General features: G+C 71.4%; 345 protein-coding genes, 1 tRNA gene, 1 other RNA gene and 6 pseudogenes (1 of these 353 only partly in view). 193 read left to right on the forward strand and 160 right to left on the reverse strand.

The window, feature by feature from the left end; genetic code table 11:
* From WME97_RS33250 to WME97_RS33260, 3 genes are all read left to right on the forward strand, one after another.
* A protein-coding gene (locus WME97_RS33250; RefSeq protein WP_437543474.1) for a 2-hydroxyglutaryl-CoA dehydratase crosses the window boundary here: on the forward strand, positions 1 to 345 show its end. The gene continues 1,602 nt to the left of window position 1, outside the view; the window shows 345 of its 1,947 coding nt (coding positions 1,603–1,947); its start codon lies off the left edge, out of view; its stop codon occupies positions 343 to 345.
* A 156-nt stretch (positions 346 to 501) separates the two neighbouring features.
* Positions 502 to 1,779, forward strand: coding sequence for an aminotransferase class I/II-fold pyridoxal phosphate-dependent enzyme (locus tag WME97_RS33255; protein ID WP_437543476.1), 1,278 nt, complete (start codon positions 502 to 504; stop codon positions 1,777 to 1,779).
* Between the two features lie 81 nt (positions 1,780 to 1,860).
* Positions 1,861 to 2,706, forward strand: coding sequence for an SHOCT domain-containing protein (locus tag WME97_RS33260; protein WP_437543478.1), 846 nt, complete (start codon positions 1,861 to 1,863; stop codon positions 2,704 to 2,706).
* 84 nt (positions 2,707 to 2,790) lie between these two features.
* Here WME97_RS33260 and WME97_RS33265 read toward each other — a convergent pair whose 3' ends face one another.
* The 4 genes from WME97_RS33265 to WME97_RS33280 form a co-directional block, all read right to left on the reverse strand.
* Positions 2,791 to 3,177 (reverse strand): VOC family protein, encoded by a 387-nt coding sequence (locus WME97_RS33265; protein ID WP_437301647.1) that lies wholly within the window; start codon positions 3,175 to 3,177, stop codon positions 2,791 to 2,793.
* A 243-nt stretch (positions 3,178 to 3,420) separates the two neighbouring features.
* Positions 3,421 to 3,984, reverse strand: coding sequence for a TlpA family protein disulfide reductase (locus tag WME97_RS33270; RefSeq protein WP_437543480.1), 564 nt, complete (start codon positions 3,982 to 3,984; stop codon positions 3,421 to 3,423).
* Complete coding sequence (locus WME97_RS33275; protein ID WP_437543483.1) at positions 3,981 to 4,703, reverse strand: hypothetical protein; 723 nt, start codon at positions 4,701 to 4,703, stop codon at positions 3,981 to 3,983. The genes WME97_RS33270 and WME97_RS33275 overlap by 4 nt, the downstream gene beginning before the upstream one ends.
* Before the next feature lie 7 nt (positions 4,704 to 4,710).
* Positions 4,711 to 4,920 (reverse strand): DUF4911 domain-containing protein, encoded by a 210-nt coding sequence (locus WME97_RS33280; protein WP_044969590.1) that lies wholly within the window; start codon positions 4,918 to 4,920, stop codon positions 4,711 to 4,713.
* Positions 4,921 to 5,428: 508 nt separating this feature from the next.
* On the opposite strand from WME97_RS33280, the gene WME97_RS33285 reads away from it, so the two are divergent.
* A complete protein-coding gene (locus WME97_RS33285; RefSeq protein WP_437543484.1) occupies positions 5,429 to 7,129 on the forward strand; it encodes a hypothetical protein in 1,701 nt (566 codons plus the stop codon).
* Positions 7,130 to 7,210: 81 nt separating this feature from the next.
* Here the strand turns inward: WME97_RS33285 and WME97_RS33290 are convergent, their stop codons facing one another.
* The 8 genes from WME97_RS33290 to WME97_RS33325 form a co-directional block, all read right to left on the reverse strand.
* A complete protein-coding gene (locus tag WME97_RS33290) occupies positions 7,211 to 8,491 on the reverse strand; it encodes an aspartate kinase (protein ID WP_437543486.1) in 1,281 nt (426 codons plus the stop codon).
* Between the two features lie 110 nt (positions 8,492 to 8,601).
* Complete coding sequence (locus tag WME97_RS33295; protein WP_437543487.1) at positions 8,602 to 11,145, reverse strand: tetratricopeptide repeat protein; 2,544 nt, start codon at positions 11,143 to 11,145, stop codon at positions 8,602 to 8,604.
* Positions 11,146 to 11,221: 76 nt separating this feature from the next.
* The gene (locus WME97_RS33300; RefSeq protein WP_437543489.1) at positions 11,222 to 11,815 is read right to left on the reverse strand and encodes an MlaC/ttg2D family ABC transporter substrate-binding protein; all 594 of its coding nucleotides are present in this window, start codon (positions 11,813 to 11,815) and stop codon (positions 11,222 to 11,224) included.
* Between the two features lie 365 nt (positions 11,816 to 12,180).
* Complete coding sequence (locus WME97_RS33305) at positions 12,181 to 13,656, reverse strand: sensor histidine kinase (protein WP_437543491.1); 1,476 nt, start codon at positions 13,654 to 13,656, stop codon at positions 12,181 to 12,183.
* Positions 13,656 to 14,873: a type II secretion system F family protein gene (locus tag WME97_RS33310; RefSeq protein ID WP_437543493.1), complete on the reverse strand. Its 1,218-nt coding sequence runs from the start codon at positions 14,871 to 14,873 to the stop codon at positions 13,656 to 13,658. The genes WME97_RS33305 and WME97_RS33310 overlap by 1 nt, the downstream gene beginning before the upstream one ends.
* Positions 14,874 to 15,614: 741 nt before the next feature.
* Entirely contained in the window at positions 15,615 to 16,400 is a 786-nt protein-coding gene (locus WME97_RS33315) for a hypothetical protein (protein ID WP_437543496.1), read from the reverse strand.
* Entirely contained in the window at positions 16,397 to 17,545 is a 1,149-nt protein-coding gene (locus tag WME97_RS33320; protein WP_437543499.1) for an AAA family ATPase, read from the reverse strand. Before WME97_RS33320 ends, WME97_RS33315 begins: the two co-directional genes overlap by 4 nt.
* A gap of 202 nt (positions 17,546 to 17,747) precedes the next feature.
* Complete coding sequence (locus WME97_RS33325) at positions 17,748 to 18,620, reverse strand: protein-L-isoaspartate O-methyltransferase family protein (protein ID WP_437543501.1); 873 nt, start codon at positions 18,618 to 18,620, stop codon at positions 17,748 to 17,750.
* Positions 18,621 to 18,760: 140 nt separating this feature from the next.
* Here WME97_RS33325 and WME97_RS33330 point away from each other — a divergent pair, with 140 nt between their 5' ends.
* The 3 genes from WME97_RS33330 to WME97_RS33340 all read left to right on the forward strand — a co-directional run bounded on the left by WME97_RS33330 (position 18,761) and on the right by WME97_RS33340 (position 22,344).
* Positions 18,761 to 19,903 carry a serine hydrolase domain-containing protein gene (locus WME97_RS33330; RefSeq protein WP_437543503.1) on the forward strand — a complete coding sequence of 381 codons (1,143 nt, stop codon included), beginning with the start codon at positions 18,761 to 18,763 and terminating at the stop codon, positions 19,901 to 19,903.
* Positions 19,904 to 19,977: 74 nt separating this feature from the next.
* Positions 19,978 to 21,813 (forward strand): AarF/UbiB family protein, encoded by a 1,836-nt coding sequence (locus WME97_RS33335; protein WP_437543505.1) that lies wholly within the window; start codon positions 19,978 to 19,980, stop codon positions 21,811 to 21,813.
* 9 nt (positions 21,814 to 21,822) lie between these two features.
* The gene (locus WME97_RS33340) at positions 21,823 to 22,344 is read left to right on the forward strand and encodes a hypothetical protein (RefSeq protein WP_437543507.1); all 522 of its coding nucleotides are present in this window, start codon (positions 21,823 to 21,825) and stop codon (positions 22,342 to 22,344) included.
* Between the two features lie 2 nt (positions 22,345 to 22,346).
* On the opposite strand, the gene WME97_RS33345 is transcribed toward WME97_RS33340, so the two are convergent.
* Positions 22,347 to 24,935 carry a protein kinase domain-containing protein gene (locus tag WME97_RS33345; RefSeq protein ID WP_437543509.1) on the reverse strand — a complete coding sequence of 863 codons (2,589 nt, stop codon included), beginning with the start codon at positions 24,933 to 24,935 and terminating at the stop codon, positions 22,347 to 22,349.
* A 159-nt stretch (positions 24,936 to 25,094) separates the two neighbouring features.
* On the opposite strand from WME97_RS33345, the gene WME97_RS33350 reads away from it, so the two are divergent.
* From WME97_RS33350 to WME97_RS33370, 5 genes are all read left to right on the forward strand, one after another.
* Positions 25,095 to 25,790 (forward strand): TIGR00266 family protein, encoded by a 696-nt coding sequence (locus WME97_RS33350; RefSeq protein ID WP_437543511.1) that lies wholly within the window; start codon positions 25,095 to 25,097, stop codon positions 25,788 to 25,790.
* 20 nt (positions 25,791 to 25,810) lie between these two features.
* Complete coding sequence (locus tag WME97_RS33355; protein ID WP_437543513.1) at positions 25,811 to 26,479, forward strand: TIGR00266 family protein; 669 nt, start codon at positions 25,811 to 25,813, stop codon at positions 26,477 to 26,479.
* A 15-nt stretch (positions 26,480 to 26,494) separates the two neighbouring features.
* On the forward strand, positions 26,495 to 27,181 hold the full coding sequence (locus WME97_RS33360; RefSeq protein ID WP_437543515.1) for a TIGR00266 family protein: 687 nt from the start codon (positions 26,495 to 26,497) through the stop codon (positions 27,179 to 27,181).
* 306 nt (positions 27,182 to 27,487) lie between these two features.
* Positions 27,488 to 28,993, forward strand: coding sequence for an FHA domain-containing protein (locus tag WME97_RS33365; protein ID WP_437543517.1), 1,506 nt, complete (start codon positions 27,488 to 27,490; stop codon positions 28,991 to 28,993).
* A 34-nt stretch (positions 28,994 to 29,027) separates the two neighbouring features.
* Complete coding sequence (locus WME97_RS33370) at positions 29,028 to 30,614, forward strand: GDSL-type esterase/lipase family protein (RefSeq protein ID WP_437543519.1); 1,587 nt, start codon at positions 29,028 to 29,030, stop codon at positions 30,612 to 30,614.
* Positions 30,615 to 30,616: 2 nt separating this feature from the next.
* Here WME97_RS33370 and WME97_RS33375 read toward each other — a convergent pair whose 3' ends face one another.
* Positions 30,617 to 32,233: an NTP/NDP exchange transporter gene (locus WME97_RS33375; protein ID WP_437543522.1), complete on the reverse strand. Its 1,617-nt coding sequence runs from the start codon at positions 32,231 to 32,233 to the stop codon at positions 30,617 to 30,619.
* A gap of 244 nt (positions 32,234 to 32,477) precedes the next feature.
* On the opposite strand from WME97_RS33375, the gene WME97_RS33380 reads away from it, so the two are divergent.
* Positions 32,478 to 34,004, forward strand: coding sequence for a BamA/TamA family outer membrane protein (locus WME97_RS33380; protein WP_437543523.1), 1,527 nt, complete (start codon positions 32,478 to 32,480; stop codon positions 34,002 to 34,004).
* Between the two features lie 169 nt (positions 34,005 to 34,173).
* Here the strand turns inward: WME97_RS33380 and WME97_RS33385 are convergent, their stop codons facing one another.
* Entirely contained in the window at positions 34,174 to 35,949 is a 1,776-nt protein-coding gene (locus WME97_RS33385) for a hypothetical protein (RefSeq protein ID WP_437543525.1), read from the reverse strand.
* A 127-nt stretch (positions 35,950 to 36,076) separates the two neighbouring features.
* Positions 36,077 to 37,168 carry an esterase/lipase family protein gene (locus tag WME97_RS33390; protein ID WP_437543528.1) on the reverse strand — a complete coding sequence of 364 codons (1,092 nt, stop codon included), beginning with the start codon at positions 37,166 to 37,168 and terminating at the stop codon, positions 36,077 to 36,079.
* 334 nt (positions 37,169 to 37,502) lie between these two features.
* On the opposite strand from WME97_RS33390, the gene WME97_RS33395 reads away from it, so the two are divergent.
* Entirely contained in the window at positions 37,503 to 38,285 is a 783-nt protein-coding gene (locus tag WME97_RS33395; protein WP_437543530.1) for a hypothetical protein, read from the forward strand.
* 91 nt (positions 38,286 to 38,376) lie between these two features.
* Here WME97_RS33395 and WME97_RS33400 read toward each other — a convergent pair whose 3' ends face one another.
* Positions 38,377 to 38,667: an oxidative damage protection protein gene (locus tag WME97_RS33400; RefSeq protein WP_272095228.1), complete on the reverse strand. Its 291-nt coding sequence runs from the start codon at positions 38,665 to 38,667 to the stop codon at positions 38,377 to 38,379.
* A 346-nt stretch (positions 38,668 to 39,013) separates the two neighbouring features.
* On the opposite strand from WME97_RS33400, the gene ssrA reads away from it, so the two are divergent.
* Positions 39,014 to 39,358: a transfer-messenger RNA gene (gene ssrA, locus WME97_RS33405) on the forward strand.
* 1,093 nt (positions 39,359 to 40,451) lie between these two features.
* Positions 40,452 to 41,087: a hypothetical protein gene (locus WME97_RS33410; RefSeq protein WP_437543533.1), complete on the forward strand. Its 636-nt coding sequence runs from the start codon at positions 40,452 to 40,454 to the stop codon at positions 41,085 to 41,087.
* A gap of 258 nt (positions 41,088 to 41,345) precedes the next feature.
* Here WME97_RS33410 and WME97_RS33415 read toward each other — a convergent pair whose 3' ends face one another.
* Positions 41,346 to 41,513 (reverse strand): hypothetical protein, encoded by a 168-nt coding sequence (locus tag WME97_RS33415; protein WP_437543535.1) that lies wholly within the window; start codon positions 41,511 to 41,513, stop codon positions 41,346 to 41,348.
* A gap of 1,253 nt (positions 41,514 to 42,766) precedes the next feature.
* Between WME97_RS33415 and WME97_RS33420 the strand changes: the two genes are divergently transcribed.
* Positions 42,767 to 43,561 carry a hypothetical protein gene (locus WME97_RS33420; RefSeq protein WP_437543537.1) on the forward strand — a complete coding sequence of 265 codons (795 nt, stop codon included), beginning with the start codon at positions 42,767 to 42,769 and terminating at the stop codon, positions 43,559 to 43,561.
* A gap of 61 nt (positions 43,562 to 43,622) precedes the next feature.
* Here WME97_RS33420 and WME97_RS33425 read toward each other — a convergent pair whose 3' ends face one another.
* The gene (locus WME97_RS33425) at positions 43,623 to 43,889 is read right to left on the reverse strand and encodes a hypothetical protein (RefSeq protein WP_437543540.1); all 267 of its coding nucleotides are present in this window, start codon (positions 43,887 to 43,889) and stop codon (positions 43,623 to 43,625) included.
* Between the two features lie 82 nt (positions 43,890 to 43,971).
* Here WME97_RS33425 and WME97_RS33430 point away from each other — a divergent pair, with 82 nt between their 5' ends.
* Positions 43,972 to 44,496 carry a hypothetical protein gene (locus WME97_RS33430; protein WP_437543542.1) on the forward strand — a complete coding sequence of 175 codons (525 nt, stop codon included), beginning with the start codon at positions 43,972 to 43,974 and terminating at the stop codon, positions 44,494 to 44,496.
* 1,654 nt (positions 44,497 to 46,150) lie between these two features.
* A complete protein-coding gene (locus WME97_RS33435; RefSeq protein WP_437543543.1) occupies positions 46,151 to 46,618 on the forward strand; it encodes a hypothetical protein in 468 nt (155 codons plus the stop codon).
* A 207-nt stretch (positions 46,619 to 46,825) separates the two neighbouring features.
* Here WME97_RS33435 and WME97_RS33440 read toward each other — a convergent pair whose 3' ends face one another.
* Positions 46,826 to 47,548 carry a hypothetical protein gene (locus tag WME97_RS33440; RefSeq protein WP_437543545.1) on the reverse strand — a complete coding sequence of 241 codons (723 nt, stop codon included), beginning with the start codon at positions 47,546 to 47,548 and terminating at the stop codon, positions 46,826 to 46,828.
* Between the two features lie 778 nt (positions 47,549 to 48,326).
* On the opposite strand from WME97_RS33440, the gene WME97_RS33445 reads away from it, so the two are divergent.
* Both WME97_RS33445 and WME97_RS33450 read left to right on the forward strand, forming a co-directional pair.
* Positions 48,327 to 48,479 carry a hypothetical protein gene (locus WME97_RS33445; protein WP_437543547.1) on the forward strand — a complete coding sequence of 51 codons (153 nt, stop codon included), beginning with the start codon at positions 48,327 to 48,329 and terminating at the stop codon, positions 48,477 to 48,479.
* A 352-nt stretch (positions 48,480 to 48,831) separates the two neighbouring features.
* Entirely contained in the window at positions 48,832 to 49,989 is a 1,158-nt protein-coding gene (locus WME97_RS33450; RefSeq protein WP_437543548.1) for a hypothetical protein, read from the forward strand.
* On the opposite strand, the gene WME97_RS33455 is transcribed toward WME97_RS33450, so the two are convergent.
* A complete protein-coding gene (locus WME97_RS33455) occupies positions 49,923 to 50,957 on the reverse strand; it encodes a GlxA family transcriptional regulator (RefSeq protein ID WP_437543551.1) in 1,035 nt (344 codons plus the stop codon). The two genes, WME97_RS33450 and WME97_RS33455, sit on opposite strands and share 67 nt — an antisense overlap.
* A gap of 302 nt (positions 50,958 to 51,259) precedes the next feature.
* Between WME97_RS33455 and WME97_RS33460 the strand changes: the two genes are divergently transcribed.
* The 3 genes from WME97_RS33460 to WME97_RS33470 all read left to right on the forward strand — a co-directional run bounded on the left by WME97_RS33460 (position 51,260) and on the right by WME97_RS33470 (position 53,115).
* Positions 51,260 to 51,628 (forward strand): hypothetical protein, encoded by a 369-nt coding sequence (locus WME97_RS33460; RefSeq protein ID WP_437543553.1) that lies wholly within the window; start codon positions 51,260 to 51,262, stop codon positions 51,626 to 51,628.
* Positions 51,625 to 51,939, forward strand: coding sequence for a DUF3817 domain-containing protein (locus WME97_RS33465; protein WP_437543555.1), 315 nt, complete (start codon positions 51,625 to 51,627; stop codon positions 51,937 to 51,939). Before WME97_RS33460 ends, WME97_RS33465 begins: the two co-directional genes overlap by 4 nt.
* 297 nt (positions 51,940 to 52,236) lie before the next feature.
* Positions 52,237 to 53,115, forward strand: a complete 879-nt coding sequence (locus tag WME97_RS33470) for a hypothetical protein (protein WP_437543557.1) — start codon at positions 52,237 to 52,239, stop codon at positions 53,113 to 53,115.
* 96 nt (positions 53,116 to 53,211) lie between these two features.
* On the opposite strand, the gene WME97_RS33475 is transcribed toward WME97_RS33470, so the two are convergent.
* The 3 genes from WME97_RS33475 to WME97_RS33485 form a co-directional block, all read right to left on the reverse strand.
* Complete coding sequence (locus WME97_RS33475) at positions 53,212 to 53,616, reverse strand: RidA family protein (RefSeq protein WP_437543559.1); 405 nt, start codon at positions 53,614 to 53,616, stop codon at positions 53,212 to 53,214.
* A 35-nt stretch (positions 53,617 to 53,651) separates the two neighbouring features.
* Positions 53,652 to 54,485 (reverse strand): SDR family oxidoreductase, encoded by an 834-nt coding sequence (locus WME97_RS33480; protein WP_437543561.1) that lies wholly within the window; start codon positions 54,483 to 54,485, stop codon positions 53,652 to 53,654.
* A gap of 300 nt (positions 54,486 to 54,785) precedes the next feature.
* Complete coding sequence (locus tag WME97_RS33485) at positions 54,786 to 55,412, reverse strand: acyl-CoA-like ligand-binding transcription factor (protein WP_437543563.1); 627 nt, start codon at positions 55,410 to 55,412, stop codon at positions 54,786 to 54,788.
* 183 nt (positions 55,413 to 55,595) lie between these two features.
* Between WME97_RS33485 and WME97_RS33490 the strand changes: the two genes are divergently transcribed.
* The 6 genes from WME97_RS33490 (at position 55,596) to WME97_RS33515 (ending at position 61,251) form a co-directional block, all read left to right on the forward strand.
* On the forward strand, positions 55,596 to 56,822 hold the full coding sequence (locus WME97_RS33490) for a serine hydrolase domain-containing protein (protein ID WP_437543564.1): 1,227 nt from the start codon (positions 55,596 to 55,598) through the stop codon (positions 56,820 to 56,822).
* Between the two features lie 252 nt (positions 56,823 to 57,074).
* A complete protein-coding gene (locus WME97_RS33495; protein ID WP_437543566.1) occupies positions 57,075 to 57,476 on the forward strand; it encodes a VOC family protein in 402 nt (133 codons plus the stop codon).
* A 166-nt stretch (positions 57,477 to 57,642) separates the two neighbouring features.
* A complete protein-coding gene (locus tag WME97_RS33500; protein WP_437543568.1) occupies positions 57,643 to 57,972 on the forward strand; it encodes an ArsR/SmtB family transcription factor in 330 nt (109 codons plus the stop codon).
* A complete protein-coding gene (locus tag WME97_RS33505) occupies positions 57,969 to 58,409 on the forward strand; it encodes an SRPBCC family protein (protein WP_437543570.1) in 441 nt (146 codons plus the stop codon). The genes WME97_RS33500 and WME97_RS33505 overlap by 4 nt, the downstream gene beginning before the upstream one ends.
* Positions 58,406 to 58,825, forward strand: a complete 420-nt coding sequence (locus tag WME97_RS33510) for a DoxX family protein (RefSeq protein WP_437543572.1) — start codon at positions 58,406 to 58,408, stop codon at positions 58,823 to 58,825. The genes WME97_RS33505 and WME97_RS33510 overlap by 4 nt, the downstream gene beginning before the upstream one ends.
* Before the next feature lie 8 nt (positions 58,826 to 58,833).
* A complete protein-coding gene (locus WME97_RS33515; protein ID WP_437543575.1) occupies positions 58,834 to 61,251 on the forward strand; it encodes an ATP-binding cassette domain-containing protein in 2,418 nt (805 codons plus the stop codon).
* Between the two features lie 57 nt (positions 61,252 to 61,308).
* Here WME97_RS33515 and WME97_RS33520 read toward each other — a convergent pair whose 3' ends face one another.
* On the reverse strand, positions 61,309 to 63,618 hold the full coding sequence (locus WME97_RS33520) for an SMI1/KNR4 family protein (protein WP_437543577.1): 2,310 nt from the start codon (positions 63,616 to 63,618) through the stop codon (positions 61,309 to 61,311).
* A 587-nt stretch (positions 63,619 to 64,205) separates the two neighbouring features.
* Between WME97_RS33520 and WME97_RS33525 the strand changes: the two genes are divergently transcribed.
* The gene (locus WME97_RS33525) at positions 64,206 to 65,117 is read left to right on the forward strand and encodes a M20/M25/M40 family metallo-hydrolase (RefSeq protein ID WP_437543578.1); all 912 of its coding nucleotides are present in this window, start codon (positions 64,206 to 64,208) and stop codon (positions 65,115 to 65,117) included.
* A 74-nt stretch (positions 65,118 to 65,191) separates the two neighbouring features.
* Here the strand turns inward: WME97_RS33525 and WME97_RS33530 are convergent, their stop codons facing one another.
* The 4 genes from WME97_RS33530 to WME97_RS33545 all read right to left on the reverse strand — a co-directional run bounded on the left by WME97_RS33530 (position 65,192) and on the right by WME97_RS33545 (position 69,619).
* Positions 65,192 to 65,611 (reverse strand): hypothetical protein, encoded by a 420-nt coding sequence (locus WME97_RS33530; RefSeq protein ID WP_437543580.1) that lies wholly within the window; start codon positions 65,609 to 65,611, stop codon positions 65,192 to 65,194.
* Positions 65,612 to 65,686: 75 nt separating this feature from the next.
* Positions 65,687 to 66,706 (reverse strand): STAS domain-containing protein, encoded by a 1,020-nt coding sequence (locus WME97_RS33535; RefSeq protein WP_437543583.1) that lies wholly within the window; start codon positions 66,704 to 66,706, stop codon positions 65,687 to 65,689.
* A gap of 432 nt (positions 66,707 to 67,138) precedes the next feature.
* Complete coding sequence (locus tag WME97_RS33540) at positions 67,139 to 68,392, reverse strand: hypothetical protein (RefSeq protein WP_437543586.1); 1,254 nt, start codon at positions 68,390 to 68,392, stop codon at positions 67,139 to 67,141.
* A 54-nt stretch (positions 68,393 to 68,446) separates the two neighbouring features.
* The gene (locus tag WME97_RS33545; protein WP_437543588.1) at positions 68,447 to 69,619 is read right to left on the reverse strand and encodes a cytochrome P450; all 1,173 of its coding nucleotides are present in this window, start codon (positions 69,617 to 69,619) and stop codon (positions 68,447 to 68,449) included.
* A gap of 151 nt (positions 69,620 to 69,770) precedes the next feature.
* On the opposite strand from WME97_RS33545, the gene WME97_RS33550 reads away from it, so the two are divergent.
* The gene (locus WME97_RS33550) at positions 69,771 to 71,396 is read left to right on the forward strand and encodes a sigma 54-interacting transcriptional regulator (protein WP_437543591.1); all 1,626 of its coding nucleotides are present in this window, start codon (positions 69,771 to 69,773) and stop codon (positions 71,394 to 71,396) included.
* A 245-nt stretch (positions 71,397 to 71,641) separates the two neighbouring features.
* Positions 71,642 to 71,716: transfer RNA gene (locus tag WME97_RS33555), tRNA-Gly, on the forward strand.
* A gap of 60 nt (positions 71,717 to 71,776) precedes the next feature.
* On the opposite strand, the gene WME97_RS33560 is transcribed toward WME97_RS33555, so the two are convergent.
* The 3 genes from WME97_RS33560 to WME97_RS33570 are packed head-to-tail and all read right to left on the reverse strand — an operon-like array spanning position 71,777 to position 74,454.
* A complete protein-coding gene (locus WME97_RS33560) occupies positions 71,777 to 72,796 on the reverse strand; it encodes a DUF2891 domain-containing protein (RefSeq protein WP_437543593.1) in 1,020 nt (339 codons plus the stop codon).
* Between the two features lie 12 nt (positions 72,797 to 72,808).
* Positions 72,809 to 73,765 carry a DUF979 domain-containing protein gene (locus WME97_RS33565; RefSeq protein ID WP_437543596.1) on the reverse strand — a complete coding sequence of 319 codons (957 nt, stop codon included), beginning with the start codon at positions 73,763 to 73,765 and terminating at the stop codon, positions 72,809 to 72,811.
* A complete protein-coding gene (locus WME97_RS33570) occupies positions 73,762 to 74,454 on the reverse strand; it encodes a DUF969 domain-containing protein (RefSeq protein WP_437543597.1) in 693 nt (230 codons plus the stop codon). Before WME97_RS33570 ends, WME97_RS33565 begins: the two co-directional genes overlap by 4 nt.
* Before the next feature lie 198 nt (positions 74,455 to 74,652).
* Here WME97_RS33570 and WME97_RS33575 point away from each other — a divergent pair, with 198 nt between their 5' ends.
* Positions 74,653 to 74,940, forward strand: a complete 288-nt coding sequence (locus tag WME97_RS33575; protein WP_437543599.1) for a LytR/AlgR family response regulator transcription factor — start codon at positions 74,653 to 74,655, stop codon at positions 74,938 to 74,940.
* A gap of 155 nt (positions 74,941 to 75,095) precedes the next feature.
* Here the strand turns inward: WME97_RS33575 and WME97_RS33580 are convergent, their stop codons facing one another.
* Positions 75,096 to 77,717, reverse strand: coding sequence for a transglutaminase-like domain-containing protein (locus WME97_RS33580; protein WP_437543601.1), 2,622 nt, complete (start codon positions 77,715 to 77,717; stop codon positions 75,096 to 75,098).
* A 383-nt stretch (positions 77,718 to 78,100) separates the two neighbouring features.
* On the opposite strand from WME97_RS33580, the gene WME97_RS33585 reads away from it, so the two are divergent.
* Both WME97_RS33585 and WME97_RS33590 read left to right on the forward strand, forming a co-directional pair.
* Complete coding sequence (locus WME97_RS33585; RefSeq protein ID WP_437543603.1) at positions 78,101 to 78,331, forward strand: hypothetical protein; 231 nt, start codon at positions 78,101 to 78,103, stop codon at positions 78,329 to 78,331.
* Positions 78,322 to 78,674, forward strand: a pseudogene (locus WME97_RS33590) (dihydrofolate reductase family protein); the annotation flags it as partial. The gene WME97_RS33585 and the pseudogene WME97_RS33590, both read left to right, overlap by 10 nt.
* A gap of 1,453 nt (positions 78,675 to 80,127) precedes the next feature.
* On the opposite strand, the pseudogene WME97_RS33595 reads toward WME97_RS33590, so the two are convergent.
* Positions 80,128 to 80,364 (reverse strand): annotated as a pseudogene (locus tag WME97_RS33595) (hypothetical protein); the annotation flags it as partial.
* Positions 80,365 to 80,471: 107 nt separating this feature from the next.
* Positions 80,472 to 80,615, reverse strand: a pseudogene (locus WME97_RS33600) (DUF6444 domain-containing protein); the annotation flags it as partial.
* Here WME97_RS33600 and WME97_RS33605 point away from each other — a divergent pair.
* Both WME97_RS33605 and WME97_RS33610 read left to right on the forward strand, forming a co-directional pair.
* Complete coding sequence (locus tag WME97_RS33605) at positions 80,550 to 80,885, forward strand: hypothetical protein (protein ID WP_437555692.1); 336 nt, start codon at positions 80,550 to 80,552, stop codon at positions 80,883 to 80,885. The pseudogene WME97_RS33600 and the gene WME97_RS33605 sit on opposite strands and share 66 nt — an antisense overlap.
* A 295-nt stretch (positions 80,886 to 81,180) precedes the next feature.
* The gene (locus WME97_RS33610; protein WP_437543605.1) at positions 81,181 to 82,452 is read left to right on the forward strand and encodes a styrene monooxygenase/indole monooxygenase family protein; all 1,272 of its coding nucleotides are present in this window, start codon (positions 81,181 to 81,183) and stop codon (positions 82,450 to 82,452) included.
* A 219-nt stretch (positions 82,453 to 82,671) separates the two neighbouring features.
* Here the strand turns inward: WME97_RS33610 and WME97_RS33615 are convergent, their stop codons facing one another.
* The 4 genes from WME97_RS33615 to WME97_RS33630 form a co-directional block, all read right to left on the reverse strand.
* The gene (locus tag WME97_RS33615; protein ID WP_437543607.1) at positions 82,672 to 82,863 is read right to left on the reverse strand and encodes a hypothetical protein; all 192 of its coding nucleotides are present in this window, start codon (positions 82,861 to 82,863) and stop codon (positions 82,672 to 82,674) included.
* Between the two features lie 540 nt (positions 82,864 to 83,403).
* Positions 83,404 to 85,665, reverse strand: coding sequence for a molybdopterin cofactor-binding domain-containing protein (locus tag WME97_RS33620; protein WP_437543610.1), 2,262 nt, complete (start codon positions 85,663 to 85,665; stop codon positions 83,404 to 83,406).
* Between the two features lie 2 nt (positions 85,666 to 85,667).
* Positions 85,668 to 86,126, reverse strand: a complete 459-nt coding sequence (locus tag WME97_RS33625; protein WP_437294175.1) for a (2Fe-2S)-binding protein — start codon at positions 86,124 to 86,126, stop codon at positions 85,668 to 85,670.
* Positions 86,123 to 86,773, reverse strand: a complete 651-nt coding sequence (locus WME97_RS33630; RefSeq protein ID WP_437543611.1) for an Isoquinoline 1-oxidoreductase subunit — start codon at positions 86,771 to 86,773, stop codon at positions 86,123 to 86,125. The genes WME97_RS33625 and WME97_RS33630 overlap by 4 nt, the downstream gene beginning before the upstream one ends.
* Positions 86,774 to 87,221: 448 nt before the next feature.
* Here WME97_RS33630 and WME97_RS33635 point away from each other — a divergent pair, with 448 nt between their 5' ends.
* The 3 genes from WME97_RS33635 to WME97_RS33645 are packed head-to-tail and all read left to right on the forward strand — an operon-like array spanning position 87,222 to position 90,298.
* The gene (locus tag WME97_RS33635) at positions 87,222 to 88,673 is read left to right on the forward strand and encodes a serine/threonine-protein kinase (RefSeq protein WP_437543613.1); all 1,452 of its coding nucleotides are present in this window, start codon (positions 87,222 to 87,224) and stop codon (positions 88,671 to 88,673) included.
* 15 nt (positions 88,674 to 88,688) lie between these two features.
* On the forward strand, positions 88,689 to 89,624 hold the full coding sequence (locus WME97_RS33640; protein ID WP_437543615.1) for a PEGA domain-containing protein: 936 nt from the start codon (positions 88,689 to 88,691) through the stop codon (positions 89,622 to 89,624).
* Positions 89,621 to 90,298, forward strand: coding sequence for a hypothetical protein (locus WME97_RS33645; RefSeq protein WP_437543618.1), 678 nt, complete (start codon positions 89,621 to 89,623; stop codon positions 90,296 to 90,298). Before WME97_RS33640 ends, WME97_RS33645 begins: the two co-directional genes overlap by 4 nt.
* A gap of 122 nt (positions 90,299 to 90,420) precedes the next feature.
* Here the strand turns inward: WME97_RS33645 and WME97_RS33650 are convergent, their stop codons facing one another.
* Entirely contained in the window at positions 90,421 to 90,636 is a 216-nt protein-coding gene (locus tag WME97_RS33650; RefSeq protein ID WP_437543620.1) for a hypothetical protein, read from the reverse strand.
* A gap of 260 nt (positions 90,637 to 90,896) precedes the next feature.
* Between WME97_RS33650 and WME97_RS33655 the strand changes: the two genes are divergently transcribed.
* Positions 90,897 to 91,577 (forward strand): hypothetical protein, encoded by a 681-nt coding sequence (locus tag WME97_RS33655; RefSeq protein ID WP_437543622.1) that lies wholly within the window; start codon positions 90,897 to 90,899, stop codon positions 91,575 to 91,577.
* Positions 91,578 to 91,900: 323 nt separating this feature from the next.
* A complete protein-coding gene (locus WME97_RS33660) occupies positions 91,901 to 92,416 on the forward strand; it encodes a hypothetical protein (protein ID WP_437543624.1) in 516 nt (171 codons plus the stop codon).
* A 353-nt stretch (positions 92,417 to 92,769) separates the two neighbouring features.
* On the opposite strand, the gene WME97_RS33665 is transcribed toward WME97_RS33660, so the two are convergent.
* A complete protein-coding gene (locus WME97_RS33665) occupies positions 92,770 to 94,827 on the reverse strand; it encodes a Kelch repeat-containing protein (RefSeq protein WP_437543626.1) in 2,058 nt (685 codons plus the stop codon).
* A 2,101-nt stretch (positions 94,828 to 96,928) separates the two neighbouring features.
* Here WME97_RS33665 and WME97_RS33670 point away from each other — a divergent pair.
* Entirely contained in the window at positions 96,929 to 99,664 is a 2,736-nt protein-coding gene (locus tag WME97_RS33670) for a kelch repeat-containing protein (protein ID WP_437543628.1), read from the forward strand.
* Positions 99,665 to 100,732: 1,068 nt separating this feature from the next.
* Here WME97_RS33670 and WME97_RS33675 read toward each other — a convergent pair.
* The gene (locus tag WME97_RS33675; RefSeq protein WP_437543630.1) at positions 100,733 to 101,845 is read right to left on the reverse strand and encodes an RNA polymerase sigma factor; all 1,113 of its coding nucleotides are present in this window, start codon (positions 101,843 to 101,845) and stop codon (positions 100,733 to 100,735) included.
* On the opposite strand from WME97_RS33675, the gene WME97_RS33680 reads away from it, so the two are divergent.
* From WME97_RS33680 to WME97_RS33705, 6 genes are all read left to right on the forward strand, one after another.
* Positions 101,844 to 103,157 (forward strand): PEGA domain-containing protein, encoded by a 1,314-nt coding sequence (locus WME97_RS33680; RefSeq protein WP_437543632.1) that lies wholly within the window; start codon positions 101,844 to 101,846, stop codon positions 103,155 to 103,157. The two genes, WME97_RS33675 and WME97_RS33680, sit on opposite strands and share 2 nt — an antisense overlap.
* 17 nt (positions 103,158 to 103,174) lie before the next feature.
* Entirely contained in the window at positions 103,175 to 104,770 is a 1,596-nt protein-coding gene (locus WME97_RS33685; RefSeq protein WP_437543634.1) for a hypothetical protein, read from the forward strand.
* A gap of 38 nt (positions 104,771 to 104,808) precedes the next feature.
* Entirely contained in the window at positions 104,809 to 106,347 is a 1,539-nt protein-coding gene (locus tag WME97_RS33690; protein ID WP_437543636.1) for a hypothetical protein, read from the forward strand.
* 681 nt (positions 106,348 to 107,028) lie between these two features.
* Positions 107,029 to 108,093, forward strand: coding sequence for a DUF1835 domain-containing protein (locus WME97_RS33695; RefSeq protein WP_437543638.1), 1,065 nt, complete (start codon positions 107,029 to 107,031; stop codon positions 108,091 to 108,093).
* 83 nt (positions 108,094 to 108,176) lie between these two features.
* Positions 108,177 to 108,623 (forward strand): hypothetical protein, encoded by a 447-nt coding sequence (locus WME97_RS33700; protein WP_437543640.1) that lies wholly within the window; start codon positions 108,177 to 108,179, stop codon positions 108,621 to 108,623.
* Between the two features lie 445 nt (positions 108,624 to 109,068).
* Positions 109,069 to 109,218 (forward strand): hypothetical protein, encoded by a 150-nt coding sequence (locus WME97_RS33705; RefSeq protein ID WP_437543641.1) that lies wholly within the window; start codon positions 109,069 to 109,071, stop codon positions 109,216 to 109,218.
* Positions 109,219 to 109,232: 14 nt separating this feature from the next.
* On the opposite strand, the gene WME97_RS33710 is transcribed toward WME97_RS33705, so the two are convergent.
* The gene (locus WME97_RS33710; protein WP_437543643.1) at positions 109,233 to 109,469 is read right to left on the reverse strand and encodes a hypothetical protein; all 237 of its coding nucleotides are present in this window, start codon (positions 109,467 to 109,469) and stop codon (positions 109,233 to 109,235) included.
* A 1,150-nt stretch (positions 109,470 to 110,619) separates the two neighbouring features.
* Between WME97_RS33710 and WME97_RS33715 the strand changes: the two genes are divergently transcribed.
* Positions 110,620 to 110,850 (forward strand): helix-turn-helix domain-containing protein, encoded by a 231-nt coding sequence (locus WME97_RS33715; protein WP_437543646.1) that lies wholly within the window; start codon positions 110,620 to 110,622, stop codon positions 110,848 to 110,850.
* 32 nt (positions 110,851 to 110,882) lie between these two features.
* On the opposite strand, the gene WME97_RS33720 is transcribed toward WME97_RS33715, so the two are convergent.
* The 6 genes from WME97_RS33720 to WME97_RS33745 all read right to left on the reverse strand — a co-directional run bounded on the left by WME97_RS33720 (position 110,883) and on the right by WME97_RS33745 (position 118,931).
* On the reverse strand, positions 110,883 to 113,366 hold the full coding sequence (locus tag WME97_RS33720) for a hypothetical protein (RefSeq protein WP_437543648.1): 2,484 nt from the start codon (positions 113,364 to 113,366) through the stop codon (positions 110,883 to 110,885).
* A 2,591-nt stretch (positions 113,367 to 115,957) separates the two neighbouring features.
* Complete coding sequence (locus tag WME97_RS33725; protein ID WP_437543650.1) at positions 115,958 to 116,215, reverse strand: hypothetical protein; 258 nt, start codon at positions 116,213 to 116,215, stop codon at positions 115,958 to 115,960.
* Positions 116,212 to 117,021, reverse strand: coding sequence for an ExeA family protein (locus tag WME97_RS33730; protein ID WP_437543652.1), 810 nt, complete (start codon positions 117,019 to 117,021; stop codon positions 116,212 to 116,214). The genes WME97_RS33725 and WME97_RS33730 overlap by 4 nt, the downstream gene beginning before the upstream one ends.
* Before the next feature lie 2 nt (positions 117,022 to 117,023).
* A complete protein-coding gene (locus WME97_RS33735; protein WP_437543653.1) occupies positions 117,024 to 118,373 on the reverse strand; it encodes a helix-turn-helix domain-containing protein in 1,350 nt (449 codons plus the stop codon).
* A gap of 126 nt (positions 118,374 to 118,499) precedes the next feature.
* Positions 118,500 to 118,682: a hypothetical protein gene (locus WME97_RS33740; RefSeq protein ID WP_437543655.1), complete on the reverse strand. Its 183-nt coding sequence runs from the start codon at positions 118,680 to 118,682 to the stop codon at positions 118,500 to 118,502.
* Between the two features lie 6 nt (positions 118,683 to 118,688).
* Positions 118,689 to 118,931: a hypothetical protein gene (locus WME97_RS33745; RefSeq protein ID WP_437543657.1), complete on the reverse strand. Its 243-nt coding sequence runs from the start codon at positions 118,929 to 118,931 to the stop codon at positions 118,689 to 118,691.
* Between the two features lie 943 nt (positions 118,932 to 119,874).
* On the opposite strand from WME97_RS33745, the gene WME97_RS33750 reads away from it, so the two are divergent.
* Positions 119,875 to 120,327, forward strand: a complete 453-nt coding sequence (locus WME97_RS33750; protein WP_437543659.1) for a hypothetical protein — start codon at positions 119,875 to 119,877, stop codon at positions 120,325 to 120,327.
* A gap of 197 nt (positions 120,328 to 120,524) precedes the next feature.
* Here the strand turns inward: WME97_RS33750 and tnpC are convergent.
* From tnpC to tnpA, 3 genes and pseudogenes are all read right to left on the reverse strand, one after another.
* A pseudogene (gene tnpC, locus WME97_RS33755) lies at positions 120,525 to 122,156 on the reverse strand (IS66 family transposase).
* Positions 122,153 to 122,575: an IS66 family insertion sequence element accessory protein TnpB gene (tnpB, locus tag WME97_RS33760; RefSeq protein WP_437543661.1), complete on the reverse strand. Its 423-nt coding sequence runs from the start codon at positions 122,573 to 122,575 to the stop codon at positions 122,153 to 122,155. Before tnpB ends, tnpC begins: the two are co-directional and overlap by 4 nt.
* Positions 122,569 to 122,907 (reverse strand): IS66 family insertion sequence element accessory protein TnpA, encoded by a 339-nt coding sequence (gene tnpA / locus WME97_RS33765; protein WP_437543663.1) that lies wholly within the window; start codon positions 122,905 to 122,907, stop codon positions 122,569 to 122,571. Before tnpA ends, tnpB begins: the two co-directional genes overlap by 7 nt.
* A gap of 515 nt (positions 122,908 to 123,422) precedes the next feature.
* On the opposite strand from tnpA, the gene WME97_RS33770 reads away from it, so the two are divergent.
* Entirely contained in the window at positions 123,423 to 123,956 is a 534-nt protein-coding gene (locus tag WME97_RS33770) for a hypothetical protein (protein WP_437543665.1), read from the forward strand.
* A gap of 334 nt (positions 123,957 to 124,290) precedes the next feature.
* Here WME97_RS33770 and WME97_RS33775 read toward each other — a convergent pair whose 3' ends face one another.
* Positions 124,291 to 124,863 carry a CAP domain-containing protein gene (locus WME97_RS33775; protein ID WP_437543667.1) on the reverse strand — a complete coding sequence of 191 codons (573 nt, stop codon included), beginning with the start codon at positions 124,861 to 124,863 and terminating at the stop codon, positions 124,291 to 124,293.
* 374 nt (positions 124,864 to 125,237) lie between these two features.
* Between WME97_RS33775 and WME97_RS33780 the strand changes: the two genes are divergently transcribed.
* The 6 genes from WME97_RS33780 to WME97_RS33805 all read left to right on the forward strand — a co-directional run bounded on the left by WME97_RS33780 (position 125,238) and on the right by WME97_RS33805 (position 129,706).
* Positions 125,238 to 125,654 carry a hypothetical protein gene (locus tag WME97_RS33780; protein ID WP_437543669.1) on the forward strand — a complete coding sequence of 139 codons (417 nt, stop codon included), beginning with the start codon at positions 125,238 to 125,240 and terminating at the stop codon, positions 125,652 to 125,654.
* Between the two features lie 313 nt (positions 125,655 to 125,967).
* On the forward strand, positions 125,968 to 126,150 hold the full coding sequence (locus WME97_RS33785) for a hypothetical protein (RefSeq protein WP_437543671.1): 183 nt from the start codon (positions 125,968 to 125,970) through the stop codon (positions 126,148 to 126,150).
* A gap of 181 nt (positions 126,151 to 126,331) precedes the next feature.
* Positions 126,332 to 126,484, forward strand: a complete 153-nt coding sequence (locus WME97_RS33790; protein WP_437543672.1) for a hypothetical protein — start codon at positions 126,332 to 126,334, stop codon at positions 126,482 to 126,484.
* A gap of 97 nt (positions 126,485 to 126,581) precedes the next feature.
* On the forward strand, positions 126,582 to 127,421 hold the full coding sequence (locus WME97_RS33795) for a HEAT repeat domain-containing protein (RefSeq protein ID WP_437543674.1): 840 nt from the start codon (positions 126,582 to 126,584) through the stop codon (positions 127,419 to 127,421).
* A 5-nt stretch (positions 127,422 to 127,426) separates the two neighbouring features.
* Positions 127,427 to 128,317, forward strand: a complete 891-nt coding sequence (locus WME97_RS33800; protein WP_437543676.1) for a transposase — start codon at positions 127,427 to 127,429, stop codon at positions 128,315 to 128,317.
* Positions 128,318 to 128,827: 510 nt separating this feature from the next.
* On the forward strand, positions 128,828 to 129,706 hold the full coding sequence (locus tag WME97_RS33805; RefSeq protein WP_437543678.1) for a ferritin-like domain-containing protein: 879 nt from the start codon (positions 128,828 to 128,830) through the stop codon (positions 129,704 to 129,706).
* Between the two features lie 249 nt (positions 129,707 to 129,955).
* Here WME97_RS33805 and WME97_RS33810 read toward each other — a convergent pair whose 3' ends face one another.
* Together WME97_RS33810 and WME97_RS33815 are read right to left on the reverse strand one after the other, a co-directional pair.
* Entirely contained in the window at positions 129,956 to 130,561 is a 606-nt protein-coding gene (locus tag WME97_RS33810) for a hypothetical protein (protein ID WP_437543680.1), read from the reverse strand.
* A gap of 253 nt (positions 130,562 to 130,814) precedes the next feature.
* Positions 130,815 to 131,015 (reverse strand): helix-turn-helix domain-containing protein, encoded by a 201-nt coding sequence (locus WME97_RS33815; protein WP_437543682.1) that lies wholly within the window; start codon positions 131,013 to 131,015, stop codon positions 130,815 to 130,817.
* Here WME97_RS33815 and WME97_RS33820 point away from each other — a divergent pair.
* Positions 130,923 to 131,270, forward strand: coding sequence for an SDR family oxidoreductase (locus tag WME97_RS33820; RefSeq protein WP_437543685.1), 348 nt, complete (start codon positions 130,923 to 130,925; stop codon positions 131,268 to 131,270). The two genes, WME97_RS33815 and WME97_RS33820, sit on opposite strands and share 93 nt — an antisense overlap.
* An 11-nt stretch (positions 131,271 to 131,281) precedes the next feature.
* Here WME97_RS33820 and WME97_RS33825 read toward each other — a convergent pair whose 3' ends face one another.
* Positions 131,282 to 131,416: a hypothetical protein gene (locus tag WME97_RS33825; protein WP_437543687.1), complete on the reverse strand. Its 135-nt coding sequence runs from the start codon at positions 131,414 to 131,416 to the stop codon at positions 131,282 to 131,284.
* Between the two features lie 408 nt (positions 131,417 to 131,824).
* Between WME97_RS33825 and WME97_RS33830 the strand changes: the two genes are divergently transcribed.
* Positions 131,825 to 133,030: a hypothetical protein gene (locus WME97_RS33830; RefSeq protein WP_437543688.1), complete on the forward strand. Its 1,206-nt coding sequence runs from the start codon at positions 131,825 to 131,827 to the stop codon at positions 133,028 to 133,030.
* A 202-nt stretch (positions 133,031 to 133,232) separates the two neighbouring features.
* Here WME97_RS33830 and WME97_RS33835 read toward each other — a convergent pair whose 3' ends face one another.
* Positions 133,233 to 133,946, reverse strand: a complete 714-nt coding sequence (locus WME97_RS33835) for a hypothetical protein (protein WP_437543690.1) — start codon at positions 133,944 to 133,946, stop codon at positions 133,233 to 133,235.
* Positions 133,947 to 134,672: 726 nt separating this feature from the next.
* Between WME97_RS33835 and WME97_RS33840 the strand changes: the two genes are divergently transcribed.
* Positions 134,673 to 135,695: an alpha/beta hydrolase family protein gene (locus tag WME97_RS33840; protein ID WP_437543692.1), complete on the forward strand. Its 1,023-nt coding sequence runs from the start codon at positions 134,673 to 134,675 to the stop codon at positions 135,693 to 135,695.
* A 342-nt stretch (positions 135,696 to 136,037) separates the two neighbouring features.
* Entirely contained in the window at positions 136,038 to 138,239 is a 2,202-nt protein-coding gene (locus WME97_RS33845; protein ID WP_437543694.1) for a hypothetical protein, read from the forward strand.
* A gap of 115 nt (positions 138,240 to 138,354) precedes the next feature.
* Here the strand turns inward: WME97_RS33845 and WME97_RS33850 are convergent, their stop codons facing one another.
* Complete coding sequence (locus WME97_RS33850; RefSeq protein ID WP_437543696.1) at positions 138,355 to 141,393, reverse strand: CARDB domain-containing protein; 3,039 nt, start codon at positions 141,391 to 141,393, stop codon at positions 138,355 to 138,357.
* 443 nt (positions 141,394 to 141,836) lie between these two features.
* Between WME97_RS33850 and WME97_RS33855 the strand changes: the two genes are divergently transcribed.
* Positions 141,837 to 142,757 (forward strand): alpha/beta hydrolase, encoded by a 921-nt coding sequence (locus tag WME97_RS33855; RefSeq protein ID WP_437543698.1) that lies wholly within the window; start codon positions 141,837 to 141,839, stop codon positions 142,755 to 142,757.
* Here the strand turns inward: WME97_RS33855 and WME97_RS33860 are convergent.
* Positions 142,727 to 143,545: a hypothetical protein gene (locus tag WME97_RS33860; RefSeq protein ID WP_437543700.1), complete on the reverse strand. Its 819-nt coding sequence runs from the start codon at positions 143,543 to 143,545 to the stop codon at positions 142,727 to 142,729. The two genes, WME97_RS33855 and WME97_RS33860, sit on opposite strands and share 31 nt — an antisense overlap.
* An 898-nt stretch (positions 143,546 to 144,443) precedes the next feature.
* On the opposite strand from WME97_RS33860, the gene WME97_RS33865 reads away from it, so the two are divergent.
* From WME97_RS33865 to WME97_RS33880, 4 genes are all read left to right on the forward strand, one after another.
* Positions 144,444 to 145,715 (forward strand): hypothetical protein, encoded by a 1,272-nt coding sequence (locus WME97_RS33865; protein ID WP_437543702.1) that lies wholly within the window; start codon positions 144,444 to 144,446, stop codon positions 145,713 to 145,715.
* 85 nt (positions 145,716 to 145,800) lie between these two features.
* Positions 145,801 to 146,670 (forward strand): hypothetical protein, encoded by an 870-nt coding sequence (locus tag WME97_RS33870; RefSeq protein WP_437543704.1) that lies wholly within the window; start codon positions 145,801 to 145,803, stop codon positions 146,668 to 146,670.
* A 46-nt stretch (positions 146,671 to 146,716) separates the two neighbouring features.
* A complete protein-coding gene (locus tag WME97_RS33875; RefSeq protein WP_437543706.1) occupies positions 146,717 to 147,529 on the forward strand; it encodes a hypothetical protein in 813 nt (270 codons plus the stop codon).
* A 362-nt stretch (positions 147,530 to 147,891) separates the two neighbouring features.
* The gene (locus WME97_RS33880) at positions 147,892 to 149,727 is read left to right on the forward strand and encodes a glycoside hydrolase family 28 protein (RefSeq protein WP_437543708.1); all 1,836 of its coding nucleotides are present in this window, start codon (positions 147,892 to 147,894) and stop codon (positions 149,725 to 149,727) included.
* Positions 149,728 to 149,906: 179 nt separating this feature from the next.
* Here WME97_RS33880 and argS read toward each other — a convergent pair whose 3' ends face one another.
* Together argS and WME97_RS33890 are read right to left on the reverse strand one after the other, a co-directional pair.
* On the reverse strand, positions 149,907 to 151,811 hold the full coding sequence (argS, locus tag WME97_RS33885; RefSeq protein ID WP_437543710.1) for an arginine--tRNA ligase domain-containing protein: 1,905 nt from the start codon (positions 151,809 to 151,811) through the stop codon (positions 149,907 to 149,909).
* 271 nt (positions 151,812 to 152,082) lie between these two features.
* Positions 152,083 to 154,224 carry a choice-of-anchor Q domain-containing protein gene (locus tag WME97_RS33890; protein ID WP_437543712.1) on the reverse strand — a complete coding sequence of 714 codons (2,142 nt, stop codon included), beginning with the start codon at positions 154,222 to 154,224 and terminating at the stop codon, positions 152,083 to 152,085.
* Between the two features lie 544 nt (positions 154,225 to 154,768).
* On the opposite strand from WME97_RS33890, the gene WME97_RS33895 reads away from it, so the two are divergent.
* Complete coding sequence (locus WME97_RS33895) at positions 154,769 to 156,163, forward strand: LLM class flavin-dependent oxidoreductase (RefSeq protein ID WP_437555541.1); 1,395 nt, start codon at positions 154,769 to 154,771, stop codon at positions 156,161 to 156,163.
* Between the two features lie 225 nt (positions 156,164 to 156,388).
* Here the strand turns inward: WME97_RS33895 and WME97_RS33900 are convergent, their stop codons facing one another.
* Entirely contained in the window at positions 156,389 to 156,868 is a 480-nt protein-coding gene (locus WME97_RS33900; protein WP_437543714.1) for a hypothetical protein, read from the reverse strand.
* Positions 156,869 to 158,754: 1,886 nt separating this feature from the next.
* On the opposite strand from WME97_RS33900, the gene WME97_RS33905 reads away from it, so the two are divergent.
* Together WME97_RS33905 and WME97_RS33910 are read left to right on the forward strand one after the other, a co-directional pair.
* Positions 158,755 to 159,363, forward strand: coding sequence for a helix-turn-helix domain-containing protein (locus WME97_RS33905; RefSeq protein ID WP_437543716.1), 609 nt, complete (start codon positions 158,755 to 158,757; stop codon positions 159,361 to 159,363).
* 64 nt (positions 159,364 to 159,427) lie between these two features.
* Positions 159,428 to 159,610: pseudogene (locus WME97_RS33910) on the forward strand (Mu transposase domain-containing protein); the annotation flags it as partial.
* 231 nt (positions 159,611 to 159,841) lie between these two features.
* Here WME97_RS33910 and WME97_RS33915 read toward each other — a convergent pair.
* Together WME97_RS33915 and WME97_RS33920 are read right to left on the reverse strand one after the other, a co-directional pair.
* Positions 159,842 to 160,945, reverse strand: a complete 1,104-nt coding sequence (locus WME97_RS33915) for a DUF1566 domain-containing protein (RefSeq protein WP_437555542.1) — start codon at positions 160,943 to 160,945, stop codon at positions 159,842 to 159,844.
* Between the two features lie 303 nt (positions 160,946 to 161,248).
* Positions 161,249 to 162,211, reverse strand: a complete 963-nt coding sequence (locus tag WME97_RS33920; RefSeq protein WP_437543719.1) for an NAD(P)H-binding protein — start codon at positions 162,209 to 162,211, stop codon at positions 161,249 to 161,251.
* A gap of 85 nt (positions 162,212 to 162,296) precedes the next feature.
* On the opposite strand from WME97_RS33920, the gene WME97_RS33925 reads away from it, so the two are divergent.
* From WME97_RS33925 to WME97_RS33940, 4 genes are all read left to right on the forward strand, one after another.
* Positions 162,297 to 163,214: a LysR family transcriptional regulator gene (locus WME97_RS33925; RefSeq protein ID WP_437543721.1), complete on the forward strand. Its 918-nt coding sequence runs from the start codon at positions 162,297 to 162,299 to the stop codon at positions 163,212 to 163,214.
* Positions 163,215 to 163,271: 57 nt separating this feature from the next.
* Positions 163,272 to 167,054, forward strand: a complete 3,783-nt coding sequence (gene hrpA, locus WME97_RS33930; RefSeq protein ID WP_437543723.1) for an ATP-dependent RNA helicase HrpA — start codon at positions 163,272 to 163,274, stop codon at positions 167,052 to 167,054.
* 114 nt (positions 167,055 to 167,168) lie between these two features.
* Positions 167,169 to 171,092: a serine/threonine-protein kinase gene (locus tag WME97_RS33935; protein ID WP_437543725.1), complete on the forward strand. Its 3,924-nt coding sequence runs from the start codon at positions 167,169 to 167,171 to the stop codon at positions 171,090 to 171,092.
* Between the two features lie 177 nt (positions 171,093 to 171,269).
* Complete coding sequence (locus WME97_RS33940; RefSeq protein WP_437543726.1) at positions 171,270 to 172,859, forward strand: formylglycine-generating enzyme family protein; 1,590 nt, start codon at positions 171,270 to 171,272, stop codon at positions 172,857 to 172,859.
* 221 nt (positions 172,860 to 173,080) lie between these two features.
* Here the strand turns inward: WME97_RS33940 and WME97_RS33945 are convergent, their stop codons facing one another.
* Positions 173,081 to 174,379, reverse strand: a complete 1,299-nt coding sequence (locus WME97_RS33945) for a hypothetical protein (RefSeq protein WP_437543728.1) — start codon at positions 174,377 to 174,379, stop codon at positions 173,081 to 173,083.
* Positions 174,380 to 174,769: 390 nt separating this feature from the next.
* Here WME97_RS33945 and WME97_RS33950 point away from each other — a divergent pair, with 390 nt between their 5' ends.
* Positions 174,770 to 175,993, forward strand: coding sequence for a hydroxymethylglutaryl-CoA synthase family protein (locus tag WME97_RS33950; protein ID WP_437543730.1), 1,224 nt, complete (start codon positions 174,770 to 174,772; stop codon positions 175,991 to 175,993).
* A gap of 21 nt (positions 175,994 to 176,014) precedes the next feature.
* Here WME97_RS33950 and WME97_RS33955 read toward each other — a convergent pair whose 3' ends face one another.
* A complete protein-coding gene (locus tag WME97_RS33955; RefSeq protein ID WP_437543732.1) occupies positions 176,015 to 176,449 on the reverse strand; it encodes a hypothetical protein in 435 nt (144 codons plus the stop codon).
* A 575-nt stretch (positions 176,450 to 177,024) separates the two neighbouring features.
* Between WME97_RS33955 and WME97_RS33960 the strand changes: the two genes are divergently transcribed.
* A complete protein-coding gene (locus tag WME97_RS33960; protein WP_437555544.1) occupies positions 177,025 to 180,645 on the forward strand; it encodes a DNRLRE domain-containing protein in 3,621 nt (1,206 codons plus the stop codon).
* A 39-nt stretch (positions 180,646 to 180,684) separates the two neighbouring features.
* Here the strand turns inward: WME97_RS33960 and WME97_RS33965 are convergent, their stop codons facing one another.
* The 6 genes from WME97_RS33965 to WME97_RS33990 all read right to left on the reverse strand — a co-directional run bounded on the left by WME97_RS33965 (position 180,685) and on the right by WME97_RS33990 (position 189,171).
* On the reverse strand, positions 180,685 to 182,265 hold the full coding sequence (locus WME97_RS33965) for an amidohydrolase family protein (protein WP_437543734.1): 1,581 nt from the start codon (positions 182,263 to 182,265) through the stop codon (positions 180,685 to 180,687).
* Positions 182,266 to 182,528: 263 nt separating this feature from the next.
* On the reverse strand, positions 182,529 to 183,917 hold the full coding sequence (gene preA, locus WME97_RS33970; RefSeq protein ID WP_437543736.1) for an NAD-dependent dihydropyrimidine dehydrogenase subunit PreA: 1,389 nt from the start codon (positions 183,915 to 183,917) through the stop codon (positions 182,529 to 182,531).
* A gap of 3 nt (positions 183,918 to 183,920) precedes the next feature.
* Complete coding sequence (locus tag WME97_RS33975; protein ID WP_437543738.1) at positions 183,921 to 185,330, reverse strand: FAD-dependent oxidoreductase; 1,410 nt, start codon at positions 185,328 to 185,330, stop codon at positions 183,921 to 183,923.
* A gap of 40 nt (positions 185,331 to 185,370) precedes the next feature.
* Positions 185,371 to 186,774: a dihydropyrimidinase gene (gene hydA / locus WME97_RS33980; protein ID WP_437543740.1), complete on the reverse strand. Its 1,404-nt coding sequence runs from the start codon at positions 186,772 to 186,774 to the stop codon at positions 185,371 to 185,373.
* A gap of 76 nt (positions 186,775 to 186,850) precedes the next feature.
* Positions 186,851 to 187,723 carry a nitrilase-related carbon-nitrogen hydrolase gene (locus tag WME97_RS33985; protein ID WP_012239016.1) on the reverse strand — a complete coding sequence of 291 codons (873 nt, stop codon included), beginning with the start codon at positions 187,721 to 187,723 and terminating at the stop codon, positions 186,851 to 186,853.
* The gene (locus WME97_RS33990) at positions 187,723 to 189,171 is read right to left on the reverse strand and encodes a CoA-acylating methylmalonate-semialdehyde dehydrogenase (protein WP_437543743.1); all 1,449 of its coding nucleotides are present in this window, start codon (positions 189,169 to 189,171) and stop codon (positions 187,723 to 187,725) included. The genes WME97_RS33985 and WME97_RS33990 overlap by 1 nt, the downstream gene beginning before the upstream one ends.
* Positions 189,172 to 189,826: 655 nt before the next feature.
* Between WME97_RS33990 and WME97_RS33995 the strand changes: the two genes are divergently transcribed.
* Together WME97_RS33995 and WME97_RS34000 are read left to right on the forward strand one after the other, a co-directional pair.
* Entirely contained in the window at positions 189,827 to 190,255 is a 429-nt protein-coding gene (locus WME97_RS33995) for a hypothetical protein (RefSeq protein WP_437543745.1), read from the forward strand.
* 84 nt (positions 190,256 to 190,339) lie between these two features.
* A complete protein-coding gene (locus WME97_RS34000) occupies positions 190,340 to 192,643 on the forward strand; it encodes an Rv1355c family protein (protein ID WP_437543747.1) in 2,304 nt (767 codons plus the stop codon).
* Between the two features lie 55 nt (positions 192,644 to 192,698).
* Here WME97_RS34000 and WME97_RS34005 read toward each other — a convergent pair whose 3' ends face one another.
* Together WME97_RS34005 and WME97_RS34010 are read right to left on the reverse strand one after the other, a co-directional pair.
* Positions 192,699 to 193,079 carry an STAS/SEC14 domain-containing protein gene (locus WME97_RS34005; RefSeq protein ID WP_437543750.1) on the reverse strand — a complete coding sequence of 127 codons (381 nt, stop codon included), beginning with the start codon at positions 193,077 to 193,079 and terminating at the stop codon, positions 192,699 to 192,701.
* Positions 193,080 to 193,155: 76 nt separating this feature from the next.
* A complete protein-coding gene (locus tag WME97_RS34010; RefSeq protein WP_437543752.1) occupies positions 193,156 to 195,297 on the reverse strand; it encodes a hypothetical protein in 2,142 nt (713 codons plus the stop codon).
* A gap of 425 nt (positions 195,298 to 195,722) precedes the next feature.
* On the opposite strand from WME97_RS34010, the gene WME97_RS34015 reads away from it, so the two are divergent.
* Together WME97_RS34015 and WME97_RS34020 are read left to right on the forward strand one after the other, a co-directional pair.
* Complete coding sequence (locus WME97_RS34015) at positions 195,723 to 196,517, forward strand: TerC family protein (RefSeq protein WP_437543754.1); 795 nt, start codon at positions 195,723 to 195,725, stop codon at positions 196,515 to 196,517.
* Positions 196,518 to 196,687: 170 nt separating this feature from the next.
* Positions 196,688 to 197,155, forward strand: a complete 468-nt coding sequence (locus WME97_RS34020) for a response regulator (protein WP_231864366.1) — start codon at positions 196,688 to 196,690, stop codon at positions 197,153 to 197,155.
* Positions 197,156 to 197,284: 129 nt separating this feature from the next.
* On the opposite strand, the gene WME97_RS34025 is transcribed toward WME97_RS34020, so the two are convergent.
* From WME97_RS34025 to WME97_RS34035, 3 genes are all read right to left on the reverse strand, one after another.
* Entirely contained in the window at positions 197,285 to 199,423 is a 2,139-nt protein-coding gene (locus WME97_RS34025) for a S9 family peptidase (RefSeq protein WP_437543756.1), read from the reverse strand.
* Positions 199,424 to 199,589: 166 nt separating this feature from the next.
* The gene (locus WME97_RS34030; RefSeq protein ID WP_437543757.1) at positions 199,590 to 200,348 is read right to left on the reverse strand and encodes a ferritin-like domain-containing protein; all 759 of its coding nucleotides are present in this window, start codon (positions 200,346 to 200,348) and stop codon (positions 199,590 to 199,592) included.
* Positions 200,345 to 201,544: a hypothetical protein gene (locus WME97_RS34035; protein WP_437543759.1), complete on the reverse strand. Its 1,200-nt coding sequence runs from the start codon at positions 201,542 to 201,544 to the stop codon at positions 200,345 to 200,347. The genes WME97_RS34030 and WME97_RS34035 overlap by 4 nt, the downstream gene beginning before the upstream one ends.
* A 270-nt stretch (positions 201,545 to 201,814) precedes the next feature.
* Between WME97_RS34035 and WME97_RS34040 the strand changes: the two genes are divergently transcribed.
* The 6 genes from WME97_RS34040 to WME97_RS34065 all read left to right on the forward strand — a co-directional run bounded on the left by WME97_RS34040 (position 201,815) and on the right by WME97_RS34065 (position 208,968).
* Positions 201,815 to 203,341: a deoxyribodipyrimidine photolyase gene (locus tag WME97_RS34040; protein ID WP_437543761.1), complete on the forward strand. Its 1,527-nt coding sequence runs from the start codon at positions 201,815 to 201,817 to the stop codon at positions 203,339 to 203,341.
* 219 nt (positions 203,342 to 203,560) lie between these two features.
* Positions 203,561 to 204,253 carry a VTT domain-containing protein gene (locus WME97_RS34045; protein WP_012239029.1) on the forward strand — a complete coding sequence of 231 codons (693 nt, stop codon included), beginning with the start codon at positions 203,561 to 203,563 and terminating at the stop codon, positions 204,251 to 204,253.
* 142 nt (positions 204,254 to 204,395) lie between these two features.
* The gene (locus tag WME97_RS34050; protein WP_437543762.1) at positions 204,396 to 205,982 is read left to right on the forward strand and encodes a serine/threonine-protein kinase; all 1,587 of its coding nucleotides are present in this window, start codon (positions 204,396 to 204,398) and stop codon (positions 205,980 to 205,982) included.
* Positions 205,983 to 206,005: 23 nt separating this feature from the next.
* Complete coding sequence (locus tag WME97_RS34055; RefSeq protein WP_437543764.1) at positions 206,006 to 206,980, forward strand: tetratricopeptide repeat protein; 975 nt, start codon at positions 206,006 to 206,008, stop codon at positions 206,978 to 206,980.
* Positions 206,981 to 207,177: 197 nt separating this feature from the next.
* Positions 207,178 to 207,603, forward strand: a complete 426-nt coding sequence (locus WME97_RS34060) for a YciI family protein (protein ID WP_437543766.1) — start codon at positions 207,178 to 207,180, stop codon at positions 207,601 to 207,603.
* A 78-nt stretch (positions 207,604 to 207,681) separates the two neighbouring features.
* On the forward strand, positions 207,682 to 208,968 hold the full coding sequence (locus tag WME97_RS34065; protein WP_437543768.1) for an RNA polymerase sigma factor: 1,287 nt from the start codon (positions 207,682 to 207,684) through the stop codon (positions 208,966 to 208,968).
* A gap of 117 nt (positions 208,969 to 209,085) precedes the next feature.
* Here WME97_RS34065 and WME97_RS34070 read toward each other — a convergent pair whose 3' ends face one another.
* Both WME97_RS34070 and WME97_RS34075 read right to left on the reverse strand, forming a co-directional pair.
* The gene (locus WME97_RS34070; protein WP_437543770.1) at positions 209,086 to 209,901 is read right to left on the reverse strand and encodes a Uma2 family endonuclease; all 816 of its coding nucleotides are present in this window, start codon (positions 209,899 to 209,901) and stop codon (positions 209,086 to 209,088) included.
* A 107-nt stretch (positions 209,902 to 210,008) separates the two neighbouring features.
* Positions 210,009 to 211,340: an aminotransferase family protein gene (locus WME97_RS34075; protein ID WP_437543772.1), complete on the reverse strand. Its 1,332-nt coding sequence runs from the start codon at positions 211,338 to 211,340 to the stop codon at positions 210,009 to 210,011.
* A gap of 320 nt (positions 211,341 to 211,660) precedes the next feature.
* Here WME97_RS34075 and WME97_RS34080 point away from each other — a divergent pair, with 320 nt between their 5' ends.
* From WME97_RS34080 to WME97_RS34090, 3 genes and pseudogenes are all read left to right on the forward strand, one after another.
* Positions 211,661 to 212,140: a VOC family protein gene (locus WME97_RS34080; RefSeq protein ID WP_437543774.1), complete on the forward strand. Its 480-nt coding sequence runs from the start codon at positions 211,661 to 211,663 to the stop codon at positions 212,138 to 212,140.
* A gap of 41 nt (positions 212,141 to 212,181) precedes the next feature.
* Positions 212,182 to 212,532, forward strand: coding sequence for an ArsR/SmtB family transcription factor (locus WME97_RS34085; RefSeq protein WP_437543776.1), 351 nt, complete (start codon positions 212,182 to 212,184; stop codon positions 212,530 to 212,532).
* A pseudogene (locus WME97_RS34090) lies at positions 212,529 to 212,678 on the forward strand (SRPBCC family protein); the annotation flags it as partial. The gene WME97_RS34085 and the pseudogene WME97_RS34090, both read left to right, overlap by 4 nt.
* An 86-nt stretch (positions 212,679 to 212,764) precedes the next feature.
* Here the strand turns inward: WME97_RS34090 and WME97_RS34095 are convergent.
* Together WME97_RS34095 and WME97_RS34100 are read right to left on the reverse strand one after the other, a co-directional pair.
* Positions 212,765 to 213,418 (reverse strand): hypothetical protein, encoded by a 654-nt coding sequence (locus WME97_RS34095; RefSeq protein WP_437543778.1) that lies wholly within the window; start codon positions 213,416 to 213,418, stop codon positions 212,765 to 212,767.
* The gene (locus WME97_RS34100) at positions 213,415 to 213,924 is read right to left on the reverse strand and encodes a MarR family winged helix-turn-helix transcriptional regulator (RefSeq protein ID WP_437543779.1); all 510 of its coding nucleotides are present in this window, start codon (positions 213,922 to 213,924) and stop codon (positions 213,415 to 213,417) included. Before WME97_RS34100 ends, WME97_RS34095 begins: the two co-directional genes overlap by 4 nt.
* Positions 213,925 to 214,299: 375 nt before the next feature.
* On the opposite strand from WME97_RS34100, the gene WME97_RS34105 reads away from it, so the two are divergent.
* Both WME97_RS34105 and WME97_RS34110 read left to right on the forward strand, forming a co-directional pair.
* Complete coding sequence (locus WME97_RS34105; RefSeq protein ID WP_437543781.1) at positions 214,300 to 214,677, forward strand: Nif11-like leader peptide family RiPP precursor; 378 nt, start codon at positions 214,300 to 214,302, stop codon at positions 214,675 to 214,677.
* Between the two features lie 205 nt (positions 214,678 to 214,882).
* A complete protein-coding gene (locus WME97_RS34110; RefSeq protein ID WP_437543783.1) occupies positions 214,883 to 216,214 on the forward strand; it encodes a cytochrome P450 in 1,332 nt (443 codons plus the stop codon).
* Positions 216,215 to 216,268: 54 nt separating this feature from the next.
* On the opposite strand, the gene WME97_RS34115 is transcribed toward WME97_RS34110, so the two are convergent.
* Both WME97_RS34115 and WME97_RS34120 read right to left on the reverse strand, forming a co-directional pair.
* Positions 216,269 to 217,705 carry a cytochrome P450 gene (locus tag WME97_RS34115; protein ID WP_437543785.1) on the reverse strand — a complete coding sequence of 479 codons (1,437 nt, stop codon included), beginning with the start codon at positions 217,703 to 217,705 and terminating at the stop codon, positions 216,269 to 216,271.
* Between the two features lie 214 nt (positions 217,706 to 217,919).
* Positions 217,920 to 218,531: a hypothetical protein gene (locus WME97_RS34120; RefSeq protein WP_437543787.1), complete on the reverse strand. Its 612-nt coding sequence runs from the start codon at positions 218,529 to 218,531 to the stop codon at positions 217,920 to 217,922.
* A 334-nt stretch (positions 218,532 to 218,865) separates the two neighbouring features.
* Here WME97_RS34120 and WME97_RS34125 point away from each other — a divergent pair, with 334 nt between their 5' ends.
* Complete coding sequence (locus WME97_RS34125; protein ID WP_437543789.1) at positions 218,866 to 219,864, forward strand: hypothetical protein; 999 nt, start codon at positions 218,866 to 218,868, stop codon at positions 219,862 to 219,864.
* A gap of 25 nt (positions 219,865 to 219,889) precedes the next feature.
* On the opposite strand, the gene WME97_RS34130 is transcribed toward WME97_RS34125, so the two are convergent.
* Positions 219,890 to 220,222 (reverse strand): transcriptional regulator, encoded by a 333-nt coding sequence (locus WME97_RS34130; protein WP_437324296.1) that lies wholly within the window; start codon positions 220,220 to 220,222, stop codon positions 219,890 to 219,892.
* A gap of 233 nt (positions 220,223 to 220,455) precedes the next feature.
* Here WME97_RS34130 and WME97_RS34135 point away from each other — a divergent pair, with 233 nt between their 5' ends.
* On the forward strand, positions 220,456 to 222,999 hold the full coding sequence (locus tag WME97_RS34135; RefSeq protein ID WP_437543791.1) for an alpha/beta fold hydrolase: 2,544 nt from the start codon (positions 220,456 to 220,458) through the stop codon (positions 222,997 to 222,999).
* Positions 223,000 to 223,376: 377 nt separating this feature from the next.
* Positions 223,377 to 225,107, forward strand: coding sequence for a hypothetical protein (locus WME97_RS34140; RefSeq protein WP_437543793.1), 1,731 nt, complete (start codon positions 223,377 to 223,379; stop codon positions 225,105 to 225,107).
* 50 nt (positions 225,108 to 225,157) lie between these two features.
* Here the strand turns inward: WME97_RS34140 and WME97_RS34145 are convergent, their stop codons facing one another.
* Positions 225,158 to 225,940 (reverse strand): class I SAM-dependent methyltransferase, encoded by a 783-nt coding sequence (locus tag WME97_RS34145; RefSeq protein WP_437543795.1) that lies wholly within the window; start codon positions 225,938 to 225,940, stop codon positions 225,158 to 225,160.
* Positions 225,941 to 226,016: 76 nt separating this feature from the next.
* On the opposite strand from WME97_RS34145, the gene WME97_RS34150 reads away from it, so the two are divergent.
* Positions 226,017 to 226,853, forward strand: a complete 837-nt coding sequence (locus WME97_RS34150) for an AraC family transcriptional regulator (RefSeq protein ID WP_437543797.1) — start codon at positions 226,017 to 226,019, stop codon at positions 226,851 to 226,853.
* A 78-nt stretch (positions 226,854 to 226,931) separates the two neighbouring features.
* Here the strand turns inward: WME97_RS34150 and WME97_RS34155 are convergent, their stop codons facing one another.
* Complete coding sequence (locus WME97_RS34155) at positions 226,932 to 227,813, reverse strand: OmpA family protein (RefSeq protein WP_437543799.1); 882 nt, start codon at positions 227,811 to 227,813, stop codon at positions 226,932 to 226,934.
* Between the two features lie 302 nt (positions 227,814 to 228,115).
* On the opposite strand from WME97_RS34155, the gene WME97_RS34160 reads away from it, so the two are divergent.
* Both WME97_RS34160 and WME97_RS34165 read left to right on the forward strand, forming a co-directional pair.
* Positions 228,116 to 229,132: an isocitrate/isopropylmalate dehydrogenase family protein gene (locus WME97_RS34160; protein ID WP_437543801.1), complete on the forward strand. Its 1,017-nt coding sequence runs from the start codon at positions 228,116 to 228,118 to the stop codon at positions 229,130 to 229,132.
* Between the two features lie 25 nt (positions 229,133 to 229,157).
* Positions 229,158 to 229,985: a hypothetical protein gene (locus WME97_RS34165; protein WP_437543803.1), complete on the forward strand. Its 828-nt coding sequence runs from the start codon at positions 229,158 to 229,160 to the stop codon at positions 229,983 to 229,985.
* 31 nt (positions 229,986 to 230,016) lie between these two features.
* Here the strand turns inward: WME97_RS34165 and WME97_RS34170 are convergent, their stop codons facing one another.
* From WME97_RS34170 to WME97_RS34200, 7 genes are all read right to left on the reverse strand, one after another.
* Entirely contained in the window at positions 230,017 to 230,727 is a 711-nt protein-coding gene (locus WME97_RS34170; RefSeq protein ID WP_437543805.1) for a hypothetical protein, read from the reverse strand.
* The gene (locus WME97_RS34175) at positions 230,724 to 231,503 is read right to left on the reverse strand and encodes a Smr/MutS family protein (RefSeq protein ID WP_437543807.1); all 780 of its coding nucleotides are present in this window, start codon (positions 231,501 to 231,503) and stop codon (positions 230,724 to 230,726) included. Before WME97_RS34175 ends, WME97_RS34170 begins: the two co-directional genes overlap by 4 nt.
* Complete coding sequence (locus tag WME97_RS34180) at positions 231,496 to 231,873, reverse strand: hypothetical protein (protein ID WP_437543808.1); 378 nt, start codon at positions 231,871 to 231,873, stop codon at positions 231,496 to 231,498. Before WME97_RS34180 ends, WME97_RS34175 begins: the two co-directional genes overlap by 8 nt.
* A 261-nt stretch (positions 231,874 to 232,134) precedes the next feature.
* Positions 232,135 to 232,530, reverse strand: a complete 396-nt coding sequence (locus WME97_RS34185; RefSeq protein WP_437543810.1) for a hypothetical protein — start codon at positions 232,528 to 232,530, stop codon at positions 232,135 to 232,137.
* A 257-nt stretch (positions 232,531 to 232,787) separates the two neighbouring features.
* Positions 232,788 to 233,996 (reverse strand): serine hydrolase domain-containing protein, encoded by a 1,209-nt coding sequence (locus tag WME97_RS34190; protein ID WP_437543811.1) that lies wholly within the window; start codon positions 233,994 to 233,996, stop codon positions 232,788 to 232,790.
* Between the two features lie 212 nt (positions 233,997 to 234,208).
* A complete protein-coding gene (locus tag WME97_RS34195; RefSeq protein WP_437543812.1) occupies positions 234,209 to 234,742 on the reverse strand; it encodes an NUDIX hydrolase in 534 nt (177 codons plus the stop codon).
* Between the two features lie 12 nt (positions 234,743 to 234,754).
* Positions 234,755 to 236,311, reverse strand: coding sequence for a YcbK family protein (locus WME97_RS34200; protein ID WP_437543814.1), 1,557 nt, complete (start codon positions 236,309 to 236,311; stop codon positions 234,755 to 234,757).
* 658 nt (positions 236,312 to 236,969) lie between these two features.
* Between WME97_RS34200 and WME97_RS34205 the strand changes: the two genes are divergently transcribed.
* From WME97_RS34205 to WME97_RS34220, 4 genes are all read left to right on the forward strand, one after another.
* Positions 236,970 to 237,653, forward strand: coding sequence for a hypothetical protein (locus WME97_RS34205; protein WP_437543816.1), 684 nt, complete (start codon positions 236,970 to 236,972; stop codon positions 237,651 to 237,653).
* Positions 237,650 to 238,123, forward strand: coding sequence for a hypothetical protein (locus WME97_RS34210; protein WP_437543818.1), 474 nt, complete (start codon positions 237,650 to 237,652; stop codon positions 238,121 to 238,123). The genes WME97_RS34205 and WME97_RS34210 overlap by 4 nt, the downstream gene beginning before the upstream one ends.
* A gap of 2 nt (positions 238,124 to 238,125) precedes the next feature.
* Positions 238,126 to 238,578: a D-aminoacyl-tRNA deacylase gene (gene dtd / locus WME97_RS34215; protein ID WP_012239060.1), complete on the forward strand. Its 453-nt coding sequence runs from the start codon at positions 238,126 to 238,128 to the stop codon at positions 238,576 to 238,578.
* A 70-nt stretch (positions 238,579 to 238,648) separates the two neighbouring features.
* Positions 238,649 to 239,641, forward strand: coding sequence for a ketopantoate reductase family protein (locus WME97_RS34220; RefSeq protein WP_437543820.1), 993 nt, complete (start codon positions 238,649 to 238,651; stop codon positions 239,639 to 239,641).
* Between the two features lie 53 nt (positions 239,642 to 239,694).
* Here WME97_RS34220 and pdxA read toward each other — a convergent pair whose 3' ends face one another.
* The 3 genes from pdxA to WME97_RS34235 all read right to left on the reverse strand — a co-directional run bounded on the left by pdxA (position 239,695) and on the right by WME97_RS34235 (position 243,274).
* Complete coding sequence (gene pdxA, locus WME97_RS34225) at positions 239,695 to 240,798, reverse strand: 4-hydroxythreonine-4-phosphate dehydrogenase PdxA (protein WP_437543822.1); 1,104 nt, start codon at positions 240,796 to 240,798, stop codon at positions 239,695 to 239,697.
* Positions 240,795 to 241,625, reverse strand: a complete 831-nt coding sequence (locus WME97_RS34230) for a winged helix-turn-helix domain-containing protein (RefSeq protein WP_437543824.1) — start codon at positions 241,623 to 241,625, stop codon at positions 240,795 to 240,797. Before WME97_RS34230 ends, pdxA begins: the two co-directional genes overlap by 4 nt.
* 203 nt (positions 241,626 to 241,828) lie before the next feature.
* Entirely contained in the window at positions 241,829 to 243,274 is a 1,446-nt protein-coding gene (locus WME97_RS34235) for a TldD/PmbA family protein (RefSeq protein ID WP_437294273.1), read from the reverse strand.
* A gap of 593 nt (positions 243,275 to 243,867) precedes the next feature.
* Here WME97_RS34235 and WME97_RS34240 point away from each other — a divergent pair.
* Positions 243,868 to 246,639: a tetratricopeptide repeat protein gene (locus tag WME97_RS34240; protein ID WP_437543826.1), complete on the forward strand. Its 2,772-nt coding sequence runs from the start codon at positions 243,868 to 243,870 to the stop codon at positions 246,637 to 246,639.
* An 85-nt stretch (positions 246,640 to 246,724) separates the two neighbouring features.
* Complete coding sequence (locus WME97_RS34245; protein ID WP_437543828.1) at positions 246,725 to 247,537, forward strand: hypothetical protein; 813 nt, start codon at positions 246,725 to 246,727, stop codon at positions 247,535 to 247,537.
* Here the strand turns inward: WME97_RS34245 and WME97_RS34250 are convergent.
* Positions 247,525 to 248,496 carry a uroporphyrinogen-III synthase gene (locus tag WME97_RS34250; RefSeq protein ID WP_437543830.1) on the reverse strand — a complete coding sequence of 324 codons (972 nt, stop codon included), beginning with the start codon at positions 248,494 to 248,496 and terminating at the stop codon, positions 247,525 to 247,527. The two genes, WME97_RS34245 and WME97_RS34250, sit on opposite strands and share 13 nt — an antisense overlap.
* A gap of 70 nt (positions 248,497 to 248,566) precedes the next feature.
* Between WME97_RS34250 and WME97_RS34255 the strand changes: the two genes are divergently transcribed.
* A complete protein-coding gene (locus tag WME97_RS34255; RefSeq protein ID WP_437543832.1) occupies positions 248,567 to 248,884 on the forward strand; it encodes a hypothetical protein in 318 nt (105 codons plus the stop codon).
* Between the two features lie 75 nt (positions 248,885 to 248,959).
* On the opposite strand, the gene WME97_RS34260 is transcribed toward WME97_RS34255, so the two are convergent.
* The 3 genes from WME97_RS34260 to WME97_RS34270 form a co-directional block, all read right to left on the reverse strand.
* A complete protein-coding gene (locus WME97_RS34260) occupies positions 248,960 to 249,514 on the reverse strand; it encodes a TerB family tellurite resistance protein (protein ID WP_437543834.1) in 555 nt (184 codons plus the stop codon).
* A gap of 122 nt (positions 249,515 to 249,636) precedes the next feature.
* On the reverse strand, positions 249,637 to 252,783 hold the full coding sequence (locus tag WME97_RS34265) for an MXAN_5808 family serine peptidase (RefSeq protein ID WP_437543836.1): 3,147 nt from the start codon (positions 252,781 to 252,783) through the stop codon (positions 249,637 to 249,639).
* Positions 252,784 to 252,879: 96 nt separating this feature from the next.
* On the reverse strand, positions 252,880 to 253,092 hold the full coding sequence (locus WME97_RS34270) for a twin-arginine translocase TatA/TatE family subunit (protein WP_437543838.1): 213 nt from the start codon (positions 253,090 to 253,092) through the stop codon (positions 252,880 to 252,882).
* A 342-nt stretch (positions 253,093 to 253,434) separates the two neighbouring features.
* Here WME97_RS34270 and WME97_RS34275 point away from each other — a divergent pair, with 342 nt between their 5' ends.
* From WME97_RS34275 to WME97_RS34290, 4 genes are all read left to right on the forward strand, one after another.
* Positions 253,435 to 254,094 carry a hypothetical protein gene (locus WME97_RS34275; RefSeq protein WP_437543840.1) on the forward strand — a complete coding sequence of 220 codons (660 nt, stop codon included), beginning with the start codon at positions 253,435 to 253,437 and terminating at the stop codon, positions 254,092 to 254,094.
* A 100-nt stretch (positions 254,095 to 254,194) separates the two neighbouring features.
* Positions 254,195 to 254,848, forward strand: coding sequence for a DUF2760 domain-containing protein (locus WME97_RS34280; RefSeq protein WP_437543842.1), 654 nt, complete (start codon positions 254,195 to 254,197; stop codon positions 254,846 to 254,848).
* Positions 254,845 to 256,722, forward strand: coding sequence for an Hsp70 family protein (locus WME97_RS34285; RefSeq protein ID WP_437543844.1), 1,878 nt, complete (start codon positions 254,845 to 254,847; stop codon positions 256,720 to 256,722). The genes WME97_RS34280 and WME97_RS34285 overlap by 4 nt, the downstream gene beginning before the upstream one ends.
* A 17-nt stretch (positions 256,723 to 256,739) precedes the next feature.
* Complete coding sequence (locus WME97_RS34290; protein WP_437543845.1) at positions 256,740 to 257,618, forward strand: transglutaminase family protein; 879 nt, start codon at positions 256,740 to 256,742, stop codon at positions 257,616 to 257,618.
* A 178-nt stretch (positions 257,619 to 257,796) separates the two neighbouring features.
* Here the strand turns inward: WME97_RS34290 and WME97_RS34295 are convergent, their stop codons facing one another.
* Positions 257,797 to 258,252 (reverse strand): hypothetical protein, encoded by a 456-nt coding sequence (locus WME97_RS34295; RefSeq protein ID WP_437543847.1) that lies wholly within the window; start codon positions 258,250 to 258,252, stop codon positions 257,797 to 257,799.
* 771 nt (positions 258,253 to 259,023) lie between these two features.
* On the opposite strand from WME97_RS34295, the gene WME97_RS34300 reads away from it, so the two are divergent.
* Positions 259,024 to 260,373 (forward strand): amidohydrolase family protein, encoded by a 1,350-nt coding sequence (locus WME97_RS34300; protein WP_437543849.1) that lies wholly within the window; start codon positions 259,024 to 259,026, stop codon positions 260,371 to 260,373.
* Between the two features lie 127 nt (positions 260,374 to 260,500).
* Here WME97_RS34300 and WME97_RS34305 read toward each other — a convergent pair whose 3' ends face one another.
* The 4 genes from WME97_RS34305 to WME97_RS34320 all read right to left on the reverse strand — a co-directional run bounded on the left by WME97_RS34305 (position 260,501) and on the right by WME97_RS34320 (position 266,002).
* Positions 260,501 to 262,942 (reverse strand): GH36-type glycosyl hydrolase domain-containing protein, encoded by a 2,442-nt coding sequence (locus tag WME97_RS34305; RefSeq protein WP_437543851.1) that lies wholly within the window; start codon positions 262,940 to 262,942, stop codon positions 260,501 to 260,503.
* Positions 262,943 to 263,135: 193 nt separating this feature from the next.
* The gene (locus WME97_RS34310) at positions 263,136 to 264,107 is read right to left on the reverse strand and encodes an aldo/keto reductase (RefSeq protein ID WP_437543853.1); all 972 of its coding nucleotides are present in this window, start codon (positions 264,105 to 264,107) and stop codon (positions 263,136 to 263,138) included.
* Positions 264,108 to 264,358: 251 nt separating this feature from the next.
* Entirely contained in the window at positions 264,359 to 265,135 is a 777-nt protein-coding gene (locus tag WME97_RS34315; protein WP_437543855.1) for a hypothetical protein, read from the reverse strand.
* 357 nt (positions 265,136 to 265,492) lie between these two features.
* The gene (locus WME97_RS34320; RefSeq protein ID WP_437543856.1) at positions 265,493 to 266,002 is read right to left on the reverse strand and encodes an OmpA family protein; all 510 of its coding nucleotides are present in this window, start codon (positions 266,000 to 266,002) and stop codon (positions 265,493 to 265,495) included.
* A gap of 206 nt (positions 266,003 to 266,208) precedes the next feature.
* On the opposite strand from WME97_RS34320, the gene WME97_RS34325 reads away from it, so the two are divergent.
* The gene (locus WME97_RS34325; protein WP_437543858.1) at positions 266,209 to 269,070 is read left to right on the forward strand and encodes an Hsp70 family protein; all 2,862 of its coding nucleotides are present in this window, start codon (positions 266,209 to 266,211) and stop codon (positions 269,068 to 269,070) included.
* A gap of 41 nt (positions 269,071 to 269,111) precedes the next feature.
* On the opposite strand, the gene WME97_RS34330 is transcribed toward WME97_RS34325, so the two are convergent.
* Positions 269,112 to 270,020, reverse strand: a complete 909-nt coding sequence (locus WME97_RS34330; RefSeq protein WP_437543860.1) for a hypothetical protein — start codon at positions 270,018 to 270,020, stop codon at positions 269,112 to 269,114.
* 429 nt (positions 270,021 to 270,449) lie between these two features.
* Between WME97_RS34330 and WME97_RS34335 the strand changes: the two genes are divergently transcribed.
* Positions 270,450 to 273,473, forward strand: coding sequence for a beta-propeller domain-containing protein (locus tag WME97_RS34335; RefSeq protein WP_437543862.1), 3,024 nt, complete (start codon positions 270,450 to 270,452; stop codon positions 273,471 to 273,473).
* A 67-nt stretch (positions 273,474 to 273,540) separates the two neighbouring features.
* Here WME97_RS34335 and WME97_RS34340 read toward each other — a convergent pair whose 3' ends face one another.
* Complete coding sequence (locus WME97_RS34340; protein WP_437543864.1) at positions 273,541 to 273,801, reverse strand: hypothetical protein; 261 nt, start codon at positions 273,799 to 273,801, stop codon at positions 273,541 to 273,543.
* The gene (locus WME97_RS34345) at positions 273,798 to 274,448 is read right to left on the reverse strand and encodes an RNA polymerase sigma factor (RefSeq protein ID WP_437543866.1); all 651 of its coding nucleotides are present in this window, start codon (positions 274,446 to 274,448) and stop codon (positions 273,798 to 273,800) included. Before WME97_RS34345 ends, WME97_RS34340 begins: the two co-directional genes overlap by 4 nt.
* A 152-nt stretch (positions 274,449 to 274,600) precedes the next feature.
* Here WME97_RS34345 and WME97_RS34350 point away from each other — a divergent pair, with 152 nt between their 5' ends.
* The 6 genes from WME97_RS34350 (at position 274,601) to WME97_RS34375 (ending at position 279,099) form a co-directional block, all read left to right on the forward strand.
* On the forward strand, positions 274,601 to 274,957 hold the full coding sequence (locus WME97_RS34350; protein ID WP_437543868.1) for a hypothetical protein: 357 nt from the start codon (positions 274,601 to 274,603) through the stop codon (positions 274,955 to 274,957).
* A 53-nt stretch (positions 274,958 to 275,010) separates the two neighbouring features.
* On the forward strand, positions 275,011 to 275,529 hold the full coding sequence (locus WME97_RS34355) for a hypothetical protein (protein WP_437543870.1): 519 nt from the start codon (positions 275,011 to 275,013) through the stop codon (positions 275,527 to 275,529).
* Positions 275,530 to 275,682: 153 nt separating this feature from the next.
* A complete protein-coding gene (gene grxD / locus WME97_RS34360; protein WP_437543872.1) occupies positions 275,683 to 276,609 on the forward strand; it encodes a Grx4 family monothiol glutaredoxin in 927 nt (308 codons plus the stop codon).
* Positions 276,610 to 276,682: 73 nt separating this feature from the next.
* Positions 276,683 to 278,074 (forward strand): sigma 54-interacting transcriptional regulator, encoded by a 1,392-nt coding sequence (locus tag WME97_RS34365; protein ID WP_437543874.1) that lies wholly within the window; start codon positions 276,683 to 276,685, stop codon positions 278,072 to 278,074.
* Positions 278,075 to 278,138: 64 nt separating this feature from the next.
* A complete protein-coding gene (gene rraA / locus WME97_RS34370) occupies positions 278,139 to 278,621 on the forward strand; it encodes a ribonuclease E activity regulator RraA (RefSeq protein ID WP_437543876.1) in 483 nt (160 codons plus the stop codon).
* A gap of 229 nt (positions 278,622 to 278,850) precedes the next feature.
* Positions 278,851 to 279,099, forward strand: a complete 249-nt coding sequence (locus WME97_RS34375) for a hypothetical protein (RefSeq protein ID WP_437543878.1) — start codon at positions 278,851 to 278,853, stop codon at positions 279,097 to 279,099.
* A 67-nt stretch (positions 279,100 to 279,166) separates the two neighbouring features.
* Here the strand turns inward: WME97_RS34375 and WME97_RS34380 are convergent, their stop codons facing one another.
* Positions 279,167 to 281,020 (reverse strand): hypothetical protein, encoded by a 1,854-nt coding sequence (locus WME97_RS34380; RefSeq protein ID WP_437543880.1) that lies wholly within the window; start codon positions 281,018 to 281,020, stop codon positions 279,167 to 279,169.
* Positions 281,021 to 281,031: 11 nt separating this feature from the next.
* Complete coding sequence (locus tag WME97_RS34385; RefSeq protein ID WP_437543882.1) at positions 281,032 to 281,589, reverse strand: hypothetical protein; 558 nt, start codon at positions 281,587 to 281,589, stop codon at positions 281,032 to 281,034.
* Between the two features lie 57 nt (positions 281,590 to 281,646).
* Between WME97_RS34385 and WME97_RS34390 the strand changes: the two genes are divergently transcribed.
* The 4 genes from WME97_RS34390 to WME97_RS34405 all read left to right on the forward strand — a co-directional run bounded on the left by WME97_RS34390 (position 281,647) and on the right by WME97_RS34405 (position 288,146).
* Entirely contained in the window at positions 281,647 to 282,189 is a 543-nt protein-coding gene (locus WME97_RS34390) for a hypothetical protein (protein ID WP_437543883.1), read from the forward strand.
* A gap of 76 nt (positions 282,190 to 282,265) precedes the next feature.
* Entirely contained in the window at positions 282,266 to 284,191 is a 1,926-nt protein-coding gene (locus WME97_RS34395) for a hypothetical protein (protein WP_437543885.1), read from the forward strand.
* 107 nt (positions 284,192 to 284,298) lie between these two features.
* A complete protein-coding gene (locus WME97_RS34400) occupies positions 284,299 to 285,408 on the forward strand; it encodes an HPP family protein (protein ID WP_437543887.1) in 1,110 nt (369 codons plus the stop codon).
* A 437-nt stretch (positions 285,409 to 285,845) separates the two neighbouring features.
* On the forward strand, positions 285,846 to 288,146 hold the full coding sequence (locus tag WME97_RS34405) for a CapA family protein (protein ID WP_437543889.1): 2,301 nt from the start codon (positions 285,846 to 285,848) through the stop codon (positions 288,144 to 288,146).
* Here the strand turns inward: WME97_RS34405 and WME97_RS34410 are convergent.
* The gene (locus WME97_RS34410) at positions 288,085 to 289,407 is read right to left on the reverse strand and encodes an LA_2272 family surface repeat-containing protein (RefSeq protein WP_437543891.1); all 1,323 of its coding nucleotides are present in this window, start codon (positions 289,405 to 289,407) and stop codon (positions 288,085 to 288,087) included. The two genes, WME97_RS34405 and WME97_RS34410, sit on opposite strands and share 62 nt — an antisense overlap.
* Positions 289,408 to 289,683: 276 nt before the next feature.
* Between WME97_RS34410 and WME97_RS34415 the strand changes: the two genes are divergently transcribed.
* On the forward strand, positions 289,684 to 290,592 hold the full coding sequence (locus tag WME97_RS34415; RefSeq protein WP_437543892.1) for a M23 family metallopeptidase: 909 nt from the start codon (positions 289,684 to 289,686) through the stop codon (positions 290,590 to 290,592).
* 23 nt (positions 290,593 to 290,615) lie between these two features.
* Here WME97_RS34415 and WME97_RS34420 read toward each other — a convergent pair whose 3' ends face one another.
* The 4 genes from WME97_RS34420 to WME97_RS34435 form a co-directional block, all read right to left on the reverse strand.
* On the reverse strand, positions 290,616 to 291,560 hold the full coding sequence (locus WME97_RS34420; protein ID WP_044966392.1) for an RluA family pseudouridine synthase: 945 nt from the start codon (positions 291,558 to 291,560) through the stop codon (positions 290,616 to 290,618).
* A gap of 5 nt (positions 291,561 to 291,565) precedes the next feature.
* Entirely contained in the window at positions 291,566 to 293,065 is a 1,500-nt protein-coding gene (locus WME97_RS34425) for a hypothetical protein (protein WP_437543894.1), read from the reverse strand.
* A gap of 61 nt (positions 293,066 to 293,126) precedes the next feature.
* Positions 293,127 to 294,707 carry a hypothetical protein gene (locus WME97_RS34430; protein ID WP_437543896.1) on the reverse strand — a complete coding sequence of 527 codons (1,581 nt, stop codon included), beginning with the start codon at positions 294,705 to 294,707 and terminating at the stop codon, positions 293,127 to 293,129.
* A gap of 184 nt (positions 294,708 to 294,891) precedes the next feature.
* Complete coding sequence (locus tag WME97_RS34435; RefSeq protein ID WP_437543898.1) at positions 294,892 to 296,229, reverse strand: Stp1/IreP family PP2C-type Ser/Thr phosphatase; 1,338 nt, start codon at positions 296,227 to 296,229, stop codon at positions 294,892 to 294,894.
* A gap of 274 nt (positions 296,230 to 296,503) precedes the next feature.
* Between WME97_RS34435 and WME97_RS34440 the strand changes: the two genes are divergently transcribed.
* Both WME97_RS34440 and WME97_RS34445 read left to right on the forward strand, forming a co-directional pair.
* Positions 296,504 to 297,241 (forward strand): hypothetical protein, encoded by a 738-nt coding sequence (locus tag WME97_RS34440; protein ID WP_437543899.1) that lies wholly within the window; start codon positions 296,504 to 296,506, stop codon positions 297,239 to 297,241.
* A gap of 108 nt (positions 297,242 to 297,349) precedes the next feature.
* A complete protein-coding gene (locus tag WME97_RS34445; RefSeq protein WP_437543901.1) occupies positions 297,350 to 298,561 on the forward strand; it encodes a tetratricopeptide repeat protein in 1,212 nt (403 codons plus the stop codon).
* Here WME97_RS34445 and radC read toward each other — a convergent pair.
* From radC to WME97_RS34465, 4 genes are all read right to left on the reverse strand, one after another.
* On the reverse strand, positions 298,558 to 299,337 hold the full coding sequence (radC, locus tag WME97_RS34450) for a RadC family protein (RefSeq protein WP_437543903.1): 780 nt from the start codon (positions 299,335 to 299,337) through the stop codon (positions 298,558 to 298,560). The genes WME97_RS34445 and radC overlap by 4 nt on opposite strands.
* Positions 299,338 to 299,494: 157 nt before the next feature.
* Complete coding sequence (locus WME97_RS34455; protein ID WP_437543905.1) at positions 299,495 to 300,223, reverse strand: competence/damage-inducible protein A; 729 nt, start codon at positions 300,221 to 300,223, stop codon at positions 299,495 to 299,497.
* A gap of 16 nt (positions 300,224 to 300,239) precedes the next feature.
* Positions 300,240 to 300,614: an exodeoxyribonuclease VII small subunit gene (gene xseB, locus WME97_RS34460; protein WP_437543907.1), complete on the reverse strand. Its 375-nt coding sequence runs from the start codon at positions 300,612 to 300,614 to the stop codon at positions 300,240 to 300,242.
* Positions 300,611 to 302,836: a HEAT repeat domain-containing protein gene (locus WME97_RS34465; RefSeq protein ID WP_437543909.1), complete on the reverse strand. Its 2,226-nt coding sequence runs from the start codon at positions 302,834 to 302,836 to the stop codon at positions 300,611 to 300,613. Before WME97_RS34465 ends, xseB begins: the two co-directional genes overlap by 4 nt.
* Before the next feature lie 153 nt (positions 302,837 to 302,989).
* On the opposite strand from WME97_RS34465, the gene WME97_RS34470 reads away from it, so the two are divergent.
* From WME97_RS34470 to WME97_RS34480, 3 genes are all read left to right on the forward strand, one after another.
* Positions 302,990 to 304,882, forward strand: a complete 1,893-nt coding sequence (locus WME97_RS34470; protein ID WP_437543911.1) for a radical SAM protein — start codon at positions 302,990 to 302,992, stop codon at positions 304,880 to 304,882.
* 229 nt (positions 304,883 to 305,111) lie between these two features.
* Positions 305,112 to 306,824, forward strand: a complete 1,713-nt coding sequence (locus WME97_RS34475) for a protein kinase domain-containing protein (protein WP_437543913.1) — start codon at positions 305,112 to 305,114, stop codon at positions 306,822 to 306,824.
* A 380-nt stretch (positions 306,825 to 307,204) separates the two neighbouring features.
* Complete coding sequence (locus tag WME97_RS34480) at positions 307,205 to 307,525, forward strand: hypothetical protein (protein ID WP_437543914.1); 321 nt, start codon at positions 307,205 to 307,207, stop codon at positions 307,523 to 307,525.
* On the opposite strand, the gene WME97_RS34485 is transcribed toward WME97_RS34480, so the two are convergent.
* Complete coding sequence (locus tag WME97_RS34485; protein WP_437555546.1) at positions 307,492 to 307,962, reverse strand: GNAT family N-acetyltransferase; 471 nt, start codon at positions 307,960 to 307,962, stop codon at positions 307,492 to 307,494. The two genes, WME97_RS34480 and WME97_RS34485, sit on opposite strands and share 34 nt — an antisense overlap.
* Before the next feature lie 407 nt (positions 307,963 to 308,369).
* Between WME97_RS34485 and WME97_RS34490 the strand changes: the two genes are divergently transcribed.
* The 3 genes from WME97_RS34490 to WME97_RS34500 are packed head-to-tail and all read left to right on the forward strand — an operon-like array spanning position 308,370 to position 311,767.
* Positions 308,370 to 309,233, forward strand: a complete 864-nt coding sequence (locus WME97_RS34490; RefSeq protein ID WP_437543916.1) for a lysophospholipid acyltransferase family protein — start codon at positions 308,370 to 308,372, stop codon at positions 309,231 to 309,233.
* Positions 309,230 to 310,165 carry an SDR family oxidoreductase gene (locus tag WME97_RS34495; RefSeq protein ID WP_437543918.1) on the forward strand — a complete coding sequence of 312 codons (936 nt, stop codon included), beginning with the start codon at positions 309,230 to 309,232 and terminating at the stop codon, positions 310,163 to 310,165. The genes WME97_RS34490 and WME97_RS34495 overlap by 4 nt, the downstream gene beginning before the upstream one ends.
* Before the next feature lie 36 nt (positions 310,166 to 310,201).
* Complete coding sequence (locus WME97_RS34500) at positions 310,202 to 311,767, forward strand: dipeptidyl-peptidase 3 family protein (RefSeq protein ID WP_437543920.1); 1,566 nt, start codon at positions 310,202 to 310,204, stop codon at positions 311,765 to 311,767.
* Between the two features lie 18 nt (positions 311,768 to 311,785).
* On the opposite strand, the gene WME97_RS34505 is transcribed toward WME97_RS34500, so the two are convergent.
* Positions 311,786 to 313,471 carry a hypothetical protein gene (locus WME97_RS34505; protein ID WP_437543922.1) on the reverse strand — a complete coding sequence of 562 codons (1,686 nt, stop codon included), beginning with the start codon at positions 313,469 to 313,471 and terminating at the stop codon, positions 311,786 to 311,788.
* Positions 313,468 to 314,580, reverse strand: a complete 1,113-nt coding sequence (locus WME97_RS34510) for a hypothetical protein (RefSeq protein WP_437543924.1) — start codon at positions 314,578 to 314,580, stop codon at positions 313,468 to 313,470. The genes WME97_RS34505 and WME97_RS34510 overlap by 4 nt, the downstream gene beginning before the upstream one ends.
* Positions 314,581 to 314,803: 223 nt before the next feature.
* On the opposite strand from WME97_RS34510, the gene WME97_RS34515 reads away from it, so the two are divergent.
* The 10 genes from WME97_RS34515 to WME97_RS34560 all read left to right on the forward strand — a co-directional run bounded on the left by WME97_RS34515 (position 314,804) and on the right by WME97_RS34560 (position 326,159).
* Positions 314,804 to 316,150, forward strand: coding sequence for a serine/threonine-protein kinase (locus WME97_RS34515; protein ID WP_437543926.1), 1,347 nt, complete (start codon positions 314,804 to 314,806; stop codon positions 316,148 to 316,150).
* Between the two features lie 91 nt (positions 316,151 to 316,241).
* Positions 316,242 to 317,228 (forward strand): AAA family ATPase, encoded by a 987-nt coding sequence (locus WME97_RS34520; RefSeq protein WP_437543928.1) that lies wholly within the window; start codon positions 316,242 to 316,244, stop codon positions 317,226 to 317,228.
* On the forward strand, positions 317,225 to 318,133 hold the full coding sequence (locus WME97_RS34525; RefSeq protein WP_437543930.1) for a DUF58 domain-containing protein: 909 nt from the start codon (positions 317,225 to 317,227) through the stop codon (positions 318,131 to 318,133). Before WME97_RS34520 ends, WME97_RS34525 begins: the two co-directional genes overlap by 4 nt.
* Positions 318,130 to 319,383, forward strand: a complete 1,254-nt coding sequence (locus WME97_RS34530) for a hypothetical protein (RefSeq protein ID WP_437543932.1) — start codon at positions 318,130 to 318,132, stop codon at positions 319,381 to 319,383. Before WME97_RS34525 ends, WME97_RS34530 begins: the two co-directional genes overlap by 4 nt.
* A complete protein-coding gene (locus WME97_RS34535; protein WP_437543934.1) occupies positions 319,380 to 320,525 on the forward strand; it encodes a VWA domain-containing protein in 1,146 nt (381 codons plus the stop codon). Before WME97_RS34530 ends, WME97_RS34535 begins: the two co-directional genes overlap by 4 nt.
* Positions 320,522 to 321,676 (forward strand): vWA domain-containing protein, encoded by a 1,155-nt coding sequence (locus WME97_RS34540; RefSeq protein ID WP_437543936.1) that lies wholly within the window; start codon positions 320,522 to 320,524, stop codon positions 321,674 to 321,676. Before WME97_RS34535 ends, WME97_RS34540 begins: the two co-directional genes overlap by 4 nt.
* Positions 321,663 to 322,745 (forward strand): tetratricopeptide repeat protein, encoded by a 1,083-nt coding sequence (locus WME97_RS34545; protein ID WP_437543937.1) that lies wholly within the window; start codon positions 321,663 to 321,665, stop codon positions 322,743 to 322,745. Before WME97_RS34540 ends, WME97_RS34545 begins: the two co-directional genes overlap by 14 nt.
* Positions 322,742 to 324,715 (forward strand): BatD family protein, encoded by a 1,974-nt coding sequence (locus tag WME97_RS34550; RefSeq protein WP_437543938.1) that lies wholly within the window; start codon positions 322,742 to 322,744, stop codon positions 324,713 to 324,715. Before WME97_RS34545 ends, WME97_RS34550 begins: the two co-directional genes overlap by 4 nt.
* Positions 324,700 to 325,548 carry a hypothetical protein gene (locus tag WME97_RS34555; protein ID WP_437543940.1) on the forward strand — a complete coding sequence of 283 codons (849 nt, stop codon included), beginning with the start codon at positions 324,700 to 324,702 and terminating at the stop codon, positions 325,546 to 325,548. The genes WME97_RS34550 and WME97_RS34555 overlap by 16 nt, the downstream gene beginning before the upstream one ends.
* 29 nt (positions 325,549 to 325,577) lie before the next feature.
* On the forward strand, positions 325,578 to 326,159 hold the full coding sequence (locus WME97_RS34560; RefSeq protein WP_012239127.1) for a hypothetical protein: 582 nt from the start codon (positions 325,578 to 325,580) through the stop codon (positions 326,157 to 326,159).
* A 30-nt stretch (positions 326,160 to 326,189) separates the two neighbouring features.
* Here WME97_RS34560 and WME97_RS34565 read toward each other — a convergent pair whose 3' ends face one another.
* Positions 326,190 to 326,753: an ExbD/TolR family protein gene (locus WME97_RS34565; protein WP_437543942.1), complete on the reverse strand. Its 564-nt coding sequence runs from the start codon at positions 326,751 to 326,753 to the stop codon at positions 326,190 to 326,192.
* A 171-nt stretch (positions 326,754 to 326,924) separates the two neighbouring features.
* Here WME97_RS34565 and WME97_RS34570 point away from each other — a divergent pair, with 171 nt between their 5' ends.
* From WME97_RS34570 to WME97_RS34590, 5 genes are all read left to right on the forward strand, one after another.
* Complete coding sequence (locus WME97_RS34570) at positions 326,925 to 327,212, forward strand: hypothetical protein (protein ID WP_437543944.1); 288 nt, start codon at positions 326,925 to 326,927, stop codon at positions 327,210 to 327,212.
* A 230-nt stretch (positions 327,213 to 327,442) separates the two neighbouring features.
* The gene (locus WME97_RS34575) at positions 327,443 to 328,306 is read left to right on the forward strand and encodes a helix-turn-helix domain-containing protein (RefSeq protein WP_437543946.1); all 864 of its coding nucleotides are present in this window, start codon (positions 327,443 to 327,445) and stop codon (positions 328,304 to 328,306) included.
* Positions 328,307 to 328,431: 125 nt separating this feature from the next.
* Positions 328,432 to 329,571, forward strand: a complete 1,140-nt coding sequence (locus WME97_RS34580) for a phospholipase D-like domain-containing protein (protein ID WP_437543948.1) — start codon at positions 328,432 to 328,434, stop codon at positions 329,569 to 329,571.
* A gap of 47 nt (positions 329,572 to 329,618) precedes the next feature.
* Positions 329,619 to 330,458: an AAA family ATPase gene (locus WME97_RS34585; RefSeq protein ID WP_437543950.1), complete on the forward strand. Its 840-nt coding sequence runs from the start codon at positions 329,619 to 329,621 to the stop codon at positions 330,456 to 330,458.
* 2 nt (positions 330,459 to 330,460) lie between these two features.
* Positions 330,461 to 331,663 carry a vWA domain-containing protein gene (locus WME97_RS34590; RefSeq protein ID WP_437543952.1) on the forward strand — a complete coding sequence of 401 codons (1,203 nt, stop codon included), beginning with the start codon at positions 330,461 to 330,463 and terminating at the stop codon, positions 331,661 to 331,663.
* A gap of 23 nt (positions 331,664 to 331,686) precedes the next feature.
* Here the strand turns inward: WME97_RS34590 and WME97_RS34595 are convergent, their stop codons facing one another.
* The 3 genes from WME97_RS34595 to WME97_RS34605 all read right to left on the reverse strand — a co-directional run bounded on the left by WME97_RS34595 (position 331,687) and on the right by WME97_RS34605 (position 336,489).
* Positions 331,687 to 332,586, reverse strand: a complete 900-nt coding sequence (locus WME97_RS34595; protein ID WP_437543954.1) for a Uma2 family endonuclease — start codon at positions 332,584 to 332,586, stop codon at positions 331,687 to 331,689.
* A 58-nt stretch (positions 332,587 to 332,644) separates the two neighbouring features.
* Positions 332,645 to 333,331: a sensor histidine kinase gene (locus WME97_RS34600; protein ID WP_437543956.1), complete on the reverse strand. Its 687-nt coding sequence runs from the start codon at positions 333,329 to 333,331 to the stop codon at positions 332,645 to 332,647.
* Positions 333,332 to 333,462: 131 nt separating this feature from the next.
* Complete coding sequence (locus WME97_RS34605; protein WP_437543958.1) at positions 333,463 to 336,489, reverse strand: TIGR03960 family B12-binding radical SAM protein; 3,027 nt, start codon at positions 336,487 to 336,489, stop codon at positions 333,463 to 333,465.
* Between the two features lie 125 nt (positions 336,490 to 336,614).
* Here WME97_RS34605 and WME97_RS34610 point away from each other — a divergent pair, with 125 nt between their 5' ends.
* From WME97_RS34610 to WME97_RS34625, 4 genes are all read left to right on the forward strand, one after another.
* Complete coding sequence (locus WME97_RS34610; protein ID WP_437543960.1) at positions 336,615 to 336,956, forward strand: hypothetical protein; 342 nt, start codon at positions 336,615 to 336,617, stop codon at positions 336,954 to 336,956.
* Between the two features lie 121 nt (positions 336,957 to 337,077).
* Complete coding sequence (locus WME97_RS34615; protein ID WP_437543962.1) at positions 337,078 to 338,163, forward strand: YihY/virulence factor BrkB family protein; 1,086 nt, start codon at positions 337,078 to 337,080, stop codon at positions 338,161 to 338,163.
* A gap of 205 nt (positions 338,164 to 338,368) precedes the next feature.
* Positions 338,369 to 340,255, forward strand: coding sequence for an ATP-binding protein (locus WME97_RS34620; protein ID WP_437543964.1), 1,887 nt, complete (start codon positions 338,369 to 338,371; stop codon positions 340,253 to 340,255).
* Complete coding sequence (locus WME97_RS34625; protein ID WP_437543966.1) at positions 340,252 to 342,507, forward strand: ATP-binding protein; 2,256 nt, start codon at positions 340,252 to 340,254, stop codon at positions 342,505 to 342,507. Before WME97_RS34620 ends, WME97_RS34625 begins: the two co-directional genes overlap by 4 nt.
* A gap of 77 nt (positions 342,508 to 342,584) precedes the next feature.
* On the opposite strand, the gene WME97_RS34630 is transcribed toward WME97_RS34625, so the two are convergent.
* Together WME97_RS34630 and WME97_RS34635 are read right to left on the reverse strand one after the other, a co-directional pair.
* Positions 342,585 to 347,615, reverse strand: a complete 5,031-nt coding sequence (locus tag WME97_RS34630; RefSeq protein WP_437543968.1) for an AAA family ATPase — start codon at positions 347,613 to 347,615, stop codon at positions 342,585 to 342,587.
* A 244-nt stretch (positions 347,616 to 347,859) separates the two neighbouring features.
* Positions 347,860 to 350,145: a DUF3160 domain-containing protein gene (locus WME97_RS34635; RefSeq protein WP_437543970.1), complete on the reverse strand. Its 2,286-nt coding sequence runs from the start codon at positions 350,143 to 350,145 to the stop codon at positions 347,860 to 347,862.
* Positions 350,146 to 350,672: 527 nt separating this feature from the next.
* On the opposite strand from WME97_RS34635, the gene WME97_RS34640 reads away from it, so the two are divergent.
* The 5 genes from WME97_RS34640 to WME97_RS34660 all read left to right on the forward strand — a co-directional run bounded on the left by WME97_RS34640 (position 350,673) and on the right by WME97_RS34660 (position 357,245).
* Positions 350,673 to 351,299, forward strand: coding sequence for a glutathione S-transferase family protein (locus WME97_RS34640; protein ID WP_437543972.1), 627 nt, complete (start codon positions 350,673 to 350,675; stop codon positions 351,297 to 351,299).
* A gap of 156 nt (positions 351,300 to 351,455) precedes the next feature.
* Positions 351,456 to 353,555, forward strand: a complete 2,100-nt coding sequence (locus WME97_RS34645) for an ABC-F family ATP-binding cassette domain-containing protein (protein ID WP_437543974.1) — start codon at positions 351,456 to 351,458, stop codon at positions 353,553 to 353,555.
* The gene (locus tag WME97_RS34650) at positions 353,552 to 354,319 is read left to right on the forward strand and encodes a glutaredoxin domain-containing protein (protein ID WP_437543976.1); all 768 of its coding nucleotides are present in this window, start codon (positions 353,552 to 353,554) and stop codon (positions 354,317 to 354,319) included. The genes WME97_RS34645 and WME97_RS34650 overlap by 4 nt, the downstream gene beginning before the upstream one ends.
* A gap of 608 nt (positions 354,320 to 354,927) precedes the next feature.
* A complete protein-coding gene (locus WME97_RS34655; RefSeq protein WP_437543978.1) occupies positions 354,928 to 355,536 on the forward strand; it encodes a hypothetical protein in 609 nt (202 codons plus the stop codon).
* Complete coding sequence (locus WME97_RS34660; protein ID WP_437543980.1) at positions 355,533 to 357,245, forward strand: M23 family metallopeptidase; 1,713 nt, start codon at positions 355,533 to 355,535, stop codon at positions 357,243 to 357,245. Before WME97_RS34655 ends, WME97_RS34660 begins: the two co-directional genes overlap by 4 nt.
* Here the strand turns inward: WME97_RS34660 and WME97_RS34665 are convergent.
* From WME97_RS34665 to WME97_RS34675, 3 genes are all read right to left on the reverse strand, one after another.
* Positions 357,226 to 357,996: a leucine-rich repeat domain-containing protein gene (locus WME97_RS34665; protein ID WP_437543982.1), complete on the reverse strand. Its 771-nt coding sequence runs from the start codon at positions 357,994 to 357,996 to the stop codon at positions 357,226 to 357,228. The genes WME97_RS34660 and WME97_RS34665 overlap by 20 nt on opposite strands.
* 75 nt (positions 357,997 to 358,071) lie before the next feature.
* Positions 358,072 to 358,542, reverse strand: coding sequence for a ferritin-like domain-containing protein (locus WME97_RS34670; protein ID WP_437324392.1), 471 nt, complete (start codon positions 358,540 to 358,542; stop codon positions 358,072 to 358,074).
* Positions 358,543 to 359,032: 490 nt separating this feature from the next.
* On the reverse strand, positions 359,033 to 359,251 hold the full coding sequence (locus tag WME97_RS34675; protein WP_437543984.1) for a hypothetical protein: 219 nt from the start codon (positions 359,249 to 359,251) through the stop codon (positions 359,033 to 359,035).
* Between the two features lie 402 nt (positions 359,252 to 359,653).
* Between WME97_RS34675 and WME97_RS34680 the strand changes: the two genes are divergently transcribed.
* On the forward strand, positions 359,654 to 360,997 hold the full coding sequence (locus WME97_RS34680; protein ID WP_437555548.1) for a DUF1552 domain-containing protein: 1,344 nt from the start codon (positions 359,654 to 359,656) through the stop codon (positions 360,995 to 360,997).
* 66 nt (positions 360,998 to 361,063) lie between these two features.
* On the opposite strand, the gene prs is transcribed toward WME97_RS34680, so the two are convergent.
* Genes prs through WME97_RS34695 form a run of 3 tightly spaced genes read right to left on the reverse strand, consistent with a single transcriptional unit; the run spans position 361,064 to position 364,991 of the window.
* Positions 361,064 to 361,987, reverse strand: coding sequence for a ribose-phosphate diphosphokinase (prs, locus tag WME97_RS34685; protein WP_437543986.1), 924 nt, complete (start codon positions 361,985 to 361,987; stop codon positions 361,064 to 361,066).
* The gene (locus tag WME97_RS34690; RefSeq protein ID WP_437543987.1) at positions 361,984 to 363,966 is read right to left on the reverse strand and encodes a class I SAM-dependent methyltransferase; all 1,983 of its coding nucleotides are present in this window, start codon (positions 363,964 to 363,966) and stop codon (positions 361,984 to 361,986) included. The genes prs and WME97_RS34690 overlap by 4 nt, the downstream gene beginning before the upstream one ends.
* Positions 363,966 to 364,991 (reverse strand): LolA family protein, encoded by a 1,026-nt coding sequence (locus WME97_RS34695; protein ID WP_437543989.1) that lies wholly within the window; start codon positions 364,989 to 364,991, stop codon positions 363,966 to 363,968. The genes WME97_RS34690 and WME97_RS34695 overlap by 1 nt, the downstream gene beginning before the upstream one ends.
* Positions 364,992 to 365,386: 395 nt before the next feature.
* Here WME97_RS34695 and WME97_RS34700 point away from each other — a divergent pair, with 395 nt between their 5' ends.
* Together WME97_RS34700 and WME97_RS34705 are read left to right on the forward strand one after the other, a co-directional pair.
* Complete coding sequence (locus tag WME97_RS34700) at positions 365,387 to 366,661, forward strand: SpoIIE family protein phosphatase (RefSeq protein ID WP_437543991.1); 1,275 nt, start codon at positions 365,387 to 365,389, stop codon at positions 366,659 to 366,661.
* Positions 366,662 to 366,884: 223 nt separating this feature from the next.
* Positions 366,885 to 367,403: a nuclear transport factor 2 family protein gene (locus WME97_RS34705; protein WP_437543993.1), complete on the forward strand. Its 519-nt coding sequence runs from the start codon at positions 366,885 to 366,887 to the stop codon at positions 367,401 to 367,403.
* Positions 367,404 to 368,657: 1,254 nt separating this feature from the next.
* Here WME97_RS34705 and WME97_RS34710 read toward each other — a convergent pair.
* Together WME97_RS34710 and WME97_RS34715 are read right to left on the reverse strand one after the other, a co-directional pair.
* On the reverse strand, positions 368,658 to 369,773 hold the full coding sequence (locus tag WME97_RS34710) for an aminopeptidase (protein WP_437543995.1): 1,116 nt from the start codon (positions 369,771 to 369,773) through the stop codon (positions 368,658 to 368,660).
* A 107-nt stretch (positions 369,774 to 369,880) separates the two neighbouring features.
* Positions 369,881 to 371,227 carry a class I SAM-dependent methyltransferase gene (locus WME97_RS34715; RefSeq protein WP_437543997.1) on the reverse strand — a complete coding sequence of 449 codons (1,347 nt, stop codon included), beginning with the start codon at positions 371,225 to 371,227 and terminating at the stop codon, positions 369,881 to 369,883.
* A 447-nt stretch (positions 371,228 to 371,674) separates the two neighbouring features.
* On the opposite strand from WME97_RS34715, the gene WME97_RS34720 reads away from it, so the two are divergent.
* From WME97_RS34720 to WME97_RS34780, 13 genes are all read left to right on the forward strand, one after another.
* Complete coding sequence (locus WME97_RS34720) at positions 371,675 to 372,538, forward strand: urease accessory protein UreD (RefSeq protein ID WP_437543999.1); 864 nt, start codon at positions 371,675 to 371,677, stop codon at positions 372,536 to 372,538.
* 54 nt (positions 372,539 to 372,592) lie between these two features.
* Entirely contained in the window at positions 372,593 to 373,294 is a 702-nt protein-coding gene (gene ureA, locus WME97_RS34725; protein ID WP_437544001.1) for an urease subunit gamma, read from the forward strand.
* On the forward strand, positions 373,291 to 375,006 hold the full coding sequence (ureC, locus tag WME97_RS34730) for an urease subunit alpha (RefSeq protein WP_437544003.1): 1,716 nt from the start codon (positions 373,291 to 373,293) through the stop codon (positions 375,004 to 375,006). The genes ureA and ureC overlap by 4 nt, the downstream gene beginning before the upstream one ends.
* A 131-nt stretch (positions 375,007 to 375,137) precedes the next feature.
* On the forward strand, positions 375,138 to 375,800 hold the full coding sequence (locus WME97_RS34735) for an urease accessory protein UreF (protein WP_437544004.1): 663 nt from the start codon (positions 375,138 to 375,140) through the stop codon (positions 375,798 to 375,800).
* A gap of 9 nt (positions 375,801 to 375,809) precedes the next feature.
* The gene (ureG, locus tag WME97_RS34740; RefSeq protein WP_437544006.1) at positions 375,810 to 376,664 is read left to right on the forward strand and encodes an urease accessory protein UreG; all 855 of its coding nucleotides are present in this window, start codon (positions 375,810 to 375,812) and stop codon (positions 376,662 to 376,664) included.
* Positions 376,665 to 376,982: 318 nt separating this feature from the next.
* The gene (locus tag WME97_RS34745) at positions 376,983 to 377,843 is read left to right on the forward strand and encodes a response regulator (protein ID WP_437544008.1); all 861 of its coding nucleotides are present in this window, start codon (positions 376,983 to 376,985) and stop codon (positions 377,841 to 377,843) included.
* A 159-nt stretch (positions 377,844 to 378,002) separates the two neighbouring features.
* Positions 378,003 to 378,698 (forward strand): succinate dehydrogenase cytochrome b subunit, encoded by a 696-nt coding sequence (locus tag WME97_RS34750; RefSeq protein ID WP_437544010.1) that lies wholly within the window; start codon positions 378,003 to 378,005, stop codon positions 378,696 to 378,698.
* Positions 378,699 to 378,717: 19 nt separating this feature from the next.
* Positions 378,718 to 380,631, forward strand: a complete 1,914-nt coding sequence (locus tag WME97_RS34755; RefSeq protein WP_437544012.1) for a fumarate reductase/succinate dehydrogenase flavoprotein subunit — start codon at positions 378,718 to 378,720, stop codon at positions 380,629 to 380,631.
* Positions 380,631 to 381,404: a succinate dehydrogenase/fumarate reductase iron-sulfur subunit gene (locus WME97_RS34760; RefSeq protein ID WP_437294365.1), complete on the forward strand. Its 774-nt coding sequence runs from the start codon at positions 380,631 to 380,633 to the stop codon at positions 381,402 to 381,404. The genes WME97_RS34755 and WME97_RS34760 overlap by 1 nt, the downstream gene beginning before the upstream one ends.
* A 1,167-nt stretch (positions 381,405 to 382,571) precedes the next feature.
* Positions 382,572 to 383,354 (forward strand): DUF5995 family protein, encoded by a 783-nt coding sequence (locus WME97_RS34765; RefSeq protein WP_437544014.1) that lies wholly within the window; start codon positions 382,572 to 382,574, stop codon positions 383,352 to 383,354.
* A 47-nt stretch (positions 383,355 to 383,401) separates the two neighbouring features.
* Positions 383,402 to 384,457 (forward strand): protein-methionine-sulfoxide reductase catalytic subunit MsrP, encoded by a 1,056-nt coding sequence (gene msrP / locus WME97_RS34770; RefSeq protein WP_437544016.1) that lies wholly within the window; start codon positions 383,402 to 383,404, stop codon positions 384,455 to 384,457.
* A gap of 2 nt (positions 384,458 to 384,459) precedes the next feature.
* Positions 384,460 to 385,119: a sulfite oxidase heme-binding subunit YedZ gene (locus WME97_RS34775; protein ID WP_437544018.1), complete on the forward strand. Its 660-nt coding sequence runs from the start codon at positions 384,460 to 384,462 to the stop codon at positions 385,117 to 385,119.
* A 99-nt stretch (positions 385,120 to 385,218) separates the two neighbouring features.
* The gene (locus WME97_RS34780) at positions 385,219 to 386,724 is read left to right on the forward strand and encodes a hypothetical protein (RefSeq protein WP_437544020.1); all 1,506 of its coding nucleotides are present in this window, start codon (positions 385,219 to 385,221) and stop codon (positions 386,722 to 386,724) included.
* 148 nt (positions 386,725 to 386,872) lie between these two features.
* On the opposite strand, the gene WME97_RS34785 is transcribed toward WME97_RS34780, so the two are convergent.
* The gene (locus tag WME97_RS34785; protein WP_437544022.1) at positions 386,873 to 387,463 is read right to left on the reverse strand and encodes a DUF420 domain-containing protein; all 591 of its coding nucleotides are present in this window, start codon (positions 387,461 to 387,463) and stop codon (positions 386,873 to 386,875) included.
* 169 nt (positions 387,464 to 387,632) lie between these two features.
* Complete coding sequence (gor, locus tag WME97_RS34790) at positions 387,633 to 389,060, reverse strand: glutathione-disulfide reductase (protein WP_437544023.1); 1,428 nt, start codon at positions 389,058 to 389,060, stop codon at positions 387,633 to 387,635.
* A 123-nt stretch (positions 389,061 to 389,183) separates the two neighbouring features.
* Between gor and WME97_RS34795 the strand changes: the two genes are divergently transcribed.
* From WME97_RS34795 to WME97_RS34835, 9 genes are all read left to right on the forward strand, one after another.
* Positions 389,184 to 390,212 carry a lysylphosphatidylglycerol synthase domain-containing protein gene (locus tag WME97_RS34795; protein WP_437544025.1) on the forward strand — a complete coding sequence of 343 codons (1,029 nt, stop codon included), beginning with the start codon at positions 389,184 to 389,186 and terminating at the stop codon, positions 390,210 to 390,212.
* Between the two features lie 302 nt (positions 390,213 to 390,514).
* Positions 390,515 to 391,324 carry an acyltransferase gene (locus WME97_RS34800; protein ID WP_437544027.1) on the forward strand — a complete coding sequence of 270 codons (810 nt, stop codon included), beginning with the start codon at positions 390,515 to 390,517 and terminating at the stop codon, positions 391,322 to 391,324.
* A 15-nt stretch (positions 391,325 to 391,339) separates the two neighbouring features.
* The gene (locus WME97_RS34805) at positions 391,340 to 391,570 is read left to right on the forward strand and encodes an acyl carrier protein (protein WP_012239182.1); all 231 of its coding nucleotides are present in this window, start codon (positions 391,340 to 391,342) and stop codon (positions 391,568 to 391,570) included.
* Positions 391,567 to 392,742 carry a hypothetical protein gene (locus WME97_RS34810; protein WP_437544029.1) on the forward strand — a complete coding sequence of 392 codons (1,176 nt, stop codon included), beginning with the start codon at positions 391,567 to 391,569 and terminating at the stop codon, positions 392,740 to 392,742. Before WME97_RS34805 ends, WME97_RS34810 begins: the two co-directional genes overlap by 4 nt.
* A gap of 70 nt (positions 392,743 to 392,812) precedes the next feature.
* Positions 392,813 to 393,772: a GNAT family N-acetyltransferase gene (locus tag WME97_RS34815; RefSeq protein WP_437544030.1), complete on the forward strand. Its 960-nt coding sequence runs from the start codon at positions 392,813 to 392,815 to the stop codon at positions 393,770 to 393,772.
* Between the two features lie 118 nt (positions 393,773 to 393,890).
* Positions 393,891 to 394,604, forward strand: a complete 714-nt coding sequence (locus WME97_RS34820) for a pirin family protein (protein WP_437555550.1) — start codon at positions 393,891 to 393,893, stop codon at positions 394,602 to 394,604.
* A 323-nt stretch (positions 394,605 to 394,927) separates the two neighbouring features.
* Positions 394,928 to 395,407, forward strand: a complete 480-nt coding sequence (locus WME97_RS34825) for a hemerythrin domain-containing protein (protein ID WP_437524352.1) — start codon at positions 394,928 to 394,930, stop codon at positions 395,405 to 395,407.
* A gap of 445 nt (positions 395,408 to 395,852) precedes the next feature.
* Positions 395,853 to 396,500: a hypothetical protein gene (locus tag WME97_RS34830; RefSeq protein ID WP_437544032.1), complete on the forward strand. Its 648-nt coding sequence runs from the start codon at positions 395,853 to 395,855 to the stop codon at positions 396,498 to 396,500.
* Positions 396,501 to 396,563: 63 nt separating this feature from the next.
* Complete coding sequence (locus WME97_RS34835; protein WP_437544034.1) at positions 396,564 to 398,177, forward strand: S8 family peptidase; 1,614 nt, start codon at positions 396,564 to 396,566, stop codon at positions 398,175 to 398,177.
* Between the two features lie 8 nt (positions 398,178 to 398,185).
* Here WME97_RS34835 and WME97_RS34840 read toward each other — a convergent pair whose 3' ends face one another.
* The 7 genes from WME97_RS34840 to WME97_RS34870 all read right to left on the reverse strand — a co-directional run bounded on the left by WME97_RS34840 (position 398,186) and on the right by WME97_RS34870 (position 404,491).
* A complete protein-coding gene (locus WME97_RS34840; RefSeq protein WP_437544036.1) occupies positions 398,186 to 398,611 on the reverse strand; it encodes an STAS/SEC14 domain-containing protein in 426 nt (141 codons plus the stop codon).
* Entirely contained in the window at positions 398,608 to 399,033 is a 426-nt protein-coding gene (locus tag WME97_RS34845; protein WP_437544038.1) for an STAS/SEC14 domain-containing protein, read from the reverse strand. The genes WME97_RS34840 and WME97_RS34845 overlap by 4 nt, the downstream gene beginning before the upstream one ends.
* 161 nt (positions 399,034 to 399,194) lie before the next feature.
* Positions 399,195 to 399,614, reverse strand: a complete 420-nt coding sequence (locus tag WME97_RS34850; RefSeq protein WP_437544040.1) for an STAS/SEC14 domain-containing protein — start codon at positions 399,612 to 399,614, stop codon at positions 399,195 to 399,197.
* Positions 399,615 to 399,699: 85 nt separating this feature from the next.
* On the reverse strand, positions 399,700 to 400,125 hold the full coding sequence (locus WME97_RS34855; protein ID WP_437544042.1) for an STAS/SEC14 domain-containing protein: 426 nt from the start codon (positions 400,123 to 400,125) through the stop codon (positions 399,700 to 399,702).
* Between the two features lie 143 nt (positions 400,126 to 400,268).
* Positions 400,269 to 401,945 (reverse strand): MXAN_6640 family putative metalloprotease, encoded by a 1,677-nt coding sequence (locus WME97_RS34860; protein ID WP_437544044.1) that lies wholly within the window; start codon positions 401,943 to 401,945, stop codon positions 400,269 to 400,271.
* Positions 401,927 to 402,712, reverse strand: coding sequence for an HmuY family protein (locus WME97_RS34865; RefSeq protein WP_437544046.1), 786 nt, complete (start codon positions 402,710 to 402,712; stop codon positions 401,927 to 401,929). The genes WME97_RS34860 and WME97_RS34865 overlap by 19 nt, the downstream gene beginning before the upstream one ends.
* A gap of 39 nt (positions 402,713 to 402,751) precedes the next feature.
* Positions 402,752 to 404,491: a hypothetical protein gene (locus tag WME97_RS34870; RefSeq protein WP_437544048.1), complete on the reverse strand. Its 1,740-nt coding sequence runs from the start codon at positions 404,489 to 404,491 to the stop codon at positions 402,752 to 402,754.
* Positions 404,492 to 404,743: 252 nt separating this feature from the next.
* On the opposite strand from WME97_RS34870, the gene WME97_RS34875 reads away from it, so the two are divergent.
* A complete protein-coding gene (locus WME97_RS34875; RefSeq protein ID WP_437544049.1) occupies positions 404,744 to 406,324 on the forward strand; it encodes an ATP-binding protein in 1,581 nt (526 codons plus the stop codon).
* A 22-nt stretch (positions 406,325 to 406,346) separates the two neighbouring features.
* Here the strand turns inward: WME97_RS34875 and WME97_RS34880 are convergent, their stop codons facing one another.
* Positions 406,347 to 407,108 (reverse strand): Uma2 family endonuclease, encoded by a 762-nt coding sequence (locus WME97_RS34880; RefSeq protein WP_437544051.1) that lies wholly within the window; start codon positions 407,106 to 407,108, stop codon positions 406,347 to 406,349.
* Positions 407,109 to 407,225: 117 nt separating this feature from the next.
* Here WME97_RS34880 and WME97_RS34885 point away from each other — a divergent pair, with 117 nt between their 5' ends.
* The 3 genes from WME97_RS34885 to WME97_RS34895 all read left to right on the forward strand — a co-directional run bounded on the left by WME97_RS34885 (position 407,226) and on the right by WME97_RS34895 (position 411,447).
* Complete coding sequence (locus WME97_RS34885; RefSeq protein WP_437544053.1) at positions 407,226 to 409,538, forward strand: ArnT family glycosyltransferase; 2,313 nt, start codon at positions 407,226 to 407,228, stop codon at positions 409,536 to 409,538.
* Positions 409,539 to 409,593: 55 nt separating this feature from the next.
* The gene (locus WME97_RS34890; protein WP_437544055.1) at positions 409,594 to 410,193 is read left to right on the forward strand and encodes a TonB family protein; all 600 of its coding nucleotides are present in this window, start codon (positions 409,594 to 409,596) and stop codon (positions 410,191 to 410,193) included.
* 216 nt (positions 410,194 to 410,409) lie between these two features.
* The gene (locus tag WME97_RS34895; RefSeq protein ID WP_437544057.1) at positions 410,410 to 411,447 is read left to right on the forward strand and encodes a hypothetical protein; all 1,038 of its coding nucleotides are present in this window, start codon (positions 410,410 to 410,412) and stop codon (positions 411,445 to 411,447) included.
* A 31-nt stretch (positions 411,448 to 411,478) separates the two neighbouring features.
* Here WME97_RS34895 and WME97_RS34900 read toward each other — a convergent pair whose 3' ends face one another.
* Entirely contained in the window at positions 411,479 to 412,525 is a 1,047-nt protein-coding gene (locus WME97_RS34900) for a glycosyltransferase family 4 protein (RefSeq protein WP_437544059.1), read from the reverse strand.
* Positions 412,526 to 412,902: 377 nt separating this feature from the next.
* Between WME97_RS34900 and WME97_RS34905 the strand changes: the two genes are divergently transcribed.
* Positions 412,903 to 414,510, forward strand: coding sequence for a hypothetical protein (locus tag WME97_RS34905; RefSeq protein ID WP_437544061.1), 1,608 nt, complete (start codon positions 412,903 to 412,905; stop codon positions 414,508 to 414,510).
* 88 nt (positions 414,511 to 414,598) lie between these two features.
* Here WME97_RS34905 and WME97_RS34910 read toward each other — a convergent pair whose 3' ends face one another.
* Positions 414,599 to 416,407, reverse strand: coding sequence for an ArnT family glycosyltransferase (locus WME97_RS34910; protein ID WP_437544063.1), 1,809 nt, complete (start codon positions 416,405 to 416,407; stop codon positions 414,599 to 414,601).
* 156 nt (positions 416,408 to 416,563) lie between these two features.
* Between WME97_RS34910 and WME97_RS34915 the strand changes: the two genes are divergently transcribed.
* The gene (locus WME97_RS34915) at positions 416,564 to 417,895 is read left to right on the forward strand and encodes a dihydrolipoamide acetyltransferase family protein (protein ID WP_437544065.1); all 1,332 of its coding nucleotides are present in this window, start codon (positions 416,564 to 416,566) and stop codon (positions 417,893 to 417,895) included.
* The gene (glyA, locus tag WME97_RS34920) at positions 417,892 to 419,163 is read left to right on the forward strand and encodes a serine hydroxymethyltransferase (RefSeq protein ID WP_437544067.1); all 1,272 of its coding nucleotides are present in this window, start codon (positions 417,892 to 417,894) and stop codon (positions 419,161 to 419,163) included. Before WME97_RS34915 ends, glyA begins: the two co-directional genes overlap by 4 nt.
* A gap of 139 nt (positions 419,164 to 419,302) precedes the next feature.
* On the opposite strand, the gene WME97_RS34925 is transcribed toward glyA, so the two are convergent.
* Positions 419,303 to 420,121, reverse strand: a complete 819-nt coding sequence (locus WME97_RS34925; RefSeq protein ID WP_437544069.1) for a hypothetical protein — start codon at positions 420,119 to 420,121, stop codon at positions 419,303 to 419,305.
* A 271-nt stretch (positions 420,122 to 420,392) separates the two neighbouring features.
* Here WME97_RS34925 and WME97_RS34930 point away from each other — a divergent pair, with 271 nt between their 5' ends.
* Together WME97_RS34930 and WME97_RS34935 are read left to right on the forward strand one after the other, a co-directional pair.
* Entirely contained in the window at positions 420,393 to 420,674 is a 282-nt protein-coding gene (locus tag WME97_RS34930; RefSeq protein ID WP_012239207.1) for a hypothetical protein, read from the forward strand.
* A gap of 208 nt (positions 420,675 to 420,882) precedes the next feature.
* The gene (locus WME97_RS34935) at positions 420,883 to 421,497 is read left to right on the forward strand and encodes a hypothetical protein (RefSeq protein WP_437544071.1); all 615 of its coding nucleotides are present in this window, start codon (positions 420,883 to 420,885) and stop codon (positions 421,495 to 421,497) included.
* 198 nt (positions 421,498 to 421,695) lie between these two features.
* Here the strand turns inward: WME97_RS34935 and WME97_RS34940 are convergent, their stop codons facing one another.
* Together WME97_RS34940 and WME97_RS34945 are read right to left on the reverse strand one after the other, a co-directional pair.
* Positions 421,696 to 422,034, reverse strand: a complete 339-nt coding sequence (locus tag WME97_RS34940) for an HU family DNA-binding protein (RefSeq protein ID WP_012239209.1) — start codon at positions 422,032 to 422,034, stop codon at positions 421,696 to 421,698.
* 351 nt (positions 422,035 to 422,385) lie between these two features.
* The gene (locus WME97_RS34945) at positions 422,386 to 434,580 is read right to left on the reverse strand and encodes a tetratricopeptide repeat protein (protein WP_437544073.1); all 12,195 of its coding nucleotides are present in this window, start codon (positions 434,578 to 434,580) and stop codon (positions 422,386 to 422,388) included.
* A 493-nt stretch (positions 434,581 to 435,073) separates the two neighbouring features.
* On the opposite strand from WME97_RS34945, the gene WME97_RS34950 reads away from it, so the two are divergent.
* On the forward strand, positions 435,074 to 437,770 hold the full coding sequence (locus WME97_RS34950) for a hypothetical protein (RefSeq protein ID WP_437544075.1): 2,697 nt from the start codon (positions 435,074 to 435,076) through the stop codon (positions 437,768 to 437,770).
* Positions 437,771 to 437,871: 101 nt separating this feature from the next.
* Here the strand turns inward: WME97_RS34950 and WME97_RS34955 are convergent, their stop codons facing one another.
* Positions 437,872 to 443,904 (reverse strand): AAA family ATPase, encoded by a 6,033-nt coding sequence (locus tag WME97_RS34955; protein ID WP_437544077.1) that lies wholly within the window; start codon positions 443,902 to 443,904, stop codon positions 437,872 to 437,874.
* A gap of 249 nt (positions 443,905 to 444,153) precedes the next feature.
* Here WME97_RS34955 and WME97_RS34960 point away from each other — a divergent pair, with 249 nt between their 5' ends.
* Positions 444,154 to 449,019: an AAA family ATPase gene (locus tag WME97_RS34960; RefSeq protein ID WP_437544079.1), complete on the forward strand. Its 4,866-nt coding sequence runs from the start codon at positions 444,154 to 444,156 to the stop codon at positions 449,017 to 449,019.
* A gap of 99 nt (positions 449,020 to 449,118) precedes the next feature.
* Here the strand turns inward: WME97_RS34960 and WME97_RS34965 are convergent, their stop codons facing one another.
* Complete coding sequence (locus WME97_RS34965; protein WP_437544081.1) at positions 449,119 to 451,149, reverse strand: leucine-rich repeat domain-containing protein; 2,031 nt, start codon at positions 451,147 to 451,149, stop codon at positions 449,119 to 449,121.
* Between the two features lie 322 nt (positions 451,150 to 451,471).
* On the opposite strand from WME97_RS34965, the gene WME97_RS34970 reads away from it, so the two are divergent.
* Positions 451,472 to 452,200: an enoyl-CoA hydratase/isomerase family protein gene (locus tag WME97_RS34970; protein WP_437544082.1), complete on the forward strand. Its 729-nt coding sequence runs from the start codon at positions 451,472 to 451,474 to the stop codon at positions 452,198 to 452,200.
* 366 nt (positions 452,201 to 452,566) lie between these two features.
* Here WME97_RS34970 and WME97_RS34975 read toward each other — a convergent pair whose 3' ends face one another.
* The 4 genes from WME97_RS34975 to WME97_RS34990 all read right to left on the reverse strand — a co-directional run bounded on the left by WME97_RS34975 (position 452,567) and on the right by WME97_RS34990 (position 456,157).
* A complete protein-coding gene (locus WME97_RS34975; RefSeq protein WP_437544084.1) occupies positions 452,567 to 453,553 on the reverse strand; it encodes an NAD(P)-dependent alcohol dehydrogenase in 987 nt (328 codons plus the stop codon).
* 204 nt (positions 453,554 to 453,757) lie between these two features.
* Positions 453,758 to 454,741: a helix-turn-helix transcriptional regulator gene (locus WME97_RS34980; protein ID WP_437544086.1), complete on the reverse strand. Its 984-nt coding sequence runs from the start codon at positions 454,739 to 454,741 to the stop codon at positions 453,758 to 453,760.
* Between the two features lie 201 nt (positions 454,742 to 454,942).
* Positions 454,943 to 455,932, reverse strand: a complete 990-nt coding sequence (locus WME97_RS34985; protein WP_437544088.1) for a VOC family protein — start codon at positions 455,930 to 455,932, stop codon at positions 454,943 to 454,945.
* A gap of 6 nt (positions 455,933 to 455,938) precedes the next feature.
* Positions 455,939 to 456,157 carry a hypothetical protein gene (locus WME97_RS34990; protein WP_437544090.1) on the reverse strand — a complete coding sequence of 73 codons (219 nt, stop codon included), beginning with the start codon at positions 456,155 to 456,157 and terminating at the stop codon, positions 455,939 to 455,941.
* Positions 456,158 to 456,684: 527 nt separating this feature from the next.
* Between WME97_RS34990 and WME97_RS34995 the strand changes: the two genes are divergently transcribed.
* Positions 456,685 to 456,993 (forward strand): hypothetical protein, encoded by a 309-nt coding sequence (locus WME97_RS34995; protein ID WP_437544091.1) that lies wholly within the window; start codon positions 456,685 to 456,687, stop codon positions 456,991 to 456,993.
* Positions 456,994 to 457,035: 42 nt separating this feature from the next.
* On the opposite strand, the gene WME97_RS35000 is transcribed toward WME97_RS34995, so the two are convergent.
* From WME97_RS35000 to WME97_RS35010, 3 genes are all read right to left on the reverse strand, one after another.
* Complete coding sequence (locus WME97_RS35000) at positions 457,036 to 457,614, reverse strand: hypothetical protein (protein WP_437544093.1); 579 nt, start codon at positions 457,612 to 457,614, stop codon at positions 457,036 to 457,038.
* Between the two features lie 682 nt (positions 457,615 to 458,296).
* Positions 458,297 to 458,974: a DNA alkylation repair protein gene (locus WME97_RS35005; RefSeq protein ID WP_437544095.1), complete on the reverse strand. Its 678-nt coding sequence runs from the start codon at positions 458,972 to 458,974 to the stop codon at positions 458,297 to 458,299.
* A 200-nt stretch (positions 458,975 to 459,174) separates the two neighbouring features.
* The gene (locus WME97_RS35010; RefSeq protein WP_437544097.1) at positions 459,175 to 461,337 is read right to left on the reverse strand and encodes a toll/interleukin-1 receptor domain-containing protein; all 2,163 of its coding nucleotides are present in this window, start codon (positions 461,335 to 461,337) and stop codon (positions 459,175 to 459,177) included.
* Positions 461,338 to 461,373 lie beyond the last annotated feature (36 nt).

A 461,373-nucleotide genomic window follows, 5' to 3' on the forward strand; every position in this document is an offset into this window, starting at 1 on the left:
GGCTCGGCCGCCAACCTGGTCTACGAGGTGGCGCCGCTCATCAAGCAGACGGCCGCCGAGCGCGCCGTGGGCAAGGCCAAGGCGGCGGCGGGCGCGCTCCGCGACGCCGTGATGGCCGCCCCGGCCAAGGCGAAGGCGGCCAAGGATTTCCTCACGGATCCGGAGACGCTCGCCCGGGCCCGCGAGGACGTCGCGCTGATCCGCGACATCGTCGGCGGCAAGGCCGCGGAGCGGTTCAGCCCGCTGGTCAAGCGCCTCGCCGGCAAGGCGTACTTCGAGAACAACCCCGAGGTGAGCCACGTGAGCCACGGGGCGAACAGCGTGGAGCCCATCGCCGCCGAGTAACGCGGAGAGGCGGACGCCGCCGGGCGAGCTGCGCCCGGCGGCCACCTCGGCCTCGCCGCGCCTCTCCGCGCTCGGCGCGCTGCGCCGCGCCGCCCCGCCCGCCGCGCGCCGTCCGGCCGCGACGCACGCGCGAAATTCTGCTAGATATCGCGCGCCATGACCGAACTGCGCTCGTTGTCTCCCGATGCTCTTGCCTCGCTCACCCGTGAGCTAGAGGCGCGTTTTGCTGCCTTTGAAGCCCGCGGCCTCAAGCTCGACATGACGCGCGGCAAGCCGTCGTCCGAGCAGCTCGATCTCGCGAACGGCATGCTCGCGCTGCCCGGCGCGGGCGACCTCGTCGCCTCGGACGGCTCGGATACCCGCAACTACGGCGGCCTCGACGGCCTGCCCGAGATGAAGGCCATCTTCGCCGAGATGCTCGAGGTCCCCTCGGAGCAGGTCATCGTCGGCGGGAACAGCAGCCTGACGATGATGCACGACGCGGTGGTCCGCGCGCTCGTCCACGGCGTGCCCGACGGCAGCGGCCCCTGGCTGAAGCAGCCCAAGGTGAAGTTCCTGTGCCCGAGCCCCGGCTACGATCGTCACTTCGCGATCTGCGAGCACCACGGCATCGAGATGATCACGGTCGACCTGCGCGACGACGGGCCGGACATGGATCAGGTCGAGAAGCTCGTCGCCGAGGACGCGGCCATCAAGGGCATGTGGAGCGTGCCGAAGTACTCCAACCCCACGGGCACCACGTACAGCCCCGAGGTCGTGCGCCGGCTCGCGGCCATGAAGACGGCGGCCCCGGACTTCCGCCTCTTCTGGGACAACGCCTACGCGGTCCACGACCTCTACGCCGAGGGCGACCCGCTCGCGAACATCGTGCCGGCGTGCCAGTCCGCGGGCCACCCGAACCGGCCGATCGTCTTCGCCTCCACGTCGAAGATCTCGTTCGCCGGCAGCGGCGTCGCCGCCATGGCGTCGAGCCCCGCGAACGTGGCGGACGCGAAGAAGCACCTCGGCATCCAGACCATCGGTCCGGACAAGGTGAACCAGCTGCGGCACGTGCGGTTCTACAAGGATTACAAGGGCTTGCTGAGCCACATGCAGCGGCACGCCGAGCTCATGCGGCCCAAGTTCGAGGCGGTGACGACCACGTTCGAGCGCGAGCTCGGCGGCAAGGGCATCGCCACCTGGACCTCGCCGCGCGGCGGCTACTTCGTCAGCCTCGACACCCTCGACGGCTGTGCGAAGGAGGTGGTGCGCCTGGCCAACAAGGCGGGCGTGAAGCTGACCGGCGCCGGCGCGACGTACCCGTACGGCCGCGATCCTCGCGACCGCAACATCCGGGTCGCGCCCTCGATGCCGCCGCTGGATCAGATCCGCGTCGCGATGGACGTCGTCGCGGTCTGTGTCCAGCTCGCGAGCGTCCGCAAGCTCGCTGGCTGATCGCCGTCATCGTCGCTCGCCCGCATTGCGATCGACGCACCGCAGTGCAACGGTGGGCGCTTCCTCCCGGAGCGCCTCACCATGCAGCAACTCACCCTCGAAGGTCAGCAGAGAGTTTCCGACCTGTCACAGCGCTATTTCGTCAGCACCGACGCGGTGATGACGCTGTTGCAGGCGCTCGTGAACGGCCATGGAACGATGGCGCAGTTCTACCACCCCGAGCTGGGCGGCGGCGGGCAGTGGATGCAGGGCGGCATGACCATGGTCGGGGACATGTTCAACAACGGTCTCAAGGCCAAGGTGGACGGCCTGTGCTCCGAGCTGTCCAGCCTGCTGGCCAGCCAGCCGTTCGTTCCCGCGCCCCCGAGCTATCCATCGCAGGGCGGTCAGCAGCAGCAGCAGCAAGGTGGCAGTGGAGGTTTTGGGGGATCGCCGGTCAGCCTGTTCGTCCCGGGGTCGGGAGGGGGCTCGGGCAGCTGGTGGCCCGGGGAGCTCGGCGTGCCGAGCTCCAGCGGATCGCAGAACAACGTCCGATATGCCTATTTCCCCGGCGCGCGGCGCCTGGCCGTCGAGGTCAACGGGCGCGTCAGCGTCTATGACACGCTCGATCACCAGATCGGCGGTGTGTCGCAGCAGCAGGGGTCGGGGTCCTCGGTGACGTTCACCAGCCAGTACGGCGTGGTGAGCGTGCTGAGCTTGCCAATCATCTCCGGCGACCTCGCCGTGAAGCAGGCGCCGATCGCCCCGCCCGCTCCGGCGCAAGCGGCCGCTCCGGCGCAGGCGGACGCCGCCCTCCCCCGCCCTGCTCCGGCGCAGGAAGGCGATATCTTCGCCGCCATCGAGCGGCTCGCCGATCTCCGGCAAAAGGGGTTCATCACCGAGCAGGAGTTCGCTGCGAAGAAGACAGAGCTCCTCGGCAGGCTCTGAGCACGAGGCAAGGACGGTCGCCGAGGGCGAGGAGGAGCGGGCGGCGAGCGCCGTAGAGGAGCGCTCGCCATGCTCCGTCAGCCGTCACCCGCCGTGACAGACCGCTTCGATGTTGTGCCCATCAGGATCACGCACGAACGCGCCGTAGTAGCCCGGGTGGTACTGCGGCCGTAGCCCCGGCGGACCGTTGTCGACGCCTCCAGCAGCGAGCGCGGCCCGGTAAAACGCATCGACGTCGGCCCGCGTCTTCGCGACGAAGGCGACGTGCAAGCCGCCCTGAAGCGGTGTTCCCGTGCCGATCCAGAAGTCCGGCTTCCCCTCAGGCCCCAGGCCGGCGTGGGTGCCCGCCTCCCCGGTCATCTCGGGCGTGATCTCCATCACGAGCCCGTAGCCAAGGGGGGCCAGGGCCGCCAGATAGAAGGCCTTGCTCCGCTCATAATCCGAGACTGGAAAACCGATGTGGTCGATCATCATGCGCGCCATCATCGCCCAGACAGACGCGCGCCAGCTGAAGAAAAGGACTGCGCCTCTCCTCGCAGCGAGGCGCACCAGGCGCGGCTGTGCACGGCATTCCTATGGGCGACACGGAATTGCCATCTTCAGCAGGAACTCGGCACTGCGCACCACGGCCGCTCGCGCGCCAAACGCACCATCCGTCCACACGCAGGCTTCTGGCCGGCGCCGCGGTGTTCGGCGGTCGGCGCGCTGCCTTGCCTACCGCGCGGGGCGCGCGCTCGCGCGCTCGAGGCCGCGGAGGACCTCCTCGAGCGCTTCCTGGGTGATGAGACCCACGTGCCGGAAGACCTCCCGGCCCCCTGCGTCGAGGACGACGACGCTCGGCACGTGGTGCAGCCCGGCGAAGGGCCCCTCTCCGGCGATCGTCGGGGCGTCCGCGAGCGCCACCGGGTACGGGAGCTTGAGCGTCGCGACGAAGGCCTCGACGAGCGGCCGGTTCTCGCTCGCCTCGAGGACCAGGAGCGCCGCGTTGACGCGCGGCGTGTGATCGCGGAACAGCCCCGCGAGGAACCGCGCCTCCGCCTGAGACGCCACATCGTAGGTCGCGACGAAGCCGATCACGCTGAACCTGCCCGAGAGCGACCCGGTCGAGAGCTCGCGGCCGTCGAGGGTCTCGTACGAGAAGCTCCGCACCGGGCCGGGCGCCGGCGCCGCCGCGGCGACCGGCGGCCCCGCCGCCGGCTCCCGGACGGCGTCGCCGCCCCCACCGCAGCCGATCGCGAGCAGCAAGAGCGGCGTACAGACCGGCGCGAGCGGCTTCATGGCAGCGGATCACCCTCCAGGTGGGCGTCGAAGAGATCGGCGCAGAGCTGCAGCGAGGGTGGGAGCTCGGCGCCCTTGCGCCGCTGCGCCAGGACGGCATGGCACAGCTCCTCGATGACCAGCTTGATCGGCGTGGCCTCGAGCTGCGCGCCGTCGAGCAGGATCCCAGGACCCGGGGCGTCCTCCGCGCGGACGATGGGATCGTGCCGCGCCCAGGCGATGCCATCCTCGGGGAGATAGCGACACCAGAGCACCCGCACGAAGCGCAGGTAGAGCGGCGTCACCAGCGCCACCACGCGATCGCCCCCCGCGGCGACGCCGCGCAGCGCGAAGCCGCCCGCCGGGCGCGGTGCGTGCTCCCCCCCCTCGATCGCGACCTCGATCCGCTCGCGGCGCCCGGCGTCGCTCTCGACCGACAGGAGCGGCGCATAGATCGCCACCGCGGGCACCTGCAGCTTGGGCGCGTCTTCCGCGAGGACGTCGAGCCACGCCTCGCGCGCCTCGGGGCCGAGCTCCCCGTACACGTGGGCCGCGGCGATGGCCGCCTCGGCGTCGGTCGCGAGCGCGGCGAGCCACTCCCGCCAGGCGGCGAGGATGCGCGGGTCGAGCAGCGCGCCCGACGACGCGGGCAGGCCCTGCGCCGCGCCGTCGGGCGCGGCGGCGTCCAGCGAGGGCTCCTGGGTGAGATCGACCGAGCTCGGGTCGCGGCGCTCCGTCATGCCACCCTCAGCGCAGCGCGTCGCGGCGACGCGCCCCGACGTCGCGCTCCAGATCGCGCACGAGCTCGGCGAACTCGTCGCCCCGTCCGAGCGGCGCCGCGAGCGTGATCTCTCCGCCGCGATCCGCGAACAGCAGCGCGACGCCGTCGCTCGCCTCGACGATGCTCTTCACGAACACGACGTCCGCTGGATGGACCAGGACGTGTTGCACCAGCATCCCGGCGCTCGCATCCGCGATCGAGAGGGGGCCGCGCGCAGGCCCGAGCTGCCCCGCGGCCCCCGAGGGCTGTCCGCCGGCCGGAGACGCGGACGCGACTCGCCTGGAATTGCTGTCGTTCCGGCCCATGGACGGCGGAGCTAAGCACCGCTCGCCGGAGGGATCCAGCGGGCACACCCGGCGGGGATGGCCAGCCCCCTCGCCGCGTCAAGAGGCCGCGTCCCTCCCTCGATCCGCGGGCCCCGCGGCGTTCTCGCGCCCGCCAAAGCGGCGCGAGATCGTCGGGCCGCTCACCTTCACCCCTCTTGATTCGCACGGGCGGCTCGCCGGCGGCGTCGTCGGGAGGCGACAGGCCGCGGGCCCGAGCCAGACGAGAGCCGACGAGAGCCGACGGGAGCCGACGAGAGCCACCGCCGCGAGCCGGGGCAGGCGGGCTCTGGGGCCCACGGAGCGCTCGGGGATCGCCGCGCGGGGCGAAAGCGCCGCGAGGGGCGCTACACTCCCGCCGATGTCAGCCTCACGAGCCTGCAGCGAGCGAATGGAGGAGCGCCGCGAGACGTGCCCGGCGCCGCAGCCGAAGACCGCCGTCGACGACGACGAGCGCGAGCACGACGAGCACGACGAGAACGACGGCAAGCTGATCGACCTGCCGCCGCTCGGGCACGACGAGGAAGAAGGGGGCGACGAGGGCTTCGACGATCTCCTGCAGACGCTCGACGACGCGGAGCAGGGGCTCGACGACGCGAACGCGAGCGACCTCGAGATCGGCGTCGAGCTCGCCGTGGACGACGGCGGGACCGGGGAGGACGAGCCCGCGGAAGAAGGCGTCGACGTCGGGGCGCTCCACGAGGGGATCGCGGAGGCCGACGCGAGCACGTGGCTGTCCGATGAGGCCGTCGAGCAGAGCGACGCCGAGCAGGACGATCTCGACGATCACGGCGGGGCGCACGGCGACGACGGCGGCGCGGAAGGGACGGGAGAGGACCCGGCGGACGACGTGGACGAGGGGGAGCTGCCGGCGCTCGACGCGGATCAGGACGGCGCGTACGAGGGCGAAGATCTGCTCGCAGAGCTGCCCGATCTCCCCGACGACCAGGCCCCCGTCTGGGACGCGCTGCCCTGGGTCGTCGTCGAGGACGCGGGCGCCGCCGTCCCGTGCGGCACGCTCGCGGTGGCCGGCGGCTACGTCGTCGCGGGCAGCGCCGGCGCAGAGCCCGGGCTGACGAGCGAGCCCGCCGCGCGATCGGGAGGTCGCCCGCGCCGCGCGGAGCGTGCTGGCGGCGAGCGCGGGGCCGTGCTCGTCGTCGACGCGGGGGCGCTCTCCGCGCGCCGCGCAGGCATCGACACGTCGGCGTCCTCGATCGCGCTGTCGGACAGCGCGATCCTCATCGCCACGCGCCGCGGCAACCTGCTGCTGAGCGACGACCGGGGGAAGAGCGCGAGCACGCTCGGCGCGTGGGGCTCGGGCGGCGCGCCGGTGACGCTCGCGACGACGCCGGGGCGCCTGTGGGTGCTGGCCGGCAAGACGCTGTGGTCGCCCGCGGCCGGCGCGGTCGTCTCGCCGCCGGAGACCGCCTCCGCCGTGGCCGCGGGCTCGCCGCGCCGCGACGGCGCGCCGACGCCGTCGAAGGGCGCGCTCTCCCTGTCGCCCGGGCCCGCGCTGCGGGACGGCGTGCTCCGGATGAGCGCGAGCGAGGGGGTGATCGTCGCGCTCACGAGCGCGGCCGAAGGACCGCAGCTCGAGCGGCTCCGCGGCGACGATGAAGGCTCGCCGGTCGTGCCGCTGTCAGGTGCGGCGCGGCGCGCGGCCGAGGCCGACGACTGCAGGCTCGCAGCGGCGGCCGGCGGGCGCTCGATCGCGATCTCCGGCGCCGGGCTCCTCTGCGTGTCGCGCAACGGCGGCGAGACCTTCCGCGTGCTGGAGGGGCTCGCGGTGGTCGTCGCCCTCGCCTTCGCGGGCGACCACAAGGCGTCGCCGCTGCTCGCGCTCGTCGCGCGCGAGGGCGAGCGCCGGGCGCAGCTGGTCCACGTGCCGTCGAACGCCGCCCCGACGCTCGTCGCCGAGCTCGGTGCGACGCCCCCCGGCGCCCCGGAGGAGGAGGCCGCGTCGATCGGACCGGCGGCGATCGCCTGGGACGCGTCGCGCGAGGTCGTGTGGGTGGCGTGCTGGGCGGGGCTCGTCGCGCTCACGCGACAGAGAAAGCACTGACCGGTCGTCCTCCGCCTCGCGGGCGGCGCGCGAGCGCCGGCTCGCCGCGCTCGCACATCGCTCGCCTCGCGAGCGGTGCGCTCAGCCGCCGACGAACGCCGCGTGCAGCAGGCGCTGCGCGGCCGCGACGTCCGCGGCGTCGACGAGGGCGCCGAGGCGCAGGGGGCCCGCGATCGTGAACCGAGGCGCGATGCCGGCGCGCGCGAGGACCTCCACGAAGCGCGCGAGCGGCTCCGCCGTCGCGGAGAGCCCGTCGCCGACGACGCTGACCGCCGCGAGCCCCTCGACGAGCTCGAGCGACGGCAGCAGCGCGGCGAGCTTTCGCCTGGCCCCCTGCCACTCGGGCACGTTGAGGAGGGGGATCACGAACGCGCCGCCGCCGTGACCGAAGGAGAGATCCCGGAAGCCCAGCCCGAGCTCGCCCGCCGCGCGGAGGACCTCGTCGAGCCGGAGCCCGCCGTCAGCCCGCGCGAGGACGACGTTGCCCTCGGCGACGATCGCGCGCGCCGCGAGCGCCGGAGGCGCCGAGCCCGGCGCGAACCGGCGCACCACCGTCTCCCGCGCGCCGGGGCCGGCGTCGAACGTCGACCGCGCGTACAGGGCCACGCCGGAGCGCCGCGCCCACTCGACCGCCTGGGCGCAGACGACCTTCGCGCCGCACTCGGCCATCTCCTGGAGGACTGCGCAGTCGAGCTCGGGCAGATGACGGGCGTCCGGGACGACCCGCGGGTCGGCCGAGTACACGCCGTCGACGTCGCTGTAGATCTCGCAGCGCTCGGCGCCCAGCGCCGCCGCGAGCGCCACGGCCGTGGTGTCGGAGCCCCCGCGGCCGAGCGTCGTGATCTCGCGGCGGTAGCTCATCCCCTGGTAGCCGGCGACGATCACGATGCGGCCGCGCGCGAGCTCGTCCTCGATGCGGAACGGGCGGACCTCGATGATGCGCGCGTCGAAATGGCGATCGTTCGTGAGGATGCCGGACTGGGAGCCCGTGAACGAGATCGCCTCGAAGCCCCGGGCCTGGATGGCGATCGAGAGGAGCGCCATCGACACGCGCTCGCCGGTCGAGAGCAGCATGTCGAGCTCGCGCCGGGGGGGATCCGCGGCCGCGCTCGCCGCCTGCCGGGCGAGCGCGAGCAGGCCGTCGGTGGTCTTGCCCATCGCGCTGACCACGACGACGACGTCGTTGCCGGCGCGCCTCGCGGCGACGACGCGCTCGGCGACCTTGCCGATCCTGTCGACGTCGGCGACCGATGAGCCGCCATACTTCTGCACGATGATCGGACGGCCCGCCTTCGCGGGCGAGGCGCCCGGCTCGCACGGCGAGCCCTCCTGCTGGGCGCGGTTCGACGGCTGCTCGGCCATGCTGCACCTCCAAGCGCTGCGCGCGCTGCGCAAGAGCTCGGGCTATCACGGGCGCGGCGCGTGGGCCAAGCGCGCGCCTCCGCCGCGAGGGCGCGGCCGCGAGGAAGCGCTCAGGCGAGCTCGCTCTGGAGCAGCATCTCGTAGAGCTCCGCCTCGGAGTCGCGCCCCTCGGCCCGCGCCCGAGCAGCGAGCCGCGCGAGCACGTCGCGCCGCCGCGGCGCGACCTCCAGGCGGACGGCGTCGTCCCCCTCCTCCATCCGCGCCGAGAGCAGGGCGAGGAGATCGAGATCGCGACCGAGCCGCTCGAGCACATCGGCGAGCGCCATCGCCACCCCCTGGTCGGCGGGATCGGCGCGGAGCCGATCGGCCAGCCGCTCGGCCAAGAGCTCGTCGTCGACGCCGAACACGCGGGCCAGCGGCACCTGCCCCTCCGCCAGCGTGACGCTGCTGGGGATGGGCGCCGTGAGGTCGGTCGACGTGTCGGTACCATCGAGCGTGGGCATCTCGTCGATGGTCCCGGGGTCGATCGGCGCGGCCTTGGGCGGGGAGGCCGGCGCGCGGGGGACAGGGGGAGGCTTGTTCGGCGCCGGAGCGATCACCACCGGCTCGGGCGGGAGCGTGCGCCGGCGCGGGGCGGCGACGTGGACCTCGATCCGCTGCTCGGCCGCGCGGGGCCGCTGGACCGGGTCAGGCGGCGCCGCCGGGGCAGGCGCGATCGGCGGCGCGATCTCGCCCGAGACGCGGCGGAACGCGGCGGTGATGCCCGGATCGCGCGGCCTGAGGCGCAGCGCGAGGCCTAGCTGTCGCTGCGCCGCGAGGAGATCCCCCCGGGTTCGCTCCTCGATCTCGGCGGCCTCGGCGAGCAGGGCCGCGACGGCGGCGGCGCCGTCGCCGAACGGCGCTCCCCTCGCGCGAGCGGTGCCCGCGTCGTCCGCGCGGCCCTGGAGGGCGAGCTCCACCGCGTCGCGCAGCCGCCCGAGCGCGACCGACGCTCCCCCGAGATCGCCGAGCCCGGCGCACCAGCGGCCCTCAAGGAGCCGCGCCTCCAGCGCCTCCGGCACGCCGGGCGGGACGCTCCGCACGCGCGCGATCGCCGCCGGGAGATCCCCCGCGATCTCCGCGAGGCCGCGGCCGAGCTCGAGATCGAGCGCGCACGCGGGCGCGCCGCTGCGCGCGGCGAGGGCGCGCGCCCGGGCGAGGAGGTCGAGCGCGCGCCTCCCCTCCCCCGCCGCCCGCAGCGAGCGCGCCAGGCCCGCGACCACGTCGGGGCTCTCCGGCGCGTAGCGGAGCGCCCGCTCGAAGAGCACCCGCGCGTCGGCGACGTCGCCCCGCGCGAGGAACGCCTCCGCGGCCCGGCGAGACACGGCGTGGCGCGCCGCGGCGCCGCGCGCGGAGGCCTCGAGGTGCTCGGCGTCCGCGAGCGCGCCGCGCACGTCGGCGACGTCGAGCCGCGCGTGGAATCGCGCCCACCGCAGCGCCTCGATCCCGGGCGCGCGCGCCACGCCGAGGTTCAGCGCGTCGAGGCGCACGTCGACGGCGTCCGCGAGCGCCGCCGCGCGCAGCCACGCGAGCGCGGCGAGCGGGCCGTAAGGCTCCGCGTGCGCGGCGCGCGCGAGCGCGGAGAAAGCGCCGTCATGATCGCCGACCGCCTCGAGGAGCGCGCCGCCGAGGAGGCCGGCGTCCACGGCGGGCATGGCGTCGACGACGGTCGAGAGCGCCCCCTCGGCGCGCTCGCCGATCACGAGGTCGAGCCAGGCGAGGCGCGAGGAGATCTCGGGGTGCCGCGGGGCGCGCTCCAGCGCGGCGAGGTAGGCGCGCCGCGCCTCGTCGAGCCCGCCCGCGAACGCGAGCTCGTCGGCGGCGCCCGCGAGCTCGGCCGCCTCGAGCGCCCTGAGCGCGCGGTCGCCCAGCGCGGGCGGCGCCGCGCCGAGCGCGCCCTCGGCGCGGAAGCGGCCCGCCTCCGCGGTGACCACGGCCCACTGCACCCCGTCCACGGCGGGCGCCCTCGCGCCCGCCGCGGGCAGGAGCAGGCGGACGATCCGCTCGACCGCGGCGTCCAGAACGATCGCGCCCTCGACGAGGCGCCCGTGCGTACCCGCCATCATCGAGAGCGCCTGCAGCGCGAGCGCGTGCGGCGGGGCGGCGAGGCCGATGCCGCGGGCGCGCTCCGGCAGGAGCCTGAGCGCGCGCTCCCCCGGGGCCACGGCGACGTCGAACGCGAGCGCCGTCTCGCCGGATCGCAGCGCGACCAGCGCGCCGTCCTCGATGGGCGCGATGATGAGCTGCGGCGCGCCGTCGCCGAGGAGGCCGCGGAGCCGCGGCGCGGCCCAGCCGGCGAGCTCGGTCCCCTGCGCCTCGACGGAGAGCCGGACGAGCTGGCCACGCCGGTGCCGGAAGCGCGCCACGCCGCCGGAGAGGTCGACGGGGAACCGGATCCCGGCGAGCCGCACAACGAGCTCGGTGACGCGGAGCGGACCGAGCGCGAACGGCTCCCCGAGCTCGATGGCGAGCGCGCCCTTGCTGACGGCAAGCCGGAGGACAGGACGGTCGTCGGGCGGGCGCGGGGCCGCGCCGCCGCCGGGCGCGAGCGCGCGGATCGACGGCGCAAGGCCCAGCGCGCGCGCCGGCCGGCCGCGCCTCTGTCCAGCAGCCATACCCGCCAAGGGTATCAACCCGGCGGCATTTCAGGCGAGTTCACGGCGATCGCGCCGGACGCGGCGCGGGGGGGGGTCAGACGTCGCCCTTGGCGAGCTTGTCCTTCATTTTCTGGATGAGCGCCGGGAACCCGTCCTTCTTGATGATCTTCGTGAACTGGGCGCGGTAGCTCCCCACCAGGCTGACGCCCTCGGTGACGATGTCCTGCACGCGCCAGACGCCGCCCTTCTCGGAGAGCTTGAAGGCGATCTCGACCGGCTCCTCGCGCGCGTCCTTCCTGGAGACGGCCTTGGTCTTGACGATGATGGCGCCACCGCTCGGAGTCTCGCTGAGGTACTCGACGTTGAAGTCGAGCGTCTTCTTCAGGTTGCGCTCGTAGGCCTTGCGCACGAGCTGCTTGAGGAGCTCGCTGAACTGCTGCTTCTCGGCGTCCGTCCGCGCGGCCCACTCGCTGCCCAGCGAGGCCTCCGCCAGCGCCGAGTAATCGAGCATCTCGTCGAAGACCGCGCCCACCTTCTTCTGGTTCTCGCCTCCCCCCTTCTTCAGGAGGTCGAACAGGGCCGTCTGCCTGGCCTTGACGACGTCCGTCGCCGGCCCGGCGCTGGCGAGGCCCACCGGCCCGAGCGTGAGCGCGAGCAGCGAGAACGTCGCCGCGAAGAGATGGTTCATCCTGCGTGTCACGTATGGTTCTCCTTCTGTGGCTGCGGGCAGCGAGCGCGCCTCGGGAGGCTTCTACTGCTCACCTTGGTCCTACGCAAACGGCCTGCCAGGTCGGACGCAGGGCCCGGTGGCCTGGCGACGTCCCGCCCCTGCTCTCCATGAACACCGCGAAAAGAGACAGCAATCCGGCTGCACTGGCCCGCTCCCCAGGGGCAGACGACCGCCTCGGCGGCCTATTCACGCGCGGCGGCGGGCTCGGCCGCAATCTCCCGGCTGGGCGCCCGGAGAAGCTCGTGCGCGGCGCAGCGGGGCGTGAACGGAGCGCCACGCGTCCGATGTGACGATGCATCGACCGCGGCCGCGCGGGCTCCGCGTCAGCCCGCCGGGCGCGATCGTGGGGAGAGCTCCGCGGCGACGGCGAGGCGCTCCGCGCCGCCGGACTCCGGCGGCCGGTCCGGGACCCTCACCCGGAACGCGGTCCCCTCGCCCTCGCGGCTGTCCACCTCGATCGCGAAGCCGTGATCGTCGAGGATCCGCTTCACCACGGCCAGGCCGATGCCCATGCCGTGCGTGCGGGTCGTGAAGAACGCGTCGAAGAGGCGATCGCGGGCGCCCGCGGGGATGCCTCGCCCCTGGTCGCGGATCTCCAGGAGCCAGGCGCTCGGGTCGCGCCAGAGGCGCACGGTCACGACGGCGCCCGCGGAGCTCGCCTGGATCGCGTTCCGCACGAGGTTCCAGACGACCTGGCGCATCTGGGCCGCGTCGGCGGTCACCGGCGCGGACGGCGGCCCATCGAAGCGCACCTCGACGTCGCTGCCGCGGCCCGAGCGCCCCGCGAGCACGACGACGTCGCGGGCCGTCGCCGAGAGGTCCACGCCCTCGAGCGTGGGCACCCGCGGGCGGGACAGATCGAGCATGTCGCCCACGAGGTCGTTCAGGCGCGCGGTCTCGCGCTCGATGATCTCGCAGAGCTTGCGGTCCTCGTCGGAGAGCGTCCCGCCCGTGCGGAGGAGCTCGATGGACCCCGCGATCGAGCCGAGCGGGTTCCTGATCTCGTGGGCCAGCCCCGCGGCGAGGCGGCCCAGCGCCGCGAGCCGCTCGGCCTGCTCCGCCCGCGCGGTGGCCTGCTCCGCCCGCGCGGTGGCCTGCACGAGCCGGCCGCCCGTCGCGCGCAGCCGCTCCGCCAGGTAGCTCGCGAGCAGCGTGACCACCAGGATCGCGAGCAGGTTGACGAACATGGGGTACCGCAGCTCGCCCCACTGCGTCGCGTACGCCCCGGCGGGCTGATCCGGCGGCACCCCGAGGAGGTGCAGCCCGAGCGCCGCGCACAGGACGAGGTACGCCGCCGCCCCCGACGCCGCGGCGACGATGGCGCCGGGGAGCCCGAGGAGGATCGCCCCCGTGAGGCAGGTGAGGCCGTAGAGCGACGTCGCGCCGCTCGAGGCCCCGCCGGTGATGTACACGAGCGCGGTCCAGGTGATCTGATCAGTCACGAGCTGCGCCCGCGCGATCGCCCGGAGGGCGCGGTTCATGCGCAGGAACACGGCGTAGATGCCGGAGACGCCGTACGCGGCGGCGACCGTGACCAGCGCGACGTTGCTGGAGAAGCTCCCGGGGGTGAAGCCGCCGAGGTACACCGCCGCGGTCACGACGAGGAAGACGGTGAGCACCGCGAGGCGCAGCGCGATGAGCCAGGTGAGCCGGCTCGCGAGCGGCGCCTCGGCGCCGCCGGGAGCGCCGGACGGGAGCAGCATCGCCGGCGCCGAGGCGCGCGACGGCGCGGCCTCGGCGTGATCTCGCGGCGCCCCGGCCTCGCCGCCCGGGCTCGCCGGGGAGGCCGCGGGCGACATCACTCCGCCTTGATCTTGCCGGCGAGATCGAAGATCGGCAGGTACATCGAGATGAGCACGACGCCCACCATGCCGCCGACGATGACCATGAGGAGCGGCTCGAGCAGCGACGTCAGCGCGGCGACGGCGACGTCGACCTCCTCTTCATAGAAGTCGGCGATCTTGTTGAGCATCGTGTCGAGGGCGCCGGTCTGCTCGCCGACCGCGACCATCTGCACGACCATGCCAGGGAAGACCTGCATCTCGCCGAGCGGCTCGGCCATGTTCTTCCCTTCGGAGATCTTCTGGCGGGAGTACATGAGGCCCTCCTCCACGACGACGTTGCCGGCCGTCTTCGCGACGATGTCGAGCGCGTCGAGGATCGGCACGCCGGAGCCGAGCAGCGTGCCGAGCGTGCGCGAGAACCGCGCGACGGCGATCTTCTGCATGACCGGGCCGATGATGGGGAGCCTGAGGATGAGGCGGTGCACCATCCGCTTGCCGGACGGCGAGCGGTAGAAGTAGGTCGCGCCGAAGACCGCGGCCGCGGTCAGGACCACGATGAGCGGCAGGTAGGTGACGAACGTCTTCGAGACGGCGATGACGATCTTCGTGAGCTGCGGGAGCGCGTCCTTCGCGCCGAACTCCGCGAACATCGTCTCGAAGGACGGGATGACGAACGACATCAGCACGACCATGACGACGACCATGATCACGATGACGGCGATCGGGTACGCGAGCGCGCCCCGCACCTGGCGCGCGAGCTTCACGCGCTTCTCGATGTAGATCGCGAGCCGGTTCAGGATGCTGTCGAGGATGCCGCCCACCTCGCCGGCCTGGACGAGGTTGACGAACAGGTCGTCGAAGATCTTCGGGTGGCGCCGGAGCGCGTCGCTGAACGTGGCGCCCTGCTCGACCGTGTTCTTGATGTCCTTCAGCGCCGCCTGGAAGACCTTGTTCGGCTCCTGGTTCGCCAGGATCTCGAGGCACTGGACCAGCGGGAGGCCCGCGTCGATCATCGTCGCGAACTGGCGGATGAACTTGACGAGGTCCTTCGGCTCGACGCCCGAGCCGAAGCTCAGGCTGAGGCTGAGCTGCGCCCCCTTCTTCTTGACGCGGGTGGGGTTGAGCTGCTGAGCGCGGAGGCGGTTCTGCACCGCCGCCTCGTTCTCGGCCTCCATGGTGCCCTTCCGGATCTCTCCGGTGCGGCCGCGCGCCTCCCAAACGAACTCCGCCATAGTGCTCCCGGTCTTCTCCCTGATCCACGACGGGCCTAGCCGACGCGCAGGGGCGGCCCCGCCTTGGGGAGGCCAGGATAAAGTTCCAGGCGGTCCAGGGTCAAAGACGGTGGCGCGTTCTCTGATCCGGCAGGGGGGGCGGTGGGGGGCGGTGCGATGGGACGGGCAAGGAAGGAAGAGAGGGAGGGAGAGGGCGCCGCGCCGAGCAGCACGCGCCGGCGGGGGTCTCCGCGCGGCGGGGGCGGGCGGGCGCTCGGCCATCCGCCAAGACCGGAGCGGGAGAGCTTGCGCTGAGAACACCGCCCGGCATGTCTCCCTTCGGGCCATTCCACCTGGAACGTTTCGTCGCGCGCCACACAAGGCGCGCCTGAGACGCCGCGCCCCCCGACACCGGATGGTACCTCGGTCGGTGCTCGCCGCGCCCACCCGCCCCCGCCGCGCGGAGACCCCCGCCGGCGCTCACCTCGATCCAGCCCTGCCGCATCCAGCAGATCGCGATGGCCCTGAGCCATGAGCCCGGATTGCAACCGCTCGCACAGGGACACGATGGCGGGTCATCGGGACAGGAAGATGGGTCATCGGGACACGAGGGTGTGCCATCTGGACACGAGGGTGTGCCATCTAGACAGGCTGTGTGTCACACTGACGTGGGACACATCCACCCGGACGGCACAGACCGCCTGCGCGGGATCGTGAGATGGCTCCCGTTGTCCGGAGAACGGGGCGTCCGGTCCGGATGGGTCACCGCAGGCCGGATGCCGAGGCTCCGCCGCGCTCCACGACCGGAACGAGACGCTCGCTCACCTCGCGCACGAAGCGCGCGAGGCCACACCCTGCACCGCTCGCTTCGAGGCGCTCGATGAGCACGTCGGCCCAACGCGCGTCCGCATCTCGCCCCGTGGTCGTCGGCACCGCGAGGACCCGCTTGGCATCCTTGCGGTCCGCTTCGTTCTGCGAGGTGAGTCGCTCGGGCTGCACGCAGGGGTCGAAGTGGAGCTCACGGCGGAGCGCATCAAGCCGCTGGCCTTCCGCGTCGTCCTCGGGGACCCACGCCGCAACCAGCCAGGCTTCGATCTCGGGCTCCGGGAGGGCGCCGATGACGACATCGAACGGCCAGCTCCCAGCCGCTACCGCCTGGGCGAAGCCATCGGCGCACTCCTCCCTGCCGTCCAGGTCCCGCGCGATCACCACGGCTACGGGGGGCTCGGTCTCCTCCGCGAAGAGCAGGAGCGCGGCTCGGTGCATTTGCGCATCTTCCTCGCCCCGCTCTCCTTCGAAGGAACCATAGATGCGGAGGCCGCGCTCCCGAGCGCGTTTCCAGGCGCCATGAAGATCGAGCCAGCCGAAGCCCTCCACCCCCTGCCAGCTCCGGCACGGTGAAAGGGGATCCGTCATCGAGCCTTGACACGCCTCGACGGTCTCTTTCACCCACGCTATCCGGTCGATGAGCATGCGGTCGACGAGCTTCTGGATGATCCGCGTATCGCCAGCGCTCTCGGCGGCGATACCGATGCCGACAGCGCTCACTCTCGCCCCTCGCTCACCCATCCCTCGCCGACGAGGCTCCACAGCTCACCCGGGCGAAGATAGGCGCCCCGCTTCTGCGATGTCGGGTGCTCATCGAGCCGGCGCAGCGCCGAGCCCCCTTCACCGCCGCGGCTCATCACGAGGACCTCGTCCATGCGCAGCTCGTCGAGCAAGAACGGCGAGTGGCTCGTCGCCACGATCTGCAGGTGAGGCGTCGCGTCGAGGATGCCTCGGAGGTGCGCGACGAGCTTGCGCTGCGCGATCGGGTGAAGCGCCTTGTCCAGATCGTCGAGCAGGACGAGGCGCGGTGCGTCGAAACGCACAACCGTGATCAGGCCGAGCGCAAGCAGCGTCCCCTCGGAGAGCTGACCGGCGGGCACCCACCCCAGCCCTTCCCACTCGACCTCGAAGCGGGCGCCGGTGATCTCGCGCGACTGCTCGGCCCAGAAGTCCTGGCCACCGACGGATATCCGTTGCTTCTCCCGGCGCCGGACGCGGGCAGGGAGCGCGCGGATACGCCGCGCGCCGGGGACGATGGTCGCGAGATCCCGTTCGATCACTTCCAGGGTTCCGTCACGCAGCCCCTGCAGGTACTGCAACACGGAAGCCAGACCCTCACCGTCGTGTCCGACGCCTGGGATCTCCTCTTCAGAGTAGTGCTCCGCGGCGAGCGTCTCGGCGTGCAGCTTGAGCCGGGCGACCGATCCGAGCTTCGCCTCGCGGGGGCCTCGAAAGAAGAGCCGTTCTTCCTCCTGGTCGTCGCAAGGCACACCGAGCTCCGTTTCCTGCCCTTCCGCGCCGGACCGCAGGCGGAGCCACTCAGGTTCGGGCTCCTCGTTTTTCACGGTCCGTGCGAGAAGACGGAATCTCCTTCCGTCCTCCAGGACAGCTCCCAGCTCGAGCTCGGTGGCGTCCGGCTTAGCGACCAGGTCTTCCACCGCGCGCTTGCCCCCGAAGAGCGCCCCCGGACCGATGGTCGCGGACCACCCGGGCTTCGCGGCGGCGAGCTGGAGCAGGTAGTGCATCCCCTCCAGCACGGTGCTCTTACCCACTGCATTCGCGCCGACCAGCACGTTGAGCCGACCGAGAGGCAGCCTCACGTCTCGAAGCAGCTTGAAATTCTTGAAGTTTGCTTCCGTCAGCATCGCCGCTTTCTCGTTAACCCGAGATCGGGGGCGGGTACAGGAGCCTACCCGCGCCGCTCCGGCGCGTCGCCGTGAACCAGGAGGCCCTACGGCGCGCATGACCAGCCTCCGACAGCCATCGAACGCACACCTGCGCGCGATGCACCGGGCGGACGCGGGCCGACACATCGACAGCGGCCGCGCTCCCCGGCATCGCCGAAGCCTACCCGCGCCCGCGCTCCGCCACGTAGCGGACCGCGCCGTGCACCTCGCGGAGGAGCGCGCCCTGCCGGCGCTCGACACGCACGAGCTCCTGGTGGCCCTCCCACGCGCCGACCGGCGCGACAAGGACGCCACCGTCGCTCAGCTGCGCCTCGAGCGCCGCGGGAGGCTCGGTCAGCGCGTACGTCACCGCGACCTTCCAGGGCCGCTCCGACGACGACGCCCGCTCGCCCGCGAGCACGCGCTCGGCGAGCGAGCGCCCGTCGCCGCACAGCAGCGTGACGCCCGCGCCCTCGTCGAACGGCGCGGCGGCGCTGGCCAGCGCCTCGTCGCCCTCCTGGCGATCCGGTCGCGCGCCGAGCAACCGCGCCGCGCGCGCGTGCAGCACGGGGTCGATCTCGATCGAAGCGACGTGCCCGGTCGGGCCGACGATGCGCCGCGCGAGCGCCGCCCCGTAACCGGTGCCCGTACCGAGCTCGAGCAGGCGATCGCCCGGACCGAGATCGAGCAGGCTGTACGTGAGCAGGTACGCGTGCGGCGCGCTCACGGTCGCGTGACCCGCGCGGTCGAGCGGCAGCGGCGTGTCGTCCGCCGACGCGGCGAGATCCTCCGGCAGGACGAAGCGCTCGCGCGGCACGAGCAGGATCGCGTCCAGGTAGTGGGCGAGGAACTCGAAGCGGCGCGCGAGCTCCGCCACGAGCGGCGCCCGCGCGACGCGGCCGGCCTCGGCGAGCTCGACGTCGGACGCGATGGCCGCGTCGAGCCGCTCGGGGACCGGCTCCCAGCGATCGGGCCGGCGATCGTCGTACCTCGCCGCGAGCGCGGCGAGCGGCGCGACGGCGGCGCGTATTTCGGTGCCCACGGGAGAAGCCACGGGGAGATCCTGAAGCAGGACCGCCGGTGCGGCTCGATCTTTCAGGGAACGCGTCGCGATTGTCCACGCGTCGCCCGGCTCATCCGTCCGGCCGCCAGAGCTCGTTTGACACGGGCGCCCCGCCCTCCTCATCCTCGGCCATGACCCCCGTCGATCTCACGCCGATCGCAGCGCTCGCGATCGAAGCGCACCGCGCCGCGCCCTGCGCTTGCGTCGCCGCAGCCATGCGCACGCGAGACAACGTCCGGTACGGAGCGGGCGCCGCTGGACGGCTGTGGCAGGAAGACAGCCCGCCGGCCGGCGCCCGCAACGCGACGCCGGCCGCGGCGACGGGCGACGCGATCTTCGATCTGGCGTCGGTGACGAAGCCGTTCACCGCGCTCGCGTTCGCCCGGCTCGCCCGCGCCGGCAAGCTGAGGTTCGACGAGCCGCTCGGGCAGGTGCTGCCGGAGCTCGCCGGCACGCGATCGGCGCGCGTGCCGCTCGAGCTCCTCGCCGCCCACCGCGCCGGGCTCGAGGCGCACCGCCCGCTCCATCCGCCCGGCGACGACGCGCCGATCGATCCCCTCGGCGCGCTGCTCGAGTGCGCGAACGGGCGCCGCGCGGAGTGCGAGGGAGATCCGCCCGCCGGCGGGTTCCCGCCGGTATACAGCGACCTCGGGTACCTGCTGCTCGGCGCCGCGGTCGCGCGGCGCGGCGAGGCCGAGCTCGACGAGGTCGTCGCGCGCGAGGTGACGGGCCCGCTCGGGCTCGCGGTCGCGCCGGTCCGCGCGCTCCGGCGGCGCGATCCGCGCTTCGACGAGCGCGTCGTCCCCACCGAGGACGTCGCGTTCCGCGGGGGCGTGCTCCGCGGCGCGGTGCACGACGACAACGCCTGGACGATCGCGCGCGACGGGATGGCCGGGCACGCGGGCCTCTTCGGCGACGCCATGTCCGTGGCGCGGCTCGGGGTCGCGCTGCTCGAGGCGCTCGCGGGCGAGCGCCAGGAGTGGCTCTCGCGCGACGAGGTTGAGCGGCTGATCGCGCCGCGCCCGGGCGGGTCGCTGCGCGCCGGGTTCGACGGCAGGAGCGGCGAGAGGCCGAGCTCCGGCGCGCGCTTCGGCCCGCAGACCTTCGGCCACCTCGGCTTCACCGGGACGAGCCTCTGGATCGATCCGGAAGCGGAGCTCGTCGGCGTGCTGCTCACGAACCGCGTCCACCCGACGCGCGCCTCCGACGCGATCCGTCGCGCGCGGCCCGCCGTCTATGACGCGATCGTGGAGGCCATGGCGCGGGCGCGATGACGCGAAGGCGGATGGCGCGCCGCATCGCTCCCGCGTTTTCGCGGGCCGGCGCGGAGCGATGCTAGGCTGCCGCGGTGTCACACGGCGCCGTCCCCGAAGAGCTGGGCCCGTCCCCCGGGCTGGTTCGCCCGCCCGCAGAGCCGCCGCGCGCGGACGGCGCGCCGAGACCTCCCGACGCGGGCCACGCCCCGCCGCCCGGATCCGCCAGGGCGCCGCGGCGCGCGCAGACCCCCGCCGCGAGGCCCAGCTCGCTCCGCCAGAACGCCGCGCAGAGCGGCCGCTTCGTCCGCGCCTACCTGACGACGTTCACCGTCATCGCGAGCTACCTCTGGTTCTTCTTCCTCCGCCGCCTCTTCGGGGAGACGTGGGCGAACAACCGCGTGGACGAGGTCCACGCGAAGAACGCCCGCCGCATCGAGCGCACGATCGTCGAGCTCCAGGGCCTCTTCATCAAGGTCGGCCAGATGCTCAGCATCATGGCGAACTTCCTCCCCGCGACCCTGCGCGCGGGGCTCGAGGGGCTGCAGGACCAGGTGCCGCCCCGCCCCTACGAGGAGATCGAGGCGCGCATCGCCGAGGAGCTCGGGCGCCCCATCGGCGAGGTCTTCGCCCGCTTCCACAGGGAGCCGCTCGCGAGCGCGTCGCTCGGCCAGGTGCACGAGGCGTGGCTCATGGACGGCACGCGCGTGGCCGTGAAGGTGCAGCACCGCGACATCGACGAGATCGTCCGCCTCGACCTGCGCACCATCCGCCGCATCATGGCGATCGTCGCGCAGTTCGTCCCCGTGCAGGGGCTCGACGCCTACTACCACCAGATCCGCTCGATGATCCTGGAGGAGCTCGACTTCGTGCGCGAGGCCAGGAACATCGTGCGCATCGCCGACAACTTCGCGAAGCAGCCGCAGGTCCGGTTCCCCCGGCCCATCGAGGCCTACTGCACGCGCCGGGTGATGACGACGACGTTCGTCGAGGGCATCAAGGTGGGCGACGTCGCGGCGCTCGACGCGCACGGCGTCGATCGCAAGGCGCTCGCCCGGCAGATCGTGCAGGTCTTCTGCCAGCAGATCTTCATCGACGGCGTCTACCACGCGGATCCGCACCCGGGGAACATGCTGGTCGGGCCGGACGGGGAGCTCGTCCTGCTCGACTTCGGCGCGGTCGCCGAGCTGTCCCAGGAGATGCGCGAGGGCATCCCCGAGTTCCTCGAGGCCGTGATCCGCCGCGACACCGAGGGGATCATCAAGGCGCTGCGCAAGATGCGCTTCTTCTCGCGGCGGGACGCCGTCGACGTCAGCGAGAAGGTCGTCGAGTTCTTCCACCAGCGCTTCCAGGACGAGGTGAAGCTCGAGTCGTTCAACCTGAAGGACATCAAGCTCGACCCGCAGAAGGGCATCGAGAGCCTGATCGACCTCCGGCGCATGAACATCGGGCTGAAGGAGCTCTCCGGCGCGTTCCACGTGCCGCGCGACTTCGTGCTGCTCGAGCGCACCCTCCTCCTCTTGACCGGCGTCTGCACGCAGCTCGATCCGGACCTGAACCCGATGGACGTCGTGCGCCCCTACCTGCAGGACTTCGTCCTCGGCAGCCGCGACTGGGCCCAGATCGCCCTCGAGGCGGCGAAGGACATGGGGATCAAGGCGCTGACGATCCCGGACGACCTGCGCAAGTACCTCACGCGCGCCAACCGCGGCGAGGCCGAGGTGAAGATCCGCGGCCTCGCCCAGGCCGCGTCGCTCGTCTATACGGGGGTGCGCCAGCTCATCTACGCGGCGCTCGCGATCGCCGCCGGCTTCGCGGGGCTCCAGCTGCACCTGGCTGGCCAGGCGGCGCTCGCGCGCTATTGCCTCTACGGCGCCGCTGCGGCCGGCGCGCTGCTCGCAGGGAGCCTCCTGCTCACGAACCGAGGGTGACGACACGCCATGAGCTCGATCGATCTGTCCCAGTACGAGGCCGACGTCGCGGCCGCCGAGGCCGAGGTGACGCGGATCAGGGAGGCGAACGCGGAGCTCGCCGAAAAGTACCGCGGCGTTCCCGCGGAGGACGCGCGCGAGATCCTCCGCCGCGGCGCCGCGTCGCTCGCCGCCGCGCGCGACCGCTGCGAGGCGGCGCGCGTCGCGCTGAAGCTCGCGCAGACGACCGGCTCGCCGCACGGGCTGCTCGCGAAGGACGGGGTCGTCGCGGGCTCGGTGGCCGTCGTCATCCCCGCCGGCTCGTCGAGCGGCGAGCGGGCCCGCCTCGTCGAGGAGGCGCTCTCGGCCGAGCTCACCGGCGCCGCGCGCGACCTCGGCGTGGTGCTCGCCGCGCCCGCCGATCGCTACACGCGTGAGCGCCCCGGGCGCGACGCGGAGGGGCGCACCATCCTGGACGTCTCCGGCCACGTGGAGGGCGATCTGCTGATGCCCGCCGTCTCCAAGGCGGCCAAGAACGCGCGCAGGAGCTGAGCTCAGCCCCGGAACGCGGCGATGATCGCCGCCGCCCGCTCCTCGACGCGCGCGAGGAGCGGGGCGAAGCGCGCGTCCGCGCGCGCGCGGTCGAGCACCGTGCAGCGCTGCATCCAGAAGGCGTCGAAGAGCCCCGCGTCCACCGCGCCGGCGAGCACGCGGAAGAGCGCGTCGTCGTCGCCGAGGAAGGCGAGGATCTCGGCGTACATCTGGAAGAAGAGCGGGCGCAGCCGGCTGCCCGGCTCGGAGCTGTCCGCCTTCGCGCTCAGGAACGCCCGCTGCTCGTCCGAGAGCCGCGACGTCGCGAGCACGTCGCGGTAGATGCGCGCGTACTGGATCGGGATGGTCTCCATCGCGAGCGGCAGATCGTCGATGGGGAACGCGGCGCCGCGCCACAGCCCGAAGCGGGCGCGCATCACCGCCTTGTGAAAGCGGCTCGACGGGTCCTCCGCCGGCAGGTCGAGCAGCACGCCGGCCGCCGGCCAGTCGCCGAGCAGCGCGCGGCCGCGCGCCAGCTCCCAGCGCGGGAACGGCTCGCTCGGATCGAGCGCCAGCGCCGTGTCGAGCCGGAACATCGCCTCGTCGACGAGCCCCGCCTCGAGGAGGATGCGGCCGAGCAGCTCGTGCGCCTTGGCCAGGCTCGGCGCGCACTGGAGCGCCTTGCGCAGCGCCGGGACGGCGCCGACCGGATCGCCCGCGCTGAAGCGCACCGTGGCGAGGGCCACCCACGGCTCGCCGAGCGCGGGGGCCAGCGCGATCGCCCGCTCGGCGGCCTGCTGCGCCTTCGCGAACTGCGCCGCGCCTTCGCCCCGCGCGCCCATCAGCCGCGCGAAGGCGATCGCGTAGCCGGACAGGATGCTCGGATCGTTCGGGGAGAACGACAGCGCCTCCTCGAACAGCGCCACGGCCGGCGCGGCGTCCCCGTACCAGAGGCGCCGCATCTGGTGGCGCGCGCGCAGGTACAGGTCGATCGCGCGCGGGTCGCTCGGCGACTCGCGCTCGCGGCTGGCGGCGTCGACGGTGAGCGCCGCGGCGATCGCGCCCGCCGCGTCGTCGCTCACCGTGAGCAGCGCCTCGGGCGAGCTGTCGAACCGCTTCGCCCAGAGCTGGAACCCGTCCTCGACGCCGATGACGCGCACGGTGACGCGCACGCCGCCAGGCGGCATGCGCGACGCCGGCCGCGAGTACGGCGCGGAGGGCTGCGAGCGCGGCCCATCCGGCGCGTAGCCGCCGCCGCCGGTGCGGCGGATCGACCCCTCGACGACGACCTGCACGCCGAGCTCGCGGCCGACATCCCTGGGATCGCGGCCGTCGAGCCGCACCCGGGAGACCGCTGCGCGCGGCCGGACCTTGAGGCCGGCGGTCATCGACAGGGTGTCGGTGAGGTCCTCGGTGAAGCCGTCGGCGAGGTACTCGTCGTCCGGCGCGCCGACGTTGCGGAACGGGAGCACGGCGACCGTCTTCAGCGACGACGTCGGCGTCGGCGCGGGCGTGAGCACGGGCGCGGGCGCCGCCAGCGTGGGCGAGTTGAGCCGCCGCTGCGGCGCCGTCACCGCCTCGACCGGCGACGCGGCGACCCGGGTCGGGTTCTGCTCGATCGGCTGCGGCGCCGTCGGCGCGGCCGTGGCCGACGACGCGGCGATCGCGGACACGAGCGACTGGGCCGGCTGCGGGGCGATCGACAGGCGCGAGCGCGCGAGCAGGAGCGCGCGGTGGGCCTCGGCCGCGCTGGCGTAGCGGTCCTCACGGCGGATCGCCATGCACCTCAGGACGACGTCCGCGACGGCGAGGGGCACGTCCGGACGGACCGAGCGCGGGTCGGGCGGCGGGGACTTGAGCCTGGACATGGCGGCCGCGATCGCGCCGGCGCCCGGCCACGCGCGCCGGTGGGTGAGGCACTCGAAGAGGATCATGCCGAGCGCGTAGATGTCGGTGCGGGCGTCGAGGTCGGGCTCGCCGGTCAGCTGCTCCGGCGACATGTACGCGGGGGAGCCGAGCACGAAGCCCTGCGACTCGGCGGCGCTCGGCCCGGACGAGGTGCGCGCGATGCCGAAATCGGTGATGACGACGCGCCCGTTCCTGTCGACGAGGACGTTCTCGGGCTTGAGGTCGCGGTGCACGATGCCCGCCGCGTGCGCGGCGCCGAGCCCGTCGCAGAGCGAGCAGCCGATGCCGATGGCCTGCTGCGACGGCATCGGGCCCGTCCGCGCGAGGACGCTGTGCAGCGACTCGCCCTCGACGCACTCCATCGTGAGGAACTTCTCGCCGTCGTGGTCGCCGAAGTCGAACGTCCGCGCCACGTTCCTGTGCGTGACGCGGCGCGCGAGCTTCACCTCTTGCCGGAAGCGCTCGAGCATGCCGGCGGAGTCAGCGAGATCACGGCGGAGCATCTTGAGGGCGACCACCTCGTCGAGCTCCACGTCGCGGACGCGGTACACGCTGCCCATGCCGCCGGTGCCGAGCAGGCCGAGGATCTCGTAGCGCCCGGCGATGCGCTGAGGCGCCGCGACGAAGCCAGACCCATGGCTCGGCTCGCTGCGCGGCTCGGTGCGGGGCGTCGGCTCGGAGGCCGTCAGTCGCCTGTCGCTCACGCGTTCAGTCTACCCATGCTGAAGGGGAGAAGTCAGCGCGAGCGAACCACCGGACAGAAAACATGAAATTCGCCGCGTCCTGCTCACCTCGACATACCTTCTTCCCGCTTCCGCTCCTGGCGTCGCTCCGTTATATGTACGCGCTCCGCGGGTGGACGAATGCAGCATCGCACCAAGCATGAGCCGTCGTCCTCTCTGCTGGAGGTGAGCCTCGATCCGGGCGAGGCGCTGCTCGCGGAGGCGGGCGCGATGGTCGCGCGGTCGCCGAGCCTGCGGACGGAGGTCCGGCTCAACGCGGGCCGCGGGGCCGGGCTCCTCGGGCGGCTCAAGGCGTTCTTCGTCGCGCTGCTCCGGAAGTTCGCGGGGGGCGAGACGTTCTTCGTGAACCGGATCGAGGCGCCGGAGGGCGGGTGGGTGTGGCTCGCCCCGCCGCTCAGCGGCGGCATCAAGCACGTCCGCCTCGAGGGAGAGGCGGTGCTCTTCGGCGCGGGCTCGTACCTCGCGAGCGCGGGCGACGTCGACGTCAAGGTGCGCTGGGGTGGGCTGCGCGCCATCCTCGCGCGGGAGGGCGTCTTCTTCATCGAGGCCTCCGGCGTCGGGGATCTCTGGATCACGAGCTACGGGGCGATCGAGGAGCTCGCCTGCGACGGCTCGCTCGTCGTGGACAGCGGGCACCTCGTCGGGTTCGACGCGTCGCTCGCGCTCAAGATCAGGAGCCCTGGCGGCGGGCTCATGGGCTTCATGGTCTCTGGCGAAGGCGTGGTGTGCGAGCTCTCGGGCCGCGGCCGCGTGCTGATCCAGTCGCGCAGCGCCGGCGCGCTCGTGGGGTGGCTCGCGCCGCTGCTCCCGCCCTGAGGGAGCGGCGGAGACGTCCGATGCAGGTGAATCTTCTCTACCGTCCCTCCCAGGCCCTCGCGCAGTGCTGGCTCGACCCGGGCGAGCGCGTGTTCGCCGAGAGCGGCGCGCTCGTGGGCATGTCGACGAACGTGCGCGTGGAGACGCAGTCGGGCGGCATCATGTCGGGCTTGAAGCGGATGCTGGCCGGAGAGTCCTTCTACAGGAACGCGTTCGCCGCGGAGGGCGGGCGCGGAGAGGTGCTGTTCGCGACACCGCTGTCCGGGGACATGGCCGTGCTGGAGGTGGGTGACCGGCAATGGTGCGTCCAGAGCAGCGCCTATGTCGCGTCCAGCCCCGATGTCGAGGTGAGGACGCGCTCGTCCGGCCTGCGCGGCTTCTTCTCGGGGGCGGGGCTCTTCGCGCTGGAGACGGCGGGGCAGGGGCAGATGATCATCGGCGCGTTCGGCGCGCTCGAGGAGCTCGAGGTGAGAGGCCACGTCGTCGTCGACACGGGGCACATCGCAGCGTGGGAGTCGACGCTCGCCTGCCGGATCGGCAAGAGCACGTCGACGTGGCTCGGCACGTGGCTCTCGGGCGAGGGCCTCGTCTGCCACGTCGAGGGGAACGGCAGCCTGTGGGTCCAGTCGCGCAACGCCGGCAGGTACGGCGCGGCGATCGGCGCGCGGCTCGCCCCGCGGCAGCCCTAGAGATCGGGGGACGGCGTGCGCGACGAGATCCGAGGCAACCCCGAGTTCGGCGTGCTCCACGTGACCTTCGAGCACGCCGGCGAGCAGATCGTCGCGGAGAGCGGCGCGATGGTCGCGCGCGACGCGGCCATCGACATGAAGACCAGCCTGCAGGGCGGGCTCGCCAGCGCGCTCAAGCGCAGGATGACGGCCGGAGAGAGCCTCTTCCAGAGCACCTTCACGGCGACGGCGCCCATGCAGTCGATGCGGCTCGCGCCGGCCCCCGAGGGCTCGATCGAGCGCCTCGTGCTGCGCTCGGGCATGGAGGTGTTCCTCCAGTCGGGCGCCTATCTCGCCTCCACGCCCGGCATCACGCTCGACACGAAGTGGCAGGGGGCCAAGGGCTTCTTCGCCGGCGGCCTGTCGCTGCTCCGGGCGTATGGCGAGGGGCTGATCTGGTTCTCGAGCTACGGCGGTATCCACGCGATCGACGTCGGTCGCCAGCACGAGGGCTATCTCTGCGACAACACCCATCTGCTCGCGTTCACCGAGGGCCTGAGGTACCAGGTGCGCAAGCTGTCGGGCCTGAAGGGCCTGTTCCTGTCCGGCGAGGGGCTCGTCTGCGAGTTCCAGGGGCACGGGAGGCTCTGGCTGCAGACCCGGAACCCGGGAGCGCTCTCGGCGTTCCTCCACCCGTTCCGGCCCGTGGGCGGCGGCCACTAGCTCCGCCCGCCCGAGGTCCGGCCTGGCCTTCCGGGATCGCCGCGCCGGCGGGCGGCCTGCCCGGCCCGCCCGGTGCTTGCCCGGCGCGCGCGACGATCCGAGACGCGCTCGTGGATTTCGGCGCTGGCGACGGCGCGGTCCCGGCCGTCCGCCATGGGCCGGCGCGCCGTCATTGCCTTCCCGGAGGCGGACTCGCTAAAGTAGTCCCGCCTCGCTGAGGAGGCTCGTACGGCGACCGGTGGGTGCCACGGATCCACAGGGGCTCGCGGGGCGAGCCTGGCCCCGCCTGAGTACCCCGAACCCGCTATGTGGAAGCTGACGATCGAGGATGACGAGGGGAAACAGACGGGGCTCCCCCTCGCCCATGAGGAGTACGCGCTCGGACGCGGAGAGTCGAACTCGATCCGGCTGACCGATCGCAACGTCTCGCGCACCCACGCCACGCTGGCCAAGAACGGCCAGGGCTGGGTCATCCGGGATCTCGACAGCTACAACGGCACGTACGTCAACGGCGGGCGCGTCAACGGCGAGCAGCACCTGCGCCACGGCGACCTCGTGCAGCTCGGCGACTACCGCATCGAGATCGTCGATGAGGCGCTCTCGTCCGCCGTGACGAGCCCGACGCCGCCGCCGGGCAGCCGCAGCACGGCGCACCTTCCGCTCCACACCCGCCCGAACCGGCTCGTCATGGTCGTCGGCCCGACCCCCGGCGCGGAGTTCCCGCTCGACGGCGAGCGCTTCACGATCGGGCGCTCCGAGGACGCGACCATCTCGATCAACCACAGCTCCGTGAGCCGCCTGCACGCCGAGCTCATCAGCCTCGGCAGCGGCCGCTACGAGGTCGTCGACAAGCAGAGCGCGAACGGCGTGCGCATCAACGGCGTCGAGCTCAAGCGGGGCCTGCTCGAGGCGGGCGACGCGCTCGAGCTCGGCGACGTCCGCCTCCGCTTCGTCGCTGCTGGCAAGATCTTTCGCGCGGGGCCGGACGGCGGGCCTGGCGTGGCGCCGGGCGCCTACGGGAGCGTGGCCCCCTCCGCGCAGTCGTCCCGCTCGCTCGGCGGGGCGAGCAAGGCGATGGGGCTCCTGCTCGCGGTCGCCTTGCTCGTCGTCATCGCCGTGATCGTGGCCACGCGCGCCCGGTCGCACGGGTCCACGACGCCCGAGCCAGACGTGAGGCCCGTGGTGGCGGCGCAGGCGGGCGACGACGCGAAGATCCTCGACGCAGCGCAGGAGCACCTCCGCTCGGGGGACATCGACGCCGCGCACCGGAAGCTGCAGGAGATCGCCGAGACGTCGCCGGTCCGGGAGACGCCGCGCTTCAAGGAGATCGAGGAGCGCTGGGCGGAGGGGATGTTCCGGCAGGTCGAGCAGGCCGGAACCAAGGCGGACAAGCTCGCGCTGCTCAACGAGATCGCGAAGACGACGGGCGTCCCGACGGCGCTCCGCGCGCGGGTGGCCGAGATGCGGCGGCAGGTCGACCCCGAGGCGCCGCCCGAGCCGGAGCCGGTGCCGCAGCACGTCGGCTCGCCGGCGCCCTGGCTGCCGCAACCCGCGCCCCTGCCTGCGCCCACGCCCTCCGCTTCGGCCTCGGCGCCGGCGCCCTCGGCCTCGGGCGCCGCGCCGGCGAGCTCTGGCCTCGACTCGAGCTCGTACCCCGCGCAGCGGCGGGCGCTCGAGCCGAAGGTCTGGAACGGGAAGGCGTCGGCCAGCGAGATCAAGCTGCTGCGCGCGATCTGCATCCACCAGGGCGACGCGGTCTGCCGCGACAAGGCGACGGGGGCCCTGGACAAGCTGGAGAAGAAGGGCCCGTAGCCGCCGCTTCCATCCTTCTTTCCCACGTGCGTCGATGACCTCCAGGAGCAGCACCAGGGCTCACGAGCCGGCCGTCCACGCGCCGGATGCGCGCGAGGCCCGCGTCCACGAGGGGCCCCCGCCGGGCGGGCGTGATGAGCGTCCGGCCGGGCGCGATGGAGGCTCCGTGCCCGTGGGCTCGCCGGCGCGGAACGGGCTCGCCTCGCCGGCTGCCCGGGCGATGGCGACGCTCGCCCTGCTCGTGCTCGTCCCCTACGCGCACCCGAGCCTGTCGCGGCTGCGGGTGCTCACGCCGCTGCCCGAGGGGGAGGGGCTCGTCGTGGTCCCGGCGCCGGCGCCGGTGGCGTCGGTCGGCGAGACGACGCTCGTCACCGAGACCACCGAGCAGGCCGAGCTGCGCCAGCCCGAGGAGGTCGCGCTGCCGGCCGCGGCCGCCGAGCTCATGCCGGCGGCGGTCGCCTCCGAGGGCAAGCCGCCGCGGCCGATCGAGGACCCGAGCGGCAAGGCGATGACGCCGTTCTTCCGCGCGCTCGCGGCGGTGGAGCGCAAGGCGCCGCAGTCGATCGCGCGCATCACCTACTTCGGCGACTCCATCGTGGCGAGCGACTTCGTGACGGCGACGCTGCGGCGCAAGCTGCAGAAGCGGTTCGGGGACGCCGGCCACGGGTTCATGCTGATGGCGAACGCCTGGCCCGGATATTTCCACAATGACGTGGTGCGCTTCGCCGGCCCAGGCTGGCAGGTGAGCCGCGTGGTGGGCCCGTTCGCCAAGGACGGGCTCTACGGCATCGGCGGCGTGTCGTTCCGCTCGCAGGGCGCGGGGGTGTTCTCGCGCTTCGCCACCGCGGAGTCCGGGACCTACGGGCGCGCGGTCTCGCGGTTCGCCGTCGATTACCTGAAGCACCCCGAGGGCGGGCGGATGGAGATCAAGATCGACGGCGAGAGCCGCGAGATGATCGACACGCGGGCCGACGCGGCCAGCTCGGCGATCGCGACCTACGAGGTCCCGGACGGGCCGCACGCCATCGAGGTGCGGGCGCACGGCCCGGGGGTGCGGGCGTTCGGCGTCTGGATGGAGCGGGACACGCCCGGGGTGGTGCTCGACGCCATCGGCATCCAGGGCTGCCGCATCCGCTTCCTCGACAAGAGCGACGACGCCCATTTCGCCGAGCAGCTGCGCGCGCGGAGCCCGTCCTTGACGGTGTTCCACTACGGCATGAACGAGAGCGAGGACGGCGAGCTGTTCCCGCTCGATCAATACGAGTCGACGATGAAGGCGGTGCTCGAGCAGGTGACCGCGGCGCTGCCCGGGTCGTCGTGCCTGCTCGTGGGCCCGATGGACCGCGCCGACAAGAAGGGCGAGGTCTACCGGAGCCGCCCGGTGATCCCGAAGCTCGCGGCGATCCAGCGCAGGGTGGCCGGGCAGGTCGGCTGCGGCTACTTCGACACCTTCGGCGCGATGGGCGGCTCGGGCTCGATGGGGATCTGGGTCCAGCGCGGGCTCGGCGGCGCCGATCTCGCGCACCCGTCGGGCGCGGGGGCCGAGGTCATCGGCCGCTGGCTGTACCTGGCCTTGATGGACGCCTACGAGGGCTGGAAGGCGAACGCCGCGCGGCCTTGAGGCTACGCGGCCTCGAGGTCATCGGACTTCGGCGCCGCCGGCTCGTCCGCGGCGCGCCGCCTGTGCTCCCGGGCGATGCCGGCCACGACGCCGAGCCACACGAGCGCGAGGGCGATATTGACCATCGCGAAGTGGCGTGTGGAGAGCGCGAGCACCTGGCCGGCGATCACCCCCACGGCGGCGAGCACGTCGCCCGCGCGGACGACGAAGGTGTCGATGGCCGCCTTGGCGCTGTACTTGGCGTCGCGGCCGACCGGCAGGAAGAGCGCCTGCCGCGCTGTGTTCTGGATGGAGTAATCGGCGCTGTTCTCCGCGATCTTCGCGACGCGCACGACGGCGAGCACCGGCAGGACGGCGAGGGACGCGTAGCCGAGCAGCGCGATGGCCGGGAGGATGAACAGGGCGAATCGCACGCCGAGGTACTTGAAGATGCGGGAGACGAAGAAGAGCTGCAGGACGACGCCGAACGTGTTGACCCAGTAAAAGAAATCCCCCTTGAAGGTCCCGATGATCGCGCCGAGCGCCGCCTTTTTCCCCTTCTCGGTGTGCGGGTGGACGAGCCCTGCCTCGGCGCCCTCGACGATCTTGCCGCCTGCCTCGACGTCGAACGCGCCGCCCTTGACGGCGGCGATCTTCCCTTCGAGCAGGCGCGACGCCTGCGGATCGACGAGGTAGACAGGCGCGCCCGCCGCGAGCGGCGCGCCCGGGGCCGCGCCGGCGGGGGCCGCGTCCGGCGCGCCGCGCTGCTCGCTCCCCGTGTCGAGCGCGCTCGTGGCGGACTCGATCAGGGTGCGATCGAGGATGTACTCGCCTGTCGAGTTCACCCAGTTGAGGACGAGCGTCAGGCCGGCGATGAGGAGCAGATAGCGGTCGCCCGCGATGATCTTGAAGCCGCCCGCCGCGCCCCCGGGCGGCGCGTCGGCCTTGTCCGCGGCGCCCTTCGAGCCCGCGAGGTCGTCGCGGTGGACGAGGTAGGTGAGCCCCAGGCAGGCGAGCAGCACGCCCGCCGCGAGGAGCATCATGTTGTAGGGGCCGATCGGCACGTAGACGCGCTTCGCGATCTGCGCGCCGAACATGGCGCCGAGCGAGCTCCCGATGCCGACGATGGCGAAGAGCCGCTTGCCCTGCTCGGGCGTGTAAACATCGTTGGCGAAGGACCAGAACTGCGCGATCACGGTGAGGTTGAAGCAGCCCACCCACAGATAGAAGGGCACCCCGAGGGGGACGCCGAGGCGCGCGAGGAGGAAGAAGAGGACGAGGTTCGAGGCGAAGAAGAGCGTGAGCGCCGTGGTGAGCTGCATGCGCCCGAAGCGCCTGGCCAGGGCGCCATAGGCGCGGACCACGCCCACGAGGAGGAGCGCCTGGCCCGCCGCCGCGTAGGCCTTCACCTCGGCGCCGTCGAGGTCGAGCCGCCGCCCGCCGATCTCGAGCCCGCCGCCCGCGAGGATCAGCGGCTCGCGGACCACCTTGAGGAGGTAATAGCCCGTGAGCAGGAGGAACACGTTCAGCGTGAGGACGAGCACGCTGAAGACCTCGCGCGGCTTCACCTCGGCGAAGATCGCAAGGAGCCTGTGAAGCACGCCCCGGGCCCGTGTCTCGTTCTCGCCTGTGCTCGCCACCCGCCGCTCCATGCCCGGAAAACCGCCGTTCTGGCGGCACCGGCACAGGACCGATGCCGAGCGCGGGAGGCTATCGAGCCTGGTCCCGGCCGGCAACCTCCCTCTCGCATGTGAACCGCCGCACCCGCCGCGCCGTCGCGTGGACGTTCGACAGGCGCGCGCCGCGCAGACAGGCGTCTCTCGGGTCGGGAACTCCGCTATGCTCCCGCGCCGCGACGTGTTTCCGTGCGAGAGGCGAGGCGGATTGGGCACCAACGAGAAGGGACCGACGCGCGCGCTCGGCATGGCCTTTCGGCGGCGCGCCGCCGCGCTCGCGAGCTGCGCAGCGCTGTCGCTGTGCGCCGAGGCACAGGCCGCGCCTCCGGCGGAGGGCGCCGCGCCGCCGCCCGTGGTCCCGGGGGCGCCGCCGGCGGCGTCCCGCACATCGGCAGAGCCTGCTACGCCGGCGGCTCCTCGCGCGCCGGCAGAGCCTGCCAGGCCGCCACGACCTCCTGCCGCGGCGCCGCTGGCGCCCGGCGCGAAGCGCCCTGTTCCGGACTACGACGGTCGCCCGGACGAGGCGACGAGCGCCGGCGACGCGCTGCTCTGGGTGCCGCGCGTCGTGTTCTTCCCTGCTTACCTCGCCAGCGAGTACCTGGTCCGGCGGCCCCTCGGCGTTCTCACCGTCGCGGCGGAGCAGGGCGAGTGGATCAAGGAGCTCAAGGACATCTTCACCTTCGGGCCGAACAACAACATCGGCGTCGTCCCGACGGCGCTCCTCGACTTCGGCTTTCGCGCGAGCGTCGGCGTTTACTTCTTCTATGACGACCTGTTCGTCCCCGGCAACGAGCTCCGCGTCCACGCCGCGACCGGCGGGGTCGACTGGTGGAGGCTCACGGTCGCCGACCGGATCCCCCTCGGCGGGCGCGCTCACCTGAAGCTCCGTGGCGAGGCGGACATCCGGCCTGACTGGCTGTTTTCTGGGATCGGTCCCAGCTCGCTGGAGCGCGACCGGGCCCGCTACAGAGCCCGCAGCGTCGAGGGGACCGCGACGCTCCACGCCGATTTCGGCGCGTTCAGCTTCGTCGAGGCGATCACCGGCGCGAAGACCGTCGACTTCCACGACATCTGCTGCGAGCCGACGGTCGGCTTCCGGGTCGCGCGCGGCCGTTATCCGATGCCCGCGTCGTACGACACCGGATATACGGCCTACCGGATCGGGGGCCGCGCCGGCCTCGACTCGCGCCTGCCGCGCCCGGCGCGGGGCCACGGCGTCCGGCTGGAGCTGTCCGGAGAGCACGCCGTCGACCTGGAGCGGCCGCTGGAGAGCCGGTGGCTCCGCTACGGCGGCTCGCTGGGCGGATTCGTCGATCTCACCGGGCACGATCGCATCGTGAGCCTCGTCCTCTCGGCGGCCTTCGCCGACCCGCTCGGCGTCGCGGAGGTCCCCTTCACCGAGCTCGCCGAGCTCGGCGGCGACGCGCCGATGCGGGGCTTCCGCGAAGGGCGCCTCCGCGGGCGGAGCGCCGCCGCGGCGACGCTCGAGTACCGCTATCCGGTCTGGGCGTTCGTCGACGGCACGGCGCAGGTCGCCGCGGGCAACGTGTTCGGCGAGCACCTCCGCGATTTCGATCTCGACCTGCTCCGCATGTCGTTCGTGCTCGGCCTGCGCACGAGCGGCGAGCGAGACCACTCCATCGATGTCCTGATCGGCTCGGCGACAGAGACCTTCGAGCAAGGGGCCGGCCTCCAGGAGCTGCGGTTCATGGTCGGCGCGACCCACGGTTTCTGAGCGAGCGGCAGCGACTGTCCGGCGGGGATCTGAAGCATCCCCTCGAACTTTCGGGAAAATTCACAGGGAGGCGGGGAGACGGGGAGTAAAATCCCAAAAATCTCCCCGTCTCCTCGCCTCCCTGTTCAATTTCTCTCCAAAAATGAGGGCAATTGTCAGGGTGAGGACCTCAGTTGGGCGGCTCGGCGTCGTCGGGGCGCTCGATGCCGACGAGCTTGTAGCCGCGGCGCGGGCCGAGGTCGTAGAGGTGGGCGCGCAGCGGACCGGGCGCCTGCCCGTTCAGGACATCGATGATGGCGTAGCGCGAGGGCGCGTCGTCGGGCGCACCGCCGTCCGCGGCGATGTGGGGGAGCGAGAGGCACACGCGGCCATCCGGCGAGGGGCGCACGACCGGTCGCGCGCGCAGGGCGAGCGACTCGCCAGCGTACATCGCGGCCTCGTAGCGGAAGTTTTGCGGGCGCGCGACGCCGGTGCGCCGCGCGAGATCGACGCCGCACAGCGCCGCCGGCGAGGCCAGGGCGACGTCGGCGATGGGCGACAGGCGCGTCAGGTACCGCGCCATGATCGCGCGCTGTCGCGAGAGGAGCTTGCCGATCAGGAACGCGGTGTGTCGCGGCGCCGTGAAGTCGCCGGTCTTCACGGCGGCCTCGATGAGCTCCGGCGTGAAGCGCGCGAGCGTCCGGGCGGCCCAGGCGCCGTCGAGCTCGGTCATCCGCCCGAAGGCCGGGTTGGGGTAGCCGCCGCGCCAGGCCTCCGGCCGGAAATCGCGATCGCTGAAGAAGCCGAAGATGTCGCCCTGCGGATCGTGGCTCGCCCGGTCCCAGGGCCGCTCGGGGATGCCGAGCGTCACGAAGTCGAGGAGCGCGTACTCGGCGTCGAAGTAGAAGGCGTGGCCGAGGCGCTTCGAGATCTCCTCCCACTCCCACTCGCTGCCGAAGCAGTCGCCGAGATCGATGTAGTAGTGGCGCACGTGGCCCGGCGACGCGTCCTTGTCCTTCGGGTCCTCGGCGAGCCAGACATCCATCGAGTTCTGCTCGCGCGAGTCGAAGTGGTTGAGCCAGGCGGCGAGCAGGCGCCCCCCGCGCAGGTCGCGCCGGTCCTCGTGCGGGATGACGTCGTTCGGATCGTCCTCCCGGGTCCCCTCGTACCTGAACGGGCCGATGGCGCGGCCCGGGAGCCAGCGCGAGGCGACCATGCGAACCCGGTCGCCGCGCTTCGAGGCCTTGGCGAGCACGCCGTCGAGCGCCGCCTGATCGAAGGGCCTGGCGACACCGCTGTTGTCGGTCACGGTGAGCCCGGGCGACAGCTTCAGGATCGACGGCTTCAGGTAGACAACGCTGTCGCACGGCGCCCAGAAGCCGGCGGCGTGGTAGAGGCGCGCCGCGATGGCGGTCGCGCCGGTGGCCCGCTCGGGCTGGTCCGAGGGGTCGGCCTTGAGCATGAACTTGCCGACGCCCTCGACCTTGACCCGGAAGCCGGGGTTCGCGCCGTTCGGCTTGCCCATGTCGATGACCCAGGACCCGTCCGGCGCCTCGGGATCCAGCGTCTTGTCGCCGCACGGCCCGCGCACCAGCTCCTCGGCGGAGAGCGACCGCTTGCCGAGCCGGTTCGTGAACCAGCTGGAGTCCGGCACCTCGTCGACGCTGTTCACGTTGGCCGCCTCGCCCCCTGGATCCACGGCGAAGAACCGCGACACCGGGCGGAAGACGAGGTTGTCGGCGGCGTCCCACGCGAACGAGGACTCATAGGACGCGGGCGAGCAGAGGCGGTGCTGCGGATCGTCGCTGGGGGCCTCGGGATCGGGCCGGCAGGGCAGCGAGACGGGGCTCAGGTCGGCGTCGCGCCAGACCGGATCGCGCAGGGGGAACCGGCGCACGTCGCCGCTGCACGCCGCGCTGAGCAGGGCGAGCAGCGGGAGAGCGCGGGTGAGCGGCGCCTTGAGCATCGGCGGGGGATGGTAGTGGAGAGGGCGGCCGCTCGGGGCGGTTTTCGGCGAATCGAGCGCGGGTGAGCGCGGGCGAGCGCGGGTGCGCGCGGACGAGCGCGGGCGATGGCGGGCGATGGCGGGCTCGTCAGAAGCCTTCTTGCCGGAGCCGCGCGATCACGGAGCGGTAGAAGTCGATATAGAGCCAGGGGTTCCCGTCGCCCGGACTCTGTCCGAAGAGCTGGCCTATCTCGTCGAAATGGTCGGCCGGGATACAGCCCCAGAAGTCCCCCCACCGCGCGTCCCGCGCGCGCACCAGGCCGTCGTTCGGGAACGACTCGCCGATGCCCCCGTCGAGGAGGGTCTCGGTCAGCGACAGCAGCGGGTGGACCGGATCGAGCCCGTCGTCGAACTGCGCGACGAAGGGCGCGGGGGTGAGCGTCGTGCAGTCCCTGCCGCCGCGCGCGCGGTTCGTCCGCCCGCCGAAGGAGGCATAGAATACCCCGGGAGAATCGGTGAACCTCGCGTTGAACTCCGCGATGCCGGGCGTCGAGAACTGCTCGAGCGCCGCGAAGACGCTCGTCTCGTTGCCTATCTGATCGTAGAGCGGCGCGCCGATCGCGTTGATGAGATCGTCCAGGATGTCCTGCAGGCGCTCGTGGGCGACGAGCTCGAGCGCCACGTCGGCGACCTTCGAGCCCAGGTGGGGTGTGGCGACGGTGACGATGGAGGCGACGAGATCGGGCCTGTCGTGCGCGACAACGCGCGCGTCGAGCCCCCCCTGCGAGTGGGCGATGATGTTCACCTTCTCGTGGCCTGTCGCGTCCAGGATCTGCTCGATCCGCGCGAGCAGCTGCGCGCCGCGGACCTCGGAGCTGTTGAACGGGTCGACGGCGGGCGTGAAGATCGTCTCGCCGCTCTCGGCGAGGGTCTCTTTGAGGTTGTAGAAGTAGCTGACGTATCCCGCGCCCGCGAAGTCCTCGAATCCGAAGAAGCCGTGAGCGAGCACGATGGGATACGGCGGCCCGAGCTTCCCTGACGGCCAGCCGCCGCCGACTTCGCCCGGGTCGTCCGACAAGCCCGAAGAGCTCGCCCAGCCGCCCGAGGCGGAGCCGCCGCCCGCGCCCGTGAGCACTTCGCCGGTGCTCGCCGGCGGATCGAACTGCTCCCCGGCCGCGCTGCAGCCCGCGAGGAGAACACACGAGGCGACCATCACCCACCCTCCCAGAGCAGCGGACACTCGCCGTCGCCTTCGACGAGCCCCCGTGTGAGACTTGCACTTACGCGAACCGCCAACACACGATGATGAGAATGCCGACGAAGAAAGATCCAGCACGACCACCTCCTGCCGGAATCAGCTCAGACTCTGCTGATGGGATGCTGATGTCAAGCGCTGTCGGAAATTTGAACCATTCGTGATCTGCAGCGCATTGCGATGGGGGCGGCGTTGCGAGCAGCGGTCGGCTTCCTGCAATACGCCACGGGCTTTGACGCCGTGATGGCGCATTGCGTCGCGGATCGACGTTGTTTTTTCCATGCGGAGGGGCGTGCTGGCTCCGGTAGGTTCGTGGGCCATGCGATCTGTCCACAGCTCGTTTGCGCTTGTCCTGGTGGGTACCCTGGCCGCTTGCGGTGGCGCGGCGCCTCCTCCGTCGGAGCCGGATCGTGCGGAGGCCGAGGTGGCTGCTGCGGCGCCGGCCGCGAAGGAGGGTGAGGCGGCGGAGGGTGAAGGTGGGAAGAAGGAGGAGGACGCGGCGGGGGAAGCGTCACGGCAGATCCCGACGACGTGCGAGCAGCGGGGCAACGAGTGTTTGCCGCCGGTGGCGTTCGTGAAGCGGCTCTGCAGCGGGTTCCATCCGGACGTCGCGCTGACCCTGTTCGCGAAGGGGTCGCCGTTCACGCGCGGGTACCTGACGCGGGACACCGAGGCGGTGAACGCCTCTGGCGGGTCGTCCTCGAACGACAAGCTGGTCTTCGATGAGGAGGTGCTGATCCTCTATCACCGGGAGCCGGAGACCGGGGGCATGGTCGTGAGCGGCGCCGGGGGCGGCTACGAGGTCCTGCGATGGGACGGGACGTGCGCCACGCTGATGGCGGAGGAGGTCCGGCAGCACGTGCCGCCGAAGCCGAAGTTCGCGGCGATCCCGTGGAAGAGCCTCGATCAGAAGACGCGCGACGCGTTCCTGGCCGACGAGAAGACGGGCAAGCTCATCATCGAGCGGAAGAGAGAGTGCAAGGGCGCGACCATGGGGGCGGTCACCGCGAAGTGCGAGAAGGTCGACAAGCAGATGGCGGCGGCGCTGATCGAGTACGTGCGCAACGGCGGAGCGCTGCCGGCGCCGGGTCCGCTGCCCTGAGGGGCGGCGGGCGGTGGCGGGGCGCTTCCGGATGGGGTGGGTGGGAGCGCCGCCGGGCCGATGAGGGACGGGGGACCGCGGTCGCGGTCGGCTACTCCGGCTTGTCCTTGGGCGCCACGTAGTCGGGCGGGAGCTGCGCGGCCTCGTTCCCGCCGGTGAAGAAGTACTTGTCGAGCTCGGTCATCCAGATCCGCTGGCCGGCCTCGGAGATGAGGTCGAGGCGGTACTCGTTGATGAGCATCTTCGAGTGCTCGAGCCACATCCGCCACGCCTCCTTCGAGACGTTGTCGAAAATCCGCTTGCCCAGCTCGCCCTTCAGCGGCGGCTTCTCCAGCCCCTCCGCCTCACGGCCGAGCTTCACGCACTGGACCATCCTCGCCATAAGTTGCCCGACTCCTTTTCCTTTTCGCGGGCTTCTTAGCCGAGCCGCGAGGAGCCGTCGAGAGCGCGAGGCGTGCCGGCGAGGTCAGCGGGCGGCCGACCAGAGAGGGGCCCGACCGGAGCGGGCGGACGAGCGGCGGCAGCAGGTTGAGGCAGGGGGCGGAGGGCAAGGCCGATGGAGGCGCCTGGAGGCAGCAGCAGGCAGGAAAACCGGGAGGATCGGACCAACGGCCCCGACCGACGCACGGCGCCGTCCGCGACGGCGTCAGCGACGGAACGATCTGGCGCCGAGGGGTTGACGGCGGCACGGTTTCTAGCAATATTCGGTCCGTCTGAACGAACCACGAGGGGGCGATCGGCTTCGACGTGGGGACTGAAGGTCTGTCTGCGTGCTGGCGGCTCCTGCTCCGCCTATCAAGCGGGACGTTACAAGTGCGAACGACAACGCATACGCTGTCGCGGCCTAATAACCGCTAAGCCATCCGAGGAGAAGGTCGTCCTAGTACTCTAAGGGTGTCAACCACAGGGCTGGGTCGCGTGAGGACGCCCTCGATAACGCGGCCGAGATTCAGTGAGGGATAGGTCGTAGCCGAATCTACGAACGCCGTCGCCGGCGCATGGCGACTACGCACGTGAATGAAGGTAGACTGGATGCCTTGCGGACCCGGGTTCGATTCCCGGCGCCTCCACCAAGAAGACACGGCGAGAGCCGTGTCTTCTTGCTTTTGTGGGATCTGCGTGTGACCTGACAAAGTTTGGCGAGGTCTGGCGAGCCTGGACGGTGTGAGGCAGGGCACCGGCAGTGGGTGGCCACAGCCGAAGGGGCGGAACGGAACGGGGCGGGATGGCCGACTGGGGGCCCGCGACCGGATCCCGGATCCGCCCTGCTGGAAACCGGGACCAGTGAAGCGGGACCGGATCTAGTTGGACCGGCGGCGACCCCGATCTCCCTACCCACCTGAGACGAGTCTGCCGAGCGGGCTCTTCTTGACACGGGACGGTATCTCCGCTGACCTCGCAGAGGGAGGTGGCCATGAGGATGGCTCGAGCGGCCATGAGGGCCGGAGAGACGCGCTCTCGGCGCGGACCGCATCCGTCGGCGCGTAGGGTTGTGCCGTCGGATCTTCTGTCAACGCGACGGACGTCTCGTTGTCAATCTTCGCGAACGCTCTGGACTCCAAGCATGACGACGCCGCCCGTACCCTTCACAGAACGCTCCAACGGGAAACCATCGCGCTTGGCGACCCTGGAGTATCTCGACCGCGACGCCGCCCTCGCCCCACCAGGTAGCAGGATCCGCGGGGTTGCCGATGCCCCGCCCTCGCCGGGTCTCCGCAGCGGCGGCCTATCTTCGGAGATGCGCAGATAGGTCGCGGAAGTCGCTGCCTATTCACGGGAATACGCAGATATGCCGCGGAGCGTCGCGACCTATTCGCGGGAATACGCAGATATGCCGCGGCGCTTCGCCGCCTACATGCCATAACCCGCCGCTAGGCCCTGCGACGCAACTGATTGCGACGTTCGGCGGGCATAGAGGCAGGTGGAATGCAATGTGCCCTCGTGATCGGCGGAAGCCGCCTTGTATGAAAAACTCGTACTTCTCGCCGTACGACGAACAAAGGGGAGACCGAGGGCGCGTGGCTGCGCTTCCCGTGATGAGTGCGAAATCGCGACCGGAGATGAGAGTTACCCCCAATTGCCGTACCGAGAGGGATCGGTGGGCGGAGCATTATCATGACGACGACACTTCAATTCACGGACCGCGCACTGGTAATAGGACTTACGGTGGGAGCCAAGGCCAACACCCCGATGCACGAGAGCAACCGCCAGAGCGAAGCGAAATTCCGTGAGATGCTGGGTGCATCGGTCGAGCTGTTTGGCATCGACTTGCAGATGAACTTCGCCATGGGCAAGCCCGACCCGAACCTGTGCTCGCCCAACACGATCCTGGAGGACGCGACGGACCTCGCGACGCTGGAGGCCTTCCCGCTCATGCGCGAGGGCGGGTTCGCGCTGGTCACGTTCGACTCCCACACCGAGCAGTACTGCCGACACTTCGTGCGCGCCCCGCTCGTCACCCAATACTATCTCGACAAGCTCCGGGTGGGTGGTCGCTACATCATGAGCGCTAGTGTCGAGATGATGGACTTCGTCACGCCCACCGTCGACTTTCGCCACGAGCAGAACCAGGGCGTTCTGCGCAGCTACTGGGCGCGAGACGGCAGCCTCCATGACGCCGCGACCCGAGAGCAGGTGACCAGCGAGGCGGCTGCGTACGCATTCACTCTCGAGTACCTCGAGGAGCACTCGGGCGTGCACCCCACTATCTCCGCCCCGCTCATCGTGATCACCAAGAACGCCAACGTCAAGTTCGTGAAGCTAGAGCATGCGCTGCGAGAGATGCGGGGCAGCCCCAACTGACCTTGGGCATCACGGTGGAGCGATTCTTGGAAAGTGGATGATCGGTCATGGCACGAGGAGACCGCCGAACCAGCCAATGCAACCGACAACCACCCTCGCTTCGCTCGGGATGGTTGCGGCTGATTGGCACGTTAGGCCGCTTACGCGCCGGAGTGCTCGACCTGCTTGTCTCTGCTGCAGCGAGCAGCCGCCCGATGGTCTCGTGGGCGATGCGCGCCGCCTCGACGTCGCCCTCGGCGAGCGCCGCCCCGTCCGGCGCTACCCGCCGCGTCGGCTGCGCTCGGCCGCGAGGTCGACCACGACGCCCGCGCCGGCCCCTGGCGCGCCGAGCAGCCGCCCGATGGTCTCGTGGGCGATGCGCGCCGCCTCGACGTCGCCCTCGGCGAGCGCCGCCCTCATGCCTTCCGCGAGCTGGGCCAGGAGCACCGTCCGCGGGTCCGCCGGTTTCGTCTGTGATTCGTCTGCATGACGCGGTTTCGCGCACTTAGCTGCCGTCGATGGCACGGTTGCCGCTCCCGTTGCCTGCGGAAACCTACGCGATCCCTGCGGATCCCCACCCTCGGAAGGCGTTTCGATTCCCGGCGCCTCCACCAAGAAGACACGGCGAGAGCCGTGTCTTCTTGCTTTTGTGTGCCCTGCGTGTGACCTGACGAATTTCGGTAGAAGTCTGGGCGGGGCTGGACGGTGTGAGGCAGGGCACCGGTAGCGGGTGCCATAGCCGAACGGGCGGAACGGAACGGGGCGGGATGGCCGACTGGGGGCCCGCGACCCGGATCCCGGGTCCGCCCAGCTGGAAGCCGGGACCAGTGGAGCAGGACCGGATGTAGGTGGACCGGCGGCGACCCCGATCTCCCTACCCACCCGAGACGAGTCTGCCGAGCGGGCTCTTCTTGACACGAGACGGTATCTCCGCTGACCTCACAGAGGGAGTTGGCGATGGGGTGGATCGAGCGGCAAAGCGGACCGGAGAGATGCTCTCTGGGCGAGGACCGCACCCGTCGGCGCGTGGGGTTGCGCCACCTGGTCTTCTGTCAACGAGATGGTCGTCTCGTTGTCAATCTTCGCGAACGCTCTGGACTCCAAGCATGACGACGCCGCGCGTACCCTCCAACGGGAAACCATCGCGCTTGGCGACCCTGGAGTATCTCGACGCGACGCCGCCCTCGCCCCACCAGGTAGCAGGATCCGCGGGGTTGCCGATGCCCCGCCCTCGCCGGGTCTCCACAGCGGCTGCCTATCTTCGGAGATGCGCAGATAGGTCGCGGAAGTCGCTGCCTATTCACGGGAATACGCAGATATGCCGCGGAGCGTCGCTACCTATTCGCGGGAATACGCAGATATGCCGCGGCGCTTCGCCGCCTACATGCGATAACCCGCCGCTAGGCCCTGCGACGCAACTGATTGCGACGTTCGGCAGACGGCCGTTGGGCCAAGCGGGAGGCGATGCAACGGTACTCGGCGACGGGAGCTGGCAGGTGCCCCCGGGCCTCGGCGACGACCGGGGTACTGCGTGGGGGGCGGGCGTCGGCGTCCGAGCGGACGCTCGTGGCATTGCCGCTCGGCGAGCAGCGCGCCTCGCTGTTGCATGCTTCCCGCGGCTTCCCGCGCCCGTAGATTGACCGGGTGCGGGCCCCATGGCAGGCTCCGCCCGCGGCAGCGCTGCGAACCAGGAGACTACGATGGCCGAGTGGCTCTACAAAGCGCGGGATAGGGCGGCGAGTGGCAAGCCGAGACCGGACTACGAGGCGACCCGAGCGTTCGCGGTGAGCGATGGGATCCTCTGCCGGTCGGCGCGCACCGAAGAGGGCGCGTGGATCGCGAACGTTCGCGCGGTCGACGCGGGGGACGTGATCCACATCTACTACCGGCAGCATGCCCCCGAGCGTCGCGTTCGCGTGGTCGGCAGCTTCCGCGTGCGCGACCCCGGTGACGCACGCTTCCACTGGCAGTGCGACCTCGCCGAAGTGAAGGACGCTGAACTCGCATCCCGATTGCGGATCGCGTATGGCGCGGCGGATGATGCTCCCATCACCGGCTGGCTCCTCGAGCCCGCTCCCAACGTACACACACCGGCATCGACGGAGCCCGATATCAAAGAGTTTCTCGCCCAGACGCCGACCCTCCGCCGCTACCACGAGGACCGGATCATCTCGACGGTGACCGCGCAGCTCCCCGCGCTGCCGACCCCGCTCCGTCTGCTCCATGGCCCCCTCCTGGTGACTATCGAGACATGGTCGTACGGCGCACGAGTCGCCCGCTTCCCCGCGGCGCGCATCATCGGGGAAGGTCGGGACGACGCTTCGGCCGTGGAAGCGCTGGCCGAGAACATCGCCGAGTTCGTGGAGGTCAATCTATCCCAAGCACAAGCGGGGCGACTCGGTGGAACGCTCGCGAAGCAATGGGTGGCGCTCACTGCGATGGTGGACGTCTCCGCGGTCCGACCCGATGGGGAGAAGATCAGTGAGGTGGCCTGAGCTCCGACGAGCCCTCCGCACCAAGCTCAAGGCGGAACATCGAAGCGGCAAGAAGCACGACCTATGGTTCGTCGAGTGCGACGGCAAGCGTGTCGGAAATGTCCTGGATTCTCACGGCGATGGAGAGATGAGGGGTCACGAGATCGGGCACGTCGCGAGCAGCCTCAATTTGAGCGAGCGTCAGCTCAGGGAGTTGGTCCGTTGCCATATGACGCGCGATGAATTTTGCGCGAAGCAGGGCTGAAGGGCCGCCGAACAAGCCGCTGGTGCCGACGCCGCTTCGCGGCGCAGCACACCGGCGAGCCGTTAGGCAGACCAGTTCACCCACCGGACGTGACGCGCGCACGCGAACCAAGGTCGCCGGATTTCGCCTGCTTGACCGGGGTGCAGGGGACGAAATGGGGATTCAGATGACCTCGAACGTCGAACGACCGACCTCGCCAGTGCCAGCAACGTCGACCAGCTTAGCCGAGTTCCTCCCCGAGGACCTGCGCGAACCAACGCCGCGACGGTTTGCGACCTGTCGCCACGCACGGCCCGAGATCGAATCTTGGCTTGGAACGCTGCTCCTGCTGGTCATCATCGTGGTCGGTGGCTTTTGGGGCGACGCGCATGGCTACGAGCTAGCTCGCTATGGTCTGGCCGCAGCGGTGCCGTTGTTTTTCTTGCTCGTATACAAGACGTTCAACCTGGTTCACGCCTTGCGGCTCGCGATGAGCGGCGTGCCATTGCCCGCGACGATCAGAGACGCCACGGTCCGCATACGCCGCGGGACGTTCCAGGTCTGGCGCGTGTCAACGGAGGTCAACACGGTGAGCATTCAAGCGACGGGTCCCTCAGTGCCTGGCATGGTCGCGCTCGTCCTCGGAAAGCAGATTGGGGTGTATCACCCGGGCCCGCCAGGCCGCGGCATCCACACAAGCCGCATCTTGTGACGCAGTTCGCCTGGATCGTTGGAGTTGCCACTGCACACCCTGTGAACTGCCCCACAAATGTTGCTCTACTTTGGCGAACGACGGGTGTGCGAGGCTGCCTAACGAGCCGCTGAACCTGACAGCCGTGCTGCGCGTATAGGTCATCGCTGCCCAGGCCGTGGTGAATGCCACGGCCAACTGTCGTGCTTCGGTGCTGGCCTCGTCGTGTTACAGTTGGCGACCGGTTGCAGGTTAGCGCCGGGGTTAGGCCGCTCACGCGCCAGAATGCTCGACCTCCTTGTCTCTGCTGCAGCGAGCAGCCGCCCGATGGTCTCGTGGGCGATGCGAGCCGGCTCGACGTCGCCCGCGGCGAGCGCCGGCCGCATGCCTTCCGCGAGCTGGCCGAGCAGCACCGTCCGCGGATCGGCCGATTTCGTCCGCGATTCGTCTGCCTGACGCGGTTTCGCGCAGTTAGCCGGCGTCGACGGCACGGTTGCCGCTGCCGACTCATGCGGAAACCTATGCGATCCATGCGGATGCCTACCCTCGGCAGGCGTTTCGATTCCCGGCGCCTCCACCAAGAAGAGACGTGGCCATGGGGGTGGCCGTAGGCGTTCGGCAGAGCACATCCCAAGGGTGGATCGAGCGGGAATCAGGACCAGAGAGACGCTCTCTCGGCGCGGACCGCACCCGCCGGCGAGTGGGGTTGCGCCGCCCGGGCTTACGAGCGCGCAGAGCGCTGGCCGCTCAAGAGACCCATGAAGCTGCTGGCGGCCTCGGCTAGCCACCCCGCCGTGTGCGCTCCATCGCAAGATCGATCGTCCTGCCCGGCTCCGCGCCAGGCGCGCGCCGAGCAGCGGCCCGGTCCTCTCGTGGGTGAGGAGCGCTGCCTCGATATCGCTCGCCGCGAGCGCCACCCCGGCTGGCGCTACCCGCCAGGGCGGCTGCGCCGAGCCCCGAGGTCAACGACGCCGCTCATGTCGGCGCCGGGCGTGCCGAGCAGGCGCCGATGGTCTCGTGGGCGATGCGCGCCGCCTCAACGTCGCCGCGAACGCCGCCTCAGCCTGGGCTACCCGCCGCGCCGGGGTAACCGCCCATCGGTCGCCATGGGCGTGGCCCCTCGCGGCGCGCGCCGGGGTCGGCGATACTGGACGCGCAGCGGCTGCCAATCTTCGGAGATGCGCAGATAGGTCGCGGAAGTCGCTGCCTATTCACGGCAATACACCGATATACCGCGGAGCTTCGCGACCTATTCGCGGGAATACGGAGATTGGCCGCGGCGCCTCGCCGCCTACATGCTATGATCCGCCGCCAGGCCCTGCGACGCAACTGATTGCGACGTCGGACAGGCGACGGGACAGCTATCTACTTCGGAAGACGCATGACTCGCACCAAGGTTTTCCTCGGTTACATCGCAGCGGCTCTTGCATCGAGTCTTGTAGCGGCTTCCTGCGCGCGACGGGAACAGTCGGAGTCCGGAAGTGGCGAACCAGCTGCTCCGTCGCACACGCCTTCTGTAGCGAAATCCGTGAACAAGGATCCCGAGAGGTCCTCCAGCGAGGTGGAACCCAGCCCGGAGCCCACGCTTCAGCCACGAGTCGCGGACGACTTACCTCAACCTACGCCTCGCTCCCCTCCGATCCTCGAGGCGGACCCGAATTCGAAGGGAGTGAGAATGGGCAAGCCGCTTTTTTCCTGCTACTACGTGAGTTTTGCCTGGGGCAGTAAGGCTTACGGGCACGTCCTTGATGATCAGGGCCAAATTTGGTTCTACGACCTGGGAAGGCCCTGGTCTCCCCAACCGGCCGGGGACGGACTCTATCTGGAGACCGGGCTGAGAGAGCGATTCAGAAATCCCGTCCTCCAGTCGCGCCGCATTCCTCCTGCGCAGCTGGCCGACATGCGGAAGAAGGCGGACATCGCTCGAGGCGGTCGAATCGAGGAGAAGCACGTGTCGCGTGATGCGGCCAGCGGCGGCTGCGAGGCCTACCTGTGGGAGAGATCGGACGCGTACCGGGAAGTTAAGCTCGGCAGCCGTGGCGGCTATGAGATTCGCAACTCCAGCTTGGAGGCCGGCCATCTCCTAGAGTGGCTATGGGGAGAACTCGGCATGGGCACCCATCCGCAGTCCCGGGGGAAGTAATGGCTCCGAAAGCGTACACGAAGCTGCCCAACGCACGGCTGCACACCGACGAGCGATTCCGTGGCGCCTGCGGCGCCCCTCCGTCGCTCGCGGGTGAGCCGAGCGTTGGGCAGTTGCACGTGGAGGGACAACATGCCAACCATCAATGTGGAGAGTGACTCCACGTGAGATCCTGAGAGCGCCACGCCGACCGCTTCGACGGTGTTCCTACCAGCTGTCTGAGAACAGACAATCATAGAGCGTGGCCTCCCCCAAGAGGCGGCTGTCGGTTGCTACGTCCGGTATGATGAGCTTTCCGACGAGTGGCGGCATGCGCTCGTATCCCCAGGTGTGTTCAATTTCCTGCGCGATCCAAGTCGCGTACGGCTGCTCATCCGGCGACAGATCGAAACTGAGGTCCTGCCGTCTAGCTTCCAGCGGAAGTGGTGGCTCAACAAAGTTGGGCTTGACCAGCCTGACCAGCTTGCCCATCCAGGCAGGTAGGACGTAATGCGTGTCATAAGCGAAGACGCTTACGTGGCGAGACGGCGTCGCATTAATCACCCTGATCCTCTCGATTTCTTCGAGGTCGTCAACGGTCCGCATGCTGTAAACGACGTAACAGGAAACCAACAGACTCACCATGAACCCTATCACGTGACTATACTCCCCTGGAGCGCTTGCCCCGACAGAGAGGTGACCGGCGTAGCAGGCGTCGTAGTTTCCCGTGAGAAGATGAATAGAACGGTCAATCAAGGAACTCTCCGGAAACTTATCATGGATCCGATTTAGCACACCTTGCCAACGGCCACGTTCGGCTCCGGCTCGACGACGGGCGTCCACCAGCCGTCCGTATTCCTCTGTCCGTTTGTGGCGCGGGTCCTCGCGCGAGACCCCACGCGGGTAATAGCGATATACCACCTCGACCAACTCTTCATTCGAGCACTTCATGGCCTTGTAACCCTGGCACCTTTCACGGCCTCGGGCATTCTAACCTTCATCATGACCCTGAAACGTGGCATCGGTCGGCGACGCAGGCGGAGGCCTCCTCGCCAGGCCTCCTCGCAGGACCACCCGCGCCCGCGCCGAGTCGTGGGCCGACGCCGCCCCGCGCCCAGCATCGTCGACCCCTGCGAGAGCCGCAAGGGCCCATGCCCATGGCGATGGCCGGGCGGTTACGATTATTGGCCCTCCTTCATCCGCGGCTCGATAGGCGGATCGAGCGCATCACCATGGACCCCGCGCAACACGATCGCGGCGTGCTGGGCTCCGTTTTCAACCGCATCGAGAGGGTCTACCCCGTATGTAGTAGATGGGCGCCCATCGATGTCAACAGTGACAGCCCAAGGCCACTTTTTTCCCGGAGGGTTCCGCGTCGGCTCGTGGATGCGAACCACGATGTCGCGCGGCTCGCCCTCTTCTGGGGTCAGCTTAAAGGTCAGCTCGAGCATCACTTACATCTCCTGTCGCAGTCTTTGAGGCATCGACTATATTCATCAGTGCACTGTCTTAGGCAGGTCGTGTCGCCCCTTGGGCAGTTGTCACGGCAGAGTTCCCATATCTTGTCACACTTTTCCTTGCACGCCTCTAGACAGTCGGGGCTCGGCCGCTCCGGACGCGACCCGCCGCTGGATCAATCGGGGAGTGCGGCGGTCAGGTCCAGCTCGACCAGTTGACCGGGCGGGTTGATCTTGACCAGGCGCATTGAGCGGGGGCGAGCGAGCGCGAGATGGACCTGATCCTCCAGGCGCGCAAGGCCATCGAGGCCTACAACGCCAGGGCTGACGTCGAGGCGCGACGCCTGCTCGACATGCACGCCATTGAGTTCCCTCGGGGTCAGCTGGCCCGGGAGCGCGAGGCGCTGCTGCTGCAACTTCGCTGAATCGGCGGCGGCCCTGGCGACAGATAGCCGGCGGTGGAGACGGCGGCGTTCTTGAGCGACGCCAGGCCGAGATCCGCCGTGCGCCGGGCCAGGAGAACGAGCACGTTCATGACACGCAAGGAAGCCGTGGCGGAGCATTGGCACACGTCACGGGTATCGCCGGCGATCACCCCGCGGGGCGGCGTCGGGAGCGGCCTTCTCGGGTGCCTCGATCGCCCGGGAGCGAGCGCGACGCACGGCGTCGAATGGATCGCTCCCGCGACCGTCGAACGCCGCGACAGCGCGACCCCCGGCGACGAAAACGTGCGCCGGCGGACGCGTACAGGTCGGCAGATCGGAACAGGAGATTTGTATGCGGCTGAATTGGTTCGGGAGCACCGTCGTGGTGATGTCGATGATCGTTGGTTGTGGAGGCGACGACAAGGGCGCTGGGGGGCAAGCGCAAGGGGCTGGGGGGCAGATGCAAGGGGGCGAGGGCGGGGCCGGCGGGAGCGCGGGCAGCGGGGCCGGCGGGAGCACGGGCAGCGAGACCGGCGGGGGCGGACAGGGGCCCACCGACTGCCCAGAAGCGCAGGTGTCCTGCAATGGCGCGTGCCTCCCCGTGGGCGTGCCGGCCGGCGGCTGCACGGTGCTCGCGCACGCCGGGAAGCACGTGTCCATCGATCACGGCATCGCGGTCGACGCGTCGCACGTGTACTGGGTCGAGCAGCTCACACACACCGCCGTCGCGCGCGTGGCGAAGGCGGGGGGAGAGCGCGAGGAGATCTACGGTTCACGCAATGTCCCCCTGTCCGTCGCGGTGGACGAGAAGAACGTGTATTGGGCCGAAAACTCGGTCACGCACTGGCTCCGCGCGATGCCGAAATCGGGCGGTGCCGTGATCGATCTGGTGACGTTCGTCGACGACTTTGGCAGCATCGAGGATGTCGTGACCGATGGCGAGCGCGTGTTCTTCACCCAGCAAGTGCGCTCGGGGCCGCTCGAGGTCAGGAGCATCGGGCTCGACGCCGGGGACGAGGCCGTGCATGGTCCAGCCGGCGACATCTTCAGCACGACGCTGGCCCTGGATTCCGGGTTCGTCTACTGGAAGTCCGTCGAGTCCTTCGAGAAGGACGACATCCTGCGCTCCCCCCGGACCGGCGGCGAGCCGCAGGTGGTCGTGACCGTGGGCGGTGGCACCCTCCTGGGCTTCGCGATCAGCGGCGAGTTCATTTATTACATGAGCCCCGGCGCGATCTGGCGCATGCCCGTGTCCGGCGGCGATCCGACCGAGGTGCTCTCGTCCCCCGACGTGGAGGGCACCTTCTTCGTCGCCCACGCACAGGCGCTCTACTGGGCCTCGTCCGGAGCGCTGTGGCGCGTCGGCGTGGACGGGAAGAATCCCACCCGGCTCGTCAAGACCGACGATTCCATCTCCCACATCGCGGCCGACACGAGCGGCGTCTACCTGGCCATCAACAAACGACCGGGATCGTCTGGGGACGGGTTCATCGTCAGGGCCGAAGACTGAGGGCGGATCGCGCCGTTCGCCTTGATCGGCGCGGCGCGGAAGGCGCGGCGGTACGCCTGCGGGCTCGTGGTCACGAGCCGCTGGAAGTGCCCGCGAAAGGCGGTCGGCGAGCCGAACCCGACCCGCGCCGCGATCGACTCCACCGAGTGCCCCGTCGTTTCGAGCAGCTGCTGCGCGCGGCGCACGCGGGCCCGGAGCAGCCATTGCAGCGGCGTGGTGCCGGTCTGCTCGCGGAAGCGGCGGCTCAGCGTGCGCACGCTGAGGGCCGCGCGCCGCGCGATGTCCTCGAGCGTGAGCGGCTTGTCGAGGCTCTCCTCGATCCACCGCAGCAGCGGCTCGAGCGACGAGCCGTCCGGCGCGGGCGGCTCGTGGAGGATGAACTGCGACTGCCCCCCGTCGCGCTCGAGCGGCATCACCGAGAGCCGCGCCGTGTCCGCGGCCACGGCAGAGCCGTAGTCGAGCCGCACCATGTGGAGGCAGAGGTCGAGCGCCGCCGCGGCGCCCGCCGACGTCAGAAACTGCCCATCATCCACGTAGAGCACCTTCGGGTCGACGCGAATGGCCGGGTGGCGGCGCGCGAGCTCGTCCGTCGCGAGCCAGTGGGTCGTGGCGCGGCGCCCGTCGAGCAGCCCGGTCGCGGCGAGGAGGAACGCCCCGGTGCAGATGGAGGCGACGCGAGCGCCCGTGGCCGCCGCAGCGCGGACCGCGCGCAAGAGCGCCTCCGGGACCACGACGCTCGCCTCGGCGACGCCCGGAAGGATGATGGTGTCCGCTCGCGTCAGCTCGTCGAGGCCGAAGCGCACCCGGAGATCGAACGCTCCGGCGCTCACCTCGCGCGTCACCCCGCAAACACGGACTTGATACCCGGCCCGCCCCCCGGGCAGCCGGACACGCCCGAACACCTCGCAGGGCGTCGACAGGTCGAAGGGGACGACCCCCTCCATCGCGACCACAGCCACGACATGCATGGCTGAAAGATGCTTGATTATCCACTTCATGCCACCGATTTTATGATCCGGCGCGGGTCCGGGACGCCGGGCTGGCCAGAAGTCGTCGAAGATTGGCACGAACGCCCCTCGCGGGACCGTCCCGGCGGTGCCATATCCCGGCCATGCCAACTGCCGAGCGATAACGGCTCGATGCCGCTGGCATCCGGGGCATCCCCTCGTTTGCGAGCCCCTCCGACCGTCTCACGTCTCGGAGCCGTCGTGGCCATCCCGAGAAGGCGAATCGTGAAGAGCGCCTCGCGCCGCGCCATGGAGCCCCCCTCATGCCCGCCTACCAGATTCTACGGTTGATCAAGTTCTTGGGCGTCATCCTGTACGCGGGCGGCCTCATTGGCAGCTTCGTCGCCACGGTGCACGCCGATCGCAAGCGCGCCGTCCACGCCGTGGCCTCTCCAGGGCTGGTCGTCACGTGGATCGCGGGATACCTGATGACCACGCAGCTGCAGGTTCCTTTGATGGAGCTCTGGGTCATCGCAGGGCTCGTCCTGTCGCTGGTCTCGCAGCTCGCCCTCGTTCACAGCGTCGCGCGCGACCGGCGCACGCTCGGCGCGTTCGTCTCGACCGTTGCCCCTCTCTTCGTGGTGCTGCTGATGATGGTCTTTCGGCCCACCTGGGCTGACGTCCGATCATGAGCGCGCTTCGCACCCTGCGCGTCGTCGGCTTCCTGGAAGGGCTGTCGTTCCTGGTCCTCCTCACCGTCGCGATGCCGCTCAAATACATCTTCGGCCTGCCGATCGCGGTCCGGATCGCCGGCAGCGCCCACGGGCTCTTCTTTCTCCTCTTCGTCTCCGCGCTGTTTCGCGCGGCCACCGAGCGCGACTGGCCGCGTCGCCGTTCGCTCATGGCGCTCCTCGCGTCGCTCGTACCGGGCGGGACCTTCGCGCTGGATCGGACGTTGAAGCGCGAGATCGAGGGCGACGCGGGGACCGCGCCCCATGGCTGACGCCACAGCATCAGCCTTTTGACGATGCCTGCGCGCGGCGAGCGGCCGCCGCTGCCTGCGCGTCGGCGCCGAGTCGCCCGCCGCGAGTTCGGGCCCACCCGCGGCTACCCGCCGCGCCGGGTGCGCTCGGCAGCGAGGTTGATGCCGCCAGCCGCGTCGTGAGCGGCCGTGGTGTGGCGCCCCGTTCACGCGCCGCGCCTCGCGCTGCGATTTGGACGGAAAATCCGCATGGTTCGGAAAGGTACGAGCTTTGCTCTTACCGCCGTCATGAGGTACTGCTTTCGTTCGCTGGTTCTCGTGGGGGCTCCTTTCATCTTCGTCGCGGGTTGCGGCGGATCGGACGGCGACACGTTCGCCGAGCCCACCGAGGCGCCGGCAACCCCGTCGACTCCGGCGGAGGTAGACACCACCTATGAACAGATCGGGCGCGGCTGCGGCGACGACGGCTCCCTCGTTCGCTCGCTGGCGCACGTCCCCGCGCTCACCACCAACAACCTCTGGATCGCCCCAAACAACGACGCCGCCGGCCTGGCCGCGTCCAAGGACGACAATGGCTGGGGAGCGAGCGTGGGCGTCTACGAGCTCGGGTTCGAGTCGAGCGGGGACAACATGGAGAGCCACTCCGCCGAGCAGGCCGCACGATGCGACGCGGCCAGCGAGATCTTCAACCCCATCGGGGACGGCGCGCGGCACCGCTTCCTCAACGTCCTCGTCTACGCAGGCGATCACCCGCACGCCGAGGCGATGCCCGCCGAGGGTCTCCCCGCCGCGGTCGAGGCGCCAGTCCGCCTGAAGGGCTATCTGGACGTGGCCGCGGGCACGCGCGAGGAGATCGAAGGCGGCGTCGTGTACGAGGACACGCAGCACCAATACGTGCCCATCTACGTTTATTGCGAGAAGCCCATGAAGATCACCTACGAGGAGCGCCTGTTTTCGCGCGTGGAGGTCGAGGCGCTGAAGATCGACACCCGCATCTGTCGCCCCGTCGCCGAGGACGGCTACGGCTGCCTCTCCGAGCGCCCGCAGCCGCTCGAGGGTGCGTGCACGTTCGTGGCGGCCGACGCGAAGTACGTGGCGACGAGCGGCGAGGAGCACCACATATCGCTCGGTGGCCGCATCGAGCGCGGCGAACAGCTCAGCTACACGATCACGGTCGACCGCTTCGCCTTCCACTGAACGAGGGTCCTCGGTCAGGGAGCGTGACGTCGGAGCGCGTGCACGTGCACCGGGATGCGGTCGAGGGCGCACCGCGCGGCCTCGGCCGCCGCTGGATCAACCGGGGAGCGCGGCGGTCAGGTCCAGCTCGACCAGCTGACCGGGGAAGCCGAGCGAAGCGACCCCGAGCAGGGTGCTGGCCGTACCGAAGGCCGCGCCGAGCGCCGAGTCGTTCAGTCGCCGCCACACCGCGCCCAGCACCTGGTCGTCGTCGCTGACCACGTAAATCACCGAGCGCACCACGTCGGCGGGCTGCGCCCCGGCCGCCTTCAGGACGGTCAGCGCGTTCGCTGCCACCTGGTCGGCCTGCGCGAGGTAGTCGCCCGCGCCGACCACGTTGCCGTCGAGGTCGAGTGGGCACTGGCCGGCGAGGAAGGCCAGCCGGCCTGCCTCGACGATCGTGACGTGGTGATAACCGGGAGTTGGGTGGACGTCGGGCGGGTTGATCTTGACCAGGCGCATTGAGGGGGAAGGGAAAGCAACACAATCCGAGGATGTCAAGGGCCGTGCGCCCCGAGCCCGAGCGTCTGCTGGATCATCGCTTCGATGGCCTCGAACGGCTGCGCGCGGCGAGCGGCCGCCACGGCCTGCGCGTCGGCGCCAACAGGCTGCTGGAACGGCGTCTCCGGTTCGTGCACCGCGCGCCAGATGGCCTCGATCACGAGATTGGCGTCCTGCACCGGCGCGGCCTTCTGGAACGAGCTCATCGCCGACGCGAAGGCGTCCATGTGGGCCTGGTAAGGAGATCCGAAGTGACGCGCCGATCCCAGAGCCTTGCGCAAGATCTCCGTCGTTGGGAAGGCGCCGGGCTCCACGACCCGCACGCGGACGCCGAACGGCTTGGTTTCATGGTAGAGGGCTTCGGACATGCCCACGAGCGCGAATTTGGTCGCGGCGTAGATGCCGTCCCCCGGCAATGCGAGGAAACCGGCGACGGAAGACACATTGACGATCACCCCCTGTCTTCGGGCGCGCATCGAGGGCAGCACCGCCCTGCTCATCCGCAGCGGACCGAAGAAGTTCGTCTCGAACATGCGGTATGCCTGGGCGTCGGACGTCTCCTCGACCGTGGCGTGCAGGAAGATCGCGGCGTTGTTGACCAGCGCGTCGAGCGGGCCTGCCGCCAGCACCTGAGTGACACCGCGCTCGACAGCCACGTCGTCGGTGACATCGATCACGACCGGCGTCACGCCGAGCTCCCTCAATACGCCGACGGTTCTTCCGCTCAAGTCACGCACGCCGGCGAACACCTCGTCCCCACGAGCTCGGAACGCCTTGGCGGCCTCGAAGCCGAACCCGCTGCTGCACCCGGTAATCAATACCCTTGCCATGAGGATTCCTTTCTCATCGTGACCGGCATTGTCCGGCCAGCCGCCGACGGTCTGACGTGGCCGCCCTGGCCCAGCGGTTCGGCAAGGTCGATCCAAACGGAAGCTGTAGAGGCGCGCTGAGCACCTCTGGGATCGCAGGATCGTGGAGCGATCAAGCACCGGAACCCGGCGGGGAGCAGCTACCCAGGGACAATAGCCCCTCAGTGGCATTTGTCAAGAAGGCGCACTTTTTCTTGCCAGCGCTCCTCGCCGGCAGACGAACCGGGGGCACGCCTCAGGAGGAAACGACCGAGCCGGCGCTCACTGCGGCGAGGCGCCGCTCCCATCGCGGCCGAACTCGCGCGCGAGCGTCCGGAAGGCCTCGTCCACCAGCTCTGGCAGGTCCTCGGTGGCCCCACGCGCGATCCACGCGTCCATCGCGGATTGCACGACCGCCATCGCGCAGCTGGCCAGCACGCGCGGCGCGAGATCATGCCGCGCGTCCAGGCCCATGCGCTCGGCCAGCGGCTCGCAGATCTCCTCCCCGCAGTGTCCCAGCCGCTCGCGCTGCCTCGCGCGGATCGCCGGCGTCCGCGCGACGAACTGCTGGATCAGGGCGAAGCGGGGCAGATCCGCCTCGTGGAGCTTCACGATCGTCTTGACGGCGTTTCGCAGCGCCACGACGGGCGGCTCGCTCGGCGGGCGCGCCCGCACCGCCTCGCGCGCCGCCTCGATGAACTGGTCCATCCACGCGATCACGAGGTCTTCCTTCGACTCGAAGTAGCGGAAGAACGTCCTCCGCGAGACCTCGACCACCCCGAGCACGTCATCGAGGGTCGTCTGCTCGTAGCCGTTCTTCAGGAAGAGCTCGATCGCGGTCTCGATGATCTGCGCGCGCGTGCGCTCCTTCTTGCGTTCCCTGAGCCCCGAGGGGCCGGCCTCCTTCATGCGGGCCAAGGTACCACGCACACGCTTCGGGTGCTCCTCCCTGAAGACCGCGGAGCGTCGCGACCGTGGTCGCGTGAATACGAGGCTGGCCGCGTTGCCTCGCCGTCCACATGCTATACCGCTGACCCCTGCGACGCAGCTGATCGCGACGTTGACCGGACATGGGTTGAATCGAGGCGACGAATGAACGGAGGAGACCAGATCGCGCGGGCCGTCGGAGCGATCGTAGACGCTGGCGCGCTCGCCAACGCAGCAACGATGGTCTGGCGCGACGGCGAGGTGGTTCAGCGCGCGTCTGTCGGGTGGCGAGACCTGGAAGCCAAGCTGCCCCTCGAGCATGACAGTCTGTTCCGCATCGCGTCGATGACGAAGCCGATCACCTCGACGGCGGCGCTCATGCTGTTCGAGGAGGGGCGCTTCGCGCTGACCGATCCGATCGCCCGCTGGGCACCGGAGTTCAGCGACATGCGCGTCCTGCGCTCTCCCACGGGCCCGCTCGACGAGACCGACCCGGCAGAACGACCGATCACCTTCGAGGATCTGCTGACGCACCGCTCGGGACTGACCTACGGGGCTTTTCATCGTGGACCCATCGCGGAGGCCTATGGGGAGGCGCTGGGAGGCGACATCGACAGCCACGTGACGCCCGACGACTGGATCACGCGGCTGGCTGCCTTGCCGTTGCTCGACCAGCCGGGGGCCACCCTTCACTATGGCCACTCGACCGATCTCCTCGGGTTGCTCATCGCTCGCATCGAGGACGCGCCGCTCGGCGACGTGCTCAAGCGCCGGATCTTCGATCCGCTTGGCATGGTCGACACCAGCTTCATCGTGCCACGTGAGAAGCGGGACCGGCGAGTCAAGAACTGCGGGTTCGATGGTTCGGGCCGCCTCGCCGCGCGCCTCACCTGTCCGGGCGACTCGACGGTTCCTGAACGGCCTGATGACATGGACTATGTCTCCGGCGGCCAGGGGCTGTGGTCGACGCTGGACGACTATCTCGCGTTCGCGCGCATCTTCCTGGGAGCAGGCGCCGTGGATGGCGTGCGTATCTTGCGGCCCGAAACGCTCGCCTTGATGACCTCCAACCGCCTCACGGAGCAGCAGCGCGCCACGGCCGAAGTGGGAGGCATGCCGCTCTTCCGGGGCGGTCACGGTTTCGGGATGGGCGTCGCCGTGGTGCTCGATCCGAAGAAGGCCGAGCCCACGGTGTGTGGGGGCCGCAAGGGCGCAGTCGGCTGGCCAGGCGGCTTCGGAGGCTGGTGGCGCGCGGACGCCGACGACGACTCGGTGCTGATCTTTCTCGCACATAACATGGTCGAGCGGGACCAGCTCAGCAGAGGCATCGGCCTGGGAGTCTACGAGGCAATCAGCCACTTCCAGGCCCTGGCGTCGGCCGGCGACCGCTGACGACCTTGTCATTCAGGAGCCGGCCCGCGAGCCGTCGCGGCTGACCGGGACGCGCGGTGACGGAGGCGGCCGCGCTCTCCGAGCGGGAGCTCGGCGAGCTCCTCGGCCGCGAGGGGCTCGCACGAGGCGCAGCTCGGCGAGCGGCGCAAGGCCGCGCCCCTGGAGCTGCCGGAGCAGGGCGCGAAGATTTTTTCGAGCGACCGATGATTCCTCCGCGGGCGGGGGGTCCATGAGCAAAAGGAGGACAATTTCATGTCCCACAAGCTCTTCGTCAGCCTGCCCATCAAGAACCTCGATCGCACGGTGGCGTTCTTCAAGGCCCTCGGCTTGACGTTCAACCCGAAGGTCACGGGCGAGCAGGCCGCCTGCATGCTCATCGGCGAGCACGCCTACGCGATGCTGCTCGTCGAGCCGTTCTTCAAGACGTTGACCAAGAAGGAGATCTGCGACACCGCGACGCACGTGGAGGGGGCCTTCGGGCTCTCGTGCGAGAGCCGTGCCGAGGTGGACGCGATGGTGGCGAAGGCGCTCACCGGCGGCGGCAAGGAGGCGGGGCCGCCGGAGGATCACGGGTTCATGTACACCCGGAGCTTCGAGGACCTCGACGGGCACCACTGGGAGGTGGTGTGGATGGATCCGAAGGCCGGGGAGTAAGCCGCACGGATCTCGGCGGAGGAGAAGACACTCCCCGCGCTCGTGCGCCCAGTCACGTGCCAAGAGAGCTGGCTGCTTCGCAGAACCATGCCTCACCGCTCCGACGCGCCCAGGCAGCCCGATCCGCGCGCTTGACAATCAATAAGCCGCGGCTTATAAGTCGTGGATGCAGAGCGCGGCCGTGGTCGAAGACAAGATCTTCCAGGCGCTGGCAGACCCCAGCCGCCGGGCGATCTTCGAGTCGCTCACGCGCGGCGAAGCGGCCGTGAAGGACCTCACGTCGCGCTTCGACATCTCGCAGCCGGCGATCTCGCAGCACCTCGCCACGTTGAAGGACGCCGGCCTCGTGAGCGGCCGGCGCGAGGGGCGCTGTGTCTACTACCGGGTGGAGCCGCGCGGACTGAAGCCGCTCGTCGACTGGATCACGCACTACCGCGCCTTCTGGATGGAGCGCGTCGATCGCCTCGAACAACTGCTGGAGAAAATGGACAAATGAGCCTCACCGACACGACCGCACAATCGCAAACCGAATCCATTTCGTTCGAGTTCGATCTGAAGCATGCGCCGGAGAAGGTGTGGCGCGCGCTCACCGAACCGGCGCTGCTCGCGGAGTGGCTCCTGCCCACCATCGGCCTCCAGCTCGAGCCGGGGGCGGCGTTCACGCTCAAGACGCAGCCGTACCCCGGCTGGGACGGCACCGTGAATTGCCGGTTCGTCGAGATCGAAGCGCATCGGAAGCTCAGCTACACGTGGAGCGTCCCCTTCCTGGAGACCGTCGTGACCTTCACGCTCACGCCCACGGCGTCGGGTACGCGCCTGTCCCTCGTACAATCGGGCTTCAAGCCGGACCAGAAGCAGAACTTCGGCGGCGCGCGCTACGGCTGGAAGATGATGGGCGGGAAGCTCGTCGACCTGCTCGAGAGGGTCTCGTGAGCCGGGCGAGGCTCGTGGCCTACTGGGTGACCACAGGCCTGGTCGTGTCGTCCATGGTCTCGGGCGGCGTGGCCCACGTCCTCCACGCGCCAGCGAGCGTCGATGGCTTCGTGCGCCTCGGCTATCCGCTGCACTTCGTCACGCTCCTCGGCATCTGGAAGCTCCTCGGCGCGCTCGCGCTGCTGGCGCCGAAACTCCCGCGCTTGAAGGAGTGGGCGTATGCGGGCCTCGTGTTCGACCTCACCGGCGCCGCCTTCGCCTGGGCCGCCGTCGGCGCCAGCGACTCCATGAGCAACGCTGGCCACATCATCGCGCCGCTCGTGGTCCTCGCGCTCGCGGTGACGTCGTGGGCGCTGCGACCGGACTCGCGCAAGATGCCGGAACCCCTTCACAGACCGTCGGTGTTGATGACATGATCGCGAACATGGCCTCCTCCAAGCAGCACGCCGCAGACAGACAGCACGCCGCCGACAGCCACGATCTGATCCGCGTCCAGGGCGCCCGGGAGAACAACCTCAAGGACGTCAGCGTCGAGATCCCCAAGCGGCGACTCACGGTGTTCACCGGCGTCTCGGGTTCGGGCAAGTCGTCGCTGGTGTTCGGCACCATCGCGGCGGAGTCGCAGCGGCTGATCAACGAGACCTACAGCGCGTTCGTGCAGGGGTTCATGCCGACGCTGGCCCGGCCCGAGGTCGACGTGCTGGAAGGGCTGACGACCGCGATCATCGTCGACCAGGAGCGGATGGGCGCCAACTCCCGCTCGACGGTCGGCACGGCGACAGACGCCAACGCGATGCTGCGGGTGCTGTGGAGCCGCCTCGGCAAGCCGCACATCGGCTCGTCCAACGCCTTCTCCTTCAACGTCCCGTCGGTCCGCGGGGTCGGGGCGATCTCGATCGAGAAGGCCGGCGGGAAGAAGACCGAGAAGCGCGAGTTCGTGGTCAACGGAGGCATGTGCCCGAAATGCGAGGGCATGGGATCCGTCTCCGACTTCGACCTGTCCCAGCTCTACGATGACAGCAAGTCGCTCAACGAGGGCGCGCTCAACATCCCCGGTTACTCGATGGATGGATGGTACGGGCGCATCTTCAACGGGTGCGGCTTCTTCGACGCGAACAAGCCGATCCGCAAGTTCACGAAGAAGGAGCTCCACGACCTGCTCCACAAGGAGCCGACCAAGATCAAGGTCGAGGGCATCAACCTGACCTACGAAGGGCTGATCCCGAAGATCCAGAAGTCGATGCTGTCCAAGGACGTCGACGCGATGCAGCCCCACATCCGGGCGTTCGTGGAGCGCGCGATCAAGTTCTCCACCTGTCCCGAGTGCGGCGGCACGCGGCTCAGCGAGGCTGCCCGGTCCTCGAAGATCAAGGGGATCAACATCGCCGACGCCTGCGCGATGCAGATCAACGAGCTGGCCAGGTGGGTGCGCGATCTGAACGAGCCGTCCGTCAAGCCGCTGCTGGCGACGCTGCGGCACACGCTCGACTCGTTCGTCGAGATCGGGCTGGGCTACCTCAGCCTCGACCGGCCGTCGGGCACGCTGTCGGGCGGCGAGGCGCAGCGCACCAAGATGATTGGCCACCTCGGGTCGTCGCTCACCGACGTCACCTACGTCTTCGACGAGCCGACGGTCGGGCTGCACCCCCACGACATCCAGCGGATGAACGAGCTGCTGCTGCGGCTGCGCGACAAGGGGAATACCGTCCTCGTGGTCGAGCACAAGCCGGAGACGATCGCGATCGCCGACCACGTCGTCGACCTGGGCCCCGGGGCCGGCACCGCCGGCGGCGAGGTGGTCTTCACGGGCACCGTCGACGGGCTGCGGGCGAGCGGCACGCTCACCGGGCGTCACCTGAGCGACCGGGTCTCCCTGAAGCGGTCGGTGCGGAAACCGTCGGGGGTGATGAAGGTGCGCGGCGCCCGCGCGCACAACCTGAAGAACGTCGACGTCGACATCCCGCTCGGCGTGCTGGTTGTGGTGACCGGCGTGGCGGGGTCGGGCAAGAGCTCGCTGATCCACGGCTCGGTGTCCGGCCGTGAGGGGGTGGTGTCGGTCGACCAGACCCCGATCCGTGGCTCGCGGCGGAGCAACCCGGCGACGTACACCGATCTGCTGGAGCCGATCCGCAAGGCGTTCGCGAAGGCCAATGGCGTGAAGCCCGCGCTGTTCAGCGCCAACTCCGAGGGTGCCTGTCCGACCTGCAACGGCGCCGGGGTGATCTACACCGATCTCGCGATGATGGCCGGCGTCACCACGGTGTGCGAGGACTGCGAGGGCCGGCGGTTCCAGGCGTCTGTCCTGGAGTACCGCCTCGGCAAGCTCAACATCGCCGAGGTGCTCGATCTGTCGGTCGCAGAGGCGGTCGGCTTCTTCGGCGCTGGAAAGGCGCATACGCCGGCGGCGCACGCGATCCTGCAGCGCATGGCCGACGTGGGGCTCGGCTACCTGCGGCTCGGCCAGCCGCTCACCACGCTGTCGGGTGGCGAGCGGCAGCGGCTCAAGCTCGCGACGCACATGGGCGCCGACGGCGGCGTCTACGTGCTCGACGAGCCGACAACCGGGCTGCACCTGGCCGACCTCGAGCAGCTGCTCGGGCTACTGGACCGGCTCGTCGACTCCGGCAAGTCGGTCATCGTGATCGAGCACCACCAGGCGGTGATGGCGCACGCCGACTGGATCATCGACCTCGGGCCGGGCGCGGGCCACGACGGCGGGCGGATCGTGTTCGAAGGCACCCCGGCCGACCTGGTGGCCGCGAAGTCGACGCTGACCGGCGAGCACCTGGCGGCGTTCGTCGGAAACCAGCCGAAGGCTGCCGCGTCTCGCCAATCTCGCTGAGCGAGCCTGTGTTCCCGGCCGGCGCCCCGAGCACGCCGGCCGGGAACGCGATGGCTCTCATCCGGCGGACCGCGCCGAGAGGCGCATGCGCCACTCGGCCCAGGCGCGCACCTCCGGCAGCGGATCCGCCGCCAGTCGGGCAATGGCCTCCGCGGGCACCGCAGCGTTCAGCGGCGCGGCGCGGCGCACGTCGGGCTCGGGATCGCGCGCCAGCTCTTCGAGCAGCTCCGGCGGCGCCGCCGCGTTCCACAGCACCGCGCGGCGGACCCAGCGCTCGGGATCGCGCGCGAGCCGTCGCAGGCCCTCCGCGGGCGAGCGCGGGTTGGCCGCGGCGCCGGCGCGAACGTCGTCGTCCTCGTCGCAGGAGAGGCGCTCCCAGCTCTCGGCCGACAGCTCGGCGCGCTCGGCCGCCGCGGCGCGCACCATCCCCAGCACGTCGCGCGAGAGCCGCTCGATGATGTCGAGCGGCGTGGCGGCGAGGCCGGCGATCCGGCTCCGCGTGTAGCCGTAATCGTCGCGGCTGAGGACCTCGAGCAGATCGCCGGGGAGCCAGGGGTGGAGCGCCATCTCGTACCCTCCGAGCCGATACTGCTCCTCGATGTGCGGGGCGAGGAGCGGCGTCGGGAACGAAGGGTGGGAGTAGACTCCGTATCGTTGCGCCTCGTCGATGGAGGCGTCGAGCGGCAACGGAGGCCCGGAGACACGGCCCGTGTAGCGCCAGCGCCCGAACGCCTCGTGCTTGCCCTCCGGCGCCTGGTAGTGAGGGTGCAGCTCGAGAATGGCCCGATCCTCGGGGGGTAGCGCCGCCGCGTAGCACAGGGCGTAGATGACCGACGACGAGGGATCGGCGGTGAGCCGCGCGAGCAGGCCGGGCGGTGCGTTCGGGTGCTCCGCGACCATCACGCGCACGTCTTTCTTCGGATCGCCGGCGAGGTGCTCCAGCAGCGAGGCCTGGAGATCGGGCCGCGCCGCCACCGCCATCCGCACCGCCGCGTCGGCGTCGCGCGCGAGGGCAGCGACGTCCGCGGGATCGAGCGCGGGGGCGAGGGCCACCGCGTGACGCACCACCGGCGATCGGTGCGCGGCGAGAGAGCGGCGCAGATCGGGATCGAGCGCCGGGTGACGGGCCGCCGCGCGGACCAGCCAGAGGGCGAGCGGCGCGTCGATCTCGCGATCCAGGGCGGCGAGGGACGCGAGCGCCCCCGGAGCGGCGCGCGGATGAAGGGCGATGGCCTCCGCCTCGAGGAGAGCGCGCTCGAGCCCCTCCACGCTGTGCAGCGAGCGCGCGGCGCGGCCGAGCAGCCGGCTCAACGTCTCCGTGGACGACGACGGGTGTCGGGCCACGGCGCGGCGCACGGCATCGGCGGGATCGTCGGCGAGCGCGGCCAGCACCTCGCCTGCGGTCGCGGGGTTCTGCGCCACGTGCTCGCGGACCTCGGCGACCGGGGAGCGCGCCGCGCGCTCCAGGTCCTCGCGCCGGGCGCTCGCGGCGTCCGCGAAGGCCTGGCGATGCACGACACGCCGGAGCTCATCGACCAGGGGATGGTGGCGCTCCACGGCCTCGGCCTCGGCGAGCCGCCGCGCGGCCTCCTCGTCCCGCCCCAGGAACACATCGACCAGCCCGCGCGCCGCGAGCGTGTGCGCCTTCGCGCCCGGCGCGACGACCCGCTCGTGCGCGACGAGCGCCTGCCGCTCGGCGTCTGCGAGGGCCTGCCCCGCGAGCGCCCGGCGCGCGTGAGTGACAATCACGGACGCGAGCGACATGTCCAGCCAGCCCATGTACCAGCCGCGGAACGAGAGCCCGGTCGGCCCCACCTCTGCATCGCCCTCGGCCGCCGTGAAGTCGCTCCACACCTGGCCGGCCAGATCCCCGGTCACGACGAGGAAATCGAAGTAGCCACAGCCCTTGTCGGAGAGGTAGAGACAGCCGTCGTACGGGTTGTCGCCAGCGGGGATGGGCAGCGGGTTCGGGCGCCCCTCGGCGTCGAGCACCGCCCAGCGCTCGCGAAGCCGGAAGGGCTTGTCCATCTCCGCAGGTCGGCTGAGCGGCGGGCGCCCGCCCGTGCCGGCGGAGACGCGATGGCCGTCGACCGAGGTGATCACGACCTCCACCCGCGGCAGGGCGTCCGGCGTCCAGGCGTCGAGAGGGGCCAGGCCGTAGTCCGGGCCCGCGCCGCCGTCGGCGATGTGGAGGACGAAGTCGCGGTACTCTTCGGGCAAGCGGATCCGGTGCGCCGCCTCGAAGGCGCCGACCTCCTCGGGTGAGGCCGCTGGGCGGAGCTCGAGCGACTCGCGCTGTTCTTCGGGGGTGAGCGTGCGCAGCGCGACGAGCTTGGCGCGAGCGTCGGAGATCCAGGTCGACTCCATGGCGCCCACGGTGGCCCGGCGCGCGCGAGGGGTCAACGGATGTGCCGAGCGCTGTGAGACGTCACGCCGAGAGCCGTGGCATGTCACACAAGATCGGACCGCATTGCGCGCCAGGCGTCTCATGACTGGCGTGCGACGCGCTCCCGGCCGCGAGGCGAGCAAAGCATTCGCATCAAGGATATTTACCGATGCTTCGCAGGACGTCCCCCATCCACCCATCCACGCGCGGGCTCCGCACGATGGCATCGGGGTGCCTATGTGGGCGGCATGGCCATGGCGGAGCGGCGGAGCGGCGACGGCGTGGATTTGCTCGCTTGCGAAGCTCCACCGGATTAATGACCGTGCTGGGAGCGATACTCGCCTTCTGGCTGGTGTCCTGGTACCGAAAATTCCGGTACGACTGAGGGGGAGCCAGCGCGCATCGTTGGGTCTGATCGGAGGTCGACGTGGAACTACTCGAGAATTTGCTGTGGCTGTGCAGGATCCCCTCGCCTACCGGTGAGGAGCGCAACCTGGCCGACGAGCTCGCTCAACGTCTCGCGGCGCTCCCCTCGGCTTCACCGCCACGCCGCTACGGAGACTCTCTCGTGGCGCCGCTCACGCGCGGGTCGGGAGGCCCCAAGATTCTGCTCGTCGGGCAGCTCGACGTGGCCAACGCAGGGCAACGAGGCGAAGCGCGGACGGAGAACAACCGCGCGCTCGGCGCTGGAGCCGCCGAGAAGAGCGGCCTCTGCCTGATGCTCGATCTGGCCGAGCGCCGGCCGCAGGTACACGCCGATATCACCCTCGTGTTTCACGCGCGCGGAGCGTGCGGCTTCGACGCGAGCGAGCTCAGGGTGGTCATGAAGCAGGATACCGAGCTCCGGGGGGCCGACTTCGCCCTGGTGCTCAAGCCCACGGACAACAAGCTTCAGCTCGGCTCGGGAGGCTCCACGCACGCGACGCTGGCGTTTGCAGGCCGCACGGGGCACAGCGGGCTGCCCGGCGCCGGCGTGAACGCGATTCACAAGTTCGCGCGCGTGCTCTCTCAGCTGGCCGCGTTCGAGCCCGTACCCGACGTCGTCGACGGCCTGACCTGGTACGAGATGATGAACGCCACCTCGGCCCACGGGGGCCGCTCCGGCAGCGTCGTGCCAGACCACCTGGAAGTGAACGTGCACCACACGTACGGTCCGAGCACCAGCTCCCATACATCCCAAGAGCGGCTGATGGCGCTCGTGGACCGCGTGGGGGCAGTCCGGTTCGAGGAGCTCTCCCGTCCGGCGCCGCCGAACCGGAACCACGCGCTCATCGCGGCTCTCGAACAAAGCGGCGTTCAAGGCGTCGAGGCCCGGCAAACCTGGTCGGAAGTCGCAAGCTTCACGACGCTCGGGATCCCGGCGGCGAATTTCGGACCGGGCGCGGAGCGGACGATGCACGCGCTGAACGAGGTGACGGAGCTTTCGGAGCTCGCGCGGGCGCAAACCATCCTCGGCCGCTGGTTCGCCAAGATGACGTGACTTCTGTTGGCATCTTTAGAGAGAGAGAAAAGAATTGAACAGGGAGGCGGGGAGACGGGGAGATTCATGGGACTTCACTCCCCGTCTCCCCGCCTCCCTGTGAATTTCCCGGAAATTCGAGGGTCCGGATCCATCGCGGCGCCGTCCGCGTACACGCGCGCGGGGAACAGCTTCTCATCCGTTGGCTTGATGAACGCAGGCTCACGGAGCGCCAGCGCATCCTCGAGGGTCGTGAGGCGCACGCTGCGAAGGCGATGGCGCTGGGGCAGGCGGGGCAGCCAGTCGGCGGTCGGTTCGAGCAGCGCGACCTCGAGGTCGTCCATGATGGCGTCGGCGAGAATGGTCTCGCCGTAGAGCACGGGGTCGCGCGCCGCGAGGCCCTCGGGGCAGCGGAACGAGCGGAGACGCTCGATGTCCCAGCCGGCCGCGAGGGCAGCGGCGAACAGCGCGTTCGAGTCAGGGCTATAGCGCTGCGAGAGGACGAGCGTCGGCACGCGCTCGGATGTAGCACGATCCCCGGCAGCGCGAGGCTCGAACGCCCGCTGTCGCTCCTCCGGGCCGGCTGAGCTTCAGCGCTCTCGCGGCTCGTCGCGGCGCGCCGGATCCCGCCGCTGGGCGCCGGCGGCGACGGCGCCAGCGGCGCCTATCGTTCGATCGCCGTTGCGGCTGGACAACAAGCGCCGAAGCCCGTCCTGGAGACTCGCGACGATGGGGACGCCATCGAAGCCGAGGTCGCAGTCGATCAGCAATCTCGCCATGGCCGGTGAGATGCCCGCGATGGCGCACCGCGCCCCGAGCAACGAAGAAGCGCGCACCGTGTCGCGGAGGTGGCGTGCCCCTTCCGCGTCCATGAAAGGCACGCCGGTGACGTCGAGGATCACATGCTCCGCCTGCGTGTCCACGATCGCGTGCAGCAGCACGTCGAGGATACGGGCGGCGCGCCCGGCGTCGATGTGGCCGATGAGCGGCAGCGCGAGGATGCCGTCCCAGAGCCTGAGCACGGGCGTGGACAGCGCGGCAATGGCGCGCTGCTGGTCCTCGCTCACGCGGAGCTGCTCCTCGAGCCGCTGGGTCCGCTCGGCGATCGCGGCCTCGAGCTGTGCCGTCTGGATCCGCAGCTCGTCCTCGGATTGCTTGAGCTCGCCGACGTCCACGTGGATCTGCAGCACTTCGGCCACGTTGCCCTCAGCGTCGCTGACGGGATGGAGCGAGGAGGCGACCCAGCGGGCCACCCCCTTCTGGAGCGTGTCTGCCTGGACCGGATCGTAGCGAATGGTGGGCAACGCCGTGGCCTCGCCCCGCCAGAACGCTCGCTCGACGAGGGGCAGCGACCCATTGGCGGATACCTGCTCGTCCTTCAGCAACCGCCACCCGGCGACATCCCGGAGGCTCAAGCTCCAGAGCTGCTCCCACCGGCGATTCACCTCGAGCACGCGGCTCTCGCCATCGTAGATCATCATGCTCACGATGCCCCCGTCGAGCAGGGCCTCGTAGCGGCGCGCGGGGATCTCCAGCTCGGCAACGCGTCGGCGCAGCGCATCGATCTCACGCTCGAGCTCGGTGATCGTCGGAGTTGTCTTCTGTTCCATGTTCTCTCGGTCCGCGTGCTCCGTGACGAGCGTCCTCCCCAGGAAAGACGGCCTCGGCGTGGGCCGGGTCGCGTACAACGAGCGCGACCACGGGCGCGCGTTGATGACATGACGGCCCACGCCAACAGGAGGCCCGCAGCGTTGTATCTCCGGTCGCGGCGAGCTTCAACCCGGCGGACGTCTGCTGGATGAGGAGCTCACTGACGTCGCGGCTCACGACGGCGCGGCGGAGCCAACTGTCCAGCTCGGCGAGGTCCGGCCTGGTTCCCCGGCTCGTCACACCATGGGATTGCCGAGGATGCCTCGACCCGCGTCGGGTCGTCGGTTGTCGCCTCAACCCGGGTCGGGTTGTCGGCTTTTGCCTCAACCCGGGTCGGGTTGTCGGCTTTTGCCTCAACCCGGGTCGGGTTCACAGGCCCGATCGGGTCGGGCTCAGGGCGACCCCTGCTTGGCGCACGGGTCCGCCGCCGCGGCCGCGCTGCGGCCCTCCCAGAGGCGAGCGAGCGGGCTCCTCGGGCCGACCGCGCCCGCGGCGGCGAGCGCCGCCCACGTCAGGATGGGGCCATCGCCCTCGAGCACGCGCAGCGGCGGCGGATACCCGGTCGCGGCGAGCTTCAGCCCGCCGGGCGTCGGCAGGAGGAGCAGATCCGGGTTGTCGAGGCTCACGCGCTCCCGCAGCAGCTCGAGCACGGTCGCGTCGCCGTCGGCCAACGGCGCGAGGCAGCGCTCCAGCAAGGGCCGCAGCGCCTTCTTCGACGCGGCGGACCGGTCGAGCAGCTGGGTCACGGGCGCGCCCGTGCGCACGTCGAGCACCTGCCAGCGCTCGGGCCCTGGATCCCAGGGGTGCGTGCCGCCCTCGTACCGCATCGCATCGTGGGAGCGGACCGCGAGCAGCCCCTTCTCGTTGAGGGAGATCTCGAAGGTGCGCGATGCGGCCATTCGCTCGCCCGCCTTGCACGCGCGCAAACTCGCCTCGTCTCCCGGCCCGAACACCCACGTGCCGTTCTCGAGCGCGCGGTTGAGGGCCGCCTCGCTCGTCGCCGTCGCGGCGCCGAAGATCTCGGGCCAGGCGAGCTCCTCGCCGCACGCCTCGCCAGGCTCGAAAGGGATCCCGATCCCGTCGGAGGGGCCATCGGGGTTCGGCCGAGGCGGGAAGCGGCGCGCCCTCTTCTTCGTGGCCACGAGCAGCACATCGCGCGCGCCGACCGAGGCGAGGTCGAACGGCAGCGAGGCGCCCCGCGGGCTCGTCCACGTCCCGATGAGGTGGCCGTCGGCCCGGCAGGTGCCCGCGAACTGGCCCGTCGGGCGCGCCGGGTTGCCCTCGACAAGCGCGAGCTCGCCGGCGTCGGTGACAGACCCGGCCAGCGGGATGTCGACGCCGACATGGGCATAGAAGTAACGGCCCCGCACGGTCCCTCCGTCGCGCTCGAGCCGCGCAAAGACCTCGAGCTTCGGCCCGATCGTGCCGTGGAAGCCGCGCTCCAGCGCACAGGCGCTCTGCGGCGCCGGCGCGGCGCTCGCGGCAGGCGCGGGCGCGGCGCCCACGGCGCGCGCCGACGGAGACGGCGCCGCGGAGGCCGCCGCCTTGGCCACGGCGGGCGCAGCGCCCGCGACAGGCGAGGGCGCGGCCGCAGGGCCGCACGCCGGCAGAGCGGAGATCAGCGGCAGGAACGCTCGATATCGCATGGACAGCCATTGTGCAGAACAGGACCTGACAAATCCCCTCAATTTGTTCGTATCTCAGGCCGGCCTGAAGCGGAGCGGGAGCGACACGGGGCCACGCACGGTGAGCGTGCGGTTGTAGGGGATCTCGCCCGGCGCGCGGGTCACCTCGCCGATCCTCGGGAGCAGCACCTCGAGCGCGACCTTCGCCTCCATCCGGGCCAGCGCCGCGCCAAGGCAGAAGTGCGCGCCGTGCCCGAAGGTCAGGCTCGGCTGGCCGCGGTGCAGATCGAACCGATCGGGATCCGTGAAGCGCTGCTCGTCGCGGTTCGCCGAGCCGACAAGGGCCAGCACGAGCGAGCCCGCGGGGATCGTCACGCCGGCCAGCGCGACGTCCGACGTCGTGAGCCGGGGGACGGACTGGGTCGGGCCGTCATAACGCATCATCTCCTCGATGAACCTCGGGATCAGCTGCGGCGAGGCGCGCAGCCGCTCGAGCTCCGCGGGGCGCTCCGCGAGCAGGAGCATCGAGCTGCCGAGGAAGTGGGTCGTTGTCTCGAGGCCGCCGCCAAGGATGCTGACGAGCAGATCGATGATCTCGCGGTCGCCGAGGAGCTCGCCGGCGCGGGCGAGCTCGCTCACGAGGTCGTCGGACGGCGATCGCCTGCGGGCCGCGATGACGTCGGCCATGTACCGGTCGAGCTCCGCGATCGTGGCGCGGACGCGGGCGGCGTGCTCGGCGCTCGCCGGCTCGGGCGTCACGGACAGGAGATCGTCCATCCACCGCTTGAAGTGCGGCTCGAGCGCGTGATCCAGGCCGAGCAGCTCGCTGATCACGAAGGCCGGCAGCGGCGCCGCGGCCGCGGCGATGAAGTCGACCTCGCCGTCGAGGCGGCCCGCGAGCCGCTCGCACAGATCCCGGGCCCGCTGCTCGATGCGCGCGATCGCCGGCGCCCCGAACGCCTGGCTCACCAGGCCGCGGAGCCGCGCGTGATCCGGGCCATCCATGGCCAGGATCGAGCTCGCAAGCGGGTTGTGCCCCACCCACGCCGGCTGCCAGGCGGCCCGGAACCCCTGGGACGAGAACCGCTCCGGGCTCCGGAGGACCGTCGCGACATCGGCGTACCGGCTCACCGCCCACATGCCGCCAGGATCCACCTGGCAGACCGGCGCCTCACGGCGCATCGCCGCGTACGGCGTATAAGGATCCGCCCGGAAGGCGGGTGTCATGATGTCCACGCGCTCGCTCATGCGAAGAGACCTCCCGCGATGGCCCCGAGCACACGCCGGGCCCGCGCGGGAGAGGCCGTTTCCACGGGAGATCCGGGGCGCGTCCGTGGCGCCTCGCGAGCCCGCCGGTCAGGGTGACCGGTCACTCCTGTCACCTTGATAAGGTCGTCCCATGCGCGCCGCCGATCTCGACATCCGGAAGCTGCTCGACGTCGACGCGCGCGGCGGCGTCGTCCGCTTCGCCGGGGAGCGCGCGGTCATCCTCGACGCCGGGGCGCTCGGGACGCTGCGCGAGGAGCTCGTCCGGCTCGCGGGGTTCGCGGGGGCGCGCGCCGTGCTCACGCGCTTCGGCGTCGAGCACGGCACCCGGATGGCGGAGGCGATGGTGTCCCGGCTCCCCTGGGACAGCGAGGCCGAGCTGCACGGCGCGGGGGCCCTGCTCCACACGCTGCAGGGCTTCATCCGGCTCGCGCCCGGGGACACGACGCCCCTCGCCTCGCGCGGCGCCACGCTGCTCTCGTCGTACGAGGCCGAACAGCACCTCCTGCACCTCGGCCGCGCGGACGAGCCGGTCTGCTGGATGCTCGCCGGCATCGCGAGCGGCTACATGAGCCGGGCGACGGGCGAGGCGGTCTACGTCATCGAGGATCGGTGCATCGGCCGGGGCGACGACGTCTGCCACTTCCAGGGCCGGACGCGCGCCGCGTGGGGCGGCGCGCTCGAGGAGCACCTGCCGTTCTTCCGCGAGAGCGTGCTCGACCCGTCGGTCCGCGAGGCCGCGCCGCCCCGGAGGGCGATGGGGCGGGCGCTCGACGCGAAGGCGAGCGCCCTGCCCTTTGCGGCGCCATGGGGCGAGCCGGCGACCCCGCTCGTCGCGGAGAGCCCGGCGATGCAGCGGGCCCTCGACCGCGCGCGGCGGGTCGCGCCGGTGGACTCGACGATCCTGCTCACGGGCGAGAGCGGCGCCGGGAAAGAGCGGGTGGCGCGGCTCATCCACGGCGCGTCGGCGCGCGCCGCGGGCCCGTTCGTCGCGGTCAACTGCGCGGCGATCACCGAGACGCTGCTGGAGAGCGAGCTCTTCGGGCACGCGCGCGGCTCTTTCACCGGCGCGACCCACGACCGCGCCGGGCTGTTCGAGGCGGCGCGCGGGGGCACGCTGCTGCTCGACGAGGTCGGCGAGGCCCCGCCCGGGGTGCAGGCGAAGCTCCTCCGCGCGCTCCAGGAGCGGCAGGTGCGCCGCGTCGGCGAGAACACGAGCCGCCCCGTCGACGCCCGGATCCTCGCGGCGACGAACCGCGATCTCGCGGCCGACGCCGCGGCGGGCCGCTTCCGGCGGGATCTCTACTACCGGCTGCGGGTCATCGAGATCCACCTGCCGCCGCTCCGCGAGCGCCGGGAGGACGTCCTGCCGCTCGCGCGGGCGCTGCTCGCGGCGGCGTCACGACGGCTCGATCGGCCTGTCGCGGGCTTCACGCCGGAGGCCGAGGGCGCGCTGGAGCGCCACGGGTGGCCCGGCAACGTGCGCGAGCTGGAGAACGCCGTGGAGCACGCGGTCGCCCTGGCGCGGGGGGGCGTGGCCGCTCTGGACGACCTGCCGGACGACGTCCGCGGCGCAGCGCCAGCGGGCGGTGGGGGCGAGGAGCCGGCCGCGCGGACGCTGGCGGGCGTCGAGCGGAGAGCGATCCTCGCGGCGCTCGAGCGGCACGGCGGCAACCAGGCCCGCGCCGCCGCGGAGCTCGGGATCGGCGCGTCGACGCTCTACCGGAAGCTCAGGAGGTACGCCCGCGGCGCAGGGTAGAGAGGTGCCATGTGTCGGCGACGGCCGGGCCCCGCCGGTGCCGGAACCCGGAAAACCATGGGGCCCAGCTCTCCGTTCCTGAGAAGCTGCACGACCAGCACATCGGTGCTTGACTAGGGCGACGTCGGTTGGTACTCCTCCGCGCCCATCGACGGAAACGACCTCCTCGGAGGTCCCGGCGCGCTCAGCCTCATCGCTGTCCACGCCGCACGAGAGTGGTTTCCTGAGCGCTGGGACCGCCGTTTGCGGGAGTAACTCAGTGGTAGAGTGCAACCTTGCCAAGGTTGACGTCGCGGGTTCAAATCCCGTCTCCCGCTCCACGACATAGACGCTGCAACACCGGCCGCCGCTGAGCACCGCTCCGCGGCGCTCGTGGAGCGTCACTCAATGCCCTCGCCCAGCGCGAGGAGGGCGAAGCTCGCCAGCCAGTGCTCGCCCATGTAATCGCCGGCGACGTGCGGCAGGCTGGCGTCGAGGTGCCGCTCCGCCGCGTCGAGGGCGCGGGCGCGGACCGCGTCCCCTTCGGGCAGCGCCGCGGCGAGCGACCGCCAGCACCAGGCGCGGCTCAGGTTGAGCCCGTCGAGGTGGGCGATCTTGCCGTCGCTGCGATCGCTGACCGTCGCGGGCTCGAACAGGGTCGCTGGCTCGCCGCGCGCCGCCCGCGGCAGGAACCGCGCGAACCAGCCGCGGAACTCCGGTCCGGGCAGGGCCCGGCGCATGCACTCGGCCTCCATGAGGGCGGGCGAGAGGAAATCGTCCTGCGAGGGCTCCCACGCCTGGCAGTCCGCGTCGCGGCCGTACCAGACGCGCGCGGCCTCGGCACAGCGCAGCGACAGCCGCTCGTCGCGCTTCACGGCGGCGTACTCCTGCGCGAGCGCGAGCGCGAAGGCGCTGTTCGTGTGCGCGCCGGCACGGACCGGATACGTGGCCCTGGGCAGGTACTCGAGGAGCCGGCCGGCGAACGCGTCGCCGAGCGGGGCCAGCGCGGCCGACCAGCGCCGCCCCTCCTCGGTCTCGTACCGCGAGAGCTCGGCCGCCAGCATCAGCAGCCACGCCCACCCATAAGGCCTCTCGAAGCCGCGGCTCGACGGCCGCTGCAGATAGCCGAGCTCGCCGGCGACCTTCTCGCCCGTGAGCTGCGCGTCGAGCAGCCCGCGGATCGGCGCGGCGCCGGGCACACCGGGGAAGAGGCGGTGGATCCGCGCGAGGAGCCAGTGGCCGTGAACACACGAGTGCCAGTCGAAGCTGCCGTGAAAGATGGGGTGAAGGTCGCGCGGGCCCTTCACGTCCTCGGGGCCGACCATGACGTGATCGAGCTTGTTCGGATACTCCCGCGTCACGTGCCCGAGCGCGATGGCGGCGAGACGCGAGGCGATGTCCGGTGTCAGGGCGTGTGTCATGCGATGGCGACCTCAGCGCCGGAAGGCGAGCAGGTACATGAGGAGCGTGTTCCCTATCAGCAAGAGCAGCGCGGTGGGGAGCTGGACCTTGATCACGCCGTCGCGATCGGGCAAGCCGAGCAGGGCCGCTGGGACGATGTTGAAGTTCGCGGCCATGGGGGTCATCAGCGTCCCGCAGAAGCCGGACAGCATGCCGATGGCGCTCATGATCGCCGGGTCGCCGCCGAGCCGGCGCACGATCAGGGGGAGCCCCACGGCCGCCGTCATGACGGGAAACGCCGCGAAGGCGTTCCCCATGATCACCGTGAACATCGCCATGCCCACGGTATAGGCGGCCACCGCGGCGAGGCGGCCGCCGCTCGGGAGCGCGCTCCCGGCCAGCTCGCCGACCACGTCCCCCACGCCCGCGACCGCGAACACGACCCCGAGCGCGGCCAGCAGCTGGGGCAAGATCGCCGCCCATCCCACGATGTCGAGCAGGCGCCGGCCTTCCTGCAAAGGCGCGAGCGGCGGCGGGCGCAACCACGCCACGGAGACCCCGAGCGCCAGCACCACGCCGAGGGCGAGCGAGATCAGCGTCGCCTGCTTCGGGTCGAGCAAGTGCGCGCCGCGGATCTCGACCCGCTTGAGGACCAGCGCGCCCAGGAGGGCGGTCGCCGGGATGATCAGCGCCGGGACGAAGAGGAGGTCGCCGCGCCGCTCGGCGCTGGCGCGCCGCTCCTCGGGTGTCGTGGTGGCCGGGCGCCCCTGGCCCAGGCCCCTGACGCCCGCGAGGAGCACGAGCGAGATCACGAGCACCCCGTTGCCGAGATCCCCGAGGCGCGAGCCGAAGAGGAAGCTCATCGCCAGGAGACCCCAGAACAGGGTGTTCTTCCATCGCCTCGAGTTCTCGCGGTCGACCGCGCTCAGGACGGCCGACGCCGCGAAGAACAGCCCTCCCACGACGTAGACGACATCGAGCGTGATCATTCGGCCGCCTTCCCCGCGTCCGCGCGGGCGAGGTCGCGGTGGAGCCGCCGGTCGAGCAGGAGGAGCCGAGTCCCATGGATCAGGAGCGCCAGGACCGCCGTGGGGATGGCCCAGACCGACAGCTGGAGCGGCTCCACGAAGATGCCGTTCTGCTCGAGGAACGCCTTGATCAGCAGGATGGACGCGATGGCGAGGAAGATGTCCTCTCCGAAGAACAGCGCCACGTTGTCGGCCGCCGCCGCCGAGGCGCGGATCAGCCAGCGCGTCCTGTCCGGCAGCGGTCCATACCGGTTCTCCGCCACCGCCTCGGCCATGGGCGCGATCAGCGGGCGGACCATCTGCGCGTGGCCGCCGAGCGAGGTCAGGCCGAGCGCCGCGCTGAGCTGCCGCACAACGAAGTACACGAGCAGGATGCGCCCGGTCGTGGCCGTCTTCACCCGCGAGATCAGCGCGCGCGCCCGCTCCTGGAGGCCCGAGCGCTCGAGGAGGCCGATGACCGGCAGGACGAGCCAGACAAGGCTCACATAACGGTTGTCGTTGAACGCCTTGCCCAGGACGGAGATCCCGTCGACGAGGCCCATCCCCGCGGAGAGGCTGGTCACGATGGCGGCCGCCGCGACGACCAGGAGCGGATGGATCCGGGCCACGAAGCCGACGACCACGACCGCGACCCCGAGGAACGTGAGCATGCTCCTTACCCTCGTGTCCGCGGGCGACGCCGCAAGCCGGCGACGGCACAGTCCACGGCCGCTCGTGCGCGACCGAGGCCCCGGCGGCTGCCGTCGCCAATCTCAGCTTTTCAATCCATCCGGGCCGCTCCCCGCGGCCTCCTATCGCTCACCCCTCCGCGCGCCCTGCCCTCGTCATAGCCCCAGGCGCCGCAGCCGATGACCGTGCGCGTGCTCGTGGTCGACGACGAAGCGCTCGCGCGGGCGCGGCTCGTGCGCATGCTCGCCCGCGTCGAGGACATCGAGGTGATCGGAGAGGCGGCGACGGGCGCGCACGCGCTCGAGCGCACGCGCGAGCTCCAGCCCGATCTGCTTTTGCTCGACGTGGACATGCCGGGACTGGACGGGTTCGGCGTGGCGGAGGCGGTCGGCATGCCGCTCGTGGTCTTCACCACGGCGCACGCGCAGTACGCGGCGCTCGCCTTCGACGCCGATGCGGTGGACTAGGTCAGACCGTGACGGTGAGCCGTCGCTCCTTGCCAGCGCTGAAGCAGCTGCTCGGGCTGCGTTAGCGCCGCCGCTCATGTCGCACAGCGGCGGGCAGTCCGCGGCCCCTCTCCCGCCAGGGCTCTCTGCCGTGGCGGGAGGGGGTCTCGGCAGGTTCAGAACTGGAGGTCGAGGACGTACTGGACCGAGTCTCCCAGCTTGAGCCTGTCGTTCGGGTCGGGGTAGGCGTCATCTGGCTGGCCATGGTCGTGGAAGACGACGACGTACGACTCCCCCTCGGGCAGGGGATAGGTCGTCGCCCGATCCGCGCAGCGCGCCGGCACGGAGACGGTCCACCTGGGCGCCATGTCGGGCTCGTTCACGACGGGGGGGCCGTTGGGATCGACATAGGGCCCCACGCAGAGCACGGGCTGCAGGGTGCTCCCGCCAACCGTCCTGACGGAGACCGCCCTTGCCCCCGTGGTCGCCTTGCTGATGCGATAGACGTCCTTCTCGCCGCGCCCGAGGTAGCCCGTGACGCCGCTCTGCGTCAGCCAGAAGTCCGGTCCGGACTCGTACGCGGCCTGCAGGGACAGGACGTCGTCCGCGCCGACGTCGTCCGTGGGGCCCAGCGGATCCCAGGTGACGGTGTTCGTCGTCGTGCCGAGAGGCTTGTACCCCGAGAGCACGAACGCCGCCTTGCCGTACTGCGCCTGCGGCGCGATCCCCTCCGAGTAGCGCTCCCAGAGGAACTGATACGGGACGCTGCCGGAGGCATCGGGGTTGGTGGCGTCGAAGACGTACCAGGGACCGGTGTCGCTGTCCGGGGCCGAGCTGCTGTTCGACCGCTTGCCGCCGTGGTGGGGCACGGTGGGAATGTAGGCCTCCGTGAAGAAATGGTTCCCCCAGCCGCCAAGACTGCCGTCGCTGGACACGACCCGGGAGAGGACACCCGCGCTGCGGGCGATGGCCGCCAGGACCGGAGCGTAGTCGTAGCACTGGACGCCCCCAATGCCGTCCTCCCAGGTGAGCTGCGAGTTGGGCTTTCCGTACTGGAGCGACTCGGCGGGATCCAGTCCATCGCTCAGGAAGATGGATGACACATCGCCCTGGTTGGTCGCCTGGCTGTACCGGTAACGCTGCGTGACGAGGCGATACAGCCGGCGCATGGTCTCGAACTCGCTCGTGGTCCCCTGCGCTGCCGCCACGGCGTGATCCAGGAACGAGAACTTCGCCTCGTCCGTGGTCCGGCGGAACGCCGCGGTGAGCTTCGTGTGCACTTCGTACGGCGGCGACCACTCGTAGAGCACCGTGAAGTGGTCGCGGATGTTGTCCTGATCGCTGCCGTACGCGCCGTGCACGTTGACGCCGTCCTCGTCCTCGTCGTAGCCGTACGTCTCGAGCTCTGCCTTGGAGATGGCGCCGCTGTCGACGAGCGGATAGGGGTTGTGGATCGCGTAGAACACGACGTCCTGACCGATCCGGGCGCCCGAAGGGGCGAAGGCGCGCACGAAGTAGCGTCCGACGGGCGCGTTGCCCGGCACGGTGATCCGCCAGTGCTCGCGGTTCCGGCTGGAGAACGCGCCGCTCGTGAAGATCCCTCCCCTGTAGTCGCCCTCGGCGGGCAGCGACTTCGCCCAGGGGACCTCCGCGCCCGTGGCGTCCGAGATGATCCGCAGCGTCGCGTTCTGGATCCCGTTCAGGCTCGAGTCCTCGACGGCCACCGAGAACGTCGTGCCGCGGCGGACGGGCGGAGGACGGACCCCGTTCGTGACGGTGGAGCCCTGCGCGAAGGCCACGCCCTCGCTCCAGGCGTCGTAGTCGCCCGTGCGCATCGCGCCCTGGTAGAGGAACTGGACCCGGTCCCAGCTCGTCTTGGCGCCCGTCCGCGCGAAGCTCTTCTCGCTGACGCCGAACCAGAACTTGGCAGGATTGTAGCTGCTGGCGCCGAGCGAGAACTCGAGCGTGTGCTCCGCCGCGTTCAGCTGCCCCAGCGGGAAGTTGTAACGACCCTGATCGAACCCGCGGCGATAGAGCAGGTTGCCGTTCAGCTTCACGTTGTCGGCATGGGCGAACTGGCTGGGATCGGTGTTCCGGTAGGCGCCTCCCTTGAGGAACACCGGAGACGCCGAGCCATCCACGGCGACCTTGGCCTTGACCTGCACGGCGGCGCTCGGGGGGTCGACCCAGCCGATCTTCAGAGAGTTCCCGGAGACGTCGGTCGCCTTGAAGCTCAGGGTGCGGCCCGCGTTCGGGGCGACGTAGCTGAACTCGAAGCGGTACCAGCCCTGGCGTGAGCTGGAGAGCTCGTATACGCGCTGGCCGCTGCTGTTCGTCTGGTCGTGAACGCTCTGGTCCGGCTCTCCCGGGCGCGAGATGGCCTTGACGGCCTCGAACCTGTGGCTCGTGTCCACCTGCCCCGTCGACGTCTTCGCGGCGACCTCGAACCGGATCCTCTCCCCGTTCGTGTCGGGTTGATAGACGTGGACGATCTGCGTGAAGGTCCCCGAGCCGGAGAGCGTCTGCTCGACGGATTTCAGGTAGACCCTGCCAGGGGCCTCGAGGGCCCGGAGAGGCGCCAGGGTCTTCTGGAGCGCTTCGTCCGGGATGTTGGGGAAGCTCGCGAGCTCCTGAGCGGAGGTCTCGACCGGGGTCTCGAGCGCGAGCTCGTCGTCGGCGCATCCGACGACCGGGCCGAGGGCGCCGAGGAACAAAAGGGCCAGAGCGTCGCCGTGACGGGCGGCGCGCCGGGTGCGACGAGACGTGACTTGCGTCGACGAGATGCTGGTGTCGATCATGATGCCTTCCTCGGAGATGCTGGGCCCCGCGCGATCGGGCGGGCGTACGGCGTGAGATGCCCATCGCGGCAGGGCAGCTCGCCCGTGGGCGCGCGGTGCCCAGCATGGAGTAGATCCGACGGACATCTGGAGCATTGTAAATACATTTTCAAAATCGGAATCTGCATGTCCGCCATGCATCCTCTGCATGTCATCGCCGTCGCCTCGCGCGGGCGTGAGCGCCGCGGCGCTGGCGTGCGGTCCGCCGCGCTGGCGCGAGCTGCGGCGTGCGGGACCTCCTCGTCGATGCATCTGTCATGGCATCGGGGGCCCGTACGCTCCTGCCTCGGTCTCCTTGACGCGGCGGGGCGGGCGTCGGATACGCTGTCCAGGTCGTCGGATCCATGAGCACCTGGACTGTTTGGTCAAATTCGGATCGAAGTGAGGTGGCGCTCGTCCGTGGCGAACATCCACCACGCTTTGCGGATGGCACACCCCGCAAGTACCGCAACCTCCGCGCGGCCCCGCACATCGCGCTCGTGATCGGCTGGGACGATGAGATCACCGCGCAGATTGAGGGCATCGCCGACTTCCCAACCGGAACGGAGCTGGAGCGCGTGCGGGAGTGTTACTGACCTTCGGACTCAACGTGACGCTGGACGGGTGCTGCGACCATCGCGAGGGGATATCGCGGACGACGAGCTGCACGACTACTTCACGCAGCTGATGGACGCAGCCGGGGCGATGCTGTGGGGGCGCGTCACGTACGAGCTCATGGAGAGCGCCTGGCCGGCGGTGGCGCACGACGAGAACGCGCCACGCGCGATGCGGGAGTGGGCGCGCAAGCTGGAGGCCAAGCCGAAGTATGTGGTCTCGGCCTCGCGCGGCGACTTCCCGTGGAACAACACCTTCCGCGTCGAGGGGGATTTGCGTGAGGCCGTGACGCAGCTGAAGGAGAAGACCCCGCAAGGCGTGCTGCCGTACGTGGCGCCTTCCTCCACCGCGCGGCGGAGGACGTCGTAGGCGCGGACCTTCATCCCGCCGCACACGGATCGCTTCGTTCGCTTCATGCCTGACCTCCAGCGCCGTCCAAGGAGAGCTGGCCGTCAATGATTTCCGCTTGCCGACCGTGGGCTTCTTCCATGCATGTTCGCCGCTTCCCCCGAAGGGAGGATTCCATGGATGGTACGCTCGAGTCGATCTTCAACCTGCATGTCCTCACCACCGGCCGCCGGCTGTTCGCGCTCCGTCAGGTCCGCGCCATCGCCAAGGAGCAGCGCTTCACGGAGCTCGTGAAGCACTGCGACACTGCCGTCGAACACGACCTCGCCACGCGCGCGCTGGAGCGCCGCTGGGCCGGCGAGCCCGTGGCCACGGAGGCGAATCCCGCCGCCCAGCGCATCGACGTGCGCGGAAGGCCAGGGGCTCCTGCTCGAGGCGGTCGCCATCATCCTGGGCAAGCACCACGAGCGCACCCGCGAGGGGACCGCGGCCCGGCTCGCGCTGCTCGCGCCGATCCTCCAGCAGGACGAGGCCGTCGGGCACTACCTGCGCGCGCGGCGCGCGATCGCGGACGTGAACCCGGAGACCGGCGAGGACGAGCCCGCCGCGCCGACGCTGCCGCCGGCCGCGGCGCCGGGCGCGCCGGAGCAGCCGCCGAGCGCGTGACAGCCGGACCTCACCGGCGCGCCAGGTTGAAGCGGATCGAGGTGGAGGAGCCGGCGACGTGACCATCGGCGCAACGGGCCGCCGCAAGGAGCTCGCGGATCACGAAACGGGACAGCACACCCCTTCGAGGCGGCGCGGCGCGGGCGTCATATCGAGGTGTTGCCGTACATCCACGCCGCGTCGAACCAGATGTTCCGGTCGCACCCCCCCGCGGCATAGTCGTTCTCCAGCGCGACCGCGAAGGAGTGCCAGCCCGCCTCGAGCCACACCGCATCGGACGTCTGATGCGTCCAGCCGGTGCCGATCGGGCGCCGGCCGCGGGCCACGGCGTCGATGAGGAAGAGCGCGGCCGGATAGCCGCTGCAGATCGAGCCGGCCAGGCGCGCGTGGAGGACGTACGAGCCCGCGGTCCCGACGTAAAAGTACTTGTAAGGTCCGCCGTCCCAGTTGAGCTGCAGGAACGCGTCGGCATTGGCGCCCCAGCCGTACCCGACCGCGTACGGATACAAGTTAGACTGGATGGTCTCGGCCTCGATGTACCAATCCGCACGCGCGACGCTCGTGGCCGAGACGATCGCGAGCGCGCCCGCCGCCGCCGTAATCTTTGAAGTGTTCAATGCTGCTCCAGTGGTTAAGCTCGGCCCAGTGTGGAGAATGGATGATACGACGCGTCCTGCTTTGATGTCAAGCGCGCTCCGCGTCGCCTCGCTTCGTGAGGTCGCCAATGCCGCCGACGGCGGGGCGTGCCCAGAGAGGGCGGCTTCACAGGCGGTGGTCACGTAGTCGAGCACGTTGCGTCCTTGCATTCTCAGGGTGGTCACCACGGTCAGGATGCGCTCCACGAAGCGGCTGCCGTTTGGGCTGTCCGTGCCGAAGCTGGTTTTTCGCCACATCACGCCGTGACGCACGCGCTGCTCGGCGGCGTTGTTCGTCAGCTCGACCCCTTCGACGGACGCAAAAGTCCAAAGCGCAGCTCCAACAGCAGGATCTCGCTGGCTTGAGCACCACGGTCCGTGTCACACGCTCGGCCGGAGCCAGCGCGCGCGTGAACTTGGCGTGACCAGGCTGGCCACCACGCTTGCGCCCCCTCCGCTTCAGCGGAGCCGGGGGCGGCGCGCCCGGCGGATCGGACGACGGTGGGCGCGACGAGTTGCCCGAGTAACGGGCAAGCTGAGCTTCAAGTTCTTGAATCCTTCGCTCGAGGGCGGCGATCGTAGCCTGCTGGGCAGCGCCGGCCAGTTTGGGGTCGATTGTGCTACGGCTCCCGAGGCGCGCCGTCGGATCGCTGCATCGGCCGTCGGGGTCTACCCCAGCGCGCACGGCGGCGTTTCCGTGGATTTCGCGCGGCACCTGGCGGGAGCATTTCAGGGTGGTCGTCTGGCTATCGACTTGGCGAGTGGCTCGATGCCCACGGTGGTGGCCGGCGAGCAAGGCGACGCGCACTGGTACGCCGCTGTGGGTGTGTCGTTCATGCTGGGCTTTGGGGCGGGGGCGCGTGCCGCTGATCAGCCGGCAGACTAGGTGATAGGAGAAACGGACTCATGGTCACCAGCAACTCCGACCACGGCCTCAACGCTGACGCCGACCTTGTCACTTCGATCAGATCGGGCCCAGCAACCGCGTGCTACTCGGCCAAGATCCGTGAGGTGCGCGCGGTTCGACAGCTGCTCTGAGCTGCGCGGCGCTGGCATCCTGGCGTCCGAGTGATGTTTCCTAGCCCGTATCGCCGGAGGGGGATGCCCCGTCGTCGCGCGAGAGCGGCGAGCGGCTGTTGAACCGCCGCGACGTTCGCCCCGGGACCTGTTAGAGATCGCCCATGGCGAACGTCGCGATCGTGGGGCCTGGGCAATCAGGGCTGCTCCTCGGGTTCGGGCTGCTGCGAGACGGGCACCGCGTCACGCTGGTGTCCGACCGCACGAGCGAGCAGATCCTGAACGGGCGAATCCCGTCGGGCATGGGCATATTCGAGAACGCGATCGCGCGGGAGACCGAGCTCGGGCTGCGCTTCTGGGAAGACGTGATGACCCGCGGCGAAGGCGCCGAGATCGAGATCGCGGGCCCCGACGGCGCCCTCGCGCTGCGCATCGTGCATCCCGCGCCACGGCCGCACCGAGGCGTGGACCAGCGGCTCAAGAACTCGCGCTGGATGGACGAGTTCGAACGCCGCGGCGGCGAGGTGCGCGTCGCGCCGGTCGAGAGCGGCGAGGACCTCGATCGTGCTGTCGCGGGAGCGGACCTCGCGATCGTCGCCGCAGGCAAGGCGGGCATCTCGCGCCTCTTCGAGCGCGACGTGGAGAAGAGCCCGCTCGACAAGCCGCAGCGGCACATCATCGGGCTCCACCTCCGCAACTTCCGCAGCGACGTGCGCTGCGGGATCATCCACCTGGTGCCCGGCGTGGGCGAGTTCGTCGACACGCCGTTCTACAACCGTGACGGCACGCGCGGGCGCTTCCTGCTCGTCGAGGGCGTCCCGGGCGGCCCGCTCGACCGGTTTGCGCCGAACGCCACGGGGGTCGAGCTGCTTGACGCGTGCAAGCGGGTGATCCCGGCGTTGATGTGCGGGCGGATGGACGACCTCGCCGGCGCAGAGCTCATCAGCGAGCAATGCTGGCTGCGCGGCGCGCTCACGCCCGGGGTGCGCAGGCCGGTGGCGCGGCTGCCGTCGGGGCGCGCAGTGCTGGGCCTCGGCGACACGCTCATGCTCCACGACCCGCTCGCGGCGCAGGGCGGCAACAACGCGACGCTCATGGCGGACTTTTACCGGCAGCGCATCGCCGCGCGCGCGGGGGACGCGTTCGATGCAGCGTGGATGCAGCGCACGTTCGACGACTTCTGGCAGGCGTACGGCCGGTACGCGATGGGCGTGTCGAACGGGCTGTTGATGCCGCCCGCGCCGTTCCAGCAGGCGATCATGGTGGCCGCGAGCGCCGTGCCGAGCGTCGCCGCGGCGCTGATCGACGGGCTCTACGACCCCGTCACGATGTTCCCGTGGTTCGTCGACGCGGGCGCGGCGGCGGAGTTTCTGCGCGAGCGGGTGTCCGACGCGGCGCTCCTCGCGGAGATCGAGAAGATCGCCGCCGCAGGCTAGGTGCGCGACCGATCCTGGCGGCGTCACACGATCTCGCCGGCCGAACCGCTCAATAGTAGTGTCGCGCATAGCGCGTCGCTTCGCCGCGGCTGCTGCGCCGCGGCCCGCGGCTGAGCAGCCAGCTGCCCAGATGTGATGCAGCAGGATTCCGTCGAACAGCGCGCCCATGCCACAACCGAGCAGCACGGCCGAGCTCACCACGACGGCTCGTCACCGTCATCACTCCGACTCCTGATCCGGCGCGGAGCGGAAGCGCCGCCCCAACCACAGACTCACCAGCGCCACCAGCGTGAAGGGCAGCAGGAGCGGCGGCACGTAGTCGGGTGCTTCCGCCCAGAAATCCGCCCTGACCTCGCGTGGCCAGACGCAGTCCGGGCACGTGAGGCGGCCGTGCGCCGCTTCCAGGCTCAAGCGCCCGGCACCTGCTCGGCGATGTTGCTGCCCAGCTCGTCGCCCCGCGCCTTGGTGGTGGCGAAGAGCCGATCGCGATACTGCCCCACCAGCCGATTCTCACTCTCCGTGGCGGGCATGCTGAGCCCAGTACGCGCCGTCGCGCGCCGCGTGGGCGGATAGGACAAGCAAACGCGTTCCGCAAAGTCAAGATTCTCGGAGCCGTTCCTGACTCGTGCAGTCCGACGGTACGAGCTCATTGACAGAACGGGCCTTGCGATCAGGCAGGTCTTCCATGCCTGAGCTCCTCGCTCCGACACTGCCGACGGCGCCGCCTCGCCTCGCTCGTCTCCTCTGCGCGACGGCTTCTCCATGCCTCTCGCCGGCCCCTTCGGCGCCTGCCTCGTCGGCATGGGCGTGTTCGTCGTCTTCTTGTCATCGCTGCCCGCGCTATCAGCTCCGGCGCGCTGCTCGCCCTTACACGCCTTCCCCGTCGCCTTCGGCACCACGAGGTTGGCTCGCGGCCGCCTCACGAGAAGGGGCCCGCCGCGGCCGCTCCCGTCACAGCCCCAGGCGCCGCAGCGGGAGCTCCCGGGCGCGCGTCTTCGTCAAGGCGAAGACCGCGTTCGCGATCGCGGGCGCCACCGGCGGCACCCCGGGCTCCCCGACCCCCCCGGGCGGGGCGTCGCTCTTCACGATCTCCACGTGGATCCGCGCCGGCACCTCCGGGCTCCGCACCACCGGGTAGTCGCGGAAGTTCGTCTGCTCGACCGCGCCGCCCTTCATCGTGATGGCGCCGTGGAGCGCGATGCTCATCCCGAAGACCACCGCGCCTTCCATCTGCGCGCGCACGCGGTCCAGGTTGATGACCGTGCCGGGGTCCGCGACGAGCCACACCTCGTCGACCTTCACCTTGCCGAGCGCGTCCTTCGAGACCGCGGCGACGACCGCCACGTACGTGAGGAAGCTCCGGTGCGCGGCGAGGCCCAGCGCGCGGCCCGCCTTGCGCGCGGCGTCCCACCCCGAGATCTCCGTCACCCGCTCGATGACGTGCCGGAGGCGGCCCACGTCGACCGGGTGCTGCTCGATCGAGGCCCCGTAGTTCGGGACCTTGTCGACGCCCAGCTCGGCGGGCGTCGCCTTCCGGGCAGGGCCGAGCACCTCGAGCAGCACCTCGCGCGGATCCGCCTGCCGCGCGTGCGCGATCTCGTCGATGAAGCTCTGCACCGCGAAGGCGTGGAAGATGTTGCAGACCGACCGGAGCCACCCGATCCGGACGTGCGCCGGCGCGTCGCACGCCTCGGCGCGGACGTTCGGGGCCGCGAGCGCGAGATCGAGCACGCCGAGGCCGAGCTCGTTCTCGCTCGGGGTCTTCACCTTCGCGTCGAACGTCGACGGGATCGGCGGGAACGCCGTCCGGTGCAGCCACGCCGTCACCTTGCCGCCCGCGTCGAGCCCCGCCGTGAGGTGCTGCGCGCTGACGCTGTGGAAGTAGCCGCTCTGCACGTCGTCCTCGCGGGTCCACTGCACGCGCACCGGCGCGCCCAGCTCGCGCGCGAGCAGCGCCGCCTCGGCCACGTAGTCGGGCTTGGACTTCCGGCCGAAGCCGCCGCCGAGGAACGTCACGTGCACGGTGACCTTGCCCTCGTCGACGCCGAGCGCCCGCGCCACCTCGGTCCGCGCCGCCTGCGGGTTCTGCGTCGGCGCCCACACCTCGCAGCCGCCCGCGTCGACCTTCGCCACCGCCGAGGGCGGCTCCATGGCCACATGCGCGAGGTGAGGCACGTAGTACTCGGCCTCGACCGTGCGCGCCGCCGCCTTGAGCGCCCCGTCGACATCGCCGACCTTCCGCACGACCTTGCCCGGCGCGCGCACCGCGCGCGAGAGCGCCTCGCGGTAGCTCGCCGAGTCGTACGACGCGTTCTCGCCGTGATCCCATGTGATCTGCAGCGCCGCGCGGCCGCGCATCGCGGCCCACGTCGTGTCCGCCACGACCGCCACGCCCCCGAGCGGCTGGAACCCCACCCCGACGCCCTTCGGCGCCGGCAGCTCCACGAGCTTCTTCACGCCCGGGACCGCCAGCGCGCGCGTCCCGTCGTACCGCACGACCCTGCCCCCCACGACCGGCGGGTGCGCGATGACCGCGGTGAGCATGCCGGGCAGGCGCACGTCCGCGCCGAACTGGGCCGCGCCCGTGACGATGGCCGGGCCTTCGAGCAGCGGGAGCAGGCCGCCGACGCGCTTGAGCTCCGAGGCGGGGCGGAGCGCGACCGTCTCCGCGTCGGGCACCGGGAGCTTCGCCGCGTCGGCCACGAGCTCGCGGAAGTCCAGCGAGCGCTTCGACTTCACGTGGTGGACCGCGTGCTGCTGGGCGACGCACTCCGCGGCGGGGACGCGCCACTTCCTGGCCGCGGCCGCGACGAGCATCGCGCGCGCTGTCGCGCCCACGCGCCGCATCGGCTCGTAGCCGCCGCGCACGCTGCGCGAGCCGTCGGTGTTCTGATCGCCGTAGACCTTGTCGCCGTCGGCTTGCACGATCTTGACCCGCGCCATGTCCGCGCCGAGCTCGTCGGCGACGAGGACCGGCAGCGAGCTGCGGATCCCCTGCCCCATCTCGGACCGGTGGGAGACGATCGACACCGTCCCGTCGGGCGCGATGTGAAGGAACACCCCGGTCCGGAGCCCGGGCTCCGCCTTGGGGACGCTGGGCGTAGGCTGCGCGGGCGGCGCGGCCTCGGCGACCCCGAGCGCGAGCCCGCCCACCGCGAGCCCGAGCCCCGCGAGGAAGGAGCGGCGGAGGAGGACGACGCGTTGCTGTTCCATCTTCACTCCGTGGGAAGGCCGGCGGCCTTGCGGACCGCCGCGCGGATGCGCGTGTACGTGCCGCACCGGCAGATGTTGCCGGCGAGCGACCTGTCGATGTCGTCGTTCGAGGGCCGCGGGTTCTTCCGCAGGAGCGCGGCCGCGCTCATGATCTGCCCCGCCTGGCAGAAGCCGCACTGCGGGACGCCGAGCTCCACCCACGCGCGCTGCAGCGGGTGATCGCCGGTGGGGCTGAGCCCCTCGATCGTCGTCACCGAGCCGCCCGCGGCGCGCTTTACCGGCGTCACGCAGGCGCGCACCGTCTCGCCGTCGAGGTGCACGACGCACGCCCCGCAGAGCGCCTGGCCGCAGCCGTACTTCGTCCCCGTGAGGCCGAGCACGTCGCGCAGCACCCAGAGGAGCGGCATGTCCGGATCCACGTCGAGCTTCTGCTCCGCGCCGTTCACCTTCAGGATGATCATGGTCGGGACTCCTCGGGCGGGCACGCCGCGCCCGCCTTCACCCACGCGTCGACGAGCGCGCCGAAGGCGGCCTGCGAGCCGGGCGCCTTCGTTCGGCCGTGGCCGGGCGCCCACCCCCACGCCACGAGCTCGTCGCGGTTGGAGTGCTCGACGATCTGCGCGAGCGTCTTCTTGCCGTTGCGCGCCGGATCCTTGATCTGAGCGCAGATCGCCGCCGGCGACCGCCCGAGCCACGCCATCTCCGCCGGCGCGAGGTGCCAGCCCGGCGCCCCGGGGACGCGGGCGAGCTCGAGGTTCTGCGGCTGATGGCACGACGTGCACTCCATCGCCGCCACCCCGCGATCGTTCGGACCGCGCTCGGCCGGCGGGCTGTGGCGCTCCCCGGCGTCGCCCTGGCGCGGGACGCCATCGTGAGGGTGGCAGTTCACGCAGCGCGGGTGGAGCAGCACCTTGCTCGCCTCCAGGAAGAGCGAGGCCGCGCGCGCGTCGTCGTCCCGGATCGCCGCGAACGCCTCCGGACTGCGGAGCTCGCCCGGAGCGACGGGCGGAAGAACGACCGGCCTGGGCGCCTCCGCGGGACGCGAGTCGCACGCCGCGGCGAGGAGGCCGACGCCAGCCAGCAGGGACCAGAGGAGGAGAGGCTGCATCGCCCGGCCTACCCTGGTGACTCGGCGCACGGACGACAAGCCCCGATTCGACCTGCGCCCTCGGGGCGTCCCCCGTCGCGTCCCCCGACAGCGAAGCCCGCGTTACGTCACGGTTTCCGGCGACAGGGCGGCGCGTGGAGCGCGCGATGACGGCGGCCGTGAAACATCCGTGAGCCGGTGTCGACAGCGCGCGCAGCGCAGCCGCTGCCGCGCCTGTAGCGAACTGTCACGAGGGCGCCACGCAGCGCGGCTCCACGCCACGACGGCACACCCCGACGCCGGCGCATGTCCTCGCAACCCCTCCGCCGGAGCGATGGCTCGCGGCGTGCAAGCCAGCTCCGGCATGAGCAAGACGCTAGGAATAGGCGAGGCCACCCAGCCATCGCCCTGCCTGATCGCCCCAGCTGAGGCAGGCTGCCACACCGCGTCGAGCTCGGAGCGCGGGCCGATGCCCGGAATGCACGTGGGCTCCCAGCTCCGGCTCATCCGCGCGCTCGGCCAGGGGGGAATGGGGAGCGTCTGGCTCGCCGAGCACGTCGCGCTCAGGACCCATGTCGCGGTGAAGTTCCTTCGCGACATGTACATGGACCACCCGCTGGCCGTCGTGCGCCTCCACCGGGAAGCCGAGGCCGCGGCCCGCATCCAGAGCCCGCACGTGGTGCGCGTGTTCGATGTGAGCTTCACCGACCAGGGGGTCCCCTACATCGTGATGGAGCACCTGGAGGGGCAGACGCTGCAAGATCTGGTGGAGCGCCGCCGGCGGCTCTCGCTCGAGGAGACCGTCTCCATCCTCCGCCAGCTCTGCGCCGCGCTGGCCAGGGCGCACGAGGCGGGGATCGTTCACCGCGACATCAAGCCCGAGAACATCTTCCTCGTGGAGGGCGAGGGGGAGCCCTTCGTGAAGGTGCTCGACTTCGGCATCGCCAAGAACACCCTCGACGAGGCCGAGCGGCTCACCGTCACGGGCGCCATCCTGGGGACGCCGCACTTCATGTCGCCCGAGCAGATGGCGGGCGGCGCGCGGGTCGGATCGCACAGCGATCTCTGGGCCCTCGGCGTCGTGGCCTACTTCTGCTTGACCGGGCAGATCCCCTTCGGCGGCGCCACGGTCGCCGCGGTGGCCGTGGCGATCGACCGCGGGCCGCCCCCGCCGCCGTCCCGGCTCGCCCCGGATGTGCCGCCCGCGATCGACGCCTGGGTCCTCTCGCTGCTCGAGCCCGACCCGGCGCGCCGCGCCCGGAGCGCCCGCGCCGTCCTCGAGGCGCTGGACGCCGCCCTCGCCGCTCCGCGCGCCGCGCGGCCCGCTCAGACCGAGCTCATGCCCCCGCGCGAGGCCCTCGGCTCGGGCGAAGGCTTCTCGTCTCTCGTGACCACGCTCATGCCGTTCGGCACGCTGGGCGCGAGCTCGCCCCGGCAGCGGGCGCGGGCGCGCACCTGGGCCCTGGCGGCGGGCGCCGTGATGGGCCTCAGCACCCTGGCGTGGGCGGGGGCCTCCGGCGTCACCCGGACCGCGCCGGCAGCGCAGACCGCGTCGCTCGCGATGGTTGCCGGCGGCGCGCCCGGGCGCGCCGCCCCCGCCGCCGTCGAGCCCGCGGCCCAGTGCGAGACGAGGAGCCCGCTGCCCGAGGCGCGGGCCGCGGCCACGGCGCCGCAGGTCGAGGCGCGAGCGGCGGCCACGGCGCAGGACGACGCCAGGCCGCACCAGGCCGAGGCACGGGCTGCGGCCACGACGCAGCCTGCGGCCACGGCGCAGCCTGCGACCCGGGCGACCGCCGACGCCAGGGTGACGGCCGTGTCTGGCGCCCCGAGCGCCCTGCCGGCGGCGCTCGCCGCACCGTCCTCGACGCCGGTCAAGACGGTCGCGACGCGCACGCGCTGGCGCCGCGATCTCGGCTTCTGACAGGAGAGGAGACCCATGCGCCCCCGGCCCAGCACGCTGATGGTGATCACCAGCCTGATCCTCGCGGCGCCGCCGGCGCTCGCCGGCGACGCGGCGGACACCGCCGCCGGCGCCGCCGACGAGAAGGCGCGGCGTGACGCCCGGGAGCTCGTGTACCAGGGCGACGAGCTCTTCATCCTGAGGAGGTACGCGGAGGCGCTCCGCGCCTACCAGCGCGCCGAGCAGCTCGTCCGCGTGCCCTCGACGTCCATCGAGGTGGCGAAGGCGCTCGCCGCGATCGGCCGGCTCAGCGAGGCGCGCGAGCTCGCGTCCACGATCGCCTCGTCGCGCGCGCTCCCCGGGGAGCCCTGGCCGTTCATGCAGGCTCGGCGCCGCGCCGACGCCCTGCGCGACGAGCTCGACGACCGCATCCCTCGGCTCAAGGTGCGGCTCGTGCCGAGCCCCGCCGGGGCCAAGCTCCGGATCGATGGCCAGGAGGTGAAGGCCTCCTCGGAGGGGGCCCTGATCGATCCCGGCAACCACTGGGTCGAGGTCGAGGCCGACGGCTACGTCGGCGCCCGGCAGCGGGTCTACGTCCCGGAGCGGGAGATCACGGCGCTCGACGTCGCCCTCACCCCGGAGCCCCGCCCGGACGGCGTCTCGCCGTGGGCCATCGGCGGGTTCGTGGCCTCGGGCGCCGGGCTGGCGGTGGGGCTCGGCGTGGGCGCGGCCTACCTGAGCGCGAGGAGCGACCTCGCAGAGGCGTGCCGGCAGGGCGCCTCGGGCTGCTCCGAAGATGCGCGAGGCGACGCGAACGCCCTGGGTTGGGTCTCGAACGTGGGGTTCGGCCTTGCCATCGCCGGCGCGGCCGTCGGCGGCATCAGCCTCGGCCTGGAGCGCTCGAAGACCCCGGCCCCGAGCGTCACCTGGGCGGTCGGTCCGGGCTACATCAGCATGCGGGGGACGCTGTGAGGGCGCGTCGCGCTGCCGCCTGCGCGTTCGCCGCGTGGCTCGCCGGGTGTCAGGTCGTCGCCCCGCTGCCCGACGCCGAGGACGGCGACACCTCGGCTGAGGGCGACGGCATCGACAGCGGCGCCGCCGCGGGCGACGCCGGCGACGGGAGCCCGGAGAGCTGGGTTCCACCGACGCAGGAGGCTGGCCCGTGCGAGATCGCCGCGTGCTCGGCGCACTGCGCCCGGTCGATGGATCTCTGCGAGCTCACGCCGCAGTACCCGTCGGTCGAGGCGTGCTGCACCGTCTGCGAGGCGATGCCGTCGCCCGAGGGGTATGCCGGGTGCCGCGCGGCGGAGACCGGCGATCCCGCCGGCTGCACCGCGGCCGGGCCGCTCGGCCCGGAGGGCGACGCCGAGTGCGTCGGGCGGTGCGAGGCGATGTGCACGCTCTACGCGGCCATATGCCCGCTCGAGCTCGCGGACATCGCGGCCTGCGAGGCCCGCTGCGCGGCCTTGCCGGCGCCGGAGGTGTTCAACGCGTGCGGCCCGCTCACGGTCGAGGGCTCGCTCGGGTGCAGCACACAGCAGATCTACGCAGCGCTCGGCGCGGTCGACAAGAAGGCGCGCGACAAGGTGTGCCGCGACATCCTGGAAGGCCGCTGCCCTCCCCCGGCGTGCGCGGCCGGCGACTAGCTCGATCCCGCCTCGCGAACGGCACCGCAAGGGGGAGTCTGCCTGCTCTCCGCGGGTGCGTTCGCCTGAGCAGCCGATCCTTGGGAGCGGGAAGCGCTCGCCGCGGAGGTGGGCGGCGATGTCTAGCCGGTAGGCGCCGTGCCGTTCGGTGCGGCGCCGGGCACCGCGGGCGCCGCCGTGCCGTTCAGCGCAGCAGGCGCCGTGCCGTTCGGCGCTGCATCGCCTATCGACGAGAACCCGCTCACGCTGGAAGGCGTCACCTTCGAGTTGGGACCGCCGGGCAAGGGCGGCGTGAGCTGGGAGTGGAATAGCGACGAGATCCGAGGAGAGACGGCCAAGCCGTCCGGACGCTTCGGTTTCCTGAATAGCTGGACTGGGGCTCGCCCAGCGAACCGCGTCGTCCAGCTTCAGCCGTCGCGAACGTCCAGAGGCCGCCCCTACGGCCCGGATGCGGCATCCCCGAGAGTTGTCCACATTACATCTACATAGAAATACATTTCGCCTTCGCTTAGTATTCCGGGCTCGGAGGCAGCTCATATCGAAGCGCAGTCTTCTAGGCAGGCTTGGAGCTCTGCTTGTCATCGGGTCCGTCGGCGCGATGATAGTGCCGGCATGTACGATCCGGATCGGGAAAGGCGGAGAAACGGAGGATAGCGAGCCCACGTCTGACGAGACGCAGCCCACGCCCGATGGAACACGGCCCGCGCCCGACGAGACGCAGCCCACGCCGACAGACGACGGCACAGGGAATAGCACGACGTTTACCCCAGAAGAGGAAGCTGCGATCGATGCGGCGTACAACGCAGACCCGAGGGAACTCGCCTTGATGAACGCTAAGGCGACCTATGCGGCCTATGCGCTCTCCGGGCTCACCGAGGCCCAGGTCGCTGACGCGACCATCGTTGACGAGCAGGCACTTCGCCAAATTATCGATCAGAACACTGAGCTTGCCTGGCAGCTAGCCGAGGAGTGGATCGCAACGCTCGATCCGACAACGTTGTCCGTCGGGTATCCGATCAAGGTCGAGTGCATGGACCCGCCGCTTCGGTGCCAGTCGAGCGTGAGTTGCCCCTTCGCCAAGAGATGCGTACTCAACGATTGCGGCGACGGTCGTTGCAGGACGTGCCCTGACATCTGGAATCTTGGCAACTTGATCATTGGCGGGTGGTGCACCTACACCTGCTACAACGATGTCGATATCGTGGGCGCTGCCATCACGCTAAAGCCGGCGATCGGAAGCCAACTAGTCCCATGGATTCAGCTCTGTAGGCCGAAGTGATAGAGGAACCCGTCATGGACTCTGACGAAGCTTCGAAGCGCGCCGCCCAGGTGGCGCAATCTATCTCAGGAGCCCTGAACCTTGCGGGTTTGCTCGCGTCGCCGCGCGCAGCGCGCAAACGCGGGATGATGCCGTCACGCGAGCACGTCGTCGAGCACCTGAGCGACCTATTGACCGTGCTCGGCGAAGGTCCCGACGCAGGGCTCAGCGCGGGTGAGCGGCCGCTAGACGCAGCGCCGGATGTAGAGAGACTGCTCGGGCTATGCCGGGACTGGTCGCCATCCCCAGACATCCCGGCCGAGATCCAGCGTGCCGCACGTGACGTGCTCGTTGCGTTCGCCGTCCCGGAGCCGCCCGGAGGGTGGGACGGCTGGGAAGGCGCGCCACCTGAAGTGCCGCCCGAGCCGGACGACCTAGATCCACGCCCGCCGCCCACCGAGGCGGAGCTGGCAGCGATCCCGGATATGGCCACCTTCGCCGCAGCCCTCGTGTGGTGCGGCTATCTCGCGTCACCCAAGATGGTCGCGAAGATCCCCCCCGCGGATCTGCGCCGTCCAGCGCTCGGCCACATCGACAGCTTGCTCGCCACCTTCCGGCCAGTCCGCCGGAATCAGCCGGAGACGCGGGTATGGTGGCTAGCGCTGCTCGAGCGCCTCGAGAGCTTCCGGGCGCTCTGCGAAGCATGGGACGGCACCAGAGCGCCGCCCATGCCGTTGCAGGAGGCCGCGCGGGCGGTCCTCATGTACCTGAATCACAAGTCGAGTTCGGCGGAGTACGAGACGCTCGATGAGGAGGTAAGCCCGTTCTACCTCCAGCCTCCCAGCCCGCGGAGCGCGTAGGCTCGGCGGTCCGCCAAGTATCGGAACTTACAGACGGTCCCGCAGCGTCTGCGAGCGTGGGGAGTTCGTTCGCCGAGGCGGTTGCCCTCGGTGCGGGTGAGCGGCACGGCGCGGCGCCTCGGAGCGGGGCGCCGCGGCTAGACGAGAGCGAGGTGTTGCCCTGGCTCCCGTGATGGAGCCATCGTTGCTTCTCCTCGAGTGCCCGGCCTGCAAGGGCAGCATGAAGCTCGTCGCCCTGGTCACCGAGCCGAGCAACATCGCCCGCTTTCTCACCGCGCTCGCTCTTTCTACCGATGAACGAGGCGTCGCGACGCGCGCGGTCCCGGCACTTCGGTTCACCGCGCCACACTTCTTCACGCAGCGATCCGGCTTCTTTTACCTACGCGCCAGCGAGCATTACTCGGCGCTCTGCGCGACGTAGCCCCCCGTCGCCACCGCAGGCACATCAGGGCGAACGTCGAGAGCAGGCCCATGTGGGGTGTGGAGCTCGGCATCGTGCCGCTGAGGCTACAGCCACCCCCGCTCGGTGCGGATCCCCCGCTCGGTGCGGATGACGAGGAACTGCTGCCGGTCACGCCGGCGCCTGCCGAAGCAGCGTTGGAGCCCCCCGCTCCGGCACTGCCATCGCCTGCTCCGCCGCCGCCAGCCCCCGTATCGCCGCCGCCGGTGCCCGCTCCGCCGCCAGCGCCCGCTCCGCCGCCAGCCCCCGTATCGCTGCCAGTGCCCGCTCCGCCGCCGCCAGCCCCCGTATCTCCGCCGCCCGTAGCCGGGCCACTGCCGCCCTCACCGGTCCCGCACCCGTCTGCCTCGCCTTGAGTGCCCCTGCAGACACCGCCACTGCAGCTATCCCCCTGCGTGCACGCATCGCCGTCGTCGCACACAGGGCCCGTGAGCTGCGCACAGACTCCATCGAACGCCGCGCCCGCGGCGACCGAGCAGGCGTCGCATGGGCCTGCGTCACACGCCGATCCGCAACAGACACCGTCGACGCAGAAGCCGGTTGCGCACTCGGCGGCAGACGCGCAGGCAGCGCCTCCCACGATGAAGCGCTCGGCGCTCGTGGTGCGCCCTTCATCCGGGGAATACGTCGGCAAGACCTGACCGCCCGCGACGAGCACGCTGCCGTCGAGGAGCAGCGTCGCCGAATGATAGCTGCGCACGGTGGACATGGGCAGCCCGGCCGTCCAGCTGCCGCTCGACGGATCGTAGAGGTGAGTCACGTTCGTGTGCTCCTCGGTGTAGAAACACCCCTGGCTGACGCCGGGACGGCAGTCTTCCCAGAATGCCTCGAACCCTCCGGCGACGAGCACGCGTCCGTCCGGCAAGAGCGTGATCGTCCGCCCCTGGAGGGGCCTGTCCACGTAGCCCCCTTCGCCGAAAGGCTGCCGCAGGATGTGAGGCAGCCCCGGGGCGAGGGTCCACGTGTCCGCGGAGGGGTCGTAGACCTCCGCGTTGCGGTCGTTCCAGGAGATCGCCACCACGAGGACCTTTCCATCGTGGAGCAGCGTCGCCTCGTAACCCTCTCCGTGACGAGCGTTCATCGTCGCCGCGGGCGCCCACGTGTCGTCCGCCGGGTCATAGATCGCGGCCTGATTGGCGCCGTGCGCGCCTGGTGACCCCGTGACGAGGACCTTCCCGCTCGGGAGCGGCGTGCTTGTAACACAGCACCCCGCGATGCCCGGCGTGGACCTGACAGTCCACGTGTCGACGGCAGGCTCGTAGATCTCGGCGCCGGAGGGGCTGAAGGCCAGGACGCTCCCGTCTTGAAGCAAGAGCGGCGCGAGTCCCGATCTCACGCTGGGCATCGACGCCACGGCCGTCCAGGTGCCCGCCGCCGGATCGAAGACCTCCGCCGTGTCGACGAGGGTGGAAGTATTGGCCGAGATCCAGCTCCACCCGCCGGCGACGAGCACCCTGCCGTCCTGCAGCAGCGTGGTCGAATGGCCGCTCCGGTCGTCCGTCATCGTGCCCGCGGGGGTGAACGTGTCCGTCGCCGGATCGTAGAGCTCGGCGGAGTCGGCCCTCGGCTCTTCGCCGAAGGCCTTCGGGTCTCCGCCGATGAGGAGGACCCGGCCGTCCAGGAGGCGAATCGCGTGCTGCCCTGCGCGCGGGCGGTTCATCGATGCTGCCGCGACCCAGCTCGGATCCACGAGCAGCGCCGCCCCGGGCGCGGCGTCGACCCACAGGGCGATCGATCCGCCCTCGAGGGCCGCCGCCTGCTCGGGGAACGCCCCCCGCAGCGCGGCGTGCGCCTCCGAGCCCCCCTCGCCGGCGCCGGCGCAGCCGAGGCTCGCCCCGAGCGCGGCCAGCAGCAGGAACGCCGGGCCTGCCGCCGCGGCCCTCCGGGTACATGCCCGAGCCCGCGCCTCCCGAGCGCCGCTCGCCGGCTCGTCATGCTCCTGCCTGTCCACGGCTCTTCGCGCGCGCTCCGGCAGACCGGCTCGATCGTGACTCTGGCGGACTCGGCGATGACGCATCGGCATCTCCCGGAAAGTAAACGATGCTCGACTCGGAGGTTCGGGCCTCGCGAGCCAGGGGCGGGTTGCGCTCTGGTTGCGTCCTGGGATGCTCGGAGCAGACGTGGCATTCACGGCGCCGCGCCCCCCTCGGCGGTCGGGCGCCCCTCCGGGCGTCGAGTTCCTGCGGCGAAGCGGCGAGCACGGGAGTCGTGCAGGGCTCCGCTCGCGTTCGCGGAGAGAACGCGAGCGCCAGGACACAGGGCCATGAGTTCTCGCCCCTCCGCGCTCTCCAGAAAGCCAGCTCATGCGTCCATGCGCGCAGCGTGGCCATACGGTGGGATCGGTGATGCTGCGAGCCCCTCACCGCGGGCGACGCAGCGGCGGAGGGCGCCCTGTTGGGCCACACCTCGCTCTCGCTCCTGCGCCGGCTCGCGGCCAGCGTCCCGCCGCCGCGGTTTCATACGGTCAAGTACGCGGGGGTGCTCGCGTCTGCTAGCCGCCCACCTCGGCGCACAAGCAGATCGGACCGCGCCCTGCGAAGCCGCAACAGCCCGCGAAGGCGGACGACGAGCCCGCTCCCAGACGCAAGCGGGGCGGCTACCGGGCGGTCGACGACCGCGCCGAGCTTCTGCGCCGCACGTTGGCGCTCCATGTCCTCGAGTGCCCGGCCTGCAAGGGCAGGATGAAGCTCGTCGCCATGATCACCGAGCCGAGCAACATCGCCCGCTTCCTCACCGCGCTCGGTGAGCCGACCGACGTTGCAGGCCGCTCACCCAGCGTCGACGCGGCGGCCGCCGTACTGGGGGTTCGGGGCGCAGGGCGCCGCAGGCGACCCGGAGCCCCGAGCGTTGAAGAGCACCGTTCTGCGCCGCAAGACGCTCGGGGACGCCCCATAGCCGCCAGAACATCCGGGGCCCGACCAACGCCCGGAGGCGACGTGTGCCTGCGGCACTCCGATGCGCCCCTTGGCGCGCTCTGCGCCGCGCGGGGCCCGCTCTTTCGACCCATGAACCAGGCGTCGCGACGCGCGCGGTCCCGCCACTTCGGTTCGCCGCGCCACACTTCTTCATGCAGCGATCCAGCTTCTTTTACCTACGCGCATCGTGCTCGGGTCGCCGTCGTCGGTGGCAATCGGCGTGTGGAGGATCCCGAGCGTCGGATGGCACGTGTCGGTCGTGCACGCGTCACCGTCGTCGAGGGTGCCTGTGCAGGTCGACCTGGTCGTGTAGCAGACCTCGAGGCTCGGCCGCTCGGCGAGCTGGGGCTCTTCGCTGCTCCGGAAGCTCGTGGTGAGGACCCTAGCTCCGCCGGCCCAGGCATCGGCGCCCGGATAGGCTCAGAGATCGAATGAGTGGATGTTCATGCCTACGCATCAAGAGCTCCCTTGAACGAAGCTCTGCAGAAGCATGAGCAGCCCAGCACCGATCGCGATCGCCGCGCCTGCGCTCGGCGCCAGCGACATCGCGAGGCGCCGCGTGCGCAACGCGGTATCTGCGGCGCGCTGGCCGGGACGGCGGCAGGATGGTTTTTCTGTCCAGAGCTTCGTTCGGAGCCGGCCCTCAGAACCTCGCGTGCCAAGGGGCGTGCGGCTGCCCGCTCGCCGTTTCACCCACTCAGCGCGGAGTTGTGCGCCACAGCAGGGGGCAGACTCAGTCGGAGTGGGTTCAAGGTTTGCACTGCGGTCAGGGGTTCACCCTGACTTCCTAGGGGTGAACGAAAATCGTCACGCTGCGACCGTGACATGTCACGTGACATGTCACGTGACATGTCACGGTCGCAGCGTGACGCCGCCCTCCACGGGGCGGAGGAAGCGAGTGATGGTCTCGAGGTTCGTCGCTTCGGCGCCGGGCATGCTCGCCTCCGCAAAACCCAAACTGGATTGCGCAACTTCGGCGGCCATCGCGGAGCGGGGCGGGCGGGAGGTGACGGCGCTTCTCCGCGGACATCGGGCTGGTACGTCCCCTGCAAGCGGCACACGGATACACGCGTGCGCTTACGCGCACCCACGAGGCGTCCCGTCTCGCGGAGCCGCTGGCTCAAGAGGAGATCCGTGATGCGTTTTCAATCCCCATTCCAACGCTGGCTATTCATCTTATCGGCCTGGCTCTTCGGCGGAGCGCTCTCGGCCGGCGGCGCCGGCTGCGCGCTCGGCCCCGAGCCGCCTTCAAGCGACGACCTGCGGCTCCAGTTCCCCGAGCAAGCGTCCGAGGTGCTCCAGGCCAGCGAGGGCTTCGTCGCGGTCGAGGGCGGCTTCGCGCTCGCCTCGACCGGTGACCTGACGCGTGAGCCCGACCTGCAGGCAGCCTTCGCGCGCCGCGGCGGGCTGCACGCGGCGCTGCCGGCGCGCGGCGAGGGCGAGATCCGGTTTCACCTGCCCGGCGGGTTCGAGGCGCGCGTGCGCGAGCTCGACGCCGACGGCGAGGGCGAGATCGTCGAGCGGGCGGTGGCGTATCCGCGCAAGGGCGGCACGTCGTTCTGGTCGGCGATCGACGAGGGCTACGAGGAGTGGCTGCTGCTGGAGGCGGGGGCGGCGCGCGCGGACGCGCCCGCGGCGACGTGGGAGGTCGAGGGCGCGACGCTGCGGCAGCAGGGCGACGCGGTCGAGGTGGTCGACGAGGCGGGCGCGGCGCGGCTGCGCGTGACGGCACCGGCGGCGTACGCGCGCGGCGGTCGGCCGATCGCGGCGCGCCTGGAGGTGCGTGGGGCAACGATCGAGCTGTGGGCGGACGCGGGGGGCGAGCCGGCGCTGGTCGACCCGATCTGGGCGCCGGCGGCCACGATGAGCACGACGCGCAGCGCGCACACCGCGACGCTGCTCCAGAACGGCAAGGTGCTTGTCGTGGGCGGCTACAACGGCGCCGTGCTGGCGAGCGCGGAGCTGTACGACCCGATCGCCAACAGCTGGTCATCGGTCGGGTCGCTGGCCACGGCCCGCCGCTCTCACACGGCGACGCGGCTGAACAACGGCAAGGTGCTCATCGCGGGCGGCAGCAACGCCACCAACGTGCCCATCGCGAGCGCCCAGCTCTACGACCCGAACACGAACACCTGGTCGTCGGCCGGGTCGCTGGTCGCGGCCCGATTCGGGCACGCCGCGACGCCGCTCGACAACGGCAAGGTGCTCTTCACCGGCGGCATCGGCGCCAGCTCCACGCTGTCGAGCGCCGAACTCTACGATCCCGGGTCCAACAGCTGGTCGTCGGCCGCGCCCCTGGCCACGGCCCGCCACGGGCACACGGCGACGTCGCTCGCGGGCGGCAAGGTGCTCGTCGCGGGCGGACGCAACGGCAGTACCTACCTGACGAGCGCCGAGCTCTACGAACCGAACAGCAACACGTGGTCGTCGACGGGGTCGCTGGGCACGGCCCGCTACCGTCACACAGCGACGCGGCTCAGCAGCGGCAAGGTGCTCGTGGTGGGCGGCTACCACCCGACATCCCATGAGCTGTCGAGCGCCGAGCTCTACGACCCGGCGACGCTCGGCTGGACCGCGGCCGCGCCGATGGCCACCCCCCGCAGCTCCCACGCGGCGACGCTGCTCGACGACGGCAAGGTGCTCGTCACGGGCGGAGACACCGCGGCCACCACGGCGACGAGCAGCGCCCAGACCTACGACCCGGCGACCAACACCTGGATCGGGGTCAAGCAGATGGGGAGCGCGCGCACCCAGCACACCGCGACGCTGCTGGACAACAAGAAGGTGCTCGTCACGGGAGGTCTCAAGTATGGATCCATCTCCACCGAGTACCTGGCGGGCGTCGAGCTCTACGACCACAACGCCGAGAAATGGAAGTACGCGGCGCCGAACATCGGGCGCCACACGCAAGGCGCCGCGGTGCTGCTTCAGGACGGCAGGGTGCTCATGACGGGCGGATGGGAGAATACTACCGGCAACTTTGTGGCCACCGCCGAGCTGTACAATCCGACGAACGACACATGGACATCCGCCGCCAGCATGGCGTCGGTCCGAACGATTCACACGGCGACGCTGCTCGGGAACGGCAAGGTGCTCGTCGTGGGGCACTGGGACGCCAATGCTGGGCTGGCCGCCGCCGAGCTTTACAATCCCGCCACCAACACATGGTCGTCGGTGGGATCCACGAGCGTTTTTCTCGCCCGTGCCGGTCACACCGCGACGCTGCTCCAGAACGGCAAGGTGCTGGTCGCCGGGGGAGCGGATTTCCAATCCAACAACGGGCTGGCGAGCACCGCGCTCTTCGACCCGGCGACCAACACCTGGTCGCTAGCCGCGTCCATGTCCAGTATCCGTTCCGGTCACACCGCGACGCTGCTCCAGAACGGCAAGGTGCTGGTCACCGGAGGTCGCGGCAGCAGCACGCACCTCAAAACCGCCGAGATTTACGACCCGACAGCCGGTACATGGTCGTCCGCGGGCCAGATGAGCGAGGCACGCACGGCCCATTCCGCCACGCTGCTCAACAACGGCGACGTGCTGATCGTCGGAGGGTACGCGAGCGGCTATCCGTCGATCTCCGAGATCTATCGCACAGGGACGAATACCTGGTTAACCGGTCCCACGACCACTCCCCGCGCCGAGCTGGCCGCGACGCGGCTCAACGACGGCAGGGTGCTGGTCTCGGGGGGGTACAGCGGTAGCGGCGACCTCCCGAGCGCTGACATCTACAATCCGGTATCGAACACCTGGGCCGCGACGGGGCCGATGAACGAGATCCGTACCCACCACGACAACTCGATGCTCCTGCTCGCGGACGGCAGGGTGATCGTCATGGGCTACTTCCAACCGAGCGTCGAGATCTACACCCCCTGACCCCCGCGAAGCCGTCGCGCCCGCGCGCCGCCCGGACGCGCTGCTCCGCGGAGGAGCGCTTCGTCCCGGACTCCACCTCTGCCCATCATCGGCAGAGGTCCGGGGTCGCCCCCGGCGGGCGCGGCTCACCACGGCTCGAAGCAGCTGTACTCGCGCTGCGACGCGATGCGGCCGCCGCGCAGCTCGATGAAGAAGGCGACGTGCGCGCGCATGTCGTCGCCCGGGACGAGCGCGCCATAAGGCACCGCCAGGGTGCCGCGAGGGTGCTCGCGTCTGCTAGCCGCCCACCTCGGCGCACAAGCAGATCGGACCGCGCCCTGCGAAGCCGCAACAGCCCGCGAAGGCGGACGACGAGCCCGCTCCCAGACGCAAGCGGGGCGGCTACCGGGCGGTCGACGACCGCGCCGAGCTTCTGCGCCGCACGTTGGCGCTCCATGTCCTCGAGTGCCCGGCCTGCAAGGGCAGGATGAAGCTCGTCGCCATGATCACCGAGCCGAGCAACATCGCCCGCTTCCTCACCGCGCTCGGTGAGCCGACCGACGTTCCAGGCCGCTCACCCAGCGTCGACGCGGCGGCCGCCGTACTGGGGGTTCGGGGCGCAGGGCGCCGCAGGCGACCCGGAGCCCCGAGCGTTGAAGAGCACCGTTCTGCGCCGCAAGACGCTCGGGGACGCCCCATAGCCGCCAGAACATCCGGGGCCCGACCAACGCCCGGAGGCGACGTGTGCCTGCGGCACTCCGATGCGCCCCTTGGCGCGCTCTGCGCCGCGCGGGGCCCGCTCTTTCGACCCATGAACCAGGCGTCGCGACGCGCGCGGTCCCGCCACTTCGGTTCGCCGCGCCACACTTCTTCATGCAGCGATCCAGCTTCTTTTACCTACGCGCTTCCGGAAAGTGGATGATCCGCAGCGGGTCAAGGGTCTTGGCCGGCGTTCCCTCCAACGACTGAGACCGCTCGTGGTCGTCGCTCCACCGTGACGTCCGCGCGGCGCGGGCACGACCAGGGAGACGTGGCGCGCGAGAGTCGCCCTCTCTGGCACATCGTCCCGCCACCCCACGCGCGACGCGATCACCTCTGCGCCCCGATCGACCCGTGGCGCTCGCAGCGAACCCGCCGGAGGAGCGCGTCGCGCTCCGCGGCGTGATCTCCACGACCACGACGCTCGCGGTGCTCGTGCAGGAGACGGCACGCCGAGAGCTGTCCCTCGGTGGTCCCGAGCTCGAGCATCGCTCGCGCGCGCTCGACCATCGGATCGATCCGAGCATGCGCCGCGCCGGAGTGCGCGCGGGACGACACCTTGCCCGCGGCGGAGACCGCGCGAGCCGCCGTGGTGCTGCCCTGATGGGCGGACACGGCGGAGGCCGTGACGGCCTCTCGCCGGATCGCGCTCTCGGGTCGACCTGGCCCCACGCCGCGCTGGTCAGCAGGCGCCGCCGGCATCTCGAGCGCGGGTTGCGCGGGCCCCGAGGCCGCGAGCAGGGGCGCTTCGGCAAAGCCAGCCGCTGGGCCGGGCCAGGCAGCGCCCGCCCCGAACACGAGCCCTGCCGCCGCCGTCCCATGCAGCCTGAACCGGCGAAGCCCGCGCAAGGCGTCGTGAAGCCACGCACCGGAGAAGAAGGGCACGAAGCACGGCACCGCGGGCTGCCTGCGCCGGCGCTGCGCCGCCTGCCAGCGCCCTGCCTCCTGCTCGATCTTGTCCCAGGCGGCAGCGAGCCGTGACTTGACGGTGTTCTCGGGGAGCGCGTGCGCCTCGGCGATCTCGGCGAGCGTCCGGCCCAGGAGCTCGTGCTCGATGAAGACCATGCGACGTGCGTCGTCGAGCTTGTCGATGAAGCGCCAGAGGACGGAAGCCCGCTGCCGGGCTATCAAGGAGGCTTCCGGGCCCGGCCGCTCGTCCGCAGGATCCTCGTCCTGGAGGGGTGCGATCACCTCTTCCCGGCGGCGCGATCGCCGCCGGCTGTGGCGCACCACGTTTCTGACGAGCTGGTCCACATACGCCGCGGCGTCCCTCGCCAGGCCGATGCGCGCGCGGTTCTCCAGGATGCGAAGCCACGCGTCCTGGAGTACGTCGTCGACGTCCTGAGCCGGCACGCGCATGGCGCGCGCGAGCCGGCGGAAGCGATCGGAACCAAGTGTACCAGGGGTCACGACGGCCGGGCTCGCCGAGGTGCTCACATCCATGCACGTCCAGATGCTTCAGGCGCGAAAAGAGGTGACCCAATCGACCGGTGCGACGACGAACTCGAAGAACGGTGCGCGAAGGTGCGTCCGCAGGGGGATAACGAGAAGGCCACGGCTCCGTGGAATCATTGCGCAGGCGACGTCAGATTTATCATGCAAAAGCGCAGCGCTCGATATCCACACGCGCTTGCTGGCCGACAGCCTCGTTGATAAAGTGAGCCGCATGACGGTCTTGCGCTCGGCCCTGTCCGGGATTTGCCTTCTCGGCGTGCTGGGCAGCGGCATCGGGCTCGCGCGCGCAGCACCTGCGCTGCCGGGGCCTCGGGCGACCGAGAGCGCGGCAGCCATGAAGGCGCGCCAGAAGGCCCGGATAGCCTTCGGCGCACGGAAGTGGACCGAGGCGGAAGCGAGCTTCGAAGCCGTCTTGGCGGCGCCCGACGCCGCCGGAATGACCGCAGTGCAGCGGGCCGAGGTGCTCGGCTATCTCGGGCTTTGCGAGCTGGAGCAGGGCAAGCACCGGGAGGCCGCCGAGCACCTGGGGAAGAGCCTCGAGCAGGACGCCGCGCTGAGTCGCGCGCTCCTCGACAGGTTCACGCGTGCGTTCGACACGGCGATCGAGCACGTCGGCAGGATCTATGTGGCTGCCTCCCCGCCCGACGCCGAGATCCTCCTGGACGGGGAGCCCGTCGGCACGGGCGCCACGGTCCACGAGCTGTTCGTCGCGCCGGGGACGTACACGCTCCGGGCCCGGCTGTCGGGGCACGGGGAGGGCTCGCAGCGGGTCGAGGTCGATGCGGGGAAGACGGTCAGCGCGGCGCTACAGCTCGTGCGCGCGGCCGACGCGCCCGCGCGCGCGCCGGCTCCGGGCGCGAGGAAGAGCGAACCGGTCAAGCCGCAGGCCCCGGGGCCGGTGGCATCGTGGCTCGGGCCGGCGCGTATCGCCGGCATCGGTCTGACCACGGCGACGGCCTCCCTCGGCGCCCTGTTCATGGTCCGCGCGAGCGCATCCAACGGCGATCTCAAGGAGCGCAACAGCAAGCTGGACGCGCTCGGGTTCACGCCGTGGGCGTGCCGCGAACCGTCGCCGCCTTCAGCGTGCAACGAGCTGGCGGTCCTCCGGCGAGAGCGAGATCAGTTCGCCGCCCTCGGCACGGCGATGGTGGTGGCGAGCGGCGTGGTCGGCGCCATGACGGTCGCCTCGTTCTTCACGGATTTCTCCTTTCTGCAGTCCGAGCCCACGGGAGCCCGCGTCGCGTTCTCGCCAGCCGCAACGCCAGGGCAGATCGGCCTCGTGGCGCACGGGGTGTGGTGATCCGAGGAGCCAGGGACATGCACTTTCTCCAGGGACGACACGTGCGGCGGCTCTGCGCCGTCGCCGCCTTCTCGACGAGCGGCGCGGGAGGGCTCTCCGGCTGCACGTACACAGAGGACTGCGGTGAGGAGCGGATGTGCCTCGCCCCCCCGCCGTCGCCGTGCGAGGTGAACGAGCCGGGCATGGGGCCCGTGATGGACGAGTGCGGGGTGTTCGCCAGCGCCAGCGCTCCAGCGGAGGGCGCGCGCGCGGGCACGCGGCTCGATCCGCTCGGCTCGCTGCAAGCCGCGATCGTGGAGGCGCAAGCGCGGGGCTTGCGCCACGTCTATGCGTGCGGCGAGACGTTCGAGGAAGAGGTCACGCTGGTCTCGGGGATCCACCTCTGGGGCGGCCGTAGCTGCGATGACGGCGCGTGGTCGTTCGATGGCGCCAACCACCCGACGATCATCGCCCCGCCTTCGGGGATCCCGCTGCGGGTCGTGGGGGACGAGGGCGCGACGTCGGTCATCTACGGCGTGCGCGTCGTGGCGGCGGACGCCTCCGCGAGCGACGGCAGGTCGTCGATCGCCATGATCTTGAGCGCGGGGGCCGGGGCGATCGTGCGATCGAGCGCGATCGTCGCGGGCGACGCCAAGGACGGGGAGCCGGGGAAGGACGCGGACAGCGAGCGGGCGGCGGACGGGGTGCTGGGAATCGACGGCGCGGACGCCTGCACGGAGGACTCCCCGGCGGGCGCTCTTCCGGTCGTGACGGCGTGCGACGACGGCACCGAGTCCACCGGAGGCTACGGGGGCGACGGCGGGCTCGACGCGGGGGGCGATGGCGCGCCGGGGGAGCCGAGGCCGGCGGCGAACCAGGACCCGGAGAAGACGGGGCTCGGAGGCCGCGGCGCGGATGCCCTCACGAGATGTAAGGAAGGGGATCCTGGCCCCGACGGCGCCGCCGCCGGTCGCGCTGACGGCGCGGTGGGCATGGGATACCTCACCGAGGACGGCTGGGTCGGCACTCGCGCTAATGACGGGAAGCGGGGTGGCGTCGGCCATGGGGGGGGCGGCGGGGGTGGCAGCAAGGGGCGAGGCGAGCAGCTCGCGTGTCGGGCGGGCTTGCCTGAGGGCGGCGCGGCCGGTGGCTCGGGCGGGAGCGGCGGCTGCGGGGGCCGGGGAGGTCACGGCGGCGGCTCTGGCGGGGCGAGCATCGGCGTTGTCGCGCTGCAGGGGAGCTCGGTGACGCTCGAGGCGACCACCGTGACCGCGGGCAAGGGCGGCAACGGCGGCGTCGGCGGAACGGGCCAGCCGGGCGGCGTCGGGCGATGGGGCGGGCGCGGTGGCAGGACCTTCGTGATGGGGATGTGGGAGGCATGTGATGGCGGCCGTGGAGGCAACGGCGGTCGCGGCGGAGATGCCGGCGGCGGCCTCGGGGGGCCCTCCTACGGCGTCGCATCCTTCGGCGCCTTCGTGGGCATCGGCCCGGACGCCCAGCTCCAGCCTGGAAGCGCTGGCGATGGCGGTTCCGGAGGCAGTGCGGCGCCCGATGACCCTGTGGGCAAGGGAGAGCCGGGCCACTCGTTGCCCTACGTTCAGTTCGGTCCGCCGGACCCTGAGCCGCCCCGCTGAAGGGCAGGGAGCACGGCGCATCACACCGAGGGAGAACCATGCGAATCACAGGAGCGATCACCCTGTCCCCCGCGGTGCTGCTCGTCGCGGCCGGCTGCGGCACCACACCAGGCCCGAGCGACGCCGGCGGGGCGGCGTGCGACGGCGCGTCATGGTGTCCAGGCGACGCGCCGCCGGAGTCGGTCTGTCTCGAGCGCCTCGCCGCCAACGTGCTGGAGGATGGCTGCGGGGTGTTCGTCGCGGGGATGTTCGGGAGCGGGGACGACGCGAACCCCGGCACGAAGGACAAGCCGGTGCGCACGCTGCAGCGCGGCGTCGAGCTCGCGCGCACCGGACGAGGGCGCGTCTTCGCGTGCAACGATGGGTTCTTCGACGCCCTCGTGCTGCCGTCCGGCGTGGATCTCATCGGCGGATACCACTGCTTGAGCTTTGCGCATGAGCCCGGCGGGCGCCCGACGCTGCAGATGGATACCTTCGACATCACCCTGACCGTCGTGCCCGCGAGTCCCGGCGACACGGGAGCCGCGGACGGGGTATCGACGATCGTCGACATGCAGTTCGTTTCCCACGGCTCGCTCACGGTGCTCGTCCAGTCGGGCACGGCCGTGGAGCTCATCCGGAGCCGAGTTCATGCCTCTTCCGCGTGGGGGGGCCGCGATGCCGAGAAATGGCCCTATCCGAACGAGGCAGCGGAGGGGCCCGATGGGCAGTACGGGGGCGACGCGTGCTCGGCCGCCGTCGTCCCTGGTGGCGCTGCGGCGGTGAACCCGTGCGAAGGAGGGATTCCGAGCGTCGGCGGGAAGGGAGGGGACGGGCTTCCCGACGGCGCTGGCGACGGCGGGGACGGGCTGCCGTTGGTTGCGTACAGCCCGACGTCCGGGCGGGGGGGAGACGGGGAGGTGACAGGCGTCGATTGCGAAGAGGGATCTGTCGGGCGCAGCGGCGCGCAAGGTGTGACCGGTGCCGCCGGCAAGGGCATGGGGCGCATCACCGAGGCAGGGTGGGAATCCGACAAAGCCGGCGACGGCAGCAGGGGCATGCCAGGTCAGGGCGGCGGCGGGGGTGGCGGCCATCGGGGAGGGCTCTCCGTGTGCGGTGCGGGGTCGAAGGGAGGAGCCGGCGGCGGCTCCGGCGGCGCCGGCGGCTGCGGCGGTCGAGGCGGCCGAGGTGGCGAGAACGGCTATCCGTCGATCGGCATCATCGCGCTTCATGCCAAGCTGACCGTGCGCGATAGCGAGATCGAGACATCCGAGGCCGGGCAGGGCGGCGACGGCGGGCCCCCCGAGGAAGGCGGCCGAGGCGGTCGCGGCGCTCCGGGAGGCGCCTTGGGGGGCGGCCTGTGGTCCTGTCAGGGTGCCAACGGGGGCGACGGGGGTCCCGGCGGCTACGGCGGCCCCGGGCGTGGCGGCGACTCGATCGGCATCGCCTATCTCGACGAGGACCAGCTCACGCTGGAGGGCGTCTCCTATGAGCTCGGACTGCCCGGCAAGGGCGGCGTGAGCTGGGATATCTGGTCCAGCGACGAGGTCACGGGGGAGGAGGGCATCGCCGCCGAGACGTTCCGGTTTCCCGAGTAGTCAGTATCAGCTCGGGAGGGCGACGCGGGCCGCAGACGATTCGCGGAGGCAGACGAGCCCAGGGCGACGCCCGTAAGGTCCGCTTATTAGAGGCGTCATAAGATCCGCGCGGGACGTATTTGCCCAGTGGACGGATGGCGACGCTGCCGAGCTTGCCGACGCTCGACGCAACCCGCCGAGCCCATCCCCCGGGCGCATAACGGCAGGGCAGCATTGCAGATCACCGGTTGACGCCGACTTTCCGGTAGGGGATCGATGCGCCCATCCAAAACGGGGGAAATGTATGGAACATGGGTCGGTGATGAAGGCGAGCGCGCTCGTGTTGTGCGGCGGGCTCGCAGCGATCCTCGTGTCGGCATGCGACTTGTCCTACACTTGCGACACAGTGGAGCCGGGAAGCGCGGGTGCTGGATACCCGACAGAATCCGCAGGGGCAGGAGATTTTCCAAGCAACGGCGAGGAAGACGAAGGCGAAAGCGAAGACGTGGGCAGCGACTCGTCCGCTTTAATGGCAGGCTGCACGCCAGTTCACGCATGTACCGAGATGTACGAAAAGTGCAGGGACATGGGGCGGCCGTGCACGCGTCCGATCGGCCATCGGAGCCTTTGTGATTACTGTCGCGAGGATTGTCAGGATAAGCGTCCGTACAAGTACAGTGAATGCTACAGCTGTGGATTCGAATGAACACGACGGACTTGCCTGCCCTCCTCGACGCGACGCATGTTGCCTTTGACCCGCCAACAGCAGACCGCCTGGTGCAACTCGGCGCGGCCAACGTCGTGCGTTCGTCAGATTGCCTTGTTGTCGGGCCGAGCCGCCTCGATGCCCTGGAGCATGTCCGGACGCGTGAGGCCTGGTGCTCTTTGTCTGAGATGCGCTCGGTTGCAGACGAATCGGGCCAAAAGTGGGATCAGCTCTATTCGCAGGATGTTCGCTGGGAGCTGCCCGTCGTCTTGTGGGCATCAGTGAGCCTCCATGAACGAGTGAACCTATGGAGGGTCTGTAGCTGGCTGCGGCACATCGGGATCGCGTGCAGTGACGTCCTCATCGTCGAGCTCGAGCGTGTCTACGGCACAATGAATAGGTTCCGTGAGCCACCGAGCGTGCCGCGGTTCAACTGCTCCGCGTCGGTCGCCGACCATCTCGACAACGTTCTTCTGGATCGTCTCGCCAAGTCGCGCCCTTGGCCAGTGGAACGCTACGATCGTGCCGTTCGCCTCTGGGAAAGCTACACCGATGAGGATCCTTTGCCCTTCGTCGAAAGCTGCATCGCTGGTGTCGAAGGGTTTCCGGAACTTGCCTCCTTGTGGGGACTTCTGTCATCTTTCTTTCCTAGGAAGACTACGGAAGGTACCCTGCTCCTCAGCCAACTCGACAAACTCATCCTGACCATCCTCTCGGTAGGTGAGTACCAAACTGACGTGTCCGTGTTCTGCCACAAGTCGCAGTCTGGATTGGAACTGCGGGAGCTCCTCTCCTGTACAGGCGACCTCTTCCTGGAAGATCGTCTGGCCCAATGGGCGAGGCACGCTTCGAACGAGTTCGTGGAGCGCGCACCCGACGTGAGGCCTGACGTTGCGATGAAGTCGTGGGTGTACCGCCTCACCGAACGTGGTACGCGACTCCGAGACAAGGGGCTCGAGCAGCTCGCGGACGCGCCGCGCCTTCCCGTAGCGGGGACCGAGGCGTACTCACCTGTGGCCCCCTGGGTGCTGCTCGAAGATGGGCGGCTCGCTCGCCTCTGAGGGCTAGCCTAAAGTCCGCGATCGGAAGCCAGCTTGGCCCACTGGATTCAGTCCTGTAGACCGAATTGATTGAGGGACTCGCCATGCCCCCTGAGCCGGAAGACCAGGACCCGCGCCCGCCGCCCACCGAGGCGGAGCTGGCAGCGATCCCGGATACGGCCACCTTCGCCGCAGCCCTCGTGTGGTGCGGCTATCTCGCGTCGCCCAGGATGGTCGCGAAGATCCCCCCCGCGGATCTGCGCCGTCCAGCGCTCGGCCACATCGACAGCTTGCTCGCCACCTTCCGGCCAGTCCGCCGGAATCAGCCGGAGACGCGGGCATGGTGGCTAGCGCTGCTCGAGCGCCTCGAGAGCTTCCGGGCGCTCTGCGAAGCATGGGACGGCACCAGAGCGCCGCCCATGCCGTTGCAGGAGGCCGCGCGGGCGGTCCTCATGTACCTGAATCACAAGTCGAGTTCGGAGGAGTACGAGGCGCTCGATGAGGAGGTAAGCCCGTTCTACCTCCAGCCTCCCAGCCCGCGGGGCGCGTAGGCTCGGCGGTCCGCCACGTATCGGAACTTACAGACGGTCACGCAGCGTCTGCGAGCGTGGGGAGTTCGTTCGCCGAGGCGGTTGCCCTCGGTGCGGGTGAGCGGCACGGCGCGGCGCCTCGGAGCGGGGCGCCGCGGCTAGACGAGAGCGAAGTGTTGCCCTGGCTCCCGTGACGGAGCCATCGTTGCTTCTCCTCGAGTGCCCGCGCCGCACTTCTTCGCGCAGCGATCCGGCTTCTTTTACCTACGCGCTCACCTCACGCATCTCCCAGCTGCCTTGGCCCCCCGCCGGAAACACCCCGATCCGGGGCGCTTGTCCATGAGCAGCCAGCGCCGTCCGGGCCGCCCTAGCAGCGCAAGCGGGGCAACGGGCGCGGCGTACCCGAGCGCGACGTGACCCACGGGGCACCAGAGCTCGACCAGTAGCGCGGCCCACGCCGTTCGAGATGCCTCAGGGCAGACGCTACCGGATCGCGGGGGAGGTCGGGATCGAGGTGATGCTCGCCATCGAGGGCAGTGCCAGATGCACTACCGATGGCGTCCCCAGCGGGATCCAGCTCATGCTGACCCCGGAGGAGTTGCGGATCGCCGCGTAGGAACGGCTCAGGTTCTACTTCGACGGCGGGGCGTTCCCTCGACCGGGGCCGGACGGGTTGCCGGTCGTGCTCGGCCAGTTGCCGCCGCCCCCGCCTCCTCCCCCGCCCTTCCCGCCGCCACCACCGCCGCCGCCTCCACCACGACCACCACCTCCTCCTCCACGGCCGCCACTGCCGCCGCCACCCTTGCCAGCACCGCCGCCGCCGCCACCCTTGCCACCACCGCCGCCGCCACCCTTGCCTCCGGACATGGTTCCCTCCGTACCCTCAAGGCCGAGGAGCCACGTCCATGCGGCCGGATCGGCTGAGAGGGATCGGGGAAGGTAACGCCTCGGCAGGCTTCCGCCATCCCTTGCTCGACAAGCCCCGGCCAACGCCGTAGCCGCAGCCGAGCGGTAGGTTCCGGCGGAGACACGGCATCAGGCCCATGTACTTCCACGACGAAGAGAAGCGGATCGTGTAGCGCGTGAGCGTGCAGTCCCCTCCAAGCCCCCCGCCCAAGACGACCAAGCGGAGCCGGCGGCCGGAGCCGGTGGTGTTGACCTTCTGGGCCGACGTCTCTTCCATGAGCGAGTCGGCAGGAGGCGCAGCTTCACTGCTCCGCGCCAGAACTTCACCTCGCCGCCTGACACCGCCGACGACGCGACCAGGTACTACATCCAGCGGATCGCCTCCGGCTACGGCAAAAAGATCGACGACGGGGAGGGCGCGCGGCTCTGGAGGCTCTAAGAGGCCGCTTTAAGGCCAACCCCAACACGCAGGCGTAGATGGCCCTGCTGGTGGCCTGGGTGAGCCCGTGGCGAGGGAGGCGCTTTTGCGCTACGTCCTGAGACCCCCGATCAGGCCGCTCACCCAGCGTCGACGCGACGGCCGCCGTACTGGGGGTTCGGGGCGCAGGGCGCCGCAGGCGACCCGGAGCCCCGAGCGTTGAAGAGCACCGTCCTGCGCCGCAAGGCGCTCGGGGACGCCCCATCGCCGCCAGAACTCCCGGGCCAGACCAACTCCCGGAGGGCGATGTGTGCCCGCGGCACGCCGATGCGCCCCTTTGCACGCTCTGCGCCGCGCGGGGCCCACTCTTTCGACCCATGAACGACGCGTCGCGACGCTCGCGGTCCCGCCACTTCGGTTCGCCGCGCCACACTTCTTCACGCAGCGATCCGGCTTCTTTTACCTACGCGCCGCCGGCTGGCGGCGAGCCGCCCGACGAACCTGGCGTGCCAGGATCGGCTTCTTCGCTGCTGCAGGCCGCGGCGGCCGCGACGAGGAGCGCCGTCGATGCGACGAGTCGAAAGCAAGGGAAAGCCGTCTTCATGGTGGAGAAAGGGGATTTAAACGTCTCGGAGACGTCAAGCCCCAATTGGCGCGGGGGACCTGGTGGTGGCGATGCGGAGCAGCAGCAGGGTGCCCACCCTCACCTCATGGCGTGTTGGCCTGTTCAAGCACGCCTATCACCAGACCCCCTATCAATACGTGCTGTCACGCCGCATCGAGAAGGCGATGGCCATGCTCCGGGACGAGCGGCTGTCCATCGCGGAGATCGCGCTGGCGTGCGGGTTCTCCAATCAGGGGCACCTCACGACGGCGTTCAAGCGCCGCACGGGGACGACGCCCGGCGCGTACCGGAAGAAGTGATCCGTCGCCGGGCGTCGGGAGCAGGGAGGCTGTCAGTAAGGCGCGGCGCAGATCGCGTTGCCGCAGGGGTACACGACGGAGCTGCCGGCGATGACGCTGGCCTCGGGGAGGGTCGCCAGGGTCGCCCCGGTCTCGATATCGTAGATGGCGCGCTCGTACCGCGCGTGGATGGCCGTCGGCGAGACGGGGACCATGCCGTACGCCGGCTTGCCATAGTCGACCGTGTAGTCCTTGGGGGCCAGGGTGATGCGCGGCAGCGGCGGCGTGGCGATCACGTTGCCCAGCTCGTCGTAGAGGGTGGACGCCTGAAGCTCCCACCGGTTGGTCAAGGAATTGCGGGTATACGTCTGGACGAGCGCGCGGGTATCGTCGAGCCATCCGACCGCGCAGCCGGGCACCGCGTTGACGAGCACCCCGTCCTCGTAGAACTGGGTGAACCCGCAGCCGTCTCCCGTCGCCTCGTCCGTCACGAGGTAATGACGGCCGTCGGGGGAGATGACCGGAACCGGTTGAGATCCGGTGTCCTCGTAGATCACCGTCGCTCCGCTCACGTCGCTGACGATGCGGCGATCGCCATCGAGAACGTTGGAGCGGCGATACGTGCGGCCCAGCGTCGTCCCGCTCGCGGACAGCGAGAAATCGAGGAGGGCGACATCCGAGTCGAACGAGGCGACCTCGGCGCCGTCGGGCAGCGAGAAGATGCGGAGGTCTCTGCTCTCGATGTGCGAGTCGCGCTCGGTGGCGCGCGCGGCGAGCACGCGCCCGTCGGCCGAGAGCCGCACGCCAGCGCTGAGCAACGGAACGGACGCCGTGGGACCGGCGCCGAGGTCGGCGGTGTCGTAGAGGAAGATCGCCCCCGCGGGCGTGGCGATGGCGACCTGCCCGGAGGCCGCTCCGCCCAGCTTCGACGCTCCGCAGCCGAGCGTCCCCGTCGCGTCAGGGTCGGCCACCGTGCCCTTCTGCAAGATGACGCCTCCGGAGCTACCGATGGCCCAGCGAAGCCCTCCGTCGATGTGCGCCACGGTGGGCGGGTAGACCGTCACCTCGTGCTCCGCTCGCGTGATCTCGGAGCCGCCGAGATCGAAGACCTCGAGCTTCGTCGGAGCCGTACCGAAGACGCCGATCGCGCGCTCGGAGGGCACCACGGTCATGCCGCTGCGGTATTCGTACTGTGCCACGGGGACGTTCCCTCCGCCGATCCGGTAGATCGTGAGCGGGTTGCCCAAGATATGGGGATTGTAAGTCCAGAGATAGTCTCCCGTCGCCGCGAGGTTGTCGATGTGCGGCAGGTTGACGATGCTCTCCTGGACGCCGGTCCTCGAGTACACCCGCACCGTGTTGCCGGCCGTCGTGAGGAAGCGCGCGCCGTCCCTGGACCATGCGTGGAAGGTGCCCGCGAACGCGGGCGTGAGGTGCGGCGGCGAGCCGTCGATCGGCACGACCTGGACCGACGTATCCGGATGGTATTTCGACCCGACGCGCACCGCGTCCGGGGCCGCATGGAACTCGCCATAGACCTCCAGCGTGGCCGACAGCACCTCGTCCCCGGTGCGGCTCCAGACGGTGATGTTGCGGGAGCGGGCGGCCCAGACGTAGCTCCCGTCGGTCGCTAGCCCCACGTCGTCGTACTCGGCCGCGATGGCCGCCAGCAGCGAGCCGTCGGCGGCATTGCGCAGCTCGAACGCGTGCTGCGGGTCCGTCTGGATGACCAGGAGATCGGCTCGGAGCTCGACGCCTCCCGGAAGCTCTGGAAACGAGCCGTCCGGAAGGGGAAATGGAAGCTCCCGGAAGCCGCCGGGCGCATTACCGTCGGCGATCGCGGCGCGGGTCGCCGTATCCCACAGGATCCAGCGGTCGTGGTCCCAGCCGAGGACGCGATCCCCGGAGACGAAGAGCCGGCGGAGAATCTGGGTGTGTCCCAGATCGAGGAACGCCTCAGGCGAACTGCGCCAGGTCGTGGGCGTACCGCAGGGGGAAAGGGATGCGGTGCCGCCGCTGCCGCCGTTGCCGCCGGGGTCGCCGCCGCTGCCGCCGCCGCCGGGGTCGCCGCCGCTGCCGGAGCCGCCGTCGCCGCCACTGCCGCCGCCGCCGCTGCCGGAGCCGCCGCTACCGCCGCCGCCGCCGCTGCCGGAGCCGCCGCTACCGCCGCTGCCGCCCGTGCCGGAGCCGCCGCTACCGCCGCTGCCGCCCGTGCCGGAGCCGCCGGTCCCGCTGGGGTCGCCGCCGCTGCCGGAGCCGCCGGTGCCGCTGGGGTCGCCGCCGCTGCCGGAGCCGCCGGTCCCGCTGGGGTCGCCGCCGCTGCCGGAGCCGCCGGTCCCGCTGGGGTCGCCGCCGCTGCCGGAGCCGCCGGTCCCGCTGGGGTCGCCGCCGCTGCCGGAGCCGCCGGTCCCGCCGGCAGACGTCACGCCAGGGGCGCCGCCGCCTCCTGCCTCTCCCGAGGAGCTACCGCCCGGCCCGGGATCAGAGCAACCGACCATCAAGAGGACACACGAGACGATGAGTGAAGTCGTTCGCATGACCCGCTAAGGTGCCATACCCCCGGCGTTTGTTCATCGCCGTAAGAACAACCCGCTCTTTTCGTGCGGCGCACGGCTCTCCGTCATCGCGACCGCGGTCCTCGCGAGGCCGGGCTCGCCAGCCGGAGCCCGACGGAGCTCGCGCAGACTCTCCCTGGGCACGGGGCCGGTGCGCAACAGCGTATGATGATGATGCAAGTTGGTCGATGAGAGATGCATTGAACCCCATCGCCGCGCTCCTGCGGTATCGGCTGCCCCGTCGAGCTCGGAGGCCTCAATAGAATCAGAGCTCCGCCAGCCGCGCACGCTGATCGGCGTCGCCTGCGGAGCGCAACGCGAGGTGGAGCCCCGCGGCACGTCGATGCGCCCCTTTGCACGCTCTGCGCTGCGCGGGGCCCACTCTTTCGACCCATGAACGACGCGTCGCGACGCTCGCGGCCCCGCCACTTCGGTTCGCCGCGCCACACTTCTTCGCGCAGCGATCCGGCTTCTTTTACCTATGCCCCGGGAGGACGCCGGCGAGCTCGCCCGCGTCCGCTCCGCGGCGGCGTGGTCGCGGAGGTCGATGCGAGCGTCGGCGAGCTCGGCGCGGCCGCCGGCATCCCTACCCTACGATCCGAGGGTATCAATGAACCCACAAGGAACCCAAGGGTCGCATGGTACCCTTGGGTCCCGTGGTTACTCGTCGCCGGAGCGTCGACTGCGTCCGAAATCCATTGGTTGACGAACAGCCAGGGGGAGAAGTGTTCCAGCAGCAACGGACGTACTGGCGAAGGACTTCGCATCGTCGCAGGCGCTATCCGATACGCCCTATTCCAGCCTGTCGCCCGATGATGCGCTACCAATTCGGCTCAGGTAAGGTGTGCCTTGTGCATCAAATTGGCATACCCCTACGTGGTCAGGATCATACGCGGTAGCACCTCCAATAGACACAGGCGGGGCCGCTTGTACACTCGGCAGCGCATCGAGGATCTCCTCGCTCCCCGCACGCCATCGAAAGGACCATCTCGTCATCTCGGAAGGTCTCGGATGACGTGCGTTTCGACGTTCGACGATGCGGCCTCGCGTGTGGTGATACCAATCATTGAGCCGTTTGGCTACGTACAGATCCCCCGTGTGTGAAAACCACGCATCGAGCTCGGATTCGGCGTTGATCGCGTTGACAAAAACTTTAACCGGCGAGAGCCACTCTTGCGATAGCTGCCGCAGGAGGAGCTCGTCAAAGCGCGATAGTAAGAGCCCATGACCTGCCCGTCGGGGAAAGAGTCCGGCGTGGTAACGCCCAAGGTTGGCCAACTGCGGGTGGAACATGCTCCCAGATGCACAGAACCTAGAAAAGGCGACGGGTGAGCGGCGGCACCACAATTTCCAGAGCGTAGCCGCGAGAGCTGTCTCGAGCTTCGACCATTGGATCACGGGCGGCTTGCGTAGCAGAGCATCCGCGACATTGAGGGATATGGCCCTGCCTGGTCCGGGCCCTTGCGGGAATGCTCCGGCGGCGTCCGGGCTGAGATCAACGACGAACAGCGCGCGCCCTCGCTCGACCACGGAAGCGCAGATCCGACAGAGGCTGATCAGGCCGCCTGGTGTCGGTGGAAGCGCCACGCAGACCGGCGGCCCATCAGAACGCGCAAGCTCTTCATTGAGATCGGTAGACGGCTCTCCACCCAAGTATCCAACGCGCGCAGCACGATGACGTTTCGGGTCGATTCTTGACGGCCCCAGCAGGAGCTCGTCATCGTCGACCACGACGGGGGATGCCACCTTGGCTAGAGCCGCGCCGGCAACCCTGCCCATGGCAACGTAGACTGCGCCCTGTATCGGCTCATTCATCATCTGAATCCGCACGATCTGCATTTGCACGCTGGCGGGTATGGTGCGCCCGATTGGCAGGCCTCAAAGCAACTCCTGCACGATGTATGGCGCCATTTGTCGCAGCCTGGATATCCCGTGATGCACTTGCCGCCGATCTCTTGGCAATCCACGAACATGTCTGTGCATGTCTTGTCGGGCGTGCACCCCGCCATCTCCTCAGTGGCGCCGCTTCCCACGTCGTCGCCGTTTCCGAACCAGTCCCCCGTAGCTGCTGACCCCGGTGGGTATGGTTCCCCGGCCCCTGTGCCTTCCCCTAAGATAGCACTCGCCCAAGTCGTAGTTGCACGCCCATACCATGAGACCGAGAGGAACAAGAACAGGGATCGCCTTCAATTTCAGCCTGTGGCGCATGCTCATCCTCCAAGTTTTCCCAGATGCGTGTGCGGAGTGGCGTTGTCAACTGTGATTCAGGGCAAGGATTGCGTCCCTACTGCTACGGCTTGTCAACCTCGCCCCGATCCGAAGCCGAGCTCGAGCTGAGCGCAGCGGGTTGCAGATCGTCGCGGCCGAGCTGGGCGCGGACCATCGGAGGTCGAGGCGCACGTCGGCGCGTAAGCGCCCGACCATCGCCATGGGCATGGTGTTACCGAGCAGGCTGCTTGATGGCCGGAAGATCCGGCTCTGTGATGGCCATCATCGAGCTGGATTTGCGCTCACCGCGATCGCAGCGAGGCATGCGCCGGGGTGACTGCGGCGGTCGCAGAGCGCCGGCGCTCTCAGTCGATGCGGAGTGGGAGGCGGTCATCGCCGTCGAGGACGGCGTGGTAGCGAGCGAGAGCGTCGTCGAGCCGATCGAGGTAGTGGAGCACGACGTCAACGGCGTAGAGACGAGGGCACAGCGGATCCGGGTCGCTCGGGTAGCGCGCGGTGAGCGCGCCGCGGGCGAGCGCGAGGGCCGCGACGAGGGCGGCGGCTGCGCTGCCCGCGGCGTCGCCGCGCCGCGTGTCCCCCTCGGCCACGGGGACGGGGTTCACCCGGCCTCCTCTGCGTCCAGCTGCAGGATGCGGCTCAGGACGTCGCGCTCGACGAGCTTGCGCTTCTTGCGCGCAGCGGCGCGGAGCGCGGCAGTGGCGAGTCGATCGGTGTCGCGCAGGCTGCCAGCGGCCGCCTCGTGCAGCATCGCGATGGCGTCCGAGGTGAAGAGCTCTTTCGTGCAGCCGACTCGGCCGAGACGTACACGCAGATAGTCGGCCGTATCGTCCGGCGTGAGCGGGTCGATGGTCAATCGGTAATGGAGGCGCGAATACAGGGAGCGATTGCGGCGCACGCGGAGCCGCTCGCCGAGCTCGGGCAAGCCAAGCAACACGAGCGAAAGCAATGCGCGGCTATCCCATGCGTAATTAAGGAGTATGTGAAGATGATCGAGTGTGTCCTGATGAAGCAGATGGGCCTCATCGAGGACGAAGACCGGAAATACGCGCTCCTTCGCGAGTTCCTCGACGTGCGTGCTGACCGCGTAGAAGACGTCTCCAGCGGTGCTGCAGCGAGCGAGACCGAGCGCCAGACAGAGCTGCCGATAGAAGTCCCGGCGTCCAAGCGTCACGTTGGCGCAGTAGGTCAGGCGAAACGTCTGCGGCGAAAGGGCATGACGGAGCGCGCGGAGCAGACACGTCTTGCCGACGCCGGGGTCACCGGCGAGCAGCACGCTCTTTCTGGCGTGCACCGCCTCGATGAGCGTCTCGAGTACCATCTGCTTGGACGGGGGGAGCCAGAGCTCGCCGTCTTCGACCTCCTTGGAAAATGGCTCTGCGGTGAAGCTGAAGTAGCTGCAGAAGTCCATGGTCATCCCTCCTCGTCATCGCGGGGCGTTCGTCCGAGAGCCTTGTCCAGGAGGGTCTTCGGCGGGTCAAAGGGGACGCGCGCCTCGTGAGCGACATCGAGGTTGCAGGCCGGTCGCGGCCGATGGGCGTTCTTCACCGGATCGACCCGGTGCAGGGCGAAGCGTTTGCCCTCGTGTTCAATCCAGGGCGGCTCGGTCGGCGTGACGAGGCACCTCGACACCGTGACGAGGCGGCCGGCGAGGAAGCCGAGATCGGTCTCCCAGTCCTCCCCATCCATCGAGAGCGTGCTGTCACGCCGCACGCGCCGGCGGGCCTGGGCCGTGAGCGCGTCGCGCAGCTTCCGCTCGTCGAGGTCGTCGGTGACGTGGGGATACTCCTCGTAGACCTGCGCGGGGGACTTGCCGAAGAGCGCCGCGTGCGGTGTGCGGTGATAGTGCTCGTCGACCCATGCGTAGAGCCGGACGTTGAGGTCGTGGAGCGACCCGAGCGCGCCGGTAAAGTCCAGGCACCTCTCGCGCAACGTCCTCCAGAAGCGCTCCATCTTGCCGCGCGCGGGGGCGTCGTACGGGCGGGCGTGGATCAGGGTGGTGCCGAGTCGCTCGCACGCAAGGTGCAAGGTGTGCCCGCGGTAGGTCGAGCCGTTGTCCAGGTAGAGGGCGTCGGGAGCGCCGTGCTTGCGCAGCGCCCGGATGAAGAGCGCCAGCATGTCGACCTCCCGCTCGGCGCTCATCGCCTCGAGCGCGAGGATGTACCGCGAGGCGTCGTCGAGCAGCGCGTGAATGCGCACCGGCGCCGGGCTGCCGTTGACGAGGATCGGCGACGCGTGACACACATCGCCGTGCCACAGGGCGCCGGGATGCTCGGCCTGCCAGCGCAGCCGCACCTTGCCGCCCGGGCGATCGCGCAGCGCGACGCGATCGAGGTGGTGTTCGGCATACAGCCGTCGCACCGTGGTGGCGGATATGGCGCCCTTGTCGATGCGGCCCGCCGCGATCAGGGTGTCGAGGATGAGCGAGACCGAGGCGCTCGGGTGCTCCTCTCGGATCTCGAGCAGCATCTGCCGTTGCTCGGGGGTGAGCTCGCGCGCCCGCCCCTTGTCCTTGCGGGGCTTGGGGCGTAAGCCCTCGAGACCTTCGGTCTTGTACGCGTAATACCAGCGCTCGAGCGTGGGGACGGAGTAGGTGCGCGGAGAATGGGCGCGTGGTGGGCGAAACCGCTGCTTGCTCAGGTCGGCGAGCGCTTCGGCGAGCTCTCCGCGGTCGAGCTCGCGGTGCATGAGCGAGCCGATGATCTCGCTGCGATAGAGCGCCACCGCTTCGGCGTGGTCCTTCGGCTGGAGGGGGTCTTGCACGTCGTGTCCTTTCCGCGCCGGTGACACCGCACCGGCCGCACAGCCATCCAAGCGCAAGGCGCTCCGCCGACCGAGGATCCAACCGGGTGGGGTCCGGCATGAGCTCGGCGAGCGGGCCGCTTGCCATCACGCGGCCCGCACGGCGCCTGCCATGACGGCGGCCTCGGGGACCTCGGCCGCAAAAGGCGCCATCGCGACGAGCGTCATCGCCGCCCGCTCGGCCCGCTGCCGCAGCGATGCAGCGAGGGGACTGGGGCGGACCGCCGCAAAGAGGCGCCTCTGGTCGATGGCGCGTAGCCAGCGCCGCACGGTCACTCAGCTGTCAGCATCGAAGCTGGCGGACCAAGGGCTGACGCGCCGCCGCACCTCGATGAGCGCTGCACCGGCGACGCCGACGAGCAGCAGGGCCAGACCGATCGCCGTCGCGGCGAAGTGCCGTCGCGGTGCGACGCCCCGCGGCACGACCGTGATCGCGGCGCTGCAGCGGCGGCATCGATAGCGGCGCGCCTCGATCGTGACGAGCCCGCCGCGCTCACCGGCAGCCAGCGGCCCGCGCACCTGCCGCGACCGCGTTCCGTGACCCCACAGCCCCAACCCGCCCCCCAGCGGGCACCCCGCCGCGCCGCAACGGGGGCAGCGGGCTGGCCGCGCGCGGTCTACGGTGGGCGGGGAACCAAGCCAGCCTTTGACATCGAGGTCCAAATGGACGATCTGTTGAGGGCTCCGCTCTTTCAAGCGATTCGGAGCACGACGGGAGGGGGCACGCGGCCAAACGAGCTCCTCCCGTCGCCTATTTTGTGGCCGGCGCCGCGCCGATGCTCCACTCCTGCCGCTGACCTACTCCGTTCGTTACGCCGACGGGCGAGGAGTCGTGCTGGTAATTTTCGAGAGGAGAACGGAATGCGCGCTCCCTCTTTTCCTGTGCTCCTGGATTCGACCAGCGCGTTCGTGCTCGGGACGAGCTACAATGAGAATTTCATCGGACTCGGCGTAATGCATGGCCGGGGAGCGCTCCGGCAACTTGCTGCCCCCGGACACCTCTGTCATCGCGTCTGATCCGCCTCGACGATGGTGTTCTCCGGTGGGTCGAGCGCCCCGTCATCAAAGAGCTGGATCCACAGGCGCACCATGGGCATCAACGACGGTGCTCGGTAACAGCATGGCCCCTTGCGGCTCTCGCCGCGGTCGACGATGCTAGGCGGAGGCGGCGTCGACCCACGGTAGCCCACTGGTGGCGCGTCCTGCGAATCCCATCGGCATCCAGCCTGCCCCGTCCGGTCGTCGGGGATGCCCACGGGCCCAAATCCTGCTACAATCCCGACATGTCGCGCAGGAATGGCGTGCTTGCCGAGGCCCTGCAACTTTCGCCGGAGGAGCGAGCAGACGCAACCGACCAGGCCGCGCTCGTGGCGCGCTGCGCGCTGCAGATCCGCGCCTCGCTGGCCGGCGCGGCATCTTGCGTGGCGAGCAGTCGAAGCCTCGACGCAAGCGGGGGAGAAAGATGAGCGACTTTCTGGCGGAGCTCGGGGCCCACGCTGCGGCGCGAAGCTACCAGCGCAAGGACCGTGACCTTCCTTTCGACGTCTGGAAGCCGCGCTTCAAGCTGATCGGCAAGACCTTCGGTTGGTCGGAGTGGATCAAGGTCAGGGCCGGTTGGAAGGAAGCGCTGGGCGGAGCGCTGAAGGACCATCACGTGGCCTTCTTGGAGCTGTTTCTCACTCAGAAGGCTCCCGTGTCGTTCAAGGCCATGAAGGACGAAGCCAAGCGGCAGTTTCGGATCTTCTTCGAGGCCGAGCCGCGCCCGCGGCTGCTCGTCCGTTTTCATGCTCTCGACCTGCCGGCGCCGGACAGCGACGTTTGGAGCATCACGCTGAGCGACGGCACGCGCTTCGGCCCTGTCGTCGTCTTCGACATGTGCGGATGGACCATCGTGAACAGCACGCTGGTAGGTTAGACGGCGGCGAGGCTGCCCGACGCGCCGTCAGTAACCACCCGGCCGCCATGGGCACGGCCCCTTGCAGCTCCCGGCGGGGTCGACGAGGCTGGACGCGGGGCGGCGTCGGCCCACGACTCGGCGCGGGCACAGGCGGTCCTGAAAAAGGGACCGGCAAGGCGGCATCCGCCTAGGTCGCCGGCCGAGGCTCGCGTTATTCAGGTCGCGTCGGCGTCGGCGTCGCCGGTGCTCGGAGCAGCGTGCGACGACTTCGTCCAGGCGTCGGGCAGCAACTCGTCCAGCCGGTCGCGCGGCCAGCCCGCCTGCAACTTGCCGATGATGTCTGTCGCCCAGGCGAGCGGGTTGACTCCGTGCATTCGACACGAGCCGAAGATCGTGTAGCCGATGGCCAGGCGCTGAGCGCCCTTGTCGGAGCCCGCGAATAGGTAGTTCTTTCTTCCGAGCGCGACACGTCTTAGCTGCCGCTCAACCTCGCCGTTGTCTATCTCGAAGCGTCCATCCGTGAAGCAGCGCCGCCATGCCGCCTCCTGATGGATGGCGTACTGGGTGGCGATGCAGAGCGGCGTGCCTGGTACGAGCCGCAGGTGCAGCTCGTGAATCCACTGATACAGCTCATCCACAACGGGGAGCGACCGCTCCTGCCGGCGCGCCAGGCGCGTCTCCGTGGGCAGCGCCTCCTCCTTGCAGGCCGCCTCGATCCGGTAGATGGCCTTGAAGTACGAGAGCGCCACCGCGGCCCGCGTGTCGCCGCCCTTTGCCGCCTTCTCGAGCTTGGCGCGGATGTGCATCCCGCAGCCAAGCCGACGCTCCTCGGGCACGATCATCTCGCCGCCTTCACCTCCGCGGTGCATCGCGCCATAGCCCGCGTACCCATCGCCCTGCAAGTAGCCGGTGAAGCCCTGCAGCAATGCGGCTGGATGCTTCGCCTTCCAGTCCGGTGCGTACAGGAACGCCACGAGATCTGCCCCGACGAAGGCCCAGATGTGGCCACGCTTCACCCCCGTCGGATGATCTCGATCCAGGACCCGCATCCCCGTGTCGTCGGCGCGCAGGTAGAACGAGTCCAGTACCCGCTCCTCGATCCTCTCAGCCACCGGAGCGAGCACATCGAGTGCGAAGGCCGACCAATCGCCCAGGGTCGACGGGGACAGCGACACGCCGAAGCGCGCGTACTGCTGCGACTGCCGGTACAGCGGCATCGAATCCTCGAACTTCTCGACAAGGATGCTGGCGAGCAGCCCCGGTCCCGGACGCCCGCGGTCCATCACCTTCTCGCTGTCCGCCGTCGTTACGCCTTGCTCCGGGCAGCGCGGGCAGGCGAGCTTCTCCCGCCGCTCCTCGATGATCTTGAACTGCGCCGGAACGAACTCGAGCACTTCGCTCGTACGATGGCCAATGCACTTCTTGTCCGCGCCGCACTGGGGGCACGTCCGCTCCGCCTCGGGGACGGGCACCACGCGCGTCTCACGCGGCAGGTGCTCGGGAAGCGGCGCGCGCCCGCCCCGTCCTCGCGGCGGCTTCGGCGGCTCAGGAGGTTGCGGCACCAGCCCCTGCTCCGGTTGCGGCGGAGCTTCCGCCCCGAGCTCGGCGAACATCAGCATCAGCTGCTCGGTCGAGATCTGCTGGCTCTTGCGGCCGTACAGCTCCCGCAGCGCGCTCGCGAGCCTCGCCGAGAGCGCCGTATTCTTGTCGCGCAGCTGGACCAGCAGCCCGAGCACCAGCTCGATGAGCTATGAAAGCTGCCCGGCGGCCGCCAGCTGCTCGAGCTTGTGCCGCACATCCGCCAGATCGGCGGGCAATTGTGCCTGGGACTGAAGAGGACTGGTCACGTGGCGCGCGGGATAGCTATCCCGCGCGCATCCATCAAGCTTTGCTTCGACGGAGCAATTTTTCTCACGCCGGGCCTCCAGCGCTTGCGCCGCACGGCCTGGGCCAGGTCGAACCCTTCGAGCATCAGCGACAGCTCGGCCGCCTCGACCTCGACGTGCGTGGCCCCCTTGGGCAGGTCGCAGGCGAGATGGAATCGCCCGCGAGCCAATTTCTTCGCCACGATCATGTACCCGGTGCGGTCCCAGAACAAGACGCGCATCTGGTCACCTCGCCGATTCCTGAACACGAACAGATGCCCGCAGAGCGGGTCGGCACCGAAGCGCTGAGAGACCAAGGCCGACAGCCCATCGAAGCTCTTGCGCAGATCCGTGGGCTCGGCTGCGACGTACACGCGCACCGACGGCGGCAGCGTCAGCACGGCGTCTCCTCGGCCGCGAGCGCCAGTACCCGCTCGAGCGTGGCCGGGTCGAAGCCCGGCCGGACCCGCACCACCCGCCCGTTGGGCAGCGCGATCTCGATCGGCTCTGGCGCGACGGCCGATGCGTCCGTCACCACGTGGACCGGCAGAAAACGCGGTGCCTCGGTCAACGACGACGGCGAGGGTTGCGAGGGCCGGTCAGCGCGCAGCTTCCAGCGCCACCAGTACAGCTGCTTCGGCTTGTACCCTTCGCGCCGCGCGAACTTCTCGGCGCTTAGCCCGCTGCGCTCCCATCGCCCCACCCGCTCGGCCCACTCCGCCTTTGTCGCCATCGCTTCCTCCTTCGTCGCGATGGGGACTGGTAACCGGCCCCGACGGGGTGGTCACGATGGCGTTGGTCGGGCGCTTACGTCGGCGCGGCCTCTAGCCCTGAGCCTGCTCGGCGCGTTGTGACGCCCGGGCGGGAGGTCTCGAGCGTGAGCGCGGCGCAGCCCCCACGGCGGGGTGCGGAGGTCGCGGCGGACGGACATCGGCGAGCGCGGCGCGATCTCCGTGCACCTGATCGAGTTCGGGCACATCGCCAGCGACGAGCAGCTCGAGCGCGAGTTCGGTGCAGCCCCCGCGGGAGGGCGCGGTGGTCGAAGCGGACGCCGACGACGGCTGGCGACGAGGAGCGCCGGCGCGAGCGCTACATAGCCCTTCGCCGCGGCGGTGCGGCCGTCCGGGACGCGTCGACTTCAGAGCATCGGGATCTGCTCGCCGAATTTCTCTTTGACGCCCACGTCATGCCCAGAAAGATCGTGCGCGCTCTCATATCGCCTGTCGCGGCTCGGCCAGGGCGCCCACCATGTCCATACGCTTACTCAGCAAGACCGGCTTGCTCTACGTCGGTGCGCTCGTCGTGGTTCCGGCATCGGCCCAGGCACTCGAGTTCAACGGCGGCGTGAGCGTGGGCGGGATCCAGATCGGGACCGAGCCCAGGCTTGCCGTGAGCCCCTTCGCCGGATGGCTCTGGCGCAGCGAAGGGGACCTCCGGCTCGAAGTCCACAACATGCTCAGCATCGTTCCAGGGGCGGGTATCGGGGTCTACGATCGAACGGCGGTCACTCTTGGGTATGCCACGAAAACAACCACCGCCAGCCTCGGGCCGTCCCTGGCGTTCTACTCGATGCCGGTGTGTGGTGCCGTGATCTGTGACCGCGTGGTGGGGGTTGCTCCAGGCGGCCGCGCCCAGTCCGACTGGTACTTCGCCGGGCCCTTGGGCGTGTCCACCAGCTTCCATGTGGACTGGGCTGGCGGCAGCAGTCGCGTTCTCCCTGGAAGTCTGGTCGTGATGTTGACCACTGGACCAATTTGGAGATTCGAGGTGAAGTCGAAATGAACAGGCTGGCTATTGTTGATGGTACTTCACTCCGCTCCTCCTTGCGCCTTGACGTCTGAGCTCGCGCCAGAACATCCCGGGCCAGACCAACGCCCGGAGGGCGACGTGTGCCTGCGGCACCCCGATGCGCCCCTTGGCGCGCTCTGCGCCGCGCGGGGCCCGCTCGTTCGACCCATGAACGAGGCGTCGCGACGCGCGCGGTCCCGCCACTTCGGTTCGCCGCGCCACTCTTCTTCACGCAGCGATCCGGCTTCTTTTACCTACGCGCGGGCGCGACGCGGGCGGCTCAGGGCGGGCGCGACGCGGGCGGCTCACGGCGCGCGGCGCGCTCGGCTCAGTAGGGGCGCTGGCCGACGAAGTTGCCGGGAGGATCGTACGTGCACACCCAGAACTGCCAGGCGCTGACCCCTTCGAACGGTGAGCCGTCCGCACAGCTGGCGATCCCGCAGCCGAGCCGCAGGGAGTCGGCCCAGACCACCTGGGTGTAATGGCCGCACGTGGCGGCGCTGCAGGCGTTGCTCGCGAGGTCGTAGCTGACCGCCTCGTCGATCCACGAGCCGACGACATCCTCGGGGGTGGGTGAGGCGCCGCTCGACGTCGCGAAGAGGTTCTCTCCGTAGCCGTTCGCGCTGTGGCGGAACACACACTTGTCGGCATGGGCCTGAGCCACCGCGGCGAGCTCGGACGACCACGAGAGCGGGGGCAGCGGCTGCTCGGCGGGCGGGTCGACCGCGGCGCGCGCCGCGTTGTGGGCCGCCGTCATCCCGACCATCCGGGGCGGCTCGTCGTCGCCCTGGCCGCTCGCCGGGGCGTCGGCGTCGTCGGACGAGCTGCCGCACCCGGCAGCGAGGGCGAGCATCAGGGAGAACAGCGCGAACCCCTGGAGACGTGAGCCGAGCGTATTCACGGAACCATTGTCCTACAGCTCGGCCGCGCGCCGCAACCATTCATTCGATGATGGGCTACGCCAACTCACGAGAGACCTTGTACGGATAAGCCCTACAGCCGTGTGGACGGCGGCGTCCGGGCATGGCGCCGGACGTCGGGATAGCCATTATCCAGCCGGATGGAAATCCGGCCGTCATCCGGCTTCTTTTACCTGCGCGCATAGGTCCTTCAAGGCAACGAGGGAACATCCAATGACTCGATCGACGCGCATCACGCGAACGGCGCTCGTGTCGACTGCGACACTGGGCCTCCTCCACGCTCTGCCCGTCCATGCACAGGGCGCGGTGGATCCGTCGAGTGACGCCCGGGGCGCACCGTGATATGGAGCGATCCATGAAGTTCCCGCTCATGTTCGGCACCCGCGAGCGGGTGGAGCGATCGGGGGAGAAGTTCCGGGGCGGGTGTCCGCAGTGCGGGACCGCCGGGGTCTTCTACCGGGCGAAGAAGACGTTCAACGTGAGCCTGTTCGTCGCCGTCTCGCTATGGGACAGCGCCGAGGACGTCGTCCAGTGCGGCCAGTGCCTGACGGCGTTCGACCCGGCCGACGTCCCGCCGCTCCCGGAGGAGCCGAAGGCCTCGCTCACCGAGCGCGTCGCGCGAGCGATCGGTATCGACCATGAGAAGCCCGCACCGGCCGCCCCTCCGGAGAAGCCGTCCCCGAGCTCCGCCCGGAAGCTCCCGTCGAGGGACGTGGACGCCGAGATCGACGCGGAGCTCGCGGCGATGAAGAGGCGCGTGGGGAAGAAATAGGAAACAGGGGCTACGCGCGCGGCGTCGGTGAGGCGCGCACCCAGTTCTTCTGCTGATGGTGCCTCGTTCCCGAGCGGCGTGGCGTACGTCACGATGGCGTTGCGGAGCACCATCGCCTCTTCCCGGTTGCGCAACCCGAGGATGCCGAGCAGGTCGCGCCCGCTCACCTCGTCGAGCAGCGCGCTGCCTTCGCGCAGGGAGTCCTCGGTGAGGCCGACGAGCGAAAGACGGGCCTGGTGCTGCTGGGCGAGCCGGGCTTCTGCGCCGCACGTCTGCGCTCGATGTCCTCGAGTGCCCGGCTTGCAAGGGCAGGATGAAGCTCGTCGCCATGCTCACCGAGCCGAGCAACATCGCCCGCTTCCTCACCGCGTACCTCCGGGGGCCGCTCCGCGCCCACGGCGACAACCTCCCGGCGGCCGCGCGCGTGGTGCGAAGGGACCGGACCCACCTCCACGAGCTGCTCCGCCGGCACGGCCTGGCGGCGCGCGAGGCGTAGGCGCGCGCCTACACCTGTGGGCGCGCGCCTACAGGGGCAGGCGCGCGCCGCGCGGAAAGCGCCGCCGCGAGGAGGACGGCAGCGCCGGCGATCTGCGAGGTCCGCCGCCCGGCACCGGCGCTGCGCGCCTGGCACGGGCGCTGCAATACAGAACCGCGAGGATCACATGATGGAGGTGAACATGATCGACAACGACACGCCTGCTAGGGATGATATCGCGCTCCTCGTCGAGGACCTCGAGGAAGAGGTGGGGTTGCCCGTCCAGGGGACGCACGTGGGCGGTCCGCCCTGCGGGCTTATCTTTGCCCTCGCTTTTCTCTACGCGCATAGCTGAGAAATTCCCGCCACGGGCCGAGGCACGAACGCCAACCTAACCTTCGCTTCGCGCCTCGGCCGCGCGGCGAAGAGAAGCCGCGCACGTCCGGTGGGCCATGCACCTAGGCAAGCTGAAATCCATCCGCTCTCACAACATCGACGACTACCGGCATCCTTTCGAGCGCCTGCTCGCGTCGGATGAGCTCGAACAGCTCGTGGCGAGGTGGCTGACCCGCGCCCTGGCGGGTGAAGCGGAGAACTTCGACCCGGGTACCATCGCCAGCGGTTCGCAGATCATCCTGTACAAGGATGACTGGATCAACATGGGTCTCCGGTATCTACCCGCGCAAGCGGCGATCGAGAGCTCCGGACAGCCCGAGTTTCCCTATCTGATGTCGACTCCGACGCACCTCCTGGTCGGCGTGCTCGGGGGGGCAATGCTGATCGACCTCTACGAGGTCCGTCAACTGGAGCGAAAGGATGTCCTCGACCGGTCCGCGCGGCTCGAGCGGCGCGGCGCGCGCGTCTTTGCCTCGGGAAGCTACTTCGAGCAGCGACCGACGCAGGACGTACTCGACGTGCGCGAGGTAACGACCGGCGTCGTGCTCGTGGAGTTCGCGCTGCGCGCCCAGGACCCGTTGGTATGGCATTTCGACAGGACGACGATGCTCGCCTGCAACGTTTCGTCGTCCGATGTGCACGCGACGCGGCAGCAGTTCTGTGCGGCGATCCTGCGCCGGCTGTGCGGCGCCGGCGCGGCGCCCGATCTGCGATGGCTGGCTGTGCGCTCGCCGTCGCATTTCGTCCGCTGGACCGCGCTCAAGCACCTCATCGAGGTGGATCTGGTCGAAGCGCTCCCGGTGCTCCGAGCCACGACGGACGATCCGCATCCGCACGTGCGGAGCGCCGCGCTGCGTACTCTCGAAAACCTGACCCGCGCTGGGCGCATGGAGTAATCGCGATGGCGATCACGTGGAACATCGACACGAATGAGGCGATCGATCTCGCCGCGCTCATCGCGCACCTCGACGAAAAGGGACCCGGCGTGTTCGCCGTCGACCTGGACGCCACCGCGGCGATGCTCCGCCGCCTCAGCAACAACCGGTCGTTCCTCGCCGAGCACGTACGAGCGGTGATGCACGCGAACGAGTCGTTCGGGGGGTCGAACCAGTACAGCTCTCAAGCATTCATGCTGCATCGTTCTACGTACTACTCCTTGCGCGCGGTGGTCTGGGAGCCGGCGCGCGGCCGCGTCGGTGAGGAGCTCTTTGCCTACGAGTTCGCCCACGACCACGACTTCAGCTTCTTCACCGTGGGCTACTTGGGTCCGGGCTATCGGACACGCGTCTACGAGTACGACCATGATGCGATCATCGGTCTGCCCGAAGAGCCGGTCGAGCTCCGCTTCCTCGAGGATACGGTGCTGTCGCCGGGCAAGGTGATGATGTTCCGTCGCAGCGCTGACGTCCACATTCAGCTCCCTCCCGAGGCGTTCAGCATCTCCGTCAATATCCTACAGAACACGGCCGCTTGGGGCGCGAGGCCTCGTCAATATCAGTTCGACGCCGGCGCCGAACGCATCAAGGCGCGCCTCAACAGCGACGGATCGGAGTTGCTGTTGAAGCTCGGGGCGGTGCTCGGCGGCAGGTGCTTGCCGCTGGTCGCGGCCGCCGCGCGCTCCGGAACGGAGGTGTCGCGGGCGGTCGCCATCGAGTCGCTCGCCCGACACGAGAGCCGGGACTGGCTCGCCGTCGGTCAAGAGGACGCGAGCGCCTTCGTTCGTGAGACGACGCGCCGGATCGCGCGCGAGCTCTCGGGCAGCCCGACTCTCCCCCGCTCGCCTTCGGGCTGACGCCTCCGGGGGGGCTGATGCTGCAGCTCCGGGTCGCCTCCAGCGCGAGTATGCCGACCCGCCATTCCGACAGGCAGCCAGCTGCGCCGTCTGGCGCTCTGCGGGTGGCTCACCAGGCGCCGTACCCGCGGGGCTTGACACGGGCGAAGGTTCTGCGGTTTCCTCTCCGCACGACAAGATCGTCAGCTGCAACTACGGCTATCGCCACAGTGAGACGCAATGCGCCAAGGGCACTTGCCTCGATCATCCGGACGTCATGGCCGCGACCTGCGAGCTTCCTTGAGGTGAACCATGTCCAATCACGCCCGCTTTTCCCTCGTCGCCCTGATCGCAGCGCTCGTTCCCGGGTGCCTCGACACGGGCGACTGCGACAACCGGCCTGCGCGTGGTGAGAGCGAAACGGACGTCCCCCTGGGGGAGCTGCGCGCTTCCCTCGGCGAAGACGGCACGCTCGAGCCTTCCGAGTGCGAGCGGCTCTGCACCGAGGCCTTTCGTTCCGAGAATTTCATCGTGAAGGGCGTGCATGACTGCGCCGTCGTCGACCCGCTCCCGCAAGCGGGCGCGGGCGGCGCCGCGGGTTCCGCAGCCGAAGAGAGCGTGACCATCCGCTGCGACATGACCATCGTGTACCCGTGTGAAGGAAGGCGTCACGCGAATTGGACCCACGGTGCGCGCGGAGGCGGGCGAGACGCGCTCGGCGCGTGGCTCGCCCGTGCCGCTTCCGCGGAGCAGGGCAGCGTGCACAGCTTCCTCGCGCTCCGCGAGGAGCTCGAAGCCTTCGGGGCGCCGAGCCAGCTCTCCGAGCGGGCCCTCGACGCGGCTGCCGAGGAGGTGCGCCATGCCCGAATGATGCGGATCTTGGCGCACCGCCGCGGCGGCAGTCCGGTGGACATCCCCATCGAGGCTCGAGCACGAGGCCGCTCGCTCCTCGAATTCGCTATCGAGAATGCGACGGAGGGATGCGTATTCGAAGCGTTCGCGGCGCTCGTCGCCGCCCACCAAGCCGTGCACGCGAGCGACGAGGACGTGCGCCACGTCATGCACGAAATTGCGCGCGACGAGGCGCATCACGGGCAGTTGGCTTGGGACATCCACGCCTGGTGCGCGTCGCAGCTCACGAAGGACGAGCTCCGTCGGGTAAGGCGCGCCATGCGCCGGGCCTTCCGTGAGCTTTTGATACAGAGTGCGCAGGGACGCGGGGAGGCTCTCTTCGCCGATGTCCTCGGGCTTCCCTCACCAGCCGTCGCAGTGCAGCTCGCGCGCGCGCTCGCGCGCGCGCTCGCGCGCGCGCTCGCGCGCGAGGCGCTCTCAGCGCTTGGCCAAGGACGCGCAGACCAATCCGCCCATGGGGACGCGCTCCGCGGTCAACCTGGCCTTCTCCTCGAATGAGCGCCGCTCGCTCTCGGGAGACTCGCAAGGGTCCTCTTCGCCGTCTCGACGTCACGCAGGACGACCTCCTATTGCTCCTTGCGAGTCTCTTCGCGTTCACAGCCGACGCATCGCGGGCCGTGGCGTTCTCGGGCAGGGGCTTGCGCGCTCTGCCCCGCCGCACGACGGCGGAGCGCCATCAGGTGGCCCCATGAGGCTGCAAACTGGCAGGGATGAGCGGTTTGGTCGGCGTCGCCCCGCTCGCCGCGCTCAACCGAGCGACTGCAGGATCGAGCTGAATCCGTGCTGGCCGTGGCGGCTGCCCTGCGGGGACAGCCACGCTTCGTAGGTGTCGCCGCTCGGCGAACGGAGCTGGATGAACTCGAGGCTCACGAGAGGGTTGAAGGGGTTGCCGGGGCGGGGGCCGACGTCTTGGCCGGGATACGCCGCGTCTTGGTTGAATGCGCGGGTGCCCTGATCGAGGGCGGCCAGGTGCTTGTAGTTGCCGCGTTTGCCGAAGTCGCTGTACTCGCGAGAGACGAGGACGCGGCCGCGGTTGGTGAGGCCGACGTGAACGTTGGGAACGTAGGTGGAGACGCCGATCACGGCGGCAGATGCGGCGTTGAGGACTCCGCCGGCGATGCGGCGGGCCGTGCCGGCGGGCGCCTGGTACTCGACTCCGCTCCAGTTGCCGATGATGCGCTCGCCGGGCTGGAGCTCGTAATACTGGGCGTAGAAGTCGCTGAATTTTTGCTCGATCTCCTCCGGGCTCATGTTGGCGGCCTCGGCCATGGCCTTCTTGCGGACGTACATCGAGTACGCGAAAGCGGCCGCTATGAACACGAGCGGGATCAAGTAATACACTTGCATGACCATCTTCTCCTGAGAACCCACGCTCCACGCTGGAGCCACCGAAGGCGATGGTTACGCGGCGGCGCACGCCAGGTCAAGGGGGCGCGCTTCGAGCGTTCAACCAGCCGCGACTCTTCATTCGCAAGCCATGCTCACGCGCTGGCTGACATACAACACCTTACGCGCGCGCACCGCTCCGCCCAGCGACAGGGCTTCTTTCACTTGACCAGCAAGAGGGCCTCCTTCACTTACGCGCTCGAGCGCTGGTACTGCGCCTTCAAGCACGGAGGGCTCGACGCCCTCCGTCCGAAGCCGCGCTCGGATCGCTTGGCTCGAGGCGCCGCCGCCACGCGCCGGGGGCCATGCCGGCCCACTGCCGGAACGCGTGACTGAACGAGGCCTCGGACGAGTAGCCGGTGAGGCGCGAGACCTTCGCCAGCGGCGCGCCCTCGCGGAGGAGAACCGCAGCCTTCTGCATGCGGACGCGTCGAGCGGCGTCCGCGTGAACGTCGTGACGCCGGGGCCGGTGGCGACACCGAGCGCCGACGAGCTGCGGAAGACGTTCACCGACGGGATGGGCATTCCGGCCGACGTGTTTGTCCAGCAGGTGCCGCTCGGACGCCTCGGCACCACCGACGACGTCGTGGAGGTCGTCGCGCTCCTCGCGTCGGATCGCGGGAGGTGGCTGACCGGCGGGAACTACCGCGTCGACGGCGGAATGACGGCGCGCTGACGGTCTGACGGTCAGGCCTTCATCGGGCTGCCGGCCTCGTCGGCCACGCGGAAGCCATTCGGCGGCGTGACGAGCTTGCTCCTTGGATTTCGTAGCCCCTCCGGCCCCTCGGTCCCGCCGCGGGACGGCTCACGGTCACGCGCCATGCATTCAGCCGAGCCGCGATGGCCGGCGGATGGTCGCAAGCGCGTTGCGCTGTTGCTGCTCAATCCGCGCAGGTGTGGTTCGTTGCGCGCAGCCGAGGAGCGCTGGAGCTTGGCGGGGGCGAGCCGCCGGCTTGTTCGCCGGGGGTGATCGGGGCTCAACGCCTCCTGGAAATCGCTGGCAGACGCCGCGCGCTGCCACCCTGGCATGAGCGCTGCAGACACGGGACACGGCTGAGCGTCAACCGACGGGTCCTTCGCGGCGTTCACAGCGACGCGCAGCGACCTCTCAGCCGGCGATGCCGCCCATCTCGGCGGCGCTTTTACCTGTTCAACCCCTATTCAACAAGAAGAACGCGTGACCCGACCTTCTGCTTGCATGCCCAGCACACCCCTCTCTCCGAGGACGCCATGAAGAACAATGGATGCAATCTCCAATCCGGGATCTGGTCGCTCGCTCTGGCAGCGGTCGGCGCGCTGTCTCTCGTCGCTTGTGGTGAGACGGAGGAGAGCACAGCCGAGCCAGCGCTCGACGAAGTGGGCGTGGCTTACCAGGGGCTGAGCTCCCATTGGGGCTGGGCCCACGCGGACCACACGAACCCCTATACGAACCGCTGCGTGAACGATGCCGCCAGCAGCATCAACGCGCTCTACAACCCGAACTATGTCATGGCCTACCGCAGCGGCAGTGACGCCTGCAGCACGTATGCGCCCACGACGGGCACCGGGCTCATTCACCACCAGGGCATCCAACGGCTCGCGCGTGATTACAACTATCTCCTGGTGACGACCTCGGTTCAGGGGGACGCACGCCCGGGCTTCGAGGTCGTGCGCCTCGGATCGCTGAGCAACAACCCGTGGCTGCTGGGTCGGAATGCCTCTCCCTCCCGGCTCCCGTCCTGCAGCGACGCGATCGTGCACTACCAGTCCGACGACTCAGGGATGCCGTACGATCACTCGGGCGGCCTCCAGGTGAACGGCGAGTACGTCATCGTGCCTTTCGAAAAGAACGACGATCAGGCGACGGCGGGCTTTCGCATCGCCAGGCTGTCGAATCCCTTGAACCCCCAGTGGAGCCCGCTGGTCTTGCGAACGCGAGGTCAGACGGTCAATGCGGGAGCGGTGAGCCTCACGCTGCTCTCCTCTGGCCGCTACCTCGCGTTCGTCTTTGGCCACAACTCGGACGACGTCGAGGTGTTCGTGTCCTCGGAGGCGGCAATGCCCTATTTCGGCAGCTCGAGCTCCACCTGGATATCTCAGGCGAGCGTCTCAACGCCCTTTGGCGGCGCGGAATACCAGGGCTTGCAGCTCGTGACCCAGTGCGACGGGCAGCTCTTCGTCGCTGGCACGCACAGGAACAAATGGTTTGACGAGGACTGGGTCGACCTGTGGCGTGTGGACCTCAGCGCGGCCTTCGTGCCTGGCTTCACCGAGGTGGCCAGCCGACACATGTCCTGCAGCAGCGCGGCTACGGGCAACAAGCGCTACTGCGCCTTCGATGCAGGGGCCGGGATCTATGTGGACCCCGACGGCGAGATCCTGCTTTATGGGGTGGAGCACTACAACGACGCCTACCCGGGCACGACACGCGCGGTCAAGGTGCGCGAGTTTCCGTAGACCCTGCGCCAAGGCCTGCCCTTACAACGCCGATCAGCTACGATCGCTTCGTACCTTCACGCCACTCCGCACTGGCTTCCATGGAACGGAGTGCCGAGACGGAGCCCTCCCCATCGCCTGCCTCTTCAATGGAGGCGTCCGCTCGCAGTCGGCACGTGCGGCGTGAGGACCGCCGTCCCCGCAGGGGCGAGCTCAGGAGCGCTCAGGCGCCTGCGAGGAGCCCCGGGCATTTCAGTTGGACGGCCGCGCACGCCGCGGGTTGCGGCGAGAAGTCATCGATGGACGACGCACACGTGATCGCCTCGAAGGCGTCGCCCGTGGCGATCATGCAGGCCTTGAGCTCCGCGACAGTGGCGGTGCACCCCACGAAGCCGGCCGTCTCGCACGAGCCGGCCGGCTCGGGCGCCTCCGGAGCGCGGATGCAATCCGCCCTGGCGGTCTCGCAGTCCGTTCCATCCACGACGCTGGCGAGCACCCCGGTGAGGTCGCACAGGTCCTCCTTCGAGAGCTCGAGTGCCCCGGTGACGTCGTCGCACACCTGCTGGGCCTCTGCGGCCGTCAGCTCGCTGAGCTGCTCGCCGTCGAGAGCATCCCCGCCGCCGGTGTCGGTCCCGCCGCCTGTGTCGGTCCCGCCCCCAGTGTCGGTCCCGCCGCCGGTGCCGGTCCCGCCGCCTGTGTCGGTCCCGCCGCCGGTGTCGGTCCCGCCGCCGGTGCCGGTCCCGCCGCCGGTGCCGGTCCCGCCGCCGGTGCCGGTCCCGCCACCGGTGTCGCTTCCGCCGCCTGTGTCGCTTCCGCCGCCGGTGTCGGTCCCGCCGCCGGTGTCGTCGTCGGCTTTGCCCCCATGGCTCCCCTCGCCATCGCTGCATGCCACGAGCGAGAGCGAGAGGCCGGCCATCAACAATCCAAGAAGCTTCATCCGTATCATCGGGCCCCCATCAACGAGAATGTTCACCTGCGTGTCCACGCGACGATCGAGGACGGCTCCGCCGAAGGATGCGAGCGGAGCTGCATCGTCGATCGGGCAGGCGCGCAATGCATGAACCTACCACAAACAGGATTGAATTCTCCTTCCCTCCTCGGCAATTTGATCGCGCTGGCCGGCCAGGGCCGGCGGGGACGGGCGCATCGTCGATGCGTTCGGTCTGGGACGACGCAATGGCGTCTCCAGCGCTCCACGCCATTCGGCCGGTGCGGATGCAGCCCGTCCTCGTACAGGACGGATACCGGAGGGCAAGCCTTGCACCTCGGGGTCAGCCCTCTTCGATGTTCAGACTCGCCAGCATCTGGATGACAAGGAAAGGCTTTGACGAAAGCCCGCTCCGCTCGCCCGCCTGGCTCCTTCCCGTTACGCTATCCTCGTGGTTCCATGAACGAGGTGTCGCGACGCGCGCGGTCCCGCCACTTCGGTTCGCCGCGCCACACTTCTTCGCGCAGCGATCCGGCTCCTTTTACCTACGCGCTATCCTCGCTCAAACCGGGAAGGGACGACTTTCACCTTCCCTCTTTCGTCTTCCACTCGGCATCACGAGGCCTTCGAGCGCCCGGGACGGCGCCGCGCGTGTGGGCACAGGTGCGTCCACATCGCGCCTCATCCGAGGGGCTTTCACGAATTACCAGGGTTGATATAGATCATGGCTTGGACATGCCCCTCATCACGCGCCCTCGGCTTCGACCCATCATCGCGCTCGCGCCGCTCACGGCGCTCACGGCGCTCGCCTGCCAGGAGGTGCCGCGCGCTGCCCCAGGAGCTCGCGGGCCCACCGCGCCAGCTGGCATCGAGCCGGCGCCGGCCGCGTCGATCGCGGCGGAACCCGCCGAGCCGGCGCCGGAGCCCGCGCCGCTGCCCCCGGTCTCCCCAGGGCTCGAGCTGCAGGACGAGCCTTATGCAGAGGCGCGCGCGAAGTTCAAGACCAAGCTCATCTCCACGGATCCGGCACCTCAGAGCTACCAGAACGTCCCGCCGCCCCCGGGCGCGCGCGAGATATCGTATCTCTCCGGCGGCCTCAAGCTCAAGGCATGGGTCAGTGAGCCCCCGGCCGACGGACGCCGCCTGCCCGCGGTCCTGTTCCTGCATGGTGGGTTCGCCTTCGCCCTCGATGACTGGGAGATGGCAGAGCCCTATCGCGACGCGGGCTTCATCGTCCTCATGCCCATGCTCCGGGGAGAGAACGGCCTCCCCGGCGGGTTCTCGATGTTCTTACACGAGGTCGACGACGTGCTCGCCGCCGCCGACGCCCTGGCCAAGCTGCCCTATGTGCAACCCGATCGCCTCCATGTCGCAGGCCATAGCGTGGGAGGGACACTCACCCTCCTCGCAGCGATGGGATCCGACCGGTTTCGCGCCGCCGCGTCGTTCTCTGGGTCGCCCAACCAGATCGACTGGTCCTCGGGTCAAACCAGGCTCATCCCTTTCAGCCCGTACGACATACGGGAGTTCCAGATCCGCTCGCCGGTTGCCTATGCGACGAGCTTTCGGTGCCCGGTGCGGCTGTACCACGGGCTGTCCGGCGGGGAGCGCTTCTTCGGCCCCGCGAGCCAGCGGCTCGCCCTCCTGGCGCAGCGCAGCGGGCTCGACGTCAAGGTGGTGCCGGTCGCAGGGGATCATTTCACCTCCGTCTCGGAGGCGATGAAGCAAAGCATCGAGTTCTTTCGCGCGCAGCAGTGACCGCCGCCGTGATCGGTCCGCGCCCTGCGCGCCTCCGCGGGCCCGCGTCCGTCGCCCCCGGCGGGGCCGACGGCCCCGCGTCGACCGCCCGCCCCCCGTCGACCGCCCGCCCCGCCTCGGCCGTCGCGGCGGCCCGGCGCAGTACCCCGATCGAGCCTCCGTGGCGCGCCGCGGGGCTCGGAGAGCGCGGGCTCGGTCGATCCAGAAATCGACCGAGCCCGTGTCGGGTCTTCCTCTCCGTTCACGGAAAAGGGTTTGAGGCGCGTGGAGCGAGGGGCATCGGCGCCCCCACCGCCCGCGCGTCCGACCTCACCCTGCAACGAATGTTCTGGGAGGACCCCCATGCGACAATTCACCTTTCTGGCTCGCCTCTCTCCCCTGGCCCTCACCCTCCTGACCGCCGCGGGCTGCGGGGGCATTGCCCCGGAGACCCAGGCGGATCCTTTCATGGACCATGAGCCGGGCGCCGAGGAGCCCAGCGACCCGGCCGCGAAGCCCGCCGATGTCACGACGGGCCCTGTCGTCGCTCTGACGTCCATTCAACGCGAAAAGGCCCCTCTGCTCGCGGAGCTCATGGACGGCGCCCCTTCGAGGTTCCGGGCAGACCTCATCGCGGATCCGAGCCCCGCGAGCCGCCTGGCAGAGGCGTCCGCCGTGCTCATCGACGCCGAGGCCGCGAGCGCCGACGACATCCGCTCCTACGCGTCCGTGCTCCGGGCAGCGCGCCTCGCGGGGGTGCCTGTGATCCTCGAGAACGCGCGCGACGCCGAGAAGGTCGCGCTGGCGCTGGGCATCGGGATGTCCGCGCAAGTCGTCTACGCGGCGCCCAGCCCAGGCGGCCAGCACTTCGACGTGCGCGTCTTTGGCGACGTCACCGGCGAGGAGACCGAGGAGCACAGCTCGGTGCGCTTGCCGGCCTCCGCGAAGGCGAGGTACGCCCGGATGACCGCGGACGAGCGGGCCGAGCTCGGAATGAGGCTCGAAAGGAGCGAGGCCGAGCTCGACGCGCTGTTCGACGCGGCGCCCGAGGCCGAGCCCATCACCATCGACGCAAAGCCCCGGATCGCCTCGATGTCCGAGGTCGCGCAGGCGGCGCTGCCTGCCCGCGGCGAGCTCCTCGCCGAGATCAAGGGCCTGCTCGCGGACCACAAGGCCCACGCGCTCGCCCAGCTCGTGACCGAGCCTATGCCCGAGGGCACCTACCGCTCGTACAACGTGACGTCCCCCTCCATCCAGTGGGAGTGCGGCGGCGACGGCCAGCGCTCCGTCATCGACCGCAACTTCACGGTGACGCTCCTCGCCTCCAACGCGCCGGAGGGCAAATACGTCGTCTTCGCGGGCAATGGCACCCAGTACAACCCCGGCGGGCTCAAGTGGAACTCGGGGAACAACCGCGGCTACTTCCAGGAGGCCCTCCAGCACTCGATTCGCCCCCTGTCGGGGGGGCTCTCGCCCTACGCCCACAGGCCCCACTCGGCCAACGAGTCCTCGACGTTCACCACGTCGAACGGGTTCTCGGTCGGCGCGGGCGTGGGCGTCGATGGGCCGTCCACGAGCTTCAGCTTCGATGTGAGCGAGCACGCCTCTCAGTCCTTGAACGACTTCGACGTGATCGATTTCTCCTCGGGTTCGATCTTCGGCTGGCAATACAAGCTGGCCTCGGTGAGCGGGCATTCTTACAAGAAATGGGAGGACCTCCACAACGACACGTGGGGCGGCCTCTACGGCCTGCCCAACCTCGCCAAGAGCACGCTCACGGAGGAATACGAGGGTATCTACTCGGCGAGCCTCCAGGATCAGTCGCTTTACCCGGTGGAGAACGTCAACCTGCAGTCGGTGCGGCACACCTGGGTCTCCAACGATTACCTCCTCTGGGAGGAGATCAAGACCACCTCATGCGGGAAGGCGGCCGGCTCCGTCGTCACCGTGGACCTGAGCTCGGTCAACGTGGCCAAGCTGGGCACCATCCCCTTCAGAGAGACGTTCGATCAAGGCGTCGCGGCGGGCGTCTGGACCGCGATCAACGAGGGCATCACCGACAGCTCGTCGAGCTGGAAGGGGGCAGGCGGCGCGGCGACCGAGACGGGCAGCGCGTTCGATTACCCCCAGACCGCGGCCGACGGGGCTGTCGACATGCGCGGGACCTACCTCGTCGCGCCCCGCACGGCCTTCGGGCAGGGAGCGCTCTCGGCGAAGATCTACGCGGGCGACCCCGACGGCTTCGGCCTCATGTACGCCATCAACGACACCGGCTCGAGCTACTACCGGGTGATGTTCGACGCGAGCTTGAGCGTCGCGCGCCTGGTCCGGGTGGACAACGGCGTCTTCACCGAGCTCGCGGTCAACACGAGCTATGTGCCGCCGCAGAACGCATGGATGACGGTGCGGGTCGAGCGCGAGGGGACGACGCACCGGATCAAGGTCAATGATCAGGTGGTGCTGGCGGTGCCGAGCGAGGTGACGTACGCGTGGGGTTCGGTCGCCCTGTTCTCGTGGGCGATGAGCGACGTGCGCTTCGACGACGTGACGATCACGACCCTTTGACGCGATCCTGAGACACGGTCTCGTCCATGAGCACGGCGAGGCCCCGGTGCAGGAGCGTCGAGCTTCTTTTACCTACGCGCCGGCATCGCGAAGCTCCGCGCGCTGATCGAGCGCGTCACGGAGCGTGTTCGTCGACTGAGCGGACGGCGCTGCCCTGCTTCCGCAGCGCGACGCGGAGCTCGTGCCGGCCGAGCGCCGTGCGCCCGCGCCAGTACTCGAGGTTGAAGTCCGTCGCCTCGATGAACCCGTATCCCACCCGGTCGCCCGACTGCACGCGGACGATGGCGACCCCGTTCGAGTGGTTGTTCGTGTGGGTGATGCCCCCGGTCGCGGAGAACGGGCACCTGCCGAGCAGCACCTTGCCCGCCGCGTCGGCGGTCAAGCTCATGTCCGCCGTGTTGTCGTAGACCTTCGCGTACCACCCCTCCCCGGGCCCGGCGCGGTAGATCCTGACGCTCGCGCCCGGCAGCGCGGCGCCGCTCGCGTCCCTCACCGTGAGCTCGTTCTGCGCCGGCAGGTCGTTCAGGTAGGCGCCGAGGTTCCCCGGTGCATTGTAGTTGCCGAGCGTGGCGCGGTGACCGCGGATCAGGTTCAGCGCCACCGCGCTGTGGCGGTCGACCGTCGGCCCATTGCCGTTCATCAGCCCGGTGTACGGCGTGTATCGGACCGCATCGCGCCAGCTGTTCACGTACGGCATGTACGGTGTGCCCACGATGGGGGCGCCGTTCTCGAGGATGTCTATCCGGTTACCCGCCGAGACGTGGACGTTGAACCCGTAGACGTCGACGAGGTAACGCGCGTGGCCGAGCTCGTGGAGCAGCGACGCCTCGTAGTAGAACGGGTTGCTCGAGCTCCGCGTCGCGTGGTCCCCGTAGAACGTCCCGATCGATGCGTCGTTCTGGAACCCCCATTGCAGGTCGACCGTCCGGTCGTTCATGTTCGGGTGGTTGGTCGGGTACCCTCCCGCGAGCGGCAGGGCGTCGTCGGGGACGACGACGACCTTGTCGAGCCGGATCCGGTCCAGCACACCGCTCGGCGCCTCGGGGTAGATCGACGCGGCGAACATCTCGTTCCACATCCGCACCTGGCGCTGGGCCCAGTCCTCCCACGAGTTCGAGCCGGCCCCGAGCTCGCGCTGGTGGTCGTCGAAGTAGTCGTGGACGCTCTGCTCCACCCAGAGCCCGACGCTGATCGCGTCGGAGTCGACGGCGATCCGGTTGTTGAGCTCGTGCGTCTCGCTCACCGTGTCGTCGGGGTCGATCGAGAACGCGATCTCGCGCCGCGAGGACGTCCAGGTCCAGGGGAGATCCACGGTGGCCGCGCCGTTGGCCGGCACGTTCACCGTGCCTGTCGCGGCGACCGCGCCGTTGATCGACCAGCGGTACGGGACGGCGGTCGCCGCCGCGCTCGACCGGTTGCGGACGTGGGCCCTCCAGGTCACGGACGACCCCGCCGTGGGCCACCCCTCGACCGCGGGGTTCGCGCTGCCCCAGACGTAGTCGAGCGCCGGCGCGCGGCTGATCCAGCCGGCGATGAGGTCCTGCGTGGCGCGCGCCCCGGCGGCGAGCGGCGTCCCGTCGAGCAGCACCACCGGCGCGTCCGCCGTGGTGCCTTGCCGGAGGACGACGCGGTCCAGCCCGAGGACGGGCGCCGACGCGTTGATCTCGACCCACCCGATCGAGCGATGGTTCAGCGCGTCCGTCTCCGTCGCGCCGGTCCAGCCCGGGTCATTCCACGCGTTCCACCACCCCTTCGCGGGGATCGTCCTCGTGAACGACGCCAGGGAGCAGGACCCATCGACCCTCCGGATCCGGACCGTGATCGTCACCGGGTAGGCGCTCGGGTTGTTGACGACGGCCGAGCTCCACTGGGTCACGCCGGCGCTGGCGGGCCAGTTCTTGAGGTAGAGCGAGCTGAAGAGGCTGTTCTCCGTCGCCTGGACGAGCGGCTCCTCGTCGAGCAGCGCGACGGGCGCGCTCGGCGCGCTCCCGTCGCGGAGGATGACCCTGTTGGTCCCGAACACAGGGCTGCTCGCGTGGATCTCCACCCAGCCGATGGAGCGGCCCGGCGTGCTGTCCGGAACGCCGTTCCAGCCCGGATCGCCGTAGGCGTTCCACGCCCCCATCGCCGGGATCGTCCTCGTGAACGACGCGAGATCGGGCCCGCCGTCGGTCCGGTGCACGGTGACCACGACGTCCGTCGGCGTCGGGCTCGGGTTGTTGACGACGAGGCTCGACCACTGGGTCAGCGTCCCTGTCGCGGGGACGTTCCTCAGGAAGAAGCTCCCGGCAAGGTCGGTCGACGTCGAGGGCGTGAACGCCAGGTCGTCGAGGAGGAACAGGGGCGCGTCGTACGTGGTGCCCGTTCGCAGGGAGATCCGGTTGCTCGCGACGACGGGCTGGTCAGACGTCACCTCGACCCACCCGTACGCTCCGGTGTTCGCGGCGTCGGTGTTCGGGATCGCGAGCCAGCCGGCGTCGCCGTACGAGCCCCACGCCCCCGTGCCCGGCACGGTGCGCGAGAGCGTCGCGAGCACGCCGCTCCCGTCGTTCCTGTGGACCTTGACCGTGATGTGGGCGGCCACGGGTCCTGGGTTGACGACGTGGATGTTGGACCACTGGGTCTTGTTGCCCGACGCGGGCCAGTTCTTCAGGAAGTAGCTCGACAGCAGACGGGTCGACGGGCTCTTGATGAACGGCTCGTCCTCGAAGAGGCGCGCGGGCGCGTCGTACGTGCTCCCGTCGCGGATGGTGATCCGGTGCGAAGCGACGACGGGCGCGCTGGACTGTAGCTCGATCCACCCGAGCGAGCGGTGATTCGCCGGGTCGCTCTCGGCGATGCCGTTCCAGGCGGGGTCGCCGTACGCGTTGTACGTCGCGAAGCCGGCGATCGTCTTCGAGACGACGCCGAGGAGCGCGCCTCCGCCGGTCGGGTGGACCATGAGCGTCACCGAGACTGGCTGCGCGCTCGGGTTGACGATGACGACGTTCGACCACTGGGTACGTCCGTCGGTCGTGGGCCAGTTCTTGACGTACACCGGGGAATGCTGGCGCTCGCCCGCATCGACGGCCGGCTGCGCCACCGACGCGAGCGGCTCGTCGTCCTCCGGGGCGACGCAGCCAGACGCGGCCACGGCCGCCAAGGTGATGCTCACAAGGGCGAGAGGGGGAATGAGTCTCAAGGGATGCCTCCTGTCTCTGCGTTCGTCGCTGAGCGCAGCCACCGCGGGGGCGCCGCCGCCCTTGCCGGACGGCGGGGCCGCGGCGCTGCGGCAACGCTGGCCAGTGCGCCTGAGCAGACGCTGTGCCACCGGGCTGAACGCCCCGCTCGACAGCGCTCCTACGCCCTCGCCCTGCGCTCGCTCCGGTCGCAGGTCGACGGTGACACAGCAAGCCTTGCGCAAGGCGCTCCGGGGAGACAGCAAGTCTTGCCTCGTCAGCAAGTCTTGCTGACTTCATGGCCAGCCCGCTCCGACGGGCGCGGCGGTGACGACCCGGAGCCCGGGCGCGGTCTCGTCAGCCTGCGGCGAGATCGCGTCCGGAAGCCGCGGATCGTGATGGCCGTCGACACTCCCGCGATAGGAGTACTGTTGCACCGATGCGCCACCCGTCGGCCGATCCCCTTCGCTTGCGCCTGCTCCTCTCCATCGGCGTGGTCCTCCTGGCGGGGCCTGGGTGCAGCCGCGAGGCGGCGCCGGCGCCCCCAGCGGGGCCTTCGGCCGCGCGTCCGTCGTCGGAGACGCCGTCAGCGGGGCCGGTCGCGCCTCCGCCGCCGGCGGGAGCGCCGGGGAGCACCACACGGGGCGAGATCGCGGGCGTGCGCTACCTCGAGCACATGACGGGCGGGGCGCGACCCGACGAGCGGGTGCCCATGATCGTCGCGCTGCACCCCATGGGCGGGGACCCCGCGGACTTCCTGCAGCTGCTCCGGCGCTACCGCCGCCGCGCCCGGCTCATCCTCCCGTACGGCCACCCGAGCGGCGGGATGTACCTCTGGTACGACTCCGTCGGCGACGACGTCGCCGCCCCCCTGGTCACGCGGGAAGCCGATCGGATCGCCGCCGCGCTCGCCGCCCTGGTAGCCGCCCGCCCCACCGTCGGCAATCCCCTCGTCACCGGCTTCTCGCAGGGCGGCATCATGACCTTCGCCCTGGCGGTCACCCACCCCGAGGCGCTGGCGGCCGCCTTCCCCATCAGCGGTCTGCTCCCGCCGTCGCTCTACCCGTCGGCGGCGCTGAGCTCGGAGCCGCGCCCGGCGACGCTTCCGCCGGTCATGGCCTTCCACGGCGCCTCCGACCTGGCGGTGCCGACCCGAGGCGCGCGCGACTCGATCGCCGAGCTGCGGCGCGCCGGGTACACCGCGGAGCTGCGCGAGTACGTCGGGGTCGAGCACGACACCTCCGACGAGGAAGTGGGCGAGATCTTGGAGCGGATCGGGCGGGCCGCCGACGGCCTCGCGGACGCGGGCGCCTCGCGAGCGACGCCGGCTCACGGGGCCTCGGAGAACGCAAGCCAGTAGGCGAACTCGTGGCCCGGCTCCGCGTACTCGAACGAGCGGAGATTGCGGAACGTGTAATCCCCCGCGTGCGCGCCGGTGATGTGGATGGAGGCTTCCTCGCCGGCGTTCAATGTCACGGAGGACGGGCTCGCGTCCGCCATCGAGAACCGCAGGGCATAGACCGGGTTGCCGGCCTCGGTCGAGAAGCAGACGTCAAGGCGCTCCACGGTGAAGGGGTCGAACGCGGCGGTGAGCGCGTTGGGCCCGCCGGTGACGAAGCGCTCGTGCGCCGCCAGCCACACGCGGTCGTCCGTGGCCACCGGGTTCGAGAGGCCGCGCCATTCGGAGAGATTCTCGACGGTAAGGTGCATCGCGGTGTAGTCGTCGTAGTCGCCGTAGCCGCTCCGCTCGCGCTGGGCCTGGAAGTCGAACCGCACGAAGGCGCCCTCCGGGACGAGCACGTCGGGCAACCCACTTGCGGCGAGCGTCAGCGTGGTGTGCGCCGGGTCGCAATCCGCGTCGGGAGAGCATGAGTCGATGGCGATCTCGCCCGGTGCGGAGGAGACGATCCGCCCCTCGATCGAGCGCTGCGTCGGAGGGTCGCCCGCCTCGCCGGCCGGATCCTCGGAAGAGAAGGTGGTGCCATCCGCGGCGGTCAGCGACCACGTGATCCGGTCCATCGCGGGAATCGAGCACTCGGCGGTGCCGCCGCCACCGCCCGCGCCGCCGTCGATGACCTCGGAAGCGGTGCAGCCGGCGAGGAGAGAGAGCGAGAGCATGCCCAGAAGAAGGTCGTGTTGAATTGACATGACCTGCAACGTGGCAACCGTTGTGCCGCGCGAGAGCTCCCTCCCTCGCCGCGGATGGCGCCGTATTTCAGCCATGAGCAACAACTACCGCCGGCCTGTGCCATGGTGTGTCGTGGCACAACATGCCCCTCGGCCTGGCCCCTGTGGCCGCCGGGCCGCCGGGCGCAGCGGAGTAGCACCGGGGGCGGCCGGGTGTGGCGGCATGCGGGCCGGAGGAAACCCGCCTTGCGCCTCGGGCTCGTTTTCGGAACCACGCGGACCGTTGTCGCGTGCTGCGACCGCGGAAACTACCCCGTCATCAGCTTCCTGGACGCGCGGGGGACACCGTGGACTTCTACCCCTCCGTCCATCCCTGTTGACGCGGCATATCACCCCACCTCTGCACTGACCATCGCAGGAGCGCTCTCGAGCGCGGCTGCGGCTCGCCGGGCGCCGGTCTATCGAGGCGAGTCGTGCGGGCGACGCCATCATCATCCGAACGATCCGGCCATCGACCGGCCACCAGGTGCGTAATGGCCGAATAACGCCGTTAGGAGCGTATAACATGTACCATAGCAGCATTGCGTCGCCGTGCCGGCCCAAGTGCCATGCTAGCCATTACGTCCAGCAAGAACGTCGATTGCAACGCGACGCGACCTGTTGATGAATTCTTGTGCGGCGCGGATGAGCTCGGGCGCATCTGCGCCGCGCAAGCGGGCGAGAGGAGAGCGAGCATGGCGATCCCCCGCCGAAAGCGAAGGTCTCGATCTCCACCGACCCGGCGACGTCCTTCAACGGGATATTCGAGGTCACGAGCAACACCGGCTACACGATCACCTATGACCAGCCGGGCCTCGTCGACGCCGGCCCGATCTACTTCGCCGACGAGGCCAAGGCGTACCTGACCTCGCTCGAGAGCGTGGCGATCAGGCTCAACAACCCGATCGAGGGGTGGCACATCAGCGAGAACACCCTCTACGGCTTCAGCACGGTGATCGACGACAGCGGGCAGCCGCCATCGCCCGCGTATCCTCTCGGGCTGTCCACGTTCAAGGACAACACCATCGTCCCTCCGTGGACCATCAGCACCAGGGAGTTCTCCGGGGGAGGCAAGCAGTTCTCCTCCGTGCAGGTCCCCGTGGGCAGCGCCCTCGAGCCCTGGAGCGAGGTCCCGCGCGACGGCGAGACCTTGATGCTCCAGAACTACCTGAGGAGCAGCGAGGATCTCTCGGCGACCCCGTGGACCGCGGTCGGCGTCACGGCGACGGCGATCCAACCGGATCCGTACGGCACGAGCCGAGCATTTCGGCTCGTCCGGTCGGGCGCCGTGGGCTCCGAGCGCATCCAGCAGGAAATCGTCCTCCCGTCCGGATGGACGCTGGGATCGCAGATGTTGGTGAAATTCTGGGCCAAGGCCGGGACGATGGTCGGCGCGCCGGCCATCGTCGACGTGGGCATCCGGGACCTCAACGTGCCCGCGTTCGCCGGGGGGCTGCACACGTTCAGCCTCACCAGCACGTGGAAACAGTACAAGTTCGTCGTGAGGGGCATCGACAAGACCCACCTGTACAGGCTCGTCGTTTACCCGGCGGGGACCTGGGTTGTGCCAGGTGATGTGTACCTGTTCGCGCCGCAGGTAGCCGAGGTCGACTGCGACTATCTGCCGACGACGACCGTGAGCCCGGACCCGTCGAAGACGGTCCCGCACGCGCTGGAGGACGCCGACGCCGGCAACCGCTTCCACAAGGCCGTCATCCTGACGCGCATGAAGACCACGTCGAGCGCGCCCGGGACCGGGCCCTCGCTGAGCGGCGAGACCGGGCTCGGCTCGGACGAGGCGCGAGAGGCCACCCTGGAAGATGGCTCCACCGACATGGCGGGGGTGATCCAGCTCAAGGCGGGCGGGGCAGGAGGGGATCTCACGGCGCCTGGATCGAACGGACAGATCCACGTGGCGTTCTCGGCGCCCTACAGGACCTCCAGCAAGCCGCTCTACACGGGCCGCGCCCCGGTCGTGCTCGCGAGCCTCGTCGACAGCACGTCGGTGTGGTCGGCCGCGGCGCAGGTCAAGGTCCTGAGCGACGCCAGCGCGAACGGGTTCACGCTGAAGTGGGACAACGGAGCGGTCCTGACTCCCAGCGATACGACGGCCTCCACCTACAAGATCAGCTACGTGGTCATCGGGCGATAACGGGGAACGTGCGCTCCGGGCGCGCCCTCCGCGGGAGCTCGGAGCCGGCGCGCTCGTCTCGAGCGCACACGAAAGGAGGATACCTATGCAAGCAGTGATTGATGTCGCCGCGATGCCAGGCACCGACGCGGGGGAGAAGATCAAGAACGCCATCGATGAGCTCCCGAGCCCCGGAGGTGGCGTGCTCGACGCGACGGGGCTCACGGGGGATCAGTTCATCCATGAGACCCTCCTGATCAACAAGCCGGTCAAGCTGATCCTGGGCGCGGCGGCGTACAAGTACGATAGCGGCGTCGTGGGGCCGACCGCGGTCTTCAAGATCGGGCGCAACTTCGTCCTGGAGGGGGCCGGCCGCGACCTCACGCGCATGGAGATGCTCTCCAGCGGCGTGATCTTCAAGTTCCTCGATACGTGGCCGTACGATCGGGGCAAGCTCCAGTTCAGCGTCGAGTTCGTCGAGCTCCTGGGCAACGGCCTGAAAGCCTCAGTGCTCGACTCCCTGCTCCCCAAGGCCTCCCCGGGCGAGCACGTCGGGTTCAACGAGGGGCTCATCCGGATCGAGCACAACAGGATACGGGATTTCCTTGCCACCGCGATCATGATCGGGAGGTCCAAGCAGATCTTCAAGATCCGGCAGAATCACTTCTCGAACAACCGGGGCTCCGTCTTCACGGACGACAACGCAGACGGGCTCATCGAGGCGAACGAGTTCGTCTCGCGCGACGAGCAGGACGCCTCCGCGCCGGGCGCAGAGCACCAGCCCCAGGTCGAGGTCATGGGGCCCAACGTCCGTGTCGTCGGCAACAAGTTCACGAAGTCGCCGTCCACCGTGTCCACACGGCCGGATCTCGTGATCGCGCCGGCCAAGAGCAATTCGGTCGGCGGGTTCCTCTGGGTCGCGGAGAACAGGTTCTCGTCCACGCGAGTCGCGCCGGCTGCGGAACTACCTGCGTAACTCCGAGCGGCTGGATCTGTCGCCATGGCAGCGCCAGGGCGTCGTCGTGGAGCCCGGGCACCTCGACCCGTACGGGACCCAGCGCGCGTGGAAGATCTCGCGCGTCTGGATGTCGGCCGATGATCTCATGTGCCAGGGGTTCACGCCCAGCCAGGAGCGGCTCGTCATGACGTTCTGGGCCAAGGCGGGCTCCGGGGCCCGCCTCGCGGCCGGGATCGAGCGAGCCGACGGGCGCAGCTTCGAGGGCGGGTTCCACACGTTCCAGCTCGACGACGAATGGAAGCAATACAAGCTCGTCGTGAACGGCGTCCAGCCGCCGAACGTCTATATCATCCACTTGATTCCAGGCGGCATCCCCTGCGTGCAGGGCGACGTCCTGCTCTTCGCGCCGCAGCTCTCGGACGTCGACGCCGACTACCTCCCCACCGAGGACAGCGGGGGCCTGGACGACGGCGCAGGCAGCCTGTTCCATCGGGACGTGATCTTCACGAGGTTGAAGACGGCGCCTCCGGCGAGCTCGGCCGCGGTGCCGCTCGGCGGGAGCACCGGGCTCGGCGACCCGGGCGCGGCCGCGCAGCTCGAGGTGGGGTCGTCAGAGCTGGCCGGCACGATCCTGCTGACGGCCGGCTCCGCGGGCGCCGGCGCGTCGGGCACGGTCTCCGTGCCCTTCCCGGCGCCTCACGGCGTCGCGCCCATCGTCCTGGCGAGCCTCGCGGACGGCACGTCGCCGTGGCCGAGCGCCGCGCGGGTCAAGGTGAGCGAGGCGACGACCTCCGGGTTCACGCTGGCCTGGTCGTCCGACGCGCCGCTCGTTGCCACGAAGGCGTACAGGCTCAGTTACCTCGTCGTCGGGCGCTGACCCGCGGCCCCGCCGCCGCTCCTTGGGGATGTGTCGACTCCACGTGTCGACAAGCGAACCCGCTCGCGCCGCGAACCGCGACGGCGGCCGTTTGGACGAGCTCAGTAGGGTACAGCTATACGGTAGGATGCCTTCCGCCTGGTGCTACGTCGCGCTGATCCCAGGCGCTTCGTGCGTGGAAGACTTGCCTCATCGCATAAGGCCCGTCCTGCCAATGAATTCATACAGTCGGACTGCACGAGTCGGGAACGGCCATGTGAACGTTGACTTTGCGAAACGCGTTTGCTTGTCCTATCCGCTTGCGTCACTGCAACATTGACGCGCGAGCACCAGGGTGGCCGCTGCGGTTTGGAGGAGCAAAGATGAACCTTTCTAACATTCGGGTGATGGGCCTCGCAGTGGGTGTCTCGTTGGCTTTCGGAGCAGGCTGCGCCGGAACCGGCGATGACGGCGGAGGCGAAACGAGCAGCGGCGGCACGGTCATTCCTCCAGGTTCGGGCGGCGTCACATCCGGCGGCGTCACATCCGGCGGCGTCACATCCGGCGGCGTCACATCCGGCGGAGGAGCGGGCACCGGCGGCGGTGAGGTCGGCGGCAATGGCGCAGGCGGAAGCGGCAGTGCAAGCAACGCGGGCGGCAGTGCCGCGGAGGGTGGGGCTACCTCGGGTTCGGGCGGTGAGGCGGGTGAAGGCACCGGCGGGGCCGCGCCCATCGATTGCGATTCCGACGGGGCGGTGATGACCTACCCTACCCTTCCCGGCGCCCCCGAGAGCCCGCTCTATACGGTGACGGCCAACGGGGCGGCGCAATTCGTCGAAAAGATGACCAAGTTTGGCCAGGAGATGCAGGTGCACTACGCCCACTTCGGCGTGGCGAGCGGCTGCAAGGCGACCGTCGCCGTCACGGTGAACGGCGGCTTCAACTCCTACACCTTGAGCCCGAAGAGCCGAATGCTGTCGGCGACCAAGAACGGCGACACGCTCACCTTCGACAGCGGGCCCAACTACTTGATTCTGCAGATCGCCTCCAAGGAACTGCTGTTCGTCCTCATCGACGATCAGGAGGTCGATCCGCCGAAACTGGGCGATGCCGACGTGAAGAACCTCGCAGACTACAACGTCGACAACACGGGCGCTGCGCTCGTCACCTCCAAGGTGCAGGCCGCCATCGACGCCGCCTCCGGATCCGCGCAGAACATCCTGTACGTACCTCCCGGACGCTACAAGACCGGGGAAGTGTGGCTGAAGAGCAACATGACATTGTATCTGGCGGCCGGCGCCATCCTGGACGGGTCGACCAGCACGGGCGACTACAATGGCACGGGCGCGCCGGCCGTCGAGAACACTTCCCACGGCGTGGTTCACATGAACAAGGTGAGCAACACGAAGATCCTCGGCCGGGGAGTGATCGACGGCAATGGTTCGAGGATCCGTGGCACCAACAACGATACACCCTCTTTCAAGATCAACACCCTCCGGATCGACGACAGCACGGACGTGCTGGTCGACGGCATCGTCGTACGCGATCCAGTCTTCTGGAACACGCTGATCTTCGACAGCGACAAGGTGACCATCCAGAACTTCAAGGTGATCAATCGCCGTCCCACCACGACAGCCTACAACCAGACGGACGGAGTGGACTTCGACTGCTCCACGAACGGCAAGCTCTACAATGCCTTCATCTACAGCGGTGACGACAGCATGTCGCCGAAGCGCGAGCAAGAGGGCAAGCTGGACACCAAGGCCATCACCTATGAGAAGGTGGTCGCCTACAGCAACTCAGCGGCGACGAAGATCGGAACCAAGACCTACGGTCAGGTGATCGAGGATATCACCTTCAAAGACATCGATGTCGTCAAGGCCGGCCGGGCCCTCGGGATCAACGCGGACGACACCGCTGTCATCCAGAACATCACCTGGCAGGACGTCAGGGTTGAAACGGTCGACGGCAGGATCATCGACTTCGAGGAAGATGCAACGGCGACCTGGCGCAACGCTCCCAACCGGGCCACGGTCAAGGAAGTGTTCATCAACAATGTTGCCTCTGCCGTGAACAAGGAGATCTACATTCACGGCAAGTCGAGCACCGTGAACTTCAATGGGATTCACTTCGACAATTTCACCATCCAGGGCAACAAGGTCACGAGTCGAAACGGCTGGAACGTGAACCAGTACGTGTCCAACATCACGTTCAAGTGAAAGAACGCCGAAGGCCGACTTTTCCGGAGTTGGCTTTCCTGAAGCGCCGATCACGTTGAAACTCCGAAGGCAGAGCGCCGCGCCGAGGGCACAGAAGCCGGCCGCGCCGGTGACCGCGCCGTCGACCCCGCCCATGACTACGAAGCCGACCGCGCCGCCCGAGTAACGAAGCGAACCCGTCAGATCTTGTCGGGGCACTCGATATGGCAGATCCGCAGCGCGTTCGTCAGCGACTGCTCGACCGCCTTGGTGAAGAGCATGCGCAGCGGATCGGCCACGCCGTTCGAGATCACCGGCACGCGGGCATAATACGAGTTGTAAGCGTTGGCGAGGTCGAGCAGGTGCCGGACCAGCAGGGTCGGATCCTGCTTGTCGGCGGCCGCCTTCACGCGCTCGGGGATCTGCTGGATCTGTAGCAGCAGCGAGTATTCCTGGGGCTCGAGCTGCACGCTGGCGTCGCTGGGGATCGGTCGTAGCTCCACGGCCGCTTTGCGCAGGATGCTGCGCGCGCGACAGGCCGAGTACACGACGTAGGCGCCGCCCGAGCGCTCGAAGCCGGCGATGGTCGCCTCGATCTCTTGCGAGTCGATGTCGACGGAGCCGGTCACGTCTTGTTTCAGATCGTTGAAGACCAGCGAACCGACGGCGAGCTGCTGCGCCGTCAGCTCCAGCTCCTGCGCCGTCATACCGCGATCCTCGGACTTTGCCCGGAAGTGCGCGACCGCGGCGTCGAGCAACTGCATCACGTTTGCCACGGTGTCGCGGCTCGACAGCTTGCGGCCCGTGCGCGCATCGACGTAGAAGCCGAAGTGGATGTGACGGAAGCGCGGCCGCTCGGCGCTGGCGAGGCTGAGCACGCGCGCGGCCTCGAAGAGCCGAGAAAAGTGAACGCGCTGCTCCTGTCCGACGACGTAGCTCATGTCCGTCGGCTCGAACAACTCACAGCGCAGACGGATCGCGCCGAGATCGCGGGTCGCGTAAATGCTCTGGCCGTCAGCGCGACGAACGACGTAGCGCTGTCCTTGGGTGAGCGGGACCACGACAGCGCCCAGATCCTTTTGAATGGCTTGCTTTTGCGCCTCGCACTCGGCCTCGGCGATGTCACCGCGAGCCAGCGCGGCTTCGACCTCGGCCGTGTCGCGCGAGGCCTCGGCGGGCCCGTACACCAGCGCCGTGCCGCGCTGAATCGACTCATCCACGAGCTGATTGCCGGCCTGAACGTAGAAGCTCTCTCCGAGCAAGAGATCGAGGTGAATGCGCAGGGAGTCGTAGAAGCGATCGAAGTCGCGCAGGCTCCAGGCCACCATCTGGCTCCAGAGCTCGACTTCACCCGCGTCGCCCGCCTCGAGCGCACGGAAGCGCGTATCGGAAGCCGCGACGTACTCGGCGTAGGCCGCCCGCAGCGCGGCGACGTCGCGTGCGCCCGGGAAATACTGGCGCAAGACCTCCTGGCTCGACGCGTCGAGCCGACCGAGCTCTGCCTCGTCCGCGGTCACGCGCTCGAGCACGCGGCGGATCTTGTAGATCTCGAGCAGGATCGCATTTTCCCGCATCGCTTTCGGGAAGTGCTCGGCGAAGCGCCGATAGCCCTCGAGCATGAAGCCGAAGCCACCGAAGTCGTTGACGTGATTGAGGCGATAGACCTGCGCGCCGCAGGCCTCGTGCAGGTTGCTCAGCACGTGACCGATGATGGTCGAGCGGATGTGTCCAGCGTGCAGCTGCTTGGCGACGTTCGGCGACGAGTAGTCGATGACCAGCGTGCGATCGCGCTGCGCGTCGCTCGTGGCGAAGCGGTCGCCGAGCTCGGCGACGACCTGCGCCGAGTCCACGAACCAGCGATCCGCGAGGGTGACGTTGATGTACATCCCCTTCGTCTGCACGTTGCTGAACGTCGCAGCGAACGCGGGCCCCTGCAGCACCTCGACGATCCACGGCAGGTGCTTCTGGATGAAGACCTTGGGTCCGCCGTCACTCAGGAGCTCCGGAAACTTCAGCGCCAGGTCGCCGCCGAACTTGGCGCGATCGATGGTCTCGAACTGGGGCTGCAGCGACTTTCCCAGCCGCTCGCTCAACGCGGCCGCCACGGCGCGCTTCAGCTTCGGCAGCGGATACTCGTCGAACGCCGGGGGTGTCGCCGCCGCCCGAGCCGCTCGCCGCTCGGCAACGAACGCGCTTACTTCGCGGCGGCGAACCTCATTTTGTCTCGCGAGCTCGTTCATCGGGCCAACACTCGGGCTCGATCTACCACACGGCGCCGAAAGCGGCGATTCGTTTCCGCCGTAGCGGTTCCGGACCTCGCGTCCGCAAGCGAGAGTCGGCCTGCGTGACCCCGCGCCTCGCGGAGTCGGCGCGGCTTCAGCGCTCGTCGGCGCCGATGTCGATGCGCGCGCCGCTCGTGCGCGCGCCGCCGTCGATGTCGGTGGCGCCGCTCCGGCTGCCCAGATCGATGCCAGCGTCGACGGCGGGCGAGCCGCTCGCCAGGTGGAGGTCCGACGGGGGCCCGGCGAGGAGCGGGTCGACGAACCTCGCGTGCGGGTCGGAGAAGGCGCCCGCCGAGCTGCGGCTCGCGCCGAAGAAGATGTTGTTGTCGACGGTCACGTTCCTGTTGTTGCTGCCGCTGCTCACGTAGTCGTTCCCCGACGTGGCGCGGAGGATGTTGTTCTGGATGAGCACGCCGTTCGCGTTGTTCTGGAGGATGATCTCGCCGCCGGCGCCCTGGTAGAGCGTGTTGTTCAGCACCGCGATGTCCGCCGCGTTGCCCCTGCTCGTGTCGTAGCCGCCGATCATGATGTTGCCCTGGTAGCTCCGCGACACGAAGTTGTTCCGCACGGTGATGTTGCTGGTGGTCTTGCCCGCGTGCTCGCTGGCGATCTCGATGCCGATGTCGCTCGAGTCCACCTTGTTTCGCTCGATGACGATGTCCTTGCCGCCGTCGACGTAGATGCCGTCAGCCGACCGCTCGCCGTCGTACGCGGGGTTTCCGGCCGAGGAGATGTTGTAGACGATGTTGTCCACGCACACGCCGTCTCTCGCCTGGTCCGAGCCCGAGGGGCCGGTGCCCTCGAAGCCGATGAAGTCGATGCCGATGTTGTCGTTGTCGTGGACCGTGTTGCGCGAGACGACGAACTTGGTGACGTTGCCGTTGAGGACCATCGCCTCGCTCGATCCGAGCTTGCAGTCCCGGATCTCGTTTCCGTCGATGAGGAGATCGGTCATCGGCGTCGCGGACGTCCCGTAGAAGGCGATGCCGTGGGCGTCCTGGGAGCTCTCGATGTGGTGCACGAGGTTGTTGCGGATCTCGAGGAAGCTCGAGCTGCCGCTCACGCTGATGCCCATCGGCGTGTCGCCGCTGCCCTTGAAGTTCTGCACCGTCATGCCGGTGACCTTGATGTAGTTCTTGCTGGAGATGTCGATACCGACGCCGCTCTTGCCGGTCCCGTCGAGGATCGCGCCGGCCTCGCCCTTGAGGGTGATGCAGCCGGCTGCGGCGGTGCCGCTCCTCGTGAAGGAGACCTTCTCGTTGTAGGTGCCCGCCTTGACGACGACGGTGTCGCCCGCGGCCGCCGCGTTGAGGCCGGCCTGGATCGTCCTGTGGTCGCCGCCCGATGGCGCGACGGTGATGGTCCTGCCGCTCGAGCGATCGCCGCACGCCCCGGCCACCGGGCTGGGGGTGAGGTCGGGGTCGGAGGTGGAGCCGGCGTCGCCGCACACGGAAGGCGACCCGCCACCGCCGCACGTCTGGGCGCCAGAGCACGTTCCACAGCTCGCCACGGTGCGGGGGTCGCCGCAGCTGTCATTGGCGGAGAGCGGGCCGCAGCTCCTGGCGAGCCGCGAGCAGAGCTGCGCGTCGGTCTCGGGGACGCACTCGGGCGGCGGCCCGCTGGTGAGGGTGGCGTTGAGGACCAGCAGGTCGATGTCGGACGCGTCGGCGGTGCTCGTGGTTCCATAGCGGATCTTGAGCTTGCCGCCCGACACGAACCGAGCGTGCGGGGACGGGAGCGCGAGGGTGGCGGCGCTCCAGGCCCAGGACGAAGCGAACGCGTTGTCGCCGATCTTGACCCAGGTGCTGGTGCTGTAGTCCCAGGCGTCGAAGGTCCAGAGCATATCGGCCTTCGCGGGTCCTCGGTAGTTCACCGACAGGCTGAGCGCCGAGACGTCGGCGTCCGAGGCGCCGGCCGGCAATGCGTACTCGCACTGAGCCTGGCTGCCGGGGTTGAACTCGACATATTTGCTCCACGTATCGGCCGTGCCGCTCAGATCTTTCGTCGCCAGGGCCTGAGCGCCCTGGCCTCCGGTGGACCCCTTGAGGACGGTCAGCTTCGAGCAGGTCATCGTCGCGCTCGAGGCGAGCCCGGCGCCGAGCGTGTCGGGGTCGGACTCATCGGGTCCGCCTTGCGTCGCGCACGCGGGAAAGAGGCCGACGGCGAGCAGCAGGGCGCCGGGCGGAGCGTACCGATGCATCGTGGGAGTCATCCGGTTCTTGCGCGATCGGTTCATGGGTCGTGGTCCTCGTTGTTTGGCTCATGACGCTGGAGCCGCGTACACGACGCGTGCACCAGGTGCTTGGACGCGAGGACATTGCAAGCAGACGGCCATGACGCTCATCGTGGGGGAACGACGAGGCGATCACCTCGATGGCGCGATTCGATGGCTGGAGCGATCACGCGATCTTGCGCAGCGATCGTACGGTTGCGCACCGTTCGGACAGCCGTCGGTTCGCGAGGCGTCGGGGCGAGGGTAGTTTCACCACGAGCGAACAATGATGGCGACAGTGGATTTCCACCCTGTCAGATATTTCTGGCTGCGTGCAATCCAACCTGGGTCGGGTCGCCCGCCGGCAACCTGGGTCGGGTCGCCGACCGCAACCTGGGTCAGGGCGCCGGGTCGCCGCTCACCCAACCTGGGTCGGGTCCCCATCCGCTATAGCGACTGACAATCCGTTATAATAGACATGTTACATGACGGCGAAATGCTCGGAGTGGCCGCTCGCGCGGCTCGGGGTTCAACGGTGGTCGCACGCACCCTGAAGCTGGGCGCGTTCATGCGCCCGGTCAGCATTCACACCGGCGCCAGGCGCTACCCAGGGGCCTACCCGGACGCGAACTTCAACTTCGCGCACCTCAAGCGCTTCGCGCAACGCCTGGAGCAGGCTCGCTTCGACGCGTTCTTCATGGCCGATCACCTGGCCGTGTTGAACATGCCGCTCAACGCCCTCGTGCGCAGCCATACGGTCACGTCGTTCGAGCCGTTCACGCTGCTCTCCGCGCTCGCCGGCGCCACCGAGCACATCGGCCTGGTGGCAACCGCGTCGACAACGTTCGATCAGCCGTTCCACGTGGCCCGGCGCTTTGCGTCCCTCGATCACCTGAGCGGCGGGCGCGCCGGCTGGAACATCGTCACCACGGCGAACCCGGACGCAGCCCTGAACTTCGGGCTCACCGAGCACGTCGAGCACGACGAGCGCTACCGGCGCGCGCGCGAGTTCTTCGACGTGGTCACCGGGCTCTGGGACAGCTTCGCCGACGATGCGTTCGTGCGCGACGTCGAGGCCGGGATCTACTTCGACGCGGCGCGGCTGCATGTCCTGGATCACCGGGGCAAGCACTACTCCGTGCGCGGTCCCTTGAACATCGCGCGCCCGGTCCAGGGCTGGCCGGTGATCGTGCAGGCGGGCGCCTCGGAAGCAGGCCGGCAGCTCGCGGCCGAGACCGCAGAGGTCGTGTTCGCGGCCCAATCCACGCTGGAAGGCGCGCGCCGCTTCTACGCCGACGTCAAGGGCAGGCTGGAGCGCCTGGGCCGGCACCCCGACACACTCAAGATCTTGCCGGGCGCGCTGGTCGTCGTCGGGAATACCGTCCAGGAGGCGCAGGAGAAGCGCGCGCGGCTCGACAGCCTCGTGCACTTCGACAGCAGCGTCGCCTCGCTCTCGATCGCGCTCGGCTGCGACGCATCGCGGTTCGATCCGGACGCGCCGCTCCCCGAGATCCCGCCCACGAACGCCGGCCAGAGCGGGCGCGAACGCGCGATCGAGCTGGCGCGTCGAGAAGGGCTGACGGTGCGGCAGCTCGCGCAGCGCCTCGGCGGCTTCGGGGGGCTCGCGTTCGTCGGAACGCCCGGGACCATCGCGGACCAGATGGAAGAGTGGCTGGTCCAGAACGGCTGCGACGGCTTCAACATCATGTTCCCCTACTTGCCGGGCGGCCTCGACGACTTCGTCGATCGCGTCGTCCCCGAGCTCCAGCGCCGGGGCCTGTTCCGGCGTGAGTACGAAGGGCGAACGCTGCGCGAGAACCTGGGGCTCGCGCGGCCCCCCAACCGATTCTTCCCGACCCCCGCGCTGAGCGCTGAGCGCTGCCGGGGCGCCCGTTCGATAACCCGTCAGCTCCCCGACCGTCGCGCACGAGGAGAACGATGTCACGCGCTACAGTCACCTTGAAGACCCGAGACGGGCAAACCGAGGCCTCCGTAGCCGCAGATGCACAAACGAAGCCGATGGCTCCGTCCACCTTGCCCTCGAGTGCCCGGCCTGCAAGGGCAGGATGAAGCTCGTGCCCATGATCACCGAGCCGAGCAACATCGCCCGCTTCCGCACCGCGCTCGGTGAGCCGACCGACGTTCCAGGCCGCTCACCCAGCGCCGGGCCGACGTACGCCTCAGCGCATCACTCCACGCCTTGCGTAGCGCGCTCGTCCAGTAGCTGCACGCGCTGGTGATCTGTGTCGTCGTCCACCGCCACCCAAGGAGCCAGCGGATCGTACGCCGTGACACCCCAAACCGGCAGCGGTGCTCCTTGGCCAATTTCTGCAAGACCAGCTCGCTGGATTTCGTCGCCGGCGTCCGACAATCTGTAGCGGGCCTCTTTCATGAAGTTTTCAGGCTGATAGGGTTCGCTCTCCAGGGCGGCCTTGTCCCCATGGTGCCCGGCCCACTGGCGCAGCCGCATGGCAAGGAAGACGTCGCCGGTGTGGGTCAACCACTTACGCAACTCGTCTCCAGCCGATGAACGTCGAACAAACACGTTCACGGGCGTCGACCACTGTTTGTCGAGACACGAGAAGAGCAGCTCATCGAACCGAGATAGAGCCAGCGCGCGCCCGTCCATCCGAGGAAAGAATCCCGCCTGATAGGCGCTCAGCTCCACGAGGTCCTTACCCCATCGACCGGCGCGCCCCCCCTCGGCCGACAGAACAGGAGATCGACCGGACACCTTTCGCCAACAGCGCGCCATCTGCTGGACGCGCGTCAGAGAGAGAGCGCGCGCGTCGTCCTGACATCGGCGCGCGTCGGCCGGCGTCACGCGGATGCTTCCACACCCAAACCCAGCCTCCGTCGCGTCGCCCAGGATGACGATCTCTATATCCGGTTGCTCGGGCCGTTGGTGAAGTCTCCACGCGCAGAGACCCCACAGCGCCACCGCGTCGCTCCACAACCGCGACGTCCAAGCGACTACCCGCTTGCGCGACTGGACCGCCCCGAGCATCTCACGAAACGATGCACGAAATCGCGTTCCTTCCCGCCCACGAAATCCCCAGAAATCATAGCGCCGCTGACAGTGGACCTCGGGATCCGAGGCGCATGGCCCTACCAGCAAGTTATCGGGCACGAACGCCACAGGGACGCGAAGCCCGCGCCGGACCGCTTTCCCAATTTCCGCAGATGTAGCAATATGAATCATCTTCGGAACCTCAGAATTTGCAGCCGCGGCATACATCCGATGGAGAATCTCCGGCGTTACACCGTTCCCAGCAACGCTGACACACCGTCTTGCCGGCGCTCTTCCTTCGGCACGACGTCGGCCCATTATCGACACAATCCTGGTACTTATCGTCGCAATCCTTGTTCTCCGCACGCTGACAGCTTTCCCTACAGCTGCGATAATTCGCGTAAGCGCTATCACTGCATGCACTTCGCTGGGCTTCGCTCTCAGATTTGCCACACGCAACAGAAGCCGCATCGTAGTCCGCCTGGCACTTCTCGTTGCATGGGCTCTGGGTCGCGATGTTGCACTCTGGAGGAGGTGGTTCGATGCCCTGCGGCTCCAATACAGGCCCGAAGCCTCCCGACCCTGTCGGGCCGAACCCGTAACCGCCGACCCCTGTTGCGGTGATGATGATGCCGCCGGCGCCGCTTTCTCCCTCACTCCTGAGGTAGCAATCACCGACATCAAAGTTGCACCCAGCTAGACCGAAGCATAGAACAGCCAACAGCTTGTTCATTTAGAATCTCCCCCGAATCTCCAGATAGGCCCAGCAGCTACCATCACGACCACGCTGCCAGGAAGAACACGACTGCTCCCGCCAGCCCAGTCCACGTTGAGGCTCGTAGATGCCCCCAGACGCCCAGCGAAGTACCAGTCGGACTGTGCGCGCCCGCCTGGAGCAAGCCCCATCACGCGGTCACAGATCACGGCACCGCATACAGGCATCGAGTAGAGCGACAGGGATGGCCAAGGCTGACGTTGCCCGTTCTTGTGACGTACCCAACGGTAACCGCTGCTCGATCATAGACCCCTACGCGTGTCCCCGGAATGACGCTGAGCATGTTGTGAACTTCGACCCGGAAGTCCCTCTCTCTTCGCCAGAGCCAGCCGGCGAAGGGGCTCACGGCCAGCTTGGGTTCGGTCCCGACCTGGATCCGGCCCACGCTCACACCACCGCTGAATTCGAGTGCCTGCGCCGACGCCGGAACAAGGACGAGCGCACATACGCAGAGCAGGCAGACATTGCCGTGTGAGCGCACCGACATGGTGGATGTCCCCTGGCCGAGCCCCGACAGGCGCCGTGTGGGGGGCGCGAACATTTTTTCTGGGTGCGGTTCGGGCGTCAAAGAAAAGTTGAGAATCTCTGGCTAGTCGACGGAAGGCCGTTCGACCGTCCCGGGCGCACATGGGCATGCCCGCCGACGAGCTCGGGAGGGCCAGCTTCCGAGGTTTTTTGCAGCCTCATGGGGCCAGCTCGGGACGACGCGGTCGGGATCTGAGACGGGCTCCTTCCGAGGACGGCGCGGGTCGCCGTCGGAAGGAGACCGATGCCCTACCGAGAGCTGATCATGGTTGACATCAAGGAAATGCTCCGCCGTCGTGCGGCGGGGCAGAGCGCGCGTCACGTGGCGCGCGAGACGGGCGTCGATCGCAAGACGGTCGGCAGGTACTTCGAGGCCGCAGCGATGTTGCCACTGCCGCGCGATCGCGAGCCGACGGACGAGGAGATCCACACGATCGCCCAGCGCGTGCAGGCGCGCCCGGTGCTCGACGCGAGCGAGGAGTGGAAAGAGATCGGCGCGCATCGCGCACGCATCGAGGCCTGGCTCGCGCAGCCTCGACCGTTGAAGCTGGCGGTGTGGGCGGGCCTGGATGCCGCGTGGTGGTTCTTCGGCGCGATGGCGCGCGTGATCCTCCCGGACAACATGAAGGCCGTCGTGCTGCGCGCCGACGAGCTCGCCCCCCGTGCTCGTGCCGGCGTTCCTCGACTACACGCAGACACGCGGGCTGTTCGTGGATCCTGCGCGCGTCAGGTCGCCCAAGGACAAGGCGCGTGTCGAGAACCAGATCGCGTACGTGCGCGAGAGCTGGTTCGACGGCGAGTCGTTCTCGAGCCTCGACGAGGCGCGCGCGTCTGCTGTGCGGTGGTGCCGTGACGTCGCTGGAGCGCGAGTCCACGGCACGACACGCGAGGTGTTCGAGTCACGCGAGAAGGGCACCATGAAGCCGGCGCCGGCAGCGCCGTTCGACGTGCCGCACTGGACTGACGCGAAGGTGCACCCCGACCATCATGTGCAGGTCCTGCGGTCGCTCTACAGCGTGCCCACGCGCTACGTTGGCAGCACGGTGCGCGTCCGCGCCGACCGCGCGTCGGTCAGGATAGGTGCGTGTGCTCTCGTCCATCGGCACCTCCGGCGCCGGTTTCTAAGCGGCGCAGAGGCTCGAAGACAGGATGTGGTCCGCAGAACGCGTACGGGACTTCACGCAATGACTTTCCATGCAGCGTCACAGCTGCCTGTTGCCCTGAGACGGAGTTTTAGCTCACGCGCGAGCGGGTCCGTCGTTTCATCTACCTTCCACAGGCGAACCAGGGTCGGCTTGCCCCAACCACGGGGTCGCCGCCTGCGTTATGCGCTACGGCCGCGAGCGGACGCAGAGGACGTGCAGCGTGCTCTCCAGGGTAAAATTTGCCGTGACCGCGGTCGCCTCGGCGGTACCGGTGGCAAAGTCGAGCATCCAAGCCGAATTCGGGTCGGTGGCCTCGAGCGATGAGGTCCAGAAAATGATATGCCCGGACACCGCTGCTGGAAAGCTGGGAAAGGCGCTTTGGTCGATCCATGGACCATTTGGCTTTGAGTCGAAGATGAGAGCATGCAGCTCCTTCAAACTGGGAACTCGAAAACCACCCCCATCCAATTGCAACCCTGCACACATCGAAGCGGCATCCGCGTAAGTTTGCTTGCTCGTTGCTCGCGTCCAAGTGAGGCCGGTGCCCAAGTCCCTCGCCAAGTCAGGTGTGAGCTCGTAGCGACTGCCGTCGCTGTCGGGGACCCCTCCCCCGCGAACGCACCGCACCCTGTCCGGGCCCGCGCTGGTGGGCGATCGCACACGAAGGCCGCCATCACTGCCAAGGCGAAAGAGCCGCTCAGGGTTTCCCGACCAAAGTACAAATTCGCCGTCTATATCCGAAAAGGCCCCTGGGTCGAAGGAAGGAGGCTTTCTCTGTAGATCGAGCAAACTGACCCCTTCAATACGGGTGGGCAGTCGCCAATCACAGTGCCCGCCCAGGATGAGCTCAGCGCAGTATTCCGCAGCATGCTCATCTGTGAGTGAAACCGGCGCTGGTTGCCGCTGCCAGTCGAGTCCGGTGATCTCGTCGTGGGTGACCTCCTCGTCCACCCGATATTGAACGGAGTGGTCTTCCCCGGTCGAACCGGGCATCGGCCACCGCGCCATCTGGAAGAGAGCAGGATCGGAGGAGGAGCAGTTCTCGGTGCCGTCGCTCTCGGTGCCGTCGCTCTCGGTGCCGTCGCTCTCGGTGCTGTCGCTCTCGGTGCCGTCAGGGCTCTCGGGTGAGGTCGGATCCTGATCGGTACTGCAACTCTCCCTGCAGGTTTTCGGTGAACTCGCCTCCAACGAGTTGTCACAGCCCAGGATAGTGAACCCCAAGAAAAGGAAAGGGGCGGAAATTAACCGCCCCTGCCCTCGCCTTCTCTTCTTCTCATCAACGGATCGCATCAAGGTAGATTGAACCATTGGAAGGCGCATCCAAGTAGAAATCGACGCCGATTTCTCTGGCGGATAGCAAGAGCAAACGCGTTCCGCAAAGTCAAGACTCCCGGAGCCGTTCCTGACTCGTGCAGTCCGACTGTACGAGCTCATCGACAGGACGGGCCTTCTGCGATCAGGCAGGCCTTCCACTCGTGGCCAGACAACCATCCGCTGAAGCACAGAGAGCTGAAGATCACAGGGGGAGCGTGGGCTGACTTCGAGCTCTTCTCGGTTCGCTGAGTCCAGCCACCTCGGCTGGGATCGCGTGGGTCAGCTCAGGGCCGGGGTGAGCTTGGCCAGCTGTGCAACGCCCTCCTGGAGCGTGATCGCCCGCGTGCCGAAGCGTCCGGTGTAACTCGAGTCGTCCACGAGGTAAGGTTGTTCCCATTGTGGCAGCATCTCCACGATGCCACCCGCCGACCTGGAGAACAGGCCTGCCACGCGCAAGAGCCAGCGTCTGGCCACGATCGGGCGCACCGCCACGCGCATGGCATGGGCCACCGCTTGCACGAGCTCGCGCTGGCTCACGTGGATGACCGGCGCATGAAACACCCTGCCCTCCACGTCGTCGCCCGCGAACGCCAGCTTGATAAGGCCGTTCACCACGTCGTCGCGATGCGTGAAGGCGTGCGGCGCGTCGGGGTCGCCGATCAGCATCGGGCGCTTCCCGTTCTTGAGCCCGCGCAGGCCATCGCGCGTGAGCAGGGCGCTCGTGAGATCGGGCCCCCAGAAGTCGCTGGCGCGGAAGATCACCGCACGCAAGATGCCCGCGCGCTGCGCTGCGGTGTACATGTCGGCTATCTGCATGCGGATCTTACCTTTCTCGGTCTCGGCCGCATGGCGCGTGTCGGGCGAGAGCGGGCCCTCGCGCAAGGTGTACAGGTAGAGCGCGTCGAGCAGCACCAGGCGCACACCGGCACGGCTTGCACCCTCGATCAGGCCACGATGGAGCGGAGGCAAGGTCTCGGCCCAGACGTCGGCGTCGTAGGTGGCGGGATTGACCGCGGCGATCATGGCGCGCGCACCACGCGCGATCTCCGCGAGCGCCTCGCCATCGCGAGCGTCGACCGAACGGTGCTCCACGCCCATGGGCATGGAAGCGGGCTTCGTGCGGCTGCACCACGTGACCCGGTGGCCGTCTGCGGCCAGTTGCTCCACCAGGGGCGCGCCGATCTGGCCAGCGCCGACTACCACGATGTGCTTGGGGCTTTCCGTTTCGCTGCGCTTCGACATGGGAACCTCTCCTCGGTCCTCAACATGCCCTGCTCTCGACCATGCCGAAAATCGATTGTCGGCCTATCATGTATGCTTACAAAGCATGGATGCCCCCGTCGACCTCTTGCCCGCCCTGCTCGCCCTGCTCGAGACCGAGAGCGTCACGCTGGCCGCTCGCCGCATGCGCGTGGGCCAGCCCGCCATGAGTCGCACGCTCGAAAAGCTGCGCCAGGCCACGGGCGACGAGCTGCTCGTGCGCACGGGCAGAAAGCTCGTGCGCACCCAGCGGGCCAGCGAGATCTTGCCCGAGGTGCGTTCGCTCCTGGCGGGCGCCCAGCGCGTGCTCGGTCCACCCAGCGCGTTCGTTCCGCGCACGGCCCAGGGCGTGGTCACGTTCGCGTTCGGCGACGACATGCAGGCCGTCTTGGCGAGCCATTTGCTCGAACGCATGCGCGCGGCGGCGCCCGGGCTCGACATCCGCGTGCGTCCGCTGGTGCTCGAGAGCGCGCACGAGGCCGTGCGCGGCGTGGTCGATCTGGCGGTGCTGCCCGACCTGCGGGGGCAGGTTCGCATTCCCATGCTCGACGAGCTGGTGATGAGCGCGCAGTACACGCGCCGCTTCGTCACGGTCACACGCAAGCGTAAGAAGCTCACACTCGAAGCGTTCCTCGCGGCCGAGCACGCGCTGGTGTCGCCAGGCGGCGAAGAGGGCGGCTACGTGGACGACGCGCTGCGCGCCATGGGCAAGCGCCGGCGCGTGGCGGTGACGGTGCCGAGCTTTCAGGCAGCCATCACGCTCGTGCGTGAGTTGGATCTGGTCGCCACGCTGCCCGACGACATCGTGCGGGTGCTCGCTCCCAGTCTGCACCGCCAGGCCTGTCCCGTGAGCACGCCCGAGCTGCCCATGTGCGTGGTCTGGGCCCGGCGCTTCAACCAGGACGCGCGTCACCGCTGGCTGCGCGAGCTGGTGAGCGAGGTGGTGCGCGAGCTCGGCCGCGGCTTCCCCGGGAGCGCGGAGTGACGAGCGAGCGGCTTCGGACGGCGCCCCGCGGCGGGAGGTGCTACCCCCTCGCGCACCGTGAGCTCCCGCGTCCCGCAAGAGCAGCCCCCCGCACCGCCCGCCCCCGGCGGCCGGACCTCGTCCCCGCCCCCGTCCGGGAGGAGCCCGGTCCGCTTTCCCGAGGAGCTGCCCATCTCGGCGCGGGTGCGCGACATCGCCCGGGCCATCGAGGCGCACCAGGTCGTGATCGTCGCGGGCGAGACCGGCTCGGGCAAGACCACGCAGCTCCCCAAGATCTGCCTGGCCATGGGCCGCGGCCTCTCCGCCCGGATCGGCGTCACGCAGCCGCGCCGCATCGCCGCCACCAGCGTCGCCGCCCGCGTCGCCAAGGAGCTCGGCGTCGAGCTCGGCAAGGAGGTCGGCTACAAGATCCGCTTCTCGGACAGGACGAGCCCGGCCACCTACGTCAAGTACATGACCGACGGCATCGTCCTCGCCGAGATCCAGGGCGATCCGCGGCTCTCGGGCTACGACACGCTCATCATCGACGAGGCCCACGAGCGCAGCCTCAACATCGACTTCCTGCTCGGCTACCTCAAGCGCCTGCTGCCGAGGCGCCCGGATCTCCGCGTCATCGTCAGCTCCGCGACGCTCGAGACCGACCGGTTCGCGGCCTACTTCGACGGCGCTCCGGTCATCGAGGTCTCCGGCCGCACGTACCCGGTGGAGGTCATCCACCGCCGCCCGGAGAGCGGAGAGGCCGAGGTCGCCGACGCCGTCGCCGCCACGGTCGAGGAGATCACCTCGATCGATCCGCGCGGGGACATCCTCGTCTTCCTCCCCGGAGAGCGGGAGATCCACGACACCATGGCCGAGCTCACGCGCCACGGCCTGCCGCACACAACGCTGCTGCCGCTCTACGGGCGGCTCCCTCAGGGCGACCAGCAGCGCGTGTTCCAGTCCATGCCGGGGCGGCGGATCGTGCTCGCGACCAACGTCGCGGAGACGTCGCTCACCATCCCGGGCATCGTGTACGTCATCGACTCCGGGCTCGCCCGCGTCAACCGCTACAGCCCGCGCACGGGCGTCACCCAGCTCCAGATCGAGGCCATATCCCGCGCGAGCGCCGATCAGCGCAAGGGGCGCGCGGGCCGCGTGCAGAGCGGCGTGTGCTTCCGGCTCTACGACGAGCAGGACGACAGGGGGCGGCCCGCGTACACCGATCCGGAGATCCTGCGCGTCGGCCTCTCGGGCGTCATCCTCCAGATGAAGGCGCTCGGGCTCGGCGCCATCGAGGATTTCCCCTTCCTCGACGCGCCATCGAAGCGCGCCGTGGACGAGGGCTACCGGGTCCTCGAGGAGCTCGGCGCGCTCGACGACGCGAGCGAGCTCACGGACACCGGCAGGAAGCTCGCGCGGCTGCCGCTCGACCCGCGGCTCGGCCGGATGGTCCTGGGCGGCGAGAGCGAGGGGGCGCTCGCCGAGGTGCTGATCATCGCCGCGGCGCTCGGCGTGCAGGATCCGCGGGAGCGGCCGCTCGCCGCCCAGAAGCAGGCCGACGACGCGCACCGGAAGTTCAAGGACGAGGCCTCCGATTTCGTGGGGCTCCTGAAGCTGTGGAGCTTCTACCAGGACGCGCAGGGCCGGCTGACCCAGAACCAGCTCAGGAAGGCCTGCCGCGACCATTTCGTCTCGTACCTCCGCATGCGCGAGTGGGCCGACGTGCACCGGCAGATCAGCCGGATCACGAAGGAGATGGGGTTCTCGCCGAACGACGCGCCCGCGAAGGGCGACGCCATCCACCGCGCGCTCCTGCCCGGCCTGCTCAGCCGCATCGGCATGTGGAACCAGGAGAACAAGGTGTACCTGGGCGCCCGGCAGACGCGCTTCCAGCTGCACCCGTCGTCGGGCCTCGCGAAGAAGCCGCCCGCGTGGATCATGGCCGCCGAGCTGGTCGAGACGTCGCAGCTCTTCGCCCGGATGGCGGCGGCCCTCGATCCCGCGTGGATCGAGGCCGCGGCCGGGCCGCTCTGCAAGCGCAGCCACAGCGACCCGCACTGGGCCGCGAAGCCGGCGGCCGTGATGGCCCGGGAGCAGGTGACGCTGTACGGGCTGCCGATCGCGCGGGATCGACGGGTCGACTTCGGGGCGATCGACCCGAAGTCCGCGCGCCAGATCTTCCTCGTCCACGCGCTGGTCCGGCAGGAGTACGCGACGCGCGCGCCGTTCATGGAGGCGAACCGGCGGCTCTTCGAGGAGGTCAGCCGGCTGCGCGACAAGGCGAGGAGGAGCGAGATGCTGGCCGACGAGCACGCGCTCGAGCTCTTCTTCGACCGGCGCGTCCCCGAGGGCGTCTACAACGGCAAGACGTTCGAGGCGTGGCGGAAGGAGGCCGAGGCGGAGGACCCGCGGGCGCTCCACCTGTCGCTCGCCGACGTCCTGCTCGACGAGGCCGCGGAGCTCACGCCCGAGCGCTTCCCCGATTCGCTCGACCTCTACGGCGCCGCCGTGCCGCTCTCCTACCGCTTCGATCCGGGCGAGGACGACGACGGCATCTCCCTCTCGCTGCCGCTCGTGCTCCTGCCGCAGGCCGATCCCGACGAGCTCGAGTGGATGATCCCCGGGTGGCACGCCGAGAAGATCGCGCAGCTGCTCGAGTCGCTGCCGAAGTCGCTCCGCAAGGCGCTCGTCCCGCTCGCCCCCCTCCGCGAGGTCGCCCGGGAGATCGCGGCAGAGCTACGGCCGTTCCAGGGCCCGCTTCGGGCCGTCCTCGCACGCGCGGTCGAGGACCGCACCGCCGAGCGCGTGCCCGCCGACGCGTTCCGGCCCCAGGATCTGCCGCCGTACCTGCGCTTCTATTTCCGCGTGCTCGACGAGGACGGCCGGGTGATCGGCGAGGGGCGCGAGCTCCGGGAGCTCAAGGAGCGGCTGTCGGGCCGGGCGCGCGAGGCCTGGGCGAGGGTCGGCAAGGCGGGCCTGGAGCGGGACGGGCTCACGTCGTTCAGCATCGACGCGCTGCCCGAGCGCGTCCAGGTCGACGCCGGGCGCCACAAGGTGTTCGGCTACCCGGCGCTTGTCGACGGCGAGACGTCCGTGTCGGTGCGCGTGCTCGCCTCGAGGGCCGCGGCGGCCGAGGCGACGCGCGCCGGGCTGCGGCGGCTCCTCTTGCTGCAGCTCGGGGGCAAGATGAGCCAGCTCGAGCAGCCGCTGCGGAGCGCCGTGGCCGTGAGCGGCCTCGGCGCCAAGGTGGCCCCGGGCGAGCCAGGCCTCGCCCGGCAGATCGCGCTGCGCGCGCTCGACGAGGCGTTCCAGCTCGGCGATCCCGGCGCCTTTCCGAGGACGAAGGCCGCGTTCCAGGCGCGCCTGGACAAGGGCCGGGGGTCGCTGCAGGGCGTGCTCGGGAAGCTCGCGGGGCTGGCGCGGGAGATCGGCGTCGAGCTCGACCGCGTGCAGGCGATGCTCCGGTCGATGACGGGCAAGCCGGGCGCGTCGAGGCCGGCGCTCGACGACGTGCGCACGCAGGTCGACTTCCTGCTGCCGGTCGGGCTCTTCTCGCGCGCCCCGGTCGACCGGCTCGCGCACCTGCCCCGGTACCTGCGCGCCGCGCAGATCCGGCTCGAGCGGCTGCCCAACGGGCCGCAGAAGGACCAGAGCAAGGCCGCGCAGGTGCTGCCGTTCTGGCAGGACTACCTCAAGCACCAGCAGGGGCTGCGCGACAAGGGGGTGCCCGCGGAAGAGCTGGAGTCGTTCCGCTGGCTGATCGAGGAGCTCAGGGTGTCGCTCTTCGCGCCCGAGCTGAAGGCGGCGGTCCCGGTCTCGCCGCAGCGGCTCACGGAGCAGTGGAAGCGGCTGCTGGGATAGCGGCGTACGCCCGCTTGCCGTGACGCGCCCGCTCCAATGAGCGCTGGACGCAGCGCTCACCCCGCTGGCAGGCTGCCCGCCGGCGAGGCGCCTCGTCCGGGTCCTCGGTGAGCGATGCAGGCAGGTGACATCATCGACGGCCGGTTCTGCATCGAGCACCTCGCGGCCTCGGGCGGGATGGGGGCCGTCTACCGGGCCCGCGATCAGGAGACCGGCGAGGCGGTCGCGATCAAGCTCCTGACCACCGAGAGCGCGCAGCACCTCGTCCGCTTCGAGCGCGAGGCCCACATGCTCGCGGCCGCCCGGGTGCCCGGCGTCGTGCGCTACGTCGCGCACGGCGCCACCTCGTGGGGACAGCCGTTCCTCGCCATGCAGTGGCTCGACGGCGAGACGCTCTCCGACCGGCTCACCCGCCAGGGCCTCACCCTCGAGGAGACCCTCGAGCTTGGCGTCCACGTCGCGAGGGCGCTCGGCGCCATCCACAGGCTCGGCCTCGTCCACCGCGACCTGAAGCCGAGCAACCTGCTGCTCGAGGGCGGCTCGCTCGAGCGCGTGCACCTCATCGATTTCGGCCTCGCCCGCGCCGTGACCGACGAGCCGCTCACGGCCGCCGGCCTCGTCCTGGGCACGCCCGGGTACATGGCCCCCGAGCAGGCGCGCGGCGAGATCAGCGTCGACACCCGCGCCGACGTGTTCGCCCTCGGCTGCATCCTCTACCGCTGCCTCACCGGCCGCGCCGCCTTCCAGGGCAACGCCGGGCTCGCCGTGCTGATGAAGGTCCTCCTCGAGGAGCCGCCCCGCGCGCGCGACCTCCGGCCCGGCACCCCCGCCGCGCTCGACGATCTCGTCGCCCGCATGCTGGCGAAATCCCCGCTGGATCGGCCGGCCGACGGCGGCGCCGTGGCGGCCGAGCTCGCCACGATCGGCGCGCCCGAGAGCAGCGTCGGCGGGCCCCGATCGTTCCCGCCGCGCGCTGTGGAGCTCACGACCGGCGAGCGACGCGTGACCTGCCTCGTGGTCACCCGCGAGCGCGCTATCAACGCAGGCAGCGCGGCGGAGCCGCGCTGGGGCAACACAAGCGCCGCGGCGGAGCCGCGTCGGGGCAACGGGAGCGCCGCGGCGGAGCCGCGCCAGGCAGAGCTCTGGCAGCTGCACGACGTGGCCGAGCAGTACCGGGGCGAGCTCGAGCTCCTCGAGGGCCGCTCGCCGCTCATCGTGCTGTCCGGCGCGGGCGCGCCGACCGACCTCGCGGCGCGGGCCGCCCGGTGCGCGCTCGCGCTGCAGGAGCTGCTCGGCGGCGCGCCCGTCGCGCTCGCCACCGGCCGGGCGGAGCTCTCGGCGCGCGTGCCCGTCGGCGAGCTCATCGACCGCGCCTTCCAGATGCTCGCCGCCCACGACGACCGCGCCCTCGCCGCCGGCGTCCGCATCGACGAGGTGACAGCGGGCCTCATCGGCATGCGGTTCGACGTCACCGAGGACGCCGCGGGCCGCGTCCTGCACGGGGCGCGCGACGAGCGGACCGCGCAGCTGCTCGGCAAGCCCACCACCTACGTGGGCCGCGAGCGCGAGCTCGCCATGCTCTTGGCCGAGGTCGATCGCTGCATCGACGAGGGCGCCGCGGGCGCGGTGCTCGTGACGGCCGAGGCCGGGATGGGCAAGTCGCGCCTGCGAAAGGAGCTCATCCGCAAGCTCCGCGAGCGGGGAGACAGGATCGAGGTCTGGATCGGCCAGGGCGACCCCATGGGCGCCGGCGCGGCCTTCGGCCTGCTCGCGAGCGCGCTCCGGGACGCCCTCGGCGTCGCCGACGGCGAGCCCCTGGAGGCGCGGCAGCGCAAGGTCCGGAGCCGCGTGGAGCAGTACGGGGGCACCGACGCGCCCCGCGTCGCGGCCTTCCTCGGCGAGCTCGTCGGCGCGCCGTTCCCCGACGAGCACGACGTGCAGCTCCGGCTCGCGCGGCGCGACGCCGTGCTGATGGGCGACCAGCTCCGCCACGCCTGGGAGGGCTTCCTCCGGGCGGCGTGCCGCGCGGGGCCCGTGCTCCTCGTGCTCGAGGATCTCCAGTGGGGCGACCTCCCCACCGTCACGATGGTCGACGAGGCGCTGCGCCAGCTCAAGGACATGCCGCTGCTCGTGCTGGCGCTGGGGCGGCCCGACGTGCGCCGGCTCTTCCCGAAGCTCTGGGAGGGCCGGCTGGCCCACGAGCTCCACCTCACGCCGCTCCCGCGCCGCGCGAGCGAGCGGCTCGTGCGCGAGGCGCTGGGCGCGCACGCGCGGCACGACCTCGTGGGGAGGCTCGTCGAGCGCGCCGACGGCAACGCGTTCTTCCTCGAGGAGCAGATCCGCGCGGCCGCCGAGGGCAACAGCGAGGGCCAGCCGGAGACGGTGGTGGCCATGGTGCAGGCGCGGCTGGAGACGCTCGACGCGGAGGCGCGGCGGCTCCTCAGGGCGGCGAGCATCTTCGGCGAGACGTTCAGGTCGAGCGCGGTCGCCGCGCTCCTCGGGAGCGCCGACATCGCGCAGGTCCTCGCGGAGCTGCTCCGGCGCGAGGTGATCGTGCGGCGGGGCGAGGGGCGGCCGCGGGACGACGCGGAGTACTGCTTCCGCCACGCGCTCGTCCGCGAGGCGGCCTACGGCATGCTGACGGCGCGCGACCTCCGCATCGGCCACGCGCTCGCCGGCAGCTTCCTCGAGGCGGCCGGCGAGGGCGACCCGAGGGCGCTGGCCGAGCACTTCGAGCGCGGCGAGGAGCCCGAGAAGGCCGCCGAGTGGTACCTGCGCGCCGCCGACAACGCCCTGCGCGGCAACGACCTCGCCGAGGCGATCGCCTGCGCCGAGCGCGGCATCGCCTGCAGGCCGGATCCGGCCGCGGTGGGCGCGCTCCGCCTCGTCGAGGCCGAGGCGCTGCTCTGGCGCGGTGAGCCGGCCCTCGCGGAGCAGCGCGGGATCGAGGCGACGCGGCACCTCGTGCCGGGCTCGGTGGCGTGGTTCTCGGCGTTCACGCAGCTCGCGGGGGCGGGGCACAAGCAGGGCCACTACGAGCGCGTCGAGCGCTGGATGATGGTCGTCCTCGGCACGGAGCCGCTCGACGGCGCGCGCATCGCGAGGAACGCCTGCCTGCTCGAGGGGGCGATCGTGCTCCTGCTCGGCGGCCGTTACGCGTGCGTCGACGCGCTGATCGACGCGGTCGAGCGCGCGACGGAGGACGCGTCGGCCGCGGATCTCATGATCGAGGCGAAGCTCCTCTACCTGCACGGGCTCCTGCGGCAGCACAACGGCGATCCGAGCGCCTGCATCGCGAGCATGGGGGCGGCGCTCGCCGCGTTCGAGGACATCGGCGATCGCCGCGAGGCGTGCCGGGCGCGGCTCAACATGGGCCTCTGCTACGTCCAGTTCGGGTACTTCGAGGCGGCGGCGGGGGTGCTGCGCGCCGGGCTCGAGGAGGCGGAGCGGATGGCGCTCGACGACCGGGTCCCGAACGCGCTGCAGAACCTCGGCCTCGCGCTGGCCCACGCGGGCGAGGTCGACGCGGCGAGGGCGGCCCTGCGGAGCTCGATCGAGGCGCTCGAGCGCCGCGGCGACCGGCGGCGGGAGTGCGAGAGCCGGCTCCAGCTCGCGCGCGTGCTGCTCCTCGCGGGCGAGCCCGCGCTCGCCGAGGCGGAGGCGCAGGCGGCCGAGGCGCTCGCGCGGGGGGTGCCGGAGCGGCTCCCCGCGGCCATCGCGGCGCGCGCGCGCGCGCTGCTCGATCTCGGGCGCGCCGGCGAGGCGCTCGCCGCGACGACGCAGGCCCTGTCCCTGCTCGAGTCGGGCCGCCGCGACGAGGAGGGCCCGCTGGTGCGCCTGGTCCACGCCGAAGCGCTGGCCGCGACGGGCCAGATGGCCGAGGCCAAGGGCGCCATCGCCCTGGCCCGCAACGGCCTGCTCGTGCGGGCCGGGAGGATCGGCGATCCTGTCTGGCGCGAGCGCTTCTTGCGCGATGTCCCCGACAACGCGCGGATCCTGGAGCTCGCGCAAGGCTGGCTCGACGGACACGCGCCCTGACGCGCCAGCCACGCTGGGGCGAGAGCGAGAGGCCATCACGGCGTCCGGGGGAGCCCACAGGGCGGTGATTCCGGCCGTAGCGCGGGGACCTCTTTTTTGTCGCCCGGGACAGGAGACGTCGCAAGTAAGCTGAGGCTCTACCTCTGACCTTGTGTTCGAACACAGGGAGGCAGCTCCATGCTCAGGTCGTCCGTCGTTCTGATTCCCCTCGTGGCCCTCGCCGTGTCTGTCTCGTGCAGCAGCGAAGACAGATACCGGCCCCCCACGACGGGGGACCTGCCCTCGGGCGGCGTCACGACCAGCGGCGGACAGGGCGGCGGCACCGGCGGGCAGGGCGGCGGCACCGGCGGACAGGGCGGCGGCACCGGCGGGCAGGGCGGCGCCGGCGGACAGGGCGGCGCCGGCGGGCACGGCGGCGCCGGCGGACAGGGCGGCGCCGACATGCCGAGCTGTTCCAACGGCGTGAAGGACAGCAACGAGGCGGACGTCGACTGCGGCGGCGCCTGCGCGACGCCGTGCCGGGTCGATCAAGCGTGCGCGGAGGCGGCCGACTGCTTCTCAGGGCGGTGCGAGGAGGGCGGCGGGGGCAGCGGCGGCGCCGGGCGCGCGTGCGTCGCGGCGCGGTGCGACAACGGGGTGAAGGACGGTGGCGAGACGGACACCGACTGCGGCGGCGGCGCCGCGCCGCGCGGCGGCAACCCGGCGTGCCCGCCGTGCAAGGCCAGCAAGGGCTGCGCGGCGGGCTCGGATTGCGAGTCGTTGAGCTGCGTGAACGGCCAGTGTCTGGAGCCGGCCTGCAGCGACGGCGTGAAGAACGGCCAGGAGACCGGCGTCGATTGCGGCGGGCTGTGCGCTGGCTGCGCGCCGGGCGGCGCGTGCTCCGTGTCGACCGACTGCCGCGAGTTCGTCTGCCGCGAGCAGGTCTGCCAGGAGGCGAGCTGCAGCGACGGGGTCAAGAACGGCAAAGAGACCGACTTCGACTGCGGCGGGATGGCCTGCGGGACCCGTTGCCCTGCGGGGCAGCGATGCGCGATCGACACCGACTGCGCGACGGGGACCTGCAACAGCACGACCCGCACCTGCGCCTGCCCCGAGGGGATGGTGATCGCGCCCGTGGCGGGCGGAGGGAACTACTGCATTGATCATTACGAGGTGACGAAGCAGGAGTACAACGGCTTCCTGCAGGCGAGCCCGGTGCTCGCCGGCCTGCCGGCCGAGTGCGCCGGGAACAGCAGCTACCAGCCCTCGGACGGGTGGCCCTTCACCGACGGGAGAGCGCCCATGAACTACGTCGACTGGTGCGACGCGTATGCGTACTGCACGTACAGGCGCAAGCACCTTTGCGGCAGGATCGGCGGTGGAGCGAGCTCCCCCGACGAGCTCGCGAGCGCCGCGCAGAGCGAGTGGTACAATGCGTGCTCTGGCCAGGGAGTGAACGAATATCCCTATGGGCACACGTATGAGCGGAAGTGCAAGGTCGACGATCCGACCGGCTCGTTTGCCTCGAAACCCGAGCCCAACACGCCGGCCCCGGCGTGCGTGGGAGGCGTGACGGGCCTCTATCACATGAGCGGCAACACGGCCGAGTGGGAGAACTCCTGCGACGAGGAGGGCAACTGCCTTGTTCGCGGCGGCTCGCGGGCCTCCGAGCCGGACGCAGCGGACGAGGTGAGCGGCACGCTCAAGGCGGCTAGGTGCGACGCGCGCCTGTCTGCGCGCCGGCTCGACAACACCGATCCAAACATCGGCTTCCGCTGCTGTCTCTGATCGTTCGAGCCTGAAGGCGCGCAGGGCAGCGCGCAGGGCGCCCCCCCCCGATCGCTGCGCCTCTGCCGGGCTCCTGCGGCGCTCGACGCGCCCGGCGCCGCGCCGCCGTGCGCCGGCTCGCGCTCTCGTGTCCGATGACCTTCGCCGCGATCGCGGCGCCCCGCGCCGGCCCCTCCCGGGCGGCGGCAGCGCTCACCGGCGCCGCCGCCCGGCCGACGAGCTCACTGCGCCGGTTCGGGATCGCAGCCGTAGAGGACGTCGACCGCCGCCATGGCGTCGTCCTGGACCAGCCGGCACGCGTCGGGGCAGAGCGTGATCATGTCGTTCTCGATGTAGAAGGAGCCCGGGGCGCACGCCGCCGCGCTCGCCACCTGGCCGAACGATTGCGGCTCGCTCCCGTCGCCGGGCGTGTACTGGACGACCACGGTCGAGAGGTCGATGATCTCCCCCGGCGGCGAGTCCGGCACCTCGAACTCGCACGCGACAACCGCGCCCGTGATGACGCCCTCCGCGATCGCCTGGAACACCACGTCATACGAGCTCGTCTGGCAGAGCGGGAACCTGAGGCCGCCCGTCCTCTTGCTGAGCGTCTGGTAGCCCGTGCCCGGCGCCACGGCGGTGCCGCACAGCTCCTCGACAACGGCCGCGTCGGGCGCGTAGGCGTCCGTGGGGACCGCGTTCTCGTGGAGCCCGACGATGCTGTGAAAGACGTAGTTGGGCGCCGTCGCGTCGCCGAAGACCGCCGGGTCCAGGCCGAACAGCAGCTCTTCGAAGTCCGTGGCGACGTCCTCCCACTCCTGCCGCGTGTCGTCGATATAGATGTTGCGCTCGAGGTGCGTCGACTGGCAGCCCACATGATCGTCGGTGATCACGGTGATCACCTTGAGCGAGTCCTCGCGCACCCACTCCGACCACCCGGACGGCGCCACCCCGTGCTGGTCGGGCAGGCCGCCGTTGTAGCTCCCGAGGAGCACGCAGAGAGCGTCGTTGCTCCTGATCTCGTGGCTGTAATGGTAGAAGACGGGCGGGTTGTTCCCCGGCGCCTCCGGCACCGGGGCGCAGCTCGCGGTGCTGAGCGGGGCGCCGACGCAGATCGAATCGTCGACCTCCGCCGTGCCGTGCGCGGAGATCATGATGACGCGGTAATCGATGCCGCTCTCGCCGATGATCGAGGCGAAGCTCTCATTGATGTTGTTCTGTACGCTGATGATCTCGTTCGCCATGCTGGGCGAGTTGTCGATGACGAACACGATGTCGACCGGCCGCTTCGTGAGCGTGGCCTCGGCGACCGTGGCGACACAGGCCGTATCGGGCGTCACGGGGCCGCTGCCACCCGTGCTGGAGCCGCTGGTGCCGTTGCCGATCATCCCCCCGTCGTCGCCGCCCTCGCCGCCCCCGCCCCCGCTCCCGCCCGCGCCGCCACCCTGGCCGTCGCCTCCACCGACGCTCGCTCCAGCCGTCGCGCCCGCCTCGCCCTCCGCCCCAGAGCCGCAGGAGCACCCTGCGGCGCCGGTCATCACCAGAACACCCAACCCAAGAAGCGGAACCAACATGGTAGACCGGGAGAGCTTCACATGAACCTCGACCGCTAGGGCGCATGAACGCGCTATTTCAGATTGCACAATTGCAACGAGATGTGGTGACGATTTTGACCTGACCGCGATTTTTCCCGGAGGCTGTTCCATGACATGTGTCATGGAAGCGTCTTTGTGATTCCACGTGGTGCGCACGGCGAGGCGCGGTGGATGGAGGCGCGGGCACGGCCACGCGCCACGCGCCACGCCCCACCCGATGCGCGAAGCGCGGGCGCCAGCTGGAACGCGGCGCCGCGGCGCGTCGGGCGCCTCGGCTCCTCGGACGCTCCGCGTGGGCTGGATGGTCTCTGCACAATGCGCCCCTAGGATGCAGGTATGAGCCTACGTCATGACTTTCCTCGCATCGGCATCGATGCGATCGCGCTCGCCGTCCCCCGCCGCTTCGTCGAGCTCGCCGAGCTGGCCGAGGCGCGGGGCATCGCGCCCTCCAAGTACCTGACCGGCCTAGGGACCCGCCGGATGGCGATCGCCGCGCCCGACGAGGATCCGATCACCCTCGGCGCGAACGCGGCCCGCCGGCTGTTCCAGCGGTCGGGCGCGAGCCCCGCGGACATCGGGCTCTGCGTCGTGGGCACCGAGACCGCCGTGGACCACGCGAAGCCGGCGGCCTCCTTCCTCCACGGCCTGCTCGGGCTGCCGAGCGCGTGCCGGGTCTTCGAGGCCAAGCACGCCTGCTTCGGGGGCACCGCGGGCCTCCTCAACGCGGTGGACTGGATCGCCTCGGGCTCGGCCCGCGGCCGCGCCGCGCTCGTCGTCTGCTCGGACGTGGCGCGCTACGCGCTCGGCTCCGCGGGCGAGCCCACCCAGGGCGCCGGCGCCGTGGCGCTGCTCGTGCGCGAGCGGCCGCGCCTCGTCGAGATCGAGGTCGGCCAGACCGGCACGTACGCGCGCGACGTCTACGATTTCTGGCGGCCGCTCCACCACAAGGAGGCGCTCGTCGACGGTCACTACTCGGTGCAGTGCTACCTCGACGCCCTCGCCGGGGCCTACGGCGACTGGCGCCGCGTGGCGGGCGACGGCGATCCCCTCGCGCGCACCTGCTATCACGTCCCCTACGGCAAGATGGCCCGCAAGGCCCACCGCCACCGGCTGGCGATGGACGGCCTGACCGAGCAGGCCGCCGACGAGAGCTTCGCCGTCGAGGTGGAGCCGTCGCTCGATCTGCCGTCGCGCATCGGCAACATCTACACGGGCTCGCTCTACCTGGCGCTCGCGTCCCTGCTCAACACGGAGGCCCGCGCGCTCGAGGGGCAGCGCGTCGGGCTGTTCAGCTACGGCTCGGGCTGCTGCGCCGAGTTCTTCGCGGGCAGGATCGGGCCGGAGGCCGGGGCGCTCGTGGCCGCCCTCGAGATCGACGCCCCGCTCGCCGGGTGCCGTCGCGCCTCCGTCGCGGAGTACGAGGCGCTGCGCCAAGGCGACGAGGCCGCCGACCGCCGGCCGGCGCCCGAGGGCGCCGAGCGCGGGGGCGCGAGCCTCGACGGTCGGGTGGTGTACCTGGGGCTCGACTCGAGCGAGCGGCGCGTCTACGCGAACGAGTGAGCGCCGGAGCGGGCGGCTCGCTCAGCCGGAGCCGGACGGGGGGGACGTGAGCTCCGAGAGCTTCACGGTGAAGAGCTCCGCCCCGCCGGCCGCGGCGACGACGACCCGCAGCGTGCCGGAGGGGGCCGGTCGCTTCAGGCGCGCGGCGACCGCGCGCGTGACCGGCGCGAGCGGCGCGATGCTCTCGGCCATCGCCGAGCGCGCCATCACGCCGACCAGCATCGGCGCGCGCTCGCCCGCGGCCAGGGCGGCGCGGAGCATGCGCTCGGGTTCGAGCGCCGGGTCGCGCTGCTGCAGGCCGATCGCGATGAGATAGCCCGTCGGTTCTCGCAAGGAGAGGAGATAACCCGTCAGCGGCGCGGCGGCGCTGCTGCGGGCCGGACGGCTCTGCAGCAGGCGCGCGAGCTCCGGGCGGTGTTCGGCGAGCAGCTCGGCCCGCTCATCGTGATCGGACATGCCCGTCCGCCCCTGCTTCGCGTGGGCGTTCGGCGTGAGACCGCGATTCCGCGGGGTGATCGTCGCTGCGTCTTTCGGGACCATGTTCCTCCAGCGAGGGCTCCTGCCCTCCGTGTTGTTTGTTCCGGTCACCGCGCCGCGCGTGTCACGAAATCGGACGCGGCCGCGCGTCGCTCGCAAACGCCGGCCGCGCGCGCACCGGGGCGAGCTCGCGGCGCCCTGGCGCGCGCCTGTTCGCGGCCCGACGGATGGCCGGCGTTTCCGAGCGACGCGCGGCCGGCGGAGCTGGCACGTCCTCGTGGGCCGATGGCCGGCCAGGGGCCGGGAGCGGTCCGCGAGGGCGCCCTGGACCTCGCCTCGATCGGCAGAGGGCGCGCGGCGGCGGCTGCGCTCCTCGTCCATCGCGACGGCGTGGCCCCCGTCCGCGGCGAGGGCGCGGACCTTGCGATGAGGCGCCGCGAGCTCGCTGTCCTCCGGCGCGGAGCGCTCCGGCGCCCGGTGCGCCTGCGCGGAGGAGCGCCAGCCAGAGGGAGATCCAGCCTATGCGAGATCGAATGGGGAGGATTGGACAGGTGATGGCCGCAGCCGCCATGGTGGGGGGCTGCGCCTCCACCGAGGCGCCGCGAGACCCCGCGCCGTCGGTGGACGGCGCGGCGGCGGCGCCCGCGGCGCCCGACACGGCGCTGGGCCCCGCGCGCCTGCGGGCGGCGTACATCGCGGCCGTGCAGGCGTCGGCGCCCGAGAGTTACCGGGTGTTCGAGGCGTCCCCGGGCGGGAACAGGGCGAGCCTGCGCGCGCCGAACCCGGCGCACCGGCTCGCGGCCGATTTCAGCGCGTCGGGCGTGCGGATCGCGCCGGAGGAGGGCGAGGCGCGGTGGAGCTTCTCGATGGCCGCCGCCCGGTACGGCTGCGCGGGCGATCTGCGCGAGGTGCCGCGCGCGGCACCGACCGCCACGAAGAACCGCGTGGAGCTCCGCCGGCAGGGCGCGTCGCCGGGCGAGGGGCTCGTGGAGTGGTACGTGAACGGGCCGCTCGGGCTGGAGCAGGGCTTCACGGTGCCCGGGGCGCCGCCCTGCCTCGCCCCCGGGGACCAGGACCTCGTCATCGAGCTCGCCCTGGGCGGCGATCTCCGCGCCACGCCGCTCGCCGGCGGCGAGGGGGTCGCGCTGCGCGAGGCGTCCGGCGCGGTGGCGATGCGGTACACGGATCTCCACGCCACCGACGCCGCGGGGCGGACGCTGCCCGCGTGGATGGATCTCGGCGTCGACGGGCGCACGCTGTCGCTGCGCGTGGACACCGCCGGGGCCGCGTACCCGGTGACGGTGGATCCGCTCGCCGCCTCGGAGCGGACGGCGCTCATCGGGGTCGACGGCTCGACCCCGATCCACCTGAACGGCGACGCGATCGCCATGTCGGGCGACACCGCGATCGTCGGGGCGCCCGGGAGCGCGGCGTACGTGTTCGTGAAGAGCGGCGGCGCCTGGACGCAACAAGCCAGGCTCGTCCCGGGCGACGGGGCCACGGGCGACGGCTTCGGCGCCTCGGTCGCGATCTCGGCGGACACGGCCGTGGTCGGGGCGCCCTGGGGCGCCGGGGGCGCGGGCGCCGCCTACGTGTTCGTGCGGAGCGGTGGCGTGTGGTCCGAGCAGGCCAAGCTCGTCGCGAGCGGCGGGTCGTCGAACCCGGCGGGCGGGGCGGTGGCGGTCGACGGGGACCGGGCCGTCCTCTCCGCCGAGACGTCGGCCTACGTGTTCTCCCGCAGCGGCGGCGCCTGGAGCGAGGAGGTCGAGCTCGTCGCCCCGGCCGGCGCCAACGCCTGGAGCACGCCGCCCGTCGCGATCGAGGGCGGCACGGTGGTCGTGGGCTCGCCGGGGGACAGGTGGTGGCAGGAGGACGACGGCGTGGGCGCCGCGTACGTATTCGAGGCGAGCGACTGGGGCGACGCGCACAGGCTCGCGGCGCACCCGCCGGAGACGTACGATCGCTTCGGCAGCTCGGTCGCGATCTCGGGCGGGCGCATCCTCGTGGGCGCGCCGGGCACCGACAGCCCGCCGATGCCGTGGTACCGCCTCGGGCGGGGAATGGCCTACGCGTTCGACCGCGGGGCGAGCGGCTGGATCCGGGAGGCCAGGTTGATCGCGGGCGACGGCAGGACCGGGGACGGCCTGGGAGGCGCCGTCGCGGTCTCCGGCGGCGCGGCGGTCGTCGGCGCGATCCTGTCCGATCGCCTCGATCAACCGGACGCGGGCGCGGCGTACGTGTTCGTGCCGACGGGCGGCGAGTGGGTCGAGGGCCCGCAGGCCAAGCTCGCCGGCAGCGGACCGACCGGCGGCGCGTTCGGCAAGACCGTCGCGATGTCGGGGAGCTCGGTCATCGTGGGCTCTCCCGCGTACGCGTTCGAGCTCGCGCAGGACGGCGACGCCGACGGCGTGATCGACCCGGACGACAACTGCCCTGACGCCGCGAACCCATCGCAGGTGGACAGCGACGCCGACGGGCATGGCGACGCGTGCGACCCGCGGTGCGTGACCTTCCGGCGCGGCCTTGGCGACGACGTGGCCGACGCGACGCTCTGGCAGGTATCGCCCGCGTGGAACGACGGCGCCAGCACCACGCTCTCGACGGGCACCGGCACGGGCGGCGTCCGGCGGAGCCTCCTCCGGTTCAACCTCGCCGGCGTCCCGCCGAGCGCGGAGATCGCCTCGGCGACGCTGTCGCTGTACCAGACGTACAAGATCGAGAGCAGCACCGTGCGCGTCCACCGGGCCACCGCCGCGTGGACGGAGTCGGGCGTCACGTGGGGCAACTTCGGCGGCGGCGGCCATTTCGATCCGGCGATCGCGGCCTCCTTCGTCACCGGCGGGCCCGGCGGCACCACCGGCTTCCGGAACGTCGACGTGACCGCGCTCGCGCAGGCCTGGGTGAGCGGCGAGCTCGCCAACCACGGCGTGCTGATCGAGGAGGACGCGGTGACCCGGAGCTCGCTTCGCAGCAGCGAGAGCGGGAGCAGCGCAGAGCGGCCAGCGCTCACGATCTGCTACCACGACACCTGCGAGGACGGGATCCAGAACGGCGCCGAGTCCGGCGTGGACTGCGGGGGCCCGAGCTGCGCGCCGTGCGCCCCCGGACGCGTCCTCTGGAGCAGGCGCTTCATCAACGGCTGGTACGAGTCGATGCGCGCGCGCGCCGTCGCGGTCGACGGCGCGGACAACGTGATCTTCGGCGGCTACGCCTATGGCCCGATCGACTTCGCCGGGAACGGCGCGCCGGCCCCCATGGAGCTGTGGAATACCCAGTTCCTCGCCAAGCTCGACGCCGCGGGGAACCACGTGTGGGACGAGCGCCCGCTCGGCGGCAGCACCTTCCTGAGCCTCGCCGCGTCGGACACCGGCGAGCTGATCGCGGGCTCGAACTCCGGCCTGCAGCGGTTCACCGCGGCGGGCGATCTCCTCGCGGAGGTCGCTGGCCTCGGCCAGGTCAAGGTCGCCAGCGCCGGCGCGGGCGCCGCGCTCGCCGGCGTCGTCTGGGACACGGTCGATCTCGGCACCGGCCCCCTCGCCGGCGGACCGGGCAGCGATCTCCTTGTCGCGAAGCTCGGTGCGGCGGGCGCGCCGATCTGGATCAGGACCTTCGAGAGCGACCCGTACGACAGCGACCCTGCGAGCGTCACCGTGGACGGCGCGGGCAATGTCATCGTCCTCGGCCGCTTCTCCGGCGCGCTCGACCTCGGCGGCGGACCGCTGGCGAGCTCGCCGACGGCTCACGGCATGTACCTGGCGAAGTTCGACGCGGCAGGGAATCACGTCTTCAGCCAGGTCGTCTCCGGCACGCCGGATGACGCGGACGTCGCCGCGACCCCGTCCGGGGAGCTGATCGTCGCCCTGGGCACGACCGTGACCAAGCTCACCGCCTCGGGCGCGCCCCTGTGGAGCGTCGATACGACGGGCCTCGGCCTGCTCTCCAGCACCTGGGGCATCCCTGCCGTCGCCCTCGACGGCGCCGGCAATGTGTTCATCAACCCGCCCGGCGCGATCGCGAAGCTCTCACCGTCCGGCGCCGTGCTGTGGTCGGTCGATCCGATCGGCGACGCGGAATACGGGGACATCTTCGATCTGGCCGTGGACAGCGCCGGCAACGTGATCGGCGTGGGCACGTACGACCGCGGGGACGCGATCGTCGTGAAGCTCGCCCCGTGAGCCCGAGCTCGCCGCTCGTCGCGCCCGGAGCGCCGTCGCCTATCCCGGCGGCTTGAACCTGGCGCGGGCGGCCACGACCGCCTTGCGGAGATCCTTCAGCATCGCCTCTTCATCCATCGTGGTGGATCGGCCCTCCTCGACCACCACGCGCCCGGCCACGATGACCGTGCGCACGTCCTTGCTGCTGCCGCAGACGAGGAACGTGCGCAGCGGGTGATTGCTGGTGGCGTACCGGAAGTCATCGATGTCGACGATGACGATGTCGGCCTGTTTGCCGATCTCGAGCGATCCGATCTTGTCGTCCCAGCCGAGGGCCGTCGCGCCGTGGCGGGTGCCTGTCCGCAGCGCGGCGAGCGGCGGGCAGGCGAAGATATCGTTCAGCGCCTCGTTGTGGCCGAGGTGGGCGGCGCGCATCGCCTCGGGCATGCCGCCGATGTACCAGATATTGCCATCGGTGGACGAAGCGACGACGCCGCCGTCGCGGAGATAGCGCCCGATCTGACCTGTAGCGACCGTGTGCTCGCCCAGCTGGCCATAGTGAGCCGGGGAATGGACGATGTTCACGCGCCGCTTGAGGAGCAGCTTGTATTCGTCCTCGCTGGCCCAGGCGGTGTGGACCGACAGCAGCTTATCGGTGAGGAGGCCGAACTTCTCGAAGCGCTCGATGCCCGAGATGCCGAAGATGCGCCGGTTCGCTTCGGCCTCGTTGCGCAGCGAGCCCAGGTGGGCGCAGTAAGGCGAATCGTACTTCGTCGCCACCTCGCGCAGCAGCTTGAGCTGCTCATCCGAGCTGCAGAAGGAGCCCATCACACCGGGCATGCACCTCACCAGGCCGGACGGGTGCTGGCCCCACCTGTCCATCAGCTTGACCCAGGCGGTCGCGTCCTTCTCGGCGTCCGCGAATCGATGGAACACACTGGACGAGTTGGGCATCACGATATCGCCTGACCAGCGGCTCATGCGGATCCGCATGCCGAGGTCGAGCGCGGCCTGCGCCATGCCCTCCGGGCTGTTGGCGGAGCCGATATCGCCGAGCGTCGTCGTGCCCGAGCGGAGCTGCGTCCACATGCTCCAGCGGGCGATGGGCAGCGCCTCCTCGAAAGGCAGGACGTCCTGGATCGTCGCGACGAAGGTGAAGAGCGTGCCCAGCGACTCGATGTCGCCCCCCTTGGAGTAGGCGCTCGTCTTCATGGTCCTGTCGTCCGGCGTCTCATCGTCCGGAGCGACGAAGCACTCGTGCCAGTGCGCGTTGATCATGCCCGGGAGCACCATGTACCGGCTCGCGTCGATGATCTGGTCCGCCTTGGGTTCGGGCGCGTCCTTGCCGCCGATCGCGGCGATCTGGTCGCCCTCAACCAGGATCCAGCCGCCGGGAAGGACGCGGTCGCTGGCGTCCGCGGTGTAGATGATCCCGGCGCGGATGAGCTTGCGGCGCGCTTGCGCCTGAGTCGGCGCCGGCCTCGGCGCCGCAGCGAGCTGCTGCTGCGGGGCGCAGCCGCCGGCCGCGGCGGCGGTCGCCGCCGCGACGACGCCTCCCAGCAGCGCCCGCCGGCTGATGCCGAAATTTAATAGATTGTCAAGACAATCCGCTGATCCTGGACGCGTGGATCGATCGCTCATGGGGTCGGCATCGTATCCCACATGAAATTGATTTTAAATTTCAAATTCGTTCAGGGCGAAGGACGAGCGCCTGCGAGGGAGCCCGTGCCCTGCGGGCCCTCTGCGGCGGCGCCGAGCGCAGGGTCGACGCGGAGGACGGCTGCCCTGCCCCCCGCGCGCACCGCCTCTGGGACGGCGTCCTCCATCGACGGGATCGCCTCGACCAGGGAGCCGTGACCAGGGAGCCGTCGCGGGCTCCCGGCCGGCGGGTCAGGTACCCAGGCTCACGAGCTCCGCGCGCGGGCCGTCGACTCCAGCCCGCCGGGCACGAAGTCCGTCCCCTTCTGGACACGGTCGTTCCACGTCTCGGGGGGCTTGCCTGAAGGCGCCTCCCTCATCGTGATGCACCCCGGCACCGGGCACACGAGCGCGCACAGATTGCAGCCGATGCACTCCTCCTCGTCGACGAACGGGACCCGCGACGGCGCCGCGTCCCCGCTCGGATCCGCCGTCACCGCGCGATCCGGGAGGACCTTCGGGAGGTGGGTGTGGCCCGCCGCGCGCGCCTCCGCCTCCGTCCTCCCCGGCAGGTGGATGCACTGGTGCGCCCCGTCCATGCAGGCCACGTAACAGAGCTGGCACCCGATGCACTTGTCGGCGCTGATGTCCGCGACGACGCGGTACGAGAGGTCGAGCTCGCCCCACTCCTGGACCTGCGGGATCGCCCTGCCGCGCAGCTCGTTCACCGAGCGCATCCCGTGATCGTCGAGCCAGTCGCTGAGCCCCTCGATCATCTCCTCGACGATGCGGTAGCCGTAATGCATCACCGCGGTGCAGACCTGGACGCTCGTCGCGCCGAGCGCGATGAACTCGGCGGCGTCGCGGGAGTTCGAGATGCCGCCGATGCCGGAGATGGGCAGCCGGCCGACGCCGGGGTGGCGCGCCAGCTGGCTCAGCATGTGGAGCGCGATCGGCTTGACCGCGGGCCCGCAATACCCGCCGTTCGTCGACGCGCCGCCGACCCGCGGGAGCGGGACCATCCGCTCCAGATCGACGCCCATGAGCGACTTCACCGTGTTGATCAGCGAGACGCCGTGCGCCCCGGAGCGGAGCACGGCCTCGCCCGGCTCCAGGATGTCGCCGACGTTGGGCGTGAGCTTCACGATGACCGGCGTCGTCGCGAACTCGACGGCCCAGCGCGCGATCTCCTGGAGGACCGCCGGCTCGTTGCCGACGGCCGAGCCCATGCCGCGCTCGCACATCCCGTGCGGACAGCCGAAGTTGAGCTCCAGCCCGTCGGCGCCCGTGTCCTCGGCCTTGCGGATGATCTCGCGCCACTCGTCCTTCGTCTCGACCATCAGCGAGGCGATGAGCGCGTGGCCCGGGTAACGCCGCTTGATCTCGCGCATCTCCTTGAGGTTCACGTCGAGCGGGCGATCGGTGATGAGCTCGACGTTGTTGAGCCCCATGAGCCGCGTGTTGCCGTAGTCGATGCCGCCGAACCGACTCGACACGTTGACGATCGGGTTCCCGAGCGTCTTCCAGACGGCGCCGCCCCAGCCGGCGTCGAAGGCGCGCCGGACCTGATCTCCGGTGTTGGTCGGCGGCGCCGAGGCGAGCCAGAACGGGTTCGGGCTCTTGATCCCGGCGAAGTCGATAGAGAGGTCGGCCATCGCTCAGCTCCCTTGCGGTGAGGGCCCGGGCGCCGCGCCGCCCGCCCGCGTCGTCATCGCTTCGTGCATCGCGCGCGCGGCGATCTTCGCCTCGGCGACCGCGTTGACGACCTCCTTGCCGCCGTTCACGCAGTCGCCGCCGCTGTAGACCTTCGGGTTGCCCGTGCGGTGCGTCGCCGGGTCGACCACCACGCGCCCCCTCGGGTCGAGCACCACCCCCTCGAACGCGAGCGCCACCTGCGTCGCCCGGCTCTGCCCGATCGCGACCGCGACGAGGTCGGCGGGCAGGACCTCCTCTTCGGCCGGCCCCGGCGCGGGGCCCCGCGCCCCGGCGTCGGCGGGCGCGTCAGCGGGCGCGATCCGCAGCGCGACGACCTTGCCGCCCTCGCGCACCACCTCGACCGGCACCCGGTTCTCGACGAGGCGCGCGCCGGCGACCCGCGCGCCCTCGAGCTCGTGCGCGTAGCCCGACATCTCGGCCTCGGAGCGGCGGTACACGACGGCCACGTCGACCCCGAGCAGCGAAAGCTCGTGGGCGACGTCGAGCGCCGTGTTGCCGCCGCCGATGACGACCGCGCGCCGTACGCCCGCGAGGTCGAGGCCCGGGTCGGCCTTGAGCCGCTCGATGAACGCTGTCGCGCCCACCACGCCGTCGCCGTCCTCCCCGCGGAGGCCGAGGCGCGCGTCGGCGCCCAGGCCGAGCCCCAGGAAGACCGCGTCGTACTCCGCGACCAGGTCGCGCGCGGAGACCTCCCCCGGCCCGGCCGCCTGCGCCACGACCGAGACGCCGGCGCGGAGCTCGACGTCCCCGAGCGACAGGACCCACTCGAGCTCGTGGAGCGCCTCGTGCCCCTTCATCTTGTAGGGCGCGATCCCGAGCGTGTTCAGGCCGCCGGGGATCGCCTTCCGCTCGAAGATCACGGCGCGGTGCCCCTCGAGGGCGAGGTAGCCCGCCGCGGCGATCGACGCGGGCCCCGCGCCCACGAGCGCGACGCTCTTGCCGGTGGGCGGCTTCGCCCGGAAGATCCGCGGATCGCGCGCGAGGGCCGACTCGACAGCGTAGCGCTGGAGGCGGCCGATCGCGATCGGCTCGCGACCCCACCCGTTGTAGACGCAGTCGCCCGCGCAGAGCACCTCGACGGGGCAGGCCTGCCCGCACGACTGGCCGAGCAGGTTGGCCGTCAGGATGGTGCGGGCCGCGCCCTTCACCTGGCCGGCCGCGATCTTCCGGATGAACGTCGGGATATCGATCGCCGTCGGGCACGCCTTGACGCAGGGCGCGTCGACGCAATAGAGGCACCGGTTCGCCTCGGCGATCGCCTCGGCGTCGGTGTAACGCGGGCTCTTGTCCTCGAATCGCTCTTCGATCCGGCCGGACGGGAGGGCTGAGAGGCGTATCGGGGCTCGGGTCATGCTGGCGCTCGCGCGGCTCCTCTCGGGTAGTGAGGGGTGACTAGAAGGCCTGGGCTCCCTGGGTCGGGCCGAGCCGGCGCGGGAGGTAGCGCCCGGCGCCCCGCTCCACGTCGAGCTTGCCGTCCACGCACTGGACCCGGCCGTTGACGATGACGTGCGTCGGCTTCCCCTTCACCTCGAAGCCCTCGAAGATGCTCCGGTCGCACCGGTGATGATGGGTCTTCGCGGAGATCGTGCTCGTCCCCTTCGGGTCGAAGACCACGAGATCCGCGTCGCCGCCCGGCACGATCGAGCCTTTGCGCGGGTACAGCCCGAAGATCTTGGCCGGCTGCGTCGAGAAGAGATCGACGAAGCGGTGGACGTCGATCCGCCCCGCGAGCACCCCGTAGGTCCAGAGCAGGGCGAGGCGGTTCTCGATGCCGGCGGCGCCGTTCGGGATCCGCGAGAAATCGTCCTTGCCCATGTCCTTCTGGCCGACCTGGTTGAAGGGACAGTGGTCGGTCGCCACGGTCTGGATGAGCCCCGACGAGAGCGCGGCCCACAGCGCGTCCTGGTGGCCCTTCGGCCGGATCGGCGGGCTCATCACGTAGGCCGCCCCCTCGAAGCCGGGCTTCTCGTACACCGAGTCGTCGAGCAGGAGGTACTGCGGGCACGTCTCGGCCATGACCACCTGGCCCCGGCTCCGCGCCTCGGTGACCGCGGCGAGCGCCTCCTTGCAGGTGAGGTGGACGATGTAGATCGGCTCGCCGATCATCCGGGCGAGCATGATCGCGCGCCCCGTCGCCTCGCCCTCGATCGGCGCGGGGCGGCTCTGCGCGTGGTACCGCGGGTGGGTCTTGCCCTCCTTCAGGAGCTTCTTCTGGAGCGCGACGACCGCGTCGCCGTGCTCGGCGTGGACGGTCACGAGCGCGCCTAGGCCCTTGGCGGCCTCCATCACCTGGATGAGCTCCGGATCGTCGACGCCGATGGCCCCGCGGTAGGCCATGAAGGTCTTGAACGACGGGATGCCGTGCTCGCGCGTGCAGACGGCCATCTCCTCGAGGGTATCGTCGCCGAACCAGGTGACGGCCATGTGAAAGGCGTAATCGGAGACCGCCTTCTTCGCCTTCTCGTTCCACATCGCGAGCCCGTCGAGCAGCGCCTGCCCTCGGGCCGGGATCACGAAATCGATGATCGAGGTCGTGCCCCCGGCGACGCCCGCCGCCGTGCCGGTCTCGAAATCATCGGAGCTCTCCGTCCCCATGAACGGCAGCTCCATGTGCACGTGGGCGTCGACCCCGCCGGGGAAGATGAGCTGCCCCGAGGCGTCGATCACGGTGTCCCCCGCGCGCTCCTTCGACAGCCCCGCGCCGACCGCGGCGATCTTCCCGTCCTCGCAGTAGACGTCGCCGACGAACCGGTCGCTCGCTGTGATGATCTCGCCGTTCTTGATCAGGATGCCCATGTTGCTCCTCCGCGGGTGAGCGCCGGGCGGCGGGTCCCCTCCGGGGGCGGCGCCGCCCTCCCGCCGCCCCGGGCCCTCAGGGCAGCTGTTCCGTGAGCTCGCCGTACGTCTCGGGCCGGCGATCGCGGTAGAACTGCCACGTCCTCCGCACCTCCTCGATCAGGTCGAGGTTCATCTCGGCGACGACGAGCTCGTCCTTGTCCTCGCTCCCCGTCGCGAGGAAGCTGCCCCGCGGGTCGCAGAAGTAGCTCGTCCCGTAGAACTTGCCGATGTTCCACGGCGCCTCGGTGCCGACGCGGTTCGAGGCGGCGATGAAGTAGCCGTTGGCCACGGCGTGCGCCGGCTGCTCGAGCTTCCAGAGGTACTGGGAGAGCCCGGCGACAGTCGCCGAGGGGTTCCACACGATCTCGGCGCCGTTCAGGCCGAGCAGCCGCGCCCCCTCCGGGAAGTGGCGATCATAGCAGATGTAGACGCCGATCCGCGCATACCGCGTCTGGAACGTGGGATAGCCGAGGTTCCCCGGCTTGAAGAAGAACTTCTCCCAGAACCCGTTCGTGTGCGGGATGTGCGTCTTCCGGTACTTGCCGAGGTACGTGCCGTCGGCGTCGACCACGGCGGCCGTGTTGTAGTAGACGCCCGCCATCTCCCGCTCGTAGATCGGGATGATCATCACCATCTTGTACTTCTTGGCGTACGCCGCGAGCCGCTCGACCGTCGGGCCGGGGACGGGCTCGGCGACATCGCACCATTTCGCGTCCTGCGAAGGACAGAAGTAAGGTGTGTTGAAGACCTCCTGCAAACAGAGGATCTGCACACCCCTCTTCCCCGCCTCGTCGATGAACGACAGGTGCTTCTCGAACATCGCGTCCCGGATGGCCATGACGGAGGCGCCGTCGTCGCCGATCGGGGTGGAGCACTGGATGAGCCCGCCAAGTACGTTCCGTGCCATCAGAACCACCTCGTGATGACGATCTTGCGCTCCGTGTAGAAGTCGATGGCCGTCGGGCCGTGCGCCTTGAGATCGCCGAAGAAGCTGCCCTTCTGGCCGCCGAAGGGGAAGAAGGCCATGGGCGCCGCGACGCCGATGTTCACGCCGACCATCCCGGCGCCCACGCGGTGCTGGAACTCGCGCGCCGCGCGGCCGCTCGACGTGTAGATCGACGCCGCATTGCCGTACTCGCTCCGGTTCGCGATGGCGATCGCCTCGTCGAGGTCGTTCGCGCGCATCAGGCACGCGACCGGCCCGAAGATCTCCTCGGTCGCGATCACCATCCCTGGCCGCACGTCGTCGAAGACCGTGGGCCCCACCCAGTTGCCGTCCGGATACCCCTCGACCCTGGCGTCCCGGCCGTCGAGGAGGAGCGTCGCCCCCTCCGCCACGCCCTGGTTGATGTACGAGAGCACCCGGTCCCTGTGCGCCGCCGAGATCACCGGGCCCATGGTCACGCCCGGCTTCGATCCGTCGCCGAGCACGATCCCCTTCGCGTGGCGCACGAGCCCGTCGCGCACGGCCTCGTAGGTGTCGCCGACGCACACGACGACGCTGCCGGCCAGGCATCGCTGGCCGGAGCAGCCGTAGATGGACTCGGCCACGTTGGCGACCGTCATCTGCCGCTCGGCGTCCGGCATCACGACGAGGAAGTTCTTCGCCCCGCCGAGCGCCTGGACCCGCTTGCCCGCCTCAGCGGCGCTCTTGTACACGTGGCGCGCGACCGCCGACGAGCCGACGAACGACACGCCCGCGATGTCCCTGTGCGCGCAGAAGGCGTTCACGACGTCGCGGCCGCCGTGGACCAGGTTCACCACCCCGGGCGGCAGCCCGGCCTGCTCGATCAGCTCGAAGATGCGCTGCTGCGAGAGCGGGACCTGCTCCGACGGCTTGAGCACGAACGTGTTCCCCGTCGCGATGGCGTACGGCAAGAACCAGAGCGGCACCATCGGGGGGAAGTTGAACGGCGTGATCGCGGCGAAGACGCCGAGCGGCTGGCGGATCGTGTGGCAGTCGATCCGGGACGCGACGTCCTCGAGGGCCTGCCCCATCAGGAGGGCCGGGATGCCGGCCGCGTGCTCGACGTTCTCGATGCCACGACCGAAATCGTTCCGGGCCTCGGACAGCGTCTTGCCGTGCTCGGAGGTGCAGATCGCCGCGATCTCGTCGCGATGGGCGTCGAAGATCTCGCGCAGCTTGAAGAGGTAGCGCGCCCGCTGCACCGGCGGCGTCGCGCTCCAGCCGGGGAACGCCGCCTGCGCGGCCTTCACGGCCGCGTCGACGTCGGCCGCCGTCGAGAGGGGCACCTCCGCAAGAGATTCCCCGGTCGCCGGGTTCTTCACCTCGAGGCGCGTCGCCCCCGAGGCTCGAGACCAGGCTCCGCCGACGAAGTTTTCCAGCACACGCATCGTGAAAAACCTTTCCCCCCGGCGAGGTCGTCACTCGGCAGCGCCGACCAACAGGCCGGGCGCCGCCCCTGGCTGCTGGGCATCACAGCCCACCGATCGAGCGCTACATGCGGTGGGGGCCATCCGTCAAGCCTCGGTGCGACGCGGCGCGCGCCGCACCCGCCTACGGAAGATCCCCAGCGCACATCCCGTAGTATAGACCACAGAGCAGCTGGCGGCCCACCGTGCAACTGCCCAGCAGCACGTCATGAAATACTTTGGAAATAACTCGGGTATGCCCTGGGTGAGCCGCGCGAACGACGCGAACGACGCGAGCGACGCGAGCGACGCGAGCGACGCGAACGAGAGGACCCTGCCGCTCGAGCGACTCCATCCGCCGCGATGCCCCACGTCGAGCCGGCCCGGCGCGACTCCCTCGCCGCCGCTCGCGCCGCGCGGGAGTCGCGCCGAAGCGCGGCGCGGCCCGTCCACCGGAGCACCGCATCGAAAGTGGCTCCTGGTCGTTGCTCCGTCGATCGAACCGTCCTAGGTGCACCCCATGGACCTCGCGGATCCTTGCCCGGTGGCCAGGCGCACGACTATCCCAGGGGATGGCTGTGCGCGCTGGCGGCTCGGCGGTGCGCAGACGTAAGATCGGTGCGCGCTCGGTGAGACGATGACGAAACCCAGCATGCTGTTCGACACGACGGAGCACGTGCTCATCGCCGTCCACGGCAGGGAACCGCCGACCGACGAGGAATGGGAAGGGTATATGCAGGCGGCGGGCAGTCTCCCGCCCACCTGCACGAAGACTCTCGTGGTGACCGCCGGGGGGGGACCCAACGCGAAGCAGCGGGCATCCATCAACGACTACGTCAGCAAGACCGCGCTCACCGTGGCGATCTGCACGGACGCGCTCCTCGTCCGGCAGATCGGGACTGCGCTCAGCTGGTTCAACCCGCGGGTCAAGGCGTTCCGGGGCAGCGACGTCGTGGCCGCGCTGCGCTATCTGGAGATCACCGGGCCTGAGGCCGCCGAGGTGCAACACAAGGTCACGAAGATGAGACTCGAGATCGAGGGCCGGCCGTCCCGCGCGCCGCGCTGACCCGGGGGCCGCCGGGGAGATCGTGGCGACGCCTGGGGCGCGGGGGTGGTAGGAGGGTGGCAGGAGGGGGACCGGACCACCGCGATGAACACGACCCGCTGGCAGCAGCTCATCTCCTCGCGAGCGGCGCGAGAGGCCCCGAACGGCGCGTGGCGTCCCCGCTTCTTCCGCCCGGCGCGCGAGGACGACGCGGAGGAGCTCGGCCGCCTGCTCCACGACGACGCCCGGATCGAGATCTTCGACACGATCGGCCGGCAGCTCGCCGATCTCGTGAAGACCCGCCACCCCCGGGAGCGCCTCGGTGAGCGGGACGTCGCGCGGCTCGTGGGAGAGCACCTGAACGGCACCCCCATCGAGGCCTATGGAGTCTGGGTCCACTATCCGTGGTCGCACCGCCTCGTGCACCTGCTCGATGAGGCCGAGTTCGTCGAGCTGCGGACCGACCGGAACAAGCACAAGATCAGCGGCGAGGAGCAGGCGGCGCTCGCCCGCCGGCGCATCGGCGTCGTCGGCCTCTCGGTGGGGCAGTCCGTGGCGATGACCATCGCGCTCGAGCGGGGCGCCGGCGAGCTGCGCCTCGCGGACTTCGACCACCTCGATCTCTCGAACCTGAACCGGATCCGGACCGGCGCGCACAACCTCGACCTGCCGAAGGTCGTCGCCACGGCGCGCGAGATCGCCGAGCTCGATCCGTTCCTCCACGTGACGTGCTTCCCCGAGGGGGTCACGGCGGACAATATCGAGCGCTTCCTGCTCGACGGGGGCAAGCTCGATGTCCTCGTGGACGAGTGCGACAGCCTCGATATCAAGCTCCTGCTCCGCACGACCGCGCGCGCCCACCGCATACCGGTCGTGATGGAGACGAGCGACCGGGGGCTCATCGACGTCGAGCGCTTCGATCGGGAGGGCGATCGGCCGATCCTCCACGGGCTCGTCGGCGATCTCACGCCCGAGCGCGTCCGCGGCCTGTCGACCGAGGACAAGGTGCCTTATGTCATGCAGATCATCGGGCAAGACGCGATCTCGCTCCGGCTCCGCGCGTCGCTCGTCGAGGTGCAGCAGTCGGTGAGCACATGGCCTCAGCTCGGGTCGGCGGTCGTCCACGGCGGGGCGGCGGCCGCGGACACGGCGCGCCGGATCGCCCTCGGGGAGCCGGTGCGGTCAGGCCGGTATTATGTCGACCTGGAGGAGCTCATCAGCGGCCCCGAGGGGCCCGCCGCCGCGGACGCGCCGCGCGCGCCGGGCCCTGCCCTCGCCGCGGCGGCGGGCCCGCTCCCGGCCGCCGAGGCCGGCGCCGTCGCGCTCGACCCGGCGCGGCTGCGGCGGCTCGTCGCGGCGGGCGTCGCGGCGCCCTCGGGCGGCAACTGCCAGCCCTGGCTCTGGGTCCACGAGGGCCGTCGCCTCGGGCTGTTCCACGACCGGGCGCGCTCCGAGTCGCTCGCCGACTTCCAGGGCGCGGGCGGCGTGGTCGCGCTCGGCGCGGCCGCCGAGAACGTCGTCCTCGCCGCGCACCGCGAGGGGCTCGGCGTGCGCGTCTCGCCGTTCCCGCGCGAGGGCGACGAGGACCTGGCCGCCACGTTCGCGTTCTTCGGCGCGCCGACCCCCGGCGCCGAGGACCACGCCATGGATGGCCTCGCGGACGCCATCGGGCTCCGGCACACGAACCGGCGCCCTGGCCAGCGGGCGCCGCTCGCGGAGGCGCACCGCGCCGCCCTCCGCGCCGCTGTCGAGTCCATCCCCGGGGCGCGCCTCGGGCTGCTCGAGGCGCCGGCGGAGCTCGACGAGATCGGCGCCCTCATCGGCGCCGGCGATCGGCTCCGGATGCTCGCCAGGCAGACCCACGCCGACATGATGAGGGAGGTCCGCTGGACCGAGGCGGAGGCCGAGGCGCGCCGGGACGGGCTGTTCGTCGGCACGCTCGAGCTCTCGCCGACCGATCTCGCGGGGTTCAAGATCTGCCGGGATTACCGCGCCCTGGAGCTCGTGCGGCGCTGGGGCGGCGGCCGGGGGCTCGAGAGGATGGCGCAGAAGGCGATCCGCTGCGCGGCGGCCGTCGGGCTGATCACCCTGCCGCGCGCCCGGCTCACCGACTATTTCCAGGGCGGCCGGGCGGTCGAGCGCGCGTGGCTCACCGCGACGCAGCTGGGCATCGCGGTCTACCCGATGACGACGTTGCCCTACCTGTTCGCGCGGCTGATCCGGGGCCGCGGCGAGGGGCTCGACGCGGAGACCGCGGAGGCCGCGGCCGGGCTCCGGGAGCGCTATCTCCGGCTGTTCGACGTCACCGACGCGACGGCGGAGGTCCTGCTCTTCCGCCTGTCGCTCGCGGGCCCCGTCTCGGCGCGCTCCCTCCGCCGCCCCATCGACGACGTGCTCGTCGTGCGCTGACCCGGCGCCGCGGGCGGCCTGCGCGGCGCCGCGGCGGCCCGCGCAGCGCCGGCCCTCACGGCGTCGGGCGATCGCCGAAGAGCCAGCCGCGCGCGGCTGCCTCGTCCTTGAAGACCCGCACGAGCTGCGCGGTCCCCGCCTCACGGGCGATCCGGCTCGCCTGCAGCGCCGCGAGATCGCTTTGCACGAGCTCGGCGGCCCTGATCACCCCCATCGCGGTCGAGGTCGCCGCGATGTCGCGGAGGAGCTCCGTCGCCTCCTCGGAGGCGATGGAAAAGCCACGGAAGTCCACGAGGACGCGGATCCTGCGGCCATAGAGCGAGCCGAGGGCCTTCTTGTACTCCGCGGCGTACGCCTGCGCCTCCTCCGTGCGCACGACGCCTTGCAACGTGACCTCGATGAGCGCGTTGATGAGGTCGATCTTGAGCTGGTACATGCCGCCTCACCTGGAGAACCGAGAGCGAGACTGAGACCGAGAGACCATAGCGTCGCGCCGCCGCTGATCCAGGCCGTTATCGCGGCTTCGGCTCGGTGAGCCGGTAGACATGCTCCACGAACTCCGGGACGAGCTCCCTGGCGACGATCCACAGCCGTCCTTCGCCGAGGTCGTGCAAGCCGGCAGGACCGTCGAACGTCAGCTTGCCGCGCTCACCGAAGTAGATGAACGACTTCCTGTCGTGGCTGCGGAACCAGCCGCACGCCGCGTCGAGCAGCGGGCCGAGCGCGGCGTCTCCGCCGGGGCGCATCGGGAAGATGCGGATCGAGTCGAGGAGGCGGAAGAGGTTCGTTCCGAGCTCGCCGAGCTCGAGGACCGCGACCGCCAGCGGCTCGCCGTGCTGGCGCGCCACGAGGAGCACGCGCTCCCGCTCCAGGCCCGCGCTGCGCCAGCGCTCGACGCAGGGCCCCATCCCGAGCCTGCCGGGCACGAGATCGAGCGCCTCCGCGTACATGCGCGGCGACGTCGCGCACAGGAGGCCGAGCAGCGCCGCCTGCTCCCCGGGGGTCGGCTCGCCGATCTCGATCGGCCCGCCGGCTTCGCGCGGCGCGCGCGGCGCGGCGCGCGCGTCCACCCCCATCAGGCGGAACGGCAGCGACAGGACGTGGCCCGTCTCGTGGCGCGCGCGGGCGAACTCGAACAGCGATCGCTCGTTCCACGCGACGTGCGCCTCCGCGTAGGCGATGATCCAGCGGCACTCCGGGTCGGCCATCGCGTGCTCGAAGCAGCGAGTGAACATGTCGCGGAGCACCTGCCGGGAGCTCAGGTTGGACGCGGACTTTGGCCGCTTCGCGAGCTGATGAATCATCCACGTGCTGTGGTATGGCTTCATGATCGAGAAATTGCCCTCGATCCCGTGCTCGGACAGACACGCCACGTTGTACAGGAGGTGCGGCACCGCCGCGGCCTTCTGCGCCATGGTCAGGAAGCTCGGCTTGATGGCCTCGAAGTGCTCCGGCCGCCGCCCGGAGAGGTTGAAATAGCCGGACGAGTCGAAGAGATCCCAGAGCTCCGCCTGCCACGCGGTCCCCCCGTAGGTCGTCGCGTGCAGGATGCGGGACACGAGCCTGAGCCAGCGCCGCTCGTCCTCGCGCCGCGCGGCGGTCACGTGCACGCTGCAGAGCTGGGTGTCCGCGCCGTCCACGACCGACACCGACCGCACCTCGCCCCGCAGGTGGACGACGCCGTCGTCGCCGTCGGGGAGCTCCAGCGAGAGCTTGTGCCTGGGGAGCAGCGGCGGGTGTCCCCTCGTCAGCGCCATCCGCAGGCCCGAGAAGGACACGTCGACCACCTCGGCCTCGATCGGCGGGATGTGAAGCCACTCCGGGTGCAGGAAGCGCGCGGTGAGATCGGCCTCGACGCCCCGCTGCATCAGGCTCTTGCGGAGGCGCTCCACGCGCGCCGGCAGCGCGGAGACGAGCTCGCCCGGGCGCACCTCGTCCGCGCGGACGTTGAAGCGAAAGACGGAGTTCTGCCCGGCGATCTCGACCGCGGCGTCCTCGCTCCAGCCCTTGATGCCGAACCACGTGACCGTCCCGGCCCCCACCTCGCTGAGCATCACGCAGAGGGGCGGCGCGCTCTCGGCGGCGCGGCGGACGACGCCCTTCCTCCGCAGCAGGAAGCCGAGGATGTTGCGCACCCTCCTGGGGTCGTCGATGATCTCGCGCACGTGCCCCGCGTCCGTGGCCGAGGGCCTGAACAGGCTCGCCGCGGCCGCCTTGGCCGTGCCCGCGTCGACGAGGGCGCGCAGCACGTCGCGGATCTGCCCCGCCGCGCGGGAGGGGGTTCCGTCCTCGAACGACAGCCCGATGAGCGGCCCCCGCAGGCCCATCGACTGGAGCACCAGCACGGCGGAGAGCGGACCGATCTCGACGTCGCCGGCGTACAGGCGCACCCGGACGACGCTGCCGAAAGGGAACGAGGTCCGATAGTCGGGCTCGATCCAGGCGCCCATCGAGCCGAGCAGGACGATCGGGTAGCTCAGGTCGCGCCCCTCGATGCGCAGCCAGGCAGCGCCGCCGTCCAGCCAGCACGCCTCCGGCACCCTGACCGCCGGATCTCCCCCGAGGAGCGCCCGATCCAGAGGCCCCCCGTCAGCGCTGCCGCCGGCGGCCCAGCGCGCGTCCTGCCCGAAGCCGATCTTCGGAACCACGGTCACGCGGTCGCCCCCTCTGTCGCGAGGCCACGCGTTCCACGTGAGGAACAGGCAACGAGGCTGCTCCGCCAGCATGGCGAGGAATCACGGCGCTGTTCGGCGAGCTCGACAACACCCCGCAGGAGCTCACCTGGAAGCCGGGAAGGAGGCAGATCCACTTGCGCGTACTTCCAGATCCTCTGTACCGGATGTCAACATCCCGCGTCAAGCGCCGCCCGTGCCGCGCGCGCCGACGTGTGTCGCCTCCGTCGACGCCATCGACGCCATCAACGCCGTTGACGTACTCTGCGTTCACGCATCCGTCGTAATCGCCGTCGCCCCGCGCCCTGAACACGGGAGCAAGATCGCCCAGGATCCACCGGAGAGCGGGGCGACGGTCCGGACGTGGCGGGCGGTCACGGCTGTCCATGCTACAAAGCGCCACCCAGATGCCTGACATGAGCCCCTTCCTGCACGCCGACGGCTGGATCACGCTGGCGACCCTCAGCGCGCTGGAGATCGTGCTTGGAATCGACAACATCGTCTTCCTCTCCATCATGACGGCGAAGCTGCCGCTGGAGCAGCAGCCCATCGCCCGCCGCATCGGCCTCGTGCTCGCCCTCGGGATGCGGCTGCTCCTCCTGCTCGCGATCTCATGGGTGATGGGACTCAAGGCTACCCTGTTCAGCCTGCTCGGACACGACTTCAGCGGGCGTGATCTGATCCTGCTCGCTGGCGGTGTGTTCTTGATTGGCAAGGCGACCCACGAGATGTTCGATAAACTCGAGGTCGACGATCCCAAGGAAGATCAGCCGAAGGCGAAGGCGTCCTTCCCCTCCGTCATCGCGCAGATCGTGCTGCTCGACATCGTCTTTTCGCTCGACTCGGTCATCACCGCCGTCGGCATGGCGCAGCACATCTCGATCATGATGGTGGCCATGTTCATCGCGGTGGGCGTGATGCTCGTCTTCGCCGGGAGCATCGGCGCGTTCATCCAGCGCCACCCGAGCATGAAGATCCTCGCGCTGAGCTTCCTGCTCCTCATCGGCGTGGTGCTCATGGCCGACGGCATGGGCCAGCACATCAGCAAGGGGTATATCTACTTCGCGATGGCCTTCTCGCTCGGCGTCGAGCTCATCAACATGCGCCTCCGCGTGCGCCAGCGGCCCGTCCAGCTGCGCACGAGGATGGGGAGCTCTCCGGACCTCGCGCCGGCGCACGAGCAGGCTCCGCCACGGAGCTGAGCCCCACGCCGGGATCTCCGCGGAAGAGCCGGAGAGGCGGCGGAGGCCGGGGCGCTCGGAGCGAGCACCGGGAGAGCCTGTAAACAATTCGCACAGAGGTGGTCTACGAGGGTCGACGGCGAGAGCGGCCGGTCCCAGAAGTGACACCGGGGTTCTCCACCGAGGTGAGCGTGAGCGACGAGCGAGACGACCAAGGAGACTCAGAGCGAGGAAGGCAGCGGCGCATCGTGGTCGTCGACGACGACGACGCGATCGTCGAGACGCTGGCGGAGGTGCTGCTGGCGGAAGGGTATGAGGTCGAGGGGTACACCGACCCCCTCGAAGCCCTGGAGCGGCTGCGCTCCCAGGCGCCGCCCGACGCCATCGTCATCGACTGCGTGATGCCGTTCCTGGACGGGCCGCGCCTCATCGAGACGCTCGCGGCCGAGGGGAGAGCGGCGCCGGTCGTGCTCGTGACCGCGCTCAGCGATCCTGGCTTCTGCATCGATCCGAACCACCCCGACGCGACGCGGATCATCAACAAGCCGTTCGACCTGGAGCAGCTGCTGGAGACGCTCGACGACCTCACGAGCGCGCCCCCGGTGAGCGAGCCAGAGGCGCGGCGGCGCACGCGGACCGCGTCGACCCAGCGGACGTAGCGGCGCCGGACGCCCGCAGCTCGGGGCGCCCGGACCTCGGCGGGCCGGCGCGCGGCGCCCCGCCACGGCGCGCCGCCGCGCGGGCGCCGCCGCGCGGGCGCGCCTGCCCGCCGTGGCGGAGCGGCGCGCTCAGGGCCGGGGGAGCGCCGCGGAGAGCCCGTGGACGGCCTCGGCGCCCACGGGGACGGTGACGCTCGACTTCTTGAAGTCGCCGCCGACCGGCTCGTAGGAGCCGCCGAGGCACTGCGCGAGGAACGTCTCCGCGATCGCGTTGAACGACATGGAGTTCTCGGGGCGGGCGAAGCCGTGGCCCTCGTCGGGGTACAGCACGTACGTGACCGGGATCCCCTTGCTCGTCATCGCCTTGACGATCTGATCGCTCTCGGCCTGCTTCACGCGCGGGTCGTTGGCGCCCTGGCCGATGAGGAGGGGCCGCTTGATCTGGTCCGCGCGGTAGAGCGGCGAGCGCGTGCGCAGGAGATCGCGGCCGTCCTCGGTGCGGGGGTCGCCGACCCGCTTCGCGAAGAGCTCGAGCATCGGCGCCCAGTAGGGCGGGATGGACTGGAGCAGGGTCACGAGGTTCGACGGGCCGACGATGTCGACGCCGCAGGCGAAGGTCTCCGGCGTGAAGGTCAGCCCGACGAGCGTCGCGTAGCCGCCGTAGCTGCCGCCCATGATCGCCACGCGCGCCCTGTCGGCGATACCCTGCGCCACGGACCACTCCACGGCGTCGAGCAGGTCGTTGTGCATCTTGCCCGCCCACTCGAGGTCGCCCGCGTTGACGAACCTCTTCCCGAAGCCCGTCGAGCCCCGGAAGTTGACGCTCAGCACGGCGTAGCCGCGGTTCGCGAGCCACTGGTGCATCGGATCGAGGCGGAAGGAGCTGCGCGCCCAGGGGCCGCCGTGGACGAGGAGCACCATCGAGAGCGGCCTGTCCGGCTTGCCGTCGCCGTCGGGGTCGGCGGCGCGCGGCAGCGACAGGTAGCTCACGAGCTCGAGGCCGTCGCGCGCCTTGATGACCACGGGCCGCATCTTCACGAGCGGCTGCGACTCGAGCGCGGCGCGGTTCGTGAAGAGGAACGTCGCCTTCTTCGCGTCACGGTCGTAGAGGTAGTATCGGACGGGGCCGTCCGACACGGTGTATCCGACGGTCCACCGCTTGTCGTCGAGCGACCGGCTCAGCACGTCGAGCTCGCCGTCGGCGACCGCGCGGAGGGCGTCGAGATCCGGCTGGATGCTCTTGTCGAGCACCTGCCAGCGCTTGCGCTCGCGCTCGGAGGCCGCCGCCTGGACCTTGCCCGTCTTCGGGTGGACGATCACGTCGCTGACATCGGCCTTCGCGTCCTCGGCGAGCACGGCGGGCTTCGCCTTCCGCAGATCGAGGGTGACGAGCGCGGAGGTGTCGCGGCCGCGGCTGTCCCGGAAATAGAGCGTCTTGCCGGCCGCGTCGAAGCCGATCGCCTCGCTCGTCACGGCGTCCTCGGGCCCGAACGCGACGAAGGGCTTCGGCTCCTTGCCGGTGAGATCGAGGAACTCCTGGCCTCCGTCGCGCGTCATCCGCGACGCGAGCCGCGCCTTGAAGTCATGGTCGGTGACGAACCCGACGAATCCATCGTTCTGCCGCACGAGCTTGCGCTCGCCCGTGCGCACGTCGACACGGTAGAGATCGTGGACCTTCTTGTCCCGATCGTTCATGCCGATCAGGATCTCGTTCGGGATCTTGGGGCTCATCCCCTCGAACATCGCGGCGATGCCCTCGAAGGGGGTGAGGTCCTTGATCTGCCCGGTCTTGAGCTCGACGGCGTAGATGTGCCAGTTCTCGTCGCCGGCCTTGTCCTGGCGATAGAGGACATAGTCGTTCGCGTAGGGGAACAGGAAGGTGCGCACCCCGCGGCTCTGCTCCTTCGTGACCGGCTTGGCCGACGCCGGCGCCTGGGCCGGGCCGACCCACACGTTGAGCACGCCCTCGGAGGGGGCGAGGAACCCGAGCCGCTTGCCGTCCGGGCTGATCTGGGGGGACATGCGATCCGGGTTGCCGAAGAGCATGCGCCGCGGCATGAGCGTCGCGTCGGCGCGCGGCCCGGCCGTCGTCGGCGCGGCCGGGGCTGCGGCCGCCGGGGCCGCGGCCGCCGGGGCTGCCGGCGCTGCCGGGGCCGGCGCGGCGGCCTGTCGGGGGGGCGGCGGCGCGGACGCCGGAGCGCCGCCGCAGGCGAGCGGCGCGATCAAGGGCAGCAGGAACAGCGATCGGAGCTTCTGGGGCAAGTCCATGGGTTCACCCGGGGCGCGGAGCCGCTGGCGGCACCCCGCATGCGCCGGGCCCGCGCGCCGAGCGTCATAACCGAGATCCCGGAGGCCGGTCTACGGCGCCGCACCGAAGGCGCCTGCGATCCGCCCAGCCCGGATCGCCCGATCCGGGGGGTGTGCCGGCTCCGCGTCAGGCGGCTTGCTGCGGTGTCGTGCTGGTGGGCTCGCCGCGCGCGTCGAGCGCGAGCTTGCTCGACAGCCACGCTCGCACGCGCTCGAGATGGATCGCCTCGTGCTGCTCGGCCACGCGGAACTCGGCGGCCATCTCGTCCTGGCCGTAGGCGATCGCCAGGTCGATGAGCATCCGCCAGCTGTCGTTGTCCGTGAGCTCGGCGACGAGCAATGCCTGCAGGCTCTGCCCGAGGTTGATCCTCGGCTCGACGGCGACCGCGAGGACGCCGGACGAGGCCAGGCCGATGACGTCGGCGCCGGGCGTCATCGCGGTCGGATCGGCCCCGAGCCGCTCGATCGCGCGCTTCAGCAGCGCGAAGTGCCGGAGCTCGTCGTCGCGGATCGCCTCGAGGTCGGCGCGCGTCGGGCCTCCCTCGAAGGTCCCCTCCGCGTCGTGCTTGGCGATCAGCGCCTCGTAGAGGCGCGTGCCCGAGCGCTCGAACTGGAGGCGCTCGCCGAGCTTGTCGATGAGCAGCGCGGGGGGCCTGCCCTGGATGAGCTCCCCGGCCGCCTTGACGACCCCCTTGAGGCTCGCCGGCGGCGGCACGCTCCCGACCGTGCCCGACTCCCTCGCGTACTCGCTCCTGACCGCCGCGGCCTCGGCCTCGCTCCCGGGGGAGCTCGGCGGGATCACCTGAGCAAACTCGATGAGCTCCTTGCTGTCGATGGGAGAGGTCGCGATGCCCGTGGTGTTGGTCCCCATCTTGATCTGTTTCATGGCGTCGCCTCCTTCTGTCCGTCGATCTTCTCGGCGCGCCGCGAGAGCTCGGTGCCCGGCGTGTACCGGTAGCCCGCGGCCACGATCTCGGAGGGGGAGCCGGCGGAGTTCATCTGCTGTCGGTAGGCGATCGTCGCGGCGCTCTCCGGGATGACCCTCGGATCGACGATGTCCTCGCCGACGGCGCGGAGCTGCACCTCCGTGGACAGCACGTCGCGCACGAACTGGCGGTGGCTCGTGTGGGAGACCGGGTCCGGGAGCGACGCGGGGAGGATCTCGGCCGCGTCGCGCCGCTCGATCCGGTTGAGGTGGTCGATGGCCACGTGGAGCTGCCCGAGCTCGTAGTCGAGGAACCGCTCCCAGATCCGCTTCACGCGGGTGTTCTGCTCCTGCTGGAGGCAGCTCCAGTAGTTGTAGACCTCGTTGGCCTCGTGGAGGACCCACTTCTCGAGCCAGGTCTCCTCGGGGTCGATGATCGCCTCGTACTGCGTGACGTGCTGCTCCTCGATCGAGGCGATCTCGGCGTAGAGCAGCCGCGCCACCGGATCCGTGAAGAACGGCCCGACGTTGACGTAGTAGTTGTGCGTCTGCTGCTCGGCCGCCATGATGGTGAGCGCGTTCAGCTTCGTGATCCCGTGCGCGGTCCGCCGGTCGTACGGCGCGCGCACGTCGTCCTCGGGCGCGCGGTGCTCCACCGCGGTCGGGCGCCCCGCCGTCACGTCGGTGTACGATTGCAGGATGTTGTTCGCGTCCTTGCCTTCCAGGCGGTCCAGGAGCGCCGAGTACCGATACAGGTGATCGTAGTCCTCGAGCATGCCGAAGCGATAGACCTGCGCGAGGTACGGGTCCGGCTCGGCGAGCGCCACGTGCGCGGTGATCTCGATCGCGACCTGCTCGTATCCGATGGTGGTCTCGAGCGGCGACTGATCCGGCGGGTTGAGCCAGTTCACCACCGTGGCCTGGTGGTGATCGACGCGGCGCACCTGGGCGAGCACGCGCCGCAGATCCCGGTTCATGCGCGCGAAGCTGTGCAGGAACCGCACGCTCTCGAGCTCGATGCCGTTCATCAGGATGACGCGCACCCGGGTGAACGCGTCGTCGTCGAGCTTGCTGAACGGCACCTGGACGAGATCACGCCAGTTGAACGACTGGCGGTCGAGCGGTGTCCCCCGCTCTCTCAGGAGATCAAGAGCCATGTTGCCCCTCCTCGCGCGTCGCGCTCGTGCGCCGTGCTGGTGCGCCGATGAACGACCGCTGCGGCGGTACCTGAAGCCGCCGTCACCACGGCGCAAGCGTGGGCATATCCCGAGAGGCCGGGTCCGCGCGCCGGCCTTTCCCACATGAATCCGCCAGACGCATGTGCGCGCCCGTGTCCGAGCTGTGCTAGAGCACCGCTCGTCCTGAGGAGAGAGCAGAGCACCGGGGCCGCGGCGGCGCGCTGGCGGGCCGGTCGTGGAGGAGGTGTCGTGATCTCCAGCAGCGTCCCCGAGCTCCGGCTCCGCACCCGCAACGCGATGCCTGTCCGCGAGGGCGGCGACTACGTCCTTTACTGGATGATCGCGAGTCGCCGGACACGGTACAATTTCGGTCTGGAGCGCGCGATCGCCTGGTCCATGGCGCTCGATCGACCGCTCGTCGTGCTGGAGGCGCTCCGGTGCGGCTACCGCTGGGCGAGCGACAGGATCCATCGCTTCGTGATCGACGGCATGGCCGACAACGCGCGCCGGCTCGCGGCGGCCGGCGTCGGGCATCACCCCTACGTCGAGCCCGCCGAGGGGGCCGGCAAGGGCCTGCTCGGCGCGCTCGCGGCGCGGGCGTGCGTGGTGGTCACGGACGACTACCCCTGCTTTTTCCTCCCGCGCATGGTCGCCTCGGCGGCGCGGCAGGCGCCGGTCCGCCTCGAGCAGGTGGACTCGAACGGCCTCTTGCCGATGCGCGCGGCCGATCGGGTGTTCACGACCGCGCGCTCGTTCCGCATCTTCTGGCAGCGGGTGATCGGCGAGCACCTCGGCGCGCAGCCGGCGGCCGATCCGCTGAAGCGGGCGAAGCTCCGGCCTGCGGCTCCCCTCCCCCGCGCGATCGCGCGCAGGTGGCCGGCGGCCTCGCCCGCGCTCCTCGGGGGCGACCCTGCGGCGCTCTCCGCGCTCCCGATCGATCACACCGTCCCGCCGGCGCCCTGCCGGGGCGGCCCGGAGGCGGCTGGCAAGGCGCTCGCGCGCTTCGTCGCGGACCGGCTGCCGCGCTACCTGGAAGAGCGCGATCACCCCGACGCCGGCGCGACGAGCGGCCTGTCGCCGTACCTGCACTTCGGCCACCTCGCGGCGCACGAGGTCTTCACCGCCGTCGCGCGGCGCGAGGCCTTCCGCGTCGAGCAGCTCGGCCGCCCCGGTGACGGCGTGAAGCGGCCGAGCGGCAGCCGCGAGGGGTTCTGGGGGATGAGCGCCTCGGCCGAGGCGTTCCTCGAGCAGCTCGTCACCTGGCGGGAGCTCGGGTTCAACGCCTTCGCGCTCGGGGCGAGCGAGGGAGACGGGCCGCGCCCCTCGTGGAAGCGCGATCCGACCGAGTACGAGTCGCTGCCGGACTGGGCGCTCGCCACGCTCGAGAAGCACGCGCGCGACAGGCGCCCGCGCGTCTACCCGATCGAGGCGCTCGCGGCGGGGGCGACCTACGACCGGATCTGGAACGCGTCGCAGGTCGAGCTCCTCCGCGAGGGGCGAATGCACAATTACCTCCGGATGCTCTGGGGCAAGAAGATCCTGGAGTGGTCGCGGACGCCGCGCGAGGCGCTCGAGATCATGATCGAGCTCAACGACCGGTATGCGCTCGACGGCCGCGACCCGAACTCGACGTCGGGCATCTTCTGGGTGCTCGGCCGCTACGATCGGGCCTGGGGTCCAGAGCGGGAGATCTTCGGCACGATACGTTACATGTCGTCCGACAACACGGCCCGGAAGCTGCACCTCAAGGAGTATCTGGCGCGCTATACGCCGTAGCGCGCGCGGCCACCGGCGGCGCGGGCGGCGCGCCCGGGGGAGCTCGCCCGCGGGGTTCCGGGAGGCGCGGCCCGGGGGCTCGCCCGCGGGGGTAGACCGGCGGGGCAGCCGGCGATGCAGGGCGACTCACCGCCGGCGGCGCCCGTGTGAACGGCGGCGCTGGACGCCGGCGGCGCGCTGGCGGCCGGGGCGCACGCGGGGTTCGACGCGGCCGCCGAGGTGAGCTATCGAGCGGCCGTGGATCTCCTCCGTGAATTTTTCAGCAGGCTGAGGGAGCTCGAGTCGCTGCTCCAGTGGGGCGGCTACCCCGTCCTGATGATCATCATCTTTGCCGAGACGGGGCTGCTCATCGGGTTCTTCCTGCCCGGGGACTCGCTGCTCGTCACCGCCGGGGTGCTGGTCAACGCGGGGCTCATCAACCCGCTCGGATTACCGAACTTCCAGAACCTGCTCCTGATGAACGTCACGTTGATGGCGATGGCGATCATCGGCGACGCGGTGGGCTTCTCGATCGGGCGGCGCGCCGGCCCGAAGATCTTCACGCGCGAGCAGTCGCTCCTGTTCCGCAAGGATCACCTGATCGCGACGCAGAAGTTCTACGAGAAGCACGGCGGCAAGACGATCATCCTCGCGCGCTTCATGCCGTTCGCCCGGACGTTCGCGCCGGTCGTGGCGGGCGTGGGGCAGATGCAGTACCGGCGCTTCGCCATGTTCAACGTGGTGGGCGGCGTGCTCTGGGTCTTCTCGATGACCTTCCTCGGCTACTTCCTTGGCAAGGTCTTCGACGCCAAGCAGATCGAGCGGGTCGTCTACCTGATCATCTTCGTCTCCGTGGCGCCGGTCGTCTTCGGGGCGATCAAGCACAGGCTCCAGCAGAAGAAGGACGCCGCGCGGATCGAGGCCGAGCCGTAGGCGCTCTCCGGCGGACGTCGCGAGCGGATCGCGTCGCGTACGTCATCGCGCAGGCCTCCCGGGTCGGGCGCTCGCGAGCGGCCGCCGAGGCCGCCCGCCTCTTGTACTCCGCACCACCTCCCCGCTACGCTCTCCTCCCACCATGGCGCAGCAGCCCGCCGCCCCCTCCGGCGTCCCCGTTCCCGGCGACGTCCTCGCGGGCAAGTACCGCATCGAGCGCGTCCTCGGCGCGGGGGGCATGGGCGTGGTCTTCGCGGGCTGGGACGTCGTCCTGGAGCGCCGCGTCGCCGTCAAGCTCCTCCTCCCCGAGGCCGCCGCGCTCCCCGACGCCGGCGCTCGATTCCTCCGCGAGGCCCGCGCCGCCGCGGCCCTCGACGGGCAGCACATCGCGCGTGTCCTCGACATGGGCACGCTGGGCACCGGCGCCGCCTACATGGTGCTGGAGTACCTGACCGGCGACGATCTCGGCCAGGTGCTCCAGACCCGCGGCATCCTCCCGCTCGCCGACGCCGCCGACTACGTGCTCCAGGCCTGCGAGGCGATCGCCGAGGCCCACGCGCGCGGCATCATCCACCGCGATCTCAAGCCGAAGAACCTCTTCCTCACCCGCCGCCCCGACGGGACTCCCCTCCTCAAGGTCCTCGACTTCGGCCTGTCGAAGTTCACCGCCACGGGCGACTCTGTCAAAGAGGCGAGCCTCACCGCGACGGGCCTCATCATGGGCTCCATCCATTACATGTCGCCGGAGCAGATTCGCAGCCTGAAATACGCGGATGTGCGCACGGACATCTGGGCTCTCGGCGTGATCCTGTATCGCATGCTCACCGGGCGGCACCCGTTCGAGGGCGACAGCATCACCGCGGTCACGGCGGCCATCATCATGGATGCGCCCACCGCCGTCCTGGCCCTGCGGCCGGACCTGCCGCCTGCCGTCGGGGAGCTCGTGGGCCGGTGCCTTGCGAAGGACCCGGGCGCCCGCGTCCAGAGCGTCGCCGAGATCGGCCGCGTGCTCGCGCCTTTCGGGACGCAGCGCGGGCGGCTCTCGTTCGAGAGCATCGACAGGATCCTGCCGGAGCGTGCTTCCCGCGCCGGGTACCCGCCGGTGGGCGCTCCCCCCGCGGCGCCCGGCGCGCTCGGCGCGTCCTCGCCCGCGTGGCGTGGAGCGCCCGGAGCGGCCGAGGCCGCGACGGCGCCCATGCCGGACCGCCCGGACACGCCGTCGTCGTCCGGGGGCGAGGCGGCGGGCACGGCGCACGCGACGCTGCCGCACGCTTCCTGGGGCAACACGACGCGGACCCGGGCGCCGCGCAGCCGCGTGGCGCTGCTGGCAGGCGCCGCCGGCGCGCTCGTCCTGACCGGGATCTTCCTTGCGTGGCGGCTGACGCCGAGCGGGTCCCCAGACAGCGACTCGCCCGTGGCCTCATCGAGCGCCGCGCCCGAGCTCGGGCCTGCGTCCCCCGGCGCGGCCAGCGCCCCCGGCGCGGCCGGCGGGGTGACGGCGACCCCCACCGTTGCCGCGATCGAGACCGCGAGCGCTGCGCTCGAGGCCAGCGCAGCGCCGGTCGCGAGCGCCCTCCCGGACGCCAGCGTGAAGGCAGCGGCATCGTCGACAGCGGCGACACCGCCGGTGAAGCCGAGCGCGAACGCCGTGAGCACGGCCAGACCGCCGTCGTCCTCACAGGTCAAGACGCAGATCAAGACCGAGGATCCTTGGAACAAATGGGACTGAGACGAACAAGAGGTACTCGCGCGATGCGGTGCGCCGCCCTCTGCGCCGCCCTCTGCGCGATGAGCCGCTCGGCTTCCGCGCAGCCCAACGATCCGAAGGCCCAGGCACAGGAGCTCTTCGAGCAGGGCCGCGCAGCGGTCGAAGCGCGAGGCTGCGCGCACGCGATTCCGCTCTTCCGCCGCAGCCAGGCGACCTATCCGTCGCGCGGCACGCTGCTCAACCTGGCCCAGTGTGAAGCGGACCTCGGGCGCGTGGCGAGCGCGTGGCAGCACTTCAAGGAGCTGCTCACCCAGCTGACGCCCGGCGATCCCCGTATGGCCATCACCCAGCAGCGCATCCGGGAGCTCGAGCCGCGCGTGCCCAGGCTGGTCATCGAGCTCCCGGCGGGCGCACCGGCGCCGACGGAGCTGCTCCTCGATCAAGCGCCGCTGCCGCAGGCCAGCATCGGCAGCGAGCTCCCGCTCGACCCCGGGAACCATGCCGTCGTCGCGCGATGGCCCGGCGGCCGGCAGACCGACGCGCCCGTGACCCTCGCGGAGGGTGCGCGCAACGTCGTGCGCCTCGATCCGCCGCAGGCCGCCGCGCCGCCTCCGGTCCCCGTACCCGACGCGCCGCAGGACCCCGCGATCTCCTCGGGGCCGCCCCCCACCCCCGCCGCTCCCTCGAGCTTCAAGCGCACGCTCGGCTTCGTCATCGGCGGCGTCGGCGCCGCGGCCGTGGGCGGGAGCCTCATCACGGGCGGGCTCGCGCTCGGCACGAAGGGCGATCTCGAGAAGGAATGCCCGGATCCCTCGCGGTGCAGCGACGACGGCATGTCCCTCAGCTCGCGGGGCCAGACGCTCACCACCACGAGCACCGTGCTCGGCGCGGTCGGCCTCGTCGGCATCGGCGCTGGCCTGGTGCTCCTCCTGACGTCGCCGGAGCAGCGCAGCTCGGTCGCCCTCGCGCCCGCGATCCTGCCCGGCGGCGGCGGCGCGCTGCTGCGCAGCCGCTTCTGAGGGCCCGAACCGGCGCGGCGGGCGGGTCAGCCGCTCGAATCATCAACAATTACGAGATCTTGGAAAGATATCAAAAAAGATCGCCCGGCGTGTCGATCCCGCGCCCCCCCGTTCGTCGTGACGATGAAGCCACGGTTCGCCCCGGGCAAGAGACCCTCCGGAGCCCAGCTCCACCAAGGAAGCAAGGAGACACGACCATGCGATTCATGATCCTGATCAAGGCCACCAAGGACAGCGAGGCGGGCGTCATGCCGAGCGAGCAGCTCCTCACCGAGATGGGGAAGTTCAACGAGGAGCTCGTCAAGGCCGGCGTGATCGTGGCGGGCGAGGGGCTCCACCCGAGCGCGAAGGGCGCGCGCATCAGGTTCTCGGGCGACAAGAGGACCGTCATCGACGGGCCTTTTGCCGAGACGAAGGAGCTGATCGCGGGCTTCTGGATCTGGGACGTGAAGTCGAAGGAAGAGGCGATCGAGTGGGTGAAGCGCTGCCCCAACCCCATGCTCGTGGAGTCCGAGATCGAGATTCGCCAGGTGCTCACGCCGGACGACTTCGGTCCTGCGCTCACGCCCGAGCTCAGGGAGCAGGAGGAGCGCCTGCGCGCGCAGGGGGCCCAGAAGAAGTAGCCTCGGCGCGCCTCGGGGGCATGCGCCGGCGGCGGGGGGGGCTTGCGCCCGCGGCGGAAGGTGTTCTGATCGGGCGCCGTGACGGCCCCCGAGGTGCATCGCGCCATCCACGCGGTCTTCCGCATCGAGTCGGCCAGGCTCATCGCCGGTCTCGCGCGGATGGTGCGCGACGTCGGCCTCGCCGAGGAGCTCGCGCAGGACGCGCTCGTCACCGCGCTCGAGCGGTGGCCGGAGTCGGGGGTCCCGGACAAGCCGGGCGCCTGGCTCATGGCCACCGCGAAGCGCCGCGCGATCGACGAGCTCCGCCGGAGCAAGCGGATCGAGCGCAAGCACGAGGAGCTCGGCCACGAGATCGAGGCCCAGCACGCGCTGGCCGCGCCGGATCTGGACGCCGCGCTCGACGATGACGTCGGCGACGACCTCCTGCGCCTCGTGTTCACGGCCTGCCATCCGGTCCTCTCGACCGAGGCGCAGGTCGCGCTCACGCTCCGCCTGCTCGGAGGGCTGACGACCGAGGAGATCGCGCGCGCGTTCCTCGTCCCGGAGCCGACCGTCGCCCAGCGGATCGTCCGCGCCAAGCGGACCCTCGCCGAGGCGCGCGTCCCCTTCGAGGTCCCCCGCGGGGCCGAGCTCGCGCCCCGCCTCTCGTCGGTGCTCCAGGTCATCTACCTGGTCTTCAACGAGGGCTACTCGGCGACGGCCGGCGGCGACTGGATGCGGCCTGCCCTCTGCGAGGACGCGCTCCGCCTCGGCCGCATCCTGGCCGAGCTCGCGCCGAAGGAGCCGGAGGTCCACGGCCTCGTCGCGCTGATGGAGATCCAGGCCTCGCGCTCCAGGGCGCGGGTCGGACCGTCGGGAGAGCCCATCCTGCTCCTGGCTCAGAACCGCGCGCGCTGGGATCACCTGCTGATCCGCCGCGGCCTCGCGGCGCTCGAGCGCGCCGAGGCGCTCGGCGGCGCGCGCGGTCCCTACGCGCTCCAGGCCGCGATCGCCGCCTGCCACGCGCGCGCGCGCACCGCGGAGGAGACGGACTGGGCGCGCATCGCGGCGCTCTATGCGGCGCTCGCCCAGGTCGCGCCGTCGCCCGTCGTCGAGCTGAACCGCGCCGTCGCGCTCTCGATGGCGTTCGGCCCGGCGGCGGGCCTCGCCGTCGTCGACGCGCTGACCTCGGAGCGCTCCCTCGAGAGCTACCACCTCTTGCCGAGCGTGCGCGGCGACCTCCTCGCGAAGCTCGGCCGCCTCGACGAGGCGCGCGCGGAGCTCGAGCGCGCGGCGTCGCTCACGCGCAACGCGCGCGAGCGCGACCTGCTCCTCGCGCGCGCCGCCGCGTGCGCGGGCGGCTCCTCGGCGCCGCCGTCGCGGTGATGACGACGGGGGCCGGCGCCGCCGTCGCGGTGACGGACTGCCTCCGCGCCGAGGAGCGCTCCCCGAAGGGCGCGGCCCTCGGCCGCCGCCCCTACCGAGCGGCGGACAGCCGCCGGCTCACCCTCGATCCACGGCCGCCGCGAACGCCGCCCCGCTCGCCGCCGTCGCCGCGCTGACGAGCCATCGCTCCAGCGCTGAGGGCTCGCCGCACGCGAGCACCCGCGCCTGCACCGCCTCCGGCACCGCGAGCCCCCGCGCCGAGAGCACCGCGAGGATCGCGCGCGCCTGGGTGCGCGCCTCGACCCACTCGTCCGTGAACCGCGCCGCGTCGCGCTCCTCGAACAGCGCCGCGACCGGCACGGCGCCGAGGCCGTGCTTGCCCAGCTCGGGCAGGAGGGGCACCTCCGCGCCGGGACGGTAGGTGATCGACGCCGTCCCCGGCCGCACGACCTCGAGCTCCCGCCGCTCCGCGTGCGCGATCCACACCCACGGCCACTCGTGCTCCAGGTAGAGCTTCACCTTCTCCTCGAGGTAGCGCCTCGACTGCGTGCCCCGGATCTCCACGGCCAGCAGCGGCGTGCCGCGGTAGGCGTCGTTCCGCGGCGACGAGAGATCGCCCACCACCACCACGTCCGGCGCCCGGAGCGACGGCCCAGCCGGGTCGCTGAGATCGCAGTACACGTCGGTCATCACCGTGGAGCCCTCGCGCGCGTGCGTGCGGAAGAGGGCGGCGAGGAGCGCCATCACGATGCCATGGATATCCTTGCTCCCCATCTGCTCGATCAGCTCCCCGCGGTGCAGCTCCCACGGGCTGCCGTCGTAACAGTCGTCGGGCGTGCCCAGACGGCGGCCGGTCGGGCCGAAATCGCGCAGCTCGATCGGCCCCGTGTTCCGGGGCGGACGGGTCGGCAGGCCGTTCGTGCGTGCAGTCATGCCCACGATCCTAGCACGTCGCCGCGCCCCCTCGCCGGGCGCCCTCGCCGCGACCACAGACGTGCTCTTCCGGCGGCCCGTGAAGGGCCGCCTCGCGCTCGAGGTCCTCAGCCCGAGAGCCGCTGATCCGCGACGTCGAGCGCCGCGTCGAGCGCCGCGATCCCCTCGTCGATCTCGGCCTCGCTGATGATGAGCGGCGGCGCCACGAGCAGGTGGCTCACCCACCCCATGAGGGACACTCCGCGCTTCGCCGCCTCGGCGACCACCGCGTCGACCACCAGGGGCCGCCGAGCTGCCTTGTCCTGCGGCACGTTGAACGGCTCCTTGGTCGCGCGGTCCTTCACGAGCTCCACCGCCCAGAACAGGCCGATCCCGCGCACGTCGCCGATCGAGGGGTGCTTCTCCTTCAGGGCGCGGAGCTTCGCGCCCACGACGTCTCCCATCTTCGTCGCGCGGTCGAGGAGGTCCAGCCGGCGATACTCGTCAATCGCGGCGATCACCGGGGCCAGCGTGAGGGGGTGGGCCTCGTAGGTGTGGCCGTGCGCGAACATGTTGTCGTCGAAGTAGTCCGCGATCGCGCGGGAGGTCGCGACGACCCCGAGCGGCGCGGCCGCGTTCGTCACGCCCTTCGCGGTCGTCAAGATATCCGGCACCACGCCCCAGTGATCGACCGCAAACCACTTTCCGGTCCTGCCCCAGCCGCTCATCACCTCGTCCGCGATGAGGAGCACGCCGCGCTTCCGCGCGACCTCGGCGATCTTCGGCAGGTAGTCGGCCGGCGGGATGAGGACGCCGTTCGTGCCCACGACCGGCTCGACGATCACCGCCGCGACGTTCTCCTCGTGGTCGATCATGTAAGCCAGGTAATCGGCGCACGCGACGCCGCACTCGGGGTGGCTCCGGCCGAGCGGGCAGCGGTAGCAGTTCACCTCCGGGCCGAACACCACGCCCGGGATCTTGCCGGTCGGCTCGATGAACCAGCGGCGAAAGTCGCCGGTCGCCGCGACCGAGCCCGCGGTGGACCCGTGGTACGACGTGTAGCGCGCGATGATCTTGTGCTTGCCGGTGTAGAGCCGGGCCATCTTGAACGCGGCCTCGTTCGCCTCCGTGCCCGACGTCGCGAAGAAGAACTTGTCGAGCCCCTTCGGCATCACCTCCAGGAGCTTCTGCGCCACCCTGGCCCGGACCTCGCACGTGTGCGCCGGGCTGATGTAGGCGAGCTGCCTCGCCTGCGCGCAGATGGCCTCGATCACGGCCTCGTTCTGGTGACCGAGGTTCGAGCAGATGAGCTGCGAGGACAGGTCCAGGTAGCGCTTACCGGACGCGTCCCAGAACGCGCAGCCCTCCGCGCGGGTGACATGGATCGGCTTCCAGCCGCGCTGGGCGCGCCAGGTGCCGTACGTGTGCTTCGTGGTCAGCTCGACGATGTCATCGCTCATGGCAACCTTCGCGGTTCGAGGAGGCGCTCAGCGTAGAGGGTGATCAGACCTCCTCGCACGCGAATTCCCCGGCGCCGCTCGCCCGCTCCCGCGCGCCGCGCCCGCGATTCCGTGCAGCGCGCCCGCGATTCCGTGCAGCGCGCCCGCGATTCCGCGCGGCGCTTCGCCGTCGCCGCGGCGATGCTCGGACGGATCGAGCGCGCTCGCGGCGCCGCGCGCGATCCCATCACCGAGGACGGTCGTGATCCGTCCCTGAGCGGGCGAGCTCGCCGCTGTGCCGGTCGGTTGACATATTAGAGCTCACTAATATGATGCGGCGCATGACCACGAGCCACGAACCCCCCGCTCCTCCCCCTGTTTCGCCCTACCTGACGGTCGACGACGCCCGCGCGGCCATCGACTTCTACCAGCGCGCGTTCGGCGCGACGGTGGTGGCCCAACAGCCGACGCCGGACGGCAAGAAGCTCATCCACGCGGCCCTCCTGGTGAACGGCGGCCTCGTGATGCTCAGCGACGATTTCCCGGAGCAGTGCGGCGGGGTGAGCCGCACGCCGAAGGCGTTCGGCGGCACCGCGGTGACGCTCCACCTCGATCTGCCCGACGTCGACGCGACCTGGAAGCGCGCGGTCGAGGCGGGCGCCAGCGTCGAGATGCCGCTCGCGGACATGTTCTGGGGCGACCGATACGGCATCATGACCGACCCGTTCGGCCACCGCTGGTCGCTCGCGACGCGGAAGAAGGCGGCCACGCAGGAGGAGCTCGACGCCGGCGCCAAGAAGCACTTCCCCGCGGCAACGTGAGGTCGTGCGACGTGGCGCGAGGTGACGTGAGGTGACGTGAGGTGACGAACGCGCGCTCCCCGGACGAGACGTTCCGCGCGCTCGCGGACCCCACGCGGCGCGCGATCCTCGACGCGCTGGCCGGCGGGGAGCGCTCGGTCACCGAGCTATGCGCGATGTTCGACGTGACCCAGTCGGCGATCTCGCAGCACCTCAGGGTGCTGCGAGACGCCGGGCTCGTCGCGCCCCGCCGGGAGGGGCGCTCGCGGCTCTACCACGTGGAGGCGGCGCCGCTGCGCGCGGTCTACGACTGGGCCGCTCATTACGAGCGATTCTGGGCGAAGAAGCTCGACGCGCTCGGCGCGCTGCACGATCGCGAGGCGGACATCGCGCGCAGAGGGGGCAGATCATGAGACGCGACCTGCGCATCACCCGCGAATACCCTCACCCGCCCGAGCTCGTCTGGCGCGCCCTCACCGACCCGGCCCTCATCGCCGAGTGGCTGATGCAGAACGACTTTCGCCCCGAGCTCGGCCACCGCTTCAAGCTCCGGACCGATCCGGCCCCGTAGCCCGCGTCGACAGGCGCGAAAGCCGAGCGGGCCGCCGGCTCTCTGGCGCGAGGATGGATCAATCCACCGGCGGATCAGGGTCGGAGCGAGCTGACCGCCTCCGCGTGGGTCGGGGGCTGCTCGAAGGACGTGGGCGCGAAGAGCGCCGCCCGCTCGCGGATTCGCACGAACGGACTCTCGCGCCCTTCGCCGTCACGCTCGATCAGCTCGACCGTCTCGACGAGCTTGCCTTCTCCATACTGGTACTGCTGCGTGATGCGGTAGGCATTGAACGGAGCAAAGGAGCTGACGTCGCGCGCGCGCATCTCCAGCTGGCTGCGCCGGAACTCCGGATCCGCCCGCCCCTCGCCGTCTCCCAGGGTCGAGCGGATGATCACCGGCACGTCCGAGCCCCGCATCGCTCCGACCTCGAGCGCGAAATGAAGCACCTGATCTCGAGGTCCGGCCGATCCGTCGTAGCCGGGGTGCCGCCGGTGCATCTGCTTGATGGAGTCCCAGCGCCCCCTGTAACGCCGCTGAACCACGGAGAAATCGTAGTCGGACTCGGGCGTCCGGACCCACTGCCCCTCCGCGAAGCGCTCGCTCTCCCCCCGGCCGACCCAGACGAGCGTCACCTCAGGCTCGGCCACGGCCGTGGTCATCGGGGGCAGGGACGACGGCGGCAGACCCCCGCAGCCGCTTGCTGCTGCCGTCGAGAAGGACACCACGAGGGCGCGTGCGAGCTTCATTTCTCTCTCCTCCTTGTTGATGGAACGGGCGTGTCGTCGATCTCGAGATTGCCGATCATGGCGGCGAGGACACGCCTCGTGGTCTCCAGTTCTGCGGCCGGAATGCCCCGCGTCGCGCGGCGCTCCACCTCGACCACCACGTCCTGTACCCAGTCGTGCTCCGCGATCTGAGGCGAGCAGCGCACGCGGAAGGCGCGCGCGTCGCTCTCGTCGGGGTTCCTCTCGACGATCCCCTTCTTTTCGAGGCGGCCGACGAGGGCTGACAGCGACGCGGCTGTGATCTGCAGGCGCTCGGCGAGCTCGCGCTGGGTGAGCCCCACGCGCTCTCCGAGCAGCGCGCCGATCAGGCGGAACTCCGCGAGCGTGACCCCCCGCTCGGCGAGGCGCTCCTGAATCAGCTGCAAGGCGGTGCGATCCACGCGAGCGATCCGCGCGAGCAGCAGCGTGGTGAAGACGGTCAGCGTGTCGGTCACCCAATAGTTAGTAAGGCTAACTAATATTGTCAAGTGGGATCGCAGGGCCGGGAGAGCCCCCTCGCCGGGCCGGTGCGTGCGGCGAGGGGGGCGGCGCCCGGTCCTCGACATCGCCTCTACTTCCGGTTCCGGTTCCGGTTCCGGTTCCGGTTCCGGGTGCGCGAGCGCCAGCAGGTCGGCGGGCCCCTGGGGCGGTGAGAGAGGCGCCCTCGCGCGAGTTGCGCGAGCGCTCGCGCAATTCGCGCGAGGACGCGCACAACGGGCCTCTCGAGGACCGCCATCGCCGGCCATTTCGCGTGCCCGCAGCGCTGGCGCGGGACCTGCTCTGGGGGAGGGAGACGACGGACCGCGCGGCACGCCGCTGCCGCGGTTCCGCGGCCTCAAGGGACCCGAAGGAGGTCTGCGCACATGACTGGACAACTCACCACGATCGGTGTTTCGAGCACGAACCAGGGGACGATGGCAGGAGGCGCAACGAGGAGCGACGCGCGCGCGTTTCTGGCGCGGGTCGAGGCGGACGAGCACCTCGCGGAGAAGATGGCCGAGGCCGATGGGGATATGACGCGCATCCTCACGATCGCCGCCGAGGCGGGCTGCCCGTGCACCGCGCAGGAGCTCGAGAGGGCGTACGAGGAGCACGTGCGCGCGCAGCCCGGCGCGTCGGCCTATGACTTCGGGTATCCGGTGGTCTATCTCAGCCTCCGCGCGCCTTCGGACCTGAGCCACGCGGCGGTGTACCTGAGCCTTCGCGCTTCCTCGAGCCCCGGCGCCCAGCTGTCTTCCTGAACGACGTCCGCGCGCCCCTGATGGCGGAACGCCGGCGCCCCTCCCGACGCTCACGCCAGGTGTCGGGTCGGGCCGCCGGCGTCCGCTCTCGCAAGGGTGCGCGATCCCGACGGCGGCGTTCGCGGCAGACGCGGACGGAGGCGCCGTCCTCATCGTCGCGACCTCAACTGCAAACGACGGCTCTGCGCTCCCAGGAGAACTGGCCATGATCCGATCCCCCGGTCCGAAAGGGCACCCTCTGCACGGCTCCTGGCCGGAGTTCCGTGCGGATCCCCTCGCCTTCCTGCTGGACGGCACGCTGGCGCACGGCGATTTCTTCCAGTTCCGGCTGGGGCTGAAGAAGTGCTTTGCCGTCGCGGATCCGGCCGCGATCCACAGGATATTCGTGGATCGGGAGGGCTTCACGGACAAGACGCCGCCGCACCGGATGCAGGACGCCTATCCGCGGAGCGTCGCCCGCCTCGAGGGGGGTGAGCACCTGGAACGCCGGAGGGCGCTCGCGCCGGCGTTCCATCGGGAGGCGCTCCTCGCGCGCGCCGAGGGGGCCGCACGCGTGGTGCGCGAGGCGCTCGCGCGGCTGCGCACAGGCGAGGCGCGCGCGGTGCTGCCGGTGCTCGAGGACGTCGCCCTCCGGAGCGCGTCGATGCTGCTGCTCGGGGAGTCGGGAGAGCAGGTCGTGGAACGCATCGCGACCGAGCTGCCCCGGGTGGAAGCGTGGCTCGGGCACGCCGCAGACGACGAGATGGCCTATGGCCAGGCGAGGGATGCGCTCGCGGCGTCCATCCTGGCGGCGGCAGAGAACCGCAGGGCGGCCGGGAACCGCGGGACTACCGATCTGCTGGATCCGCTCGTGCGCGCGGTGGACGCCGGCCAGATCGACGAACAAGCGTTGATCGACGAGGTCGTGATGATGCTGGTGACGCACGTGCCGACGGCCGCGGCGTCGGCATGGGCGCTCTACGAACTCGCGCAGCGCCCGGAGGTGCGAAGGCGCCTCGAGGAGGAGCTCGACGCGATCGGCGCGCAGGGGATGGGCGCGCAGGAAGCGGAGGTGGAGCGCGCATCGATCCTGTCGGCGGTGGTGCAGGAGACCTTGCGGCTGCACCCGCCCGTATGGGTGCTGGCGCGCGAGGCGCGGAGGGAGTTCCGCCATGGGCCGCACGCGGTGAGCGCGGGAGACGAGGTCCTCGTGAGCCCGTATGTCATGCAGCGGCTTCCGCGGTACTGGAAGCGCCCGGAGGCGTTCCTCCCGGAGCGTTTCGAGCCGGGCTCGCCATGGCACGAGGAGCGCCCGCCTTCGGCGTTCCTTCCCTTCGGGCTCGGCATGCGCAAGTGCATCGGCGAGCGGACCGCCGTGCTGCAGATGAAGCTCATGCTGGCGGCGCTGGTGCGGGAGTTCCGGTTCGACCTGCCCGCAGGGTACGAAGCGGGCGCAGGCGGCCGGCGGGCGCTCGTGCCGCGAGATGGGCTGCCGCTCGTCGTGGAGCGCCGCCGGAGGCCGGATCGGCGTCCCCGCGAGCACGAGCTGACGGGATGAAGGCTACAGCGCGCCGCCGGCCGGCCGCGCGTAAGGAGACCCGGTGAGCAACGCTCAGGAGAAGCCCATGGGGCACCGCCCTGCCGGCTGCGGCGCGGCGGGCCGGAGCGCCGGCTCCGCCGCCGGGCTGCCCTGGACCGCAGCCGGGCGGCCTTCCGCCTTCGCTCGCTCGCGCTTCCCTTCCAGGATCATCGCCACATCCCCGCTCGGCCCCATGGTGAGCCCGCGGCGCACGTGGTGAATGGGCGCCTGGCTCTCGAGCCGGAGCCGGTATCTCCCGAGGATCGTGCCGAGGGCGACCTTCATCTCGTACATCGCGAACGCCGCGCCCAGGCACCGGCGGGCGCCGCCGCCAAACGCGATGAACTCGAAGGGTGTGAATTTCCGATCGAGGAACCGCGAAGGGCGGAATCGCTCCGGCGACGGGTAGAGATCCTCGCGGCCGTGCAGGAGCAGCGGCGAGGCGGCGATCGCCTCGCCGGCCGGGATGGTATAGCCCTTGAGCTGGAACGGCCTTTTCACGACGCGGGCCACGTCCACCACCGGCGGGTGGAGGCGGAGCGCCTCCAGGCACACCGCCTCCAGGTACGGCAGCGACGCGAGCGCGTCCGCCTCGGGCGCGGGACCGAGCGCGTCGAGCTCGTCGAGGAGGCGCGCGAGCACGGCCGGCTCGCGGTGCAGCCAGTACATCGCCCACCCGAGCGACATGGCCGTCGTCTCGTGGCCAGCGAACAGGAGCGCCCGGAGCTGGTCCGCGATCTCGACGTCGCTCATGCCCGCGCCGTCGTCGTGGCGGGCGCTCATCATCAGGCCCAGGATGTCCTGCGAAGCGTCCCCCTCCGCGCGCCTCGCCCGGATCTCCTCGAAGAGCAGCGCGTCGAGCGCCCTGGCCGCGCGCTTGTGGCGCGCGTAGGGGCCGAAGCCGGCGAAGTCGCGGCGGAGCGCAGGGATGATCATGAAGCTCGGGCTCAGCGACTCGATGAGCCCGAGCACGGCCTCGCGGGTCCTGCCGACGCGCGCCTCGCCCCGCACGCCGAAGACCACGCGGACGATCACGTCGAGCGCGATCGCCTGGGTCGCCGCGAGCATCGAGAACGAGCGGCCAGGCCGCCACTGCGACGCCACGTCCAGGCTGATGTCCGCGATCGCGCCGCCATAACCCCGCATCGCGCCGGCGCTGAACGGCGGGGCGATCAGCCGCCGATCGCGCCGGTGGCGCGCGCCCGCCGTCACGACCACCGACGAGGTCCCGAAGACCGGCTCCGTCAGCTGGACACCCCAGACATCGAACTCGTCGGGGTCGGCCGTGTAGACCGCGCGGATCGCCTCCGGATCGCCCGTGATGGTCAGTATCCCGTTCGGCGACCTCAGACGAAACGTGGGGCCGTACTCGGCGGCGTAACGCCTGAAGACGGGCTCGGAGGAGATGAATCCTGCACGAATGGTATCCACAAGGCTGAGCGACTTCGGCCCGGGCGGCAGATTTCCCATCGAGCTGCTCCGTGAGTGAACGAGGGTTGTCGGGATGTCCCCGGCCGGAGAAGACCAGGGCGCCGGGGACATTCCGACACGCGGACCGGCGTTCGGTTCCCTCGGTCCCGTCGGTTCCGTCGGTTTCGTCGATTCCGAGAGATCGCCGGCCCGCGCTCAAGCGAGCGGCGCTCGGCCTCGTGGCGACCCCACGGCTGCGCGGCCGCGCACGGCGTCAGCGCGACGGCTCTGGCTCGCCCCGCGCGGCCTCGGCGGCAGGCGGACGGACAGCGACCGCGCGGGACAGGAGCAGCGCGCCGGTGAAGAGGTAACCCGACCAGGAACGGAAGACATCGTAGGAGCGGCCCAGCAGCGGAGCGCTCCGAAGAATGTCCCCGATGCGCCACATCTCCTCGTGGCGCGTGATCTCGAAGCTCTCGCCGCCGTCGATCATGCAGAAATCGTAGGTCAGGATCACCCGCACGGGATACGCGCAGCGCGGGAACAGCCGCAGGTACAAGGTGCTGTCGACCAGGGCGCGGCCCTCGTCACGCGGCTCGGAGAGCCGGACGCTCAGCTGAGAGACGTCGAGGTCGAAACGGCCGCCGACGCGAGATCCAGAGAGGCCGACCTGGTACGTCTCGATCCCGCGCACGCGCCGCCATGGATTGACGAACTCGATGCCACGGGCAAGGTAAGGATAGACCTCCTTCTCGAGCGTCACGATCGGAACCTTCGTGTCGTACATGAGGAGCGAGAGGCGTCGGAAGCGCGCCTCCAGGTCGGCGAGCCCGAGGCGCGGCATCGTGGGGATCGTGAACGGGAGGCAGTTCACTTTTGTCGCCATGTCGTGACTCTCCATCCGGATACGCCCCCGCCCGGTGTGAAGCGCCGGTCCGGGCGCGGAGCGATGAAGGCCGAGACGCAATGCATGGGCCGAGGCGGAGCGCGCTGGAGGTGCGAGCTCTGCGGCGCGTCGCTCCGCCCCGCGCGCCGCGTGTGCGCCGCCGCGCAAGGCGCTCGAAAGGCGCTGTTCTCCGCGTGGTTCATAGAGAGAATCGGCGCGCCCGCGGTGGATTGCCCTGGTCCCTTGGGCGGGCGCGGTTATCTTCCCGCGCCGTTCGGCACGAAGCGCGCCGCGTTTCGGCCTCTCTGCCAGCGGCGAATCACGAGGAGAAGACGTGTCACGGGTTGTGGAGCGCGCAGCGAAGACCGCCAGCAGTCTCACGGAGCGGCGCAGAGCCGCGGCGCGGCGGGTCGCCGCGTTCATGGCGCTCACCCTCGCCTCGGCGGGGTGCGCCGCGCAGGGAGCGCCGGCGCTCGCCGCGCGCGGCGGCGCGGCCCCCGGCGCGAGCGCGGGAGGGCCGGCGCCCGCCGCGCGCGGCGGCGCGGACGGCGCAGACGCCGGCGCGAGCGCGGCGGCAGAGCCGATCTTCCGTGAGGCGGAGTCGCTCGCGGGGCGCTACCGCGTGATCGGCGTGCAGCTCTTCGTGCTCGACCAGGCCGCGGAGGCGGGCGCGGCCGGCGCGCGCGGCGCGGCGCGGCGGGCGGCGCTCGAAGCAGAGGCCGCGCGGCTGCGGGCGGGCGTCGCGGCGGCCTACGCCGCGCTCGTCGACGCGCCGGCGCTGCGCGCAGCGGAGCAGCGGCCTCGAGCGCTCCTCGCGCTCGCGCGGGCGCTCCAGGACGGCGGGGACGCGCGCGGCGCCGAGGCGCGGCTGTGCCAGCTAGCCCTCGAGCACCCCGCGTCCGGCGAGGCGGCCGAGGCCTACCTCGCGCTGGCCGACCTGGCCTTCGCCGCGGGGCGCCTCGACGAGGCGGTGAGCGCCTGCGACAGCGCGCTCCGCGGCGACGCGGGGGCGCCGGTCCGCAAGCGCGCGCTCTACGTGAAGTCGTGGAGCCTGCGGGGCCTCGGCGGCCGAGACGCCACCGACGGGGCCATGAGGGCGCTGCGCGCCATCGTGCAGCTCGGCCCCGCGCGCGCCGGCTCGCTGGAGGCGACGATCGACGAGGCCGCGGAGCGAGAGCTCGTCGAGCTCTACGCGGCGCACGGCGACCTCGCCCAGGCCCGCGCGTTCTTCGCGGGCGCGGGCGAGCGCGCGGGCCCGCGGCTGCTCGGCGAGGTGGAGGCCCGCGCCGCGCGGCGCGAGCGCCCGGAGCCGCCCGATCGACCGGCCCTGTGAGGAGCGCCGCCGCCGCCCGGGAGCCTCACCCTTCGCCCGCGTCGATCCGGAACCGCGGCGCCTCGATGCGCTCCCCCCGGCACGCCGGGCAGCGGCTCGGCTTCGCGAGCGACCGCCGCTCGTCGAACGCGTAGCCGCAGCGCAGGCAGCGCGCCGGCGCGACCGAGAGCCGCTCGCCGCGCGCCCGCAACGAGCGCGCGAGGTGCTCGAGGTGCGGCGCCACGTCGCGCTCCCGCATCCCGAGGCGGGTGGAGAGCTCCCACGCGGTCGCCGCTCCCCTGCGGAGCTCCTCCAGGAGCGCCTGCCGCACCGTCTCCGACCGGGGCGCTGGGCTCGGCGGTGGCTTCGGGTCGCTCATCGCTCTCCGCGAGCGTGACACCGCGGCGGCGCCGGTCCAGCGCCGATCGTTCGCGGCTCGCGCGAGCGCGCTCGCGCGCCGGGCTCGCGCCGCGCTCCAGCGCCGCACGGCCACGACAGGCGCACAGGTGCTGCCTCTCACGACGGCGGAGCAGCGCAGCGCGGCACAGACCGCGCGGGCATTGCGCTGCCCACAGCGCGCACGGAGAATGCCGCTCCGGAGAACAGCAGCGCATGATCCCGTGCCCGTCCGACGACGCCCTGGCCACCTGGCTCGCGGGCAACTTCCCGCACGACGACGCGGCGAGCATCCGCGGGCACGTGGCCGGCTGCGACGGCTGCCGCGCGCGGCTCTCGACGCGCCCGAGCGAGAGCGACCTCGGGGCGCCGCTCTTCCTCAACACGATGCACCAGCGCTTCGGCGCGAGCGAGCGGCCGCCGCCGCCGCCCCTCTCCTGGGCGCCGCCCTCGGCCTTCGACGACTACCGCGTGGTGCGGCCGCTCGGCCGCGGGGGCATGGGGCAGGTGTACCTCGCCCACGACGAGGTCCTCGACCGGCCCGTCGCGCTCAAGTTCGTCGCGGCGGACAGCCCGGATCCCAGGACCATCGAGCGGCTGCGCGTCGAGGCCCGCGCGATCGCGCGCCTCCAGCACCCCAACGTCGTCGCCGTCTACCGGATCGGCGAGGTGCGCGGGCGGCCGTACATCGCCTACGAGTTCGTCGAGGGCGAGCCGCTCGAGCTGCTCCCGAAGCCGATCCCGTGGCCCGCCGCGCTGCGCCTCGCGCTCGGCCTCGCCCGCGGGCTCGCCGCGGCGCACCGGCGGGGCGTCCTCCACCGCGACATCAAGCCGGCCAACGTGATGCTCGACGCGAGCGGCGAGGTGAAGCTGCTCGACTTCGGCCTCGCCAAGCTCGCCGACCGGCCCGGCGCCCCCGCCCTGGACGCGGGCCCTCGCGCCGCGCCGAGCTCCGCCGTCACGCCCGCGCCGTGGGCGCTCGCGGACATGTCCGCCCTGACGACCGCGATCCCGGTGGCGCTCGACGCGGCCTCCGCGCTCGGGACCGCGAGCCTGACCGACGGCGGCATGATGATGGGCACGCCGCTCTACCTCGCGCCCGAGCTCTGGGCGGGCACCGCCGGCACGCCCCGCTCCGACGTCTACGCGCTCGGGCTGGTCCTCTACGAGCTGTGCGCGGGCCGGCTGCCTCACGCGGGGCTCGACGTGCACGCGATCGCCAGCTGGGTGACGGCGCGGGCGCTCCCGCCGCTGCGCTCGATCTGCCCCGACGTCCCGGAGATGCTCGCGGCCGTCATCGATCGCTGCGTCCTGCGCGAGCCGGAGGCGCGCTTCGCGTCGGCCGAGGAGGTGCAGGCCGCGCTCGAGGAGACCGAGGCGCTCTGCCGGGCGTTCCAGATCGTCCGCCCCGCGTCGCCCCCCGCCAGCGCGCAGGACGCGGGCGCGGACGTCGTGCGCGCCTCGTTCGAGCGCCTCGCCCCGCGCGCCGAGGCGCTCGTGACGCGCTTCTACGAGCGGCTCTTCGCCCGCGAGCCGGCGCTCCGGGCGCTGTTCCCGCCGGACATGCGCGAGCAGCGGCTCAAGCTCGCCGCGGCGCTGCAGCTCGTCGTCGACAACCTGCGCGCGCCGGACAAGCTGGTCGAGATGCTCGAGGCGCTCGGTCGCCGCCACGCCGCGTACGCCGCGTTGCCCGAGCATTTCGACGCCGTGGGCCGCGCGCTGCTCGAGGCGCTCGAGGAGCTCGAAGGGGACGCGTGGTCGCCCGTGACCGCGCGGGCGTGGGCGGGCGCGTACGCGCAGGTCGCCGAGGCGATGCGGCGCGGGCTCGAGGCCGCGCGGGAGGGGGTGGTCTCCTCCACGCGGGCGCCCGCGCGGCTGCACGCCGCGGAGACCCGCCTCGCCACGAGCGCCGACGCGAGCCTGGCCTACAGGATCGCGGGCGCCGGGCCGATCGATCTGGTGCTGGTCCAGGGGTGGGTGACGCACGTGGAGGCCGCGTGGGAGGGCGCGCTCATCTCCCGGTTCTTCGCCGAGCTCGCCGCGTGGGCGCGGCTCATCGTGCTCGACCAGCGCGGCACCGGGATGAGCGAGCGCGAGGGCGCGGGCGCTCCGGCCGAGCAGCAGGCGGAGGATCTGCTGGCGGTGCTGGACGCGGCCGGCGTGGCGCGCGCCGCGCTCCTCGGCGTCGGCGCCGGGTTCGCGCCGTGCGCGCTGCTCGCGGCGGCGCACCCGGCGCGGGCGCGCGCCCTGATCGCGCTCGGGAGCGCGGCACAGATGTCTGCCTGGCCGGGGTGCCTCTTCGGGCTCGCCGGCGAGGACGCCGAGCGCGCGCTGCGGAGCGGCTGGGGCGAGCCGCTCTTCCTCGATCGCCTGGCCCCGTCCGCGGCGGATGACCACGCATTCCGGCGCTTCTGGGCCGCGTACCTGCGCCACGGCGCGAGCCCTGGCGGGGCGGCGCGCATGCTCCGGGCACACGCGGCGGCCGACGTCCGGTCCGCGCTTGGCCGGGTGAGCGCCCCGACGCTCGTGCTGCACCGGGCCGGCGATCGGGCCGTCCCGGCGGCGGCCGGGCGCGACCTCGCCGGCCGCATCCGCGGCGCGCGCCACGTCGAGCTGCCGGGCGACGATCACCTCCCCTTCGTCGGCGAGTCAGGTCCGCTGCTCGCCGAGCTGCGGGCCTTCCTTGGCGCGGATGCCGGGGGGAGCCCCGTCTCGAGCCTCGTGCCCTCCGCGGCGCTCGGCGCCGCCTCCGGCGGCTGACGCGCTCGGCGCGGGGCCAGGCACGCGGTGCGTCGTCGCCCGGCTCGCGCCGCGGAGCTCTCGTGGACACTCCTGGGCTCGCACGACGAGCCGCGCGGGCCGTCAGACGCGCGCCCGCCTCTCGGACGCTCGCGCTCGCTGCGCTTCCTCAACCGATGTTTGCCCGCGCTACGATGCGCCGATGAGCCGATGAGCTCGAGTTCAGCGTGCGGACGTCCGCGTCTCCGGCCTCGCCCGATACGACTTGAGAGTTCTCCTTATCTCTGTCTCGCCAGAGAATGCAGAAACATCCTATCTACCTTGCGGTCCTGTGATTCGACCGCTAGCTTGAATTGATGATGGGATGGTCACGCCCGTTGACCTGCTGTATCGCTGCCGTGCTTGGCGTACTCGCGAGCGCTTGCTCCGGGACGGAGCAGGGCTCCGCCGGCGCAGCGGCAGGCGCGGCAGGCCCCGGCGGCGCGGGAGGCGACGGCAGCGCCGAGAGCGGGAGCGGCGCCGAAAACGCAGGCGGCGAGGGCGGGGGCGCCGACTGCCCTCCTGGTGAGGAAGGCTGTCCGTGTGGGTCTCTGGGCCAGTGCGACGACGGGCTCCGCTGCGCAGACAGCGTATGTGTTTCGGGGTGCGCCTGCGCCGATGACGACCCGATGGTCGACGGCGACTGCGACTGGCGGGGAGGCCCGGAGGACCCCTCATTCCAGCGCTCGGATACGTGGAGCACCACGGGGGCGGCGCTCGTCTCCCCCGAGGTCGAGGGAAACGGCAACCCCGGGGCCGGCATCATCGGGAGAGACGCGGTGTGCCAGATGGCCGGCTTCTATCAGCGCCTCTCGATGCCGGACCTCGCGTGCGCCGGGCCGCTCCTCCTCACGTTCGCCGCGCGCATCGGCTGCGAGCTCGCGATGGACTGCCTCGGCCCTCCGGGGGTCGGGGTCCGGATCGACGGAGGGATCACCGACCTCGATCTCATGCCCTCTTCGTCCTTTGCCCCGCAACGCGTGTGCCTGGGCGAGCGCGCCTACGGCAGGCCGATCGAGCTGCTCCTCGGGCCCGCCCGGCGTTCTCCCCTGTGCGATGAGGACACCGGACAGGACTTCACGCTGACGTTCGATGACGTCGCCCTTCAGCCTGATGAAATGAACGAGTGCCCGCCGCCTGGCCAGGTGCTGAACGGCGACTTCGAAGCAGGGGCCGCCGGCTGGAAGGCGTCCGCCGAAGGCGGCGTCGCCGAGATCGAGCCCGGCCTGGGCCAGGGCGGCGGCAAGGGCGGACATCTCGCCACCACGCTGTTCTGCCAGGTTCCCTCGCTCGAGGGCACGCTCTCGGCGCCCTTGCCGTCCGCCGCGCTGCCGAGCCCGGCGCTCCGCATCTGGAGCCGTGGCAGCCCAGGGTCGATCGTCGACGTGATGCTGAGCACGCACCGGCTGACGGCCCTGACGGGCACGGGCGAGGCGCAGGTCTCGCATGTTTGCTTGCCCCGGTGGGCCCTCGGCATGGCGCACCGCCTCGCGTTCGGCTTCCGCAACCGGCACAGCCAGCCGTGCATGGACGAGAACAAGCGGGATTTCACGGTGGATGATCTCGCCATCGTCTCGGACGACCGCTGCCCCGGGGACGCGCCGCTCTTCGACCCCGGCTTCGAGAACCCCGGCGCCGACGCGGGCCTCTCGCCGACATGGGTCCTCAACGCGGAGGACCCCGCGCGCGGCAGCGCCAGGCTCGCCGTCGACTCAGCGGCCGCGCACGCCGGCGACGTCTCGCTCTCGCTGTCCGTGCGGAAGCCGTGCCGCGAGCCCTCGGCCTCCACCGTGTTCACCGTCCCCGAGCCCCAGGGGACGGCCGGTCCAGCGCTGAAGTTCTGGTACCGCACGAGCCACCTCCTCGCGGCGACCGCCTCCTCGACGCCAGGAGGCGCCCTGGCTGCCAGCGAGCGCTGGACGCAACAGACGCTCTGCCTGGATCCGCGCACGGCGGGCATGCCCCAGCCGATCTCTTTCAAGATAAGAGCCAGCGGCACCTGCGATGCGCCGCTCGACGACGAGGCCTTGCACGTGGATGACGTCGAGGCGACGACCGATCCCTCCTGCCCGGCCGCGGCGCACCCCTGAGCTGCGGAGTCCTGGCGCCTCGAGGCGCCGGGCAGAAGGTGCCTCTCGGCTCAGCCGCGCTTCCGGCCCACCAGGATGACGATCGGATAGGCGAAGTGGACCTCGTCCCCCCGGAGCTCTGCGCCCACGCCGAGCGCGTCGACGCCGACGTCGGCGCGGTAGAGGGCCCGGAGCCGGTCCGCTCCGCCGGGCTCCGGGAAGGAGGCCCGGAGCGCGGCCTCGAGCTCCACCTCGAGCCGGTACCGCGTCGTCGTCTCGATCTCCAGCCCCGCCGCGTCGAACAGGGCGCCCAGCTCGCGCTCGGTGAGCGCGCTCGCGTGCGACGGATCGCGGATCTTCTCGGCGGCGTCGTACGCCGCCCGCTTGTCCTCGGCCGGCGCCACGTCGATCACGGCGACTCGCCCGCTCCTCTGGCACACGCGGGCCATCTCGCGCAGCGTCACGAGCGGCTCCAGCAGGTGATGGAAGCTGTAGCGCGTCGTGACCAAGCGATAGCTCTCGTCCGGATAGGACAGCCGGCTCGCGTCGCCGAGCTCCCAGGTGACGTTGGAGAGGCCGAGGCTCGCCTGCCTCTTCCGCGCCTCGTCCAGCATCGCCGGGACGATGTCGAGCCCCCGCACGCTCGCCACGCGCTGGGCCAGCGCGCAGGCGACGATCCCCGGCCCGCAGGCCACGTCGAGGGCCGCGTCGCCCGGCGCCGGGGCGAGCGCGTCGAGCAGCAGCCCCATGGCGGATTCCGCCGAGTGGGCCCGGACCTCGGCGAACGGCCTGGCCTGGCGGGTGAACTGTTCCTGTATCAACGCATCGTGCGCCGCGGGAGTGGCTTGCTTCATGGCGCTCGAGGGTGGACGCGCTCCGGCTTTACGGCTGCCCGCGAACGGACAAAGATCACCGCCGAGAGGCCACGCCTTGCAAGCCCGCGTCCTGACCCCGACGGAGACCACCGAGCACCTCGCGCGGCTCGGGCTCGATCATGCCGACGCGCGCGCGTTCTCCTACGAAGACGAGCTGCCGGGAGCCGCGTACGGCTGGCACACCCACGCGCGGCACCAGCTGCTCTGTCCTCTGGCCGGCACGGCGCGCCTCGAGGTCGAGGACGCGTCCTTCCTGCTCCCCCCGCAGCTCGCCGCGCTCATCCCCGCGGGCGAGCGGCACGCCACCACCTGCGGCGACGCGTCCATCGTCTCGATCTATTTCGAGCCCGCCGCGTTCCCCTCCCCCCTCGCGGCGGTGAGGATCTTCGAGATCCCCGCGCTCCTGCGCGAGATGGTGATCTACGCGCGCCGCTGGCCGGTCGCGCGGCGCCCGGACGACGCCGCGGCCAACACGTTCTTCGCGGCGATGGCGGACCTCATCGGCCCGCTCCTCGATCGCGGCGCCACGTACCGGCTGCCCCGCGGCAAGACGCGGCCGGTGCAGCGCGCGATCGAGTGCGCGCTGCGCGACGTCTCCAGCGCCGATCTCCCGCGGGCGGCGGCGTTCGCCGGGGCGACCGAGCGCACGCTGCGGCGGCGGTTCCGCGAGGAGACCGGCGTCACGTGGCGCGGCTTCGTCACGCGCGCGCGCGTGCTCCGGGCGATCGACCTGCTCTCCAGCCCGAGCGCCAGCGTCACGCAGGTCGCGCTGGACGTCGGCTTTCAGAGCCTCGGCGCGTTCGCCGCCGCGTTCCGCGCCGTCACCGGCCAGACGCCGAGCGAGTTTCGCAGGACCGCCCGGCCATCGCCGGGCGGTGGACACAAGAGCTGACCTGAGCCGACCTGACGGCGCGGACGCGCCCCTCGAAGAGCGCGCCGCGGACGGCGGCGCGCGCCGCGAGATCGCGGGTTACTGCGTGATCGCCCGCAGGTCGAGCATCTCTTCGACGCTCGGGACCACGATGAGGTCGCAGCGGCGGTTCTTCTGCCGGCCCTCGTCGGTGTCGTTGGTCGCGACCGGATCGGTGTCCGCGAAGCCCGCCGCGCTCCAGTTCGCGACGGGGAGCGCGCCCCCGCCGCCCTTGACGTCGGCCGGGCTGACGAGGAACACGAGCACCTCGCGGGCGCGCATCAGCGACAGGCCCCAGTTGTCGCGGAACTGGCCGCCCGCGAGCGGCTTGTTGTCCGTGTGGCCGGCGACCTGGTAGTCGCGCTGGAGCAGCGACTTGTCGTTCTTCACGACCGTCGCCACCTTGAGGAGGATCTCCTTGCCCTCCTTCTTCAGCGTCTCGCGCCCGGAGTCGAAGAGGACGTCGCCCGGCAGCGAGATGACCATCCGGTTGTTCCGGATGTTCACCGCCAGGCCGAGCTTCGTGAGCTCATCCAGCTTCTTCTTGAGCGTCTCGAACCGCGCCTTGATCGCCTCCAGCTGGCGGGCGCGGGCCTTGAACTCGGCGAGCGCCTTCTCGCGCTCCTCCAGCGTCGAGCTCAGCTGCGACACCTGCGTGCTCGTCGCCTGGAGGTTCTCGTTCAGCTTGCCGATGTCGACCCCGGCCGCCTCGAGCTGCTTCGTCAGCTCCGCGACCTTCGCCTGGGTCGCCTCGAGCTCCTTCTGCGTCTCGGCGAGGCGGCCCTCCGTGGTCTGGTGCTGGCTCTGAAGGCGGTTGTACTTGTCGAGCTGGGCCTTCCACTCCTCCTCGGAGTAGCCGCACCCCAGCGAGGACGACGCGATCACGGCAGGCAGGAAGGCCGCGAAGGCGGTTCTGCGACCTTTCAAGACACGAGGGTGCATGAGCACGCTCCTTCACTCTAGTTGGGGAACATGGGCTGGGGCCGATGGCTCGGCCCGCGCCCGGTTCCAGGTGACAGCGGCCCGTCAGGCCGTGCGGACGCGTACCCTACCGAGGTCGCGCGCGATTGTAAAAGGCCGTATCGAGCCGCCCGACCCCCCGCCTCGCGCGCCTCTCTCCGTCGCCGCGCCCCGTCACCGCGTCCGCCAGGCGCGGCGCGCTGACGCGGCGCGTGTATGCGCCATCGCAACACAGGCGCGCTTGTCCATTGTTCCCGCCTGCGCACCTGCTAATGGGACGGCCCATGGCCTATCGCATCACGCTGATCCCGGGCGACGGCATCGGCCCGGAGGTGGTGACGGCGACTCAGGATGTGGTCTCCGCCGCCGGCGTCGCCGTCGACTGGGAGATCCATCACGCGGGCATCGAGGTCGCGAAGCTGACGGGCTCGCCGCTCCCCCTCCCCGTGATCGACGCCGTGCGGAAGAACCGGATCGCGCTGAAGGGCCCGGTGACGACGCCGATCGGGGGCGGGTTCCGCTCGGTCAACGTCACGCTCCGGCAGACGCTCGACCTCTACGCGAACGTGCGGCCGATCCGCAGCCTGCCGGGCGTCGAGCCGCGGTTCGACGTCGACATGGTCATCGTGCGCGAGAACACCGAGGGGCTCTACGCCGGGCTCGAGCTCATGATCCTGCCCGGCGTGGCCCAGAGCATCAAGCTCACGACCGAGCGGGGCTCGACGCGCATCGCGGAGTTCGCGTTCCGGTACGCGAAGAAGCACGGCCGGAGCAAGGTGACGATCGTCCACAAGGCGAACATCATGAAGATCTCCGACGGCCTCGCGCTCGACTGCGCGCGGCGGGTCGCCGTGGGGCACCCCGAGATCCAGCTCGGCGAGATGATCGTCGACGCGGCGGCCATGACGATGGTCCGCGATCCGAACCGGCTCGGCGTGATCGTGACGGAGAACCTCTACGGCGACATCCTCTCGGACCTCGGGGCCGGCCTGGTCGGCGGGCTCGGGATCGTGCCCGGCGCGAACATCGGCGACGACGCGGCGGTCTTCGAGGCGGTGCACGGGTCGGCGCCGGACATCGCGGGCAAGGGCTACGCGAACCCGACGGCGCTCGTGCAGAGCGCCGTGATGATGCTGCGGCACCTCGGCGAGCACGACGCGGGCGATCGGATCGAGCGGGCGCTGACGACGCTCTACCGGGCCGGCCAGGTGCGCACGCGCGACCTCGGCGGCGCCGCGAGCACGAGCGACTTCACCCGGGCGCTCTGCGCGGAGATCGAAAGGCCTCGCGCGGAGGCCTAGCGGAGGGCATCCTGATCCCGCAGACGTGGGATCCGCCTTCACGTGGCTGCTCGAGTGGTGCGCCGAGCTCGTCGGCGCGACGGACGGGGCTGCAGGCGACGACGCGAGGCGCCGGCGGCGGCTGCTGCTCTTCCTCGCGCTCTCGTCGCTCGTCGCGGCGAGCTACTTCCTCAGCGAGATCTGGGGCGTGAAGGGTCTGCTCCCGGCCGCCCTGTTCTTCGCGCTCGCGGTGAAGGCGACGCGCGCCGTCCTCGACGCGCGCGCGTCGCTGTGGCGCGCCGCCGCGCTCGACCTCGAGGACCCAGCGCAGCGCCCGCGCGCCGGCGCGGATCCGTGGTTCTCGCCCCCGACGGCGAGGGTCCTGCGCGCGCTGGCCGCCGTGATCGACGCCGCGCGCCGCGAGCGCTACGCGGCCGCGCTGGAGCGGCTCCCGTCGGTCGATCGGGCCGCGCTCCGGCCCGACGAGGCGCGGCTGCTCGAAGCGGCCCGCGCGCTGCTCTCGCTGGGCCTCGGCGACCCGGCGCGCGCGGCGCAGCAGGCGATCGTCGCGCTGCCCACGGGGATCGACGCCATCGACGCGCGGCTCGGCCGCGTGGTGATCGCCGACGCGTGGAAGAGCCCCGCGCGGCTCGAGGCGATCGATCGCGCGTGGCGGCAGGAGCTCCAGGGCGGCGTGGCCTCCGAGGCGCTCGAGCGCCTCCTGTCGCTGTCGCGGCTGCGCTTCGCGCCGCACGCGCTGGAGGCGCTCCAGCCCGTCGAGGCGCGCGCGCTGTCGGCCGAGGCCTGGTCGATCGGCGAGGAGGAGCTCGCCGCGGCGCTCGAGTCCCGCGCGCGGAGCGGCGTCTACCGCTGAGCCGGCGGCGCGCGGCGGCGGCTCGCGCGGCTCACGGCGGCGGCTCGCGCGGCACGGCGGGCGCGATCTCGCGCAGCAGGCGGAGGCCGCCGAGCGAGATCTCGACCACCGCGGCGAGCCGCTCCGCCACGAGCTGCTCCGCCGAGGGCCCCGCGGCGCGCGTCTCCGCGACGAAGGCGAAGCAGCGCCGGCCGGAGCCGCCGAAGGCGACCGCGAAGCCGTCGATCGGCGCTCCCGGCGGGGTGTCGGCGACGCCGATCGCCACGACCGTGTCGAACCCCTCCGGCACGTCGATCCGGCGCTCGGCGGCGGTGAGGCCCTCGCCGGGGCGCGGCAGGTCGCGCCAGAGCCGCGCGCGCGCCTCGCACGCCGCGCGGCTCGCGCGGCCGTCCTCGCGCCAGGTGCGCACGAGCAGCGACGTCGACGACGCGGCGTGGGTCGCGACGAGCCAGGGGCCCTCGCCGTCCTCGACGCGGAAGCCGCGCGCGTCGGGCAGGGGGAGCCGGAGATCGAAGCGATCCGAGCGGTATTCGCCGAGCTCGCCGTCGCCGAGCGTCGACGCCGCCTGCGCGGGCGGCGCGGGCCTCGGCGGCCCGGGCGGCGCGGCCGGGGCCTGCGCGCACGCGGGTACCAGGGCGAGCAGCGCGGCGGCCCGCGCGAGGGCGCGGCGCGGCGCGCGCGCCTTCGGCTGCGGCCCGTGCCCCGGCGCTCCGGCGGGCTCGGCGCGCGGCTCCGGCCTCATCGCGTGAGCAGGACGAGCAATGCGCCTGCGCCGCCCTCCGCGTCCGGGGCCGTCGCGAAGGCGGCGACGTGGCGGGCGACGCGGCCGTTGCTGAGCCAGGCGGCGATCTCGCCGCGGAGCACGGCGTGGCCGCCGGGCGAGTGGTTGCCCTTGCCGTGGACGATGGCGACGACGCGGTCGCCGTCACGCTGGCGCTTGCAGACGAACGCCTCGACGGCCTCGCGCGCCGCCTCGAGCCTCAGGCCGTGCAGATCGAGGGTGCCGTCGACGGCGTAGCGGGCGCGGCGGAGCCGCCTGAGCTCGCGCGGATCGACGTCGAGGCGCCGGCCCTCGATGCGCTCGCTGTCGTCCGTGGTCTCGAACTTGATCCCCTCGATGACGAGCGAGCGCATGCGCGAGCGCGCGTCCTCGTCCGGATCGAACGTGATCGTCGGGAGCGCGGCCCGCTCGACGCGGCTGGCGGTGACCGGGATCCGGGTCGCGCGATCCTCGAGCACGCGGACGCCGGCCATGTAGATGGCGAAGGTCTCGGGGTCGACGGGCCGCGGCGCCTGCTCGGCGCTTGCCCGCGCCGCCGCGCCTGCGCCCGGCGGCGTGGGCGATCTCGTCTTGGGCTTCGCCTCGGCCGAGGCCGCCGTCGCCTTGGGCTTCACCTCGGTCGAGGCCGCCGTCGCCTTGGGCGAGGCCGCCGTCGCCTTGGGCTTCGCCTCGGGCGCCGGCTTGGCCTTGTTCAGCTGCCGGAGCGTGGAGAACGGCTGATAGAACGCCTCATTCACCTTGCGCGCCGCCGCCTTCGCGGCTCGCTCCGGGCTGGCCGTCGTTCTCGTGTCTCTCTCGCGCTTCGCGCCCTTCGCCATCCCCCAGAACATCGCTCGCGAGGCCGCGGAGTGCAAACCGGACGGCTTCGATGCCGGCGAGCTGCCCGTCCTCGAAGTGCCAGTCGGGGTCGTCGAGGCCGGGGAAGTCGTGCGGGTTGCGGATGTCCTCGGCCGTGAGCGTGGGGATGAGGCGCCTCGCGAGGTCGATGACCTTGGCCCTCTGCGCTCCCTCCATGTCGGTGAGCAGCGCGAAGATGCGGCGGAAGAGCTCGGCGGGCGAGGGGGCGGCGGGCGGGGCGCCTGGGCGGCCCGCGTCGTGAGAGCGCATCGGGCGCAGCATACGCCATCGGGCCGGGCGCGCCGCGCGCCCCGTCGCGGCGCGGGAGGCCGCGCGCGCGGAGCTCGGGCCCGCCTCCCGCGCGTGGCAGCCCGGGCTGCGGCGAGGGGGAGCGGGCTCCGCCGGCCCCCCGAGCGGCTCGTCAGGCGCGCAGGCGAGGGCGCGCCCTTGGCGACGCCCCCGCCCTACGGTTTCCACTCCGCGCGACGCGAGGAACGGGGATCCACCCGCCCCCGGCGCCGCTCCTGGAGGTCAGCGAGGCTCTCCGAGGCGCAGGATCGGCCCGGGGCGGTCCTCTGCCGGCGTTGCCTCTGATCGCCCGGGGTCATGGGGCTGCCCGTAGGGATGGAAGTCGCCGTACGGCCTGAAGGGTCTGAACGGCCGGAAGTGCCCATACGGCCTGAAGGGCCTGAACGGCCGGAAATGCCCATACGGCCTGTGCGGCCCGAAGGGCCTGAACGGCCGGAAATGCCCATGAGTTGGGACGTCATCCGGGGGAATCCTGGCGCCGGGGAAGTCCGAGCTCGTCGTCTCCTCGACGAGCACGAGATCTTGAATGGGCGTCGTGCTCCCCGCAGCAGCCATCTGCGCGGTGCCGAGCGCCATTCCGGACAGCGCCAGGCCCCCGAGCGCTTTCACCAGCTTCATCACGGAATCCTTTCGCGATGCGAGCGTCTTGCCGGGCGTCATCCCGTGCGGGCTGCGTCCATGGCGATGCAAGCGTGAGGCCCGTTCGAGGCGGACCGCTTGTGCCACGCGCGGCGGCGCGGGTTCCTGATAACCGTGGCTCGGCGCCGCGCGCGCCTCGGACGCCGCGGGGCGTCGCGTGTGCGCGCGCCGGACAGCGACCGGCACCGGCCTGAGCGCGTGCGCGTCGATATCGACGCGACGGTCCCCTTCCCGGCTCAGGGCGTGATCAGGACATTCGACAGTTCATCGACGATCCTGCCGACATCGCCGCCGTCGAGATTGACGAGCACGGTGATAGAAGCATCCTTGTCGACCGCGTAATAAGACGACGACGTGAAGCCCCAGATACCGCCGTCGTGACCGACCTGGACGCCGAGCGGAGACTCCCGGCGCGACAGCCCGAGGCCGTACCCGGTGACCTCGCCGAGGGGCGCGTCGACCCACGCGGTCATCTCTTCGATCTCGGCGGGGCCGAGCAGCGTGCCGTCGAGCACCTTGCGGTAGAAGCGCGTGAGGTCGCCCGTTGTCGAGACCAGCGCGCCCGCCGCGCCGGCCGCGGACGCGTCGATCGCGGAGGTCATCTCGACGAGCTCCCCCCGGCTCCGCCCGTAACCGTGCACGAGGCCGGGCAGGGCCTCCTCGGCGCCGTCGAGGTAGGAGTGCGCGAGCCCCGCCGGCTCGAGGACGCGGGCGCGGAGCAGCTCGCCGATGGGCGCTCCCGAGGCTGCTTCGACGATCAGGCCGGCGATGATGTAGTTCGTGTTGGAGTAGGCGAAGCCGCGCCCCGGCTCGAAATACGGCGGCTTCGACGCCGCGAGCTCGATGAGCTCCGCGGGTGTCCACGCGCGCGTCGGATCGTCGAAGGCCGCGGTCCAGAACTCGTCGAGCGCCGTGTAATCGAAGACGCCGCTCGTGTGGTTCAGGATCTGTCGCACAGAGATCTGCTCTCCGCGGGGGACACCGCCGACGTACGCAGAGACGGTGTCGTCGAGCGACAGCCGGCCTTCTGCGCGGAGCATCAGCGCCAGCGTGGAGACGAAGGTCTTCGTGATGCTCCCTGCGCGGAAGAGATCGCCGGGCTGGATGGCCACGTCGGCCTCGGTGTCCGCGACCCCCGCCGCGCCGAGCCAGCTGCACCCGCCGAGATGCACGGCGGCGGCCGCGCCGGGGAGCCGCTGCGCATCCACGGCCGCGTCGAGCGCGCTCTGGAGCTCGACCGAGAGCTCGTCGCAGCCGGCGCCCGGCGTAGGGTCTGGGCCGCCAGGTCCAGCGGCGGCGCTCCCGACTCCGACGCTCTCACGGTCCTCGTCGTCCGTGGTGGCCACCATGTCGAGCGGAGCGGGCGAGGAGCTCGTGCACCCCGCGAGCAGGACAACGCCAAGACAAGAAGAGAAGAAAGCGGTCGGCCGAAGAACACGGCTCATCAATCGGGTCTCCATGGCTTCCCCGTGAGGTCCATTGCTGCGCTCCGCCGCGCCGCTCCTGAGCTCCAGGGGCGGCCCGCGAAGGACGGGCATCAAGACGCGACGGGTTCGACCGTGTCAACCGGCCCGCAAAGATGCGGGTGCTCTCGCCCACGCAGGACGTCGATAACGCAGCTTATCGCGTGAGTCGGCAGACAGGCCGTTCCCACGAATCACGCAACGGCGAGCGCCCGCAGCAAGGTGATCACGGCGATCGAGTGGCTGATCCGGCCGTCCTGCATCGCCGCCCTCACGTCATCTGCGCTCATCACGACCGCTTCCGTGCTCTCGTGCTCGTCGCCCTCGGGCTCGCCGACCCGCCGCGCGCCGCGCGCCAGGTAGAGGAAGCAGCGGTTCGCCTGGAGCGCAGGATTCGGGTGCACCCACCCGAGCGTCTCGAGCGACTCCACGGCATACCCCGTCTCCTCCAGGAGCTCGCGCGGCGCAGCGGCCGCCGGCTCTTCCCCTGGATCGACGAGGCCGCCAGCCGTCTCGATGGTCACCGCGTCGACCCCGTGCCGGTACTGCCGCACCAGGACGAACTGACCTTCATCCGTGATCGCGGCCACCGAGATCCAGTCGGCGAGCTCCAGCGTGAAGGCGGGATAAGACGCGCCTCCAGCCATGACTTCATGGCGATGGATCGCGAGCGGACCGAACGTACCGGCGAGCGCCGAGGCGTGCCGGCGAGGAATCGTGATACCCATCCCGCCTCACTACTACGGCGTGCCTCTCGCCGCCTTCTCCGGCACCGCTCCTGTCTTCTCCGTCACCGCTCCCACCTTCTCCAGCGTGGTGGTCGCCTTCTCGGGCGGTCCCGCCTTCTCCTGCGTCGTGCTCGCCGTCTCCGGCGGTCCCGCCTTCTCCTGCGTGGTGGTCGCCATCTCGGGCAGTCCCGCCTTCTCCTGCGTCGTGCTCGCCGTCTCCGGCGCCGCGCTCGCCTTGTTCGGCACAGGGCCCGCCATCTTCTCCGGCGCCGCGCTCGCAGTCCTGTCGCGGCGCTCCCGCCGGAGCACCTCCTCCGCGTCCTCGCCGGGCATCCGCTCGGTCGCCCCTCGCCCTTCGTCCTGTGGTGGCGGCCACGCGGTCACATAGCGGGGTGCCTCGCCGGGTCCGGACGCATCAATCCATGAGACGCTCCCCGTCCCTGGCGCGCGCACATCGACGTGCACGAACGAGCTGTTCGGATAGTACCCGCAGCCCGTGTCGGCGAGCGCGCGGCAGGCGGCTGCGAGCTCGTCGTTCCGCACCCCGGCGATGCGCAGGTCGAGCGCCCGTCCCGTCTGGTGCAGGCTACCCTGGCTCTGCGGCCGATACCCGCTCACGAGCGACACGAGCCGGCCCGGGTACCGCCGCGCCAGCGCGTCGATGCGGGAGAGCAGCCCGGGATCGAGCAGCCGTACGCCGGGCGCGATCTCCCCTCCCTGCACCCAGCTCGCCCTGCTCCCGGCGGCTCGCGGCGCATCGCCGGCGCGCCGCCCCTTGCGGCTCGCCGCTTCCGGCCTCCGCGCGGGCGCCCCCTCGTCGGACAGGATCGGCCGCGGCGTGCCCCAGGGGCGCGCAAGCAAGGAGAGGGCGCGCCGGGCCTCCTCGCGCGGCTTCCCTTTGCAGTCGACCAGCTCGAGGCGCTCGGGCTCCAGCCCGCTGCGATCCATCGAGAGCACCGGTCCGTGGCACGGCTTCGGAGGCGCCTCCCGCTCCATCCCTTTCTTCGCCCCGCGCCGCTTGCTCTCGGCCGTGCGCGCCGCCCGCCTCTTCTCCTTCTTCCTCTCGCCGCCCGCCTTCTTCTTGGCGACCGCGTTTTTCCCGCCACCCGCCTTCGCCGAGCCGCCCGCGTTTTCCTCCGCGTCTGCAGCCGCGTGCGGCGCCTTGCTGCGGGTACGGGCCCTCCCCCTCCGGTCCCCCGCCCCGTTCGTCTTCTCGTCACCGCTCGCCGCCGAGGCGCTCGTCACGCGGCGATCGGGCGAGCTCTCCCGCGTCTTCGTTCGCTGCGTTTGCTCCGCGCCTGCGGGGCTCGCCGGCGCACGGCCCCGACGGGTCTGCTCGCTCTCCTCTTCCCTCGATTCCCCGGACCTCTCGGCAGCGGCGTGCGCCCCGGGCAGCGGCTCCGCGCAGACGGGCCCCGCCAGGATCGCCGGCACCGCGATGCTCACCAGCACCGAGAGCGCGGCCGCGCGAGCACGCTTCAGGCGCGCACGCGGCTCCCCCCTGCGCACAGCTCCCCCTGCGTCCCGCGGCGCCGCGCCTTCACTGCTCACGGATCGAAGGCTCATCATGGAAAGCTCCAGTCGGTTCGGGTGCGAGTGCCATCCGCCAAGGAGCGGATCTCCCAGACACGGCGTCGCCGCCCGTCCGCAGGATGTGGGATTGGGAAGGGCAGTCAGCGGTCCGCTTCTTGAATCGACCTGGGACGAGACCGGCAACCTCGAAACAGCGTCTCCGAGACGCCCCTCGCGGAAGCTCGCAAGCTCGGAAGGGAGACTCGGAAGGCAAGCTCGGAAGGGACCGAACCTGAGGGCAGGAATGGCATGAAGTGCGGAGGGCAGCCCAATTTTCTGCGGCGCTGACCAAAGGCTGTGGTAGGAACCCAGCTGCCTCGCGACTGCGGTCGGGTCGTGAGCGCGGCTCCGGGGTGCATGGGGGCAGAGCCCCTCGTCACGCGGTCCGCGGTCGGGTATCGCCCGGCGCACCACGCACTGCGGCGTGGCCCTACCCTCACGATCAACGCAGCCAGCGTGATCAGCGCGGAGATAGGCGTCGCGTCCCTTGCGCAACATCGTCCGGGCCATCGCGGATCGCGGGGGAAGCGCCCGGCCCAACACGCACCAGCCTCATTCACCACAACATCGATGCAAGCGGGGCGCCACACGCGGGATGCGGAAGCCGAACCCGGTGGCGCGTCCATGATCGCTCCGAGGTCACCAGGGGCACGACATGCGCCGAATTCGTAGAGACGCAACCAAGGTCTGGCACAATCCCGAGCTCCACACGGCCTATGGCCGTGGTCAGCCGAACAGCGCGGGGCTGCCGCGTCCGACGCAGACCGGCGAGGACCGGCGGGCAGCCAAGCAACACCGCGCCGCGCTCGAGGCGCTGTTCTCTCCGCGCAAGGAGCCGGAGGCAGAGGACAGCAAGGGCGGGCGCGTCAAGTCCGGACGCGACGCCGCGTCCAAGGCGCCGGGGCGCATCGTCCTCGCGCCGCCTCCGCAGAGCGACCCGAAGGCCGTCGAGCGCCAGCGGCTCCTGTCGAAGCTGCTCTGCGCGTCGGGCCGGCCCAACATCTCCAAGGCCGCGAACGAGTTCCTCCGCGCCGGCCACGCCTTCCCCGCCGAGCAGGACGTGTACCTGCAGCTGCTCGAGCACAGCGACGAGCAGCGCATCCAGGAGGCGATCGACGAGCTCGCGGGCATCCTCGTCGGCGAGCTGCCGAAGCGGCGCGCCGTGCTCGAGTCGCGGCTCCGCCGCATCGAGGAGTTCGCGGAGGAGCCCGCGACGCGCGAGGCCGCCGAGCGGCTGCGCCGCCAGGTGAGCGGCAGGCCCGAGGCCCCGGCCGCGGACGGCGCGGCCCGGCGCAGCGCGGGAGGGGACGTCTCCGAAGCGAGCGGCGAGGCGGAATGACGCGCGCGGAATTCGAGGCCGAGCTCCGCAAGCTGATCCAGGCGTTCGAGACGGGCACCGGCAACGAGCGGTGCGTCGCGTGCGTCTCGTGCGAGCGCTGCGTCGACTGCACGTTCTGCCGCAACTCGAAGGCGCTGCAGCGGTGCCACTACTGCGTCGACACCCAGCGCTCCTCGGACAGCACGCACTGCCGCGGCTGCCGCGATCTCATCGCGTGCAGCCACTGCGTCGCGTCCGAGCGGTGCACGCAGTCGTCGTACCTCGTGCGCTCGGTCGACTGCACCGGCTGCACCTACTGCTTCGGCTGCGTGGGCCTCGTGCGGAAGGACTTCCACATCCTCAACCAGCCGTACGATCGCGGCACCTACTTCAAGCTCACGGCCAAGCTGATGCGCGAGCTCGGGCTGAGCACCGGCACCGGGGCGGAGCCCGCCGCCGCGCCGAGTCGAAGCGCGGCCGCGCAGCGCTAGCGATGCGCGCGGTCGTTCAACGCGCGCTCGGCGCGCGCGTCGAGGTCGGAGGCCAGGTGGTCGGCGCGATCGAGCGCGGCCTCGTGGCCTTCGTCGGCGCCGCGAAGGACGATGACGACGCCGACGCCGACCACGTCGCGAGCAAGATCGCGGGCCTCCGCGTGTTCAGCGACGACGCCGGCAAGATGTCGCGGGCGCTCGCGGACGTGCGCGGCGGCGGCGTGCTCGCGATCAGCCAGTTCACGCTCTTCGGGGACGTCCGGCGCGGCCTGAGGCCGAGCTTCGACGGCGCCATGGAGCCCGTGCGCGCCGAGGCGCTGTACGATCGCTTCGTCGCCGCCTTGCGGGCCCGCGGCCTCACGGTGGCCACGGGCCGCTTCCGCGCCGACATGCGCGTGTTCGTCGAGAACGACGGCCCGGTCACCATCCTCATCGATTCGAAGCGGACGTTCTGACGGCTCTGCCGCGAGCGGCGGCGACGGCCACCCCCTTTTCCCCGAGCGCCACGCAGGCTACGGGGGAGCCATGCGGGTCACCATCGTGGGCGCGGGGGCGCTCGGGCGGATCTACGGCGTGCGCCTCGCCACCCAGGGAGACGACGTCACGTTCGTGGTCCGGCCCGAGCGCGCCGGCGACGTACGGCCCTTCGTGGTCGAGCAGGTGAACGGCGCCGATCGACGCGACACGCTCGATCGCCCGCGCCTCGCGGCCGAGATCCCGGCCGACGCGGACGTCGTCCTGATCACCGTGCGCTTCGATCAGCTCGTCCCGCGCGCTGACCTCGGCGGCGCCGCGCAGCGCGCGGCGGGCGGCAGCTCGGTGGCGGAGCTGCTCCGCGGCGGCCCGGACGCGCCCGCCGTGGTGCTCACGCCGCTCCTGCCCAGGCAGCGCGCCGACCTCGAGGAGGCCGCCCAGCGCCGCATCACCCCCGCGATGCCGGGCGTCTCGGGCTACCTCGACGAGCGCGGCGTGGTCCGCGCCTGGATCACCGAGCTCGCGCCCACGCTCATCGACGAAGAGGGAGGCGCCCCCGCGGAGCGACCGCCGCTCGAGGAGCTCGCGCGCCGCCTCACGAGCGCCGGTGTCCCGGCGCGGCTCGAGCCCGACGTGGGCGCGCAGAACGTGTCCACCACGACCGCGTTCTTCCCGCTGATCGTTGCCATCGACGCGGGCGGCGGGGTGAGCGCCCTGCTCGAGAACGACGGCGTGCTCCGCACCGTGAGCGAGGCCACAAGGGAGTCCGTGGCGCTCGCGGACCGGCTGGGCAAGGTGGCCCCGTGGACGAAGCTCCTCCTCCGGTTCATCGGGCCGCTCACGTTGAAGCCGGGCATCGCGCTCGTGCGCCTGCTGGCCCCGGAGTTCTTGCGGTTCCTCGACGTGCATTTCGGCCCCAAGCTCCACGCGCAGCACCTCGCGATGGGCGCCACCGTCCTCGAGATGGGCCGAGAGCGCGGCGTGAGCATGCCGGCGCTCGAGCGGCTGCTCGCGCACCTCGGCGGCCGTCCACGAGCGCGCTGAGCCGCGGCTTCCCTGCGCGCGCCGACGTGCCGTGGCGCCGGCGTGTCGCTGCGTCAGCGCGCGCGCGCGGCCGCGAGCTGCGCCGCGAGCACGATCGCCTCGCGCATGCCGCGCGGGTCGGCGCGCCCCGTTCCCGCGAGATCGTACGCGGTGCCATGGTCGACGCTCGTGCGCACGATCGGCAGGCCGAGCGTGACGTTCACGGCCTCGCCGAAGCCCAGGAGCTTGCTCGGGATCGTCGCCTGGTCGTGGTACATGGCGACGACCCCGTCGAGCGCGCCGCGCGCCGCGAGCCGGAACGCCGTCTCCGCGCCGACGGGCCCGGTCAGCTCCGCCGCCGGGCCCGAGCGCGAAAGCCGCCGCGCCGCGAGGCGGATCCCCGGCGTGATCCGCACCTGCTCTTCGTCGCCGAGGAGCCCGCCTTCGCCTGCGTGCGGGTTGAGCGCGGCGACGGCCACGCGCGGCCTCTCGCGGCCGAGATCGCCGAGCAGCCGCGCGAGCCACACCGCGGCGCGCGCCACCTCGCGCGGGCTCACCGCGTCCGGCACCTCGCGCAGCGGCACGTGGGTCGTCACGAGGGCGGTCACGAGCTTGCCCGAGGCGAAGGCCATCGTGACCTCGCGCGCGCGGAGCCGCCGGCCCAGGTGCTCGGTGTGCCCGAGGAAGTCCGCGGACCCCGGCGCGCCGCTCGTGGCGATCGCGTGCTTCGACGCGGGCCCCGTGACCAGCGCCGCCGCGACGCCTTCGCGGACCAGATCCGTCGCCGCGTCGATCCACGCGAGCTGCGCCGCGCCGTCCTCGGCCTCGGGTCGACCGAACGCGCTCGGCCGCGAGAGCCGCGCGCTGCCCGCCCAGAGCCCGATCGTGCCGGGCGCGAGCTCCTCGACGGCGGCGCGCCCATCGACGACGACGAGCCGGCGGGCCGCGACCCGGACGAGCTTCGCTGCCCGCCGGATGATCGCCTCATCGCCGACGAGCACGCAGCGCGCGCCCTCGACGGACGCCGCGCCGGCCACGGCCACCTCGGGGCCCACCCCGCTGGGGCACCCGACGCTGATCGCGACGATCGGCGGCCCGGCGGGGCGCGAGCGACCACCGCCGCGCGCCGCACCGGCGGCGGTCGCTCGCGCGCCGCCGCGGCGAACCGGCGACGTCATCGGGTGATGCGCCGCTCGCGCCCGGACGGCGTGGCGTCGTTCGCCGAGGGCGCCGCTGGCCGCTTGCCTTGCGCGGCCTCCTCCTCGTCGCCCTCGTCCTCGTCGCCCTCGTCCTCGCTGTCCTCGTCCTCGTCGCGCAGCTCCCCGCGCTCGTCGCCCTGGGCCTCCTCGCCGGCCCCGCTCCGCTGGAGCCCCCTGCTCGCATCGCCGCCCTCGGGACCACCGGCGCCGGGGATCGGCGACTCGAGGCGGTACCCGGCGCCGCGCAGCGTGACGAGCGGCAGCGCCGCGCCGAGCTTCGCCCTGAGACGCCTCACGTGGATGTCGACGGTCCGCGCGCCGCCCTCGTACTGGCTGCCCCAGACACGGCGAAGAAGCTCCGTCCGCGACACAACTTTTCCGCGGCGCTCGCACACGTACGAGAGCAGCGCGAACTCCTTCGCGGTGAGCGGCACGTGCATGCCGCCGACCGAGACGTCGTGGGCCGCGCGATCGATGACGATCGCGCCCACCTTCACCCGCTCCTCGGTCGCGAACTCGCTGCGGCGCCACTCGACGAGGCGCACGCGCGCGTAGAGCTCGGCGGGCACATACGGCACGAGCAGGAAGTCGTCGAAGCCGCTGGACGGCTCGATCCGCGCGATCTGCGCGACGCTCACGGCGACAAGCGCGCCGACCTCCTCGAGGCGCGGCTCGCGGCGCAGCGCGCGCAGCGCCGCGGCGGCCAGGTCCGGCCTGTCGAGCGCCTCGACGACGATCGCCCGCGCCTTGCTCTCGTCGTCGTGGAAGAGCCGCGGTGGATCATCCCAGAGATCCAGGGTCCGCACGTCAGCGCCCAGCGAGCGCAAGACCGATGCGGCACCCTCGTCGCGCTCCAGATCCGGTCCGTGTCCAACGATGGCTATGAACGAGCGACGCGCCATGAACGCCCCGTATACGGGTGTCACGACGGGCCGGCAAGACGCACCGCGCTAAACCCACCAATACCGCTGCGAGGCTTACCTTCCGCCTGGCGTTCCAGCCTCGAAAATCAGCCGATCCGCGTTCCGCCGACCGTGATGAGATCGATCTTGATTGTGGGGCAGCCAACACCCACGGGGACGCTCTGTCCGTCCTTGCCGCACGTCCAGATGCCGTCGGAGACGGCGACGTCGTGGCCGAGCATGGTGACGCGCCGGAGCACCTCGGGGCCGTTGCCGATGAGGTTCACGCCCTTGAGGGGCGCGGTCAGCTTGCCGTCCTCGATGAGGTAGCTCTCGGTCAGAGAGAACACGAAATCGCCGTTCGAGATGTCGACCTGGCCGCCGCCGAACTTCTTCGCGAAGACGCCTCGCTTCACGGACCTCACGATCTCCTCGGGATCATGCGGGCCCGCGAGCAGGATGGTGTTCGTCATCCTGGGCATCGGCGCGGCGGCGAAGCTCTCGCGCCGCCCGTTGCCGGTCGGCGTGAGCCCGAAGTGCCGGGCCGACAGCCGGTCGTGCATGTACCCGACGAGCTTGCCGTTCTCGATGAGGGTGCTGCGCTCGGGCTCGTGACCCTCGTCGTCCACGTTGATCGTGCCGCGCGACTGGAGGAGCGTCGCGTCGTCCACCACCGTGCAGAGCGGGCTCGCGACGTCCTTGCCGATCTGTCCCGCGTAGTTGCTGGTCCCCTTGCGGTTGAAGTCCGCCTCGAGCCCGTGCCCCACCGCCTCGTGGAGCAGGATGCCGCTGTCGCCCGGGGCGAGCACGACGTTCATCTCGCCGGCGGGCGCGTCGCGGGCGTCGAGCATCGCGACCGCCTGCCGCGCGGCCTCCTCGGCGTGCCACTCCGGCGACTTGCCCTCGAAGTAGGCCGTCGTCATGCGCCCGCCGCCGCCGCTCGATCCTTCCTGGCGCTTTCCGCTGCGCTCGGCGAGCGCCCGCACGCCGAAGCGGATGAGCGGCTGGACGTCGTGCGCCATCCGCCCGTCGCTCGTGGCCACGAGGACCTCGCGCACCTCCTCGACGAAGCTCGCCTCCGCCTTGACGATGCTGGGGTCGTAGGCGAGCGCCGCGGCGCTCGCGCGCTCGAGCAGCGCGCGCTTCGCGAGCCCGGGGGCGTCGAGCGAGATGCTGGGCAGCTCGTAGCGGGTCGGCAGCTCGCGGCGCCTGAGCTCGATCTTCTCCTTGCCGCCCGAGCCCGTCGCGATCTGCGCCGCCGTCTCGGCCGCGCGCCGCATCGCCTCCCAGGTGAGGTCCTCCGTGTACGCGTACCCGGTCGCGTCCCCTCGCTGGACGCGGACGCCGACCCCCATCGACACGCCACGCGAGGCCGCCTTGAGGATCCCTTCGTCGAAGGTGAACCCGCCTCCGGCGCGGTACTCGAAGAAGAGGTCAGCGTAATCACCACCCTTGGACAGGGCGACCGAGAGGAGCCGCTCGCAAAGCGCGGCGTCGACGGCATTTTCCTCTCCAGGAGCGAACGGGGCACGGTAGGCCTGGCTGCGCGACATGGTGCCCAACTCTAGGTCCATTCGCCGGGACGGTCGAGAAACGGCGGCGCTCCGGTGCGCCCTCCCGCCGGCGCCCGCGCTCGGCCCCGGCGGCGGCCGAGCGCGCGACCTACCCCCTGCCCTTCATCCGGCGCGGCGCGCAACCATCGCCCGCGCGACCCCGCGAGGCGGCCGCGGGTCGCGGAAGATCGCACGAAATGTGCAACAAGGCCGCTCGACTGCTAGGCTTAACGCTGTCTTCGCGGGAATGGCGGCGCTCGCCACCTTCCCCGCGATCTTCGCGAATCCCCGGCCGTTCAGCGCGTTCCTACAGGTAGGGCGCGCTCTTCGACGCGCCTCGACCGGACCACCCAGCGTCCGACCGGGGCGGGGGCTCGCGGCCACCGCGCCAGGCGGTCGCCGCGTCGCCAGACAGGGCCCCCGGGGGGCCGCACACTGCAAACAAGCACCTTCGCGGTAGCTTCCGGAACTTCCGGTGCCGCGCGCTTGTACGTGGTGGCGGGATTGGCTAGGTGTTTTTTAGGCGAGGTGAGGGATGCCGACGAGGCGCCCGAGCAACGCCTTGCTGCCCTCAGCAGGAGATTCCCATCGCCGTGGCGGTCGATCGCGACAAGGTACTCCAGACCGCGCAGAAGCTTGTCGAGCGGAAGCGCTTCGACAAGGCCATCGCCGAGTACCAGAAGCTGGTCGCAGACGATCCGAAGGACGTCCGCACGCTGCTCAAGATCGGCGACCTCTACCTGAAGACGGAGGAGTACGTCGAGGCGATCACCACCTACGAGCGCGTCGGCCAGTTCTACTCCCTCCAGGGCTTCGCGCTCAAAGCGATCGCTGTTTACAAGCAGATCCGCGAGATCATCCACAAGCACGTCCCGCAGTACGAGGATCGCTTCGGCCACATCGTCCCGCGCCTCGCGGAGATCTACACGCAGCTCGGGCTCACGAGCGACGCGCTCGCCGCCTACGACGAGGTCGCGACGCGCCTGCTCCGCGCGGGGCGCGACCGCGACGCGATCGACATCTTCAAGCGGGTCGTCGATCTCGACCCGAACAACCCCCTCGCCTATCTCCGCCTCGCGGAGGCGCTGATCCGGGTCCGCGACTACGACGCCGCGATCCAGCGCTTCGGGACGGCGGCCGAGCTCCTGCTCAAGCTCGGGCGGCGCGACGACGCGCTGAAGGTGGTCGAGCGCCTGCTGCAGCACCGCCCCGACGCCCGATTCGCCCGCATGGCCGCCGAGATCTACCTCGACCGCGGCGACCCGAGCGACGGGATGTCGGCCCTGACCAAGCTCCAGATCGCGTTCAAGGAGAACCCGAAGGACCTGGAGACGCTCGCGCTCCTCGCCCGCGCCTTCGACCTGCTCGGGCAGCCGGCCAAGGCGATCGAGGTGCAGAAGGAGTCGGCGCGCATCGCCAAGGAGGCCGGGCGGGTCGACCAGTTCACCGCGCTCATCTCGGCCCTGATCACGCGTGCCCCGAACGACGAGGGCGTGCGCCAGCTCGCCGCCCAGATCGCGCCCTCGTCGAGGAACACGCGCGCGTCGATCGACGTCGAGCTCGAGGAGGAGGAGAACGAGGAGGCGGAGGAGGCCGAGGAGCTCGACGTCGAAGACGACGAGCCCGCGTCCGCGGTGCCGATCCCGCTCCGCGCGTCGCAGCCCTCGACGTCGCCGATCGCGAGCCCGAGGCAGCTCGTCGCGCACGCCGAGAGCCTCCGGCGCGACCGGCAGTACGACAAGGCGGTCGCCCTCCTCAAGGGCGGCGTCGCCCGGCTGCCGGCCGCTCGAGAGCTGCGCGAGAAGCTCTGCGATGTCTTGATCGAGGCGGGCGACCAGGACGCCGCCGTCGAGCAGATGCTCGCGTTCGCGCAGCAGCTGGCCAGCGAGGACGCCGTCGACGACGCGGCGAGGCTCCTCGACGAGGTGCTGCTCCTCGATCCCGGCAACGCCCAGGCCACGGAGATGCTCAACCTGCTCGGCTACGCCGTGCCGCAGGAGGAAGAGCTCGCGGAGGAGGACGCCGCCGGGCCGGGAGCCTCGCCGACGGCCGGTGAGAACGACGCGTACGCGTCCGAGGTGCCGAGCCAGGACCTCTACGACCCCGACGCGCCGCTGCCCGCGTACACCCTCGATGAAGACGGCGTCGTCGAGGCGCTCCCCCGGCGACCCGAGCTCGTCACGCACCTCGACGATCCGTTCGCGAACGAGCCGCCGCTGCCGAGCTTCCCGATCGAGGACGTCGAAGAGGTCGAGGACGTCGAGGAGCTCGAGGCCATCGACGACGAGGAGGAGGAGACGGCGTCGGTCAACCCGAGCCGCGTGCCTGAGCACCCCCTCGCCGTCGCTGCGTCCCAGGCTCCGCCCCCGGCGTCCTCGATACCTCCCCCGCCCGTGCTCGCCGCGCCGCCACCGGCCCTGTACAGCCCGGTGTCGGGCCGACCGGCGTCGGTCCGGCCGGTGTCGGGCCGCTCCGTGCCGCCAGGCTCCTTGCGGCGCGCGGACGCGCTCGACGAGGACGCGCTCGAGGAGGTCGAGTTCTTCGCGCAGCACGGGATGTTCGACGAGGCGCGGAACATCCTCGAGGAGCAGCTGGCGCGGCTGCCGAACCACCCGCTGCTGATGGAACGGCTGCGCGAGGTCACGGAGCTGGCCTCGGACGCGCGGGGGGTGGTGCGGGCGGCGACCGACAACGAGAGCGGCACCCGGGCCGTCCCGCGCGGCAGCGAGCGGCCGGACGAGGATCGCGCGTTCGACATCGCCGAGTCGCTCAAGATGATCGACGAGCTCGAGGTCGTGCCGGGCTCGGTGACGGGCGTCCAGGACGATCCTCGGCAGATCAGCGTCGAGAGCGTCTTCGAGCAGTTCAAGGCGGGCGTCGCGGCGCAGATCTCCGAGTCCGACGCGTCGACGCACTACGATCTCGGCGTCGCCTACAAGGAGATGGGCCTCTACGCCGATGCCATCGGCGAGTTCGAGCTCGCCGCCCGCGACCCCGGGCGAGAGTGCGTCTGCCAATCGATGATCGGCGTCACCCACCTCCAGATGGGCAACATCGAGGCGGGCATCGACGCGCTCATCCGCGGGCTGCACGCCTCGCACAAGACGGTCGAGCAGGAGCTCGCGCTGACCTACGAGATCGCGAACGCCTACGAGATGCGCGGCGTCCCCGAGCAGGCGCTCTACTACTTCCAGCGCGTCGCCCGGATGAGCCCGAGCTACGGCGATCCGCGCGGCAGCGTGGCGGAGCGGCTGCGCCGCATCGACGTCCCGAAGCCGGCCGCGCGCGCCGTCGGCGCCGAGATGATCGCGGACGAGTTCGACGCCGCCTTCGACGACATGCTCCCGAGCGGCAAGCTGCCCTGAACACCGCTCGCGTGCGGTCGCGCGGTCGCGCCCTGGAACCGCCAGAAATTGGGCCACGGCGGGCGCTCTCCGGTACCGGACGAGCATGAACCGACCGCTCCTCCTCGCCGCCCTCACCTCGGTCCTGGCTGCTGGCTGCGGCGCCGGAATCGAGACGAACGCTCGCTCCGGTCGCCCGCAGGACGCCTCCGCCAGGGTGGCGGCGCAAGCGCGGCGCGAGGTCCCGCAACGCGCGAAGGGCTCGGACGAGCGCGGCCCGATCGCCGAGGAGGCGCCCGGCGCGCGCAAGCCCGGCGATTATGTGGCCTACCGGTTCTCGGGCAGCTTCAGGAAGACGCCGCTGCTCCTCACGCAGCGTGTGGTCGCGCGCGAGGGGGACGTCCTCGTGGTCGACGTGACCCTCGAGGACGGCAAGAAGACCGAGGCGCTGCGGGTCCGCATGAGCGACGAGCCCAGCAGGCGCGGTGAGATCCTCGGCGCGGCGTGGATCGACGACGGCGCGGAGCGACCGGCGACCCTCTCGGCCTACGACGCGATGATGGCCAAGACCGCGCTCGCCGCCGACGAGAACGAGGACGTGCTCGGCAGCGAGGCGGTGAACGTCGAGGTCGGCGGCTCCTCCATCCCGTGCCAGCGGACGAGCTTCCGCGTGCGCATCGGCAAGACGAAGGCGACGATGCGCACGCTCCAGAGCGACGACTTCGCCTGGGGCGACGTGGGCGGTGAGATCACGGCGGAGGACGGGCGCGTGCTCTACCGCGCCGAGCTGATCGACAGGGGCCACGCGGACACGGACGAGCGCGCGGCCGCCGGCGCAGAGCCCGGCCCCGCGCCCCGGCCGGCGACCGTGGCGCGCTCCGCCGGCGAGGACGAGGCGTACGACGACTACGAAGACTGAGCCGGCAGGGGCGCGTCGCCCCGATTTCCCTTCGCGACGAGGATCTCGATCGAGCGCGCGGCCGCCGCTTTGACGAGGTGGCCCATCTTCGGGTGCTCGGGCTCGAAATCCGGCTCGATCCCCTCGGCGCGCAGCGCCTCCGTGCAGACCGGCCCGATGGACGCCACCACGCCCCGCGCGAGCGCGGCGCGCAGCCGCTCGACGAGCCCCTCCTCGGCCGCCACGAGGAGCGCGTGCTCGACCTGCGCGCGGCTCGTGAAGAGCGTGATCGCCGCGCCGCCGTCCGCCATGAGGCGGAGCGCCTGCCGCAGCGGCGCCGTGTCCTCCGGGAGCGCCCAGCGGTACACCGGCACCGGCGTGACCTGCGCGCCGGCCGCCGAGAGGCTCGCGTAGAGCTCGTGGCTCGGCGCGCCGTGCTCCTGAACGGCGACGCGCTTTCCGCGCAGGTCGCCGAGCGCGCTGACGGCCTCGACGATCTCTCGCCAGGTGTTCGGCTCGCGGACGGTGATGAACCCGGTCAGGCCCAGCTCGCGCAGCGCCGCGGCCGGCTTGGGGCCGCGCACGACGATCTGCACGGACGAGAGCGCCGCCGCCAGGAGAGATACGCCCTGGGCGTCCGCGCCACCGTCGCTATCGGACGCCCCGCCGCCGCCCTGGTTCGGCTCGAGCGCAGGCGCCGCCTCCGCCACGAGCGCCCGGGTCCCGACGCCGGTCATCAGGATCACGAGGTCGAACTCGGCGCCCGCGAGGCGCCGCGCGAAATCGAGGGCGCGCTCGTTCCTCTCGATGGGCACCTCGCGGAGCGTGGGCGCCGTGACGGGCACGCCGCCATACCGCTGGATCAGCGAGGCCATCTCGGAGGCGCGGCGGCTCTCGAAGCAGATGACGCGGCGCCCGGCGAAGTCGGACGGCGCGGGCGGAGAAGGACGGTCGTTTCGTGGGTGGGTGGGCGTGCTCACCCGCGCAGCATAGCCCGGGTCCGGCGCTGGCGGGTTTCGGGCGGTGGACCAGTTTGCTAAGCTCCTCCGTGTGAGCCATCCGATGAGCAACGAGGCATCCGGGGTCCAGGGGAGCGGGCTCTCGCGTGCGGCGTCGGAGAACGACGTCGGCCCTGATCCCGTCATCGGCGCGGGCATCGCGCTGCTCGGCATCTTCTTGATGGGGGTGGGGGGCGCGCAGGGCGCGCACTACCTCTTCAACTTCGGCGTGCTCGTGGCGGTGCTCGGGGCCGTCCTGTTCGTCCTGTTCGTGGCGCTCACGGCGCTGAAGCAGCGACGGGCGCTCGGCCTCGCGAGCCGCGCTCCGAGCCCCGAAGGCAGCGCCGAGCAGCGCGACGCGCGCGACTGATCGGCCGAGCGCCGCTGGCGCCCGGCAGCAGCGCGACGCGCGCGACGGATCAGCCGAGCGGCGCTCGCGCCCGGCTCACGCCGGGGGCTCGCCGCCGGGATCGCCCCGGTCGTCCGGCGGCGCCGGGGAGCCCGCCGGATGGCCGGCCTCGATGGAGAGGTCGGGCTCGATGTCAGCGAGCGAGACGCCGAGCTCCTCGGCGATGCGCTCGATCTCGGCCCGCTCGGCCGGCGTGGGCGCGCCGTCCGCCGCCGCGAGCCGGATCAAGAGGCGCACGACCTCCACCCGCTCGCTCGCGTTGCAGAGCGCCTTGAGCTCGCGGTAACAGCGGTCGACCTCGCCCTCCTGGAGCGCGGGCAGCTTGCCCTGGAGGGCGTTGAACACCGCCTCGACGCCGCTCGGCGCGAGCCCGTCGACGTGCGTGAGCAGCTCGCGGAGCAGCTCGTCTTCCTTGTCGGAGAAGCGGCCGTCGACGCAGGCAACCTTGCCGAGCAGGACGATGACGGTGGCGATGTAGCGGAGGACGACCGCCTCGTCGTCCGGGAGCGCCGCGCGGAGCTCCGTCAGGAGGGCGTCGAGGTTCGGGAACGAGCCCCCCTGCTTCAGGCCGAGCCAGGCGAGGAGTCCCACGTGATGAGGCTACCAGATCCTCGCCGGGCAGGGCAGCCCGGCGGAGCCCCGCCCTCTACGCCCGTCACCGCGGTCGTCCATGTCGCCGTGGCTGTCGTCGCCTTCGTCCATTTCCCAGCGCCCTACTCCTCGCCGCCGCGGTCCGCAATCCAATCGTCCACGGGGTTGTCGGACTTCGGGGTCTTCAGGATCGAGCCGTCAGGCCCGTCCTTGCGCACCACGAGCGTGCGCCGCGTCGTGGTGTCGGGTGTCTCGCGGGCGACCACGGTGATCACGTTGACCCCCGGCCGGAGCGGCGCCTCGAACGCGAACTCGGCCTTCTTCGGGTCGGCGCCGTCGCGGTTCGACTTGTAGTAGAGCTTCCGCGACCCGACGAAGATGAAGGTGTCGAGCAGCCGCTCGCTGTCCGACGCCGTCCCCGTGATCTTCACGGTGCCGGCGGTCGTCGCCAGCGCCGCCGCGGCGATGTCCAGCGTCGGCGGCGCGTGCGAGTAGAGGTCCTCGAACGCGACCGCCGCCGGGACCGGCCCGCCGCCAGGGGCCACCTCGCGCGCCGCGACGAACGCGAAGCGCCCGGCGCCGAGGTCGATCTTGAGGAACCCGCCTGGCGCCTCGCCGAGCACCTTGACCACGGCGCCCGCCGGGAGCCGGCCGAACCCGCGCGCGCTCGCCTCGGGCGACGGGAGCAGGGTCGCCCCCTCCGCCCCGGCCTTCATGGTGGAGCCGCCGCCGCTCAGCTGGATGCGCGGCGAGATCGGGATCTTCACCTTCTCGCTGGCGAACTCGCGGAGATCGCGATCGCCGACCGAGAGCGTGAGGGTCGCCTCGGGCTCCGACAGCTGCTGCTCCACGTCGAAGCTGAAGACGACCTTGCGCACGTCGCCCGGCTTGATGTTCGAGATGTCGAAGCGCCCCGCGTGCAGCATGAGCCCGTCGCCCGAGAGGTTCGCGATGTTCGCCTGCGTCTCGTACGACGGCCCCTTGCCGACGTTCTTGACGGTCAGGTACATGCTGACCCGCTCTCCCTTCTGGATGAGCCCGTCGCCGTTGCCCTCGCGGTCGTCCGCGAGCTGATAGGCGTACTGGAAGAGCGGCCGGTCGAGCGCGCGCACCGTGGGCCGGATCTCGACCGCCGGCGGCTCCGGCGCGGCGGCGACCTCGAACTTCACCTTGAGGCCGTCGCTCCGCGAGAGGGCGTCCATCGGGATCGTGCAGACGCGCTTCTCGTTCGCCTTCCTCGGCTTCGTCGAGCCGACCTTCCGCCCCTCGACCTCGCACCAGCCGAGCGGCGCCTTCGCGCTCTTCGTCTGGCCGGGGCCGATCTTGCCGAAGATGAGCTCCTTGCTGTCGAAGTACGGGTTGTCGCTCTCCGTCGTCCCGCGGAGCCGGTAGACCGGCTGCTTTCCGTTGTTCTTGACCGTGACCCGGAGCTCCATTGGCTGCCCCGCGGTCACCTCGGCGCTCGGACGGTCGGTCTCGACCTTCACGTCGAGCTCGGACTTCGCCGCCGGCGTGACCCCCTCGGGCGCGTCGGACCAGTCGACGCCGAGCTTCGTCAGCTCGGCCGCGACCTTGCCGAGCTCCTCCTTGCCGACCTGATCGATGTAGTCGTGCATCGCCCGGAGCTGCTGGAGCCTCGGCGTGGAGGGCGGCATCCGCGCGGCGAGCTCCCGCGCGAAGCGGATGGGGAAGTCGACGGAGAAGTCCTCGTCGATGTCGCCCCCGCGCTCCCGCATCTGCTCGCGGTCGGCGCTCGTGAGCTGGTAGCGGACGACCTCGGACGGCTTGCCCGCGGCCGCCGCGCGCGCGTTCGAGAGGTGCGCCGAGAGATCGCGCTCCCGGAGCCCATCCTTCTGGACCGTGAGATCCATCTCGAGCTCGTCGACCGTCATGGGATCGAGCTCGATGTCCGGCGTGACGCCGACGCCCTGGATGGAGATGTCGCCCGGGGTCAGGTACTGCGCGATCGTGAGCTTGAGGGCCGCCTTCTCGGCCGTGACGTCGGGGAAGACGAGCTGCACGCTGCCCTTGCCGAACGTCTGCGAGCCCACGATGACGGCGCGATCGTTGTTCTTCAGCGCGCCGGCCACGATCTCGCTCGCGCTCGCGCTGTTGCCGCTCACGAGCACCACGATCGGGTACAGCGGCTCGGTGCCCGGCCCCTTGGCGCGCTTCTCCTCGCGCCCCTCGGAGGCGCCGACCGTGGACACGATGACGCCGTCGGCGAGGAACTTGTCGGCGATGCGCGCGGCCTGATCGAGCAGGCCGCCCGGGTTGCCGCGCAGATCGAGCACGAGCCCCTTCAGCTGGCCCTTGCTGCGCAGCCCGTCGAGCGCGGCGTCGAGCTCCGCGGTCGAGGTCGCCTGGAACGTCTTGAGCCGGACGTAGCCGACGCCGCCCTCGAGGGCGCGCGACTCGACGGACCTCACCTTGATCACCTCGCGGGTCAGCTCGAAGGCCTTCGGCCCCTGCCACCCGCCGTCGCCCTCGCGGGTCACCCACACGGTGACCGGGGTGCCGGGATCGCCGCGGAGCCTCCGCACAGCGTCGTCGAGCGGCATGTTGAGCGTCGACTCGTTGTTGATCTTCACGATCCGATCGAGCCGCTTGAGGCCCGCCCTGCCCGCGGGCGTGTCGGGCATCGGGTTCAGGACGGTGAGCATCTGGTCGCGGATCGAGATCACGACGCCGAGCCCGCCGAACGCGCCCGACGTGGAGAGGTTCATCTCCTTGTACGCCTCGGGGCTCAGGAACGACGAGTGCGGGTCGAGCGTGTGCAGCATGCCGTTGCACGCGGCGTACTCGACGTCCCGCAGATCGACCTCCGTGCCGCGGAGGTTCTTCTGGAGGAAGGTGAAGACCTCACGGAGGCGCGCGGAGACGTCCCAGGGGCCCTGGATGTTGTCGATCCGGAACTTCTTCTCGCTGGTCTCGACGCGGACGGTGACCTCGTTGGGATCCTCGTTGAGGACGATCACCTGGGCGACGTCGCGCTGGACGGCGTTGAGCGCCGACAGCAGCATCTCCTTCGGCTTGACGCGATCCGGCTCGACGTACTTGTCCCGGATCATCTTCAGCGTCTCGTTGACGGCCTCGAGGCGCGTGAGGTCGTACGGCGCCTTGGCCACCTGCCCGGTGACCGCGAGCGCCGGCTCGAACCCGCGCCAGAGCCCGCCAGGGCCGAACTGAAGGACGAAGTACGCTGCCAGCGGGAACGCGGCGGAGACGACGAGCGCCTTGGCGACGCGCTCCAGAGGTCGGTGAGGCATACGGCGATCGAGTATAGACGCACCCCAGCGAGCGTCGACCGACGTCGGCGCGCGATCGCCTCGATCGCCCCCGAACGCCGCGTTCCAGCGCGGGCGCTACACGGGCTTCTGCGTGTCTTCTTGCTTCTCTTCGGGCTTCGCCGGCAGCTGCTTGGCGGGATCCTCGTCCTCGTCGTCGCGGATCCCCTTCTTGAAATTCCGGATCCCCTCGCCGATCCCCTTACCGATGTCAGCGATCCTCCCCGCGCCGAAGAGGAGCAAGGCGAGGCCGATGAGGAGAGCGATTTCGAGCGGTCCGATGCGGCCCATAGCGTTGATCCCTTGAAGGCTGCCGCGCGCTCGGCGGCAGGTCGGCGGGCCACGGCCCGGTTTGCGTCGACCCATACCACCCATCCTCCGCACCGGCAATGCAGCGGTTCGAAGCGCTGAGACCCGTGCTAGGCTCGCGCACCGGCTTCGCTGGAGGAGAGACGAGGCGCGTATGCACCCGCTCACTCCGCCAGCGGTTCACAAATCAAGACCGGCTCGACGACCCACACGGGATCGCCGGCCGGACGGCCCGGACGCCGGCCTCGGATGAGGCCGGCGGTGATCCATGGCTTGAGCCCTCGCAGGCTTCGCGACAGTCGACACGGGGAAAACACGATGCCGATGAACCGCTTGAATCGAAAGGCAGCGCATTGTCTGGCAGGAGCGTCGGTGGCCGCGGCGGTGCTCGCCGGCGCCGCCGGGCGCGCGAGCGCTCAGGAGGCGAGCGAGGGCGACACGGTGAGCGTCGACGGCAAGGGGATCGTCGGCGGCGCGCTGCTCGGCGGCGAGGTCGTGATGCTGACCATGGGGGCCATCGGGGTCGAGCGCGCCTGGCCGTACCTCGTGTTCGGCGGGCTCGGCGCGGTGGGCGGCGGCGTCGCCGGCTACTTCGTCGAGGCGGCGGATCCGCCCGCGGAGGTGCCGCTCTACATGCTCGCCGGCGGCATGGCGCTGGTCATCCCGACCCTCGTCGTCACCCTGAACGCCACCGCGTACAAGCCCCCCGACTCCGACCAGAGCGAGCCGATCCGCAACGAGCCGGCCGCCGAGCCCCCGCAGCCGGGGATCAACGTCCAGCTCACGACGGACGCCGCGCAGATCCTCCGGCGGGCCCGCCGGGAAGAGCCCCGGCTCGGCCTCGTCGACATCACGCCGCGCCGGGTCGCGCTCGGCGTGCCCGCGCTCTCGTTCAAGCCGCTCTACTCGCAGGACGAGATGTTCAAGTTCGGCGTGGCGCAGGGGCACGAGGTCCGCGTCCCCGTCCTCCGGGCGACCTTCTGAGGGGCCCGGGGTCGCCCCGGGCGGCGGCGCGGGCAGGCGCCCCCCTGCCCCGCGCGCCGGTCTCTGTGCCGATCCCTACGCTCGGCGTTAGGCTCTCGCCGTGGCCGACCTCCACGATCCTCCGCTCCCCTGGTCCACGCGGCTCTGGTTCGCCTTCGCCTGCTTCTTCCGCGTGCTATTCGATTCCCAGTTCGCCGCGCGGGCCTGGCAGGCGCGCGCGGCGGCCGCCGCCCTGCCGCCGGCCGAGCGCGCTGAGCCGCGACGGCTCGAGCGAGATCGCGCAGGCGGCGCGCCCGCCGCCCCCGAGGCCGCCGCGGCTGCGGCGAGCGAGCCCGCCCCCGCGCCGGTCGCCGCGCCCGCGCCGCACGCCGCGCCCGCGGTGAGCTCGGCGCTCCAGCTGCTCTCGCTGCTCCAGCGCGAGGGGCGGCTCGTCGACTTCCTCGAGCAGGACATCGCCTCGTTCGGCGACGCGGACGTCGGCGTGGCGGCGAGGATGGTCCACGAGGGCTGCCGCAAGGCGCTGCGCAGCCACGCGAAGCTCGCGCCCGTGCGGCGCGAGGACGAGGGGGAGAAGGTGACGCTCGAGGCCGGCTACAACCCCTCCGAGATCAAGCTCATCGGCAACGTGTCCGGGACCGCGCCCTACAGAGGGGTGCTGCGCCACCGGGGCTGGCGCGCCGACGACGTCTCGCTGCCGACGCCGGTCGCCGGCCACGACGCCAGCATCATCGCCCCCGCGGAGGTCGAGCTATGAGCGCGCGCTACATCATCGGCATCGATCTCGGCACCACCCACTGCGCGCTCGCCTACGCGCCCCTGCCCGAGGACGGAGCCGACGCGCGGCTCACGCCGTCGCCCGAGGTGATGGCGGCCCCGCAGCTCGTGGCGCAGGGGACGCTCGAGGCGCGCACGCTCCTGCCCTCCTTCATGTACATCCCTCACGAGAGCGAGGGCCCCCAGGCGCTGCCCTGGGACGCCGAGCGGCGCTTCGCCGTCGGCGAGCACGCCCGGGCGCGCGGCGTCGACGCGCCGGCGCGCCTCATCTCGAGCGCGAAGAGCTGGCTCAGCCACGCTGGCATCGACCGGCGCGGATCGACGCTCCCGCTCGGCGCGCCCGAGGACATCGAGAAGATCTCGCCCGTCGAGGCGTCGTGGCGGTACCTCGAGCACCTCACCGAGGCGTGGGATCACCTGTTCGCGAAGGACGATCCGGCGCTCGCCCTCGCGAAGCAGGAGATCGTGATCACGGTGCCCGCGTCCTTCGACGCCGCCGCGCGCGATCTCACCGTCGAGGCCGCGAGCGCCGCGGGGTTCGAGGACCTCACCCTGCTCGAGGAGCCGCAGGCCGCCGTGTACGCCTGGATCGACGCGGCCGGCGAGGCGTGGCGCAAGCACCTCCAGCCGGGCGACGTGCTGCTCGTGATCGACGTCGGCGGCGGGACCACCGACTTCTCCGCGATCGCCGCGGTCCCGCGCGACGGCTCGCTCGAGCTCGTCCGCGTGGCGGTCGGCGACCACATCCTGCTCGGCGGCGACAACATGGACCTCGCGCTCGCGCACGTCGTGAAGGCGAAGCTCGCCGCCGAGGGAAAGGAGCTCGATCGCTGGCAGATGACGTCGCTCACCCACGCCGCGCGCGTCGCAAAGGAGCGGCTGCTCGGTGATCCGTCGATCAGCGAGGCGCCGATCGCGATCGCCGGCCGCGGCTCGAAGCTGCTCGGGGCGGCGATCCGGACCGAGCTCACGCGGGACGAGATCACCCGGACGCTCGTGGACGGGTTCTTCCCCGAGGTCCCCTCGTCCGCGCGCCCCGCGACCCGCGCGCGCGCCGGCCTGACGCAGCTCGGCCTCCCGTACGCGCAGGACCCGGCGATCACCCGCCACCTGGCCGCGTTCCTGGGGCGGCAGGCCGGCGCGACGTGGAAGCTTCCGGGCTTCGCCCCGCAGGGAGGAGCGAACGCCGAGCCCGGCCGAGCGCCGCTCCTCCTGCACCCGACGGCGGTGCTCTTCAACGGGGGCGTCATGAAGAGCGCGGCGCTGCGCGAGCGGCTGGTCGCGACGCTCGGCGCCTGGCTCGAGCAGGACGGCGCGCCCCGGCCGCGGGTGCTCCCGAGCGACGACCTGGATCTCGCGGTCGCGCGCGGCGCCGCCGCCTACGGCCTCGCGCGGCGCGGCCGCGGGCTCCGGATCCGCGGCGGGACAGCGCGGGCCTACTACGTGGGCATCGAGGGGGCCGTCCCCGCGGTGCCCGGCCTGGAGCCGCCGATCACGGCGCTCTGCCTCGCGCCGTTCGGCATGGAGGAAGGCACCGAGGCGACGCTGCCGCCGCAGGAGTTCGGCGTGGTGGTCGGCGAGCCGGTGCGCTTCCGCTTCTTCAGCTCGTCGGTGCGCCGGGATGACCAGGCCGGGACCGAGCTCGAGAGCTGGAAGCCCGGAGAGCTCGAGGAGCTCTCGCCGATCGAGGTCACCTTGCCCGCGGAGGGCCGCCGGGAGGGCGACATGGTGCCGGTGCAGCTGCGCGCGTCGGTCACCGAGGTGGGGACGCTGCTCCTGGAGGCGATCCCCCGGGAGGCGCAGAAGCCGAACGAGCGCTGGCGGATCGAGCTGTCGGTGCGCGCCGAGCCGTGAGCGCGGGGGTGCCCGACATGGCACCGACGATTCGCAGGCTCCGCGTCGTCCATTCGACGAGATACACCTACGATCGCCCGGTGGAGCGCAGCGTGCACAAGCTGCATCTCTGTCCGGTGCACGACCGGGATCAACGGGTGCTCTCGCACACGCTCACGATCGATCCCGGCGTGACCACCATGGAGTTCGAGGACGTCTTCGGGAACCGGGCCACACGCTTCGAGATCACCGCCCCGTATACCGCGCTGACGATCTCGGCCGACTCGACCGTGGAGCTCTGCGACGCCGATCCGTTCGCGTTCGCGAAGAAGAAGATGCGGCCCGCGTTCCCCCTCGTCTGGATGCCGTGGGAGCAGGCGATCATCGCGCCGTACGTGCGCCCGGCGGAGCTCCCCGACACCCAGCTCCAGGCGCTCTTCGATTACGCCATGTCGTTCGTCGAGAAGAACGACGCGGACCTGATGGAGACGCTCTTCGCGATCAACTTGACCCTCTTCCGCGAATACCAGTACGTGCCGGGCTCGACGAACCTGGCGACCACCCCGTATGACGTCTTCGTGAACCGGCGCGGGGTCTGCCAGGATTTCGCGAACCTGTTCATCTGCATGGCGCGGCTGCTCGGCATTCCGGCGCGCTACGTGTGCGGATATCTCTATACCGGCAACGTCGGCGCGAGCCGCGCCGGCTCCGACGCGACCCACGCGTGGGTGCAACTCTACATCCCGAACATCGGCTGGAAGGGGTTCGACCCCACGAACGGCGTGCTGGCCAGCCTCGACCACGTGCGGGTCGGTTACGGCCGCAACTACATGGACGTAACGCCGACAGCGGGGACGCTCTACACTGCCGCCGCCGAGACAATGAACGTCGATGTGACGGTGAGCGAGGTCGACTAGGTCTCTCCGCGGGATCGCCCGCCCACCGACAGGCGCCTGTCGCGCCGAGCACACAGCGACAGCGGAGAGCGCGAAACCGCGGCCGCGGGCGAGGCAGGCTTCCCGCCCCTCCCTGCGGCCGCAGCGCGAAGCGCCGAAGGTCGCTCGGACGGATCCGCGAGACCTCGGCGCGTCGCGATCACTGGCCGTCCTGGAGACAGGCGGTGCCCTGCTCGATGCACGCGCCCTCAGCGGTGGTGGCCGCCGCGGTACCGCACGCCTCGCACTCGGCGTCCGGTGCCTCGTCCGAGTTCGGGTCGCACGCGGCAAAGCAGGGGTCGCCCTCCGCCGCGCCACACGTCTCGCAGATACAATCCGTAACCGCCTGGTATTTCGGAATCGAGGACTCGCAAAGGTCCGCCGGGTCGGCGTTGGCCACGAGAGGCGCTGAGCAAGTCACACACTCCTCGCTGCCGCCCGTGCCGCCGCCACCGCCCTCGCCGCTGCCGCCCTCGCCGCTGCCGCCCGTGCCGCCCGTGCCGCCGCCGCCACCCTCGCCGGCCGAGCTGCTCGCGGTGGTCCCGCCGCCCGAGCCCGTCTCGGTGTCGTCCCCGCAACCCGCGGAGAAGGCGGTCGCACCAAGGATGAGAGCCATCGAGCCAATGCTGACAAGATTAATATTACGCATGTTGTCCTCCGGCGCGCTCGAACGAGCGCCCGTCGTCGATCGTCGCTTCGTCTGTCAGTCCCAACGGGACTCGCCGGTCGCGACAACCCCCGCGTGCCGGCGGCGGCACACTACTCCACCCAGGCTGTGACGCTCAACTATCTTCCATGCGGCGCGCGAAAACAGCTGTCCGCGCCTCGCCCGGTCGAGCGACCCCAAACACCATGGCATGAGCGTTGAGGACGAGCCCACCAGCGCCCGCGGCTCGGGGATCGCCTGACTCCGACGCCCGGACGAAACCACACCGAAATCGCGCGTCGCGAACCGCGCGCATCGCCGTGGCCGGGGGCTCGCGGCTCACGCTCGCGGCGAGCGTCGCAGCGAATGCCGCAAGTCGCGAGTTCCGAGCCTCCTTGTGCTCCACGGAACGCCGCGCCGTCGCCGGGATCGCCGTCGCCCGCGCCGCGCGCTGCCCGCAGCGCTGCGCGATCTCGATGCCTCGCGCGAATCTGGAGATGGCGGCGGACGCCGCCGGGAGCGCGCGCCTTCGACGACTTGAAGGTGGAAGTTGGAAAGCGCTCGTGACAGCGGCCCTGGAGCTCGGATCTGCTATGATCAGTGGCGCGGCGCCTGCGTCGCGCGCGATCGCAGAGCCCGGCCTCGCGCTGCGATCGCGCGCGACGGGCGCCAGCGATACGGCCCCACGCGCGCCGCGCAGCGACGCGCGGGGCTCGTCGCGCGTCACGGGGGGAGGGCACGATGAGCATTCGTCTGCGCGTGTTGCGCGTGTTGCGCGTGTGTCTGGCGGTGACGCTCGCGGGCCTGTGCGCCTGCGCGAGCACGTCCGTGCAATGGCCCTCGCCGGAAGGGCAGCCGAAGCTCCCGCCCCCACGGGAGATCAACGCCGTCGCGCGGCCGGACGCCGCGCGCTGCACGGCGATCGTCGGGGCCACGCTCATCGACGGCCGGGGAGGGCCGCCCGTGCGCGACGCCGTCGTCGTGGTCCGCGGCGACCGCATCGTCGCCGCGGGCGCGCGCGGCGCCACCGACGTCCCGGCCGGCGCGGAGGTCGTCCCCGGCGCGGGGCTCTGGGTGCTGCCCGGCCTCATCGACGCGCACTTCCACCTCGACGCCGATGACGGGCTGCCCGGCGTCGTCCTGCAGCGCGGCGTCACCTCGCTGCGCGAGCCGGGGAACTGGATCGAGGCGTACGACGCCGCGCGCAAGCTCGGCCCGACGCCGCGGCTCTTCCTGGCGGGGCCGCTGCTCGACGCGCCGTATCCGGCCTATCCGGAGAGCGCGATGCTGGTGCGCGACGCGGCCGAGGCGCGCTGGGCCGTCGATCAGCTGGTCGAGCGCGGGGCGTCGGCGATCAAGGTCTATTTCCGCCTGCCCCTCGGGCTCGTCGAGGAGGTCGCCAAGGCCGCGCACGCGCGCGGGGTGATCGCCGTCGCCCACCTCGAGACCGTCGACGCCGCGGCCGCGGTCCGCGCCGGGCTCGACGGCATCGAGCACATCACGTCGCTCGGCACGGCCCTCGTGCCGCCGCGCGAGGCGGAGCGCTACCGCCAGTCGGTGATCGCCGACAACGACGCGCGCTTTCCGGGGCGCTTCGAGGTCTTTCGCGGCATCTCCCTCGGCGCGCCGCGGACCCGAGCGCTGCTCGGGCTGCTCGCGGCGCGGGGCACCTTCCTCACCCCGACGCTCGCCATCTTCGAGCGCCGCGCCGGCGACGCGGGCGCGACGGAGACCCAGGTGCGCGGCTTCGAGAACATGATGAAGCTCACCCTCGCGGCGCGTCGCGCCGGGGTGCGGGTGGTCGTCGGCTCCCACGGCAAGGCGCCGGGCGCCGAGCGAGGGTGGGCCTACCAGCACGAGATGGAGCTGCTCGTCGAGAGCGGCCTCTCGCCCATGGAGGTCCTCGTCGCTGGCACGCTGGAGAACGCCAGGTACTTCCGCGCCGACGACCGGCTCGGCAGCGTCGAGCCGGGCAAGCTCGCCGACCTCGTCCTGATCGAAGGCGACCCGCTCGCGGACATCCGGGCGATGCGCCGCGTGAAGCGGGTGATGCTGAACGGGAGGTGGGTCGGCCCAACTCAGGCCGAGTGAGCCGCGCGCGCTCGCCGCCGCGGGCTCGGCGCGCGCGTCACGTGGAGTTGCGCGGAGTTGTGCGGACAGGGCGAGCGCACGCGGAGCGCGCCGCCGCCATCGCGCGGCGCGCTCCGACAGAGGGCCTTCAGCCCATCTCGATCTCGACGCGCACCGTCGAGCCGGCCGGCGACAGGGGAATCACGTTCCCCGCGACGGTCTTGCCGTCCACGGTCAGCTTCTTCACGCCCTTGCACACCCCCGAGTTCTTGACGCTGATCTCGTAGGTGGCGCCGCGGAAGCGGCGGGAGATGGAGAAGCTCTTCCACGCCTTGGGCACGCAGGGATCCAGCTTCAGGCCGTCGTACTGGGGCTGCACGCCGAGGATCCCCTGGCTGACGGACACGAACGTCCAGGCCGCGGTGCCGGTGAGCCAGGCATTCTTGGCTTCACCGAAGACCGGGGCGTCCTTGCCGGCGATCATCTGCGCATAGACGTAGGGCTCGGCGCGATAGGTCTCGATCTGGCTCTCCTTGGCCGAGGGGCAGATGGAGAGATAGTACTCCAGCGCGCGCTCCCCTTCGCCCAGGAGACACCAGCCGAGGTGGATCCAGGTGTTGTTGTGGCAGAAGATGCCCGCGTTCTCCTTCACGCCCGGCGGATACGAGGTGACCTCGCCGAGCTCCAGGTGATAGGTCGAGTACGCGGGCTGCTGCAGGACGATGCCGTTCTTCGTGTAGAGGTGCTTGTGCACGCTCTCCATCGCCTGCTTGGCGCGGCCGTTGTCCGCGCCGGCGCCGCCCAGGACGCACCAGCCCTGGCTCTCGATGAAGATCTTCCCCTCCTCGTTCTCCTTGCTCCCGACAGGCCGGCTCTCGGCGTCGTAGGCGCGGCGGTACCACTCGCCGTCCCAGGCCTCCTTCTCGACCACGGCCAGCATCTCGGCGTACTGCTCGCGCATGCGCGCCGCGTCGGACTTCTGGCCCATCCAGTCGTACAGGGCGGCCATCTCGCGGCTGGCATAGAGGAAGAGGCCGGCGATCATCACGGACTCGGCCTTCGAGTCCTTCACGTCGCCCGCGGTCTGGAAGCTCTCGTTGGGCTCGGTGCTGAAACAGTTCAGGTTGAGGCAGTCGTTCCAGTCCGCGTGGCCGATCAGCGGCAGGCCGTGCGGGCCCCGCTTCTTCATCGTGTAGGCGATGGACGTCTCCAGGTGGTGGAGGAGGTCCTCCTTGGAGCCCGGCTTGTCGGCGTAGCCCACCGCCTCCTTGAGGATGCCCTTGTCGCCGGTCTCCTTGATGTACGCGCACGTGGAGAGGATCAGCCACAGGTGATCGTCGTAGAAGTCGCCGCCGATGTCGGCGTTCCCCTTCTTCGTCAGCGGCTGATACTGGTGGTAGCAGGTGCCGTCGCTGAGCTGGGTGGCGGCGATGTCGAGGATGCGCTGGCGGGCGCGCTCGGGGACGAGGTGCACGAAGCCCAGGAGATCCTGGTTCGAGTCGCGGAAGCCCATGCCTCGGCCGATGCCGGTCTCGTACATGCTGGCCGACCGAGAGAGGTTGAAGGTCGCCATGCACTGGTACTGATTCCAGGTGTTGAGCATGCGTGTCGCGTGCTCGTCCGGGCAGTCGGCCTGGAAGTTCGAGAGGATCCCGGCCCAGTCCGCCTTCAGCTGGGCGAACGCGCCGTCCACGACGCCGGGCGCCGAGTACTTGGCGAGGATCTCCTTGCCCTTCTGCTTGTTCAGCACGAAGGGCGCCTTGAACTTGGGCAGGTCCCCGTGGTCCACGTACGAGAGCACGAAGCTCAGCGTCTCGCTCGCGCCGGGCTCGAGCGAGAGGCTCACCTGGTGGCTGCCGATCGGGTTCCAGCCGAACGCCTTGGAGTTCGTGGCCTTCCCCTTGGCCGGCACCTGGGCCTCGTGGAGGCCGTGGTGGACGCTGCCGCAGAAGGCGTCACGGCTCGTGTCGAAGCCGTCGATGGCGCGCGTGCAGGCGAAGAGCGTGTAATGGGAGCGGCGCTCGCGGAACTCGGTCTTGTGGTAGATGGCGCTCCCCTCGATCTCCACCTCACCGATGGAGTAGGTGCGCTGGTAGTTCGTCATGTCGTTGAGCGCCTCGAAGAAGCAGAACTCCTGATAGGAGAAGAGCTGGATGTCCTTCTTCGCGCCGCTCTTGTTCGTGACCCGGGTGCGCCAGATCTCCACGTTCTCGCCGGGAACGATGAAGTAGAGCACCTCCACCTCGACGCCGTTCTTCTCACCCGTGATCTTCGTGTAGCCCAGGCCGTGGCGGCACTCGTAGCGATCGAGGGCCGTCTTGAGGGGCTTCCACATGGGGTTCCACACGACCCCGCCGTCGTTCACGTACAGGTAGCGCCCGCCGAGGTCCATCGGCACGTTGTTGTACCGGTAGCGCGTGAGCCGGCGCAGCTTGGCGTCCTTCCAGAACGTGTAGCCGCCCGCCGTGTTGGTGCAGAGGCCGAACATCTCGTCCGAGCCCAGGTAGTTGAGCCAGGGCAGCGGCGTGTCGGGCCGGGTGATGACGTACTCGCGGCTCTCGTCGTCGAAGTGGCCGTACTGATTGCTCATGGACGCGCGGTCTCCGTGGATAGCGACAGAAAAAAACCCGGAGGCAGCGCTGCCCCGGGTCGGATAAGCCGATGATTGTCAGGCCTGGGGCCTCCGAGCGAGCTCAGAGGGCCGCCACTCTAGACCCCGGCACCTCCGCTTGTCAACGGGGCCTGGGGGCGCGCCTCGCTCGCAGAGCCGCGTATCCGCCGCTTCAACCTGCTTTGAACGTGTCGTAACGGCCGGCGCGCGGCGCGACGCGGGCCTCCAGCGCGGCGCGCTCGGCGGGCGGCATCGGGAAGGAGAGGGACCGCGCGCCCAGGTTCTCCCGCACCTCGGCGATCGACGAGCAGCCGATGATCACCGTGTCGGCGTGGCTGGCCGCGTAGCGGATGAGCTCGGTCGCGCTCGCGGCGCGATCCTGGAGCAGGCGGCCCGCGGCCATGATCTTCATGCCGATGACGCCGACGCCGCGCCGCCGCGCCTCCTCGACCACGGTCGTCAGGAACGGGAGCCGCGCCGGGTCTGCGGGGTTGACCGCGCAGAGCACGGTATCCACAGGATAACGCCGCATCGCCTCCAGGAGGATCCGCGGGTCGTGGTGGCCGGTGATCCCGACGTGGCGCACGCGGCCGTCCGCCCTGGCCTGCTCCACGGCCTCGATGGCGCCCCGCTTGCCGAAGATGGCGTCGAGCTCCTCGAGCTCCCGCAGATCGTGCAGCTGCCATGAATCGAGGTGGTCTGTCCCGAGCCGACGCAGGCTGTCGTCGAGCAGCCGCAGCGCGCCGTCGCGATCGCGCGCGTGGGTCTTGGAGGCGAGGAAGACCTGCTCGCGCGCCTTCGGGCCGGCGGCGCGGAAGGCTTCACCGTAGTAGTCCTGGCTCTGCTGGTATGCAGGCGCGGTGTCGCAATACCTGACCCCGAGGCGCAGCGCCTCCAGGATCACGGGCACCGCCTCGCGGTGACGGCCGGTCGTCCGGAGGATCCCCTCGCCCCCGAGAGACACCGGCTCCACCTGCGCGCCCGTCCGCCCGAGCGTGCGCGCCGGCGCCTCACCGGCCGCAGGCGCCGCAGGCGACGGGCAGCCGGCTGCCCCGACCGCCATGGCCGCTGCGGTCGTGGCGACCGCTCCCAGCACGCCACGACGGCCACCGTCGGCACTTCCCGTCTCGCTCGGCTCGCGCATACGGCCCTCCTTGGAGAGGACTCTACCAACCGACAGGTCGAACGTAAACCGAGGCCTGGATCTTCGGCGAGAACGGCGCCGACGCCGCGCGCGCGGCGAGGGTCCGGTGCCTGGTGGTACGCGCGATGGCCGGCCTCGCGCCGGGCACGGCTTCAGGCCTCGGCAGAGCCGAGCTCAGCGGGCCACCGATTCGACCGCCCACGACCTCAGGGACGAGCCTTGGGCACGCGGAAGTGGCCGCCTGTCACTCGCTACCACCGGTCGTCGGAGTCGTCGTCGTCCGACCGATCGTCGTCCTCGAACACCAGCCTGCCAATCACCACCTGGCGAACCGTCGTGGGGTAATAGGCCGTGACGGCGGCCGTGCTCCAGGTGTGCCCGACGATGGTTTCCGAGGTGTTCATGTAGAGCCGCATCGTCCCGTAGCCGGCGCCGGAGGCCCCCCGGCCGCTCGAGGCGTACCTGGAGTCGGACGAGCCGTGGTGCGTGCTCGTCGAGTCGACGATGCTCACCTCGAACTGGAGTGTGCCCGCGACGAGGGGTGTGACGGGGAGCTTCGCCCTCGGCGCCCGGCGGAGGATCGCGACGTGCCCGGTCGACGACGCGCCAGCGGGGTAGCGGATGGCGATGATGTCGGCGGCGCGCGCGTCCTTGGGGTCGTGGATCCTCTCGAATCCGTTCTCCTCGACGATGGCGTCGTAGTAGGCAGCCGCGCTCGGGCTCCGGCTGCCCAGCCAGTCGTTGAGCGACGCTTCGGTGAAGCCGTAGCCCCGCTTGAGCAGCTCCGTCAGGAAGGTGGCGCACTGCGTCCGGTTCGCGTAGCGCCGCGCGCCGGCCACACCGGCCCAGCTGATGAAGCTGGGGCTCGAGTTGTATTCGTTGTTCTCAGGGCTGATGTTGTCCACGAGGCTCTCCGCCCACCTGAGGTGGTCGGCGTGATGCGCCTCGGCGGTGCGCGGCGAAAGCCACGCGAGCCCCGGAAGGACGAGACAAGCGATCTCCAGCATACGACGACGAACGCTCGCCATGATCCACCTTGCAATGCAGTGAGTTGCTCGAACTGGCGCGTCGCACTCAGCGCGCGGATTCCCGTGATGTATTAAGTACGATCGAGAGGCGCCGTTCAATACAAATTTGCAACACAACCATCTTTGGGAGTCGCTTGTCCCACAGGCGCACAGACGGACAGACGGACAGGCATCCTCACGCTCGCGCTCGCGCGCCTCGGCACGCGCGGACGTCGACGAAATCAGTCGATTTCGAATGAGGGTCTGTGTTAACCTGGCCTGTTGTTCCGATGCCCGGATGGCCGGGGGAGCAGGCGCGGGGAGGAGCGTGTCGGACCTGGAGCGACGAGCGGGCGGCCTCGATCGGCCGCCAGCAGGTCACTTCGACTTGATGCGGAACTCCACGCGCCGGTTCATGGCGCGGCAGCCCTCGTCGTTCGTGAAGCAGAGCGGCGCGCCGGCGCCATACCCCGGCGCCGTCATCGGCGTCGCGACGCCGCGCTGGACGAGGTAGCGGACGACGGCGTTCGCGCGGCGCTCGGACAGCTTGATGTTGTGCTCCACGCTGCCCTGGTTGTCCGTGTGCCCCTCGACCGTGAGCGCGGTGATCTCCGGGTGCGTCCGCAGGATGTTCGCCACCGCGTCGAGGACCGAGAACGACTCCGGCCGGATCTCGTCCTTGTCGAGGTCGTAGAAGATCGGCCGGGCGATCTTGATGCGATCCCCCTCGATGACCGCCTCGGCAGGCGCCGCCGGCTGGACGGCCACGGGAGGAGGAGGAGGCGGCGGCGCCGCGCTCGCCGCCAGCGACATCTCGGTCTTCGCCGACCCGCACCCCGCCGCAAGGGCGCCCAGGACCACAAGCCAGATCGCTCGGTTCGCTCGCATTTCGCGGCTCTAGCACGGGGAATCGCCCGGAAGAACCGGAACAAGTACGCCGACCCCGGCTACAGCTCCCGCGCGGGCGCACGCGACCGGAGGACGGGTGCGGCGGCGGTGCCCCCTTGCGACGGCCCCCCGCGCGAGCCGGCGCGGCGGCGCGCCGGACCTGCGGAATGCGCCGCGGCGATCCAGTATCGTTGCTGCGCGCACGCATGTCCGCCCCCGCGAAGAGCCCGAGCCTGATCGTCGGAATCGACCTCGGCACCACGCACACCGTCGTGGCGTGGGCCGAGCGCGACGCCGATCCCGGCGCGATCCGCGTCTTCTCGATCCCGCAGCTCGTGACCGCCACCGAGATCGAGGCGCGCCCGCTGCTGCCGTCCCTGCTCTACGCGCCCCTCCCCGGCGAGGCGCAGGCCGATCCTTTCGGCGACGCGCCCTTCGCGATCGGCGAGCACGCGCGCCGGCGCGGCGGCGAGATCCCCGGGCGGCTCGTCGCCTCGGCGAAGAGCTGGCTCTGCCACCCCGCCGTCGACCGCACGGCGCCCATCCTGCCCTGGGGCGCGGCCGAGGAGGCGGCCTCCCTGCCGCGCGTCTCACCGCTCGACGCGAGCGCCCGGATCCTCGCCCACGTGCGGCGCACCTGGGACGACGCGTTCCCGGAGCGCCCGCTCGCGGCTCAGGAGGTCGTGCTCACCGTGCCGGCCTCGTTCGACGAGGTCGCGCGCGAGCTGACGGTCGAGGCCGCCCGCCGCGCCGGCCTCTCGGCGCGGCTCCTCGAGGAGCCTCAGGCCGCGTTCTACGACTTCATGCGCCTCGCCGGCGCGGACGGCCTCGATGCCCTGCTCGCCCGCTCGGACGGCGAGGCGATGGTCCTCGTCTGCGACGTCGGCGGCGGCACGACGGATCTCTCGCTCATCCGGGTCGCTCGGGGCGTCGGCGCGGCCAAGGGCCACCCCGAGGTCTCCCGCGTGGCGGTCGGCCACCACCTCTTGCTCGGCGGCGACAACATGGACCTGGCGCTCGCCCACCTCTGCGAGCCGCGCCTCGTGGGCGCAGGGGAGAAGCTCGACCCGGCGCGCTTCGGCCAGCTCGTGCTGGCCTGCCGCGCCGCCAAGGAGCGCCTGCTCGCCGGCGAGGCCTCGTCCGGCAGCGCCGGCAGCGCCGCGCCTTCGCCGCCCGACGACGCGCCGGTCACGGTGCTCTCGCACGGCGCGCGGCTCGTGGGCGGCGCGCTGACGACGCGCCTCGGCCGCGACGAGGTCGAGGGCGTCGTGCTGGACGGCTTCTTCCCCGAGGCGCCGCGGGACGCCCGGCCGCAGCGCGGGCGGAGCGGGCTCGTCGCGTTCGGCCTGCCCTACGAGCGGGACGTCGCGATCACCCGGCACGTGGCCTGGTTCTTCGCGCGCCACGCCCCGGAGGCGCGAGGGCCGACCGCGCTGCTCCTGAACGGCGGCGTCTTCCGCGCCCGCCGCGTCGCGGAGCGCCTCGCGCAGGTCGTCGAGCGCTGGGGCGGCCCGCCGCTCGATCTGCTCCCGCACGCCGATCCCGACCTCGCGGTGGCGCGGGGCGCGGTCGCGTATGGCCTCGCCCTCGCGGGCCGCGGCGTGCGCATCGAGGGGGGCGCGGCGCGCGGCTACTACGTCGGCCTCGAGCCGCCCGCCGGCGGGGGGCCGCGGCCAGCCGTCTGTGTCGTGCCGCGCGGCGCGAAGGAGGGCAGCGTCCACGCGGCGGCCGGGCGGACGTTCGCGCTCGTCGTGGGGCGCCCCGTGCGGTTCGACCTGTTCGCGTCGGACGACGCGCGCGCCGATCGCGCGGGCGACCTCGTCCCCCTCGAGGACGACCGGTTCGAGGCGCTGCCGCCGATCGCGGTGGCGTTCGACGCGGGAGACGCGGCGCGCGCGGCGACCGGCAAGCAGGCGGAGGTACGGGTGCAGATCGAGGGAGAGCTCACCGCGATCGGCACCCTGGATCTCGCCTGCGTCGAGGTGGACGCCGCGGCGCCGCGCCGCTTCCGGCTGGCGTTCCAGCTGCGCGAGGACGGCCGCGGCGCGCGCGCGACCGAGGCCGAGGGAGGCGCCCCGGCGGAGCGGGCGCAGGCGAGGCCTCACGCCGCGGCGGCGCCGGGCGGCAAGCGCCTCGACGAGGCCCGGGAGGCCATCGAGCGGGTGTTCGGCAAGGGGCGGCCCGACGTGGCGCCGCGGGAGGCGAAGAACCTCGTGCGCGAGCTCGAGCGCGTCCTCGGGGAGCGCGCCACCTGGACGACGGAGACCGCGCGGGCGCTGCTCGACACCCTCGTCTCGAGCGCGCGCTCGCGGCGGCGCTCGGCCGATCACGAGCGCGTGTTCTGGTCGCTCGCCGGCTACTGCCTCCGCCCCGGCTTCGGCGACGCGGGCGACCCGGCGCGCGTCGCCGCGCTCGCGCCGCTCTTCGCCGAGCGGCTGGCGTTCCCGCAGGAGGCGCGCTCCTGGCAGCAGTTCTGGATCGCCTGGCGCCGCATCGCGGGCGGCCTCGACGAGCCGCTGCAGGTCGCGATCCGGGATCTGGCGGATCCGTTCCTGGCCCCGGCCGAGCAGCGGCTGAAGAAGCCGAAGGGGGTGAAGCCGGAGGCGCTCGACGATCTGCTCGAGCTCTGCGCGTCGCTCGAGCGCGTGCCCGCCGGCCGGAGGAGCGAGCTCGGCGCGTGGATCCTGGAGCGCACATGGACCGACCGCGACGCGCGGCTCTGGGCGGCGATCGGCCGCCTCGGCGCGCGCGTGCCGGCCTACGCGAGCGTCCACCATGTGGTGTCGCCGGCGGCGGCCGAGCGGTGGATAGACCACCTGATGCGCGAGAAGTGGCAGGAGCTGCCGTCCGCGGCGCCGGCCGCGGTGCAGCTCGCGCGCAGGACCGGGGACCGGGCGCGCGACGTCTCGGACCGGGTCCGCGGCGAGGTGGAGCGGCGGCTCGTCAAGGTGGGCGCCCCCGAGGCGTGGCTCAAGGCGGTGCGCGAGGTGGTGGCCGTCGAGGAGTCCGAGCGCGCGGCGTTCTTTGGCGAGGGGCTGCCGGTGGGGCTGCGGCTTGTGAGCGAGTAGGAGCGGTCAGCGGCGAAGTCGGCCGCGGAACTGCACCCGCTCTACTCGCCGGAAGCCGCCTCGATGCACGCATCGAGCTCCGGCGTCGCCCGCCAGCCGCACTCGCCCGACGCGCCCCGCTCGCACACGCTGTGCTCCTTGTAACACCCGTACTCCTCGAGCCACTCGCACGTGGTGACGATCTCCGCACCCTTATCCGCGCAGATCTGCCCGCTGCAGCCCGTCGCCACGCACGGCGCAGCCTCGCCGCCGCCGATGCACGCTTCGAGCTCCGGCGTCGCCCGCCAGCCGCACTCGCCCGACGCGCCCCGCTCGCACACGCCGTGCTCCTTGTAACACGCATACTCCTCACGGTACTCGCAGGTCGTGGCCACGTCCTCATCGGCGCAGACCTGACCGCTGCAGCCGGTCACCACGCACGGCGCAGGCTCGCCGCCGCCGATGCACGCCTCGAGCTCCGGCGTCGCCCGCCAGCCGCACTCGCCCGACGCGCCCCGCTCGCACACGCCGTGCTCCTTGTAACACGCGTACTCATCGCGCCACTCGCAGGTCGTGGCCACGTCCTCATCGGCGCAGACCTGACCGCTGCAGCCGGTCACCACGCACGGCGCAGGCTCGCCGCCGCCAAGGCACGCCTCGAGCTCCGGCGTCGCCCGCCAGCCGCACTCGCCCGACGCGCCCCGCTCGCACACGCCGTGCTCCTTGTAACAGGCATATTCCTCCCGGTACTCGCAGTCCGTGACCACGTCCTCGTCCGCGCAGACCTGGCCGCTGCAGCCGGTCACCTGGCACGAGACCGGCTCGCCGCCCGCCACCCCACCTCCCCCAGGGCCTTCCCCCCCGCCCTCGATCGGGCCCTGACAGCCTTTGCCCTTGGCGCCGGTGAGCAAAGGTACGAAGAGCACGAGCATCGCAACGACGAGTCGGTGACGTTTGCTGAAAAGATCCATCGTCAAGCCTCCTATCAAATAGAGACGAACCTGCCATTCGGCAGCCGCAGGCGCCAGGATTCACACATCGTGCCAAGCACGGCACCGGCGCATCCCCACGCATCCCCGCGCGCCGACGCGATGCTCCCGCGATGACGAGCAGCTGTCCACAAGCCGCGTGAGCCGCCTCCAGGTCATGAGAGCTCACCCCGGGATCAGGGCATCGAACATCGCCACGGCGCACGCCTTGCGGGCAGGCCCATGACCGCCGGCAGCCCGCCGGCCGCACACTCTGGCACAAGCCACGGGAATACCCGCAAATTCCTTGGATCTTCCGTGGGGTTCCGCATGGCCCGTTACTTGCTAAGTGCGCCGGGCACGGGACCTGAACAGTGCACGCGCACCGGCGCAGACATGACGCCCTGTGTCTCTTCCTCAACGAGGTGAACTATGACCTTCCTGTCTAGAACTTACGCCGGCTGGCTCGTCCTCGCGACGGCGGCGGCCTCGGCCGGACTCACCGGCTGCGGGAAAGGCTCGACGGGGCCTTCCGAACCCGGCTCGACCGATTTCATCTCTGACAATCCGAGGGCCGGCGGTGGAAGAGATACGGCCGACGATGGCGGCGAGGGCTCAGCGGGCACCGGAGGCGACGGCGCCCCGACCGCGCCCCCGGCCGACGGCGACGCCGAGCGCGCGATCACCGAGGCCGACATCATCCAGGTCAAGGACGGCAAGCTCTACGCGCTCTCGCAGTACTCGGGGCTCAGCATCATCGACATCTCCCGGCGCGACCGGCTGAGCCTCCTCGGGCGCTACCGGGCGAGCGGGATCCCCTTCGAGATGTACCTGCGCGACGGGGTCGTCTACGCGATGTTCTCGTCGTGGACCCAGTACATCTACGACGCGGCCACCGGCGAGTACTCGTATGAGCAATCGAGCCACATCGAGGCGCTCGACGTCTCCAACCCGGCGGCTATCCAGCAGATCGGCTCGTTCGACCTGCCGGGCGCCATCTCCGACTCGCGCATCGTCGGCGACGTGCTCTATACCGTCACGTTCGAGGACGGCGGTTGCTGGGGGTGCAAGGAGTCGCGGAACACCACGGTCACCTCCCTGGCCGTCAGCGACCCCGCCGAGATCGCCGTGGTCGATCAGCTGAGCTACGACGACGACCCCAACGACTACGGGTGGCAGCGCAGCGTGAGCGTCACCCAGGACCGCATGTACATCGCGGGCATCGAGTGGGACGGCACCGACGAGGGGCACTCCACCATCCAGGTCGTCGACATCTCCGATCCCGGCGGCGCGCTCGTCGAGGGCGCGAGCGTCGAGGCCGTCGGCCAGATCCAGAGCCGCTGGCAGATGGACGAGCACGAGGGCGTCCTCCGCGTCGTCAGCCAGCCCGGCCTCTGGCGGACCGACGCGCTGCCCGGCGTCCAGACCTTCGCCGTCGCGTCCTCGCAAGAGCTGACGCCCCTCGGCTTCACCGAGCTCACCCTGCCCAGGCCCGAGACGCTGCGCTCCGTGCGCTTCGACGGCGACCGCGCCTACGCGATCACGGCGGAGCAGACCGACCCGCTCTTCACCATCGATCTCAGCGATCCGGAGCACCCCGCCCAGCTCGGCGAGCTCGAGATGCCCGGCTGGGTCTACCACATGGAGCCGCGCGGCGACCGGCTGCTCGCCCTCGGCTTCGACAACGCCGCCACCGACGGCGCGCTCCACGTCTCGCTCTTCGACGTCTCCGACCTCGCGAAGCCCACGATGCTGGAGCGCGTCCATTTCGGCGGCGACTGGGCGAGCTTCGCCGAGGGCCAGGACCGGATCCACAAGGCCTTCACCATCCTCGACGATCTCGGCACCATCCTCGTGCCGTACAGCGGCTGGGACATCGACGAGGCCGAGGGCTGCGGCTCGTACGAGAGCGGCGTCCAGCTGATCGACTTCACGGCCGACACGCTCACGAAGCGCGGCTCGGCGCCGGCGCGCGGCCAGGCGCGCCGCGCCTTCGTCCACGACACGCGGCTCTTCGCCGTCTCCGATCAGGAGGTCGGGACGTTCAACATCGATGATCGCGACGCCCCGGTCGAGGCCGCCGACCTGGCCCTGGCGACGGTCGTCAGCAACACGGTCGCCACCGGCGATCTCGTGGTCCGCATGGGCGCGGACTGGTGGACCCAGGCCGCGGAGCTCGAGGTCGTGTACGCGACGGAGCCGGGGCGCGCCGAGCCGATCGGCAAGCTCGACCTCTCGACGCTGGCCTCCGGATCGAAGAGCGACTGCTATGGATCCGGCCTCATCAGCGCGCAGCTCTTCGCGCACGGGCAATACGCCTACCTGCTTTACCCCTCGTACACGGACACGACGACGAAGACGAGCCTCGCCGTCATCGATCTCACGAACCCCGAAGCCCCCCGGATCGCGAGCCAGCGCGATCTGCCGTTCACCAGCAACGCGCTCTACTATAACGGGTATTACGGCAGGATCGTCGCCACGGGCACCGCCGTGGTCCAGGCAGGGAGCACGCTCGTGCTCCGCAACGTCGAGGACCAGGACTACTACTACGAGGGCGGCGACGGCGCCCCGCCGCGGCAGCCCCGCGATCCGTCGCTCGAGATCATCGACCTCTCGAACCCGTCGAGCCCCACGCACCGCTCGCTGCCCCTGCCGGACGGCGCCGGTTACACGGGCCTGCAGCTCGACGGCACCACCGTGGTGACGTCGCACTGGGTGCCGCTGCAGAACGACGCCTCCAGGGCGCGCTTCTACCTCGACCGCATCGACGTGGCCAATCCCTCCTCGGCGATCGTGCGGACGCCGGTCAACGTGCCCGGCTCGCTGCTGACCTTCGATGGCGCGTCGGACCGCGCGCTCACGGTCGATTACGAGGCGGTCGAGTTCCAGGTCCCGGGCTACCAGGAGTGCTTCAGCGCGTTCAGCTACTACGCCGAGTTCGTGCCGACGAACCAGCAGAACTACGATGGCCCCGGCGTCTGCCGCGGGACGCGCCACACCCTCAAGCTGCTCGACGTCGGCAGCGCGAGCGCGAGCCTCCGGGACGAGCACACGCTCGACGACGACACCCGCTTGGAGCAGGTGTTCGTGGGCGATGACCGCGTGTTCATGTACACCTCCGGGTACTACGCCGTGGGCGACGCGGTGGGCGGGGGCGCGTACACGTCCGGCATCCTCGTGGCCAGCGGGCTCGAGGAAGGCAGCATCGATGTCGCGACGAAGGAGCTCTCGAGCCCCGACGCCGGCTGGCCGCGCGCCGTGGACGGGACGCGCCTCCTCCTCGCCGGCTACAACCCGCCCGGGCTCTCGGTGCTCGACGCGGCCGACCTCGACGAGCTGACGCTCGAAATGAAAGGCGAGCTCTCGTCGTACGTCTCGCAGGTGACGATCTCCGGCGACACCGCGATCTGCGCGCTCTGGTACCACGGGCTCGAGGTCGTCGACCTCGGCGACTGATCCGCGCGCCGCCGCTTCACCCCGCGCGGCTCGTCACGGGCAGCGCGGCGAAGGCGCCGCGCGGCCGCTACCCTCCCCCGTAGATCTGCCCGATCTTCTGCACCGAATCCCACACGTACACGCAGCCAGAGCTCAGCAGGAGCCCCGGCAGGATCACCGCCGACCAGACCAGCGAGAGCCGCGCGCTCGGCGCGGGGCGCTCCGTCTCCGCCAGCGCGGCGCGGGCGAGGCGCCGGACCGCGTCGGCCCGGGGCGGGTCGAGCGGGGCGACCGGCGGCAGATCGGCGAGGCCCCTCGCCAGCGGATCCTCTCCTGAGAACGGCTTCATCGAGTACCTCCCCGCGTCTGTCCATCCGGCGCGTCCGCGGCGTCCGCGGCGGAGATCGAGGTCGTCGATCCCCGCCGGGGCCGCTCAGCATTTCGCCTTTCGAGGCGGGCCGCAAGCTCGGCGCGGGCGCGCGACAGGCGCTTGCGGGCGGCGTCCTCGCGGATGCCGAGCACCTGGGCGACCTGCGCCGTGTCGAGCCCCTCGACGGCCCCGAGGAGCAACACCTCGCGGTGCACCGCCGCGAGATCGCGGAGCGCCGCCTCCAGCGCCGCCACGTCGGCTCGGGCGTCCGCCGTGCCCTCGGGCTCGGGCGCTGCCGGCGCGGGCTCGCGGGAGAACAGCGCGGCGCGGGCGAGGTCGAGCAAGGCGGAGCGGCGGTGGCTCCGGTAGCGGTTCCTGGCGATCGTGAACAGCCACGCGGCGAGATCGGTGTCCTCGGCGAGCCGGCCGGCGTGGCGCGCGACGGCGAGCCAGGTGTCCTGGAACAGGTCCTCGGCGACGTCGCGCCGGCCGGAGAGGCGCACGAGGAAGCCGAAGATCCGGGCGTTATAGCGCGCGTAGAGCGCGTCGAAGGCGCGCGGATCGCGGCGCCTCAGGCGAGCCGCCAGCTCGGCGTCGGACGGAGCTGCTGCGCCCTCCCTCTCCACGCCGGCATAACGCGCGAGGGCCGCGGGCGTGACAAGGAAGTTTTCCGGTCACGGGATCCGCGGCGCCGCGTTGGGGCTCGTGAAGGCCGGCGCACACGGCGGCGGCGACGACACGCGGCACGCAGAGAAGAGCAGACGAGAGGGAGGCACCGATGTTCGATTTCTTCGTCGAGGGCGGCTGGGGGATGTGGCCTATCCTGGTCTTCGGGATGGTCACGGTCGGCGCGGGGCTGCAGTTCGCCCGGCGGCCGGAGCCCGGGAAGCTCGGGTTCATCGCGGCCATGGGGCTGACGACGCTGGTCGCGACGATCCACGCGACGTGGATCGACCTCGGCGCGGTGTTCAGCTACCTGTCCGACCCGGCGAAGGTGCCGGACGGCGAGATCGCGCGTGTGCTCGTCGTGGGGCTGAAGGAGAGCACGCGGCCCGGGTCGCTCGGCGGGCTGCTGCTCGCCATCGCGTGCCTGCTCTCGGCGGTGGGCATCCTGCGCGCCGGTCGGGCGGCGTGATCCGCGGCGCGTCGGCGCTTGGCGCCGGGGCCCGGGTGCGGCACACAAGGTCCATGGGCAGAGCCGAGCTCGCGCAGCTGATCGACCGCGATGGCCTCGACGCCTCGGACGGTTCGCGAGGCCGCCTCGCGATCGCCATCCCGGCGGCGTGGGCGCGCGACGGCGCCGACATCGAGATCGCCGTGCCCGCCCGCGTCACCTGCGCCCGCTGCGACGGCGGCGGCTGCGACAGCTGCGCCCGGAGCGGCGCCCACCGCGCCCCGGCGGAGGTCGCCGCGAGGACGCTGCGGCTCCGGCTCCCCCCCGATCTCAGCGGCGGCGTGACGCTCCGCCTCGTGCGCCCCTTCGGCGAGCGCGCCCCGCTCGATCAGCTCCTCGTCGAGCTCCGCGAAGACAGCGCGGCGTCGCCGGGCGTGCACCGCGTCACGCCGCCCCCGTCGGACGCGCTCGCGCGCTCTCCGACGGCGAACGGCGGGCGCTTCCGTGTGCTGGGCGCCGAGCTCGGCGCGCCGGCCGTCATCGCGACCCTCGCCGCGATCGCGGCGGTCCTGGGCCTCCTGCTCGGCCGCTGAGCGCGCGGGGAGGCCGCGCGCTCCGCCCTCGGTCGACACGGGCGAGGCCGGCTGGAGGGCCTCGCTGCCGTGCTTTGCTCATGCTAGCGAGAGGCCCGCGGACGCGCGCGGGAGCCGACCGCACCGCCACCGCCGCGCAGGGAGAGCAAGCACATGAGCCTCAGCGAGCCCATGCGGGCCAGGATCGCCACCATCATCCGCGAGAGCGATGTCGTCCTGTTCATGAAGGGCACGCGCACCATGCCGCAGTGCGGGTTCTCCGCCACGGTGGTGAACATCCTCGACGAGCACCTCCCCGAGTACCAGACGGTGGACGTGCTCTCGGATCCCGCGCTGCGCGACGGCATCAAGGAGTTCTCGAGCTGGCCCACGATCCCGCAGCTCTACGTCCGCGGCGAGTTCGTCGGCGGCTGCGACATCGTGAAGGAGCTGCACGCGACCGGGGAGCTCGTGAAGGCGCTCGGGCTCGCGCAGGGCGAGGCGCAAGCGCCGCCCACGCTCCGCGTGACCGCGGCGGCGCTCGCGGCGTTCGCGGCCGCGAGGGAGTCCGAGGCCGACTTCGTCCACATCGAGATCGACCCGTCCTACAACTACGGCCTTTACTTCGGCCCGCGGCAGGCAGGCGACGTCGAGGCCCAGGCGGGCGGGGCGGTGTTCCTGCTCGACCGCGCGAGCGCGCGGCGCGCCGAGGGGCTGTCGATCGACTTCGTCGAGGGCCCCTCCGGCGGCGGCTTCAAGCTGGAGAGCCCGAACGAGCCGCCGAAGGTCAAGCAGATCTCGTCGACCGCGCTCAAGGCCCTCCTGAACAGCGGCGAGGCGATCGAGCTGTTCGACGTCCGGACCGAGCAGGAGCGCACGATCGCCAGGATCGAGGGGGCCCGCCACCTCGATCAGGCAGGGCAGCGGTACCTGGAGACGCTCGCGAAGGACGCGCGGATCGTCTTCCACTGCCACCACGGCGGCCGCAGCCAGGCGGCCGCCGAGCACTACCTCGCGAAGGGCTACAGGAACCTTTACAACCTCCAGGGCGGAATCGACGCGTGGTCGCAAGATGTCGACCCCTCGGTGCCGCGGTACTGATAGATTTTTTTAACCACAACGGCCGACATCCGAGAGCCTTCAGGGCCGGCGTGGGATCATGTATGCGTAAGGTGTGGGTGCCGACGATCAGTCGACGATCAGGGCGTCCGACACCGCGCGGTCGGCGTCGCCGGAGGGGGCGACGCCTGGCCTGGTGGTCATCTTCGCCCGCGGCCAGCCTGCCTGCGCGCCGATCCCGCTCGAGGGCGGCGCGGTCGTGCTGGGCCGCGCAGCGGCGGACGACACGGTGGTGGTCGAGGACGAGCAGGTGTCGCGCCGGCACGCCCGCATCGCGCTGTCGGGCGGGGGTCTCCGGATCACCGATCTCGGCAGCAGGAACGGCACCTTCGTCGATGGAGCGCAGATCGAGGATCAGGTCTTCTCGTCGCCCCCGCGCGTGATCCGGCTCGGGAGCACGCTGCTGCGCTTCACCGCGGACATCGAGCCGTTCCAGCGCGGCGGGGTCCTGGAGCACGAGGACGGGCTGGTCGGCCCCACGCTCAGGCAGGTCCGCGAGGCGATCCACCGCGCGGGGATGCGCGGGGATACCTTGCTGCTCACCGGGCCGAGCGGCTCGGGCAAGGAGCTCGGGGCGCGCGCCTACCATGCGGCGACGGGCCGGGGCGGCCCCTTCGTCGCCGTGAACTGCGCCGCGATCCCGGAGGGCCTCGCGGAGCGGCTGTTCTTCGGGGCGCGGCGCGGGGCCTACTCGGATGCGACCGCCGACGCCGAGGGCTATGTCCAGGCGGCTCACGGCGGCACGTTGTTCCTCGACGAGATCGCGGAGCTCGATCCGGCGGTTCAGCCGAAGCTGCTCCGCGTCCTCGAGACCCGGGAGGTCGTCGCGCTCGGCGACACGCGCCCGCGCAAGGTGGAGTTCCGCCTGTGCGCGGCCACGTTGAAGGATCTCCAGGCCGAGGTCGCGGCGCGCCGGTTCCGGGACGACCTCTATTACCGGATCGGCCGGCCCGAGGTGCGGATCCCGTCGCTGACGGAGCGGATCGAGGAGCTCCCCTGGCTGGTGGCGGCGGAGCTCAGGCGCACCGGCGCGCGGCTCGCGCCGGGGGCCAGCTTCCTGGAGTGCTGCGCGCTGCGCGCGTGGCCGGGCAACGTGCGGGAGCTGCTCTGCGAGGTGCGGCAGGCGGGCCTCGCGGCGCTCGCGGCCGGGCGCACCGCCGTGGAGGTGGCGGATCTCGCGCCGTCCGCGGGCCTCGACATCACGGAGGTCGCGAGGCGCACGCCGGCGCCGCCGGAGATGCGGCGGCTCGCCATCGAGACGGCGCTGCGGCGCGAGCAGGGGAACGTCACGCGCGCGGCGCGCTCGCTCGGGATGCACCGGAACCAGCTGCGCCGGTGGCTCGCCCGGCATGGCGTCGACTCGTCGGCCTTCGCCGTCGCGGGCAAGCGCAAGGGCGGCGCCTCCCTCCCCTCCGCCGAGGACGGCGAGCGCCACGAGCCCTCGTGACCGGGGGCGGATGAGCGGTTGAATCCGGCGGTCGACAGCCTAGGAAGGCGGACGGGGAGTCTTCATGAGCTCAGAGATCAGAACCACGGATCTATGCGACGAGCACCCGGACGTCCTCGTCGCCGATCCGATCTTCCGGGATTACGGCGGAGCTCGGCTGTTTCACGGGCGCATCACCACGGTGAAGGTCCACGAGGACAACGTGCTCGTCCGCAAGGCGCTCGAAGAGTCCGGCCAGGGGCGGGTGCTCGTCGTGGACGGAGGCGGCTCCCTCCGCTGCGCGCTCCTCGGGGACAACATCGCCGCCATGGCCCACCAGAACGGCTGGGCCGGTGTGATCGTTCATGGGTGCATCCGCGACGCGGAGGCGATCGGCCAGATCCCGATCGGCGTGAAGGCCCTCGCGACGCACCCGAGGAAGAGCGCCAAGAAGGGCGCGGGGGACCGCGATATCGCCGTGACGTTCGCCGGGGTCACGTGGGTTCCTGGCGAGCTCGTCTATGCCGATCATGACGGCATCGTTTGCGCGCACGCGCAACTTGCCTGAGAGCCCGCGCGCGCGCTCGCGTCCGAGGTGCGGCAAAACGCACGTCCCTGGGCGCTTTTGCCACACCTGGAGAGGAGGGCGCGCGGCGGCTGCGCCCGGTATGGATGGGCTCGGATCCGGTCAGGACGCGTGAACGTCGCGCGCCGCGTCGAAGCGCGCCAACTGGCGCGGCCAATGCATCACGAGCAGGGGAGGAGCGATCAACACTCGTAGAATCGGGAGGACAAGAATGGGCAACATCACATCGGAACTGAAGAGCGATCTGAACAAGAGCCTGGAGTCGCTCCAGACCCTGCGCGACGAGATCCGCGTCAGGCTCCACCTTGCCGGCATGGACGCGAAGGACGCCTGGGACAAGCTGGAGCCCAAGCTCCTCGACGCCGAGAAGCTGGCCGACGACGTCTCCGAGGCGTCGCGGCACGCGCTGCGCGAGATCGTGGAGAAGGTGAAGGAGTTCCGCTCGTCGCTCCCCTCCTGATCGCCGCGCCACCGCGGCGGGATCGAGACGGAATCGAGACGAGACGAGGTGGGGGCGCGACGCCGGGTCAGCCCCGCAGCGCGGCCGCCACGACGCGCGCGACGCTCCCCCACCCTGGATCCGCCGCGCAGGCCGCGAGCCGCTCCCCGACGATGTGGGAGCGCCGGTGATCATAGAAGCCGGGCGGCCGCGGGAAGGCGGTGAGCGGCGCGCGCAGGAGGGTCTTCTCGACCTGCGCGAGCATCGTTGTGTTGTGCACGAAGCCGAGCCCGCTCCGGATGTCGGCGAGCGTCGAGCCCGGGTGGCCCCCCCAGGGCGGGACGACGGCCGCATGCGCGGCGGCGGGCGCCTGGTTCACCGCGATCACGCCGTACCGAAGATCGAGCAGCGCGCGGTCGAGCGCGGCCCCGACAGCGGGGTCCTCCTCGCTCATCGGGTGCGCAACGATCGTCGCGCCAAGGCTGCCCCGGAGCCGGTCGTTGCAGAAGCGGGTCGCCGCCTCCAGGAACTCCACCGGATCGCTCGAGCCGACCTCGACGATGGAGAGCGCGCCGCCGAGCGGCTCGCTCGAGAACAGCGGCTCGGCGACGTCCGACGCGTCGAGCCCGGCGATCAGCGTCCAGGGCAGTTCGCCCGGCCCTGGCGCGCCGATGCGCGCGACCCCGCACGGCAGCGGCACGTCGGCGGAGGCCTCGAGGCGCTCGGGCTCGATCGGCGCGCGCCCGGCCGTGAGGTCGGCGTACCGCGCGTCGGCCTCCGGGTGGGCGGCGCGCCGCAGCGGCACGGCGGTGAGCGCGCGGCGCAGCATCCTGAAGAGCAGCGGCCGCTGCGTGAAGCCCCTGGGCAGGACGAGGACGCTCGCGGCGTGGCCGCCGTGCGACGCGCCGCTCACGATCTGGCTCGCGAGGCACCTCGCCTGGAACCAGAGCTCGTCGCCGCCGTAGAGCCACGGCATCACGAGGACCGGGCTGGCGCCGCCGAGCGTGGAGGAGATGGGCTTGTCGAGCAGCCGCTCTCCCGAGGCCCGCCGGCGCGCCTGCGCCGGGCCCGGCGGCCCCCAGACGAGCGCGTCGTGCGCGCCCGCCGGGCCGGTGACGTGGACCTCCGAGACGGCGGGGTGGGCCGCGAGGTAGGCGCCCGACTCGGCGCCGCCGTAGACGAAGCGGAGGAGCCCGCGCGCGACGAGCGGCGCGAGGGCGCGCTCCATCAGCGCGCCGAGGGGCGCGCTCCGCGGGCTCATCGCAAGCGCCACGACGCGCCCCTCGACGAAGAGCTTGTGCAGCGCTTCCCGGAGGGGGACGCCGGCGACGTCGCCCGCGCCGAGCACCAGCGCGACGCCCCCTTCGGGGTCGCGTTGCTGGTAGAAGCGCGCCTGCTCTTCCCGGACGCTCTCGCGCGTCGCCCCGGGCTGCATCAGCACGCGCGCGCGGAGGGGCCCGTGCAGGGCGGTGTCCTTCAGGCGCGTCGGGAACACCTCCACCTCGATCCGGCCGTCCGCGCGGGCGCGCACCGCCCCGCGGCCGAGCCGGGGGCGCCCGCGCGCGGCGATGTCCTCGAGCGCCTCGGCCAGGCGGCGCACCTGCGAGAGCGTGACGCAAGGCCCCGCGAGCCACGCCTCGCCGCTCGCCGCCGAGCCGGGATCGAGCCCCCGGTCGGCGCACGACGCCTCGACCTCGGCGCGCGCGGCGACGAGCAGGCCCGGGAGCGACGCGCGGAGCAGGGAGGCCTTCTCGAGGGCCGGCATGCGAGCGAACCCGAGCGCGGCGTCGCCCAGCTCGGACAGCGCACGATCGAGCTCGGCCGGGGCTGTCTCGGCGCCGCTCGCGGCGCGCGGATCGACCGCCGGCACGGCCGCGGCGCCGCTCGAGGTGGCGCTTCCAGGCGCGAGTTCTGTGACGGCGGCGACTTCGGGGACTGGCATCGGGACGGAGATTACAGGCTGGAGATCGCGCGCGCGAGCGCGGCGACGGTTCGCGGCGCGCGTGTAGCCGGCGTGCTCGGGATTCGGTACAGTCCACCGCCATGGATTGCGCTTTCACCACGGGTCTGGGCCCCGCGCGCGCGCCCTCCTCCAGGGCAGCTCTCCGCCCGGCAGCTTGCGGCCTCCTTCTCGGCCTCGGCGCGCTCCTCCTCGCGCCAGCGGCGACAGCGCAACAGAACGCTCAGCCGCTCCCGCAGGGCCAGGCGCAGCCCGGCGGAGCTGCCCAGGCGCCGTCCGGGTATCCCCAGCAGCAGGGGTATCCTCAGCAAGGTTACCCTCAGCAACAGGGGTATCCTCAGCAGCAGGGGTATCCTCAGCAGCAAGGTTACCCGCAGCAACAGGGGTATCCTCAGCAGCAGGGGTATCCTCAGCAGGGATACCCTCAGCAGCAGGGATATCCTCAGCAGCAGGGATATCCTCAGCAGCAGGGATATCCGCAGCAAGGCTACCCTCAGCAGCAGGGGTATCCGCAGCAACAAGGATATCCTCAGCAGGGATACCCGCAGCAAGGTTATCCCCAGCAAGGCTATCCCCAGCAGCCGCCCGGCTATGGTCAGGGCTACGCCTTGCCGGCCGGGCCCCCGCCGCCCCCGAAGCCCCCCGAGTCCACCTGCTGCCGCTGGTCGGTCCGCTACAACGCGCTGGATCTCCTGTTCGGGAAGATGACGTTCGAAGGCGAGGTCACGATCATCGGGCCGCTCACCATCGGGATCGCGCCGTCGTGGATCTGGGGCTCGCTCGAGGATGCGTCGCTCGACACGACCGGCTACGCGCTCGCGGCGGACGTCGGTGTCTACGTCGAAGGCAAGGCGCTGCGGGGCTTCTGGGTGAAAGGGCGCATCGGCTACGAGTCGTTCGAGGCGGTCATCACCCCTCCCGGGCGGCTCGAGGGCCGCGGCGATGTGAGCAGCGTCGTCCTCGGCGGCATGGTGGGGAGCACGAACGTGCTCAGCCGAGACGGCGGATTCGCCATGTCGGGAGGCTTCGGGATCGGCGTGGCCCTCGCCGATCCCGTGACGATCACCGCGGGCCCCTACCAGTATTCCTTCTACGAGAAGGCGGGGAAGATCAAGCTCATGGGGTCGCTCTCGCTCGGCGTCGTCTTCTGATCGACGCCCTCGCTCACCCGGCCCCAGTACCGCGGGGAACTTGGCCCCGCGCGCGGCGACATGGGACTCCTGCACCATGCCCTCTCGCATCGCCCGCCGCCCCGGGCCGGCGCTGCTGCTCCCGTTCCTGGCGGCGCTCCTGTCGATCGCGTTCACCCTCCCCGCGCGCGCGTGGGTCGAGGTGCACATCGCCGGAGACGACGTGCGCCTGTCGATCGACCGGGCCGGCGCCGCGACGGTCGAGCACAAGGTCACGCTGAAGATCTCGGGCGGGCCGCTCCGCGGGCTCGACATCCAGGGCGTCGACCCGGACGCCCAGCTCGATCAGGGCAGCTACGCCGTGCCCTTGAAAGCCGCGGAGGCGGGCTCGCTCGCGTCCGCGACGCCGGTCGCGATCGAGCTCCTGCCCCCCGACCCCCGGCCGCGCGAGGACGGCACGCGCCGCCCGGCGGCGATGCGGGCCCGCTTCGACGGCAAGGGGCTGAGCCGCGGGGTGTTCGTGCTCTTCTTCCGCTACCGCACGGACCTCATGAAGCGCGGGCTCATCCGGCAGGATGGCCCGAGCGCCCGCGTCTCCTGGAGCGGCCCCGTCTGGGACGACGGCTACGACTCGGCGCGGCTCACCGTCGCGCTCCCGGCCGCGCCCGACGAGCCGCGCGTCGACGAGGCGCGCGCCGGCGAGGCGGGCGAGGAGGCGTCCCCCGACGCGCTCCCGGCGCCGACGACGCTCTCCACGCTCCGCCGCGCGCTCGACAAGGACGAGCTGGAGCTGCTCCGCCCGTACGCCCCCAAGGCCGAGCCGATCCGGTGGGCGATCCGCGCCGACGCGCGCGCCTTCCAGCCCGAGCCCGCCGCGGCGAAGCCCGGGGCCGACACGCTCGGCCGCATCTCGGACGCCGCGGCCGGCAGCCCCGATCGCAGCCGCACCCTCTACGTGGCCGCGGGCGTGGTCCTCTTCGCGCTCTACAGCGCCCTCGTCGCGCTCAAGGCGCGCGAGCACGAGCGCCTCGCGCGCGCCGCGGGCGCCCTGCCGCGGCCCCTCGTCCCGATCCCGCTCGCGCCCCGCGCCGCGCTCGCGGGGCTCGCGCTCGTCGCCGGCGTCGCCCTGGAGCTCCTGCTCAGGGACGGCACGCTGGGCGCCGCGCTCGTGGCCGCGGCGACCGCGCTCGCCGCGCACCGCACGCCCCGCCCGGAGCGCACCGCCGCGACCTTGCGGCGCCCTGGCAAGTGGCTCCCCATCGCGGAGGCCGAGGCGTTCCGCGAGCCGCCGCGGGCGCGCGGCGTCTACCTCGACGTCTCGACGCGCGCCGGAAAGGCGCTGCTCGTCGCGTTGCTCGCCGGGCTCGGCGCGGGCGTCCACGCCGTGGCGGCCGCCTCGCCGTACCACGCCCACCTGCTCGCGCTCGACGCGACGGCGCTGCTCGCGATCTTCTGCACCGGCCGGCTCGCCGAGCTCCCCGCCGATCCGGCGGCGCGGCCGGTCGCGTTCCTGCGCGACGTCGCGCGGCGCGTGCGGCGCCTGCGGAAGGCGCCCGCCGGCGCCGCGCCCGCGGCGCAGGAGCTCCGCGTCGTCGGCCGCCTCCGCATCCCGGACGGCAGCCCCGACGCCGACGAGCTCCGGCTCGGCCTCTCGCCGCGCGCGGCGCTCCCCGGCTTCGTCGGGATCGAGGTCGGCGTCGTCTACGCGCCCGGCGCCGGCGGCGCCATCGGGCTGCCCGAGGTCCTGCTGCGCGTCGCCCCCGGCTCGCCGTGCGAGCGCGCCGTCGAGGGGCTCGCGAAGAGCGGCCGGTCCTCGCGCGGCCGGCGCCCCGGCGAGCGCGTGCTCGCGTTCACGCCGCGCCTGCCGACCGCGAGGATGACGGCGGCCATCGCCGCCGCGCTGGTCCGCGCCGTGTCCACCCCGCCCGCGAGCGCCACGCCGACGAAGCCGTCCGGCGCCGGCGCGGCCGGGGCGACCCGCGCGCCGCGTCCCCGCAAGAAGGCGGTCTCCGCTGCGGCGTAGCGCCGGGTCAGCCCCCGTCCCGACACGCTTTCGCGATCTGCGAGCCCCCATCAGCGTTCGTAAGCCTCCGTAGACAGCGCGCGAACATCTCGATATATGGCCGCGCGATGAGCTTCGGAGTTGCGGGCTCGAGCTTTCTTACGCGGTTCCAGCCCATGCGCACGCCGCTGCTCGTCAGCGAGCGGATCTACGCTGCTGCCGGGGGCTTGCTCGGGCTGCTGGCCACCGGGTTCGTGATGCACGCTTGCCTTGGCCCCACCGCGCACGCTCCGCTCCTGATAGCGCCGATCGGCGCTTCGACCGTGCTCGTGTTCGGGGTCCCCGCCAGCCCGCTCGCCCAGCCCTGGTCCGTGCTCGGCGGCAACGTGCTGGCGGCCGTCATCGGCGTCACGGCGGCTCGCGCCATCCCCGATCCGCTGTGCGCCGGCGCCGTCGCGGTCGCGGTCACCATCGCCGTCACGAGCCTGCTCCGGTGCTTGCACCCGCCCGCCGGCGCGGTGGCGCTCACGGCGGTCATCGGCGGGCCGGCCGTGACGAGCCTGGGCTATCACTTCGCGCTCGTGCCGGTCGCCATCAACTCCCTGCTGCTCGTGGCAGCGGGGCTCGTGTTCAACAACCTGGTGCGCCGCAGCTACCCGCACGTCGTGACCTTGCCGGCCTCGCCCCACGGCACCGCCGATGCCCCGCCCGAGCTCCGCGTCGGCTTTTCGCCGAGCGACATCGACGCCGCCCTCGAGCGCCTCGGTACGCCGCTCGACGTCGAGCGGGAAGATCTGATCGCCCTCGTCCGGCACGTCGAAGAGGAGGCGCACCGGCGCCTGCGCGGAGGCGTCACCTGCGGCGAGATCATGTCGCGCGATCTGGTCACGATTCACCCCGACGATCCGAGCGCGCTCGCGCTCCGCCGCCTCCGCGAGCGCGCCCTGCGCGTCTTGCCGGTGGTCGACGAGCGAGGCGTCGTGCACGGCGCGATCGACGTCTCGATCGCGTCGGCCATGCCCGAGGCCGCCGTGCGCGACCTGCCGTCCATCTACTTCGAGACCGCCGGCGAGGACACGCCGATCAACGAGCTCTTCCAGCTCCTCTCCCGCGGGCGCGTGCACGAAGCGCTGATCGTCGACGCCAGGATGCGCCTGCGCGGCATCGTGACCCAAACCGATCTCCTGGCCGTGATCAGCCGCGCGCAGCTCGCCAAGGGCTCGGCGCTCGTCGGGTAGCGCGCCCAGGGCAGTACGCCCCTATGCGACACAGGCGCGCATCGCCACAGCGCACCATTCATGCACACGCCTTCACGTGCAGGAACACCTCGTCAGAACGACAAGACGACAAATCGCCGGCTGCTCCACTCGAGCGTATAGCGGGCGATGATCGAAGCATGATAGTCTCGAGATAATCGTCTTTGTCTCCAGCGCCATCGCTGAAACGGATCGAATCGTGCATGGGTCGGCGCTCTCGCGGCCTCTCCAGCGAGGGCTGAGCGGCCAGTCGACGCTCGCGACCCCATCGTCGGCCTTGGTCACCTCGGAGTTTGGTCACACGGCATATTTGCATGTGTGGATGCACGTGTTGAGCCGGCCCTGAAGGAGCTCTGGCGCCCATCACGCCTGTCGAGATCATCTGTCCTCGAACAGGCCCCAACCGATCGGGAGCGAACATGGCAGAAAGACCCGTTGTCCGCGTCATCACCTCCAGGCCGCTGTCCGTGTGTGCTGCGGCCTGCGCCTGGCTCGCCGCGGGCGACGCGCTGGCGGCGTACCAGTTCGACGCCACGGAAGCCGCGTACGACGCGACCTACGCGGCGGCCCCCATCGACGTGACCGGCGTCGTCGTCGACGAGGCGGGGTCGCCGATCGCGGGGGCGGAGGTGACGGCCATCGGCTGGGGGAGCGGCGCGGTCAACCACGGCGAGATCGCGTTCACCGACGGCGCGGGCGCGTTCACGCTGCCGGCGCTCGCGCGACGCTCGGTCCTGCTGCGCGTCGAGGTCGACGGGTACTACAGCGAGATCGTCCCTGCCGATCTGCACTTGCCGCTCGCCGAGGCGGCCGCCGGGGTCGGCCGCGTCATGCTGACGGAGCAGCGCGCGGGCCGCGCCCGGATCCTCGTGGGAGGCGACACGATGTTCGGTCGGCGCTTCATCGACAGCGACGAGGACGGCGTCGAGGGAGAGGTGGGCGATCTGATCCGCCCCGCGACACGGCAAGCCGACGCGAGCGCGATCCTCTCGTTCCTGCGCGACGTCCTCTCGTCGGCCGACTACACCCAGGTCAACCTGGAGTGCCCCGTCACTGCCAACCCGCAGACGCCCCACCCTTACAAGTCGTTCACGTTCTTCTCCTACCCCGAGACGGTCAGGGCGCTCGCGCTCTCCGGCGTCGACGCCGTGAGCCTCGGCAACAACCACATGTTCGATTACCTGGGGGCAGGCGTCGCCGACACGCTCACCGCCGTCCCGAACGCCGGCCTCGACTGGTTCGGCGCAGGGCTCGACGAGACGATGGCGAAGGGCACCGTGCTCTACCGGACGCTCGGCGGCGTCGACGTGGCCTTCCAGGGGTTCAACCAGCTCGTCAACGACGGGACGACGCTCCCGGAGTACACGCTCACCGCCTCCGACGGGCCTCCTCCCAAGGCCGGCGCGCTCGAGCTCAGCCTCACCGAGATCAGCGACTTCATGGCGGAGGACGCGGTCGGGCGCTTCGCCATCCCGGTGCTGCACGGAGGCATCGAGTACAGCGACTATCCGTCGTCCGGCATGCGGCGGCGGTTCACCCAGCTCGTCCAGAAGGGCGCCGGCATGGTCGTGGCGCACCACCCGCACACGATCCACGGCATCGGGCTGTACAACGCCGGCGCCGGCCCCCGCTATATCTTCATGTCGCTCGGCAACATGGTCTTCGATCAGGACATCTTCGAGACGTACCAGTCGTACCTCGCCGCCATCGACATCGACGAGGACGCGAGCGGCAACCGCGCGGTGCACCGCGTGCAGCTCATCCCGTTCCAGAACGAGGACTACGTCCCGAAGCTCGTGGGCGGCGCCTGGCTCGGCCGGGCGATCCGCCACATCGGCCACCTCTCCACGACGCTGCCGGCGGCGCCCGCGCCCGGCGAGGCGGCGGACGGCATGACCGGGGCGGTCGTGTTCGCGAGCGGCCCGCGGGCCGCCGCGGCGAGCAGCGCCTCGCAGTACACGACGAGCGATGCCGTCGAGACGCGGACCGTGCCGCTCACGAGCCGCCGTACAGGCCCCCTCGCGCACCTGCGCTCGACCCCGGCGGACTCGCTCGCCGCCGTCCGGACGACGGCCGCCGCGAGCTGCGATTACGGCCGGGAGATCATGCTCTACGGCGACTTCGAGGACGGCGACGTCGACGACACCTCCCACGAAGGCTCGATGTGGTCGATGAGCGAATACCGCTACATCGAGAACAGCGTCGTCCACGGCGGGACCGGCGCGATGGTGTTCCTGCGCAAGTCGAGCAGCACATCCGAGGTCTCGACCTACATGAACAACCGCGTCAAGTTCGAGCCTGGCCGCAGGCTGACGCTGACCGGCTACATGAAGGGAAACAACGCCGGCCAGATGCGTGTGCAGGTCTACTGGTACACGAGCGGCGGGACCAGCGTGTCGAACAGCGTCGTGTTCACGCGCGCGGCTGGCACCTACGGCTGGCAGCCGTTCACCGTCGACCTGACCCCGCCGTCGAACGCGGGCTCCGTCCGGTTCTATTTCAGGGCGGGTGTACCGGCGAGCGGCGAGGCCACCTCGTTCCTCGACGACGTGTCGCTCATCGAGTGGGAGGGCACCGTCGCCGACAGCTCCCTCGGGTTCGCGTTCGCCACGCCGAACGACTGGAGCTTCGTGCGTTGCACCGCCACGGATCCGGCGCTCACGAGCCTCGGCGTGACGATGACGCACCGGTCGTACGCGCTGGCCCCGGCGACGCCCTGAGCGCGCCGCCGCGGCCCGCGAGGGCAGCGGGCGCGGCGGGGGCGGCGGGCGCGCGAACACGCCGAGCGGCGTCGAGCAGGCCGAGCTCGACGCCGAGGCAGAGCTCGGGCCCGCCGCCGACCTCGAGCGCGCCCTCGCCCCGCAACGTCACGTAGCCACCTGCGCAGACGAACGGCGAGAGGCGCTCCGCAAGCGCGTACGAGGCCGAGACGCGCGCCTTCAGCACCTCGTTTCGCCCGGGGAGAGATCCCTGCAACGGGCCGCGGTGGTAGGCGCCGACGTCGGCGCTCAGCGAGAGGTCCTCGACGTCGAGCGGCAGGCGCGAGCCCATCGCGAGGCCCACGGCGTACAAGGGCTCGCGCTCCGCCGCGCGCCCGTCGTCAACGTTCGGCACGTCCGGCGCGCGCGGCTCGCTGTGGAGCCCGAAGCTCAGGATCGTGTAGGCATACCGGCTCGAGAACTTGAGGCCGACGTTGCCGTGCAGGCCGGTGCTCCCCCAGAGCGCGAGCCGGATCCCCCCCTCGCGCGGCAGCGGGATGAGGCCGAGCGACTCCCCCTTCAGGTTGTCGGTCACGTTGATGACGCCGATCTGGAGGCCGTCGATCTTGCGGGCCACGTTGATGATGCCGATCTGGAGCCCGCGCTGCTCCTGCGAGACGTTGATGGCGCCGATCTGGAGCCCGTCGACCCGGCCGATGTTGACGCCCGCCGCCTGCACGCCCGTCACCTGCCCGCGAGCGACGTTGACGGCGCCGGCCGCCTGCAGGCCGTCGACGTCGGCGTACGTCTGGTTGGCGACGCCGGCGATCTGCGCGCCGGTGACCGTCGTGCTCGCCCAGCCGAAGAGCCCCGCGAGCTGCACCCCCGCGAGCGGGGCGTCCGCGAAGGCGAAGCCGCCCGCGAGCTGCAGCCCCTCGGCGCGCCCCGAGACGACGCTCGCGATCCCGAGCTGGAGCCCGCGCAGATCCCCCGACGTCCACGAGAACAGGCCGACCTGGGCGCCGTCCACGAACCCGACGCGCCCGAGCAGGAGCGCGAGATCGAGGTGGGTGGCGAGATCGGGCGCCGTAGCGTTGGTGCTCAGCGGGAAAATGAGCGACAGGTTGACGGGGAAATAGGGCGTCTCCGGGCCGCGGCGCGCCGGCTCCCCGCCCGCGCCGCCGGCGCCGGACGGGTCGCTCGGCCAGGCCGACCGCGGCGGGGCGCGCCCGGGCGCCGCCTCCGCCAGCTGCTGCGCGGAAGCGCTGCGCGGCGCCAGCACGGCCGGAGCGACCGCGCAGGCCGCGAGAATCGGCGCGGCCTGGAGAGGACACCTCGCTCGGCGCGCCCGCGGCGACATCGCACCATCGTACACGCGTGCAGCGCCGAAAGGCTGCTCCGCAGGCGAGGAATCGAGCGGCGTCGATGGCGGCGCCGCATGGATCGATCACAGCACCCCTGACCTCGACTTCCGCGTGCTGCTTCGATAGCCTGCGTCTGGGCGCTGCGCCGTGGACTCGCCACCTGCGCGGAGCCCACGTGCCACGGATTTGCCACCATGAAGCCATCGTCTCTCGCGCCCGTGCTGGCCCTCTCCGCGCTCGCTGCCGGCTGCGGCTCGGAGCCTGAAGGCCCAGACCTCGTGTGGCCGATCGGGGGGACGGACGAGATCCAGCCGATGTCGTCGAGCTTCGGTCCCCGCCTGCAGACCTCGCGCGATGGCGTCTACGACTTCCACCGCGGCATCGATATCCCCACCGTGATGGGCACCCCGGTGTACGCGGTCGCCGACGGAAAGGTGATACGCGCAGGCCGCTACGAGGATTTCGAGGACGTCGTCGTGCAGATCGAGCACTGCGATCAGCCGGGCGCGTGCCTCTACAGCAACTATATCCACCTGACGATGCCGCTCGTCGAGACCGGCGATCAGGTCGGGCGCGGTCAGCACATCGGCTATACCGGGCTCGCCGCCAGCAGCCTGTTCCCCCACCTGCACTTCGAGATCCGCGAGGGAGGGCACGAGAAGGCGTACTGCGTGCACCCGCTCCGCTTCCTCCCCACGCCGGGCGGGCTGCCCCCGGCGCTCTCCCTGCGCCGCACCGACGAAGACTCCACGTCGAGCGTCTCGGTCGAGGTCGAGGCCACCCTGCCAGGCATCTCCCCGGGCCTCGTCGAGCTCGCGGTCGCGACGTCCAGCCGGTCGACCGGGGAGGTCATCGAGGAGCGCGTGTTCAACTACGAGGAATGGAACCGCAAATATACAGGGGAAGGAGACGCCACGACCATCGACGAACAGAGCCTCGGAGGCATCCGGATCGAGCCGGCGAAGTTCAACGCGCAGTCCGCGGCGTACGTGATCGGGTTCCGCTTCAGCGACCTCGGCGGGACGGCGTCGGCCGACGACCTCCAGATCACGGCGCGGGCGCGCGACGTCGACGGCCACGTCGTCGAGGCGCGCGCGCGCTGAGGCGACGCGGCGCGGCGCGCGGCTCAGGCCTCGCCGACCAGCGCCGCCATGTCCGCGGGCAGCGACGACGTCACCACGAACGCAGGCACCGCGTCGCTGCCGCCCCACCCGATGTAGTGCGCGTGCAGCGCGTGGCGGCTCAGCCCCTCCACCGCGGGCCCGCCGTAGAGCACGTCGCCGGCCAGCGGGTGCCCCACCGACGCGAAGTGCGCCCGGATCTGGTGCCGCAGCGCCCGCGGGGCCCGCGCCTCGACGAGCTCCCAGAGCCCCACCTGCCGCACGCGCTTGTACATCGTCGCGGCCGGCCTCGGGGCGTATCGCGCCACGTCGCGCGGGTGGATGCACGGGTAGACCCGCTTCTTGTCCTTCGGGTGCGGCGCGAGCGGCACCTCGATCGAGCCCATCTCGGGAAGATCGCCGATCTGGCAGATCAGCAGGTAGCGCTTGTCGAGCCGCCCCTCCTTCAGCCCGGCGCCGAGCGCCGCGAACGCCGCGGCCGTGCGCGCCGCGAGCACGAGGCCGCTCGTGTCCGTGTCCAGCCGGTGGCACAGCCCGGGCTCCCGCGGAGAGAAGCCGATGCCCGCCATCTCGGGGTACCGCGCCACGAGCGCGTTCGCGACCGTCCCGCGCTCGCCCGGATGGAGCGGCGCCGTCGGCACCCCGGCGGGCTTGTTCACCACCACGAGGTCGTCGCGCTCGAGCACCACGTCGAGCGGCGCGGAAGGATCCGGCGTCGCCGCGCCGGAGGCCTCCGTCGGCTCGACGTCGACCTCCAGCACCTCGCCGGCCGCCGCCACGTCGCCCTTCGACGCGCGCCGGCCGGCGCCGCTCTTCCCCACGCCGAGGACGCGCACGCGCCCCTCGGAGAACAGCCGCTTCGCGCCCGCGCGCCCCAGCCCGGGGAGAAGCTGCACGAGCAGCTTGTCGAGGCGCGTCCCTGCATCCAGCTCGGTGATCGTGATCTTCATAGCTCCTACGGAATCGCCCCCTGCCACCCGAGGCCGAGCGCGGGCGCTCGCCGGCTCCCGACCACGCTCTCTCCTATCACTCCCAGCATGGGCAGGCCGTACCGGTTCCACGAGGGGCCCGCGCTGCGGGCTCCGGCGCCGGCAGGGCGGGTCACGCGCCACGCGACGCCCGCCCCGATCAGGAAGCCCGCCGCCGTGGCGCCGACCCAGGCCCGCTGCTGCGCCTCGGTCGGGGACTCGAACACGAGCGGGCTGGCCAGCGCGGCGGCGCCCAGCCCGCCGAGCATCGCGCCCACGTCGATCGCCAGGATCTCCGACGGCGTGACGTCGAGCTGCGTGGCCGCCGCGGCCGCCGCCAGCCAGCCGAGCGCCGCGCCGTAGCCCATCCCAGCGATCGGCGTCCGCTGCACGTCGCCCCGCCCCGCCCACTCGACGAGCCCGCCCAGCATGAGCCCCAGCCCGCCGCCCGACTGCGCCATCAGCGCGCCGCCCTCGGACATCCGGCCCAGCGAGAGCCCGAGCGCCGCCAGCGTGATCCCGGCGGTCCCGCCGATCAGCCCGGACGCCCAGCGCTCCTGGGCCGGATCCGCCGCGTGCTGCGCGAAGCGGCCCTGGTAGATCAGGTGCCCCGCGATCGTCGGCCACCACGTGCCGGACCCGAGGTACCACGCGTCGGCCACGCCGACGTCCCACTCCTCCGCGATGATGATCGCGCCGCCGAGCCCGATGCCGGCGCCGACCGCCAGGAGCGGGTAGAGCAGGCGCGGATCGTCCGAGCCGCTCGATCGCTGGATCGAGAAGCCCACGAGGCCTCCGTAGAGCGTCGCGTTGGCCGCGAGCGTCGCCTTCCCCATGCTGCGCGCCGGCGTGGCGAGGCGCCCGCGGCACCGCTCGGGGCACGGCGCCTCGCGGGACGACGCAGGGTCCGCGGCGGCGCCGGCGTCGAGCTCGGCCAGGAGATCGCGGAGCATCACCGCGGCGCGCACCGCGAGGTCGTCCCGCGCGACGCGCTCGACCCGCACCCTCAGCGACCTCGATCCGCCGGACGCGACGGCGAGCCTGAGCTCCACCTCGTCGCCGCGCAGCTCGAGGCTCGGCGCGATGAAGAGTTTGTCGCCGGAGCGCGCGCGCTCGATGAGCTCGGCCTCGTCGGGGCGCGATCGCGAGGCGACGCGGCCCGCGAGATCCACCGACAGGCCGAGGTCCTGCGCCGTGTCCGACAGGAGCGCGTCGAGCGCGCTGGCGAGCGGCGCGGCGCGCTCCTCGGCCTCGGGCGCGACGGCGGTCGCGAGCACCACGGCCGATCGCGACGGCCGATCGGGTCGCGACGACGGCGACGGTCGCTCGTCTCCTCCGGAGCGCGCGGGTGACGCCGCGTCTACAGGCTGAGTCGGCGCGGGCAACGCCGCGCCTTCAGGCTGAGCCGACGCTGGCAGCGCCGCGGCGAGCGCCGCGGCGAGCGCCAGGGCGCCCGCGCCACCGCGGAGGTGCCAGGGGTCGATCATGGGGTTGCTGCTTCGGCCAACGGCGGCGCTCGCCGCGTGGCCACGCCGCTCGGGGCGTCGATCAGAACATGAACGTGCCGCTCGCGAAGAGGTCGAACGTGTTGCTGTCGTTGACGTAGAAGCGGCGGCCGACCGCGTTGATGGTCGGGCGGTAGTTGGGGTTCGGGCTGCCGGTGACGGTGAGGCGCCCGTCCGCGTCCTGGCGGCGGCAAGGCCCTGCCGCCCCGAGGCTGTCCTTGAACTGGGAGTTGCACGGCTGGTCGCCGCCGATGCCGTGCCCCCCGTCGTGGCGGAAGCCCGCGCCGATCTGGAACTTCACGAGCTCGGCCGCCCGCCACGTCACGCTCGCCGAGGCGCGGTACGAGCCGTACGGCTGGACGTCGCTGAGCCCCGTGAAGTACGTCCGCTGCGAGCCCTCGTCGACGATCGACGGCGAGCAGGCCCTCGCGTCGCCCGTCCTGCACAGGTCCGGGTCGTACGCGTCGTTGTCGCGGAACGCCGCCCACTGGGGCTGGCGCAGCGAGCTCGCGTCGCTAGAGCCCAGGGCGTCGAACAGCTCCGAGTAGTCGCGCCCCTCGGAGTGGTACTCGCCGGTGAAGCGCAGATCGAGCGTGAGCCCGGTGTACTTCTCGCGGTTCTCCCAGGGGACGATCAGCACGCCGAGCATCACGCTGCCGACGAGCGGCGGGTGGTTCACCAGCGACGTCTTCAGGTCGGTGAGGCCGTAGTCGCTCGACTCCTGCTGGAACTCGAACAGCGCCTTGAACCCGCCGTACGGCTCGACGTACTTGATCCGCTTCGACAGGTACGTGTGGACCTCGAGGCCGATGGTGCCGCGCGACACGCCGGGGTCGCGCTGGGCGACCCTCTGCCCCTCGAACTCGCTGTCGCTGCTGTTGTTCCGGTTGACGTCCGACGGATCGGCGCACTTCACCTGGCCGCTCTTCGGCGACTCGGTGCAGGCGTGCATCGGCTCGCTCACGGGGAAGCGCCCCTCGACCCCGAACAGCCAGGTCGGCTTCGTCCGGTCGCGCGCCTGGTTCATGATGTTCACGTCGAGGCCGACGGCGAGGTACTCGATGCCGCTCCGGTTCGGCGACGTGAAGGGCATCTGGAACAGCTGCTCCCCGGGGGCCCCCGCGAGCGCGACGGCCTGCGCCTCCGCCCCGGCGCTGCCGTTGAGGTCGGTGAGCTCGCGCGCGTGGTTCAGGATGAGCGGCATCCTGAGGTAGAGCGCCAGGTCCCGGTAGAGGCCGACGTCGAGGCGCAGGTTGAGCTTCGAGGTCGCCTCGTTGTAGGTCGCGACGTTGAGCAGGTTCGACGTGTAGCCGCCCGACGACAGCCCCGGCCCGGCGATGCTCGTCTCGCGCCGGATCTTCGCGCTCTTCGACGCGTACTCGAAGCCGAAGCTGAAGTTCAGATCAAAGGTGTCGCCGTCGTCGAAGGCGTCGACGACGCTCGTGATCTCGCCGGTCTCCATCATGAGCCGCGGCTCGGTGGCGCTCCGCGGCTCGTCGGCGGCCGCGGGGGACGCCGCGAGGAGAGCCGCCGCAGCGACTGCGAGCGACGCGAACGCCGAGCCCCCAGCCACGTTGATGGCGACGCGAGCGAGATGGCCTTCGCAGTACCTTCTGCCGTGCATGCTCATGGTTATCCGTCGGACGGACGCTACCGGCCGGGGCAGGAGGGTGTCAATCCGCGAATCGCTCGCCCGGCTCGCGCGGCCGCGCCCCGCCGCTCCCGCCGCAGCAATCCGCTTCGTTCCGCTCCGTTCCGCTCCGTTCCGCGCGGCCGCGGCCGCGGGGGCGCGGCCGCGGGGGCGCCGCTCAGCGCGCCAAGGAGCGCTCCTCGGGGGCGAACGGGCTCTTCCCTTCCTCGCTGTCGGGGAAGATCTCGCTCGTGATGTCCTCCGCGGCGAGCTCCTCGCGGGCGGTGCTCAGGTCGCGCGACGTCTGATCGAGCCGGTCGGCGAGCACCCCCAGGAACTGCCAGAGCAGCTTCACGGCGAGCTCGTGCTCCTTGCGGAGGATCTCGAAGAAATCGGCGCGCCGGACGGCGATGAGCTCGCTCTGCTCCACGGCCGAGACGGTGGCCGACCGCGGCATGCTGCGGATGAGGGCCATCTCGCCGAAGTGCTCGCCCGGGCCGACCTCGCTCAGCACCGATTCGCCGCGGATGATCCGGACGAGGCCCGAGAGCACGATGAAGAGCTCGTCGCCGCGATCGCCCTCGCGCACCACGATCTGGCCGGGCTCGAACGAGAGCACCTCGGCGACCTGCATGACCCGGAGCATCTCGCGCTCCTGCAGGCGCGCGAAGAGCGGCATCTTCGCGAGCACGTCGCGCTTCAGCGCGAGCAGCCGGGCGCGGACGCTGTCGCGGTGGTCGCCCTGGCCGAGCCGGACGAGGATCGCGGTGATGTTGTCCTTGCCGCCCTTCCTGTTCGCGAGATCGATGAGGCCGTTCGCCGCGACCTCGCCGTTCTCCTCCTCGAAGAACGGCTCGAGCTCCGCGGTGTGCGCGATGTACCCGTGGAGCCCGTCCGACGCGAGGAGGAACTGGTCGCCCGGGAGCACCTCGATCGTGAGCGTGTCGACCTCGACGCGCTCGTACACGCCGACGGCGCGCGTGATCGCGTTCTTCTGCGCGACCTTCTCGATCTGATCGCGCGTGAGCTTCCCGCGCTTGATGAGCTCGTTGTAGACGGTGTGGTCCTCGGTGACCTGCTGGATGCGGCCCTCGCGGAGGAGGTAGATGCGGCTGTCGCCGACGTGCGCGATGTAGCCGTGCGAGCCGGCGATGAGGAGCGCGGAGAGCGTCGTGCCCATGCCGCGCTTCGTCGCGTCGGCCTTCGCTTCCTCGTGGATCCGGGCGCACGCGCGCTGGACGGCGTGCTCGAGCAGGCTGAGGACCTCCTTCATCGCGGCGCGCCGCACGTTGCTGCGCGCCTGGTTCTCGATGAGGTCCCGCTCCTTCTTCAGCTCCTCGTGGATGATGCGGACGGCGAGCGCGCTCGCGACCTCGCCTGCGGCGTGCCCGCCCATCCCGTCGGCCACCACGAAGAGCGCGAGCTTCTTGTCGACGAGGTAGTTGTCCTCGTTGTGGTCCCGCATGCGGCCGACGTCGGTCGCCGCATAAAACCTGATGTTTTCGGACAGGCCCATCGGTTCGGGCAGGCTAACCGAGGGCGCGGGAGGAAATCACTACCGATTGCGCCCACCGCGAACTAGACGGTGGAGGACGTCGACGGACGACCTCCTCCCGTCCATCGCGCCCTCGCCGCGCCCGGGGCGTGCTCGCTGACGTACGGCGCGTGCGGCGCGGCGCGGCGGGAGGAGGAGCGGCGTCGGGAGGCGTTCGGGGGGCGGGTGGGGAATCGACCGCGTGGCCGAGGTTACGAGCGGCGGTACATTCGGAGCGCGTAGAATGGGGGGTTGTATGCGGCTCGTCCTCTTCGATAACACCGACGTCGGGTGGGGTAACGCGCGGCGCGCAAACGGCGCGAGACGTCGCGATGGCGCGGCGGCGCGCGCGCACCCAGCTGCGGCAGACGCCGCAGGTTCCGCCGAGACCGGGGACCTCGAGGTCCTGGGCGAGGCCGTGGGCGCGACGATCGGGCTCACGCCGATCTGGCGCGCCGGCGCGCTGCTGCACCGCATGACGGGCGCGGCCGACGCGTGGCAGTCCGCCGCGAGCTGGGCCGAGGCGCTCGGCTGGGCGGCGCGCGCGGCGCGGGAGCGCGGCCGGAAGATCGCGTCGCTGCAGGCCTGGGGGCACGGCGGCTGGGGGTACATGCGCATGGGCGCGACGCGGCTCGACGAGGCCGCGCTCCGGCCCGGCTCGCCGCTTGATGACGCGCTCGACGCCCTGAGGGCCGAGCTCGCGGGGCCGGACGCCCTCGTGTGGCTCCGCTGCTGCAGTGCCTTCGGCCACACCGGCCGGTCCTTCGCGCAGGCGCTCGCGAGGCGGCTCGGCTGCCGCGTCGCGGGGCATACGTACATCATCGCGTTCTACCAGAGCGGGACGCACTCGCTGCGCCCGGGCGAGACGCCGTCGTGGGATCCACACGAGGGCGTGCGCTTCGACGGCGGCGTGCCGACCGGCGCCAAGTGGTCGTCGCGCGGGGCGCCGAACACCGTCTCGTGCCTGGCGGGCGATCTCCCGCAGGGCTACTGACGCCGAAGGCGCGGGTGACGCCCCGTCGCAGGTGAGGCCCCGCCGAGGATGAGGCCCCGCCCGCTCGGACGCTCGACCCGCGCCGCCGCGCCGGCGTACGCTGCCGCCATGACGTCGTCCGGAGCGCAGCGAGCGCGCGCGCTCGATCTGCTGGGCCGCGGAGACATGGCCGGCGGGATCGCCGGGCTCGAGGGGCACGTCGCGGGCGCGCCGGACGACGCGGGGGCGTGGCTCGCGCTCGGGGCCGCGTACGCGGCGGAGGAGCGCTGGGCGGACGCGGCGAGGGCGCTCGCGCGTGGGGTGGAGCTCGGCGGAAGGGAGGACGGCGGGGAGGAGCTGATCGAGGCGCGCCTCGCCTACGCCCGCGCCCTGGTCCGCCTCGGCCGGCTCGACGAGGCGGCCGCGGAGCTCCGGCGGGGCGCGGCGATCGAGCCGCCCGATCCGCGGGCGCTGCGCGAGCTCGGGGTCGTGCTGTACGATCTGCGCCTCTACGACGAGGCGGCGCGCTGGCTCGCGCGCGCGTGCGAGGCCGCGCCGGAGGACGCGCGGGCGGCCTTCGCGCTCGGGCTCGCGCACGAGGCGCGGCGGGAGATCGCGCCGGCCATCGCGGCCTACCGCGAGGCGGTGAGGCGCGCGCCCTCGTTCGCCGACGCCCGGCTCACGCTCGCGGACGCGCTCGCGTCCATCGGGGAGCACGCGCGAGCGCTGGGCGAGCTCGAGGCGCTGCTCGCGCGCGAGCGGAGCCACGAGCAGGCGGCGAGGAACCGCGAGGTGCTGCAGCGCGCGCTCGCCGAGATGCGCGCGCGCCGGCTGCTCGGCAAGACGGAGCGGGAGCTCGCGCGGTCGGCGCTCGTCATCGAGGCGCAGCTCAGGCGCCGCGAGGCGCGCGCGGCGCCCGCGACGGCGGAGGGCGCGGCGGCGCGGCAGATCGTCCGCTACACGGCGCCGCTCCTCGAGCTCCACGTGACCCTCGACTCCCCGAACAATGGCCCCGGGAGCGGCGCGATCGAGGCGCTGCACCTCGCGCTGACCGATCCGGACCGCGCCGCGCGCGCCGAGGACGACGTCTTCAAGGTCACGGTGATCGGCGAGGACGGCCGGCAGGCGCCGGTCAGCTACGCGACGGGCGCGTCGCTCACGCTCGTGCGCGAGGCGATCGGCTGCCCGATGACGCAGGCGAGCGCGCTCTATACCTCGCTGCTGAAGGGGAGCCCCTCGGTCGACTGGGGCGGCGCGACGCTGCGGTTCGCGAGCGTGCCAGGCACCGGAGGGGCGCCCGGCGGAGAGCGGCACGGCCTCCTGGTCGGCCAGCGCGCCTAGCCTCGGCTCGGCGGGGCGGCGCCGCGCGGCGCGTCGCCCGGCGCGATCATCCCGAGATCGAGCAGCGAGGAGTAGTGCCCGTCCGGCGCGAGGATGACATGGTCGACGAGCGGCACGCCGATCACCTCGCCGGCGGCGGCGACCGCGTTGGTCATGGCCACGTCCTCGGGCGACGGCGCCGAGTCGCCGCTCGGGTGGTTGTGCACGAGCACGAGCGCCGAGGCCGCGTCCGAGAGCGCGGCGCGAAGGATGTCCCTGGCCGTGACGGAGCAGCCGTGGAGCCCGCCCTGCGCGACCCTGCGCGCTCCCCTCATCCCGTTGCGGCCGTCGAGCGAGATCACCCACATCTGCTCGTGATCGAGCGGGCCGAGCTGCGCCGCGCACCACGCCGCGATCGAGGCCGATGTGCGCACCGGAGGCCGCGGGCGCACCGCGCGCTCGAAGGCGCGCCGCCCGAGCTCGAGCGACGCGGCGATCCGGAGCGCCTTCGCGAGACCGAGGCCGGGGTGCTCGGCGAGCGCGTGCGGGCCGAGCCGCGCGAGCCCCTCCAGCCCGGCGAAGCGCGAGAGGAGCGCGGCGGAGACGAGCGTCACGGGGGTGCCGACCAGCCCTGTGCCGAGCACGATCGCGAGCAGGTCGGCGTCGCCGAGCGACCAGATCCCCTCCTCGAGCGCCCGCTCGCGCGGGCCGATGAAGGCGGCCAGCGCCGAGGGGTCGTCGGTGCACGTCTCGGGGAGGTGATCGGACAGCAGGGGGGCGCGCTTCCACGGGCTCATGCGCGAGCGACAAGCACGCGGCGGGCCCGCCTGCCCGCCCGGGGCGCCGCGGGGACGCGCGCGACGGCGAGGCGGCGGAGCGGCGGCGGAGGGTGGCGGCCGCCAGGCCCCGCGCCGCCGCGCCCTCGCCCGGAGCGCCAACGGAGACGCGCGCGCGTCACTCGACGCGGACGATCGCCTCCGCGGGGAGGCTCTCGGCGAAGGCGTCGCGCGCCGCGCGCACCCTGGCCTCGACGAGGCCGTCGAACGTGAGCTTCGTGCGGTACTCGACGCCGGACCACCTCGGATAAGAGCCGATGTCGACGTCGCGGTGGGCCTCGACCACGCGGTCGAGCATGGGCTTGAGCTGCCCCTCGTCGAGGGTCGTGAACACCGCGAGCGAGACGAACGGCGCCCCGCCGGAGAGCTCGGCCTGGATGAGCGCCTGCTTCGCCCGGAAGATCTGCGGCACGCCGGGCAGCATCCACACGTTGCGCATCACCACGCCGGGCCACGCGGCGCTGCCGCCGGTCACGAGCCGCGCGCCCTCCGGGATGCGGGCCATGAGCAGGTGCCCCTCGGTGAGCCGATCGCCGTAGTAATCGCGCAGGAGGCCCTCGATGTTGGGCGCGCTGACCACCGGCACGCCGAACGCGCGCGCGACGCCCGCGATCGTCAGGTCGTCGTGCGTCGGGCCCACGCCGCCGCTCGTGAAGACCCAGTCGTGCGACGCCGCGAGCGCCCGCACCTCGGCGGCGATCACCTCGATCTCGTCGAGCACCATGACCGCCCGCTCCAGCTTGACGCCGAGCGCGCGCAGGGTGCCCGCGAGCACGACCAGGTTCTCGTCAGCGATCTTCCCGCTGAGCAGCTCGTTGCCGATGATCAGCGCCGCTGCGGTCCTCATGTCACCCTTCTTCCGCTCAGCTCTCGAACTCGCGCGTCACCGGGCGCCCGTCGGCGTCCATCCCGAGCAGCTCCTCGACGCGCTTCTCCGCGCGATCGAGGCGCTCCTGCGCCGACCGCGAGAGGCGGATGCCCTCCTCGAAGAGCGAGAGCGCGCGCTCGAGCGGCAGATCGCCGCCCTCGAGCTCCGCGACGATCTTCGCGAGGCGGCGCGTCGACTCCTCGAACGACATCGCGCCGGCGCCCGCGTCGCCGCTCCGCGGAGCGCGGTCGGCCTCGGCCTTCGCCGGCGCCCCGGCGGCGCCGGGCTCCGCGCTCGATTCGGCGCGTGACTCGGCGCGTGATTCCACGCCCGCGCCGCCCTCGTCCGTCGCGTTGCTCATCGTCGTCATGAGCCAGCGTCCCCCGGGGGTGCGGCCGGCGCAAGCAGGACGGCGCTCGCGCCGGGCGGCACCGCCGGCACGAGGAGCACGCCGTCGGGATCGGCCACGACAGGGACCGCGAGCCCATCCGGCCGGACGAGCCGTGCCGGACGCGAGGAAGCGCTCCCGGACGCGCTCCGGTCGTTCGGGACGATGGCCACCCACACGACGCCCGTCGCCAGCGCGGAGCGCGGCCGATCGAGGGCCCGCGCGTCGGCGCCGGAGAGGGCGGCCCGCGCGAGCGCGCGCACCCCTTCGTCAGGATCGAGATCCCGCGCCGCGACGAGGACGCGCCTGCGCTGCACCTCGGTGCGCCGGGACAGGCCGCGGACGATCGCGCGGCGCACCGCGGGGTCGTCCTCGAAGCGGTACGCGCGGGCGAGAAGGGAGACGCTGTCGGGCATCGGGTCGCTCCCGAGGCCGAGCGCGACGTGCGCGCGCACGACGGGATCGCTCCCCTCGATCAGCCGCTCGATCCTGCCGCGGACCACCTCGTCGTCGCGGGCCGCGAGCGCGCGGGCGGCGAGCGGCGACAGCGGTCCGCCCGCCTCCGCGAGGGCGGCGAGCCGCGAGGTGGCGATCGCCCCGCCCCCGGGCTCCGCGAGCAGCGCGACGCCGGCGGAGATCGCCGCCGCGTCGGGCGCCGCGTCGTCGCTCTTCGCGGCGCTCGCGGCGCCGGGCGGCGACCCGGCGCCCGACGCCGCGAGCGCCGCGAAGAGCGGCGCGAGGGCGGCGAGGGCGCGCTCGCCCCGGGCGAGCGCGCCGCGCGCCGCCGCGTGGACCGCCGTGCGATCGCAGGAGGACGGGGAGCAGGCGCCGACGACATCGACCGCATCGCGGAGGCCGAGCGCCACGGCGCCGAACACCCCGACGGCGCGATCGCTCGACCCGCTCGGCGCGGCGAGCGCGGCGAGCAGCCGCTTCTCGAGCGCCTCGGGCGCGTCGCGCAGCACGAGCCCGCGGACCACCCCGGCGCGCAGGCCGAGCCTGCGGAGGTCCGCGTCCTTCGCGGCGCGCGGGCCCTCGAAGAGCTCCGCTACCGCGGCCCGCGCCTCGGCCCCCGGCATCGTCGCCAGCGCGAACGCGGCCGCCGTCGCGAGCTCGGGGCGCTCGCTCAGGACCCGGCGCAGCTGCCGCGCCGCCTCCGCGCCGCCCGCGCGGCCGATCGCCGCGACCGCGCGGGGCCGCGCGTCGTCGGGGAGCAGCGGGAGGGCGCGCGCGAGCGCCGGCACGAGCCGCTCCGCCGGCACGAGCTCGGCCAGCCTGAGCCCCTCCATCCGCCCGAGCTCGGATCCGAGCAGCGCGGCCACGGCGTCCGCCGCCTCCGGCGCGCCGAGGTACACGAGGATCTCCGCCGTCGGCTCGAAGAGCCCCGGCTCTGGCTTGCGGAGCCACGCGCGGGCCTTCGCCAGCGCCGCCTCGTCGCCGAGGCGCGCGAGGGCGCGCGCCGCGGCCACCTGCGCCGCCCTGTCGCCGCCCTCGAGCATCGGCCGGAGCGCCGCGATCGCCCGGAGATCGCCGAGATCGCCGAGGAAGCTCGCGAGCGCCGGCTCGATCCGCTTGCGGCTGCCGAGCAGGAGCCGGAGCGACGCGGGCGGGTGCGCCTTGATCGCGCGCGCGGCGGCCTCGCCCGCGGCCCCGCCCTGCACGATCGCGTTCACGAGCACGCCGAGCGCGCGCCGCTCGCCCGTGCGCGCGAGCGCGAGGGCGGCGGTGCCGCGCAGCACCTCGCCGAGCGGCGACGCGGCGCCGCGCGTGGGCGCGCTCTCCGAGAGCTCGCGCGCGAGCAGCTGGCGCACGCTGTCGCGCTGCGCGTGGTCCGCCAGCGCCCGCACCGCCGCGAGGCGCGTCCTGGGATCGCGCGCCCCCGGGGCGCCGTGCTGATCGAGCGCGGCGAGCAGCGCGCTCACCGCCTCCTCGGTGCCGATCGCCCCGAGGCGCTCGATGCCGCGGAGCCGCGCCGCCGGGTCGCTCGACGAGAGCAGCCGCTCGCCGACCGCCACGCCGAGGCTGCCGCGCAGCGGCGTCGCGCCGGCCTGGGCCCCCGCGGGCGCCTTGCCGCCTTCCTCCGCGGCCTGCGGCGCCCGGGCGGTCCGCGCGACCGGCTGAGGCGCTGCCGGGCCCGCCATCGCGGTGGCCGCGAGCGCCGCGGCGAGGCCCAGGGCGCGGGGGGTTCCAGGGAGGAATCGCATTCGCTGCGCCGCACTATCCCGCGATCGACGGCCCGCTGTCACGCCCCAGGCCGAGCCGTGTCAGCGCCGCGTGACAGCCTGGAATTTGATGGAAGCACGCGCTAGGTCGACCTACCGTGCAGCCGCGAAATGCGGCTGTGAGAGAGGTGACGCTTGATCGACCTGGTACGGACACTGGAAAAGGCCATCACGGTCTCCGCCGGCAAGGCATGGCCGGTCTTGCAGCGACTGAGCCGCCTCGGCGGCGAGCCCAGGCCGTTTCACCCGAAGTGGAGCGACAAGCCGATCCCGAGGGGCGGCGAGCGCACGAAGCCCCCGCTCGGCTGGCCTCGCGAGACGGACAGCCTGTGCCCGCGCTGCGTCAAGGAGGCGCGCGACGAGATCCTGAGTGGCAGGGCGGATTGGACCAAGCTCATCACGGACAAGCCCGGCGAGATCCGCGCCAGCATCGTCGCGCGCGAAGGGCGCGTGGTCATGGAGAAGACGTGCCCGAAGCACGGCTTCTTCTCGGACACGATCTCGATCGACCCGGCGTTCCTGGCCCGGATCGAGCGCCTCTTCGGCGGCCGCGACGTCGAGATGACGAAGGACAGGATCCACGACCACGGATCGAGCACCATCCGTTACGGTCGCGGCGCGGTGCTCACGGTCGACCTGACGAACCGCTGCAACATGATGTGCGACCCGTGCTTCATGGATGCCAATCAGGTCGGCTACGTGCATGAGCTCTCCTGGGAGGAGATCACGAGGATCCTGGACGACGCGGCGGCGGTGCGCCCGCGCCGCCAGATGTCGATCCAGTTCTCCGGCGGCGAGCCGACGCTGAGCCCGCACTTCCTCGACGCGATCCGGTACGCGCGCGAGAAGGGCTACTTCGCGGTGCAGTGCGCGACGAACGGGATCCGCTTCGCGGACGAGCCGGGCTTCGCCAGGAAGGCCAAGGAAGCGGGCCTCCGGATGGCGTACCTGCAGTTCGACGGGGTCACGAACGCCGCGAACGGCCACCGGAAGATCGGGAACCTCTACGACGTGAAGCTGCGGGCGATCGAGGAGCTCTCGGCCGCCGGGATCGACGTCATCCTGGTCGTGACGATCGTCAACGGGGTCAACAACGATCAGGTGGGGCCCATCATCGACTTTGCGGTCCAGAACGCCGACAAGATCACCGTCGTCAGCTTCCAGCCGGTCAGCTTCACCGGCCGCGACGAGGACATCTCCGACGAGCTGCGCGAGAAGCAGCGCTATACGCTGAGCCACCTCGCGCACGACATCGCCCGGCAGACGGGCGTGACCGACCCGCTGCGCGACTGGTTCCCCCTGTCGGCGCTCAGCCCCTTCGGCAACGTGACCGACCTCCTCGACGGCCCCGACAAGGACTGGGGGCAGATCAACTGCGGCTGCCACCCGAACTGCGGGATCGGGACCGCGCTGTTCGTCCACAAGAAGACGAAGCAGATGGTCCCGCTGCTCGACTTCATCGACGTCGAAGGGCTGCTCTCCGACCTGCGCGCGATCTTCGACGCGGGGCGCGGCCGCGCCCTCACGAAGGCGCAGGTCGTCGCCGCGCTGCTGCGCCATTACCAGCCGGACAAGGCGCCGCCCGGCTTCAACCTCGCGACGCTCGTGAAGCAGTTCATGAGCCAGACGGGCGCCGCGCACGCCGGCGAGGGCGACGCCCGCGAGTACGAGTGGCGGGTCCTTTTCGTCGCGGGCATGTGGTTCCAGGATCTGTTCAATTACGACTTCCGCCGCACCGAGATGTGCATCATTCCGTACGGAACGCAGCTCGGCGAGATCAGCTTCTGTGCGTACAACACCGGGGCTGGATGGCGGAATATCCTCGAGAAGATGAAGGCCAACGCCACGGTGGCCGAGTGGTACAAGAAGCACGGTAGGCACCCTGTCTATGCGAAGAATCAGGATCTTCCTTTACCGACCTACGACAAGCCCCTAACGATCATCGAGCACGACCTTGCGTTGCGCGAGCGCGAGCAGGGCGGCGCGCGCTCACGGCGGGCGGCCAGGCGGCTGCCGATCGTGAGCTGATCGCGCTCGCACCGCGCGCGGCAAGGAAGCGCAGCGCAGGACAGCGCAGCGCAGCGCGGCCCCCGATCGCCGAGAGACAGGTCACGTGAGCCGCCGGGCTCGGCGATCGGTCGCAGGGCACCTCACATCGACACAGAATCCGGTTCTCCTCGCGGCCGTGTGGGAGGAGGCTCGCGTGAGCGGCGCGGGAGTCGTGGAGAACGCACCACGCATGGTGTAGTCTGGTCACGTGACCTTGCACGCGGGCCGCTATGAGAGCTTGCGCGCCATCGCGTCAGGCGGCATGGCGACGGTGTATCTCGGGCGGGCCGTGGGCGCCGGCGGGTTCGAGCGCCTCGTCGCGCTGAAGATGATGCACCCGCACATCGCGGCGGAGCCCGAGTTCGTCGCGATGTTCCTCGACGAGGCGCGCCTCGCGGCGCGGGTCCGCCACCCCAATGTCGTCGCGACGTTCGATCTCGTCGAGGACCCGCTGTTCCTCGTCATGGAGTACATCGAGGGGCCGTCGCTGCACACCTTGCTCCGCACGTGCGCGCGGGCGAAGCGGCCCGTCCCGCTCGGGATCGTGCTCCGCATCTTCCTCGACGTGCTCGCGGGTCTCCACGCCGCGCACGAGCTCACGGGGGGCGAGGGCGAGCCGCTCAACCTCGTGCACCGCGACGTCTCGCCGCAGAACGTGCTCGTCGGCGTCGACGGCATCGCGCGCATCACCGATTTCGGGGTGGCCCGCGCCGAGACGAGGCTCATGTCGACGCGGGGCAACGCGCTCAAGGGCAAGCTCGCCTACATGGCGCCCGAGCAGATCCGGGGCGCGAACGTCGACCGTCGCAGCGACGTGTACTCGGCCGGCGTGGTGCTCTGGGAGATGCTCACGGAGGAGCGCCTGTTCAAGGCCGACAACGACGGCGCGCTGCTCGCGCAGATCCTCCAGGGCGCGCCCACGGGGCCGCGCGGGGTGGTCCCGTCGGTGCCGGCCGCGATCGACGAGATCTGCCTGCGCGCGCTGCGCACCGACCCCGACGATCGCTTCCCGACCGCCGCGGCGTTCGCCGAGGCGCTGGAAGACGCAGCCACGCAGACGCCGGGCCTCGCTGTGTCGTCGCCCCGGGCGGTGGAGGCGCTCATCAAGGAGGTCGGTTTGCGCGGGCCGCCGGAGAGCCTCACGGCGCCGGTCAGCGCGCGGGGCGTTCCCGCCTCGGCGCCCAAGTCGGGGCGATCGCCGCTGAGCCAGCGCTCTCCGTTGAGCGATCCGCTGAGCCCGCGCTCTCCGTTGAGCGATCGTCTGCCCCTCAGCCAGCGCGCTCCTTCGACCCAGCGGAGCGTCGAGGCGGCGCAGGACAGCTCGGGCGCCGAGGGCAGCGCGCCGGGGCTGGGCGCCGTCGTCTCCGAGGCCGTCTCCCGCGGCCGGCACCACATCGCGCGCCGCCGCGTGCTCGCCAGCGCCTGCGCGGTCGCGATCGCGGTCGGGGCGGGCGCCTTTCTCGCCTCCGGCCAGAAAGAGCCAGCCGCTCCCTTCACGGGGGAGAGCGCCTCTGTCTCCCGGATCTCGTCCTTCTTCCCCGCGGCCGCGGCGGCCAGCGGGCCAGTCCAGGCGGCCGCGCCCGGGCATTCCGGCGAGCTGGCCGGGTCCGCGGTCCCCGGCGGCTCCGCTCAGGGCGCTGTGCCCGACAGCTCCGCTCAGGGCGTGATTCCCGGCAGAGCCGCCCAGAGCCCCGCCCCGCGGCCGAGCGCCAGAGCGACCCCGCCCGCGGCCGTCAAGCCCAGGACGAGCCGGCCCGACACGCGCACGACCAGCGGATCCACGGCCCCGACGGCGAAGCCGGCCACCCGCTCATCGACCGTTCGGAGCGCGGCGCCGAAGACCGCGCCAAAGGCGCCAGAGCCGAAGCGGAGCGCTCCGCGGACGACCTCCCGGACGCCCTTCAAGCCATCCGGCCTGTGACGCACACAGGGCTGTGACGCACGACGTCACCGCGGAGAAAGCCCAAGACGGTACGTGCGCATGGATCCAGCGCGCCCCCCGGGCCGAGCCATGATCCTTTTCGCCGCCTCGTCCAACACTCCGACCATGGAGGCACGTCCAACACCCCGACGACCGCGAGCACCCGCGACCTCGGCGCCGATAGCGCGACGTCGGGTCGCGCTATCGCACATTGAACGCGCCGCGGCGTCGCCTACATGCTCACAAACGACAGCAGAACGTCAGTGGTCGCCTCACGAGCGCGATAGGGGAGGTAGACTATTCTTGTCGTGGGGCGGTATGTGCTCGCCCAAGTGAAAGACGCGCCGCGCGTCGGACGTTACCCCGGGGGGAACCAGCTCATGCGCTCGCTTTTTGAGCAGGTCGTCGAGTGCTGTGGCCTCGCACCCGCGTTCGCCAGAAAGATCATCCAGGATGCCTGCGAGCGGAGCGATGTGTCACCGCCCGAAGCGATGACGCCAGCCGATCTCATCCGCACGCTCCCTCACATCCGCCAGGCCCTCGGCGTCTTCCTCGATCCCGGGGAGGTGGCGCTGAAGACGGCCGCGATGCGAGCCCTCGTCAAGGGCTCCTGGCCGTCGATGGCCGCGGTCGTCCCCCCTGGTTCGAACCAGGAGAGTCGGACCCCTCAGGACGAGCCGAAGGCCAAATCGAGCTCATAGAGCTCGTAGTGCGAACGCCGCATTCCGAGCGCGACATACGTCGACTGCGCTCGCGCGTTCGCGGTCTCCACGTACAGGCGGATACCGCACACGTCCCCCGCGTCCGCCGCCATCTCGTGGACTCGCCGATACAGCGCCCGGAAGACCCCGCTGCGCCGTTGCGCGGGGGTCACATAGACGGACTGGATCCACCAGAAAGTACCGTTTCTCCAGTCACTCCATTCGTAGGTGACCATCAGCTGCCCGGCCATCTCGGACGCGTGCTCGGCCACCAGATAGAACCCTTTGGCGGCATCCGCGATCAGCGCGGCGGCGCCGCGGAGGGTGGTGGCGGCATCCAGCACCTTGCCCTCCGTCTCGAGCGCCATCGCCCGGTTGTTCGCCGCGATCAGCGCGGCGTCGGTGGGCGCCGCCCGGCGGATCACGAGCGCTGTCACGAGGCGACCTCCCGGCGGGCGTCGCAGGGACGTTCTCCGGCCGTACGGCCGGAGAGCGCGGAAGCGCAGCATCGGATCGACATGGCCGACCCCATACCGCGGGCAGCACGGCTGCTCAATGACGACGCGCACGACGCGCACGACGCGCACGACGCGCACGACGCGCACGACGCGCGGCTCCTCGATCTAGCGACGAGCGCACGGCCGGGCCGTTGACGACCGGTCGCGAAGACGTCGCCGCGGCGCGTTATGTTTCAAGGAGCGATCCTCGACGAGCGCGCCCGGCGCTCGGCGCGCGGTCCATGGCTCCGCCGCGCCGGCTGCCTCTTGCGGCGGTTGGCGGAGGTTGTGCTCCTCGCCCGATCGCGCATACCCTCCGGGCGCCGAAGCCTCCCGGAGGGTGACCCTTGACACTGCTCGTCAGCGACTCGATTGCCCAGCGCGTCCAGCGGCTGGAGATCCCTTTCAACAGCTTCGGGGTCGATCCTTACGGCATCTCCCAGAAGCACCTGGGTCTCTTCTTCTCCCTCCTGGATTTCTTCTATCATCATTACTTCTCGGTGGGCGTGACGGGCCTGGAGAACGTCCCCGCGCGCGGGCGGGCGATGCTCGTCGGCAATCACTGCGGGGGAGTCGCCATCGACGGGGCGATGGTGGTCGCGTCGATGTTCTTCGCGATGGATCCTCCGCGTCTGGCCGAGGGGATGGCGGAGAAGTTCATCAATCGCCTCCCCTTCACCTCGCTCTGGTCGAGCCGCACAGGGCAGTTCACCGGCCTCCCCGAGCACGCGAGCCGCCTCCTCGAGGACGAGCGGTTGCTCATGGTGTTCCCCGAGGGGGCGCGCGGCACCGCCAAGCTCTACAGCGAGCGCAACTCGCTCGTGCACTTCGGATCGGGGTTCGTCCGGCTCGCGATGAAGACGAGGACGCCCGTCATCCCCTTCGGCTTCGTCGGCGGCGGCGAGGCGGTGCCGACCATCGCCAACTCTTACACGATCGGCCGGCTGTTCGGCGTGCCGTACATCCCGATCACCCCGTACCTCATCCCGGCGCCGCTGCCGGTCCAGCTGGAGATCACGTACGGCGAGCCGATGACGTTCGCCGGGACCGGCGCCGAGGAAGACGAGGTGATCCTGGGCCACGTCGAGCAGGTGAAGGCGAGGATCGCCGAGCTCATCGAGGACGGGCGAAAGCGGCGCCGCGGGAAGCTTTCGGTGGACTGGCGCGGCGCCACGCCGCCCAGGCCCGCCTCATCGAAGGAGCACGCATGAGGGTCCTCATCCCAGGGATCACCGGCCAGCTGGGCCGCATGGTCGCGACGCGCCTCCTCGAGGAGGGGCACGAGGTGATCGGCATCGACCGGCGGCCGTGGCCGACCGCCCCGGCCGGCGTCGAGATGCACAACGTGGATCTGCAGAAGCGCGCCGCGGAGGACGTGTTCCGCAAGGCCCGGCCCCAGGCCGTCATCCACATGGCGACCGTGACGCACCTCGTGGAGCAGACGGAGGAGCGGTATCGGATCAACCTCGGCGGCACGCGCGTCGTCTTCGACAACAGCCGCGCCTGCGGGGTCGAACACGTGATCTTCGTCGGCCGACACACCTACTACGGCGCCGGCCCCGAGTCGCCGCTCTACCACACGGAGGAGGATCCTCCGATGGCGGTGTCCACCTTCCCCGAGCTCGCCGACCTCGTCGCGGCCGATCTCTACGCCTGCACGGCGCTCTGGCGCGCTCCCGAGCTCTGCACGACCGTTCTCCGCATGTGCTACACGCTCGGCCCGACAGGCCACGGCACGCTGGCGAGCTTCCTCCGCGGCCCCCGCGTCCCGTACGTGCTCGGGTTCGACCCGCTGTTCCAGTTCATGCACGAGCAGGACGTCGTGACCGCCATCTGCCTCGCCCTCGAGAAGCGCATCCGCGGCGTCTACAACGTCTCTGGCCCGCAGCCTGTGCCCCTGTCGCTCATCATCCGGGCGGCGGGCCGGGTGGCGTTGCCCCTCCCCGAGTTCGTGCTGCGCAACGCGTTCGGCCGCTTCGGCCTGCCGAAGCTCCCTCGCGCGGCGCTGACCCACATCAAGTACCCCGTCGTCGTGGACGGGGCCGCGTTCCGCGCCGCGACCGGGTTCAAGCACGCCATCGACGAAGCCGAGGCCATCCGCGAGTACCGCGACGCCCACCCGGTCCCGGCGAGCCGCCCCTGAGCCGGGGAGTTCATCTCATGAGATAAGGAGGTCCCGATGTTGTCCGAGAAGGTCAATCAGTTCGCGCCGGCCAGGCTCACCGCGGACATCGACAATCTGCCCGAGCCGGAGAAGAGAGCGCTCGGCAAGCTCATCGAGGCTTCGCGGCAACTCGATCCCGTGTTCGATCGGCAGGCCTACGCCGGGAACCCGGAGCTCCGCGAGGAGCTGGTGGCGGACGGCACCCCGGAGGGGCGGGACAGGCTCGCCTACTTCGACATCATGCGCGGCCCGTGGGACAGGCAGGATCACCACCGCCCCTTCGCCATCGACAGGCCCCATCCTCCTGGCGCTGGCTTCTACCCGGAAGATCTCTCGGCCGACGAGCTCAACGCGTGGGTCGAGCAGCACCCGGGCGACAAGGAGGCCTTCAACAGCCTGTTCACGCTCATCCGCCGGGACCAGGGCCGGCTCGTCGCCGTGCCGTACAGCCAGGCCTACGCCGCGTGGCTCGGCCCCGCCGGCGCGCTCCTCGAGGAGGCCGCGGCGCTCACCGCGAGCGAGAGCCTAAGGCGGTTCCTGAGGTCCCGGGCCGCCGCGTTCCGCTCCGACGACTACTATGCATCCGACAAGGACTGGATGGACCTCGACAGCCGCGTCGAGGTGACCATCGGTCCTTACGAGACCTACGAGGACGAGCTCCTCGGCCTCAAGGCCTCGTTCGAGTCGTTCGTCACGGTGAGCGACCCCGATGCTTCCCGCAAGCTCTCGAAGTACAAGGAGCTCCTCCCGGAGATGGAGCGCAACCTGCCTGTCCCCGAGGACGTGAAGACGGCGCGCGGCGGGGAGAGCCCCATCCAGGTCGTCGACCTCGTGTTCAGCGCCGGCGACGCCCGCAAATCGGTCCAGACGATCGCGTTCAACCTGCCGAACGACGAGCGCGTCCGCGCCGAGAAGGGGGCCAAGAAGGTCCTGCTCCGCAACGTCATCGAGACGAAGTTCGAGCTGATCATGCGCCCTATCGCCGAGCGCATCCTCGACCCGGCGCAGCTCGATCACCTGTCCTCCGACGCGTTCTTCAACGAGACGCTCTTCCACGAGCTCTCGCACAGCCTCGGCCCTGCGTTCACGACCGCGAGCGGGGAGCGGGTCGAGGTGCGGATCGCGCTCGGCCCGACGTACTCCGCGCTGGAGGAGGCCAAGGCCGACGTGATGGGCGCTTACAACGTCCTCTTCATGATCCAGCGAGGCCACTTCGCGGCGGATTTCAGGGAAAAGCTCCTCATCTCCTATTTCGCAGGGCTCTTCAGGAGCACCCGCTTCGGCGTGGCCGAGGCGCACGGCAAGGGGGCCGCGCTCCAGATCAACCGGTTCCTCGAGGAGCGCGCCGCCCGCTTCGACCCGGCGACACGGCGCTTCACCGTCGACGCCGAGGAGCTCGAGGCCGCCATCACCCGCCTCGTCCGCGATCTCTGCATGGTGCAGCACCGCGGCGACAGGCAGGCCGCCGGCGAGCTCCTCGCCAGGTACGGAGAGGTCTCGGAGCCGATGCAGCAAGCGCTCGGCGGCCTCGAGGGGATCCCGATCGACATCCGGCCGATCTACCCGCTCGCCGGCGAGTGAGCCGCCGGCGAGCGGCGCTCACGGCCCGATCTGCACGAGGAACGCGTCGCCGGCGCCCTGGCTCACGGCCGTGGCTGCCCCGCGATCGAGGACGCCGTCGAAGCGGCCGGTCACCCAGCCGTCGCCGAGGAGATCGACGGCGACGGCGGCGCTGCGCTGCTCGCCCGAGTCGCCGAACGAGCGCAACCAGATCGGGTTGCTGGCAGGGTCGAGCTTCGCCACGAACACGTCCGCGGCGCCCGTGGCCGAGTGCGCCTCCGTGCCGATGTCCAGGTTCCCCAGGAAGGAGCCGGTGAGGAGGATGTTGCCCGCGAGATCGACCGCGACGGAGGCGCCCTCCTGGTCGGCGTCGTCGCCGAAGTCCTCGCACCACTGCAGGACGCCGTTGTCGTCCAGACGGATGAGGAAGACGTCCTTGTCTCCATTGCTCGTGAGCAGCGACTCGCCGAGGGAGATCGCCCCCCGGAACGAGCCGGTCACGAGGATGTTGCCCGCTCCATCGACGGCCACGCCGAGCGCCTCGGCCGCGTTGGTCGCGTCGGCCGCCTTGCTCCAGACGTGGTCGCCCGAGGGGTCGAGCTTCGCGACGAACAGGTTGGTCTTGGCGTCGGTGGTGAGCGGCCTCTCGCCCCCGAGATCGACCTCCCCGCTGAACCAGCCGACGACGACGATGTCGCCGTCGCCGTCGACGGCGACGCCGGTACCGGCCTGATCTCCCTGGCCGCCGAGCCGCTTGGCCCAGTCGACGTGGCCGGCGGCGTCGAGCTTGACCAGGAAGGCGTCGCTCCTGCCGTGGCTCTCCAGGGTGAACCGCTCGCCCCGGCGGCCCTCGCCGAAATCGAGCGTGCCCGAGAACTCGCCGGTGATGAAGGCGTTCCCCGCCTGGTCCACGGCGACCGCCGCCGCGTGTTGCGTGGCCTCGTCGCCGAACCGCCGGCTGAACTGGTGCGCCCCGGTCGCGTCGAACCGCGCCACGACGACGTCGGCGCGGCGGCCGGCGCCCTCGAGCACGCGGCCGCCGAAATCGACGTCGCCGGCCGCGCTGCCCGCGAGCACCACGTCGCCCCCCGGCGCGAGCGCGACCGCCCGGGCGACGCTGTCCGCGAAGCGGCGGCCGAACCGGAACCGACCCTCGCGCCTGGAGGCGTCGCGGGAGAACGAGACGAGGAAAGCGTCCGGCTCGCCGAGCGCGCCCAGCTCGTCCGACGGGCCCGCGCCGAGATCGGTGCTGCCCGACGCCGAGCCGACCACGACGACGGCGTCGGCCGAGGCGGCGATGCCCAGGCCCTGCTGAGCGCCGGCCCCGCCGAGCGCGACGCTGTGCACCGGGTCGCCCGTGCACGCTCGCCCGTCGCAGTTCTCGTCCTCGAGCGTGGCGCAGCTCTCGAACGCGGGCAGCACCTGGCCGACGCAGGCGCCGACGTCGGTCCCGTCGTCATTGCACGCGGCGACGCCGGCGACGCAGAGGCCGACGCCCTGCGTGCCCTGCGGCCCCGCGTAGCAGTCCGCCTCGGTGAGGGGAACGCAGATCTCCTGAACCTCGCCGCCGCCGCCTGCCCCGCCGCCGCCTCCCCCCGCGCCCACCGGCGCGGGATCCGCCGCGACGTCGGGGAACGGCGCGATGAAGGCGCACGCGCCGAGGCCGGCGCAGGCGAGGGCGAGCCCGGCGACGGCGCCCGCTCCGGGGCGAGGTGCGCCGCTCACAGCACTCCCCGCACGGCGACCCCGGCGCCGTCCGCGCCGACCCATGGCGAGAGCGCCGTCGGGCGGGGGGCGCGCGGCGCCGCGGGCGCAGGCCGCCGCCCGGCGGCGTCCGGAGGAGCCGCGGGCGAGGAGGACGAGGGCCAGAAGAGGTAGGTGGCGAAGCCGCCCGCGATGACGGCGGCCCCGGTGAGCACCGTGCTCGTGACGGCGAGCGCTTGCCCGCGATCGTGCAGCGCCTGCCGCTCGCCCAGCGAGCCCGGGGCAGGGTTCTCGTTCTTCTTCAGGAAGCTGTGCCGCACGTCGTACGCCATGGCGCCCGTGACCACGGCGCCGGCGGCGAGCGCGGCCGCCGTCCCCACGACGATCACCGGCGAGATGCGCGGGCCGGGCGCGGGCGCGCTGGGCAGCGCCGGGCGCGCGGGCGCGCTCGACCGCAGGACCGCGAGCGAGCGCTTGCGGCCGAGCTCGGCCCGCAGCTCGACGACCGCGCCCGTCTCGGCCTGCACCGTCGCCTCGAACCGCGCCGCATAGTTCTCGGCCGCCACGACGACCCGCCGCGCCCCGGGGCTCACGAGGATGGCCGCGCCGACGAGCGCGGCGTGGATCGGCTCACCATCGATCTCGACGCGCACGCCGGTCGCGTCCTCGGGCAGCTGCAGGACGATCTGCGACGTCTTCACGCGAAGCTTCTCCAGTCGCGCGCGCGACTCCCTGGCGAGCGCGATCTCGTTCCGCGCGGTCGCGCCGGACGCAGCGAGCTCAAATGCGTTGAGCGCCTCGACGACGTGGCCGAGCGCCTCGTGACAGACGCCGAGGTGATACCAGAGAGGCGGGGACACGACGATCTTGCTGATGCGCTCGTACGTCTCCAGCGCCTCTGCCCACCGGCCGCTGTCCTCCGCGGCGAGGCCGAGCGCGAAGAGGTGCCGCGCGGACGCGAGCTCCGCGGCGCTCGGCTTGTGGGGCGCAGCGACAGCCGCAGTGTCGCTCGCGACCGCGGCCGGCGGCGCGCGGCTGGCGTCCTCCGGGGAAGGCTCGGCGAATGCAGCCGGACCGACGCCGACCAGGGCGAAGAATACCACTCCGCCGATGGTGATCCGATGCTTCACCCACGCCTCCTTCCATCACCAAGCGATAGAGGCAGTCTAACCGTACTCACGCCGACCGATCCTCGACAACTGGAAAATTGTTTGAGATTAGCGTCCGATCCTGGAACGCTCTTGCACGACCCGCCTGGAACGCTCTCCCACTGTCGGTGAGAGCTTCAGCATGGTCGGACTCACGACGACACAGGAGTCGCAGGTACGAGCTGTGATAGCGCCCGTCGATCTTGTGCCAGGCCAGCTTCTCGGCCGCTATGAGCTGCTGATCGCCATCGCGCAGGGCGGAATGGGAACGGTGTGGGCGGCCCGAGAGCGCGGCGGGGCGGCGGGCGACAAGATCGTGGCAGTCAAGACGATGCTGCCGGCGCTCTCCAGCGATCCGCGCTGCAAGCGCATGTTCCTCACGGAGTCGCGCATCGCCTCCCGGATCAAGCACCCCAATGTGTGCGCGATCCTGGATCAAGGTGAGCAAAGCGGGGTGCTCTACTTCGTGATGGAGTGGATCGACGGCGACGCGCTCGTGGCGCTGCTCGGCGGCAGCACCCGCAAGCAGGGCAGCCCGCTCCCCCTGCCCGTCGCCGTGAGGATCGCGATCGAGGCGGCGCGTGGGCTGCATGCGGCCCACGAGCTACGGGACGACGGCGGCGCGCTGGTCGGGCTCGTTCACCGGGACGTGTCGCCGCACAACATCCTGATCACGCGTGACGGCTCGGTCAAAATCGCTGATTTCGGCGTGGCCAAGGCCATGGCGCAGGTGGACAACCCGACGACCAACACCGGGCACATGAAGGGCAAGATCCTCTTCATGGCGCCCGAGCAGGTCTATAGCGAGCAGCTGGACCGGCGGTCCGACGTCTTCGCGCTCGGGATCGTGCTCTATCAGCTGACGACGGGCACGCACCCGTTCGCCGCCAGCCACGACCTCGCGACGATGGCGCGCATCGCGCGGCCCGAGCCGGTCGATCCGCCGGGCCCCCTCGTCCCCGGGTACCCCCCCGCGCTCGAGGCGGCGGTGATGCGCGCGCTCGCCAAGGATCCGGCCGAGCGCTTCGCGACGATGGCCGAGCTCGCGGACGCGCTCGAGGCGGTGGACGCCGCCCTCGGCAGCCGCCCTGGCGAGGTCACGGGGTACATCCGCAACGCGCTCGCCGCGCGCACCTCGCGTCGCACGGCGCTGATCAAGGACGCCTTGCGCGCCGCGGACGGCAGGGCGCGGGGGCGCACCCCCTCGCGCCTGGACCCGCGCCGCCGCGCCCGGACGATCGCCACCGCGGCGGCGCTCGTCGCCTCGGGCGCGCTGCTCGGGGCGGCGACGCTCCTGTGGATCGGCCTCGGGGAGGGCCCCGGCGCGCCGCCCGTGGCGGTGCCCGCGGCGCCGGCCGTCACGGTGGAGCCGCGCCCGGGGGTCGCCACCGCCGAGCCGCGCGCCCCGGAGCCCGCGCGCGTGTCAGAGCCGGCCCCGTCCACCGCGCCCGCGGCGCCGCCGTCCTCCACCCCCGCCGCGAGCGCGAGCCCGCCTCGCTCCCGATCGCCTGCCGAGACCGGGCGCGCCAAATTCCGCGAGCCCGGCTTCTAGCGCGCGCCGCGGCCCCGCCTCGCGCCGAGGAATATTCGATCGGCGCCGGTTGTCCTCGGGCGGCCGGGCTTGCTATGAGCTCCCACCCGTTATGCACGACGTACGCGCCCTGAACGAGCTGGTCGCCAAAGAGAGCGCCTTCATCGACACCCTGCTGAGCGAGGTCGGCAAGGTCATCGTCGGCCAGACGTACATGATCGAGCGCATCCTCATCGGGCTGCTCACCGGGGGACACGTCCTCCTCGAGGGCGTCCCGGGCCTCGCCAAGACGCTCACGGTGCGGACGCTCTGCGACGCCATCCACGCGAAGTTCTCGCGGATCCAGTTCACGCCGGATCTGCTGCCCGCCGACCTCATCGGCACCGTCATCTACAACCACCAGAAGGGCGACTTCACCTCGAAGCTGGGCCCGATCTTCGCGAACCTCGTGCTCGCCGACGAGATCAACCGCGCCCCGGCGAAGGTGCAGAGCGCGCTCCTCGAGGCGATGCAGGAGCGGCAGGTCACGATCGGCGACACGACCTACCCGCTGCCGAGCCCGTTCGTGGTCATGGCGACCCAGAACCCCATCGAGCAGGAGGGGACCTACCGCCTCCCGGAGGCGCAGGTCGACAGGTTCATGCTCATGGTCAAGGTCGGGTACCCCGGGCGGGCCGAGGAGCGGCAGATCATCGACCGCACGACGGCCGTGATCGAGGGCAAGGCCGCGAAGGTGACGACCCCCGAGGAGCTCGTGTCCGCGCGCAAGGTCGTGCGCGACGTGTACATGGATGATCGCGTGAAGGACTACATCGTGGACGTGGTCTTCGCGACGCGCGAGCCCGGGCAGAAGGGGATGCGGGAGCTGAGCAGCCTCATCGAGTACGGGGCGAGCCCGCGCGCCTCGATCGCGCTGGCGCTGGCGGCGCGCGCGCACGCCTTCCTGCGCCACCGGGGCTACGTCACGCCGGAGGACGTGAAGGCGATCGGCCCCGACGTGCTCCGGCACCGGGTCGTCCTGACCTACGAGGCGGAGGCCGAGGAGGTCACGTCCGAGCAGATCGTCCGGCGCGTGTTCGAGGTGGTCGAGGTGCCGTGATCAAGGCCTCCGGCTCGAAGAACCCGCTGCCGCCGGAGCTCCTGAAGCAGCTCCGGCGCATCGAGATCCGGACGCGACGGCTCGCCAACGAGCAGCTCTCCGGGACGTACTCGTCCGTCTTCAAGGGGCAAGGGCTCTCGTTCCGCGAGGTGCGCGCCTACCTGCCCGGCGACGACGTGCGCTGGATCGACTGGAACGTCTCGGCCCGCATGAGCGAGCCGTTCGTGAAGGTGTTCGTCGAGGAGCGGGAGATGACCGTCATGCTGGTCGTCGACGCCTCGCAGAGCGAGCAGTTCGGCACGCGGCGCGCATCGAAGGCCCGCGTCGCCGCCGAGATCGCCGCGCTCTGCTCCTTCAGCGCCATCAAGAACAACGATCGCGTGGGCCTCGTGCTCGCGACCGAGGCCATCGAGAAGCTCGTCCCGCCGAAGAAGGGGGACAAGCACGTGATGCGCGTCATCCGGGAGATCCTCGGGCACGAGCCGAAGTACACGGGGACGAACCTGAAGCTCGCGCTCGAGACGCTGGTGAAGGTCGCCGAGCGGAGGAGCGTGGCCTTCGTGATCAGCGATTTCTTCGCCTCCGGCTTCGAGCGCTCGCTCTCGCTCGCGAGCGCCAAGCACGACGTGATCCCGGTGATGCTCGTCGACCCGCGCGACGAGGAGCTGCCCGACGTGGGGCTCGCGACGTTCGAGGACCTGGAGACCGGGGAAGAGGTCGTGGTGGACACCGGCGACCGGGCGGTGCGCGACCACTACCGCGCCGCCATGCGCAAGCTCAGGAGCGACCGCGACAAGCTGTTCAAGAAGCTCGCGCTCGACGCCGTGGTGGTGAAGACCGGCGAGAGCTTCGTGAGCCCGCTGCGCGACCTGTTCGCCAAGCGGGCGCGGAGGCTCAGGCGATGAGGGCGCGTCGCTCGGCGGTCCACGCCCCGCGCGGCGCGAGCCCGCTCGCGTGGGCCGCGCTGGCGGCTGCGCTCGCGTGCGCGTCGCCGGCACGATCGCAGCCGGACGCCGGCGGCGCCGGAGGGCCCGCCGCGGACGACGTCCCGCCGCCGCCTCCGGCCCCGGCGCCGGCAGCCCCGGCCCCGGCAGCCACGGAGCGCGGCGAGAGCGTGTGGGCCTCGTGCGCGGAGCACGTGCCGCCCGGCGCGACGCGCCCCCGGATCGAGGAGACGTTCCCGAGGAACGGGTTCAGCGGGTACGCGGCCCACCTCGAGATCACGGTCACGCACGGCAAGGGCGAGACGGTGCTGCCGGAGGGCTTCAAGGTCCAGGGCGACAGCGACGCCGCGCGCGCGATCCAGAAGGCGGGGTTCGTCCTGCCGGAGGCCGACGCGGGCGCGGGGCCGACCAGCACGACGACGGCGACCGACGCCGGCGCCACGACCAGGCTCGTCATCCCGTTCGTCCCGCTGCCCAAGGAGCCGGGGAGGAGCGCCCTCCTGCTGCCGCCGGTGCCGATCGCCGTGTCCCGCGCGAGCGGGGAGCTCGTCACCGTCTGCACCCGGCCGCACGAGATCGTGATCCAGGACCCGATCGCCAACGAGCGGGATCCCAAGGTCAAGCCGAACCCGCCGCCGCGGCCGCAGCGGGAGGAGTGGGTGCTCGCGAAGCAGCTCACGGTCGGCATCCTCATCGGCGCGGCGCTCGGGCTGCTCGTGGCGTGGCTGGTCCGGCGCTGGCTGCGCCGGCCCCGCGTGGTGGTCGCGCCGCCGCCCAAGCTGCCGTGGATCGCAGCGCTCGAGGAGCTCGAGGCGCTCCGGCGCTCCGACCTGCTCGGCGAGGGGCGGACCGGTGAGTACTTCGACCGCGTGAGCGACTGCGTCCGCAAGTACCTCGGCGCGCGGTACGGCTTCGACGGCCTCGAGACGACGAGCGACGAGATGCGGGACCTGCTCGCGCGGGTGCGCCCGCCCGTGCCGGTGCTGCCGCAGATCGCGCGGTTCCTCGCCGACTGCGACCTCGTGAAGTTCGCGCGCCTCCAGCCGAGCGAGGCCGACTGCCTCACGGCGCTCGACGACGGCGAGAACATCGTTCACCGCACGACCCCGCCGGCGGCGCGGCCCGGCGACGGCGCCGGCCCCCGGAGCTCGCCCGCCGGCGGGCAGCAGCCGCCCGCTCGCCCGTCCCGGGCGCCGGAGGAGGCGCCTTGAGCCGCACGAAGCGCGCATCGCTCGCCCTCATCGCGACGCTCGTCGTCGCCGCGCTCGCCTGCGTGTACCCCTACCTCGCGCGCCGCGACGCCTGGTCCTCGGCGAGCTGGCAGAACCCGTGGTTCTTGCTCGCGCTCATCGCGGTGCCCGTCGTCTGGTACTGGGGCATCTTCGCGGAGGACGCGCGCAGGCCGCGGCTCCGGCTGGGCACCGTCGCGCCGCTCGCGCGCGGGCCGCGCGGCCTGCGCAGCCACCTGCGCGACCTGCCGGGCGTGCTGCGCGCCGTGGCGCTCGCGCTGCTCGTCCTCGCGATGGGGCGGCCGGTCAGCGTGCTGCGCGAGCAGCGCTCGGACGACAAGGGCATCGACATCGTCGTGGCGCTCGACCTGTCGGGCTCGATGCGCGCGATCCTCGACGCGCGGGCGAGCGACCTCCCCGGCCAGCCGAAGCTGCCGCGCGGCAAGCGGCTGACCCGGCTCGACACGGCCAAGCTCGTCCTGCAGGACTTCATCGGCCGCAGGAGGACGGATCGCCTCGGCGTCGTCGTCTTCGGCAAGGCCGCCTACGTGCTGTCGCCGCCGACGCTCGACTACCACCTGCTGACGCAGATGGTCTCGCAGATGACGCTCAACGTGATCGACGGCAGCGCGACGGCGATCGGCGACGCGCTCGGCACCGCGGTCGCCCGCCTGCGCAGGAGCGACGCGCAGTCGAAGGTCGTCATCCTCCTGACCGACGGCGACTCGAACGCCGGGGCCATCTCCCCCGAGTACGCGACCCACCTCGCGACCTCGCTCGGCGCGAAGGTCTACACGATCCAGATCGGCACCGACGACGAGGTCGAGGTCGAGGACGGCATCGATCTCTTCGGGCAGCCGCGCTACGTGCGCCACCGCTTCCCGGTGAACCCCGCGCTGCTCCAGGAGATCGCGCAGAAGACCGGCGGCGCGTCGTACGTGGCGACCGACGCGAAGGCGCTCGCGGACAGCATGCACGACGTGCTCGACCGGCTGGAGAAGACCCGCTTCGAGGCGTCGAGCGCCGCGTACGAGGATCTCTTCCCGTTCCTGCTCCTGCCCGGGGTGTTCCTGATCGGGCTCGACGCGCTCCTGCGCGCCTGGCTGCTCCGGAGGTTCCCGTGAACTTTGCGGCCCCCTGGTTCCTGCTCGGGACGGCGTTCGCCGCGCTGATCGGCCTCCTGCTCATCCTGGGCGGCTTCGGCGTGGCGCGCGCCATCAAGCGCTTCGGCGACGAGGATCGCGTGAAGGCGCTCACGACCGCCGATCCGGCGAAGCGCCGCGCCTGGAAGGGCGTGCTGCTCGTGCTCGCGACGGCGCTCGCGTTCGTGGCCGCGGCGCGCCCCCAGTACGGCAAGGGCACGCGGCTCGTGCCGGCGACCAACGTCGACGTGGTGGTCGTGCTCGACTACTCGAAGAGCATGTACGCGCGCGACGTCGAGCCGTCCCGCATCTTCCGGGCGAAGGTCGAGGTCGCCCGCCTCATCAAGGATCTCGAGGGCGCGCGCTTCGGCGCGGTCGCGTTCGCCGGCGAGCCGATGGGCTTCCCGCTGACCGCCGACGGCGCGGCGATCGCGCAGTTCTTCCGCCAGCTCGACCCGAACGACATGCCGATCGGCGGCACGGCGATCGCGCGCGCGCTCGACCAGGCGAACGAGCTCCTGAAGCGCGATCCGAAGTCCGCCGAGCACAAGCGGATCATCCTGCTCGTCACGGACGGCGAGGACCTCGAGGGCTACCCGCTGAGCGTCGCCCAGGCGATCGGCGCCCAGGGCACGACGATCCACGTCGTCCAGATCGGCGGGCGCACGCCGGAGCCGATCCCCGAGATCGGCCAGGACGGCCGCATCGTCGGGTGGCGGACGGATCGCCAGGGCAAGCCGCTCACGACCGAGCTGTCGCTGTCGGGCGAGCAGCAGCTCGCGTCGATCGCGCAGGCGACGCCGGGCGGGCAGATCATCCGCGCGGAGAAGGGGACCACGGGCATCGAGACGATCGCCGCGGAGCTCCGGCGGCAGATGAAGAGCGAGCTCTCGGAGCGGGTCGAGACGGTCTACGCGGACGTCTACTTCTACCCGCTCGGCCTCGCGATCCTGCTCCTCATCGCCGAGGTGTTCCTCAAGGACGCTCCGCGCCGTCGCTTCGTGGCGACGCGCCCCGAGGCCGCGCCGAAGCGCGCCGCGTTGCTGAAGGGGCGCCCGCTCGGCGCGGACCTCGCGGCGGGAGCGGGGCAGGCTTCTGGGGGCAACGCGGGAGGGCCGCATGCCGCGTCGTGATCGCAAGCGCGTGGATCTCGCCGGGTTCTTCGCGCGCCGCGGGCGCTGGATCGCGATCGGGCTCGCTGCCGCGTGCCTCACCGGGGCCGCGTTCTCGGCGGCCACCGGGTGCAGCGGGTGGGATCCGACGTCCCCGTTCGAGCGGAACGCGCCGGCGGTCGACCAGGCGATCCGCGATCTCGACGCGGGCAACCTCGAGTCGGCCGAGCAGGCCCTCGCGAGCTACCTGGGGACGGGCCCGTGCAGCGACGCCGGCATCGGGCTGCCGGACTCCGTGCGCCAGAAGCCGAACGGCTCGTTCGATCTCGGGCTGACGCTGTTCCATCTGGCCGAGCGCTACGGTCATCGGTTCGGCGACGAGGAGCTCGCGGACGGCGGGCCGGAGCAGGAGCAGAGCGACGCGCTGCGCGGGATCGAGATCGACTGCGCGCTGATCCTCCTGAAGGCGATCGGGGCCGATCCGAGCGTGCCGGCCGACCTGCGCGCGCGGGCCCGCTACCTCTCGGGCAACCTCGAGTTCTTGCGGCGCAAGTACGAGGACGCCGTGACGTATTACGATCAGGCGCTGGCCATCATCCCCGGGGTCCTCGAGGAGGCCGGCGGCGACGGCGTCGGCCGGGACGCGGCCTGGAACCGGGCGATCGCCCTGCGGCGCATCGAGGACCAGAAGGACGCCGCGCCGCCGGACGCCGAGCCCGATGCGCCGCCGGACGCAGAGCCCGATGCGCCGCCGGACGCAGAGCCCGACGCGGGCGATGACGGCGGCGACCAGGACGCGGGCGACGATGGCGGAGAGCCTGACGCGGGCGACGACGGCGGCGACCAGGACGCGGGCAACGACGGCGGCGACCAGGATCAGAGCCCTGACGCTGGCCCGCAGGACCACACGCCCGACGCCGGCTCACCCGAGCAACCCGAGCCGCCGCGCGAGCAGCCCCAGGAGCCGCCGCAGACCGGTCGGCAGGACGATCGCATCCTCGACCAGCTCGAGGAGGCGCCGACGTACCAGGAGCAGGAAGCGAAGAACAAGGCCGGTATGCGGCGCGGCCGCGGCATGGAGGACAAGTGACGCGCCCGCTCGCGCTCGCCGCGCGCTCCCCTGCCCCGCTCGCGCTCGCCCCCCAGCGTCTCGCGCCGATCGCGACCGCGCTGCTCGTGGCGTTGCTCGCGTTGATCGCCCCGCTCCGCGCGCGCGCCCAGCAGCAGCCGGAGCTCTCGGCGCGCGCGAGCTCCACCGACGTCGAGGTCGGCGAGCCGTTCACGGTCGAGGTGAAGGCGCTCGTCGAGCGCGGCGCCGGCATGCCCTCCGATCCGGAGCTGCGTGTCCCGCCCGACCTCTCCATCGTCTCCGGCCCGAGCATCGGGACGCAGATGAAGACCCAGCTCGGGGGCGGCGTCATGATCACGCAGCTGGGCATCAGCGCGACGTGGCAGATCGTCGCGAACAAGCCCGGCCGCTACACCATCCCCGGGCCGACGATCTCGTGGAACGGCAGGCGCCTGCCGGCGGCTCCGATCATGATCAAGGTCGCGCCGGCGAGCGGGCGGCCTCGCCGGCCGAACAACCCGTTCCTCTTGCCCGGCGGCCCGCTGCAGGGCTTCCCGTGGCCGTTCGGCGGCCCAGGCGGCATCTTCGACGACGAGAGGACCCAGGACGAGCCCGAGGCCGAGGCGACAGAGCTGGCGATGCCGCGCGAGCCCGACCCGGTGGTGTTCCTGCGCGCCATCCCCGACAAGACGACCGCGGTGGTCGGCGAGCAGGTCACGGTCTCGTTCTACCTGTACTTCCGCGAGAACGCCGAGATGACCGAGCCCCGCGCAGCGCCCGCCGCGGACTTCCTTCGCCACCCGCTCCTCGAGGACCCCCGCAACGAGCGCCCCGTGTACACGCGGGTCGGCGGACACCGCTACGCGGCCCGCCTCGTCGACAAGCTGGCGCTGTTCCCGCTGAAGACGGGCGAGCTGCACACGGGCAGCATGCAGACGCGCATCTCCGGGCGCCGGATCGGCGCGCGCGTGCTGCGCGAATCGAACGACGTCGTCGTCAAGGTCACGGAGCCGCCCCTCGCCGGCCGCCCGTCCGGCTATGCCGTCGGCGACGTCGGTCAGTTCACGCTCAAGGCGACGGTGCAGCCGCGCCAGATCGAGCAGGGCGGCTCGGTGGCCGTGACCGTGCAGATCGCGGGCACCGGCAACTTCCCCCAGTCGCTCCGGGTGCCTGAGCGGACCGGGCTCGAGTGGCTCGACCCGGAGAAGCGCGACGCGATCGAGGCGCGCGGCGGCGCGATCGGCGGCACCCGATCGTTCGGCTACGTCGTCCGGATCCAGGAGAGCGGCGCGGTCGATCTCGGGAAGATCGAGCTCCCCTACTGGGATCCGGCGCAGAAGCGCTACGTGGTCGAGCGCGCCGAGCTCGGCGTCGTCCAGGTCAGCCCGGTGGCTCCTCCGGCGTCGTCCGGGCCGCCGTCCAGGGCGCCTCGCGCCGAGGGCGACGGCGCTGGCCGGGGCGAGCCGTTCGCCGGCATGCCGGGGCTCCGCACGTCGCTCGGCCCGCACGCCCCGCCCGCGACGCTGCCCCTCGACGGCGCGCCGTTCTGGCTGCTCCTTGCCGCGCCGCCGCTCGTCGTGACGCTGTTCGGCGCGGGCGATCGGCTCGTGCGCCGTGCGCGCGATCGCCGCGCGGCGGGCGCGACCTCGCCCGCCCGGCTCGCGGCGATCGCCCAGCGCGAAGCGGAGGAGGCGGCCGCGCAGGGGGATCTCGGGGCGACGGCCGCGGCGATCGAGCGCGCGGTGCACCGGGCGATCGAGTCCGCGACGGGCCTCCGCTCGCGCGGCGTCCTGCTCGCGGAGCTCCCGGGCGAGCTCGACCGGCGCGGCGTCCCCGGGCCGCTCTCGTCGCGCACTTGCGAGGCGCTGGCCGCATGCGAGGCGATCCGGTTCGAGCCGACCGCGCAGGAGGGCGGCGGCGCCGCCGCCGCGGCGCTCGTCGAGCAGAGCCGCGCCGTCGTGACCGAGCTCGCGCGATGGAAGCCCGCGTGAACGGCCGCGGCATGCGCCTCCTCGCCGGCGCGCTCCTCCTCGCCGGGAGCCTCGCGCCGGCGCTGCCGTCGAGCGAGGCGCGCGCGCAGCCGGCGGAGCCCCCGGAGGCGCTGTTCCAGGAGGGCACGGCCGCGCTCGGCCGCGGCGAGTACGGCGCGGCGATCGACACGTTCGAGCTGCTCGCCGACCGCGGCTTCGTGCACCCGGACGCGAGCTACAACCGCGGGCTCGCCTACGTCACGCGCGTCCGCGAGGGCGCGGATCGCCCGGGAGACCTCGGCCGGGCGGCGGCCGCGTTCGAGGAGGCGCTGCGGCTCCGTCCGGGCGACGCCGACGCGGATCGCGCGCTGGATCTCGTGCGCGCCGAGATCACCCGCCGGCGCTCGCGCCGCGCCACGGATGCGGTCGACGTGCGCCCGACGCTCGGCCGGGTCATCGTCGGCCTCGCCTCGGAGCGCACCTGGGCGGCGGCCGCGCTCCTCGCGTCGCTGCTCCTCGCCCTGGGCGTGGTCCTGCGGCGCCGCCCTTCCGGTCCTGCGCACGTCGCGGGCAGCGTCCTTGCGCCGACGGCGCTCGTCGCGCTGCTCGCGCTGGTGCCGCTCACCTATGCGGCGCGGCACCTCCGCCTCACGACCCGGGCTGGCGTCGTGGTGGTCCCCGAGGTCCGGCTCCTCGACGAGGACGGGCGCGCGCTGCCCCGCGCGGAGCAGAGCGCGATCCCCGAGGGTGCCTCGGTCGAGGTCGGCAGGAGATCGGGCGCGCTCGCGGAGGTCCGCTGGGGCGCCACCGAGGGCTGGGTTCCGGCGTCGAGCATCCGGTTGCTCGCTCCATGAGCCGCGCCATCGTGTGCTAGGTTGTCCGCGTGTGGGTACGCCGCGCAGCCATTCGCCCCGTCCCCTCGTACGCTCAGGTGCCGGCGCGCGTCCTGTCCGAGATCGAGGATCAGCTCGCCGAGGATGACGACGACTCGCGCAAGCAGCTCGACGACGCGTTCACGCGCTTCGAGCAGACGCAGCCAGCGCTCGCGGACCGGATCTCCTCGGTGCTGTCCGGCCCGCTCGACGAGACGGCGCTCGCCCTCGGCTATTTCCTGACGCTGGCGATCTGGCTCGCCTTCGACGAGCTGTTCGGTCAGGACCTCGACGAGGTCACCGAGACGGCGCTCACGGGCGTCGAGGAGTCGCTGAACCTGGACGAGCAGATCCGCCTCCACGATCCTGCCGAGGCGGTCGACTCGGACGACGTCATCGCGATGGAGCAGCCCGACGTCCTCGCCTTCGTGCAGGAGCACCTCGACGCGGCGCTCGAGGCGAACGCGCACGAGGTCGACGTCGACGACGTCCACGCGATCTACCGGGTGGTGCTGATCGAGGTCCTGGCGCTGAGCTACGCCGTCCGCCCGCCCTCGAACTGGGTAGCGCTGACGACCGAGTTCACCGCGTAACGCGTTCCCCCCGTCTCGCAACCACCGCTCTCAACGGGCGGAGAAGGTGGCCAGGAAGGCTGGCATCTCGGCGCTGCGACCGTCGTCCAGGAGGACGGTTCGGCGCGGGGCGTTGATCGCGTCGAGCACGGCGACGAGCTCACGGAACGGTGTCTTGTTGTCGCTGTGGAGCACCGCCTGGTCGGCCCGGCGGTCGCTCGGGGCGCGGTGCTCGCCGCTCCGCTCCCACTCGCGCCGGATGGCCTCGCCGAGCTCTCTGTAACGGATCGCGGTGGCTCCCGCCCCGCCGATCTCGACAGGACGTTTGGGGACGCTCACCTCGCTCAGGACGGTCGCGCCCTGCTTCCACACGAGGTTGAACTGGTCCTCGCCGACATGGACGTGCATCGTCCTGAGAGGCTCCTTCTGGCACTCCTCCCCGCACCCCGCGGCGGCAGGCACCTCCGCGCTGGTCTTGAGCCGCGAGTTCGTGACCCACACCGCCGTGATCAGCAGGAAGGCGATGGTCACCATCAGCAGATCGATGAACGGAATCATGTTGATCTCGCTGTTTCGCGCCCGCCTCTCGCCACCTCCCACGTCGACGCCCGCCATGGCTGCCTCCTTGTGTGTTCTTGTTGCCGCCGCGCACTCGCCAGCTCCGCGGCCGCGCTGCGACAGGAGGACAGAGCGCGGCGCGCGCCGGATGTTCCTGGAAAGCACCAACGTTCGCTCCCCCCGCCACGGGTGAACCGCTCTCGCGCGTGGGCCGCGCCGGCGATCCCGATGAAGGAAGAGCGCGACGAGCGATCCCTCGGGCGGCCGACGCTTCGCATCGTCCACTATTTCGGAGGCGCCTCGATCCGCCCAGCCCCAAAAAAAAACGCAACGCGTCATTTTCAAGCAGTCTCCTCATCGGCCGCCCTGAACATGGAAAGGGCGGATGAGAAGCTCGATTTCTTCGGCATAAGCGAAGATGCGGCAGCCTTGCGCCACGGACGAGAGGGCGTCGTGCCGTCCTCGGGTCAGCGCAGCGTGCCGCCCCTCGTGCGTCATGGCCGAGCTGTCTCTTGACAGACAATCCGTTATAACGGATGATGTGCCTACGGGTTGGAGGTGAAGCGGATGCGCCCCCAGAGTGCTCAAGTGATCGACCTCGAGGAATACCGGCAACAGCGGCGGGCAGCTCGGAACAAGCATGTTCCCGAGAGCAACAGGCCGATGTCGTCGGGAAGCTCTTTGACCATGCCGGTCGCCCTCTGGTGGTTCCCGATCTGGACGTGGATGCCCGTCTGGCAGGTGCGATGAAATCCGTCCGTCAGAACACGCCACGGAGCTCGCCGGGGCTGGTCTCCGGCGATGGGCTCGGCGCGTCGTTGCCCGTGGAGGGTTATCAGAACGGCGTGCAAGCGTCCGCCGTATCGACGGGGCGCCCTCCGTCGCCTGCTGGACCGCGCTCGCACCGCAGGCCGGAGAGCTTCGCTGGCCCCGCGAGCTCGTACTCCAGCCGCGCCAACGGAACCAACGGAGAAGCGCCGCAGCGGGACGTGGACGAGGCGTCTGGAGACGCCTGGGCCTATGAGATGGCCCCGCAGGACGCCTCCTCGGCGCTCACCGGCATCGTCGGGGCCAACCTGCGTCGCCTCCGGACCAAGCGTGGGCTCTCCCTCGAGCGGCTGGCGAAGGCGTCTGGCGTGAGCCGGGCGATGCTCAGCCAGATCGAGCTCGGCCAGAGCACGCCGACGATCAACGTGCTCTGGAAGATCGCGCGGGCGCTCGGCGTGCCCTTCTCGGCGCTGATCAGCGACCAGTCGCTCGGCGGCACATCGCTCATCCTGGCCGCGCGCGCCAAGGTGTTGACGTCGCATGACGGCTCGTTCACGTCCCGCGCGCTGTTCCCGTTCGACGTGCCGAGGACCGTCGAGTTCTACGAGATCACGCTCGCGCCCCTCGCCACCGAACACGCGGATCCTCACCCGCCGGGCACCGTGGAGAACCTCGTGGTGACCGCCGGGACGCTGGAGATGGTCGTCGGCGCCGAGCGCCATGTGCTCGCGACCGGCGACGCGATCCTGTTCGACGCCGACGTGCCCCATCAGTACAGGAACCCGACCGATCAACAGGTCATCCTGTACCTGGTGATGACGTACGTCGAGAAGACGGGCTGATCGGGGCGCTCGACAGCCCGGATCACCCCGCTGACCGACGCCGGCCAAGCATCACGCCGGGGCGTCGCGCGCCCGTCCGCGCTATCATCGCGCCGCCTCGTCCCGGGCAGCCTGGCCCCCGCCGCATGTCCCAGCCCCCTCCCGCGCCCGCGTTCGCCGAGATGACCGTCGGCGCGCACCGCCTCGCGCTCCTCAAGGACGGCGCGCAGACCTACCCGGCCATGCTCGAGGCCATCGCCCGCGCCCGGCGCACGATCTGCCTCGAGACGTACATCCTCCGGGTCGATCGCACCGGCCAGCGCTTCGCCGAGGCGCTCATGGAGCGGGCGGCGGCCGGCGTCGAGGTGAACGTCCTCTTCGACGCCTGGGGCTCCTCCGTCTCGTCGTCCTTCCTCGACGGGCTCCACCGCGCCGGCGTCCGGTCCCTCGCCTTCCGCCCCCTCGACCTCTCCGCCCCGCTCGGGAAGGTCGCCCGCCGCGACCACCGCAAGGCGCTCATCGTCGACGGTGCGATCGCCTTCACGGGCGGCCTCAACCTCTCCGACGACTACGCGGCTCCGGAGGACGGCGGCGCCGACTGGCGCGATACCCATCTCCGCATCGAGGGCCCCGCCGCCGCCGAGCTCCAGTACTTCTTCTTGCGCACGTGGCAGCGCACGGGCGGCGCCCCCATCGACGACGAGCGCTACGGCTACGCCGAGCGCAGGCCCGACCCCGCCGTCCAGATCATCAGCAACGACCTCCCCCGCCGCAGGCACCGCCACGGCATCCGCGACGCCTACCGGCACGCCATCGAGCGCGCCCGGCGCAGGATCTACATCACCAACGCTTACTTCCTGCCGCCGCTCCGGATCATCCACGTGCTCTCCGCCGCGGCCCGCCGCGGCGTCGACGTCAGGATCATGGTCGCCGGCACCACCGACGTGCCCGCGGTCCTGCTCGCGTCGCGCGCGATCTACGGCCACCTCCTCGACGCCGGCGCCCGCATGTTCGAGTGGCGAGGCCGCGTCCTTCACGCCAAGACCGCGGTCATCGACGGCCTCTGGTCCACCGTCGGCTCCACCAACCTCGACAGCCAGTCGCTCCGCATGAACCTCGAGGTGAACGCCGTCGTCTCGCACCGCGGGTTCGCGGGCGCGATGGAGCGGATGTTCGCCGACGACCTCTCTTACTGCCGCGAGATCACCGCCGCGGGCTGGGCCCAGCGCCCCCTCTGGGAGCGGGCCGCCTCGTGGACGGCCTACCTCGCGCGCGACTGGCTCTGATCCCCGCGCGGTCCGCCGCGCTCGGCGGGGGATGCTACCGTTCCGGCATGTCCGATTTCCGCCGCTTCCGCGGCACCGAACGCTACCTCACGAGCGAGGCGCTCGAGGCCGCCGTCAACTGCGCGCTGGTCCTGGAGCGGCCGCTCCTCGTCAAGGGAGAGCCCGGCACCGGCAAGACGTTGCTCGCCGAGGCCATCGCGCGGAGCCTGTCGGCCGAGCTCATCACCTGGCACGTCAAGAGCACCACGCGGGCCCAGGACGGGCTCTACGTCTATGACACCGTGCAGCGGCTCTACGATGCGCGCTTCGGCGACGGCGACGTCCGCGACATCCGCCGGTACATCAAGCTCGGCCCGCTCGGTAACGCGTTCAACGCCTCGGCGCGCGTCGTGCTCCTCATCGACGAGGTCGACAAGGCGGACCTCGAGTTCCCGAACGATCTCCTCCACGAGCTCGATCGGATGCGCTTCCGCGTCGCCGAGACCGGCGACGAGATCGTCGCGCGGGAGCGGCCCGTCGTCATCATCACCAGCAACAACGAGAAGGAGCTGCCGGACGCGTTCCTGCGCCGCTGCGTCTTCCACTTCATCGATTTCCCGGAGCCCGAGCTCATGCGGGAGATCCTCCACGTCCACCACCCCGATCTCGATCGGGCGCTCGCCGACCAGGCGATGCAGGTGTTCTACGAGATCCGGAAGAACACCCGGATCCGGAAGCGCCCCTCGACGAGCGAGCTCATCGACTGGATCGCCGTCCTGCGGAGGGCGGGCGTGGGCGAGGTGAAGCTCGACAAGGCGCTGCCGTTCCTCGGCGCGCTGCTCAAGAAGGAGCAGGACCTTGTCGCGCTGGCCGATCAGCTGGCGGGCGGCAGGCGGTTCCGGTCGTAGCGATGTTCGTCGCGTTCCTCTACGAGCTCCGGGCCCGCAAGGTCCCGGTCGGCGCCCAGGAGGCGGTCGGCCTTGCGCGCGCGCTCGCCGCGGGCCTCCACGAGAGCTCGCTCGAGGGCTTCTACCACGTCGCGCGGGCGATGCTCGTGCACTCGGAGGCGCACCTCGACGACTTCGATCTGGCGTTCGCCCAGCACTTCCGCGGCGTGCACGTGGAGGCCAAGGCGGTGACGGAGGAGCTCCTCTCGTGGCTCCGGGATCCCATCAAGATGCGCGCCCTCTCCGACGAGGAGAGGGCGATGATCGAGGAGCTCGATCTGGAGGAGGTGCTCCGGCGGTTCGAGGAGCGCCTCCGCGAGCAGCGCGAGCGCCACGACGGGGGCAGCCGGTGGATCGGGACCGGCGGCACCTCACCGTTCGGCCGCGGCGGCTTCCATCCGAGCGGCATCCAGGTCGGCGGCCCCGCGGGCGGGCGCAGCGGCGCCGTGCAGAACGCCGACGCCCGCCGCTACCGCCCCTACCGCAGCGATCTCACGCTCGACGTGCGCCAGATCGAGGTGGCGCTGCGCAAGCTGCGCGCCTTCGCGCGCGAGGGCGGCGATCGCGAGCTCGACATCGAGGCGACGATCGACGCGACGGCCAGGAACGCGGGCGAGATCGAGATCGTCACGAGGCCCCCGCGCCGGCCGAACACGCGCGTGATCCTGATGATGGACGTGGGCGGCTCGATGGATCCCAGCGCCGCGCTCGTGTCGCAGCTCTTCAGCGCGGCGAAGCGCGCGACGCACTGGAAGGAGCTGAGGAGCTACTACTTCCACAACTGCGTCTACGAGAGGGTCTTCAGGACCGAGGGGCTCCTCGACCCCGTCCCGGTGCGCGAGCTCCTCCGCGAGTGCGGCAAGCACCACAAGCTCGTGATGGTCGGAGACGCCTCGATGGCGCCCTACGAGCTGCTCGGCTCATCGGGCTCCGGCGGCGGCGCGGGCTCCTCGTTCGACCCCGACGCGCGGCTGCCCGGCGTCGCCTGGCTGATGATGCTCCGCGACCATTTCGACCGCGCCGTGTGGCTGAACCCGGACGGGATCGGCCCTTACCCCCACCCGACCGTCGACGCGATCAAGAGCATCTTCCCGATGTTCGCGCTCACGCTGGAGGGCCTGGGAGAGGCCATCGCCGAGCTCGTCCGCGGCCGCGGCCGCGCCTGATCCGCGCGGCGCGCGGGCCCGGGTCAACGGCCCGCGCGGCGGAACACCTCCGCCGTGGCCGACGCGACGAGGGCGCGGTCGAGCCAGCGGTCGAGCTCGCGCTCGCTCCTGCACGACGAGATCTTCGCGGCGGCCGCCTTCGTGAGCCGCAATCCTCGCCGGGCGAGGACACGCCTCAGCGCGTCGCGCTTGCCCTCGAGGATCCCCTCTTCGCGGCCTTCCTCGCGCCCCGCTTCGCGGCCTTCCTCGCGCCCCGCTTCGCGCCCCTCTTCGCGGCCTTCCTCGCGCCCCTGCTCGCGGCCTTCCTCGCGCCCCTGCTCGCGCCCTGCATCGAGCACGGCGTCGAGATCCTCGTATCCGCGCCGCTGGAGGAGGTTGGTCAGCGTGCTCTTCTCCGCCTCGCTCCGGTCGTAGAGCGCCTCGACCCGGACCGCGTTCTTCAGGATGCCCGGCGCGCTCAGCAGCTCCCCGGGGAGCGCGACGCGCACCTTCCGGCGCGGCTCGTGCACCTCGACCCGCCGTGGACCGGTGAGGCGCACCACCCAGAGGAGCTTCGTACCGGCCGCGAGCAGGTCGGCGATCTTCTCCTTCAGCGCCTCCTCGTCCTGCCCCACGTCGGCGTACTCGATCGCGAGCTCCGGCACGCCCTTCACCCAGCCCGGCCTGTCGGGGACGTTCCCCACCGCGACGTCCGGCGCGCGGAGGGTGCCCGGTTCCGGGGAGTACCCCGTGTCCACGCCCACCTCCTTGACCGCCGGGTCCCACCCCACGACCGAGCTGCCCAGGTGGTTCGGCCCCGAGGCACGCCCCCCCGTGGGGGCGCAGTAGACGGGGTGGCCGTTCGACAGCTCGTACGGATCCCCCGCGCGGAGGTGCTCCGCGCGGAAAGGGCCGCGCTCCGCCGTCCGGCGCTTCACCTGCATGAGAGGACGATAGCACGCCGGGGATGCGCCCCGGGGAGCGCGCCACGCTCCGCGCCCGTCACGCGTTCGGCAACCACATGCGGAACGCCGCGCCCCCGCATCGGCCCGCCGTCGCTGTGATCTCGCCGCCGTGCGCCTCGACGATGACCCGGCTCAGCGCGAGGCCGAGGCCGGTCCCCTTCACCTTGGCGGTCACGAGCGGCTCGAAGAGGTGGGCGGCCACGCACGGAGGAACGCCGGGGCCGTTGTCCTCGATCTCGAGGTGCGTGCGCTCGTCGCCCCTCCACGCCCGCGTGACGATCTCGCCGCCGGGCCCCTCGAACGCCTCGATCGCGTTGAGGTAGAGGTTCGAGAAGACGCGCTCGAGCAGGATCGGATCGCACAGGAGCGTGAGGTCGGCCGGCGCGACGGCGACCTCGAACCGGACCGCCGTGGGCAGCACCAGCGCGTGCCGCGCGCTCTCGATGAGCCGGCCGAGGTGCGCCGGCTCGCGCCGCAGCGGCTCGCCGCGCGCCAGCCCGAGGACGCTGCCGATGACCTCGTGCGCCTTGCGGATCTCGCACGTCACGCGGTCGAGGTGGCGCAGCAGGCGAGGCCGATCGTCGAGATCGCGCTGCGCCAGGTAGAGCGACGACTCCGCGACCGCGAGGGCGTTGCGCAGCTCGTGGGCGACGCTCGCGCCGACCGCCCCCGCCGCGGCCAGGCGCGCCGCGCAGCACGCCGCCTCGTGACCCTCCTTTTCCATAAAGCAAAGCGCAGCGTAGCCGATCCCCGAGCGATCGCCCGCGCGCGCTCCGCGCTCCGCGCCCCCGCGCTCCGTGCGTCACTGCCGCCGCCGCCGGGAGGATCTTTACGACACGACCGTCCTGGGCTGGCTCACTCGGCGTCCGCGGCGAGCGGGAGAGCCGGTGTTCGCTCCGGAGCCGACTTGACGCGGCGCGCCCGCTCGAGATCGAAGAGCGAGAAGCGCTCGCCCGCTACGGAGCCCGCCGGCGAGGTACGGCCGAACAGCTGAAGCCGCACGGCGCGGTGCGGCGGCGGCGTGATCGCGCCCGGCGCCTCCCCCGGCTCTCCCGTGATCACCGCCGCGACCTCGGACGACTTCACCGCACCCGAGCCGCGGATATCGACCTCGACCTCGAGCGCGACGAGATCGCCGACGAGCCCGGCGCGCGCGAGCGCCGCGTGGACCTCGGGCCCGCCGACCTCGGCCCGCACGAGGTACTGGCGCACGTCGACCATCTTGGCGAGCCGGTCGATCTCGCGGCGGATCGGGAGCGACTCCGCCGAGAGGGCGGCGCTGCAGCGGGCGGCGAGGAGCGCCTCCGCGTCGCCGCCGATCGCGGAGCGCGCGAAGGCGAGCGCGTAACGCGCGCCGGCGATGAGCTTGCTCAGGGCCGGGTCCTCCGGGCCGAGCTTGACGGCGCCGCTGAACACGAGCCCGCGCGGGCTCGCGGCCGACATCGCGGCGACGAGCGCGTCGAGCGCGGCGGGATCGAGGTCGCGCTCGAGGCGGAGGTCGACGTACTCGTCGAGGCTGATCACGCCGAGCGAGAGCGCCGGCGAGAAGGTCATGTCGGGCTTCGGGTGGAAGCCCGCGGTGTAGGTCATCGGCGCGCCGACGCGCCGGAGCACGCGGGGCAGCTCGCGCACGACGTCGAGGTGGCCGAGTAGCGCCATCGGCCCGGCCTTCTCGAAGCGGAAGCGGTAGCGGAAGCCGCCGCGCCCCTTCGGCGCAGGCGCGATCCGCCGCGCGCGGTGGGGCGCCTCCGCTTCGGCGCGCGAGGGCTCGCTGCCGTCGCCGCTCTTCGGCTCCGTGGCAGCGACGCTCTCCCGCTCCGCGCCGCCGTCGCTCGCCGGCTCCGCTCCTCCATCGCTCGCCGCCGCGCCAGAGGGACCCGGGGCGGCCGCGGGCGGCGCGGCGCCCGCGTCGGTGAGCACCGGCAGCGAGCGCCGGTGGGCGCCGAGCCGATCGAGGAAGGTGAGCCGCTCCTCGCGCATCTGCGTCATGTCGCAGGCGACGCCGCAGTCGTAACAGACGAGCCGCCGCGCGTCGGCCTTGGCGTCGTCGAGGTTCGTGTGGTGGACGAACATGCCGGCGACCTTGCCGCACGGCGGGCTGAGGCGGCTCTGGAGCGCCTTCCTGTACTCCTTCGCGAGGAAGCCCTCCTCGAGGCCGACGTCGATGTGATCCCAGGGCAGCCGCGCCGTCACCGGGAGGGTGCCGAGGTACTTCTCGCGGTCGACGCCGACGTGCGTGAACGCCTCCTCCCACACGGCGAGATCGAGCTTGTCCTCCCACGAATCGAAGCGGGCGCCGTGCCGCCAGGCCCGCTCGAGGACGTCGGCGAGGGGGCGGTCGCCGCGGGCGAAGATGCCCTCGAGGACGCTGGCGTGAGCCTCGTGGGTCTTCAGCGTGACGGCGCGGTACGGCCGCACCGTGTCCTTGAGCAGCCGTTGCTTGCGTCCGACCTCGCCGAGCGTGTCCATGGCCGCCCACTGGAAGGGCGTGTGAGGCTTCGGCACGTGGGTCGAGACGCTGACCGTCACGTCGACCGGCTTGCCCTTGCCCGCCGCCTTCCTCCCGGCGCCGGCCGCGCGGGCGCCCGTCTCGACGATGCCGCGCACGTCCTCGTCGGTCTCGGTCGGCAGGCCGATCATGAAGTAGAGCTTCATCTTGCCCCAGCCCCGGCTGAACACGCGCTCGGCCGTCTCGAGGAGCTGCTCCTCCGTGACGTTCTTGTTCACGACGTCGCGCATCCGCTGGGAGCCCGCCTCCGGCGCGAAGGTGAGGCCGGTCGCGCGCACGCGCTTGAGCTCGTCGAGCAGGTCGGGCTCGAGCCCGTAGGCGCGCAGCGACGAGACGCCGAGGGAGATGCGCTCGGCGGTGAGGCGCTCGGTGACCTTCTTGATGAGCGGCGAGATGCACGAGACGTCGGCGGTCGACAGCGCCGTGAGCGAGACCTCGTCCTGGCCGGACCTCTGCACCGCGCGCATCACGGTGTCGACGATCTGCTCGGGATCGCGCTCGCGGACGGGCCGGTAGATCATGCCGGCCTGGCAGAAGCGGCACCCCTCGGTGCAGCCGCGGGCGATCTCGATCGACATGCGGTCGAAGATGGCCTCGGGCCCGCCCGTGGGGCTCTGGTCGGGGAACGGGTACTTGTTCAGGTCGACGAGGGCGCGCTCGATCGGGAACGGGATCCCGGAGGCGAGCGGGCGGTCCACGACCTCGAAGCCGGTGTCGGGATCGAGCCGGGTCGCGTAGAGCGAGGGCACGTAGACGGCGCCGAGGCGCGCGATCGCGACGAGCCGCTCGCGCCGCGGCACGCCCTCGCGCTTGAGCCGCGCCCACGCGAGGGCGACCTCGGTCGCCTTCTCCTCGCCGTCGCCGATCACGATGGCGTCGAGGAAGGGGGCGATCGGCTCGGGGTGGGTCGCCGTCGGGCCGCCCGCGATCACGATCGGGTCGTCCTCGCCGCGGTCCGCCGCGCGCAGCGGGACGCCGCCGAGGTGCAGCATCGTGAGGATGTTGGAGTACGTGAGCTCGAACTGCAGGGAGAAGCCCACGACGTCGAAGTCCCTGAGCGGGCGAGCGGACTCGAGGGACACGAGCGGCAGCCCGCGCTTCACGAGCTGGGCCTCCATGTCGACCCAGGGCGTATAACAGCGCTCGGCCAGCGTGCGCGGGTCGTCGTTCAGCAGCTTGTAGAGAATCTTGAAGCCCAGGTGGCTCATCCCGATGTCGTAGACATCCGGGAATGCCAGGCAGACGCGCGCCTCTACCGACGCCCAGTCCTTCACGACCGAGCCGACCTCGCCGCCCGCGTAGCGCGCGGGCTTCTCGACCTGATCGAGGAAGGAGGCGTACGGGTGATCGGCGAGCAGGGGGAGGCTGTCCATGGCGCCTCGGCGCGTAGCATGGCCGGCCGGCGCCGGCACCCGCGGCTCGCTCGAGCCAGCTCGAGCCGCCGTCCGGGGCCGCAGGCCGGAGCGGCGCGGCGGCCCGCTTGGGCTATGCTCACGACGTGCGCGAGCGTGATGCCCATCATGTGGAGATCGACCGGGCGCGGCACGTCGAGTACCGGGACCCCAGCGAGTTCGACCGGATCGCCTTCGCCATGCGCACGCTGGACCGCCTCCGGCCGAAGCGGCTGACGGTGGCCGTCTACCCCGCGCTCGCCGCGATGCGCGTCGAGCGCGGGAGCAACTTGCATCGCGGCGAAGGCGGCTCCTGGGCGATCGTCGGCATCCCGCCGCACGCGAGCCGCGAGCACATCGCCTACGCCCTCGCCGAGCTCGCCGGCGTCGAGTCGGTGCCCTACGCCGTACAGAGCCTCCTCGCCGCCGACAGGAACACCGACGCCTAGGCGCGCGCCGTGACGCCGGAGCGCCGCTGCACGGACATCGCCGCTGTCCCGAGATGAGCCGCGCGCGGCGGCGGGGCGGATGGTATTGCGCCCCGCACGAGGGAGAGCGACGCTGCCCTCCGTGCCTGCTCCGATCCGGCAACAGATCGCGCACCACCGCGCAGCGAAGGCGGTGTGGAGCGTCATCGTCAGCCTGGATCGCCACAACGGGCCGCGGGCCGCGAGCGCGATGGCCTTCGACGCGTTCCTCAGCCTGATCCCGCTCGCCGCCTTCGCCGGCTATGTGCTCAGCCGGATCCACCAGTGGTCGGATGTGGTGGTGCGGCCGATCCTGCAGGCGGCTCCCCCGGACGTCGCGAAGCTCGTCTCGGAGGAGCTCATCCGGCTCTCGCAGTCGTCGGCGGTCGCGCCGATCAGCATCACCGGCTTCCTCTGGATCACGTCCTCAGGGCTCTCGACCGCCATGGGCGTGTTCGACACCATCTACAACACGCGCGAGCGCCCCTGGTACGTACGCAGGGCGATCGCGGCGGCGTGCGTGATGGCCAGCCTGGCCGTGGTGCCCGTGGTCGCCGGCGTGGGCGTGCTGATCGGCACGCTCTCCGGATCGACCGGCGCCCGCATCGTCGCCTTCGCCCTCCCCGGGGGCCTCGTCATCTGCATGGTCGCCGCCTTCTTCAGGATCTCGATCCAGCGCCCGAACATCGAGCGACGCCGGATCTTCCCGGGCGCGGTGCTCACGGTGGTGCTCTGGGCCGCCGTGTCGACCCTCTTCTCGCTCTACGTCGCCACGCTCGGCCGCTACGCCACGTTCTACGGGAGCCTCGCGACCGTCGCGATCTTCCTGTTCTGGCTGTGGCTCCTGGCGCTCGCGCTGCTCATCGGGGGCGAGCTGAACGCGCGCCTGGAGCGGGAGCGCGCGGGCGTGACGTCGATCCCGCCCCCCGGCAAGTGGAGCGCGCTCGCGCTCTCCGATCTGCCCGAGCTCTCCGATCTGCCCCAGAGCGTCACGCCGCCGTCCCAGAGCGTCACGCCGCTGCCCCAGAGCGTCACGCCGCTGCCCCTGAGCACCACCCTCCCCCAGGGCGCAGCGCTCCCCCGCGGGGCCGCGGCGCGGCTCGGCGACGCCCAGGGCGCGGGCAGCGCGGACGAGGACGAAGCGCGCGGCGCACCGAGCTCGCCGCGCGAGCACCAAGCCGCCGGGTAGGTCGAGGCGGCGGGAGACCGACGCCCCCGGCGGCCGCGCGCTGAAGGACGGACGGTCGACGCCCGACGGTTCGGCTCGGCACGGGCGGTGAAAGCGCCGTCGCTCGTCCGCCACTCGGCGCTCACTCGGCGCGCATTCGCACGGTGGGTGCGCGCACTTCGCGCAGGGGCATGTCGAGGGCGGGCGTGAGGGGGAGCAGTCGAGCGTGCACGCGCACTACGGAGCGGGGGGTGACGGGGGCGGCGACCGACGCGCCGCGCATTTGCCGGGCGACGCCGGGCTGTACTTTCTGGGGGCGCTGCACGAGCTCGTCGCCGTCGGCCTGCACCGCCCCGCGCTCGAGGCGCTGTGCGCGGGGCAGCGCGACCTCGCGGAGCCGCCCATCGACCGCGCCTACCTGCTCAAGATCCTCGACGAGGAGATCTGCCGGCAGTTCGGGCATCCGCTCCGGCCGCTCATCGAGCTCGTGCTCAACGCCGCCGACGCGGCCCGCGCGCCGCAGCCCGTCGTCGACGTCGCCGTCACCGACGGGCGCGTCGAGGTCAGCGACGCCGGCGCCGGCATGGGGCTCCGGGCAATCCTCTCACGGCTGCTCATCCCGTTCGCGACGGACAAGCGGCCAGGGATCGATCTCGGCCGGTTCGGGGTCGGGTTCTTTTCCGTGCTCGGGCTGGGGCTCTCGGATCCGGAGAGCTTCAGCCTGCACGTCACCACCGGCGACGGCGTCGAGGGATGGGCGATCCGCGTCGTGGCCTGGCCCAGCGCGGGCGACGCGGGCAGCGCGCCTGCGAGCGCCTCGGAGGAGCCCGGGCAAGCCCGCGGCCGCGCGTCGTCCGAGCTCACCGCCGCCCTGATGTGCTCGGTGCGCCGGATCGCGCCGCTGCTCGGGACGCGCGTGCGCGTCACCTCGGCGCTGCTCGAGACGGCCACGGTCCGCGCGTACCTGCGCGACGCGCTCCACTTCTTCCCCGCGAGCCGCGCCCTCGTGCTGCTCGACGGCGCGGCCGTGAACGACGGCCGGCTGATCTCCGGCGGGCAGCTCATCCAGGAGCGGGTCGAGGTCGCGCCGCAGCCCCCCGGCGCGGCCGCGCTGGAGGCGCGGACCCACTTCGAGGCGGAGCGCGGCGACGCGCTCCTCGCGCGCTTCCACGTCGGCGGGCGAGGGCTGCTCCCGAGCATCTCGGCGGCCACCTTCCATGCCGGGGTCAAGGTCGACGCCTGCCTCGCCCTCGCCGAGCTCGCGCTCATCGATTTCCCGGCCGCCGTGGAGCTGACCGAGGGGCGGGACGCGCTCAAGGTCGGGCCCGAGTTCACCGCGGTCGCGACGGCCTTCTACCGGCGCCTCATCGAGCTCGCCGCGGCGAGCGGCGAGGGCCGGCGCACGCGCGACAGGCTCGCCGAGATGGCCGCCCAGATCAGCGCGCTCATGCTGCAATCCGCGGGCTGGGACGAGGTCGCCCTCGATCTCGCGCGCGCCCTGCTCGGCCCCGGGCGCTGCATGGTGACCCCCGAGCGGCGCGAGGCGCTGCTCGGCTTCCTCGGGCCGAGCGTGGCCGAGCGGCTGTTCGTGCCGGAGAGCTTCTGGGCGGAGCGCGAGTGGCAGCCGCACCTGCCCGGCGAGCGCGAGCTGCTCGAGGACGAGCTCGAGATCGACGCGCCGGAGACGCTCTCGGCCCTGGCGCGGCGCCGCGGCGACCTCTCTGGGCTGCCGCTGCTCGTCGCGCGGGCGACGAGCCCGCACACGACGATGGTCGCCCTCTGCCGGAGCCGGCTCCAGCCGGACCGCGGCGCGGGAGCGGCGGCGCGCCGGGCGCCGGGCGCGCCGCCGCTCCCCGACGCGCCGGGGCGGCGGCCGGCGGGGCCGCTGCCGTGCCTCGGCACGCGCCGGCTCCTGCTCATCCGCGACGACAGCGCGGCGGTGCGGCGCCCCTCGGGCTGGAGCGACTGGTACGCGCTGCGGGCCGCCTTCGACCGGGCCTCCGGGGTGCGCGAGGCCGATCTCGAGCGCGATCTCATCGTCGGCGAACCCGTGGACGGGACGGCCTTCGCGGCGCCCCGGCCCGGCGAAAGGACGTCTGGAGGCGAGCCATGACCCAGATCTCGTACGGGCTTTTCTCGGAGCTCTTGCTCGTGCGGATCCACGGGCGCGCCGAGGCCTACCTGCAGGCGAGCAGCGCCGAGCGCCTCGCGCTCGTCGCCGCCTGCCGCGGCGAGGCCACGGTGCCCGACCTCGCGCAGCGCATCCTCTCCCGCACCATCTACGCGCAGGCGTCGTCGCGGATCGGCCCGCTCCGCGAGCTGCTCCAGAACGCGCTCGACGCGTCGCCGCCGGGCGCCCGCATCGACGTCCGCTCGTCCGAGGACGGGCGGGAGATCTCGGTCACCGATCAGGGCCGCGGCATGAGCCGGACCGAGCTCCTCGCCGACCTGCTCGTGCCCTTCCGGAGCGGCAAGGCGGGCGAGCCCGACGCGATCGGCGAGCACGGGATCGGCTTCTTCTCCGTGCTCGAGATCGCGCCGTGGATCGAGGTGGTCACGGCGACGCCCTCGGGCGGGCACCGGCTGCTCGTCGCGCCGCTCGGCGGGGGGCCGCCCTACGAGGACTTCTCGTGGACGCTCCTGTCCCTCCCCCGCCCCCCGCCCGCGCCGTACGCGGACGGCGGCCGCGCGGGCGCCCCTGCGCGCCGTGTCGACGAGCGCGCCTCCGAGCCGCCACGCCGCCCGACGACGGGCACCTCGGTGAGGCTGTCGCTCGCGCAGCCGATCTCGCGGCCCGCGCTCGCCGCGGAGGTCACCGCGGCGGTGGGGCTCGTCGACGCGACCGTCGCGCGGATCTACGTGGACGGCGCGCTCGTCAACACGGCGCGCGGGCGCCTCCGCCGCGCCGCGGAGGTGCCGCTCCGGCTCCCGCCGTCGGGCGAGCTCTGCGGCGCGGTCGAGCTGCTCGTGGGCCGGGGCGACGGCATCGAGCCGCAGCTCACGATCACGCAGAAGGGGCTCACGGTGACGACGCGGATCGATCCCTTCCCTGGCCCCGAGCTCGGGCTTCACCGCGAGCTGGCGCGGGCGATCACGGCGGCGGGCTTCGGTCTGGTCGCGGAGCTGCCGCTCGGCGTGCCGCTCAACAAGGGCCGCTCGGCGGTCGCGGCGACCGCGTCCACGGCGGTCGAGGCGGCGCTCGTCGCGGCCTTCGAGCGGTTCGTCCTGCGCGACGCCCTGTACGACCGCGAGCTCCTGCGCGCGGTCGATCACCGCCTCTCCTCGGTCCTCGACCGGCTCCTCCACGCTGCGCTGCTCGGCGAGAGCATCACGATCGCGTCCGCGCAGGCGGTGGACGAGCTCGATCCGGTCGCGCGCACCCCCACGGTGGCGGCGCCCGAGCAGGTCATCCGCTTCGCGAGCGGGCTGCTCGACGCGCCCCTCTTCCGGTCGATCGTCGTCGACTCCGGCCAGCGGCCCTCGGGGGCGGCGCTCTCCCCGCTCGGCCAGGTCCACTACCGGAGCGCGCCGCTGACGCTGCGCGAGCTGCTCCACGCGCACCGGACCGGCGCGCTCCGCCCCCTCGAGGCCGCGCCGTCGCTGTCGTCGAGCCAGGTCCGCAGCACCGTCCGCTGGCCGCTCGGCGCCTCCGGTCCGGGGCCGGAGGCCGCCGGCGTGCGGTCCGGGGACCTCGTGTACCTCGCGCTCGACGAGCCGCTCGCGCAGGCGTTCTGGCGGCGCCTCGCGAGCGAGGGCGCGGCGTCGCAGCCGCTCCAGGCCGCCGCCGGGGCGCCTCCGCGGGCGCCAGGCGCCGCGCCGTGCCCGATGCCCCGCACCTCGCGCGAGGCGCTCCTCAAGACCGCGATCGACGTGCCCGGCGTCCGCGCCGTGGCCGCGGCCATGACGATCATCGAGCGGCTCGACGCGGCGATCTCCGAGTCCGCGGACCTCCCGGCGTCGCCGATCTGGGTGCACCAGGACCTCTACGGCCCCGACGAGATGGCGCACACAGACGGGAGCGGGATCAGCGTGAACCTCGCGTCGGCGCGGGTGCGGGCGCTGCTCACCGCGGTGCTCCTGCGCGACGACGCGGTCGCCTTCACGGCGCTGGCGGATCTCCTGCTCCACGAGAAGACCCACGTCTCGCTGGCGAGCTACGTCCCGCGCCCGACGGCCGAGCACGGCACGAGCTTCTACCGCCGCAAGGACTGGATGCGCCGCCGCCTGCTCGCGGCGATCGCGAGCGGCGCGGTCGCCGACCCGATGCGCTGGCTCGCGGTGGCGCGGCGGGGGCTCGCGAGCGCGGCGCTGCCGGCGCCGTCGGAGCTCTCGCAGGCGTTCCTGGCGGCGGCCGCAGCGGCATGACGCGTCGCACTCTCCGGAGACCGGTGGTTCGACCGAGGGCGAGATCGCCGCGGCGGCGTCGCGCGAGCGCGCGCGCGCTACGCCGCGGCGGGTCTCCCCATCGCGTAGGCGATGCCGCTCTGGAGCGTCTGCTTCGTCACCATGCGCCCGAGATCGACGCCCATCGCCACGAGCGTCTGCGCCACCCTGGGGCTGATCCCGGTGAGCACCGCGCGGGCGCCGAGCAGCCTCAGCGCGTCCGCGGTGCGGATCAGCAGGCTCGCGACCTCGGTGTCGACGAGCTTCACGCCGGTGATGTCGATGATCACGACGCTGGCGCCCCTCGCCTGGACGCCCTCGAGCGCCGTCGCCATCAGCTGGAGCGCCCGCGGCGGGTCCACCGTCCCGACGAGCGGCATGACCACGACCCGATCGGAGATCGGGATGAGCGGCGTCGACATCTCCGCGAGCCGCTCGTCCTTGACCCGCAGGATCTCCTCCTGGAGCGCCGTGCGCATCGTCTCCGTGCGCTCGCGCTCCACGAGCTCGCGCGCGAGCCTGTCGTTGGCCTCCCGCAGCTCGGCGGTCCGGCGCCCGACCTCGCCCTCCAGCCCCTCGTTGGCGCGCCGCAGCTCGGCGCTCGCCGCCTCGACCTTCGCGTAGAGCAGCGCGTTCTCCACCGCGATCGCCGCCTGCGACGACAGCATCTCGCACACCTCCAGCCGCGACGCGGTGAACGCGCCGAACGCCGCGTTGTTCTCCAGGTAGAGCACGCCCGTGAGGCGGCCCCGGTGCGAGAGCGCGACGCACAGGACGGAGCGCGGGCGGCGCGCGATGACGTACGGATCGGCGGCGAAGCGGCTGTCCTGCGCGGCGGCGTTCAGGATGACGGGCTCCTTGGTCCTGGCCACGTAGCGCACCACCGCCTGGGCGACGTCGCCGCTCTGCTCGAGGGGGAGCGAGAGGCCCACGAGCACGCTGCTCGGCTCGACCGTGGCGGTCGCCTCGACGAGCAGCTGGCCTTCGCGCGCGAGCAGCAGCGCGCCCCGCTGCGCGCCGGCGCTCTCGAGGACGAGCCCCATCAGGCGCTCGAGCACGCGATCCAGCACGAGCTCGCCGGAGATGGTCTGCGCTGCCCGGAGGATCGTCGTCGCGTCGAGGAGCGCCGCGCTCTTCGACGTGGTGGTGGTGGGCAGCGACACCGACGTCAACCGTTCGCCTGACGGCGGCGCGGAGTCCTGGAGGAGATGGGCATGATGCTCCGCGAGGTGCGACGCCTTCGCGATCGCCCCCCAGCGCCGATAGGCGTCGTACGCCTCGGTCATGTGGACGCGCGCCGCCTTCACCTTCCCCGCGGCCGCGAGGAACCTCGCGCACAGCTCGTTCGCCAGCGCCTCCTCGTGGATGAACCCGTTCTGGCGCGCGCCCGAGATCGCCTCGTCGTAGCGCGCCATCGCCTCGACCTCCCTCCCGGCCACGCGCGCCACCTCGGCGAGCACGAGCTGATGGCGGTGCCGGTAGTTCTCGGGGCAGCTCTCCGCGAGGAGCGAGAGCCGGGTCTGATGCTGCGCGAGCGATGCGCCGCGCCGCTCCCGTTCTGCCGCGTCTGGCAGCGCCAGGATCGAGAGCGCGGCGTAGAAGGGAAGCTGGTCCACCGTGGGCGTGCCTCCGGCGATGGCCACCATCGGCGCGGCGAGATCCGCCATCGCCAGGGCCCCCTGCGGGTCCTCGTAGAGGAACGCGAGCCGTGCCTTGATCACGTGGTACCAGAACGCGGCGAGCGGCAGCTCCGGCAGCGTCGCGACGAAGGCGGCCTCGTCGAACCCGTCATCGCCCAGGCTGCCTCGGCTCTTGGTCTGTCCCGTGAGGTTCGCGACCATCTGCCGCATGATCTGCAGCACCGCCACGCTCGGGCTGTCCTTGAGCCGCCGCGAGAGCGCGAGGAGATTCTCGATCACCTCGCCCACGTTCCCGAGCTCCTCGCCGAGGGCGAGCCGCGTCTCGGCGATCTGGAAGCAGGCGTAGGGCAGGAAGAAGTCGCCGGACTGCACGCCGGCGTCGTAGGCCCGCTCGAAGTAAGGCAGCGCCTCACGGAGGTGCCTGCAGCGATGGATGAACCCCGCGAACTGGACGTTCAACTTGCAGACCATCTCGCGGTGGTTGAGCTTGTCGTTGAGATCGATGGCGAGCTGCCCGAACTCGTGGCCCTCCTTGAAGCGCGCCTGGGCCACCGAGAGAAAGAACCCGTAGGTGACATAGCCGCTCGCGGACCCGTCCGAGTGACCGTACCTGAGGGAGATATTGACCTGCCTGGCGATGAGGAAAGCAAAGAGCGGGTGTTTCGACGCAAACGCGGCGTTGAGCATGACGACGAGGAACCTCATGAGGGCCCGTTTGTCCGGGTCCGTCATGAGGGGCGCGTCGATGAGCTCCGCGACCCGGCGCCCGCCGAGGCCGGCCTGCACGTCCGCGAGCTCCGCCTGCACGACCGCCGCGATCTGCTCGCCGCTCTCCGGCAGCTCGATCCCGAAGTGCGCGAGGCCCGCCAGCCCGGCGGCCATGGCGTCCGCATAACGCCCCTGCGCCATGTACACCGTCATGCGCAGCTCGTGGATGCGCACCTTCTCCATCCGCTCTCGCGCACGGCCGAGCAGGACGTCGCACCGCGCGAGCGCGCGCTCGAAGCGGCGGGTGAGGAACTCGCACTCGGCCAGATCCATCTGCATCGCGAAGGTCAGCTCACCGCCCCGCTCCCAGCCGTCGGCGAGCCCGTCGAGGAGCGAGATCCCGGCGTCCAGGTACCTGAACGCCGCCTCGAAGGCCGCCGCGGACCTGGCCCTCCGGCCGGCCGCGAGGTTCATCCGAGCGAGCTCGATCCGCTCGTCCTCGGAGCCAAGCAGGCCGGCGCCCAGGTTCATGTGGTCGACGATCGCGAACGTCTCGCCGTCGCCGCTCGCTCCCTCGCGGCGGGCGAGCAAGAGCCGTCCGAGCCTGAGGTGCACTTCGGGCCTCCGCGCGGGCTCGATCAGGGCGTAGGCGGCCTCCTGCACGCGATCGTGGAGGAACTGATAGGAGACGTTGCAGGCCGGCTGCTCCGGGATGTCCGCGTCTCGCGCGACGCCATCATGGTAAAACCGGTAGTCGGCGCCGAGGGGCAGGACGAGCCCCTCGTCCATCGCCCCCCACAGGTGCGCGGCCGTCTCCGCGAGGGGCCTCTCGCGAGCGAGCGCGAGCGTCTCCAGATCGAACTGGTGCCCGAAGCACGCGGCGAGCTTCAAAGCTTCCTGGGTCTCGGCCGGGAGCCTTCGCAGGCTGTCCACCATGAACTCGACAACGTTCTCCGCGATGGGCGTGTCCTGGATACGCCGGAGGTCCCAGGTCCATGCCTCCGCGCTCCGGTCCAGCGTGATGAGCTGCTGCTCGCGGAGCCGCCGGAGCAGCTGATTCAGGTAGAACGGGTTGCCATGCACCTTCTCGAACAGGAGCGAGGCGAGCGGCGCCGCGCGCTCGGGCTCGCAGTGCAGGGTGTCGGACAGGAGCTGGTTCACGTCGGCGAGGCCGAGAGGCCCGAGGGCCAGCTCGGAGACGGTCGCGCCGGCGCTCCGGATATCGCTGAGGGCGAACGAGAGCGGGTGTCCCTCGTCGACCTCCCGATCCCGGGCCGCGCCGATCACGAGCAGATGAGCGCCGCCCGTGTTGCTCAGGATGATCTTGAGCAGGTTCAGCGAAGCTGGATCGGCCCACTGCAGGTCGTCGAGGAACAAGGCGAACGGGCGCTCGGAGGACCCGAGCGCCCTCATGAAGCGTTGAAACACCATGTGGCAGCGGCCCTGCGCCTCGGTCGGCCCGAGCTCCGGTACGCTCGGCTGCGGCCCGATCAGCCATGAGAGCTCGGGGACGAGATCGACCATGACTTGCCCGTTCTCCCCGAGCGCCGCCGTGATCCGGTCTCTCCAGCCCTTCAGCGCCTCCGCCGGCTCCACCATGATCTGCCGGATCAGCTCCCGGAGCGCCTGCTGGAAAGGGGCATACGGGACATTCCGGTCGAGCTGATCGGATTTTCCGGCGATGAAGTACCCCCCGCGCAGGTGCGCGACGGCGTGCCGTATCTCCTTGATCAGCACGGACTTGCCGACGCCGGCAGGGCCCCTGACCATCACGAGCTCGGTCGCCCCCTGCGCCGCGCGCTCGAAGGCGGACAGGAGCGCGGCGGTCTCCGCCTCGCGGCCATAGAGCTTCTGCGGGATGCAGAGCTCGGCGGAGAGATCGTGCCCTCCGAGGCGGAACGGCTCGACCCGCCCGGTCCGCACGAGCTGAGACAGGCAGGCCTCGAGATCGACGCGGAGGCCGTGAGCGCTCTGGTACCGGTCCTCGGGGGCCTTGGACAGGAGCTTCATGACGATGTCCGACACCGCCCTGGGGACGTCGGGCGACACCTTGCATGGCGAGGTCGGTGTCCTCGCGATGTGGCTGTGCACGAGCTCCACGGAGTCGACCGCTCGAAAAGGCAGAGACCTCGTGAGCATCTCGTACAGCGTGACGCCGAGGGAGTAGAGGTCGGAGCGGTGATCGACGAGGCGGCTCGTGCGGCCGGTCTGCTCGGGCGAGATGTACGCGAGCGTACCTTCGAGCGATTCAGGGCTGCCGATCGCCTGGACCTCCTGGGCGAGGCGCGCCGAGATGCCGAAATCGATGAGCCTGATCGCCTTCGACTCCAGATCGAGGAGGACATTGTGCGGCTTGACGTCCCTGTGGACGATGCGCCTTTGATGGAGGGACTCGAGGATGGCCGCGAGGGCGATGGCGACCTCCAGCGTGGTCCGGAGATCGAGGCCTGTTTCACGCAGGATGTCGCAGAGCACCCGCCCGCCGGTATCCTCCATGACGAGCGCCACGCCGCGCTCGGACGTCGCGAGCCCATGAACCCTCGGGACACCGGCGATCGCGAGATCCCTGAGGATCGCGTGCTCGTGTCGCAGCGTCGCGAGCTCTGTCGGGTCGGGGAGCTCGGCCTTCAGCCGCTTGACGATGACCTTCGCGCCGTCCTGCTTCCGGTAACCACGGTGAACAACGACGCTCCTGCCTTCGTGAACCACGTCCGTGAGCGCGTACTCGGACAGACTGATCATGCGCGTTCCCGCAACGTTCGCTCGCCCGGTCTCTCCCCTGGAACCGGGTGGCAACGCCAGCGATCCCCCTTGTTCAGGTATCGCAGAGCCTGATGCAAAATTGCAATGGAGATGTGTACACGACGGGTCTGTTCGCGACTCGAAGCGAGCGGGCAGACAAACCATGATCACCCTGACGCGCCGGCACAACTCGACACAATTCCAGCGAAGTGGAATCGTTCCGGCGCGCTTCCCCCGAGCAGGCTCAGCGGGAGACGAGGTCCTTCATCCAGGCGACGTCGTCAGGTGTCGCCTGGTGGAGCTCGCCGGCCCACTCCTCGTCGGTCATGCGCTCGAAGCCCTCGGTGATCTTCTCGAAGTACGAGGAGGCGAGCCCCACGAAGGCGCGCGGCGTGCCGCACGGATCGGCGGTGACGACCATGAGCCGCGGCCGGCCGGTGCCCACGTGCAGCACGCGCCCGACCGGCGCCCCGCCCTCGTCGGTCGGCTGCGTGTGCACGTCGGCGATCGTCGGATCCTCGGCCACGGTCTGGAAGACGTCGAAGAAGAGCTCGGCGTACCAGCCCACCGCCCCCTCGTCCGAGCCGCAGCCGGTCTGGATCCGGACGGCCTGGTTGATGAAATCGAGGTGCTCCTGGGTGAGGGGCACCCCAGCGCGCTCGTTCTCGGCCATCTCGCCGAGCGTCCGCGCGACGCTCTGCAGCTTCGCGAAGTACGCCGGCACCCGCTGCGCCAGCAGCGACGGTGCGCCCGACAGATCGAGCGCCTCGACGGCGCGGCTGCCTTGCTCCGCCAGCTCGGCGATGCGCGCGAAGAACGCCGGGTACGGGTCGACGTAGGCGTCCGGGAACTCGCACGTGGCGCCGCTCGTGTACGACTGCTTGGCGTAGAGCAGCGTGTCGTGCCGGAGCTCGGCCCACGAGGCGAGCTGGGTGTTCAGGAGGCGCCGGCCCCACGCCTCGGTCTTCGCCACCGCGGGCAGCCCGGTCGTGTCGGCGAGCGCCTTCGCCGGCGACAGCTCCCGCAGCGCGCCGAGCCAGTGGTTGTAGAGGTTCTTGCTCCAGAAGTCGCCGGGGTGCGCGTCGACGAGCACGCGCATCATGTGCAGGTCCGGCGCGTAGGGGAACTTCCCGAGCTCGGGCGCGAGCAGCTGACCCGCCTGATCGTTGCCGAGCGCGGCGAAGCCCACGTCGAGCGGGCTCGGCATCATGCGCTTGACGGCGCCGCCCTTCACCCGGTCGTAGACCACGTTCGAGAAGACGTGCGAGTCGACGACGTACCGCTGGCCGAGCAGCGCGAAGCTCGACGAGAGCGGCATCGTGCCCTTGCCGAGGCCGTTGATCATGATGTGGCTCGAGATCCGCTGCGTCCCGTGGCCCTTCTCCACCACGACGTCGATGATCTGCTCGTCCGGGAGCCCGGCGAGGCCGGCGGCGCCGGCGAGGCCGAGGTCCTTGAGCAGGACGTCGAGCTCGGGCAGCGTCATGTAGTCGCTCTCGCCGACGAAGGTCTGGACCGTGTCGTCGATGCGCGTGTACCGGGCGAGGGTGCCCTCGTCGGCGAGGGCGCGCAGCACATAGGCGCCCTCGAGCTGCCGCCGCTGCAGGACCTGCGTGCCGTCCTGCTGGGTCTCGAGGAAGCGGAAGTCGACGCGCCCGAGCCACATCATGCTGCGGAAGTAGCGCTGGAGCTCCGGCGAGTCGGTGTAGTGGCCGCGGGGCTCGAACTGCGAGAAGTCCATGATCCGCTCGGAGCCGAAGAGGCGCACCTTGCCCGCCCCCTGGTGCGCCTTGGCGCCCGCGACGAGCTCGTCGATCTTCGCGGCGTCGGCGCCCGCCACGGGCGCGACGGGCGCGTCGCTCAGCAGCGAGAGCGCCACGGCGGTGAAGAGGTCCGCGTCGGCGCGCGCCTCGGCGCCGAGCTCGCCGCCGGCGCCCGCGGCGAGCCGCGCGCGCATCTCCTCGAGCATCGCCCCGAGCTCCGGCGCGAGCGCGGCGAGCTCCACGCCCTTCAGGATCGCGTCGTACGAGCGGTGGACCGCGTACAGGATGGAGTCGGCGGACACGTAGAGCGGCAGATCGAGCGCATAGATGCTCGCGTAGCCGTAAACGAAGGTCGGAAAGGCCTTCTTCTCCGAGATGACGAAGCCGCTCTCGGAGAGCTTCGCGAGCTCGTCCTCGTCGAGGGCGAGGGAGGTGCCCTGGACGAGCGAGAGGCCCTCGGCGTCCGCAGGCGCGTAGGGCAGGCCCGTGGCGAAGGGGACGGCGTACCTCGAGGCGAAGTCCTCGGCGGTCATGTTCGCCGAGGACTCCTGCTCGTCGAGCAGCGCGCTGAGCTCCGCCTGCTGCTCGGGCCCGAGCGGCGCCGGCGGCTGCTCCGACTGCGTACCCCCGGTCTGCGTACCGCCGGTCTGCGTGCCGCCGGTCTGCGTGCCGCCGGTGTCGGTCTGCTGGCTGCTCTCGCCGGAGCAGCCGCCGGCGAGGGCGAGGAGGATCGGAACGACGTGAAAGTGAAGAAGCATTTTGCGCATCGTGTTTCCCTTCCAGAGCGCGGCTCCGGTGCGCGGAGCGCGGCGCCCCCGCTGCGGGCAAGGACAGTGCCGCGGGCGCGAGGCGCGCTCCCCTCTTCGTCCACAACAGGAAAGATCTGCTCGGATACAGCAGGATACGGCACCATCGCGAGGATGCGCTGCCGAGGAGGACTGGCACGATGTCGCCGCGCCGGGATCATGTGGGGTCATTCGAGGCTTGCGCTGCGCGGAGAGGGCGTGGTGAGACCGTGACGACCGCCGGAGAGGAGAAGCGGTCGTGTTGTCCCGACGACTGTCCTCTTCACGCTTCACGCGTCACGCCCATCGACGCCTGGGCGTCCCCCGCGCTCACCCGCGCTCCCCGCGCTCCCCGCGCTCCCCGCGCGATTCTGTCGATTTCTTGCTCCCCATGACAAAGTGGGAACATCGCTGTTTCGACGGGGCCCCGAGGAAACTTGTCGGTCCCATGCACGATGAGCGTGACGGCGGCGAATCGGATCCACTACAAGGGGCGCCGGAGGCGAACCATGACCATCACGTTCTATTACTCCCCCCAATCGAGCGCTGGGCGCATCCGTCTGACGCTCGCCGAGCTCGGTGTCCCCCACGAGGCCGTCCGGGTCGATCTGCGCGCCGGCGACCAGAGGAAGCCGGAGTTCCTCGCCCTCAACCCCAATGGCCAGGTGCCGACCCTCGTGATCGACGGCACCCCGATGTTCGAGTCGGTGGCGATCCAGATCGCCCTCGGCGAGCGCTACGGCGTCGAGAAGGGCCTGTGGCCGGCCCCCGGCTCGCCCGAGCAGCTGACGGCCCTGACGTGGCTCGTCTGGGGCCAGGTCAACCTGACCAGCGCCCTGTTCCGCTACATCAAGAACACGAGCGACTGGTTCCCCAAGGAGCAGCAAGACGCGAAGCAGGCCGAGGCGGCGCTGACCGAGGCGCGCGGCCTGCTCCGCATCCTCGACGGCCGCCTCGACGGCCGCCAGTACATCACCGGCGAGCGCTGTACCCTGGTGGATCTCGACCTCGCGTCCGTGCTCGGCTGGGGCCTTCAGGCGGGCAAGATCGACATCTCCGAGCTGAAGAGCTTGAAGGGATGGCTCGGCCGCATCATGGAGCGCCCGGCCGTGAAGGCGGTCATGGCCGAGGGCTGAACCCGAGCGCCTCGCTCGCCCGGGCGGGCGAGGCGCGCCCGCCTCTTCATCGACCGCGCGGCGAGCGCTCACGGTCATCCACGCTGTCCGCGCGATGTGGGCCCCGCGCCCCGAGCGCCCTTGCGCGCGCCGGACACATGCTAGAACTCGGCCGCAATGACGGTCCTCCAGGTCGCCGACCTCAGCTTCGGTTACGGCGCGGACAGGCTCTTCCAGGGCATCACCTTCTCCCTGGAGCAAGGCCAGCGCGCCGCGCTCGTCGCCCCGAACGGCGCGGGCAAATCGACGCTGCTCCGCCTCGTCGCCCGCGAGCTCACCCCCGACACGGGCTCGGTCGTGATCCGCAAGGGGATCCGGTTCGCGTACTTCCGGCAGTCGCACGAGCTCGCGGCCCAGGGCACGGTGCTCGAGGCCTTCCTCTCCGGGTTCTCGGAGGTGCTCGAGCTGCGCCACGCCCTCACCGCGGCGCAGCACGCGGCCGCCAGCGGCAGCGAGGCCGATCTCGCCCGCCTCAGCGATCTCACCGACCGCTACCACATCGCCGGCGGCGACGATCTCGAGCGCCGCGTGGAGATCATCGCGGCCCACCTCGGGTTCTCGCCCGCCGACATGGATCGCCCCGTCTCGAGCCTGTCGGGAGGCGAGCGCGGGCGCCTGCAGCTCGGCGTGGTGCTCGCCATCGAGCCCGATCTCTTGCTGCTCGACGAGCCCACGAACCACCTCGACATCGAGACCATCACCTGGCTCGAGAAGCACCTCGCGGGCCTCGGCGGCGCGCTCCTCTGCGTCTCGCACGACCGCGCGTTCCTCGACGCCGTCTGCCCGCACACGTTCGAGCTCGGGCAGCGCAGCTTCCGCGCCTACCCGCTCAGGTACAGCGACTACGCCGTCGCCCGCGAGGAGGACCTCGCCCGGGAGCGGGAGCTCGCCGAGCGGCAGGAGGCGTTCGTCTCCAAGACCGAGGACTTCATCCGGCGCAACATCGCCGGTCAGAAGACGAAGCAGGCGCAGAGCCGGCGCAAGATGCTCGAGAAGCTCGAGACGATCGACCGGCCCGAGGACGTGTGGGCGACCGCCGAGAAGGTCCGGTTCCGGTTCGCGCCCGCGCCGCGCAGCGGGGACATCGTGCTCGACGCGCGCGGGCTCGGCGCCTCGCGCGGCGGGCGCACGCTCTTCTCCGGCGTGGACCTGCTCCTGCGGCGCGGCGACCGCGTCGGCATCGTGGGGCCCAACGGGACCGGCAAATCGACGCTGCTCAAGCTGCTCGCCGGCGCGGGCGCCCCCGAGGACGCGGGCGACGTGCGGCGCGGGACGAACCTCTGCCAGGGCTACTTCGACCAGCACCTCGGCTCGCTCGACCCGTCGAGGACCGCGGTCGAGGAGATCCGCAGCGTGCGCGCCGACATGAACGTCGACGCGACACGCCAGTACCTGTCGCGCTTCCGCTTCTACGGGGACGACGCGCTCCGGAAGGTGCAGGGCTTCTCCGGCGGCGAGCGGAGCCGGCTCGCGCTCGGCAAGCTGCTCCTCGAGCCGCGCAACCTGCTCTTCCTCGACGAGCCGACGAACCACCTCGACATCCCCGCCGCCGAGATCCTCGAGGAGGCGCTCGCGGGCTTCGAGGGCACGGTGCTGCTCGTCTCGCACGACCGCAGGTTCCTGGAGGCGGTGACGACGCGCATCGTCGCGGTGCGCGAGGGGCGCGTGGACATCTACCCCGGCGGCTTCCGCGACTACCGCGACAACCTCGAGAAGCTCGCGGCCGAGGCGGAGGAGGCGGAGCGCGCGCGCGAGGAGGGCGAGAGGGCGAAGGGCGCGCGGGGAGCGCGGAAGACGGCGAGCGCGCCGCCGCCGCGCGAGGAGCCGAAGGCGGAGGCGGCGGACCGGGGCGCGAAGGCGTCTGGCCGCGCGGTGCGGCGGAGCGGCGCGACGATGCCGCCGCCGGACGACGCGGGCGCGGGCGACGCGGCGGCGCGCCGGCGGGCGTTCGAGAGCGACAAGGCGGCGGCGCGGGCGACGGAGCGCAAGCGCAAGCGGGTCAAGGAGCTGGAGGCGGAGATCGCGGCGGGCGAGTCGCGGCTCGCGGAGATGCGCGAGGCGCTCAAGCAGGACCCGGGCGGCGACTGGGCGAAGCTCGCGGCGGCGGCGCGCGAGGAGCAGGCGCTCGCGAAGCGCGTCGACGCCGCGATGGCGGAGTGGATGGCGCTCAGCGAGGAGCTCGGGGCCTCGACGACGACGGCGGGAGGCGAGGCGTGAAGCGGTGGCCGGGGGGCGCGCGGGGGGCGCGGATCGCGGGGGTGCTGCTCGCGCTCGTCGCGGCGGCGGCGCTCGGCCCGGCGTGCAAGGAGAAGCGCGACGACGGCACCACGCCTGCGCAGGCCGTCGCCGAGCTGCCGCCGCTCGAGCTCCGCGACGACACGGCGAACCTGATGCTGACGTGGATCGACGAGAAGGGCGACACGCACGTCGAGCTGCGCCCGGCCGACGTGCCGGCCGAGGGCCGCGCGCTCGTGCGCGCCATGCTCTCGGATCGGACGGAGGGGACGCGGGACGCGTTTTACGTCGCGGATCTGACGCAGAAGCGGCCGGACGGCACGTACGCGGTCCGGACGATGCCGCGGCGGGAATGGGAGTCGCTGCTGGAGAAGCGGCGCGCCGAGCACCTCGCGAAGACGGCGCCGCCGCCCGCGGCGCCGGGCCCCGGCGGCTCGGCGGGCGCCGGCGCGCCGGGCGCGCCGAGCCACCTCGCGGGGGTCACGGTGATCATCTACGGCGCCTCGTGGTGCAAGCCGTGCCACCAGGCCGCGGACTACCTGCGCTCGAAGGGGATCGCCGCGGTGGTGAAGGACATCGAGGAGGACGCGGGCGCGGCCGCGGAGATGCAGGACAAGCTCGCGAAGAGCCACCAGCGCGGGGGCAGCATCCCGATCATCGACGTGCGGGGGCAGATCCTCGTGGGGTTCAGCCCGGGGGCGATCGACCAGGCGCTCGCGCGGGCGGCGGGCGGGACGACGCTCTGAGGCAGCCACGGCGAGCCTCCGCGCTCATCAGGGGCGTGGCCGGCTCGGGTCGCGGAGGGCGCGGGCGGCTCGGGCCGCAGCCCTGCGCACGCTGACCGCCCCAGAGCGGCCCTAACTCGTGCTCTGCCATCTCCTCCTATGGCAGAGTCCTTGTCTCCCGGGCTTCACGGCGTCACCCCCGCCACCGCCGGTAGGCAGAGCGACTCATTCAAGCCTCAGCTGTTCATCTGGCGCGAGGGCCGGAGGGGCAGCGGTGCCTGCGTGTATCATGAATCCTCCCGTCACCCATCAGAGGAAGAATCCGAAGCTTGAGCAGGATCGCGGGGGCTCACCGATACAGCCTCATCGAGCGCTGAGCCAGCACGAGGTCGTCACAGACACCGAAGAACGGGTCGTGTTCCGGGGGTACGTCCGAGGCTCACCCGGCGCGGCATCCGCAGCCTGGATCGACCCTGGCCTCGCTTGACACGCTGGCTCGTGAAACCGTCTTGCACGGCGTTTGGTCGTCCGGATCACACCCGAGCGACATCGTGCTCGCGTGCCGCCATCCCCTGGCCACGCATGCAGGTTCTCGACTAGAATCGATGATCTCCCGCTCGGGAGGGGCCATGCGCGGCGCGCCTCTTGCTGTATCCATCCTCCTCTCTGTCGCGGTCGCCGCGTGCGACCAGGCCGCGCCTCCCGCCGAGTCGCCGCCCGATCCAGCAGCCGCCCAGCCGCTGTCCGCGGCGGTGACCCCGGTGATCACCGCCGTCACCTGGCCTCCTTCCGCCTCGGTCGACCGGACCGCGCTCGCGGCGCTCCCGGAGACCGCGGCCCACGCCGCCAGGGCCTCGCGGGTCCCGGTGCTCGTGCCGTCGCGGCGCGAGCTCCTCGCGGCGCCGGTCCTCGTCGCGAGGGAGCACTGGACCTCGTTCTGGGCAAAGACGGACGCGATCACCGTCTCGCTCACGATGACCCGCCTCGCGCACAAATATCCAAGCATTCCACCGTTCCGGGGGCCCCGCGCCGTGCGCGGCGCGCCGGCGTTCGTCACGGCGAACGAGGGTATCTGGAGCGCGTCGTGGATCGAGAACGGCGTCTCGTACGCGCTCGACGTCGAGTGCGCCTCCCCGGAGGCGCCGGCCTGCGCCTCGGACGCGCTCGTCCTCGAGCTCGCCTCGGAGCTCGTTTATGTGGGCGGCGACGAGCCCAGGGCCGCGGGAGACATGCGATGATCGCGCCGCTCCGCCCGCCGCGCCCCTGCGCCGCCGCGCTCGCCTCGCTGATCGCGACAGCCGCGCTCGCGCTCGCGGTCGCGCTCCCGACGCGCGCCGCCGCGGCCGATCCGTTCTCGTACCGTCCGGCCGGCGAGCTCCTTCCAGGCTCGGGAGAGGGGCGCGCCGACGACGTCGTGTATGCGCCCTCCATGCGCTTTCCGCTCGAGGAGGGTCCGGCGTTCGCCAACTCCCAGGTCTACGGCAAAGGCGGGAGCGCGGGCCCGGCCGGTGGACAGTGCGATACGGACAACTACGCCTATCCGTGGCACGACAACTACTGCGAGTCGCGCTCGTGGGAGATGCCTCTCTGCCCCTCCGGCACAGGGCACCAGGGGCAGGACATCCGGCCGGCGACGTGCGAGGCGGGGAGACACTGGGTCGTCGCGGTGGTCGATGGCACCATCACGAGCGTCGGCGGCTACTCTGTCTACCTGACCGGCGAGGACGGGACTCGCTACGACTACCTGCACATGTCGGATGTCCAGGTCTCGCCCGGCCAGGACGTCTCGCGGGGAGAGCGCATCGGGCGGGTGTCCAACGTCTACGGGAGCACGCCGACGACCATTCACCTGCACTTCAACGTGCGGCAGTCCGTGAGCGGCGTCGGCGTGGTCTACGTGCCGCCCTACACATCGCTCGTCGCCTCGTACGAGGCGCTGCTCAACGAGCCCCCCGAGGGCGCCCTCGAGGCCGCCGGCTGCAGCGGTATCGCCGGATGGACCCGCGACCCGGACGCGGAGAGCGCGCCGGGCGACGCGCGACTCTACTTCGACGTCCCCGCGACCGAGGCGGGCGCCGAGGGCTACAGCTTCCCCGCGGACCTGCGCCGCGACGACCTCTGCGAGCCGCTCGGCTCGTGCGCGCACGGCTTCGAGGCGCCGATGCCGCTCAGCCTGCTCGGGGGCGACCACGCGGTCCACGCCTACGGGGTCGACGCGCTGAGCGGCGAGGAGGTGGAGCTCGAGGGGAGCCCGAGGTCCCTCGAGTGCCCGCTCGATCTGCCCTCCGGCGTGAGGCGACCGCTCGGCGGCGACGGCGCGCTGGACGCCTGGGGGTTCTCGCGGTTCTGGGACGTCGCCATCGCGCCGGAGTCGGCGCTCCAGGCGCTGCCGGAGGGCGACGCGTTCCCGTCGTCGCCGCTGCTCGTGCGCGGCGACGATGGAGCGACCTCTCTCTGGCTGATCGACGGCGCCGAGCGGCGGGCCGTGCCGGATGCCGAGGCGGCGGCCGCGTGGCACCTCGATCCGGGCGAGGCCGTCGTGTGGCCGGCAGCGAGGCTCACCGCGTTGCCGCTCGGGCCGGCGCTGCGGCCGCGCCCGTTCCTTGTGCAGGGCTCCGGGCCGGCGCTCCACGTCATCGACGCGCCGCCGCTGCTGGGCGAAGGCGGCGGCGCGGGCGCCGGCGGGGCCGGCGAGGCCGGCTCCGAGGGCGCTCCAGCCGCCGGAGACGTGGAGGAGGGCGCGCCCGGCACGAACATCGGCGTTCACGGGCAGCTGCGCTGCGAGTGCGGCGCAGCCGGCGCGGGCGCCGCGGGCTCCGCTGGGGCGGGCTGGCAGCTCGGGCTCTTCGCGATGGCGGCGCTCGGCGCGGCCCGCACGCGGCGGCGCTCGGCGCGACGCGCAGGCGGCGGCGCGAGGGCCGGCCGCCTCAGCCTTCGTGGATCTTGATCCCGGGGATCGACCGGAGCGGGCTCGCGTCCTCGACCCGCGAGCCCTCGAGGTAGACGTTCTTCAGGCTCTTGAGCTCGCGGAGCGGCGACACGTCGCTCACCCGCGTCCGCTTCATCTGGAGCATCTCGAGCTTCTTCAGGCCGGCGAGCGGGCTCACGTCGGTCACCTCGGTCTCGTCGAGCTGGAGCTCGGTGAGGCTGGTGAGGCCGGCGAGCGGCGAGAGATCGGCGACCGGCGTCCGGCCGATGTCGAGCCGGTCGAGCTTGACCAGGCCGGAGAGCGGCGAGAGGTCCTTGACCAGGGTCGCCGAGACACGCAGCGACTCCAGCCGGAGCAGGCCCTTGATCGGGCGGAGGTCGTCGATCTTGCCCGGCGGCAGGTAGAGCCCTTTGACGCCAGTGAGCTCGGGGAAGAGGCACGGATCGAGCTCGTCGAGCCCCTGGGCGTCCGACAGGTTCATGGTCTTGATGTTCTTGAGCTCGGCGCGCTTGATCGGCCCCTCGGGCTTCTGGAGCTGCTGCCGCACCTTGGCCTCGAGCGCCGGATGAGAGAAGGTCACCGGATCGCTCTTGGTGCACTCCACCTCTTGCTTCTTCGGCGGCGCGCTGGCCGTGGCCGCGGGGCTCGCGGCAGGAGGCGCGTCGGCGGGCTTCGCAGCAGGAGGCGCGGCCGAGGCCGCTGCCGCAGCGGGCTTCTGGGGCTCGTCGCAGCCGAGGAGGAGAAGGGCGACGCCAAGGGATGCAAGCACGAGAGGGCGAATCATCGCCGCGATGATACACGAGACGATGGAAGAAAGCCGCGTCTTCCAAAGGGCGCTGGCGCGCTACAGCGGCAACAGCAAAAGCCCTTGTCGCGAGTCGAGCTGCTCGGAGAACCAGTCCCGGTGGCGCCGCTCCACCGCGAGCGAGTGCCGGAGGACGTCGCGCGCGCGCTCGGAGAGGCCTTCGCGGAACGATATCATCCGCTCGTAAGCAGCGCAGCTGTCCTCCTCGTAATGCCTCATCGCCTCGAGGATCGCGCGATCTCCGACCATCCCGTTCGTCAGCGCCTTGCTCTTCAGCTTGGGTCGGACGGCGCTCTCCACCGGCGGCTCGCCGAGCTCGTGGGCCAGGGCGGCGAGCACCTCGAGGTGACGCTCGTGATCGTGAAGGAAGCTCGCGAGCCGGCTCTTGTCGCCTGGTCGGCTCATCCGCGAGAGCGCTGCTGCGAGCGCGTCCACCGTGGACCAGTTGAGCTCGATCAGTTCGGTCAAGGACCCGATGAACGCGGCTTCGCCGCCGATCACGGACGCCATGGAATATCGCTCCTCTCCTCGCGGAAGCGGACCGCCCGCGTGAAGAGGGAGGTGGGCGGGTGCTTCTCCAGGCCTTCGATGCTCGCAAGCCCGGTGCCGGAGCCCGCCTGTGCAGCCGCTATCCATCGCTGCGCGCGCGTCGTCCAGGAAACTTGCGGTTCTCCACGCTTGTCGCCCGCCGCCGCGCCCGAGACGGCCCGCTCCAGGGCCCGCGCTCAAGGGGATGCGAAGACTCAACCCAGATCGAGGCCGCGGTCGCGGCGCTGGGTCGAGCGCGCGCCGGACCAGGACGGAGCCGTGACGTGCCGGGGCGCGATCGGGGCATGCTCACGCCGCGCCAGGCAGCGAAGCGCGAGCACGTCCTGGACATGAGCGCATCTCCACCCGAAGCGCCCGAAGCGCAAAGGCGGCGTCGTCCAGGTCAGGATCAGGAGAGGAGAGATGGACTTCGGTCGAGAGCGCTCCGGCGGCGCGCTCGGCGGAGATACCGCTACTTCTTGCCAAAAAGGCCGCCGAGCGAACCTGCGAGGCCGCCGACGTCGAGGTTGGCGATGGCGGGGGCCGCCGCGCCGAGCGCGGTCTCGACGTGGGCGGCGAGCGGCGCGGGGAGCTTCTCTTTCAGGAAACCGACCACCGTCTCCACGGCCACGCGGGCCTTGTCTTCCGAGATGCCAACCTTCTCTGCGACCTGTCGTACCAGCTCGTCCATGGCCTCGACGCTCATCCTTTCTGCGCGAGCCGCGCATCCGGGGCGAGCATCCACGCGCCGATCGGCGCCGGCAAGGGAATTCGGCGCCGCGCGCTGCGCGCTGCGCGCGCGACGACGTGGCCCCTCGCACGCCCCTCGCACCAGCGCGGCGGCATGTGCTCTCGTGGTGAGCCGCATCGCGGCGGGCCCCGGACGACAATCCCCCTGGTCATTTCGTAAAGAGTGTTGTTGAATCACGGGGTCTCAGCGTGCCCGGTGCGGGGGAGGAGCGAGAACGATGTCTGGGTCCTCAGGTCACGAACCTGCGCTCCTCGTCGAGCTCGCCCAGACGGACGGTTTCCTCCACATGGCTGCCTGAAAGGAGCGAGGGGTATGTCGAAATTCCGCTTGAGCCGACGTGCCATGCTGCGAGGCGCCGGCGCCATCGCCGTCGCGCTCCCGTGGCTGGAGATCATGGGACCCGAGCGCCCGGCGCACGCGCAGCCCGCCCCCGCCCGGCGCTTCCTCGCCGTCTACACGCCCGGCGGGACCCTGATCGACCGCTGGCGTCCGACCGGCACCGAGACGAGCTTCACCCTGGGCCCCATCCTGGCGCCGCTCGCGCCGGTGCAGGACCGGCTGCTCGTCGTCGACGGCCTCGACATGAAGAGCGCGCGCGGGGAGCAGCACCAGTGCGGGATCATCGCCTGGCTCACGGGCACGGATCAGATGACCACCTCGACCGGCTACGCGAGGGGGCCGTCCATCGATCAGGTGATCGCCTCCCGGATCTCCGCCGGTCAGAAGGCGAAGGCGAGCGTCCAGCTCGCGGTGCGCTGGGCGACGGGCAAGTCCCACGGCCTGATGTCGCCGATGAACATCGTCAACTTCGAGGACACCGCGCCGCACAGCCCCATCCCGCCGCGCATCGATCCGGTGGAGATCTTCACCGAGCTCTTCGGCACGCTGGACCCCGGCGCCAGCAACGACGCCGCCCTCCGCCTCGCGCGGAAGCGATCGATCCTCGACTACCTCGACCGGCGCTACGCCACCCTCTCCGCGCGGCTCGGCGCGGCCGACAAGCAGAAGCTCGAAGAGCACCTGACGAAGATCCGCGAGATCGAGCAGGGCCTCGGCAGCACGCCGGCCACGACGAGCGCTTGCCGGGCCCCGATGAGGGTCGACACGTCCGACTACAACCCGAGCGCGGGGCTCGACGCGGACGACCCCGGCTCGATCGTGGACAGCTCGACCGACGCGGCGATCCCCAAGGTGGGCAAGCTGATGACGGACATGCTGGTGATGGCGCTCGCCTGCGACATCACCGCGGTCGGCACCCTGCAGTGGAGCGACACCGAGGCGAAGTACACGTTGCCGTGGCTGAACCTGACCGAGCACCACCATTTCTACCAGGAAATGGGCGGCTTCAGGCCGGCCGAGTGCGAGCTCATCTACACCTGGTACTCGGCGCAGCACCTCTATCTCTTGCAGGAGATGGACAAGGTCGACATGGGCGGGCACTCGCTGCTCGACGAGAGCGTCGTCTTCTTCGGCTCCGAGATCTCGCATCCGCCGACCCACGCCAAGAAGGACATGCCGTTCCTGCTGGCCGGCGGCGGCGGGGGCCTGCGCACCGGGCGCTGGGTCCGGTACCCGAACCTCCCGCACAACGACCTGCTCGTCTCGATCTTGAACCTGTTCGGCGACACCCGGACCACGTTCGGCTCGCGTGAGCACTGCACCGGGCCGCTCACGAACCTCACGTAGGCATTTCCCGCGATGCCTGGCTGAAGGCGAGGTTCGCCGCCTGAATCGCCGCTCGCCGGAGGTGCCCTAGGTCTCCCGCTCGAGCGCGCGCACCAGCAGCGGCGCCACCGAGTGGAGGGCGCCGGGCGCATCGACGAGCTGCTGGCTGCCAGGGTGCGAGTCGGTCCCGAGCAGCGTCGTGAACACGGAAGCCTTCCTGATCTTCTCGAGCGAGTCGCCCGGCAAGACGAGGTGGCTCGCGACGGCGTGGACCTTGGACGCGCCGGCGGCGAGGTAGGCGCGCCCCGCCTGGACGAGCGATGAGCCGGTGCGGACCATGTCATCGTAGATGACGACCTCGCGGCCCGAGACATCGGCGTTGATGCCGGTCACGCCGACGCCGTCGCCTCTCCGCTCCTTGTACACGAACGCCGGCTCGACGCCGAGGCCGCGGGCGAGGCTCTGCACCCATTTGGCCCGACCGGCGTCCGTCGCCGCCAGCACGTACGGGCGATCGCCCATCAGATCGCGGACCGCCTGCGTGATGAGCGGAGCGCCGTAGAGGTGGCGCGTCACGTGCGAGTCGCTGAAGTAGAACTCGATGCCATCGGTGTGCAGATCGAAGAGGAAGATGCGCGTGCCCGCGTCGCAGGAGGGGATCGCCGAGATGAGCCGCGCCCGCGTCTTCGCGGTCACCACCTCGCCGGGCTTCACGGCCCTCTCCATGGTCGCGTAGCCGAAATAAGGCATCACGATGGAGAGCGACCGCGCGCCTGCGCGCGAGATGGCGCAGCCGAGGTCGTAGATCTCCAGCCAGTCGAGGTCCCGGGGGGCGCCGCCGAGCAGGACCACGTCGCGCCCCCAGCAGTCGACCGCGACGCGCAGGTAGCGCTCGCCGTCGGGGAAGCTCTTGCGCTCGACGAGGCCGCGCTCGAAGTCGCCCGCGGCCAGGAAGGCAGCTTCGAGGTAGCTGTACGAGCTGATCGTGATGAGCAGGCGCCGCTGGCTCATCGCGCACCTCGGCGGGTCGTCCGGGCCGGAGCGGCGGGCCCTCGGCGCGCGCCCCGGGCAGCCGGGGCCTTCGCTGCCCTCGCGGGCGGCGCGGCCTTCGCGAACGGCGCGGCCTTCCCTGCCTTCGCGAACGGCGCGGCCTTCGCTGGCGGCGCAGCCTTCCCTGCCCTCGCGGGCGGCGCGCCCTCTCGGGCCCTCGCGGACGGCGCGCCCACGCTGGCGAGGACGCTCTTCAGGTGGGACTCCGCGCCTGGTTCGCTGGGAAAATCGACGGGATCGGGGAGATCTTTCATCTGCACGACGTCGCATCCTGCTTCACGCGCGGCCTCGTGCAAATGACGCCGGAACCTGGCGCGCGCGATGCCGCGGTGGTTGGTGCAGGCGAGCAGCCTGCCGCCCGGGGCGAGCACGCGGAAGGCGAGCGCGGCGAGCGCGCCGAAATCGCTCGCAGCGCTGAAGCGGCTCTTCTTCGTGGTCGCGAAGCTCGGCGGATCGAGCACGACGAGGTCGAAGCGCCGGTCGGACTGGGCGGCGGCCTTCAGCCACGGGAACACGTCGGCCTCGACCACGACGTGCGCCGCCGGGTCCGCGCCGATCGCGGCGAGGTTGTCGCGCGCCCAGGCGACAACGCCCCGGGACACGTCGACCGTCACGCTCTCGCGCGCGCCGCCGGCCACGGCCGCCACGGTGAACGCCCCCGTGTAGGCGAACAGGTTCAGCACCCGGGCCCCCCGGGCCAGCTCCCGCACCCGCCGCCGGTTCTCGCGCTGGTCGAGGAAGATGCCGGTCGAGAGCCCGTCGCCGAGCCGCACCTTGAACGGCAAGCCGTGCTCGAGGACGGTGAACTCCTCCGGGGCGTCCTCCCCCCGGACGGCGTGCCGCGGCGCGAACTCCTCGCGCCGCGCGTCGACGATGACGCTCGCGTGCTTCGGGCGCGCCTTGAGGTAGACGCCCTTCGCCCCGAGCCGGTGGGCCGCGTCGAGCACGAGGTCCCGCGGCGGCGCGCCCGGCTCGCCCTCGCCCGCGCCGAACAGCGACACGACGAGGTGCTCGCCGTACAGATCGACGGAGACGGAGGGGAGGCCGTCACCCGCGCCATGGACGAGCCGGAGCGCCGTCGTGTCGCGGGCGCGCGCGATCCCGTACCGCCGCTCGGCGGCCTCGCGCATGGCGCGCTCGACGGCCGCGACGCCGCCCGCGTACGGATCCGCCGGCGCGGCCGCGAGCCACGCCTCGAAGACTGCAGGCAGCTGCGAGCGGAAGGTCGCGGCCGCGCCCGTGGCCGGGTGATCGAGGCGGAGCTCGGCGGCGTGCAGGAGCAGGCGCGGGGCCTCGGGGCCGCCGTAGAGCGGATCGCCGGCGATGGGGAGGCCGATCGCCGCGAGCTGCACCCGGAGCTGATGCGTGCGGCCTGTCTCGGGCCGGAGCTCGAGCAGGGCGCGGTCGCCGCGGCGCTCGAGGAGGCGGTAGCGGGTGATCGCCAGCACGCCGCTCGCGGCCCGATCCTCCCGCTTCGCGGCCCGATCCTCCCGCTTCGCGGCCCGATCCTCTCGAGCCCCGCCGGTCTCGGCGAGCGCCCGCATCGCACCTCCCGGCGCCGGGACGAGGCGGTGCCGCAGGGTGCCGCGCGGCGGGCGATCGCCGAAGCCGGAGACCGCGGCGACGTACGTCTTCTGCACCGTGCGCCCCTCGAACTGCCGCGCGACGGCGGCGTTCGCCTCGCGCCGCCGCGTGAACAGGAGGACGCCCGACGTGTCGCGATCGAGCCGCTGGTGGATCCCGAGGTACGCCTCCGCGTCGCCCCGGCCGCGGAGGAAGGCGCGGAGGCGCGTCACCATGTCGTCGATCCGCTCCGCCTCCGGCGCGTGCGTGGACAGGCCAGCCGGCTTGTCGACGACGATGAGATCGCCGTCCTCGGCGAGGATCCACGTCGGATGGATGTCGGGAAAGAGCTCCGAGAGCGAGAGGCGCGGGGTCATCAGTTCTGCTTGACGTCGGTGCCGGGCGGCGCCGTGAACTGGAACTCCGCCGGATCGATCGACGCGGGCTGCGACGCGTTCTCGAAGTCGAACCGGTTCCGGTTGCCCTGCGCGTCGACGATGAGGACGCGGCGCACGACGCCAGGGTCCTTCTTCGCGAGGAGCGCCTTGTCGATATAGAACATCACGACTTCGTAGTGGGGAGTCGGCGCGCGCGGCTTGCCGACGAGCACGGGGCCGCCCTCGAACTTCGCCTTCTCGTTGAAGGTGAACGTGAACGAGGGGCGGAGCCCGTGGCCCATGAGGAACGAGAGGGCGCCCGGATACTCCGAGTTCTGCACCGGCGTGACGAACATCTGCCGGTCCTCGGCGACGTAGACCTTGAGCGACACGCCGTCGGAGACGATGCGGTTCTGGTTCGGCGGATCGTAGCGAAACGAGATCCTGTCCGGCTTCTGGACCGACAGCGCGCCGCTCTGCTTCTTGACGGCCCCCGAGACCTTCTGCGTGTGCTCCTGCTTGAAGCGGGCGACGTACGTCTTCTTGCCCACGAAGATCGCGTCGACCTCGGCCGCGACGGCGTCCGCGGATCCCGCCGCGGCGGGCGGCACCGCGGGCGGCGCCGCCGTGCCGGGCGTGGGCGCGGAGGTCGCCGCCGGCGCCTCGGCGCGCCCTCCGCCCGCGTCGCGCGCCGCGTCGCCGACGGGCGTCCCCGCGTCGCGCGCCGCCGTCGCGGCGCCCGCGTCCTCGCGCTTCCGGCCCGCGTCCTCCGCCGGCGCGCCCGCGTCGGCCGGCACCGCCGCGTCCGTCGCCGCCGGAGCGCCCGCGCCGGGGGCCGCCGCGGGGGCGCTTGCCTGCGGCGGCGCGTCGGCCGGCTGCGGCGGCGCGGCGGCCGGCTGCGGCAGGGACTGCGCGGCGGAGGGCGAGGCGTCGGGCGCCGCGCCGGCGGGAGCGGGCGGCGCGTCGCAGGCCGCCACGACCAGGGCAACGGCCGGGACGAGGGCGACGAGGCGGAGGCGGTTCATCGAAGAGCTCGCTTTCAAGGAGAGTGCGTCGCGTGTTCTAGGACAGGTAGGGCCGAGGTGGTAGCGCCGACCTCCACCGCCCCGGTCCCTGCGCCGGCGGCATCGACCGCGATCTCGCGTCGCCGCGGGGGCGCTCGCGGCCGTCGTCGCTCGAAAAATGGGGCCGCGCCGAGGGCAGGGACGCCGACGCTCGCCGGAGCACGCCAAGGGACGCCGGAGGTCCCCACGGCGGCGGAACGACGGCGCGACGGCGCGACGGCTGGCTGAGCGGCGGAACCCTGCCGGAACGGCGGAACGGCGGCGTGGGCACGCGCGGGCGACGAGATCGTCACGAGCACCCCGGGCGAGACCATGTCTTGACCCCTATTTCCACGTAGCCCAAACTCTCCGGCCGCATGCGCGTGGGCACTCCCTCCCTGATCGATGCGTCGTCGCTCATCCTGATCCTCGACGTCTCGCGCAAGCTCGCGGCGCCGTGCGATCTCACCGAGCTGCTCGAGCTCATCATCAAGACGGGGCGGGAGGTGATAGGCGCCGACCGCGGGAGCGTGTTCCTCTACGACGAGGAGGCCAAGGAGCTTTACTCCCGTGTCGCCACGGGCGAGGCCCAGATCCGCGTCAGCATCGACAAGGGCATCGCCGGGGAGTGCGCGCGCAAGCGCCAGACCATCCTCGTCGACGACTGCTATTCCGACCCGCGGTTCAATCAGGAGATCGACCGCCGGACGGGGTATCACACCAAATCCCTCATCACGGTGCCGCTCATCGGGCTCGACGACAAGCTCGTCGGCGTGCTCCAGATGCTGAATTCGAAGGCGGACCACTTCGGCCCGGACGAGCGCGACGTGGCGGAGCTGCTCGCGGCGCAGGCGGCCGTCGCCGTGCAGCGCACGCTCCTGCTCGAGGAGCGCATGATCAAGCTGAAGCTCGAGCACGATCTCACCATCGCGCGCGACATCCAGCAGAACATCCTCCTGCGGCGGCTGCCGCGCTGCCCCGGCTATTCGCTGTCGGCGTTCAGCAAGCCGGCGGACGACACGGGCGGCGACATCTACGACGTCATCCGCCTCGACGAGCGCGCGGACATGTCGCCGATGCTGCTGCTGCTCGCCGACGCGGCCGGCCACGGCATCGGCCCCGCCCTCAGCGTGACCCAGTTCCGCGCGATGCTCCGCATCGGCCTGCGCCTCTCGGCCGACATGGACGCGCTCATGCACCACGTGAACCAGCAGCTCCTCGAGGACCTGCCGAACGACCGGTTCATCACGGCGTTCCTCGGCATCCTCGACCCGACGACGCACCAGCTCCGCTTCCACGCGGCCGGGCAGGGGCCGCTGCTCCACTACCGGGCGGCCGAGGGCCAGGTCGTGTGGCGCGATCCGTCGACCGTCCCGCTCGGCATGTTCAAGGATCTCGAGCTGCCCCCGACGCCGCCCCTCGTGATGGCGCCGGGCGATCTCCTCGTGCTGCTGACTGACGGCTTCTACGAGTACCAGGACGCCGCCGGGCAGGTGTTCGGCAAGGAGCGCGTCGGCGAGCTCATCCACCGCCTGCACGCGCGCCCCACGTCCGACATCCTGGGCGCGCTCCTCGCCGAGGTGCGCCGCTTCGCCGGCTCGGCCAAGCAGATCGACGACCTCACCGCGCTGCTCGTGAAGCGGGATTCCTAGCGCGAACCCGCGCGGGACCGCCCCATCGCGAACCTCGACTCGCTCCGCTTCGGCCGGCCGGAGCACCCGCGCACGCCGCAGCTTCTGCGCGGCGTCGTCGCGGGGCTCACCTCGTCGTCGGTCGAGATGGCGGGCCGGAGCGGCAGCGGCCTCGACCTCGTGACGAGGGCATCGACGTCGAGCTCCGCGCCCTGCGCGCGGCGCCTTCGCCTATACTTGCAGCATGAAGCGCTGGATCCCGCTCGGGCTCATCGCCGCCGGCGCCGTCCTCGGCGCGGCGGCGCTGCTGCTGTCGCCCTCCGAGGAGGAACGGATCCGCGACCGGCTCACCCAGCTCGAGAACGCGGTGCGCATCGACGACGGCGAGCGGAATCCGCTGGTGCGCCACGGCCGCATTCGCGGTGAGTTCGCCGAGATCTTCGCGAAGGAGGCGAGCGCCCGCATCGCCGAGATCGGCGACAGCCTCCGCGGCCGCGACGAGCTCGCGAACGCGGCGACCCAGGCAGCCGTCGTCTATCAGACCGCGGAGGTGAGCCTGGGTGGCACGGAGATCCAGATCGATCCGGCCGGCATGACGGCGGAGGTGACCGCCACCGCGACGGTCACCGGCGCCCGGCATGGGCATGAGGTCCGGCGCGACGAGCTGCCCGTGGTGCTGCGGCTCGAAAAGATCGACGGCGAGTGGAAGATCGTCTCTGCCACCGTCCACCCCAGGCACACCCCCGGCGACGACGGCCGCTGACAACCGCGCTCGAGCCCGAGACGCAGCCAACAGCGAGCTTCGCGGCGTCGAGGGCACGCCAGGGAAGCGCTCATGCGCACCAAAAAGAAAGGCCGGTCGGGAAGAACCCGCCGGCCTGAGGCCCGCTTTCGCGGACCCACCGGGACCGCACAGGGGCGCCGGTGGAGGGGAGTCCACCGGAGTCCTGGAGAGGCCCGCGATCAGAAGAGATCAGAAGTCAGAAGAGAGAAGCCAGGAAAGCGATACGAAGCGTAATCAAGTAAAGAGCGAAGATAAAGCGAAGACGGGCGGAAGACTAAGACAATCCGAGAAGCCAGTCAAACTGAAAGATGAAGCTGAAGCGAAGTGAAAGCGCGAAGCGGAATCGAACGAGCAAGCTCAAGCAAAGCAGGGGAGAAGCTGAAGCGAAGCGGGAAGCGGGGTCAACATCGAGAGCGGCACAACAGATAAGAAAAGCTCAGACCGAGGTCTGACAAGCTGGTCATGCTAAGCCAACTCAATTGGCGACGCGCATCGCGCGTGCCTCGGCCATCCCTCCTTAATCGCCTCGTAAGGCGTCTGTCGTCACGTGAACCGAAGCTGTCCGCCGGCGCCCGGCGACAAGTCAATCAAGGAGCCCGGTACCGCAAGAGCCATGGCATTCGGGTGACGGCGGGGTCGCGATCGCTCGGCTAGCGTCGCCGATCACCTCGCTTGGCGTCCCCCCCGAAGACCGGGGCTGCATTGCGAAGGTCATGCCAGGGGTCCCCCCCTTCGAGTCCCCATGAAACAGGACGACGAGCAGGGGCGACATCTGGTGGATACATAGAGCAACCGGCGGGCCAACGGCGAAGGGGCCGTGGTCCTGGCGCCCAGCAGCCAAATTTGCCGCTGAAACCCTCCCTCCAAGGCGCGCGCGCGACCTCGGAGGCCAGCACCGGTCATACATTTCCGCAGGGACTGGTCCGATCCAGGGATGGGTTCAGATCCAGAACGCAAAGCTTACCTGGACATGAATATGTTCATCCTCGATCCGCTGGACGCCCCGCATTGCACCGTGGAAGCGAAGAAGTGCACCAGGGCAGGACGACTGCCACCGACGCTTTGCGTCGTATCTCGACGGCGTGATTCCCGCCAAAGGCGCAGCGCGCTACGCGGCGCAGCCCGCAGTACGCAGCGCGGCGCGCAGCTCACCGCACATGGGCGCAGCGCGCGGCACATGGCGCAGCTCGCGGCCGACAGCGCAGCTCGCGGCGCACAGCGCAGCTCGCTGGACTACCTGCAGCCGGCCTCGATCAGCGGCTCGACCACCCGGGCGATGTTCTCTTGGGGCTCGGAGAACCTGTGGCGTTCGAGCCTCCGCAACGCGCCCAGGAACCTCGGCCAGCTGCCACCGCAGGTCGCGAGCAGCGCCCGGAGCTCCGGAGTCCCCGAGTTGTAGACACGGAACTGCACGAGCGACGCGTTGTTGATCGGACGCCGCGCCCCGATGTCGGCCTTGAGCCGGGCGAGCACCGCGTCCTTCTCCGCCCGCTTCTCGGCGTCCGGCGCCGGGGACGCATACAGCCGATTGAGGTGGACGTAGGCCGCGTGCAGCGCGCGCGTCCGCACCTCGCTCCTCTCCATCTCCCTCATGTAGGCCGTCTTCTCCGCGGAGAAGGGGCCCACCCGCTCGTCCAGGTAATGCTTGGTGAGCTCGTCTCCGACGAAGCTCGCGAGGCTCTCGTTCAACCTCGTCTGCCCCTTCACGTACAGCGTCGCGTGCAGCGACTCGTGGAGCACCACGTTGGCGAGGTCGCCGAGGGCCTCGTCCCCGTCCGAGATCATCGTGGACAGGACCGGATCCTCGAGCCATCCGAGCGTCGAGTAGGCGCCCGCCGGACGCACGTCGACGTCCCAGCCGGCCGCCTTGAGCGGCGCCGCGAACGCCTTGGCATCCTTGAGATCGAACCACCCCATGTAGGGGACCGTACCCACGATAGGAAAACTCCATGTCTTCGAGCGGAACCGCAGCGGCTCACACGCGCTCACCACCCAGACCGCGGCTGGGCGATCGAGCTCGACATACGTCCTGTAATTGCCGGTCGGGGTCAGCCCGTGGCGCTCCCCGAAGCGCTTGATGTGCGGGACCTCGCGCAGCAGCGCGCGCGTCCGCCACGGCTTGCGGGCGTCGAAGGCGGCGTCCTCGAGCGACTCGGCGCGCCAGGCCATCGAGAGCTGGCCGACGCCCGCCTGCGCGATGTAGCGGACCTGGGTACACGATACGAGCAGGAGACAGAGCGCGGCGAGCCCCGCGGCGGCGCAGACCAGGCGCGCCGCGGAGCGAGGGCGCGACACGGACCACGAGGGCGCGGCGCCGCGACGGGCGCTGGCCGCAAGCCTTTCGCTCATCCTTAGCTGATAGCTGGCCGCGCGGGCTTAACAAGCTCTTCCGCGCGATCGACGCGCGCGACGCGCGCCGCGCGCCCCACCGGCACGCGCGGGGCGCGCCCGACAGATCAGGACGGCAGCGCCGCCCCCCACGAACTGAGCTGCACGGCCGGGACGATGGGGGCACGTTCCCGCAACGAGGGCTCCTCCGTGGCATAGAGGGGCTCGCGTGCGAGGGGGTAGTCGCGTGGAGCCCCGTTCGCCAGCACCATCTGGATGGCGCCGAGGTGCCCGCTGCGGAACGCGGCGGCCGCGCACGCGAGATAGAACTCCCACGTCCTCATGAAGGCGCCGTCGAAGCCGGTGACCCGCTCGATCTTCTCCCTGTTCTCCAGGAAGTTACGGCGCCAGCAGCGCGCCGTGAGCGCGGAGTGGCGCCGCAGGTTCTCCGCGTCGAGCACGTCGAGGCCGCGCGCCGAGGCGCGCGTCGCCATCCCCTGGAGCGAAGGAGGCCAGTACCCCGGGAAGATGTGCTTTTGCAGGAAGGGGTCAGTCCGCGACGACTCCTGCTCTCTCGTGACGCTCTCGAGCAGGCACACGCCGCCCGGGGCGAGCAGCGCCTTCACCCTGTCATAGAACACCTCGATACGGCGCTCGCCGGCATGGCACATCGAGCCCAGGGAGACGAGCCGATCCCACCGCGGCTCGTCCTCGAGCTCGTCGCAGCTCATCACGCGGACCTCGACCGGGAGCCGCCGCGCCGCCGCCTGCTCGCGGATGTACCTCGCCTGGTTCTCGCAGAGGGTGATACCGAGGCACTGCACCCCGTACGCCTCCGCGGCGTGGAACATGAGGTGCCCCCATCCGCAGCCGAGATCCACGAGCCGTTGCCCGCGCCGGAGCGCGAGCTTCCGCGCGACGAGGGAGATCTTGTGGGCCTGGGCGTCGTCGAGCGTCTCGCCCGGAGAGCTGAAGTAGCCGCACGACGTCTGGAGGCGCCTGTCCAGGTAAAGAGGGTAAAAGTCGTTGCCTAGCCCATAGTGACGCTCGACGGCGAGCCTCTCGCGCTTCGCCGCCCCGGAGAGCAGCCCGAGCCGGAGCGCGTCGAGCACGCCCGAGAGGCCGCGGTCGAACGACGACGACGCGGGCACGAGGCGCGGCAGGCGCGCCTCCATGGACCGAGCGAGCTGGAAGAGGCCCGCGAGCGAGTCCTCGAGATCTCCCTCGAACGTGACCTCGCGCCGGACATACGCCTCACCGAGGCCGAGCGTGCCCCGGAGCGCCGTCTCGCAGAGCGACCGACGCGTCCTGAACGTCACGGCGAACTCGGGCGCGCCCGCGCCGAAGCGCAGCCGTTCGCCGCCCCAGAAGCGCAGCTCGAACGGGGTCTCGCCGTGGCGCTCCAGCAGGCGCGACGCCGCTTCCTTGAACCGACGAGACCACGGCGCCATTTCGCCCTTCCTGACGATGAACATCGGACCCCCTCCGCGGCCCCCCGGCCGCCCGACGAGCTGACCCGAGCTGGGCTTTCCCGTCAAGCAACATGTCATCCATGCAAACGACATCACAGCGAGTCACGGAACGCCCACAGCGGCCGGCGGACATCCCGGACACGCGCTGTCGTCAGGGACAGGAGGAACGCAGTGGCTGGCTCGCTCATAACACCGTAGTGGTGTTCGGGAGAGTCCTGACAGCATGCTCACATGTCCGGGATGTTTCATGTTCCAGGCGAAGGAGGGAAATCGGGAAGATGACTCGAATTTCTCCCTACCTTCCTGGTCGTGTTCCTCGTCGCGTGACCTATCCATCCCCTGTGTGCGCTGCGCCCCTCGCGCCCGGTACGCGCCTGTGCTCCCTCGCGCCCGGTACGCGCCTGTGCTCCCTCGCGGCCGGGGCGCGGTCCGTGGTACGCACGCCGGCCCGTGACCACGCCCAGCGATCCTCCCGCCGCCCCGCGAGACCCGCCGCCGCCCGCGCGGCGCGCAGGCAAGGCCGGCAGCGGTGAGCTCGTGTTCGCGCGAGTCGGAGCGCGCACCGTGCTCGAGAAGGCGCTCGCCAGGAGCCCGCTCAAGCTGCTCGCTCCGAAGAACCACGGGCAGGCAGCGTGGGTGTTCGTCGCGAGCTTCGGCGGCGGCCTCGTCGGCGGCGACGAGCTCCACCTCCACGCGCGCGTCGGTCGCGGGGCCGCCGCGCTGCTCAGCACCCAGGCCTCGACCAAGGTCTACCGCTCGCCCCTCGGCAGCCGCCAGCGCCTCGAGGCCGAGGTTCAAGCAGGCGGGCTCCTCGTCTCGGTCCCCGATCCGGTCGTCTGCTTCGCGGGCTCGCGGTACGAGCAAGACGTCGACGTCGCGCTCGCCGACGACGCGTCGCTCGTGCTCGTCGACGCGCTGTCCTCGGGCCGGAGCGCGCGGGGCGAGCGCTGGGCGTTCGACCGGTACGCTTCGCGCATCCGGGTGAGCCGCGGCGGGCGGGCCGTGCTGCTCGACGCGACGCGGCTCGATCCCGCGCACGGCGCGCTGCCCGAGCGCATGGGGCGCTTCGACGCGCTCGCGACGCTCGTCGCGCTCGGCCCGCGCGCCGCGAGCGCGGCGGAGGCGCTGCTCGCGGCGCGGCCGCCGCCCGAGCGGCGCGCCGAGCTCGTCGCGTCGGCCAGCCCGCTCCGGGGCGGCGGCGCCGTCGTGCGCGTCGCGGGCACGAGCGTCGAGCGCGTGGCCGGCTTCCTCCGCGGCGCGCTCGGCTTCCTCGCGGGTGAGCTCGGTGATGATCCGTTCGCACGAAAGTGGTAGCGTCGCGCCGCGCCGGCAAAGCCGCGGCGTCGCCGCGCCGGAGAGAGGGCGAACATGCACCTTGCGCCTCGTGATCTCGACAAGCTCGTGCTGCACGGCGCGGGCTTCCTCGCCCAGAAGCGCCTCGCGCGCGGGGTCAGGCTCAACTACCCGGAGGCCGTCGCGCTCATCGCGACGCAGATCCTCGAGCTGATCCGCGACGGCCGCAGCGTCGCCGAGCTCATGGACGTCGGCCGCCGCCTGCTCGGGCGCGCGCAGGTGATGGCCGGCGTCCCCGAGATGGTCGCCGAGGTCCAGGTGGAAGGGACCTTCCCCGACGGGACGAAGCTCGTCACCGTCCACCACCCGATCGCGCTCGAGCACGGCGATCTCGCGCTCGCGCTCTACGGCAGCTTCCTCCCCGTGCCCGACGTGTCGCTCTTCCAGCCCGCAGGCCAGGCAGAGGTGACGGCCGAGCCGACGCCCGGCGAGGTGCTCGTGAAGCCCGGCGAGATCGAGCTCTCCCCCGGCCGGCGGCGGCTCTCTCTCCCCGTGAAGAACCTGGGCGACCGGCCGATCCAGGTGGGCAGCCACTACCCGTTCTCGGAGACGAACCGCGCGCTCGAGTTCGACCGGACGGCGGCGGCGGGGATGCGGCTCGACATCCCCGCGGGCACCGCCGTCCGCTTCGAGCCGGGCGACGAGAAGACGATCACGCTGGTGCAGGTCGGCCCGCACGGGGCGGCGCACGCCGCGCGGGAGGAGCAGCAGGCATGAGCCACAGGATGCAGCGGCGGCACTATGTCGATATCTACGGGCCGACGGTCGGCGACCGGGTGCGGCTCGGCGACACCGGCCTCATCGCCGAGGTCGAGCGGGATCACACGTCCTACGGCGACGAGTGCAAGTTCGGCGGCGGCAAGGTGCTGCGCGATCGCATGGGGCAGATGCCCGGCGCCTCGAACGACGAGGCGCTCGACTGCGTCATCACGAACGCGCTCATCGTCGACTGGACCGGCGTCTACAAGGCCGACATCGGCATCAAGCGCGGCCGCATCGCGGCGATCGGCAAGGCCGGCAACCCGAAGGTGATGGCCGGCGTCACGCCGGGCATGGTCGTCGGCGTGACGACGGAGGTCATCGCCGGCGAGGGCCACATCGTCACGGCCGGTGGCGTCGACGCGCACATCCATTTCATCTGCCCGCAGCAGGGGTACGAGGCGCTCGCAGCGGGCGTCACAACGTTCGTCGGCGGCGGCACGGGCCCGGCGACGGGCACGAACGCGACGACGTGCACCCCGGGCGCCCGCCACATCTCGCTGATGCTGCAGGCGACGGACGTCCTGCCGCTCAACATCGGCCTCACGGGCAAGGGCAACACCTCGTCGCCCGAGGGGCTGCTCGAGCAGGTGCGCGCCGGCGCCGTCGGGCTGAAGCTGCACGAGGACTGGGGGACGACCCCGCCCGCCATCGACTGCTGCCTCAGCTTCGCCGAGCACGAGGACATCCAGGTCACGCTCCACACCGACACGCTGAACGAGTCGGGCTACGTCGACGACTCCATCGCGGCGTTCAAGGGCAGGACGATCCACTCCTACCACTCCGAGGGCGCGGGCGGCGGGCACGCGCCCGACATCCTGCGCATCTGCGGCGAGCCGAACGTCATCCCGAGCTCGACGAACCCGACGCGCCCGTACACGGTCAACACGCTCGACGAGCACCTCGACATGCTCATGGTCTGCCACCACCTCGACCGGAACATCCCGGAGGACGTGGCGTTCGCCGAGAGCCGCATCCGCGGCGAGACCATCGCGGCCGAGGACATCCTGCACGACCTCGGCGCGATCAGCATCATCTCGAGCGACAGCCAGGCGATGGGCCGCGTCGGCGAGGTGATCACGAGGACCTGGCAGACCGCGCACAAGATGCGGGATCAGCGCGGCCGGCTGCCCGAGGAGCAGGGCGACAACGACAACTTCCGGATCCGCCGCTACGTGGCCAAGTACACGATCAACCCGGCCATCGCGCACGGCATGTCCCACGAGATCGGGTCGGTCGAGCCGGGCAAGCTCGCGGACCTCGTGCTGTGGCGGCCCCAGATGTTCGGCGTGCGCCCGGAGCTCGTCATCAAGGGCGGCTTCATCGCCTGGGCGCAGATGGGCGATCCGAACGCGTCGATCCCGACGCCTCAGCCGTACTACATGCGCCCGATGTTCGGCTCGCTCGGCGCGGCGGTCGGCGAGACGAGCATCGCGTTCGTGTCGAGCCGCGCCATGGACGAGGGGAGCATCCGCCGGCTCGACCTGAAGAAGCGCCTGTCGGCGGTCCGCCGGTGCCGCAAGATCGGCAAGGCCGACATGCGCCTCAACAGCACGCTCCTGCCGATCACGGTCGATCCCGAGACGTACGAGGTGCGGGCCGGCGGCGAGCTCCTCCGCTGCGATCCCGCGAAGATCCTGCCCCTCGCGCAGAGGTACAGCCTCTTCTGAGGCGGAGAGCCCGCCCTCGGCCGCGCCGCGCCTGCGGGTTCACCGTTCTCTCCGTCTGCTTCCGTTGGCCTCCGTCCGCTCCCCTCTGCTTCTGTCTGGTTCTGTCTGCTTCTCTGATTCCATCCGCGCGCATGAACAGGTGGCTCCTCCTCCAGCTCTCCGACTCCGCGTTCCCGGTCGGAGGGTTCGCGCACTCCGCGGGCCTGGAGGCGGCGGTGCAGCTCGGTGAGGTCGGACCCGGGAGTGCGCTCTCGTCGTTCGTCGCGAGCACGCTCTGGCAGGTGGGCCTCGGCGCGCTGCCGCTCGTGCGGGCTGCGCACGAGCGGCCGCTCGACATCGCGGCCGTCGACGACGCCTGCGACGCCTTCCTCGTGAACCACGTCGCGAACCGGGCGAGCCGGACGCAGGGCCGCGCGTTCCTCGCGACGAGCGCGCGCGTCTTCCCCTCCGCCGAGATCCGCCGCCTCGACGCCGCCGTGCGGGCGCGGGAGGCGCTGGGCCACCACGCGCCGGCGTTCGGCGCGACCCTCGCGGCGCTCGGCGTCCCGCGCGAGGACGCGCAGGCCGTCTACCTGCACGCCTCGCTCCGCGGCGTCGTCTCGGCGGCGGTGCGCCTCGGGCTCATCGGGCCGCTGGAGGCACAGCGACTGCAACTCGAGAGCGCGCCGCTCCTCGACGCGGTGCTCCATGAGTGTGGAGATCACGGCGTCGACGAGCTCGCGCAGCCGGCGCCGCTCCTCGATCTCTTCGGGGCCACGCAGGATCGGCTCTACTCGCGTCTCTTTCAATCGTGAGGTGACAGCATGCACGACCCCGGCGAGCACGGGCATGGGCACAACGGCCACGGCCACGATCACGACCACGGCCACGACCACGACCACGACCACGTTCACGACCACGACCACGTTCGCGGGGGTGGCCACAGGCACGCGCATGCGCACGGAGACGAGCACACGCACGGGCACACGCACGAGCACTGGGCGCATCCGGGGCTCTTCAGCGAGCGGGATGCGCCGAAGGACCGCGATTTCTCGGCGCGCGCGTTCACGGTGGGGATCGGGGGGCCCGTCGGCAGCGGCAAGACGGCGCTCGTGCTCGCGCTCTGCCGCGCGCTGCGCGACAGGATGCCGCTCGGCGTCGTCACGAACGACATCTTCACCCAGGAGGACGCCGAGTTCCTGCACCGCAACAAGGCGCTGCCGCCGGAGCGCATCCGCGCGGTGGAGACCGGGGGCTGCCCGCACGCGGCGATCCGCGAGGACATCAGCCACAACCTCGTCGCGCTCGACGACCTCATGGATCACGTCGCGCCCGCGCTCCTCATCGTCGAGAGCGGCGGCGACAACCTCGCCGCCCAGTACAGCCGGGAGCTCGTCGACTACACGATCTACGTGATCGACGTCGCCGGCGGCGACAAGGTGCCGCGCAAGGGCGGACCGGGCATCACGCAGTCGGATCTGCTCGTCATCAACAAGACCGATCTCGCTCCGCACGTCGGCGCCGACCTCGGCGTCATGGAGCGGGACGCCCGGAGGATGCGGGGCGACGGGCCGTTCCTGTTCGCGCAGTGCAACCGGAGCCAAGGAGTTCCGGAGATCATTGACCACATCCTCTCCGCCATGCGCCGCGCGACCACCACGGCGCCTCCCGCGAAATAGGCCTCTATCGCGCGCCTCCCGCTGCGAGAAGCGCTCACGCTCCACAGGAGTCGGCATACCGGAGCACATCTGCGCCGGGCGCGCGGCGCCGCCCCCTGTTAAAGGAGGACAGCGGCAACGCCGCTTCGACTTCCGTTTCGCTGGAATACCGGTTCTATTGGACCGTAGGCGGACTTCGGACGGGTGGTAGAGGGCGGAGAGGGCTCCGCCGGGCGGAGCGGCTTCCACCACGACCGCCGCGGTCGCCACGCGATCACGGCAGCGCCGGATGGCGAGGCGGCGCGGCGCACCCGTCGTAGACCAGAGGAGGAGGCATCAGTGAGCCAGGCCCGACCCCATGTGCTGGTGGTGGACGCCGAGAAGAGGGTCCTCGACAGGCTCGCGCTCGAGCTGAACCAGGGCGGCTTCGACGTCACCTGCGCCGAGAGCGGGCCCGCGGCGATCGAGCTCGTCAAGGCGCGCCGCTTCGACCTCGTGGTCGCCGATGTGGGGGCGCTCGGCATGGAGGGCGCCGGGGCCATCGCCGCGCTCAAGGCGCTCAGCCCGGACCTCGAGATCATCGTCGGCGCCCCCTGCTCGAGCGCGCAGGCCGCCGTCGAGTGCATCGAGCACGGCGCCTACGACATGCTGGAGAAGCCCTACGACATCGACGACCTGAAGCGGCTGCTCGAGGCGGCGATGCTGCGCACCCACCTCGACGCCGTGGCGGCCGTCCACCAGGCGAGCGCCGCCCTTGTCGCGTCCCTCTCGCGGGACGACTTCCCCGAGCGCGCCGTGGATCTCGCGGCGAAGGTCGTCTATACGACCAGCGCGGCGCTCTGTCTGGCGCTCGATCAAGGGGCCGCCCTGTACCAGGCGGCCTCCGGCGCCGAGGTGTCTGCGGCGTTCATCGCGCGGCTCGCCGGGCGCATCGAGGGCGCGCTCGCGCCTGTCCGCCTGTCCGCGGACGACGCGCCCGATCTCCTCTGTACCGCAGAGGGCGATCGCTTCGGCGCCGCCATCGTCGCGCCGCTCCGCCTGGGCGAGAGCTCGTTTGGCGGCCTCGTGGTGCTCCGCGACGAGCGCCTGCCTGCGTTCACCAGCCAGGAGGAGCAGGCCATCGGCATCTTCGCGATTGAGCTCGCGCTCGCCTTTTACGGCCACAAGGTACGGCGCTCGCTCGGCCCCTGCGCCGCCTGACGCCCGCGCGCGGGATGGCTGATGATGATGAGGCGCGCTTCCGCGGGCGGCGCGCTCGTCCGCGCCGAGATCTGCGGCGAGCGCCCGCAAATTCTTCGGCGATCGAGCTCAAGATTCCCTCTGGCGAACGCGTTCGCACCCCACTAAAGGAGGGGAGCGATGAGCCCCACCGCTGCACCATCGACTCTCCCCGCCAGGGCCCAGCGCGCCGCGACCTTCTACCGGGACCTCGTCGGCAAGAAGATCGCGATGGCGCTGAGCGGCGTCATCTTCTTCGGCTTCGTGATCGGCCACATGACCGGCAACCTGCAGGTCTTCCTCGGCCGGGAGAAGATCAACGACTATGCCGCCTTCCTCCACGGGACGCCCTCCCTGCTCTGGGGGACGCGGATCGTCCTCCTCGCCGCCCTCATCGTCCACGTCTACACGGGCGTGACGCTCGCGCAGCACAGCCGCGCTGCCCGGCCGGTCCCCTACCAGGTGAAGGGGCAGCGGCGCCCGAACGTCGCCGCGCGGACGATGCTGCTGAGCGGCGGCGTGCTCGCCGCCTTCATCGTCTATCACCTGCTCCACCTGACGACGGGCACGGTGCACCCCGACTTCGTGCCGCTCGACGCCTACGACAACGTCGTGAAGGGCTTCAGCTCGGCGCCCGCGGCGATTGCCTACGTCGTGGCGATGGGCCTGCTCGCGCTGCACCTCTACCACGGCGCGTGGAGCATGTTCCAGTCGGTGGGCTTCAGCCATCCGCGCTACACGCCGGCGCTCAAGAAGCTCGCGGCCGCGTCGTCGATCCTGCTCTTCGCCGGCTTCTCATCCGTCCCGCTGGCCGTCCTGTTCGGCATCGTCCGCTGAGCCCGGAGCCTCCGTCATCATGCAGCTCAATGCGAAGATCCCCGAAGGTCCCATCGAGAAGAAGTGGGACCAGCACCGCTTCAACCTGAAGCTCGTCAACCCGGCGAACAAGCGGAAGTACACGGTCCTCGTCGTCGGCACCGGCCTCGCCGGGGGCGCGGCGAGCGCGACGCTGGCCGAGCTCGGCTACAACGTGAAGAGCTTCTGTTTCCAGGACTCTCCGCGCCGCGCCCACAGCATCGCCGCGCAGGGCGGCATCAACGCCGCGAAGAACTACCAGAACGACGGCGACAGCATCTACCGCCTCTTCTACGACACCGTGAAGGGCGGCGACTACCGCGCGCGCGAGGCCAACGTGTACCGGCTCGCGCAGATCAGCGTGAACATCATCGACCAGTGCGCCGCGCAAGGCGTGCCGTTCGCGCGCGAGTACGGCGGCGTGCTCGCGAACCGCTCCTTCGGCGGGGCGCAGGTGTCGCGCACGTTCTACGCGCGAGGCCAGACGGGGCAGCAGCTCCTCCTCGGCGCCTACCAGGCCCTCGAGCGGCAGATCGGCCTCGGCAAGGTGAAGATGTACCCGCGCACCGAGATGCTCGACCTCATCGTCATCGACGGCAAGGCGCGCGGCCTCATCACCCGCGACCTGATCACCGGCGCGCTCGAGACCCACCTCGGCGACGCGGTCGTCCTCGCGTCGGGCGGCTACGGCAACGTCTTCTTCCTCTCGACGAACGCGAAGGGGTCGAACACCACGGCCATCTGGCGGGCGCACAAGCGCGGCGCGCTCTTCGCCAACCCCTGCTTCACGCAGATCCACCCGACGTGCATCCCGGTCTCGGGCGACTACCAGTCGAAGCTGACGCTCATGAGCGAGTCGCTCCGCAACGACGGCCGCATCTGGGTGCCCGCGAACCCGGGCGACACGCGCCCGCCGGAGCTCATCCCCGACGGCGAGCGTGACTATTACCTCGAGCGTCGCTATCCGAGCTTCGGCAACCTCGTGCCGCGCGACGTCGCGTCGCGCGCGGCGAAGGCGGTATGCGACGAGGGCCGCGGCGTGGGGCCGACGCGGCTCGGCGTGTACCTCGACTTCTCGGACGCCATCCGGCGCCTCGGCAAGCCGGCCATCGCCGAGCGCTATGGCAACCTCTTCGACATGTACGAGCGCATCACGGGCGACGACCCGTACAGCGTCCCGATGCGCATCTATCCGGCCATCCACTACACGATGGGCGGGCTCTGGGTCGACTACAACCTGATGAGCACGATCCCCGGCCTGTACGTGCTCGGCGAGGCGAACTTCTCCGACCACGGCGCGAACCGGCTCGGGGCGAGCGCGCTGATGCAGGGCCTGGCGGATGGGTACTTCATCATCCCCTACACCATCGGCGATTACCTCGCGTCGACGAAGCTCGAGCGGGTCGACGATCTCCACCCCGCCGTGAGGGACGCCGAGCGCGACGCGAGCGCGCGGCTGAACAAGCTGCTCGGCGCGAACGGCTCGCGCACGGCCGACTCGTTCCACCGCGAGGTCGGCAAGATCATGTGGGAGGCGTGCGGGATGGCGCGCAACGCGGCCGGGCTCAAGGGCGCGCTCACGCGGATCCCGGAGCTCCGCGAGCAGTTCCACCGCGACGTCCGCGTCTCGGGGACCGGCACCGGCCTGAACCAGGAGCTCGAGAAGGCGGCGCGCGTCGCCGACTTCTTCGAGCTGGCAGAGCTCATGTGTCGTGACGCGCTCGACAGGGAGGAGTCGTGCGGCGGGCACTTCCGCGAGGAGCACCAGACGCCCGAGGGCGAGGCGAAGCGCGACGACGACCGCTTCTCCTATGCCGCCGCCTGGGCATGGCGAGGCGAAGGTCAGGCCCAGGAGCTCCACAAGGAGCCGCTCCAGTTCAACGAGGTTCACCCCACGCAGCGGAGTTACAAATAATGCGCCTCACCCTCCATGTCTGGCGGCAGAAGGGCAAGTACGAAGCGGGCCGGTTCGTCACGTACGAGGTGCCCGACGTCAGCGAGCACATGTCCTTCCTCGAGATGCTCGACGTGCTCAATCAGCGGCTCATCCTCAAGGGTGAGGAGCCAATCGCGTTCGATCATGACTGTCGCGAGGGCATCTGCGGCATGTGCGGCTTCATGATCAACGGCCAGGCGCACGGCCCCCTCCGTGGGACGACCGTGTGTCAGCTGCACATGCGTCACTACAAGGACGGCGACGTGCTGTGGCTCGAGCCGTGGCGGGCCCAGGCGTTCCCGGTGGTAAGCGACCTCGCGGTGGACCGCAGCGCGTTCGACCGGATCATCGCGTCGGGCGGCTTCGTCTCGGTGTCGACGGGCAGCGCGCCGGACGCGAACGCGATCCCGGTGCCGAAGGTGGTCGCCGAGCGCGCCATGGACGCGGCGGCGTGCATCGGCTGCGGCGCCTGTGTCGCATCTTGTCCGAACGCGTCCGCCTCTCTCTTCACCGCGGCGAAGCTCACGCACCTGAACCTCCTGCCGCAGGGCCAGCCGGAGCGCGATCAGCGGAGCCTCAACATGGTCGCCCAGATGCGCGTCGAGGGCTTCGGCCACTGCACGAACGTCGGCGAGTGCGAGGCGGTCTGCCCGAAGGAGATCCCCCTCGACATGATCGCGCAGATGAACCGCGACTACCTGCGCGCGACGCTGGTCCACCGCGACGTGCAGGCCAAGGGCGGCACCGGCTGAAGCGCCGCACCGCCGGCCTCGCCCGAAGCCGGCGGCGCCTCCCTTCCCTCCCCTCTCCTCGACAGCGAACGCCCTCCTCCCGCACGTCATGAACGGCGGCGCTCCGTCGCCGTCACCCCGCCGCCAAGGCGGGCGCGCCCTGGATTGACCACCGGCTCGCCGCCCGACGCGCCGCGCCAAGGGTGCGCCTGTGGCCCGCGGGGGTCAGGCCGGCCCTTCGGCCCAATCACCGCCCGTACGGCGGGCCCCCGGTGCCTGCAGGCGCAGGCTGCAGCGCCTCGGCGCGAGGCGCACCCGAGCAGGGCCCCGCGGCATGACAGGCGAGCCCTGGTGCCGCGGGTGCGCCAGCACGATCCCGACGGCCGCCGCAGGTGTGGCACGAGACCGCCGTCATCTCCCGTTTTCGTACAATTTTTCACCAAAAGCACAAGATTTTGCAGGCCACCTGTGGAAAACAGGCCAGGAGTTTCCTGATCACCGACTCAGGTACTTCCTAAACAATCTTCACATCCCGAGCTCCAACCGTACAGTCAACGTGGGATAAGCACTCGGCATGTTTCGAGAACATCTCGTCGCGACTCGCGCCCATGCCAGTGGGGGCTTTCCAAGTGTGACGAGCCGTCGCTCCAGTAGCAGCGCAACCGCGAAGATGCCGTGGCGCTCTCCCGCGCCGCAATGAAACGTGTCAGGGTCAACAGGCACTTGTTCGAGGTCGCGAGTTGGAATAACCTCGAAATTGTCCTGAACGGGATCAGACGTCATAAGACAATTGTGGTCACCCCACACCATGTCGTAGACTAGGTCGAACTTAGAGCGCCGCAGCGAGGGGGGGCATCCCGCGGCGAGCGCGTCGAGGATCGCATCGAGTATCGCTCTTCTGCGGAAGCCGGTTCGAGGGGAGGGCCGGCAGGAGGAGAAGCCAGAGGCAACGGCCGCGGCGACCTTTCTCCCGGCGGGTCAGGAGATCCGCTTTCCACACGGGAACGACGCGCACCGGGACCGCAAATCAGACCCACGGGGGCCGGGCAGATCGCCTGACGGCGCCCAGCTGCACCGTTCCCGCTGCGCGCCTTCGGCGCGCGCCGGGGTCTGCGAGGCTGGTCGGATGCGGGAGTTCGAACATCAGACAGGTCTCTTGGACGAGCGAAGAAGTAGGAGGGGAACTTCATGAGGTGCTGCATCGACGGCCTTAATCTGCATCCGACGAGCGTCCACGATGCTGCCGTTGCTCTCGACACCGTGACGGATCGGCTCCTCGCCGCGGGGGATCGGCGAGCGGCCTTCACCGACGTCTACGGTATCGTCACGCGCGCGGTCGCGGCGCAGGTCGAGCGACGCGATGGCATGTTCCTCGAGCCGGCGTGGATCTCGCGGCTCGCGGGCCGGTTCTGCGAGCGGTACCTCCAGACGCTCGGCTGGTACGATCGGGGCGCGGCGCAGGACTGCGGCGCCTGGCACATCGCGTACGCAAGCACGGCGTCGCGGTTCACGCCCCCCGTGCAGAACGCGCTGCTCGGCTTCAGCGCGCACATCAACTACGACCTGATCTTCGGGATCCACGCGACGATCGTCGAGTTCGGGCACGGCGCCGACCGGACGATGCTCGCGCGGCTCAAGCACGATCACGATCAGATCAATTCGCTGCTCCGCGCCTCGGTCATCGAGGCGCTCGCGCGCCTCACCGCGCGGCACGGCTGCCCCCTCAGCGCGTTCTTCCTGGACACCGCGCCGGAGGTCGCTGTCTGGGTGTCGATGGAGATGCTCTCGCGGTGGCGCGAGCGGGTCTGGGACGACGTCCTGGCGCTCCTCGCCGCGCGCAGCGGGAGCGAGCGGGCGGCGCTCTCCCGCGGGATCGAGCGGCGCTCCATGCGCATCGCCCAGATGCTCGCGCTGCCCTCGCTCCACCAGGCGCCGCATACGGCGCTCCGCCTCCTGTCAAGGGCCGCGTGATCGCGACCGACCGCAACCGGAGCCCCGCCCGATCGTAGAATGGGGGCATGAGCAAGCTGCCCAAGGAACCGCCCGCCGGCGAGATCACCCCTCCAGCGCTCTACCTGCGACGGCGCGAGCTCCTCAAGAACGCGGCGCTCTTCGCCGGCACCGCGTCGGCCATGGGCGGCGGCCTCGTCTGGCTCACGGGCGGCGCGGCGCGCCTCTCGGCGGCCGGCGCCCCCGGCGGCGAGGCCACGCCGCTCGGCAGCGCCGCCGCGCCGCTCGGCAGCGCGGCAGCGCCGCCGGGGCCGCTGGCCGCCGGCGCGTCGTCCTCCGGGACGAGCTCGAGAGACCCGTTCGTCACCGACGAAGCGCGGACCTCCTACGAGGACATCGTTTCGTACAACAATTTCTACGAGCTCGGCCTGAGCAAGTCGGAGCCGGCCCAGAACGCCGGCCGGCTCAGGCTCCGCCCCTGGTCCGTCGCGTGCGAGGGAGAGGTGAAGAAGCCCGAGGTCATCGACCTCGACACCCTCCTCCGATGGTTTCCCCTGGAGGAGCGCGTCTATCGAATGCGCTGCGTCGAGGCGTGGTCGATGGTGATCCCCTGGCTCGGGTTCCCGCTGGGCGCGCTGCTCAGGCGCCTCGAGCCGACCTCTCGCGCCCGGTACGTCCAGTTCACCACGCTGCTCGATCGAGAGCAGCTGCCCGGCCAGCGGAGCGACGTGCTCGAGTGGCCCTACGTCGAGGGGCTCCGGATCGACGAGGCCATGCACCCTCTCACGATGCTGGCCGTGGGCCTCTACGGCAAATCGCTGCTCGGCCAGAACGGAGCGCCCATTCGCCTGGTGGTGCCGTGGAAGTACGGCTTCAAGGGGTGCAAATCGATCGTCAGCATCAAGCTCACCGAGCGGCAGCCGGGGACGAGCTGGAGCCGCGCCGCGCCGGACGAGTATGGGTTCTATGCGAACGTGAACCCCGCGGTGGATCACCCGCGCTGGAGCCAGGCGACGGAGCGGAGGATCGGTGAGCTCCGTCGCCGCCCCACGCTGCCATTCAACGGCTATGCGGAGGAGGTCGCCGGCCTCTACAGCGGGATGGACCTGCGGGAGAGCTTCTGACGATGCGCGCGCCAGCGAGGACGATGTCGCCGCCGCGCGCTGTCGCCGCCGGCGTGCCGGCTGGCCGGAAGCTCGGCTGGCTCCCGCCCGCGGTCGTCGCCGGCGGGCTGATCCCGCTCGCCGTGCTCGGCCTGCGCGCCGGGGCCGGGGCGCTCGGCCCGGACCCCGTCGCCGAGGCGCTGAACCAGCTCGGCCTGCTCGCGCTCGTGCTGCTCATCGCCTCGCTGGCGGCGACGCCGCTCAAGCTCGTGTCGGGCTGGACCTTTCCGCTGCGTATCCGCAAGGCGCTCGGGCTGCTCGCGTTCTTCTACGCGTGCGCCCACTTCCTGACGTATGCGATCGTCGATCAGGGCCTCGACGTGCGCGCGATCGTCGAGGACCTCACGGAGCGCCCCTTCCTCCTCGCCGGCTTCGTCGCGCTCCTCGTGCTCGTCCCGCTCGCGGCGACGTCGACCGCGCGCATGCTGAAGCGCCTCGGCGCCGCGCGCTGGAAGCGCCTGCACCGCCTCGCCTACGCCGCCGCCGTCCTCGGGATCGTGCACTTCTTCCTCCGCGTGAAGAAGGACGCGACAGAGCCGATGATCTACGCGGCGCTGCTCGCGCTCCTCTTCGCCGTGCGCATCGCGAGCGCCGTCCTGCACAGGCGCGCGGCGCCGCGCTGAGCGCCAGCGTCGCGCCGTCGCCGCGCGGCGAACCTGCCGCGCGGCGACGCGCGTTCGGGTACCATGGGGCTTCGACGTGGAACGCGTGAGGACGGCGTCATGAGGCTCTTCACCATCGGGGACAGCATCTCTCAAGGCTTCATGTCGCTCGGCGCGGCGCGCACCCAGCTCGCGTACTCCACGTGGATCGCGCATGCGCTCGGCGTCGACGTCGGCGACGCGCTGTCGAGCCCGGCGTACCGCGTGCCCGACTACCCGGCCCACGGGCTGCTGCTCGATCTCGAGGTGGTGCTCCGCCGCCTCCAGCTCGCCTTCGGCGCCACGATCGACAGGCTCGAGTGGGCCGCCGTCCTCCTGGAGATCAACCGGGTGCTCGACGTGGCCGAGGAGTACTACGAGCGCGGCGAGGGGGCCGGCCGCTACCGCGGCGGGAGCGTCCCCTGGTTCCACAACGTCTCGGTGTACGGCTTCGACGTGGCCGACGCGTGGCTCGTGACCCCGAGGCTCTGCAGGGAGCGGATCGCGGCGGCGCCCGGCGCCAGGAACGGCTTCTTCCAGGGGCCCAACGCGGCGTTCTACCGGACCGCGCTCCGCGTCCTCAACCCGTCGCGGGACGAGCGCCTCGACGGGTACAGCCAGCTCGACTGGCTCGGCCACCACGCGCGCGGCGAGGGCGTCGAGAACCTCCTCCTCTGGCTCGGCCCCAACAACGCGGTCGGCTCGGCGATCCTCCTCAGCGTCGCGGCGACCGAGGACAGGCCCGAGCGGCGGCCGGCCTCGCTCAGCTTCGACGAGCGGACCCGGGCGCAGTGGAACCTCTGGATGCCCGACGACTTCGTCGCCGAGTACGGCGAGCTGCTCGACCGGGTCGACACCCTGATGCGGCGCAACGAGAGCCCGGGCTGGCGGGTGTTCGTGGCCAACGTGCCTCACGTGACGATCGTGCCGATCGCCACGGGCGTCGGCGACCCGCTGCCCGGCCTGCCGCGCTACTACCCCTATTACACCTATCCCCCGCTCGCTCGGGGCACCCGCCTGATCGAGGCGGGCGCGCCGCACCTCACCGCGGCGGACGCGCGGCGCATCGACGAGACGGTCGACGCCTGCAACGCGCAGCTCGTCCGGCTCATCGAGGAGAAGAACGCCCGCCACCGCACGCCCCGGTATCACCTCGTCGACGTCTCCGGCGGCCTGGACCGGCTCGCGTACCGGCGCACCGGCGGCGAGCCGGCGTACGAGTTCCCCGCGTACTTCGCGGCCAACGTCGCGCCGCCGATGGACACCCGCTTCTACCACGTCGATCGCGCCGGGCGCCGCAGGGCCGGCGGCATCGTCAGCCTCGACGGCGTTCACCCGAGCGTCATCGGCCAGGGCCTCCTCGCCCACGAGTTCCTCAAGGTCATGAAGGAGGCCGGCGTGCCTGGCGCCGACCCGGACCGCCTGCCGTGGCCCAGGATCGTGGCGAGCGACACGCTCTATCAGGACCCGATCCCGCTGATGGAGGAGATCTACCAGTACGAGGAGCTCTCGTACGCCGTGCTCTCGGCCTACCGGTACGTCTTCGGAGGGTTCCAGGGGCGCCGCGGCAGCATCAAAGACTTCTAGAGCGCCCCTGGTACGAGGCGTCGCAGAGCGGCGGTCACCCGCACAGGAGACGGGCCCAGATCGGCGTTTTCGGCGCGGAAGCGCACTCCGGTGCGCTGAGCACCGAAAACGTCGAGATGGGCCCGTATCCGAAGCGGGTGACCGCCGCTCACGGCACCGCGGGGGTGCTCCCGCGGAGCATGAAATAGATGAGCACCCCGGTGACGGAGACGTAGAGCCAGAGGGGCAGCGTCACCCGCGCGACCTTGGCGTGCTTCGCAAAGTTCGCCTTGTAGGCGAAGTAGAAGGACGTCAGCGCGAGCGGCACGATGCCCGCCGAGAGCACGATGTGCGAGATGAGGACGGCGAAGTAGACGGCGCGCAGCGGCCCGGTGCCCTGGTACTTCGTGTCGCCGTGGACGAAGTGATAGGCGAGGTAGCCGACGAGGAACAGCGACGAGGCGGCGAACGCCGAGACCATCAGGTACTTGTGCACGACCATCGCGCGGCGCTTGATCGCGATCCAGCCCGCGACGAGGAGCGTGGCGGCCGTCGCGTTCAAGGCGGCGTTCAGCGGCGGCATGAAGCGGAGATCCGCGCCGCCCGCGCCCCGCCGGATGATGAGGATGTAGGCGAGGAACGCCAGCGCGGCCGCGGAGAGCACGGCATTGAAGGCGTAGAACGAGCGGTCGCTGGTGCGGGCGAGCAGGCCGACCGGCTTCAAGTGGCTCGAGGCGTGGGACGACATCGCGCGGTCCATACCAGAGGAGCGCGCCGAGCGCGAACGCGAGCGGGCGACCTCGGATCAGCGAACGGAAGCGGACGGAAGCCGACGGAAGCCGACGGGAGCCGACGGAGACGAACGCCAGCGCTCGCAGGCCGACCGAAGCGGACGGGCGCAGACAGAGCCGCCCCGAGCGACCCGTGGGCTAGGCGGAGCTCGGCGCGATCCCCATCGGCGTGGGGCTGCGATCCGCGTTCCGCAGCGGCTCGCGCATGGTCACGAACTCCTCGGCAGCGGTCGGGTGGATGCCGATCGTCGCGTCGAACTGCGCCTTGGTCGCGCCGCACTTCAGCGCGACGGCGAACCCCTGGACGATCTCGCCGGCGTCGGGGCCGACCATGTGGACGCCGAGCACCCGGTCGGTCGCGCGGTCGACGACGAGCTTCATCATCGTCTTCTCCTCGCGCCCGGAGAGGGTGTGCTTGAGCGCGCGGAAGGTCGAGAGGTAGATGGCGACGTCGTGGTGCTCTCGCGCCTGCGCCTCGGACAGGCCGACGGTGCCGACGTTCGGCTGGCTGAAGACGGCGGTCGGGATGCCGGCGTAGTCCACGCGCGCGCGCTCGCCGCGGAAGAGCGTCTTCACCAGCGCCATCGCCTCGGCGATGGCCACGGGCGTGAGCTGCACGCGCGAGATCACGTCGCCGAGCGCAAAGATGGACGGGACCGACGTCTGGAACGCGTCGTCCACCACGACCGCGCCCTCCTCGTCGAGCTTCACCCCGACCTCCTCGAGGCCGAGCCCCTTGGTCTTCGGCAGGCGCCCCGTCGCGTACAGCACGCAGTCGGCCGCGAGCTCGGTGCCGTCGGCGAGCGTCGCGACGAGCGCGTCGCCCTGCCGCGCGATGCTCTCGACGCTCGCGCCCAGGCGGAGGTCGAGCCCCTTCTTCTGGATCTCGGCGGCCAGGAACGCCCGGATGTCGTCGTCGAAGCCGCGCAGGAGGTGCAGGCCGCGGTGGACCAGCGACACCCTGGCCCCGAGGCCGTGCAGGATGCCGGCGAGCTCGACCGCGATGTAGCCGCCCCCGACGATGACCGCCCGCCGCGGCATCGCCTGGAAGTGGAACAGGTCGTCGGAGGTGACGGCGAGCTCGCGCCCGGGGAGATCGGGGATCCAGGGGTAGCTGCCGGTCGCGACGAGGATCCGCTCGGCGGTGATCCTGACGCCGTCGATCTCGACGGCGTGGGGATCGACGACCCGGGCGTGCCCCCGCCGAACGTCGGCGCCCGAGTTCTTCAGGAGCCGCTCGTAGACGCCGTTCAGGCGCTCGATCTCCTTGTCCTTGTTGCGGAGGAGCGTCGGCCAGTCGAACGACGGGCCGGCGTGCCCGTTCCCGCCGGCGCCGTGGCCAGGCACCGTCCAGCCGTAGCCGGCGGCGTCCTCGAAGTCCTCGGCGTAGTGCGAGGCGTAGACGAGGAGCTTCTTCGGGATGCACCCCAGGTTGACGCAGGTGCCGCCGAGGTGGCGCGACTCGGCGACGGCGACCCGGGCGCCGTAGGAAGCGGCCATGCGGGCTGCGCGCACGCCGCCGGAGCCGGCGCCGATGACGAACAGATCGTAATCGTACTTGGACATGGCGGACGACTATGCCCCATGTGGGGCGCGGTCGCCGCGCGCCGTGCGGTCGCGCGCGACGGGCTCCGCTCCCTCCGGCTTCGGCTCGGCCACCGGCGCGGGGATTCTGCTACGGTCCCGCCGTTGCGCTCCTCGACCCACACGGGAACCTTCGCCGACGCTCCGCCACCGCGCCCGCGCGACGGCGACCTGCAGGAGCGTCCTGCGCCGCGCCTCGCGGGACGCGCGCGCCGCGCCCTGCCCTTCGCGCTGGCGGCCGCGCTCGTCGCGTTCGTCCTCGGCCGGCTCGACTTCGACGCCTTCCGCGCCGCCCTGTCGCGCGTCGACGCCCCGCTCTTCGTCGCCTTCGCCGCCCTCTTCGTCCTCGCGCTCCTCGGCGCCGACACGTTCGCGACCGTCCTCGTCTACCGCCGCCTGATCGCGCCCGTCGCCTTCCGCGATTTCCTCGTGCTCCGCGGCGCCTCCTACCTCCCGTCGCTGCTCAACCACCACGTCGGTCAAGCCTTCGTCACGGTCTTCCTCGCGCGCGTGCACGCCGTGCCGCTCGCGCGCGTCGCCGGCGCGACGCTCGTCGTGTACGCGTCGTGGCTCGGCTGCCTGCTCCTGCTCGGCGCCGTCGCCGTGCCCGCGAACGGCGGTCCGCTCGCCGGGTCCGCCCTGCTCCTCGCGGCGGGCGCGCTCTACCTCGCGATCCTCGCGCTGCGCCCCGCCCGTCTCGCCCGCACGAAGCTCCTCGCCCCGCTCTTCGAGGCGGGCGTGCGCGGCCACCTCGTCGCCCTCGCCGCGCGCATCCCGCATCTCCTCGTCCTGTTCGCCGGCACCTGGCTCCCCTTCTGGTTCTTCGACGTGCGCATTCCCCTTGGAGCCGCCCTCACGTACATCCCGATCCTGATGGTGGCGGTGACGCTCCCCATCACGCCGCAGGGCTTCGGCACGCGCGACGTGCTCGCCGCCGCGCTCTTCGAGGGCTTCGCGGCCGGCGCGACGCGCGACGCACGCCTGGCCGCCATCGCCGCCTCGACGACGACGTGGGCCGTGGCGCTCACGCTCGTCGAGGCCGCGCTCGGCCTGGCCCTCCTCCGGGGCGTTTTGCCCCATATGGAGGCAAAGCGCCCCGTCGACGCTCCTCCGTCCGGTCATGACGCGGCGTAACGCGGCTCGCCGTCACGGTATTTCAAAATCTTTCAACCAGGCTACTCGCCAACCTCGATTGGCGCATCGTTTGCCATAGAGCTGCAAGCGGCGGAAGAGCGGCCCAGCAGAGGCCAAACAGGCCCTGCAGAGACCAAAGAGGCCCTGCAGAGGCCGAAGAGAGATAGGTCGGCCAAGAGCAGGTTCGGCGTGGCGAGTTTCGGGTTATAGTCTCCGGCCCCCTGGCGTTCGTTTCGTCCTTCTGGCCGCGTGCGACCCGCTGAACATCGCAGACTGGACCAGTCCGCGCCGAGCGACCCTCTATGAAGAACCTGGTTCGTTTCCTCGCCTCCTCGGATCACGACGTCGCCCGCGCCCTGCGCCACGTGCGCCGGCAGGTCCGCAGCTTCACCCTGCCCGCGCCGCGGCCGCTCGTGGTCCCGATGCGCATGGCGTTCGAGGCCGCGCGCGAGGTGTACTATTTCGGTGCGCGTGTGCTCGTCTGCGAGCCGCATTTCAAGTCGCACTGCGCGCAGTACGGCAAGGGTGTCCGGACGGGGACCTTCATCCACTTCATCACTGGGCGGGGCGACATCATCCTCGGTGATAACGTGGTGCTCGACGGCAAGACCGACTTCATCTTCGCCGCGCGGTTCTGCGACCGCCCCACGCTGCGGATCGGCGACAACACCGGGATCGGGCACGGCTGCCGGATCGTCGTCGGCAAGTCGGTCACCATCGGCAAGCACTGCATGATCGCGGCGGGCGTCTTCATCCTCGACTCGAGCGGCCACCCGAGCGATCCGGAGGCCCGGAGGCGGGGCCTGCCTCCCTCGGACGCCGAGGTGCGGCCGGTCGTCATCGAGGACAACGTCTGGCTCGGGACCCGGTCCACGATCTTCCCGGGGGTCACGGTCGGCGAGGGCAGCGTGGTGTCGGCGGGATCCATCGTGATGGCCGATGTCCCTCCGTACACCGTCGTCGCTGGCAATCCGGCCCGACGGGTGGCATCACTCCGGACGACCGAGCCGCCGCCGCCCATCGCACCCGCGGCGGACCGCGCCGATGCGAATGCGAGGAGGCACGGCGCGGACGACGCTGCGCGTCGCTCGGGCTCCGACAGCGCATCTTAACCCTGGAGTTCTTTCATGATGATCGAGGTGGAGAAGGTGATCGATGTCATCGTCACGGTCGGCCGCTTGCCCGCCGCGATCAAGCCCGATGACGACATCTACGACGCGGGGTTCTCCTCGGTTCGAGCGCTCCAGCTACTCACCGAGCTGGAGGACCGGTTCAACGTCGCGCTCCCCGACGACCGGTTCAGCGTCGCCCGCACGCCGCGCGCGCTGAGCTCCCTCATCCAGGAGCTCGCGCCGTGAGGAAGGTCGTCACCGTCGAGCTCGCGGCGCCTGCGACCGAGATGGCGCAGGAGGAGATACCCAAGCAGATCGCCTTCCTCTCGAAGGAGATCGCGAACATCCGCTTCGTCCGCGAGGGCGCCGCGCTGGAGTTCGAGGCCCCCGAGGAGCGCGCGGCCGACCTCGCGAAGGCGGCGGAGGGCATCGCGCGCACCATGCAGCGCAGCCTGCGCCAGCTCACGCGGAAGCTCGTGTACCGCAGCCCGGCGTGCGATCGGGTGGAGTTCCGGGGCGGCGCGCTCCCGGCCGGTATCACGCAGATGGGCCAGGGCCAGGTCGCCCTCGAGGGCATCCCGCTGCGGCTCTACCGCTACTTCGATCGCTCGCTGGAGGCGCTCGGCGCGCCGTTCTCGCCGAGCCCGATCCTGGTGCCGACGTTGATCCCGGCGGCGACGCTGGCGAAGTGCGACTACTTCCGCTCGTTCCCGCACATCGTCACGTTCACGTGCCACCTGCCGGAGGACATGCCGCTCATCGAGGATTTCCGGGCGCGGCATCAGGACCGGGACACGCTCGACGAGCGCGCGCTGAGCGACATGGCGCAGCCGGAGGTGTGCCTCTCGCCGGCGGTCTGTTACCACGTGTACGCGGCGAACCGGGGCCGGGTGCTGCCGGCCGGCGGCGCGCGCTACGCCCTCGCGGGCCGCTGCTTCCGCTACGAGTCGAGCAAGATGGTCGACCTGCGGAGGCTCTGGGAGTTCACGATGCGGGAGATCGTCTTCCTCGGGTCGCGGGAGAACGTCCTCGCGCTGCGCGAGCAGGGGAACGAGATCGTGGCGCGCTACCTCGACGAGCACCGGCTCGCCGGCGAGATCCGGACGGCGAGCGACCCGTTCTTCATCGCGCCGGACGCGGCCGCCAAGACGTACTTCCAGATCAGCAGCGAGACGAAATACGAGATCTCGTTGATGCTCCCGGAGGACGAGCGCGTGGCGGCCGGCTCGCTGAACTACCATACCGACTTCTTCGGCCGCGCGTTCAGCTGCGATGTCGAGGGCGCGGGCCCGATGCACAGCGTGTGCATCGCGTTCGGCCTGGAGCGGTGGGTCTACGCGTTCCTGGCCCAGCACGGCGACGATCCGTCCGGCTGGCCCGATGTCGTGCGGCGCGCTCCCGAGATGGCAACCCTGTAGAGCGGCGCATCGCCGCTCCGCCGCTTGCTCGCAGTTCCGTTTCCTGGGGGTTCAGAGAGGCTTCGCGTCCATGAAGTTCGAGCGCGTCGATCCGGTCGCGGCGGCGGACGAGGCCAGCTTCGTCCTGCGCGAGGCGTGGTCTCCGCCGACCCTCCATTACACGGCCGGCTACCTGCGATGGCAGTTCGGCTTCCCCGGCCCGTCGCCGCAGGCCGTGCTCGCGCGAAAGGGCCGCGAGCCGGCCGGCTTCATCGGCGTCGCGCCGCGCCGCTTCCGGTTCCGGGGCGCCACGTCGGAGGGATATGTCCTCTCGTTCGTGAGCGTGCGGCCAAAGTTCCAGGGGCAAGGGCTGGCGAGCCGGCTGTACACGGAGCTCCTCGCCGGCCTCCGGGAGACCCCCCTGCCCATCGCGGTGTTCGTGGAGGCGCGGTCCGCGCCCGCGCAGCGCGTGCTCTTCAAGGCGGTGGCAGCGGTGGGTCTCGAGCTGAAGCAGCTCACCGCGTGCCGGAACCACGGCTATCTCCCCCGGGCGAGCGCCGCGCCGCCGCGGGCCGTGGCCGCGCCTGCATCGGCCGTGCAGGACGTGCTCGCCGTGATGGCGACGTGCAGCGGCGAGCGCGTGCTGTGGTCGGCGCCCGACGCGGCGCACCTCGAGCACGCCCTCCGCGATCCACGGCCGCGCCGGCTGTTGCTCGTCGAGGAGGCGGGCCAGGCCGTCGGCGCCGCGGTGGTGTTCCTGTCGGAGATCGCGACCGCCCGGGGGATCGACCGCGTGGCGACGCTCGGCGCGCTCTTCCTGCCGGAGCCGACCGCCGACCGGCTCGCGGCGGTGATGCGCGGGGCGTCGGAGGCCTTCGGCGGAAAGGCGACCACGCCGACGGTGAGCGCGCCGAACCTGGCGATCGTCCCCGAGGACCAGCTCAGGCCGGCCGGCGTGCGCGCGACGGCCGCGACCTTCGACGCATTCGTGATCCAGCCGAAGGGCGGGCCCTGGCTGGACGCCGAGACGACCAACCTCGAGGTCGTCTGACGCAACGGTGTCCCAGGGGCAACCATCTACATTGTAGATGGTTGCCATGAGAACAATGCCGATTCACAAGATGGATCGGCGGGCGCATGCTGAGGTCATGGCCAACAACACTTCTTCGATGGTGATCCGGCGCTCTGGCGAGCGGGGCTATGCCGACCACGGGTGGCTGCAGTCGTTCCACACGTTCTCGTTCGCCGACTACCAGGATCCGGAGCACATGGGCTTCCGTGCGCTGCGGGTCATCAACGACGACCGCGTCGCCCCGTCGCGGGGGTTCGGGATGCACCCGCACCAGAACATGGAGATCGTCACCTATGTCCTGGAGGGGGAGCTCGCGCACAAGGACAGCATGGGGAACGGGTCGACCATCCGCCCTGGCGAGGTCCAGCGCATGTCGGCGGGGACGGGCGTGTACCACAGCGAGCACAACACCTCGAAGGCGGGCGTGACCCACCTGCTGCAGATCTGGATCGTGCCGGATCGGCGCGGGTATACGCCGAGCTACGAGCAGAAGGCGTTCTCGAAGGAAGAGCGCCAGGGCAAGCTGCGGCTCGTCGCCTCGCAGGACGGGCGCGAGGGCTCGGTGACGGTCCACCAGGACGTGAGCCTGTTCGCGGGGCTCTTCGAGCAAGGCGAAGAGGCGCGCTACGAGCTCCCGGCCGGCCGAAACGCCTGGGTCCACGTCGCGCGCGGGAGCGTCGAGCTGAACGGGACGCTGCTCGAGGCCGGCGACGCGGCGGCCATCGGAGCACCCGGCGCGGGAGGAGCAGGTCAGTCGCTCCACCTCGTCGGGAAGGGCGCGGGCGAGGTGCTGCTGTTCGACCTCGCCTGAGGGGCGGCTCTCGCGCGCCCCGCTCCCCGGCGGCTCGATGAGACAGAAAAGACAGCGGGAGATCGCGCGCATGATTCACGGCGTCAGGAGACGCCTGCCGCCTGCAAGGGAGCTCCCTGGGGCAAACAGGCACCTTGCGGGCGGCGGCGCGACATACCGCCATGATCGTCATCCCTCTTCGCTCGTCCCCCGCAGACGCGCCATGTCGCCGCCGCGCTGCGGATCCGACGCCACGAGGCAGCTGAATCCGTGAATCTCGATCTGGCGGGCTTTGCGTGTCTCTCCCGCTTGCTCGCCGGCGGTATACGCTCCATAGAGATCTCATGGACGCCATCGATCTCCTCGTACGCCACCACCGCGAGCTCGAGCAGCGATTCTCCGAGCTGAAGGAGGCCTCTTCCGTCACCGCGGCGCAGTTCTCCGCTGCCGCCGACCTCCTCGCCACCCACATCACGATCGAAGAGCAGGACTTCTACCCGGCGGTCCGGGCTCGCCGCACCGAGGATATCCTCCTCGAGTCGCTGGAGGAGCACCTGTCCATCAAGCGCGTGCTGGCCGATCTCGTGGCCCTCGACGCCGCGGACGAGACGTTCGGGGCCAAGCTCCATGTGCTCGCCGAGCAGCTCGAGCACCACCACAAGGAGGAGGAAGAGCACCTGTTCCCCAAGGTCAGGAAGCTCCTTGACGACGGCGCGCGCGAAGCGCTCGGGCAGCAGATGCACGCGAGGATGCGCGCGCTGCAGCAGGGGGAGCCCCGCAGGCTCGTCCTGGGCCAGACCGACGCCGCAGCGCCCCTCCCCTGAACCATGAGCTGCCTCTCCAGCCCCCTCTCCCCGGGGCCGTGAGCGCCCGGACACGCAGTCCAGAGACGACTGGACGACTGTTAGAACTGTTAGAACTGTTAGAAACGATACCCTCACGCAACACGCGCGTGCTGAAGCGGGACGTAAAAACCTGAGCTGCACCCGCGCGCCAGCGCCACCGCCACCGCCACCATACAGGCCAGCGAAACCTGAGAAATTCGTCGGAGCGAATGCGATTTTTCTAGTCGGAGTTCCCCTACGGTCGTTATTCTAGACTGCTGCGAGTCTCGTGGCAGGGGTCCGGAATGGCCGCGGGAAGAGAGCATGCTGCGAAGGAGCCGATGGACAGGGCCTGATGCCGTACGCCAGCGGCTCGGCGCAGCGGGCGCTGTCCGGCGCGCGAGCGATGTCCAACGCTCACCGGGGGATCTTCGACGGAGGTAGGATGACAGCTCGACCTGTACTCTCGATTGACACATCCTTCGACCCGGACAGCGCGTGGTTCGCGGCTGGACGCACGCAGCTCTACGGGCGTATGGGAGAGCAGTTCTCCATCGTACCGTTCGGACGCGCCAGCGCGGAGCGGAGCCGGATACTCCGCCAGATCGCGCGCGCCGAAAGCACCGGCAATCCATTCCGGGCGATCGTCGTGTCGTCCCACGGCAAGACGAGCTGCGTTGTGGACGACGAGTCGCCCGACGGCATCCTGCTGTCGCACGAGAGCCCGGCGCAGGAGATCGAGCTCTGGGCGCGCAATCGCGTGCTGTATTTCTGCTGCGGCGAGACCGCGAACGGCCCGCTGTTCGACAGGCTCCTCGACGCGGGAGCGCGGGCGGTCGTCGGCTTCACGGGGAGGCTCGGCGCCACGACCGTCGACGGCAAGTTCTTCTGGCGGCTGCTCGATCACGAGCTGGTGACCTGCGCGCTGCACGACCAGCAGGTGCCGGGCTTCGAGAGGGCGCGGCAGCAGTTCCTGGAGCGCGTCACGCTGCGTCTCACGTCGCTCCCCGACGACGGAGCGGTGCGGGACGAGCTCTCGAAGATGAGGGACCTGCTCGTGGCGATGGTGATCAGGGGCCCGGGGAAGGGCTAGCCCCAGCGCGGCGCGCTCTCCGGTAGACCGAGCGCCGCGCGGTCCGGTAGATCCAGGAGAGCCATGAGACGCAAGCCGACCGCGGTGCTCTCCTCGGCGGCGCTCCTCCTTGCCGCCATGGCGAGCGACGGCCTCGCCAGCCCGCGCGCGGCCGTGCACGAGGAGCGCGAGGAGGCGGAGGAAGCGAGCGACGCATGGTTCATGGACGGCGGGCGCCACGTCGCCGTCGAGCGGCTCGGTCCTGCCGCGCTGGACGCGTCCTCGACGCCGCGTGCGCTCGCGCCGGTGCGGCTCCGCTATCCAGGCGGCCGGACGGTCGAGGCGAGCGTCGGCGCGACCGCGATCGTGGAGGTCGAGCCCGGCGCGCTGGACGCGTTCGACGCGCTCGGCGCCGCTGGCGTGGAGCTGGTGAGGCCGCTGATGCCCTCGATCGGGCTGTGGCTCGTCAGGGACGCAGCCGGCGGCGACGGCCTCGACCTCGCCCAGCGCCTCCAGGGCTCGGCGCGGCCGGCCTTCGTGCGCGAGGCGATCCCGGACCTCCACGTGCGCCTCAAGGCGCACGGCGCGCCGTTCGCGCCGGACGACCCGCGGCTGCCCGACCAGTGGTACTTCGACGACCTCCGGATGCAGGATGCCTGGGGGCGCACGCAGGGAGAGGCGGCCACGTCCATCGTCGTCATCGACACCGGCTGCGACCTCGATCACCCCGACCTCGCCGCGAAGATGGATCCAGGGCTGGACGTCATCGACGACGACGACGACCCCACCTACCAGCCGGGCGAGCAGAGCGTGAACCACGGGACGGCCTGCGCAGGCCTGATCGCCGCCGACACCAACAACGGCGTGGGCATCGCGGGCGGCTGCCCCGCCTGCAGGCTGCGGTGCGTGCGGCTGATCGACGACGAGCCGCGGCCGATCTCCGCCTCGGTCGACGCCTTCGAGTTCGCCCTGCAGGTGAACGCCGCCGTCGTGTCGAACAGCTGGGGGTACGCCGACCCGATGCCCGTCCCCAGGGTGGTCGAGGCCGCGATCAACCGCCTGTTCGACGCCGGGCGCAACGGGAAGGGGGCGCTCGTCCTGTTCGCCGCCGGCAACGACGACCGGGAGATCCTCGACGACGAGCTCCAGGCCGTGCGGGGCGTCCTTACCGTGGGCGCCGTCAACCACCTGGAAGACGCGACGCCGTACACGAACCGCGGGAGATCCATCGATCTCGTCGCGCCCACGGGGACGCTGAGCACCGATATCGCCGGGAGCGAGGGGGACGACGCGAGCGACTACACCTCGCGGTTCGGCGGCACCTCGTCGGCGTGCCCTGTCGCCGCCGGCGTCGCGGGGCTGCTGGTGAGCGCCGCGCCCGAGCGGACGGCGGGCGAGCTGTACGACGTCATGATCCGGACGGCGCGGCTGGCGCCCTACGCGATCCCCGACGAGAGCGGGCACGATCCCCTCTTCGGGCACGGGATCATCGACCCTGTCGCGGCGCTCACGGAGGTGCTCGGGGACGAGCCGCCGCCGCTCTCGGGAGGCGGCGAGGGCGCCGGCGACCAGCGCGCCGGCTGCGCGTGCGCTTCGGCCGGCGCGGGCTCAGGCGAGCGGCGAGGCCTCGCGGCGGCGGCGCTCCTCGGCCTGGCCGCGGCGGCGCGCCGGCGCGGCGCGGCCCGCGCGCGCCGCTGAGGGGGACGTCACGCTCCAGGCCGCCGCCCGGCCCGGAGCGCGTCCCGCTGCGCGAGGAGCCACGCGCGCGCCTCGCCTTCCGTGTCGAAGAACGCGATGGCGTGCGAGCGCTGCGCGAGGAGGTTCATGCTCTTGAAGACGAGCGTCCCGATGACGCGGAGGGAGAAGCTCGCCCCGAAGACAGCGACCGCGTCGAGGCGCGCCGAGCTCAGCCCTTCCGCGAACGTCTTGCGCGCCGGAGGCGGGAGCGCCCCGTTGCCGCGCGCATCGGAGAGCACCAGCACGTCGCGGCCGCTGTCCCTCATGCGCTGGCACGCGGCGGTGATCGCGCGCGCCACCTGCTCCGAGATATCGCCCACGATCGCGACGAACAGGACGCCGTCGGGCTCTTCGCGGAGGTCGAGGCGCGCGCCCTCCGGTCGGGGATCGCTCACGCGCCCCGCCGCCGCGTGGCCCGGAGCGCATCCCGCCGGGCGAGCAGCCACGCGCGCGCCTCGCCCTCCGTCTCGAAGAACTCGACAGGATAGGATTGCCTCGTCAGGAGCTGCACGCTCTTCGCGGCGAGCGTGGAGACGACGCGCACGGCGAAGCTCGCGCCGAACAGCGCGATCGCGTCGAAGCGCACGCCGCGGAGCTCGTCCGCCATCACCTTGCGCGCCGACGCCGAGATCGTCCCGGTGCGGCGCGCATCGGAGAGCACGAGGACCGCGCGGCCGCTCTCCGACAGGCGCCTGCACGCGGCGGCGATCGCGCGCGCCGTGTCGTCCGAGATGTCGCCCTCGATGGCGGTGCACAGGATCCCCTCGGCGTCCTCGCGGAGGGCCCGGCTTGCGTCGTCGATGCGGGGGTCGCTCATGGCGTTGCACGGTAGCTCGTTTGCGCGGCGGTACGACGTTCGCTCGATCACGGACGCCACCCGGGCGACGAGGGGCGAAGCGGCCGATCGAGCGCGTGGGTCGCGGCTCGGGGCCCCGCATGCGCCGGGTCGCCCGCGCGCCGCGGAGGGTGACGTCACGCCTAAATCCGCCGCCCGGCCCGGAGCGCTCCCCGCTGCTTGAGGAGCCACGCGCGCGCTTCGGCTTCCGTCTCGAAGAACACGAGCAAGGGGAACCGCTTCGTGAGGAGGTTGATGCTCTTCACGATGAGCGTCGCCATGACGCGGATATGGAAGCCCGCGCCGAAGACCGCGATCCCGTCGAGGCGCGCCGAGCGCAGCCCATCCAGGTACACCTTCCGCGCCCCCGGCGTGACCGCCCCGCAGCGTCGCGCGTCGGCGAGCACCAGGACCTCGCGGCCGCTGTCCGTCAGGCGCTGGAAGGCGTCCACGAGCGCGCGCGCGTTGTCCTCCAGGACATCGCCGTCGGTCGCGATGACCAGGAGGCCATCGGGCTCCTCCCGGAGCTCGAAGCGCGCGCCCTCCGGACGGGGATCGCTCATGCCAGGCATGGTAGCCCATCCCCGCGACACGCGTCCCGCGCGCCGGCGCCGCGCCGATGGCGTGCGCCTCGGAGCGCGGCGGGCGTCATGCGCCCTGCCGCTGCGCGGCCCGGAGCGCGTCTCGCTGGGCGAACAGCCACGCGCGCGCCTCGCCCTCCGTGTCGAAGAACGCCAGCGGATAGACCTCGCCCGTGAAGAATTGCACGCTCCTCGAGGCGAGCGTGGTCACGACGCGCACCGAGAAGCTCGCCCCGAAGATCGCGACCCCGCCGAAGCGCACGCCGCGCAGCTCTTCCGCCAGCGCGCTGCGCGCCGCCGCCGTCAGGGTCCCGACGCGGCGGGCGTCGGCGAGCACGAGGACCTCGCGACCGCTCTCCGACACGCGCCGGAACACGGCGCAGAGAGAGCGCGCGATCTCGTCCGAGATATCGCCCTCGATGGCGAAACAAAGAATGCCGTCGGCGTCCTCGCGGAGGAAAGGGCATGCGTCCTCGGAACGGGGCTCGCTCATCTCCCGCAGGCTAGCGCATCCGGCTCACGGCACGACGAGCGCTCGCGGGGCCGGCGCGGGAGAGCGCTCGCCGGGTGACGCGCCTCACCGAGCGCCGCGCCGCGCGCCGCCGCCGAGCACGTCGCCCGGGGCGTGAGCCCCGCTCAGCGCCTGCGCCGGCGCGCGGCCAGCGCGAGCAGCGAGGCGCCCAGCGCGCAGCCGAAGGACGCGGCGGAGCTCGCTGCCGCGGCGGCCGGCGCCACGACGCGGCAGCCGCACCCGCCGTCGTCGACGCCGCCCGCTGCGCCCTCGGCGGGCGCCTCGCCGCCGGCGCCGCCGCCACCGCCACCGCCGCCGCCGCCGGTGCCCTCCGCAGCGGCCCGGCACGCGGCGACCTCGTCCGGCGCGCCGATGCACAGCGTCGGCCTGCGCGATTCGCCTTCTTGCAGGCCGTTCACCACGATCACGGCGAGGTCATCGGCGCCCGCCGTATCGACGAGCGGCGCGCCGGAGGCGACGTCGCCGGCGCGCACGACCTCGCCGTACACGCGGCCGCGCCGCGCCGCGAGCAGCAGCGCGAGGCCGGAGAGCTCTGCCGGATCGTCCGCGGGCGCCGCGAGCGCGGCCGTCATGGTCGCGCGCCCGGCGGGGGAGACGCTGAAGTACTGCGCCGACGCGTGGAAGGCGCGCAGCCCGTCCGCGTAGGGCGCGACGACCTCCTCCGGGGCGAGCCCGCGGTAGCCGGACCCGGCGGCGTAGGAGCGCCCGGGATCCGCGGCCGATCCGGTGAGCAGGTTCCAGGCGGCGAACTCCACGAACGCCTCGGCGAACGTCGTCTGCGCCCGCGACGAGAGCAAGGGGTCGAGCTGCTCGAACCACACCGGATCCGCCTCGCCGTTCGCGCCGTCCTCGAGGCGCTCCCAGAGCGCGCGGACCGTGCCGTCTCCGAAGCGCTCCTCGAGGAACTGGAAGAAGAGCGCGCTCCCGTAGCTGAAGGGGTCCACAGGGCCGGTGAAGGGCACGTCGAGCGACCGATCCGTGTTCGCGAGGTAGCCGTCGACGAAGCCCTCGAAGTCCTTCAGCGAAGGGTCGAACGACTCGGTCGCCCAGACCGCGGTCCCCTCCGTGATCAGCGTGTCCTGGCCGTGGTCGTAGCCCGCCTGCACCGCGTGGAAGAGCTCGTGGCTCCCGAGGATCCGGTTCGCCGTCAGCGTCGACGGATAACCGTAGCCGCTGTAGTCGTTCTCCTGGGTCATGAAGCCGGCGCAGCGGTCCCCGGCGTCCTCGGCGCAGGCGTCGACCCGGAACACCCCGTCGCCGACGCCGGCGAAGTCGACGAGGTAGACGTCGAAGCGGCCGTCGCCGCCGTTGTCGGGCAGGTCCTCGTCGCTCCTCGGCGGCCGGAAGCCGAGGACGTCCCGGTAGTGGGTGATGACCTCGTCGTAGACGGCGGCGACCTCCTCGACGAAGTCGGGGACGCCCGTCGCGTCGTCGTCCTCGGCAGGCACCGCGCAGCGCCCCTCGCGCGCGAAATGGACGAGGAAGCTCCCGGACGCCGACGCGAAGGTCTCGACGACGTCGTCCGGATCGAACCGGAACTGGAGGCTCGTGCCGCGTGAGTCGGGCCGATCGAGCGGCGCCGCGGCGGGCCCGTCGAGCGGCGCCGCGGCCGTGTCGTCCGCGCCGCAGCCGGCGAGCGCCGGCGCGAGCGAGGCCGCGAGCGTGGGCGCGAGCCAGGCCACCGCGCGGCCCAGGCGGCGCCACGGGGCCGCGGCGCGGGCCAGGCCGCCGCGCCGCACGGGCGCCGCGCCGGCGATCCGCGTCACGGCAGGAACGCCCACCGGATCTGGAAGTTGGCGGAGCCGGTGTCCTCCATCGGGACCATCCCGGTCTCCTGGCACTGCGCCTGCGTCTGCTCGTTGTAGAAGTGCGTGACGGTCAGCTTGAGGCTCCGGCCGTCGGCGAGCTGGAGCACGTAGACGAGGCCGGTCATCTTCACGCACCCGGGGTAGGTCCAGTAGCCGGAGAGCGCCGTCGCCGGGGAGTCCAGCCCGGAGCCGTCGGGGATGAGCTCGCAGCTCTCGGTGAAATACTCGTCGTTGCGGAGCCTCGGCTCGCCGGGCGCCTCGGTGATCCCATCGTAGTCGGGGGTGCCCGGGAGCCGCGCCGCCGTGACGCAGGACGGCCCGGAGTGGCCGCTGTTGATGCGCACGATGTAGCGCCGGAAGGCGATGTCCCAGTCCATGGACTGGAGCGATGCCTCGTCGGAGATCTCGACCTTCTCGAGGCCGGCGTCCGTGAACCGGGCATAGACGTAGGCGTCGGGCTCGGAAGCGAAGGGGCCGCCCGCGGTGGCGTCGACGATGGAGCGGATGCCGGCGCCGTCCTGCTCGTTGACGATCTCCCCGGGCGCCACGGTGTCCTGGAGGTTCATCTGCTGGAAGACCTCGTCCTCGCAGGGCACCGGCGTGGGCTCCGAGCAGACGGGCCCGGCGGGGAGCCCGCCGCCCTCCGCGCCGCCAGGGTCGACGGGGTCCTCGGAGCCGCAGGCGACCACGGCGAGGAGGGCGAGGCCGGCGGCGAGGGAAGACGCAGTCGAGGTGCGCATGGGCGACATGGTAACCCAAAGTCGGAGCCGGCGTGCCCGCTAGGGCGCGCCGCTGCGCCGGTAGAGCCACCAGTCTCCGACGTGGTCGACGGCGACGATGCTCGGGTCCTTCGCGAAGAGGTGATTCGCGCCCGCCCGCCGGCGGACGAGGAACCAGTCGAAGAAGGCGCCGTGGCGGCGCACGTCGAATATCGAAGGCGTCCACTCCCACCGGAGCGGCGTGGGCGGCGGGACGACGGCGCCCGGCTCCTCGCGGGGCCTGTAGGCGACGGGCGAGGCATCCCAGACGGCGAAGTGGAAGCTGAGCCAGCCGCCTCGCGTGGCCTGCACCCAGGCGGGGAGATGGATGAACGGCGTCGTCGTCCGGGTCGAGCCGCCGTGATCGAAGACGAGGTAGAGCAGCCTCGGCGCCTGCGGGATGCGGGCGATGATGGCGTCGAAGTCCCGCGTGCTCTGGTCGAACCGGCGGTAGTTGTCGCGGGCCACGGCGCCGAGGGAGACCGCGGCGGCCGACAGCGCGAGCACGGCCGGCACCTTGAGCCAGGGTGATCGCGGCAGGTCCGGGAAGGCGCCGAGGCCGAGGAACAGGGCGGCGACGATCTCGCGCGGGTAGACGTACCACCAGAGGCCGATCTGCAGCGGCAGGCTCAGGAACAGGCCCAGGAACACGATCGCGCAGGCGACCGGGACGAGGGCGGCGAGGCGCGCGAAGGACCGCTGCGGCGCGTCCACCGCGGGCGAGGGCGCCGCGCCGGCGCCGGCGGGTGAGCACGCAGCATCGGCGCTGGCGCTGGCGCCTTCGGGTGAGCGCGTCGCATCGCCGCCGGCGCCGGCGAGGCGTGCGGCGGCGCCGGCGGCGCAGACGAGCAGCGCGGCGAGCACGAAGCGCGCCGCCCGGCCGGCCGCCGCCGCCTCGGCGGGGTCGGTGAAGCTCGTGAAGAGGAGCGACGGGACCTCCCCGAGCCGCTCCCAGTGGAGCGCGGGCGCGATGGGCGCCGCGTGCAGCGTGTCGGTCCGGACCACGAGCCACGCCGCGAAGAGGGCCAGCGAGGGCGCGAGCGGGAGCGCGATGGGGCGGAGCCGCCGCGTCGCCGGGAAGACGACGATCGCCGTGCCGACGACGGCGGCGAGCGCGAACGGGAAGCGGAAGATGTGCGTGAAGAACAGCGCGACGAGCGCGAGCGCGAGCGCGATCTGCCGGCCGCGCGAGGGGCGATCGAGGAGCAGGAGCGTCAGGCCGACGACCATCGCGAAGAGGCCGAGCGCGCCCATGTGGTTGAGGAAGCCCCAGTGGGTGAGGTTGCACCAGACGAGGAGCAGGCCGAGGACGCCGAGGAGCGGGCTCCGCTTCAGGCCGTGGAAGAGGACGGCGAGGCCCGCGGGCAGGAGCGCGAGCATCGCCGCCGCCGCGACCTTCACCGCGGCCACGGGAGGGAGGACGAGCATCAGCAGGGCGCCGAGCGCGTACATGGACATGTACGGGACGGCGAGCGGCTGGAGCGTGAACTGCTCGCGGAAGTGCCACGCCGGGTCGAGGTAGTGCCTGAACGCCGCCGTCTCGGCCGCGTGGAACGGGAGATCGGTCATCGGCGGATAGCGGACGACCGCGAGCGGGACGGCGATCACATAGACGGACGCGGCGACGACGACGAGGGCGAGCGCCGCGCTGAGCGGCGCGCGGCGCGCGGCGCCCGCGCCGCGGCGGAGCAGGCCGGAGAGCGCGCGGCGCGCGGGAGCGGGCGCCGCCAGAGGCTCCGCCGGAGGGGACGGGGTACCCAAGGTGGCGGGAAGCTACCATCTCGGAAGCGAGCCGAGGCCTCGGATGCCCGCCGGGAGCGGTCGCGATGCGCTGGCTCCCCTCCCCGAGGAGGTTCGGTCGATCCGGAACTGGTCCGAGGGCCTCGGATGCCCGCGCGCAGAGGTCGCGGTATGCCAGCTTCACCTCGGCGACGCCAGCGCCGCGACGCCAGCGCCGCCAACGCCGCCGCGCGGCCCTTGCGGCCACCCGGCTCCGGGACGCAAGCTGCGCGCATGGCACGCCGCTTCAACACGGCCGGCCCCTGCCGCCCCGATTTGCACTACATGATCCCGGCCGAACGGCGCCTGCCCGAGGCGCCCGGCCTGGTGGAGCAAGGCGCCTATTTCGTGGTCCACGCGCCACGGCAAACGGGGAAGACCACGGCGCTCCGCGCGCTCGCCGATCAGCTCACCGCCTCCGGCCGCTGGGCGGCGCTGCACTTCTCCTGCGAGGCGGGCGAGGCGGCAGGCGACGACTACGGCGCGGCCGAGCGCATCCTGCTCAGCTCGCTCCGGGCGCGCGCCGAGCTCACCCTTCCCCCCGGGCTGCATCCGCCTGCCTTCCCCGACGCCCCGGAGGGCAACCGCGTCGAGATCGCGCTGCGCGCCTGGGCCCGCGCCTGCCCGCGGCCGCTGGCGCTGCTCTTCGACGAGATCGACGCCCTGCGAGGCCAGAGCCTCCTCAGCGTGCTGCGCCAGCTGCGCGCCGGCTTTCCCGATCGCCCCGCCGACTTTCCCGCCGCGGTGGTGCTCTGCGGGCTGCGCGACGTGCGCGAGTACAAGGCGGCGAGCGGCGGCGACCCGGGCCGCCTCGGCACGGCCAGCCCGTTCAACATCAAGCTGAAGTCCCTCAAGCTCGGCGATTTCGACCCCGACGAGGTGCGCGAGCTCTATGGCCAGCACACGGCCGACACCGGCCAGGTCTTCACCGAGGAAGCGCTCGAGCGGGCCATCGCGCTCACGGCCGGGCAGCCGTGGCTCGTCAACGCGCTCGCCCGAGAGATCGTGGAGGAGCTCGCGGTGCCCGCCAGCGAGCCGATCACCACGGCGCACGTCGAGACGGCCAAGGAGCGCCTCATCCTGGCGCGCGCCACCCACCTCGACTCGCTGGTCGCCCGCCTGCACGAGCCGCGCGTCCGGCGCGTGCTCGAGCCGATCCTCTCGGGCACGCTCGCGATCGTCGGCGACGCCTACCAGGACGATCTCCAGTACGCCCGCGATCTCGGGCTGATCGCGCCGGACAACCCCGCGCGCATCGCGAACCCGATCTACCGCGAGGTCATCGCCCGCGTGCTCGCCGGCGACGTGGAGCCCGTCATCCTGGCCGAGCCGAGGAGCTTCGTGCTGCCCGACGGCCAGCTCGACGTCGCGCGCCTGCTCCGGGAGTTCGCCGCCTTCTGGAGGGAGCACGGCGAGGCGCTCTCCGGCAACCTCGGCTACCACGAGGTCGCGCCGCAGCTCGTCCTGATGGCCTTCCTGCAGCGGGTGGTGAACGGCGGCGGGCTGATCGAGCGGGAGTACGGCCTCGGCCGGGGGAGGATCGACCTCCTGATCCGATGGCCTTACCGCGCGCCGGACGGATCACGCGCCGTGCAGCGCGCGGCGCTGGAGCTCAAGGTCTGGCGCGAGGGAGAGAAGGATCCAACGCCGAAGGGGCTCGCGCAGCTCGACGGCTACCTCGCCCAGCTCGGCCTCGACGAGGGCGTGCTCGTGCTGTTCGATCGCCGCGCCGCGGCGGGGGACGTCGAGGCGCGCACGCGGATCGAGGAGGCCCGGACGCCGTCGGGCCGGCGGGTGACGCTGCTCCGGGCCTGAACGGCCGCGGGCGGCGCGAGGCTCACGGCGCCCCGGATCCCTTGCCCCTCGCCCCCGCGGCGCTCGCGATCTGGGCCTCGAGCGCCGCCACGCGCTCCAGCGCAGCCTCCTTCGCCGCGCGCTCCGCCTCCTTCGCCGCGCGCTCCGCCTCCGCGGCGGTCGGGAAGAGCTCCTCGCCTTCGGGCCCTGTGGCCAGCCGGAGGCGCGCCCCCTCGCCCGCGCCGATCACCCGCAGCCAGCAGCCGAGCACGCGCGCGTGGATCCGGTCGACGTTCGTCGTCTCCACCCGGACGAAGCCGCGCGTCTTCAGCCTCCGGTAGCGCTGCCATCGCACCCGATCGCGGCCCCGCTCCCAGTCGGGATCGAAGATCACGAGCTCCTTCACCCCGAGCTCCCGGTAGCGCTCGGGCGCGTCCACGTAGTCCTTGTAAGGCTCGTCGGACGAGACGACCTCGAGCGCGAAGCTCGGGGCGATGCCCGTCTCCCACACCTTCCAGCTCCGCACGCGCCGGCCCGGCGGCACGCCAGGGAGCACGTACACGTCCGGGGCCACGACCTTGGAAGGGTCGAACTGCCGATAATAGATGAACTGGTCCGCCCCCACGAACCTCGGCCGACCGAGCGCCTCGTACCAGCGCTCGATGAGAGGACGGAGGAGCTCCACGATCCACGTCTGAAGGGAGTCCTCCCCCATCTTCTTCTCCACGGGATAGAACGTCGGATCACGCTCCTTGCCGTCACGGTGCGCCCGCCGATGGACCTGCCTGTGCGCCTCGGTCGACATGCCCCATCCTACCCGACCGGGGCGCGCGCATCGACCCGCGCAGCAGCAGCGCGGCGCCCGCTCCTCGGCGCGCCTCCTGCCCGCGCGACGCCGCCGACGAGATAGGCTGCGCCCACGTTGCTGCCCCCGCGCCTCGCCCCCCATCCGACCGACCTGCGCGGCCTCCCCGCCGCGTCCCGCCGCGAGGCCCGCGCGGCGCTCGCCGTCACCGCGCTCGCCACGGCGTGGTTCGCGCTCGCGGCGGCGTGGGAGATGTTCGGACCCGTCCTCGCCGGACATTACGCGTCGTCGGCGAGCGTCGGGATCATCGCGGAGAACATGCTCCGCTGGAAGATCCCCGGGCCCGTGTGGGAGTACACAGCGAGCCGGCCGCCGCCCGGGATGTACTACTGCCACCACCCGTGGGGGATCTTCTGGACGACGGCCGCGTTCATGAAGGTCTTCGGGCGGCACGACGTCATCTGCCGCCTGCCCGCCATCCTGCTGAGCGCCGCGACGCCGCCCCTGCTCTACGCCCTCGGCCGGAGCGTCTACCGCCCCGCCGCAGGGGCCGCCGCGGCGGCGTCGTTCGTCGTCCTGCCGATCACGCTGTCGTTCGCGAACTTCAACGCGCTCGAGGTCCCGGTCATGGCCTGGACGCTGCTCGGGCTCTTCGGCTACGTCCGCCTGTTACAGACGTCCAGGCGCCGCTACCTCGCGGTGAGCGCGCTCGGGCTCGCGCTCGGGATGCACGCCGACTGGCCCGCGTTCGTGCTCACGGGCGGGCTGCTCGCGTTCGGCGCGATCCGGGCCTACCTGCTCCCGAGGCGCGTCTTCGGCCCGCTCCCCGAGCGGCGCTACGCCGCGTGGTGGGTGCTCACCGCCTCGATCGCCGCGCTGACGGCCGCGCTCTACCTGGCCCTCTTCCAGCATGCCGGCAAGCTCGGCGACCTGCTGACGAGCTACGGGCTCCGCTCATCGGGGAACGCCGAGCCGCTCGGCAAGGTGCTCGAGAGCCGGCGGTACTGGCTCGAGCTCTCGTTCACGCCGATCGCCATCGCCGCCGGAAAGCTCGCCGCGATCGTCTGCACGGCGCGGCTCGCCCTGCTCCGGCGCGAGCACGACGCGCTGCCGCTGCTCTACCTCGCGACCGCGGCGGTGCAGTACGTCGTCTTCCGGCAAGGCGCCGACATCCACATCTTCTGGCCTCATTACTTCGCGGCCTACTTCGCCCTCGCCGCCGCCGCCCTCGTCGACACCGGCGCGGCGCTCCTGGAGCGCGCCGCCGCCGCGCGGCAGGCTGCCCGGGTCGCGACGCCGCCGGGCGGGCCGACGCTCGACGCGCCGTCGGGCGGCCCGGCGCTCGCGGCGCTCGCGCTGTGGCTCGTGCCGCTCGCCGCCATCCTGCGCGACGGGCTCCCGGCGCTGCGTTATGCGCGCGAGACAGGCGGGCGCTTCAACGAGCGGGGGCACCTCATCGACTCCGACGGGGCGAAGACGGCGTTCCTTCGATGGCTCGCGCCGAGGCTGCCAGGGACGCCGGCCGACGCGCCCGTCGCGATGCACGAGGGCATGAAGGCCACCTGGGCCCAGGTCTGGGCGCTCGGCGGGCGCATCGTGACGCCCAACCGACCCCCGCCGAAGGAAGCGCCGCCGCGCGGCGCCTACCTCGTGGACACGCGGTTCATGCTCGACCGGGATCAGGCGAGCCTCGCGCAGCGCTTCGACGTGACGGCGGTGGGGCCGTTCTGGGCGCTCGGCGCGGGCGCCGGGGCGCGCACGCTCTCGGCAAGCGGCGCGAGCGGCATCGAGGCGTTCTCGTTCCGCGAGCGAGAGCCGGGGCTCCTCGCCTGGTACCTCGTCTCGGGCACCGAGCCCGAGCGGGAGATCGTGCCGGATCCGTTCCTCACGTGGGAGCTTCGCGCGCACTTCGGACAGCCGGCGGAGCCGCCGGCCGCGCCGCCGGAGACGCTGGAGCAGAAGCGGATCGCGCACAACATGGCGCTCGGCGCGGGCGACGGCGCGCGCGCGGCGGCGCTCTTCGCGGAGATCCGCGCCGCGCTCGCGCCGATCGGGGCGCGGTTCGACGACGGCACGGAGCTGCTCGGGACGACGTTCCACGAGGGCGCCAGCTCGCTCCTCACGATCTTCGTGCGCGCGGGGGGCCCGGCGGCGAGCGACGTGGTGCTCGCGGTGCGCTCCCGGGTCGTCGAGCGCGCCCCGCTGTCCACGACGATGGCGGACCCGGTCGTCCGCGAGGTCGGACCGCCGACCGCGATCTCGCCGCAGCGCTGGAGGACGGGCTTCCTCTATGCCGATCCAGTGCCGATCCGGAAGCGGCCAGGGACGGAGGTGTTCTGGGCGTCCATGACGGCGCGCGAGCGCGGCCGCGCGCCGAAGCTCGTGGATCGCGGCGGCGCGTCGGAGGTCGAGGTCCTGCGGCTGCGCTGAGCGAGCGCCGCTATCCCCGTGGACACGGCCCCGCGTTCGGGTTTTACCTTCGGGCATGAGCTCTCGCCGAACAGGGTTGGTTCTGATCCTCGCGCTCGCGGCGGGCTGCGGCGCCCCGCCGCCAGCCGCCCAGTCGCCGGCGCAGCCCGCGTCGGAGGGGCCGACCGGCTCGGCGTCCCCGGAGCCGACGACCTCGGCCCCCCCGGAGCCGAAGCCCGCGGCGCCCCCGCCGGACGCGCAGGCCCCCGCGGCGGCGACGCCGGTCGAGGCGCCCCCGCCGCGGGCCACCTCGAGACCGGACGGCAACGTGAGGCCCGGCGCGGCCACCGCGACCGGCACGCTGGGGGGCAACATCTCCGAATCGCAGGTCCGCGACGTCGTGGAGAAGCACGGCGAGCTGTTCGACGAGTGCTACAAGATCGGCGTCAAGAGCTCGCCGAAGTTCACGGGGAAGGTGACCGTCAAGGCGACCATCGGTCCGACCGGCAGGGTGAACAGGGCTGACGTGGTGAGGTCGACGGCAAAGAATCAGCAGGTCGATCGCTGCGTGGCCGATACCTTCGAGAAGATGCAGTTCCCCTCGCCGCAAGGCGGGGTGACGACCGTCATCACCTTTCCCATCGAGTTCAGCGGCGTCGAGCTCGTGCAACCCTGAGGAAGACCGCGTCGGGCTTGAAATTTACAGCGCTTCACGGTGCGACGTCACACCACGAGGCATGGCCCGCACGGTCGACCCCACTGTTTGTCATGAGAACGGCTATTTCGCGTTGCGCAAAGCCCCGCCCGGAAGACACCATGACGCCTCGCTCCGGTGCTTTCGGCGGCTCGCCAGGGTCCGCCGCCATCAACGCCTAATTTCTTGGAGATAGACATGAACTCGAGATCTCGCCTCTCGTCCTTCGGTCGGGTTCCGGTCCGACATCTGCTGCGGGTCGCGTGCATCGCTGCGGCGCTGCAAGCGGCGGCGTGCTCCAGCGATGCCGGCCCCAGCAGCGCCGGGGACAGCGGCGGCACGACGGGGAGCTCGGGGAGCGCGGGCAGCACGGGCAGCGGCGGAGACGACCTCGGGGGCGTGGCCTCGGGCAGCGGCGGAGACGACTTCGGCAGCCTGACCACGGGCGTTGGCAGCGGCAACAGCAGCGCGGGGAGCGGCGCGCCCAGCAGCGAGGACACCTGCGATGGCCTGGACAACGACGGCAATGGCATCGTCGACGACGTCGACGTCGCCGGCGACGGCATCTGCGACTGCCTCCGCATCGCCACGCTGGGCGAGCCGGGCCAGTGGGGCGACGGCGACGTCTTCGAGTCCTGGTTGAACGAGCGCAGCATCAACGGTGCCTTCGGCCTGAACGGCGCCGAGCTCACCGCGGAGGAGCTCGCGAAGCACCAGGTCATCGTCATCCAGGACGTGAGCGACATCGGGCGCACGTACTCGGACGCCGAGGTCGAGGCGCTCCGCGACTGGATCTCGAAGGGCGGCGGCCTCATGACGTTGATCGGGTACGGCCAGACCCGGGAGCGCGAGAACGTCAACACGCTGCTCGCTCCGCTCGGCGTCAGCTACGACGCAGAGCAGATCCTCCCGAGGCGAGGCGGCGCCACGGTCCCCATCACGGAGTGGAGCGGAGGGCATCCGGTGCTCGACGGGATCGAGGCTGTCGGCGTGGACACCGGCTACCCGGTGATCGGCGAGGGCGCCACGCTGGCGACCGGCGACGGCTACGACGTGCTGAAGGCGCTGGAGGTCGGCGAGGGCCGGGTCCTCGTCTGGGGCGACGAGTGGATCACCTACAACAGCGAGTGGGTCGATCATCCCGAGTATCAGGTCGAGCGCTTCTGGCTGAACGCCATCAAATGGATGACGCCAGCCAACGAGTGCCAGGTGGCCATCCCACCGCAGGTCAACTGACAACTGAGCCCCTCGACCTCCCGCGCGGCGATCACGCCGCCCGGGAGCCCTCGGCGCGCCGCGGGCCGGTCACGGTCCGGTAGAGCTCCTCGTATTTGCCCACCATCACGGCGCTGCTGAAGCGCTCGCGCGCGCGGCGCGCGCAGGCGGCGCGATCGAAGCGGGCCAGGCCCGCCGCGAGCGCGGCGAGGCGCGACAGATCGCCCGGCGGCGCCAGGTAGCCGGTGACGCCCTCGTCGACGATCTCGGGGAAGGAGCCGCGGCGAAAGCCGAGCACCGGGGTGCCGCAGAGCATGGCCTCGATGGCGATCAGCCCGAACGGCTCCTCCCACTGGAGCGGGCAGAGGACGGCGCGGGCCCCGCGCAGGAGCGCGACCTTGCGGTCGTGGCCCATCTCCCCGAGGTCCGAACTCCCGCTCTCCCGGAGGCGCGGGGCGACCTCCTGGAGATAATAGATCTGGTCCTTGGGGTGCGCGCGGCCCGCGAGCTTGATCGGCAGGCCCGCGACCCTCGCGATGTCGAGCGCCAGGTGGGTCCCCTTCTCCTCGGCGTAACGGCCCAGGTGGGCGAGGTAGCCCTCGTCGCTCAGGCTCGGCGGATAACGCGCCGGCGTGACGCCGTGATGGATGACGCACGAGCGCGGCAGCGGGATCTCCAGGGCGCGCTGCCGCGCGCTGATCGCCACGTACGCGACCTCCGGGTGGCGCGCGTAGATGCGCGAGCTCTCGCCGCAGGGCGCGTGGTGCAGGGTGTGCACCACCGGGACGCAGACGAAGCGGGTGAACGGGACGGCGATCGGGCTGTTCACGTGGATCACGTCGAACCCGTCCTCGCGCGCGATCTCCGAGAAGGCCCAGGCGACGTGGTTGACCTCGTCTTCCGGCGCCGGAGGCCAGTTCGGGCTCCCGTAAAGGGACCGGCGACGGCAGGTGACCACCGAATCTCCCGTCGCGAAGAGCGTGACCTCGTGTCCACGCGCCGACAGCCCCTCGGCCAGCTCGTGACAGAAGAGCTCGGTCCCGCCGTACCCGGAGGGAGGCACCCGGATGAACGGGGTGGAAACGATCGCGATCCGCATGCTCTTTGCTCCTCGGTCGCCGCGCCGCGACCGGGGCGCCATGCTCGCCCCCGCTCGCAGCGGAGCGCAACCCCGCGCTTAGGACCCATCAACGAGCATGCCAGCGGGCTGCTCCCCACCTGCTCGGCCGAGGGAGCGCGCGAGGACAGCTGCTGCGCAGCAGACGCAGCGCGGCGCCCGCCAAGTCAGCGCGATCCGGACCGGCGCGCGGCGGTGCGGCGCTTTCTTCAGGCCTCCCGTGCGTCTAGGATGCGCCCTCCCGCTCGCTCCTGCGCGCGGGGCAGCGCGGGAAGCGTCGAGAGCCCGAGCGCCCCGGCCAATCTGCACACAGGTGGTCAATGTCTTCGAGATCGAATCGTTACGGATCCGCGCTCGCGTTGAGCATTTCGCTGGTGGCCGCCGCGGGCTGCCAGATGGCCACGATGCCCGATCGCGGCCTCATCAATGAGGACACGGGAGGGGGCGGCGGACAGGGAGGAACGGGCGGCGGCGGTGGCTCCGGCGGCAATGACGGCGGCGGCGGGAGCAGCGACGGCGGCGGTGGCTCCGGCGGTGGCGATGGTGGCTCCGGGGGTGGCGATGGTGGCTCCGGGGGTGGCAACGGCGGGAGCGACGGTGGCGCCGGCGGAGTCGATGGCAACGGCGGCAACGGAGGCGACGCTGGAGCCGGCGGGGACGGCGGAGCGGGCGGCATCGACGGCTCCGGCGGCGGCGGCGGCAGCGTCCCGTGCACCGGCGACGCCGACTGCCCCGCGCCTGACAGCGAGTGCGCGATCGCGAGGTGCATCGACGGTGGATGCACGACCGTGCCCGTGGCCTCGGGGACGCCCGTGAAGGAGCAGATGGCCGGCGACTGTCGCGAGCGCGTCTGCGACGGTGACGGCGCGGTCACGGAGGTCGACGACGACGACGATTTGCGCGACGACCACAGCTCGTGCACGGTCGACTCCTGCCGCGATGGCGCGCCCATCAACGACCCGGTCGAGGCCGGCACCTGGTGCTCCCTGGCCGACGGCGGGCTGTGCAACCCAGCCGGGGTTTGCGTGCAGTGCCTCGCCGACTCGGACTGCCCGACCGAGGTCTGCATCGACTACGTCTGCCAGGTCGCCTCGTGCGAGGACGGCCTGCACAACGGCGACGAGGGCGGCATCGACTGCGGCGGCAGCTCCTGCCCTGCGTGCGGGGCGCCGGCCAGGGTGACCTCGGTCGATTATCCGGTCATCGCCGTCGGCGGCGCGCTCGTGCTCACCGGCTCGGGCTTCACCGGGGCGACGGGGGTGACCGTGGGCTTCGCGGCGCAGCCCTTCACGATCGACTCCGACACGCAGATCACGATCCCCGCGCTCTCGGACGCGACGCCGATCGGCCCGGGGGACATCGTCGTGAACCGGCCGGGGGCGCGGTGGACGTCGTTCCCGGTGACGGTGATCCAGCTCCAGATCAACGAGGTCGACGCCGACACGGCGGACAGCGCTGACGTGCTCGAGTTCATCGAGATCAGCACGGGCTGGCGGTACGTGAGCCTCGCCGGTTACACGCTCGTGCTCTTCAACGGGGCCACCGACGGCTCCTACCGCGCGATCGCGCTCGACGGCACGACGGACGGGGGCGGGCTCCTGCTCGTCGGCAACAGCGGCGTCGAACCGACGCCCACCCTCGTCTTCCCGACCAACATCCTGCAGAACGGCCCGGATGCCGTCGCCTTGTACCAGGGGCTGCCCGCGGAGTTCCCCACGTCCACGCCGGCCACGGCGACGCGCCTCATCGACGCGCTCGTCTACGGACCGGCGGCCGAGCCGGACGCGCAGCTCTTGAACGCCCTGATCTCCAGCGCTCCGGGGCGCGTCCAGGTCAGCGAGGGCGCGACCTCCGCGCTGTCGCAGACGCAGTCGATCCAGCGCTGCGCCGACGGCCTCCGCGACGGCCGCCGCTTCGGGGCGGCGGCGCCCACCCCGCGCAGGCCCAACACCCTCCCCTGCCCCTGAAGGCGCGGCGCAGCTGGCAGCGCGCCGCGCCGCCGCCGCGCCGCCGCCGCCGCCGCCGCCGCCGCCGCCCGGCGCTGGGCTCCGGGGCTCAGCGCTCGATGTGGATGTCGAAATCCTCGATGCTCACGGCGAGCTCGTAGCGCTGCTCGATGAGCCCCGCGAGCTCGGGGAACCCGTTCAGCGTGTCGCGCGAGTCGATCACGTCGCCGGTCACCGAGGGGAAGACGTCGTGGCGCTCGACCACGATCGCGGCCGGCGGGCTCGCGGCGAGGTCGCGCATCAGCGCGTCGCGCGCCTCCTGCCGGGCCCACGCCGCGCGCTGCGGGACGTTGTAGAGGTAGCGCGTCGCCGGCGGGCGATCGGCGAGATCGTAGATCACCGGTTCGAAGCCCCACACGAACACGGGGCGCCCCGGCGCGACGCGCTCGCGCAGCCACGAGGCGACCTCCCGGTTCGCCGCGGCGTTGACGTCGGCGACCGACGCGAGGCGATCGAGGCGCGCCTGATCCCTCGCGCCGGTGGCGAGCACGGCGATCCGCTTGGCGCAGCGCTCGATGTAGTCGTCGGCCACGTCCTTCGTCGCGGAGCGGGCGAAGGCGGTCGCGACGAGCGCCGCGAGGAGCGCCGCCGCGGCCGCCTTCGCGCCGGACCGGGTGCACCGCTGCCACGCCTTCCAGAGGCCGAGCGCGGCGAGCATCGCGGTGAGCGGCCACGTCGCGCCGTAGTGGTAGGGGAAGAACTTCGCCTGCATCACGACGCCGACGAGGTGCATGGCGATCACGCCCGAGAGCAGCGCCACGCCCGCCCGCTCGTGGCGTTCGGGGTGCAGCGCGACCAGGCAAGCGAGGCCGAACGCGAGCGGGCCGGAGTAGTGGACGAGCCACTCGCAGGCGCCGTACCACGCCATGCCGAGCACGCTCGCGCCGCGCCACCCGAGCGCGGTGTAGTGCGGCGTGAAGACGAAGAGGACCTCCCGCAGATCGCCGAGCGCGCCCCTCAGGGCGAACCAGGCGGCGCAGGCGAGCACGGGGAGCACGCCGCCCAGCGCGATGAGCAAGGCGGGCCGGAGCGCCGCCCAGAGGAGCGCGGCCGCCGTCGATCGGACCGGCCCGGACGCAGGCGGCGCAGGGCGCGCCGGCTCGCCGTGGAGCGCGGTCGGACCGGCGTCGCTCCGGCGCTGGACGGCGGCCCGCTCCGCGCCGCGCCGCGCGAGCTCCGCGAGGGCGGGCGCGGCCAGCGCGACGGCGAGCACGACGCCGCCCCCGGCGAGGGGCGGCTTGAGGAGGCCGGCGGCGCCGAAGAGCGCGCCCGACACGACCAGCGCGGCGCCGCGCGGCGCCGGGCGGGGCGCGCCGTCGCGGCCGCGCGGCGTGGCCACGAGCAGCGCGGCGATGGTGAGCATGCCGCCGAACGACTCGGGCTGCGCCGTGTGCCAGAAATCGAGCTGGGCGTGCACCAGCACGGCGAGCGCCGCGGCGACGACCCCGATCCGCCGGTCGCCGAAGAGGCGGGCGGCGAGCGACGCCATCGCGAGGCACATGCCGGCGAGGCCGAGGACCTCGAGGACGCGGATGCCCCACTGCGCGGGGCCGAAGAGGGCGCGGGCGAGCGCGTAGATGAGGAAGATGCCGGGCGGCTTGAAGTCGAACGCGTCGCGGTAAGGCATGCCGCCGTCGAGCACCGTACGCGCGACCATGGCGTAGATGCCCTGATCGCGGCCGTAGCCGTAGGTCAGCACCTGCAGCAGCAGGAACGCGATGACGACGAGCGAGGCCGCCCGGATCGCCCGCGCCCCCACGACGCGCGGCGGCCCGGCGGCGAGGGGCTCGCGCCCGCTCTGGCTCGAGGGGGCCAGGGGGGCGGGGGCTGCGGTCGCATCCTGCGCGGCGTCACGCACGGGGCCCTTGTACCGGCTGGGGCCCAAAAAGGATACACACCGGACGAACACTGTGTCGTTGCCCTCGAAGGGCGGGCGGCGTATACGACCCTGCCGCCTTGCCCGGAGAGGTGAAACGGGCGCTCACGGCGGCGCGCGTTGGAGGCGCGAGAAGCGATGGTCGAAGTCCGCATGCCACAGCTCGGTGAGAGCGTGGTCGAGGGAACCGTCTCGAGGTGGCTCGTGCGCGAGGGCGATTTCGTCAAGCGCGAGCAGCCGCTGCTCGAGGTCGCGACCGACAAGGCCGACACGGAGATCCCGGCGCCCGTCGCGGGTCGTGTCGCGCAGATCGCGGTGGCCGAGGGCACCGTCGTCGCCAAGGAAGGTCTGCTCTGTCGGATCGACGAGACGGCGCAGGGCGAGGCCCAGGCGACGGCCCAGCGCGCGAGCGCGCCGCCGGCGTCGGCGCCGTCCGAAGCGCGGCCCGCCGCGCCGGCGCCCGGCAGCAACGGACACGACGAGAGCGCCCGCCCCCTGACGAGCCCGTCGACGAAGAAGCTCGCGCGCGAGTCGGGCGTCGACCTGCGCGACGTGCACGGGACAGGCGATCACGGCCGGATCACCCGCGACGACGTGATGCGCGCGGCGCACGGCGCGCCGGCCGAGCCGGCGCCTCAGCCGAGCGCGGCGGCCCAGCCGGCGAGCGCGGCGGCGGAGCTCTCGCAGCTCATCCAGGCGAGCGGCGGGTTCGTGCCGCCGGTGCCCGGCGTCGGGTACGGCGCGTACAAGGTGCCGCCGTACTCGCCGAAGCCCGGCGACAAGGTGGTGCCCTTCAGCCGGCGCCGCCGCATCACCGCCGACCACATGGTCTACTCCAAGGTGACGTCGCCGCACGTGGTGACGGTCGCCGAGGTCGACCTGCACGAGACGTCGAAGCTGCGCGACCTCCACAAGGACGAGTTCAAGCGGGCGGGCGTGTCGCTGACGTTCCTGTCCTTCATCTGCGCCGCGGCCGTCCGCGCGCTGCGCGAGCACCCGGAGTTCAACGCTCGAGTGCTCGAGAACTCGTACGTGGTGCTGCGCGACGTCAACCTCGGCGTGGCGGTGGACACGCCCGGCGGCCTCATCGTCCCGAGCATCAAGCACGCGGACGAGCTGTCGCTGCGGGGCATCGCGAGGAGCATCGACGAGCTGGCCGGGCGCGCGAAGTCCGGCAAGATCACGGCCGACGATCTCGCGAACACGACCTTCACGGTCTCGAACCCCGGCCTCAAGGGGAACCTCTTCGGCGGCGCGATCATCTCGCAGCCGAACGTGGGCATCCTCCGGATGGGGGAGATCAAGAAGCGCGTCGTGGTGGTCACGAAGGACAAGGAGGACTCGATCGCGATCCATCCGGTCATGTTCCTCGCGCTGTCGTACGACCACCGCATCATCGACGGGGTGCTGGCGAACTCGTTCCTCTGGCGCGTCACCGACATCCTCACACGCGGGGAGTTCGAGGTATGAGCGCGACAAGCGAAGTGCAGGGCCTGCGGGCACTCAACGAGGTCGATCCGGAGATCGCCGAGCTGATCCGCCTGGAAGAGCGGCGGGAAGCGGACACGCTCCGGCTCATCGCGAGCGAGAACTACGTGTCTCGGGCGGTGCTCGAGGCGACGGGCTCGGTGCTGACGAACAAGTACTCCGAGGGGTACCCGCACAAGCGGTATTACGAGGGTCAGCAGCAGATCGACGTGGTGGAGGAGCTCGCGCGGACGCGGGTGGCCAAGCTGTTCGGGGCCGACCACGTGAACGTGCAGCCCTACTCCGGGAGCCCGGCCAACCTCGCCGTCTACCTCGCGTTCGCGCAGGCGAACGACACGATCATGGGCCTCGGCCTGCCCGCGGGCGGGCACCTGACCCACGGCTGGTCGGTGAGCATCACCGGGAAGTACTTCAAGAGCGTGCCGTACGGGGTTCGCGAGAGCGATCACCGCATCGACCTGGATCAGGTCCGCGACCTGGCGCGCGCCCACCGGCCGAAGCTCATCTGGTGCGGGACGACGGCGTACCCGCGCACGCTCGACTTCGCCGCGTTCCGGGCGATCGCCGACGAGGTGGGGGCGATCCTGGCGGCGGACATCGCGCACATCGCGGGGCTCGTGGCCGCGGGGGTGCACCCGTCGCCGGTGGGCATCGCCGACGTGGTGACGTCGACGACGCACAAGACCTTCCGGGGCCCGCGCGGCGCGATGATCCTCTGCAAGAAGGAGCACGCGGGCGCGATCGACAAGGCGGTGTTCCCCGGCCTCCAGGGCGGTCCGCACAACCACACGACCGCGGCCATCGCGGTCGCGGCGAAGGAGGCCTCGGAGGACGGGTTCCGGGCCTACGCGAAGCAGATCGTGGTGAACGCGCAGGCGCTCGGGCGCGCGCTGGAGTCGCGCGGCTTCCGGCTCATCACCGGCGGGACCGACAACCACCTCTTGCTGATCGACATGACGCCGAAGGGGATCGCGGGCAAGCCGTACGCGCAGGCGCTCGATCGCGCGGGCATCGTGGCGAACTACAACTCGATCCCGTTCGATCCGCGCAAGCCGTTCGACCCGTCGGGGCTCCGCATCGGCACGCCGGCGGTGACGTCGCGCGGGATGGGCGTCGCCGAGATGGAGCGCCTCGCGGCGTGGATGGATGAGGTGGCGCAGAACGTGAACGACGAGGCGCGCATCGCGCGCATCGCCGCCGAGGTCGCGGAGCTCTGCCGCGGCTTCCCGGCGCCCGGCATCCGGCTGTAGCCAGCGCTGCGGCGAGCCAGGGCGCTGCGACCGAGGACGCCACGGAGAGCGATCTCCTGGCGTCCTCGGCGCTTTTGTGGCCGAGACCCGAGGACGCCGGGGAGAGCGATCTCCTGGCGTCCTCGGCGTCCTGGCGGCGTCACTTCACGTAGAGCTGCGCGGCGGCGACGCCCGATCCGGACGTGGCCTTCACGATGTACTTGGCGTTGATGCCGACGGGGAGCGACCAGCGGTAGCAGTTGCCCCGACCGCCGAGCGCGGCGTTCGCGCCGGTCGAGTTGTCCTGCGCCAGCACCGATGAGCCCATCGGGATCGGGGTCAGCGCGACCAGGCTGATGTCGAGCTCGGTGATCCCCGCGCCGACACCGACGATCGTGTAGCATTTGCCGGGCATCAGCTGGATCTGCTGCTCGAGGGTCTGTCCGGCGCTGAACTGCCCCGCGATCGGCCCTCCCTCCTTCGTCATGCCGGGCGCCTCGGTCGCAGCGAGGTTGTTCAGCGGGATCGTCGCGGCGGAGGCGAGGTTCGGATCGATCGCCGACGCGCTGCCGGAGCTGCTCCCGCTCCCGCCGCTCGGGGCCGGCTGCTGCCCGCCGGTCTGCTGGCCAGGGAGCGGGAACGGCCAGGGAAAGCCGCCAGGCTGCGCCGTCGGGGCAGGCTGCGTCGTCGTCGGAGCAGGCTGCGTGGGGGCGGGCTGCGTCGGGGCAGGCTGCGTGGGGGCGGGCTGGTACCCCGGCTGCTGGTACCCGGGCTGCTGATACCCCGGCTGCTGGTACCCGGGCTGCTGATACCCCGGCTGCTGGTACCCGGGCTGCTGATATCCAGGCTGCTGATAGTAGCCGGGCGGGGGCTGGTTCGCGTAGTTCGGCGGCGGCGTGGACGCCTCCCGCTGTTGACAACCAGCAGCGAGGGCGGCGGTGAGGACCAGGGCGGGCAGGACGCCAATCTTACGGAGCAAAAGAACCTCCTCGAATTTCCGGCAGAACGCCGCGTTCAATCTCACTGACGGGCTCGCGACGCAACGGGTGGCTCGCGGGAGCTCCCCGACGCGCCCCCCGAAGCCCGCTCAACCGAGCTCCAGGTCCGTCCGCCGGATGTCGCTTTGGACGTTGCACGCCCTCGCTTTCATCGCGCCCATCCGACGGATTGATGCTGCTTCTGCCATGATTTCCCGGGTTATTGCGGCCAGGCGCGGCTGGCCCGGGTCAAAAAGTGAGGTAGCCTACGGCATGACCGACCACGGCTCCCGAGCGAAGCTCGATCGTCCCGGAGAGTTTGCTCAGTGGTTCCTGGAACGAGAAATGCTGGCGAGCGCCGGCATGGGGCTCGCGGCCGACAGGGCGCGGCTGCACCTCGGACGCGCGGTCACGTTCCTGGAGCAAGGAATGCTGCGCGAATCGCTGGTGGAGGCGAACTCTGCAGCGTACCTCGATCAGGCGATCCGACCCGAGGCGCTGCTCATTGCGCGCATGTGCATCCTGCGCGAGTTCGTGGGCGAGTCCGGCGGCTGAGCGGCGCGACGGCGCGAGAGGTCGAACGCCCGCGCCGGCTTGCCGGCAGGCTTGCGCCGCCGGCGCAGCCGCGCAAGACGCCTCGCACATAGCCCCCGCCCCCTGGCGGGTGTATGAGCGCCGCGAGCACAGCTGTCCCATCGAGGGGCCGCGGCGTGCGGCAGGGCTGTGCGCGAGGAGGCCGCAGATGACGGTGACGGGTAGGTCGTTGGGTTCAGCAGTGCTCCTGGCGCTGTCGGTGGCAGCGCTGGGCTGCGGCGGCAGCAGCAAGGAGTCGGAGTTCGCGGACGACGCTCCGGACGCGGGGACGCCGCCGCCCCCGCAGCCGACAGCGTCCGTGCCGCCCCCGGACGCCGGCTTGGCCCCCGTCGCGGTGCCCACGGTGGCGCCCTGCGATGGAGTCCAGTCGCTCGCGATGACGACCATGTTCCAGGGCCGCTCTGCCGGCGAGGCGCCGAAGATGCAGCCGGAAGGGGCGCCCGTCTGCAGCGTGGTGCCCGAGGGACAGACGGCCTCGGGGCAGACCTTCATGCTTCAGCCCGGCAATTGCTACACGTTCCTGGCGCAGGCGCTCCCCACCGTCACCGAGGTGGACGTCCAGCTGGAGCTCGACCTGAACGCCGGAGGACAGCCCGGGCTCGCTGCGTTCAACCTGAAACCGGTGCTCGCCGTCGACTCGGACACCGGGCCGACTGCCGCCATCGGAGCCAAGCAGAGCTGCTACCAATGGCCGTTCCCCATCGCGGCGACGGCCAAGCTGGTTGTCAAGGCGCGCACCGGCTCGGGACCGGTGGCGGCCCAGGCCTACAGCCGCAAGAAGTGAGCTGACCTCGCCGCGGGGGCGGCGGCGGCATCGAGCCGCCCGGCCCCCGGCGGCAGCGTGTCGCCGGGGCGCCGGAAGGGCGCCCCGCCGCGCGCGCTGGGCCCTTCCGCCGCCCCGGCGATGGCGCGCCGAGGCCATGGAGCAAGAACGGCCACGTCGCCGTGGCCGCCCTGCGCTCCGCTGGGAGATCCCCTAAGACTACAGGAGCGCGTCCTTGATGGCCTTGATCGGCCGAGCGCGGACCGACTTGCTCGCCGGCTTCGCGGCGAAGGTCATCGGCTGCTTGGTAAACGGGTTGATCCCCTGGCGCGCCTTCGTCGCAGGGCGCTTGACCACCCGGAACTTCGCGAAGCCGGGCAGCGTGAACACGCCCGACTTCTTCAGCTCGCGATGACCGATCGTGATGAGGGACTCGAGAACGTTCTTCACCTGCTTGCGGCTCAGCTCATCACCGGCAGCTTCGGTGATGGCCTGGATCAGGCCGCTCTTGCTCAACGTCTTCTTCGCGCCGCCCCCGGCCGTCTTCTTACTTGCCATGGCACTCTCCTCGGACATGAGCTCGCGCGCGACACCTCGCCGCGCACAGCCTCAGTGAACCTTACACACGACACAGGACAAAAAAAGACAAAACTGCGGGGAGAAATAGCGATTTCTGAGACGGGGCATCGCGCGGACCCCTGAAAGACCGCGCCGGAGCGGTGCGCCAGAGGGGCAACCCGCCGCCGGGAAGGGCGGCGGCGCGGCGCCGTCGAGGGCCGGAGAGCGTCAAAAAACGCCTGGAATCGCGCGGTTTTGGGCGCTCCACGGTCCTGCGCGCGCCGCCTGGGGCGGCCGCGGAGGCGGCCGCCGCGACCTGGGCATACCCGCGGAGAGGCGCGGGACAGGCCCTCAGCCGGCGCGCAGCTCGTCGAGCAGCGCCCGGGCCGCCTCGAGCGAGCCGTCCTCCGAGACGGACTTGTCGAGCATCAGGCGCGCTTTCCGGCGGTCGCCGGCCGCGAGCGCCATCGCCCCGAGGTGGTAATAGGCGAGCGCCCGCGCGGCGGGCGACGTGCCTCCCTCGCCGGGCTCGGGGGAAATCTTCATCAGGGTGACCGCGCGGTAAGCGCGCGCGGCGATGTCCTCCTCCCCCAGCCCGAGCGCGCTCTCGCCGAGCTCCATGGCGATCTCGCCGTTCTGAGGATCGTTCTCGAGCGCCCTCGTGAGCGCCGTGAGCGACTCGTGGAGATTGCCCTCGGCGTCCTCGATCCGCGCGACGCGGTGGTAGACGGCGCCGAGGTGCCGCGAGCGACGCCCCTTGGCAGCCACGATGAGCTCGGCGGTGACAGCGCGCGCCTCCCTCGAGTCGCCCGCGGCGATCAGCGCGTCCACGAGCAGGAGGGCGACATCGTTATCTTCGGGGCGCAGGGAGCGCGCCTCCCGGAGCGCCGCGGCCGCTTGCGCGGCGTCACCGACGTCGAGCAGCAGGCGGCCGGCGGCGACGAGGAGCGTGAAGCGGCCGGCCACGTCGGACGCCGCGGCGGCGTCCTCGAGCGTGATGGCGGCGAGCTCGCGGTTCGCGCCGATCTCGGCGTAGAGCGCGCGCAGGCGGTCGCGGATCTCGGTGTTGCCCGGCGCGGCGCGGAGCGCGCGCTCGAGCCCGCCGCGGGCGTCGCCCAGGTGGCCCGCGCGCGCGCACGCGCCGGCCAGGAGCAGCGCCGTGGCGACGAGGGCGTCGCCCTCCTCGAGCGCGATGAGCCTGCGGTAGACGGCGCTCGCGGCGTCCCACCGCGCGGCGGACTCCTCGAGGCCGGCGAGCGCCTTGAGCGCGGCGCGGTCCTTGGAGTCGGCGTGCAGGAGATCGCCGAGGTGGGCGCGCGCGCGCTCGACGTCGCCCGAGCGCGCGAGGATCTCGGCGAGGCGCAGCCGGAGCGCGCGCGGCGAGGCGGCGCCCGCCGCCTCCGCCGCGGCCTCGCTGGGCGCGCCCGCGGCCTCGGCCTCGGCGGACCGCGCGCCCGCGTGGTCCGCGCGCGCGAGCGCCCGCTCGAGCTCGGCGACGAGCTCGCTGGCGTACTCGGCGCCGCCGAGCGCGTAGGCGCGCTCGAGATCGGCGAGGGCGCGGTCGCCCTGGCCGAGCGCGCCGTGGACCTCGGCCCGCGCGCGGTAGAGCCACGGGTCGTCCGGGCTCGCCTCGAGCGTCGCCGTGAGCGCGCGGGCCGCGCGGGCGTGGTCGGAGACCGCGCCGCACGCGTCGATGAGCGCGATCAAGACGTCGCGATCCCCGGGCGCGACGCGGAGGGCGCGCTCGAGGAGCTCGGCGGCCGCCGCGGCGTCGCCCGCGCGATCGCGGAGGATCTCGGCGGCGCGGCAGAGCGACTCGACGCGCGCCTCGTCGCCGTCGGCGCCGTGCGCCGTGAGCACGTGGAGCTCGGCGAGGGCGTGCCAGGCCTCGCGGGCCGCGTAGCGCGACGCGAGCTCCTCGCGGAGCCGGTCGTTCGCGGGGTAGACGGCGTACCCGGCCTTGAGGGCGGCCTCCGCCGCGGCGTCGTCGCCGCGCGCGCCGTGCAGCTCGGAGAGCTCCAGGGCGAGCTGGGCCGCCTCGCCGCCCTGCTCGGTGCGCAGGAGCTTCTCGAGCGCGTCGATGAGGTCGTCCGCGCTGTCGCGCTTCCGGCTGAGGCGCACGAGCGCGCGGAGCACGTCGCGGTTCGCGCCGTCCCAGTCCGCGGCCCCGAGGTAGACGTCGCGCGCGCCGCGATCGTCGCCGCGCTGCTCGAGGAGGGCGCCGAGGCGCATCGAGATCGACGCGATCGACGCGACGTCCGCGCGATCCTTGGCGGCGTCGAGCTGCAGCGCGAAGAGCTCGCCGAGCTCGTCGGTGCGGCCGGCCTCCTCGAGCATGGTGGCGAGGAGGATGGCGGCCTCCACCTGGGTCGGATCCTCGTCGAGGATGTCGCGGAGCAGGGCCGCCGCCTCCTCCGGCGACTCCCGCGCGAGGAGGCGCGCGCGCTCGAGGCGCAGCGCGCAGCGCTCGGAGAGATCGTCGACGAGGGGCGCCGTCTCCTCGAGCAGCGCGGCGAGGCGCGCGGCGTCGCCGCTCCGCCGGTACACGCCGGCGAGGGGCGTCCAGATCTCGCGCTCGGCGGGCTCGCGGGCGCGGAGCTCCTCGTAGAGGCGCGCCGCGCGGGAGAGGTCGGCGAGCGGGCCGGCGGCGAGCTCCGCGGCGTGCAGGAGCAGCGCGCGCTCCTCCTCGGGCGCCGAGGCGCGCGCGGCGCGCTCGCAGAGCGACGCGGCGGCCGCGAGATCGCCGGCCTCCTCGCGGAGCTCGGCGAGCGCGACGAGCGCCCACGCGGAGCCGGACGGATCGGACGATTCGGACGATTCGGACGATTCGGACGATTCGGACGTAGATCGCGCGCCCGAGCCGACGATGCGCAGCAGGATCGACTCGGCCAGCCCGCGATCGCCGAGCGCGCGGGCGGTGCGGACGGCCTCCTCGAGGACCCCGGGGCCCTCGATCTCGGCGAGGAGCAGCAGCGCGTCCACGAGGGCGCGCGGCCGCCCGCTCTGCCGTGCGAGGCGCTCGAAGAGGCGGATCGCGCGCGGGTTCCTCGGATCGGCGCGGAGCGCGTCGCGCAGGATCGCCTCGGCCCGGTCCGGATCGGCGTGGAGGTCGAGCGCCTCTTCGAGGAGCGAGATCGCCGGATCGACCTCCGCCGCGTCCGCCGCGAGCAGCGCGGCCAGGCGGTACCGCGGCGCGGCGCGATCCGCGCCGCCCTCGGGGGCGGCCGGCGCGTCGGCGAGGCCGATGCGCTTGCGGAGGACGTCCGCCTGCGCGGCGCGATCGCCGAGGCGCGCGTAGATGGCCTCGAGCGAGCTCCACAGCTGCTCGATGTCGGCGCCCGCGTCGCGGCCCGCGCGGGCGTGGGAGGGCGCGCCGGCCGCGATCTTCGCCTCGGCGCGGCGGTAGACGGCCGCGGCGCGCTCCTGGTCGGCCGGCGAGAGCTCGAGGGCGCGGCCGAAGCGGAGCAGGAGCGCGACCTCGTACGGCTCGGAGGCCGCCCGGGCGACGAGCCGCTCGACGAGGTCGAGGTACCGCTGCGTCTGGCCGGAGCGGCGCGCGAGCTCGAGGGCGGCGTCGTGCGCGGCGCCGGCGCCGGGCGTGAGATCGAGGGCCCGCAGGCGGGCCGAGAGCGCGAGCTCCGGGCGATCGAGCGGGCCTTCGTAGAGCGACGCGAGCTCGCCGAGCGCGGCGGCGGCGTCCTCGGCGGGCCCCTCGGCAGGGCCGGCGAGCCGCGCCTCGAGGGCGCGCGCGAGCAGGTCGTGGCGCCCGCGGGCGCGCAGCGCGGCGAGGAGCTTCTCGTGCTCGGCGTCGCTCTCGCGCGCCGCCTCGAAGGCGGACTCGACGTACTCCGCCTCGCGGTCGGGCGCCCCCTGCCGGCGCGCGATCTCGCCGAGCGCGAGCAGGACCTCGGCCCGGCTGAACGAGGTGGAAGACGGGAGGCCCACGCTGGAGCGCGTCGGCGGCATCGTGCTGCGGCGCACGCCGACGAGCCCCTCGCCCTCGTCGCGGGGCCGGCGCGCGACGAGCAGCAGCGCGCGGTAGGCGCGGTGCGCGCGCTCGAGCTGGCCGTCCTCGAGGGCGAGGCCGGCGAGGCCGTGGAGCGCGTCGGGGTGCGCGGGGTCGACGCGCAGCGCGAGGTCGAACTCCGCCATCGCGCGGGCGCGATCGCCCGTCGCGAGCGCGACGCGGGCGATCTCGTGGTGGACGAGCGCGCGCTCCTTGGGGCGGCGGGCGCCGAAGTCGGCGATGATGCCGCGCAGGGCCGCGGTCGCGTCGTCGGTCCTGCCGGCGGCGGAGAGGGCGCGGCTCCGCGCGAGGCGCAGCGAGAGGTCGTCCGGCGCGAGCGCGATGGCCTCGTCGAACAGCGGGATCGCGGCGGCGGGCGAGCCGCCCCGCGTGAGGTAGAGGTCCGCGGCCTCGCGGAGGAGCGAGAGCCGGGCGGGCGCCTCGTCGGCGCGCGCGGCGTCGCCCGCGATGAGCGCGGCCAGGGCGCTCCACGCGCCCGAAGCGCGGTAGAGGTACGCGAGCCGCTCGCGGAGCGGCGTGGGCTGCGCGGCGCGGGGCAGCGCTCGCTCGAGGGCGGCGCGGGCGCGATCGGCCTCACCGGCCTCGAGGTACGCGTCCGCGAGGCGGAGCGCCGCCTGGTGAAGCTCGTCGGGCGCCGCGCCGGCGCAGAGCCGCTCGAGCGCCTCGGCGGCGGCCGCGTGCTCGCCGCGGCGCGCGAGCAGCCGGGCGAGGGCGTCGAGCGCCTCGACGGACCCGATGTCCGCGGCGCGGCGGTAGCTGGCGATCGCGCGCTCGGGCTCGTTGAGCTCGTGCTCGGCGAGGGACGCCGCCTGGAGCCAGAGCTCGGCGGCCGCCGCGCCGGCGTCCGCCGACCCGCGCGCGGCCGCCTGCTCCTCGCGGAGCAGCATGAGCTCCCGGTGCAGCCCGCCCGCCTCGAGGAGCGAGGCGAGCCTGTCGATCGACGCGCCGTGCCCCGGGCTCTCCGCGAGGTTCCGGCGCAGCAGCGCGATCGCCTCGGACGCGCGCGTGGCGTCCGCGAGGAGCTCGGCGGCGTCGTAGCGGAGCGCGACGCGGCGATCGAGATCGCCAGAGACCTCGATCTGCAGCTCGCGCAGGCGCACGAGCTCCTCGCGCCGCCCGGCCGCCCGGAGCAGCGCGGCGAGGCTCTCGCCGACCGGCTCGTCCGTCGGATCGTCCGCGAACAGCCCGCCGTAGAGGGCGATCGCCTCGCCGGGCTCCGCCGCCTCGGCGGCGACGCGCAGCAGCCGGCGCCGCTCGCTCGGCGCGAACGGGAGCGCGGCGCCGCGCCGGCACAGCGCGACGATCTGCGGCCTGTCGCCCGCGCCCTCGAGCATGCCGACGAGCGCGTCGATCGCCCAGAGGGCGGCGCGCGAGGCCGGCCACGCGCCGGGCGCAGGGGGCTGCTCCTCCTCGTCGGCGAGGCGCTGCACGGCGATCTCGAGGAGCTCCGCCGCGATCTCGCGGGCCCGCGCCGCGTCGCCCGCGTCGCGCGCCGCCTCCACCGCCTCGCGGTAGAGGGCGAGGTCGTGCCCGGTCGCCGCGGCGAGCCGGAGCAGCGTCGGGACGAGCGAGGGCCCGCGCCGCCGCCGCAGGAGCTCCGCGAGATCGAGCAGGATCGCGCGGTTCCCCGGGTCGTGGAGGAGCGCGCGCTCGAACGCGCGCTCGGCGGCGTCCTCGTCGGCGCGCGCGTCGCGGTGCCAGCGGCCCACGCGGGCCGTGAGGTCGCGGAGCGTGGCGGCAGGGACGTCGCCGCGGCGCTCGAGCTCGGGCAGCGCGTCGGCGATCGTGCGCCAGCGGCCCGCGAGGTCCGTGAGCCGCAGGAGGCCCTCGGGCGGCTCGGCGCCGGGCGACAGGAGGAACGCGCGGAAGGCGAGCTCGAAGGCGCCCTCCCGGTCGTCGCCCCGCTCCTCGAGCAGCGCCGCGGAGGCCTTCAGGATGGCGACCCGCTCGGCGTCCGTCCCGGCCGCGGCGAGCCGCGGCTCGAGCAGCGCGATCTGGCCGCGCCAGTCGTCCGCGTCGGCGCAGATCTCGAGCAACGCGCCGACGGCGGCGACCAGCGCGCCGCGGTGCTCGGCCGAAGCCGGGTCGATGCGGCGCAGCAGCTCCTCGAGCCCCGCGCGCGGCGCGGGTGAGCGCGCGGCGCGCTCGCCCCCTTCGGCCGCCCCCCACTCGCCCTCCCCGCCAGAGCCCTCGAGCCCCGCGCGGCGCGCGTCCCGCTCGGCCTCGTGCGCGCGGCGGTAGCCCTTCACGGCGAGCTCCCACGCGAGCGTGCGATCGCGGTGCGTGTCGCCGAGGCGCTGGAAGAGCTCCACGCTGCGCGCCGCGCCCGCGCCGCCGGGGAGCGCGCCGGCCGCGGACGCCTCGACCTCGAGCAGCGCGACGAGGTCGCCCCAGCGCTCCGCGCGCGTGTAGAGCGCGGCCAGCGCGTCCCCGCTCTCCGGGTCGGGCGCGAGCTCCTCGCGGATGCGGCGCCAGGTGGCGATGGCCTCGTCGGCGTCGCCGAGCTCGCGCTCGAAGAGCCGCGCGACGCGCCCGAGATCGCGCCGGCCGCCCGCGCCGCCGCGCACGGCCGCGCGGCGCTCCAGCACGACCGTGAGCTCGCGGTACCGCCCGCCCTCCTCGAGGAGCGCCGCGAGGCCGTCGAGCGCCGCGAGATCCTGGCGGTCGTCGACGAGGCGCGCCGAGTACGCCGCGATCGCCCGCGCCTCGTCGCCGAGCCGCGAGGAGGCGAGCCGCGCGAGCTCGCCGAGGGCCTCGCGCCGCGCCGCCGGGTCCGTCTCGATCGCGGCGAGCGTGTCGAGCACGTCGCACCGCTCGGCGACGCGGTCGGCCTCCGCGAAGAGCCGATCGAGCGCGCGGGCGGCGTCCCGCGCGGCCTCCGCGTCGCCGCTCGTCTCGGCGAGCGAGAAGAGCCGGCGGAAGAGCGCGATCGCCCCGTCGGCGTCGCCGATCCGGTCGCGGCGGAGGAGCGCGGCGTCGCGCACGAGCGAGAGCGCCTGCCGCGCGTCGCCGGCGCGCGGCTCGGCCGCGGCGAGGACCTCGGCGAGGCGGTCGTGCCGGCCGAGGCGCTCGGCGAGCTCGGCGAGCTCCGCGCGATCGCCGGCCTCCGACGGCCTGAGCTCGACGAGCTCGGCGAGCCGCGCGAACGCGCCCGGCTCGTCGCCGAGGGCGTCGCGGCGGAGCCGCACGATCTCGCGCAGCAGCGCCGTGCGGTCGCCGGCGTCGGCGCCCTCGAGCTGGATCTCGAGCACGCGCACGAGGTCCGTGGGCCGCGCCTCCTCGCGGTAGTGCTCCGCGAGCAGCGCGGCCGACCGCTGCCGCGCGGCGAGCGCGCCGGCGGGCGCCTGCTCGGGCGGCAGCGCCCCGAGGATCCGCTCGAGCAGCGCGAAGGCGTCGACGGGGCGCGGCGCCGCGCGGGCGGCGCGCGGCTCCGGGGGCGCGTCGAGGAGCCGCTCGACCACGGGGAGCGCCGACGCGGCGTCGCCGACGCCCTCGATCCAGAGGAGCGCGACGCGCTCGCGGAGCCGATCCGCGGCGTCGCCGGAGAGCCTCGGCAGCTCGGCCGACAGGAGATCGATGAGCGGGCGGTGCCTGCCGTGCCGCTCGTAGAGCCGCTCGAGCGCGGCGCGGGTGCGCGCGTCGCCCTGGAGCGGCAGGAGCTGCTCGAGGTAGCGCATCGTGCGCTCGCCGTCGCCGGCGAGGTCGCGCGCGACGGCCGCGGCGTCCTCCAGCAGGAAGACGCGCTCGTCGGCCGCCGAGGTGCGCTCGAGCATCCCGTCGTAGAGCGCGAAGAGGTCCTCCCAGCGCTCGGCCGCGTTGTAGGCGAGCTTCAGCCGCTCGAAGCCCCAGAGCGAGCCGGGCACGAGCTCGACGAGCCGGCGGAGCAGCGCGAGGGCGGCCTCCGGCGCGTCGAACCACTCCTCGTGGTGCTCGACGGCCCGCCGGCCGATCTCCTCGACGATGTCGGGCGGGAGCGCCGCGCCCGCGTCGAGCGCCGCGGCGTGCGCGGCCGCGACGCGCTCGGGCTGCTTCGCCCGGCGGCCGAGCTCCTCGAGGCGATCCCAGAGGGCGAGCTCGCCCGGCAGCTCGGAGACCGCGCGCAGGGCGACGTCGAGGCCGCGCGGCGCGTCGTGGTCGTGGTGATCGAGCAGGCGCTCGAACCAGCCGCGGCGGACGGCGGCGCGCTGCGCGGCCGCGAGGCTGCCCGCGTCGAGCAGGGCGCCCGGCGCGGCGTCCGCCGGCGAGCTCGCGAGGAGCGCCTCCAGCAGCGCGACGCGCGCCTCGGGATCGTCGAGCGCGTCGCACGCGCGCTCGAGGAGGAGCGCCGCGCGCGCCTGCGTCTCGGGGCGCCCGAGCGCGCGCTGCACGATCTCGATCACCGCGGGCTCGATCGTCCCGGCCTCGATCGCGGGCGCGACCGCGTCGAGCGCGTCCGCCGGCCGATCCAGCCGATCGAAGAGGAGCGTCGCGAGCTCGACGTCCAGCGCGACGCGCGCGCTGCCCTGGCTCCGGTCGCGGCGCGCCGCGAGCACCTCCGCCGCGCCCTCGTGATCGCCCACCTCGGCGAGGAGGCGCCCCCGCGCCGCGAGCGCGTCGTCGTTCTCGGGATCCGCCTCGAGCAGGCGGGCGTAGAGCGCCGCGGCCGCCGCGCGGTTGCCGATCTCCTCTTCCCACGCGGCCCACGCGGAGAGCGCCCTCGGGCGCTCGCCCTCGTGCCCGCGCTCCACGAGGAGCGTGAAGAGCCAGCGCCGGTCCACGCGGCGCGCGAGCGTGTCGGGGCTCTGCGCGAGGAACGCGCGGAACGCCTCCAGCGCGGCGGCGTCGAGCGCGCCCGGCGCGGCGTCGCCGTCGTCCTGGGGCGAGAGCAGGCGCCGGTAGACGGACGCGGCGTCGTCCTGCCGCTCGGGATCGGCGGCGAGCACGCGCGCGAGCGCCGCCTCGATCGCCCGGGCGCGCGCCGCCGCCTTGCCGGCGGCCGCGCCCCCCTCCCCCTCGGCCCTCATGCGATCGCGCAGATCGAGCGCGGCGTCGACGAAGCGCGACGTCGCGCGCGCCCGGATCGCCGCGTCCTCGAGCGCCGCGAGCGCGGCGAGCGCCTCGTCGTCGGACGTCGCCGTCTCGATCAGGACCTCGCAGACGGCCGCGAGCCGGGCCCAGGCCCCCTGCCCGCGGTAGAGCGCCGCGAGGCGGGCGGCGGCGTCGCGGTGCTTCGGCGCGACGGAGAGCACGCGCTCGTAGAGCTTCTGCGCGCGCTCCGGATCCGCGAGCGGCCCCTCGGCGAGCCCGGCGGCGCGCTGCCAGGCCGTCACGGCGGCGTCGAGGTCGCCCGGAGCGGCCTGCGTCGCCGGGGCGTCCGCCGCGCGCGCGGCGTCGGGCGCGTCCGCCGCGTCGGCCGCGTGGATTCCGAACGCCGCGAGCTCGCCGAGGCGCTCCAGCCAGAGCGCCTCGTCCTGGGGATCGCCCGCGGCGGCGACGCGCCGCTCGAGCACCTCGCGGAGCAGCGCCGGATCGCCCGCGGACAGCGCGAGCGCCTCCATCGCGGAGAGCGCGGCGCCGTCGAGCGCCGCGCCGCTCGAGAAGATCGCGCGGTAGTGCGCGACCGCGCTCGGGACCTCCCCGCCCCTCGCGGCCGCGTCCGCCATGCGCAGCTCGTGGGCGACGCGCGCGTCGGGCGCCACACCCGGGAGCCGCTCGGCCAGCGCGCCGTAGAGCGCGCCCCACGCGTTGCCCGCCGCGTACGTCTCGAGCAGCGCCTCGTACGCCGCGTCGTCGCCCGGGTCGTCCTCGATGGCCGCGCGGTACGTCGCGGCCGCCCCGGCGAGATCGCCGACGTCGCGGCGCTGGATGGTGCCGATCGCGTGCAGGAGCTCGCGCCGCCGCGCGGGCGCGCACGGCTGCGCGAGCGCCTCGCGGTAGAGCGCGAGCCGCTCCTCGGGGCTGCCCTGCTCGCGCAGGAGCGCGTCGACGCGGGCGATGAGGTCGAGCGACGAGGGCTCGAAGGCGAGCGCGCGGCGGTAGAGGGCGAGCGCCTGCGTCACGTCGCCGCTCGCGAGCAGCGCCTCGCCCGCGCGCCGCGCGAGGTGCGACAGCGCCGGGCTGTCCACGGCGCGATCCCCGAGCGCCCCCGCGAGCGCCGGCGCGCGGCGCGCGGACTCGCTGCCGTGCTCCGTCAGCCGCTCGACCTCGGCGACCCACCGCGCGAGCCGCTCCGGCGCGTGCGCGGTCGCGAGCGAGAGCCCGCGCGCCGAGAGATCGAGCGCCTTCTTCGGGTCCCTGAGCTCGCGCTCGGCCACGGAGGCCGCCTCCTCGAGCGCCGCGAGCCTGCCCGACACGTCGGCCGGCGCCGGCGCGGACGCGCCGGGGGCCCACACGACGGGCCCGAGCTCCGCCTTCGTCTCGAGCACGCGCACGAGCAGCGGCGCCGCCTTCTCCGCGCGCGCGATCGGCTCCAGCACCGCGCAGGCCGCGAGCCGCTGATCGTCGGTCAGCAGCAGGTGGGAGCTCTGCCGCGACGATTCCGCGGCGGCGGCGCTGTTGCCCGGGGGCGCGCCCAGCATCTTCTCGACCGCGAGCCGGCTCGATCGGTCGGTCGGATCGAGCGCGAGCGCCTCGCGGTACGCGGCGATCGCGCCGGCCGGATCGTCGAGCCGCGCCATGCGGACCGCGCCGATCCGGGCGAGCACCGAGGCGCGGTCCTGCCCGGCCGCGAGCTCGGCCTCGGCCTCGAGGAGCGCCTCGAGCTCGGCCCAGCGCCGCTCCTGCTCGAGCAGCGGGATGAGCCGCGCGTGCGCCTCGCGCGACGCCCCGAACGCCGCGAGGTAGCGGCGCCAGGCGGCGACGGCGGCGGGCAGATCCGCGAGCCGGGTGCGCAGCTCGGCCGCGCGGAAGGCGAGCTCCCGCGCCGCGCGGCGGTCCGGCTCCGCCTCGGCGCGCCGCTCGAGGACCCACGCGAGGCCCTCGTGCGCCGACGTGGCCTCGTACAGCCGCTCGAGCGCCGCGAGCGCGCCCGGCTCGCGCGAGGAGCCCGACTCCGCGAGCCTGCGGTAGGCCGCGATCGCGCCCGCGGCGTCGCCGAGCTCCTCCTCGTAGAGGCGCGCGAGCCGCTCCGCCGCGGCCTCGCGCGCCTCGGCCTCCGGCTCGGCCCCGGCGAGCCGCTCGAGCGCGCCCGCGAGCCCGCGCGCGTCGCGCTCGCGCTCGCAGAGCTTCGCGAGCCCGCGGGCCGCGCGCCGCGCGGCCGCGTCGTCGGGCTCGCCGTCGAGCGCCTGCTGGAACGACGCGCGCGCCTTCCTGCCGTCCCCGAGGCCCTCGTACAGCTCGCCGAGCTCGGCGGCGATGCGGGCCTTGAGCGGCTTGTCCTTGGCGCCGGCCGACGCGCGCACGAGCACGCGCGCCGCGTCGGCCTGGCGGTCGAGCGCCGACGCGAGCGCGACGAAGCGCTCGCGCACCGCCTCGTCGGACGGGTCGACCGCGAGGATCTGCTCCGACAGCGAGATCGCCGACGCGAGATCGCCGAGCCGCTGGAACTGCAGCTCGACGAGCCGCTTCTGCACCTCGACGCGGCGCGGCCCGCGCAGGTTCTCGATCTGGAGGGCCATCATCCGCGCCGCCTCCTCCGCGTCCCCGCGGCGCGCGTGGGCCGCCTCGAGCGCCGCGGCCGCGCGCACGAGCACGGTCTTGCGCGCGAGCAGGGCCTCACCGGCGCGGAGGGCGGCCTCGTGGTCCGGGCTCTGCGCGAGCACCTCCTCGACGTGCGGCAGCGCCCGCTCGAGCTCCTTGAGCGGGCCGCTGTAGAGGTCGATGAGCCGCGCGCGGATCTCGAGCGCGTCGGGCGGCGGCGCCTCCGCGGTGAGCGCCTGCTCGAGCATCCTCGCGATCTCCTGGTTCCGCCCGGCGCGCGCGTAGCGCGCCTCGAGCTCCCAGCGCGCCGAGGCGTCGCCGGGGTCGACCTTGAGGATCTGCTGGAGCAGCTTGATGGCGCGCTCCTCGTCGCTCGCGCCGTTTCCGTTGACGTCGACGAGCTCGAACGCGCGGCGGAGCAGCGACAGCTGCTCGGCGCGGTCCGCGCGGTGGCCCGCCGCGAGGGCGTAGAGGTCCGCGAGCTTCGCCGGCTCGTTCGCCTCCTGGAGGATGCGCTCGAGCCGGAAGAATGCCTCCTGGTGCGATGGCAGCACGGAGAGCGCCCGCTCGAGGTAGGGGCGAGCGCCGCCGGGGTCGCCGAAGGAGTCGGCGAGGAACTCGGCGGCGCGCACGAGGACCTCGGCCTGGGCGGCCTGCGGGAGCATCCCGAACCGCCGCTCGCCGACGAGGCGCTCGTAGGCGAACGCGAGCTCGGAGAACCGGTCGTGGCGGGCGGAGGCCTCGTGGAGCTTCGCCCACAGCTCCGGGTGCAGGCTCCCCTTGGCCGCCGCGGCCACGAGCACGTCGAGCGCGGCCGCCTCGTTGTCGATCCCCTGCTCGAGCGCGGCTTCGAGGTTGTCGATACGGAACGAGACGCGCGCGCTCTTCGTGTCCTGCTGCATGTGGATCCGGACCTCGGCTGGCGGTGGTGCAAGGGGCCGGCGTGCCGGCGCTGCCGTCGAACCTGCGCTCGCAGTGCGCTGCGGAGCGCTGCCCAAGGTAACAGGAGCGTTTCCCAAATGGGTAAATGGGCTCGGGGACGGGGCCGTGGCTCGGGCGGGAGGCCCGATCGTCGCGGGCGGCGGCCGCGCGCGGCGCGTGAGCGTGAGGGAGGGTGGAGTCGAGCACTGGCGGAGCAGAAGAGAGGAGGAGATGCGACAGCGGTGGCACGCGCGTTCGTCAGGGAGGCGGACCGCGGCGGGCTGCACGGCCGCGCTGCGGCGCCGATTGCGGGAGGGACGGGCTCAGGGAACTGCTGGGGTCGGCTGCACGGCTCGATGATCGCAACGAGGGAGGGTGGCCACATCGACAGCGGGGTGCTCGGCCCTCGCATGGGGCTGCCGCGCTGGCGGCTTTCTCGACGGCGTGCGCCCCGGGGGGTCTACGCTGGCCACCGTGGTTCGCCCGACTCGCGCGCTGGTGCCCCCCGTCCTGGCGTGTCTCGCGGCCGCCGCGCTCTGCGCCTGCGCTTCCGGTGATGGCAGCACGAGCCGGTCGCAGGCTCCGGCCGCCTTTGCCGTCGTCACGCCGCCGCCTGCGCCTGCGTCCGTCTCCGCTCCACCCGAACCTCCGGAGCTGTCCCCCTGTGAGATGGCGGCCGAGCAGCGCGCCCGTGTGCCAGGGCTGCTCGAGCAGGGGAGGCTCGATCGCGCCGTGCGCGTGATCGAGCGCGCGGATGCGCAGTGCCCGAGCAGCGCGGGCGAGACCTGGGAGGCCCTGGTCACGGCGCTCGCAGAGCTCCGGAGAGGGGCGGAGGCGCGCAAGGTCGCCGACGCCATCGACGCCAGCGCGGGCGCGACGCCGGCGACGCGGGTCGCGGCGCAGCATGCGCGCAAGCGGATCGCCGAGGAGGAGGGCAAGACCTTCGATGACAAGGCGAAAGAGGCGATGCGCAAGGCCTACTCCGCGGCAACGACGGCGTGGCAGGGCAAGGAATACGAGGCGGCGAGGACGGGATTCATGGAGGCCTGGTCGCTGTACAGGCCGAATGGGCAAGCGCTCTGGTCCGCGGGGCTCGTGACGAAGGAGACCGGGGACGCGGCGGGGGCACAGCGATTGTTTGACAGGGCGCTCGTGGAGCTGGAGGAGGTGGCTGGAAAGAAGGTCGTCCCGTACCTGCCGATCGGATCTCTGGACGGCACCCTGGCGCTCGCGTGGAGCAGGGATGGGCGCTGGCTTGCCATCGCGACCGGCACGTTCGTGTCGATCAGGGATCAGGCCCTGAACCTTCGAGAGACGGCGCAGCTCGCCGGGCACACCGACACGGTCGCCTCTCTCGCGTTCTCGCCCGACGGCAAGACCCTCGCCTCGGGCTCCATCGACAACACGGTCCGGCTATGGGACCTCGCCACAGAGGTCGAGATACGCACGCTCGAAGGGCACAAGGACGACGTCATGTCCGTCGCATTCTCGCCCGATGGCAAGACGCTCGCCTCGAGCTCGATGGACCAGACCGTGCGGCTCTGGAGCGTCGCGACAGGGGTCCAGTTGCACGCGCTCGAAGGGCACAAGAGCCTCATCGACTCCGTCGCGTTCTCGCCCGATGGCAAGAGGCTCGCCTCGGGATCCTGGGACGAGACCGTGCGGCTCTGGAACGTCGCGACGGGGGCCGAGACGCGCGCTCTCAAAGGGCACCTCCGAGCGGTTACTTCCGTCGCGTTCTCACCCGATGGCAAGGCCATCGCCTCCGGCTCCTGGGACGATACAGTGCGGCTCTGGAACGTCGCTTCAGGAACAGAGACGCGCAAGCTCGAAGGGCACACGGACAACGTCAGAGCCGTCGCGTTCTCGCCCGACGGCAAGACGCTCGCCTCGAGCTCCGACGACCAGACGGCGTTGCTCTGGAACGTCGCGACAGGGACCCAGGTACACAAGCTCGAAGGGCTCACGAAACCGGTCGACTCCGTCGCGTTCTCGCCCGATGGAAAGACCCTCGCCGCGAGCTCCATGGACAGGACCGTGCGGCTCTTGAACGTCGCGACAGGCGCCGAGATGCGCAAGCTCGAAGCGCACACGGAGCCGTTCAGGTCCTTCGCGTTCTCGCCCGATGGAAAGACCCTCGCCTCGGTCTCCGAGGGCAACACCCTGCGGCTCTGGCATGTCGCGACAGGTCAGATGCGCAGGCTCGAAGGACACACGAGCGACGTCACATCCATCGCATTTTCGCCAGGTGGCAAGGTGCTCGCCTCGGGCTCGTTCGACCACACCGTGCGGCTCTGGAATGTCGCGACGGGCGCCGAGATGCGCAAGCTCGAAGGGCACACCAGGCCAGTCATCACCGTGGCGTTCTCGCCGGACGGCAAGACCCTCGCCTCGGGCTCCTGGGACGAGACCGTGCGGCTCTGGAATGTCGCGACAGGCGCCGAGATGCGCAAGCTCGAAGGGCATGACAGCTGGGTTCGGTCCGTCGCGTTCTCGCCGGACGGCCGGACCCTCGCCTCGGGCGCCGAGGATCGTGCCGTGCGGCTCTGGAGCACCGCGACAGGGCGCGAGAACCGCAAGCTCAAAGGGCACACCCGTTGGGTCGCGGCCGTCGCATTCTCACCGGACGGCCAGACCCTCGCCTCGGGCTCCGCGGACGAGACCGTGCGGCTCTGGAGCTCCGCGACAGGGCGCGAGGAGCGCAAGCTCAAAGGGCACACGGGCGACGTCACGACCCTCGCGTTCTCGCCGGATGGCACCACCCTCGCCTCGGGCTCGACCGACCAGACAGTGCGCCTCTGGAGCATCGCGACAGGCGCGCAGAGGAGCCTACTCGAGGGGCACACGGGCGCCGTCACGGCCGTCGCGTTCTCGCCGCACGGCAAGGTGCTCGCCTCCTCCTCGGAGGACGGGTTCATTCGCTTCTGGGCTGCCGGCGCCCCGTTGCTCTTCCTCCGAGCCGTCTCGCACCGCGACGCTTCCTACGCTTACACACCGGGCTTGGCCCCCCTGATCGAGCTCCTCGGCCCCGAAGCCGACGCCGCGGTCGACATCCCGGTCTGCCGCGTCGGCGTCCTCAACTTCCCCTTCGAGCTGTGCCGCGAGCGCTTCGAGGTGCGCGGTCTGCTCGCCAAGGTGCTCGCAGGCGATCCATCCTACGCCGTTCCCTAGAGGGCATACGCAGGCGTCCTACGCGTCACGTGTGCTCCGCGTCGCCGCCCCTCAGTCCTTGAAGGCGCAGAGCGTGGCATCCGCGCAGGGAAGCGTGCGCTCTACGCCGGTGGGAGCAGGGCGCCTTGGTCGTCGGTCGCCGTGTCCGATTCGGCCTCGGCCGGGAGCAAATGGAGCTCGACGATAAACGTGGCGCCTGCGCCTGGCGTGCTCTCGACGCGGATGGTGCCGCCGTGGGCCGCGATGATCAAGCGAACGATGTAGAGGCCGAGGCCGAGGCCGCCGAAGTTGCGGACAGAGACGGCGCGCTCGAAGCGCTCGAAGATCCGGGCCTGATCGGCCTCGGCGATGCCCATGCCGTGATCGCGGACGACGAGCCGCGCGCGATCGCCCTCGCCGCGCACGACGACGTGAATGGGGCCTCCCGCGCCGTACTTGATTGCGTTGGACAGGAGGTTGATGAGGACCTGCTCGATGCGAGAAGGATCCCAGTTTCCAATCACGGGCTCGTCCAATTCGAGCTCGGTGCGGCAGCGGGCGTCGTCGAGCTGCTGGTGCATCCGCTCGACGACCTCGCGCGCCAGGGCCGGCAGGTCGACAGGCGCGCGCGAGAGGGTCAACCGGCCCGCGTTCAGGCGCGTGACGTCGAGCAGCTCGTTGACCAGGTGGCCGAGGCGCGCGATCTGGCGATCGAGGACCTGGAGCGCGGCGTCGATGCGCTCCGGAGCGACCTCCCCGCGCCGGTAGCGAGGCAAGAGCCGCGCGAGGAGGTGGGCCTGCATCTTCAGCGAGGTGAGCGGGGTCTTGAGCTCGTGCGAGGCGACGAGGAGGAACTCGTCCCGGCGCTCGATCGCCTGTTGGGCCTCGGCGAACAGGCGCGCGTTGTCGAGGGCGAGCGCGGCGCGGCTGCCCAGCTCCTCGGCAAGCCACAGGTCGGCGCGGCCATAGCGGCGCCGGGGCGCCGTCGCCAGCAGGGTCATGACCCCGAAGCGCCGGTCGCGCGCGAGGAGCGGGACGCGGAGGAAGGAGTGAACGCCGAGCCGCTCGAGGAGGGGCACCACGCGGACGTCGCCCACCTCGAGCCGGTCCGGCGCGGTCGCTGCCAGGGGCCGCAGCGCCTCGATCACCGCGCCGGCGAGCTCGGCCGGCACGCCCGCGGTGACCGTGGATCCAGCGGTGCCCTGGGCGAGGTCCACGTCGATGACGCACCGATCGGCCAGCTCGGGGACCGCGAGGTGCGCCACGCTCTCGAGGGTCGCGCCGTAGCCGAGGGCCATCAGCTTGCGGCTCGCCTCGGCGAGGAAGCGCTCGGCGATCTCGGCCCGCTTGCGCTCGGTGATGTCGGTGGAAATGCCGCAAACGACGCCGGGCATGATCTCCTCGCCGAGAGGGAACTTGACCGACAGGAAGGTGCGCGGCTCGTCTTCTACCAGCGTCTCCTCCTCGAACTCCAGCGGCTCGCCCGCGTCGAGCACCCGCCGGTCGTTGGTCTGGAGCACCTCGACGCTCGCATTGCGAAAGAGCTCGGCGTCGGTCTTTCCGAGGAGCTCATCGCTCGGCAGGCCGAGGACGTTGCCCGCCTGGCGGTTGGCGAGCAGATACCGGCCCTCGCGATCCTTGAGGTAGATGGCCGCGGCGGAGTTGTCGACGATGGCCTGCAGCGTCGCCTGGTTGGCCTTCAGCGCCTGCTCCGCCCGCCGCCGCTCGGCGTTCTCCTGCTCGACCGTGGCATAGAGCATGGCGTTCTCGAGCGAGATGGCCGACTGCGAGGTGAGCAGCTCGAGCACGCTGAGCCGCCCTGGGGTGAACGCGCCGGCCACGAGCCCGTTCTCCAGGTAGAGCACGCCGAGCAGCCGGGCCTGCCGCAGGATCGGGAGGCACAGCACCGACCTCGGCCTCTTCTCCGTGAAATACTCGTCCTCGGAGAACGTGTGCTTGGCCGTGGCGTCGTCGAGCAGCACGCGCTCGTGGCTGCGAAGGACGTAGTTGAGGATGGATTGCGGCAGCGCCCCCGGCGCCTCGCCCCCGTCGAACAGGCGCGCCGCGCCCCCGGACGCGGCGATCGCCGCCGCGGTCGATATGCGATCTTCCCGGATCAGGAGCACATGGCCTTCCTCGGCACCCGCGTGCTCGATCAGCGTGCGCAGGAGCATCTCGAGCAGGCGTGGGAGCTTGAGCTCGCCGGAGATGCTCTGAGAGGCCTTGACGACGGACAGGACGTCGAACTGCTCGGCCCGGACGGCGAAGGTGACGGTGGGGGCGATCGGCCTGCGCGGGGCGAGGTGGGGATAGCGCTGGTCGAGTTGCTCGACCTTGGCGTGGGCGCCCCAGCGAAAGTAGGCGGCGCGGGCGTCTCGCAGGTAGGCGACGGCGGGCGTGGGCAGGCCGCGCGCGCGGTAGAACCCAGCGGCGAGCTCGCAGGCGATGGCCTCGTGCTGGACGAAGCCGCCCTCCCGCGCCGACGCGATGGCCTGCTCGTAAAGCCGTATCGCCTCCGATTCCTGCCCGCGGAGCCGGGCGATCTCGGCGCGGATCAGGGCGTGCTTGTGGAAGAAGTTGTCGGGGCAGCTCGCGGCCCACTCGCCGAGCTGCCCTTCGCAGTCGAGTAGACCCGAGGGGAGCTCCTCTGCCGGGGATGGCCGCGCCCCGTGTTGCTCATGCGGCGCGCGCGCGTCGCACGAGACGGCCGCGAGCGCCAGCGCGTAATAATAGCAGTTCTCGGCGATGAGCGCCGAGGGCTCGGTCCAGAGGGGGTGGTCGACGATCACGCGCGTCGCCGCGGCGAGCGCCTCGCCGGGAGGGCCGAGCACGAAGAGCGCCTGGGCCTTCATGCTGTAATGGAGGCCGCGAGCGCCCCGCAGTTGGCCCTCGTCGAGCCGCGCATCGAAGGCCGACGGGGCCAGATCGGAGCCGTCCACCGTCGCGTAGCCGACCGGCCTCCCTCGCAGCGTCTGGATCATGGCGTGGCCGCTGAGGAGGGGTCCGTGCGAGAACGCGTGATGCGTCCTGCGCACGAAGGCGAGGCGCTCCTCGACTTCGTGGAGCACGTCCTCCAGCGGCCCGCCGGAGAGCAGCTGGAACAGCGGGGCCCAGATACAGTTGAAACACGCCATGTTCAGGTCGCCGGACTCGACCGCGGCGCTGAAACCGGCGCGCGTGTACGGAGCTGTCTCTCGGTAGTGGCGTGTCCAGAAGACGACGTGCTGTCCGAAGAGGGTGAACACCAGCGCTTTCATGGTGAGGAGGCCGCTCCTGTCCGCCAGGTCGTGGCCGACCTTTCCGAGCAGGTACGCTTCCCGGTATCGCCCGAGCCGCGGGCCGAGCATCCGCGCGAAGGCCGCATACGCATGGGCGGAGCTCTCGGCGTTGCCGTGGCGCAAACTGAGCTTCACCATGCGAACGACGGCGAGGCAGTGCAGGTCCTGGTCCACGAAGATCGCGGGGCCGGCCACGCCGTGCAGCACGGCCATCAGGAGCTTGCTCGCCGGGTGCTCCATGGGGGGCAGGTGGAGCAGATCCTCGATCGCACGGTCGCGCAGCGCCTGCCAGACGCTCTTGATCTCTTCTGTGACCTGCGCCTCGGTGGGATGGGGCGGAAGATCGAACTCCCAGGTGCGGAGCCACGAGAGCCCGATCTCCACGGCGTGGTCGCTCCGCCCGCGGGTCTGGTAGAAGGCGACCGCGAGCTCCACGACGGCGGCGCGCTCGATCTTGGTCTTCGCGTGCTCCAGGAGCTCCTCGAGGAGCCGCTCGGTCTCCTCGAAACCGCCGGTGACGTACGCGGCGCGCGCGCGCTCGAGGCTCAGGTCGTAGGTCAGCTCGTACCGGGTCTCCCAGCGCTCGCGGGGATCTTTCGCGAGGAGGGCCACGCCGGAGGCGAAGAGGGCCGCGGCGGACTGGTAGGCGGCGGCGGCCTTGGCCTTCCTGCCGGCGCGGAGGTTGAGGGCGGCGAGCTCGTCGCGCTCCGCCTGGGAACGCAGGAGGACGGCGCCGCGGTTGAGGTGGTCCACGATGTCGAAGAGCGCGTCCTCGCGCTCGTCCTGGCGCCGTGCCTTCAGGAGCAGCTGGCCGATCCGGAGGTGCACCTCGGCGAGCTGTCCCGCCGGGATGAGCGAATAAGCGGCCTGCTGCACCCGGTCGTGGAGGAAGCGGTAGGACGACCCTCTCCTGCAGACGAGCAGCCCTTCCCGCACCGCCTCCTCGAGCGCCTCGCGGAGCTCTTCCGCCGGGCGGCTCGCGACGATCGCGAGGGCGTCGAGGTCCGCGCTGCTGCCGAGGCACGCGGCGAGCTTGAGGGCGTCGCGCGTGGGAACGGGGAGCCGCTTCAGCTTGCCCACCATCAGCTCGACGATGTTGTCGGTGAAGCCCTGGTCGCGGATGGCGGCGAGGTCCCACCGCCACGCGCCCTCGTCGGCGTCGAAGGTGATGAGCCCCTCTTCGTGCAGGGTGATGAGGAACTGGAGCACGAAGAACGGGTTGCCTCCGGTCTTCTCGTAAACGAGCCGGGAGAGCGGCGCTGCCGGGGCGTGCACCGCCTCGGCGACGAGGGCCCCGACGTGGGCGGGGGAGAGCGGCGCGAGGGCGATGTCATCGACAGGGACGCCGTGCTTCTGCGCCTCGGCCAGCGCGAGCCGGAGCGGGTGCGCGGGGCCGACCTCGTTGTCGCGGTAGGCGCCTATCAGCAGCAGGTGCGCGGCGTCGGCGCGGGTGGCGAGCTGCTCGAGCAGCTGGAGGCTGGCCGCGTCGGCCCACTGGAGATCGTCGAGGAACAGCGCGACGGGGTGCTCCTTCTGCGCGCACGCCGCGACGAACCGCTGGAGCGTCGCGTGCAGCCGGCTCTGCGCCTCGGCGGGCGGGAGCTCGGGCACGGGCGGCTGGGGGCCGAGGAGCAGCGCGAGCTCGGGGAGCAGATCGGCGAGCAACCCGCCGTTCTGGCCGAGCGCCTCGCGGAGGCGCTGCCGCCAGCGGTCGGCCTGCTCCTCGCTCGCGCACAGGATCTCCCGCGAAAGCGCCCGGAAGGCCTGGATGAAGGCGTGGAAGGGGATGTCGCGCTTCAGCTGATCGAACTTGCCGGAGAGGAAGAAGCCCCGCTCGCGCACGATGGGCCTGCGCAGCTCGGCGACGAGCGACGATTTTCCGATGCCCGAGTAGCCTGACACGAGCATGAGCTCGGGCCGGCCGCTCGCGACCACGCGCCCGAACGCGGCGAGCAAGGCCTCCAGCTCGCGCTCGCGGCCGTAGAGCCGCTGGGGGACCTGGAACCGAGCGGGGACGTCGCGCTGTCCGAGCGGAAAGGCCTCGATGGTGCCGCTCGCGCGCAGCCGGCCGACGCACCGGTCGAGGTCATACCGCAGGCCAAGCGCGCTCTGGTAGCGCGCCTCGGCGGCCTTGGCGAGCAGCTTGAGCACGATCGCGGACAGCTGCAGGGGAATCAAGGGCACGAGCGCGTGCGGCGGCCGCGGCGCCTGGGCGATGTGGCAGTGGACCCACGCGACGGGGTCGCTTGCATGGAAAGGCAAGGTGCCGGTCAGCATCTCGTAGAAGGTGATGCCGAGGGAATAAAGGTCCGTGCGCTCGTCGATCCAGCGGTTCATGCGGCCCGTCTGCTCGGGCGCCATGTACGCGAGCGTGCCCTCGATGAGCCCGTCGTATGCGAGCTCCTCGGCCTCGCGGGGCGAGAGGGAGGCAATGCCGAGATCGGTGATCTTCACCTCCCCGGTGTCGGGGTTGTGGAGCAGGTTCTGGGGCTTGATGTCCTTGTGAATGACGTGCCGCCGGTGCAGCTCGGCGAGCGCGCCGGCGAAGCCGATGGCCAGGGGCAGGAAGCGCTCGATCGGCATGGGGCCACCGAGGCCCCGGTCGAGCGAGCGGCCGCCGAAGTCCTCCAGGACCAGGGTCACCTGGTCGCGGAACGTCTCGATCCCGTACGCCTTGACGACGACCGGCGACTCGAGCGCCCTGGCGATCTCGAGCTCGTGCTGCAGGCGCCCCAGGGCGCGCGGGCTCGCGTGGTCGCGCCGCAGGGCCTTGAGCACCACCGGCAGGCCGTCCTCCTCGCGTCTCGCGCGATAGAGGATCGTATCCGCACCTCGGTGCAGCACCTCCAGCACGCGGTAACGTGGGCTATCGGACATATGTGGAAGGGTCGAGCGCCGGAGCGGCCCCGAGGCGCCGGCCGATGTGCGATGTTGGCAAAAGGACCACGCTTTGCCACGGAAAACGGCGGTGCAACGCTGGGCCCGCTCGACCGCGACGCCCCGTCATGCCCGACGAGCCGGACAGACGCCGCGCCGGCGCCGAGGTCGTGACAGGAGAGGACGTTCTTTCAGCGGCGCAGCTCCTGCGCTCGAGTACGCTCAGGGTCCCTGTCGAGCGATTCGGTGATGCTCACTCTACCCAGCTATCACTCCGTCAGCCGTTTCGATCCGAGAGGCGACTCCGCCCGATACCGCGCCGTCCGCGCGGACGACGGCGCCCCCGTGGTGCTCAAGGTGCTCGGCGCGGGCGGCTCGCGCATCGTGGACCGCGCCCGCGTCAAGCACGAGTACAAGCACATCGCGCGAATCGAGTCCGATCGCGTCGTCAAGGTCTACGGCCTTGAGGAGCACGGCGGGGAGCTCGTCCTCGTCCTCAAGGACACCGCCGGCGACGAGCTCGAGAGCTACCTCGCGGCGTGCGGCGGTCTCGACGTCAGCCGGTGCCTCGAGCTCGCCATCTCCATGGCCGAGGCGGTGCGCGTGCTCCACGGACACGGGATCGTGCACGGCGCCGTCCGGCCGAAGAGCTTCCTCATCTCTGGCGACGGTCAGGCCCGGATCCTGAACTACGGGGTTGACGCCGCGGTCACGCGAGAGCGCGAGTCGCTCTACAGCGACGCTGTCATCTCCGACGTGCTCCCTTACATCTCGCCCGAGCAGACCGGCCGGATGAACCGCAGCGTCGACCACCGCTCCGATCTGTACTCGCTCGGCGCGCTCTTCTATCGCATGCTCACCGGGGCCGTCCCCTTCCAGGCGAGCGATCCGCTCGAGCTCATCCACGCCCACATCGCCCACATCCCCGAGCACCCCACGGCGCGAAACGCCGCCGTGCCCGCCGCGCTCGGCGATGTGGTCATGAAGCTGCTCTCCAAGAACGCGGAGAACCGTTATCAATCCGCGAGCGGCCTCCTGGCCGACCTTCACGAGTGTCGGCGGCGCCTCGACCATGGCCAGCTCGATCGCTTCGACCTGGGCCAGCGCGACGCCGCGTACATGCTCCAGATCCACCAGAAGCTCTATGGTCGTGAAGAGAGCATCGAGCGCCTCACCGAGGCGTTCTTCGGGGTCCTGGGCGGCACGCGCAAGATCGTCCTCGTCTCGGGCTACTCCGGTATCGGGAAGTCCTCCTTGGTGCAGGAGATCCTGAAGCCCCTCGCGCGCGAGAAGGGCTACTACATCACGGGCAAGTACGACCAGTTCAATCGGGACCGGCCCCTCGGCCCGGTGCTCCAGGCGTTCGACGCGCTGCTCCGGCAGATCCTGTCCGAGAGCGAGGCGCGTATCGCGCGCTGGCGAGCGGCCATGATCGAGGGGCTGGGGAGCAACGCGCAGGTCATCTGCGAGGTCCTCCCCGCGCTCGAGTTCCTCGTCGGCGAGCAGCCGCCGGTGCCCTCCCTCGGCCCCGTCGAGGCGCAGAACCGCCTCAACCTCACCTTCCAGCGCTTCGTCTCCGTCTTCACGGGGCAGGGGCGCCCCATCGTCCTCTTCCTCGACGACCTCCAGTGGATCGACGCCGCGAGCCTGAGCCTCGTCAACGCGCTGCTCGAGGCCGACGGGCTCGGGGCCTTCTTCTTCTGCGGCGCCTACCGCGACAACGAGGTGAGCCCCACGCACCCCTTCATCCGCGCCGTCGAGGAGCTCCGGAAGAGCGGCGTCGAGATCGAGCCCATCGTGCTCACCCCGCTCGAGCTCCCGCACGTCAAGGCGCTCATCTGTGACAGCCTCGGGCGCTCGGACTGCGCGCCGCTCGCGGCCATGGTGCTGAAGAAGACGGGCGGAAACCCGTTCTTCATCAAGCGCTTCCTCAAATCGATCCACGACAGCGGCGCGCTGTCCTTCGATGAGGCCGGCCGCTGGTCGTGGGATCTCGAGGCGATACGCGCCCTCGAGTACACGGATAACGTCCTCGACCTCATGGGGAGCAACATCCGCCGCCTGCCCCCCGCCGCGCAGGACGCGCTCAGGCTCGCTGCGGCCCTCGGCAACCGCTTCGATCTGGGCACGCTCTCGACCGTCAGCGAGTGCTCCATCGACGAGTTTTACGGGCGCGTCGAGCCGGCGCTCAGGGAAGAGCTCATCGCGGGCGACGGCGCGTACCATCGCTTCGTCCACGACAAGATCCAGGAGGCCGCCTACGCGATGATCCCCGTCGAGGAGCGGCCGGGGCTCCACCACCGCATCGGGGTGCTCCTGCGACAGCAGCTCGGGTCCGACGCGCGCTCTCTCTTCGACGTCGTGAACCACCTGAACCTCGCCGGCGACCTGATCCAGGACCCCGCGCCCCGCGTCGATCTCGCGCGGATGAACCTCGCCGCGGCCGAGCGGGCCGAGGAGAGCGCGGCGTTCGACGCCGCGCTCAAGTACCTGGCCGAGGGCATCGCCAGGCTCCCCGGCGATCCGTGGGCGACGGAGTACGAGCTCAGCTTCGCGCTCACCACGAAGATGGGCCTCATGCAGGGGCTCTCCGGCCGCCCGGACGACGCCCTCCCCACGCTGGAAGGGGCCGTGATCCACGCGAGGAGCCGGCTCGACAAGACGCGGGCCCACGGGCTCAAGGTGCGGGTCCACATCCTCAAGGCCGATCTGCACGCCGCCCTCGAGGAGGGGCTCGTGGCCCTGCGCGCCTTCGGGATCGATCTCCCGCCCTTCCCGTCGGACGAGGCGGTCGCCGGCGACGTCGAGGCGACGCTCAGGTTCCTCGACGGCCGATCGATGGAGTCGCTCTGCGATCTGCCGCGGCTCGCCGACCCCGAGGTCGCCGTCCTGCACAGCGTGCTCGAGGAGATGATCTCGTCCTGCTACTTCCTCGCGAGCAACAACTTCGGCTTCTGCGTGATGAAGATCCTGCGAGACACCGTGCAATACGGCGTCTCGCAAAGCTCCGTCTTCGCCTACGTGGTCTTCGGCCAGATCCTGTGCGTCAGCGGCCGGATCCCGCTCGGCTACGCCTTCGGCGAAGCCGCGGGCGAGATCCTCCGGCGCTATCCGGACAAGCGGAACGACCCGATCCTCGCCTGCATGTGGGGCGCGTTCGTCATGCACTGGCGGACGAGCTACGAGAAGGGGCGAGAGGTCCTGTTCTCCGGCATCCATGCCGGCCTGGAGACAGGACAGTACGTCTGGACCTTCTACTGCATGACCAACGCGAACACGGCGACCCTCCTGCTCGGCCGCCCCCTCGCCGAGATCAAGGCCGAATCGCAGTCGCTGCTGCCCATCAGGAAGTTCGACAGGTGGAATTTCATCACCTGGATGGTCTCCTGCGTCGGCCAGATCTGCGAGAACCTCATGAGCCCGGATCCTGGGCCGACGGAGCTGGCCGGCGAGTGGGTCCAGATCAAAGAGCTCGTCGACAGCGCGGTTCAGGTCAACAACCAGGCCTCGCTCTTCTTTACCATCTTTTACCGCCTCTTCCTGCGCGTGTTCCAGGGCGACTACCCGGGCGCGGCCGCGCTGGCGATGGAGGCGAACCCCACCATCATCGGGATCGCCGGCTGGCAGGGCAACCCGCCGTTCCACTTCTACGGCGGCATTGCCCTCGTCCAGGCGGCCGACAGCGCGGATCCGGAGACCCGGGAGCGGTATCTCGACAAGGCCCGTGCCCTCGGCGAGAAGGTCGCCTTCTGGGCGAGCCATGCGCCCGACAACATGAGGCACCGCCACCTCCTGCTCGCGGCCGAGCTCGCGCGCGTGAGCGGCGACAGGCGAGAGGCGCTGGATCTCTACGACGAGGGCATCCGCGCCGCTGTCGAGGGCGGCTATCTCCACGACAGCGCCCTCGGCAACGAGCTCTGCGCGCGCTGCTACCTGGCGCTCGGCAGGACCACGAGCGCGCGCGCCTACATGACCGAGGCCCACGCCCAGTATGCGCGCTGGGGCGCCGCGAGCGCCATGGCCCGCCTCGAGCGCTACTATCCCGATCTCGTGCTGCTGCCCGCCCCTACCGGCGCAAGGACCGGCCTCAGGGAAGACCTCGACCTGCGCAGCGTGCTGAAGGCCTCTCAGGCCCTCGCCGGGGAGATCGTCCTGTCCCGGCTGCTCGAGGCGCTGATGCGCATCATGCTCGAGAGCGCCGGCGCGCGCCGCGGCTTCTTGATCCTGAAGGACGACGGGCGCCTCACCATCGAGGCCGCCGGCGACATCGTCGGCGGCGTCGAGCGGGTCGCCTCGACGCCTCTGGATTCCCGCTCCGATCTGGCCGCCAGCGTGGTCCAGTATGTCGCGCGGACCGAGGACAGCGTCGTCATGGCCGACGCCCCGAGCGATCCCGCCTTTGGATCCGACCCTTATATCAAGGCTGTCCAGCCGCGATCGCTCCTCGCGACGCCCATCTTCCACCAGGGGCGCGTCCTCGGGATTGTCTATCTCGAGAACGCGCTCGCCAGCGCGGTCTTCACGCACGATCGCGTCGAGCTCCTCGGCCTGCTCTCCTCGCAGGTCGCCGTCTCGCTGGAGAACGCCCGCCTCTTCGCCCAGCTCGAGGACAAGGTGGAGGCCCGCACGGCCGAGCTCCGCGCCGCGCACGCCGAGATCGGCGTGCTCTACGCCGCGCGGGAGCGCGAGCAGGAGGAGCGGATGCTGGAGCAGCGCGCCCTCATCGAGCAGCAGCGCGAGGTCATCCACGCCCTCTCCGCCCCGATCCTCCAGGTCTGGGATGGCGTCCTGGCCGTGCCGCTCATCGGCGCCCTGGACGGCGAGCGCGCCAGCGAGCTGATGCAGAGCCTCCTCAACGCGGTCTCGCGCGGCGACGTGCGCTTCGCCCTCCTCGACGCCACAGGCGTCGAGACCATCGACGAGGCCGTCGCCGACCACCTCATCCGCATCATGCGCGCCGTCGAGCTCCTGGGCGTCCGGCCGATCGTCACCGGCATCCGCCCCGCGGTCGCGCGCACCATGACCTCGCTCGACGTCGATCTGCGCTCCCTCGGCACGCACGCCACCCTTCGCGAGGCCCTGAAGTTCTGCATGCGGCGCCTCGCGGGCCGCTGAGCCTGCCGGCTCCGCATCGCGGCGAAGGGCCGCCGCGGGCGCCTCGGCCCAGGGCGCGCGCCGGCGTCGTTCGCGCGCGGCGGCGGGCTCCCTGCGGGCTCAGGGCGAGCAGGTCCCGGTACCGTTGTTCTCCGCGAGCACGCTCTCGGGCGGCCAGTCGAGGCGCTCCACGAACGCCTCGACCTCGCAGCTCGGCAAGCTCTCGTTGCCCATGATCTGCATCCAACCGATCATCCGGGCGCCCAGGCCTCGGAGCGTCGCGAGCGAGCGGTTCGCCGCGACGATGAGGCTACCGAGCTCTGCCAGGCCCTCGAGTCCCGCCAGCCCGAGCAGCGCGTCGTTGTCCAGGACGACGAGCTGGCCCACGCGGACCAGGCCGCCCAGAGCGTCGATATCGACGAGCGATTCGTTGCCCTGGAGCGACACGGTCTCGGTCACGCCGTCGCCCGCGCTGAGCGAACCGAGCCCGTCGAGGCTGGTGAGCGCGCGGTTGCCGACGATCTCGATCCCGTTTCGGACGTTGCGGAGGCCCCTCAGGGCCCGGAGATCCGTGAGCCGGGGATGGTTCGAGATCGACAGCAGAGAGAGATCCGAGATCTGCTCCATGCCTGTGAGGCTCACGAGCCCGGTGTTCTGGTCCAGGGAGAGCACCGACAGCTCGGTCACGCCGGCGAGGCCGGACAGGTCCGCCAGGGAGCCACTACCGACGATGAACAGCTCTTGCAGGCGCGTCAGGCCGCCGAGCTCGATCCTGGTGAGCTTGGGGTTGGAAATAAAATAAAGCGACTGCACGTCGCCCGAGTCCGAGCGAAGGTGCGCGAAAACGTCGGCGATCACCAGCTCGGGATTCGATTCGACATAGGCATACACGACACCACGCAGCGAGAACAAGCCCGTGAGGGTGGTCATCGACGGATTGCCGCTGATGTTGAGGCCGTCGACGGTCTCGAGCCCCCCGAGCCCGACCAGGCCGCGGAGACGCTCGTTCCGCGCGATGGAGATGGATCCCGCATAACGGAGCTGGTCGAGGCCGTACAGCGAGGTCAGCTGCGGGTTCTCCGCCAGCACGAGGTTCTGGACGGTCGAGAGCCGCGAGACACCGTCCAGCCTGAGGAGCCCGTCGTTCCCGGAGATGGCGAGCTCCTCGAGATCCTCGACGGTCTCGAGGCCGTCGAGGCTGATCAGCGAGTCGTTGTCGATCACGCTGATCCGCCCGCGGCGCAGGTTCACGGCCCCGCGCAGCAACTGCAGCCCGTCGTTGCCCTCGATCCAGAGCTCCCCTTCCTCGAAATTCTCGATTCCTGGCAAGAACACGAGCGCATCGTTGTCGATCAGCCGGAGCGTCCCCCGGTGGAGGCCCTGCAGCCCGTCGAGCGACACGAGGTGGTCATTGCCCTCGATCAAGAGCACCCCTTCCTCGAACCTTTCGAAGCCTGACAAGCTATCGAGTTCGTTGTTGTCGATCACGTGCACTTCATGGGCGTTCAGCCCGACGCCGGCGACGCTCTCGAGGATCGGGTTCTCACGGATCTCGATGAGCCCGTTGACCTGTTGCAGGTTCGGAAGCTTGCCGAGGCGGAGCAGCGACGCGTTCCGCGCCACCTCCAGCTGCGCCCCGACGACGGAGAGGGAGTCGAGGCCGTCGAGGCTCGACAACAGCCAGGTGTCGCTGATCACGAGGTGGCCCGAGATGGTCGTCAGACACGCGAGCGGGGACAGGTCGGAGACCTCGCCGCCGATGTTGAGCCTGCCATTGAGCACGGTGACGCCGCGCAGCTTCTCGAGAGCCTCCTGGCGATTGACATTCCAGGTGCCGCTCTCCACGCGGGTCGGGTCGCACCCCGGCTCGGCGCCCCCCGCGCCACCCGCGCCCGCGCCCCCCGCACCCCCGACCCCCGCGCCCCCGACGCCCGGCCCACCTCCCGAGGATGGACCGCCTGAACTGGCACTCGCGCCGATCGCTGGGTCGCCCGAGCTCGATGACGTGCCGCCAGCACCGCCAGCCCCGACCGTCGATCCGACCTCGCCTTCCTCCGCCGACGGTCCCTCGATGTCGAGCGCGTCCCGGGCCCCACAGGCCGACGCGAGCGCAATCACCGCAAACACGCCCACCCACCACGGGTTCCGCATGCCGCGAGGTTGGGCTCACCGCGATCCCGCGTCAAGAACGACCGGGTGCTGGAACTGTGCGGTTACAGCACGGAAATTTTGCAGGAGATGCGGAGCGCGTCGTGCCCGTCTCGCTCGTCTGGGACCTCTGACAGGTCCGCTCAGGGTGGCTGTGGCGTGAAAGCGGTTCTTCGGTGCATGGATCATCTGTTGATAGAGCGCCGCGTTAGCAGGAGGGGTCGCTTGCGATCTCGCACACGCAGCCTGATCACCGCGGCGCTGGCGCCAGGGCGCCAGGGCGCGCGAGCTTGCGCCGCGCTCGTCTCTGCGCGATCGTCCCGCCATGCAATTCGTCGAGGTGCTCACCAGAGACGGCATCGCCGAGGTCACGCTGAGCCGACCGAAGGTCAATGCCATGAACCAGGCGGTGCTCCGCCAGCTGGCCGACGTCTTCCAGCGGCTCGCGGAGGACGACGCCGCGCGCGGCGTGCTCGTCCGCGGCGCCGGCAACTGCCTGTCTGCGGGTCTCGATCTCCGCGAGGTCGCGTCGCTCGATCGAGAGGGGCTCGGGAGCTTCCTTGACGATTTCGACGCCGCCTTCGGGGCCGCTTTCCGTTTTCCGAAGCCGCTCGCGGCCGCCGTCCACGGCCACGCGATCGCGGGCGGCCTCCTGCTCGCGATGTGCGCTGACTTCCTCGCCCTGGGCGCCGGCGACTACAAGGTCGGTCTCCCCGAGCTCGCCGTGGGCATCGCCTTCCCGCGCGTCGCCTTCGAGATCGCCCGGACCGCCTCTCCCGCCCGCGCGCTCCGGAGGCTCGTCTTCGGCGCGGAGCTCCACTCCCCCGCGAGCCTCTTCGACATGGGCGTCGGCGACGCGCTCTCCGCCGAGCCGCTCGAGGACGCGCGCCGCTTCCTCGCCACGGCGTGCGGCCGCCCCGCCGCGGCGTTCCGCCTCGCCAAGGCGAGCCTCCGCAGGGACACGTGGGAGCGGGTCGCGGCGCAGCCGCCGGCCGAGCGGGAGGCCCTGATGGACGCGCTCCTCTCCTCGAAGCAGGCCTTTCTGCCGGCATGAACGCACAGCCCTCGACGCAGAAGGGCCGTCGCTCGCGCCCCTGAGCGCGCCAGTCGCCGAGATCCCCGCCTCCTCGCCGTCACGTAGAGTCCGGCGCTCTCATCCAGTCGCGCCGCCACGCCGCACACGACGATTGACTGACGATCCCTGGGCCTTTGCACGACGAGCGCAGCGATTGAGATTTCAACGCAAAGTCGCAAAGACGCAAAGACGCAAAGACGCAAAAAAAAAGAACAGTCTCGTGCATTTTTGCGCCTTTGTGGCTTTGCGACTTTGCGTTAAAATTTATTTTCGCTCGCGAGACAGATCCCTGGCGGGACGATTCCGCGGGGCGAACCGTCGCGATCCGGTGCTTTGCCCGGGATTTCAGGGAGGCGGGACGACGGCGGTGGCGGTTGTGACCACCACCTTCCCCCGCGCGCGACGGCTCTCCAGATAGCGGACCGCCTCCGGTACCCCGCTCAAGGGATAACGCCGATCGAGCACCGGCCTGACCGTGCCCGCTTCGATCAGCTTCGTCAGGGCGATGAGATCGGCGGCGCTCGGACGCGACGCGTGCGCCTTCATCGCCTTCGACCCGGACCATCGCCCCAGGAGCGCGACCCGCAGAAACGCCCCGGTGGTTCCTCCGACGAGCACGTACGTGCCGCCATCGCGGAGCACGCGCCGGTAGTCCGAGACGGGTCGGTAAGCCGCCGTGTCCACGATCAGGTCGTACTCGTGCCCGCTCCGGGTGACGTCCGCGCGCGTGTAGTCGACGACGTGATCGGCGCCCAGCGACCGCACCAGATCGAGGTTCCTGGTGCTGCACACCCCTGTCACCTCCGCGTTCAGGGCCTTCGCGATCTGGACAGCGAACGTCCCCACCCCTCCGGAGGCGCCGTTGACGAGCACCCGCTGCCCGGCCCGCGCCCGCCCGCAGTCGCGGAGCGCCTGGAGCGCAGCCAACGCCGCCAGGGGGACGGCCGCAGCTTCCTCGAAGCTCACGTTCGACGGCTTCGGGGCCAGCGCCTGCTCCGACGTGCAGACGTATTCCGCAAAGCCTCCCCACCCGTGAGCGGACAGATCCCCGAACACCTCGTCGCCCACCCGGAACCGGGTCACGTTCTTCCCCACCGCCTCCACCCGACCGGCGATGTCGGCGCCGGGCACCCGGTGCTTCGGCGCGAAGAGCCCGAAGCCGAGAAACCGAAGGAAGAACGGATCCGCCCGCATCATGTGCCAGTCGGCCGCGTTCACCGACGCGGCCTCGATCCGCACGAGCACACCGTCGTCCCTGAGCGCGGGCATGGGGATCTCCTCGAGCCGCAGGTTGTCCGCCGAACCGTATTCGTACTGAACAATCGCCTTCATCGCGTTCTCCCGGGGCGAGCCCCTTCGCCGCCCGCTGCGATGGTGGTTCCGGACGCCGCACGCCGCCGCTCCACGCAGGAGCCTTTCAGCTCCCAGCGGGAGGACCGTGCCTCGAGCCGGCCCCTGGCAGCGCCTACCCCTCGTGGCGATGCTCCCTGCGCGCCCCCTCGCCGTCCGCGGCAGCGAGCGTCGCCCCCAGGGCGCTCAGCCCACCGTCGACGGGGGCACGCCGAACCGCTTGCGGAACGCGGCCGCGAACTTGCTCGGGTTCTCGTACCCCACCCGCTGCGCCACCTCGGTCACGTTGCACGCCCGCTGGCGCAACAGGCGATGGGCCTCTTCCAGCCGGTGGCTCCGGAGGTACGCGAAGACCGGCGCGCCGAAGAGCGCGCGGAACCCCGCCTTGAGCTTCACCTCGTTCAGCCCGGCGTGCCGGGCGAGCTCCGGGAGCGTCGGCGGGTCCACCATGCGCGCCAGCAGGGCGTGCCGCGCCCGCTCGAGCCGCGCGATGTCGTGCTGCGAGAGGAGCGGCGACGCTGCGCTCTCGCTCTCCTCCAGCTGATCGAGCATGGCCGCCATCAGCTCGAGCCCCTTGGCCTCCAGGTAGAGCTGCCGGGAGAGACCCCTGGCGTCGCAGCCCAGGATCTCGTCGAGCAGCCGGTACAGGGTCGGCGACATGGCGTGCGTCGCGCGCGGGTAACCCCCGGTGTCGGCCACGATCCGCTCGAGGGGCGCAGGCAGGACCTGCGAGCCCAGGAGCTCGCGGAGCCGCCATGCGTCGATGGTGAGGCAGAGGCTGTCCTGATCCTGCCCGAGGGCCGACTCGTCCCATTCGCACACGAGCTTCAGCGGCCTCTTCACCTGGCCGATGCGGAATGTCCCGCCCCCGAGGAGAAAGCCGTCTCCCTCGCTGCTCCTCACCCGCATGTGGGGTCCCCGCGACAGGACGAACTCCAGCCCCGTCGGCGCGTGGTCGATGACCATCCCCGACGCCCACGCCCACCGGCACCGGCTGGCGGAGAGGGAGATGCCGGAGCGCAGCGTGGAGGCGCTGATGAGGCCCGTGTTGCCCTGCAGGTCCCAGCGCACCTGGCGCTCGAACGGGGTGGGCGTCTCGATGGATGCGGCGCCCTGGAGGATCCCCGCCGCGAACGTCTCGAGATCGCGCTCGCTTCCCTCGATCCTCATCGCCTCCATGCGGACGTTTGTTTTAGCACGTGCCGCGCCCGGCTGGCCGCCGGTGAGGGACCAGCTCACCCTCGGTCCTCGGACGATGCGCTGGCACGTCGCGACCGCATGGGCGCCCGGGCGCTCACGGGGGAGCCTGCCGGTGCTGGACGGCGTGCTCTGTGCGATCGCGGACGGGCAACCTTCGCTCGCCGGGCGTGCTCAGCCCGCGCTCCGGAAGATGACGGCGGTCCCGAGCGCCGCGCTGGCTGGAACGAAGATGTCCCCGGAGGCCGACTCCCTCAGCGGGAAGCCGTTCTCCTCCAGCAGCTTCCGCGCGGCGCCGACGTCCCGCACCGCGACCGCGTAGGCCACGAAGGCCGGGAGCGCGGGGGCGCGCTCGCCCGGCAAGATCGCCTCCAGATCGGAGTCGGCGACGAGGGTGATCCGGGAGCCTTCGAGATCCAAGACGCGCGTCGGTCCGTCGGCGCGGGCGCTGCGGCCAGTGTACTTCTCGTAGCGGCGCTCGACCTCGGGCAGATCAGCTTCGGCCACGCAGAGCACGGCGTCGACGAGGTCCACCGCGCCGTTCGGATGATCCATGTGCAGCTGCGTCTGCAGCAGCTCCGCCTGCAGGTCCTCCACCATCGCGATCCTCCCCTCGGGGACGCGGCCTGACCCGGCCTCCTCCGGATCGCCGCTGTCGAGCTCGAGCAGGCGGACCGGCGCCATCCGGAGCCCCTCCGCGGTCTCCACCGGCCGCTGCACGGTGTTGACGCCCCCGTGACGGACGCCCTCCGCGCTGAGGCGGCCGGCGAGGGCGGCGGCGTCGGGCGCGCCGAGCACGAGGATGTGCAGGCCCTGGAAGCGCGCGAGGCACGCGGCGATCCTGGCGACCGTCGCGCGGATGGCCTGCATGATCCGCGGCAGGTGCTCGGGGGGAGCCTGGAGGGGGATGATCCTCGCGCCGGCGGGGATCCGGGCGGAGCCGTCGTCCCTGACGCAGGTCATCAGCTCGACAAAGCTGCGCGGGAAGTCGGCGTGGGTGTTCGCCGCGCCGAACGGCCGGGGAGGCTCGCCCTCCACGGGTGACAGCGCGGGGTAGGCGGGCGGCGACAGATGAAAGCCCAGGCGCCGGTAGAGCTCGAGCCCCTCCTCCATATCGCTCACCACATGGCCTACGTGGTGCAGGTGGTTGATGTCACGACTCATTCCAGATCACCTCCCGTTCAGATCGCCGTGGAAGACGTAGCCGGTGTGCAATGGTTCCATGAACATCTTGACGAGCGAGGCGCTCACCTGAGCTCGCCTCTCGCCGTTGTCGAGGCCGCGCCCCACGCAGCCCGAGAACGCGACGTAGATCGTGCCCCGGCCGGCGGCGTCCTCCACGATGAGCAGCGCGTCGGCGGGAGGCGGAGCGGGCGGGTGCAGGCACATCTTCGTTGACGGCCCAGTGGGCCGGGACCGAGATCTGCACGCCGAGCGAGCTCTCCTGCCGCCACGCCGCCGGGGGGGCCGGCGGCGGGGGCGTGGCCGGAGCGGCGCTGGAAGGTGCCGGTGCGGGGCGCTCCGGGGCCGGAGAGGCGCCGCAGGCGGCCGATGCAAACGCGATTAATGCTGCCGCGAGCCCCCGTCGCGCCGTCGCTGCTTCGTTGTTCCGGGATCTCTCTGCCACGCTGCCCCTCCTCGAGCCCACGCCGGCGGAGGGAGACCGCCGGGAGCCCCTGTCGATGTCTGAACCGGAGGATCGACCAGTACACCGTTCCCGGAGGACGGACCAACTGCTCTGAACGGGCGGTAATCCCAGGCATTTCAGGCGTGGAAGACCTGCCTGATCGCAAGGCCCGTTCTGTCAATGAGCTCGTACCGTCGGACTGCACGAGTCAGGAACGGCTCCGAGAATCTTGACTTTGCGGAACGCGTTTGCTTGTCCTAGAACACCGATCAGCTTGGCAACCATAAGAATGGGACGCCAGAAGACGCCAAAAGACGTCCAAAGACGCCAAGAGAACAATAAAATTCTGGCGTCTTTTGGCGTCTTCTGGCGTCCCAACTTCTCGCTGTTTGCGTGCGGCTTCAACCCGTTTGTCGCTCTAGCAGCCGGCGACGCGCTCACCGAGCGGCAGAGACGTGCGCCGGTATCGTGCAGGATGAGCCGGGTCGAGCGGCGGCTCGGCGCGGCCAGGAGGGGCCCGCCGTCGTTGCCGGAGGTCGAGGGCTGGTTGCGCCGCGCCCCAGCAGCGTTTACCGGCGGGCGCGCCGGTCAGCCGTGAACGCGGCCGGGACCTGCTCGACGGGAACGGCCGTAGGTGGCATCACGGGAAGTCGAGCGGCCCCCACAGCGTGCCGCAAACCCCACCCGTGTAGTTGATGCGGTCCACGTATCCATATCCCGTGACATCTGTGTCGGGACACTGGTATCGATTCGTGCCTATCGTGGTCGGGTTCTGGGACTGGGAGCCGGTACCCCACTCCCCCCCGGGCGTGCTGCACCGGAGCGTCGCCGTCGAGCAGAATCCCCCGGCGCTGGTCGTGACGCACTGGACCCCCGTCGCGACCTTGCCGCTGGGGCAATCGTTCGTCCAGACGTGGTTCGTCGTGGACGATGGACCGGGCGTACAGAAGATCCGGAACTGGGAGCGAGAGGAATTGCTCTCCCAGCGGCTCGCGAAGCTCCCGTTGGCGCACGTGGGCGAGACGATGGGCGTGCAGCCACCGATTCCGCAGCTCCCCGACGACCACCCCGTCCAGCCCGACACCGTCGAGGCCAACGTCGCGTCACCGGTCTCCTCGGTGCTGTCCCACTCATCTCCGTCCGACGCGTCCATCGCGCAGCTCGCATTGGCGAGGGCGACGCACGCGAGGAACGCTGTTACCAATGACCATGTTCGCATGTTATTCATCCTTTTGCTGTTGTGGGTGTGATGCCTTCCAGCGGCTCGTCCGCTTCGAGGGATACGGCGTGTCCGTTTCGAGGGAGAAGGGAGGGAAATCCGTTCGGGAGATGCCGACTCGCCTGCGACGGCACGCCGCGACGCGCGCGTTCGACACCAAGCCGGATCGCGCCATGGGCCGCTGCAGCGCGAGCACTCGCTCGGCCCCTCGCGTGTAGAAATGGATTCCCCTGTGTAAACGTCGAGCTGCCGTGTCTAGGCGTCGAACTGGCCCATTGGCCTGCCTCGCCCGCTCCCTCCGGCGTCGAGTCCGGCCGCGAACGCCAGCGCGAGCGTCACACCAGTCACGATGAGCACGCGATCAGCTCGTCACAGACGGCGCTTCAAGTCACCTATCCCGTGACTGCATCTCGTTGATCGGAGTCTAGTGTGCTGCATCGCAAGGCGCAAGATCTGTCCGCGCCAATTCGGTGCACCCGATGCCGGCGCGCGATGGTCTGACAGACCATCATGGAATCATCCAGCACGGGAGTGCGCGCTTGACCTTACCCCCGGCGCAGTCTGCTCCTGTTGCAATTGGATTGTTCTGCTGTCCCCCGTCGCGCCTCGCCTCGCGGCGGGCCGAGCGCAGGCGCGCGAGCATGCCGATTTCACGCCATCGGTAGCGGGGCGCGCCGCCCCCTCACTTGCCCCGCGTCTTCGCCGCCTTCTGCCGCCGCACCATCTCCGCAATCCAGACCGGCGCGAACGGCGGCGTGCAGCCCGGCGACGCCGGGTAGTCCTTGAGCACCTCGAGCCGCTCGCCGATGGCCACCGCGCGGGCGCGCAACCCGGGGTTGTGAATGCCGATCTCGGCGAGGCAGTGGTTCATCGACCACTGCTTCGGGCCCGGCGCCGCCTTCATCTCCGCCTCGATCTGGTCGAGCAGCGCGGAGAGATCGAGGCCGGCTGGGCTCTTCACGACGCGGTCCGTCGTCAGGCTCCAGCCGGCGCGCCCGACCAGCTCGCTCGCGGAGTCCTTCCAGCGGACACGCAGCTCCTCGACGTGCCGCGACGCCTTGACCACGTTGACGATGAACCAGTCGAGGAGCTTGGGATAGCCGATCTCCCGGACCATCGCGTCCAGCTCGTCCGCCGAGAAGGTCTTTGGCTTGAACACCAGCGTCGCCAGGAGGCGGGCATCCGGGTTCCCGGTGCGCCACAGCTCGCCTGCCAGGGCATGGTCCGTCTTCAGCTGCTTCGCGAGCGCGCGGAGCTGGGTGAGGTTCACGCCGTGGGCGTCTCCGGCGCGGGCGTTGACCTCGCGCATCTTCTCGTTGCTCAGCGCGGCGAGCTCCCGCAGGACGTCGGTGAGGTTCATGGTCTCGAGCTAGCCGTATCCGCGGGCGCCGTCCAGCGGCGCGGCACCGCCGCGGGTGGCGACGCGGGATAGCCAAACTCTTCGGAGCCGTGACGGCTCTGGAGTGAAGGCGGCCCCTTCGATGCACGGTCGTGCACGGCGCGCGAGAACCCGCGACCGATCTCGGGCTGTGACACCGAACAGCATCGCCGCCAAGGCCATCACGGGTTGCAAGCGTCCCCCAGCAGCAACGAGAAGCCATTGCGCTTGAGAGCCTTCACGTCACGGTACGTCTCGATCGCCGCCTCCGCCGTCAGAACGCCTGCCCCCATCGCGATCACCGCGGAGGGCGGCAGCCCAGCCAGGACGAGACCGACGATCGGGATGGATCCCGCTTGAACGTTCCTCAGGAACTTCACGACGAACGCGTCCTGCGATCTCTGGATTTCTCCCCGCAGGGCCTCGACTGCCGGCCTGATCTTCATGCTCAGCACGTGCTCGACCCTCTTGGGGAAGAGCTGGTCATACGGCGATTCATCGATCTCTGCCGCCAGCGACAACATGGCACTCCGAAACAAAAGGAGGTGTTCGGATAGCCTCTCGCGGGCCTCGAGGACATGCTCGAAGCTCTCGAACCGAAAGCTGGGCAGGTACTCCTCGACGGCGCGTATCGCGAGCGCGCTGGCCTTGATCTGCAGCTCCTTGCGGAAGTCGACGAACTCCTTTCGAGCGCCGATGCGAGCGAGCTTCCGCTGGAGCAGCCGCGCCATGCCTGGATCGTCGGTGACCGGGATGAGCCCGTATCGCTCCGCCGTCAAGAAAGCATGATTCAGCAGGATGGAGGATGCGAGGACGGGCGTCACCCTCTTGACGCCGTAGAAGCTGTCCCCGCTGAACAGCTCTCCCCTCCGATCGCCGGACCGACCGTACCGTGCTCGCCGGTGAAGGTCACGACGGATGGAATCCACGTCTCCCCCCTCGCCGATCAGCGGGAGCAAGGGCTCCATCTTCTCGCCCGCTATGAACACGGGCTCGTGGGTGGTCTCACTCGCGAGCGCCACAAACTGGGGGTCGTCGAGGTCGGACGTGAGGAGTCGTACGAAATCTGGATGCCGGTGCATCTGTGGGGGCACGCACTGAAGGACGAGCGCCTCCTTGAGCGGCAACACAGCCTGATCGAACACGGACAGACGATCCAGAAATTTCCGGTCGTCCTGGCTGCAACCGGGCTCGCCAAAACATCGGAACACGTGCTGTTGTCTGGACAGGGTACTACCCGGGTGGATGACGAATAGCTCGTCAAAGTAAAGCGCGGCCTGAAACAGGAACGAGTGGGACGGAGTGGCGCCGGGGTAGTAGAGCGCGCACCACCGCTTCGCTCTGCGCTCGGTCGCTTCCTCGATCAGCTTGCGACGAGCGAGCTCTTCGTAGATGCGCGCTCGACCCACGAGCAGGCGGTCACCCAAACCGCTGATCCCATACCCCTCGTTCACATGAACGGCCAGGCTCAAGGCCTCTGGCCAAGCGTCCTTCAGATAGTCAACGAGAAGATCGACCTCCATGGGCGTGAGCCTGCCGGGGGAGTCCTGCGTGTAAACCAGCTCGCGCCTCGGCAGCACTTGCACGGGCTCGGCCCTCCCCTCCTGCGGCGCTGGATCGGCAGCCGTGCCCGGGGGTTCGCTCGCTCGCTGGCGAGAGCGCGCCAGCCTCTTGACCACCCCTCGTATCCCCTTGACGACATCGACCCATGCGTCGTCGTGGTTGGGCCAGCTGGCGACTGGCGCTCGGTTGGACGGAAGCCCCTGAAAACACGCGAACGAAGTAATTTCCCAGTCGGCAGCGCGAACGAGGATGGGGATGATCTCCGCCGGCCTTTGCTCGGAATGCGCCAGCTCCAGCGCGCGCTCGGCGAGCCGCATGCAGGCAGGTGAAGCGAGGAAATCCGCGCTGATCAGCAGGAGGACGATGTGGGCTTCATCGAGCCTCGCACCGATCTCGACGTCTCGTTCGGCGCCGGGATCGAGCCGGCGTTCACTCCATGTACGGACGACACCTCTCGATTCCAGGGCGGCGAGGTGGTTCTCGAGGCAGCGCGCGAAGGCGTCGTCTGCCGGGGCAAAGGCCACGAAGAGCTGGATGGGGGGTGACGCCGCCAGCGCTGCGTCGACGAGGCCGTCCGAGTCCTCAGGTGTGACCAATGGTACAACCGCCACCGCCTTCGGCACGCCCTTATAACCCGGCTTCGTCCCGCGAACCTCGACGCGCGTCCCGACCGAGACCCAGGCGAAGCCCCACTCACGGGGGAGAGACGTGCCTCCGAACCGCACCCGCCCGCCCTCGTCGAGCTCGATCCATCCGAGGGCGTCGGTGACGTTGAACTCCACGATGGTCCCTAGCTGTCCGCGCATCGCGACCAAGTC

Origin of the sequence: Sorangium sp. So ce367 (genome assembly GCF_051520455.1) — a bacterium.
Classification (GTDB): Bacteria; Myxococcota_A; Polyangia; order Polyangiales; family Polyangiaceae; genus Sorangium; species Sorangium cellulosum_B.

Excerpts from the sequence above, each read along its gene's own strand:
- WME97_RS33255 (WP_437543476.1), top strand. The coding sequence starts at position 502 with ATGACCGAACTGCGCTCGTTGTCTCCCGATGCTCTTGCCTCGCTCACC.
- WME97_RS33260 (WP_437543478.1), top strand. The coding sequence starts at position 1,861 with ATGCAGCAACTCACCCTCGAAGGTCAGCAGAGAGTTTCCGACCTGTCA.
- WME97_RS33265 (WP_437301647.1), bottom strand. The coding sequence starts at position 3,177 with ATGATCGACCACATCGGTTTTCCAGTCTCGGATTATGAGCGGAGCAAG.
- WME97_RS33270 (WP_437543480.1), bottom strand. The coding sequence starts at position 3,984 with ATGAAGCCGCTCGCGCCGGTCTGTACGCCGCTCTTGCTGCTCGCGATC.
- WME97_RS33275 (WP_437543483.1), bottom strand. The coding sequence starts at position 4,703 with ATGACGGAGCGCCGCGACCCGAGCTCGGTCGATCTCACCCAGGAGCCC.
- WME97_RS33280 (WP_044969590.1), bottom strand. The coding sequence starts at position 4,920 with ATGCTGGTGCAACACGTCCTGGTCCATCCAGCGGACGTCGTGTTCGTG.
- WME97_RS33285 (WP_437543484.1), top strand. The coding sequence starts at position 5,429 with ATGTCAGCCTCACGAGCCTGCAGCGAGCGAATGGAGGAGCGCCGCGAG.
- WME97_RS33290 (WP_437543486.1), bottom strand. The coding sequence starts at position 8,491 with ATGGCCGAGCAGCCGTCGAACCGCGCCCAGCAGGAGGGCTCGCCGTGC.
- WME97_RS33295 (WP_437543487.1), bottom strand. The coding sequence starts at position 11,145 with ATGGCTGCTGGACAGAGGCGCGGCCGGCCGGCGCGCGCGCTGGGCCTT.
- WME97_RS33300 (WP_437543489.1), bottom strand. The coding sequence starts at position 11,815 with ATGAACCATCTCTTCGCGGCGACGTTCTCGCTGCTCGCGCTCACGCTC.
- WME97_RS33305 (WP_437543491.1), bottom strand. The coding sequence starts at position 13,656 with ATGTCGCCCGCGGCCTCCCCGGCGAGCCCGGGCGGCGAGGCCGGGGCG.
- WME97_RS33310 (WP_437543493.1), bottom strand. The coding sequence starts at position 14,873 with ATGGCGGAGTTCGTTTGGGAGGCGCGCGGCCGCACCGGAGAGATCCGG.
- WME97_RS33320 (WP_437543499.1), bottom strand. The coding sequence starts at position 17,545 with ATGCTGACGGAAGCAAACTTCAAGAATTTCAAGCTGCTTCGAGACGTG.
- WME97_RS33330 (WP_437543503.1), top strand. The coding sequence starts at position 18,761 with ATGACCCCCGTCGATCTCACGCCGATCGCAGCGCTCGCGATCGAAGCG.
- WME97_RS33340 (WP_437543507.1), top strand. The coding sequence starts at position 21,823 with ATGAGCTCGATCGATCTGTCCCAGTACGAGGCCGACGTCGCGGCCGCC.
- WME97_RS33350 (WP_437543511.1), top strand. The coding sequence starts at position 25,095 with ATGCAGCATCGCACCAAGCATGAGCCGTCGTCCTCTCTGCTGGAGGTG.
- WME97_RS33355 (WP_437543513.1), top strand. The coding sequence starts at position 25,811 with ATGCAGGTGAATCTTCTCTACCGTCCCTCCCAGGCCCTCGCGCAGTGC.
- WME97_RS33365 (WP_437543517.1), top strand. The coding sequence starts at position 27,488 with ATGTGGAAGCTGACGATCGAGGATGACGAGGGGAAACAGACGGGGCTC.
- WME97_RS33370 (WP_437543519.1), top strand. The coding sequence starts at position 29,028 with ATGACCTCCAGGAGCAGCACCAGGGCTCACGAGCCGGCCGTCCACGCG.
- WME97_RS33385 (WP_437543525.1), bottom strand. The coding sequence starts at position 35,949 with ATGCTCAAGGCGCCGCTCACCCGCGCTCTCCCGCTGCTCGCCCTGCTC.
- WME97_RS33395 (WP_437543530.1), top strand. The coding sequence starts at position 37,503 with ATGCGATCTGTCCACAGCTCGTTTGCGCTTGTCCTGGTGGGTACCCTG.
- WME97_RS33400 (WP_272095228.1), bottom strand. The coding sequence starts at position 38,667 with ATGGCGAGGATGGTCCAGTGCGTGAAGCTCGGCCGTGAGGCGGAGGGG.
- WME97_RS33420 (WP_437543537.1), top strand. The coding sequence starts at position 42,767 with ATGGCCGAGTGGCTCTACAAAGCGCGGGATAGGGCGGCGAGTGGCAAG.
- WME97_RS33430 (WP_437543542.1), top strand. The coding sequence starts at position 43,972 with ATGACCTCGAACGTCGAACGACCGACCTCGCCAGTGCCAGCAACGTCG.
- WME97_RS33435 (WP_437543543.1), top strand. The coding sequence starts at position 46,151 with ATGGGCAAGCCGCTTTTTTCCTGCTACTACGTGAGTTTTGCCTGGGGC.
- WME97_RS33440 (WP_437543545.1), bottom strand. The coding sequence starts at position 47,548 with ATGAAGTGCTCGAATGAAGAGTTGGTCGAGGTGGTATATCGCTATTAC.
- WME97_RS33445 (WP_437543547.1), top strand. The coding sequence starts at position 48,327 with ATGGACCTGATCCTCCAGGCGCGCAAGGCCATCGAGGCCTACAACGCC.
- WME97_RS33450 (WP_437543548.1), top strand. The coding sequence starts at position 48,832 with ATGCGGCTGAATTGGTTCGGGAGCACCGTCGTGGTGATGTCGATGATC.
- WME97_RS33455 (WP_437543551.1), bottom strand. The coding sequence starts at position 50,957 with ATGCATGTCGTGGCTGTGGTCGCGATGGAGGGGGTCGTCCCCTTCGAC.
- WME97_RS33460 (WP_437543553.1), top strand. The coding sequence starts at position 51,260 with ATGCCCGCCTACCAGATTCTACGGTTGATCAAGTTCTTGGGCGTCATC.
- WME97_RS33465 (WP_437543555.1), top strand. The coding sequence starts at position 51,625 with ATGAGCGCGCTTCGCACCCTGCGCGTCGTCGGCTTCCTGGAAGGGCTG.
- WME97_RS33475 (WP_437543559.1), bottom strand. The coding sequence starts at position 53,616 with ATGCGCCTGGTCAAGATCAACCCGCCCGACGTCCACCCAACTCCCGGT.
- WME97_RS33480 (WP_437543561.1), bottom strand. The coding sequence starts at position 54,485 with ATGGCAAGGGTATTGATTACCGGGTGCAGCAGCGGGTTCGGCTTCGAG.
- WME97_RS33485 (WP_437543563.1), bottom strand. The coding sequence starts at position 55,412 with ATGAAGGAGGCCGGCCCCTCGGGGCTCAGGGAACGCAAGAAGGAGCGC.
- WME97_RS33490 (WP_437543564.1), top strand. The coding sequence starts at position 55,596 with ATGAACGGAGGAGACCAGATCGCGCGGGCCGTCGGAGCGATCGTAGAC.
- WME97_RS33495 (WP_437543566.1), top strand. The coding sequence starts at position 57,075 with ATGTCCCACAAGCTCTTCGTCAGCCTGCCCATCAAGAACCTCGATCGC.
- WME97_RS33500 (WP_437543568.1), top strand. The coding sequence starts at position 57,643 with ATGCAGAGCGCGGCCGTGGTCGAAGACAAGATCTTCCAGGCGCTGGCA.
- WME97_RS33505 (WP_437543570.1), top strand. The coding sequence starts at position 57,969 with ATGAGCCTCACCGACACGACCGCACAATCGCAAACCGAATCCATTTCG.
- WME97_RS33515 (WP_437543575.1), top strand. The coding sequence starts at position 58,834 with ATGGCCTCCTCCAAGCAGCACGCCGCAGACAGACAGCACGCCGCCGAC.
- WME97_RS33520 (WP_437543577.1), bottom strand. The coding sequence starts at position 63,618 with ATGGAGTCGACCTGGATCTCCGACGCTCGCGCCAAGCTCGTCGCGCTG.
- WME97_RS33535 (WP_437543583.1), bottom strand. The coding sequence starts at position 66,706 with ATGGAACAGAAGACAACTCCGACGATCACCGAGCTCGAGCGTGAGATC.
- WME97_RS33540 (WP_437543586.1), bottom strand. The coding sequence starts at position 68,392 with ATGCGATATCGAGCGTTCCTGCCGCTGATCTCCGCTCTGCCGGCGTGC.
- WME97_RS33545 (WP_437543588.1), bottom strand. The coding sequence starts at position 69,619 with ATGAGCGAGCGCGTGGACATCATGACACCCGCCTTCCGGGCGGATCCT.
- WME97_RS33550 (WP_437543591.1), top strand. The coding sequence starts at position 69,771 with ATGCGCGCCGCCGATCTCGACATCCGGAAGCTGCTCGACGTCGACGCG.
- WME97_RS33560 (WP_437543593.1), bottom strand. The coding sequence starts at position 72,796 with ATGACACACGCCCTGACACCGGACATCGCCTCGCGTCTCGCCGCCATC.
- WME97_RS33565 (WP_437543596.1), bottom strand. The coding sequence starts at position 73,765 with ATGATCACGCTCGATGTCGTCTACGTCGTGGGAGGGCTGTTCTTCGCG.
- WME97_RS33570 (WP_437543597.1), bottom strand. The coding sequence starts at position 74,454 with ATGCTCACGTTCCTCGGGGTCGCGGTCGTGGTCGTCGGCTTCGTGGCC.
- WME97_RS33575 (WP_437543599.1), top strand. The coding sequence starts at position 74,653 with ATGACCGTGCGCGTGCTCGTGGTCGACGACGAAGCGCTCGCGCGGGCG.
- WME97_RS33580 (WP_437543601.1), bottom strand. The coding sequence starts at position 77,717 with ATGATCGACACCAGCATCTCGTCGACGCAAGTCACGTCTCGTCGCACC.
- WME97_RS33585 (WP_437543603.1), top strand. The coding sequence starts at position 78,101 with ATGAGCACCTGGACTGTTTGGTCAAATTCGGATCGAAGTGAGGTGGCG.
- WME97_RS33610 (WP_437543605.1), top strand. The coding sequence starts at position 81,181 with ATGGCGAACGTCGCGATCGTGGGGCCTGGGCAATCAGGGCTGCTCCTC.
- WME97_RS33620 (WP_437543610.1), bottom strand. The coding sequence starts at position 85,665 with ATGGAACAGCAACGCGTCGTCCTCCTCCGCCGCTCCTTCCTCGCGGGG.
- WME97_RS33625 (WP_437294175.1), bottom strand. The coding sequence starts at position 86,126 with ATGATCATCCTGAAGGTGAACGGCGCGGAGCAGAAGCTCGACGTGGAT.
- WME97_RS33630 (WP_437543611.1), bottom strand. The coding sequence starts at position 86,773 with ATGCAGCCTCTCCTCCTCTGGTCCCTGCTGGCTGGCGTCGGCCTCCTC.
- WME97_RS33635 (WP_437543613.1), top strand. The coding sequence starts at position 87,222 with ATGCCCGGAATGCACGTGGGCTCCCAGCTCCGGCTCATCCGCGCGCTC.
- WME97_RS33640 (WP_437543615.1), top strand. The coding sequence starts at position 88,689 with ATGCGCCCCCGGCCCAGCACGCTGATGGTGATCACCAGCCTGATCCTC.
- WME97_RS33655 (WP_437543622.1), top strand. The coding sequence starts at position 90,897 with ATGATAGTGCCGGCATGTACGATCCGGATCGGGAAAGGCGGAGAAACG.
- WME97_RS33670 (WP_437543628.1), top strand. The coding sequence starts at position 96,929 with ATGCGTTTTCAATCCCCATTCCAACGCTGGCTATTCATCTTATCGGCC.
- WME97_RS33680 (WP_437543632.1), top strand. The coding sequence starts at position 101,844 with ATGCACGTCCAGATGCTTCAGGCGCGAAAAGAGGTGACCCAATCGACC.
- WME97_RS33675 (WP_437543630.1), bottom strand. The coding sequence starts at position 101,845 with ATGGATGTGAGCACCTCGGCGAGCCCGGCCGTCGTGACCCCTGGTACA.
- WME97_RS33685 (WP_437543634.1), top strand. The coding sequence starts at position 103,175 with ATGCACTTTCTCCAGGGACGACACGTGCGGCGGCTCTGCGCCGTCGCC.
- WME97_RS33690 (WP_437543636.1), top strand. The coding sequence starts at position 104,809 with ATGCGAATCACAGGAGCGATCACCCTGTCCCCCGCGGTGCTGCTCGTC.
- WME97_RS33695 (WP_437543638.1), top strand. The coding sequence starts at position 107,029 with ATGAACACGACGGACTTGCCTGCCCTCCTCGACGCGACGCATGTTGCC.
- WME97_RS33700 (WP_437543640.1), top strand. The coding sequence starts at position 108,177 with ATGCCCCCTGAGCCGGAAGACCAGGACCCGCGCCCGCCGCCCACCGAG.
- WME97_RS33705 (WP_437543641.1), top strand. The coding sequence starts at position 109,069 with ATGCCTCAGGGCAGACGCTACCGGATCGCGGGGGAGGTCGGGATCGAG.
- WME97_RS33710 (WP_437543643.1), bottom strand. The coding sequence starts at position 109,469 with ATGTCCGGAGGCAAGGGTGGCGGCGGCGGTGGTGGCAAGGGTGGCGGC.
- WME97_RS33720 (WP_437543648.1), bottom strand. The coding sequence starts at position 113,366 with ATGCGAACGACTTCACTCATCGTCTCGTGTGTCCTCTTGATGGTCGGT.
- WME97_RS33730 (WP_437543652.1), bottom strand. The coding sequence starts at position 117,021 with ATGGACTTCTGCAGCTACTTCAGCTTCACCGCAGAGCCATTTTCCAAG.
- WME97_RS33750 (WP_437543659.1), top strand. The coding sequence starts at position 119,875 with ATGAGCGACTTTCTGGCGGAGCTCGGGGCCCACGCTGCGGCGCGAAGC.
- tnpA (WP_437543663.1), bottom strand. The coding sequence starts at position 122,907 with ATGGCGACAAAGGCGGAGTGGGCCGAGCGGGTGGGGCGATGGGAGCGC.
- WME97_RS33770 (WP_437543665.1), top strand. The coding sequence starts at position 123,423 with ATGTCCATACGCTTACTCAGCAAGACCGGCTTGCTCTACGTCGGTGCG.
- WME97_RS33780 (WP_437543669.1), top strand. The coding sequence starts at position 125,238 with ATGAAGTTCCCGCTCATGTTCGGCACCCGCGAGCGGGTGGAGCGATCG.
- WME97_RS33785 (WP_437543671.1), top strand. The coding sequence starts at position 125,968 with ATGAAGCTCGTCGCCATGCTCACCGAGCCGAGCAACATCGCCCGCTTC.
- WME97_RS33790 (WP_437543672.1), top strand. The coding sequence starts at position 126,332 with ATGATCGACAACGACACGCCTGCTAGGGATGATATCGCGCTCCTCGTC.
- WME97_RS33795 (WP_437543674.1), top strand. The coding sequence starts at position 126,582 with ATGCACCTAGGCAAGCTGAAATCCATCCGCTCTCACAACATCGACGAC.
- WME97_RS33800 (WP_437543676.1), top strand. The coding sequence starts at position 127,427 with ATGGCGATCACGTGGAACATCGACACGAATGAGGCGATCGATCTCGCC.
- WME97_RS33810 (WP_437543680.1), bottom strand. The coding sequence starts at position 130,561 with ATGGTCATGCAAGTGTATTACTTGATCCCGCTCGTGTTCATAGCGGCC.
- WME97_RS33815 (WP_437543682.1), bottom strand. The coding sequence starts at position 131,015 with ATGCAGAAGGCTGCGGTTCTCCTCCGCGAGGGCGCGCCGCTGGCGAAG.
- WME97_RS33825 (WP_437543687.1), bottom strand. The coding sequence starts at position 131,416 with ATGGCGCGTGACCGTGAGCCGTCCCGCGGCGGGACCGAGGGGCCGGAG.
- WME97_RS33830 (WP_437543688.1), top strand. The coding sequence starts at position 131,825 with ATGAAGAACAATGGATGCAATCTCCAATCCGGGATCTGGTCGCTCGCT.
- WME97_RS33835 (WP_437543690.1), bottom strand. The coding sequence starts at position 133,946 with ATGAAGCTTCTTGGATTGTTGATGGCCGGCCTCTCGCTCTCGCTCGTG.
- WME97_RS33840 (WP_437543692.1), top strand. The coding sequence starts at position 134,673 with ATGCCCCTCATCACGCGCCCTCGGCTTCGACCCATCATCGCGCTCGCG.
- WME97_RS33845 (WP_437543694.1), top strand. The coding sequence starts at position 136,038 with ATGCGACAATTCACCTTTCTGGCTCGCCTCTCTCCCCTGGCCCTCACC.
- WME97_RS33855 (WP_437543698.1), top strand. The coding sequence starts at position 141,837 with ATGCGCCACCCGTCGGCCGATCCCCTTCGCTTGCGCCTGCTCCTCTCC.
- WME97_RS33860 (WP_437543700.1), bottom strand. The coding sequence starts at position 143,545 with ATGTCAATTCAACACGACCTTCTTCTGGGCATGCTCTCGCTCTCTCTC.
- WME97_RS33870 (WP_437543704.1), top strand. The coding sequence starts at position 145,801 with ATGCAAGCAGTGATTGATGTCGCCGCGATGCCAGGCACCGACGCGGGG.
- WME97_RS33880 (WP_437543708.1), top strand. The coding sequence starts at position 147,892 with ATGAACCTTTCTAACATTCGGGTGATGGGCCTCGCAGTGGGTGTCTCG.
- WME97_RS33890 (WP_437543712.1), bottom strand. The coding sequence starts at position 154,224 with ATGAACCGATCGCGCAAGAACCGGATGACTCCCACGATGCATCGGTAC.
- WME97_RS33895 (WP_437555541.1), top strand. The coding sequence starts at position 154,769 with ATGCGCCCGGTCAGCATTCACACCGGCGCCAGGCGCTACCCAGGGGCC.
- WME97_RS33905 (WP_437543716.1), top strand. The coding sequence starts at position 158,755 with ATGCCCTACCGAGAGCTGATCATGGTTGACATCAAGGAAATGCTCCGC.
- WME97_RS33915 (WP_437555542.1), bottom strand. The coding sequence starts at position 160,945 with ATGCGATCCGTTGATGAGAAGAAGAGAAGGCGAGGGCAGGGGCGGTTA.
- WME97_RS33920 (WP_437543719.1), bottom strand. The coding sequence starts at position 162,211 with ATGTCGAAGCGCAGCGAAACGGAAAGCCCCAAGCACATCGTGGTAGTC.
- WME97_RS33925 (WP_437543721.1), top strand. The coding sequence starts at position 162,297 with ATGGATGCCCCCGTCGACCTCTTGCCCGCCCTGCTCGCCCTGCTCGAG.
- WME97_RS33935 (WP_437543725.1), top strand. The coding sequence starts at position 167,169 with ATGCAGGCAGGTGACATCATCGACGGCCGGTTCTGCATCGAGCACCTC.
- WME97_RS33940 (WP_437543726.1), top strand. The coding sequence starts at position 171,270 with ATGCTCAGGTCGTCCGTCGTTCTGATTCCCCTCGTGGCCCTCGCCGTG.
- WME97_RS33950 (WP_437543730.1), top strand. The coding sequence starts at position 174,770 with ATGAGCCTACGTCATGACTTTCCTCGCATCGGCATCGATGCGATCGCG.
- WME97_RS33955 (WP_437543732.1), bottom strand. The coding sequence starts at position 176,449 with ATGTCCGATCACGATGAGCGGGCCGAGCTGCTCGCCGAACACCGCCCG.
- WME97_RS33960 (WP_437555544.1), top strand. The coding sequence starts at position 177,025 with ATGGCCGCAGCCGCCATGGTGGGGGGCTGCGCCTCCACCGAGGCGCCG.
- WME97_RS33965 (WP_437543734.1), bottom strand. The coding sequence starts at position 182,265 with ATGAGCGATCGATCCACGCGTCCAGGATCAGCGGATTGTCTTGACAAT.
- preA (WP_437543736.1), bottom strand. The coding sequence starts at position 183,917 with ATGGCCGACCTCTCTATCGACTTCGCCGGGATCAAGAGCCCGAACCCG.
- WME97_RS33975 (WP_437543738.1), bottom strand. The coding sequence starts at position 185,330 with ATGACCCGAGCCCCGATACGCCTCTCAGCCCTCCCGTCCGGCCGGATC.
- hydA (WP_437543740.1), bottom strand. The coding sequence starts at position 186,774 with ATGGGCATCCTGATCAAGAACGGCGAGATCATCACAGCGAGCGACCGG.
- WME97_RS33985 (WP_012239016.1), bottom strand. The coding sequence starts at position 187,723 with ATGGCACGGAACGTACTTGGCGGGCTCATCCAGTGCTCCACCCCGATC.
- WME97_RS33990 (WP_437543743.1), bottom strand. The coding sequence starts at position 189,171 with ATGCGTGTGCTGGAAAACTTCGTCGGCGGAGCCTGGTCTCGAGCCTCG.
- WME97_RS33995 (WP_437543745.1), top strand. The coding sequence starts at position 189,827 with ATGACGAAACCCAGCATGCTGTTCGACACGACGGAGCACGTGCTCATC.
- WME97_RS34000 (WP_437543747.1), top strand. The coding sequence starts at position 190,340 with ATGAACACGACCCGCTGGCAGCAGCTCATCTCCTCGCGAGCGGCGCGA.
- WME97_RS34005 (WP_437543750.1), bottom strand. The coding sequence starts at position 193,079 with ATGTACCAGCTCAAGATCGACCTCATCAACGCGCTCATCGAGGTCACG.
- WME97_RS34015 (WP_437543754.1), top strand. The coding sequence starts at position 195,723 with ATGCCTGACATGAGCCCCTTCCTGCACGCCGACGGCTGGATCACGCTG.
- WME97_RS34025 (WP_437543756.1), bottom strand. The coding sequence starts at position 199,423 with ATGGACTTGCCCCAGAAGCTCCGATCGCTGTTCCTGCTGCCCTTGATC.
- WME97_RS34030 (WP_437543757.1), bottom strand. The coding sequence starts at position 200,348 with ATGAAACAGATCAAGATGGGGACCAACACCACGGGCATCGCGACCTCT.
- WME97_RS34035 (WP_437543759.1), bottom strand. The coding sequence starts at position 201,544 with ATGGCTCTTGATCTCCTGAGAGAGCGGGGGACACCGCTCGACCGCCAG.
- WME97_RS34050 (WP_437543762.1), top strand. The coding sequence starts at position 204,396 with ATGGCGCAGCAGCCCGCCGCCCCCTCCGGCGTCCCCGTTCCCGGCGAC.
- WME97_RS34055 (WP_437543764.1), top strand. The coding sequence starts at position 206,006 with ATGCGGTGCGCCGCCCTCTGCGCCGCCCTCTGCGCGATGAGCCGCTCG.
- WME97_RS34060 (WP_437543766.1), top strand. The coding sequence starts at position 207,178 with ATGCGATTCATGATCCTGATCAAGGCCACCAAGGACAGCGAGGCGGGC.
- WME97_RS34070 (WP_437543770.1), bottom strand. The coding sequence starts at position 209,901 with ATGACTGCACGCACGAACGGCCTGCCGACCCGTCCGCCCCGGAACACG.
- WME97_RS34075 (WP_437543772.1), bottom strand. The coding sequence starts at position 211,340 with ATGAGCGATGACATCGTCGAGCTGACCACGAAGCACACGTACGGCACC.
- WME97_RS34080 (WP_437543774.1), top strand. The coding sequence starts at position 211,661 with ATGACCACGAGCCACGAACCCCCCGCTCCTCCCCCTGTTTCGCCCTAC.
- WME97_RS34095 (WP_437543778.1), bottom strand. The coding sequence starts at position 213,418 with ATGAAGCTCGCACGCGCCCTCGTGGTGTCCTTCTCGACGGCAGCAGCA.
- WME97_RS34105 (WP_437543781.1), top strand. The coding sequence starts at position 214,300 with ATGACTGGACAACTCACCACGATCGGTGTTTCGAGCACGAACCAGGGG.
- WME97_RS34110 (WP_437543783.1), top strand. The coding sequence starts at position 214,883 with ATGATCCGATCCCCCGGTCCGAAAGGGCACCCTCTGCACGGCTCCTGG.
- WME97_RS34115 (WP_437543785.1), bottom strand. The coding sequence starts at position 217,705 with ATGGGAAATCTGCCGCCCGGGCCGAAGTCGCTCAGCCTTGTGGATACC.
- WME97_RS34120 (WP_437543787.1), bottom strand. The coding sequence starts at position 218,531 with ATGGCGACAAAAGTGAACTGCCTCCCGTTCACGATCCCCACGATGCCG.
- WME97_RS34130 (WP_437324296.1), bottom strand. The coding sequence starts at position 220,222 with ATGAGCGACCCGAAGCCACCGCCGAGCCCAGCGCCCCGGTCGGAGACG.
- WME97_RS34135 (WP_437543791.1), top strand. The coding sequence starts at position 220,456 with ATGATCCCGTGCCCGTCCGACGACGCCCTGGCCACCTGGCTCGCGGGC.
- WME97_RS34145 (WP_437543795.1), bottom strand. The coding sequence starts at position 225,940 with ATGAAGCAAGCCACTCCCGCGGCGCACGATGCGTTGATACAGGAACAG.
- WME97_RS34155 (WP_437543799.1), bottom strand. The coding sequence starts at position 227,813 with ATGCACCCTCGTGTCTTGAAAGGTCGCAGAACCGCCTTCGCGGCCTTC.
- WME97_RS34160 (WP_437543801.1), top strand. The coding sequence starts at position 228,116 with ATGGCCTATCGCATCACGCTGATCCCGGGCGACGGCATCGGCCCGGAG.
- WME97_RS34170 (WP_437543805.1), bottom strand. The coding sequence starts at position 230,727 with ATGAGGCCGGAGCCGCGCGCCGAGCCCGCCGGAGCGCCGGGGCACGGG.
- WME97_RS34180 (WP_437543808.1), bottom strand. The coding sequence starts at position 231,873 with ATGCGCTCTCACGACGCGGGCCGCCCAGGCGCCCCGCCCGCCGCCCCC.
- WME97_RS34185 (WP_437543810.1), bottom strand. The coding sequence starts at position 232,530 with ATGAAGCTGGTGAAAGCGCTCGGGGGCCTGGCGCTGTCCGGAATGGCG.
- WME97_RS34190 (WP_437543811.1), bottom strand. The coding sequence starts at position 233,996 with ATGAGCCGTGTTCTTCGGCCGACCGCTTTCTTCTCTTCTTGTCTTGGC.
- WME97_RS34195 (WP_437543812.1), bottom strand. The coding sequence starts at position 234,742 with ATGGGTATCACGATTCCTCGCCGGCACGCCTCGGCGCTCGCCGGTACG.
- WME97_RS34200 (WP_437543814.1), bottom strand. The coding sequence starts at position 236,311 with ATGATGAGCCTTCGATCCGTGAGCAGTGAAGGCGCGGCGCCGCGGGAC.
- WME97_RS34205 (WP_437543816.1), top strand. The coding sequence starts at position 236,970 with ATGCGCCGAATTCGTAGAGACGCAACCAAGGTCTGGCACAATCCCGAG.
- WME97_RS34210 (WP_437543818.1), top strand. The coding sequence starts at position 237,650 with ATGACGCGCGCGGAATTCGAGGCCGAGCTCCGCAAGCTGATCCAGGCG.
- dtd (WP_012239060.1), top strand. The coding sequence starts at position 238,126 with ATGCGCGCGGTCGTTCAACGCGCGCTCGGCGCGCGCGTCGAGGTCGGA.
- WME97_RS34220 (WP_437543820.1), top strand. The coding sequence starts at position 238,649 with ATGCGGGTCACCATCGTGGGCGCGGGGGCGCTCGGGCGGATCTACGGC.
- pdxA (WP_437543822.1), bottom strand. The coding sequence starts at position 240,798 with ATGACGTCGCCGGTTCGCCGCGGCGGCGCGCGAGCGACCGCCGCCGGT.
- WME97_RS34235 (WP_437294273.1), bottom strand. The coding sequence starts at position 243,274 with ATGTCGCGCAGCCAGGCCTACCGTGCCCCGTTCGCTCCTGGAGAGGAA.
- WME97_RS34245 (WP_437543828.1), top strand. The coding sequence starts at position 246,725 with ATGAACCGACCGCTCCTCCTCGCCGCCCTCACCTCGGTCCTGGCTGCT.
- WME97_RS34265 (WP_437543836.1), bottom strand. The coding sequence starts at position 252,783 with ATGCCTCACCGACCTCTGGAGCGCGTCGCCAAGGCGCTCGTCGTCTCC.
- WME97_RS34270 (WP_437543838.1), bottom strand. The coding sequence starts at position 253,092 with ATGGGCCGCATCGGACCGCTCGAAATCGCTCTCCTCATCGGCCTCGCC.
- WME97_RS34275 (WP_437543840.1), top strand. The coding sequence starts at position 253,435 with ATGAACCGCTTGAATCGAAAGGCAGCGCATTGTCTGGCAGGAGCGTCG.
- WME97_RS34285 (WP_437543844.1), top strand. The coding sequence starts at position 254,845 with ATGAGCGCGCGCTACATCATCGGCATCGATCTCGGCACCACCCACTGC.
- WME97_RS34290 (WP_437543845.1), top strand. The coding sequence starts at position 256,740 with ATGGCACCGACGATTCGCAGGCTCCGCGTCGTCCATTCGACGAGATAC.
- WME97_RS34295 (WP_437543847.1), bottom strand. The coding sequence starts at position 258,252 with ATGGCTCTCATCCTTGGTGCGACCGCCTTCTCCGCGGGTTGCGGGGAC.
- WME97_RS34300 (WP_437543849.1), top strand. The coding sequence starts at position 259,024 with ATGAGCATTCGTCTGCGCGTGTTGCGCGTGTTGCGCGTGTGTCTGGCG.
- WME97_RS34305 (WP_437543851.1), bottom strand. The coding sequence starts at position 262,942 with ATGAGCAATCAGTACGGCCACTTCGACGACGAGAGCCGCGAGTACGTC.
- WME97_RS34310 (WP_437543853.1), bottom strand. The coding sequence starts at position 264,107 with ATGCGCGAGCCGAGCGAGACGGGAAGTGCCGACGGTGGCCGTCGTGGC.
- WME97_RS34315 (WP_437543855.1), bottom strand. The coding sequence starts at position 265,135 with ATGGCGAGCGTTCGTCGTCGTATGCTGGAGATCGCTTGTCTCGTCCTT.
- WME97_RS34320 (WP_437543856.1), bottom strand. The coding sequence starts at position 266,002 with ATGCGAGCGAACCGAGCGATCTGGCTTGTGGTCCTGGGCGCCCTTGCG.
- WME97_RS34325 (WP_437543858.1), top strand. The coding sequence starts at position 266,209 with ATGTCCGCCCCCGCGAAGAGCCCGAGCCTGATCGTCGGAATCGACCTC.
- WME97_RS34330 (WP_437543860.1), bottom strand. The coding sequence starts at position 270,020 with ATGGATCTTTTCAGCAAACGTCACCGACTCGTCGTTGCGATGCTCGTG.
- WME97_RS34335 (WP_437543862.1), top strand. The coding sequence starts at position 270,450 with ATGACCTTCCTGTCTAGAACTTACGCCGGCTGGCTCGTCCTCGCGACG.
- WME97_RS34340 (WP_437543864.1), bottom strand. The coding sequence starts at position 273,801 with ATGAAGCCGTTCTCAGGAGAGGATCCGCTGGCGAGGGGCCTCGCCGAT.
- WME97_RS34350 (WP_437543868.1), top strand. The coding sequence starts at position 274,601 with ATGTTCGATTTCTTCGTCGAGGGCGGCTGGGGGATGTGGCCTATCCTG.
- WME97_RS34355 (WP_437543870.1), top strand. The coding sequence starts at position 275,011 with ATGGGCAGAGCCGAGCTCGCGCAGCTGATCGACCGCGATGGCCTCGAC.
- grxD (WP_437543872.1), top strand. The coding sequence starts at position 275,683 with ATGAGCCTCAGCGAGCCCATGCGGGCCAGGATCGCCACCATCATCCGC.
- rraA (WP_437543876.1), top strand. The coding sequence starts at position 278,139 with ATGAGCTCAGAGATCAGAACCACGGATCTATGCGACGAGCACCCGGAC.
- WME97_RS34375 (WP_437543878.1), top strand. The coding sequence starts at position 278,851 with ATGGGCAACATCACATCGGAACTGAAGAGCGATCTGAACAAGAGCCTG.
- WME97_RS34380 (WP_437543880.1), bottom strand. The coding sequence starts at position 281,020 with ATGCCAGTCCCCGAAGTCGCCGCCGTCACAGAACTCGCGCCTGGAAGC.
- WME97_RS34395 (WP_437543885.1), top strand. The coding sequence starts at position 282,266 with ATGCCCTCTCGCATCGCCCGCCGCCCCGGGCCGGCGCTGCTGCTCCCG.
- WME97_RS34400 (WP_437543887.1), top strand. The coding sequence starts at position 284,299 with ATGAGCTTCGGAGTTGCGGGCTCGAGCTTTCTTACGCGGTTCCAGCCC.
- WME97_RS34405 (WP_437543889.1), top strand. The coding sequence starts at position 285,846 with ATGGCAGAAAGACCCGTTGTCCGCGTCATCACCTCCAGGCCGCTGTCC.
- WME97_RS34415 (WP_437543892.1), top strand. The coding sequence starts at position 289,684 with ATGAAGCCATCGTCTCTCGCGCCCGTGCTGGCCCTCTCCGCGCTCGCT.
- WME97_RS34420 (WP_044966392.1), bottom strand. The coding sequence starts at position 291,560 with ATGAAGATCACGATCACCGAGCTGGATGCAGGGACGCGCCTCGACAAG.
- WME97_RS34425 (WP_437543894.1), bottom strand. The coding sequence starts at position 293,065 with ATGATCGACCCCTGGCACCTCCGCGGTGGCGCGGGCGCCCTGGCGCTC.
- WME97_RS34430 (WP_437543896.1), bottom strand. The coding sequence starts at position 294,707 with ATGCACGGCAGAAGGTACTGCGAAGGCCATCTCGCTCGCGTCGCCATC.
- WME97_RS34435 (WP_437543898.1), bottom strand. The coding sequence starts at position 296,229 with ATGGGCCTGTCCGAAAACATCAGGTTTTATGCGGCGACCGACGTCGGC.
- WME97_RS34440 (WP_437543899.1), top strand. The coding sequence starts at position 296,504 with ATGCGGCTCGTCCTCTTCGATAACACCGACGTCGGGTGGGGTAACGCG.
- WME97_RS34445 (WP_437543901.1), top strand. The coding sequence starts at position 297,350 with ATGACGTCGTCCGGAGCGCAGCGAGCGCGCGCGCTCGATCTGCTGGGC.
- radC (WP_437543903.1), bottom strand. The coding sequence starts at position 299,337 with ATGAGCCCGTGGAAGCGCGCCCCCCTGCTGTCCGATCACCTCCCCGAG.
- WME97_RS34455 (WP_437543905.1), bottom strand. The coding sequence starts at position 300,223 with ATGAGGACCGCAGCGGCGCTGATCATCGGCAACGAGCTGCTCAGCGGG.
- xseB (WP_437543907.1), bottom strand. The coding sequence starts at position 300,614 with ATGACGACGATGAGCAACGCGACGGACGAGGGCGGCGCGGGCGTGGAA.
- WME97_RS34465 (WP_437543909.1), bottom strand. The coding sequence starts at position 302,836 with ATGCGATTCCTCCCTGGAACCCCCCGCGCCCTGGGCCTCGCCGCGGCG.
- WME97_RS34480 (WP_437543914.1), top strand. The coding sequence starts at position 307,205 with ATGCGCTCGCTTTTTGAGCAGGTCGTCGAGTGCTGTGGCCTCGCACCC.
- WME97_RS34495 (WP_437543918.1), top strand. The coding sequence starts at position 309,230 with ATGAGGGTCCTCATCCCAGGGATCACCGGCCAGCTGGGCCGCATGGTC.
- WME97_RS34500 (WP_437543920.1), top strand. The coding sequence starts at position 310,202 with ATGTTGTCCGAGAAGGTCAATCAGTTCGCGCCGGCCAGGCTCACCGCG.
- WME97_RS34520 (WP_437543928.1), top strand. The coding sequence starts at position 316,242 with ATGCACGACGTACGCGCCCTGAACGAGCTGGTCGCCAAAGAGAGCGCC.
- WME97_RS34530 (WP_437543932.1), top strand. The coding sequence starts at position 318,130 with ATGAGGGCGCGTCGCTCGGCGGTCCACGCCCCGCGCGGCGCGAGCCCG.
- WME97_RS34545 (WP_437543937.1), top strand. The coding sequence starts at position 321,663 with ATGCCGCGTCGTGATCGCAAGCGCGTGGATCTCGCCGGGTTCTTCGCG.
- WME97_RS34555 (WP_437543940.1), top strand. The coding sequence starts at position 324,700 with ATGGAAGCCCGCGTGAACGGCCGCGGCATGCGCCTCCTCGCCGGCGCG.
- WME97_RS34565 (WP_437543942.1), bottom strand. The coding sequence starts at position 326,753 with ATGGCGGGCGTCGACGTGGGAGGTGGCGAGAGGCGGGCGCGAAACAGC.
- WME97_RS34570 (WP_437543944.1), top strand. The coding sequence starts at position 326,925 with ATGAAGGAAGAGCGCGACGAGCGATCCCTCGGGCGGCCGACGCTTCGC.
- WME97_RS34575 (WP_437543946.1), top strand. The coding sequence starts at position 327,443 with ATGAAATCCGTCCGTCAGAACACGCCACGGAGCTCGCCGGGGCTGGTC.
- WME97_RS34580 (WP_437543948.1), top strand. The coding sequence starts at position 328,432 with ATGTCCCAGCCCCCTCCCGCGCCCGCGTTCGCCGAGATGACCGTCGGC.
- WME97_RS34585 (WP_437543950.1), top strand. The coding sequence starts at position 329,619 with ATGTCCGATTTCCGCCGCTTCCGCGGCACCGAACGCTACCTCACGAGC.
- WME97_RS34590 (WP_437543952.1), top strand. The coding sequence starts at position 330,461 with ATGTTCGTCGCGTTCCTCTACGAGCTCCGGGCCCGCAAGGTCCCGGTC.
- WME97_RS34595 (WP_437543954.1), bottom strand. The coding sequence starts at position 332,586 with ATGCAGGTGAAGCGCCGGACGGCGGAGCGCGGCCCTTTCCGCGCGGAG.
- WME97_RS34600 (WP_437543956.1), bottom strand. The coding sequence starts at position 333,331 with ATGGAAAAGGAGGGTCACGAGGCGGCGTGCTGCGCGGCGCGCCTGGCC.
- WME97_RS34605 (WP_437543958.1), bottom strand. The coding sequence starts at position 336,489 with ATGGACAGCCTCCCCCTGCTCGCCGATCACCCGTACGCCTCCTTCCTC.
- WME97_RS34625 (WP_437543966.1), top strand. The coding sequence starts at position 340,252 with ATGACCCAGATCTCGTACGGGCTTTTCTCGGAGCTCTTGCTCGTGCGG.
- WME97_RS34630 (WP_437543968.1), bottom strand. The coding sequence starts at position 347,615 with ATGATCAGTCTGTCCGAGTACGCGCTCACGGACGTGGTTCACGAAGGC.
- WME97_RS34635 (WP_437543970.1), bottom strand. The coding sequence starts at position 350,145 with ATGCGCAAAATGCTTCTTCACTTTCACGTCGTTCCGATCCTCCTCGCC.
- WME97_RS34640 (WP_437543972.1), top strand. The coding sequence starts at position 350,673 with ATGACCATCACGTTCTATTACTCCCCCCAATCGAGCGCTGGGCGCATC.
- WME97_RS34645 (WP_437543974.1), top strand. The coding sequence starts at position 351,456 with ATGACGGTCCTCCAGGTCGCCGACCTCAGCTTCGGTTACGGCGCGGAC.
- WME97_RS34655 (WP_437543978.1), top strand. The coding sequence starts at position 354,928 with ATGCGCGGCGCGCCTCTTGCTGTATCCATCCTCCTCTCTGTCGCGGTC.
- WME97_RS34660 (WP_437543980.1), top strand. The coding sequence starts at position 355,533 with ATGATCGCGCCGCTCCGCCCGCCGCGCCCCTGCGCCGCCGCGCTCGCC.
- WME97_RS34670 (WP_437324392.1), bottom strand. The coding sequence starts at position 358,542 with ATGGCGTCCGTGATCGGCGGCGAAGCCGCGTTCATCGGGTCCTTGACC.
- WME97_RS34675 (WP_437543984.1), bottom strand. The coding sequence starts at position 359,251 with ATGGACGAGCTGGTACGACAGGTCGCAGAGAAGGTTGGCATCTCGGAA.
- WME97_RS34680 (WP_437555548.1), top strand. The coding sequence starts at position 359,654 with ATGCTGCGAGGCGCCGGCGCCATCGCCGTCGCGCTCCCGTGGCTGGAG.
- prs (WP_437543986.1), bottom strand. The coding sequence starts at position 361,987 with ATGAGCCAGCGGCGCCTGCTCATCACGATCAGCTCGTACAGCTACCTC.
- WME97_RS34690 (WP_437543987.1), bottom strand. The coding sequence starts at position 363,966 with ATGACCCCGCGCCTCTCGCTCTCGGAGCTCTTTCCCGACATCCATCCG.
- WME97_RS34695 (WP_437543989.1), bottom strand. The coding sequence starts at position 364,991 with ATGAACCGCCTCCGCCTCGTCGCCCTCGTCCCGGCCGTTGCCCTGGTC.
- WME97_RS34700 (WP_437543991.1), top strand. The coding sequence starts at position 365,387 with ATGCGCGTGGGCACTCCCTCCCTGATCGATGCGTCGTCGCTCATCCTG.
- WME97_RS34705 (WP_437543993.1), top strand. The coding sequence starts at position 366,885 with ATGAAGCGCTGGATCCCGCTCGGGCTCATCGCCGCCGGCGCCGTCCTC.
- WME97_RS34710 (WP_437543995.1), bottom strand. The coding sequence starts at position 369,773 with ATGAGCGAAAGGCTTGCGGCCAGCGCCCGTCGCGGCGCCGCGCCCTCG.
- WME97_RS34715 (WP_437543997.1), bottom strand. The coding sequence starts at position 371,227 with ATGTTCATCGTCAGGAAGGGCGAAATGGCGCCGTGGTCTCGTCGGTTC.
- ureA (WP_437544001.1), top strand. The coding sequence starts at position 372,593 with ATGCACCTTGCGCCTCGTGATCTCGACAAGCTCGTGCTGCACGGCGCG.
- ureC (WP_437544003.1), top strand. The coding sequence starts at position 373,291 with ATGAGCCACAGGATGCAGCGGCGGCACTATGTCGATATCTACGGGCCG.
- WME97_RS34735 (WP_437544004.1), top strand. The coding sequence starts at position 375,138 with ATGAACAGGTGGCTCCTCCTCCAGCTCTCCGACTCCGCGTTCCCGGTC.
- ureG (WP_437544006.1), top strand. The coding sequence starts at position 375,810 with ATGCACGACCCCGGCGAGCACGGGCATGGGCACAACGGCCACGGCCAC.
- WME97_RS34750 (WP_437544010.1), top strand. The coding sequence starts at position 378,003 with ATGAGCCCCACCGCTGCACCATCGACTCTCCCCGCCAGGGCCCAGCGC.
- WME97_RS34755 (WP_437544012.1), top strand. The coding sequence starts at position 378,718 with ATGCAGCTCAATGCGAAGATCCCCGAAGGTCCCATCGAGAAGAAGTGG.
- WME97_RS34760 (WP_437294365.1), top strand. The coding sequence starts at position 380,631 with ATGCGCCTCACCCTCCATGTCTGGCGGCAGAAGGGCAAGTACGAAGCG.
- WME97_RS34765 (WP_437544014.1), top strand. The coding sequence starts at position 382,572 with ATGAGGTGCTGCATCGACGGCCTTAATCTGCATCCGACGAGCGTCCAC.
- msrP (WP_437544016.1), top strand. The coding sequence starts at position 383,402 with ATGAGCAAGCTGCCCAAGGAACCGCCCGCCGGCGAGATCACCCCTCCA.
- WME97_RS34775 (WP_437544018.1), top strand. The coding sequence starts at position 384,460 with ATGCGCGCGCCAGCGAGGACGATGTCGCCGCCGCGCGCTGTCGCCGCC.
- WME97_RS34780 (WP_437544020.1), top strand. The coding sequence starts at position 385,219 with ATGAGGCTCTTCACCATCGGGGACAGCATCTCTCAAGGCTTCATGTCG.
- WME97_RS34785 (WP_437544022.1), bottom strand. The coding sequence starts at position 387,463 with ATGGACCGCGCGATGTCGTCCCACGCCTCGAGCCACTTGAAGCCGGTC.
- gor (WP_437544023.1), bottom strand. The coding sequence starts at position 389,060 with ATGTCCAAGTACGATTACGATCTGTTCGTCATCGGCGCCGGCTCCGGC.
- WME97_RS34800 (WP_437544027.1), top strand. The coding sequence starts at position 390,515 with ATGAAGAACCTGGTTCGTTTCCTCGCCTCCTCGGATCACGACGTCGCC.
- WME97_RS34805 (WP_012239182.1), top strand. The coding sequence starts at position 391,340 with ATGATGATCGAGGTGGAGAAGGTGATCGATGTCATCGTCACGGTCGGC.
- WME97_RS34815 (WP_437544030.1), top strand. The coding sequence starts at position 392,813 with ATGAAGTTCGAGCGCGTCGATCCGGTCGCGGCGGCGGACGAGGCCAGC.
- WME97_RS34820 (WP_437555550.1), top strand. The coding sequence starts at position 393,891 with ATGGTGATCCGGCGCTCTGGCGAGCGGGGCTATGCCGACCACGGGTGG.
- WME97_RS34825 (WP_437524352.1), top strand. The coding sequence starts at position 394,928 with ATGGACGCCATCGATCTCCTCGTACGCCACCACCGCGAGCTCGAGCAG.
- WME97_RS34830 (WP_437544032.1), top strand. The coding sequence starts at position 395,853 with ATGACAGCTCGACCTGTACTCTCGATTGACACATCCTTCGACCCGGAC.
- WME97_RS34835 (WP_437544034.1), top strand. The coding sequence starts at position 396,564 with ATGAGACGCAAGCCGACCGCGGTGCTCTCCTCGGCGGCGCTCCTCCTT.
- WME97_RS34845 (WP_437544038.1), bottom strand. The coding sequence starts at position 399,033 with ATGAGCGACCCCCGCATCGACGACGCAAGCCGGGCCCTCCGCGAGGAC.
- WME97_RS34850 (WP_437544040.1), bottom strand. The coding sequence starts at position 399,614 with ATGAGCGATCCCCGTCCGGAGGGCGCGCGCTTCGAGCTCCGGGAGGAG.
- WME97_RS34855 (WP_437544042.1), bottom strand. The coding sequence starts at position 400,125 with ATGAGCGAGCCCCGTTCCGAGGACGCATGCCCTTTCCTCCGCGAGGAC.
- WME97_RS34865 (WP_437544046.1), bottom strand. The coding sequence starts at position 402,712 with ATGCGCACCTCGACTGCGTCTTCCCTCGCCGCCGGCCTCGCCCTCCTC.
- WME97_RS34875 (WP_437544049.1), top strand. The coding sequence starts at position 404,744 with ATGGCACGCCGCTTCAACACGGCCGGCCCCTGCCGCCCCGATTTGCAC.
- WME97_RS34880 (WP_437544051.1), bottom strand. The coding sequence starts at position 407,108 with ATGTCGACCGAGGCGCACAGGCAGGTCCATCGGCGGGCGCACCGTGAC.
- WME97_RS34890 (WP_437544055.1), top strand. The coding sequence starts at position 409,594 with ATGAGCTCTCGCCGAACAGGGTTGGTTCTGATCCTCGCGCTCGCGGCG.
- WME97_RS34895 (WP_437544057.1), top strand. The coding sequence starts at position 410,410 with ATGAACTCGAGATCTCGCCTCTCGTCCTTCGGTCGGGTTCCGGTCCGA.
- WME97_RS34900 (WP_437544059.1), bottom strand. The coding sequence starts at position 412,525 with ATGCGGATCGCGATCGTTTCCACCCCGTTCATCCGGGTGCCTCCCTCC.
- WME97_RS34915 (WP_437544065.1), top strand. The coding sequence starts at position 416,564 with ATGGTCGAAGTCCGCATGCCACAGCTCGGTGAGAGCGTGGTCGAGGGA.
- glyA (WP_437544067.1), top strand. The coding sequence starts at position 417,892 with ATGAGCGCGACAAGCGAAGTGCAGGGCCTGCGGGCACTCAACGAGGTC.
- WME97_RS34930 (WP_012239207.1), top strand. The coding sequence starts at position 420,393 with ATGACCGACCACGGCTCCCGAGCGAAGCTCGATCGTCCCGGAGAGTTT.
- WME97_RS34940 (WP_012239209.1), bottom strand. The coding sequence starts at position 422,034 with ATGGCAAGTAAGAAGACGGCCGGGGGCGGCGCGAAGAAGACGTTGAGC.
- WME97_RS34945 (WP_437544073.1), bottom strand. The coding sequence starts at position 434,580 with ATGCAGCAGGACACGAAGAGCGCGCGCGTCTCGTTCCGTATCGACAAC.
- WME97_RS34955 (WP_437544077.1), bottom strand. The coding sequence starts at position 443,904 with ATGTCCGATAGCCCACGTTACCGCGTGCTGGAGGTGCTGCACCGAGGT.
- WME97_RS34960 (WP_437544079.1), top strand. The coding sequence starts at position 444,154 with ATGCTCACTCTACCCAGCTATCACTCCGTCAGCCGTTTCGATCCGAGA.
- WME97_RS34965 (WP_437544081.1), bottom strand. The coding sequence starts at position 451,149 with ATGCGGAACCCGTGGTGGGTGGGCGTGTTTGCGGTGATTGCGCTCGCG.
- WME97_RS34970 (WP_437544082.1), top strand. The coding sequence starts at position 451,472 with ATGCAATTCGTCGAGGTGCTCACCAGAGACGGCATCGCCGAGGTCACG.
- WME97_RS34975 (WP_437544084.1), bottom strand. The coding sequence starts at position 453,553 with ATGAAGGCGATTGTTCAGTACGAATACGGTTCGGCGGACAACCTGCGG.
- WME97_RS34980 (WP_437544086.1), bottom strand. The coding sequence starts at position 454,741 with ATGAGGATCGAGGGAAGCGAGCGCGATCTCGAGACGTTCGCGGCGGGG.
- WME97_RS34985 (WP_437544088.1), bottom strand. The coding sequence starts at position 455,932 with ATGAGTCGTGACATCAACCACCTGCACCACGTAGGCCATGTGGTGAGC.
- WME97_RS34990 (WP_437544090.1), bottom strand. The coding sequence starts at position 456,157 with ATGTGCCTGCACCCGCCCGCTCCGCCTCCCGCCGACGCGCTGCTCATC.
- WME97_RS34995 (WP_437544091.1), top strand. The coding sequence starts at position 456,685 with ATGGGACGCCAGAAGACGCCAAAAGACGTCCAAAGACGCCAAGAGAAC.
- WME97_RS35000 (WP_437544093.1), bottom strand. The coding sequence starts at position 457,614 with ATGCGAACATGGTCATTGGTAACAGCGTTCCTCGCGTGCGTCGCCCTC.
- WME97_RS35005 (WP_437544095.1), bottom strand. The coding sequence starts at position 458,974 with ATGAACCTCACCGACGTCCTGCGGGAGCTCGCCGCGCTGAGCAACGAG.